Source organism: Candidatus Chromulinivorax destructor, assembly GCF_003366055.1.
In the GTDB taxonomy this organism is placed as follows: domain Bacteria; phylum Babelota; class Babeliae; order Babelales; family Chromulinivoraceae; genus Chromulinivorax; species Chromulinivorax destructor.
Genome location: NZ_CP025544.1, coordinates 1 through 461,373 on the forward strand (window position 1 = coordinate 1; position 461,373 = coordinate 461,373).

Annotated in this window: 448 protein-coding genes, 16 tRNA genes, 1 other RNA gene and 2 pseudogenes (1 of these 467 only partly in view); 199 read left to right on the top strand and 268 right to left on the bottom strand. The window is 33.4% G+C overall.

The features are described 5' to 3' along the window. On the top strand, positions 1-1,398 hold the full coding sequence (gene dnaA / locus C0J27_RS00005) for a chromosomal replication initiator protein DnaA (protein ID WP_252120573.1): 1,398 nt from the start codon (positions 1-3) through the stop codon (positions 1,396-1,398). A gap of 201 nt (positions 1,399-1,599) precedes the next feature. After that, entirely contained in the window at positions 1,600-2,658 is a 1,059-nt protein-coding gene (locus C0J27_RS00010) for an ankyrin repeat domain-containing protein (RefSeq protein ID WP_162801676.1), read from the top strand. A gap of 141 nt (positions 2,659-2,799) precedes the next feature. Here C0J27_RS00010 and C0J27_RS00015 read toward each other — a convergent pair whose 3' ends face one another. From C0J27_RS00015 to C0J27_RS00025, 3 genes are all read right to left on the bottom strand, one after another. After that, the gene (locus C0J27_RS00015; protein WP_115585150.1) at positions 2,800-3,126 is read right to left on the bottom strand and encodes a hypothetical protein; all 327 of its coding nucleotides are present in this window, start codon (positions 3,124-3,126) and stop codon (positions 2,800-2,802) included. A gap of 122 nt (positions 3,127-3,248) precedes the next feature. Beyond that, positions 3,249-4,556 carry an ankyrin repeat domain-containing protein gene (locus tag C0J27_RS00020; protein ID WP_115585151.1) on the bottom strand — a complete coding sequence of 436 codons (1,308 nt, stop codon included), beginning with the start codon at positions 4,554-4,556 and terminating at the stop codon, positions 3,249-3,251. 9 nt (positions 4,557-4,565) lie between these two features. Then, the gene (locus tag C0J27_RS00025; protein WP_115585152.1) at positions 4,566-5,627 is read right to left on the bottom strand and encodes a hypothetical protein; all 1,062 of its coding nucleotides are present in this window, start codon (positions 5,625-5,627) and stop codon (positions 4,566-4,568) included. Between the two features lie 306 nt (positions 5,628-5,933). Here C0J27_RS00025 and C0J27_RS00030 point away from each other — a divergent pair, with 306 nt between their 5' ends. Continuing rightward, positions 5,934-6,476, top strand: coding sequence for a hypothetical protein (locus C0J27_RS00030; protein WP_115585153.1), 543 nt, complete (start codon positions 5,934-5,936; stop codon positions 6,474-6,476). 50 nt (positions 6,477-6,526) lie between these two features. After that, positions 6,527-6,682: a hypothetical protein gene (locus C0J27_RS05640; RefSeq protein WP_162801677.1), complete on the top strand. Its 156-nt coding sequence runs from the start codon at positions 6,527-6,529 to the stop codon at positions 6,680-6,682. A 73-nt stretch (positions 6,683-6,755) separates the two neighbouring features. On the opposite strand, the gene C0J27_RS00035 is transcribed toward C0J27_RS05640, so the two are convergent. Next, positions 6,756-7,010: a hypothetical protein gene (locus C0J27_RS00035; RefSeq protein ID WP_115585154.1), complete on the bottom strand. Its 255-nt coding sequence runs from the start codon at positions 7,008-7,010 to the stop codon at positions 6,756-6,758. Between the two features lie 8 nt (positions 7,011-7,018). Further along, positions 7,019-8,254 carry an FtsX-like permease family protein gene (locus C0J27_RS00040; RefSeq protein ID WP_115585155.1) on the bottom strand — a complete coding sequence of 412 codons (1,236 nt, stop codon included), beginning with the start codon at positions 8,252-8,254 and terminating at the stop codon, positions 7,019-7,021. A 369-nt stretch (positions 8,255-8,623) separates the two neighbouring features. Between C0J27_RS00040 and C0J27_RS00045 the strand changes: the two genes are divergently transcribed. After that, a complete protein-coding gene (locus tag C0J27_RS00045) occupies positions 8,624-9,328 on the top strand; it encodes a hypothetical protein (protein WP_115585156.1) in 705 nt (234 codons plus the stop codon). A gap of 112 nt (positions 9,329-9,440) precedes the next feature. Here C0J27_RS00045 and C0J27_RS00050 read toward each other — a convergent pair whose 3' ends face one another. Continuing rightward, positions 9,441-9,788 carry a hypothetical protein gene (locus tag C0J27_RS00050; protein ID WP_115585157.1) on the bottom strand — a complete coding sequence of 116 codons (348 nt, stop codon included), beginning with the start codon at positions 9,786-9,788 and terminating at the stop codon, positions 9,441-9,443. Between the two features lie 370 nt (positions 9,789-10,158). On the opposite strand from C0J27_RS00050, the gene C0J27_RS00055 reads away from it, so the two are divergent. Together C0J27_RS00055 and C0J27_RS00060 are read left to right on the top strand one after the other, a co-directional pair. After that, the gene (locus C0J27_RS00055; RefSeq protein ID WP_115585158.1) at positions 10,159-10,533 is read left to right on the top strand and encodes a hypothetical protein; all 375 of its coding nucleotides are present in this window, start codon (positions 10,159-10,161) and stop codon (positions 10,531-10,533) included. Between the two features lie 268 nt (positions 10,534-10,801). Beyond that, the gene (locus tag C0J27_RS00060) at positions 10,802-11,176 is read left to right on the top strand and encodes a hypothetical protein (protein WP_115585159.1); all 375 of its coding nucleotides are present in this window, start codon (positions 10,802-10,804) and stop codon (positions 11,174-11,176) included. A 258-nt stretch (positions 11,177-11,434) separates the two neighbouring features. On the opposite strand, the gene C0J27_RS00065 is transcribed toward C0J27_RS00060, so the two are convergent. Then, complete coding sequence (locus C0J27_RS00065) at positions 11,435-11,983, bottom strand: hypothetical protein (protein ID WP_115585160.1); 549 nt, start codon at positions 11,981-11,983, stop codon at positions 11,435-11,437. A gap of 389 nt (positions 11,984-12,372) precedes the next feature. On the opposite strand from C0J27_RS00065, the gene C0J27_RS00070 reads away from it, so the two are divergent. Continuing rightward, a complete protein-coding gene (locus C0J27_RS00070) occupies positions 12,373-13,374 on the top strand; it encodes an ankyrin repeat domain-containing protein (protein WP_115585161.1) in 1,002 nt (333 codons plus the stop codon). A gap of 150 nt (positions 13,375-13,524) precedes the next feature. On the opposite strand, the gene C0J27_RS05645 is transcribed toward C0J27_RS00070, so the two are convergent. After that, positions 13,525-13,662, bottom strand: a complete 138-nt coding sequence (locus tag C0J27_RS05645) for a hypothetical protein (protein WP_162801678.1) — start codon at positions 13,660-13,662, stop codon at positions 13,525-13,527. A gap of 122 nt (positions 13,663-13,784) precedes the next feature. On the opposite strand from C0J27_RS05645, the gene C0J27_RS00075 reads away from it, so the two are divergent. The 3 genes from C0J27_RS00075 to C0J27_RS00085 all read left to right on the top strand — a co-directional run bounded on the left by C0J27_RS00075 (position 13,785) and on the right by C0J27_RS00085 (position 16,073). Further along, positions 13,785-14,789 (top strand): ankyrin repeat domain-containing protein, encoded by a 1,005-nt coding sequence (locus C0J27_RS00075; protein WP_115585162.1) that lies wholly within the window; start codon positions 13,785-13,787, stop codon positions 14,787-14,789. A gap of 32 nt (positions 14,790-14,821) precedes the next feature. Then, on the top strand, positions 14,822-15,661 hold the full coding sequence (locus C0J27_RS00080; RefSeq protein ID WP_115585163.1) for an ankyrin repeat domain-containing protein: 840 nt from the start codon (positions 14,822-14,824) through the stop codon (positions 15,659-15,661). A 112-nt stretch (positions 15,662-15,773) separates the two neighbouring features. Next, positions 15,774-16,073, top strand: coding sequence for a hypothetical protein (locus C0J27_RS00085; protein WP_115585164.1), 300 nt, complete (start codon positions 15,774-15,776; stop codon positions 16,071-16,073). A 368-nt stretch (positions 16,074-16,441) separates the two neighbouring features. Here C0J27_RS00085 and C0J27_RS00090 read toward each other — a convergent pair whose 3' ends face one another. Further along, positions 16,442-17,095: a hypothetical protein gene (locus C0J27_RS00090; RefSeq protein ID WP_115585165.1), complete on the bottom strand. Its 654-nt coding sequence runs from the start codon at positions 17,093-17,095 to the stop codon at positions 16,442-16,444. Positions 17,096-17,368: 273 nt separating this feature from the next. Here C0J27_RS00090 and C0J27_RS00095 point away from each other — a divergent pair, with 273 nt between their 5' ends. The 10 genes from C0J27_RS00095 to C0J27_RS00140 all read left to right on the top strand — a co-directional run bounded on the left by C0J27_RS00095 (position 17,369) and on the right by C0J27_RS00140 (position 24,377). Further along, positions 17,369-18,370, top strand: a complete 1,002-nt coding sequence (locus C0J27_RS00095) for a coiled-coil domain-containing protein (RefSeq protein WP_115585166.1) — start codon at positions 17,369-17,371, stop codon at positions 18,368-18,370. Positions 18,371-18,643: 273 nt separating this feature from the next. Continuing rightward, positions 18,644-19,012 carry a hypothetical protein gene (locus C0J27_RS00100; RefSeq protein WP_115585167.1) on the top strand — a complete coding sequence of 123 codons (369 nt, stop codon included), beginning with the start codon at positions 18,644-18,646 and terminating at the stop codon, positions 19,010-19,012. Further along, the gene (locus C0J27_RS00105; protein ID WP_162801679.1) at positions 18,969-19,532 is read left to right on the top strand and encodes an NUDIX hydrolase; all 564 of its coding nucleotides are present in this window, start codon (positions 18,969-18,971) and stop codon (positions 19,530-19,532) included. The genes C0J27_RS00100 and C0J27_RS00105 overlap by 44 nt, the downstream gene beginning before the upstream one ends. Before the next feature lie 124 nt (positions 19,533-19,656). Continuing rightward, the gene (locus C0J27_RS00110; RefSeq protein ID WP_115585169.1) at positions 19,657-19,962 is read left to right on the top strand and encodes a hypothetical protein; all 306 of its coding nucleotides are present in this window, start codon (positions 19,657-19,659) and stop codon (positions 19,960-19,962) included. Between the two features lie 170 nt (positions 19,963-20,132). Continuing rightward, positions 20,133-21,212 (top strand): ankyrin repeat domain-containing protein, encoded by a 1,080-nt coding sequence (locus C0J27_RS00115; protein ID WP_115585170.1) that lies wholly within the window; start codon positions 20,133-20,135, stop codon positions 21,210-21,212. A gap of 17 nt (positions 21,213-21,229) precedes the next feature. Next, on the top strand, positions 21,230-21,778 hold the full coding sequence (locus tag C0J27_RS00120; RefSeq protein WP_115585171.1) for a DNA-3-methyladenine glycosylase I: 549 nt from the start codon (positions 21,230-21,232) through the stop codon (positions 21,776-21,778). An 88-nt stretch (positions 21,779-21,866) separates the two neighbouring features. Continuing rightward, the gene (locus C0J27_RS00125) at positions 21,867-22,466 is read left to right on the top strand and encodes a hypothetical protein (protein WP_115585172.1); all 600 of its coding nucleotides are present in this window, start codon (positions 21,867-21,869) and stop codon (positions 22,464-22,466) included. A gap of 12 nt (positions 22,467-22,478) precedes the next feature. After that, on the top strand, positions 22,479-23,117 hold the full coding sequence (locus C0J27_RS00130; protein ID WP_115585173.1) for a hypothetical protein: 639 nt from the start codon (positions 22,479-22,481) through the stop codon (positions 23,115-23,117). Position 23,118: 1 nt separating this feature from the next. Then, positions 23,119-23,754: a hypothetical protein gene (locus C0J27_RS00135; RefSeq protein ID WP_115585174.1), complete on the top strand. Its 636-nt coding sequence runs from the start codon at positions 23,119-23,121 to the stop codon at positions 23,752-23,754. Between the two features lie 35 nt (positions 23,755-23,789). Next, positions 23,790-24,377: a hypothetical protein gene (locus C0J27_RS00140; RefSeq protein ID WP_162801680.1), complete on the top strand. Its 588-nt coding sequence runs from the start codon at positions 23,790-23,792 to the stop codon at positions 24,375-24,377. A gap of 255 nt (positions 24,378-24,632) precedes the next feature. Here C0J27_RS00140 and C0J27_RS00145 read toward each other — a convergent pair whose 3' ends face one another. The 4 genes from C0J27_RS00145 to C0J27_RS00160 all read right to left on the bottom strand — a co-directional run bounded on the left by C0J27_RS00145 (position 24,633) and on the right by C0J27_RS00160 (position 31,956). Continuing rightward, a complete protein-coding gene (locus tag C0J27_RS00145; RefSeq protein WP_162801681.1) occupies positions 24,633-26,138 on the bottom strand; it encodes an aminoglycoside phosphotransferase family protein in 1,506 nt (501 codons plus the stop codon). 551 nt (positions 26,139-26,689) lie between these two features. Continuing rightward, complete coding sequence (dnaK, locus tag C0J27_RS00150) at positions 26,690-28,561, bottom strand: molecular chaperone DnaK (protein WP_115585177.1); 1,872 nt, start codon at positions 28,559-28,561, stop codon at positions 26,690-26,692. Between the two features lie 1,257 nt (positions 28,562-29,818). Continuing rightward, positions 29,819-30,328, bottom strand: coding sequence for a hypothetical protein (locus C0J27_RS00155; protein WP_115585178.1), 510 nt, complete (start codon positions 30,326-30,328; stop codon positions 29,819-29,821). A gap of 278 nt (positions 30,329-30,606) precedes the next feature. Further along, on the bottom strand, positions 30,607-31,956 hold the full coding sequence (locus C0J27_RS00160) for a hypothetical protein (protein ID WP_115585179.1): 1,350 nt from the start codon (positions 31,954-31,956) through the stop codon (positions 30,607-30,609). Between the two features lie 84 nt (positions 31,957-32,040). Between C0J27_RS00160 and C0J27_RS00165 the strand changes: the two genes are divergently transcribed. From C0J27_RS00165 to C0J27_RS00335, 35 genes and pseudogenes are all read left to right on the top strand, one after another. Then, on the top strand, positions 32,041-32,670 hold the full coding sequence (locus C0J27_RS00165) for a hypothetical protein (RefSeq protein ID WP_115585180.1): 630 nt from the start codon (positions 32,041-32,043) through the stop codon (positions 32,668-32,670). Positions 32,671-32,764: 94 nt separating this feature from the next. Continuing rightward, the gene (locus C0J27_RS00170) at positions 32,765-33,334 is read left to right on the top strand and encodes a CarD family transcriptional regulator (RefSeq protein WP_162801682.1); all 570 of its coding nucleotides are present in this window, start codon (positions 32,765-32,767) and stop codon (positions 33,332-33,334) included. Positions 33,335-33,404: 70 nt separating this feature from the next. Further along, positions 33,405-33,851, top strand: coding sequence for a hypothetical protein (locus C0J27_RS00175; protein ID WP_115585182.1), 447 nt, complete (start codon positions 33,405-33,407; stop codon positions 33,849-33,851). A 415-nt stretch (positions 33,852-34,266) separates the two neighbouring features. Next, a complete protein-coding gene (locus C0J27_RS00180) occupies positions 34,267-34,776 on the top strand; it encodes an ankyrin repeat domain-containing protein (protein ID WP_115585183.1) in 510 nt (169 codons plus the stop codon). 26 nt (positions 34,777-34,802) lie between these two features. After that, positions 34,803-36,104, top strand: coding sequence for an ankyrin repeat domain-containing protein (locus tag C0J27_RS00185; protein WP_115585184.1), 1,302 nt, complete (start codon positions 34,803-34,805; stop codon positions 36,102-36,104). A gap of 366 nt (positions 36,105-36,470) precedes the next feature. Next, positions 36,471-36,863 carry a hypothetical protein gene (locus tag C0J27_RS00190; RefSeq protein WP_115585185.1) on the top strand — a complete coding sequence of 131 codons (393 nt, stop codon included), beginning with the start codon at positions 36,471-36,473 and terminating at the stop codon, positions 36,861-36,863. A 125-nt stretch (positions 36,864-36,988) separates the two neighbouring features. Further along, the gene (miaA, locus tag C0J27_RS00195) at positions 36,989-37,996 is read left to right on the top strand and encodes a tRNA (adenosine(37)-N6)-dimethylallyltransferase MiaA (protein ID WP_162801683.1); all 1,008 of its coding nucleotides are present in this window, start codon (positions 36,989-36,991) and stop codon (positions 37,994-37,996) included. A 14-nt stretch (positions 37,997-38,010) separates the two neighbouring features. Next, the gene (locus tag C0J27_RS00200; RefSeq protein WP_115585187.1) at positions 38,011-38,688 is read left to right on the top strand and encodes a hypothetical protein; all 678 of its coding nucleotides are present in this window, start codon (positions 38,011-38,013) and stop codon (positions 38,686-38,688) included. A gap of 56 nt (positions 38,689-38,744) precedes the next feature. After that, complete coding sequence (locus C0J27_RS00205; protein WP_115585188.1) at positions 38,745-40,667, top strand: SurA N-terminal domain-containing protein; 1,923 nt, start codon at positions 38,745-38,747, stop codon at positions 40,665-40,667. A gap of 52 nt (positions 40,668-40,719) precedes the next feature. Beyond that, positions 40,720-41,697 (top strand): annotated as a pseudogene (gene recA / locus C0J27_RS00210) (recombinase RecA); the annotation flags it as partial. Positions 41,698-41,733: 36 nt separating this feature from the next. Beyond that, positions 41,734-42,270, top strand: coding sequence for a translation initiation factor IF-3 (infC, locus tag C0J27_RS00215; RefSeq protein WP_115585190.1), 537 nt, complete (start codon positions 41,734-41,736; stop codon positions 42,268-42,270). A 9-nt stretch (positions 42,271-42,279) separates the two neighbouring features. After that, the gene (gene rpmI, locus C0J27_RS00220; RefSeq protein ID WP_115585191.1) at positions 42,280-42,474 is read left to right on the top strand and encodes a 50S ribosomal protein L35; all 195 of its coding nucleotides are present in this window, start codon (positions 42,280-42,282) and stop codon (positions 42,472-42,474) included. Between the two features lie 23 nt (positions 42,475-42,497). Continuing rightward, positions 42,498-42,845: a 50S ribosomal protein L20 gene (gene rplT, locus C0J27_RS00225; protein ID WP_115585192.1), complete on the top strand. Its 348-nt coding sequence runs from the start codon at positions 42,498-42,500 to the stop codon at positions 42,843-42,845. Between the two features lie 86 nt (positions 42,846-42,931). Further along, on the top strand, positions 42,932-43,294 hold the full coding sequence (locus tag C0J27_RS00230; protein ID WP_115585193.1) for a hypothetical protein: 363 nt from the start codon (positions 42,932-42,934) through the stop codon (positions 43,292-43,294). A 1-nt stretch (position 43,295) separates the two neighbouring features. Then, on the top strand, positions 43,296-43,580 hold the full coding sequence (locus C0J27_RS00235) for a cell division protein ZapA (RefSeq protein ID WP_162801684.1): 285 nt from the start codon (positions 43,296-43,298) through the stop codon (positions 43,578-43,580). Positions 43,581-43,737: 157 nt separating this feature from the next. Then, positions 43,738-45,294, top strand: a complete 1,557-nt coding sequence (gene rny, locus C0J27_RS00240; RefSeq protein ID WP_115585195.1) for a ribonuclease Y — start codon at positions 43,738-43,740, stop codon at positions 45,292-45,294. 3 nt (positions 45,295-45,297) lie between these two features. Then, positions 45,298-46,116, top strand: a complete 819-nt coding sequence (locus tag C0J27_RS00245; protein ID WP_252120574.1) for a TIGR00282 family metallophosphoesterase — start codon at positions 45,298-45,300, stop codon at positions 46,114-46,116. A gap of 95 nt (positions 46,117-46,211) precedes the next feature. Further along, positions 46,212-47,366 (top strand): ankyrin repeat domain-containing protein, encoded by a 1,155-nt coding sequence (locus tag C0J27_RS00250; RefSeq protein ID WP_115585196.1) that lies wholly within the window; start codon positions 46,212-46,214, stop codon positions 47,364-47,366. Positions 47,367-47,603: 237 nt separating this feature from the next. Then, complete coding sequence (locus C0J27_RS00255) at positions 47,604-48,491, top strand: DMT family transporter (RefSeq protein ID WP_115585197.1); 888 nt, start codon at positions 47,604-47,606, stop codon at positions 48,489-48,491. A gap of 128 nt (positions 48,492-48,619) precedes the next feature. Beyond that, a complete protein-coding gene (locus tag C0J27_RS00260; protein ID WP_162801685.1) occupies positions 48,620-49,267 on the top strand; it encodes an ankyrin repeat domain-containing protein in 648 nt (215 codons plus the stop codon). 10 nt (positions 49,268-49,277) lie between these two features. Beyond that, positions 49,278-50,162 carry a DMT family transporter gene (locus tag C0J27_RS00265; RefSeq protein WP_115585199.1) on the top strand — a complete coding sequence of 295 codons (885 nt, stop codon included), beginning with the start codon at positions 49,278-49,280 and terminating at the stop codon, positions 50,160-50,162. A 390-nt stretch (positions 50,163-50,552) separates the two neighbouring features. Continuing rightward, positions 50,553-52,676, top strand: coding sequence for an ankyrin repeat domain-containing protein (locus C0J27_RS00270; RefSeq protein WP_162801686.1), 2,124 nt, complete (start codon positions 50,553-50,555; stop codon positions 52,674-52,676). A 507-nt stretch (positions 52,677-53,183) separates the two neighbouring features. Then, the gene (locus C0J27_RS00275) at positions 53,184-54,344 is read left to right on the top strand and encodes an ankyrin repeat domain-containing protein (protein WP_115585201.1); all 1,161 of its coding nucleotides are present in this window, start codon (positions 53,184-53,186) and stop codon (positions 54,342-54,344) included. Positions 54,345-54,546: 202 nt separating this feature from the next. Then, positions 54,547-55,758 (top strand): ankyrin repeat domain-containing protein, encoded by a 1,212-nt coding sequence (locus tag C0J27_RS00280; RefSeq protein WP_115585202.1) that lies wholly within the window; start codon positions 54,547-54,549, stop codon positions 55,756-55,758. 259 nt (positions 55,759-56,017) lie between these two features. Beyond that, complete coding sequence (locus C0J27_RS00285; RefSeq protein ID WP_286206279.1) at positions 56,018-56,251, top strand: J domain-containing protein; 234 nt, start codon at positions 56,018-56,020, stop codon at positions 56,249-56,251. A 530-nt stretch (positions 56,252-56,781) separates the two neighbouring features. Beyond that, positions 56,782-57,318, top strand: coding sequence for an ankyrin repeat domain-containing protein (locus tag C0J27_RS00290; RefSeq protein WP_115585204.1), 537 nt, complete (start codon positions 56,782-56,784; stop codon positions 57,316-57,318). Between the two features lie 13 nt (positions 57,319-57,331). After that, a complete protein-coding gene (locus tag C0J27_RS00295; RefSeq protein ID WP_115585205.1) occupies positions 57,332-57,958 on the top strand; it encodes an ankyrin repeat domain-containing protein in 627 nt (208 codons plus the stop codon). Positions 57,959-57,982: 24 nt separating this feature from the next. Continuing rightward, positions 57,983-59,206 (top strand): ankyrin repeat domain-containing protein, encoded by a 1,224-nt coding sequence (locus C0J27_RS00300; protein WP_115585206.1) that lies wholly within the window; start codon positions 57,983-57,985, stop codon positions 59,204-59,206. Between the two features lie 29 nt (positions 59,207-59,235). Further along, the gene (locus tag C0J27_RS00305) at positions 59,236-60,102 is read left to right on the top strand and encodes an ankyrin repeat domain-containing protein (RefSeq protein ID WP_162801687.1); all 867 of its coding nucleotides are present in this window, start codon (positions 59,236-59,238) and stop codon (positions 60,100-60,102) included. A gap of 125 nt (positions 60,103-60,227) precedes the next feature. After that, positions 60,228-61,676: an ankyrin repeat domain-containing protein gene (locus C0J27_RS00310; protein WP_115585208.1), complete on the top strand. Its 1,449-nt coding sequence runs from the start codon at positions 60,228-60,230 to the stop codon at positions 61,674-61,676. A 34-nt stretch (positions 61,677-61,710) separates the two neighbouring features. After that, on the top strand, positions 61,711-62,874 hold the full coding sequence (locus tag C0J27_RS00315) for an ankyrin repeat domain-containing protein (RefSeq protein ID WP_115585209.1): 1,164 nt from the start codon (positions 61,711-61,713) through the stop codon (positions 62,872-62,874). A 159-nt stretch (positions 62,875-63,033) separates the two neighbouring features. Beyond that, complete coding sequence (locus C0J27_RS00320) at positions 63,034-63,987, top strand: ankyrin repeat domain-containing protein (protein ID WP_115585210.1); 954 nt, start codon at positions 63,034-63,036, stop codon at positions 63,985-63,987. Positions 63,988-64,107: 120 nt separating this feature from the next. Then, positions 64,108-65,667, top strand: coding sequence for an ankyrin repeat domain-containing protein (locus C0J27_RS00325; RefSeq protein WP_115585211.1), 1,560 nt, complete (start codon positions 64,108-64,110; stop codon positions 65,665-65,667). A gap of 123 nt (positions 65,668-65,790) precedes the next feature. Continuing rightward, positions 65,791-66,549 carry an ankyrin repeat domain-containing protein gene (locus C0J27_RS00330; protein ID WP_115585212.1) on the top strand — a complete coding sequence of 253 codons (759 nt, stop codon included), beginning with the start codon at positions 65,791-65,793 and terminating at the stop codon, positions 66,547-66,549. Positions 66,550-66,590: 41 nt separating this feature from the next. After that, positions 66,591-67,616, top strand: coding sequence for an ankyrin repeat domain-containing protein (locus C0J27_RS00335; protein ID WP_115585213.1), 1,026 nt, complete (start codon positions 66,591-66,593; stop codon positions 67,614-67,616). 94 nt (positions 67,617-67,710) lie between these two features. On the opposite strand, the gene C0J27_RS00340 is transcribed toward C0J27_RS00335, so the two are convergent. Next, entirely contained in the window at positions 67,711-68,595 is an 885-nt protein-coding gene (locus C0J27_RS00340; RefSeq protein WP_162801688.1) for a hypothetical protein, read from the bottom strand. Positions 68,596-68,705: 110 nt separating this feature from the next. Between C0J27_RS00340 and C0J27_RS00345 the strand changes: the two genes are divergently transcribed. The 15 genes from C0J27_RS00345 to C0J27_RS00415 all read left to right on the top strand — a co-directional run bounded on the left by C0J27_RS00345 (position 68,706) and on the right by C0J27_RS00415 (position 86,470). Further along, complete coding sequence (locus C0J27_RS00345; protein WP_115585215.1) at positions 68,706-69,176, top strand: hypothetical protein; 471 nt, start codon at positions 68,706-68,708, stop codon at positions 69,174-69,176. A gap of 108 nt (positions 69,177-69,284) precedes the next feature. Next, positions 69,285-70,709 carry a proline--tRNA ligase gene (proS, locus tag C0J27_RS00350; RefSeq protein WP_162801689.1) on the top strand — a complete coding sequence of 475 codons (1,425 nt, stop codon included), beginning with the start codon at positions 69,285-69,287 and terminating at the stop codon, positions 70,707-70,709. A gap of 14 nt (positions 70,710-70,723) precedes the next feature. Beyond that, complete coding sequence (locus tag C0J27_RS00355; RefSeq protein ID WP_115585217.1) at positions 70,724-72,040, top strand: ankyrin repeat domain-containing protein; 1,317 nt, start codon at positions 70,724-70,726, stop codon at positions 72,038-72,040. Between the two features lie 215 nt (positions 72,041-72,255). Then, the gene (locus C0J27_RS00360) at positions 72,256-73,377 is read left to right on the top strand and encodes a Fic family protein (RefSeq protein WP_115585218.1); all 1,122 of its coding nucleotides are present in this window, start codon (positions 72,256-72,258) and stop codon (positions 73,375-73,377) included. A gap of 632 nt (positions 73,378-74,009) precedes the next feature. Beyond that, complete coding sequence (locus tag C0J27_RS00365; RefSeq protein WP_115585219.1) at positions 74,010-75,263, top strand: hypothetical protein; 1,254 nt, start codon at positions 74,010-74,012, stop codon at positions 75,261-75,263. Positions 75,264-75,481: 218 nt separating this feature from the next. Continuing rightward, positions 75,482-77,404 carry an ankyrin repeat domain-containing protein gene (locus C0J27_RS00370; protein ID WP_115585220.1) on the top strand — a complete coding sequence of 641 codons (1,923 nt, stop codon included), beginning with the start codon at positions 75,482-75,484 and terminating at the stop codon, positions 77,402-77,404. Positions 77,405-77,778: 374 nt separating this feature from the next. Beyond that, positions 77,779-78,756, top strand: coding sequence for an ankyrin repeat domain-containing protein (locus C0J27_RS00375; protein WP_115585221.1), 978 nt, complete (start codon positions 77,779-77,781; stop codon positions 78,754-78,756). 2 nt (positions 78,757-78,758) lie between these two features. Next, positions 78,759-79,229 (top strand): ankyrin repeat domain-containing protein, encoded by a 471-nt coding sequence (locus C0J27_RS00380; RefSeq protein ID WP_115585222.1) that lies wholly within the window; start codon positions 78,759-78,761, stop codon positions 79,227-79,229. Positions 79,230-79,510: 281 nt separating this feature from the next. Then, positions 79,511-80,548 (top strand): ankyrin repeat domain-containing protein, encoded by a 1,038-nt coding sequence (locus tag C0J27_RS00385; RefSeq protein WP_115585223.1) that lies wholly within the window; start codon positions 79,511-79,513, stop codon positions 80,546-80,548. A gap of 379 nt (positions 80,549-80,927) precedes the next feature. Next, positions 80,928-81,233 carry a hypothetical protein gene (locus C0J27_RS00390; RefSeq protein WP_115585224.1) on the top strand — a complete coding sequence of 102 codons (306 nt, stop codon included), beginning with the start codon at positions 80,928-80,930 and terminating at the stop codon, positions 81,231-81,233. Between the two features lie 249 nt (positions 81,234-81,482). After that, positions 81,483-81,923 carry a hypothetical protein gene (locus C0J27_RS00395; RefSeq protein WP_115585225.1) on the top strand — a complete coding sequence of 147 codons (441 nt, stop codon included), beginning with the start codon at positions 81,483-81,485 and terminating at the stop codon, positions 81,921-81,923. A 122-nt stretch (positions 81,924-82,045) separates the two neighbouring features. After that, positions 82,046-82,912 (top strand): hypothetical protein, encoded by an 867-nt coding sequence (locus C0J27_RS00400; protein WP_115585226.1) that lies wholly within the window; start codon positions 82,046-82,048, stop codon positions 82,910-82,912. 280 nt (positions 82,913-83,192) lie between these two features. Further along, complete coding sequence (locus C0J27_RS00405) at positions 83,193-84,098, top strand: tyrosine recombinase (protein WP_115585227.1); 906 nt, start codon at positions 83,193-83,195, stop codon at positions 84,096-84,098. 35 nt (positions 84,099-84,133) lie between these two features. Further along, entirely contained in the window at positions 84,134-85,408 is a 1,275-nt protein-coding gene (locus C0J27_RS00410) for an ankyrin repeat domain-containing protein (protein ID WP_115585228.1), read from the top strand. An 18-nt stretch (positions 85,409-85,426) separates the two neighbouring features. After that, positions 85,427-86,470, top strand: a complete 1,044-nt coding sequence (locus tag C0J27_RS00415; protein ID WP_115585229.1) for an ankyrin repeat domain-containing protein — start codon at positions 85,427-85,429, stop codon at positions 86,468-86,470. Positions 86,471-86,630: 160 nt separating this feature from the next. On the opposite strand, the gene C0J27_RS00420 is transcribed toward C0J27_RS00415, so the two are convergent. Further along, complete coding sequence (locus tag C0J27_RS00420; RefSeq protein WP_115585230.1) at positions 86,631-86,828, bottom strand: hypothetical protein; 198 nt, start codon at positions 86,826-86,828, stop codon at positions 86,631-86,633. Between the two features lie 183 nt (positions 86,829-87,011). Between C0J27_RS00420 and dnaN the strand changes: the two genes are divergently transcribed. The 3 genes from dnaN (at position 87,012) to C0J27_RS00435 (ending at position 89,913) form a co-directional block, all read left to right on the top strand. Then, positions 87,012-88,127 carry a DNA polymerase III subunit beta gene (gene dnaN, locus C0J27_RS00425; RefSeq protein ID WP_115585231.1) on the top strand — a complete coding sequence of 372 codons (1,116 nt, stop codon included), beginning with the start codon at positions 87,012-87,014 and terminating at the stop codon, positions 88,125-88,127. Between the two features lie 4 nt (positions 88,128-88,131). Next, positions 88,132-89,211, top strand: a complete 1,080-nt coding sequence (gene recF, locus C0J27_RS00430; RefSeq protein WP_115585232.1) for a DNA replication/repair protein RecF — start codon at positions 88,132-88,134, stop codon at positions 89,209-89,211. Between the two features lie 303 nt (positions 89,212-89,514). After that, positions 89,515-89,913 (top strand): hypothetical protein, encoded by a 399-nt coding sequence (locus C0J27_RS00435; RefSeq protein WP_115585233.1) that lies wholly within the window; start codon positions 89,515-89,517, stop codon positions 89,911-89,913. A gap of 87 nt (positions 89,914-90,000) precedes the next feature. On the opposite strand, the gene C0J27_RS00440 is transcribed toward C0J27_RS00435, so the two are convergent. Both C0J27_RS00440 and C0J27_RS00445 read right to left on the bottom strand, forming a co-directional pair. Continuing rightward, positions 90,001-90,825 carry a pentapeptide repeat-containing protein gene (locus C0J27_RS00440; protein WP_115585234.1) on the bottom strand — a complete coding sequence of 275 codons (825 nt, stop codon included), beginning with the start codon at positions 90,823-90,825 and terminating at the stop codon, positions 90,001-90,003. Between the two features lie 29 nt (positions 90,826-90,854). Further along, positions 90,855-91,103 carry a hypothetical protein gene (locus C0J27_RS00445; protein ID WP_115585235.1) on the bottom strand — a complete coding sequence of 83 codons (249 nt, stop codon included), beginning with the start codon at positions 91,101-91,103 and terminating at the stop codon, positions 90,855-90,857. A gap of 133 nt (positions 91,104-91,236) precedes the next feature. On the opposite strand from C0J27_RS00445, the gene C0J27_RS00450 reads away from it, so the two are divergent. Beyond that, positions 91,237-93,690, top strand: a complete 2,454-nt coding sequence (locus tag C0J27_RS00450) for a S8 family peptidase (RefSeq protein ID WP_115585236.1) — start codon at positions 91,237-91,239, stop codon at positions 93,688-93,690. A gap of 307 nt (positions 93,691-93,997) precedes the next feature. Then, positions 93,998-95,122 (top strand): hypothetical protein, encoded by a 1,125-nt coding sequence (locus C0J27_RS00455; protein ID WP_115585237.1) that lies wholly within the window; start codon positions 93,998-94,000, stop codon positions 95,120-95,122. Between the two features lie 209 nt (positions 95,123-95,331). On the opposite strand, the gene C0J27_RS00460 is transcribed toward C0J27_RS00455, so the two are convergent. From C0J27_RS00460 to C0J27_RS00475, 4 genes are all read right to left on the bottom strand, one after another. Further along, positions 95,332-95,820: a hypothetical protein gene (locus C0J27_RS00460; protein WP_115585238.1), complete on the bottom strand. Its 489-nt coding sequence runs from the start codon at positions 95,818-95,820 to the stop codon at positions 95,332-95,334. Positions 95,821-95,842: 22 nt separating this feature from the next. Further along, positions 95,843-96,337, bottom strand: coding sequence for a hypothetical protein (locus C0J27_RS00465; protein WP_115585239.1), 495 nt, complete (start codon positions 96,335-96,337; stop codon positions 95,843-95,845). 137 nt (positions 96,338-96,474) lie between these two features. Then, positions 96,475-96,960 carry a hypothetical protein gene (locus C0J27_RS00470; protein WP_115585240.1) on the bottom strand — a complete coding sequence of 162 codons (486 nt, stop codon included), beginning with the start codon at positions 96,958-96,960 and terminating at the stop codon, positions 96,475-96,477. Between the two features lie 118 nt (positions 96,961-97,078). Beyond that, positions 97,079-97,588, bottom strand: coding sequence for a crossover junction endodeoxyribonuclease RuvC (locus C0J27_RS00475; protein ID WP_115585241.1), 510 nt, complete (start codon positions 97,586-97,588; stop codon positions 97,079-97,081). A gap of 158 nt (positions 97,589-97,746) precedes the next feature. Between C0J27_RS00475 and C0J27_RS00480 the strand changes: the two genes are divergently transcribed. Beyond that, entirely contained in the window at positions 97,747-97,977 is a 231-nt protein-coding gene (locus tag C0J27_RS00480) for a hypothetical protein (RefSeq protein ID WP_115585242.1), read from the top strand. A 454-nt stretch (positions 97,978-98,431) separates the two neighbouring features. On the opposite strand, the gene dnaB is transcribed toward C0J27_RS00480, so the two are convergent. From dnaB to C0J27_RS00515, 7 genes are all read right to left on the bottom strand, one after another. Then, positions 98,432-99,841 (bottom strand): replicative DNA helicase, encoded by a 1,410-nt coding sequence (dnaB, locus tag C0J27_RS00485; RefSeq protein WP_115585243.1) that lies wholly within the window; start codon positions 99,839-99,841, stop codon positions 98,432-98,434. 7 nt (positions 99,842-99,848) lie between these two features. Beyond that, positions 99,849-100,289, bottom strand: a complete 441-nt coding sequence (rplI, locus tag C0J27_RS00490) for a 50S ribosomal protein L9 (RefSeq protein ID WP_115585244.1) — start codon at positions 100,287-100,289, stop codon at positions 99,849-99,851. Between the two features lie 194 nt (positions 100,290-100,483). Further along, a complete protein-coding gene (locus C0J27_RS00495; protein ID WP_115585245.1) occupies positions 100,484-100,669 on the bottom strand; it encodes a hypothetical protein in 186 nt (61 codons plus the stop codon). 1 nt (position 100,670) lies between these two features. Next, positions 100,671-100,919, bottom strand: coding sequence for a hypothetical protein (locus tag C0J27_RS00500; protein WP_115585246.1), 249 nt, complete (start codon positions 100,917-100,919; stop codon positions 100,671-100,673). A 21-nt stretch (positions 100,920-100,940) separates the two neighbouring features. Then, a complete protein-coding gene (locus C0J27_RS00505) occupies positions 100,941-101,156 on the bottom strand; it encodes a hypothetical protein (RefSeq protein ID WP_115585247.1) in 216 nt (71 codons plus the stop codon). Positions 101,157-101,171: 15 nt separating this feature from the next. Next, on the bottom strand, positions 101,172-101,438 hold the full coding sequence (locus C0J27_RS00510) for a hypothetical protein (RefSeq protein WP_115585248.1): 267 nt from the start codon (positions 101,436-101,438) through the stop codon (positions 101,172-101,174). Positions 101,439-101,507: 69 nt separating this feature from the next. Beyond that, on the bottom strand, positions 101,508-101,756 hold the full coding sequence (locus tag C0J27_RS00515) for a hypothetical protein (RefSeq protein ID WP_115585249.1): 249 nt from the start codon (positions 101,754-101,756) through the stop codon (positions 101,508-101,510). Between the two features lie 180 nt (positions 101,757-101,936). On the opposite strand from C0J27_RS00515, the gene C0J27_RS00520 reads away from it, so the two are divergent. Together C0J27_RS00520 and C0J27_RS00525 are read left to right on the top strand one after the other, a co-directional pair. Then, complete coding sequence (locus C0J27_RS00520; protein WP_162801690.1) at positions 101,937-102,710, top strand: pentapeptide repeat-containing protein; 774 nt, start codon at positions 101,937-101,939, stop codon at positions 102,708-102,710. A gap of 236 nt (positions 102,711-102,946) precedes the next feature. Next, positions 102,947-103,450: a hypothetical protein gene (locus tag C0J27_RS00525; protein ID WP_115585251.1), complete on the top strand. Its 504-nt coding sequence runs from the start codon at positions 102,947-102,949 to the stop codon at positions 103,448-103,450. 154 nt (positions 103,451-103,604) lie between these two features. On the opposite strand, the gene C0J27_RS00530 is transcribed toward C0J27_RS00525, so the two are convergent. Next, positions 103,605-104,480, bottom strand: coding sequence for a M48 family metalloprotease (locus tag C0J27_RS00530; RefSeq protein ID WP_115585252.1), 876 nt, complete (start codon positions 104,478-104,480; stop codon positions 103,605-103,607). An 821-nt stretch (positions 104,481-105,301) separates the two neighbouring features. Here C0J27_RS00530 and C0J27_RS00540 point away from each other — a divergent pair. After that, complete coding sequence (locus C0J27_RS00540) at positions 105,302-107,173, top strand: P-loop NTPase family protein (protein WP_115585254.1); 1,872 nt, start codon at positions 105,302-105,304, stop codon at positions 107,171-107,173. Positions 107,174-108,837: 1,664 nt separating this feature from the next. Here the strand turns inward: C0J27_RS00540 and C0J27_RS00545 are convergent. From C0J27_RS00545 to ileS, 6 genes are all read right to left on the bottom strand, one after another. Beyond that, the gene (locus C0J27_RS00545) at positions 108,838-109,125 is read right to left on the bottom strand and encodes a hypothetical protein (protein ID WP_115585255.1); all 288 of its coding nucleotides are present in this window, start codon (positions 109,123-109,125) and stop codon (positions 108,838-108,840) included. A 67-nt stretch (positions 109,126-109,192) separates the two neighbouring features. Beyond that, positions 109,193-109,606, bottom strand: coding sequence for a hypothetical protein (locus tag C0J27_RS00550; protein ID WP_115585256.1), 414 nt, complete (start codon positions 109,604-109,606; stop codon positions 109,193-109,195). A gap of 17 nt (positions 109,607-109,623) precedes the next feature. After that, positions 109,624-110,058, bottom strand: coding sequence for a hypothetical protein (locus tag C0J27_RS00555; protein ID WP_115585257.1), 435 nt, complete (start codon positions 110,056-110,058; stop codon positions 109,624-109,626). 264 nt (positions 110,059-110,322) lie between these two features. Further along, on the bottom strand, positions 110,323-110,985 hold the full coding sequence (locus tag C0J27_RS00560; RefSeq protein ID WP_252120575.1) for an ankyrin repeat domain-containing protein: 663 nt from the start codon (positions 110,983-110,985) through the stop codon (positions 110,323-110,325). A 94-nt stretch (positions 110,986-111,079) separates the two neighbouring features. After that, entirely contained in the window at positions 111,080-111,934 is an 855-nt protein-coding gene (locus C0J27_RS00565; RefSeq protein ID WP_115585259.1) for an ankyrin repeat domain-containing protein, read from the bottom strand. A gap of 136 nt (positions 111,935-112,070) precedes the next feature. Continuing rightward, positions 112,071-114,941, bottom strand: coding sequence for an isoleucine--tRNA ligase (gene ileS / locus C0J27_RS00570; protein WP_115585260.1), 2,871 nt, complete (start codon positions 114,939-114,941; stop codon positions 112,071-112,073). Positions 114,942-115,195: 254 nt separating this feature from the next. Between ileS and C0J27_RS00575 the strand changes: the two genes are divergently transcribed. The 8 genes from C0J27_RS00575 (at position 115,196) to C0J27_RS00610 (ending at position 124,183) form a co-directional block, all read left to right on the top strand. Further along, positions 115,196-116,212, top strand: a complete 1,017-nt coding sequence (locus C0J27_RS00575; protein ID WP_162801693.1) for an ankyrin repeat domain-containing protein — start codon at positions 115,196-115,198, stop codon at positions 116,210-116,212. Positions 116,213-116,230: 18 nt separating this feature from the next. Continuing rightward, positions 116,231-117,610, top strand: coding sequence for a UDP-N-acetylmuramoyl-L-alanine--D-glutamate ligase (gene murD / locus C0J27_RS00580; RefSeq protein WP_115585262.1), 1,380 nt, complete (start codon positions 116,231-116,233; stop codon positions 117,608-117,610). A gap of 91 nt (positions 117,611-117,701) precedes the next feature. Next, entirely contained in the window at positions 117,702-118,328 is a 627-nt protein-coding gene (locus C0J27_RS00585; RefSeq protein WP_115585263.1) for a hypothetical protein, read from the top strand. A 204-nt stretch (positions 118,329-118,532) separates the two neighbouring features. Continuing rightward, the gene (locus C0J27_RS00590; RefSeq protein ID WP_115585264.1) at positions 118,533-119,273 is read left to right on the top strand and encodes a hypothetical protein; all 741 of its coding nucleotides are present in this window, start codon (positions 118,533-118,535) and stop codon (positions 119,271-119,273) included. Between the two features lie 225 nt (positions 119,274-119,498). Then, positions 119,499-119,951: a hypothetical protein gene (locus C0J27_RS00595; protein WP_115585265.1), complete on the top strand. Its 453-nt coding sequence runs from the start codon at positions 119,499-119,501 to the stop codon at positions 119,949-119,951. A 249-nt stretch (positions 119,952-120,200) separates the two neighbouring features. Next, positions 120,201-121,307, top strand: a complete 1,107-nt coding sequence (gene ftsW / locus C0J27_RS00600) for a putative lipid II flippase FtsW (protein ID WP_115585266.1) — start codon at positions 120,201-120,203, stop codon at positions 121,305-121,307. A 187-nt stretch (positions 121,308-121,494) separates the two neighbouring features. Further along, on the top strand, positions 121,495-122,463 hold the full coding sequence (locus C0J27_RS00605; protein ID WP_115585267.1) for a hypothetical protein: 969 nt from the start codon (positions 121,495-121,497) through the stop codon (positions 122,461-122,463). Between the two features lie 136 nt (positions 122,464-122,599). Further along, positions 122,600-124,183, top strand: coding sequence for a hypothetical protein (locus C0J27_RS00610; RefSeq protein ID WP_162801694.1), 1,584 nt, complete (start codon positions 122,600-122,602; stop codon positions 124,181-124,183). A 312-nt stretch (positions 124,184-124,495) separates the two neighbouring features. Here the strand turns inward: C0J27_RS00610 and C0J27_RS00615 are convergent, their stop codons facing one another. The 6 genes from C0J27_RS00615 to C0J27_RS00635 form a co-directional block, all read right to left on the bottom strand. Beyond that, positions 124,496-124,990, bottom strand: coding sequence for a hypothetical protein (locus tag C0J27_RS00615; protein WP_115585269.1), 495 nt, complete (start codon positions 124,988-124,990; stop codon positions 124,496-124,498). Positions 124,991-125,180: 190 nt separating this feature from the next. After that, positions 125,181-125,753, bottom strand: a complete 573-nt coding sequence (locus C0J27_RS00620) for a hypothetical protein (protein ID WP_162801695.1) — start codon at positions 125,751-125,753, stop codon at positions 125,181-125,183. A 310-nt stretch (positions 125,754-126,063) separates the two neighbouring features. Next, positions 126,064-126,699: a hypothetical protein gene (locus C0J27_RS00625; RefSeq protein ID WP_115585271.1), complete on the bottom strand. Its 636-nt coding sequence runs from the start codon at positions 126,697-126,699 to the stop codon at positions 126,064-126,066. Positions 126,700-126,743: 44 nt separating this feature from the next. Further along, positions 126,744-127,232: a hypothetical protein gene (locus tag C0J27_RS00630; RefSeq protein ID WP_115585272.1), complete on the bottom strand. Its 489-nt coding sequence runs from the start codon at positions 127,230-127,232 to the stop codon at positions 126,744-126,746. 71 nt (positions 127,233-127,303) lie between these two features. Beyond that, positions 127,304-127,459, bottom strand: coding sequence for a hypothetical protein (locus tag C0J27_RS05650; RefSeq protein ID WP_162801696.1), 156 nt, complete (start codon positions 127,457-127,459; stop codon positions 127,304-127,306). 57 nt (positions 127,460-127,516) lie between these two features. Continuing rightward, entirely contained in the window at positions 127,517-129,031 is a 1,515-nt protein-coding gene (locus tag C0J27_RS00635) for a leucyl aminopeptidase (RefSeq protein WP_115585273.1), read from the bottom strand. 188 nt (positions 129,032-129,219) lie between these two features. On the opposite strand from C0J27_RS00635, the gene C0J27_RS00640 reads away from it, so the two are divergent. Continuing rightward, the gene (locus C0J27_RS00640) at positions 129,220-129,585 is read left to right on the top strand and encodes a hypothetical protein (RefSeq protein WP_115585274.1); all 366 of its coding nucleotides are present in this window, start codon (positions 129,220-129,222) and stop codon (positions 129,583-129,585) included. Between the two features lie 101 nt (positions 129,586-129,686). Here C0J27_RS00640 and C0J27_RS00645 read toward each other — a convergent pair whose 3' ends face one another. From C0J27_RS00645 to C0J27_RS00665, 5 genes are all read right to left on the bottom strand, one after another. Next, positions 129,687-136,433, bottom strand: a complete 6,747-nt coding sequence (locus C0J27_RS00645) for a hypothetical protein (RefSeq protein ID WP_115585275.1) — start codon at positions 136,431-136,433, stop codon at positions 129,687-129,689. Positions 136,434-136,581: 148 nt separating this feature from the next. Further along, positions 136,582-137,229, bottom strand: a complete 648-nt coding sequence (locus tag C0J27_RS00650; RefSeq protein ID WP_115585276.1) for a thioredoxin family protein — start codon at positions 137,227-137,229, stop codon at positions 136,582-136,584. Positions 137,230-137,231: 2 nt separating this feature from the next. Then, complete coding sequence (locus C0J27_RS00655; RefSeq protein ID WP_115585277.1) at positions 137,232-138,362, bottom strand: alpha/beta hydrolase; 1,131 nt, start codon at positions 138,360-138,362, stop codon at positions 137,232-137,234. Positions 138,363-138,765: 403 nt separating this feature from the next. Further along, a complete protein-coding gene (locus C0J27_RS00660) occupies positions 138,766-140,499 on the bottom strand; it encodes an ankyrin repeat domain-containing protein (RefSeq protein WP_115585278.1) in 1,734 nt (577 codons plus the stop codon). 136 nt (positions 140,500-140,635) lie between these two features. Beyond that, entirely contained in the window at positions 140,636-142,024 is a 1,389-nt protein-coding gene (locus C0J27_RS00665) for an FAD-dependent oxidoreductase (protein WP_162801698.1), read from the bottom strand. Positions 142,025-142,406: 382 nt separating this feature from the next. Here C0J27_RS00665 and C0J27_RS00670 point away from each other — a divergent pair, with 382 nt between their 5' ends. After that, the gene (locus tag C0J27_RS00670; RefSeq protein WP_162801699.1) at positions 142,407-144,869 is read left to right on the top strand and encodes an AAA family ATPase; all 2,463 of its coding nucleotides are present in this window, start codon (positions 142,407-142,409) and stop codon (positions 144,867-144,869) included. 370 nt (positions 144,870-145,239) lie between these two features. Here the strand turns inward: C0J27_RS00670 and C0J27_RS00675 are convergent, their stop codons facing one another. The 6 genes from C0J27_RS00675 to C0J27_RS00700 form a co-directional block, all read right to left on the bottom strand. Then, entirely contained in the window at positions 145,240-145,755 is a 516-nt protein-coding gene (locus tag C0J27_RS00675) for a hypothetical protein (RefSeq protein ID WP_115585281.1), read from the bottom strand. Between the two features lie 113 nt (positions 145,756-145,868). After that, positions 145,869-147,341 (bottom strand): AmmeMemoRadiSam system protein B, encoded by a 1,473-nt coding sequence (gene amrB, locus C0J27_RS00680; protein WP_115585282.1) that lies wholly within the window; start codon positions 147,339-147,341, stop codon positions 145,869-145,871. Positions 147,342-147,533: 192 nt separating this feature from the next. Further along, positions 147,534-148,952 carry an ankyrin repeat domain-containing protein gene (locus tag C0J27_RS00685; protein WP_162801700.1) on the bottom strand — a complete coding sequence of 473 codons (1,419 nt, stop codon included), beginning with the start codon at positions 148,950-148,952 and terminating at the stop codon, positions 147,534-147,536. Positions 148,953-149,033: 81 nt separating this feature from the next. Continuing rightward, on the bottom strand, positions 149,034-150,224 hold the full coding sequence (locus C0J27_RS00690) for an ankyrin repeat domain-containing protein (protein WP_115585284.1): 1,191 nt from the start codon (positions 150,222-150,224) through the stop codon (positions 149,034-149,036). A 95-nt stretch (positions 150,225-150,319) separates the two neighbouring features. After that, a complete protein-coding gene (locus C0J27_RS00695) occupies positions 150,320-151,399 on the bottom strand; it encodes an ankyrin repeat domain-containing protein (protein ID WP_115585285.1) in 1,080 nt (359 codons plus the stop codon). A gap of 8 nt (positions 151,400-151,407) precedes the next feature. Beyond that, positions 151,408-152,727 carry an ankyrin repeat domain-containing protein gene (locus tag C0J27_RS00700; RefSeq protein WP_252120576.1) on the bottom strand — a complete coding sequence of 440 codons (1,320 nt, stop codon included), beginning with the start codon at positions 152,725-152,727 and terminating at the stop codon, positions 151,408-151,410. Positions 152,728-152,959: 232 nt separating this feature from the next. Here C0J27_RS00700 and ychF point away from each other — a divergent pair, with 232 nt between their 5' ends. The 3 genes from ychF to C0J27_RS00715 all read left to right on the top strand — a co-directional run bounded on the left by ychF (position 152,960) and on the right by C0J27_RS00715 (position 155,956). Next, complete coding sequence (ychF, locus tag C0J27_RS00705) at positions 152,960-154,066, top strand: redox-regulated ATPase YchF (protein ID WP_115585287.1); 1,107 nt, start codon at positions 152,960-152,962, stop codon at positions 154,064-154,066. Between the two features lie 82 nt (positions 154,067-154,148). After that, entirely contained in the window at positions 154,149-154,655 is a 507-nt protein-coding gene (locus tag C0J27_RS00710) for a mechanosensitive ion channel family protein (RefSeq protein WP_115585288.1), read from the top strand. Positions 154,656-154,744: 89 nt separating this feature from the next. Next, complete coding sequence (locus C0J27_RS00715; RefSeq protein WP_115585289.1) at positions 154,745-155,956, top strand: hypothetical protein; 1,212 nt, start codon at positions 154,745-154,747, stop codon at positions 155,954-155,956. On the opposite strand, the gene C0J27_RS00720 is transcribed toward C0J27_RS00715, so the two are convergent. Beyond that, positions 155,953-156,621 (bottom strand): hypothetical protein, encoded by a 669-nt coding sequence (locus tag C0J27_RS00720; protein WP_162801701.1) that lies wholly within the window; start codon positions 156,619-156,621, stop codon positions 155,953-155,955. The two genes, C0J27_RS00715 and C0J27_RS00720, sit on opposite strands and share 4 nt — an antisense overlap. A gap of 401 nt (positions 156,622-157,022) precedes the next feature. Here C0J27_RS00720 and C0J27_RS00725 point away from each other — a divergent pair, with 401 nt between their 5' ends. The 3 genes from C0J27_RS00725 (at position 157,023) to C0J27_RS00735 (ending at position 159,731) form a co-directional block, all read left to right on the top strand. Further along, entirely contained in the window at positions 157,023-157,493 is a 471-nt protein-coding gene (locus tag C0J27_RS00725; protein WP_115585291.1) for a MerR family transcriptional regulator, read from the top strand. Between the two features lie 92 nt (positions 157,494-157,585). Further along, entirely contained in the window at positions 157,586-158,062 is a 477-nt protein-coding gene (locus C0J27_RS00730) for a hypothetical protein (protein WP_115585292.1), read from the top strand. 169 nt (positions 158,063-158,231) lie between these two features. Continuing rightward, positions 158,232-159,731, top strand: a complete 1,500-nt coding sequence (locus C0J27_RS00735) for a DEAD/DEAH box helicase (RefSeq protein ID WP_115585293.1) — start codon at positions 158,232-158,234, stop codon at positions 159,729-159,731. A gap of 126 nt (positions 159,732-159,857) precedes the next feature. Here the strand turns inward: C0J27_RS00735 and C0J27_RS00740 are convergent, their stop codons facing one another. Both C0J27_RS00740 and C0J27_RS00745 read right to left on the bottom strand, forming a co-directional pair. Continuing rightward, positions 159,858-160,226 carry a hypothetical protein gene (locus C0J27_RS00740; RefSeq protein WP_115585294.1) on the bottom strand — a complete coding sequence of 123 codons (369 nt, stop codon included), beginning with the start codon at positions 160,224-160,226 and terminating at the stop codon, positions 159,858-159,860. 311 nt (positions 160,227-160,537) lie between these two features. Continuing rightward, entirely contained in the window at positions 160,538-161,209 is a 672-nt protein-coding gene (locus tag C0J27_RS00745; RefSeq protein WP_115585295.1) for a DUF6624 domain-containing protein, read from the bottom strand. Between the two features lie 244 nt (positions 161,210-161,453). On the opposite strand from C0J27_RS00745, the gene C0J27_RS00750 reads away from it, so the two are divergent. Both C0J27_RS00750 and C0J27_RS00755 read left to right on the top strand, forming a co-directional pair. Further along, the gene (locus tag C0J27_RS00750; RefSeq protein ID WP_115585296.1) at positions 161,454-162,101 is read left to right on the top strand and encodes an ankyrin repeat domain-containing protein; all 648 of its coding nucleotides are present in this window, start codon (positions 161,454-161,456) and stop codon (positions 162,099-162,101) included. Continuing rightward, positions 162,098-162,715: a hypothetical protein gene (locus C0J27_RS00755; RefSeq protein ID WP_115585297.1), complete on the top strand. Its 618-nt coding sequence runs from the start codon at positions 162,098-162,100 to the stop codon at positions 162,713-162,715. The genes C0J27_RS00750 and C0J27_RS00755 overlap by 4 nt, the downstream gene beginning before the upstream one ends. A gap of 247 nt (positions 162,716-162,962) precedes the next feature. Here C0J27_RS00755 and C0J27_RS00760 read toward each other — a convergent pair whose 3' ends face one another. The 9 genes from C0J27_RS00760 to C0J27_RS00800 form a co-directional block, all read right to left on the bottom strand. Further along, a complete protein-coding gene (locus C0J27_RS00760; protein WP_115585298.1) occupies positions 162,963-163,583 on the bottom strand; it encodes a Maf family protein in 621 nt (206 codons plus the stop codon). A gap of 145 nt (positions 163,584-163,728) precedes the next feature. After that, the gene (locus tag C0J27_RS00765; protein WP_115585299.1) at positions 163,729-164,592 is read right to left on the bottom strand and encodes an ankyrin repeat domain-containing protein; all 864 of its coding nucleotides are present in this window, start codon (positions 164,590-164,592) and stop codon (positions 163,729-163,731) included. A 45-nt stretch (positions 164,593-164,637) separates the two neighbouring features. Beyond that, a complete protein-coding gene (locus tag C0J27_RS00770) occupies positions 164,638-165,465 on the bottom strand; it encodes an ankyrin repeat domain-containing protein (RefSeq protein WP_115585300.1) in 828 nt (275 codons plus the stop codon). A gap of 430 nt (positions 165,466-165,895) precedes the next feature. Next, positions 165,896-165,970: transfer RNA gene (locus tag C0J27_RS00775), tRNA-Gln, on the bottom strand. Positions 165,971-165,990: 20 nt separating this feature from the next. Continuing rightward, positions 165,991-166,302 carry a septation regulator SpoVG gene (spoVG, locus tag C0J27_RS00780; protein WP_115585301.1) on the bottom strand — a complete coding sequence of 104 codons (312 nt, stop codon included), beginning with the start codon at positions 166,300-166,302 and terminating at the stop codon, positions 165,991-165,993. Positions 166,303-166,433: 131 nt separating this feature from the next. Beyond that, on the bottom strand, positions 166,434-167,357 hold the full coding sequence (rsmH, locus tag C0J27_RS00785) for a 16S rRNA (cytosine(1402)-N(4))-methyltransferase RsmH (RefSeq protein WP_115585302.1): 924 nt from the start codon (positions 167,355-167,357) through the stop codon (positions 166,434-166,436). A 153-nt stretch (positions 167,358-167,510) separates the two neighbouring features. Continuing rightward, entirely contained in the window at positions 167,511-168,899 is a 1,389-nt protein-coding gene (locus C0J27_RS00790; protein WP_115585303.1) for a UDP-N-acetylmuramoyl-tripeptide--D-alanyl-D-alanine ligase, read from the bottom strand. Between the two features lie 122 nt (positions 168,900-169,021). Then, entirely contained in the window at positions 169,022-171,451 is a 2,430-nt protein-coding gene (locus tag C0J27_RS00795; RefSeq protein ID WP_115585304.1) for an FtsK/SpoIIIE family DNA translocase, read from the bottom strand. 389 nt (positions 171,452-171,840) lie between these two features. Then, positions 171,841-172,653 carry an undecaprenyl-diphosphate phosphatase gene (locus C0J27_RS00800; protein ID WP_115585305.1) on the bottom strand — a complete coding sequence of 271 codons (813 nt, stop codon included), beginning with the start codon at positions 172,651-172,653 and terminating at the stop codon, positions 171,841-171,843. Between the two features lie 286 nt (positions 172,654-172,939). On the opposite strand from C0J27_RS00800, the gene C0J27_RS00805 reads away from it, so the two are divergent. From C0J27_RS00805 to C0J27_RS00825, 5 genes are all read left to right on the top strand, one after another. Beyond that, positions 172,940-173,770, top strand: a complete 831-nt coding sequence (locus C0J27_RS00805; protein ID WP_115585306.1) for an ankyrin repeat domain-containing protein — start codon at positions 172,940-172,942, stop codon at positions 173,768-173,770. A 115-nt stretch (positions 173,771-173,885) separates the two neighbouring features. Beyond that, positions 173,886-174,749, top strand: a complete 864-nt coding sequence (locus tag C0J27_RS00810) for an ankyrin repeat domain-containing protein (RefSeq protein WP_162801702.1) — start codon at positions 173,886-173,888, stop codon at positions 174,747-174,749. Positions 174,750-175,995: 1,246 nt separating this feature from the next. Then, positions 175,996-177,642, top strand: coding sequence for a hypothetical protein (locus tag C0J27_RS00815; RefSeq protein WP_115585308.1), 1,647 nt, complete (start codon positions 175,996-175,998; stop codon positions 177,640-177,642). Positions 177,643-177,943: 301 nt separating this feature from the next. Beyond that, the gene (locus tag C0J27_RS00820; protein ID WP_115585309.1) at positions 177,944-179,566 is read left to right on the top strand and encodes a hypothetical protein; all 1,623 of its coding nucleotides are present in this window, start codon (positions 177,944-177,946) and stop codon (positions 179,564-179,566) included. Positions 179,567-179,705: 139 nt separating this feature from the next. Continuing rightward, positions 179,706-181,322, top strand: coding sequence for a hypothetical protein (locus tag C0J27_RS00825; protein ID WP_115585310.1), 1,617 nt, complete (start codon positions 179,706-179,708; stop codon positions 181,320-181,322). 73 nt (positions 181,323-181,395) lie between these two features. On the opposite strand, the gene C0J27_RS00830 is transcribed toward C0J27_RS00825, so the two are convergent. Continuing rightward, positions 181,396-182,682 (bottom strand): hypothetical protein, encoded by a 1,287-nt coding sequence (locus tag C0J27_RS00830; RefSeq protein WP_115585311.1) that lies wholly within the window; start codon positions 182,680-182,682, stop codon positions 181,396-181,398. A gap of 528 nt (positions 182,683-183,210) precedes the next feature. Next, a complete protein-coding gene (locus C0J27_RS00835) occupies positions 183,211-184,347 on the bottom strand; it encodes a hypothetical protein (RefSeq protein WP_115585312.1) in 1,137 nt (378 codons plus the stop codon). 259 nt (positions 184,348-184,606) lie between these two features. Here C0J27_RS00835 and C0J27_RS00840 point away from each other — a divergent pair, with 259 nt between their 5' ends. Then, on the top strand, positions 184,607-186,010 hold the full coding sequence (locus tag C0J27_RS00840; RefSeq protein ID WP_162801703.1) for a glutamine synthetase family protein: 1,404 nt from the start codon (positions 184,607-184,609) through the stop codon (positions 186,008-186,010). A gap of 187 nt (positions 186,011-186,197) precedes the next feature. Here the strand turns inward: C0J27_RS00840 and C0J27_RS00845 are convergent, their stop codons facing one another. Both C0J27_RS00845 and C0J27_RS00850 read right to left on the bottom strand, forming a co-directional pair. After that, entirely contained in the window at positions 186,198-186,641 is a 444-nt protein-coding gene (locus tag C0J27_RS00845; protein WP_115585314.1) for a hypothetical protein, read from the bottom strand. A 348-nt stretch (positions 186,642-186,989) separates the two neighbouring features. Continuing rightward, positions 186,990-188,093: an ACP S-malonyltransferase gene (locus tag C0J27_RS00850; RefSeq protein WP_115585315.1), complete on the bottom strand. Its 1,104-nt coding sequence runs from the start codon at positions 188,091-188,093 to the stop codon at positions 186,990-186,992. A 465-nt stretch (positions 188,094-188,558) separates the two neighbouring features. On the opposite strand from C0J27_RS00850, the gene C0J27_RS00855 reads away from it, so the two are divergent. Next, positions 188,559-189,077, top strand: a complete 519-nt coding sequence (locus C0J27_RS00855) for an ankyrin repeat domain-containing protein (RefSeq protein ID WP_115585316.1) — start codon at positions 188,559-188,561, stop codon at positions 189,075-189,077. A 542-nt stretch (positions 189,078-189,619) separates the two neighbouring features. Here C0J27_RS00855 and C0J27_RS00860 read toward each other — a convergent pair. After that, positions 189,620-190,801 carry a hypothetical protein gene (locus C0J27_RS00860; protein ID WP_115585317.1) on the bottom strand — a complete coding sequence of 394 codons (1,182 nt, stop codon included), beginning with the start codon at positions 190,799-190,801 and terminating at the stop codon, positions 189,620-189,622. Positions 190,802-191,185: 384 nt separating this feature from the next. On the opposite strand from C0J27_RS00860, the gene C0J27_RS00865 reads away from it, so the two are divergent. Further along, positions 191,186-191,557, top strand: coding sequence for a hypothetical protein (locus C0J27_RS00865; protein ID WP_115585318.1), 372 nt, complete (start codon positions 191,186-191,188; stop codon positions 191,555-191,557). Positions 191,558-191,710: 153 nt separating this feature from the next. On the opposite strand, the gene gltX (C0J27_RS00870) is transcribed toward C0J27_RS00865, so the two are convergent. From gltX (C0J27_RS00870) to C0J27_RS00915, 10 genes are all read right to left on the bottom strand, one after another. After that, positions 191,711-193,141 carry a glutamate--tRNA ligase gene (gene gltX, locus C0J27_RS00870; protein WP_115585319.1) on the bottom strand — a complete coding sequence of 477 codons (1,431 nt, stop codon included), beginning with the start codon at positions 193,139-193,141 and terminating at the stop codon, positions 191,711-191,713. A 7-nt stretch (positions 193,142-193,148) separates the two neighbouring features. Beyond that, complete coding sequence (locus tag C0J27_RS00875; protein ID WP_162801704.1) at positions 193,149-193,910, bottom strand: tetratricopeptide repeat protein; 762 nt, start codon at positions 193,908-193,910, stop codon at positions 193,149-193,151. A gap of 540 nt (positions 193,911-194,450) precedes the next feature. Further along, positions 194,451-194,732 (bottom strand): 50S ribosomal protein L32, encoded by a 282-nt coding sequence (gene rpmF / locus C0J27_RS00880; RefSeq protein ID WP_115585321.1) that lies wholly within the window; start codon positions 194,730-194,732, stop codon positions 194,451-194,453. Positions 194,733-194,838: 106 nt separating this feature from the next. Then, a complete protein-coding gene (gene dprA, locus C0J27_RS00885) occupies positions 194,839-195,951 on the bottom strand; it encodes a DNA-processing protein DprA (RefSeq protein ID WP_115585322.1) in 1,113 nt (370 codons plus the stop codon). 12 nt (positions 195,952-195,963) lie between these two features. Further along, a complete protein-coding gene (locus C0J27_RS00890) occupies positions 195,964-196,500 on the bottom strand; it encodes an ankyrin repeat domain-containing protein (protein WP_115585323.1) in 537 nt (178 codons plus the stop codon). Positions 196,501-196,611: 111 nt separating this feature from the next. Beyond that, a complete protein-coding gene (locus tag C0J27_RS00895) occupies positions 196,612-197,139 on the bottom strand; it encodes a hypothetical protein (RefSeq protein WP_115585324.1) in 528 nt (175 codons plus the stop codon). A gap of 393 nt (positions 197,140-197,532) precedes the next feature. Further along, positions 197,533-199,077: a hypothetical protein gene (locus C0J27_RS00900; RefSeq protein WP_115585325.1), complete on the bottom strand. Its 1,545-nt coding sequence runs from the start codon at positions 199,075-199,077 to the stop codon at positions 197,533-197,535. Between the two features lie 147 nt (positions 199,078-199,224). Further along, positions 199,225-201,870 carry a DNA gyrase subunit A gene (gene gyrA / locus C0J27_RS00905; RefSeq protein ID WP_115585326.1) on the bottom strand — a complete coding sequence of 882 codons (2,646 nt, stop codon included), beginning with the start codon at positions 201,868-201,870 and terminating at the stop codon, positions 199,225-199,227. A 405-nt stretch (positions 201,871-202,275) separates the two neighbouring features. Next, positions 202,276-202,608 (bottom strand): hypothetical protein, encoded by a 333-nt coding sequence (locus tag C0J27_RS00910; RefSeq protein WP_115585327.1) that lies wholly within the window; start codon positions 202,606-202,608, stop codon positions 202,276-202,278. Between the two features lie 379 nt (positions 202,609-202,987). Then, complete coding sequence (locus C0J27_RS00915) at positions 202,988-205,147, bottom strand: hypothetical protein (protein ID WP_115585328.1); 2,160 nt, start codon at positions 205,145-205,147, stop codon at positions 202,988-202,990. Between the two features lie 227 nt (positions 205,148-205,374). On the opposite strand from C0J27_RS00915, the gene C0J27_RS00920 reads away from it, so the two are divergent. The 4 genes from C0J27_RS00920 (at position 205,375) to C0J27_RS00935 (ending at position 208,832) form a co-directional block, all read left to right on the top strand. Then, entirely contained in the window at positions 205,375-205,683 is a 309-nt protein-coding gene (locus tag C0J27_RS00920) for a hypothetical protein (protein WP_115585329.1), read from the top strand. A gap of 181 nt (positions 205,684-205,864) precedes the next feature. Further along, positions 205,865-206,239: a cytidine deaminase gene (gene cdd, locus C0J27_RS00925; protein WP_115585330.1), complete on the top strand. Its 375-nt coding sequence runs from the start codon at positions 205,865-205,867 to the stop codon at positions 206,237-206,239. A 67-nt stretch (positions 206,240-206,306) separates the two neighbouring features. After that, positions 206,307-207,833: a family 1 glycosylhydrolase gene (locus tag C0J27_RS00930; RefSeq protein ID WP_162801705.1), complete on the top strand. Its 1,527-nt coding sequence runs from the start codon at positions 206,307-206,309 to the stop codon at positions 207,831-207,833. Positions 207,834-207,845: 12 nt separating this feature from the next. Beyond that, complete coding sequence (locus C0J27_RS00935; RefSeq protein ID WP_115585332.1) at positions 207,846-208,832, top strand: alpha/beta hydrolase family protein; 987 nt, start codon at positions 207,846-207,848, stop codon at positions 208,830-208,832. Positions 208,833-208,913: 81 nt separating this feature from the next. Here the strand turns inward: C0J27_RS00935 and C0J27_RS00940 are convergent, their stop codons facing one another. Next, positions 208,914-210,293 carry an ankyrin repeat domain-containing protein gene (locus tag C0J27_RS00940; RefSeq protein WP_115585333.1) on the bottom strand — a complete coding sequence of 460 codons (1,380 nt, stop codon included), beginning with the start codon at positions 210,291-210,293 and terminating at the stop codon, positions 208,914-208,916. 389 nt (positions 210,294-210,682) lie between these two features. Between C0J27_RS00940 and C0J27_RS00945 the strand changes: the two genes are divergently transcribed. From C0J27_RS00945 to dnaE, 9 genes are all read left to right on the top strand, one after another. Continuing rightward, positions 210,683-211,849: a cation:dicarboxylate symporter family transporter gene (locus tag C0J27_RS00945; RefSeq protein ID WP_115585334.1), complete on the top strand. Its 1,167-nt coding sequence runs from the start codon at positions 210,683-210,685 to the stop codon at positions 211,847-211,849. A 5-nt stretch (positions 211,850-211,854) separates the two neighbouring features. Then, entirely contained in the window at positions 211,855-212,961 is a 1,107-nt protein-coding gene (gene rodA / locus C0J27_RS00950; RefSeq protein ID WP_115585335.1) for a rod shape-determining protein RodA, read from the top strand. Positions 212,962-213,018: 57 nt separating this feature from the next. Next, positions 213,019-214,104, top strand: a complete 1,086-nt coding sequence (locus C0J27_RS00955) for a PDDEXK nuclease domain-containing protein (RefSeq protein ID WP_115586200.1) — start codon at positions 213,019-213,021, stop codon at positions 214,102-214,104. 8 nt (positions 214,105-214,112) lie between these two features. Beyond that, on the top strand, positions 214,113-215,159 hold the full coding sequence (gene ruvB, locus C0J27_RS00960) for a Holliday junction branch migration DNA helicase RuvB (RefSeq protein ID WP_252120577.1): 1,047 nt from the start codon (positions 214,113-214,115) through the stop codon (positions 215,157-215,159). Between the two features lie 2 nt (positions 215,160-215,161). Further along, the gene (locus C0J27_RS00965; RefSeq protein ID WP_115585336.1) at positions 215,162-215,875 is read left to right on the top strand and encodes a YebC/PmpR family DNA-binding transcriptional regulator; all 714 of its coding nucleotides are present in this window, start codon (positions 215,162-215,164) and stop codon (positions 215,873-215,875) included. Positions 215,876-216,058: 183 nt separating this feature from the next. Beyond that, on the top strand, positions 216,059-216,979 hold the full coding sequence (locus tag C0J27_RS00970) for a YicC family protein (protein ID WP_162801706.1): 921 nt from the start codon (positions 216,059-216,061) through the stop codon (positions 216,977-216,979). Between the two features lie 223 nt (positions 216,980-217,202). After that, positions 217,203-219,443 carry a hypothetical protein gene (locus C0J27_RS00975; protein ID WP_115585338.1) on the top strand — a complete coding sequence of 747 codons (2,241 nt, stop codon included), beginning with the start codon at positions 217,203-217,205 and terminating at the stop codon, positions 219,441-219,443. A 90-nt stretch (positions 219,444-219,533) separates the two neighbouring features. Beyond that, entirely contained in the window at positions 219,534-220,223 is a 690-nt protein-coding gene (locus C0J27_RS00980) for a hypothetical protein (protein WP_115585339.1), read from the top strand. A gap of 97 nt (positions 220,224-220,320) precedes the next feature. Then, entirely contained in the window at positions 220,321-223,770 is a 3,450-nt protein-coding gene (gene dnaE, locus C0J27_RS00985) for a DNA polymerase III subunit alpha (RefSeq protein ID WP_115585340.1), read from the top strand. 235 nt (positions 223,771-224,005) lie between these two features. On the opposite strand, the gene C0J27_RS00995 is transcribed toward dnaE, so the two are convergent. From C0J27_RS00995 to C0J27_RS01020, 6 genes are all read right to left on the bottom strand, one after another. Next, a complete protein-coding gene (locus tag C0J27_RS00995) occupies positions 224,006-224,353 on the bottom strand; it encodes an ASCH domain-containing protein (RefSeq protein WP_115585342.1) in 348 nt (115 codons plus the stop codon). 228 nt (positions 224,354-224,581) lie between these two features. Next, positions 224,582-225,232, bottom strand: a complete 651-nt coding sequence (locus C0J27_RS01000; RefSeq protein WP_115585343.1) for a hypothetical protein — start codon at positions 225,230-225,232, stop codon at positions 224,582-224,584. Between the two features lie 195 nt (positions 225,233-225,427). Further along, positions 225,428-225,502, bottom strand: a tRNA-Phe gene (locus C0J27_RS01005). 444 nt (positions 225,503-225,946) lie between these two features. Next, on the bottom strand, positions 225,947-226,825 hold the full coding sequence (locus C0J27_RS01010; RefSeq protein ID WP_115585344.1) for a hypothetical protein: 879 nt from the start codon (positions 226,823-226,825) through the stop codon (positions 225,947-225,949). Between the two features lie 15 nt (positions 226,826-226,840). After that, complete coding sequence (locus tag C0J27_RS01015; protein WP_115585345.1) at positions 226,841-227,287, bottom strand: hypothetical protein; 447 nt, start codon at positions 227,285-227,287, stop codon at positions 226,841-226,843. After that, positions 227,274-227,888, bottom strand: coding sequence for a hypothetical protein (locus C0J27_RS01020; RefSeq protein ID WP_115585346.1), 615 nt, complete (start codon positions 227,886-227,888; stop codon positions 227,274-227,276). Before C0J27_RS01020 ends, C0J27_RS01015 begins: the two co-directional genes overlap by 14 nt. Before the next feature lie 188 nt (positions 227,889-228,076). Here C0J27_RS01020 and pheS point away from each other — a divergent pair, with 188 nt between their 5' ends. The 6 genes from pheS to C0J27_RS01050 all read left to right on the top strand — a co-directional run bounded on the left by pheS (position 228,077) and on the right by C0J27_RS01050 (position 233,248). Next, positions 228,077-229,099 carry a phenylalanine--tRNA ligase subunit alpha gene (gene pheS / locus C0J27_RS01025; RefSeq protein ID WP_115585347.1) on the top strand — a complete coding sequence of 341 codons (1,023 nt, stop codon included), beginning with the start codon at positions 228,077-228,079 and terminating at the stop codon, positions 229,097-229,099. Positions 229,100-229,226: 127 nt separating this feature from the next. Then, positions 229,227-230,048, top strand: a complete 822-nt coding sequence (locus tag C0J27_RS01030; protein WP_115585348.1) for a UTP--glucose-1-phosphate uridylyltransferase — start codon at positions 229,227-229,229, stop codon at positions 230,046-230,048. A 120-nt stretch (positions 230,049-230,168) separates the two neighbouring features. Further along, on the top strand, positions 230,169-230,477 hold the full coding sequence (locus C0J27_RS01035) for a hypothetical protein (protein ID WP_115585349.1): 309 nt from the start codon (positions 230,169-230,171) through the stop codon (positions 230,475-230,477). A 414-nt stretch (positions 230,478-230,891) separates the two neighbouring features. Then, positions 230,892-232,076, top strand: coding sequence for a branched-chain amino acid transport system II carrier protein (locus C0J27_RS01040; protein ID WP_115585350.1), 1,185 nt, complete (start codon positions 230,892-230,894; stop codon positions 232,074-232,076). Between the two features lie 109 nt (positions 232,077-232,185). Continuing rightward, positions 232,186-232,851 (top strand): queuosine precursor transporter, encoded by a 666-nt coding sequence (locus C0J27_RS01045; protein ID WP_115585351.1) that lies wholly within the window; start codon positions 232,186-232,188, stop codon positions 232,849-232,851. 124 nt (positions 232,852-232,975) lie between these two features. After that, on the top strand, positions 232,976-233,248 hold the full coding sequence (locus C0J27_RS01050; protein WP_115585352.1) for a hypothetical protein: 273 nt from the start codon (positions 232,976-232,978) through the stop codon (positions 233,246-233,248). A 114-nt stretch (positions 233,249-233,362) separates the two neighbouring features. Here the strand turns inward: C0J27_RS01050 and C0J27_RS01055 are convergent, their stop codons facing one another. The 6 genes from C0J27_RS01055 to C0J27_RS01080 all read right to left on the bottom strand — a co-directional run bounded on the left by C0J27_RS01055 (position 233,363) and on the right by C0J27_RS01080 (position 238,733). Next, positions 233,363-234,628 (bottom strand): NupC/NupG family nucleoside CNT transporter, encoded by a 1,266-nt coding sequence (locus tag C0J27_RS01055; protein ID WP_162801707.1) that lies wholly within the window; start codon positions 234,626-234,628, stop codon positions 233,363-233,365. A 246-nt stretch (positions 234,629-234,874) separates the two neighbouring features. Next, entirely contained in the window at positions 234,875-235,951 is a 1,077-nt protein-coding gene (gene prfA, locus C0J27_RS01060) for a peptide chain release factor 1 (RefSeq protein ID WP_115585354.1), read from the bottom strand. A gap of 39 nt (positions 235,952-235,990) precedes the next feature. Then, positions 235,991-236,194, bottom strand: a complete 204-nt coding sequence (rpmE, locus tag C0J27_RS01065; RefSeq protein ID WP_115585355.1) for a 50S ribosomal protein L31 — start codon at positions 236,192-236,194, stop codon at positions 235,991-235,993. 138 nt (positions 236,195-236,332) lie between these two features. Further along, positions 236,333-237,349 carry a mechanosensitive ion channel family protein gene (locus tag C0J27_RS01070; RefSeq protein WP_115585356.1) on the bottom strand — a complete coding sequence of 339 codons (1,017 nt, stop codon included), beginning with the start codon at positions 237,347-237,349 and terminating at the stop codon, positions 236,333-236,335. 219 nt (positions 237,350-237,568) lie between these two features. Beyond that, entirely contained in the window at positions 237,569-238,123 is a 555-nt protein-coding gene (locus C0J27_RS01075) for an NUDIX hydrolase (RefSeq protein ID WP_115585357.1), read from the bottom strand. A 67-nt stretch (positions 238,124-238,190) separates the two neighbouring features. Further along, a complete protein-coding gene (locus tag C0J27_RS01080) occupies positions 238,191-238,733 on the bottom strand; it encodes a GyrI-like domain-containing protein (RefSeq protein WP_162801708.1) in 543 nt (180 codons plus the stop codon). A gap of 179 nt (positions 238,734-238,912) precedes the next feature. On the opposite strand from C0J27_RS01080, the gene C0J27_RS01085 reads away from it, so the two are divergent. Next, positions 238,913-239,446, top strand: a complete 534-nt coding sequence (locus C0J27_RS01085) for a hypothetical protein (RefSeq protein ID WP_115585359.1) — start codon at positions 238,913-238,915, stop codon at positions 239,444-239,446. 29 nt (positions 239,447-239,475) lie between these two features. Here the strand turns inward: C0J27_RS01085 and C0J27_RS01090 are convergent, their stop codons facing one another. From C0J27_RS01090 to C0J27_RS01100, 3 genes are all read right to left on the bottom strand, one after another. Next, positions 239,476-240,366: a hypothetical protein gene (locus C0J27_RS01090; RefSeq protein ID WP_115585360.1), complete on the bottom strand. Its 891-nt coding sequence runs from the start codon at positions 240,364-240,366 to the stop codon at positions 239,476-239,478. Between the two features lie 105 nt (positions 240,367-240,471). Next, the gene (locus C0J27_RS01095) at positions 240,472-241,926 is read right to left on the bottom strand and encodes a hypothetical protein (RefSeq protein ID WP_115585361.1); all 1,455 of its coding nucleotides are present in this window, start codon (positions 241,924-241,926) and stop codon (positions 240,472-240,474) included. 108 nt (positions 241,927-242,034) lie between these two features. Beyond that, complete coding sequence (locus tag C0J27_RS01100) at positions 242,035-243,198, bottom strand: alpha/beta hydrolase (RefSeq protein ID WP_115585362.1); 1,164 nt, start codon at positions 243,196-243,198, stop codon at positions 242,035-242,037. A 520-nt stretch (positions 243,199-243,718) separates the two neighbouring features. On the opposite strand from C0J27_RS01100, the gene C0J27_RS01105 reads away from it, so the two are divergent. After that, positions 243,719-244,180 (top strand): hypothetical protein, encoded by a 462-nt coding sequence (locus tag C0J27_RS01105; protein ID WP_115585363.1) that lies wholly within the window; start codon positions 243,719-243,721, stop codon positions 244,178-244,180. A 46-nt stretch (positions 244,181-244,226) separates the two neighbouring features. Here C0J27_RS01105 and C0J27_RS01110 read toward each other — a convergent pair whose 3' ends face one another. The 20 genes from C0J27_RS01110 to C0J27_RS01200 all read right to left on the bottom strand — a co-directional run bounded on the left by C0J27_RS01110 (position 244,227) and on the right by C0J27_RS01200 (position 262,313). Next, positions 244,227-244,928 carry an amino acid ABC transporter ATP-binding protein gene (locus C0J27_RS01110; RefSeq protein WP_115585364.1) on the bottom strand — a complete coding sequence of 234 codons (702 nt, stop codon included), beginning with the start codon at positions 244,926-244,928 and terminating at the stop codon, positions 244,227-244,229. After that, positions 244,915-245,568 (bottom strand): amino acid ABC transporter permease, encoded by a 654-nt coding sequence (locus C0J27_RS01115; RefSeq protein ID WP_162801709.1) that lies wholly within the window; start codon positions 245,566-245,568, stop codon positions 244,915-244,917. Before C0J27_RS01115 ends, C0J27_RS01110 begins: the two co-directional genes overlap by 14 nt. Continuing rightward, complete coding sequence (locus tag C0J27_RS01120; protein ID WP_115585366.1) at positions 245,565-246,341, bottom strand: transporter substrate-binding domain-containing protein; 777 nt, start codon at positions 246,339-246,341, stop codon at positions 245,565-245,567. The genes C0J27_RS01115 and C0J27_RS01120 overlap by 4 nt, the downstream gene beginning before the upstream one ends. Positions 246,342-246,369: 28 nt before the next feature. Further along, entirely contained in the window at positions 246,370-246,693 is a 324-nt protein-coding gene (locus tag C0J27_RS01125) for a YerC/YecD family TrpR-related protein (protein WP_115585367.1), read from the bottom strand. 86 nt (positions 246,694-246,779) lie between these two features. After that, positions 246,780-247,427, bottom strand: a complete 648-nt coding sequence (locus C0J27_RS01130; RefSeq protein WP_115585368.1) for a hypothetical protein — start codon at positions 247,425-247,427, stop codon at positions 246,780-246,782. A gap of 690 nt (positions 247,428-248,117) precedes the next feature. Beyond that, positions 248,118-249,092, bottom strand: a complete 975-nt coding sequence (locus C0J27_RS01135; RefSeq protein WP_115585369.1) for an ankyrin repeat domain-containing protein — start codon at positions 249,090-249,092, stop codon at positions 248,118-248,120. A 47-nt stretch (positions 249,093-249,139) separates the two neighbouring features. After that, a complete protein-coding gene (locus tag C0J27_RS01140; protein WP_115585370.1) occupies positions 249,140-249,661 on the bottom strand; it encodes a hypothetical protein in 522 nt (173 codons plus the stop codon). A 166-nt stretch (positions 249,662-249,827) separates the two neighbouring features. After that, positions 249,828-250,004, bottom strand: coding sequence for a hypothetical protein (locus tag C0J27_RS05655; protein WP_162801710.1), 177 nt, complete (start codon positions 250,002-250,004; stop codon positions 249,828-249,830). A gap of 141 nt (positions 250,005-250,145) precedes the next feature. Continuing rightward, positions 250,146-251,582: a metallophosphoesterase family protein gene (locus C0J27_RS01145; RefSeq protein WP_162801711.1), complete on the bottom strand. Its 1,437-nt coding sequence runs from the start codon at positions 251,580-251,582 to the stop codon at positions 250,146-250,148. 13 nt (positions 251,583-251,595) lie between these two features. Continuing rightward, positions 251,596-252,711 carry an FtsH/Yme1/Tma family ATP-dependent metallopeptidase gene (locus tag C0J27_RS01150; protein WP_115585372.1) on the bottom strand — a complete coding sequence of 372 codons (1,116 nt, stop codon included), beginning with the start codon at positions 252,709-252,711 and terminating at the stop codon, positions 251,596-251,598. A 133-nt stretch (positions 252,712-252,844) separates the two neighbouring features. Further along, complete coding sequence (locus C0J27_RS01155) at positions 252,845-253,651, bottom strand: ABC transporter permease (protein WP_115585373.1); 807 nt, start codon at positions 253,649-253,651, stop codon at positions 252,845-252,847. After that, entirely contained in the window at positions 253,644-254,390 is a 747-nt protein-coding gene (locus C0J27_RS01160; RefSeq protein ID WP_162801712.1) for an ABC transporter ATP-binding protein, read from the bottom strand. Before C0J27_RS01160 ends, C0J27_RS01155 begins: the two co-directional genes overlap by 8 nt. 168 nt (positions 254,391-254,558) lie before the next feature. Beyond that, entirely contained in the window at positions 254,559-255,197 is a 639-nt protein-coding gene (locus C0J27_RS01165) for a hypothetical protein (protein WP_115585375.1), read from the bottom strand. A gap of 283 nt (positions 255,198-255,480) precedes the next feature. Continuing rightward, the gene (locus C0J27_RS01170; RefSeq protein WP_162801713.1) at positions 255,481-255,975 is read right to left on the bottom strand and encodes a GNAT family N-acetyltransferase; all 495 of its coding nucleotides are present in this window, start codon (positions 255,973-255,975) and stop codon (positions 255,481-255,483) included. A gap of 38 nt (positions 255,976-256,013) precedes the next feature. After that, complete coding sequence (locus C0J27_RS01175; RefSeq protein WP_162801714.1) at positions 256,014-257,048, bottom strand: hypothetical protein; 1,035 nt, start codon at positions 257,046-257,048, stop codon at positions 256,014-256,016. Positions 257,049-257,181: 133 nt separating this feature from the next. Continuing rightward, positions 257,182-258,129, bottom strand: a complete 948-nt coding sequence (locus tag C0J27_RS01180) for an MC/SLC25 family protein (protein WP_115585378.1) — start codon at positions 258,127-258,129, stop codon at positions 257,182-257,184. Positions 258,130-258,269: 140 nt separating this feature from the next. After that, complete coding sequence (locus C0J27_RS01185; protein WP_115585379.1) at positions 258,270-258,512, bottom strand: hypothetical protein; 243 nt, start codon at positions 258,510-258,512, stop codon at positions 258,270-258,272. 258 nt (positions 258,513-258,770) lie between these two features. Then, complete coding sequence (locus C0J27_RS01190; RefSeq protein WP_115585380.1) at positions 258,771-259,967, bottom strand: hypothetical protein; 1,197 nt, start codon at positions 259,965-259,967, stop codon at positions 258,771-258,773. A gap of 8 nt (positions 259,968-259,975) precedes the next feature. Beyond that, positions 259,976-261,475, bottom strand: coding sequence for a DUF2779 domain-containing protein (locus tag C0J27_RS01195; protein WP_115585381.1), 1,500 nt, complete (start codon positions 261,473-261,475; stop codon positions 259,976-259,978). Between the two features lie 97 nt (positions 261,476-261,572). After that, the gene (locus C0J27_RS01200) at positions 261,573-262,313 is read right to left on the bottom strand and encodes a Type 1 glutamine amidotransferase-like domain-containing protein (protein WP_115585382.1); all 741 of its coding nucleotides are present in this window, start codon (positions 262,311-262,313) and stop codon (positions 261,573-261,575) included. A gap of 48 nt (positions 262,314-262,361) precedes the next feature. Here C0J27_RS01200 and C0J27_RS01205 point away from each other — a divergent pair, with 48 nt between their 5' ends. Together C0J27_RS01205 and C0J27_RS01210 are read left to right on the top strand one after the other, a co-directional pair. Further along, a complete protein-coding gene (locus C0J27_RS01205; RefSeq protein ID WP_115585383.1) occupies positions 262,362-263,165 on the top strand; it encodes an AAA family ATPase in 804 nt (267 codons plus the stop codon). A gap of 179 nt (positions 263,166-263,344) precedes the next feature. Further along, positions 263,345-264,217: a hypothetical protein gene (locus C0J27_RS01210; RefSeq protein ID WP_115585384.1), complete on the top strand. Its 873-nt coding sequence runs from the start codon at positions 263,345-263,347 to the stop codon at positions 264,215-264,217. 42 nt (positions 264,218-264,259) lie between these two features. On the opposite strand, the gene C0J27_RS01215 is transcribed toward C0J27_RS01210, so the two are convergent. The 4 genes from C0J27_RS01215 to C0J27_RS01230 all read right to left on the bottom strand — a co-directional run bounded on the left by C0J27_RS01215 (position 264,260) and on the right by C0J27_RS01230 (position 267,731). Beyond that, on the bottom strand, positions 264,260-264,934 hold the full coding sequence (locus C0J27_RS01215; RefSeq protein ID WP_115585385.1) for an NUDIX hydrolase: 675 nt from the start codon (positions 264,932-264,934) through the stop codon (positions 264,260-264,262). A 245-nt stretch (positions 264,935-265,179) separates the two neighbouring features. Continuing rightward, positions 265,180-266,196 carry a hypothetical protein gene (locus C0J27_RS01220; protein WP_115585386.1) on the bottom strand — a complete coding sequence of 339 codons (1,017 nt, stop codon included), beginning with the start codon at positions 266,194-266,196 and terminating at the stop codon, positions 265,180-265,182. Between the two features lie 206 nt (positions 266,197-266,402). Next, entirely contained in the window at positions 266,403-267,179 is a 777-nt protein-coding gene (locus tag C0J27_RS01225; RefSeq protein WP_162801715.1) for an outer membrane protein, read from the bottom strand. A 12-nt stretch (positions 267,180-267,191) separates the two neighbouring features. Next, on the bottom strand, positions 267,192-267,731 hold the full coding sequence (locus tag C0J27_RS01230; RefSeq protein ID WP_115585388.1) for a hypothetical protein: 540 nt from the start codon (positions 267,729-267,731) through the stop codon (positions 267,192-267,194). Between the two features lie 590 nt (positions 267,732-268,321). Between C0J27_RS01230 and C0J27_RS01235 the strand changes: the two genes are divergently transcribed. Beyond that, the gene (locus tag C0J27_RS01235) at positions 268,322-269,425 is read left to right on the top strand and encodes a methyltransferase (protein ID WP_115585389.1); all 1,104 of its coding nucleotides are present in this window, start codon (positions 268,322-268,324) and stop codon (positions 269,423-269,425) included. Positions 269,426-269,436: 11 nt separating this feature from the next. Beyond that, on the top strand, positions 269,437-270,123 hold the full coding sequence (locus C0J27_RS01240; RefSeq protein ID WP_115585390.1) for a GntR family transcriptional regulator: 687 nt from the start codon (positions 269,437-269,439) through the stop codon (positions 270,121-270,123). Positions 270,124-270,280: 157 nt separating this feature from the next. On the opposite strand, the gene C0J27_RS01245 is transcribed toward C0J27_RS01240, so the two are convergent. The 3 genes from C0J27_RS01245 to C0J27_RS01255 form a co-directional block, all read right to left on the bottom strand. Then, positions 270,281-270,871 (bottom strand): hypothetical protein, encoded by a 591-nt coding sequence (locus C0J27_RS01245; protein WP_115585391.1) that lies wholly within the window; start codon positions 270,869-270,871, stop codon positions 270,281-270,283. 86 nt (positions 270,872-270,957) lie between these two features. After that, positions 270,958-272,073 carry a PLD nuclease N-terminal domain-containing protein gene (locus tag C0J27_RS01250; RefSeq protein WP_115585392.1) on the bottom strand — a complete coding sequence of 372 codons (1,116 nt, stop codon included), beginning with the start codon at positions 272,071-272,073 and terminating at the stop codon, positions 270,958-270,960. Positions 272,074-272,369: 296 nt separating this feature from the next. Then, positions 272,370-273,194, bottom strand: coding sequence for a hypothetical protein (locus C0J27_RS01255; RefSeq protein ID WP_115585393.1), 825 nt, complete (start codon positions 273,192-273,194; stop codon positions 272,370-272,372). Positions 273,195-273,797: 603 nt separating this feature from the next. Here C0J27_RS01255 and C0J27_RS01260 point away from each other — a divergent pair. Then, positions 273,798-274,145 carry a DUF488 domain-containing protein gene (locus tag C0J27_RS01260; RefSeq protein ID WP_115585394.1) on the top strand — a complete coding sequence of 116 codons (348 nt, stop codon included), beginning with the start codon at positions 273,798-273,800 and terminating at the stop codon, positions 274,143-274,145. 2 nt (positions 274,146-274,147) lie between these two features. Here the strand turns inward: C0J27_RS01260 and C0J27_RS01265 are convergent, their stop codons facing one another. From C0J27_RS01265 to C0J27_RS01340, 15 genes and pseudogenes are all read right to left on the bottom strand, one after another. Then, positions 274,148-275,143, bottom strand: coding sequence for a hypothetical protein (locus C0J27_RS01265; RefSeq protein WP_115585395.1), 996 nt, complete (start codon positions 275,141-275,143; stop codon positions 274,148-274,150). 97 nt (positions 275,144-275,240) lie between these two features. Continuing rightward, entirely contained in the window at positions 275,241-275,690 is a 450-nt protein-coding gene (locus C0J27_RS01270; protein WP_115585396.1) for a hypothetical protein, read from the bottom strand. 117 nt (positions 275,691-275,807) lie between these two features. Next, positions 275,808-276,104, bottom strand: a pseudogene (gene tnpA / locus C0J27_RS05785) (IS200/IS605 family transposase). 435 nt (positions 276,105-276,539) lie between these two features. Continuing rightward, positions 276,540-277,319, bottom strand: coding sequence for a hypothetical protein (locus C0J27_RS01285; protein WP_162801716.1), 780 nt, complete (start codon positions 277,317-277,319; stop codon positions 276,540-276,542). Between the two features lie 330 nt (positions 277,320-277,649). Further along, positions 277,650-277,793 carry a hypothetical protein gene (locus C0J27_RS05660; RefSeq protein WP_162801717.1) on the bottom strand — a complete coding sequence of 48 codons (144 nt, stop codon included), beginning with the start codon at positions 277,791-277,793 and terminating at the stop codon, positions 277,650-277,652. Between the two features lie 633 nt (positions 277,794-278,426). Beyond that, positions 278,427-279,341 carry a hypothetical protein gene (locus C0J27_RS01295; RefSeq protein ID WP_115585400.1) on the bottom strand — a complete coding sequence of 305 codons (915 nt, stop codon included), beginning with the start codon at positions 279,339-279,341 and terminating at the stop codon, positions 278,427-278,429. Between the two features lie 11 nt (positions 279,342-279,352). Further along, complete coding sequence (locus C0J27_RS01300) at positions 279,353-280,105, bottom strand: hypothetical protein (RefSeq protein ID WP_115585401.1); 753 nt, start codon at positions 280,103-280,105, stop codon at positions 279,353-279,355. Between the two features lie 40 nt (positions 280,106-280,145). Further along, on the bottom strand, positions 280,146-281,168 hold the full coding sequence (locus C0J27_RS01305; RefSeq protein WP_115585402.1) for a hypothetical protein: 1,023 nt from the start codon (positions 281,166-281,168) through the stop codon (positions 280,146-280,148). 119 nt (positions 281,169-281,287) lie between these two features. Next, the gene (locus C0J27_RS01310; protein ID WP_115585403.1) at positions 281,288-282,367 is read right to left on the bottom strand and encodes a basic helix-loop-helix domain-containing protein; all 1,080 of its coding nucleotides are present in this window, start codon (positions 282,365-282,367) and stop codon (positions 281,288-281,290) included. 41 nt (positions 282,368-282,408) lie between these two features. Beyond that, a complete protein-coding gene (locus tag C0J27_RS01315; RefSeq protein WP_162801718.1) occupies positions 282,409-282,774 on the bottom strand; it encodes a hypothetical protein in 366 nt (121 codons plus the stop codon). A 231-nt stretch (positions 282,775-283,005) separates the two neighbouring features. Then, positions 283,006-283,185 (bottom strand): hypothetical protein, encoded by a 180-nt coding sequence (locus C0J27_RS01320; protein ID WP_115585405.1) that lies wholly within the window; start codon positions 283,183-283,185, stop codon positions 283,006-283,008. 56 nt (positions 283,186-283,241) lie between these two features. After that, positions 283,242-283,553, bottom strand: a complete 312-nt coding sequence (locus tag C0J27_RS01325; protein ID WP_115585406.1) for a hypothetical protein — start codon at positions 283,551-283,553, stop codon at positions 283,242-283,244. An 85-nt stretch (positions 283,554-283,638) separates the two neighbouring features. Next, positions 283,639-283,716, bottom strand: a tRNA-Asp gene (locus C0J27_RS01330). A gap of 110 nt (positions 283,717-283,826) precedes the next feature. Then, a tRNA-Asn gene (locus tag C0J27_RS01335) sits at positions 283,827-283,902 on the bottom strand. Between the two features lie 10 nt (positions 283,903-283,912). Beyond that, positions 283,913-283,988 (bottom strand) — tRNA-Val (locus C0J27_RS01340). A 299-nt stretch (positions 283,989-284,287) separates the two neighbouring features. Here C0J27_RS01340 and C0J27_RS01345 point away from each other — a divergent pair. After that, complete coding sequence (locus C0J27_RS01345) at positions 284,288-285,121, top strand: S49 family peptidase (protein WP_115585407.1); 834 nt, start codon at positions 284,288-284,290, stop codon at positions 285,119-285,121. 4 nt (positions 285,122-285,125) lie between these two features. Here the strand turns inward: C0J27_RS01345 and mreC are convergent, their stop codons facing one another. From mreC to rsmG, 8 genes are all read right to left on the bottom strand, one after another. Beyond that, positions 285,126-285,923 carry a rod shape-determining protein MreC gene (gene mreC / locus C0J27_RS01350; protein ID WP_115585408.1) on the bottom strand — a complete coding sequence of 266 codons (798 nt, stop codon included), beginning with the start codon at positions 285,921-285,923 and terminating at the stop codon, positions 285,126-285,128. A gap of 4 nt (positions 285,924-285,927) precedes the next feature. Next, positions 285,928-286,887, bottom strand: a complete 960-nt coding sequence (locus tag C0J27_RS01355; RefSeq protein ID WP_115585409.1) for a tRNA dihydrouridine synthase — start codon at positions 286,885-286,887, stop codon at positions 285,928-285,930. A gap of 128 nt (positions 286,888-287,015) precedes the next feature. Further along, entirely contained in the window at positions 287,016-288,230 is a 1,215-nt protein-coding gene (locus tag C0J27_RS01360; RefSeq protein WP_115585410.1) for an ankyrin repeat domain-containing protein, read from the bottom strand. Between the two features lie 162 nt (positions 288,231-288,392). After that, on the bottom strand, positions 288,393-289,484 hold the full coding sequence (locus tag C0J27_RS01365) for a hypothetical protein (protein ID WP_162801719.1): 1,092 nt from the start codon (positions 289,482-289,484) through the stop codon (positions 288,393-288,395). An 80-nt stretch (positions 289,485-289,564) separates the two neighbouring features. Further along, positions 289,565-291,007, bottom strand: a complete 1,443-nt coding sequence (gene gatA, locus C0J27_RS01370) for an Asp-tRNA(Asn)/Glu-tRNA(Gln) amidotransferase subunit GatA (protein ID WP_252120578.1) — start codon at positions 291,005-291,007, stop codon at positions 289,565-289,567. 14 nt (positions 291,008-291,021) lie between these two features. After that, the gene (locus C0J27_RS01375) at positions 291,022-291,303 is read right to left on the bottom strand and encodes an Asp-tRNA(Asn)/Glu-tRNA(Gln) amidotransferase subunit GatC (protein ID WP_115585412.1); all 282 of its coding nucleotides are present in this window, start codon (positions 291,301-291,303) and stop codon (positions 291,022-291,024) included. A gap of 25 nt (positions 291,304-291,328) precedes the next feature. After that, positions 291,329-292,708 carry an MATE family efflux transporter gene (locus C0J27_RS01380; protein ID WP_115585413.1) on the bottom strand — a complete coding sequence of 460 codons (1,380 nt, stop codon included), beginning with the start codon at positions 292,706-292,708 and terminating at the stop codon, positions 291,329-291,331. After that, a complete protein-coding gene (rsmG, locus tag C0J27_RS01385) occupies positions 292,701-293,351 on the bottom strand; it encodes a 16S rRNA (guanine(527)-N(7))-methyltransferase RsmG (RefSeq protein WP_162801720.1) in 651 nt (216 codons plus the stop codon). Before rsmG ends, C0J27_RS01380 begins: the two co-directional genes overlap by 8 nt. Positions 293,352-293,529: 178 nt before the next feature. Between rsmG and C0J27_RS01390 the strand changes: the two genes are divergently transcribed. The 3 genes from C0J27_RS01390 (at position 293,530) to C0J27_RS01400 (ending at position 295,658) form a co-directional block, all read left to right on the top strand. Continuing rightward, the gene (locus tag C0J27_RS01390) at positions 293,530-294,321 is read left to right on the top strand and encodes a hypothetical protein (protein WP_115585415.1); all 792 of its coding nucleotides are present in this window, start codon (positions 293,530-293,532) and stop codon (positions 294,319-294,321) included. A gap of 61 nt (positions 294,322-294,382) precedes the next feature. Beyond that, positions 294,383-295,012, top strand: coding sequence for an orotidine 5'-phosphate decarboxylase / HUMPS family protein (locus C0J27_RS01395; protein WP_115585416.1), 630 nt, complete (start codon positions 294,383-294,385; stop codon positions 295,010-295,012). Positions 295,013-295,472: 460 nt separating this feature from the next. After that, entirely contained in the window at positions 295,473-295,658 is a 186-nt protein-coding gene (locus C0J27_RS01400; protein ID WP_115585417.1) for a hypothetical protein, read from the top strand. A gap of 166 nt (positions 295,659-295,824) precedes the next feature. Here C0J27_RS01400 and C0J27_RS01405 read toward each other — a convergent pair whose 3' ends face one another. Beyond that, complete coding sequence (locus C0J27_RS01405; RefSeq protein WP_115585418.1) at positions 295,825-296,403, bottom strand: hypothetical protein; 579 nt, start codon at positions 296,401-296,403, stop codon at positions 295,825-295,827. Positions 296,404-296,424: 21 nt separating this feature from the next. Further along, positions 296,425-297,858, bottom strand: coding sequence for a beta-propeller fold lactonase family protein (locus C0J27_RS01410; protein ID WP_115585419.1), 1,434 nt, complete (start codon positions 297,856-297,858; stop codon positions 296,425-296,427). Positions 297,859-298,228: 370 nt separating this feature from the next. On the opposite strand from C0J27_RS01410, the gene C0J27_RS01415 reads away from it, so the two are divergent. Then, the gene (locus C0J27_RS01415) at positions 298,229-298,717 is read left to right on the top strand and encodes a hypothetical protein (RefSeq protein WP_115585420.1); all 489 of its coding nucleotides are present in this window, start codon (positions 298,229-298,231) and stop codon (positions 298,715-298,717) included. 107 nt (positions 298,718-298,824) lie between these two features. Here C0J27_RS01415 and C0J27_RS01420 read toward each other — a convergent pair whose 3' ends face one another. The 12 genes from C0J27_RS01420 to C0J27_RS01475 all read right to left on the bottom strand — a co-directional run bounded on the left by C0J27_RS01420 (position 298,825) and on the right by C0J27_RS01475 (position 309,169). Then, positions 298,825-300,564 carry an ATP-dependent DNA ligase gene (locus C0J27_RS01420; RefSeq protein ID WP_115585421.1) on the bottom strand — a complete coding sequence of 580 codons (1,740 nt, stop codon included), beginning with the start codon at positions 300,562-300,564 and terminating at the stop codon, positions 298,825-298,827. Positions 300,565-300,574: 10 nt separating this feature from the next. Further along, positions 300,575-301,150, bottom strand: coding sequence for a CDP-diacylglycerol--glycerol-3-phosphate 3-phosphatidyltransferase (gene pgsA, locus C0J27_RS01425; RefSeq protein ID WP_115585422.1), 576 nt, complete (start codon positions 301,148-301,150; stop codon positions 300,575-300,577). A 97-nt stretch (positions 301,151-301,247) separates the two neighbouring features. Continuing rightward, a tRNA-Met gene (locus tag C0J27_RS01430) sits at positions 301,248-301,324 on the bottom strand. 34 nt (positions 301,325-301,358) lie between these two features. Continuing rightward, on the bottom strand, positions 301,359-302,918 hold the full coding sequence (gene secD / locus C0J27_RS01435; RefSeq protein ID WP_162801721.1) for a protein translocase subunit SecD: 1,560 nt from the start codon (positions 302,916-302,918) through the stop codon (positions 301,359-301,361). A gap of 36 nt (positions 302,919-302,954) precedes the next feature. Beyond that, positions 302,955-303,041, bottom strand: a tRNA-Leu gene (locus tag C0J27_RS01440). Between the two features lie 81 nt (positions 303,042-303,122). Continuing rightward, entirely contained in the window at positions 303,123-304,439 is a 1,317-nt protein-coding gene (locus tag C0J27_RS01445; RefSeq protein WP_162801722.1) for a hypothetical protein, read from the bottom strand. 25 nt (positions 304,440-304,464) lie between these two features. Next, complete coding sequence (locus C0J27_RS01450) at positions 304,465-304,926, bottom strand: pyridoxamine 5'-phosphate oxidase family protein (RefSeq protein WP_115585425.1); 462 nt, start codon at positions 304,924-304,926, stop codon at positions 304,465-304,467. Positions 304,927-304,972: 46 nt separating this feature from the next. Then, positions 304,973-306,127, bottom strand: coding sequence for a radical SAM family heme chaperone HemW (hemW, locus tag C0J27_RS01455; protein ID WP_162801723.1), 1,155 nt, complete (start codon positions 306,125-306,127; stop codon positions 304,973-304,975). A gap of 1 nt (position 306,128) precedes the next feature. Further along, positions 306,129-306,626: a hypothetical protein gene (locus tag C0J27_RS01460; protein WP_115585427.1), complete on the bottom strand. Its 498-nt coding sequence runs from the start codon at positions 306,624-306,626 to the stop codon at positions 306,129-306,131. Then, positions 306,623-307,435, bottom strand: a complete 813-nt coding sequence (locus C0J27_RS01465; RefSeq protein WP_162801724.1) for a DUF58 domain-containing protein — start codon at positions 307,433-307,435, stop codon at positions 306,623-306,625. The genes C0J27_RS01460 and C0J27_RS01465 overlap by 4 nt, the downstream gene beginning before the upstream one ends. A gap of 59 nt (positions 307,436-307,494) precedes the next feature. Continuing rightward, complete coding sequence (serS, locus tag C0J27_RS01470) at positions 307,495-308,733, bottom strand: serine--tRNA ligase (protein WP_162801725.1); 1,239 nt, start codon at positions 308,731-308,733, stop codon at positions 307,495-307,497. Between the two features lie 151 nt (positions 308,734-308,884). Beyond that, complete coding sequence (locus C0J27_RS01475) at positions 308,885-309,169, bottom strand: HU family DNA-binding protein (RefSeq protein WP_115585430.1); 285 nt, start codon at positions 309,167-309,169, stop codon at positions 308,885-308,887. A gap of 257 nt (positions 309,170-309,426) precedes the next feature. On the opposite strand from C0J27_RS01475, the gene C0J27_RS01480 reads away from it, so the two are divergent. The 5 genes from C0J27_RS01480 to C0J27_RS01500 all read left to right on the top strand — a co-directional run bounded on the left by C0J27_RS01480 (position 309,427) and on the right by C0J27_RS01500 (position 313,743). Next, the gene (locus C0J27_RS01480; RefSeq protein WP_115585431.1) at positions 309,427-310,263 is read left to right on the top strand and encodes a TatD family hydrolase; all 837 of its coding nucleotides are present in this window, start codon (positions 309,427-309,429) and stop codon (positions 310,261-310,263) included. A 58-nt stretch (positions 310,264-310,321) separates the two neighbouring features. Further along, the gene (locus C0J27_RS01485) at positions 310,322-311,731 is read left to right on the top strand and encodes a sodium/proline symporter (RefSeq protein ID WP_115585432.1); all 1,410 of its coding nucleotides are present in this window, start codon (positions 310,322-310,324) and stop codon (positions 311,729-311,731) included. Further along, a complete protein-coding gene (locus C0J27_RS01490; protein ID WP_115585433.1) occupies positions 311,728-312,189 on the top strand; it encodes an ankyrin repeat domain-containing protein in 462 nt (153 codons plus the stop codon). Before C0J27_RS01485 ends, C0J27_RS01490 begins: the two co-directional genes overlap by 4 nt. 209 nt (positions 312,190-312,398) lie before the next feature. Next, on the top strand, positions 312,399-313,316 hold the full coding sequence (locus C0J27_RS01495) for an ankyrin repeat domain-containing protein (RefSeq protein ID WP_115585434.1): 918 nt from the start codon (positions 312,399-312,401) through the stop codon (positions 313,314-313,316). A 94-nt stretch (positions 313,317-313,410) separates the two neighbouring features. Beyond that, the gene (locus tag C0J27_RS01500) at positions 313,411-313,743 is read left to right on the top strand and encodes a hypothetical protein (protein WP_115585435.1); all 333 of its coding nucleotides are present in this window, start codon (positions 313,411-313,413) and stop codon (positions 313,741-313,743) included. A gap of 62 nt (positions 313,744-313,805) precedes the next feature. Here C0J27_RS01500 and C0J27_RS01505 read toward each other — a convergent pair whose 3' ends face one another. The 11 genes from C0J27_RS01505 to C0J27_RS01555 form a co-directional block, all read right to left on the bottom strand. Further along, positions 313,806-314,720, bottom strand: coding sequence for a DMT family transporter (locus tag C0J27_RS01505; RefSeq protein WP_115585436.1), 915 nt, complete (start codon positions 314,718-314,720; stop codon positions 313,806-313,808). A gap of 334 nt (positions 314,721-315,054) precedes the next feature. Further along, positions 315,055-315,525, bottom strand: a complete 471-nt coding sequence (locus C0J27_RS01510) for a metal-dependent hydrolase (RefSeq protein WP_115585437.1) — start codon at positions 315,523-315,525, stop codon at positions 315,055-315,057. Between the two features lie 23 nt (positions 315,526-315,548). Further along, entirely contained in the window at positions 315,549-317,129 is a 1,581-nt protein-coding gene (locus C0J27_RS01515; protein ID WP_115585438.1) for a SpoIID/LytB domain-containing protein, read from the bottom strand. After that, the gene (locus tag C0J27_RS01520; protein ID WP_115585439.1) at positions 317,113-317,622 is read right to left on the bottom strand and encodes a ribonuclease HI family protein; all 510 of its coding nucleotides are present in this window, start codon (positions 317,620-317,622) and stop codon (positions 317,113-317,115) included. Before C0J27_RS01520 ends, C0J27_RS01515 begins: the two co-directional genes overlap by 17 nt. A gap of 23 nt (positions 317,623-317,645) precedes the next feature. Beyond that, on the bottom strand, positions 317,646-318,344 hold the full coding sequence (locus C0J27_RS01525; protein WP_162801726.1) for a zinc ribbon domain-containing protein: 699 nt from the start codon (positions 318,342-318,344) through the stop codon (positions 317,646-317,648). Between the two features lie 170 nt (positions 318,345-318,514). Beyond that, positions 318,515-318,591, bottom strand: a tRNA-Ile gene (locus tag C0J27_RS01530). Between the two features lie 201 nt (positions 318,592-318,792). Continuing rightward, positions 318,793-319,572, bottom strand: a complete 780-nt coding sequence (locus tag C0J27_RS01535) for a hypothetical protein (RefSeq protein ID WP_115585441.1) — start codon at positions 319,570-319,572, stop codon at positions 318,793-318,795. A 133-nt stretch (positions 319,573-319,705) separates the two neighbouring features. Next, entirely contained in the window at positions 319,706-320,209 is a 504-nt protein-coding gene (locus tag C0J27_RS01540; protein WP_115585442.1) for a hypothetical protein, read from the bottom strand. Positions 320,210-320,242: 33 nt separating this feature from the next. Beyond that, on the bottom strand, positions 320,243-321,250 hold the full coding sequence (locus tag C0J27_RS01545) for a type I glyceraldehyde-3-phosphate dehydrogenase (protein WP_252120579.1): 1,008 nt from the start codon (positions 321,248-321,250) through the stop codon (positions 320,243-320,245). Further along, the gene (locus tag C0J27_RS01550; protein ID WP_115585444.1) at positions 321,247-322,083 is read right to left on the bottom strand and encodes a deoxyribonuclease IV; all 837 of its coding nucleotides are present in this window, start codon (positions 322,081-322,083) and stop codon (positions 321,247-321,249) included. Before C0J27_RS01550 ends, C0J27_RS01545 begins: the two co-directional genes overlap by 4 nt. Continuing rightward, entirely contained in the window at positions 322,080-323,456 is a 1,377-nt protein-coding gene (locus C0J27_RS01555; protein WP_162801727.1) for a phosphomannomutase/phosphoglucomutase, read from the bottom strand. Before C0J27_RS01555 ends, C0J27_RS01550 begins: the two co-directional genes overlap by 4 nt. Positions 323,457-323,551: 95 nt before the next feature. Here C0J27_RS01555 and C0J27_RS01560 point away from each other — a divergent pair, with 95 nt between their 5' ends. After that, positions 323,552-326,266: an AAA family ATPase gene (locus tag C0J27_RS01560; RefSeq protein WP_115585446.1), complete on the top strand. Its 2,715-nt coding sequence runs from the start codon at positions 323,552-323,554 to the stop codon at positions 326,264-326,266. A 56-nt stretch (positions 326,267-326,322) separates the two neighbouring features. On the opposite strand, the gene C0J27_RS01565 is transcribed toward C0J27_RS01560, so the two are convergent. From C0J27_RS01565 to rpsL, 42 genes are all read right to left on the bottom strand, one after another. Beyond that, positions 326,323-326,973 carry a hypothetical protein gene (locus C0J27_RS01565; RefSeq protein ID WP_115585447.1) on the bottom strand — a complete coding sequence of 217 codons (651 nt, stop codon included), beginning with the start codon at positions 326,971-326,973 and terminating at the stop codon, positions 326,323-326,325. 635 nt (positions 326,974-327,608) lie between these two features. Beyond that, on the bottom strand, positions 327,609-328,433 hold the full coding sequence (locus C0J27_RS01570; RefSeq protein ID WP_115585448.1) for a hypothetical protein: 825 nt from the start codon (positions 328,431-328,433) through the stop codon (positions 327,609-327,611). A 321-nt stretch (positions 328,434-328,754) separates the two neighbouring features. Further along, the gene (locus C0J27_RS01575; RefSeq protein WP_115585449.1) at positions 328,755-329,222 is read right to left on the bottom strand and encodes a hypothetical protein; all 468 of its coding nucleotides are present in this window, start codon (positions 329,220-329,222) and stop codon (positions 328,755-328,757) included. A gap of 174 nt (positions 329,223-329,396) precedes the next feature. Then, positions 329,397-330,137, bottom strand: coding sequence for a thioredoxin family protein (locus C0J27_RS01580; protein ID WP_115585450.1), 741 nt, complete (start codon positions 330,135-330,137; stop codon positions 329,397-329,399). Between the two features lie 116 nt (positions 330,138-330,253). Further along, the gene (locus C0J27_RS01585) at positions 330,254-330,880 is read right to left on the bottom strand and encodes a hypothetical protein (RefSeq protein WP_115585451.1); all 627 of its coding nucleotides are present in this window, start codon (positions 330,878-330,880) and stop codon (positions 330,254-330,256) included. 8 nt (positions 330,881-330,888) lie between these two features. Then, positions 330,889-333,225, bottom strand: coding sequence for a hypothetical protein (locus C0J27_RS01590; RefSeq protein ID WP_115585452.1), 2,337 nt, complete (start codon positions 333,223-333,225; stop codon positions 330,889-330,891). 14 nt (positions 333,226-333,239) lie between these two features. Then, positions 333,240-334,484 carry a hypothetical protein gene (locus C0J27_RS01595; protein WP_115585453.1) on the bottom strand — a complete coding sequence of 415 codons (1,245 nt, stop codon included), beginning with the start codon at positions 334,482-334,484 and terminating at the stop codon, positions 333,240-333,242. A gap of 273 nt (positions 334,485-334,757) precedes the next feature. After that, positions 334,758-335,003, bottom strand: a complete 246-nt coding sequence (locus C0J27_RS01600) for a NifU family protein (RefSeq protein WP_115585454.1) — start codon at positions 335,001-335,003, stop codon at positions 334,758-334,760. Beyond that, positions 334,994-335,350, bottom strand: a complete 357-nt coding sequence (rplQ, locus tag C0J27_RS01605) for a 50S ribosomal protein L17 (protein WP_115585455.1) — start codon at positions 335,348-335,350, stop codon at positions 334,994-334,996. Before rplQ ends, C0J27_RS01600 begins: the two co-directional genes overlap by 10 nt. A 32-nt stretch (positions 335,351-335,382) precedes the next feature. Further along, entirely contained in the window at positions 335,383-336,426 is a 1,044-nt protein-coding gene (locus tag C0J27_RS01610) for a DNA-directed RNA polymerase subunit alpha (RefSeq protein WP_115585456.1), read from the bottom strand. Positions 336,427-336,455: 29 nt separating this feature from the next. After that, on the bottom strand, positions 336,456-337,025 hold the full coding sequence (gene rpsD / locus C0J27_RS01615) for a 30S ribosomal protein S4 (RefSeq protein WP_115585457.1): 570 nt from the start codon (positions 337,023-337,025) through the stop codon (positions 336,456-336,458). 25 nt (positions 337,026-337,050) lie between these two features. Continuing rightward, positions 337,051-337,434 (bottom strand): 30S ribosomal protein S11, encoded by a 384-nt coding sequence (rpsK, locus tag C0J27_RS01620; RefSeq protein WP_115585458.1) that lies wholly within the window; start codon positions 337,432-337,434, stop codon positions 337,051-337,053. 22 nt (positions 337,435-337,456) lie between these two features. Continuing rightward, the gene (gene rpsM / locus C0J27_RS01625; RefSeq protein ID WP_115585459.1) at positions 337,457-337,846 is read right to left on the bottom strand and encodes a 30S ribosomal protein S13; all 390 of its coding nucleotides are present in this window, start codon (positions 337,844-337,846) and stop codon (positions 337,457-337,459) included. Between the two features lie 32 nt (positions 337,847-337,878). After that, positions 337,879-337,995 carry a 50S ribosomal protein L36 gene (rpmJ, locus tag C0J27_RS01630; RefSeq protein ID WP_115585460.1) on the bottom strand — a complete coding sequence of 39 codons (117 nt, stop codon included), beginning with the start codon at positions 337,993-337,995 and terminating at the stop codon, positions 337,879-337,881. A gap of 31 nt (positions 337,996-338,026) precedes the next feature. Continuing rightward, entirely contained in the window at positions 338,027-338,251 is a 225-nt protein-coding gene (infA, locus tag C0J27_RS01635; protein WP_115585461.1) for a translation initiation factor IF-1, read from the bottom strand. Beyond that, entirely contained in the window at positions 338,248-339,015 is a 768-nt protein-coding gene (gene map / locus C0J27_RS01640; RefSeq protein WP_115585462.1) for a type I methionyl aminopeptidase, read from the bottom strand. Before map ends, infA begins: the two co-directional genes overlap by 4 nt. A 5-nt stretch (positions 339,016-339,020) precedes the next feature. Then, the gene (locus tag C0J27_RS01645) at positions 339,021-339,698 is read right to left on the bottom strand and encodes an adenylate kinase family protein (protein WP_115585463.1); all 678 of its coding nucleotides are present in this window, start codon (positions 339,696-339,698) and stop codon (positions 339,021-339,023) included. After that, complete coding sequence (secY, locus tag C0J27_RS01650) at positions 339,695-341,011, bottom strand: preprotein translocase subunit SecY (RefSeq protein ID WP_115585464.1); 1,317 nt, start codon at positions 341,009-341,011, stop codon at positions 339,695-339,697. The genes C0J27_RS01645 and secY overlap by 4 nt, the downstream gene beginning before the upstream one ends. Before the next feature lie 3 nt (positions 341,012-341,014). Beyond that, positions 341,015-341,455, bottom strand: coding sequence for a 50S ribosomal protein L15 (rplO, locus tag C0J27_RS01655; RefSeq protein WP_115585465.1), 441 nt, complete (start codon positions 341,453-341,455; stop codon positions 341,015-341,017). After that, positions 341,439-341,966 carry a 30S ribosomal protein S5 gene (gene rpsE, locus C0J27_RS01660; RefSeq protein WP_115585466.1) on the bottom strand — a complete coding sequence of 176 codons (528 nt, stop codon included), beginning with the start codon at positions 341,964-341,966 and terminating at the stop codon, positions 341,439-341,441. The genes rplO and rpsE overlap by 17 nt, the downstream gene beginning before the upstream one ends. Positions 341,967-342,001: 35 nt before the next feature. Then, positions 342,002-342,358: a 50S ribosomal protein L18 gene (gene rplR, locus C0J27_RS01665; protein ID WP_115585467.1), complete on the bottom strand. Its 357-nt coding sequence runs from the start codon at positions 342,356-342,358 to the stop codon at positions 342,002-342,004. A gap of 16 nt (positions 342,359-342,374) precedes the next feature. Next, a complete protein-coding gene (locus C0J27_RS01670) occupies positions 342,375-342,920 on the bottom strand; it encodes a 50S ribosomal protein L6 (protein ID WP_115585468.1) in 546 nt (181 codons plus the stop codon). Positions 342,921-342,936: 16 nt separating this feature from the next. Further along, the gene (rpsH, locus tag C0J27_RS01675) at positions 342,937-343,335 is read right to left on the bottom strand and encodes a 30S ribosomal protein S8 (RefSeq protein ID WP_115585469.1); all 399 of its coding nucleotides are present in this window, start codon (positions 343,333-343,335) and stop codon (positions 342,937-342,939) included. A 16-nt stretch (positions 343,336-343,351) separates the two neighbouring features. Beyond that, entirely contained in the window at positions 343,352-343,657 is a 306-nt protein-coding gene (gene rpsN / locus C0J27_RS01680; RefSeq protein ID WP_115585470.1) for a 30S ribosomal protein S14, read from the bottom strand. Positions 343,658-343,674: 17 nt separating this feature from the next. Next, positions 343,675-344,235: a 50S ribosomal protein L5 gene (rplE, locus tag C0J27_RS01685; RefSeq protein ID WP_115585471.1), complete on the bottom strand. Its 561-nt coding sequence runs from the start codon at positions 344,233-344,235 to the stop codon at positions 343,675-343,677. 26 nt (positions 344,236-344,261) lie between these two features. Further along, positions 344,262-344,528 carry a 50S ribosomal protein L24 gene (gene rplX, locus C0J27_RS01690; RefSeq protein WP_115585472.1) on the bottom strand — a complete coding sequence of 89 codons (267 nt, stop codon included), beginning with the start codon at positions 344,526-344,528 and terminating at the stop codon, positions 344,262-344,264. 13 nt (positions 344,529-344,541) lie between these two features. Next, on the bottom strand, positions 344,542-344,907 hold the full coding sequence (gene rplN / locus C0J27_RS01695; protein WP_115585473.1) for a 50S ribosomal protein L14: 366 nt from the start codon (positions 344,905-344,907) through the stop codon (positions 344,542-344,544). Positions 344,908-344,916: 9 nt separating this feature from the next. Next, positions 344,917-345,159, bottom strand: a complete 243-nt coding sequence (rpsQ, locus tag C0J27_RS01700) for a 30S ribosomal protein S17 (protein ID WP_115585474.1) — start codon at positions 345,157-345,159, stop codon at positions 344,917-344,919. Further along, positions 345,149-345,355: a 50S ribosomal protein L29 gene (rpmC, locus tag C0J27_RS01705; RefSeq protein WP_115585475.1), complete on the bottom strand. Its 207-nt coding sequence runs from the start codon at positions 345,353-345,355 to the stop codon at positions 345,149-345,151. Before rpmC ends, rpsQ begins: the two co-directional genes overlap by 11 nt. A gap of 2 nt (positions 345,356-345,357) precedes the next feature. Next, entirely contained in the window at positions 345,358-345,768 is a 411-nt protein-coding gene (gene rplP / locus C0J27_RS01710; RefSeq protein WP_115585476.1) for a 50S ribosomal protein L16, read from the bottom strand. Positions 345,769-345,789: 21 nt separating this feature from the next. Beyond that, positions 345,790-346,434: a 30S ribosomal protein S3 gene (rpsC, locus tag C0J27_RS01715; protein ID WP_115585477.1), complete on the bottom strand. Its 645-nt coding sequence runs from the start codon at positions 346,432-346,434 to the stop codon at positions 345,790-345,792. Between the two features lie 17 nt (positions 346,435-346,451). After that, entirely contained in the window at positions 346,452-346,802 is a 351-nt protein-coding gene (gene rplV / locus C0J27_RS01720; protein ID WP_115585478.1) for a 50S ribosomal protein L22, read from the bottom strand. A 75-nt stretch (positions 346,803-346,877) separates the two neighbouring features. Then, entirely contained in the window at positions 346,878-347,141 is a 264-nt protein-coding gene (gene rpsS / locus C0J27_RS01725) for a 30S ribosomal protein S19 (protein WP_115585479.1), read from the bottom strand. A 32-nt stretch (positions 347,142-347,173) separates the two neighbouring features. Continuing rightward, the gene (rplB, locus tag C0J27_RS01730) at positions 347,174-347,989 is read right to left on the bottom strand and encodes a 50S ribosomal protein L2 (RefSeq protein ID WP_115585480.1); all 816 of its coding nucleotides are present in this window, start codon (positions 347,987-347,989) and stop codon (positions 347,174-347,176) included. Between the two features lie 17 nt (positions 347,990-348,006). Continuing rightward, a complete protein-coding gene (gene rplW / locus C0J27_RS01735) occupies positions 348,007-348,348 on the bottom strand; it encodes a 50S ribosomal protein L23 (protein WP_115585481.1) in 342 nt (113 codons plus the stop codon). Next, entirely contained in the window at positions 348,339-348,998 is a 660-nt protein-coding gene (gene rplD, locus C0J27_RS01740) for a 50S ribosomal protein L4 (protein ID WP_115585482.1), read from the bottom strand. Before rplD ends, rplW begins: the two co-directional genes overlap by 10 nt. Positions 348,999-349,001: 3 nt before the next feature. Beyond that, complete coding sequence (gene rplC, locus C0J27_RS01745; RefSeq protein WP_115585483.1) at positions 349,002-349,625, bottom strand: 50S ribosomal protein L3; 624 nt, start codon at positions 349,623-349,625, stop codon at positions 349,002-349,004. A gap of 18 nt (positions 349,626-349,643) precedes the next feature. Continuing rightward, entirely contained in the window at positions 349,644-349,949 is a 306-nt protein-coding gene (gene rpsJ / locus C0J27_RS01750) for a 30S ribosomal protein S10 (RefSeq protein WP_115585484.1), read from the bottom strand. Positions 349,950-349,966: 17 nt separating this feature from the next. Beyond that, a complete protein-coding gene (gene tuf, locus C0J27_RS01755) occupies positions 349,967-351,157 on the bottom strand; it encodes an elongation factor Tu (protein WP_115585485.1) in 1,191 nt (396 codons plus the stop codon). A 35-nt stretch (positions 351,158-351,192) separates the two neighbouring features. Further along, positions 351,193-353,274 carry an elongation factor G gene (fusA, locus tag C0J27_RS01760; RefSeq protein ID WP_115585486.1) on the bottom strand — a complete coding sequence of 694 codons (2,082 nt, stop codon included), beginning with the start codon at positions 353,272-353,274 and terminating at the stop codon, positions 351,193-351,195. Between the two features lie 12 nt (positions 353,275-353,286). Next, positions 353,287-353,766 carry a 30S ribosomal protein S7 gene (gene rpsG, locus C0J27_RS01765; protein WP_115585487.1) on the bottom strand — a complete coding sequence of 160 codons (480 nt, stop codon included), beginning with the start codon at positions 353,764-353,766 and terminating at the stop codon, positions 353,287-353,289. Between the two features lie 11 nt (positions 353,767-353,777). Beyond that, positions 353,778-354,182 (bottom strand): 30S ribosomal protein S12, encoded by a 405-nt coding sequence (gene rpsL / locus C0J27_RS01770; RefSeq protein ID WP_115585488.1) that lies wholly within the window; start codon positions 354,180-354,182, stop codon positions 353,778-353,780. A gap of 327 nt (positions 354,183-354,509) precedes the next feature. On the opposite strand from rpsL, the gene C0J27_RS01775 reads away from it, so the two are divergent. Further along, positions 354,510-355,616, top strand: coding sequence for a M50 family metallopeptidase (locus C0J27_RS01775; protein WP_115585489.1), 1,107 nt, complete (start codon positions 354,510-354,512; stop codon positions 355,614-355,616). A 22-nt stretch (positions 355,617-355,638) separates the two neighbouring features. Continuing rightward, positions 355,639-355,959 carry a hypothetical protein gene (locus C0J27_RS01780; protein WP_115585490.1) on the top strand — a complete coding sequence of 107 codons (321 nt, stop codon included), beginning with the start codon at positions 355,639-355,641 and terminating at the stop codon, positions 355,957-355,959. 85 nt (positions 355,960-356,044) lie between these two features. Here C0J27_RS01780 and rplM read toward each other — a convergent pair whose 3' ends face one another. From rplM to yidC, 4 genes are all read right to left on the bottom strand, one after another. Next, positions 356,045-356,482 (bottom strand): 50S ribosomal protein L13, encoded by a 438-nt coding sequence (gene rplM, locus C0J27_RS01785; protein ID WP_115586203.1) that lies wholly within the window; start codon positions 356,480-356,482, stop codon positions 356,045-356,047. 100 nt (positions 356,483-356,582) lie between these two features. Beyond that, positions 356,583-357,860: an aminopeptidase P N-terminal domain-containing protein gene (locus tag C0J27_RS01790; RefSeq protein ID WP_115585491.1), complete on the bottom strand. Its 1,278-nt coding sequence runs from the start codon at positions 357,858-357,860 to the stop codon at positions 356,583-356,585. A gap of 17 nt (positions 357,861-357,877) precedes the next feature. Beyond that, complete coding sequence (gene recR, locus C0J27_RS01795) at positions 357,878-358,477, bottom strand: recombination mediator RecR (protein ID WP_115585492.1); 600 nt, start codon at positions 358,475-358,477, stop codon at positions 357,878-357,880. Between the two features lie 3 nt (positions 358,478-358,480). Beyond that, complete coding sequence (gene yidC, locus C0J27_RS01800; protein WP_115585493.1) at positions 358,481-360,010, bottom strand: membrane protein insertase YidC; 1,530 nt, start codon at positions 360,008-360,010, stop codon at positions 358,481-358,483. 184 nt (positions 360,011-360,194) lie between these two features. On the opposite strand from yidC, the gene C0J27_RS01805 reads away from it, so the two are divergent. The 4 genes from C0J27_RS01805 to C0J27_RS05665 all read left to right on the top strand — a co-directional run bounded on the left by C0J27_RS01805 (position 360,195) and on the right by C0J27_RS05665 (position 363,880). Next, a complete protein-coding gene (locus C0J27_RS01805) occupies positions 360,195-360,569 on the top strand; it encodes a MerR family transcriptional regulator (RefSeq protein ID WP_252120590.1) in 375 nt (124 codons plus the stop codon). Positions 360,570-360,633: 64 nt separating this feature from the next. Next, on the top strand, positions 360,634-362,028 hold the full coding sequence (gene murC / locus C0J27_RS01810; RefSeq protein ID WP_115585495.1) for a UDP-N-acetylmuramate--L-alanine ligase: 1,395 nt from the start codon (positions 360,634-360,636) through the stop codon (positions 362,026-362,028). A 77-nt stretch (positions 362,029-362,105) separates the two neighbouring features. After that, entirely contained in the window at positions 362,106-362,603 is a 498-nt protein-coding gene (locus tag C0J27_RS01815; RefSeq protein ID WP_115585496.1) for a hypothetical protein, read from the top strand. Between the two features lie 527 nt (positions 362,604-363,130). Beyond that, the gene (locus C0J27_RS05665; RefSeq protein ID WP_162801728.1) at positions 363,131-363,880 is read left to right on the top strand and encodes a hypothetical protein; all 750 of its coding nucleotides are present in this window, start codon (positions 363,131-363,133) and stop codon (positions 363,878-363,880) included. A gap of 17 nt (positions 363,881-363,897) precedes the next feature. Here the strand turns inward: C0J27_RS05665 and C0J27_RS01835 are convergent, their stop codons facing one another. The 5 genes from C0J27_RS01835 to ffh all read right to left on the bottom strand — a co-directional run bounded on the left by C0J27_RS01835 (position 363,898) and on the right by ffh (position 367,866). Continuing rightward, positions 363,898-364,281: a hypothetical protein gene (locus C0J27_RS01835; protein ID WP_115585500.1), complete on the bottom strand. Its 384-nt coding sequence runs from the start codon at positions 364,279-364,281 to the stop codon at positions 363,898-363,900. A gap of 78 nt (positions 364,282-364,359) precedes the next feature. Then, positions 364,360-364,740, bottom strand: coding sequence for a 50S ribosomal protein L19 (gene rplS / locus C0J27_RS01840; protein WP_115586204.1), 381 nt, complete (start codon positions 364,738-364,740; stop codon positions 364,360-364,362). Positions 364,741-364,885: 145 nt separating this feature from the next. Further along, complete coding sequence (gene trmD / locus C0J27_RS01845; RefSeq protein WP_115585501.1) at positions 364,886-366,187, bottom strand: tRNA (guanosine(37)-N1)-methyltransferase TrmD; 1,302 nt, start codon at positions 366,185-366,187, stop codon at positions 364,886-364,888. Between the two features lie 9 nt (positions 366,188-366,196). After that, a complete protein-coding gene (gene rpsP / locus C0J27_RS01850; RefSeq protein WP_115585502.1) occupies positions 366,197-366,520 on the bottom strand; it encodes a 30S ribosomal protein S16 in 324 nt (107 codons plus the stop codon). 20 nt (positions 366,521-366,540) lie between these two features. Beyond that, a complete protein-coding gene (gene ffh / locus C0J27_RS01855; protein ID WP_115585503.1) occupies positions 366,541-367,866 on the bottom strand; it encodes a signal recognition particle protein in 1,326 nt (441 codons plus the stop codon). 198 nt (positions 367,867-368,064) lie between these two features. Here ffh and hflX point away from each other — a divergent pair, with 198 nt between their 5' ends. Together hflX and C0J27_RS01865 are read left to right on the top strand one after the other, a co-directional pair. Next, complete coding sequence (gene hflX / locus C0J27_RS01860) at positions 368,065-369,174, top strand: GTPase HflX (RefSeq protein ID WP_115585504.1); 1,110 nt, start codon at positions 368,065-368,067, stop codon at positions 369,172-369,174. 77 nt (positions 369,175-369,251) lie between these two features. After that, positions 369,252-371,525: an ATP-dependent helicase gene (locus C0J27_RS01865; RefSeq protein WP_115585505.1), complete on the top strand. Its 2,274-nt coding sequence runs from the start codon at positions 369,252-369,254 to the stop codon at positions 371,523-371,525. 64 nt (positions 371,526-371,589) lie between these two features. On the opposite strand, the gene C0J27_RS01870 is transcribed toward C0J27_RS01865, so the two are convergent. Further along, positions 371,590-372,930 carry a hypothetical protein gene (locus tag C0J27_RS01870; protein ID WP_115585506.1) on the bottom strand — a complete coding sequence of 447 codons (1,341 nt, stop codon included), beginning with the start codon at positions 372,928-372,930 and terminating at the stop codon, positions 371,590-371,592. A gap of 391 nt (positions 372,931-373,321) precedes the next feature. Next, a complete protein-coding gene (gene trpS / locus C0J27_RS01875) occupies positions 373,322-374,326 on the bottom strand; it encodes a tryptophan--tRNA ligase (protein WP_115585507.1) in 1,005 nt (334 codons plus the stop codon). Between the two features lie 107 nt (positions 374,327-374,433). Here trpS and C0J27_RS01880 point away from each other — a divergent pair, with 107 nt between their 5' ends. Genes C0J27_RS01880 through C0J27_RS01895 form a run of 4 tightly spaced genes read left to right on the top strand, consistent with a single transcriptional unit; the run spans position 374,434 to position 377,595 of the window. Further along, positions 374,434-375,306, top strand: a complete 873-nt coding sequence (locus tag C0J27_RS01880; RefSeq protein WP_115585508.1) for a hypothetical protein — start codon at positions 374,434-374,436, stop codon at positions 375,304-375,306. Next, on the top strand, positions 375,260-375,637 hold the full coding sequence (locus C0J27_RS01885; RefSeq protein ID WP_115585509.1) for a YbbR-like domain-containing protein: 378 nt from the start codon (positions 375,260-375,262) through the stop codon (positions 375,635-375,637). The genes C0J27_RS01880 and C0J27_RS01885 overlap by 47 nt, the downstream gene beginning before the upstream one ends. Positions 375,638-375,641: 4 nt before the next feature. Then, positions 375,642-376,946: a phosphohexomutase domain-containing protein gene (locus C0J27_RS01890; RefSeq protein WP_115585510.1), complete on the top strand. Its 1,305-nt coding sequence runs from the start codon at positions 375,642-375,644 to the stop codon at positions 376,944-376,946. 7 nt (positions 376,947-376,953) lie between these two features. Next, positions 376,954-377,595: a DUF502 domain-containing protein gene (locus C0J27_RS01895; RefSeq protein ID WP_115585511.1), complete on the top strand. Its 642-nt coding sequence runs from the start codon at positions 376,954-376,956 to the stop codon at positions 377,593-377,595. Between the two features lie 73 nt (positions 377,596-377,668). On the opposite strand, the gene C0J27_RS01900 is transcribed toward C0J27_RS01895, so the two are convergent. The 23 genes from C0J27_RS01900 to C0J27_RS02010 all read right to left on the bottom strand — a co-directional run bounded on the left by C0J27_RS01900 (position 377,669) and on the right by C0J27_RS02010 (position 396,488). After that, the gene (locus C0J27_RS01900; protein ID WP_115585512.1) at positions 377,669-378,751 is read right to left on the bottom strand and encodes an ankyrin repeat domain-containing protein; all 1,083 of its coding nucleotides are present in this window, start codon (positions 378,749-378,751) and stop codon (positions 377,669-377,671) included. A gap of 358 nt (positions 378,752-379,109) precedes the next feature. After that, the gene (locus C0J27_RS01905) at positions 379,110-380,066 is read right to left on the bottom strand and encodes a hypothetical protein (protein WP_115585513.1); all 957 of its coding nucleotides are present in this window, start codon (positions 380,064-380,066) and stop codon (positions 379,110-379,112) included. Between the two features lie 54 nt (positions 380,067-380,120). Beyond that, the gene (locus tag C0J27_RS01910) at positions 380,121-382,205 is read right to left on the bottom strand and encodes a polyribonucleotide nucleotidyltransferase (protein WP_115585514.1); all 2,085 of its coding nucleotides are present in this window, start codon (positions 382,203-382,205) and stop codon (positions 380,121-380,123) included. A gap of 7 nt (positions 382,206-382,212) precedes the next feature. Continuing rightward, positions 382,213-382,479 (bottom strand): 30S ribosomal protein S15, encoded by a 267-nt coding sequence (rpsO, locus tag C0J27_RS01915; RefSeq protein ID WP_115585515.1) that lies wholly within the window; start codon positions 382,477-382,479, stop codon positions 382,213-382,215. 80 nt (positions 382,480-382,559) lie between these two features. Then, positions 382,560-382,634: transfer RNA gene (locus tag C0J27_RS01920), tRNA-Val, on the bottom strand. Between the two features lie 14 nt (positions 382,635-382,648). Next, positions 382,649-386,581 (bottom strand): DNA-directed RNA polymerase subunit beta', encoded by a 3,933-nt coding sequence (gene rpoC / locus C0J27_RS01925; protein WP_252120582.1) that lies wholly within the window; start codon positions 386,579-386,581, stop codon positions 382,649-382,651. A gap of 41 nt (positions 386,582-386,622) precedes the next feature. Continuing rightward, a complete protein-coding gene (locus C0J27_RS05760) occupies positions 386,623-386,748 on the bottom strand; it encodes a hypothetical protein (RefSeq protein WP_286206273.1) in 126 nt (41 codons plus the stop codon). Further along, a complete protein-coding gene (rpoB, locus tag C0J27_RS01930; RefSeq protein ID WP_115585516.1) occupies positions 386,741-391,069 on the bottom strand; it encodes a DNA-directed RNA polymerase subunit beta in 4,329 nt (1,442 codons plus the stop codon). Before rpoB ends, C0J27_RS05760 begins: the two co-directional genes overlap by 8 nt. Before the next feature lie 90 nt (positions 391,070-391,159). Further along, complete coding sequence (rplL, locus tag C0J27_RS01935) at positions 391,160-391,534, bottom strand: 50S ribosomal protein L7/L12 (protein WP_115585517.1); 375 nt, start codon at positions 391,532-391,534, stop codon at positions 391,160-391,162. A gap of 52 nt (positions 391,535-391,586) precedes the next feature. Next, the gene (gene rplJ / locus C0J27_RS01940) at positions 391,587-392,075 is read right to left on the bottom strand and encodes a 50S ribosomal protein L10 (RefSeq protein ID WP_115585518.1); all 489 of its coding nucleotides are present in this window, start codon (positions 392,073-392,075) and stop codon (positions 391,587-391,589) included. A gap of 22 nt (positions 392,076-392,097) precedes the next feature. Further along, positions 392,098-392,790: a 50S ribosomal protein L1 gene (gene rplA / locus C0J27_RS01945; RefSeq protein ID WP_115585519.1), complete on the bottom strand. Its 693-nt coding sequence runs from the start codon at positions 392,788-392,790 to the stop codon at positions 392,098-392,100. A 15-nt stretch (positions 392,791-392,805) separates the two neighbouring features. Then, a complete protein-coding gene (rplK, locus tag C0J27_RS01950; protein ID WP_115585520.1) occupies positions 392,806-393,237 on the bottom strand; it encodes a 50S ribosomal protein L11 in 432 nt (143 codons plus the stop codon). 18 nt (positions 393,238-393,255) lie between these two features. Beyond that, a complete protein-coding gene (nusG, locus tag C0J27_RS01955) occupies positions 393,256-393,774 on the bottom strand; it encodes a transcription termination/antitermination protein NusG (protein WP_162801729.1) in 519 nt (172 codons plus the stop codon). A 37-nt stretch (positions 393,775-393,811) separates the two neighbouring features. Next, a complete protein-coding gene (secE, locus tag C0J27_RS01960) occupies positions 393,812-394,015 on the bottom strand; it encodes a preprotein translocase subunit SecE (RefSeq protein ID WP_115585522.1) in 204 nt (67 codons plus the stop codon). 44 nt (positions 394,016-394,059) lie between these two features. Beyond that, positions 394,060-394,135 (bottom strand) — tRNA-Trp (locus C0J27_RS01965). A 52-nt stretch (positions 394,136-394,187) separates the two neighbouring features. After that, positions 394,188-394,262 (bottom strand) — tRNA-Thr (locus C0J27_RS01970). Between the two features lie 111 nt (positions 394,263-394,373). Beyond that, positions 394,374-394,449 (bottom strand) — tRNA-Thr (locus C0J27_RS01975). 238 nt (positions 394,450-394,687) lie between these two features. After that, positions 394,688-394,763: transfer RNA gene (locus C0J27_RS01985), tRNA-Thr, on the bottom strand. 18 nt (positions 394,764-394,781) lie between these two features. Next, positions 394,782-394,858: transfer RNA gene (locus tag C0J27_RS01990), tRNA-Gly, on the bottom strand. 117 nt (positions 394,859-394,975) lie between these two features. Continuing rightward, a tRNA-Tyr gene (locus tag C0J27_RS01995) sits at positions 394,976-395,060 on the bottom strand. A gap of 143 nt (positions 395,061-395,203) precedes the next feature. Further along, positions 395,204-395,422: a (2Fe-2S)-binding protein gene (locus C0J27_RS02000; RefSeq protein ID WP_115585524.1), complete on the bottom strand. Its 219-nt coding sequence runs from the start codon at positions 395,420-395,422 to the stop codon at positions 395,204-395,206. Positions 395,423-395,433: 11 nt separating this feature from the next. Continuing rightward, positions 395,434-395,895 carry a tRNA (adenosine(37)-N6)-threonylcarbamoyltransferase complex ATPase subunit type 1 TsaE gene (gene tsaE, locus C0J27_RS02005; protein WP_115585525.1) on the bottom strand — a complete coding sequence of 154 codons (462 nt, stop codon included), beginning with the start codon at positions 395,893-395,895 and terminating at the stop codon, positions 395,434-395,436. A gap of 2 nt (positions 395,896-395,897) precedes the next feature. Continuing rightward, entirely contained in the window at positions 395,898-396,488 is a 591-nt protein-coding gene (locus C0J27_RS02010; RefSeq protein WP_115585526.1) for an NYN domain-containing protein, read from the bottom strand. Between the two features lie 170 nt (positions 396,489-396,658). Between C0J27_RS02010 and C0J27_RS02015 the strand changes: the two genes are divergently transcribed. Then, positions 396,659-397,495, top strand: coding sequence for a F0F1 ATP synthase subunit gamma (locus C0J27_RS02015; RefSeq protein ID WP_115585527.1), 837 nt, complete (start codon positions 396,659-396,661; stop codon positions 397,493-397,495). Positions 397,496-398,051: 556 nt separating this feature from the next. On the opposite strand, the gene C0J27_RS02020 is transcribed toward C0J27_RS02015, so the two are convergent. Both C0J27_RS02020 and murA read right to left on the bottom strand, forming a co-directional pair. Further along, a complete protein-coding gene (locus tag C0J27_RS02020; RefSeq protein WP_115585528.1) occupies positions 398,052-398,453 on the bottom strand; it encodes a hypothetical protein in 402 nt (133 codons plus the stop codon). A 15-nt stretch (positions 398,454-398,468) separates the two neighbouring features. Beyond that, positions 398,469-399,743, bottom strand: coding sequence for a UDP-N-acetylglucosamine 1-carboxyvinyltransferase (gene murA, locus C0J27_RS02025; RefSeq protein ID WP_115585529.1), 1,275 nt, complete (start codon positions 399,741-399,743; stop codon positions 398,469-398,471). 242 nt (positions 399,744-399,985) lie between these two features. Between murA and C0J27_RS02030 the strand changes: the two genes are divergently transcribed. From C0J27_RS02030 to C0J27_RS02060, 7 genes are all read left to right on the top strand, one after another. Continuing rightward, positions 399,986-400,663: a thymidine kinase gene (locus C0J27_RS02030; RefSeq protein WP_115585530.1), complete on the top strand. Its 678-nt coding sequence runs from the start codon at positions 399,986-399,988 to the stop codon at positions 400,661-400,663. Positions 400,664-400,764: 101 nt separating this feature from the next. Continuing rightward, on the top strand, positions 400,765-402,111 hold the full coding sequence (gene radA / locus C0J27_RS02035; protein ID WP_115585531.1) for a DNA repair protein RadA: 1,347 nt from the start codon (positions 400,765-400,767) through the stop codon (positions 402,109-402,111). A 179-nt stretch (positions 402,112-402,290) separates the two neighbouring features. Beyond that, the gene (locus C0J27_RS02040; protein WP_115585532.1) at positions 402,291-403,055 is read left to right on the top strand and encodes an ABC transporter ATP-binding protein; all 765 of its coding nucleotides are present in this window, start codon (positions 402,291-402,293) and stop codon (positions 403,053-403,055) included. Beyond that, positions 403,045-403,833 carry an ABC transporter permease gene (locus tag C0J27_RS02045; RefSeq protein ID WP_162801730.1) on the top strand — a complete coding sequence of 263 codons (789 nt, stop codon included), beginning with the start codon at positions 403,045-403,047 and terminating at the stop codon, positions 403,831-403,833. Before C0J27_RS02040 ends, C0J27_RS02045 begins: the two co-directional genes overlap by 11 nt. 8 nt (positions 403,834-403,841) lie before the next feature. Then, a complete protein-coding gene (locus tag C0J27_RS02050; RefSeq protein WP_162801731.1) occupies positions 403,842-404,630 on the top strand; it encodes an ABC transporter permease in 789 nt (262 codons plus the stop codon). A 9-nt stretch (positions 404,631-404,639) separates the two neighbouring features. Then, positions 404,640-405,428 (top strand): ABC transporter permease, encoded by a 789-nt coding sequence (locus C0J27_RS02055; protein ID WP_115585535.1) that lies wholly within the window; start codon positions 404,640-404,642, stop codon positions 405,426-405,428. Positions 405,429-405,462: 34 nt separating this feature from the next. Further along, a complete protein-coding gene (locus C0J27_RS02060) occupies positions 405,463-406,248 on the top strand; it encodes a pseudouridine synthase (protein ID WP_115585536.1) in 786 nt (261 codons plus the stop codon). 40 nt (positions 406,249-406,288) lie between these two features. Here C0J27_RS02060 and C0J27_RS02065 read toward each other — a convergent pair whose 3' ends face one another. Next, positions 406,289-406,642: a hypothetical protein gene (locus C0J27_RS02065; RefSeq protein WP_115585537.1), complete on the bottom strand. Its 354-nt coding sequence runs from the start codon at positions 406,640-406,642 to the stop codon at positions 406,289-406,291. Between the two features lie 2 nt (positions 406,643-406,644). After that, positions 406,645-407,967, bottom strand: coding sequence for an amino acid carrier protein (locus C0J27_RS02070; protein ID WP_115585538.1), 1,323 nt, complete (start codon positions 407,965-407,967; stop codon positions 406,645-406,647). A gap of 152 nt (positions 407,968-408,119) precedes the next feature. On the opposite strand from C0J27_RS02070, the gene C0J27_RS02075 reads away from it, so the two are divergent. Further along, the gene (locus tag C0J27_RS02075; RefSeq protein WP_162801732.1) at positions 408,120-408,650 is read left to right on the top strand and encodes an FKBP-type peptidyl-prolyl cis-trans isomerase; all 531 of its coding nucleotides are present in this window, start codon (positions 408,120-408,122) and stop codon (positions 408,648-408,650) included. A 23-nt stretch (positions 408,651-408,673) separates the two neighbouring features. Beyond that, positions 408,674-409,069 carry an FKBP-type peptidyl-prolyl cis-trans isomerase gene (locus C0J27_RS02080; protein WP_115585540.1) on the top strand — a complete coding sequence of 132 codons (396 nt, stop codon included), beginning with the start codon at positions 408,674-408,676 and terminating at the stop codon, positions 409,067-409,069. 63 nt (positions 409,070-409,132) lie between these two features. On the opposite strand, the gene C0J27_RS02085 is transcribed toward C0J27_RS02080, so the two are convergent. From C0J27_RS02085 to C0J27_RS02105, 5 genes are all read right to left on the bottom strand, one after another. Further along, the gene (locus C0J27_RS02085) at positions 409,133-409,951 is read right to left on the bottom strand and encodes a hypothetical protein (protein ID WP_115585541.1); all 819 of its coding nucleotides are present in this window, start codon (positions 409,949-409,951) and stop codon (positions 409,133-409,135) included. A gap of 381 nt (positions 409,952-410,332) precedes the next feature. Continuing rightward, entirely contained in the window at positions 410,333-411,178 is an 846-nt protein-coding gene (locus C0J27_RS02090; protein ID WP_162801733.1) for a hypothetical protein, read from the bottom strand. Positions 411,179-411,309: 131 nt separating this feature from the next. Beyond that, entirely contained in the window at positions 411,310-411,573 is a 264-nt protein-coding gene (locus C0J27_RS02095) for a hypothetical protein (RefSeq protein ID WP_115585543.1), read from the bottom strand. A gap of 49 nt (positions 411,574-411,622) precedes the next feature. Next, positions 411,623-414,523: a BamA/TamA family outer membrane protein gene (locus C0J27_RS02100; protein WP_115585544.1), complete on the bottom strand. Its 2,901-nt coding sequence runs from the start codon at positions 414,521-414,523 to the stop codon at positions 411,623-411,625. Between the two features lie 95 nt (positions 414,524-414,618). Then, a complete protein-coding gene (locus C0J27_RS02105) occupies positions 414,619-414,897 on the bottom strand; it encodes an acylphosphatase (RefSeq protein ID WP_115585545.1) in 279 nt (92 codons plus the stop codon). Positions 414,898-415,062: 165 nt separating this feature from the next. Here C0J27_RS02105 and gltX (C0J27_RS02110) point away from each other — a divergent pair, with 165 nt between their 5' ends. Continuing rightward, positions 415,063-416,481 carry a glutamate--tRNA ligase gene (gene gltX, locus C0J27_RS02110; RefSeq protein WP_115585546.1) on the top strand — a complete coding sequence of 473 codons (1,419 nt, stop codon included), beginning with the start codon at positions 415,063-415,065 and terminating at the stop codon, positions 416,479-416,481. A 126-nt stretch (positions 416,482-416,607) separates the two neighbouring features. After that, positions 416,608-416,967, top strand: a complete 360-nt coding sequence (locus C0J27_RS02115; RefSeq protein WP_115585547.1) for an ankyrin repeat domain-containing protein — start codon at positions 416,608-416,610, stop codon at positions 416,965-416,967. 43 nt (positions 416,968-417,010) lie between these two features. Here the strand turns inward: C0J27_RS02115 and C0J27_RS02120 are convergent, their stop codons facing one another. Beyond that, positions 417,011-417,265: a hypothetical protein gene (locus tag C0J27_RS02120; protein ID WP_115585548.1), complete on the bottom strand. Its 255-nt coding sequence runs from the start codon at positions 417,263-417,265 to the stop codon at positions 417,011-417,013. A gap of 115 nt (positions 417,266-417,380) precedes the next feature. On the opposite strand from C0J27_RS02120, the gene C0J27_RS02125 reads away from it, so the two are divergent. From C0J27_RS02125 to C0J27_RS02150, 6 genes are all read left to right on the top strand, one after another. Next, entirely contained in the window at positions 417,381-418,586 is a 1,206-nt protein-coding gene (locus C0J27_RS02125) for an APC family permease (protein WP_115585549.1), read from the top strand. A gap of 69 nt (positions 418,587-418,655) precedes the next feature. Then, positions 418,656-420,326 (top strand): hypothetical protein, encoded by a 1,671-nt coding sequence (locus C0J27_RS02130; protein WP_115585550.1) that lies wholly within the window; start codon positions 418,656-418,658, stop codon positions 420,324-420,326. 91 nt (positions 420,327-420,417) lie between these two features. Next, a complete protein-coding gene (gene rpsU / locus C0J27_RS02135; protein WP_115585551.1) occupies positions 420,418-420,642 on the top strand; it encodes a 30S ribosomal protein S21 in 225 nt (74 codons plus the stop codon). Continuing rightward, on the top strand, positions 420,642-421,031 hold the full coding sequence (locus tag C0J27_RS02140; RefSeq protein ID WP_115585552.1) for a ribosome-binding factor A: 390 nt from the start codon (positions 420,642-420,644) through the stop codon (positions 421,029-421,031). Before rpsU ends, C0J27_RS02140 begins: the two co-directional genes overlap by 1 nt. Then, positions 421,028-421,771, top strand: a complete 744-nt coding sequence (locus C0J27_RS02145) for a prepilin peptidase (RefSeq protein ID WP_162801734.1) — start codon at positions 421,028-421,030, stop codon at positions 421,769-421,771. The genes C0J27_RS02140 and C0J27_RS02145 overlap by 4 nt, the downstream gene beginning before the upstream one ends. A 108-nt stretch (positions 421,772-421,879) precedes the next feature. Continuing rightward, a complete protein-coding gene (locus C0J27_RS02150) occupies positions 421,880-422,212 on the top strand; it encodes a SpoVR family protein (protein ID WP_115585554.1) in 333 nt (110 codons plus the stop codon). Positions 422,213-422,480: 268 nt separating this feature from the next. Here C0J27_RS02150 and C0J27_RS02155 read toward each other — a convergent pair whose 3' ends face one another. After that, on the bottom strand, positions 422,481-423,131 hold the full coding sequence (locus tag C0J27_RS02155) for a hypothetical protein (RefSeq protein ID WP_115585555.1): 651 nt from the start codon (positions 423,129-423,131) through the stop codon (positions 422,481-422,483). Between the two features lie 529 nt (positions 423,132-423,660). Between C0J27_RS02155 and C0J27_RS02160 the strand changes: the two genes are divergently transcribed. The 7 genes from C0J27_RS02160 (at position 423,661) to C0J27_RS02195 (ending at position 430,282) form a co-directional block, all read left to right on the top strand. Continuing rightward, on the top strand, positions 423,661-425,070 hold the full coding sequence (locus tag C0J27_RS02160) for a folylpolyglutamate synthase family protein (protein WP_115585556.1): 1,410 nt from the start codon (positions 423,661-423,663) through the stop codon (positions 425,068-425,070). Between the two features lie 249 nt (positions 425,071-425,319). Beyond that, positions 425,320-426,057: a F0F1 ATP synthase subunit A gene (gene atpB, locus C0J27_RS02170; RefSeq protein ID WP_115585558.1), complete on the top strand. Its 738-nt coding sequence runs from the start codon at positions 425,320-425,322 to the stop codon at positions 426,055-426,057. Between the two features lie 2 nt (positions 426,058-426,059). Next, positions 426,060-427,013, top strand: a complete 954-nt coding sequence (locus C0J27_RS02175) for an ATP synthase subunit C-like protein (RefSeq protein ID WP_115585559.1) — start codon at positions 426,060-426,062, stop codon at positions 427,011-427,013. 13 nt (positions 427,014-427,026) lie between these two features. Continuing rightward, the gene (locus C0J27_RS02180) at positions 427,027-427,938 is read left to right on the top strand and encodes a PLP-dependent cysteine synthase family protein (RefSeq protein ID WP_115585560.1); all 912 of its coding nucleotides are present in this window, start codon (positions 427,027-427,029) and stop codon (positions 427,936-427,938) included. A gap of 217 nt (positions 427,939-428,155) precedes the next feature. Next, a complete protein-coding gene (locus C0J27_RS02185; RefSeq protein ID WP_115585561.1) occupies positions 428,156-428,581 on the top strand; it encodes a hypothetical protein in 426 nt (141 codons plus the stop codon). 456 nt (positions 428,582-429,037) lie between these two features. Next, a complete protein-coding gene (locus tag C0J27_RS02190) occupies positions 429,038-429,415 on the top strand; it encodes a hypothetical protein (protein ID WP_115585562.1) in 378 nt (125 codons plus the stop codon). 456 nt (positions 429,416-429,871) lie between these two features. Further along, entirely contained in the window at positions 429,872-430,282 is a 411-nt protein-coding gene (locus C0J27_RS02195; RefSeq protein WP_115585563.1) for a hypothetical protein, read from the top strand. 65 nt (positions 430,283-430,347) lie between these two features. Here C0J27_RS02195 and C0J27_RS02200 read toward each other — a convergent pair whose 3' ends face one another. Further along, positions 430,348-433,692 (bottom strand): CPBP family intramembrane glutamic endopeptidase, encoded by a 3,345-nt coding sequence (locus tag C0J27_RS02200; protein WP_162801735.1) that lies wholly within the window; start codon positions 433,690-433,692, stop codon positions 430,348-430,350. A 253-nt stretch (positions 433,693-433,945) separates the two neighbouring features. Continuing rightward, the gene (locus C0J27_RS02205; RefSeq protein WP_115585565.1) at positions 433,946-435,163 is read right to left on the bottom strand and encodes a hypothetical protein; all 1,218 of its coding nucleotides are present in this window, start codon (positions 435,161-435,163) and stop codon (positions 433,946-433,948) included. A gap of 212 nt (positions 435,164-435,375) precedes the next feature. On the opposite strand from C0J27_RS02205, the gene C0J27_RS02210 reads away from it, so the two are divergent. Continuing rightward, positions 435,376-435,804, top strand: coding sequence for a DciA family protein (locus C0J27_RS02210; RefSeq protein WP_115585566.1), 429 nt, complete (start codon positions 435,376-435,378; stop codon positions 435,802-435,804). After that, complete coding sequence (locus C0J27_RS02215; RefSeq protein ID WP_115585567.1) at positions 435,792-436,823, top strand: UDP-N-acetylglucosamine--N-acetylmuramyl-(pentapeptide) pyrophosphoryl-undecaprenol N-acetylglucosamine transferase; 1,032 nt, start codon at positions 435,792-435,794, stop codon at positions 436,821-436,823. The genes C0J27_RS02210 and C0J27_RS02215 overlap by 13 nt, the downstream gene beginning before the upstream one ends. On the opposite strand, the gene C0J27_RS02220 is transcribed toward C0J27_RS02215, so the two are convergent. Both C0J27_RS02220 and C0J27_RS02225 read right to left on the bottom strand, forming a co-directional pair. After that, entirely contained in the window at positions 436,818-438,887 is a 2,070-nt protein-coding gene (locus C0J27_RS02220) for a hypothetical protein (protein WP_115585568.1), read from the bottom strand. The genes C0J27_RS02215 and C0J27_RS02220 overlap by 6 nt on opposite strands. A gap of 141 nt (positions 438,888-439,028) precedes the next feature. Next, positions 439,029-440,924, bottom strand: a complete 1,896-nt coding sequence (locus C0J27_RS02225; protein ID WP_115585569.1) for a transglycosylase domain-containing protein — start codon at positions 440,922-440,924, stop codon at positions 439,029-439,031. Between the two features lie 25 nt (positions 440,925-440,949). Between C0J27_RS02225 and C0J27_RS02230 the strand changes: the two genes are divergently transcribed. The 3 genes from C0J27_RS02230 (at position 440,950) to C0J27_RS02240 (ending at position 442,628) form a co-directional block, all read left to right on the top strand. Then, positions 440,950-441,447, top strand: coding sequence for a hypothetical protein (locus C0J27_RS02230; protein WP_115585570.1), 498 nt, complete (start codon positions 440,950-440,952; stop codon positions 441,445-441,447). Positions 441,448-441,523: 76 nt separating this feature from the next. Continuing rightward, positions 441,524-441,878, top strand: an RNA gene (rnpB, locus tag C0J27_RS02235) — RNase P RNA component class A. A gap of 21 nt (positions 441,879-441,899) precedes the next feature. Then, the gene (locus C0J27_RS02240) at positions 441,900-442,628 is read left to right on the top strand and encodes a PASTA domain-containing protein (protein WP_115585571.1); all 729 of its coding nucleotides are present in this window, start codon (positions 441,900-441,902) and stop codon (positions 442,626-442,628) included. Positions 442,629-442,763: 135 nt separating this feature from the next. Here C0J27_RS02240 and uppS read toward each other — a convergent pair whose 3' ends face one another. Together uppS and C0J27_RS02250 are read right to left on the bottom strand one after the other, a co-directional pair. Further along, on the bottom strand, positions 442,764-443,441 hold the full coding sequence (gene uppS / locus C0J27_RS02245; protein ID WP_115585572.1) for a polyprenyl diphosphate synthase: 678 nt from the start codon (positions 443,439-443,441) through the stop codon (positions 442,764-442,766). Continuing rightward, positions 443,438-444,046 (bottom strand): hypothetical protein, encoded by a 609-nt coding sequence (locus C0J27_RS02250; protein ID WP_115585573.1) that lies wholly within the window; start codon positions 444,044-444,046, stop codon positions 443,438-443,440. The genes uppS and C0J27_RS02250 overlap by 4 nt, the downstream gene beginning before the upstream one ends. Positions 444,047-444,118: 72 nt before the next feature. On the opposite strand from C0J27_RS02250, the gene C0J27_RS02255 reads away from it, so the two are divergent. The 8 genes from C0J27_RS02255 to C0J27_RS02290 all read left to right on the top strand — a co-directional run bounded on the left by C0J27_RS02255 (position 444,119) and on the right by C0J27_RS02290 (position 451,691). After that, positions 444,119-444,796: an HAD family hydrolase gene (locus C0J27_RS02255; RefSeq protein WP_115585574.1), complete on the top strand. Its 678-nt coding sequence runs from the start codon at positions 444,119-444,121 to the stop codon at positions 444,794-444,796. A gap of 139 nt (positions 444,797-444,935) precedes the next feature. Beyond that, positions 444,936-445,691 carry an HAD family hydrolase gene (locus C0J27_RS02260; protein WP_115585575.1) on the top strand — a complete coding sequence of 252 codons (756 nt, stop codon included), beginning with the start codon at positions 444,936-444,938 and terminating at the stop codon, positions 445,689-445,691. Positions 445,692-445,706: 15 nt separating this feature from the next. Further along, entirely contained in the window at positions 445,707-446,459 is a 753-nt protein-coding gene (locus C0J27_RS02265) for an HAD family hydrolase (protein WP_115585576.1), read from the top strand. Positions 446,460-446,694: 235 nt separating this feature from the next. Next, positions 446,695-448,101 carry a hypothetical protein gene (locus C0J27_RS02270; RefSeq protein ID WP_115585577.1) on the top strand — a complete coding sequence of 469 codons (1,407 nt, stop codon included), beginning with the start codon at positions 446,695-446,697 and terminating at the stop codon, positions 448,099-448,101. A 131-nt stretch (positions 448,102-448,232) separates the two neighbouring features. Continuing rightward, positions 448,233-449,165 carry a metal ABC transporter solute-binding protein, Zn/Mn family gene (locus tag C0J27_RS02275; RefSeq protein WP_115585578.1) on the top strand — a complete coding sequence of 311 codons (933 nt, stop codon included), beginning with the start codon at positions 448,233-448,235 and terminating at the stop codon, positions 449,163-449,165. Between the two features lie 82 nt (positions 449,166-449,247). Continuing rightward, positions 449,248-449,994 carry a metal ABC transporter ATP-binding protein gene (locus C0J27_RS02280; RefSeq protein WP_115585579.1) on the top strand — a complete coding sequence of 249 codons (747 nt, stop codon included), beginning with the start codon at positions 449,248-449,250 and terminating at the stop codon, positions 449,992-449,994. After that, positions 449,991-450,809 (top strand): metal ABC transporter permease, encoded by an 819-nt coding sequence (locus C0J27_RS02285; RefSeq protein ID WP_115585580.1) that lies wholly within the window; start codon positions 449,991-449,993, stop codon positions 450,807-450,809. Before C0J27_RS02280 ends, C0J27_RS02285 begins: the two co-directional genes overlap by 4 nt. Before the next feature lie 30 nt (positions 450,810-450,839). Then, the gene (locus C0J27_RS02290; protein ID WP_115585581.1) at positions 450,840-451,691 is read left to right on the top strand and encodes a metal ABC transporter permease; all 852 of its coding nucleotides are present in this window, start codon (positions 450,840-450,842) and stop codon (positions 451,689-451,691) included. Positions 451,692-451,855: 164 nt separating this feature from the next. Here C0J27_RS02290 and C0J27_RS02295 read toward each other — a convergent pair whose 3' ends face one another. Both C0J27_RS02295 and C0J27_RS02300 read right to left on the bottom strand, forming a co-directional pair. Next, positions 451,856-453,466, bottom strand: coding sequence for an ankyrin repeat domain-containing protein (locus C0J27_RS02295; protein WP_115585582.1), 1,611 nt, complete (start codon positions 453,464-453,466; stop codon positions 451,856-451,858). Between the two features lie 368 nt (positions 453,467-453,834). Next, positions 453,835-454,206 (bottom strand): hypothetical protein, encoded by a 372-nt coding sequence (locus C0J27_RS02300; RefSeq protein WP_115585583.1) that lies wholly within the window; start codon positions 454,204-454,206, stop codon positions 453,835-453,837. Between the two features lie 173 nt (positions 454,207-454,379). Between C0J27_RS02300 and C0J27_RS02305 the strand changes: the two genes are divergently transcribed. The 4 genes from C0J27_RS02305 (at position 454,380) to C0J27_RS02320 (ending at position 457,593) form a co-directional block, all read left to right on the top strand. Then, on the top strand, positions 454,380-455,003 hold the full coding sequence (locus C0J27_RS02305) for a M23 family metallopeptidase (RefSeq protein ID WP_115585584.1): 624 nt from the start codon (positions 454,380-454,382) through the stop codon (positions 455,001-455,003). 86 nt (positions 455,004-455,089) lie between these two features. Beyond that, a complete protein-coding gene (locus tag C0J27_RS02310; protein WP_115585585.1) occupies positions 455,090-455,281 on the top strand; it encodes a ferredoxin in 192 nt (63 codons plus the stop codon). 181 nt (positions 455,282-455,462) lie between these two features. Then, positions 455,463-456,476 (top strand): MBL fold metallo-hydrolase, encoded by a 1,014-nt coding sequence (locus C0J27_RS02315; RefSeq protein WP_115585586.1) that lies wholly within the window; start codon positions 455,463-455,465, stop codon positions 456,474-456,476. A 127-nt stretch (positions 456,477-456,603) separates the two neighbouring features. Next, a complete protein-coding gene (locus tag C0J27_RS02320; RefSeq protein ID WP_252120583.1) occupies positions 456,604-457,593 on the top strand; it encodes a PD-(D/E)XK nuclease family protein in 990 nt (329 codons plus the stop codon). A gap of 308 nt (positions 457,594-457,901) precedes the next feature. Here C0J27_RS02320 and C0J27_RS02325 read toward each other — a convergent pair whose 3' ends face one another. Further along, on the bottom strand, positions 457,902-458,219 hold the full coding sequence (locus C0J27_RS02325; protein ID WP_115585587.1) for a transposase: 318 nt from the start codon (positions 458,217-458,219) through the stop codon (positions 457,902-457,904). Positions 458,220-458,489: 270 nt separating this feature from the next. Between C0J27_RS02325 and C0J27_RS02330 the strand changes: the two genes are divergently transcribed. Further along, a tRNA-Arg gene (locus C0J27_RS02330) sits at positions 458,490-458,566 on the top strand. Between the two features lie 88 nt (positions 458,567-458,654). Here the strand turns inward: C0J27_RS02330 and tnpA (C0J27_RS02335) are convergent. After that, a complete protein-coding gene (gene tnpA, locus C0J27_RS02335; protein ID WP_286206277.1) occupies positions 458,655-459,029 on the bottom strand; it encodes an IS200/IS605 family transposase in 375 nt (124 codons plus the stop codon). A 316-nt stretch (positions 459,030-459,345) separates the two neighbouring features. On the opposite strand from tnpA (C0J27_RS02335), the gene C0J27_RS02340 reads away from it, so the two are divergent. After that, the gene (locus C0J27_RS02340) at positions 459,346-459,807 is read left to right on the top strand and encodes a Dps family protein (protein WP_162801736.1); all 462 of its coding nucleotides are present in this window, start codon (positions 459,346-459,348) and stop codon (positions 459,805-459,807) included. A gap of 686 nt (positions 459,808-460,493) precedes the next feature. Here the strand turns inward: C0J27_RS02340 and C0J27_RS02345 are convergent. Continuing rightward, positions 460,494-461,373, bottom strand: the 3' portion of a protein-coding gene (locus C0J27_RS02345) for a hypothetical protein (protein WP_115585590.1). 11 nt of this gene lie beyond the right edge of the window; the window shows 880 of its 891 coding nt (coding positions 12-891); its start codon lies off the right edge, out of view; its stop codon occupies positions 460,494-460,496.

Sequence of the window (461,373 nt, forward strand, 5' to 3'; positions counted from 1 at the left end):
GTGGAACAAATTTGGCAGGATTTTTTAAAAATAGCTGAAACCGAACTTGGTATGCGTGCTGTCGAAACGTGGATCAAGGCGGTTTCTTTTTATCGTTGTGATACGGCTATGAAAAAAGTCTATCTCAAAGCTCCTAATGCCTTTGTTAAGGATTGGGTGCAGACCCACTATAGTACACTTTTTGAGACTCACTTAAAAAAGTTGTTACAATTCGATGTATTAACGATAAAGTTCTTTGTTGGTGAAGAAACAGCTGAATCAGAATTAGTTCTTCCTGTTTTACCTTCATCGGCGCCTGTTGTTATTCCAAAAAAGTCATCACCGCGAAATCAGTTTGCTCTTACCAAAAAAAATGACACGCATCATCAGGTTACCAACCGATTAAAATTACAATATACTTTTGATTCATTTGTTGTTGGTCCTAACAATTCATTTGCGTATGCAGCAGCTCGCGCTGTTGTAGACAAGCTTGGTACGTTGTATAATCCGCTTTTGTTGTACGGTGGTTCAGGCCTTGGCAAAACTCATTTATTGCATTCAATTGGTAATGATGTGTTATTAAAAAATCCTCAAGCTGTCGTGTTGTATCAGACAACTGATCGTTTTGTTAACGAATTTATTAACGCTATTCGTTTTAATCACATGCAAACATTTAATGCAAAGTACAAACAAGTGGATGTGTTATTAATTGATGATATTCAATTTATGGCAAACAAAGAGCAGACGCAAGAGGCATTCTTTCATATCTTTAACACCTTGTACGATGCAAATAAGCAAATTGTATTTTCAAGCGATATTTTACCACGCGACCTTGGAGGTCTTGCAGACCGATTAAAGTCTCGCTTAGAGTGGGGTCTTGTTGCGGATTTGCAAGTTCCACATCTTGAAACTAAAATTGCTATTTTAAAGCGCAAGGCATCAGCTCAAAATGAACAACTTTCTGACGTTGCTGCAAATTTAATTGCTCGTCGTGTGATTTCTAACGTTCGCGAATTAGAAGGTTCTTTAATTCGTGTGTTAGCATTTGCCTCGTTAACTAACCAACCAGTTACGGTCGATCTGATTGGTAAAGTACTTGGCGTTGAGCAAAAAGCTCATTCAGTTATCATCGAATTTGATGCAGTGACCAAAGCTGTGCAAAAGCATTTTTGCTATGGCTTAACTGAATTGCGTTCGCAAAACAGAACAAAAGATATTAGTTTGGCTCGCCAAGTGACAATGTATCTCATGAAAAAAGCAACCCATAAATCATTGCGTGAAATTGGTGAATTTTTAAATAGAAAAGATCATACAACTATTGCCCACGCTGTTGCTCGTATTGATGAATTACGTAAAATTGATCAAGATTTAGATGCTCGCTTGCAAAATCTTGAACGAGAACTTGGTTCTCATATCTAAATTCTTAGCGCAGATATCTATCTGCTTTATGTACTCTCTTTTAATTTTTCAATATCGCTTATCTGTGTCTATCTGTAACTTTTTGATGGGGTAGATTTGCTTGTCTGCAATGATATAATTAAGTAGATCAGCAATGGAGCGATTCTTATAGAACTTGTTTTAAAAAATTATGCACTTTGTAAATTTATGAAAAAAATAGATATGAAAACTATAAAAATGGTAATAATTTTTATGTTGGGATGGTCTTTATCGTTATGTTATTGCGCTGAAGAATCTGAGCAGACACGCCAAGAAATAATAGAACAAGCAATGATTGATTTTCCTCATCTAGTAGAATATTACGACATGATGTGTGACAAATATCCGCATGAATACTTTCATAGTTTTTATGATTATGTAGTTTGTTATCTTGCAAAAAATGATCTAGATCCTAATTTTGGGGAATTAATTTGTGATGCAATAGACTGGGTGCTTAAGACTATTGAAAATGAGTTTTTAGCAAAAGTTGATGAGGCTGATTGTGATCATACTCAAGATCCCTTATTTATATATATCATGAAGTATAAAGATACCACTGAGATCGGGCGTGTTGTAAAAAAATGTTTAGAGATGCCTTGTGAAAATGAAGAGACTTTACTTGGCAAAGTTATCAAATTAAAAAAAGACCTGTTATTTAAAAATCTGTTAGAGTTTGGTGTAGATGTTAATTCTGTTGTTTATAAACCAAGTTTGTTGTCAATTGCATGCAATTATAAACAAGATCGTATTGTAGAACATTTATTACTGGCAGGAGCTGATGTTAATACGGATGATTTTCCACTATTTATAGCAGTTGATCAAAGTTCTGCTATGCTAGACGCAAATAATTCTTTAATAACGTTTGAGCATTGTGATAAAATAGTTTCCCTTTTGCTTGATGCTGGTGCAGATGTAAATACACCAAATGATCAAGGTTGGTATATTTTACCATTTGCTGTTTCATCTCGTAATAGAAATGTGATCAGCATGATTGTATCTGTTCCTGGTATTAATTTGAATAAACAATTTTTGTTTGGGGGAACAGCTTTGCATAGGGCTGTTCATTATAATTCTATAGATATTGTAGAAATGTTACTGGATGCTGGAATAGACACTTCTATACCCAATGATGAGCGTAAAACAGCTTACGATCTTATCTATAACGATAACATCTCAATGAAAATGATGTTTGCACAAGAGCACATGAGACGTTCTATGAATTCTTGTTGTGTGATCTCATAAAATTTTTATCTTTTACAAAAAACTACGATTATATTTTGTGTGAAGTTTATATAAAAACTTACTGTATCACTTATCTTTAATAAAAAAGACCTGTTGTTTAACAGATCTTTTTCACTATGGTTATTTTTTGAGCATATAAATTTATTCAAAAGTTATATCACCTTTTACATAACTTGCATCAAAACCATAATAGTAATTATTGTAGATTTGTTTCATTGGAATATCTACAAATCTATAGGATACTGGATGATTATTTGCCGTACTAGAAAAAGCAATCTGTTTACTTTCTTGTGGTTTTATTGAGTCGACATTTCTAAATTCTGGCGTTTTTGTACGGTATACGGTTACGGCATTTTGTAAAGAGATAGTTTTAGCCGTTTTATTTGTAACATTAACTGTAATCGCGCTTATAGATGCTGTTGCAAATAAACAAGTCAATCCAAGTAGTAGAGTATTTTTTTTCTTCATATCAGTCTCCTTTTTGCATAAATAATTCAATCTGAAATTATTGTATAAAAAAAATGCACGCAAACTCTTGAGTTTGCGTGCATTTTTTATTTTAAGTGGAATTGTAAATTTGTTTTAAATTTTTATGATATAGCACAGCATGAAGCTTGCTGTTCAGGATAGAGCTGTTTTTCAATCCTTCTTATTTCAGCTTTTCTTTCAGGTGTTCTTGCAACATTTTTAGCAAGTTTTAAATCATCATGGGATGGAAAATTTGGATGAGCATGAATTAATATATCTACGATGTCTTCATAATGATAAATAGCGGCATGCCCTAATGGGCTCAATGTATGAGGCTTATGCAGTCTTTGATTTGCACCAGCATTCAATAACATTTGCGTTATCTGAATATGATTATTATCGACAGCTCGACGTAAAGGAGTGATACTTTCAGATCCCATGTTTAGATCAGCATGAGCATTAATTAAAATACGTGTGATTTCAGTATTGCATTGAGTAACAGCACAAAAAAGAGCAGTAGCTCCGCGATTGTTTCGTGAATTGATGTTAATTTGTCGGTTGATTAATAATTGAGCGCATCCTATTGCATTTTTATGTGCTGCATAATGTAATAATCCATTTTTTGCTTTATCTTGAAATTGTAAGTAATTTGGATCTATTTCGATGATGAATTTTAACATACAAGGATTATCATGTGCAATATTTGTACTTATCATGTTACCAAGATGATATTCTTTTAATCCATCATTTGGTCGAAATTCTTTGAAGATAAGATTGTAATATTCTTGATGAAGAATTTTACATTCTTCATCAAACCATAATTTGAGAATGTTCTTCATGAAGTTATGACGATGTTTCATAACAAAACGTATAGTTTGAATCTGAAAAAACCATACTCGATCAAAATCAGATTTGTCTTTATCTTGCTCATCTTCGATTAAAAGTTTAGAAAAAACTTCATTAAAATGGTCATCATTTTCATTGTTATAGATACATTTTGTTGCAAATTTTAACTCACGAGAAAAAAAAGCATCTTGTATACCAGCAGCAATAAGATTTTCAGCATTTTGAATTATTTGTCCAAACATTGGTATTTGCACATCATTATCAATATTCCCAGATTCAGCTAAGAAGTGATGAAATGCTAAAAAATCATGAAATGAAAATGGTAGGGGGTTTTTTATTTGAAGAAGACGAAAACCTTCATCAAGATGTGGATACATTCTGACGTATTCTTTTATCTCTTCAATGGTTAATTTTGGATTGTTTGTAATATTTTCATGTTCATCAAGTTGTTGCTTACAATGATTTGTACCATTGCTATTCCTGAAAAATTCTGCAGCGAATTCGGAAGATTCTTGAGCAATCGATAAGAATGATGCTTGTAAGCAAACTATAAAAAAAGTTAGTAACTTATATGATTTGATCATGAGTATTGCTTACACAAAACATTGATCTTGAATGCGTTTCTTTTTGCTACGACATAACCAACGTTTTGCTGTTCGTGTTATGAGTTCAAAGTACCATTGATTGTAGTCATGAGCATGCATATCTTGTTCAAGCCCTGCAACGGTTCGAAAATGTTCAGTGTCGATGATTACAATCTTGTGACTGTTTTTTTCTGGAACGAGATTGTCATCATGTGGATCGATCATGTAATGTAAATATTTGGTCACATCCATTGATATTTGGCGTAAGGTAGAAAGTTCTCTTTGTTGAAGCTCTTTATCTACCTCAATAAAATCGCAGATAATGCCATATACACTTGGAATTTTAATGGTTTCAAAGTGATTGTTGTATGGATCATGCCAATCTATATGTAAAAGAGGTTTTGACAGGGGCTGCCAGTACCACTTGCGAGGAAAATCTATATAGTATCGGTATTCAGGGTCTTTTGACAAAGCTTTTTTTGCATTTTCAAGATTACTAATTCTTGTAAATCCACTCAGATGTCGCATCGTACCGCTTAAAATAAATATCCAGCCAGCTTCCATACCTTTTTGTAGTGGTTCTACAATAGTTTCTGGGTGTTCAATAAATAGTTTAAAAACAAATGGGTATTTTTTATTTTTTAGGACAATTAAACCAGATAAATTTTTATAATTAAAATCTCTATCTTTTAAAATCGTAAAATCGGTAAAAGTTCTTTTGCCTTGAAGAATTTCTTTTAAAACAAGTTCATTTTGATTTTTTAGAATATTGGTATGAACGGTCTGTTCACTGGTTCTAAATTTCAAATTACCGTAGGGTAAAAGATGTTTTTTAAACCCAGATGTTTCAAGAGGTTTTTTTAATATTTTTAAGCGTAAAAATTTATTTTGAAATTTATGAAAAGGTTTTGGTTTTGTCGTTGGTTTTTTCCAAATTTCTGCATATTCTTTATTACTTGCAGTTACTGTAATGTACGGAATGGTAGGGTTTGATGGACGATGAACGCTTCGAGCAAAAATTTGTAAATGCAACGTTGTAATGATGATGAGAAAAATAAACAGCTGTCTCATTAAAGTGATCTTTCAAGAAAAATTATTCTCATAACCATGGTGAGGTATTTTGATTTTTTATATAAAAATTACAATGTACTGAGGTTTTTAATTTGAGGAACTTATGTAGTGTATAATTTTTGCATGATGTATAGTAATTTTTAGTTTTTTGTATGATTGCATTACTGCTTGTACTACACGGTATAAAAATATCATTCTTACCTAAAATAATCAAGTTACGTCTAATTCTTGCTTTTTTTTTATACTGTTTGTTATGATCCATTTTGTATGAAAGAAAATATGCGATATAAGCTATAGGGGGTTGTTATGCAAAGTCATAATTTAGAAACAAAAGAGACAAAATTGCTCAAGCATCTTGGAAATTTAAGAAAAATGATAGTTAATCATCACGATTTAGACAACTTATCAGAATTTGTTTTACATGATCTTTGTGGGCAATCTTGTTTTAATTTAAATAAAGCTGCTTATTTTATTAATAATCCAGATTTTAGATGTTTACAAGGTGTTTCTGGTTATCATGAACAAGATGTAAAAAATTTAGCAGGAAATGCATGGGATAATAAAAAATTATTTATGGCGCATATGCAAAATTCGCCATTTAACCAAAAAGTTCGCAGTAACAGTACGGTGAATTTTGAAAAAGGCAAAGCTTCAGAAAAATATATGGCAGATAAACTTGCTGATGAGCTTGAAATTAATAACCCGTTGTATGTAACGTGGGATTTAAAGCATGCAAATCACGGACTTTTAATTTATGAAGCACCTGAGCAAGAAATTATTCATGTTAAAGATCATTTATTTGATGCTTTATATTATTTAAGTTTTTGCCCAGTATTTTTAAAAGCGTAAAATTTTATTGTTAAAAAAATATAGTTCGTGTATTAAAAAAAGGGACGATTATGGGACAAGCATCTGCTAGCTTTAAAAGAAAAATTAGAAACAAATTTGTTCGCGCTATTCGTCGTGTTGAAGCACAAGAATTAAGCAAAGAAAAATATTTCAACAATAAAAAACGTGAACAGAATGCGCAAACTGCTCAGCCTGCACGTAGTTAATTGTTATTTGATTTCATACTAAATAAAAGCCTGATATTGCATCAGGCTTTTATTTTTTTTAATCAACGAAATATTATTTTTCGTTATTATCGATTGAATCTTGAACGATCGTTTGTGATTCTTGAGCAGATGGCACGTTGACAGTCGGTTGATCATCAACATCTTTGCTATGATCATGTGTGCAACCTGCATGATTACAACGCTGTTGTGGAGTTGCTACACGAACTTTTTTAGTTGTAGGTTTGCATGGTTTATCTTTTTTACAGCAGTTAGAATCAAAGCAACCAGCAAGTAAAAGTAAGCTTAAAGGTAGAATTTTTTTTAACATAGAATTTCCTATATTTCATTTCGTAAAATGGTTGCAATATCCATTGTTTTTATTTTGTTTAATGGTAATAAGCTTGCAAAAAAGCTTATAGTAAGTACAACAAAAAATATGAATAAAAACAAGTAGGGATCAAGTATAATTGGTAGATGCGTTGTGTAATAAATATTATCAGGCAGCTGTATCCATTTATAATGTTGCAAGCCAAGTCCTGCAATGTATGCGGCAAAAAGTCCGCAAAGCGCTGAAAGAGATGCGATGCTCATGCTGACGGCAAGAAAAATATTTCTGATTTTAGACGGTGTTAGACCAAGTGTTAATAAAAGGGCGATATCTTTTCTTTTTTGTGTAATGAGCATAAACAAAAGCGAGATAATATTGCTTGATGCAACCAAAACTATTAAGAGTAAGATAATAAACATCGCATATTTTTCTAATTCTAATGCCGAAATTAATGGTGCATATAATTTTTTCCATGAATAGACGTTAAGCTTTAATTGCTGCTCAAGTTTTGTAATCACCATATCTTCATGATCTTTTGATGTAAGATTGACATAAATTTGTGTTACTCCCTGGTCAGGAAAAATTTCATTAAAAAATTCTGATGAACAGTAGATAAATGCAGCATCAAATTCATCAATACCTGTTTGAAATATTCCGGTAACAAGCACTTCTTTTTGTTCAAAAGTTACTTTTTTACTCATGTTTTGATTTTGAGTATACATAATTGTAAGAGGGCTGCCAGTTGATGCGTGTAATTGTAAAGCGAGCTGTTTGCCAATAATGACGTGGTTTTTGGTAATAAGTCGATTTAAATAGTGTGGTTGATTTTTGGGCAGCACCATGGTGTGCAGGGGTGTGACTTCTTGTTCAAGCGTAGGGTTGATACCTTTGAGCTGAATAACATGTGGCGTAGCATCTGACTGGTTACTTGTACATAAAGCTTGCCCAAGAAGTTGGGGTGAAAAATTTTTAATCGTATAGACAGGGTCTTGCAAGATTGGCACAAGTTGCTGGTAATTGATTTCTTGTCCGTAGGCATCAATAAGAATTTGTGGGTAAATTGTTTGCATTTTTAGATAGGTTGCTTCTTGAAATCCTTTCATAATCGAAATGATTAACGCCAGAGAAAATGTTCCAAGAAAAATGCCACCACAACAAATTTGCATCATGGTACGAATGGTAGAGTTTTTATTTGCGGCCTGTAAGTAGCGCAAACTCATTAAAAAATATGAAGGAAATAGCATGATTTTTTTGCCGTTTACAAATTTATAAGGTTTAATGTACTATATGCATATTCTCAGTTATAGCATAAACTGTATACTTTAAAAATTGATTATTATAATTACTCTAGGCTGAGTGAACCAAATTTTTACTATAGAGTTTTACCCTACGTTTTCTACGAAAACTCCGGGGATCGGCAGGCCGGTGGGCCTGATGCACTCTTTTTTTGAAATAAAAAAGCGTATAGTGGCCGCCGCCACCCATGTTTCCGGAGATGAGCGCAGCGATGTCGTAGGATGGAATCATTCTTTTGAATTTGGTTCACACAGCCTACTGAGTATATTATTTGGTTTATCTATAAAATTTCTACGTCTATAAAAAGGAATAATTTAATGAAACATACACATTATAGATATATAACAATCATGCTTTTTATGCAATGCATCTTGTTTTTGCCTGCATGTAAAGTTCAGCAATGGGGTGAGTCGGTATTTCGGCAAGCAGATAAAGTTTCTGATTCGTATGCTGCCACCATGCGTCCATTTATAAAAACAGCGGTTATTTATGATCAATTTTCATCGGTAGCAGACTTTTCTGCACTGTTATTAACCGATGAAGCTCGTATGATTTACCTTGATTATTTTTTTCATCGTACTTTTAAAACCCAAGAAGAGCAAGACATTGCACGACAAAGATTATTAACAGAAAATGATTTTTATATAACGTTTTATGTTATTGGCTATCAACCACCCGTTATGTATACAACAAATCGTGCGATGTTCTCTGGTGAATACCAGGCTCAGGGTGCGTTGCTTGGAACAGTTGATTCGGTCTGGAAGACAACCTTACTTGTCGATGGCAAAGAATATACAGCAGCAGATATTCGTTTAGTTGAATTACCAGTAGAGTATCGTCATTTCTTTGGTGTGAACTGGAGCCAATTTAAATCTGCCTACAAAGTTCGTTTTGATCGACGAGATGAACATAATCAAGAAATTTTAACGAGTGGTAAGCATCATGTTGCATTGCATTTTAGATCAACAATTTATGATGTGAAGCTTGAATGGTTAGACGTAGCGTATAGATTTTTGGTGTAAGAAATTAATTTTTTTATCACGAAAATATAAAAAATAGACTTTTTTTTGCATAGTATGAAACAGTGCAAAAAAAGTCTATTTTTATCTTGATGCTTTAGATAGATTAAATATTTTAAACGTACAGTATAGAATACATTGTACCTGAAGCACTTGAACTCATTGAAGGTTTTAATTGGCCAATAACATTATACTTTCCTAAAGAATTTTCATCAACATATGCAAATTGAACATTTTTATATGTTTCCTTTTTGCTTGTCTTAGGATTAGTTATTATTGCATCCCAGGTGCCATCTTCTGTATTTTTTAATAACTGCCCATTTGTATTTGGATTAAATGGATTAGTCGAAGTGCTAAAATATGATTGAGATTTAGTACCTTGAGGTATTGAATCTGCTGAAATATATGTATGTCCTAAGGTTAACATCATCAAAGATAACATTATTTTTTTAATATTTTTCATGATTCTCCTTTTCTTGTAAATGCAGAACTATTATTTATTTTTATCTGCACTACTTAAAATTTAAATTTTTCTATCTGACTTAATATTACCAAACGCCCCCCCCATAAAATCAAGAGTTTGTCTGACTTGTTTTCAAATTGTGTTTTTGTAGAGATTGAATAATCTGTTTCATCTAAATTTTATAAATAAAAATAAAATATCATGGTTTTTTTATGAATGCCGTTATTAAAAATTCAAATTGAATAGAAGTGAAAATTAGAAATATTGTATTTGGTTCAGATTGTTTGTTATGGTAGTTTTGTATAAGTTATTTATAGCGAATAATTAAAAAATATGTGTGTTATCTTTCTAACAAAAAAGGAAATTTCTTATGAAAAAAATTATAAAAATTTTAGCATTATTTGGATTTCTTATGATAAATTCATATGCATTTACTGAATCTGCAGTATATGTAACTGTTAAACTTCCAAATGATACTTTTCAGCTTACTGAATTAATAAAATTTAAGCAGACTGCTTTTGGTGCTACTCTTCGTAGTGGTTCGAATCAGAATAAATTATTAAAAGGTCCTGCTGAAAAGACTTTTCATTGGAATGCTGCAAATGATAATGCTTATTATATTGTACGTGGAACTATTAATGGGCATCAAGTGGATGTAACGTTAGATGTAGCTGTATTTAAAGGTCATCGTAATTGGACCTGGAGTTTTAATGATGATGGTTCTTATAATTTAGTTAAAAATTAAGGTTGTAATTTTAATAAGTTTTTCAATGTAAAGCTTATTGGAAAACTAAATACATAAAGTATCTCTTTTGTTTATTGGTTAAAATAGTCCGGTAATTAAAAGAGATATTTTATTTTTTACAGCTCAAAAAAAAACTTTTGAATGTAATGCTGATGTGAAAAAGTTCTTATTATTAGGAAAAAGAATATTTTAATGCTCATAATAAAAGTAAATATAATATTACCTCAATCTGAAATTTAATATGTATTGTAAAAAAAGGATGTTTCTCATGAAAAAGATTGTACAATTTTTAGCATTATTTTCATTTATAATGATAAATTCATATACATACTGTGGAACAGTAAATGTGACGGTTAAGTTTCCAAATGATACCTTTACGCTTGTTGAAGCAAAGCAAAAACATTCTTGGCGTCATAAAGAATTATTAAAAGGGCCTGCTGAAAAGACTTTTCAGTGGGATGCTGGTGCTAGAGAAAATTATCATTATGTCGTAGAAGGAATTGCTGATAATAAAAATGTAAATGTCACTAAGCCTGTACATGCATTTAAAGGTCATCGTGATTGGTTGTGGGATTTTAAACCTGATGGTTCTTGGTCTTTATTATATCTTAATGAATATGGAAATTATATTCTTATTAATTAAAAGACTATGTAAAAAATAATTAATCAAAATTTTTGAACAGCAGAAGTAAATTGGCATAAAACTAAAAAGCTTATGCTGTTAAAGAATCTTTACGTAAAGAAGATGAACATGTTGCATTGCATTTTAGATCAATAATTTATGATGTAAAATTTCAATGGTTAGATGAAGCGTATAGATTTTTGGTGTAGAAAATTGATTTGCATAACTTAGATGCTAGGAGCTGATTGTATACGATTATATAATCAGTTCCTATTTTATTTATTGAACAATATAGTTTATACCGTTTGAGGTAAAGTATGAACCTGGTGCAACATATCCGCTGTATTTACCGACTCGAGTTGGGACAGTTGATGTGACTTCAAAATGAGTAAAGGTAAGAAATCTGGTATCATTCATGATTGCCAATGCTTCAGTAGGATCAATAATAATCTGTTCATAGCCAAAAATTGTTTTTTGAGTTTGGTATATCTTTGTTGAGTTGTGTAAAGATGATCTGACAATGTAATACATTCCATCAGCAACAAATATAGTGCCATCAATAATATGTTTTGTTGCAATGGTGGTATTGTTTGTTTGTAAATATTTATAGGTCAATGTTTCAGTAGAAAAGTCTTTTATCTTAGAAATAATTTTATGTGCTTGGTAGGAATAGATAACGTGGTGTTTTTTACCATCAATTATTTCTGTTGCGTTTGCAATTCCCATAAAAGCACAGACATTGTTAAAAGTATCTTTAATATTAAAAGCTTGTACTTGCATAGATAGCATGCATAACAGAGCAGTTATTATAAATTTTTTATGGTTCATGATAGAGTCCTTAAAAATTGATACGTTTATTGCATTGATGTTTATTGTGCCATCTTTTTATAGTCTGTGCAAGCATGGTTACATATTAGGCTGTGTGAACCAAATTTAAAAATAAGATACAAGCCTGCGATATCGCTTAGCTCATCTCCGGAAGCATGGGTGGCGGCGGCCACTGTACGCTTTTTTTTATGTAAAGAAAGAGTGCAACAGGCCCACCGGGCTGCAGATTCCCGGAGTTTTCGTAGAAAACGCAGGGCAAAACTCTATAGTAAAAATTTGGTTCACAGAACCTAGAATCTTTTTAGCTTTATCTTGCTAAAATATTTACTTAATTTACTATAGTCTATTTGAGTTTTGATAATAATTTTTTGTAACAAAAGGCCCTATCAATGGACAGATCAAAAATATATCTAGCAGTGGTAGTAAGTTTTTATAATTTTTTTGCTCATAGTTCTCAAGTATCTTCTTCTTATCCAAAATCATCTTTTGATTCCAATTCTTCTGTATCAGCTCTATCATATACCACTACTGTAAAAAAAATATTTGCATCATCTGATGATGATTGTATAAAAAGTTATGCTGCTCAAGCTTTAGTTTGCGCATCAATTAAGCAAAAAGTGACTTATAACATTATTTCAGATTTAGATGCATTACGTATCTCTCATTCTGAAAAATGGAATATGTATATGAATAGTTATCGAAATACCCAGTCAGGAAATACTCTTTTGATTGATGCTGTTGTTGCATCAGATGGTGCTATGATTGATTTTCTACACAGATCAGGTGTCGATTGCAATAAAAAAAATTATGAAGGGAAAACAGTTCTTCATAGCGCTGTTGATGTTCATGATACAAACCCATTGAAAGTTCGTCCATTGTTTCCTACGATAGAATTAATTTCATATTTTGTACTGACATCTTTAGAGCATTTGTCTGCATACAGATCAATGAATTCATCTATAAAGGATGCATCAGGTAGGACAGCTTTAGATATTGCGTTGCAAGAAAATTTAGATGATTCAGTTATACTATTTTTGTTAGAAAATTTTTATATACATGTATCTTTGCCTTATGAAGTGTATCTTAAAGTTCGTGATATCGTCATCAAGCATAAAAAAGAGTCTTTACTTGCTCGACTCGATAGTCAAAATTTTGCATCTCTGGTTACGACTCATCAACAGGTGCAAACAGTTGGAACGTACGAAGGTAATAGAATTCGCTCGTTGAGTGAAAATGATAAATTTGATCAAAAACAGACAGATAAGCTTATGAATTATAAGCCTTTTGCAGCTGTTCAATCATTATATGCCCCTGCAAAAAAACAAATATATAAACCTATGGGTTTTGATATTAAGCAGCAATATGAAGGGCAGCATAAAAAATTATATTAGGTTGAGTGAATCAAATTTTTACAAGAGATTTTTGCCCTAGGTTTTCTATAAAAATTCTCCAGATCTGCAGGCCAGTGGGCCTGATGCACTTTTTTAAATCTTAGTCAGGTTTAATTTCTCAACTTTTGCATAGATTGACGTAGTTTTTCATTAAATAAGCGTAACGTGGCCGCCGCCACCACTGTTTGCCAAGATGAGCTCAGCGATATCGTATGATTGCATGCTACTTTCACAGCCAAGAGATGCGCCGTTTTTGTCTTCTGTAGCTTTTAACGATGGTTCAAGCATCAGTGTATTAATTTGTATGGGTACTGATTCTATTGATTTTAGCGCATGTTTTTTAATATCATAATAGAAAAATTAAGATGTTTTTTAAGTGTCTATTAATCTATTAATTGGAAATTAAAAATATGAAAATAGTAAAATTATGCCTGTTATTACTCATCTGTTTATGCCAAGATTTTTTTATACTATCTCAAGAATTACAGGTTACATCTATTGTTAAGCAACCAGCTGATCTATCTTTGGTGCAATTTGCACATTTGGATGATAGTTTTAATTTTTTACAATCACAAAATATTTTAGATCAATCTTTTCAAGATTTTGTATTAGAAAATTTATCGTTAGACTCTACTGATAATCAAAACCCAAATGATACATTGACAACAATTGTTCAGCAAGCGCATGGACTTGTTTCAGACACTTTAAAGAATAGATTTTTTTCAGCTATAAATTGTATTATTGATAGCGATGAAAATTTAGATCAGATTGAAGATCCAATATTTATATATGTCATGAGTCATAAAGACGACTTTATGAAGCCTATGATGCGTACATGGGTAGAAGAATGGGAAAAAACTTTAGATCAAGATGGTTTTCCTTTGTTAAACTGGTGTTTGAATCATGTAGAAATAGCAAAATTGTTAGTTGATTTAAAGGCTGATATCAATATGCAAGATAAAAGTGGTTGGGCTCCTTTGCATTATGCTGCCTTTAAAAACTGTCCTAAAAATGTTCAAATGTATCTTGATGCAGGCGCTGATATTAATATTCAAAATGATATGAAATCAACTCCATTGCATATTGCAGCTTGGCAAAACCATATTAACATCGTTGGGATGTTAATTGCTCAAGGTGCAGACTTGAATCGAAAAGATTTGCACGGTAATACCCCATTATATGTAACAGAGTATAGAGGGATTATTAATATGCTTATTGCAGCTGGAGCAAAGCTTGATCATCAAGACTTAATGGAAGATTCAACAACATCGAATTATAGAAAATTTGCATATCATGCAATAAAAAATGCGCGGGAGAATCAAAATAATCAAGTTGATAAGAAAAAACAGATTGCTTTAACAGCTAAAATACGACAACTTTTTCCCGATAAAAATTGTCATTGTGTTGTATCATAATACACGTACATAAAATATATATGGAATTATGAATGAACAATATAATAAAGCTTAAAAAAATAGAATTAATACTATTTTTTATAATGAGCTTGCAAGGATTCTTAGTTGCATCAGTACCAAATAAACGTCAAATAATTATTGATGAAATAGTTAAAAAGTTTATTGGTTTAGCAGATGGCTTTGATTTTTTGAAATCGCAAGGTCGTATAGATCAATCATTCTGTGATTTTTTAGAACTAAATTTATCGTATGATGATGAAGAACAAGATGCTAATGCAGGTGAGGTTATTGAACGAGCAATGAATGTTATAGAACAACCGATGCAAAAAATATTTTTATCAACGATAAGCAGTGCAATAGAAGAACAAAAACGTCTGGATCAGTTTGACGATCCGATATTTTTATATGTTATGCAGCATAAAAATGATTATATGAACGATATGGTTTGCCACTGGGTTAATATTCAAGATGATGAAGGTAAAGCGCTATTGCATACAGCAGCTTTCAATGATACTACAGAAGTTGCAAGCATGTTGATTGGTGCAGGTGCGCATCTTAATCTTCAGGATAATCATGGTAAAACTCCATTACATTATGCAGTTTTATTAGCTGATGCATCTGATGTTGCAACTGAATTATTGCTTGCAGGTTCAAATATTAATGCGAAAGATAATGATGGGCTGACTCCATTGCATTATGCTGCACATAGAGGAAACTTACAGGCGGTCTATTTTTTTATTCTTGCAGGCGCTGATATGAATATTCAAGATCATCATGGCAAGACAGCTGAACAAGTAGCAGGCTCTTTTGAAGTGCATGCTTGTTTTTTACAAAATAGAATTATGAAAAATTTAGGTTGCACGATATCATAAATTTTTTAATTATCGCTATGAATTTTTTGTTTGAAAGATCTTTGATATTTTATGATCTTTAGGTACTATTGCTCCACTAGTTTATTAAAAATAAGTATGAAAGATTTTTTTGATGAAAAATATACGAACAAAAATTGTATTTTTGAGTTTTTTACTACTTTCTTGTTATAGCGTGCAAGCTATGGAAAATAACACTATGACACTATCACGTTGTTTGATTCAAGCTGCTTATCAAGCAAAAGATCAAGGTGATGAGCTACGAGCTCGTGAATTATTTGCAAAAAACAAACGATATAAACAGTTTGAACAATCTGCGCAGTATGAAAATTTAGTTACAGCAGTTATAGCAAGAGATTATGAACAAGAACGTGCTATACTTTTTGTATTAATGGAAAATTCTGGAAAATTATAAGTTCTACATGCAATTTTAAGAGAGAAAATAGGATGCACATTTCTTGCATCCTATTTTCTCTCTTTTGTTATTTTACCAGCTCGGTTGCGTGAACCAAATTTTTACCAAAGAGTTTTGCCCTCCGTTTTCTACAAAAACTCCGGGAATTTGCATGCCAGTGGGCCTGATGCACTCTTTTTTAAAACTTAGCCAGGTTTAATTTCTCAAAGTTTGCTTCGTTTTTTGCATAGATTGACGTAGTTTTTCATTAAATAAGCGTATAGTGGCCGCCGCCACCACTGTTTCAGGAGATGAGCGAAGCGATATCGTAGGATTGTACGCAACTTTTAAATTTGGTTCACACAGCCTAGGTTGCGTGAACCAAATTTTCACTTATATTCATTTATTTTTGCATCAATAATTGGTTTAAGGTTCAGCCATGCATCAGCAGTTGTATCCATAGCTATTTGAGAAATTCTTGCAAGATTATTAATTGATAAATTATGAGAGTTAATAAGCTCACTGCACCATACGGTTTGTGCAAATTTATGTCCCGGACTAAATTGAGGAGACTTTTTATAATTTCCATATTTTTTATAAAATTCACCTGGTCCAAAAGCTTGGTCATACCATAATTTTGCAGTTTCATCTTCTGGGCATCTGCTCGTAAGTAAAATATTAAAAAAAGTTTCTTGAATAGTTAGCTCATCTTGCGGAGTTGCGATTGTCGATAATTTTTTATCACTATATTTATGTGCAAGAAGTTGTTGCATGATTGAGCCAATACGCATTCTTTTGTTACGATCAAGTGGTTGTTCTGAGTAGGTGTAGTCTTGATCAGATTTCCATTGATAATCTTTAATTTTAATATCATTAAGAGGTTCAAGTTCACAAGCTAGTCGAGCAATTGATTCATCGATGATGATTGGGTGCGTTTCAGATAAGGTTAGATTTTGCATGCTCAGCAATTGATTATTACTTGAAAATAATAATTGCGCTATGAAGAATACGTTGAAAAATAGATGAACAGATATTTTTTTCATGATGCTACCTTTATATACACAGGATTGAAATCATAACTATTTCTGACCAGGATGATGCTACAATTATTTTCAAATCATTGTCTACTTATTTCTTGAATATTTTTTATAACGCTTTGTTTGTAGATATATTTACATATTTTTTTCAAAACGCTCAATCTGATTATGTTTTGTAAAAAGCAAGAAATTTATTAACTTTTTTTAATTGAGCTCAGCTATATTTTCTATTAGAATTGTAATAAATCATTTCATTATTTATTACATAAAGCGCATTTCATGAAAACAATATACCAATCATTCTGGGGCTTTTTGCTCGTCACTCATATCATGTTACTTGCAGCGATGGATGCACCAAGCTTGCATCATGAGCAGGTTTGTCATCAATTATGCAATACATTAACAAATCAAGATGAACAGAAATTTCCAGTTGTTAATACTTCACAGCAGACTGAATGTGATGAAGAAAAAAGCGTCATGAGTAGTGTAACTACTTCAACCCAGCATGATTTTATTGAATATTCTTTTCTTGCTCATAACAGTTTATCATCGATATCTGCAATGGTATCAAACCTTGTACGTCGCATTAATACTTTAGAAGGAGCTGTTGCTCAAAAAGATCATCAAATAAATGAACTTCAGGCCAAAGTGGCAGATTTTGAAGAAACTAGAAAATTATATAGTGGTGTTTATAAAGAATTACCTTGTATTGTAAGAAATATGCATGTTTTTAATGACAATATTCATCATCTTAATCAAAGAGTATCACATCAAAAATCTTTTATTATTAATCAAGCAGCAATAGTAGAGCAAAATCAGCAGTATCTTGCAGAATTTATACATCAGCATAAAACTGAAATTGAAAAAGTTGAGAATCAAATTTGTAAACAAAGCTGCCGACAAGAGACAATAGAATCAAAGTTGAAAAAATTATGTGAAATTGAAACTCAAGAGTTGCAAAGTAATCAAACTCGTCTTGAAAAAGAGCTGAAGGCAAATAAAGCATCAATGAAAGCTCTTGCGGCAATTAATTCTCAAAAGCAAGCTTGTGGGAAAAAAAGAGCTATTGCACGGACAACTAATTTAAGTGAAGTTGATCAAAACTTTGATTTGATGGTAGATATCGATTTAGAATCTTTAGATGGATTTATTCCAGAAACCCAAGAAGTTTTTGTGCCATCTCATTCTGCGCTTGTATCAGTAAGTTCGCAAGAATCATCCAATTCGAATCAAAGCACTCCTTTGCATGTTGCAAAAAGAACGCGTTTAGCAAGTAAATAAGATGAGGTTGAGTGAACCAAATTTTTACTTTAAAGATTTACCCTACGTTTTCTAGCAAAACTCCGGGAATTTGCTGGCCGGTGGGCCTCATGCACTATTTGTTTACATGAAAAAAGCGTAACGTGGCCGCGGCCACGACTGTTTGCCAAGATGAGCGAAGCGATATCGTAGGTTTTTGTGCACGTGTACATTTGGTTCACACAGTCTAGTCATAGAAAAACATATAGTTATTAAGACGATTTGAGCCTAAAAAATTATGAAAGAATCTGTGGCATGCACGAAAAAATTATACAATTTATAACAAATTTAATTTTTATGGTAACAATATTATCAGTTTGCGTGATAAAGATATCATGTAGCGATAATTTTTTGGCTGATCTTAATCAAGGTACTTCAGTTATCTATTGGTCAGAAAATAATGGCGATGGAAATGAAGAAGAGTTTCTTCGTGAATTGAGAGCTTTTGATACAACTTTACAAAAAAAATTACGTACACCGTGCCATCACCATAAAATTATTGTAGAAAACGATTCGTTTCCTGAAGAATCAGACCAATCTGATAGAGAACTTATTCGTCATGATGCCAATACGAGAGCTATTGAAAATAATACGAGCAAGATCTGTTGTTGTGCTATCTCATAGTAAGGAATTAGATCAAATGGAAGAAGAAATTTTAGATATTGTTAATGACCAAGATGAGGTTGTTGGCGTTATGACTCGATCGCAAGCTTATGCAGAACATAGATTATCATCGACTCGAGCTGTATGGCTTATGATTAAAAATCAACAAGGAGCTTTTTGGATTCCGCAACGGTCTGCAAGCAAGGTAAGCTGTCCATCAGCTTTAGATGGTTCTGCTGTCGGGCATGTGAGTTCTGGTGAAACGTATGAGCAAGCAATGGTACGAGAAGCTCAAGAAGAGCTTAATCTCAACCTTATGAATTTGTCATATCGCTGTCTGGGTAAGTTAACACCAACAACAGGTTCAGTTGCTTTTATTGCAGTTTTTGAATTACAAGTGTCTGATGATTTTGTTATTGATTATAATGCAGAAGATTTTTCAGGGTTTTTTTGGTTAACTCCTCAAGAAATTATAAAAAAATATGAAGAAGGCTGTAGCATAAGAAAAACGTTAGTTGCTATCATGAAAACTTTTTATTGAAAAAAACATCGTATATAAAATTTAGTTTACAAAAGCTCATAGTATATTAATAAACTATTGCTAAATAATTCATCAACGTGAGATTATAGCGTGACGTTTTTTTATAATCATTGAAAGGGTTTGTATGGTAAAAAAATGTATTATCATGCTTGTTAGTTATATTTTTTTACATGGTAATTGTTTTGCAAGTGAGCAAAAAAAACAAAAAGTGCAAAATTATCACAATCAACATGTTAAAAAAATTCCTGATAGTAGTTGTATGGAGACGTTACATCCTATAAAAATTGCAACTGGTCCTGTTACAAAAATATATGAAGATGGTACGCGTGAAACTGATTTTAATAATGGCTCAGGAGCTTTTCTTGTAGAAAATGGTCAGGGTTTTTATTATTATATTCATACAGAAGATATGAAAGAATCTAAAAGATAGTTTTTTAAAATTTATTAATAATGCAGTGATAATTTTTTAAATAAAATTCTTCACTGCATTATTTTTTTTAAATATTTTATTTTTTGTTGGCAGTGTGTATGGTATAATTATAAAGTCTTTTTTACCTATTTTATAAGGTTTTTTATGATACAAAAAATTAAATTCTTACTATGCTGTATACTTTTTTAAATGATTCATCTGCTTGCGCATCGCAAGAATTACAAGCAGTTTATAATTTTAAAGATGAAGTTGCTCATTATATTGAAAATTATAAACATATTCATGAGGCTTTTAGTTTTTTACAATCACAAGATTTAGTGACTCAATCTTTTCATGAATTTTTATCTGATAATTTAGTGCAAGATGATAATGAACAAGATCTGCGGGAAGTTAATTTTGGGGACGTTGTTGAGCAATCGCATCTGATGATTACAGATATTATACACGAAGAATTTACTGAATGTCTTGATGAGCTTTTTTTGCTTCCAAATTATAAGCTCAAGTCTATACAAGATCCGATTTTTTTATATGTGTTACATACTCAAAATTTTTTAATAGAGGGCTTGCGGCATCAATGTTGTCAAGAATGGGCACAAGTGCAAGATGCTTCTCGTAAAAGTCGATTGCATCGTGTAGTTACAGATAAAAACAGGGCGCTGATTTCGATTCTTATTGATGCTAAAATTAATCTTAATATTGAAAATTATACAGGAGCTACGCCATTGTTTTATGCTGTGCATGATGCCTTGCGTTCTGGGACGCTTGATATAGTTGATATGCTTCTCAATGCGGGAGCGGATTATACTATACCTTTGCATAATGGATGGAGTATTTTGCATAAAATAGTTTTTTATGCAAATTGTTCAATGGCATCAAAGTTCATAAAACTTGGTATGAATATAAATATACAAGATATTGAAGGAAATGCTCCAATGCATGGTGCAGCAAGATGGAGTTCTAAAAAAATTATGAAATTGTTGATTAAAAAAGGTGCTGATATCAACATACAAAACAATAAAGGATTGACGCCTTTACATTTTGCAGCAAGATTTGGGCATGAAAAAATTGTATTGATGCTCATACATGCTGGGGCTAATATTGACATTGAAAATTATGAAGGTGAAAAAGCTGAAGATGTTCACGTCGTTGAGTCTGAGGAAAAAGCTCAAGTTATTAAAAGAATATTTAAAGAGTGTAGGCAAGGCACTATGCAATCTGATAATCAGCATGCATGTTGTTTTATTTCATAAAAATAAAGTAGGTATATATGAAACGTTGTTTTGGTGTTCAAGAGTTATATGCACAGTATCATGACCAAGAATGGGGTGTTCCTGTGCATGATGATCGATTATTATTTGAAATGTTAATTTTGGAAGGTGCGCAAGCTGGTCTGAGTTGGGAGACTATTTTAAAACGTCGGCAAGGGTATCGCGATGCGTTTTATAATTTTGATGTGGTGCAAGTTGCCAAAATGTCTGACGAGCAATTAGAAGCATTGCGAAATAATGAAGGTATTATTCGTAATCGTTTAAAAATTTATAGCACGCGTCAAAATGCTCAGGTTTTTATGCAGATTCAAAAAGAGTTTGGTTCCTTTGATGCTTACTTGTGGAGATTTGTTAAGAATCAGCAATTAGTTGCGTTGCGAAAAAGTATGACTGATGTTCCAGTGAGCAATGCAGAAAGTGATGCATTATCAAAAGATCTTAAAAAACGTGGCATGAAGTTTGTCGGATCAACAATTATGTACGCGTACATGCAAGCGGTAGGTTTAGTCAATGATCATATTGTTGATTGTTGGCGCTATGGAAAATAAATAAAATAATCGAAAGAACTCTTTGTTAATCATTCAATGTATAAAATATGTCTGTCTAGCTTATCTGAGTTTTGATATAAATCATGCTATGCAGATAGATAAAAAAAATGTTCAAGCATCACCGCCACCATTGTTTAAGGAAGTAGTTGCAGTTGCTTGTCATGTAGTAGAGCTTGAAGTTGAACCTGTTGCGATGAGTTTGCCTGAACATCATCACAACGTTGTATATCATAGTTATCTTCGTGACTGTTGTCAGGGTGTAAACCATCAATGTTCGCAGTGTATACAAGGATGTAGCAATGAATACAGGTATGTTCAAGAATCATGTCATGCATGCAATAAAAAATGGTATTGCAAATTGGCTTGCATGAAAAATTGTTGCTGTCCTGATAACGATGATACTCGTCCTCATATTTGTATAAGATTGTGCTGCCAGCCATATCAATTAATACAATGCCAAGAAGGTTATTATAACAATTGTTGTTATGTAAATTGTTGTTTTAATCCATGTGATCGCCTGGATAGTTGTTTTTTTAGGCAAAGTTGTACAGGCCGACTTGATGAGCATCCCGATGTTTATTGTTGTTTAAAAGATGAAGAAAATTATCTCATTTCTTGTTTGTGTATAACTCCTATGATGCCTTGTATTATACCGGTTATTATTGTTTCTCAGTGTTGTCTTACTTAAAAAGAAAGTTATATGAAAAAAATAGTTTTGTTACAGAAAATAATGATGGTATTACTACTATGTGGCATCCACCAATTACTGATACCAAGTGAAGATAGATTAGTTGATACCATGCATGGCCTTCATGAAAAATTAGTTGAGCTTAATACCAAAAGTGCAGGTTGTTGCCTTATTCCAAGTCCATGTTATCAACTTTTTTTAGCTCAACAGTATAAAGAAACTGCATACAATTATCATAATGCAGAAATATGTGAAGAAAAAAAATTATTTGATTTGCATGAAAAATCAGAATTTGATAGCAGTAATTGTTCTATAAGCATTGCGATTGGGACTATCTGCCCGGTGCCTTTGTCAGCTGCTCTGGTTGCATCAAGTGTTGTAGCAACAGAATTTTCATTGGTAATGCTTGGATCTGCTGCATGCTGCTGTTGCCTAGGCTGTGCGTTGTGCTCATATTCGAATATAAATTTTTATCAATACCAAGATCTTGTACAAAAACAGCTTGCGATTAAACAACTGTATACGCAAGGATATGTAGATAATGAATGCAAAGAATATTTAAAAGATTATAGAAATGCTTACCATGTTAGTAATGCAGATAGTACCAGGTCTGCTTTTGTATATTTTGGAATAGAAAGAGAAAATAATTAAAATGATATATACAATTAAAAGACAATATCTTTTGGTATGGTCAATCTTATGTTTAACAAATTTTTTATCTGCATCAGAAAATTCAGATGAATTTATGAGTATTTTAAGAATGCAAGAACGTGCAATTTCTCAAGAAGTATTAACGCAAAAAATGTATAATTTGCAATCAGGAATCAACTCATTAGATAACGAAATGGGGCTTGCATGCATTTGGTGTAATCTTCCATGGCAGAATGCAAAGTATGCAAAAGAGTATAAAGAATTAAGCTTGCAAGCTGTTGATACTGCTATCATAAGTCATGAAGAATCAGAATGTCAGCCTGCTATTACGTGCATGAGGCTTACACTTATTGCTGAAGCTTGTTTTGGTGAAGGTTTTGCAATTCCTTTCATATGCGGAAGTTCGACTATTGTACCATCATTAATTGTGGCTCCGGTATGCTGTGTTATTTCGTCGTATGCTTCTTATCATGCAATTGAATTAGAACAAGTTAAAAAAAATGCTGAAACTCAGCTTGCAATTAAGCAGCTGTATCTTACAGAAAAAGTTGATGAAAAATATAAAAATCATTTAAGAAAGCATAAAAATGCTTTTTACATGAAGGATCGTCACGGCAATATTGTGTATGATCGATAATAGAATATTTTGAAATTGTAGAAAGTTTTGTTTGTATGAATAACGTTATAAAATTTTTAATGGGCCTTAGTATGTATGTTTGTAGCATACAAAGTGCTCAATTTGATAAAAGAAATAGCACACCTTGCGCACCTCCTTTGTATACAGTTGTTGCTGTATCAGTACAAGAAGATGGTCACGATCGATCATTTGTAGGTATACATGAAGTTCATAGTAAGCATGCTCAGGCTGTATCGCTTCCGGTCGTACAAGTATCTCAACCAAAACCTACTGAAATAAATCATGAGTATCATAGCTATTTGCGAGATGTTTGTCAGTGTGTTGCTGTTCGATGCAGTGCAATTACAGGCTGCTGTGGTAATGAATGTAGGTTTATTGGTGAGACATTTGATTGTCAGGATGATTGCTATAATGATTGTTGTTATGCCAACGTATGTTTTAATCCTTGTGATCGCATGACGCAAATTTTCTTTGATGATACTCGCGATGTTCGTCCAGATGTGTATTGTTGTTTACAAGATCCTGATCATTGTGTAACTTCTTGCGTATGCATACCTCTGACTTTGGTAGTTGCAATTGCTACCGCACCAATTACTATTCCAATAAGTTGGTGTTGTCGTTAAAATTATCAAAATATAAAGAGATTTATTCTATGTTCTTGTTTTTTAGGCTGTATGAACTAAATTTTTACGAGAGAGTTTTGCCCTACGTTTTCTAAAAAGACTTCGGCAATTTACAGGCCGGTTGCCCTGATGCATTATATTGCAAACTAAAAAGGCTTAAAGTGGATCTCGCTACCAATATTTCGGGAGATGAGCGTAGCGATATCGTAGGATTGTATCTTAATTTTTAAATTTGCTTCACACAGCCTAGATTTTTCATTCGTTTTCAGATGGTTTTTTAAATGCTTCCGAAATGTTGGTAGTAATAATTTTTAATATTTGATGAAGTTGATATAGCCATTTTTTAGCAATTTCTTTTGATAGTATACAAGTTGCTTTTGTTTTGTACGACTTTTTCATCCAACGTAAAAAATTATTATATGATGGTCTTTTCTTTCCGTATCTGTTACGAAGTGGGTAAGCGGGGCTTATTTGTAGCATAATATTTCCATGCTTATCATTATATAACATCATAAAATAGTCATGATCTACAATGACATATTCATCTAATAGGTCGCATGGTTCATAAGGAACATTTTTTTTTGGATTTTGATTGCGATATTGATTTACAACAATTCCAAGATCTTGTATGTCATGAGGTAAAGGGAGTTTGTTTTCTAAGCATTTTTCTAATATTTTAATAAATTGTTCAGTCAGATCGCGAGCATCTTTTCCTTTGTTAATACTCATTTTATGATTGTATTGCATAAAATGTATTGTTGGATTGTAACAACAATGAAGTTGATCATATGGATGACTTAATTCAAGGACTATTTTTTCGTTATCATTGATACTAAATGTTCGTAAAGATTTTGGGGTGATTTTGAAATAGTATTTAATATGATGATCATCAATGACTGCTTGCAATATATTAAAGTGATCGATTGCTGCAGGTGATTGCAAATCTTGCATATAAGCAAGCGTAATTAATGACTTGCACATTGCCAAAGCCTGCGCGCGTACCCATGTACAATCATCAAAAGATAGATTGCTTCTAAAAATTTTTCGACTTTGTGCATCAAAAAAAGTCCATGCAATAGTTAGATCATAAGCAGGGTCTCCTTGAGCAATGCTACTAAAACCAACGACTGCTTTAAGTTTTTTGTTTTCAATTAAGAGGTTTTCTGCACTCATATCCCCATGAATCCACACGGGTTGCCCTTGATAATTGCTGTGAAGGGCCTCGTTCCATAAAATTTCATAAGGTTGTATGTCAATGAAATTTGATAATTTTTGTAAGGCATCCATTGTTTGTTTGTGGTAAATACGTAAAGATCCCCCACGATGAAAATTATGTAATCCTGGTACTGGAGCATGAAGCGTATGAACAGACTCTAACTCTTTTAAAAACTGTGCTAATGATACAGCGATATCAGATAAATTAAGGTCGTTTTGATGCAAATTATCAGCACTTTCACCTGAGATCCATTCATAGATAGCCCAATGAAATGGATAATATTTTGTAGGTTTTCCTAAAGCAATTTGTTTTGATATAGGAATAGAAATATGTTCAGCAATTTTTGGTAGCCATGCTTGCTCTTTTGTGATATTTGATGCAGAGAGTGATACGCTTGGCAAGTGTAGTAATAAATTATTACCTAAGCGAAATGTTCTTGTATTATGACCTTGTGTTTGCGCTGGTCTTATATCAAAATGTTGAAATTCTGGAAATTGGTCTTTGATAAGTTGTTGTGCAGTGAGTTCATGTATAATAATTTTCAAAATTGTATCTTTATTGTAAGATGATTTTGTTTAGTTTTGTATATTTAATAGATTACAGTGGCTTTTTATTTTCTATGATTTTGTAAAAAATGCAAGTTGATTTTGTATGTATGGCATTATCATTACATAAACAAATAAAGTTAACAACTGACCTAAATAAATTGAATGGAAAGTGACTGCAAGATACAAAACTAATTTTTTTTAGGCTGTGTGAACCAAATTTAAAACTTGTGTACAATCCTACGATATCGCTTCGCTCATCTCCGCAAGCAGTGGTGGCGGCGGCCACGTTACGCTTATTTAATGAATAACTACCTCAATCTATGTAAAAAACGAAGTAAACTTTGAGAAATTAAACCTGGCTAAGATTTAAAAAGAGTGCATCAGGCCCACCGGCCTCCCGACCCCCGAAGTTTTCATAGAAAACGCAGGGCAAAACTCTATAGTAAAAATTTGGTTCACAGAACCTAGAGCATAAAAATAAAACCGCCGAGATAATTAATATTTTTATCTCGGCGGTTTTTCTATTGAAATATAGAATTATTTACAAATTACTCAGCATCAACGTCGATTGGACCTTGATTGTTTGGTGCATCATTTGCATGATCATCACCAGCTGATTGAGCAGCTTGTGCATATTTTCCAAGTGTCTCGATGCTTTTCATAAACTCTTCAGTTGCATCGTTTAAGCCTTGTAGATCTGAAGCTTTGTCTTTCAGTTCTTGTTTAGCTTTATCGATCGCTTCCTGTACTGGAGTTAATTCTTCTGCTGTAATTTTTTCTTTATTATCAGCAAGCAATCTTTCTGCTTGAAGAATCATACCGTCAAGTTTGTTACGAGCATCTACTAATTCACGAGCTTTGATATCTTCAGCTTCGTGTTCTTTAGCATCTTGTACCATTTTTTCGATATCTTCTTTTGACAAACCACCACTGTTTTTGATCGTGATTGAATGTTCTTTGCCAGAATCTTTATCTTTTGCTGTTACGCTTAAGATTCCGTTTGCATCGATATCAAAGATAACTTCGATTTGTGGTACGCCACGAGGAGCTTGTTTGATGCCTTCAAGCATAAACTGACCAAGTGATTTATTATCTTTAGCGAATTGACGTTCACCTTGTACAACTTGGATACCAACAGAAGGTTGATTGTCAACAGCAGTTGAGAACACCTGAGATTTTTTTGTTGGAATAGTTGTATTACGTTCGATCAATTTCGTTGCGATTCCGCCTTCAGTTTCGATACCAAGTGACAATGGAGTTACGTCAAGTAGTAAAACGTCAGTTACGCTTCCGCCTAAAATCCCACCTTGAATAGCAGCACCGATAGATACAACTTCATCAGGGTTTACTGATTGGTTAAGATCTTTACCAAAGAACTCTTTTACTAACGCTTGTACTTTTGGAATTCGAGTTGAACCACCAACTAAGATAACTTCGTTGATGTTAGCTTTTGCAATTTTTGAATCAGCTAAAGCTTTTTTACAAGGTTCTAATAGTTCTTTGAAGATGTCTGCACATAGGCTTTCAAATTTAGCACGGCTTAATTTTAGTACTAAATGTTTAGGTCCTGAAGCATCTGCAGTGATGTACGGTAAGTTGATTTCAGTTTCTTCTAAAGCTGAAAGTTCTTTCTTCGCTTTTTCTGCAGCTTCTTTTAGACGTTGTAAAGCCATTTTGTCTTGGCGTAAATCAACACCTTGTTCTTTTTTAAATTCATCAATGATGTAGTTTGTGATTACGTCATCAATGTCATCGCCACCAAGTTTGTTGTTACCACTTGTTGCTTTTACTTCGATAACGCCATCTTCGATTTCAAGAATTGAAACGTCGAATGTTCCGCCACCAAAATCGAATACTGCAATAGTTTCTGATTTTTTCTTTTCACAACCGTATGCAAGTGCTGCAGCTGTTGGTTCGTTGATGATACGACGAACGTTTAATCCTGCGATTTGTCCTGCATCTTTTGTTGCTTGACGTTGCGCATCGTTAAAGTATGCAGGAACTGTGATAACAGCTTCAGTTACTTTTTCGCCGATGTAATCTTCTGCAACTTGTTTTAATTGGCTTAAAATTGCTGCTGAGATTTCTTGTGGTGTGTATGTTTTGCCTTCGATATCAAATACAACATCACCATTTTTATCTGCAGTTATTTTGTATGGATAGTTTTTAATTTCATCTTTGATTTCTTCGTACTTGTGTCCGATGAATCTTTTTGCTGAATATAATGTATTAAAAGGATTTGTTACTGATTGACGTTTTGCAACTGTTCCTACAAGTCGCTTGCCATCTTTTGTGAAAGCTACGATTGATGGAGTTGTGTTTCCGCCTTCTTTGTTAGGAATAACTTTTACAGTTGTTCCTTCCATGAATGATACTACTGAGTTGGTTGTACCTAAATCGATTCCAATAATTTTTGACATATTATCGTCCTTATTTTATGTATGAGCCATCGATAATTTATTACTTGAAATAATACACTTCATGTTTAAATCTGTCAACAGGTTTGTAAAAAATATGAGTGAATTTGACTCATATTGTCTTCGTCTTGGTATTATAGATAAGATTATCGTCTTTATTTTTTGATATGATTTGTTTATTGTATACATTCTAATGTATTTGTTCTTTGTTAATCAATAGATGCATGTGGTTTTTTGGCTTTGTTAAGCCTTTTTTTAATCTGAATCAATATTTTTTTCAAGAATTTTTTTTGATTTTTACCTACTAGATTGACTATTCGTGTAATGCGTGCTTTGTTGACGGTGTGAGTTGCTTTTCACCGAATCGGAGGGTTTTTTTGAAAAAAATTGAAGAAATAGGGGATTTTTTTGTGTTTATTTTTTGACGAATCACTTTGCTGTTCGTGTAACGCAATCTTATTTTACTGGTTTTGTGTCTGGCGGAGCTTTTTTTGTATTTTTCAGCGATTTTTGAGAAAAATTGCTTTGTTTTTGTTGGTAGTTTTTTTTAAATCTTGTTGGCTGGTGCTTTTGTGTGCTCGTTTTGGTCGTGGGTTATTATTTTTTCAGTGTGATTCTGTATTTTATTGTGACTTTCATGGCTTTATTATGCCATCTCTGTTGATGGATATTTTAAGAGAGTTTATAAAAATATATTTCAAAATTTTTATAAACTCCGTCTCACAGCTAAGCCTTATACTTGCGGGGGAAAATCTATGGGGGGGCTTATCTATTCGTCTACGTTTTTTTATTCTCGACAAGGACTTTTTATTTAATTAACTCCTCCCCTTTTTTAGATAAGGACTTTTTATTTAATTTACCTGAAACGATAGAAGTGGGGGAGCGCAGGAAGCTGCAAGGAGGTATTTTATTATGATACAAGCAATATACATACAAAGAATATAAGGATGTGTAATTTTATATTAAAGCAATAGAAGAGAATACAAGCATAACAAAGATTAAAGATTAAGAATTGGAGTAAGGACTTTTAACTAAGGATAAGGATTAAAAATTATAGTAAGGATTATACTATTAAAATTTACATGAATAATTGTATCAATGTATAGCGGTCAATTAGATAGATTGCTATGTTGAAATAATGATACAAATCAGATTGATATAAAAAATTAAAGCTATACAACTTGAGGAAATAAAAAAGGAGATATCGTAGGGATCTCCTTTTTTATTGTTATTTTATTATGATCACGTAACAGTCGTAACTTAATTTATATATGTAGTGTCTGCAGGTTTATATTTATATGCTGCGTGACCAAGCGCCATACGTCTTAAATCTTGTGATTGAATAGATGTAGTTGAATTAACTGGTATGTGATGGATACTTTGATCTCTTAATCTTCTGCGAGCTGGAGAAACTTGGTTATTTGTTTTTTTAGATCGCGGTGAGAATGGAGATGACGGGAATTCATCCATTTCATTTGATGCAGGCTGCGGTAGATTAAGTTTATACAGTCCATCAGCTGATGGATTTGGTGTTGATTGTATAGAACCTGAAGTCGAAACAGTTCCTTTTTCACTTGGCTTTTTTACATCAGTAGATTCATAACAAAAGTCGTACAAATTCATTCTTGAAGGGTCATACACTTCAACTTTCGATGATGATGCAGAACAGATCCATAAAAATGAAAATGGGTGAGCATTAATATTTGTCGTCAGAAAACAGAGTCCAACTGAAAAAGTTAACAATGAAATTATTTTTTTTGTGTAGTGCATGAAAGCATCCTTTCTATTGGTATTATATAAACCATCTTGAATGTTTCAGCGTGTAATGTCAACTGGTGTAGTTGTAATTACTAGCCTATTTGAACAAAATTTAAAAATAACAAGCAATCCTATGATATCGCTGCGCTCATCTCCGGAAGGCGGCCACGTTACGCTTTTTCAGTTCAAAAAAAAGTGTATCAGGCCTACAGGCCTGCAGATTGCCTGAGTTTTCATAAAAAACTAAGAGAGAATCTATCTTCTGAAATTTTGGTTCACTCAACTTAGGTTTATATGTATACCATAAAAATGCATACTATCGCTATACTTATACTGACAGCTATCTTAATGCATAAGTTACAACTGACAATTGGTTGTATATTCCAAAATTTAGATGCAAGCAGTTCTATACACATAAGACTTAATAATTTAACGATGACAAAAATTAGTAAGATAGTATATCCATGCATAAACTCGTTGAAATAAAAAGTAGGAAGAAGCAAACTTACTTCAGCAAGATTGATACTTGCTAGAAATTTAGATTTTTTTTGACTCATGAAAAGTTGTTCATAGGTTAAAGTTATTTGTTCAAGAAACCCTATACAAAAAAATATGATAATTTGTAGAGCCATCAAAGGAGTTATAGCTGCTACGTAGTAGCTATACCCAACAACCGATGCGATAACAAAAGACATGGTGTATAAAAATTTAAAATAAGCTTGAGTTACTTCCTGAAAAATTTCTTTTATTTTTTCGATTGGAGCATGGTTTATAGCAGAAAGAGCAACTCCGCTGCTGATGCCAACCGTTTTATGAATGCAAGTGTACCCAAGGGTGATAATATTAGTAAAAAATTTAATAGTTGCAGCTTGTTGAAAACCAAGAACATAAGCAAACATAATAGTCATCGTGTTTGGCGAGAAAAAAGTCTTTGTTACTTGATGAATCCAGTTAAATAGCCTTTGCATAAAAAGAGTTTGTAAAGGTATTTTTGCATGGGGCATCGAATGTAATGAGAGCTGTTGGTAATATTGTATAAAAATATAAGAAAGATACAAAAGTTCACAGCTTGTTGTTATAAGCATGGGAATAAAAATAGTGTACAATGAGATATTTGTTTGGATAGCAAAAATAGTCCAAATAATTGTTACATATGATACAAGCATTCCTAGTTCAGCATAACTTATATTTTTTTGTAAGAAAGCAAGTTGGATCATCGTACTGATTGATTTTTTTATACTCTCAATAAAGAAAATAAGAGGAATCAGCAATATAACTGTGTCATCGCAATATAAACGAATGTTTTGAATAAATGTAAATGGTGCTGATAGTAAGGTTATATAAAATATCATTGATATTATTGCAACTGCGATGATACGTAGTATAAAGTGGTGTAAGATTTGTTTGAACTGTTGCTTGCTTTGAGAGTATGTTGAGAAAAAAGGTAGCAACGTTTCTTCAAATCCAAAATTTGTACAAGCGATCAGTGCATAAATAGCAGCAAAAAGTGTGCTTTGTATGCCGTATAATGGTTTTGAAATCACTGCATACAGCATAATTTGATGAAATAAAAGAATAGCTTTGTACAAAAAAGCAGTTGAGCTATTCCATGTTAAAGCTTTTTTAAATGTTGTATGCATAAAAGGATATTCTTTAAAAACTGTTATATAAATTATTGCTTCATCACTTATATTAAAATTGAAAAACTGTGGGATGTAAACAATATGAAGATATTTTTTATAATAAGACGTTATGTATATGGTATAATAGTTGGAACATTTTTAACAATTCCTATGTTTTTTTACCCTGATTCTTCGTATGCTGAGAACAATAAAATGATGCAAGAGATGACAATTTCGATTGATTTCTTGCGTGATTTTAATCCTTATCAAGACGATATATCAATGACGCTTTCTATTATTCGAGAACTTCACAATGAAATTGATAATGTTTCTCATTGGTTCGATTCTGATCTGCTCATGCATGTTGTTACCAGCTTGGTTGAAATGTATCGAAAGGTAGTTGAAGTAACTTTGCTCTATTATGTTGAGCCCGAAGGCTTAACACAAAAAGAATTCCATGAAGCTGTTATAAAAATAATTTCGCATGATATTGCAAACATTATTGATTATTTATGCAAAGAATTTGTTCATTCAATTTTTAATGAAAATTTATCGTGGCAAGAGAGAATTTGTCATTGCGCTTGGATTTTATCGATAATTTTAATTATTAAAACAAGTATTGAAGAAATGCCGTATTCGTTTAATTTTGAGCCAGTTAAAAGAAAAATTAAAAATAAAATCTCTGAAATAACCCTTTGTTTGAAAGCAAAAATTGATATTTCTGAGCGATAGTCTTTCAAAAAAAATATAAATTCGATATAATGATTATCCATAATGGATAATCTCTTTATAGGGTAAGAACTTCTTGCGCTAAATGGGAGATAGTATGTTTCTGTTAAACGAAAAAGTGATATATCCTGGGTATGGAGTTGCAACCATAAACCGTTTAGTAGACCGATTAATGTTAGGTAAAAAGACTAACTTTTTCGAGTTGAAATTTGATAGTAAAGAAATGACAGTCCTTATTCCTGAAGACCGACTTGAATCTATTGGTGTACGAAAATTAAGTACGCTGCAAGAATTAACATATATGTTTGATCAGTTAGGTAAGTTTGAAAAAAAAGACATTATTACCGAACATAATGCAAGTACATGGAATAAACGGAATAAAGAATATCAATCTAAGCTGAGAAGCGGACAGTTGATTGAGATTTCATCTATTTATAAAGAGTTGCAGCTTATTGCATTGGATAAAGAGTTATCGTTTGGCGAACGGAATTTATTTAATCAGATCGAATTTTTACTTATTGAAGAAATTACGGCGGTTAAAAAATCTGAAGCAACAGAAGATGTTAGATTAAAATTGCGGCATCCATTTGAAACAATGGAAAAAAAACTTGCAAGTAACATGATGTTGAAAAAACATGCGTTACCAAAATTAGAAGAATTACGATAATAGTTATTATTACCTAAAAAAAGAGAGATGTAAGTCTCTCTTTTTTGTTATCTAAAAAAAGGAATACGGTATGAAAAAATTATATTGGATACTATGTTTATTCCCGGTTGTTTGCTATGCATCACCTACAAAAAACTTAGAAAAAGAAATTATTGCATTGCAGCAAAAATTTGATGATATAGATAAAAAAATGAGTATGCTCATAGAAAAAATAAATGCACAAGACTTGTTACTTGCACAGCAAACACGTACTACTCAAGCTGCCATAGCAACAACATGTAACGCTGAACAATCTGATGGGCTACAAACTATAGTTGAAGAATCAGAATCGATAGAAACGACAGAAGATACGATACAAGATGCGCCGGTAAAAAAGCTTAAATTATCGTGGGGTAAAAGAATTGCTCCAAAAGAAAAAAATGTAAAAAAAGAAGTTGTAAAAAAAACAACAACCAAAGAAATAGTACTAACTCAAGAACAAATTGTAGATGCTTTAGATACTCAAGGTGACAATTAAATAGATGTAATATTTTCAATGCAATTATTAAAAAAGGGAATGATATAATTCATTCCCTTTTTTAATAAAATCAACTTAAACTCTGTGAACCAAATTTTTATAAAAGAGTTTTTCTCTACATTTTCTATGAAAACTTCGGTGATCGGCATGCCTGTGTGCCAGAAGCACTATTTGTAAACTAAAAAAGCGTACAGTGACAGCCACCTCTGCTTGCTGCGATATTGCTCAGCTTTTGTTAAGAAGATACAATTTTGAGATCTATGTATAAAAATTTTATAATGTAACTTAGTAAATAATTAGTTGATTATATCTTTTGATTTTTGATATATTATTTCTGTCTGAATAATAAATCTGAATAATAAATTATTTTTTCATTATTCAGGTATTAAAATCAGATATTAAAAAAGGAACTGTTATGAAAAATTTTCAATTTAAATTATTGCTCATGCTCAGCATGCAAATAATTTGTGGCTTAGAATTTATTTTACCGTCGTTTACAATCTCATTACAACATCCTGACAAGTTAGAAATAGAAAATTTACAATTGTTAAAGCAATTAAGCAAAGCGCTTTTTGATGGTAATTACGTTCAAGCTGAACTAATTTTTAATAACGGCTGCAATATAAATAGCATGAATGAGTATGGAACAACTTTATTACATCTTGCTATTGATAAGCATGATATACGCGCCGTTAAATTTTTATTAGAGCATGACGCTTATCTTACAACTCAAGATAATGACGGCCAAACCCCATTGCATCTTGCAGTGATGGAAAACAATAGAGAAATAGTTGTATTGCTTTTACAATGTGGGCATAAAAAAATTCTGCATATAAAAAATAATGAGGGATGTACGCCTTTAAATTATGCGTGGGATGTCGATATGAAAAATTTGTTACAAGCTAAGAATCTAGAGCAAGAGTAAAACATAACAAAATTATCAGGATTATTATGAATGCATCAAAATTATTTTTTTTATTTCTCAGTATTTTTTCTTTGCAGATACTACAATCAGCAGAACATATTCTTATCACAGAGCAAGTATCACAATTATGGAGCAATGCTCATAACGAGAAAATTAAATATTTTAATGACATGAATAATCTTAATACCAAACCGTATTTTTTACGCAATGCTGTTTTAGATAATGATGAAACAGTGGTAGATTATTTATTAAGCAAGGGTACTGATATTACTATTGCTGATAATAAAAATGCATCGCCATGGTTTTATGCAGTTGCTAAAAATAATAAAAACATCATGAAGCTTTTTTTAGATCGTGGAGCAAGTTTAGAAATTAAAGATGTTGATGGTTTAACGCCTTTACATTTTGCAGTAAAAAAAGATGATACAGATACCGTAAAATTATTCTCCGAGTATCTACCGACTGATGCAAAAAATTGGAAAGATGATGCAGGTAAAACAATATTGTTTTATGTACAAAGTCCAGAGATGTTTGAATTACTTGAAAGTATGGATTTACTTCCAGATAGTAATATGCAAGATATTGAAGGAAAAACTGCTTTGCATTATGCAGTCATAGCAGATGCTATAAACATAGTTGAAATACTTATAGTGTACGGAGCTGATGTTAATGTGCCAGATAAAAAAGAGGATACCCCATTGGTGTATGCCCTTGGTAAGAATGATAGGCAAATTATAAAATTATTTTTAGATAATAACGTTGATATACAAGCACCAGACAAAAATGGGCAGAACATTTTGCATTTTGCAGTGAAAACAAAAGATCAAGATTTATTAAAATTATTGTTATCATTTGATAATCACATTAATTTTTATGCCAAAGATAATCAAGGTAAAACAGCCTATCATCTTGCAGTTGAGTCTGACAACTTAGAAATTTTAAAAGAATTGGTAGGAGGCGGTTATTATTTTTTTCAAGATGAACGGTTAGCAGATAACTATGGGAGAACTCCTGTCTATTATGTAAAAAATTTAGATGTTGTTACATATTTAAACGAGCTTGGCGCAATTACCAATATTAATCAAATGAGAGATAAACAAGGATTAACTCCATTGCATTATATTGTTCGGCAGTGGGCTCCATATGAACTTGTAGAATTTTTTTTAGAATCTTTACATGCAGATGTAACAATAAAAGATGGCCATGGTTTAACTGCATACGATTATGCTTTAGATGAAGCAATAAAAAAGATGTTAGAAGAGAAAACATTGGAATTATTAAATAATGATGAGCCATGGGAGCTATTAGAAGACAGTGCGCATTTTTAATAATATTTTGGTCTGTTTTTCTCTTGATGCAAGTTCTCAAAATAATTATCAATAAATTGGGCTCATGATAATTCGCTACGCTATGTGAACCAAATTTTAAAATAGTATGCAATGATACGATATAGCTGATTTCATCTGCGCAAACAAGCGTGTTCGCCAACAAATTCACGGAGTTTTCATAGAAAACGTACAGCAAGACTCTCTTGTAAAAATTTAGTTCATACAACCTCGGCAAAAAGAGAAGCTTTTTTCTTGAGCCATATTTAGACTGAGACAATTATAAAAAAACCATTGTTTTACATCTAGGCGATTTGCTATAATTATTTACATGTTGTAAATTATTTAAGAGTTAAAAAAGGGTAAAAAATGAAAGTTGCAATAAAGAAAATATCAATGCTTGCCATGCTTGGGTTTATGCTGAATTCAACTACAAATTGTATACCTAAGCCTGAGTCACCTAGTTCAAAAGCTAGTGAGCCTAAGTCACAGACAGCTTATGATAGTCAGCCTGAGTCTAATTCAAAAGCTAGTGAGTTTGATCAAAAGACAGCTGAAAGTCGTGATTCTAAGCCTAGTTTAAAAGCTTTTCAGCCTAAGCTTGATTCAAAAGGTAGTCAGCAGAAGCCAAATAAAATAATTACATCTCGTCAAGTAGATCAGATCAATCAAGATTTAATGATCATTACATCAAGAGCAAATTATTCTGATGCACTTGCTGATATACAATCAATTCTTAATGGTTTGCCAGACTCTAAGTAAGCATAGATTAATGTATCGCAAATTGTGATTATGTTATTGAATTGATATACTACAAGAAGGAAGTCTATAAAGCTTCCTTCTTTTTTTGCTTCATAAATTTTAATTTGCATGTATTGGTTTTTTGTATGAATAAAAAATTTTCAATTGTGATCTCTGGCCCAACGGCAACTGGTAAAACTGACTTTGCTACAAATCTGGCAAATGATTTACCGATCGAAATAGTGAATGCTGATATTGGATCATTTTATACTTCGTTGACTGTTGGGACTGCAAAGCCAGCATGGAAAGATTCACCAATTCCCCACCATTTTTTTGATGTGATTGACGATACAACAAGTTGGACGGCTCCACAATTTCGTGAAAAGTTAGAGCTGTTATTGCAACAAATATGGTCGCGTGGCAACATTCCAGTGATTGTCGGTGGTTCAGCTTTTTATATCCAAGCATTTTTTTATAAGAATCATGAGTTGCTTCATCCAACAACAGAACTTATGCAGTCGCTAGAATCTCAGTCAGCTCAAGATTTGTGGGAGCAACTGAATGAAGTTGATCCTGCGCGTTCAGCAAAGATTGACCCACATGATCATTATCGTTTAGTACGTGCTTTGGCGATTTGGCATACGCAAGGGCAAAAACCATCAGATTTTGTACCAATCTTTCAACCATTATCTTCGTTTTATTTTCTTACACTCACGCGAGATCGCGATCAGTTGTACGACATGATTAATCAACGAGTGCAGATTATGATGCAAGCAGGTTGGCTGCAAGAAGTACAAGAGCTTGCACGCGATGCGCAGTGGAAAGATTTTTTGCTCAAGAAAAAAATGATCGGGTATGATATATTGCTTGAGTACTTGCAAACACCAGATATACATAAAAATTTAGATGAGAGTCTTGCTACGATTGCACAATTAACGAGAAATTATGCAAAACGTCAAATTACTTTTTTGCATAGACTGCAAAAAAATGTACAAGAATCTTTGCAAACAAACGCAAAACATAGAGCGTTACCCTACGAAATAAAGGAATGTAACTTGACTTTATGTGATCTTAGTTTATATATAAAGCAGTTATCTGACTTCGCTCTAGGAGCGCAGACGAGAGCTATCGAGAAGAAAATTCATAATCTTTAACATGAGCATAATTTATGGAACCACGTAACTCATATATGTCATCACACAAAGACCAGATAATTTTAACTCAGCGACAAGCAAGCATGATCATGGCAAGTATGATTATTGTCTCGCTTTTTATTTTTATTACCGGATATTTTTTAGGCAAACGCACCGTTATTAATGATTTTTCATCACAGGTAACGCAAACTGCGCTGCATGATCAGATTGATTATTTGCTGACGTCTCAATCATTGCAATCATCAAAAGACGATGATGCTTCACTACAAGAAAACCAAGAGCCTGATGAAGTACCACACGTACATGTTGCACATCAAGCATCTGCTCAATCAGAAAAAATACAAATTGGTTCTGATCTATCTTCATCTGCTGTAAAAAATAGTGAAATTGCATCACATAAAAAAGATGCTGTTATAAACAATACTTTACAATCTGACAGACAGTATGCTTGTCTTATTGGCTTTGGTACAAAAACAGCGGCAAACGCATTTGTGGCACGACTTAAAAAACATCATATTTCTGTAATTTTAAAGACGGTGATTAGCAAAACTGCGTCAGGAAAAACAAGAACATGGTTCCAGGCGATTACACCAACGTATGATTCGACAAAAGAGCTGCAAGATGTTGTTAATAAAGTAAAACGACTTGAGCATATTCGTGATAATGACATTACGTTTGTTCATGTAAAATAGGCAATCGAATCAAATAATTTAAAAAGCAAATAATTACGTAATAACAAAGGATATTTATGATCACTTCATTGAGACGTTCTCTGAAAAGCAATGCGTATCGAATCTTTTTATGGATGTTTTTAGCGATTATGCTATTTGGTGGGCTGTCGTTTGATTTTACTGATAAATCAAAGTGGGCTATTAAAGTTTACAAACAAAAAATGATGGATCTTGATTGGTATCATGCGCTCATTACCAGCCAAAAACAGCTTGATTATATTGCATCACTTGGTATTAACTGGCCAAGAACTGAGCCACTAGATAAAGAAGTGTTACGTAATTCTATAAAAAAACTATTATTGCAGCACAATGCTCAAGAACTTGATTTACGAGTTCCTTCTGTTCTTGTGCAAGATCAGCTTGCAGCGGCATTACAAGGTTTGCCAGAATACTTTTTTGACGCATCAGGCAGATTGAATGTAGCAATGCTTGAAAAACAGCTTGCTCCACGTACATTTGAAAGCTTTGTTGATGAAATTGAAAATGAAATAAAAGCAAATCTTATCCATAATATTGTTGATTTAAGCTCTTCATACGTTCCAAGTTTTGAAGTTGCATCACAATATACACAAGACTATGCAGATAAAAAATACACTGTTCTTACATTTTCATTGCAAAAAGCTCTTGAGCATGCAAAAAAAAATGAAGTATCAGATGAAGTTCTTGAACGCTTTTATAAAAAAAGTGAACACGGCGATGCGTATAAAACAACAGAAAAAAGAGCTGGTAATGTTTGGAAGTTTTCTGCGCATGATTATGGCATTTCAGTAAATGATCAAGAAATTTTGGCATATTATGATGAACATAAACAATCAGATTATCTTGAATCGCCAGTGCAACTACAAGTTCGTAGAATTTATATTGATGCACAGGTAGCAGGCGCACGTGATATAATTGAAGCTATTCGTGAGCAAGTCGTAGCTGATCCAGCATTATTCCAGACACTTGCAAAAAAAATCAATACAGAAAAACCAAAAGGGCAAGGCGCGCAACGCACTGATTTCTTTGCAAAAGATTCAACAAAGTATGATGCAGTTTTGGTTCAAGCAGCTTTTGAGCAGTTACATACTGATCTTGCTATCTCTGATGTTATTAAAACAGATGCTGGCTACGAAATCTTACAACGTGTTGCTCGCAAATCAGCAAAATATAAAACTTTGTCAGACGTGAAAAATGAAATTAGTTCAATGTTGCTTGCTCAGAAATTTGAAAAAAGATTTCAGCAAGATGCGCAACGTGTAGCAGGTCACGCTGATTATAATAATTCTCAAGCAGTTGCATCGTTCATTGAAAAACGCAAAGGTCACAAAGAACATATATCACTTGAGTCGAGAAAATCTGACGTTATCAGCATGCATTTATTTCAAACTGACAAAGACCATTATGCAGTGTTTATGGACGGTAAACATGGAATATTGTTGCAATGCACCGACGTATCTAAAAAAACATTAAAACCATTTGATCAAATAAAATCGACTGTTCTTGCTGATTACTATGCAAAGCAAGCGCAACAAAATTTACAAACTGTTGCTGCAGATGCGATGAAAGATGCATTATCAGTTGATGTGCAAGAATTAGCAAAAAAATATGATGCACAGCTGTCTCAAGCTCATTTTGCATACCAACATGGTAAAGTTGAGTCTTCAGATCTGTTACATCGTCCAGAAATTGCTCAAAAAGTTAGAAATTTAGAAGTTGTTGGTGAGATGGTTGATGTGGTAACTTCAACTGAAAGTTTCTTGATAATTCTTGATGAAGTTGCTCCAATTGATAAAAAAATCTTTGCTGAAAAAGAATTAATGATCAAAAACACGCTGTCAAGCAAGGCAAAATATAAAGGAAGAGATAGTTTTATTGCTTCTTTATATAGACGTGCTAAACTTAATTCTAAGATAGAAATTAAAGATCAACTGCTGAAAGACGCAAAAGAAACAGTATGATAAAACAAAAGAATCTTGATAAGCACGTCGAAAACGACGACTTAGATTTTAAAAAAAATCCTTAGAAGTGACGTTTGCTCAGATTCAAAAGCAGTACGGCAAGGGTTCCGTCATGCTTTTAGGAGACAATCCTATTGTTGATATTAAAACAATATCAACAGGATCGCTCCTCATCGATGATGCTATCGGTGTAGGCGGACTACCTTGTGGGCGTATTATTGAAGTCTTTGGACCAGAATCTTCGGGGAAAACAACGTTAGCATTACAAACAATTGCTCAAGCTCAAAAGGCTGGCGGCATTTGTGCATTCATTGATGCTGAACATGCTTTAGATCCAAAATATGCAGCGAAATTAGGTGTTCAAGTTGATGATTTAATCATCGCGCAACCTGATTTTGGCGAACAAGCACTTGATATTGCAGAAATGTTAATTCGCTCAGGCGCAATTGATATGATTGTAGTCGATTCTGTAGCTGCATTGGTACCTAAAGCTGAGTTAGAAGGCGATATGGGTGATACGCACGTTGGATTACAAGCTCGATTGATGTCGCAAGCCTTAAGAAAGCTGACTTCAATTGTGCATAAGTCAAACACAATATTATTGTTCATTAACCAAGTTCGTCAAACCATTAGTGGTTTGTCATTTGGACCTAAAGAGACAACGAGTGGTGGTAAAGCATTAAAGTTTTATGCATCACTTCGACTTGATATTCGAAAAATAGCATCATTAAAGAAAAATGATGTACATTTTGGAAACAAAGTTGCTGTTAAAGTAGTAAAAAATAAGGTCGCGCCGCCTTTCAAATGCGTAGAAGTAGATTTATTGTTTAATGAAGGCATTAGCAAAGAACTTGATTTACTTGACATGGCGATATTACGCAATGTGATTAAACAGTCTGGCTCATGGTTTGCATTTGGCGATACAAAATTAGCGCAAGGTCGTGAGCAAGTTGTAGCTCTTTTAAAAGAAGATCAAAAACTTGTTGCCGATATTTTGGCAAAAATCAAAAGCGCGTCGATAACTGTTTAAAAATTATAGAGATTTTTTGTAGGAGTTAATTTTACATTGAAGAAAAAAGCTCGTAAAAATCTGATAAACGATCAGATTGTCGCTGAAAATGTTCAAGTAATATCAGTAAGTGGTGAAAACCTTGGTATTGTTTCATTGAAAAAAGCTTTAGAGCTTGCACAAGTTGCTCGTTTAGATCTTGTTATGCTCGACGAACAAGACAGCGAAATTCCTTTAGTAAAAGTGATGGATTTTGGTAAAAATCTATACGCTAAGAAAAAGAAAATGGCTGAAGGTAAAAAGAAGCAAAAAGTTGTTAAAACTAAAGAGCTGAAAATGAAGCCTAAAATTGGCATCCATGATTATCAAACAAAGATGAATCAGGGTATGAAATTTTTAGAAGCTGGTAATAAGCTTAAAGTTACATTGACGTTTAGAGGTCGCGAAGTTCATTCAAAAGATGAGCGGGGAGAAGAGATGTTTGCTCAAGTTGATCAAACGTTTCTGGATGCAGGCTTAACAAATATAGCACAAGAAAACGATCTAAAAGCAGGCCCTTTTTGGTCAAGAATTTATTATTTAAAAGCAAAGTAAGGTTCAATTATGCCTAAAATGAAAACAAATTCATCAGCAAAAAAAAGATTCACAAAAAAAGGTGATGACAAGATTAAATATGCACAAGGTTACCGTCGTCACTTGTTGACTAAAAAAACAACAAAAAGAAAACGTGCATTACGCCAAGGCGCATACATCAATGCTGTTGACGTGCCAAGAATTTTAAGATTACTTCCAAATTAATTATAAGCATAAGGAATTAAATAATGTCTAGAGTAAAACGTGGCATGGTCACGAAAAAACGTCACAAACGTTTATTAAAACAAACTAAAGGTTACTACGGACAACGTAAAAACGTTTTCTGTAGAGCTAAAGAAACATTAATGCGTGCATGGGCATACGCTTTCCATGGTAGAAAATTAAAGAAACGTAACATGCGTACTTTATTTATCGTTCGTATTAATGCGGCAGTTCGCCAATTTGATTATTCATACAGTACTTTCATTGCAAGCTTGAAAAAAGCTAACATTGTTCTTAACAGAAAAATGCTTGCTCAAATCGCGGTTTTTGAACCGACTGTATTTGCAAAAATTGTTCACGCTACAAAAAAATAACTAGTTCTTGACGTAGCAAGTTTAATAATACTAGACTATGTCAAAATTGGTTTATTTATAAAAGCACCAAAACAAAGGAGAGTGTAATGGGAACAATGCCTGAAAATAAAAATGAGCAAAATTTTCAAGTGAATTATGGTCTTAATTTGACTCTTTTGGAAGAAAAAGTTGTTAGATTAGTTGATTTGGTAAAACAATTCAAACAATCTAACCTTTCTTTGCAAGAAGAAAATATGATTTTGCAGGAAGAAGTTAAACTTCAGCAAAATAACATCCAAAACTTGCAAGAAGAGAATCAAATGCTAAAACATCAGTTGATGCGCACGGAAAATTCTTTGGTTGCTGAAACGAAAGATCTTGAAGAGTTGAGTCAAGAAAAAATGATGACTAAGATGATCGTTGATGATTTGATTAGAAGTATTGATTCTTTAGTTGAACAAAAGGATTAAGTTGGACTCAGAATTAAAAAAATATCGAGCTCGTATTTTTGGAGATACCTATTCTATTGTAAGTGATGAAAAAGAGATCCTTATTTTAGAAGCGGTAAAAGTTGTTGATACTATTATGCGAGAAATAGCAGATGCATCGCAAGTTGTTGATCCTAAAAAGATTGCTATATTAACGGCTTTAAAAATAGCAGCGAGATCGCTTAATTTTGAGGCGGTTATGGAGCAAGAAAAACGCTTGTCGAGTAGAATTATGAACGTTCTTGATATGCAAGATGCTGTTTTATAAGCAAATTTTTTGTAAAAGATTTTTTAGTGTTGTTTTTATATAATAAGCCATTGGGATTATCCTTTTTGGCTTATTATTTTTTAGATATGTTTGAAATTGAAATAAAATTATAGAAATATGAATTAAAGATTGCAAAACAGCAAATAGGATTTATCCGATGATAGCAATAATATTAGTTGCAGCTGGGATAGCAGCAATACTAGCAGGAATGGTATTGTTCTATTTTGCCCAAAAAAAAATGGCTGAAGCTCAAAATCTTTTAGAGCAATCTGCTGAAAAGTGGAAAAATGCCAAACGTAATATAGAAAATGAACGACGTGAAGCCTATCTTAAAATTAAAGATGAGCTTTACGCTAAACGTAAAGAATTTGATTTCGAGTTAAAACAAGAAAAAGCTGAGCAAGATCGCTTGCGAGATAAGTTGAACGTTAAGTATGAAGCGCTTGCAAAAAAAGAGTTGAGACTTGATGACATTCGTCTTGAGTTACAACAAAAAGAGCGTGAAGTTTTAAAAATGAACGATCTTGTTCGTTTAAACGAAAGCAAGCTTAAAGTTTTATATGATGATCTTATCTTAAAACTTGAACAATTAAGCAATATGACTCGTGATGATGCAAAAAGAGCTTTAATTGCAACGCTAGAAGATGAAGTTAAACACGTGAGTGAAAAATGGATTCAAAAAGTTGAGCAAGAAGCTCGTGATACTGCAAAAAAACGTGCAGCAGATATTACGGTTACGGCAATGCAACGATACGTTGCTGACCAGGTAACAGAAATAACTTCTGGTGTTGTTCATCTTCCTAACGAAGAGATGAAGGGTCGTATTATTGGTAAAGAAGGCCGTAACATTAAAGCGCTTGAAATGGCAACAGGTATGGAATTTGTTATTGGTGATACACCAGAAACAATTACTATCTCTGGCTTTAATCCAATTCGTCGTGAAATTGCAAAGAGATCTCTTGAGCGTTTGGTTAACGACGGTCGAATTAATCCAACTCGGATTGAAGAAACAGTTGCTAAGTGCGAAGAAGAGCTTGATGAGCTGATTCAAGAATACGGTAAAAATGCTATTTTAGAATTCAACTTACAGGGTGTACATCCTGAAATCGTAACCTTACTTGGTAAATTACATTTTAGAACAAGTTTTACACAAAACGTGCTACAACACGTAAAAGAAGTTGCAATTTTTTCTCGCATGATTGCAGAAGAATTGGGACTTGATGGAAATATTGCTTTTAGAGCAGGTCTTTTACATGACATTGGTAAAGCGGTATCTGCAGACATCGAAGGGCCTCATGCTCTTGTTGGTGCAGACATTGCAAAACGATGTGGCGAATCTGATGACATTGTTAACGCAATTGCAGCGCACCATGAAGAAGTTCCCTACAAAAGTATTTATGCTCCTATCGTGGTGATAGCAGATACAATCTCTGCATCGCGTCCGGGTGCTCGTCGAGAAACATTCTCAGCGTACATCAAAAAGCTTGAAAAATTAGAAGAAATTGCAAACTCATACGATGGCGTTAAGAAAGCGTACGCTTTACAAGCTGGCCGTGAAATTAGAATTATCATCGAAGAAGATATTATGGACGATGATAAAACAGCAATCTTAGCTCGTGACGTTGCAAAACGTATCGAAGAAGAGATGAATTTCCCTGGACAGATTAAAGTAAGTGTAATTCGTGAAAAACGTGCTGTAGAGTACGCAAGGTAGATTATGAAAAAAACAATGCGAGTGTTATTGCTTGGTGATATCGTCGGAAATATTGGTCGATCTATGTTTAAAAAACATATTAAGACCTTAAAAGCTGAACATGATATTGATTTTGTTATTGTTAACGGTGAAAACAGTAATAATAACGGACGGGGAATTACATCTCGCATTGTTAATTTTTTTAAACAACATGGTGCTGATGTGATTACCAGTGGTAACCATATTTGGGACCAGTACGAGATACAAGAGTATCTTAATTCTCATCAAGATCTTTTACGTCCTGCAAATTTTCCTGCGGCATGTCCTGGTTCTGGGGTGACGATCGTTGATTGTAACGGTATTTCAGTTGCGGTTATTAACGTACAAGGTCGTGTTTTTATGCGTGAGCATACAGATTGCCCATTTCGTGCAGTTGATAAAATTTTAGCTGAAATAGCTGACAAAACTCAAATTATTCTTATAGATTTTCACGCCGAAGCAACTGCTGAAAAGCTTGCTATGGCATTTTATGTAGAAGGTCGTGTATCGGCAATCGTTGGTACACATACACACATTCCAACATCAGATGAAAGAATCTTGCCAGGGGGCACAGCGTATGTGACTGACCTTGGTATGGCAGGTTCATTTAACTCTATGATTGGCATGACCAAAGAAAGCGTTCTGCCTAATTTTTTAATGCAGATGCCATCTCGATTCATTGTTGATACTAAGCCGCCAGTTGTTATGTCTGGTGTTTGGGTCGAAATTGATATCGAGACGGGTAAAGCCCTTGCTATTGAGCGTGTACGTGTTTTAGATGAAGAGCTTTCAGGTAACGAGTAGCTTTTATTATCTTATTTATTTTAAATTTATTTTTTTCAATTATAATCAAAGTGTTATTATAATATGCAAAAAATATTTTTCTAAGAAATACATATATGAAAAAAATAAATTTACTAGTTCTCTTTTGTTCATTTTTTCATTGTATGCAATTGCATGCGTCATATGATTGTAAAAAAAATGATACGAGTGTCATGAAAATCAGGCATACTTCAGCAACTCATTCAGTTTCTATTAACAATGAAAATCTTGCTTGCCCAGATGATTCACAATTTGACTTTCATACTACCTATTATTATTTACAACACGGTTTTGATGCGTTACGTACTCATGGAGCGAGTATGAAATTTTCTGATTTTTTGCAGTATGAGACCGGTTGTGCTGTAGATACACGTAAAAAACTAGATGCAGTCATAGTACAAAAAGCTGAAAATTTTATAGCAGAAGGTATGAAAGATAGATTTTGGCAAAAACTTATGGACGATGCATTATCTTATAAAGATGCATGGATTCCTGCATTGAGCAGATCACCATTTTTAATGGATTTGAGCAATCCGGTTATTGCGTATGTCATTGCTTATAGGGAAGATTTTACGAAATCTGAATTTTTAAAATGCATTCATAATAAAAATATGCAGGGTGAAACTGTTTTTGATATAGCTATGCAAGACTATGATAAACATTCTGAATTTATCGATATGGTTATGCAGGTAGAGCCTAATATCTATCTACATACTTCAGACAATATTATTCCGTTATTGGCTTGGGCAATTAAAAATAATAAATCTCAAGTATATTCTCATTTAGTCTGTCATAAAAAAATAGATTTTAATCTTCAAGATTCTCAAGGATGGACTGCTTTACACTACGCTGTTTATAAAGATGATCTGCATGCTATACCATTACTGCTTACATCTGGATTGGATACATTGCAGATTAATATTCAGGATCATGAAGGTGATAGTGCTTTACATTGGGCATGGAGTGTAAAAACTTTATCTTGTTTATTGCAACAGCCTGGTATTGATCTAAATATTCAAAATCATGAAGGGCAAACAGCTGTACATAAACTTGCTAGGTTAAAAGGCTATCCTGAAGCGTTAGGATTATTATTAAAAGCAGGTGCTCTTGTTAACATACAAGATAATAATGGGAAAACTCCAATAGATATTGCTAAGGAATGGGAATGTTTTGGTAGTGAAACATTATTATTACAATATAAGAGACTACAAGAAAGATCTGATAAAGCCTAGGTTGAGTGAACCATATTTTTACGATAGAGATTGTCCTTACGTTTTCTATGAAAACTCATGAAATTTGCTAGCCGGTGGGCCTGATGCACTCTTTTTTGAACTAAAAAAGCGTAACGTGGCCGCCGCCACCCATGTTTGCCAAGATGAGTACAGCAATATCCAAGGTTTTTATGCACATGTACATTTGGTTTACACAGCTTAGTATGGTCGAAAATGGTCGAAAAATGAGTTAATTATATGTTTTTTATTATTATCTATAATTTTTTATCTTCTTGTATATTGCTTCTCTCTAAGTATGTGACGAATTACGCAAGTCCTTTAGTTATTACTACTATCAGGACAGGAATGGCTACCACAATTACCTTGGGGTGGTTATTTTTTTATCATAGAAATCAGCTACAACAGCTTAAAAAGCTTTCTTTGTTTGATTATACTGCAATTTTTTTGGTTGGGTTATTCCATTCTTTTTTACGATCAATGTTGAGCTTTTGGGCTATGCAGTATCTATCTGGAACCGATATTGCTTTGATGTTGTACCTTACACCATTTTTTTGTGCTGGATTTTCGTATCTATTGTGGGGTGAAAAATTAACGCGGTATCAATGGTTCGGTATTTTTATCAGTTGTATTGGTGTTTTGATTCTTGAAAGTCATTATATATTTTCATCATGTATGCAGCGACAAGCATATGCCATAATTATTTTACTTACTGCAATTATGTGTAATGCACTTGGTATGATTATTATGCGTTATTTACTCCACCAGCGAAACATTTCAATTATACTGGTAACCAGCGGGTCATTATTATGTGCTCATGGATTGTCTCTGGTTGCATTGCTTGCAACTCCAAGTTTAATCATTATGAAGGCGTCTTCATCAGAATCAATGAAATTTTTTATAGGTATCATCTTTATTATTTCTTTACTGCACAGCGTGAGCATGTATATGAAATCATGGTTACTACAAAAATATTCAGCGACATCTATTTCGTTATCATATTTTATGATGCCGTTATGGGCAAGTTTTTTTGGATACGTTCTTTTTCATGAAGTTGTTAACGTGCAATCAATTATTGCATTTTTTGTCATTACGCTTGGATTATGTATTTTTTACCGGCAAGAATAACCTATGTAGTCTGTCTGCGCGCCATTGTAGCATCCTATTTGCCGCAGTTGTAAATATCGAGTATAATTACTCATATCGTTCTTATGTTTTTTATCAAAGAAATTCCCCTTATTATAGGTTTAATAGTTATGAAAAAAGTCATATTGTTCTGTATTTCGTTGTTTGCAATGCAGCAAGTTATTTTGGCTGGTCCAATTTTGAGTAAAATAAGAGAAGCAAGCTATTATGATTTTGATGAAAAATGCTCAGTTTTTTCTGCACATGAGAAATTGACTCATGATTCTACTGATAGTGAATGCTATTCTGAAGACATGTTTGACTTCATTTCGCTAACAAGCAGCGAGCAAGATGAAGTAACTGATACGATGTCTACCTCTTCAGAGATATCGATTGAAGATGAATTGTATATGAGTTCAGTATTTGAAGAATTAGTTCAGGCTATAAAAAAAGAAAATGTTACTTGTGTGAAAAAAATAGTAGTTCATAATCCTCAAGTTATTCATATACAAGATGATTTTGGATTAACTGCATTGCATCACGCCTTTAACTTGGAAGATGGGTATGAACTCAATGCTTCAATTATTAAATTATTAATTGATCATGGCGCTGATACAACAAAAGAAGATATTGAAGGGATTACTCCTGAAAATCTTGTAGAAAGTTATAAAAATAAAATAAAACGAGATTGCACAGCAACTGATGAAGACTTTCAGATTATTTCTCAAGTATACCAATCAATGAGCCCTGATTCACCTCAATTACGCAAAAGATTTTAAAGGAGATATTTTGTATTTAGTTTTTTTCTTATACGCGCTTTTAGCTTCTACTTTTTCTATAGGTAAGTTATTACTTGGCGTTTTACCTCCGATATTTTTAATTGCAATTCGCATGATTATTTCTGGTGCATTGTTAACATCTATCTGGTACTTTTTCTATACTGATAAAAAAATTCGTACAGCTGACTTGTGGTTATTTGGTATGGTTGTTGTATTCCATATTTTGTTTCCGTTTATGAGTGAGTATATTGCCTTACAAGATATGTCACCATCATCAGCGTGTTTGCTCTATAATTTATCACCATTTTTTTCTGCGTTGTTTTCCTACTTCATATTTGATGAAAAAATGACACCAAAAAAATGGATTGGTTTTTCAATTGGGCTTGCAGGGATAGTGTGGTACGTTGGCAGTCAGCAAGCAATTGATGTCAATGTTTCATGGGCAAATGTATTGATGCTATTTTCGGTTATTACCTCATCACTTGGTTGGATCTTTGTCCGATTACTCGTTAAAAATCGTGGCTATTCAACGATGCTGGTTAATGGATTTGCTATGCTTGTTGGTGGTTTAGTTGCTTTACCTGTATCAAGTATATTTGAAGGTCCAGTCGATATAAGTTTTTCGCAACTACCTTACATTGCAGGTTTGCTCACCATTATGATTCTTATCACCAATGTTTTGTTTTATAATTTGTATGGCTATCTTTTAACAAAGTATACGGCAACATTTTTATCATTTGTTGGTTTTGTAACGCCACTTTTTTCAGCGTTATTTGAATGGTTCTTTTTTGGGACCATGATGAGTTTAAATTTTATATGTACCGTGTCTGTTGTTGGTATTGGAATTTTTATATTTTACCAAGAAGAGCTTAAACAAGGGTATATTTCTCGATAATCTATAAAGAATATAGAATTATGTTGCGCTATAAACTTTTGTTTATATTTTAAAATTTTTATGGCCATAGATTAAATTTCAATCTATGGCTTATTTTTTTGTATTCAAAAAAATTATAGATGCCACCGCCACACAGTATTTCAGCAGGTGAACACAGCGATATCGTAAAATTTTACATTATTTTTAATGACTTGCCTGCAGGTCTCCTAAATTTTTATAAAAAACATCAAGCAAATTTTGTAAATCTTATTTGTATTTATTGTGAGTAATAATTTTTAATTAAGGATGTTTTTTTGCAGCAATTGTTTTCTGTTTGAGGTTTGTGGTAGACTGTCTTTGTACTTTTTAAAATAAAAATTAATAAATATACTCATAATGTGGAGTTTGATTATGAAAAAATTACTATTGCTATTAATGATGATGCATTATCAATCATGTGTGATGGGCTCAGCAGCAATAGAGTCAAAAGAAGATTCTGATTATGAATCTGAATCGGGTTATCAGTCAGATTCTTATGCTTATGATTCTGGTTATGAATATAACTCTGATGGAGATGATGATGAAGATTATCAAATTAATACTCAAGCTGACGCGATTGATAGATTTATAAGTCAAAATAACCCACTGCTTAAAGAATTTAAAAAAATTCACGAGCAAGATCCAACTCAAGACACTTTAGAGAGTTATCTGGAGAAGCAATTTAATCAATATCAGAATATTTCTCATGTTAATTATGATCAAATAGCACAAGATGCTCAAAATTATATTGATTTTGCTAGAGCCGAACAATTAAAAGATAGCAAAAGTAAGAATCAAAATAATCATTTTTATATTCATCAAAATAAGCTATTAAAAGAACTTCATGATAACAAAAAAAGATTTCTTACAATTCCAGAAGAATATATTGTCAGTTCTAAAAAAATATTTTCTATTGATGAAAATAATAAAAAAACAGGTAGTGATGAAGGACTTGTTACTATTGATCAATATGATGGCAATCATAATTATCAATTTAATGAGGATGATAGGGATACATTTACACATCTTATTGAACATAATTCTCAGCTGAGAGAAGGATTTAAGTTGATACGTGAGCACAATGGAGGCTCATATAGTTTTTTTGGCAATTTTTTAAAAGAAGCTATGACAGAAAATGGTTATGATGTAGGAACTATAATTTTTGCTGCTTATAAATACATTGCAGATAATACAAAAAATCACTTTTTATCAGTTTTAAAAGATGCGATTGAACACGATAAAAAATTTGTAGATATAGAAGATCCACTATTTTTGTTTGTGCTTTCCCTTAAAGGTGATTTTATGAAAGATTTTATTTTTAATTGGATAGATGAAACATACAATTTTAGGCAAGGCTTTGCTTTGGTACAAAATAATAGCTTTAAAGATGTTATAGAAAATTATCTTGGAGAAGAGAATTTTGATATTGTGAGTAATATTATTTTTGTACAAAATTCTTTAGTAGAACAAATGGAACCTTTATTTATAGCTGCTACACAAGATATTAATATAGCACATGTTCAAGCACATGAAATTGAAAATCCAATTTTTTTGTACATCTTACATACTGAATGGATAAGAAATGTTGTCCCTACATGGTTACAGCATAATAATATTACTCTTAAAACCGTAGAAGAAATATTTTCTAGCGTTCGTAAAAATAATATTTTAGATATCATGTTGTTTATTATCATGGGTGGAAATCCAAACGTTACTGAACGTTATCAGGCCCAATCATTATTAATGACAGCTATAGTATCGGGTCATAGCAATATAGTTTCTTTTTTACTTAGACAGCCAGAAATTGATGTAAATTATCAAGATAAAGATTGGCGAACAGCTTTATTAATTGCTAGTTCAACAAATAAAGTTGAAATTGTTAAGATGTTACTTAATCATAATGACATCAGCGTTAATTTAGCTTCTAAAGATGGCAATACTCCCTTATATAGAGCGGCAAGTAATGGACATGTTGATATTGTTGAAATTTTATTAAATGATTCCCGTATACATGTAAATGTAACTAATACTGCAGGTGTAACAGCATTAATGATGGCCAGTATGCAAGGGCATACAGCAATTGTTAGAAAATTACTGGAACACCCAGGTATTGAAATTAATGCTCAAGATAGAAATAAATTATCTGCATTAATGAAAGCTGCTGCAAAAGGCCATGAACAGATAGTTAGAATGTTAATGGCAGCAGGAGCAAGAATAGATTTTGTAGATGACAATGGATTTAATGCATTTATACTTGCTGCAAAATCAGGGCATGTTGATACGGTAAAATTTTTACTTAATCATATTGATAATAAAAATATTCAAGATAATAGTCAGCGTACAGCTCTTTTTTATGCTGCACAAAATGGCCATACTGAAATGGTCAGATTATTATTTAATGCAGGAATTGATAAAAACATTCAAGATAAAAATGGCAAAACTGCTTATGATGTTGCAATAAATCGCGAAATAGAAAATATTCTTAGAGCAAGATGAAAAAACAGGCATAAATTTTTAAGTGGTACAAAAATGAAATAGAATCACCAATCAATTGATTGGTGATTCTATTTCATTTTTTATGAGCATGTTTGTAATATACAAATATACTACTTATCGCGTTCAAGCACTCTATTGATTTGGATATATTTTTATCTATTGATTTCTTATTGTAATTCTTGTTGAGTTTGTAGTGTCGTATAACTTCTAAGGCGCTAATCTTAACATTTAAGATAAAAATTGAGAAAAAACTATAATTCTAGGTTGTGTGAAGCAAATTTAAAATAGTGGACAATCCTACGATTCATCTTGGCAAACAGTGGTGGCGGCTGCCACGTTACACTTTTTTAATATAAATTTTTCATATTAATATTTTCTTATCTATTGATTTCTTATTGTAATTAATGTTAATTTCTTAAAGAGTTATAATTCATAGTGTAAAAATGTTTAAAATGTAATTGAATGATACCGTAGATAAAATAAATAATTTTAAAAAAAGGGTTAGTGATGAAAAAGACAAAAATATTGATATTGTTAATGCTTAATTTGCAATTAGTTATATCTGCAGCGCAAGAAGCCGCACAAAATTCTCAGCCTGAGCAGCAAAATATAAACGAAGAACAAATTACTATTGATTCAAAAAGTATTCCTATAAAAAATATACGAGATGTATTTTTAACAACTCTCAATACGGCATCAAAACAGCGTAAAAAATTAAGTGAATATAGTGATCCGATATTTGTGTATGTGATGAAGCATAAAGATACTGATATGCGCGATATTGTTTATTCATGGTTAAATACTCAAGATAAAAATGGAGAGACTCCATTGCATCGTGCTGTTTCACGTCATAATGATGAAGATATAATAGAGATGTTGTTGTCCAATGAATTCGTTAAAATAGATGTTCAAGATATAAATGGAGAAACTCCATTGCATCGTGCTGTTTCAAGTCATAATGAATACATGGCAAGTGTGTTGGTTTATATGGGTGCTGATCTAAATATTCAAAATAAAAATGGACAAACACCTTTACATTATGCTGTCTTAGACAACGATACAAAAATAGCTTGGATGCTGCTTAATATGGGTGCTGATCTAAATATTCAAAATAAAAATGGACAAACAGCTGAACAAATTGCTAAAACTCCAGAAATGAAAGCACTTTTAGCTCGAGCGCAAAAAAATATATTTCAGTTTGCAATTCTTGCAGAAGATAATAATAAAGAAAGAGTAAGGATGTTAATTGCTGCAGGTGCTGATGTAAATATTAAAAATGAATTTGATATTTCACCATTATATTGTGCAGTTGCAATTAATAATGATGCAGAAATAGCACGTATGTTAATTGATGCAGGTGCTGACGTAAATCTTAAAGCTGACGTAAATTTTGAAAATGAATATGGTCTTACACCATTGTATAGAGCAGTTTCACATAATAATAAAGAAATAGTAAAGATGTTGATTGATGCAGGTGTTAATGTAAATATTCAAACTAAAGATAGAGAAACAGCATTGCATTTGGCAGTTGAAAATAATAATGCAGAAATAGTGAAAATGTTGATGGCTGCAGGTGCTGATGTTGTAACCATTCAAAATAAAAATGGACAAACAGCTGAACAAATTGCTAAAACTCCAGAAATGAAAGCGATTCTTTCTAAAAAATAAATTTAGATAGGTAATCGACTAGTTTGACTCGTGAGATTTTTCTTGCTTGGCCTTCATATTTAGTTAAAAAAATGATGTTTGTATAAAAAATTCTATTTTTGCCGTCAGGCTTAATAGGAAGTATCGTGCAAACATCAAATGTTTAAAATGTAATTGAATGATACCGTAGATAAAATAAATAATTTTAAAAAAAGGGTTAGTGATGAAAAAGACAAAAATATTGATATTGTTAATGCTTAATTTGCAATTAGTTATATCTGCAGCGCAAGAAGCCGCACAAAATTCTCAGCCTGAGCAGCAAAATATAAACGAAGAACAAATTACTATTGATTCAAAAAGTATTCCTATAAAAAATATACGAGATGTATTTTTAACAACTCTCGATACTGCATCAAAACAGCGTAAAAAATTAAGTGAATATCGTGATCCGATATTTGTGTATGTGATGAAGCATAAAGATACTGATATGCGCGATATTGTTCTTTCATGGTTACGTGAATGGGGTAATACTCAAGATAAAAATGGAGAAACTCCATTCCATCGTGCTGTTTCACGTAATAATGAAGACATAATAGAGATGTTGTTATCCAATGAATTCGTTAAAAAAGATGTTCAAAATAAAAATGGACAAACACCATTACATTATGCTGCCTTAAACAACGAAGAACGAATAGCTCGGATGTTGATTGATAAAGGTGCTGATGTAAATACTCAAACTAAATATAGAGAAACAGCATTGCATTTGGCAGTTGAAAATAATAATGCAGAAATAGTGAAAATGTTGATGGCTGTAGGTGCTGATTTTACTATTCAAAATAAAAATGGACAAACAGCTGAGCAAATTGCTAAAACTCCAGAAATGAAAGCAATTTTAGCTCAAGCTCAAAAAAATATATTTAGTCGTGCAATTGCTACAAGATATAATAATAAAGAAAAAGTAAGGAGGTTAATTGCTGCAGGTGTTGATGTAAATATGAAAGATGAATCTGAAATGACACCATTGTATTTTGCTGCAAGAGCTAATAATCTAGAAATAGTAGGTATGTTAATTGATGCAGGTGCTGACGTAAATATTAAAGATGAATCTGGTTTTACACCATTGTATGTAGCAATATCAAATAGTTATCAAGATCATCCTTCAATTTCTAATCCTTATCCTTCAGCATTTACTAGCGTAAGATTAGATAATAATAAAGAAATAGTAAAGATGTTGATTGATAAAGGTGCTGATGTAAATACTCAAACTAAATATAGAGATACAGCATTGCATTGGGCAGTTGAAAATAATAATGCAGAAATAGTGAAAATGTTGATGGCTGCAGGTGCTGATGTAACTATTCAAGATGAAAATGGACAAACAGCTGAGCAAATTGCTAAAACTCCAGAAATAAAAGCGATTTTTTCTAAAAACTAAATTTAGATAGGTAATCGACTAGTTTGACTCGTGAGATTTTTCTTGCTTGGCCTTGATATTTGGTTGAAAAAATGATGTTTGTATGAAAAATTCTATTTTTGCCGTCAAGCTTAATAGGAAGTATCGTGCAAACATCAATTGCTAAAACTCCAGAAATTAAAGCGATTTTTCTAGAACTCAATTTAATCCAGCTGAGCAAGCAACTGAATCATTAGGTCAAAATGAAACAAATATCATAGATAGAAGAAATGATTTTACTATATTAGGGCTTACTCCAGGGCAGGCAACAATGTCTGATGTTAAAAAAGCTTACTTGAAATTGAGTTTAATTTATCACCCTGATAAAAATAAAGGCAGTGAAAAACTAGCAACTGAAAATTTTACTTTAATAAGTAATGCCTATGATAGTATAAAAAAATATTACGAAAATGTATGTGATAGTGACGATGCGTTTTTTCAAGCTCTATCAGTTGGCAAGTACAGAACTTTTTAACGTATAGTTTAAAAACTTGATTTTATTCTATTTTTTTATGAAAAGCAAAGCTCAAAAATATATATTTTTGAGCTTTGCTTTTTTAAGACTCTTTCGACTCTTTTTAATTTTTCTTAATAAAATAATAATAATTTAGCAATGTTGCTTCGCTCATCTCCCAGGCTTCGCATAAAGCTATGCCGGACACAGCCGGAAACAGTGGTGGCGGCCACGTTACGCTTCTTTAATGAAAAACTACGTCAATCTATGCAAAAAACGAAGCAAATTTTGAGAAATTAAACCTGGCTAAGATTTAAAAAGAGTGCATCAGGCAAACCAGCCAGTAAATTCCCGGAGTTTTCGTAGGAAAATTCAGGGAAAAATCTCTTGTAAAAATTTGGTTCACTCAACCTAGGTATGTATGCAGCTTTTGTTTATCAGGTAATATCTTAATAAGTATTATTTTTAATTGCACTACTAACTATTGTTTTCTAGTTGTAATTATTGATACAATAACTATAGTACATAGTTTATAATATAAGGAATTTGCAATGAAGATATTTAAATTACCAACACTAGTTTTGTGTGGATTTTCTATGGTGGTATCTTCATCTCTTGATGCTGGCAATGCTATTGAAACTATCGCTGTAGCAAAACAAATTCATACAAAATACCACACAACTCTATTGCATACTTTAGTTACTCAGCAGATGTATAATAAAGAAGAAAAAATCACCAAGATGCAACAATTGCTTGATGCAGGAGCAGATGTTAATGCTCGTAATGAAAACAGACGGACACCTTTGTGGCTTGCAACTTTTTATAATATTGAACCAGAATTTATTCAGCTTCTCATCGATTATGGTGCTGATGTTACCATGCAAGATATGTTTAATGTAACTCCTTTGCATAATGCAGTGATAAAAGATAATAAAATAGTTGTGCAATTATTACTTGATGCTGGAGCAGAAATGAAGCCTCATACCTTAGAAAAAATGATTTCATTTCAAGATGATGCACAGCAAAGTCCTTTAGATATTGCTAAAACGCAAGAAATGGACGAACTTTTATTAACACATGAATTGTAATTGAAAGAGTCATATGAAATTTTTTAAAAGAAATATATATAAATTTTTTTGTTTATTGTGTGTTTGCTCACAATTTTTTGCAGACGCCCCAGTAAAAGATATGGGTTTAGCTCGTTATCCAGTTATTGATAAGTCGATGTTTGAAGATAATTTTGCACAAACATCATTAGTTGATTATGATGCTGAGAATGATTACGACTTTGCAGAGCCAGCCTATTTTAAAGATTTTAAACCACGGTCAAGTGATATACAAACGCAAGATACACAAGGTAAAAATTTATTAATGTTAATTGCAGGCAAAGATTCTCATAAACATCTTATGCAATTTATTGTACAAAATTTACGAACAGATTTGCAGGCACAAGATCGTCAAGGCAGATCAGCTTTACACTACGCTGTAATAGGTGGAGATTTTGGTATGGTCAAAATGTTATTGCAACACGGTGCATTACTTGATACCCAAGATCATGAAGGTAAAACACCTTTGTATTATGCGGTAGAAAAAAATTATGTAAGAATTGTAGATTTTTTGATTAACAATGGAGCAGATAAAAAATTAGGTGTTTTTGAAGATGGAGCGTTGCCCCAAGATATGTGTAAAACGCAAGCGATGTGCCGTCTTTTTAAAAAGATAAGATAATTTATAAATAAAAGAGATGTAATCATGAAAAAAATAAAAGTATTAATTTTGTTAATGTTTAGTTTACAAGTCATGAGTATGTACGCTGCGCAAAAATCACAACAAAATGTTGAAAACGGGCGACAAGCGATGATTGATTATGTTGTTACAAGGCTTAAATATTTAACGCAAAGTTTTGATTTTTTACGAGAACAAGGTCTTGTCGATACAACATTTCATGAATATTTAGAACAGCATGTATCGCATGATGAACATGGTAATGAAGATATGAATTTTGATCAAGTCATTATCGATGCAGAAGACGTTCTTACAAAGAATATGAAAGATACATTTTTAAATACCCTTGACATGGCACTTGAAGAGAGTAAAAATCTTGATCAATTTGATGATCCTATATTTTTGTATGTCATGCAACATAAAGATGATAGTAGAGATCTGTACGAAATGGTTCGTTTATGGCTGTATGAATGGGGTAACACTCAAGATGAAAATAAAGAGACTCCACTACATAAAGCTCTTTCTGCTCAGAATAAAGAAATAACACGGATGTTGATTGATGCAGGCGCGAATGTAAATACTAAAAATAGTTTTGGTCAGGCCCCATTGCATTATACAAGTTCTCTACCAGAAATAGCACGTATGTTGATACAAGCAGGCGCTGATGTAAATATTAAAGATCAAAATAGAGAGACCCTCTTACATTATGCAGTCAGAGACAATAATATAGAAATAACAGGTATATTGATAGATGCATGCGCTGATGTAAATGCTCAAAATATTTTTGGACAAACTCCATTGCATCAGGCAATTTATATACCAAAAATAACACGTATGTTGATAGATGCAGGCACTGATGAACATACTCAAAATGAGAATGCAGTTATAAAAGATAAACCAGAAATAACACGTATGTTGATTTCTGCAGGTGCTGATATAAATATTCCAAATAAAAATGGTCAGACTCCATTATATCAGGCAGTCATATGTAATAAACCAAAAATAGTACGTATGTTGATTTTTGCAGGTGCTGATATAAATATTCAAGATGAACATGGTGAGACTCCATTATATCAGGCAGTTATGAAAGATAAACCAGAAATAGCACGTATGTTACTTTCTGCAGGTGCTGATATAAATATTCCAAATAAAAAAGAAAAAACAGCTGAACAAGAAGCTAAAAGTACAAAAATGAGAATGATTTTTGCTCAAACACAGTACGCGAGATCATCCTTTTGCACAATATCATAAAAATATATGAAAACATAATGACCATAATCATGAAAAAAATACACATATCACTTTTATTGATGCTTAGTTTGCAAGTCATGAGTATTGACGCTGCCCAAGCTTCATCACAAAATGTTGAGCTTGCTCGACAAGTTATGATTAATAATACTGTTAAGAATTTAACTTATTTAACAGATGGTTTTAATTTTCTACAAACTCAAAATCTAGTAGGTATATCATTTCATGATTTTTTAGAGCAGCATGTCTCGCATGATGAACATGAAGATGAAGAGATGAACCTTGATCAAGTTATCATCGATGCAGAAAATATTCTTACCGACACTATGAAGGATAGATTTTTACAAACACTTGATACTTCATTACAAGAACGTAAAAATATTAATCAATTTGATGATCCTGTATTTTTGTATGTCATGCAATATAAAGATGATGATATACGTGATATGGTTCATTTATGGTTGTATGAATGGAATAATACTAAAGATAAATTGGGTACTACTCAATTGCATTATGCAATTTATCTCCCAGACATAGCACGTATGTTGATAGACGCAGGCGCTGATGTAAATACTCAAGATGAAAATGGTATAGCTCCATTACATAAAGCAGTTAAGTGGAATCTACCAGAAACAACAGGTATGTTAATTGATGCATGTGCTGATGTAAATATTCAAAATAGAGATGGTGAAACTCCATTGCATATTGCTGCTTCATTAAATCGTATAAATGTAGCAAAAATGTTAATTCTTGCAGGTGCTGATATACATACTCAAAATAAAGATGGTCGAACTGCATTTACTATTGTTTTAATTAATAATGATATAGTACTTTATGTAATTGCAATGATGAATATTGCTTACATGGTTATGCAATTTGATTGGACATTTGAAGAATAATCTTAAAAATAGTAAATAATTTTGCCTTGATGCAGTTACCCCTGTAAAATATTTAAAATCTATAATTTTATAACTAAAAACAGTTCTTATGTAATCTATAATCCACATAAAAAAAAGTTATAATCATGAAAAAAATACAGGTAGCAGTTTTATTGATGCTAGGTCTACACGTCATCAGTATGTACGCTTTCCAAGAATCGCTGCACGATTTTGAGCATGGGCGACAAAGTATGATTGATGATGCTGTTACAAATTTTTCTTATTTGACGCAAGGATTTGATTTTTTACGCACTCAAAATCTTATTGACACAACATTTCATGATTTTTTAGAGCAAAATGTATCACATGATGAACGTGAAGATGAAGAGATGAACTTTGATCAAGTGATGATCAAAGCTGAAGATATTCTTACAAAAAATATGAAAAATACATTTTTACAAACGCTTGATACTACATTAAAAGAATATAAAAATCTTGATCAATTTGATGATCCTGTATTTTTGTATGTCATGCAACATAAAGATGATATGCAAGATATAGTCATTTTATGGTTTAATGAATGGAGCAATATTCAAGAGAGGCCTGTTATAAATACATTATACCATGCTATTTTGATTAATAATGCAGAAATAACAAAAATGTTAATTGATAAAGGTTTTAAGCCTACTATAAAAAATGGTCAGAATCTATTACACCTTGCTATTAGAAAAAATAATACAGAGATAGTAAAGATATTGATTGGTGCAGGTGCTCAGCTTAATATTGAAGATAAATATGGCAAAGCACCATTGCACCTTGCTGTTGATTGTGAAAATACAGAGATAGTGAAGATATTGATTAATGCAGGCGCTGATGTAAATATTGAAAATAAATATGGCAAATCACCATTGCACATTGCTGTTGATTGTAAAAATATAGAGATAGTGAAGATATTGATTAATGCAGGTGCTGATGTAAATATTAAAGATCGTATGACGGGCAATACTCTCTTAAATTTTGCAGTTTTAGAAAATAAAGAAAAAAAAATAAAAATATTGCTTGCTGTAGGTGCTCATGTGAATATTGAAGATAAACATGGTAATACTCCATTGCATAATGCAATTCTCTGTAATCAAGTAAAAATAGTAAAGATGTTACTGAGTGCAGGCGATGATATAAATATTCAAAATAAAAATGGTGAGACTCCATTGTATATTGCAGCTCAAATTAATAAACCAAAAATAGTACGCATGTTGATTTATGCAGGTGCGGATGTAAGAATTCAAAATAAAGATCATAGAACTTCATTACATGTAGCATCTAGCTATGGAGACAGATTAGATATAGTGAGTATGTTAATTGACAAGGGTGCTGATGTAAACATTCAGGATAAAAATGGTATAACTCCATTGCATGTAGCAGTTAGCTGCAGCAAATTTGATATAGTAAGTATATTGATTGACAAGGGTGCTGACTTAAATATTCAAAATAAACGTGGTAAAATAGCAGAACAAGAAGCTACAAATTTAGCAATGCAAGCTTTTTTTATAGGTGTACATGCTCGTCAAGCAGTATCGCATTGTACAATATCATGAATAAAAATAGATTTAAAAAAGATTGACCAAAATCATGTATAATATAAAAATATTAGTTTTGTTGATGTTTAGTTTGCAATCAATCAGTATGTACGCTATGCAAGAATCGCTGCACAATGTTGAGCGTGGACGGCAAGTTATGATTGATGATGCGGTTACAAATTTTTCTTATTTGACGCAAGGATTTGATTTTCTACAGACACAAGGGCTTATTGACACAACATTTCATGACTTTTTGCAGCAGAATATATCACATGATGAACATGAAGATGAAGAGATGAACTTTGATCAAGTGATGATCAAAGCTGAAGATGTTCTTACACTCCATATGAAGCATACATTTATAAAAGAACTAGATATGACGATGAAATATTATTACTCTGATGATCCTGTTTTTTTGTATGTTATGGAACATAAAGATACGAGTATGCCAGATATGGTTCGCTTATGGTTGCATGAATGGAGTAAAACTACAAATAAAGGGGGCTTTTTTCCATTGGATAGAGCTATATTGAATAGTAATAAAATAGCAAGGATGTTGATTGATGCAGGTGTGAATGTTGATATAAAAAATAGATATGGCCAAACTCCTTTGCATCAAGCTATTTTTTATAGTGAGATTGAAATCGTGCAAATGTTGATTGATGCAGGGGCTCGCCTTAATCTTCAAGATGAAAATGGTCTAACTCCATTGCATCTTGCAGTTAGGAATAATTCAACAAAAATAGTAGCAATGTTGATTGCCGCAGGCGCTAATCTTAGTATCAGAAATAAAGAGGGGAAAACTCCATTATATTCTGCTATAAGTCATAATGAAAAAGAAATAGCACACATGTTGATTCATGCTGGTGCTCATGTAAATCTTAAAAATAATTATGGTATATCTTTATTACATTTGGCAGCTACACACAATAATGAAGAAATAGTAAAAATGTTGCTTGCTGCAAGCGCTTGTATTAATCATCAAAATAAAAATGGTCAAACTCCTTTACATTTGGCAGTTAGTAACGATAATACTAACATAGCATTGATGCTTATTCATGCCGGAGCTGATACTTATATTCTTGATAAACATGGCAAAACAGTTGATCAGTTAGATGGTTGCACCAAGATAATAATAAAATCTATCGTACAAAATCGCGAGAAAAAGCAAAAGAAGATTGATGCTCAAGCTATCGCTCGTCTTAAAAAAAATTAAAAGCAAAATGTTTTAATCAATATACTATAAAAAACATTGACCCCGGAATAAAAACTGGGGTTTATTTTTTATGGTGATGAGCTATCATACAATAGGTGTACAACGCAAGCAGTCTGTAACTTTTAAAAAAATAAACAATTCAAAAATAAGAAAAATACAATGATGAAAAGAGTACGAGTATCAGTTTTTTTGATGCTTAGTTTGCACGTAATTAGTGTGTATGCTGCCCAAGATTTACCCCAAGATGTTGCTCTTGAGCGGCAAGTTATGATTGATAATGCTGTTAAGAATTTTTCTTATTTGACGCAAGGATTTGATTTTCTACAGACACAAGGGATTATTGATACAACATTTCATGATTTTTTAGAGCAAAATGTATCACATGATGAACATGAAGATGAAGAGATGAACTTTGATCATGTGATTATCCATGCAGAAGATGTTCTTACAAAAAATATGAAGGATAGATTTTTACAAACGCTTGATACTACATTAAAAGAATATAAAAAACTTGATGATTTTAATGATCCTGTCTTTTTGTATGTGATGCAACATAAAGATTATGATATGCGCGATATGGTTCATTTATGGTTGTATGAATGGTGTAATACTCAAAATAAATATAAAGATTTTAAATTGCATACAGCTATTTATCACAAAGAAATACTAAATATTTTGATTGATGCAGGCGTTGACCTTAATGCTAAAGATAGACTTGGCAAAACTCCATTGCATCTTCTTATTTATAACGGTAATACAAAATTAGTGAGTGTGTTGATAGCTGCAGGTGTTGATCTAAATATTAAAGATAGATTAGGTCAAACTCCATTGTATGATGCAATTTGGTCGGATAGAATAGAAAAATTTTGTATTTTGCTTGATGCAGGCGTTGATCTAAATATTCAAGATAACGTTGGTTACACTCCATTACATTATGCAGCTTTGAAAAATAAGGTAGAAAAAGTAAAAATTTTGATAGCAGCAGGTGTTGACGTAAATCTTCAAGATAAACGAGGTAAAACAGCTGAGCAATCAAGTAACGATAAAAAAATTAAAGCTATTTTTAAAAAAGCGCATGCATCTCAAGCAAGATCGCACTGCGTAATATCATAAATAACAACAGATTTTAAAATTATGTGTTTTTATAATGGCGAATTACCATGAAGTATGTGTACAACGCAAGCAGTCTGTAACTTTTGAAAAAATAAACAATTCAAAAATAAGAAAAATGCAATGATGAAAAGAGTACGAGTATCAGTTTTTTTGATGCTTAGTTTGCACGTAATAAGTGTGTATGCTGCCCAAGATTTACCCCAAGATGTTGCTCATGAGCGGCAAGAGATGATTAAGAATGTTGGTACAAGTCTTCCTTATTTATCGCAAGGTTTTGATTTGCTCAAAGATCAAAATATTGTTGATACAAATTTTTATGATTTTTTAGAGCAGCATCTATCGCACGATGAACGTGAAGATGAAGAGATGAACTTTGATCAAGTCATTATCCAGGCTGAAGATATTCTTATAACAAATATGAAGGATACATTCTTTAAAACGCTTACTACTGCAATAAATTACGATAAACCTCTCGATCAATTTGATGACCCTATTTTTAGACATGTCATGCTGTATAAAGATAATATGCAGGATATAGTCATTTTATGGTTTAATGAATGGAGCAATATTCAAGAGATGCCTGTTGTAAATCCATTATACCATGCTATTTTGATTAATAATGCAGAAATAACAAAAATGTTAATTGATAAAGGTTTTAAGCCTACTATAAAAAATGGTCAGAATCTACTAGTCCATGCTGTTCGCAAAAATAATACAGAGATAGTGAAGATGTTGATTGATGCAGGTGCTCAGTTTACTATTCGAGATAAACATGGTTACACTCCATTGGACTATGCTGCTAGTTCTGAAAATACAGAGATATTGAAAATATTGATTTATGCAGGCGCTCATGTAAATATTGAAGATAAAGATAAAAAAACTCCATTACACTTTGCTACTCTTTATAACAATAATACAGAAATGGTGAAGATATTGATTCATGCAGGCGCTCATGTAAATATTGAAGATAAAGATAAAAAAACTCCATTACACTTTGCTGCTAGTTCTGAAAATACAGAGATAGTGAAAATATTGATTGATGCAGGTGCTCAGCTTAATATTGAAGATAAAGATAAAAAAACTCCATTACACTTTGCTGCTGATTATAATAATACAGAGATAGCGAAGGTATTGATTGATGCAGGCGCTCAGCTTAATATGCAAGATGAAGATGGCAAAGCACCGTTGCATTATGCAATTATTTTCAATATAAAAAAATTAGTAAAAATGTTGATAGCAGCAGGTGCTGACATAAATATTAAAGATAAAAAAGGTTGGACCCCATTGCATTATGTAGCTTTTTTAGATTTTTATAATACAAAAATAGTACGTACGCTTATTAAAAAAGGCGCTGATGTAAATATTAAAGATGAATCTGGAACTACTCCATTACATTGTGCAGTTTACTGCGATAATAATGGAGCAAAAAAAGTAAGTATGCTTATTAATGCAGGTGCCGATGTAAATATTAAAAATGAATATGGTTGGACTCCATTATATTATGCAGCTTTGAAAAATAAGGTAGAAAAAGTAAAAATTTTGATAGCAGCAGGCGCTGACATAAATATTCAAGATGAATCTGGTCAAACAGCAGAGCAAGCAAGTGACGATAAAAAAATTAAAGCTATTTTTAAAAAAGCGCATGCATCTCAAGCAAGATCGCATTGCGTAATATCATAAATAACAACAGATTTTAAAAATAGATGTTTTCAAGCTAATGAGTTATCATAAAATAGTTTTACAACGCAAGCAGTCTGTACCTTTTAAAAAATTAAACAATTCAAAAATAAGAAAGATGCAATCATGAAAAGAGTACAAGTATCAGTTTTTTTGATGCTTAGTTTGCACGTAATGAGTATGTACGCTGCCCAAGAATTGCCGCAAAATTTGCAACAGAATCGACAAACTATGATTGATGATGCTGTTAAAAATTATCCCTGCTTAACACACGGTTTTGATTGGACCCAGTTGTATAGTGAACATTCAAGAGATAATTTAAAAAAAGCATATAAATTGATTGATGAAGGTGTAGATGTAAATGTTAAAAATGAATATAATAACACTCCGCTACATAATGCTATCTGGTGTAATAATAAAGAAATGGTAAGCAAGTTGCTTGTTGTAGGAGCTGATGTAAATATTCAAAATGGAAAAAGTGAAACTCCGTTGCATTGTGCTGCTCGGTATAGTATTACAGAAATAGTAAAAATGTTGCTTGATCTAAATGCTGATATAAATATTCAAGATCAACGTGGTAGAACTCCATTACATCGGGGAGTTTGGTCTAATAATACAGAAATAGTAAAGATATTAATAGCTGCAGGCGCTGATGTAAATATTCAATATCAAGATAAATTTGGTAAGAATCCATTGCATTATGCAGTTTGGAGAAATAATACAGAAATAGTAAAGATGTTAATAGCTGCAGGAGCTGATCTAAATATTCAAAATAAATTTGGTAAAACAGCTGAACAAGAAGCTACAACTCAAGAAATGAGAGCAATTTTTGCACAAGCGGTACAGGAACGGCAAGCAAAATTTAATGTCCAATCTATGGCTTGATATAAAAAATTAAAAACATATTAAAAATCAAGAAAATAATTATGAAAAAAATACAAATATTAGTTTTGTTAATGTTAAGTATGCAGTCAATAAGTATGTACGCTGCACAAGAATTGCCGCAAAATTTGCAACAGAGTCGACAAACTATGATTGATCATGCGGTTAAAAATCATCCCTGCTTAACAGAGAGTTTTGATTTTTTACAAACTCAAAATCTTGTAGATACAAGCTTTCATGATTTTTTAGAGCAAAATGTATCGTATCATGAAGATTCACATGAGGAGATACAATTTGATCAAGCTATTGTCAATGCACAAGATATTATTACAAAAAATATGAAAATTACATTTTTAAATAATATGATTCTTGGAATAAGGAAGATTGATCTTGATACATGTGATGATCCTATATTTTTATATGTCATGAAGCATGAAAATGGCCACATGTCTGATTTCGTCCGTGTATGGTTGCATGAAACGGGAAACCTATTGAAATTTGCTGCTTATTATGGCAATGCTAAAATAGTACGTATGTGTCTTACTGCAGGTTGTGATGTGAATGTTCAAGATCAAAATGGTATAACTCCATTAGGTTACATTGCAAAAAATTTTGATTACTGTGGTTCTCATACAAAAATAGTAAAGATGTTGATAGCTGCAGGCGCTCATGTAAATATTCAAGATGAATATAGTAACACCCCATTAATGTATGCTGCTTGTTTTAATAATACAGAAATAGTACGTATGCTTATCGGTGCAGGCGCTCAGGTAAATATTCAAAATAAATATGGTAGAACGCCATTGCATGAGGCAGCTTTGAAAAATAAGCCAGTAATAGTAAGCATGCTGCTTGCTGCAGGAGGTAATGTAAATATTCAAAATAAACGTGGTTGGACTCCATTGCATTTAGCTGCTTGTTTTGGTGAGACCGAAATGGTAAATATGTTTGTTGCTGCAGGTGCTGATGTAGATATTCAAGATAAAGATGGTAGAACAGCTGTGCAAGAAGCTAGAACTTTAAAAATAGAAAATATTTTGAAAAAACAACAAAAAATAGCTAAGGCGTGAGCTATTGCTTGATTGAAAAAACAACAAAAATTAAAAAAATGTTAATTTAGTAAAAGAGAGCGAGTTGTAATAACTCGCTCTCTTTTACTAAAATTTATTGATTAACCAGCATTGGTCTATCAGTTGCTTTGGTAGCATGCTGAATAGTTGCTATTTTTTCTTGAAGAGTGTTGATATTTTTTTTAATTTTTTTGATATCGATTGTATCGGGAAGTTGAATTTGCTCAACTGTTTGTAAACCTATAATCATATTATTTAATTTGCTTGCAACGGCATCAACATTTGTAGCTGTTAAGCCTTGAGTGATTGATTGAAGTGATTGCGCATACTCTTTAATTTGATTTATAATTTGTAGCTTGTTAACAAGATAATCAACTTCTAAGCGGGTTACAGCAAGTTGCAAACTTAAGCTTGCAGCTTTATCAGAAGATTCAAAAAGTCGCAATGATTGTGCAAGATCATTAACGCCTTGTTCAATCATTTTAAAATCAGGTTTTTTTGAAGTCAGCATATCTTTTAATTTTTTACATTTTGCATAAAATGAACTGACGTCATTCAGGCTATAAACTATACCATTGAGATCAACACCGTCTTGATCTATTTTCATCGTGCCAGATTTTGACAAATTAATTGCGTAAATTCCTGATGGTTTATTTGTTCTATCAGTTACAACCTCGTCATTGTAGTAAATAATTTGTGGCAAGTCAGATTGCATACGTTTAATCGTAATTTTTTTTATACCACTGTTGTCAAAATTTAGCTTTGGTAAAGGATTGTCGTATTGATTAATTCCGTTATCTAAGTTTTTTTGAACATTTAAATTTTCGCTTGGGTTGACTTGTATTGCATACGTTTTTTTTTCTGTATCAATTGTTACGGTTGCTTGTTGAGACATCAAATTAGTAACCGTTATTGTGCCTGCAGCTACGAATTGAAAATGCATGATAATGGCTAAGAGCATAATTACTATTTTTTTCATAGGATTTTTTCCATTTTTATATAAAATCTATAAGCACACGGTAACAAAAACAGTAATTTAAAATCAATGGTCCTGTGTATGATTATTAAAAAATAGATTGGATATAATGTATGAAGCAAACTCTCACGGTTATAACTTTTTTTTCAATTTTTTTATGTGTATCGTTCTATGCGCAATCAGAAGAAAATAGACCTGAATGTACGATAGAACATGTTGATACTCTTGCAGAGCTTAAGAAACAGTTTGAAAATTATGATACTGAGCAAATTTTTGAGTCTGATGAAGATGATGATTTTAAAATTATTTTTGATTTAGAAGATATCTATCCACTTGTTGATTACGATACGATTTGTGCTGAATGCGAAATTCAAGATTTTCTTAACAATGCAGTGCTGATAATTGATCCAATGATTCCCGATGTTCCTCAAGCTCCAGAGTCAGTTGATGTGATTGTTGCACAAGAATATCAAGAAGATGCTCAACATAAAGTTGAAATTGAAGAGAACGTCAAAGACGTACCTCGTCCTAAAAAACGTAGTTGGTTTGGTAAGAAATCAAAAAAGAACAAAGTTGCACAATAACTTGCGATAAAAGTAGCCTATCAGAAAAACAGGAGCTACTTTTTTACTTTTTTCCAGAGCATGCTAAAATTAAAGAAGCTTAAAAATTTTTATCATGTGTGGAGTATTATGAGCAAGTTGCCGGATATTACAAAAAAGTTTCCTGATTGGTATCAAGAAGTTATCTATGAAGCAGAATTAGCTGAACAAGCTCCTGTTAGAGGATGCGTCGTAATTCGTCCTTATGGCAATGCGATTTGGGAAGAGATCAAAGCTGTTTTAGATAAAAAAATTAAAGACACTGGTCATGAAAATGCAATATTCCCACTCTTAATTCCTTTATCTTTTTTAGAAAAAGAGGCAGAACACGTCGCAGGTTTTGCACCTGAACTTGCTATTGTAACCCATGCTGGTGGTAAAAAATTGGAAGAACCGTTAGTCGTTCGTCCAACATCAGAGACGATGATTCATGCAATGTTTGCAAAATGGATTAAGTCATACCGCGACCTTCCTTTGAAAATTAATCAGTGGGCAAACGTCATGCGTTGGGAAAAGCGTCCACGCGCTTTCTTACGTACTTCAGAATTCTTCTGGCAAGAAGGACACACTGCTCACGAAACACACGAAGAAGCTTTGCAAGAAACTTTACTGATGCTCAGCGAATATGTTGATTTAGCACAAAATTATCTAGCAATCCCGGTTATTCAAGGGCGTAAGTCTCCATCGGAGCAGTTTCCTGGAGCTGAAGCAACCTACACGTTTGAAGGTTTTATGATTGATGGTAAAGCTTTGCAGATGGGAACATCGCATTTGCTTTCTCAAAATTTTGCAAAATCATTTGATATGAAATTTCAGAACAAAGAAGGGCAGATAGCATACCCTTATTTAACAAGCTGGGGAGCTACAACTCGTTTAGTTGGCGCTATTATTGCTTCGCATGGCGACCAAAAAGGTTTAATTATTCCACCTCGTATTGCACCAATTCAGTTAGTGATTATTCCAATTTATCGATCAGATGAAGAAAAACTACATGTCTTAGCTGCAGCACATGAGATGACAAACATCTTGAAAAAAGCTGGTATTCGTGTTAAGTGTGATGACAATGACAATATGAAACCAGGTGCTAAGTTCTTTAAATGGGAACTTCGTGGTATTCCTTTCCGTTTAGAAATTGGACCACGTGACCTTGCTGCTGGAACTGCAATGATTGCATCTCGTTTATCAGGTGAAAAGCAATCAATTGCTATGAACGATCTTATAACATTATTGCCAGGTATGCTTGACCAATTTCACCATGAACTATTTGCAACTGCACAAGCACGTTATGAAAAAATGTGGCATAAAATTGAAAAAATTGAAAACTTTGGTAAACAGCTTGAAGAGCAAGCTGGTATTTATCAGACTGGTTGGTGTCGCGATGCAGCATGTGAACAGCTATTAAAGCCGTTTACTGGTTCAATTCGATGCTTACTGAGTGATAGACAAGAGATGAAAGAATGCTTTGGTTGTAATAAGCCAAGCGTTGTGGACGTAATTGCCGGAAAATCATATTAATTGAAAGAAAAATTATGAAAACTCATTTGACTTACGAATTCGTTCAAAGTTTAATTTTCGGTGAAGAGATTGAAAAATTAGAGATGATTTTCACTAAAGTTCCAAATATTGATGTAAATTATACTGATAAAAATGGTTACTCTTTACTTTGTTTTGCTATTCATTTTGGTAAATTAAAATCGGTGCAATTTTTAATTGAAAAAGGCGCTGATATTCATCAAAAAAATCCTGAATTTTACTCAGAAGCACCTTTGCATTTAGCGGCTCGTGATTTTAATGCTGAAATTATTCAAGCGTTACTTTCTGCAGGGGCTGATATTAATGCGCTTAATACAGAAAATCAGACTCCATTAATTTTTGCACTTGGTCATGAAAAAGCTGACATAGCTTTATTTAAAGATGCTGGTGCAGACTTATTGATACAAGATAAATACAATAAAACAGCTTTGCATTACGCAGCTCAAGCAGGTCATATTACAGCTATTCAAGATTTATTAGCAGCTGGCTTAGACCTTCATGCACAAGATGATGCTGAAAATAATGTTTTACATTATGCAGCTCGTGCGCACAATCATGAAGCATTACAGTTGTTGATTGCAGCTGGTGCTAACATTGAAGCATGCGATATGTACGGACATACTCCATTGCACATTGCAGCGATGTTTGCAGAAGAAGCTTCAAGCCAAAAAGTAGCAATCTTGATTGCAGCTGGTGCTAACATTCATGCAACAAGCAAAGACGAAGCAACTCCATTGTGTATGGCTGTGCAAGCAGGTTCTTTAGAAGCTGTACAAGCTTTAGTTGCTGCAGGCGCTGATATTCATGCAAAAAGAACAAATCCAATCTTAAGCATGCAATTTAACATGAAATTTGTGAATGATACGTTATTGCATAAAGCTGCAATTAATGGTCATGCTCACATTGTTGCATTCTTGCTTGAAAAAGGCATTGAAATCAATGCGCAAGATGATATTTCAGCTTCAGCATTGCATTATGCTACAGCAGCTGAAAGCTTTGATGTTGTTAAGTTATTAGTAGCAGCTGGTGCAAATCTTAACATTGTTGATAAAGATAATGCAACTCCATTACATGTTGCAATTATTACGCATAAAAATAACGAACTGATTCAATATTTAATTGATGCAGGCGCTGATATTAATATGCCTGGTAAACATGGTAACACGTTATTGCATTATGCAGTAAAAGATCAAAACATTGCAATTACCAAACTATTAATCCGTGCTGGTGTGAACAGATCACTTGCAAATGATGGCGGCAAAGCAGCTGTACATTATGCAAAATCTAAAAAAATCAGAGAATTACTAGCGTAATATTTGAATGTATATTTTATAGGAAAGTCGCCTTGAGTAATATCAAGGCGACTTTCATTTTTTTGATCAAGTCTTATTTCCAAAATCTATGCTTTTTGGAAATAAGACTTGATTTTTACCTTTGCTATTTCCAAAATTTGCTATAATTGGAAATAGCGATACAGTTATTTTCATACATTAACGTTTTTGGAAATAGTGATACAAAAGGAGTGGCCATGCGTGAAACTGGACAGTATAACATTTTAGGTGATATTCATTTTTTTACACCATATGATTTACCCCCACGTAATCCATCATTTCAATTAACTCCTGAAATATTAGAATTTTATAGTCAGGCAATGTATAACTTGGGGAGTCTTAACGAAACAAGTAAGCGATTGCCCGATCAAAAAAGATTTATAAAAGCTTACATTATCAAAGAAGCTTTATTATCAAGCGCTATTGAAGGTATTCATACAACGTTGGTAGATGTGTTAACGCATACTCAAGATGAATCCGCAAAAGCTACTAAAAACACTCAGCTCGTTATAAATTATATACAAGCCTTGGATGTTGCGATCGAGATGATGCAGCATCAAAAATTACCAATATGTTCACGCATGATTCTTGCTGCTCACAGCGCCTTATTATCAGATATTGATGGTAATAAAGCAACGCCAGGAGTGTATCGCAAGCAAACCGTCAAGGTTGGTAATTTAGTTCCGCCCATGGCTACAATAATTCCTGAATTGATGAGTACTCTAGAAAAATATATACATGAAGATCAATCTTTACCGCCATTAATTCAAGCAGGTCTCGTACATCTTCAATTTGAAACAATTCATCCATTTTTAGATGGTAATGGCAGAATCGGGCGGTTATTAATTATTTTGATGTTGATGAATAATAAATTGTTAGATGATCCAATTTTGTACATTTCATATTATTTCAAAAAACATCATGCACAATATTACCAGGCACTTGATCGAGTTCGTACTCATGGGGACTTTGAAGGTTGGATATCTTATTATTTGCAAGCAGTTGCTCAAAGTGCTCTTGATGCAAACATACGAATAAAAGCGATAGAATCTTTAGAACGTCAGTTGCAAGAACTTATCAAATTAGATCCTCAATTATCTAAAGTCCAAGATTTATCATATGCTGTTCTGAGCTCTTTTTTTGCTACTCCAATTTCAACAATCGCGCGCCTTAATAAAATTATTAATAAATCTTATAATACGACACAGAGAATTCTTACTAAATTTGTTGAACTTGGCATGATTACTCAGTCATCGCATAAACGTGATAAAGAATATCGATTTGATCAATATTTAGATCTTTTAGAAAAAGAGTATTAGGTTCCGTTGAGCTCTTAAAATAAATAAAAAACAATAACAAAAACATCCTACGTTTTTTACAAAAACTCCGGAAAACGAGACCCCCGGCGGGGGGTGAATCGCTAAAATTTTATAAAAAAGCGAATAGTGGCCGCCGCCGCCACGGTCGCAAAAGCGCAAGCGTAGGCTTATGGTAAGTAATTTAAAGGTTAACTACAAAATTCAACAGAACCTAAAAATAAATCAGGCTATGTGAACTAAATTTACATGTGCACAACAACCTACGATATCGCTTCGCTTATCTTGGGAAACATGGTCGACTACGTCCACTTTACGATTTTTTATGAAGAATTTAGTAGCAAGCTGCCGTGAATTTTATGCCAAAAACGAAGTGAAATTTGGGAAATTAAACCCGGCTCAGATTTAAAAAGAGTGCATCAGGCCCACCGGCCTCCCGACCCCCGAAGTTTTCATAGAAAACGAAGGGCAAAACTCTATAGTAAAAATTTGGTTCACAGAACCTAGAGAAATAATGGGAATATGTAATGTATATAACCCAGTCAACCAGTTGTACGTTATGTCTAAATTATATACTCTTAATAAGAGGAAAAATTATTGTGACAATTAGAAAAATTTAAAAAGTAGGGTGATGTATGAAGAAAAAATATAGTTTGTTGTTTTGTGTATTGTTTTTTATTGCTTTAGGCTGTAAAACTGCTCAAGGAGATGATTTTCATGCTAATAATGTGAAATTTATTAGCTTTATTATGGAGCAATCAATAGATCAAGAAAAAAATTTAACGTATTCTCAGTATCGTTGTGAAGTTTATAAGCTTATTTTGGACTCTATAAATTTAGCAAAAAATATTAATGATGCGCAATTTATTCAAGATATTGAAAAATTGAATATTAAATTTTACGGAGGAGCTCATTATGGGTATCAGGCAAATCCTTTGTTACAACTTGCTTATTTAACAAAAAATGATGATCAGCAAAAGATATGGTTGAAATGTCATTATGATTTTTTAGTCTCTTATCTTCAAGCTAAAAATCAAAAAGATAAAGATAAAGCAATCGATATGCATGCTGATGTAATGGTTAAATTTTATCAGATTGATGAACGAAATGGATTCCTTTTAGGAACTAATTATTATCAACATAATGCTCACGCACATAATAAAAAATACCTTGAAACTGTTTGTCAGATGCATGATAAAAATAAAGCATTTAATAATTATATTGGAGCAATCGATAAGCTTATTTTGAACTATGCAAATAATTCTGAACAACTAGATGATAATGTATTAAGAGAAAAATTAGCTGAAATAAAAGTGAAACATGCTTCTGTATATAACCAGGATTCTTATGCTTTAGATTTGGCTCGAGTAAAAGGATTAATCCAGCTTGCACGACGAGATAGTCAAACAAAAAAATATTTACAATCAACTTTAGACTTTTTTACAAAGCTGGATGTTACTTTAAAGAGTGAAAAACGTGATGCATTAATTAATTCTTTTGCAGATGAATTTATTTTATCTTTATCGATGAATATAAGAAATGATAATGTGGTCGTACTCAACAATAGAGCAATGAATAAGATGATAGAGTGCATTATAGAGCTTGATAATCGACGTCAGTTTGATGCTGATGTTTATAAAAATGCATCAGATCGATTAATTCATAAAGAAGTTATGAAAAATCAAGATGAAGAAGAAAAATCTTATAAAAAAGATGTAAGTAAATTTCTTTTAGAGATGAATAATATACACGATAATGCCAAAAAATTAAAAAAAATAGAAGAATTTGCTCCTCGGTATGCAGAAGGTAAAAAATCTTATACTAAGTTGAGATTAGCGCCTATTAAAACACAAGACGGGAAAATTCTTGCCAAATATTTTGAACTATAAATTTATAGTTCAGAGAATTATGAGGTTAAGAAATAATTTTTAATAGGAAAGTCGCCTTGAGTAATATCAAGGCGACTTTCCTATTTTTGATCAAGTCTTATTTCCAAAAAGTATAAAACCATTTCCTATGAGGCCAAATTGAATTAATTATTATTTTTAATAATTTTTGATATGCTGAATTGTATAAATCATACATGTATTAAAACTTAGGTTATGTCATGAAATCTATACAATTAATTTTTTCTCTTTTCGTTTGCTTGCAAGTAAACTTCATGCATGCATCTGAAAAATATGCACAACAACAAGATAATGTAAATAAAGTTGACTATAGTTCTTTACAAATAGATTCTATGAGTAAGCAGTCTGCTATGGAGTTTACCTTGTTACAATATTTAGGTGCTTCTGTATTTCATGGAAATAAAGAAGCATTGCAAGATAAAAAAATACTGCATACTTTCCATTGCAAACAAAATAAAAAAGATATAAGCACGACTCAGCAGCAAGAGATGAATCTTGTCGAACAATGTTATCCTGGTTTTTTTTCAGATGATGAAGGATCTGATTTAAGCGGTCGGCATTATAAAGATGTATATAATACAAATGAACAGATAAAAAATAAATTTTTAGAAATTTTAGACCGTTCACTGCATGAAAATAAGAATCTTAATTGTTATAAAAATGATCCAATATTTTCGCATGTTATGCAGCATAAAAATGGTTATATGCAAGAGAGAGTTAATACATGGCTGAGTGAGTGGGCTTTTTTAAAAAATGATAAATTATTTCCTTTATTACCATCATTACCTTCATTATCATGTAGTATTCTATTAGATCATGTTGAAATTGCTCACATGTTGCTAGCAATACCTGAAATTAATACAAATATTCCAAAAGAGATAAACTTCTTACATTGTTCGGCTTATTATGGTTCTAAAAAAGTTATAAAATATCTTCTGACAATGCCTGATTGTGATGTAAACACAAAAAATTATTCTGGGCAGACAGCACTCCATTATGCTGCTGAGGAAGGTTTGGTAGATGTTATAGAACTCTTATTAACAGCACCAAATATTGATGTGAATATTCAGGATGAAGATGGCCAGACTTGCCTTCATTATGCTATTCTTGAAGATAAAAATGATAGTGTAAAATATTTATTAACAGCGCCCGGCATACAGGTAAATATTCAGGATGAAGATGGTTTTACACCATTACATACTGCTGTTTATACTCATAGAGCTGAAATGGTAAGATCTTTATTATCATCGCCCGATATACAGGTAAATATTCAAGATCAAAATGGTAATACGCCATTACACAATGCTATTCGATTGAATTATAGCGACATTGTAGAGCTGTTATTAGCAGTACCAGAAATTAACGTAGATATTGCAAATGAAGACGGTTGTTCTGCGTTTGATTTGCCAAAGACAGAAGCGGTGAGAGCACTTTTTTTACAGGCGGGTTTTAATTGTAGTAAAATAACACTGATACAATTAGATCCAGAAAAGACATTATCACTACTCCGTGTTATTACTTTACATGGTATCAACATTGCACAATTACCTGTAAAAGCAATACATGAAGATAATGTTGAGCAGTTACATTTACCAGAGATAGAATTGTTACGAGCAATTCTTATACTTCTAGGGGAAGAAGGAATTTTGCTTGAAGGTACAGAGCCTACACAAGAAATTTCTACACATGTAAACAAACTTTTATATTTTGCTATACACCATGGTTTGACAAATGCAGTACAACTATTGTTAAAAATCCCTGAAATTAATATAAATAGTCAAGATGAGGATGGTGAATCTTCATTACATTATGCTGTAAAGTCTGATAGAGCTGATATTGTAAAGTTGTTGTTAGCAAGACCAGAAATTGATGTCAATATTCAAGATAAAAATGGTGACAGCCCATTAGATTATGCTTTTGAAGCAAATAGAATTAATATTTTACAGCTTTTATTTGCAGTACCACAAATTAATCTCGATATTGAAAGTCAAGAGGACCAAGTTTCATTAGATGATGCTGATGATGTTGTTGAATATACTATATTGGTCATTAAACAGTTATTAAAAAAGGCACGAAATAGCAACATAGATATCAACATTCTCAGACATTTAATGCTAAAATAGATGGTAATAATTTTTATACTATCTGGTTGTGTACATTGCATGTAAAAAATTAAGATACAAGCCTGTGATATCGCTTTGCTCATCTTTTAAAACATTGGTGGCGACAACATTACGCTTTTTTTATATAAATAAATAGTGCATGAGGCCAACCGGCCAGCAGATTATCAAAGTATTTGTAGAAAACGTAGAGTGAATTTTCAGAGTAGAAATTTGGTTTGCACAGCCTACACTGTTATTAAAAAAATATCTATATTGTCACTATTTTGCTAAACTATATATAAACACAGGCTTTGTAAAAACCTCTGTTTATTATGTAATCTATGCATAATGTATTGCAATCTATAAAAACATCCTGAATTCAAGGAACCTATTTCATGAAATTTCAAAAAAAATTGGCAAAACGTGCTGAAAAACGTGAAGCAAAAAAAATAGAAAAGAAACCTGTGAAAAACAACCAACCATTTTTAAGCAGCAGAGACATTGACGGCAATAGCGCTTTGCACAATGCAATTTTGCATGACAATCTAGAATTAGTTAAAAGTTTAATCGATTCTAAAAAAGCTGATTTGAACATTAAAAATCATTTGAAAGATACTCCACTTGGTTTAGCTTTGTTGTTGCAAAAACTGCCTGCAGCTCAAATGTTGATTGAAGGTGGTGCAGATATTAACATTCAAGATGACGACAGTTATGCTCCGCTGCATGATGCTGCTGGGTACGGAAATTTTGAACTCGTGCAACTGTTAATCAAAGGCGGTGCAAATATTCATGCTCTTGATTGTGACCAACAAACACCATTATTCCATGCGGTGATTTCAACTAATTTTGATGCGGTTAAGGCGTTGCTTGAAGCAGGCTCAGAATTGAATATTAAAAATTACTTAGGCAAAACGCCATTACACGAAGCTGTGATGACTGACAATGCTGAAATGGTACAACTATTTTTACTTAACGGCGCTGATGTGCATGCGCAAGATGATAACGGTTACACTCCATTACACAATGCTGCTGGTACAGGCGATGCTGATATTGCTCAAATTTTATTAAATGCTGGTGCTGATGTAAATCAAAAAAGTAAATTTATGGACCAGCCAATGCACATTGCTGCATCATCTGATAAAATTAGAATTATCAAAACATTGGTTGCTGCAGGTGCTACCATCAATGAACAAGATATGGACGGAATTACACCACTGCATGTTGCTGCAGCGATGGGCCACCCATTAATTATCGAATATTTAATTGCACAGGGTGCAAGCTTAACAACAAAAAATAAGCATGGCCAACGTCCTGTTGATTGTTCAAAAAATAAAAAGACTAAAGAACTTATAGAAAATTGTAAAAAGGCATAATTATGACAACCAATCCGTATGGTAATAGCGCATTGCATGAAGCTGCGTGTAATGGTGACGTGCAAGCAGTTACTGATTTGTTAAATATTTTAGCAGAAGTAAACGCTCGCAATAAAGATGATGAAACTCCTTTGCATTTAGCAACTCTGCGTAATCAGACTGACACAATCAAACTGTTAATTGCTGCACAAGCTGATGTTGCTGCGGTAAACCGCTTTAATAATACTCCATTACATAACAGCACAATTTGTGGCAACACTTCAATTGTTGGTTTGTTAATTAAATCTGGCGCCCAGGTAAACGTTCAAAATTACAAAGGTAACACACCGTTACATCTTGCAGTTTTGCATCAACACAACGACATTGTGCAAAATTTAATTCGCCGTGGCGCTGATGTTAACCTACGAAATAACAAAGGCCAAACTGCCCTTGATCTTGCACAAACAGAAGCAATGAAAACCTGGTTACTATAATTTTAAAAAAAATACAGCCTACGATTTTGTAGTTACAAAATCTCCGGAAATATGGTGGCGGCGGCCACTACACGCTTATGAAAAATACATGAAATTAACAAACATAACAGTTACTAAATTATTATGCTAAAACTAGACTTTATAATAAGTTAAAGTAAGTATATTTCAGGTGTTTTTGCTGAAAATTCGAATTAGTCCCGCCGGACTTAATTTCCCCCAAGCTGCATAGCAAGCGTAGGGCAAAACAAATCTAACAACACAAGCAAAGGAGTTTTGTAACCATGAGTCTACGAGATTTCGATAAAGTATATAACAACAGCCCTTTACACATCGCTGTTGAAAATGATGATGTACAAACAGTAACAACATTGTTAAGCAACAGTGCAAAATTAGAGGCTCGTAACAGCAAGGGCAGAACTCCTTTGCATGGTGTGACAAATTATAAAATAGTAAAAGATTTACTTGCAGCTGGTGCTGATGTGGATGCACTTGATAAAGAAGGTAATACGCCGTTACACACTGCTATTTTACGTAAATGTGTCCCGATTGTTCAAATACTTTTACAAGCTGGCGCAGACGTTACGATAAAAAATAGTTACAAGGGTGATACGCCATTACACGTTGCAGTTGATCCGTTATACCGGCATGGTACCATGACCCAATTATTGGTGAAATCTGGTTCACCAGTTAATCAGCAAAATAATTTTGGTGAAACACCATTGCACATTGCTTATAAAAATAGTACAGGCCCAATCGATCGCAATATTATTAAAATATTAATTGATAACGGTGCAGATATTTCAGTCAAAAACAGTGCTGGCAAAAAACCTGCTGATCATAAAGATAATGCGTTGCATGATGCAGTGCGTTCTGGTGAAAGTAAAGATATCACCAAAATATTAATGTCGAAAACTGATATTAATTTTCAAGATATTTATGGTCGCACGGCGCTTTGTCATGCGGTATCAAAACCAGGAATAGAGGCAGGAGTTATCAGAAACTTGTTTACTGCTGGAGCTGACGCAAATATTGCTGATGCTGTTAACAGTTCTCCTTTGCATCAAGCGGTTATTCTTGGAAATATTTCGATTGTTCGATTGTTACTTAATGCAGGTGCAGTTGTTAACAAACAAAATAATGATGGAGATACACCGTTACATCTTGCAGTAAAAGCTGGCTCACGAAAGGCATTTCGTCATTATGCAGCAATTGTAAAAGTTTTAATCGATCACAAAACTGATCTTACACTCAAAAACAATGCTGGTAAAACGGCAGCAGAGTGCGCAGTTTTAGATAACATTAAAAAACTATTTGCATAGCACGCCATACATTTTTATAAAAATTAAAAAGTCGTACTGAACTTGTAATATTCAGTGCGGCTTTTTTGCTGTCACATAGTTACATTGCGTCAACCAAAATTTTATGAAAAAGTTTTGCTCTTCATTTATTATCAAAACTCCGTGAATATGCTGACCCGTGGGCATGATGCATTCTTTTTTAGATTAAAAAGCGTAATTTGGCCGCCATCACTACTGTTTTAAAAGATGAGCGAAGCGATATCGCAGGCTTGTATCTTGATTTTTAAATTTTTGTTCACATAATATCGATCTATTATTTTTAATTTCTTTGCAAATTTTAAGGTAATCGTTATTATTTTTTGCATCTACTTTTTTTATTTATTATTTCAAAGGTTTCTGCATGTCAATAAAATATATGAGCATTTCGATTATTTTATTAGCTGTTTCTTCTCATCTTATTATCAGCCAAGAAGAAAATAATACTATCTTAAAGTCAAATTCATCTGCATCTATCAGTTCATCAGGATCATGGGAAGAGATTTATTTTGATCATGGACCATTATATTATGATACTGAATTTGAAATTGTTCATGCTACAGAAAAAGAAAGAGATGATTTTTTAAATAAATTGTTGAAAATAAAGCAATTAGCACAAGATAGTAATTTTAGCGATAATGAAGATAGTAGTGATGAAGATGATAATTAAACAATAAAATTGTACACTGTATGCAAAAAATCATATAAAAGAGCTCTATGACTTTGATGAAATATTCAATCCAAAATTAATTCAAAAATATGACGGTGTCAAAAATCTTACATAAAATAATACACTTTTTTATTCATGCAGCCTATGCGTTACATAGATTGACTATGTTTTTATTGAAAATAATAGATTGCAAATGATACAATTATTTCAAATAGAATACTTACTTGAAATAATTGTATTGGTTCTGCTGTGAAAAAAATATTAAAAATATCTATAATTATTTTACTTTTCAATAATTTATTTATTATATCGCTGGAAGAAGGTAGCAATTATCAAGCATCTAAGCGTCAGCGGTTAGAACAAAAAGAAATAGAAAACGTCGTATCGATAAACAATTTTGATTTCGATGATGAGCTTTTTAATGAATTGTTAGATTTAGATTTTTCTGAATTGTATCAAGATTCATTTATTCATAACAATGTGCCTGATCAAGATGTAAAAAATCAAAATGTTACTCAGCCTGCAATAAAAAACTCTTCTGCTTTGTATGTGTCATCGAGAAGATTAAAACATGCCTTTTCTCATCCATCAGTCATTGCTTTAACATTAGACAAAATTGTGAAGAAATCTGATATTTTAGATGAAAAGATAGATATTATATCTGACGACAAGGTGATAGATAAAGAATGATTTTTATTTTATTCACCCGTAATTGAATTTATTTATCTGATGTAACTTGAATTAAAGGTATCATTAATGATATAATGTTTTCAATTAGAATATTTAATTTAAAGCATAGCAAGGTTATAATTATGAGAATTTTATTGTATATGACTTGCATAATAATAACATCATGCATGATATCAAAGATTGATGCATCGATGCAAAATTCTCTTAAATCTTTAGAAAATGTAAATACACCAACTGCAAATAGATTATCTGATCAACATAATTCTGACGATACAGTTTTGTATCTCAGGTTACCTGCCAAAAGAAAAATTTTTAATCAAGATAATATAACAGATGATCTTTATAATAAAAAATTAACTGAACTGCAAAATAAAAAAAGTCATATGTACTCTGGCCGATTACGAAATACTCATCTTGGTCGTGCTCCTCATGAACATAAAAGGACTGTTTCATTTTATTCTTTGTCGCAAGATACTCTTCAAAAAGCGTGGAATCATCCATCAGTACAAGAACTTACATTAGATAAAATATCAAAAAAAGATACCACATTAACATCTAAAAAAATTGAAAGAAAAACTCCATTCTTACAAGATTCTTTTGTCGATAAAAAATCAAAAAACAGTCAGAAAGTTGATTGCTGTGTGCAAGATGCTCAGCAGTATTCAAATAAATTCTTTGAATCTGATGAAATTTTTTCAGATCAAGTCGAATTATCGTTGTTAGAAAATTATATATTGGATAATAATCATCAAAGTTTACCTGAGCAGCAACATGTATCTGTAGATTATGTCGATGAAGATAATAATGATGAAATTTTTAATTTTGATACTTTCGATAATGATCTCTGCATAGGCACCATAGATAAACATAATGATACAGTACGTCAATCAAGTTATAACCAAACCGATCAATTAGATGAAGGTAGAATTGAAAAATTACTGTTAGATGAGTATTTAGATTCATTAATTTACAACGATACAGAAAAATAAGCATGATAACGTCTACAAAATTACCATAATTTTTATACGCAAAAACGGCAGACCTTATACAAGATCTGCCGCCAAAAAAAGGAGCTATGTTATAAGATATTGGTTACTCAAAACTTATATCTTATAATAATTCTAGCAGGCTCATGAACAATCGCAACTGGTAAGTGTCTTTTTATTTTCTACAATCTTTTATTTAAACAAATCATCCTCTATATTTTTACTTTAATTGATCTAGAATAGAGTCTATAACTATTTGTAAACTATTATTGAAAAGATTATTGTGAAGCAACTATTCCATAAATTTGAACAATATTTAATGACCGAAAAAATGGTTGCGATTAATACGTTGCAAGCATATCAACGAGACATCCTGCAATGCATTAATTTCTTAGAATCACGAGGCCGCACTTCATTTGATCAAGTTACCGCACAAGATATTAAAGAGTTTTTACATCACCTACGATTGACCTTAAAAATTTCGGCTCGAACCGTATCAAGAAAGTTATCATCACTCAAATCATTCTCTAAATTTTTGCAATATCATTACAATCACGCTGACTTTACGTATAACGTATCGTTTCCTAAGCTGGAAAAAAGCCTGCCGACCTTTCTTACCGAGGATCAAATTCTCAATCTTTTTAATGTTGCTCAAACTGACGAGACGCCGACTGGTAAACGAAATAGCACGATGATTGCTTTGATGTATGTGTGCGGTGTCCGAGTTAGTGAACTGGTAGAGTTAACGTCATCGAATATTAATTTCACTGATGGACTGTTGCACGTATCAGGCAAGGGTGGTAAACAAAGAATTGTACCGTTACCTGATTCAATGGTTGAAATGTTGCAAGTTTATTTACTCAATGTACAACCATACTTATTTAGAAATATGACCATTACGTCAGATATTTTATTTCCTATTTTGTATGCAGATAAAGTTAAGCCGATGACTCGACAGGGATTCTGGGGAATTTTAAAACAGGTTGTTACCAAGGCTGGTTTACCTGATTCAATATCTCCCCACGTTTTGCGTCATTCGATTGCGACTCATCTGCTTAAAAAAGGTGCGAATCTACGCTTGTTACAAATGGCACTTGGCCATGAGCAACTGCAAACCGTGCAGGTCTACACGCATGTTGAAGTATCACATTTAAGAAAATTATATGATGCAAAGCATCCACGAGCTTAACTAGAATTTTAATGTAAAAAAAATTGGCAATAACCATGAAAAAAATATACGTAGCAGTTTGGTTCATGTTTGGTTTGCAATCAATGAGTATGCAGGCTGCGCAAGATTCGCTGCAAAATGTTGAGAACGGGCGACAAGCTATGATTAATAATTCTGTTAAGAATTTAACTTACTTGACGCAAGGTTTTGATTTTTTACGCACTCAAAATCTTGTCGATATCTCATTTCATGATTTTTTAGAGCAGCATGTATCACACGATGAAGATGGTAATAAAAATATGAACTTTGATCAAGTTATTCTCGATGCAGAGGACGTTCTTACGAAAAATATGAAAGATACATTTTTAAAAACGCTTGATACTTCATTACAAAATTGGAAGAATCTTGATCAATGTAACAGTCAGGTATTTTTATATGTTATGCAAAATAAAGATGATAATTTCTATCGGTTCTGGTTGTATGCATGGAGTAAGACTACAGCTGAAGATGGTAAGACTCAATTGTATCGCGCAATTTTTAAATATAATCTAGAAATAGCACGTATGTTGATTGCTGCAGGAGCTGATGTAAATACTCAAAATGAGGATGGTTGGACTCCATTGTATCGAGCAGTTTTTAATAATAATACAGAAATAGCACGTATGTTAATTGCTGCAAGCGCTGATGTAAACATACAAAATAAATGTGGTTATACTCCATTGCATCATGGTAATAGTGTAGAAATAGCAAGGATGTTGATTAATGCAGGCGCTGATGTAAATATACAAAATGAATGTGGTTATACTGCATTGCATCAGGCAGCTTTAAAAAACAACCTAGAAATAGTAAGCATGTTGATTGATGCAGGCGCTGATGTAAATACTCAAAATAAGGATGGTTGGACTCCATTACATTATGTAGTTATGTCTAATAATTCAAAATCTAATAATCCAAAAGTAGCACATATATTGATTTCTGCATGCGCTGATGTAAATATTTCAGATGAATCTGGTTATACTCCATTACATTATGCTGTCTTAGGCAACGATAAAAAATTAGTGAAAATATTGATTATTGCAGGTGCTGATGTAAATACTCAAAATAAGGATGGTTGGACTCCATTACATAAAGCAGCTTTAAATAATTATATACAAATAGTTGAGATATTAATTACTGCACAAGCTCACCTTAACATTCAAAATGAAGATGGCAAAACAGCTGAGCTAGCAGCTAGAACTCCAGAAATGAAAGAAATTTTTGCACAAGCCCGAGAAAAACAACACGAAAAAATGGATGTCCAATCTATGGTAAAAATTATAAAAATAGATTAGAAAAGATTGGTAATAATTATGAAAAAAATATACAGAGCAGTTTTATTACTGTTAAACATGCAATCAATGAGTATGTACGCTGCGCAAGAGTCGCTGCAAAATGTTGAGAACGGGCGGCAAGCTATGATTGATAATGCTGTTATAAGTTTTCCTTATCTAACAGACGGTTTTGATTTTTTACGCACTCAAAATCTTGTCGATACCTCATTTCATGATTTTTTAGAGCAGCATGTGTCACATGATGAAGATGGTAATGAAGATATGAACTTTGATCAAGTTATTGTCGATGCAGAGGACATTCTTACGAAAAATATGAAAGATACATTTTTAACCATCCTTAATACTGCATTAAAAGAAAGTAAAAAACTTGATCAATTTGATGATTCTTTGTTTTTGTATGTGATGGAACACAAAGATACTACAATGCGTGACATTGTTCCTTTGTGGTTGTTAGAATGGAATAAGATTAAATATAAAGATGAGCAAACTCTATCTCTATTGTATTGGGCAACTTGGCATAATAATCTTGAAATAGTACAGATGTTAATTAATGCTCACGTAAATGTAAATATTAAAAATAATTATGGTGTAACTCCATTACATATAGCAGCTAAGAATAATTCTGCTATAGCTCTTATGTTAATTAATGCAGGTGCGATTATCAATATTAAAGATAAGTTTGGTTGCACCCCATTGCATGAAACAACTACACCAGAAATAGTAAGCATATTGATCGAAAAAGGTGCTGATCTGAATATTCAAAATAAAGATGGTAAAACTCCATTGCATGAAGCAATTCAATATAATGATATAAAAATAGCGCGTATATTGATTGATGCAGGCGCTGATTTAAATCTTAAAAATGATAATGGTTATACTGCTTTGCATCAAGCTATTCTATATAATGATATAGAAATAGCAAAGATGTTGATTGATGCAGGCGCTGATGTAAATATACAAAATGAAGATGGTAAAACAGCTGAACAAATTACTAACACTCCAGAAATAAAAGAAATTTTTGCACGAGCCCGAGAAAAACAACACGAAAAAATGAATGCGTAAGTTATAGCTGCAACTGAACAACTCATCAAAAAAATTCGTGATAACTGTAAAAAATACAGGTAGCAGTGTTATTGATGCCAATCATATGCTAAGCACACTGCATTCAATAATTAAATCGATGCAACGCCAGATTATAAAGTCTGGCGTTTTTCTTACATAGTTATACCATTTTATTTATTGTGATAATATTTTGACCAATAAGCATGATACATACAGCAAATCCAACCAGGGCACCCATCAAAAATATCACAAATGCATTGTTTGCAACTTCCTGAATTTCTTCATCTTTTTTCTTTTGTGGTGTAACGATATCAATCATTGGTCCCATACTGCTCACTATTTTTTTAAACAAATCCATAGCACTTCTTTCAAATATATAATTTAGAATCTTTAAAAAGCGTACTAAACTCAGGCAATACAAAGCAATCGTTACAAAATTCAGTTCTTATCAGCTAGAAAAAATATTATAAAAGAGTATACTAAAAGAGTGTCTGGAATATCTAATATGAATAAAATTCAAAAATTTTTTAATGGGTTATAGATGAGCAATACATTTATTTTGGAACAAAAAGAGCTAGCGGCTACACTTGGATTTATGCAACCGATTTGTTCAAAAAAAACAACGATGCAAGCAACGTCATTAATTTTATTTCATGTGACACAAAAAGAACTTATTTTAAAGGCAACAGATCTTGAAATAAGCCTTCAATATACATGTTCGATCAAAGATAGCGAAATTGCAAATCAGCAATTTTTAGTTTCGGGTAAAAAAATATTTGATATCGTGCGTGAATTGGATAACGACATCACCTTTACACTGAAAAAAAATCAGCTTGATATTTCATCAGGTAAAGTTCATTTATCATTAAATATTAAAGATGCTCAAGAATTCCCGCCATTGCCAGAACGCATTGAAAACTTAATGCACATGGATCGTGAGTTTTTATTAGAAATGTTTACGAAAGTTTCATTCTTAATTCCCCAAAATAATGCAACACCATCTTTAAATGGTCTGTTTTTAGAAATTTCATCACAAGAATTTAAAATGACAACAACTGATGGTCATTGTCTTGCGCAAGTAAAATCTGACAAATATGTTTTAAGTGAAACTAAAAAATGGTTAACTCCTCGACGAGCAGTATTTGAAATCAAAAAGATTCTAGAAAATTGCCAAGATGAGATGATTTTTTTAGGTGTGTGTAGCAATCAATTAGTATTCTCTGGTGAATCATTTAATTTTTTCACAAAATTATTAGCTGATCAGTTCCCAGCATACGAATCAATTCTAAAAAAAGATGGATTTAATCCAGCTCGTGTATCACGTGCAGATTTTATTAAAACACTTCGTCGTTCAACATGTTTGTTATCTGGTCAATTTTTGGCAACAAGTTTTAACTTTAGCCCACATCAACTCAAAGTTTGTTTAAAAAATAATGAAGTCGGTTCTTTAGAAGAAACACTTGCTATGGAAGATTACAACGGCGAATCTTTAGAGATGCGTTTTTATTCTCCATATCTTTTAAACGGGTTACAAGCTCTTTCTGGTGATAACGTAACTTGTTATTTAAAAAACAGCACACGTCCAATTATTTTTGAATCTGTTGATAAGAACAGCCAAATGGTTTATCTGGTTATGCCAGTTTCTGCAACGAAATAGGTGCATGCGTTTAGATAAAATTGAACTTAAAAATTTTAGATGTTTTGAAAAAGCTTCGTTTGATCTGGCAACGGACATTGTTATAATTTATGGTAACAATGGCTCTGGTAAAACAACCATCATCGAAGCTATTCATTACTTGTGCTATTTGTCATCGTTTCGTTCACGACTTCCTGCTGAGATGGTTAACTTTGAAAAAGATAACTTTTTTATTAAGGGACTTGTTCGACAAGATGAAACAGAAACGCATGATATTCAAGTTGGCTTTGCCGGCAAGAAAAAGGTGGCAAAAATTGATAACGTTTCAATCTCTTCGTACAAAGAACTGTTTCCGTATTATCAAGTTGTGACCGTCACAGTTGATGACATTGAACTGATTCAAGGTAGCCCAATCATTCGAAGAAACTTTATTGATCAGGTGGTTTTATTAGAAAATCCTGACTACATGGAGTTGCTCAAGCGATTTAAACAAGTTTTGCAGCAACGTAATGCAATGTTTGCAAAACAATTTAACTATGATTTGTATGTGATTTGGACTCGGCAATTATGGGAATGTACTCGTGCAATTCAAGAAAAAAGAATTGAAGCATTACAGCGACTTTCGGTTAAGGTTGCAAAATTGCTGGTCGATTTTTTTGATGAAAATTACACGCTTGATATTATCTACAGTTATAAACATATTATTGCAGATGAGACGTTTGAACAATTCTTAGAACGCAAGAAGGGCATTATTGCCTACGAGTCAATGGCAAAACGATCTGACTTTGGTGCACATCTTGACGATTTTACACTTCACTTTTGTCGTAAAAAATTAAAAAGCTACGGGTCACGTGGCCAACAAAAATTGTTAGTACTGCTTATTAAAATTGCACAGATTTTAGACCTGCATGAAAAAAATATTCATCCAATTTTTGTACTCGATGATTTTATCACTGACTTTGATAAAGACAGATTACAAGGTATCATCTCATTATTATTAACACTTGATTGTCAGTTGATTATATCGTGCCCGATACGCGAAAAGCTTCTTGAGGAGCTGGTATCGGCATCAAACATTTCTACTATAGAACTAAATAGCATATAGCCACACAACAAATACTGACAGCGTGAAAATATTTTCTTGACAGAAACCCTTTAATAAGGTAATTTTATAGTAGATTACATAGATTTGAACTATCAATATCATTCTTATCTGTAACATGTAATCGTTTAATTAGGCTTCATTACTACTCTCCTTTTTTCCATCCGTTATTTTGCAAAAAATAGCGGATGGATTTTTTTTACTCATTTTTACATATATTATTACAAACATTGATTTGAAAAATATCCAATTGATATAATCAGCACAAGGTAATACAATATCAAAATAATATATAAAGGAAATCTAATGAAAAATATAATTACAACAATTTCACTATCAACTTTAGTTTTGTTTACAATACATCTAAATATAATAGCGAAAGGTATTAATCAATTTCCTACGGAAAATTTAATGCATTCTCCCTATAACGTCTCACCTCAGCATCCTTCAATCGATACAAGAATTAAGGTAGTAGATATTGCTAAAAACACGTTTATTGCGGCTGGAGTAATAAATGCTAATAACGGAAAACCAAATTATGCAAAACAAGCACCAGTAGATAAAAAAACAAATGAATATATTTTCAACTCAAATACCTATTATGCTGTTATTACAAAAAATGGCTATGATTTTACTTCTCAGCACATAGGGACTGATTTTATTGGTTATTCAACTTGGAATGCTAGAAAAAATATAATTAGTTAGATTACTTAGGCTGTGTGAATCAAATTTAAAAAGGGAAGAGGTCAAATGATATCATTTGACCTCTTCCCTTTTTAATGGTTATTTAGTTTATTTGACTAAAACCATGCTAGCTTTTTGTGCTGGTGTCATTGTTGCTGGAAGTTTTGTGTTAGCATTATATTTAGCACCGGTAAATATAGCACCGGTAACATCAGCCCCTGTTAGATCAGCCCCTGTTAGATCTGCATCTGAAAAGTCAGCATTTGTACAATCAGTAGGGAAAGAATAAATATCCCAGTATGATGTTAACATAATTACATTTTGCAACTGAGCGTTTTTAAAATTAGTAGCTATGAAGTTTGATGATGTCATCTTTGCGCCTTGTGCTTTTATACTGCTCAAGTCATCACCCGAATAATCTCCCCATGACATATCTGCTTCTACAAGTGTTGTTCCTCTAAAGATAGCAGTCTGATTTGAAAAATTCATTTGAGTAAATATAGCTTTTGTTGCATTTGCATCTGAAAAATCAACAGTCTTTGTAAATGTAGTTTTATCATTCATAATAATACCAGAAATATTTTTACCTTTAAAGTAGTAAAAATCTAAATCCTGACCGCTTAAATCCATACCAGGAGTAGCAATTCTTATCATGCTATTTTTTTGCTGAGCAGTCAGTGTTGTTGGTAATTTTGTATTTTCATCATATAAAACGCCATCTAAAATAAACATTGATAAATCAGCTGTAGCAAGATCTGCTCCAGATAAATCAGCATGTACTCCATTATAATGAGATGGACTTATATCAAATTGAACTGGATCTTCGTCTGTTGATGTACCATCGTCATTTTTTGTAGTGCTATCCATAATTATATTTTGTAAATTAGGCTGACTAAAACGATATTTATTTAATTTTTTTCCACGCAAATCCATTCCAGCAGTAACTTCTGTTTTTGCAGCTTCTATTTTTGCAGCTGCGGCATCTTGTCTTGCTTGCTCTTCAGCTGTAAGATTTTCTTTTTATCTTCTTTTTTATCTTCTTTTTTTTGAGTTTTGTCTGCGGCTTTGTCAGTTTTTACTTCAGTTACTTTTTCATCTTTTTTTTCGACTATGTCATCTTTTTTTCCGACTACGTCATCTCTTTTATCTTTTAATTTAGCATAAAGATCGCCCATAGAAATTAAACACAATAGCATCATAAACTTTTTCATAAAAATCCCTTTTTTTGGTAACATTGATTTTTTTCTTCAATTGATACTAGCAACTGACGCTAAAAAATATCAATGGTTGCAATAAAGATTGTTGTTTTATAGACTGTAAACAATCTATAAAAAGGAAATTTTAATGAAACTTACTAGTAAAAAAATTATAGCTTTTTTGTATCTTGTATATTTTAGCCCTTGCTTGTTGAGCGGTGTATTGATTGATGCTCACCAAGAAAAAAATAAAATTAAGCAATCAGATGATGCAAGTCAACATCATGTTATCTGTTCGTATACACAACAACCTTCATCACAAGAACAGCGTGATGAGTTAAATCAAAAAGTTCACAAAGCGACCTATAAAATTAAACAATATTGTAAAAATAATTTTAACCAACCCCTTGATACAAATGAGACGTATCAACATCGTCAAGATTCAGTCTTTATCATTAACATTCATTATGATCACGGGTCATGGACATTATACAAACCGTCATTTATTTGTTATGAAGACTTTGTTACGCAAGCTGAAAAAATTTATAAAGAGTATGGACTCGATGTTATCTGCGAAAAAGAAGTACCTATAAAAATTTTAGCGATGCCTTCCGGGTTTGATGGAGAATATTTAACACTCAAAGATTTTGAGACCTATAAAAAACAGACCGATGAAGAAATCCAAAAAAAAATAGAATCGCTAAAAAAAGAATCTTCTGAAAAAAATGATGTTACTGCAGAGATTGCGCAACTTAAAAAAATTAAAGACATGAATGACTATTTCTTTTGGCATTTACAAATTCCTACAACTGGCTTACTTGCAAGTGAGCAGTACGATGCCCTTGGTATTGAGTATCGACCAGTTGCTTGGAATTTTTTGTTATGGGATTTAGCACCAAAAAAAGGTAAGGGTGCGCAAGTTGCTATTATCGATACTGGTACTTCCGCGTTTGATATAAAAGAACCAGAATTTTCGGGCTTGTACAAAAAAAATGTTAATATTACCTCATCATGCGATTTGCAAAGTTATGGATACAATCTTGTCAGTGAAAATGGTCTTGATCCTATTCGACAAATCGCTATTAACTTTGGTCATTATTGTGATCATAAAAAATTTGATATCGATGCACTTATGCAAAAACTTCCTATATGGATTAAAAATTACATAAAAAACGAAGACAAGTCTCAGATCGAGCAATATTTTATCAAACACACCAAAAAAAGCTCATTAGACGAATCAGGTACAAAGCTCAATAAAAGAGGTGAGAGATTCCTAGAAGATTTGTTACATGGAAAATATGGAATCGCTCCAAAAGGCTCAAAATCTTTCTTTACTGTCATTAATCTTGATAAACCATATAGCCAAAATGCTCTATTAGAAACATTGCCGGCACCAAAAATTATTGGTAATAAAGATACGTTTGCTGCAGGTCATGGAACTTTTACTCAGGGAATTATTAATGCGCAGCATTATAACTCTCAGGGAATTGTTGGCATTGCACCTGACGCACATGTAACAATGATTAAAGCTTTTCATGATTCTGGGACGACCAACAAAACAACGCTGAATGCTGCGCTTGAACGAGCAATCACCTTAAAATCTTCAATCGTCAGCATGAGCCTAAAAATTACTGATACGATTAGTGAGACCCAAGACGCTACCTTAAAAAAATTAATCGATTCGATCGATTATGTTGTTGCTGCATCGGGTAATGATGGTGATGACCCAGCTTTAAAAAATAAAGAAGCATATCCTGCAAAGTTTGAAAGTGTCGCTTTTGATGTTGGCGCTTTTAAATATGATGATGGAAATTATAGCATCTGTTCATTCACTCAAAAAGAATTAAACATTGGACCAAAGTTTTTAGCTCCAGGGTATGATCTTTTTAGTTCAACATTAACGCCAGGACAAACAAGTGACTCTATGTATGCATTTATGTCAGGTACCTCAGTTGCAGTTCCTGTGGTTACTGGATTTTTAGCATTAGCTCTTGCTGAGTTTCAACATGATTTTACCCGTGAAGAAATTTTAAAAGTTATTTATAAATTTTCTATCAAGCTGCATAAAAATTGGGATCAAGATGTTATTCTTGGAACAATTGATATGCGAAGTTCGTTGTTATGTTTACATGCACTCAAAGCTTTACAAACAAAACTAACAAAAAAGAAATCTGCATTACATTATTCGTATGCTGAAAATTTTGATAATTTAGTTCAAGCTATTTACACCATAAACTATTACCCAACGCAATGGTATGAAAAAAAATCTGGATATTCTTTTGTACAAGATTTTGCACATTACAATAAAGCTGCTCAGGCAGAAATAAAAAATAGTGAAAAGAATCAAACAGGATTATGCAGACCTGTAAAAAATAAATCTGCTCACGTAAACCTTAATTCTGTTGTTACCTGTATGGTTGATACTATTATTTCTGTACTTACTACAAAGTCAGCAGAAAAGACATCGATGAAAAATATTCCACAAGATTTATCTGATTCATTGTCTACAATTCTATCAACTCAAAATATAAATATTTTTGATCAAGCATCGGCACCATGTATAACAAGAATTAATGCTGGACTTGCACCAAAGAAAAAATAAAAATTTAAAATTTTTTTACATAAAAAGGCATAACGTAGCCGGCAGCCACCACTGTTTGCCAAGATGAGTAAAGCGATATCGTAGGTTTTTTGCACATGTATATTTGGTTCACACAACTCAGAAAAATTACAATGAGGACGATTAATCTGTTTGAAATTAAAATAAGAACCCAGTATGAATTTAAAAATTAAAAAACCAATGAATATCAATTATAAAGAATTTTTTTAATTTTACTTACAAACACAAGAGCCTCTTGTGAAAAATTTCATATAAAAGATATAAAAAAATAGTAAAAAAAGGTAGGTTTATGAAATTACTATACCATTTGATACCATGCATAGTATTCATGATTAATTCATTGTATAGTTATGAAGAATTTATATACCCAGTTGCACACGACGACGATCTTAAACAAATTGTATTTTTGCATCAAAAATCTTTAGATACGATTGAATTACTGTTTTATGATCAAGCAAGCCAGATTATAACTCAGCAACTTTCTTCATTTTGTATTCCTGCAAATTTTCGTATGCTTCCAACAAAAAATGGATTTAGTTTTATCGACCAGGGGTTTATTAAAATTAAATATTTTAACAAACGATCAGCCCAAACAATTTTGATGTATGAACCGATAAGTTTTATTTCATCCATGAATTGGATTGACGAAGAAACGTTTTATTTTACAGCACGCCAAGGCGACTATTATCAGACCTTTCAGGGTAATACAAACTCAGAGTTGCAAAGATTAAGTTACCAACCAGTCGATACGTTATATCCTAACAAAATTGGTAATAGTTTATATGCTATTAAACGTGATGCTGATCATCAATGCAAAATCACCATGCAACCATGGAATCCGATAGACTTTAAGCAACGCCACAATGACATCCAACCAGAAACTGTTATGGTGCAACTTTCAAACAAACCACTTTGTTTTTTAAAGATGATTTCTGACCAGAAAGGGTTTTACTTACAAGCTCCTGAAATTAAAAAAAACTACCATGAAGTGTATACGTTTGTTTGTCATCATCTAGTGCAAGCAGCTGATAGCACGTGGAAATCAGATGAACTTTTTAGTTTTAATATTCCGGTAAAATATCTTCATGGACCAGAGAGATTGTATGAATCGATAGAACCATTTTTGCCAAATTATACGGTACAAGATTTTGTGTATTATGTAGATTTTAATGAAACTGAAAATCGATTTGAATTATTAGAATTTCACATAGTAACAAAAACAACAAAAAATTTAACTGACGATTTTATGAAAAAAAATTGCTTGCAGCAACAAAAAATATTTGCGCCTCAGATTTTTGATGAAACAATTTATTGTGGAATTATTATTGAACAGACAAAAAACAGCATAGACACGCAGAATAATTTTATAAATTCAATGACGCTTTATAATACAAATTTAAAAGTGTTACCATAATATGCATTATCGGACTAGTATGGATGAGTTGTTTTTTGCTGTATATACAAGCTTTCTGCGGTTAATTCTATAGATTTATATTATGAATTGCAATAGAAATAAAAAAACGCTGCTTGTTATTTTTCAGCTTTTTTTAACTAGGTTCTGTGAACCAAATTTTTACTATAGAGTTTTGCCCTGGGTTTTCTATGAAAACTTCGGATTTATATTTATAAAATTATTTCTTGTATGTTTTTATTGAGTGTAAAAATCGTCCACGTTGTTTTATCCTTAAAATCTTGTCCTGCATGCCAATCAGAAATTCGTCGCAATTTTCCATCAGCATCTTGTCCTGCAACACAATAATAAAGTATCTTGTCACCATAATCACATGATGTTTGCAGCTCATACAAATTCTTTGCCACTGCTGTAGCCAAAGAAAAATTCCCATCGACAATTGCATCAACTTGTAAAATAATATACGGATCGATAGCACCAACAACATGAATCAATGAACTTTTTTTTACACTCGATTCATATTCCTGAACAAAATCATCTAATGTTTCTTGATTTGTTTTTTCATTTGAATTGTTATCTGAATCTATCAATAGATTGATACTATCTGACTCAAAGTTTTTATCGACACGATCTGATGACGCATGAGTAAAACAATGACTCATAAAGAGTATTATGAATATTTTGAATATATTGTGTACCATGCAAAACCCTTTCAATTTATTTTTATTCTATGGAATCATCATTTCGATCTACCATATTAATATTCCATGTTGTTTTATTTTTAAAATCTCTTCCACTGTGCACCCGCGAAGCAGGATTAAATTTTTTATCAGAATTCAATTTTGCAACGCAATAAAGAACTGGGTCAAAAGAGTTACCGGATGTTTGTAGCAAATATGTATTGCATGCCCCATCTAATTTGTGGAGTCTAACAGGAGTCCATGATTGTTTTTTATATGAAAAAAACAAATTATCATCACCTTGCTCATTGCTTAAAAATTCATATCGTTTTTCATACAGGCAAAAAGTTCCTTTTCCAACTATTTTAATTGGAGTAAATTGAAGAGCTGATGATTCTTCAGATTCTATAGATTTTAAGGGTTCTTGCAAATCTGATATTTTTGTTTTTTTACTCGACTGCTGTTCTTCTTGCAACGAAGATTGCAGACTAGCATTAATCAGAACTAAAGAAAAAATTATAATTAAATTTTTATTCATACGGCACCATGTTATTTTTTTTAATTTCAAAGTGAAATAATTATAACAGATACCTGACTAAAATAACAATACTACGCAAAAGAGAGCACCTTGCGTAGGCACTCTCTTTTTTAAAAATCGACATGAAATTTTATTTTTTATAATTGATCGTACATGACAAAAATAACAGGCATTCTTTCTTGAGCATAATACATCGTAAAAATATTTTGTAAATGAATAGCATAATCCACACTGAGCAATTGTGAAAATTCAACCCAGACAAAATCAAAACATGTATGCACCATAAAAAAATCTTCTAAGTCTGCTATGATATTATCGGTCATCAAACCTTGATTTTTAATGTCACGTAAAATGTCATATACTTTTGTATCAACACCATTTTCATGAGTTATAATACCAATATTTTGATAATATTTTAATGAACCTACAACAGATTCTAATATTTTTCTACCAGTCGCAACATTAGTAGTCTTAATAGTATGCACGCCACATGTTAAAAATATTTCTTGAAGATGTAAAACATCTTGCTCAGATAAATCAAAATTAAATATTTGCATCTCATCGTTGTTATGAACAAGATTATCATAATTCTTATCAAATGATGGTGTTGCTATGTCTGCCATAAATCCCCCATATTTCAACTTCAATAGAAGCTGGGACTGTCAATTTACTATAAGTGAATTGATAATACTATAATTCACTGAGCAGAAACAATAGATGAGAAAAATAAATACAATATAGTTACAAATGTTTGCGTTCTGACTGCCACAAGCCACACAACGATATAGCAATAGCATCAGTCACATCTTCTTTTAATGGTTTTGGAATCTGCGGAAAAAGCATAGATAACACTTGAGCAACCTGCTCTTTGGTTGCAGCTCCGTAGCCAGTGACATTTTGTTTTACTTCTCGCGGCGCAAATTCACAAATAGCAAGACCATGTTGCTGGGCTAATAAATATAATATTCCACGAAGGTAGCCAAGCTTTAAAAAAGTTTGAGCATTCTTACCAAGAAAGGGAGTTTCTAATGAAATAACGGTAACACCGTGTAATTTTATTTTTTCTGTAAAAAGATCATGAAATATTCCTACTTTCACGCTCAGTGATTGAGCAGCAGACATTTTTAAAAATCCATGATCAAGCAAAGTAATCTGATTTTTATTTTTTAAACCAGCTGTCAGGCCTGACTGTTTTTTTAAAATTGAATACCCTGTTACTGAAAAACCTGGGTCGATTCCTAAGATTACCATGTGCACTCTTTTTTTCTAGAAGTTATTACTGATCAACAGATTAGAGCTTTCTATTTTTTTTGCAACTTATGATCTGTACATTTTTATTGATTATTAAGATGCTGTACTTGCTATACTCAATAAATGGTAGAGTGTCATATTACATTAAGGAGATACGTATGAAAAGTTTGATGAATAAATTAGCAATGGTTGCAGTCGTAGTAGCATTGGTAATTGTAGGTTACATGATTGTACAACGTCAAGGAGCTGTGCAAGGTGTTAAAATTCAAGGAAAATTAAAAGATAAAGCTGGAAATAAAGCTGATAGTAATAAAAAAGACTCTGGAAATGATTGTACACTTGATGCACAATGCAAATCTGGCTCTTGCGTAGATAGTTTTTGTAGTTAAAAATTACAAAAAAGGAGTGATGTAGGTCACTCCTTTTTTTGCTTATGTTTTTTATGAAATTAGGTCAATTTGCTTGCCTGGGTGCAGCTGATGTAATCTTTTTTTACTAAAAAAAGTATAATAGCCAACTCTATACATTTTTGCCAAGCTGAGCCAGCGATATTGTAGATTTTTATGAACATGTACATTTGGTTCTCACGGCATAGTTTTTGGGCATAAAAAAAGAAGCCATCTGCGAACAGACGGCTTCCTTTGCTTTCATACTGATTTAATTGTAACAAATTGTCACAAAAAATCAATTAAATTTTTCAGCTACATGATTTTTTTGAGCATTTGCATCACAACAACTTCATGGCAACAATTATTACGCGGTGACACATCTATAGGAACAAGCCCCAATCGTTTTTCATAATAAGATTTTATAAGCTTATTTTTTTAACATCATCATTATTTTTTAATAATGAGAATCTTCACTATTTCCAGCGGATTCAAATTTTGTTAACTCACGAATAAATTGAAGTGGCACAGTCCCGGTAGGTCCGTTACGCTGTTTACCAATGATCAGTTCTGCTGATGCAGGATTTTCTGTTTCTGGGTTATACACAATATCACGATACATAAACATAATAACGTCAGCATCCTGCTCGATCGCTCCAGATTCACGAAGATCTGATAGCATTGGTCGTTTATCCATACGAGAGTCAACGGCACGAGATAGCTGTGATAATGCGATGATTGGCACACCAAGTTCTTTTGCAAGACCTTTTAATGCACGTGAAATTTCAGAAACCTCTTGATGTCTATTTTCATGTTTTTTATTAGAGTGCAATAACTGTAAATAATCGACAATCAACATATCAACATCACTTTTTGCTTTCAGCTTACGAGCCTTTGCACGTAACTCCATAATGCTAATACCTGCGGTATCATCAATAAAGAATTTCATCTGAGCTAAGTCAGCTGCAACGTGCGTCAGTTCAATCCACTCTTCAGAAGATATCGTCGCATTACGAATAGCTTGGTGATTAATACCCGACTCGGTCGAAAGCAAACGCAGGGTTAACTGCTCTGCTGACATCTCAAGTGAAAAGAATCCGACTGACATTTTATTCTTTGCAGCATTAACGGCTAAGTTTAAAGCAAATGCGGTTTTACCCATAGAAGGACGAGCTGCTAAAATAACAAGATCACCTTTTTGAAAACCAGATGTCATGTTGTCAAGTTGTTCAAACGAACTACTTACGCCCGTAACACCTTTGCTGGTACTTTTGATCGATGATAAATGTTGAAACGTTTTACGTAACCAAATATCAAGCTGCACAAAATCTTTATTTGATGTTCGACTTGAAACTTCAAATATCTTACGTTCTGCATCATCAATAATAGATTCGATATCTTTATCTGACTGATTATAACAGTCGGTGATAATGCCAACTGATGAATTAATTAACGAACGTAGTGTTGCTTTGCTTTTAACAATTTCAGCATGCTGTTCGATTAATCCAACTGCAGGAATATCTTCTTGAAGCCCAACTAAGTAAATAACGCCACCAGCAACGCTCATCTCTTTTTGAGCTTCAAGTTGATGTTGAAGTGTAATCATGTCTATACGCTGGCTATTACTTGCAAGTGTAGCAATCGCTTGGTAAATAGCTCGGTGCGCAGGCATATAAAAATCTGCAGGCATCAAAATCTCTGCAATTGAATGATAACATTCATCATTAAGTAAAATTGCTCCCAAAATAGCGCGTTCAGCGTCCACATTGGATGGCAATGACTTACCAAGCATCGATTCAACTGGTTTAACCGTGTCTACTTGTTTTTTTTGATAGTTATTATTAAATGAAGGATTTTGTTGCGACATAAATTTTTTACGCTATGACTTGAAGAGTAAACTGTGTTTGAACTTTTGGAGATAATTTAATAGTAACCATAAACGTACCTTTTTCTTTGATAGCTTTTTCAAAGATTACTTGGTTTTTTTCAATGGTAATATTCTGTTCTTTTAACAAATCAACAACTTCTGTTGAGCTAATAGCTGCATACAGTTTATTGTTATCTTGTACTGTTTTTTTAATTTTTAATGATAATTTTGAAATCTCATCTGCAAGCAAACTTGCTGTTGAATCGATAATAGCTGCACGATTTTGTACATTACGAGCTTTTTCTTTGTATAAAGCTTCATTTTCTTTTGTTACTTCTACCGCAAGTTTATTTGGGAATAAAAAGTTTTTTGCATAACCGCTTGAAACCTTGATGATTTCGTTTTTTAAACCAACGTGTACAATGTTTTTTAATAGAAATACGTTCATGTTTTACCTTTTAAGAAAATTACATCATAACTTACTTATTAAAGTATAGCGCAAATAACAAATTAATTAAGATTTTTGGATAAAAGGTTTATGAAACATTAATTCTAAGAATAAGAGCGCATGTGTATGCGCTCTTATTGTATCTATCTGTAAAAATCTAGATTTACAAGACTCACCAATATGTATAGTATTATCTAGTATATGCCCATCTCTATATCTTTTATCTTTTTATCCAATTCCGCTGTTTTTTTATCTACTTGCGCTTTATGATTACTTTGCACAACTACAGTTGCACTATGCGTATGCAAGTAACGATTTACAAACACATATCCAGCGATTCCTAATGCAACACCTAAAGCGATGGTAATTAAATTTTTCATACTATTCTCCGAAAAGATGCATGCTTGAACCACTATCATCCACGCCCGAATGCCTATCATAAGAATGAATAGTTTCTTCTGGAGTATATTGATTGTATTGATTAATCGTTCCTTCCGGATTATAAGAATCTTTAACAGGTGTCTTCTGCACAACAACTATAGAACTATGAGTATGCAAGTAACGATTTACAACAACGTACCCTGCGATTCCTAATGCAACGCCTAAAGCGATGGTGATTAACTGTTTCATACTATTCTCCTTTATATATTATTATGCATATAGAAGATACTCATCAGGTTCCTGTAGAAGATACTCATCAGGTTCCTGTTGATCCCGCTGCTGCCACTCCAGCTGATATTCATTCTGCACATTCTGCCAATTCTGCACAACTACAGTTGCACTATGCGTAGTAAGATAACGATTTACAACAACGTACCCAGCGATTCCTAACGCAACGCCTAAAGCGATGGTAAGTAACAACTTCATACTATTCTCCTTTTTTTATTTTCTCTCTGCGCTATTCACTGCGTTTTCAGCATCTTTAGACGCATTTTGAGCTTTTTTAACTGTATTTTCATCATTATTATTTACGACTGCACGTCTTTGCACAACAACTGTTTCATCATGATTTTTATTATGATGTGATTCTTTAGCAGGCCCCATCTGCACAACGACAGTTGCACTATGCGTAGTAAGATAACGATTTACAACAACATATCCAGCGATTCCTAATGCAACACCTAAAGCGATGGTAATTAACTGTTTCATACTATTCTCCTTTATTAAAAACTACTTATAAACTATCCTTGGTGTACAAGAGTGCTTAAAATTTTATTTTTAAACAGCTGCTTTTACATCTTTTTCAGCTTGCTTTGTAAATTTATTTATTGATTTATTATCCCAAGAACTAGTTGTTCCATATTGAGTATTCGTTGATTCTGAACCATTATCATATCCATGATATATGCCGCTATCAATACCTTGTATTTTAACTGTAGCACTATGACTTGTGCAATATTCATTGACAACCATGTAGCCAGCAATTCCTAATGCAACGCCAATAGCGATCATAATTAAATTTTTCATACTATTCTCCTTTTTTTAGTTTTTTGATTCTGAATATAATTTACTATATACCCGTCAGGAAAATCAATGCTAATTGAATTAATTCAAAGCTTTCCCTTGATCATTGAAATCCATTCTGAAATAATGGTACGCTGTTTTTATAAAAAATTAGTACATTATTGTCATAAAATTTGGATACACATGAAAAAAATTTTAATAGCTTTTAGCCTATTTTCGACCACATTGGTATATTGTGATATTAATACATCAGTAATAAACCCAACTATAGATTCTGAGCTTATGCAAACAGCTAAGTTTTCAAAAAAAGATAATATACAAAATTTTTCAACGACAGGAATCTGTATAAATTGTGATCTATCAAATATAGATTTTCGTAAAATTATAAAAAAGCTCAAAGAAGAATATATTTCGATTGATCTGGAAAGTAGCGATGTCAATGGGTCTGATTTTTCAGTGATAGAATATGAAAATGAAAAAGTCTACGCTCATTTAGCAGGAGGCAATTTTAAAAATGGTAACTTGAGTAAAACTAATTTATCGTACGCTAACTTAACAAACGCTATTTTAACAAAGGCAGATTTATCTAACTCTAATTTATCGTATGCTAACTTAAGCGGAGCTAATCTTGCTGGCGCAGATTTAACAGGAGTCGACTTATCTTTTGCTAATTTAAGTGGGGCTAATCTAACGGGCGCTAACTTAACAGGTGCTAAATTAGTAGGCGCAAATTTAAATGGAGCTATTTTATCTAATAGCAATATCTCAAAAGCTAACTTTACCGACGCTGATTTAACTAATACAATCTTGAAAAATATCACTAAATTTCAAGGGGTTATTTTATCAGATAGAACTATTATTAATGGAACTGATTTTACTGGTACTAAGTTAACTCAAAATGAGGTAAAAAATGCTGACATGACATACGCAATTGGATACTACCCAACAAAGCAATAAGCCTTGATACATTTATGAGATTACAAGAGCCAAGGTCATGACCTTGGCTCTTGTTTTTTAACAGAATATAAACTGTAAATTCTCGGAGTTTTGGTAAAAATCATAAGATAAGAATTGAGTCATTTTAGTGAGGTTGCTGCACTTTACACTATATTTGTCATTAAATTATGTAAAACTGATTAAAAATTGCTTATAATATGCCTATATGAAAATTATTTGAAATAAAGAAAATTATAATGATAAAAAATTTCTTAATTATAGCTTGCATGGCGATAACGATTATATATCCATCAGAATATGAATCAGATGCAGAAACAGTTGTAGAAAAATTTGATATGAATCAATTTCACCAAGAGCAGAATATCTATGCATTTTTGCACCAACTCAACAATCAATATGCTCACTACCACACTCAAGAAGAAACGTTAAGAGAAAGCCCTCCTTATACATGTCCATCATGCATAATTGATCCTCTTACAATGCTGCGTAATGCATGCGCTGTTCCATCAGCGCAATGTGCAGAATCAAAATGTATTACAGCATCTGATTGTTGCTGCGAAAAAATTCTTTGCAATGTTGAAAAAACATACTTTAACCAAACAGTAACAAGTTGTTGCAAGCTAACATGCGCTACGCTCTGTGTACCTGTATGTAAGCATGTCGTTACACCTGATTGTATTCGATGTTTATGCTTTACGGCAGGATGTTACTGGTTGGATGCCAAAAAAGAATCAAAGTAGTTGTTATAAAGCAGCAAAACAAGTGTTGATATGGCACAAGTGATAGTGATTAGGTATACAACGTTACCTGTACGTAGCAAATAATCCAAGAGATACATAAAAAAAGAGCCAAAGTTTTTAGACCTCGGCTCTTTTTTATTTTTTAAAAACTCAGTTATTTTACGTGTGCAAGTTCTCGGCGAGCAATTTCTTTTTGCACAGCTATAAGACGAGATGCGCTTGACGGATGTGTAGAAGTTATTTCTACGAATTTTTGATATTTCAAAGGGGATATTTCTGAAATATTTGATTCAAAGGAGATATTTTTTTCAAAAAATTGCGCATAACCACGAAGTGCTGCTAGATCTGCATGCTTACAAACAAAAGCATCTGCCTGTATTTCGTTTTGACGGGAATCATAGAGTGCGGCTAAAGAACCAACTGTAGACATGGTAGAAAACAAACCAATTCGCCTTGGCATGCTTTTAGTTAAATTCCACAACGAACCGTACAAGTTTTTTGCCGATGGGGTTTGTGCAACTTTTTTCATATAATCTTGATAGCATATTTCTAAAGGGACAAGAGTTCCTAGCATAAAAAATAAAGATTTAATATTATGATTATGCTCAATATGCCCCGCTTCATGAAGCACAATTCCCTCAAATCCGGCAAGCTTTTCAATTTTAGCTTGAACCTCTGTATCATTTTCAGGCACTTGCTCAATAGTTATAAGATCATAAAAAGGAGCGTAAATTATATGATGATCCATATCGGCAGCCCAGATAATTCCAGATTTAAATTTCTTTTGATCAAGATGAGCTTCTGGATATTTCATTGCAAGATCTTTATACCACGCTAAAGAATGTGGGAAAATCTGAGCATCAATCGAATCTGCTTCTTTGTAGGTAGAATAATCATATGCTCTCTTTGTTAATGCAGCACCAGTTACAAGCGAAAACCCACTCAGCCGAGTTATAAACGATGCTTGGCATATCTGACCACCAAACAACAATGAACAGAGTACTATCATATTTTTTTGTAATTTCTGCATACATGTAATCTTTTTTAATTTACTGATAGGATATTTATTTTATTCATAATAACTTGCATTGCACAATCTGTCAAAAGAGTCGGGTTTTTATTTAAAATAAATAACATGGCATACAAGGCAAACTTGTCGTAATATACAAACAACATCGGGTTATCAGCAGCAAGAGTATTAAGCTCATGTAAAAATAGTATAAAAATTGTAGGCACTTTATTCAAAAATTTTTCTTTATAATGATAAAAAGAGGCACGAGATCAATACATACGACTTGTAAAATATGAGCGTAATACTATCATATTTTATACATGGCACATATAAAATACGATGAATACCAGATGCAAGGTAATAGCTAAAAAAGCTTGTTACCATGATATAATCAGGGGTGCACATCAATGAAACTGGTCAAAGCAGTCTGATTATGCAAACAAAAGGGACTGTATAATGAAGACACAAGTTACGCCTGAAAAGAGTCGTGCTACCCAACCCGCCACATTTTGGTCTTATTGGGTCTGACCTGCGCTTAAAAAAATCGATGAATAATCATTTGTTTACCTATCTAATACGCAATATATACATCGTAATAATCGCATGCGCAGACAACTCCCCTTTTCTATCATCATGTGTACATTTGTGTAGTGTGTGCGTACGTATCTGTATAGATATGCAGTCAGGCGTATAGGGGTCGTGTAGGCATAGGTCTAAAATGTCTTCCATAATAATCATAGAGATCTTTTACTACCTACCACTTTATTTTTAAACTATTTTGTTCAATACTAATGAAAGCAACGTAAATATTATTCATATATAACGAAAAGGTAATCCCTATGAATCATTTCTTTAAATCTCTTTTATTTACCCTTGCTATGCCTTGCTTTATCTCAGCTGGCGCCATGGGTGTACAAATGCAACCAGTATCTGTCCATGATATGTTCAAAGATCTTACCGAAGAGCAAATCGTTGCTTATATGGAAGAAGGACAACGTGAGATGGAACGTATCATGACCAAAGGAACTCCAGAAGAACAAGCTGAGTTCATGAGAATGATGGAAGATACTATGAAAAGTTTTTCACCAGAAGATTTTGAAGAGATTAATAAAATTGCTCAAATCGTAGAACCTTTGTTATTAGAAAAAGAAGCAGAAGCTTTTAAAGCGCAAGAAGCTAAAACAATTAAACCTGAGCCTATCAAAGAACCACGACAAGAGATGGTCTCTGGAGATTCTTCATTTGAATATATGCTGCATAGAATTAATAAAACGATCAATGGAATTTTATTAAAAGTAAAAAGTGATGTGACGTTAACATCAGTATTAAAACAGTGGGATAAGAAAGAAACATTTAACGAACTTGTTCGTTTACTCCAAGCTTTGAATAATAAAAACATTTTAGCGATATTAACATCCGCTAAGAATGATGATATTAAAAAGCTTAATGAGACCATAGAAAATTTTTCTAAACGCTTAGAAATAGAAAATAAGCAGTTTAACGTAGCAGATACGTTTGGTTTAGAAATTGATAAAGCAACATCAGATGCAAACGTACTGAAATTTAATAAAATATTAGAATTCTTCTCTGGTGCAACAGAGACATTATTACCAATGCTGACAAAATTCTTACAAGAATTTGAACCAGAGGCATTAAAATTAGCAAAAGAACATGATGACAAAGCAAAATCTTCATTAGATGCTGCAAAACAAATTGAAAAAATAAAACGTCCAATTGGTGCTTACACAGGTATAGATAATAATCCGTCGTATGGTTCATCTGCAAATTACAACCCTGCTCGCAATGATTACGCAGGCCAAAACTATACAAGCGCATCGCCACAAAGTCGCAGAGCTCAAAACAAAATGAACTATAATGGCGGCGCTGGTAATAGCCAAGGCGCTCCAAACTCTTCTTCTATGCCAGGCGCACCAGCAGCTCCTGCAGACAAAACCATCAAAAAAGAAGATCCAAAAGAGAAAAAGCCTGAAGACAAAAAAGCTGATGCATTAAAACCAGTCATCGATAAAATTGAACGATATGATGACATGTTTGATAATGCTTCTTACGATGAATATCGCAAAGCATTATCAAAAGCTGGCGATATTTATAAGCCATACGGCAAAGAGTTGCTTAATATCGATGATTTTAACAATAATTATAATCGCGAATCTATTACCAACCCTTATTTCAATGGACCAATATCACAACAAGAAAGAAGCTTGCGATCTTCATTGCAACCAAACTTACAAAAATATAACGAAAAATCAGCAGAATTTAAAAAAGCTACGCAAAGTGCTCATACCTATTACGGAACACTCAAAGCATTAATTGATGCAGCTCTACCAGATATCAAAGAGCTGAAATCAATTGTAGATGCAACTAGAACAAGTCTACCATCTCTCAACGTATCAGAGCTTGATAAGTTGAATAACTCACCTGCGCTTAAAAAACTAAAATCACGATTCCAATCGTATGAAGGTTTATTTAATAGCACCCAAAAAGAGTTACAAAATAAACACAAAGCTCATAAAATAGAAAAAGATAACGCAGAAGAAACAAAAGCGTACAACGAACTACAAGCAAAGGTAGAAAGTTTACACGGCCTTGATCGCGTTATACTTGACACTCGCGCATCATTTGATTTATTAGATCGAGCAATAAAAGCCGAAATCAAACGTAAAAAACGAGATGCTGGTAAAGTTAATTAACTTATATTACATCTATGATTATAAAGAGAAAGGGGTGCAATGCACCCCTTTCTCTTTATTTTTTATACAATAAAATTCCCATTTCTCTTCGCCCTGCCTTACAAAAAACGACTCACAGCATCAATCGGCTATACAGACTTTTTATTTTCTTCCCCCCCAAAAAAAATAAATACAATAAAAAATCATTAAAAAATTATTTATATGCAATCTTCATTTTTAACTCTTTTATAACTCTTTATAATTCTTTTTAAATCTTCCTTATTCCTTTTTTATTATTCCTTATTTATTATTCCTTAAAATTCTTTGTATTCAATTCTTTTCTTTGTATTTGAGAAATTATAATCCCCCCCCAGAACTCTTTCACCAGGGGGGATTATAATTTCTACTCCCCGGCGCAAAAAAAAATTTGGTAGCCTCAAAAATTAAACAATCATTGATAATATGCAAAAAAATCGCGTAAAAAAATACAATACAGCTCAATCAAAAAAGCAAAAAACAACCCTCTCAATCACCTATTTTCAATTAAAAATAAAAAATATAACCAATCAAAAAAAGTAAAATCACATAAAAAATCATCTATTATACGAAATCTCAACGCAAAAAAGAACAAATGATACAATTGCAATAAATTCTTTAAAAAACCCTGCACGCAAAATAATCATCAAAAAAAGAGTAAAAAGCTCCATACAAATTAATACCAGTAATCGCAGATGAGCGAAGCGATATCGTAGGTTTTTATCCATATGTAAATTTAGTTCACACAGCCTAAGTTCTGTAAAACAAATTTTCACCAGAGAATTTTGCCCTGCGATTTCTATAAAAACTCAGAGAATCAGAATGATCTGGATGCATAACAAACTCTTTTTTAAAATAAAAAAGAGTGACCTGGCCACCGCCAACCACACCTCAAGAGATAAGCTCAGCGATATGGCAAGCCTGTATCTTATTTTTTTAAATTTGGTCCACACAGCACAATATAATTAATGCTTGTATTATGCGAAATGCAGCGACAAAATCAAACAGCTTAACTTTATAAAATCTTCTTAATAAGACTCATATAGTAAAACAGAAAAACTAAAAAAATACTTTAAATAAAACACTTGCAACAGAATTAAAAAATAGAAAATAAATAAAGTTGATTTAATTTAAAATTGTTAACATAACTATATAAAAATTGTAAAAAATACTATTTCAAAGAAAAAAAGTGTCACTCACTCTAATTTTCTTGTTTTTTATTATTACAGTGCACGCAAAAACGCATTTTGTGCTTTAAACAAAGCCTTTTTATGCATGTGATTTTTTATAAAAACATACAATTATGCACATTTTGATAAAAATTTTAACTCAATTATCTTAAATAAAACTCTAGGCTGTGTGAACCAAATTTAAAAGTTGTGTACAATCCTACGATATCGCTTCGCTCATCTCCGGAAACATTGGTGGCGGCAGCCACGTTGCGCTTTTTTAGTTTAAAAAAAGAGTGCATCAGGCCCACTGGCCTGCAAATTCCCGGAGTTTTTGTAGAAAGCGTAGGGCGAAACTCTTTGGTAAAAATTTGGTTCACAAAACCTAGGATATTGTTCACACAGCTTGATATATAATTTCATGCAAAAAAGGGAAAGCCTACAAGCTCTCCCTTTTTTAATAATCATAGAAAAATATAACTATCTTTCATTATCAAAAGACATCCAAAAATCTTCGCATCGCTCAAGCAAATCTTGCTCCCAGCAATATTCTTTCTCTGACACTTGTAATTCACCTAGGTCAACAAACTGATCACACAACACTATCAAATCTTGAAACAAACTCGAATCGCGCTCACCAACCATAGTTGGAATCGGTCCCCACTCTTCACGAGCAAGTTCAGAATCAAAACTGTCCTGACTACAATAATGCACATGAGGCAAAAATATCAGCGTCACTGCTAACACAAAATTTTTATATATTTTCATACAACAACCCTGATTTTTATACAATTTTTTTACGACACAACCATCTACTTACAACATACAACATGCGCTAATTTTCAATTTTTTTAATAAACGAATCGAGCACGCAAACTGCAATAGCAGGTGCCATTAATTCTATAATTTTACATCTATCTACATGATCATACAAAACAAATAAAGGCTTTACTAAATCTAAAGGCTCTTTAATAGCTGATTCACGTTCCTCATATGATAAATAAGCAAGCTCCCAATGATAACCTTCTTCATCAGCTCTTTCTGTTGTTTCATAAATAAATTGTGCTAAATCTTGCAATTGAGGCAAAAAATTACATTGCTCAACAAAAATAGAAACATTCGTTTGAAAATTATAAATAGAATCTACAGTCTCACCATGCACAAGCCGCAAAGATCTCTCATGACTGCAAAACATTTGCTGTGATAGCACACATAATAAAAATATAGATAAAATTCTACACCTGTTCATACAATACCAATCTCCAGTTATTCAACCTCTTTTTCACCATCAAAATAAGATAATCCTAATGATGTATACATATCATCACCAGTGATAACTTTTTGATTAAAAAAATCTTGTCCATGATCTGACGCATTCATCGTAATTTCATCGGTATCAACCAAGCAATAATCTTCAATAACATCAAGACTTTCGCTTGTACAACTATGACAATTTTCTACTTCATCCAAATCCTGAAGATAGAAATAAATTTTTACCGCCTCACGAGAAATAAAAATATTCTCTAAATCATCTTCACATTGAGAATCAACGTCTTGAAATAATTTTTTTGATGAAACTCGTGCAACCAAGCCATGAGTCTGAAAACTTTCTGCTAGCTCAATTTCAGCATTTTGACTCGTAAAAATTGTATCTACAAAAGAAACACACGCGATTAAATTGAGGATTAATTTCGTCTGCATCACACCTCAAAACTTATGTATGATTAATAATTATAAAAAACAAGTTTAACCAATTGCATAATAAAATTCAATTAGTATACTTTTAAATAGATCGCATCAGAGTTATAGACAAACAAGAACTGCAACTATTCTCTCAAATAGTTCACCACAGTCTCCTATCGATCTCATACATGATGCGGCAAAAAAAATTGTCGCCAACGCAAAAAGGGCCCAGGTTTATCCTGAGCCCTTTCTCTTTTTTAAAATTTCACACCGCAAGGCATCTTAACTTATAATACACGATGATTCATCTTCATGGGCAAACAACTCTAACACGCAAGATACTTCATGCTGCTCTGCAAATGATTGTGCGCTAATGCCTGCTCGATTACGACGATCAACTTGTGCGCCAGCTCGCAAAAGCTGTAATACACAAGATATATGCTCGTGCGTTGGAAAATTTTTGTACTGTATAACCGCATACAATAATGGCGTAGAACCATGCTTGTCAGGCATATTTGCTAAAACTTGTAAATCATTAAAATCACAACCATTATGAAATTCATAATGATTCAAAAGTTCAGACACAGCACGCACATTTCCGTACTCAGCTGCAGCGCACAGCAATGTTTTGCCATCTTGATTGTCATAATAAACACAATCAGAATGAGATTGACAAATCAATGACGGCATCGCTTTATGATCTTTTTCTTTTATTGCAGAAAACAGTTGTAAATTATCATACATAATTGAAGCATCTCTTGCTAAAAGAAAAGTCGGCGCATCAAAAAAATCAATTGAAATTTCTTGCCGATCACTCCTGTCATGCAAAGGCAGACCTTGCTCCATCAAATCAAAATCTTGCATACCAGCATTAACAATGCTTAATTGAGAATCTTGAGATGCAAAAAAAATATCAGATCCAAAAATAAACATACAACTTATCATAAAAAAATATCGATTACACATACTATAAAAAACTTTCACTGGGTAAAAAATTACTGATAATTATAAAAATTCAGATCACACAAAATAGAAATTTTCAACTAATAGTACAAGAAAATGGATCCTGAAGATCTTCTGTTAGTGCCACATATTCCATATGTTTAATAGTTATAGGGTCTAAAGATCTTGCAGATTTACCTTGCTCATTAACAAAATCAGGATTTGCGCCACATGCCAGAAGAAGGCGCATACAATCAGCAGATTCTTTAATAGATTCATGTCTTATATGCTTTTTTGTCAAATGTATCAAAGCTGTATTTCCACTCTCATAAGGAATATCCACAATACCACGCAAAGACTTAAGACGGCTGACACCTCCTGCGCAATTATTTAAATTTATATCTTTATAATGCCGAATTAAAAGTTCCATTGCTACATTATTACTACATTGCGCTGCTAAAGCAATCAAGGTAATGTTATCCTCATCATTCCCAAAAAAAACACAAGGGACACTACTTTTTTCAAGTAACTGTTGTACCGAGTAATGTTTATAAAATTTTATTGCACGACGTAACAATTCATTTGAATTATCTTGTGCTCCGCAATCTAAAAAAACCTGAATCATCTGAGAGTTATTATGATCTACTGCACAAGCAAAATAACTTAACCCGTTGCGATAACAACTTGCAGGATCAATACCTTGCAAAAGTAACGATCGAACTTGAGTACGATTATCATGTTTAATAGCTTGCAATAACAATTCGCCTCTATGTTCAACAACAGGCATAGCTATATCAACTTCATGTTCATCTTGATCTACAACGACGTGGCAAGATGCACTATCTAAAAAACAAGCTTCTGTTTCTTGCAAAAGTTGGTCAGATGCGCTTAACATTACAACGTGCAAAACAACAAAAAGCATACAATTGAACATAAAAAATTTAATACGCATACGATTTAAAAACTTTCATTATCTATCATGTTATTACTATAATTTATTATTGAGCAGATAAACCCCAAGTTTCTACAACTCAGGGTTTATCGTTATGTTTTGTTTTTCAAAAATTCAGAAAAGAAGTCATACAATCTTATGACTGTAAAACCTTGGTGCATCGAGAACAAAGTTGTTTTGCTTCATCAAATTTGCCCGTCACTTCCCACTGCCAACAACGAGCACATTTACCGCCCTGCGCTTTAGCAGCTTGCACAAATAAACCAGGTGCAACTTCTTGAATACTGCCAGGTACGTCAGACAAACTAATCTGCGATACGATAAAGTATTCTTTTAAAAACTGCTCAACTGAGTGACCTTGTGCACGTATCATAGCAAACAAGGCAGCAATCTGATCATAATCTTTATACTGAGAAGAAATATGCGACGCAACAGCAGCATCAAGCGAATGCTTAACTAACCCTTGCCCACGTAAATCTTCTAACGATTTTAACACCAATGAACGAACATCGCGCATCGCATCAAAACTTGCATAAAAGTCTGCTTTACTCATGCCATTATCTTGAGTAAACAATCTATCAATGACCCACGACAAATCTGCAAAATCTTGCAAATGAATTGATCGCTTTTTATCAACTTGATACGAATCAGAAATTAATTCTGCCGTAAACGAAAGCACTGGCGCCATAATTTTTGTTAAGGCATCAAGAATGTAATAACATAATGTTTGCGCAGATCGACGTTCAAGACTATCAGCTTTTTCAACGTATAAACGATCTTTGACGATGTCTAAATAAAATGAACTAATTTCTTTAACACAATAATCCGCTAATTCATGAAACACCGCAGTTGTTTTACGACCACGATACGCATGCTTAATCGACTCGTTTACATCATGCAGCTGGCATAACGCATACTGATCGATCGCAAGCATTTTTTCAACAACAATCGCATTGTTTTCAAAATTAAAGTCATTTAAATTCATTAATAAACCACGGCACGTGTTGCGAATCTTGCGATGCACTTCCGCTACGTTATTTAATAAATTTTTTGAAACCACAGGATCACTGTCATAATCGTTACTTGCAACCCATAAACGCAAACCATCATTACCAATTTCTTTAATAATGTCAGCAGGGTTTACCACGTTACCAATCGATTTCGACATCTTACGACCCTTGTCATCGACCGTAAAACCGTGCGTTAAAATTTCACGCATTGCAGGTTTTTCATGCAATGCCAAGCTGGTAAGCAATGAACTCTGGAACCATCCACGATGCTGATCTTTACCTTCAAGGTACATGCTCACCGGATAAATAGCTTCAACACCTTCAGATAACATAGCAAAATGACTCACACCAGAATCAAACCACACGTCTAAAATATCTGATTCTTTTGTAAGATTCGTACCGCTACATTTTTTACAAGTAGATCCAGGTACTAACGTTTCAATTGCAACAGTATCCCAATATTCAATACCATGTTGCTCTACACCCTTTGCAACGATTTCGATCAAGTCTGTTGAAATGTATACATCGTTACAATCGTTACATGAAACTGCCGGTATTGGCACACCCCATGAACGTTGACGAGACAAACACCATTCTAAACGACCCGATACCGTTGCACTTAAACGATTTTGTCCCGTTTCTGGAATCATACGCATATCAGCAATTGCTTGCAATGCACGTTGACGTAAATTATGTTGTGATAAATCACAAAACCATTGCTTGGTAGCTCTAAAAATTAAGCCCTGATGACAACGCCAACAATGTGGGTACGAGTGACGAATTGTTTGTTTGAATAATAAATTGCCAGCTTCATCTAATTTTTTTAATACCGCCCACTGACCATCAGTTACCAACATGCCAGCTAAATCTGCAGGAATAATATCAACGGTGTAACGACCATCAACAGAAATCGGTGAATAGATTTCTAAACCGTTTTTTACGCCAATTTCATAATCATCTGGTCCACATCCTGGAGCATTATGCACACACGCTGTTCCATCTTCTAACGAAACAAAGGCATCGCCAATAACAGTAACTTGAAAGTTTTCGATTAATGGATGGGTAACTTTTTGACCAATTAATAATTCTGCAGGCATTTCAGCTATAATGTGAGCAGTTGTACCAAGCGTTGCTGCAACTTTAGCAACTAATTCTTTTCCAATAATTACTAACTTTTCATTCATTTCTACTAATTGATACGTAGCACCTGGTTTTAAAACTACAGAACGATTTAATGGTAATGTCCACGGTGTTGTTGTCCATGCAAGCAAACTTACTTTTTTATCACCTACCGTTGGGAATAGTGCAGCGGTTGTTGCTGCATCAAACGGAAACTGTACATACACTGATGGATCTTTGCGTTCTTCATACTCAATTTCAGCATTTGCTAAAACGGTTTGACACGTCATGCACCATGGCACGGTCTTTTGCTTACGAGCAATATACCCTTTACCAACCATAATCCCAAATGCACGTAATGTTTGTGCTTCATAGATCGGGTCCATTGTTGCGCACGATTTATCCCACTGCATCATAATGCCAAGATTTCTGAACTGCTGTTTTTGAATATCAGCCCACTTTTGAGCATACACACGACATGCAGCTTTTAAAGCTACTGGATCATTTTTCAGTTCAGGGTTTTCGGTCGTAACTTTAAACTCAATTGGCAATCCATGACAATCCCATAACGGAACAAACGGAACATGCTTACCAGACATACGCTCTGACTTCGTAACAATATCTTTTAAAATTTTATTATACGCATGACCAAGGTGAATATCACCATTTGCATACGGAGGACCATCAGCAAGAACAAACTGTTCTTTGCCTTTGTTATGTTCAAATGTTGTTGCGTACAAAAGTTCTTTTTCCCAGCGTTCTAAAACTTGCTGGTCAAAAATATGAGCTTGAGCACGAATAGGAAAATCTGTTGATGGGAGATTCAATGTATCTTTATAACTTAAAGCAGCGACTTCTTTCTCTTCATGCTTGCTCATAAATAAACCTTTTCATATACTAATAGGAGGATAAACAAATGAATTTTCAGTATACCAAAACAAAAGCAATTTACCACGAGATTTCTGGTATGCTTTCAAGATATAATGAGATGTATCTTGAATTTTTTAATCCTCTTTTGTTTATTGTCAAAAAAATATACTTATTCAATATATTTCTACTTTAAAAATACAAATTTTTTGTTCCTATTTTATTTTTTACATCATACATACTATATATTTGAAAGACGATGATTATGATGAAAAATATACACGTATTAATTCTATTATTGAGCGTACAATCACCAATATTTACAACTCAAGAATCACATGTGCAAAAAAGCAATGCACAAATTCGCAATGAAATAATTGATCAAGCAACAAAAGATTTGCCTATGCTTGTTACCTGCTTTAATTTTTTGCAGGAACACAACGTAAGCAATCAGTCGTTTCATGAATATGTAACAGAACATCTTAACCACGCTACAGGATTAGAATGTAATTTTGGTCAAACAATTGAAAAAGCTGAAGATGTAATTCTTGCAAAGATACGTGATCCATTTTTTAAAACGATGCATCATGCAATACATGAAAAAAAGGCGCTTAATACGACAGATGATCCTGTATTATTATTTATGATTCAGCACAAAGATGGATGTATGAATTTTTTTATACAGCAATGGGTTAATCAAACAGATCCAAGAATAGATAATGGAACACTCTTACACCAGGCTATTGCAAAAAAAAATCTTGAATGCGTAGATCTTTTAATTACCTTAGGTGCAAATATTAACACTCAAAATAAATCTGGATGGACGCCTTTATATGCAGCAACTTTCTATAATCATACAGAAATAGCTGATATATTAATTGCTACTGGCGCTGATCTTAACATTCCAGATCATGTTGGAGAAACTGCATTGCATTGCGCAACATTAGCCGATCTCAATACTCCAGAGGTTTATAGGCAAACTACATTAGATTATACAAAGTTAACGAACAGTGAAAAAATAGCATTAAAATTAATTGCTGCTGGAGCTGATCTCAATTGTAAAGATAAATATGGATGCACCCCACTTTATCGAGCATATTCAAGTTGTAAAATAGTAATAGTACAAATGTTAATTACTGCCGGTGCTCATATAAACATCAAAAACAATGAAGGTAATACTATTGATGACAACATTTTTTCACCTGAAATTCATGCGCTGTTTAAACAAGTAAGACAAAAAAACGATGATCAAAAGATAGCAATATTTGAAAATCAAATTTAAAAAGATTGGCGATAGATCATGAATAATTTTGATAATAAAAAAATCGGTATCTGGGGATTTGGCGTTGTGGGCTCATCAGCTCTTACTTTTTTTGATCAATGGAATGTAACATCCATCGAAATTTTAAATAATAAACCGGTAGAACTCCCACACACTCGCAACATAGTTTTTGCAACGCTGCAAGCTCCTACAACAATTCATAATTTTTTTGAAAATAACGATTTCATTTTAGTCAGTCCTGGAATTCCTTTACATCAGTATCAATCGTATGCTCATAAACTCATCAGTGAACTTGATCTTTTTTATCATCATAACTCCAGCCCTACTATTGCAATTACCGGCTCACTTGGCAAAACAAGCATTACTCACCTGCTCACTAACATTTTGCAAAAAATGAATCTGCATACCATCGCAGCTGGCAATATTGGATACCCCATGCTTCAACTTATCAGCAAGCTCCAAACTGAAAAATTTGATACAATCGTACTAGAACTATCAAGTTTCCAGCTTCAACAATCACAAATTTGTTCACCCGATCTTGCTATTATTACGAATATTTATGATAACCACCTTGATCATCACGCATCAATAGATGAATACATTGATGCAAAGTTTAACATAATCAAGCATCAAAACTCCCTTAAAAAAGCTCTCATGCCACTTGAACTTGCAAGCCTTGTTAATGCAAAATCTTTAGATCATCATCATATTATTTTTTTCTCTGCAAGCAAACCAACTCAAGAACAACTGAGTAAACTAGCACCAGATACCACTATCTATTATGTAGATAAAAACAGTATCTACAAAATGGTTAATCAGGTAACAACATTATTACTTACCATCAGTCAGCTGCCACCAATTACGTTTCAAACAAATTTTTTAATTATACTTGCAGCGCTTGATATACAAAACATTTCAGTACAATCAGTTGCAAACATACTCGCCCAACTTGATATTCCTGATCATCGATTACAAAAAATAGCATCGCATCATGGGTCAGATTTTTATAACGATTCAAAATCAACCGTCTGGCAAGCGACTTTACAAGCCGTAAATTCTATGCACCATGACAAACCAATCAAACTTTTTCTTGGTGGATTAAGTAAAGGCGCAAACCGTGAACCATTACTCCAGGCTCTGCAAAACAAAAATATAGAAGTGTATGCGTTTGGTAAAGAAGCAGAACTGCTTGGTACTATCTGTAAAAAATTTAATATTGCATACGCTGCACACGATACACTTCAAGACTCTTTTGATGCATGCGTCAAAAATATTACGCAGCCAAGCAGTATCTTATTTTCGCCTGCAGGATCAAGTTATGACTTATTTGATAATTATATTGATCGAGGCAAAAAATTTGTAAACATGGTTACAAACTATACAAAAAATATTTCATAAAAAACTCAAACGGTTTACTTTTGATGCGTCCATATACTAGTATAAAATAAAAAAGTTGTATGTTTATAGCAGAAAAAAAGGACGATGACCTATGAAAAAAATAAATTTAATTGCATTATGCCTCTTGCTTTCAAGCCCACTTATCATAAAAAGTTCTTCAGAAAGTATCTCAGAAAAATCAACTGAAATAGAAAATGATATTAAAGATATAAAAACAGCAATAAAAGATAAAAAAGCTGCTGCTGATTTTAGCAACAGTGAATTACAAAAGAAAAACTCTTCATTGCAAGTAAAAATACAAGATTACATGAAACTATTAGCAACAAATATGCCAACTGGCACATCTGAAGAACAAAAGGCAGCTAAAGCGAATCAACTTGACCAAAAAAACTACTTTAAAATACAGTTACAAGCTGCTGCTGCAGATCTACAAGCTCAAGTAACTTACATAAGAACATCACTTACAGCAAAAACAAATTATTTGCATAGACTAAAAAACAGATCTGTTGTACTTAATTCAATGCTCGTAACAAATAAAGATAACGGCGTTGTCATGCTTCCTGCAAGAAGAGCTAACGTTGAAAAGCAAAAAAATATAAATCAATCTGACATTGCAGAGACAATCGCAGAAAAAACTAGCCTAGAAAAGCAACTCAAAGATATTAGTAACTCAATTATGCAATTACAAAAGTTTTTGAATGATAAATCAATTAACTAATCGCATGCAATAAAAACAGTCAAGTTCATTTAAAATCATTTCTTGCAAACGATCTTATCCCCGGCATACATCCGGGGATATTTTCTTATTGAAATATTTATTTTTTCAAAAAACCATTGTAAATAAAGTTTAAATTTTGATACCATGAATTTTAGTAAGAGTTATTCGTGGTTGAATAATTCGTAAACAAAAAAGGAGAACGTTATGAAAAAGTTACAATTATTAGCATTATCTATGCTACTTTCAACACCATTTGCAGTTACTTACACATCATACGCAGCTGATGCGGCTGATGCAACTGAAACAACACAAGCTGCTGCAAGCAATAAACCTAAGGTAGCAAGTAAAAATGATGGTAGACAAGCTGAACGACAAGCAAGAAGAGACGACAGAAGAAGTGAGCTTACAGAACAATTAAAAGCAATTCAAGCAAAAAAAGTAGCTTTTATGAATTCTGATGCAGATTTACAAGCTCAAAAAGAAGAGCATGGCCAAACATTACGGGCTCAAATTAAATCTGTAGAAGATGATATCCGTGATTTAAATTTATCAGATGTTCAAAGCAAAGAAGCAAGAGCCGCATTACTTAATTTACATCAAGAACGTGATACATTACGATCACGTCTAGAACGCCATAAATATAAATTACAAGCAAGAAAGTCTCTTTTAATGGGCCATGTTGACTGTATGCAAAATCATATTGCAGATTTACAAGCAAAACAAGATGAGCTGACAGCACAATTAAACGGTAAAGCTCAAGACAATGCTCAAGTTGTATCAATACAAAAAGATGTTGATTCAATTAAAAAAGAAATCGAAACTAAACAAGGTAATGTAATAGCTCTTCAAGCTAAAGTAGATGCTGCTCAAAAAGCTCTTGACGCGCTACAAGATAAAAAATCTGACAGAAAAATGCAAGCTGTTCAAAATAAAAGAAACAGCTAAGTAAATTTAGTTCATATTTAGCAGGCACGATTATACATCGTGCCTGCTTTTTTGTGTTTATTTTTGTTATATTTACAAAATAGAGAAATAAAATATAGATTATATTCATGTAAGTAATTACAAGTTGATACATAATTAATTTGCGATATTACATGATGCTCTTATACTATACAAGTTCTTAATTGTAATTAGATATCATAAATTTTAATTAAAAAGGAGATATGCATGACAAAGAAGATTTTTTCTCGAAAGCTTTTATTTTTACTTATTGCAGCAACAATTGCTTATAACACCATCGATGCAAAATTAACTGAAGATGGATTTAGTGATATTAGACCCCATCATCATGCATCATTTAAAGACGATGGACAAGCATGCAAAGAACGAATAATTGAAGAAATGTGCTGTGGCGTCGACACAACCCCAACACCACACGCAATTTTAAATTTTATAGAATTGATTCAAATCTATATCGAAAAAATCAAAAACACATCATCTATCTCTTTTGAATCTGTTGATATCGCACGCATTGCGGTTCTTGATGTTGCTCGTGCACGCAAAATGTTATCAAAAGCAACACCAGCTGAAATTTTAAACGACATTCGCCATGCAATTGATCGAGTTGACAAACAAGTTATTCAACTTGAGTCATACGTCAGAAAATCAAAAATAGAGTAAATTAAAATCCAAGCCTGTGCTATCGCTCCGTTTATTTCCGCAAACAGGCGCTTGGCGACCACGTTACGATTTTTTATGTAAAAAAAAGAGTGCATCAGGCACATACATCATGCCGATCCACGAAATTTTCATACATAATGGAGAGTAAAAAATTTGGTTCACGCAACCTAGCATTTGCGATAAAACGTGATAGACTCATCTGGATACAATTTTTTAACGATTACAAGCTGAACAGATGCGAGTTTTGTTATGTTAACTCAACAAAAAATTAAACATGATGCAACAATCTTTATTTCGATTGTTCTCACGTTAATTACACTGGGAATTATATTTGTCTACTCATCAAGCTCATTTTATGCACTCGAAAAATTCGGGTCACCCCTGTACTATGCACAACGCCAATGTTACGGAATCGTACTTGGCTCACTGTTTTTTTATGGAGCCTATAACATTCCGCTCAGCAGCTTACAAAGCTTAAGCTTTTTTATATTTTCAAGCTCACTTGCCCTGACTGCCCTTCCGTTAATTTCTCACCTGACCAAGCGTATGCACGGTTCAAGTCGATGGGTTAATCTATTTGGGTTTATCTTTCAACCAAGCGAGATTCTTAAAATTACCACCATCATCTATGTCGCTTCATTTCTTGCACGCAAGCAAGATCAACGAGAATCATTTAAAAAAGGCTATCTACCCCTTTTGTGTATCAGCATGATCGTCAGTGTAATACTACTCAAACAACCAGATTTTGGTTGTACTGCAACGATTCTTGCAACCGTCTTAATCATGCTCTTCATTGCAAAAATGAATATGAAATACCTCATGATGCTCACAAGCGTTGCCCTGCCCCTGGCAGGCATTGTTGTCTATTTTCAACCCTATCGTTGGAAGCGAATTTTAATCTATTTAGACCCGTGGAAAGATCCACAAGGTGCGGGTTTCCAAGTTATTCAATCCTTGATTGCAATCGGTTCAGGCGGCCTTTGGGGTACCGGGATCGCTCAATCAAAACAGAAATTTTTCTACCTACCGATGCAACACACTGACTTTATTTTTGCTATTATTGCCGAAGAAACAGGTTTTATTGGTACCACCTGCTTGATCAGTCTTTTTGCGCTCTTTTTATACTTTGGCTTTAAAATTTCATGGCAACTAAAAAATCTTTTTGCCATTTATATGGTACAAGGTTTAACCATTTTAGTTTCAATCCAAGCATTGATTAATATTTTTGTATCAACCGGTCTAGCTCCCACCAAAGGTATTGGGCTCCCATTTATTAGTTATGGTAACACTGCCCTTGCCTGTAATATGATGATTGCAGGACTCATCATGAACGCTGCACATGATTTTTATGAGTAAGCAGACAATCAGATTCTGTTGAGTTGTATTACAATCATATTCAATTGACCTGCAATTTTGCTTGTACAATCAGCTGTACAAGCAACTATCTATTTTTTAACAACGAGCATACAAGTTTCAATTTGAAAATATTTAAATTTTTTGCACTATTGTATGGTAATTATTTTTTTAATAAATAGGTTGTAATATGAAAAATCAAAAAATTATAATATTTTGTATGTTACTTGCTGGATTACACATAGATGCTGCTGAACAGTATCCATCGTTAGCGCCACAATATCTTCTCAGCTTACAACAAGAGCAGGCCGTAAAAGAGAATGTAAAGCAAAATGCCAGTTTAAAAGATTATCAAAATATGTTATCACCTCAAAAAAGAAAATATCTTGAAGATATTTTTTATACTGTTATAGAACAAGAAGAAAATATAGATGAAAAAAATAGGTCAATAAAGCGGGTTTGCTTTCAAGAGCATAACAATATGCGTGTAGAAAAAAATCATACGAATAAAGAACAAGATTTTACCCCTCTCAATAATCTGATCGAACATTTAGAAGATTTGTCAAATGAAGTAGAACCCGTTGATGAATTGAGTCAAGCTATCCAAAATAACTTTGCTCAGCGACAAAAACAATTTGAAAAAAAAGTTTATGTTGCATCTGTGTATGGAGTTTTACAACAGCATGCAATATCACTGGAGGATTTTAATAATCTTGAGAATTCAGTAAGGCAATTCTTATTATCAAATTTAGTTAAAAATAATGTAGAGCAAATTGCGTTGCAAGTATATCCTCAACAAGGAATCAAAACTCAAACAATTGAGCATTATAATACTTTAATGGGTTATGCACCAAAAAATAAAAAAAACTCTTCACAAAAAATTAACAATGATTTTTATGCGCAAGCAATTGAAAAAGTTTTACATAATAACCATATACTCATTAAAGATTTTAATGAATTATCTACATTTAGAAAAACTACATTATTGTTAACTTTAAGTGTACAAGATTATGAAAGTTTGCCCGAATCTGAACAAAAATTAATTTATAATTTGAGCGTTAAGCGCGATAAATTTTATGAATCTTGCAAAAAATCTCGAAGTAAGCACGTAGTAAATAATCAAATGGATTTTTCAGAAAGCCAACATGCTGAGGCTTAATATTATATTTTTCATGACCATTATAATTACAACCTAATTCAAAAAAATTTCTCATAGTCGTGTAACAATCTATTGAAAACACAGATCAAAATAAGCTACTATAAACATATAATACTATTACCAAGGTCAAAATATTATGAAAAAGTTTATGCTGGATGTTTTTTGCTTGATGTCTTTATGTGTTACAATTTCTGCTATGCACCATGAAGAAATACCCACTGCTCGTGCTACTGCAATGAAAGACAACCATCAATTGCATGATAGTACACCTGTGCAAGCAAAAGCTGAGTTTATCAATAAAAATTATACGCAAGCAAAAGCTGAAGCTATCCCTCATGCAACTGCTGTTCAATCGCATACGAATTTACCAACCAGCACGCATAGTGTTTCTACAAATTCTTTAAGCATAGAACCAGAAATAATCCAAGATCATCATGATCAACCTATCCAAATTTTTAATGCACAAGGAGAAATTCTAAGCGAACACTTTGCAACTTCAGATGGCAGCCAGCACTCAACGGTGTATAATGCTGACGGCAGTACAACGACAACAGTTATAGACACTAAAAAAATAAAACAAAAAGAAACCGTCGTACATGCCGATGGAAGCTCAATTATCAAATTCTATAATGAATCTGGAAAACTTGAAGGGACTGATACCATCGCAAAAGATGGCTCAAAAGTTAGTGTAAAAAATAGCTTGGAAGGTGACATCACAGATTCAGCAATTATCAATAAAACAAATCAGCTGGAAGCAACAATGCGACTTGACGACTATGGTAATAGAACAGCTACAACCTATCATGCTGACAACACGACGACAACTCAACTCTTTACCAGTGAACAAACTACACTCAATGATGATGGAACAACAACTACTCAATCAACGAATCCTCAAGGAGTGACAACACAAATAATAAAAAATAGCGATAATAATGTTGTAGAAAAAATAACATTCAATGCGCAACAAACCAAAAGTGAGATCATTCAATACAATCTCTTGCAACCTGGTACAATTCTTTCGACTCTTAACGCAGAAAGATTCCCTGACGGATCAATCCATGCAACTAAAAAAAATGGTCAAAATGTTATCATCGAGCAAACAACGTATACTCCAGATAACATCCAAGAAAAAACTGTCTACAAGCCAGATAAGAGTAAAGAAATCACAAAAATAAATGCGGATGATATTGTGACTGAAAAAACAATTATTAAAGCTGATGGCAGCAAAGAAATGTTTTTTTATAATCCTGAAACTAGTAAAATTGTAAGCAAAATTAATTCTGATACTCAAGGCAATGCAACCATGCAAGAGTATGATCTGATAACTAACCAGCTTATTTTTGTAACAGATGCAATTATTGATGAAAACGGGTATGCAACATCAATCAAAAAAGATGCTCAAGGCAAAGTCATATCACAAACTATCTCAAACCATCAAGGCGGTATTATATTTGAATCTGATTTTAAAACTGATGGTACTATTGAAACAAAAGAATATGACCCTACGACTGATGCAATAATTTCTCATACTGTAACCACAACAGATGCACAAGGTAATAAAGTTTTCACCAAAAAAAATAACGTTGGTAAAATTATTGAAACCGGAACTTCACGAGTTGATGGCAGCAGTGAATTTACCGATTATGATGAACATGAAAAACCAGTATCAAAAACAGCATTTGCTGCTGATGGAACATCAGTAACAACAGCAATGTAACTTTGTAAAAAGAAGATCGCAGAACACTTCGAGTGTGAATCAAATTTAAAAATTAAGATACTATCCTACGACATCGCTTCGCTTATCTTGGCAAACAGTGGTGGCGGCGGCCACGTTACGCTTTTTTTATGTAAAGCTACATCAATCTATGTAAAAAACGAAGCAAACTTTGAGAAATTAAACCTGGCTAAGATTTAAAAAAAGTGCATCAGGCCCACTGGCCTACCGATTCCCGGAGTTTTTGTAAAAAACGTAGGGTTCAACGCTCTCTATATAATTGAGTTCGCACAACCTACTGTCTTCTTTTTTAATCTATTTATCTTCGTTCTTCTCAACTGCTTTGGGTAGAAAATTATCATAAAACAATGAAACGAACAACGCTGCTGGTTCATATTCAATATCGCAACTAGAATCTGAAGATTCTTGAGAGTCTGAGTCAGATTCGTACTGATCAGCTAATAATTCTAATGTTTTTTGTATTGATAAGTCGTAGATATTAAAAGCTTTTCCATATTTTTTTAAATAGCGAGCAGCATCTTTATGGTGTCTTCCAAATTCTTCAACCAGAAGGTCAACTATAGGCTGTTTTGCATGCAATGGAATCGGTAATTTGCCGCCATTTAACTCTCGCGTTGCCGTCTTAATCTGACTGCATGATTTAAGATGCATGTGGCTAACAGGCTCATAATGCGCATTAATAATTCGAGATATAGTTATATCCAATTTTACTTGTCGTTCAGACTCCCAATCTGATTGACTTGCAACCATCATCGACCCATACAAAAACGCTACTATAAAAAATATCATAGTCCCCCCTACCTGAAGTTAGAATATAGTAAACAGTTACCGGGTTTGATACTACCATCTTGTTCAATCAAAAGAAAAGTAACTATCAAAAACTTAGCAATACCATGATACGGTAAAGAACTTTATTACAAAAATGGGGTGCATATTTTATATGTGCACCCCTCATAAAAATTATGTGTAAAAATAGTTTTTATTTTTTATCTATGCTACCTGACCCACGCAAATTATTTTTATGCAACGTAATATATGAATTATTCTTTTCACCTTCATAGAAACGATATTGCATTAAATCAGCATCTAATGTTTCTCTTCCAGATTGAGTAACTTTAACATTCGGGTGATGTGCAAAGTCTGGAGTTAACACCAAATCTTTATCAACATACCATGTTTTTATGCCATCAAAAGCAGCTGATTTATCTGTTGTGCATTTTTCGTCCCAATCATTTGTTCTTGCACATATTTTTCCAAGCGGCAAAAATCTATGACTGAGCGTAACTTGCTGGCCAGGCCCTACTAGTTTTTCAATGAAGTCTGATTGAATATATATGAGTTTGTCACTTTCATTACACACATGGACTATTTTTAATGGAGGAGTTACTTGATGTAAAAAAATACAAGCTCCTAGAGCAAATAAACATAATGCTCCTCGATAAGATATCATTTCTCTATCATGATCTGCTTGTGATGAAGCATGTACATCAGACATCAGGGTTAAACTTATACAACAGATCATTAAAAATAATTTTTTAATACCAAATTTCATAAAAACATTCCCTCCACAATGGAATTTATTTGATCATATTTATAGGTAAAAAGCTGACTGCGTAAACCAAATTTATCATTAAGATACTATCCTACGACATAGCTTCGCTCATCTCCCACGCTTCGCATAAAGCTACGCCGGACACAGCCGGAAACATGGGTGGCAGCTGCTACGTTACACTTTTACATCTACAAAATAGTGTATCAGGCCCACCGGCCAGCAAATCCCCGGAGTTTTCATAGAAAACATAAGGCAAAAAAATTATTTTAATAATTTGATTTAATCAACCTAGATTACAATTTAATACAATTTATTTTTTATCGATTTTCAATGATCCTCGTAAATTATAATAAGGCGTATTGATCGATTCAATATTTTCATTATCGCGATACGATTGATATCCTAACTCAACAGCTTCATATTTTGCCTTTGGAGTTAAGCTCAAATCATCTTCTCCATGTACAACCCACTTGCTATATTTTTCCAATGAATCTGATGTAGCACATGTTCGTCTTGCTTGAGTATCACTGACACAAAGGAAATTTAATGGACCTTGTATGTGTAAATCTGCTGCTACATTTGGATTCATCATGACAATTCGACCTTGCGCATCAATAATTACAAGTCCAGGAGTCTTATTGACAATATCATAATTATAATGTTTTGCTTGACTGATTTCATTGATTATCAAATTCGTCATGATAAGACTGATACCTACTAAGCCTACTACTCCTACTGCGATTTCCCCAACTCTACCATAAGTTCTTGAATTACAATTTTGGTACATTGTATAACAATAATTATTAGTCTCTGGTGCACCTTGGGACACTCGTTCATACGAACTATTTTGAGTAATAGAAAATGGACTTTCTGCTGCAAAATTTTTATCGCAGCCAAGGTAAGAAAATAAACTGATAATAAGAATTTTTTTAAAAGAACTGTTCATAATATAGAATCTTTTTTATGCTGTGTTACAAATTAAATTATTATTTATTTTTTTTCTACAAGAACGAGGTCACGTAGATTATAATACGGAGCGTCTGTACCTAAGCTTTCATGTTTATATAAACGAAATGATTGAGCTGTTGCATTCACGCCAGAATATTCATCTTTTCCACGAGTAAAAGTTAAATGATCATGCACATACCAATTACGGTCTTTTAATCCATCTTGCGTTACACATTCACGCTTACCAAAACTAGACCATCCATACGAATAAACTGCACACAATTTTGTTAAATCACCTACTGCATGTATCTTGGCATACTTATTTGGTCGTACAGTTTTTACACAATCTTTATTTGAACCACATCCTGGTTGATAATGTATATCAATTGTTTCATTTTCACGATTGTATATTTGATACGAATGAGTATCAATACCAAAAACGCATCCTACAACAATTCCGGTAATAATACACGATACTAACAAGCAACCGGTAATTTTTTTACACGCAGAAGAAAATTCTACTTCTTGCAATACACTATACCAATCGCTCGTGCTTGTTTGACAAGAGTCCCAGCATGATACACATGATCTTTGGCACGAGACTAGCAAATCAGAACAAGTACTTGATTGTTCGATTGAATAGTCACAGCAGCAGCAATAGCATCTGCTACTGATAATCGAGAACCATGAGTTAATTCTAGCTCTTGATCACCTGCCTGTGATGCATTCAACGGCACATACATCAACATTGCAATCAAAGAAGGCCCCGAATATAACTATTCAGGACCGTACTTAAAAAAATATAATCTAAAAAATTACGCTTTCCAATTCATCGCTAAATCAATCAGCAACCTGACCGATGAACCTGTTGCACCAGAGCGGTAATAACTGATATTTGGCACGTTATACGCAGAACTTGCGATATCCAAGTGTACCCATGGAGTTTTGTTTTCTACAAACTCATGTAAGAACCATGCTGCAGTAATTGTCCCTGCTGCAATTGATCGATTCCCAATGTTTTGCATATCAGCTACTTCAGATTTAATTGCAGTTTTAAAATCAGATGTAAATGGCAACGCCCACACTTTATCACCAGAACGCTCGCCCGCTGCTTTGACCAAATCACTTAATTTTGGATTATCAGACAACAATGCAGAAAAGAATGGTCCGACTGCATAAATACACGCACCTGTTAACGTTGCAATGTCAATAACTGCATCTAACTTATAATTTTTTGTCACATACGATAAAGCATCTGCTAAAACTAAACGCCCTTCAGCATCAGTATTACGAACTTCTGCTGTTTTACCATTGTAGAATTTTAGAATATCGCCTGGCTTTAATGCATCAGGACCAATTAAATTTTCGGTAATGGCAGCAACTGCAACAATATTAACGTTTGGTTGTAGTTGAGCAAGTGCAACGATAGAGTTAATAACTGAACCTGCGCCAGCCATATCTTCCTTCATCTCTTCCATAGAATCTGCGGGCTTAATACTTAGTCCACCAGAGTCAAACGTAATACCTTTACCAACAAACCCAATTGTTTGAGCATCTGCATGTTTTGCTTTGTATTCTAAAATAACAAAACGAGGGTCTTGATGCGATCCACGAGAAACGCCATGCAAACCTTCCATACCCAATTCTTTGATTTTTTTACCGTCAAAAATAGTACATTGCAAACCATGTTCTTGAGCAAGTTCTTGTGCCATATCTGCAATATGTGTTGGTGTTAAACGACTTGGCGGAGTATTAACCCAGTCACGTTCTCTGTTAACTGCCTGTGCAATAATATGCCCTGCGTCAAATCCTTTAACTGCTTGTGTCGCATCAGATCCTTGATAGCTTACCGTGACAGCTAAGTCAGCAGGAGCATCAGCTTTTTTCGATACGTGTGCATCATATTTATAGCCAGCGATTTCTAAAATTGATCCCGTTTGTTGTGCAAAAAATGCACTCTCAAGACCAAATTGTTCTGCTGCAGGCATCACAAATGATAACGATTCTAGATGCTTTGCTTGCGCTGTTGTTATCAATGTACCAAGTGCACGACGATACGTTTCGATGTTTAAAACGCCATCTTCTTTTTTACCAAGACCAACAAAGAAAAATTTGATAGTTTTTTTCTCATGAATAACTGGTAAGGTTACCATGCTTCCAGCACAACCTTTAAATTTTTTATGCTCTAAAAATGTCGCCACGTCAGTTGCTACAATCGTAGAAACAGCTGCATAATCAGCTGGTGTAAAATCTTCTGTTAATAAAATAGCAACACTTTGCGTTGCAAGCTCTTGAAGGCTTTTTGGGCTCCATGCCATCTGAATTTTCATAGTATCCTTGCCTCATACAATATATAGTTCATAGAATCTATTTTCTCACTCTCTAGTGTACCAAAATAATTCCTGAAATCCATAATCGATAAAAATACATCAGATAGCAAGCCGTTTGACTATGTGTATTATTACAGCGTATAATAACTTACAAGAAACACTTTGCTAGAAAAATTTATAGGAGTTATATGAAATACCTGCAATTATTATTTTTATCCCATGTACTTCTTGCATGTGCGGATAATTACGCGAGCGAGAAAACAATCATTTCATCAGTTGCATCTTGCGATGAAATTACATATACAGCTAAATTATATGATATTAAAAACTTAATTGTAGCATTGTGCAGACATACCGACGCTTCTAAAAATTACCATGCAAACTTAAAAAGATATATTGCAAGTTCACCTCATAAAATATCCAGACAATATACTTGCATGACTCAAAAAAATGAACGTCGAAATATGAAAAAACAAGACAATCTCATAACAATGTATGAAAACGAATATATAATTGCAGATGAATTATCAAAATCTATAGATCCAAGTAGATAGTAGATGAAGTTTTTAATGCTGAATTTAAAAAAATGCTGCAAGAATATTAAAAAAAGGGTTGCGTGATGCAACCCTTTTTTTAATATTCTTGCCTTGGTAGATTAATTACTTACGAATAATGATCCTACCTGGCTCCATACAGAATTCACCCAACTAAAAAATCCGGTCGATGTTTCTTGAGTTTGATGAGATCCTAATCGACCAAGCACACCAGCTTGTGCCCGTGATGTAGAATTTTGAACAGCATTTTGATCACGTAAAACATTAATTTTTGAACTATTATTATTAATTAATGTTTGATGCTTTGCAATTGTATCACGTTTATTTTGTAACAAACGTTTTACATAATCATTTTGCTTTCCTTTTGATGTTTTCACGATATCTTTCGTAAGAACATCGATAGCTGCTTGTAACTGCTGATTCTGCTTTTCAAGTCGTTCAATTTGCTCTTGATCTGTTTTTGGCAATGAAACTTTCAACTTGTTGACCTGTTTTTGCAAATCAGCATCAGACTTACGGGTATGCAGCTGCGAAAGCTCATTTTGTAACTGCTGCGCCTGAGTTAATGCCGGTACTACAACTGGCTCAACAAGCTTACTGCCTTCAGTGTCTTCTTGAACAGGAACTTGAGGTTTTGTTGCTCCTTCTTTTGGTTGCATAGAACCTTTTTTAATGTTTTCAGCTTGTTCTTTTTCTATTTGCTCAAACTTGTCATTAAGTGCTCGTAATTTATTCAATTCACTCTTTGCACCATACATTTCAAACTTTTTCAGATCTGCTTTTATTTCGTTTTTTAAAGCTTCAACTTCTGGAGTTGAATCTAAAGTATGCAAAATATCCAAACGATTCTTCAAATTAAGAACTATTTTTTCTTCTGGTGAAAGTTGAGTTTGCTCTTTAACTTCTTTTACCGCTTCAGGTAAAGTAGTAGCATCTGATGCACCACTTAATCTACCAAGCACACCAGCTTGTGCTTGTGATGCAGTTTTTGATGTTGTCGATGCTGTCGATGTTGATGCACGAGCAAATCTTGGTACAAACGGAGCTTTATAGATCAACGTAGCATCTTTACTCATCACCGGCTTACCCATTTTATTCGATACAATTGCACCATCTTTATCAACAACAGATGGTCTACTTACTGCAACAGTTAATTTCGTTGTCAACGAATTCAAGTCAGTCATAGACAATGCAATTCCTCGAGGAACACCTTGTGTATCAAATAACGCACCTGTTTCAAGATCAACGTACCCGTCTTGTGATAAATACGTGCTTTGCTTTTCTTTATTCGCTGTATTAATCTTATCGTTATCAGTCTCTGTATTAATCTTATTGCTATCAGAAGCAAACACTTGCGCTATAAACCGACCATGAACTGTATCTACTTTGATACGAGTTAATGATTTTGTCAGCGTTGCTTGAGCAGCTGCATCTGATGGCGGATTACCAATTTCTTTTATACCAAAATTATCCAACTGCAACGACCCAGAACCTGATGTCGGTAAGAACTGAGCTAAAATAATACCACCTTTAACATCTGCAACAGTCTCTGACTTCCAAGCATTATACTGATAGCTTGTCAGCTGATCGTCTGATAATTGATCAAAAACAAGACTATAATTATAGGTACTACCTCCAGTTACCTTAATTTCGTAATAACTTATACCAGTTGATTGATCATCTTTTCCTGTTGTAAGATCTTTCACATAAGTTTTAGGATCTTTTTTCAATGTTAACGTAACTCTTGGAGCTGTTGTATTACCAACCGCCTTCATTTCAGAGCCCAATGATCCAACATATAGATTATTTGCAAAAACCAGACGCTCTACTACACCATTTTTCAAGATAATTCCAGCATTTCTCATCGATTGAGCTGGCTTTGAACTCATGAGTGAGCGATCTTTGTCGATTGCAACAGGTAACAACGATAATGCTTGCCAGCTGTAACTTGCATCAACTTTATACATTGATGGATTATTTACATCCCAATACACATTATATTGTGTTGCATCATGAATATCTGGCATCGGCGGAATTGTCCCTATACGAGGTGATTGCACTACCGTTACCTGAGTATAAGGATATGCCATTGCTGAAAGAATATTACTTGCAACTGGTTTAGAATCTAATTTTACATTTCCATCAAATGAGCTTTCTACGTTTAAGAAATTTTGATACATGTTTTTATTATCTAAACTGTTAAGCATAACAGCTTGTGTGTAACCATTTTGGTTAAGATACGGTAAGAAAACATCAGTCACATCTGTCCCATTGCGTAGTGCTACTGGATTTGTTAATGGTCGCAATGACCCATCTTGATTATATATGTTACCACCAGCCATACTGATATAGCGAACATCTTTACCATTAACTTCCATCACATAATACGCTTTCATAATCGTATTAAAATAGAAATAAAATGAACTTTTGCCCATCGTAACTGGTGATGTAATGGTTGACAGCGTCGGGAAATCTTGGCTATCTGCATGAATCATTGATGCACCCGTTGCTCCAGGTTTTAAGCTAAAGTCAGCTTTATCAAGCAACATAATTGGTTGCAATGCTGGAACACCTAATTGTTGAGGTCCACCATGTGAAGTAATACAAATACCATTTTGAATCAACGCACTTTCAATCTGAAGATCATTAAAGAAATACTGTAGGTTGCCAGCTGAATCAAACATAGCACCAACATATGTAGTATTGCCTGCACCATCTGCATAAGGAACATCAAAGAACGTGTAGATATACTCAGTACCATCAGTACTTGCAGGTGATACTTGCACATACTGCTTTGAAGTTGGTTCATATTTTAACATCACATACGGAGCTGGCACATACGGTTGCGATGCAACTGCTGCTATTTTTGCAGCAACTTGATCTTTTTTCCAGATAATACCAGCTGTTTCTGGAGTTGTTACGACTGGATCACTTGGCTTTGTAAATGCTTTTCTTGCAGCATCAATATCAGCCTTAAGATCTTTTCGTAATAGTTTTGATACGGAGGTATACAATGATGTCAAACTTGCATCAGAAAGCGTATGAACCGCACCATTCTTGTTATAGACCACGCCAGAAACAAGACTAACCATACATTGTGATGAATCAGTAGAAATTTGCTGGTTTAAAGAAACTCCTTTTGCATCATCATACGTCACAAAATAGTCTTGTGGTTTAAAAGCAGTTGAAGTTCCCGCACCTGCAGCATCTGCATAAAGGTAACAAGTGAGATCTATATCCGCTTGATACATTCCAAGCTTAAAAGTATAAAAACTAAATGGATATACAAACGCGCTTTCAGCTTTTTTATAGTTATTACATGCATTAACAATCGCATTTGTAAAACTATCAGAAAACGCTTTTTTATTTGCAGCATATAAACTATTAACTGCATCCATTGCATCAACTTGATACGTAACACCGTTATTTTTTACCGGAGTTCCTGTTGCATCATACAATATACCAGAAACTAAACTGAGCATATTTGTTGTGCTCGTTGCAGCAGATGCACTCATTGTTCCAAGCGTTTTATCAATCGCAAGCGGGTTTGCGCTATTGGTTAGCACAAAGAAATCTTGTGCTAGTTTTGATGGGTTTGCCATACATGTATACACATATAAACTATTTGACAATGCTTGCTGATCAACAATCTTTAATACTTTATTTGGAGCAGAACCTGTCCACGTAATGCCTGCAAATTCTGCATTAGATGTCGTACTCTTATTTTGATTAGTTATCCAAGCAATCCAATTTGCACGCGCGGTATGAACATAATCTATAAATTGTTGTGACATTGGCTTGCCAGCATTCATACTTGGCAACCTTTGATCTAACCAATAATACGTATTTTGCTTTGCAGGATTAATTGTCCAAACCTTACTATCTAATGATTGAGAAAAACAAGAATTGTTAAAAGCTGTTGATGTAAAATATAAAGATCCATCAGATGCTACAGAATATGATATATCTGATACGATTCCATAGTACCCAACAATTGAACTTGAAGGTAATACTGCTGTCTTTCCAGCTGCATCAATTGGAATTAAAATATCATTATAATTTAATTCTCGAGCATCTTGAGCGACTGGATAAGTATTATAACCAGTGTAAACTGGCATTTTAATACCACCAAGAACAGGCTCTATTGAGTTTAGAAGTGTCTGTATCGTTGCCGTATCTTTTGTCGCATATGAAGGAACTTGTTTAACAAATTCTTCTGGTGTTAGCGTATCGAGTGGACGTAGATTATATTTACCAAATGGTCCCTTGAGTAATAAATCAATCATAGGATTAATAATATCAGTAAATTGAATGTAGAGATCTTTATGCGTTGACGCAAAATCTTGTATAATTCCACTAATTTTATTTTCTAAACTAGAATTTCCATACAACTGAAAAGCATATTGTTGTGGTTTTGTATTCTCAACTGCTTTAGCATTAAGTCCATATAGTGGGACAATTGCCAGTTTTTCTTTTCCAGGTATAACCATTAATTGAGGTAAATAAGAAAAACTAATCTGTCCTTGGCTATTACTGATGTTTCCAATAATTGTCGACCAATATACAATTTCAGGATTCATTTGCATCGTCGGGAAGTTATAATTATTAGGATCTTCCATTGGGACCATCAAAGGAACTAAATTTAATTCATGATCAAAAAATACAATATAATCAGTAATATGATCATTATAAGCAGTTGTTACTGATCCACCAGCTTGACTGCGTAACATTCTAGCTAAAGGAGTATTTTTCGACTGATAAATATACAAACCTTTTGCTGCATAGTTATCCGGTTCTGCACCGACAGGTTTTGCTTTTGTGTATGATCCATCGCTATCAGCAAAACCATATGATACCGTCAAGTCAGCTGAAGAGATTGTTGATTGCACAGCTCCCGGAAAAAATGATAAATAATCCGCAAAATCATCACCTAAACCTTGAATTGGTGTTACCTGGCCAAGAGCTCCTTTTGCAATTTCAGCTGTTAAATCTTGATCTTTTGTCAACTGCTTACCATCAGCATTAATAATAAGACCTGCTGCCAAACTTTCTAACGCAGGAACCAAAAGACACGTTTTACTATTCTTACATGTTTTTATGGTATCAGCTGATAAAACTTTACTTTTTTGTAAGCATCCGCAATTAAATCTATTTGTAATTGCAGATGATGTTGAATTTGCTTTTGATGAAGAAAAAGTATTGGTATACTCAGTGTAAGAACTTGCACTTCCCTGAGTTTGAAGTTGACCCATTTTTGTTGATAGATACGATTCAACACTTTTTGTTTCAGCAGAGCCTACAAGCGGTGCCGCTGGTGTACCGTCTGCTAAACCATCTGCATAAAAAACATACCCAGTGTCTAAATTAACAAGCATTTGCTCAAAATAAGGTGAGTTAATAGCCGCTGAACCCCATTTTTCATAACTTTCCGAAACTCCTGATACAAATATTGGAAGTTTAGAAAGTGCATCAACATTTAAATTATATCGTGCAGGAGGTGGTGTTGTTTTTGCAGTTCCCAGCGAAAATGCCTTTGCATAACCGTTGGTAATGCTTTTAGAAACTGAATTATTATGATCTGGCCCGGTAACTCCTGAATACTGTGCTGCAGCAGATTTTGATAACGGGCTCCCAACTGCATCAACAGGAATTCCATAGTAATAAAATTCAGTCATTTGTGCAGGGTCTTCTACGTTAATTGCAGAGTCAGGCATTTGTAACACAATATTACCAAATTCTATTGGCGTGCTATAGGTCATTAACAAAGCATTTTTTTGCTCTTCAGCTAAGAACGCTGATTCAAAAATACTTGGAATCATAAAGAGAACTGCCATGCCAATAACATCAACAACTCCCATTATTTTTCCAGCACCAGATTTTGCAGCAAGTTTAGCATCTTCTAATGAAACATCTTTATTATAAATTTTCTTGAAAAAACCGTCTTTCTTAAAAAAAGCACTTTCTTCTTCTTTTAATGCTGCTTTATCAGCTTTAGCAGAAAATTCTTCTACCTGTTTTTCTGTATTTTCTGATAAAAATTTTGTCTGTTCTTCAGGTGTCATTTTCTTAAATTCAGCTTCACCAGCTTCACTCAGTTTATTAGTTTTTGCAGCTTCAGCGTCAGCATTTTTCGAAAATTTTTCTTTTTCAGATGGAGTTTTCTTAAAATACTCTGCCTGATCTTCAGGTTTTAATCTGTCAAAAGATTGTTTTTCGGCATTTGACATACCCTTTAATTCTGATTCTTCTGCGGGAGTCTTTGGCTTATATTGAGAAGATGTAGGTTCTTTAATTTCTACATCACCTTCAACTTGTTTTGGCGTACTTTTCGTTGCTGTGCTTTCTGCAGCTTTTCCTGCTTGTTTGGTAGGTAAAATTTCAGCTGATTGATTTTCAGCTTGTCTTAATTTTGAAATATCGTTTTTAGATGCACCCATCTTAAGAAGATCATCATCAGATTTATTAACAAAATCTTTAGTCAATGATTCTGATAACGCTTCAGGATTTTCAATAATACTACTTAAAGATTTGTCAGCCTCACTACTAAAAGATTTTAATGATTCTGTTGTTGATTTCTCAAGATCTTTCATCACAAGACTTGCATCTTTTATTCCTGTACTTTTCATAATATCTGCCGCAGCTTTATCCATTGATTTAGCAAGAGACTGAGTTAATTCATCTGTTACCTTCAGTCCTGCATTTTCAATAGATTTTGCTGCTGATTCCATAGCTGCTTTTGAAGCTGTTTCTGCAGCTTCTTCTGCTATTTTCATGCCATATATACTATGAGGTGAACCCATCGATAATAATAAACATGCGAGAATTGAAATTAAACCTTGCCGTTTCATACTCATCCTTCTTTTAATACATACTACGTCTGATTCTACGTAAAACTAAAATATTACAATGCAAAAAATCAAGACCTTATACTTTTTAAAAAGCTCTTGCCATGATTACCATGAACAAGAGCTTGTATTACACAATAAAACTATATTTTTATGGAATATAAAAAGTGTTTCCCCAGTAACCACCGTTTTCATAAAATGCTCGATAACCATACCATGAATACTGGCCATACGCATTATACGGAGCATACATACCGTACGGATATCGAGAAGCTGCGTACGCTTGGTAACGAGCAATTTGCATCTCTTTTTCGTCCTGTTTTTGCTCAGCTTTGACTGATAAAATATCATCAAATGCTTTTCCAAAATAGTCATCAATAAAATCTAATAAATCCGCTTTACAGACAAAACCTATCAATCGCACAATCTGCTCAGAGATGTTGCTGACAGCTTTTCCGTTATGAAAGAGTAAAAATTGCGGCATACTGTTCCAAGCAACACCATATTTTTTCAAGAGAGGTCGCACAGAATCTTTTGCTGCATCAACGACCAAAAATCCGACTTCATGCTTAAGTAATTTATCATACGGTTGTGTATCTGATGTTGCTGCAACCATTTTTTTCAACTCTTTCATCTGATCTTTTTTACCAAGACTACTTGCATCTAAAAAACAGACGACAGCAAATTCAAATCTATTAATTTCTTCTGAAAAATCTCTTTCATGTTTAATTGGAATATACCGTGCATCGACAACTGATGCGATAAGCACACACATTAAAAACCATACTCTAGTTTTCATATTCAATCTCCTTTTTTATTGTCGACAAATCTTTTTAATATTGCTTGACCATGATCTGTTCCTATGTTTTTAGTCAGACGTTGATCATAAATTTTTTCTTGCTGGCGCTGTGCAATCATCCCTACAGCAATTCGATTTAAAAACTTATTCACACGATACCAGTACATTTCTGGTTCATTGTTGTACGAACCAAAATGCCCTTTTCCAAAAGTAATCCACAGTTCTTTAAAACCAGGTTTATTATCATACACAGCTTTAACTGCAGATGTTGGTACTTTTTTATCATGATCACAATGAATAAATAAACAAGGAACTGTAATTTTTTTAACCGATTCTATGGGTGCTACACGAGTAAATCTTGTTGCAACAGCATTTGAATCAAGGGCCGTAATTTGCTTAAACAAGTAATTGGTAATAATTTGAGCTGATTCATCATACATGTGCGCTAAAATAAATTCTTTACCAGGGATATCCAGCTCTGAACCAAGAATGGTAAGTTTCATTTTTTCATCAAGGCCACGACGCATTGCATTGTCCGTAGAATCGTAAGGGCAATCAAGAATCATTGCATCAAATAAGCTGCCATCTTTTGCCTGAGCTTCGATCGATGCAACTGCACCCATCGAGTAACCGTACACAATTAAAGGTTTTTTAGACATTTCTGGATCAGCCTTAATAAACTGTGCTGCACCCATAACATCGTACGCTTCATCTCGACCAATTGTCGATTTTTGCCCTTCAATTAACTCTCCATGAGCACGAAAATCGAAAGCTAAGACGTTATAAAAAGGAAATAAATGCTTTAAGGCAATTGCATCGCGCTTGCATCCAAGGTAGCCATGACAAATTATCACGGTTCCACGAGCGTTTTGACGACGAACAAGCAACCCTTTTCGCTGCATGGTAGCACCAGAAGTGCCATCAACAAGAACATTAAATATTACTTCTTGAGGTTTACAATCTTTAATCTGTTGCTTTACAGCTTTAAAATCAAGCTGATCTTGATACATCATTAAAGGAAGAAGTTGCCCTGCTGGTATCTGATGTTGTGATGCTTTATTTTCAGCATATACACAACTAAGCTGCATAACGCAAAGATACAAAAATAGAACGAACCCTACTTGTTTTGACATCTTAAAATCCCCCTTAAAAAGATGCTATATAAACTTTTATTACCTTATTATGGTATCAGCTATAAATTGCTATTTGCAACAAAGCAAGATAATAAACAAAGCAAAGCAAGACAGTGAGCGGATTTTACAAAAACAAAAGAGAGGTTGAAACACAAACAGTTTCAACCTCTCTTCTATCGAATATAACAACTTGCCTAGGTTGCGTGAACCAATTTTTTACAAGAAAGTTTTGCCCTACGCTTTCTAGGAAAGCTTCGGGGATCTGCTGGCCGGTGGGTCTGATGCACTCTTTTTAAACTAAAAAAGCGTAAAGTGGACGTCGTCGTCAAATTTCAGGAGATGAGCACAGCGATATCGTAGGTTTTTATTCACATGTAAATCTTGTTCACACAACCTCAAATTTTTATGATATCGTACAACGTGCTGGTTTTCTAAGTCTCTGACGGGCTTCATAGCGGGCCATCCATTCAATCCTTAGTTCTTCAGCTGTATTGCCTTTATTGTCTTTAAGCTCTAAATTGGGATTATAGTGCATTAATTGCAACCACTTTTCATTATCACTATAAGCATAATGCAAAGGAGTTTTACCCTGACAATCTTGCATAGTAATATCAGCGCCGGCGTGCAGCAAAAGATCAATATATTCTTTTGAACAATATATCACTGCATAATGTAAAGGCAGGTCAGTGAGACTGTCAGAAGGATCACCATTAATGTGATCACTATTATCATTTTTGCTATCAGGATTTGCACCCAATTCAAGTAATTTTTGCACAATTTTTATAGATTTTGATTCCAGTGCTAAAAATAATGGTGTTTTTCCTGTATCTTCAAAAATGCTTCCAGTTCGTTGAAATATAATATGCGCAATACCAATAGAAATTGGATCTACTTTTTGCTCTACATCGATTCCTGGATGAGCAATAAGCATATGAAATATTGCAATATTATTACCAGGAAAAAATTTATCGCCTCGATTTGAATATTCAATTGCAAGGTGTAAAGGCGTTTTACCAAGTATATTTTTTGCATGAACATCTGCTCGTGCATCAAGTAATAGACTCACGGCATCGACATGACTATATTCAACTGCTACATGCAATGGTGTTACGTCTAAAATATCTTTACTGTTAACATCTACGCCATCTTCAAGCAACATCTGTATAATTTCTAAAGAATTATTAAGAACCGCTTGATGCAAAGGCGTCCCGCCAAATTCATAACAATGTTTCAATGATTTATTATAGCTATATGTATCAGAACATTGACAGTAATGTGAAAAATCTCTTTGTAATAAATAACTAGTCCCTTGACCACAAGGCAATAGATCTTGAGATTTTCCATGTCCCATGTAACCATCATGAGCAGTTTGCTCTTCAATCTGCAAGGCTATTTTCATCATACCCAACATTCTTTTTACAGCCAAGCTTTCCAGTTTCTTGATATTATCGACTTTTGCAAGCTCGCAAAATGATGCATTGATAATTTGTTTAAAATCCTCTGGACTAGAATAAAAAAAACATTTTTCTAGCCAATTTGGGAATTGATTATTTATGCGCAATTGACACAAATTAAGATAATGCCTGCGATAGGCAACTTCATGATAATAGTTACTACGAACTGCATGATTACAACCAATTGCAAGCAACATTTTGATGGTCTCAATATTATTATGTTCAACTGCTTGACTTAAAAAAGGCACGTCCTGGCAAGGTTGACTTACAAGCCAATTTCTGACAATAGGTCGTAACTTTGTATCATGATATTTCATAATATATCTGACAACAGGATCTGTTTCCTGCGTCATAGTTTTATCTGAGGTAGCAACTACTGCCTGCAAAGCAGTAAGAAATCTATCTTTACATTGTAATGCTATTACATCTTCTATTGTTTGAACAAGATGAGCTAATGATCCTTTATCGGCACTTTCAGACAGAGATTGTTTCATCAGATCTTGCAATGATGCAGCTTGGTGAGGAAATAAAATATCAAATTGATCATTATCCGATACTAAGTCAAAGCCTTGCTGAAGATAATTTTTATCTTCTATTTTTTGTTCTTCAGATGCACGCAACAAGTAGCCAAAAAGACTTAATATCGCCATGCATCTCATCGTAAATATCTTACAAAATTTCATTTTAATTATTTTCTATACTGTAATTTGCATGTCTTATATTATCTATAAATATACAGTAAGTACTATAGTTAGTACACAAAAAAGGCCTGTATGAATATCTTTTTCATACAGGCCTTGTAAGTTTTTTTATACAAAATTAATCAGTAATATATTGCTGAACAAAGCTAAATAGCTCTTTTTTGCTCATCAGATTACTTGAGCGAGCAAGAAACTTTCCGTCTTTAAATATAAAGATGGTTGGAACAGTTTTGACAGGTAATCCAAGATTATGTTTTAATTCACGTCGAACCTCTAGCGCATTAAAAATATTACATTTAACAATCGATACTTTTTCTTTCATATGAATAGCAAGCGATTCTAATGAAGGAAGCATCTGTACGCATCCTGGACAAGATTTTGAATAGAAATCAATAACAACCAAGCCCTTTTGCTTAATCACATGTTTTTCAAAATCTTTTAAGGTAATAATTTCTTGTAAATCAATTTTTTCATCTGAGAATGTCTCAAAAAAGTTTTTTTCCAGCGCATGCCCAACTTTAGTATTAAATCCAACACTATATAAAAATGAAGCTGCATCAAGAGCTGCTTTGATCCCTTCTCCTGCAGCAACAGCTGCTTGACGGTAGGTAGGATCTTGTAATTCACCTGCAGCAAAAACACCTGGGACCGATGCTGCTTGGCTACGACCTTTCATCACTAAATAACCAAGGTCATCAACTTTAAGATCTTTTTTAAATATCTCAGAATTAGGAGTGTGTCCAATTGCTAAAAACACACCATCCATAGGACGATTTTCTAACTTATTAAGCTTGCTATCGTATATATCAATTGAAGTCACATGCTCATCATTACCGTACACAGCTTTTAACTCTTTGTTATATTGAATTTCAATATTATCAGATTCCAACATTCTTTTTTGCATAGAAACGCTTGCGCGCATTGCATTACCACGAACTAATACCGTAACTTTTTTCGCATACGGCGCTAGTTCAAAAGCTTCTTCTGCAGCTGTATCGCCTCCACCGACAACAACAACTTCTTTATCAACAAAAAAAGGTGCATCACAGACAGCACATGTCGTTACACCTTTACCCCAATATTTTCTTTCTCCAGGAATTGATAATGTTTTAGGATGAGCTCCTGTGGCAAGAATAACGGATAACGCTTTAAATTCTCGTCCTTCTTCTGTTTTCATTGCAAATGGCCACGTAGAAAAATCAACATAGGTAATTGTATCGCTAATAATACAAGCGCCAAAAAGCTCTGCTTGATGCTTTATATCATGCATTAAATCAATACCTAAAACTTTTTCTCGTCCAGGCCAGTTTTCGATAAATGTCGTTTGTGTTAACTGTCCACACGGTGTTGGACCCGCAAATAAGAAAGCTTTCATCCCTGCTCGTGCAATATACAAAGCGGCACTTAATCCTGCAGGACCAGATCCTATAATTGCAACGGGAACAACATTTTCTGACTGCATGGCTTGATCAAGATTCAACTCGACTTCATGCTTCTTTTGAGACACATAAAAACCCACAGAGGCACATAATAAAATAATTGGTAAAATGAAGTAGATCTTTGCTTGATAAGTCATTTTTCCAACTCCTTTGAAGTCTGAATAATAGTGTAAAAAATTTTTTTCAAATTAATCTATAGAGTAGCTTACAAAAAAATCATGCAGGATGGAAGATTCTATTAAAATCGACAAATAAGATTTTAACCTGTATATCAAGTTATCCTATGAAATAAGCATAAAACTCTTGCAATTGACAAAAACAGCCTGAATTTTTTCATGAAAAATATATTTTTTCACAAAAGACCCCGGACCAATTGACTCTCATGACAATTACCAAGATACTGAATCTATACAATTATTTTCAATAATGTTAAAAAAATGGAAAACACCTATGATCAAAAAATATATAAAATCAGAATTTCTCCTATTATCCTTGCTTTTGAGTGCACAAAATACCTATGCAATTGAACAAGAAATAGTATATGAAGATACAACGTCAATTATTTCATCCGATGAAGTACGTTACAATGCAGCACAACAAGAAGCGTATGATGAAGTTAAACAACAGACACATCAAATTTTAACATGCCTGCAACAACTTGAACAAGTGCTCGTTACTGACAAAGTTAAATTTGATACGACCAAAGGTTTAAAAAAAGAAATATTAGAAACTGTTGGCGCTGTTAAGGCAACTCTTGAAAGTTTATTTACGATATATACGACACAAGAGGCTTTTCCAGAAAATTTCATAACTGGTGTTGCAATTAATAAAAGCTGTATGGACTACCTATTGCCATGTTTATACAACGATATAAGCAGCATCTCTATCGATACATTTAATACGTACATCAATGAACAATTCATGATTCATAAAGAACAGATGATTCAAAATTTTAAACTGGTAGGGCAATATAGTAAGGCTAATCATTTAAAAATTCAAGAGCTACGAGTAGCAACTGATAATGTTGGGTTAACATCTTTTAATAAAGCTTTTCGCTACTTTCAAGATGTACCAATGTCTTTGACAGGTGTACCATTGATGACGACAGCTCAAAATACTGCTTTTGGTCTATCGCTAGCAGCGTTAGTCTATACGATAGCAACCTATATGGCACCTCGCGATGGTAAATTTAATATTCCGTGTTTAGATGTAACAGCTTTAAAAAATTTAAAAATCAATGCTACATCTTTAGAATGTAAATCTTCAAGTCTGCCCTTTAAAGACTTTATTGGTAGCCAAGAGTTAACACAGCAAGGAATGCAAGGGACAAAAGATAGCATTGAAAAAACTGTCCTTGAATTCGGAATTGGAAATTACATCGAAAGACTTTATAAACAAACTAAAGATAACCCACTTACCATGCTTGGTATAGGGTACGTTGGTGCCAATACTAAATCAATATATGATGCAGCTACAAAATATACACAAGAAACCTATGATAGCATGATCAACTATATGCGAGGAGAAATCTCTCAAGAAGGTAAAGGTTTTAATAGAAGATACAATGATGTCTACTTTAAAGACATGATTAACTCAGAACAACTTGAAACATTTGCACTCGAACTTGCTGATTACATGAAACACCCTGCTCGTTACGAAAATAGCGGAACAGCACCATCAACAGGAATTTTGCTGACCGGTCCATCACAAACAGGTAAGTCATACTACGCTCAAGCAATTAGAACGTTAATTAATGAGGAACTCAAAAAAGAATCTGCTCAGAGTATGAAATTTTGGAGCGTAACCAAAGAAGAAGTTGCTGAGTATGGACTTTCTGCAATCTTTTCTTGGGCTCGTCACTGTGCGCCATGTATTCTTTTCTTTGACGAAATTGATATGATCGGAGCGCATCGAGATACTGATAAAACAATATCTTCTGAATTTCTTACCAACATGAGTGGATTACTCAATAATAAAAACAAAAAAGTGATTGTTATTGCAGCGACAAACGTTCCTGATCAATTAGATCAAGCATTATTGCAAAATGGTCGCCTTGGAAAACAGTTTCAATTTGAATTGCCATCATTCCAGCATCGTAAAGAATATTTAGAAAAATCATTACGTAAAAAGAATATCAAAACATTAAGCGATGATGATATTGCTATGATTGCTCATGAAACTGAAGGCCAAACCTATAACACGTTAAATACGATTATAGCAACAGCATTAAGACTGGCGATATTTAAATCTCGTTTAGTAACAAAACAAGATTTTGAAGATGCATTAGATATCGACTTACGTCATATCAGAAAAAATAGTTCATTAACTGATGATCAGAAAAAAGTTATCGCGATCTATCAGTCAGGACAAGCTGCTGCTCGTCATATTTTATCAACGCCTCAACAAGTTATTAAAATAACCATTGATTCGATTGAAAAACAGGCAAAAGGAAGTTTTTCATTACAAAAACCTGCGCCACAAGAACAAACACTGAACCAATCATATACACAATATGAGCAACCAAAACCTATTAAAAATGGTCATGTGTTTACGTTAGATCTTCAGAACCATTCTGATTTTTTAAACGATGAAGATCAAGAACATGAGCTGTTAGCTCTTTTAGCAGGTCAAGCTGCTCTCGAGTTAATTACCGGCAACATGTATAGTAATTTTTGTAAAGAAGATCGAGCAATTATATTACATACCCTTGAAGTTAACATTTCTCAAGGTGGTAACATTACTGACGACATTCGCAAAGAAGCAATTGCACGCAAAGATGCTTTATACAGCAAAGCAAAAGCTATCATGCAACCACATATTCAGTTTGTTCAAAATATTGTGAACCATCTGATTCAGCATAGAAATATCAGCACTTCACAATGGGCTGAGCTGACAAGCAACTACAAAATCTAAGTTAAAAAAAACTACAAGGCGACATGAGTTTGATACTCATGTCGCCTTTTTTGTAATTTCATACACAAAACTTCTTTTAAAATTATTAGCTTTCTATGAAAACTCCGGGATACATCAGTTCGGTTATACTCATATATCTCTTACTAGAATGTCTGAACAAAATTAAAAATAATCATACAATCCTACGATATCGCTTCGCTCATCTCCGAAACAGTGGCGGCGGCGGCCACGTTACGCTTTTTACATTCAAAAAAGAGTGTATCAGGCACACCGGCCTCATTCTTCCCCAAAGTTTTCATAAAAAACCTAGGGCAAAACTTTTTCGTAAAAATGTGGTTTCATTCAACTTAAGTTGCGCAAGAGGCCTACTTTAATTAACCGGAATTAAATCAGCTTTATAATTTCCTTCAGACCCCTTAAGCAGTAACTGAAATCCTTGATTTTCTTGCTCGTATCCACAGTACGATCCAATCATTTTTTTCTTTCCATCCTGTTCGATCATAACACGAGCCATCATTCCTTGATTTCTTGTGTGAGCAAGTAAACGAGTATGAATATCTGCATCTTTTGTTCGACCATTGGCAATCCGATTTGTAGGATCTGCTAAAAATAAAATAGTTACCCGCTCTCCGCTTGGAGTATGTGCAAGAATCTTACACTTACCAACCGTACCAAAACCATCATCAGTCAGAATAATCTTATCAGATTGTTCTGCATTTTTTATTTTTTTTGATATCGACTGAATAGAAACATCACCCGATGCATGACTACTTCGTACCGCTTGATCAAAGATAAGATCAGATTTGTTTTCTAAGCTGGCAATAACCCATGTTGCATCAATGCAATAAAATTGCAATATCACCAATAAACTTAATAATTTTTTCATGATAGATTTCCCCCTTTTTTATATTTTTTCTATCACAAAAAAAGTAGCATAGAGATCAACAAAAAAACAACAGTTTGAATTATTAAGACAAGTTTTTATACAAAAATAAGCACTTACTGAAAATCAATTGAATTAAATGTAAATATTTTTGCATCTGGTTGCTGCCAAGATTGAGCGGCAACGCTTGATTGAAAGCAAAGATCAGTTAATACATGTTGATAGCTCCAAGTGTCATGAAAATCTTTTGAACCAAAAGTAACTGCGCTGCAGTCACCATACTCAAATATAATTCCATCTGACTGATGTATCGTACTAAAATCTGTAACTTGCGTAAGATTTGTTACAAGAGAAATAGAAACCATCGTAGATTTAAGCTCTTGATACTTTAAAACATAAAACCGATGATCAAGAGTTGCAGCCTGCTTAGCCATTTCTGCAATAATTTCTGATAACGGTTCTTGACAGGTCATAACGCCCATACAACCTCGTAATAAGGTTCCATGGTCACTCATTGCATACAGCGAAACGAATGCTCCATGAGGCTGCGTCATTTCATAACTGATCATATGAGATTTTTTTACCTTACAAGGTTCAAACAATTCATGCAATGCATCATAAGCAATACCTATCAGCTGCTGTTGTTCATAATACCCAATATAATTCTTATACCCTTTTGCTTTATTTTGTTCATACACAAAAGCTGCATAACTTTGTTGCAATTGCCTTTGTTCTGATTGATCATATCCAACAAAATGTGAATTCACGTTAGAATATTTTTCTAATTGCAATAATTTAAGTAATAAAATATAACCATATTTTCCGTACAAACAACCAGTACTAATATCATTATTACCTGCAGGAACGCCCTGAATAGCCTGAATAACAGAAGTATCACTGGCATACATTTCTAACTGAGATTGTTGATGAAAAGCAGATTGAGCTGCAACATTTTGATTCGATTTGATATTGACAGCTACCACTATAAGCGTCTTTTCATTGGCAATTTGTGCAAGTTGATCTGCTATTTCAACAAGATTTTCATCAGTCACTTGACCCATAATGACTGGAGTAATGAGAGTTTTTGCATCAAAATAGTAACGCATATACGCTAATTGCAACTCTAAATTCTTTGGTGCATGATATACTGCATCATAATAATGAAACAAAACATGCTCAGATAACTGCTCTATTGAATCAGTATGTAATGTGTTATGAATAAATATTTTTTCAACCGCTCTGTGTGTGGGTAAAGCAACTCCGTGAAAAACATGATCTTCTGATTGCAAAATAAGAATCACATGGTCAACAAGATGTTTTGATATGCTTTGATACACAGCAGATGTTAAATAATGCGCATGAGCGTCATGGCAAGATGGAACAGCAACAATAGAAATTGGTGAGTAAAACGACGGAAGTCGATATTTTTGAAGACTGACTTGATGAAAATAGGATAAATTAAGATCTAATTCTGGTTTAACTTGTTCAATATGTGAGGGTAAACTAGAATTTTCACGCAAACAGATAACGGCAACGTATATAAAAAAAGAAACTAATAAAAATAATATAGTTGCTACGTTGCGTCTCAATTTTTTATTCTTTACATGCTAGAATTGATACTTACAGATTTAAAGATACATAAAAAATAATAATATGCATAGTCAGATTGCATTCAATTCAAAAAAAATATAATCCAAGGCTGTGTTAATCACATGTAAAAGTAGTAAAAATAGTTTATTCAATCAACCTGAATAAACTATTTTTTATTTCTGTAACAATTGTTATGATATTGAGCACGATTGCAATAAACATTGATTATCACTTTGACCAAACCATCTTAAAACATGCCGTATTGTATATGTTCTTGCTAAGTCTACCGCTAATAGACCATTAATTTCTCGAATCTGAGTATTTGCACCCGAATTAAGCAGTAATTTTACAATATGTATATGACCTTTATTAGATGCAATATGCAATGGTGTTATTTGATTATCAGCTAATTGAATATTAATATTTGCACCTGCTGCAAGCAAAAGTCGTACAACATCTGTATAACCTTGATAAACTGCAATATGCAATGGCGTTATTTGATTATCACCTAATTGAATATTAACATTTGCACCATGCTCAACTAAAAGTTGTACAATCTCTGTATGACCACACAAAACTGCAATATGCAATGGCGTAATTCCATTATAAGTCAATTTAATATCAACATTTGCACCTGCTGCAAGCAAAATTCGTACGACATCTGTATGACCTTTGCAAGATGCAATGTGCAATGGACTGACTCCATTATCCGTATTTTGAATATTAACATTTGCACCATACTCAACTAAAATTTGTACAATATCTGTATAACCTTGATAAACTGCAATGTCCAATGGTGAATCGATATTATTCGTGAATTGACTATCAATATTTGCACCAGGCCCAAGTAAAAGCTTTGCAATATAAATGTAAACGCTTTGAGATACAGATTTCAATGACGTATCTTGATTCTTTGTCGATTTAATATCAACATTTGCACCTGCTGCAAGCAAAATTCTGACAACATCTGTATGACCTTTGCAAGATGCAATGAGCAATGGACTGACTACATTATCCGCACTTTGAATATCAACATTAGCACCTGCTGCAAGCAAGAGCCGAACAACATCTGTATGACTTTTGCCAGATGCAATATATAATGGTGTACATCTATTGTTAATTTCTATACGACTCCATGCTAGAGACCATTCACCTGTTATGTTATGCAAAACCATATCTCTATTTTTACGTTGCATAACATACGTAAATAATGGTATTTCTAGTACTCCAAAGTGAGTCGTAATATAATCTATATACTCAGTAAGTGGCTTTTTTTCTTTAAGAGCACGCTCAACCGTGGATATAAATGGACCTTTCATATGCTCAGTTAGCAAATCTTCAGCTTTTTCAATCACTTCGTTAAACGTAGCATCGTCCGATTCAGTGATATTTTCTTCTAATAAATTTAAAAATGAATGAGGTTGCAACAACCCTTGTGACTCTAAAAATGCAAGATCTTGCTTTAAATCTCTATAATTTTCTGGCTTCATTGCATCATCAATAATATTTTGCCGCTTTTGTGCTGGTGTTATAGTTTGCTGTGAACAGTTCACTGTGATAGCTGATGATAATCCTATCATCAGCACAAATAATAGTTTGTTAGTTTTCATATCTAATTTTTTCATAGTTGTATGCACGCCAAATCTCTTAAAAGCTCGTCTTTAAAAATTAAATTATTCTTTTCATAATCATTATGATATTAAACACCGCTCTACCTGAGATTGATTATTACCTAGCCCAGTTCGTCTTAAAATATCTCGTATTTCATCTGTTTTTGCAAATTCTTGCGCTGATCGACCACGAATTGTTGAAATCTCAGGATTGCAACCAGCTGCAATTAAAAGTCGCACAATTTCTGCATTACCTTTGCAAGATGCAAAATGCAATGGAGTAACTCCATTATGAGTTCCTTGATCAATATTTGCACCATGTTCAACTAAAAAATTTATACTCTCTATTTGATCCTGCTCAACTGCAATATGCAATGGAGTACAACCAGACAGACCTTGAATATTTATATCAACACCTGCCATAAGCAATAACTTTGCAATTTCTATATAGCCTTTTTTAGCTGCAAGATGCAATGGGGTAAATTCACTACCAATTATGTGACTATTAATATCAGCACCATATTCAACTAAAAGCTTTACAATGTCTTTCTGATTATTAAGAATTGCGATATGTAATGGTGTCATTCCACCAGAATTCACAGTATGAACATTTGCACGAGCTGCTAATAAATTTTGCACAATTTCTGTATGACCATACAAAACTGCAATATGCAATGGACTCATTTTTTCTTTTGGTTCTTGAATATCAACATTGACACCGGAATCAACTAAAAGTTGTAAAATTTCTTTATTACCTACAACAGCTGCGATATGCAATGGACTAAAATTTTGACAATGTTGTATATCAATCAACCATTCGCGAGCTATATTATACAATACCATATCAGTATATTTGCGTTGCATAACATAGCTAAATAAGGGACGTGTAAGAGCATCTATGTAATAATCAAGTGACTTACGTTCTTCAAGAGCACGTTCAATAGTCGATATAAATTCATCTTTCATATGCTTTGTTAACAAATCTTGAGCTTTTTCAATTACTTCGTTAAATGTAGCATCTTGCGACTCAGTAACATTTTCTTGTAATAGATTGTAAAATGAATCAGGTTGTAGTAAACCTTGTGACTCTAAAAATGCAAGATCTTGCTTTAAATCGCTATAATTTTCTGGCTTCATTGCATCATTAATAATATTTTGTCTCATTTGAGCTGGCGTTACATCTTGCTGTGAACAGCTCACTGTGATTGCTGATGATAATCCTATCATCAGCACAAATAATAGTTTATTAGTTTTCATATGTAATTTTTTCATAGTTATATCTATCGCAAATCTTTTATAACCTTGTTTTAAAAAGGCAACAATCAATTTAATAATGATTATAATATTATGTAATATTGCATCTTATATTAATTCTTGCGTTGTCGAGCTTGTCTCAAAATTTCACGTATTTCATATGTTTTTGCTAAGTTCTCTGCTGTTTGACCATTATGAGTTTGAATCGTTGGATCAGCGCCTTTTTCAACTAAGAGCTGCACAATTGCTTTATGATTATTGAAAGCTGCTAGATGCAATGGGGTCGCTCCATTATCACTTGCTTTAATATTAACATTTGCACCTGCTACAAGTAAAGGTTGCACAATCTCTGTATAACCTTGTTGAGCTGCAATGTGTAATGGGGTAATACCTGTATCAGTTCTTACAATATTAACATTTGAACAGTATTCAAGTAAGAGTCGCACAATTTCTATATAACCTTTTTCAGCTGCAACATACAATGGAGTAATACCAACATCTATTGTTGCAATATTAACATTTGCACCTGCTGTAAGCAAAATTTGTACAATTTCTGTATTACCATTGTAAGCTGCTAAATGCAATGCGCTAGTTCCATTATCAGCCTTTACAGCATCAACATTTGTACCTACTGCAAGCAAAAGTCTTACAATTTCTGTATTGCCATTGAAAACTGCAGTACGCAATAGGAAAATTTTATTATCAGTTGTTTGAATATCGCTCCATGCTAATAACCAGGTCTGAATTATGTTATGCAAAGTCATATCAGTATCTTTACGTTGCATAACATAAGTAAATATTGGGTTAGTAACATAATTAATATTCTGAGCAGGTGGCTTGCTTTGTTGAAGAAGACGCTCAAGCGTTAATATAAATGGACCTCTCATATGCTCAGTTAGCAAATTTTCAGCTTTTTCAATCACTTCATTAAATGTAGCATCGTCCGATTCAGTGATATTTTCTTGTAATAGATTATAAAATGAATCAGGTTGAAGTAACCCTTGTGACTCTAAAAATGCAAGATCTTCCTTTAAATCACTATAATTTTCAGGCTTCATTGCATCATCAATAATATTCTGCCGCATCTGCGCTGGTGTTATAGTTTGCTGTGAACAGCTCACTGTGATAGCTGATGATAATCCTATCATCAGCACAAATAATATTTTGTTAGTTTTCATATGTAATTTTTTCATAGTTACATCTATCGCAAATCTTTTTTTATTTGATTTTCAAATATAACCATTTCTCGAGCATTTTTTTGTTCTTGTTGTTTTTTTCGAGCTCGTGCAAATAACCCTTTTATTTTACTTGTTTTTGCTACTTCTTCTGCTAATTTACCATTATAAGATCGAATATCAAGGTTTACATTTGCTGCAAGTAAAAGCTGCACAATCTCTGCATAGCCTTTAATTGAAGCAATCACCAATGGAGTAATTCCATTTGTAGTTCTTTGAGCATTAACATTCGCACCTGCTGCAAGTAAAATTCGTACAATCTCTGCATGACCATACAAAGCTGCAATATGCAATGGAGTAGACCCTTCTATTATTTGGATATTAACATTCGCACCACCTTCAATTAAGAGCCGTACGATTCCTGTATAACCATTTTGAGCTGCAATATACAATGATGTCGCTTCATTATCCATTTGCATGTCAACACTTGCACCTGCAGCAAGTAAGAATTTTACAATTTCTATATGACCTTTTTCAGCTGCAAGATACAATGATGTCGCTCCATTTACATTTTTTTTCATATTAACATCGGCACCATGTTCAACTAAAAATCGTACAATTTCTAAATGGCCTTTTTCAGCTGCTATACATAAAGCTGTGTATCCATTATCAGTTCTTTGGATATCAACATTTGCACCTCCTTGAATTAAGAGCCTTACGATCTCTGTATAACCATTTTGAGCTGCAAAATACAATGCTGTAGCTCCATTAGGCATTTGAATATCAACACTTACACCTGCTGCAAGCAAGAATTTTATAATCTCCATATGACCTTTTTCAGCTGCAATATGCAAAGGGGTAGACCCATCGATATATTTTTTATTACCCCATGCTCGTAACCATCCGCGCACTATGTTATGCAATGCAATATCATGATCTTTGCGTTGTACAACATAGCTAAACAAAGGATTTGCAACAGCATCTACATAATAATCAACTGGCTTATTTTCTTCAGTAGCACGCACAAGCGTTAATAAAAATGGATTTCTCATATGCTTAGTTAGCAGACCTTGAGCTTTTTCAATCACTTCATCAAACGTAGCATCGTCCGATTCAGTGATATTTTCTTGTAATAGATTATAAAATGAATCAGGTTGAAGTAACCCTTGTGACTCTAAAAAAGCAAGATCTTGCTTTAAATCGCTATAATTTTCTTGCTTCATTGCATCATCAATAATATTTTGCCGCATTTGTGCTGAGGCTATAGTTTGCTCTGAACAGCTCACTGCAATTGCTAAGGATAATCCTGTTGTGAGCATAAGTAATAATTTGTTAGTTTTCATCATTTTATCTTTCATAGTCAAACTTAATAATTTTCTATATGAAAATAATACTACAAGCAACCCTTAAATTAAAAGAATTTTATATATTTATATCGTGATCATGATAGTTATAATTTTTATTAATAAAAGATACCAACTCAAACTAAAAATCTATTGATAATTGCAACTGACTAAAATGGTGGTACACTTACATAATGTTAATCACATCAATTTATACCAAGAGTCTTAATAATTTATGAATATAAAAGTTGGTCTTGTCGGACTTCCAAACGTTGGGAAATCAACGCTTTTTAATGCGTTAACAAAATCTTCAGTTCCTGCTGAAAACTACCCTTTTTGTACCATTGAACCACACATTGCAATAACACACGTGCCAGATGCGCGTATGAACAAACTACAAGAAATTTATGGTTCAAAAAAACTTATTCCTTCAATGATATCATTTGTTGATATTGCAGGATTGGTAAAAGGTGCTGCTGCAGGACAAGGTCTTGGAAGCCAATTTTTAAGCAACATTCGCGAAGCGGATCTTATTTTGCACGTGGTACGTTGCTTTGAAGATAAAAATATTATTCGCGAACAAAATGCAATCGATCCTTTAGACGATTTTGACATTATCATCAATGAGTTAATGCTCAAAGATCTTGAGACGATCGAAAAACGAATTGCAAAAATCGAATCACAACTTAAAGGCAAAAGCGCATCAGGACCAGAACGCAAAGCGTTTGATGAAGAAAAAACTTTATTGGTAAATATTCAAAAAGCTATTGATACCTGCGATATTAAACAAGTTCGTAAGTTTTTCCTTGATGCAACAGTAGAAACAATTCCATTGCTTTCAACAAAAAATTTCTTAATCGTTGCAAACATTAGCGAAAACGATATCGATAATCCTTACAACAACGTGTACGTACAAAAACTTCAAGAAACATTTGGCAAAGAAACTATTATACCAGCATGCATTCGTACCGAATATGAATTATCACAACTTGATGAAGCTGAATGTGCAGAAATGATGGATATGCTTGGCATGAAAGAAACTGCTTTAACAAAAGTAATTCAAAAAAGCTTTGAAAATCTTGGTATGATCACTTTTTTCACGTGTGGACCACAAGAAATTCATGCATGGCCAATTGCAAAAGGTCTGACGATTAGACAAGCAAGTGGCGAGATTCATTCAGACTTACAACGCGGATTTATCTGCGCAGAAGTTTTTGGATACAAAGACATTGCAGAACATCTGACAGTTCCTAAATTAAAAGAAGTTGGCAAATTCAGAACTGAAGGCCAAGACTACTTGATGCAAGATGGCGATATTATTAACGTTCGCTTTAACGTTTAAATAAAAAAGTATTTACTTTTTTTGCATAAATTTATAAAGATCCTTACATGATAACAACAATTTCATGTAAGGATCTTTTATTATGGTGCTCAGCAAACATTCTATTCACATTCTTCCAGCAGCTATTATTTCTGTTATGATTATTATTATAAGTTATGGACTTAATCGTATTTTACAAAAATCAATTATCAAATTAGGAGAAAAACATAATCTTGCAGTTCAAATCATTCGAGCTTTAAAATTTTTAACCAGATATTTCATACTACTCATTGCAACGATTTTAATTTTAGAGAATCTTCATGTTCAAATATCAGCACTTTTTGGAACATTTGGAATTATTGCTGTCGGAATAGGATTTGCACTGCAAAATACTCTTGCAGATATGACGGCAGGACTTTTTATTTTATATTATAAACCATTTTTCGTTGGTGATTATATATCTTTTACTTCAAACGAACTTCAACAAAACCTTGAAGGCAAAGTAATTGACATTGATCTACGATGCACAGAACTAAAATACAATGGAAATAAAATTTTAATTCCCAATAATCTTATATACCGTTCAGCTATTACGGTCAAAAAAGCATAAAATTACTATCTCAGCCCGGTAAACTCTTTTTATTTATAAAGGCAGTCATTTATACTATACATACATCATAACATTTGAAAGAAATATTCATGATACATATATATAGAATAAGTACTGCGTTTTTTTTATGTAGCTCGCTATTTTTGTCCGCAATGGAACCGTATGAAATGATAAGACGGTCAGAATTAAAGGAGACTGCAGCGCGCGATTTTCAAAAGAAATCATCGAAAGAATCAGCACGAAAAGTTCCTGACGCAATAAAGTCTGAAATTGCGCATAAAGAACAAATGCATGTAACTGAAAAAAAGACTCGCCAATTAAGCCTAGAAAAAACAAAACCAACTCGTGCGCAAGAATTAAACATACATCGAGAACTTAAAGAGCAAGACCAACCTGCTATACAACCTATTAATCTATCGCCGCAAACAAATACAACGATTGATACATCCTCAGTAACGCCAATCGATAGTTCACTTCAACTCGATATACAGACTAAAAATGAAAGTAATAAAAATACGACAACGACTCTTGTTCAAAATTATGGGGGAGGGCAATCTCAAATCTTAGACCTTGCACAAGAAAAAGTTCAATCTGAGTACGAAAATGCTCTCCAAAAAGCTATTGCTTCATCAGTTATTGATACTCCTATACAATCTCACGGCATTGATGAATTTCTCGATGAACACATTCAACATGCAGCTCATGAACTATTTCATATTACACCAACTCAAACACCAACCAAAGCACCAAGTAATTTGCCTTTACAGATAAGAAAAATAGCAGAGCAAATCAGAAAATATAATAGTATAAAAAATTATAGCAATATGCATGACATGGCAGAATTTATTCAAACTATGCACAACTTCCTCAAAGAAAGTAAGTTGGTCATGCTATCAGAAACTATACTAAAAAATATGGCACAAGCTTACACAACAGCAAGTAAATTGTCGTATGAGCTGACTGAGCAAAAAAGACTATTTACTATAGATGCTATACCCTTACATGTTCGTCAAATCTTTGATAGTTCTCTGGCAGCCTACAACAATATAGCTTTGATACAAAATACAAACGTAATGATGAAAACTATATACGAAACCAATGGATCAATTGAAAAAATTATCAATACTATGGACACTAGTTTTACAAACATTGCAGAAGATGAACAAGATGGATTACAAATTTTATTTATGACCTTTGTACTTATTTTCAAAACGAGCATTGCTGCAACAAGTATGGTGATCAATGACGCAAATCAAAGATATAAAATCATAGAGCCGTTAATAATTATGCCAATATTTTAAAATTGATCACAAGTAAGCGTCAAAAGTTCTTTGAGCACTGCCGTATCATCAGACTTTGCAATCGCTTGCTGAACAGTATCTTGAAAAAACTTTTCTAAACGAACTGGCCATGGTTCAAGGTTTTTGTGTAGATGTTGTAAGCTTTCAATGTCTTTATTTTCAATAATTTTTTGCAAAGAACTATTAAGTTGATTCATAAAAGCATCTAATTGTTGAAACTGATCTGCTGATTCTATAGTCTTATCAGTGTAAACAAAAAATTTCGCTAATGACGGATTTGAACATTTTTTTAATAAATCTATAATTTGCACGACAATAGTATTGAGTAATTTTGCTGCTACTTCAACTTGCACCGTTTGTGAAAAATCAATGCGAGATCGGCGTAACTGCTCTTGCTGTAAAGCATGTTCATCCCACTCTTTTTTTTGTATTCTATCAAATTCTTTATAGTAATTTTCTTTACTAACTGCTTGACCATTGATAAAAAATTCATCTTTTTGCGCAGAACCTGACACCATAACGTGCTTAAATGTGTGGCCTAACATTGTTTGTTCAGTTACACTCGTCATCGTATGATATATCAGATGCGCAGGCAAATAATAAGGTGACAGCAAAGCGATTATTAAAAAAAATATTTTTTTTACTTTCATTTTCAGACTCGACATGTTAAAAATATTATTAAAATTTTAAATATGTGATAACGTATCAAATTTTTATATAAATGATAACTGAGTTTGCGTAGACTCTGTAAACCAAATTTTTACGAAAGAGTTTTGCCCTGCGTTTTCTACGAAAACTCCGGCGATTTTCTGGCCGGTGTGCCTGGTGCACTATTTTTTAGATGCAAAAGCCTAACGTAGCGGCTGCCACCAATGTTTTCGCAGATGAGCTCAGCGATATCGTATGATTGCAGGCTACTTTTAAATTTGGTTCACACAGCCTAGACTGTTTAGATAAATTTTTTAGGTTCATGTAAAAAGCTCAGGAGCGAGTGCAAGTAAAAGCTTGTTAAAAAATAAAAAAATATATGCTACAATTAAAAATAATATAGTTTATATGGATAACAATGTTGAATAACAAAATAAAGAAAAAACAGGCTTTTTTTTCAATCTCTGCAGTAGCAAAAATGTTTTCTGTTCATCAGCAAACAATACGACTGTACGAAAAAGAAGGATTCATTACCCCAAAGCGATCTGACGGAAACACTCGCATGTTTTCAGAGGAAGATGTTGACCGTCTTGAAGAAATAATTCACTTAACTCACCAAATGGGAATCAATCTTGCTGGTGTTGAAATGATATTAAAACTTCAAAAAAAAATCACACGCATGCAAAAAGATATGAATAAAATTTTTACCAATGCACAATCTGAGCTTATTCAGGAAACTGATGCGCGTAAATCTTTAATTCAAGCGCAAACAAAGCAATTATTAAAAATTAAAAATCATCCAGATGCAGAAATTGTTCATGATGTTACAACGCATGAAAAATCAAAAAAAGATAATTTTAACGATTGGGATATAGATTACGAAGAGTAATCTTAAGCGATGATACTTGTAAAACAGGTTTTTTAAAAGACTTGTAGCATACAATAAACTGTTTTATATTTCTAAATTGGAAAAGGATCATCATGACAAAAAAAACATTCTTAGAAAGCGACGATCAATTTATTGTATCATATGAACTCTTACATATTTTACAATGGTTACTAACCTATGAAAAAGAAGCTTTTTCTCAACTCGTAGAACAAGCCTACATCAAAGGTTCACAGAGCATGCAAAGCAATAGCGAAGTATACGAGCAGATTGAAGAGTCAGAAGACTTACAAAACAGCGTTCTTGATTTCTTTAATTTTTTAGAAAAAGAAGTCAGCATAGTTGCCCACGCTGAATCAATTAAACACATCATGCAAAAAAATCTGTTAAAGACACTTGACCATATTGATCCAAAAGTTTTTGATGCTGCAATTATTCAAGAAAGCATGCAAGTAACTGCTGAAAAAATTAATCCTCAACGCAACCATCAAGCAAAAGACTATTTTTTAAAACAATTGTTAAAAAAATGGCATCCAAAGAAAGAAAAAAATAAAAAACACAGTCTGAATTAAAAATAGGGCCTCAACAGAAGGCCCTATTCAATATATTAGCCTGCCTGAATGGGACAATTGACAAAAGGTCAGATTTCAGGTATGATAGTTTATGAATGGGAAATAATTCTAATCGACTACTAAGCCTGGCATTCACGGGCCAGTAGCTAATCTCTAAAAAAAAGTCACAATGAACCAAAATTCATCTCGACCTACTAATCCTAGGTCAACGCAACAATCACGTGATGGTAGACCTTCTTTTTCTTCTAACAAAAAAAGATCTAACGATTCACACAGCAACTCGTATAGCTCACAAGGTAATTCATCATACAGTTCACAAGGTAATGGCTCAAGCTCACAAGGCGAAAGATCATCATCTTCATCTCGTCCATCATACCAAGGCAGCAGCAATGGCGGCGAACGCTCTTCATACGGATCATCAAATTCATCTCAAGGCGGCAGATCATACGGATCGTCTCAAGGTGGTAGATCATCTTATGGATCTTCTTCACAAGGCGGCAGATCTTCTTATGGTTCACAAGGTGGTTACGGCGGCGGACGCAATCGTCGACCAAGCAAAAAAAATACACTTGATATTTCAGCGTTTATTAACAGAGTAACTGCTGACACAACACCTGCAGCGGTTTTTGTTCCAAAACACCAGTTTGCTGAGTTAAACTTACATGCAGATCTTTTAAAAAACTTAGAAACACGTGGATTTGTTCAACCAACTCCAATTCAAGATGCTGTTATTCCAAGTATTACGAATAATAACCAGGATCTTGTAGGACTTGCTAACACAGGTACAGGTAAAACAGGTGCTTTCTTAATTCCTTTAATTAACAAAGCGCTGACAAACAGAGATCAACAAACATTAATCTTAGCTCCAACTCGTGAGTTAGCGGTTCAAATCGAAAAAGAATTTTATCTTCTTTCTAGAAACTTACGCTTAACTTCAGTTGTTATCGTTGGTGGTGCTCCAATTTGGCCACAAATGCAAAAAGCTAAAACTTTTAATAACTTTGTTGTTGGTACACCTGGACGTGTTATCGATCTTATTAAACGTGGTGCATTAAAACTAGAAAACTTTAAAACAGCTGTTCTAGACGAAGCAGATAGAATGCTTGATATGGGCTTCATCACTGACATTAAATACATTTTAAGTCACTTACCTGAAGAACGTCAAACACTATTCTTCTCTGCAACGTTATCATCTGAAATTAAAGGTTTGATCAGTGATTTCTTGAAAAATCCAATTAACGTTTCTGTTAAAACTGGTGATACTTCAAAAAACATTCATCAAGACGTTGTTAGAATGAACGGCCGTAGCAAAATTGATGTTTTACAAGAAATGTTGTCACAAGCAGAATTTTCTAAAGTTCTAGCTTTTGGTAAAACAAAACACGGTGTTGATAAAATTTATGAATCATTAATTGAAGTTGGCATCAAAGCTGAATCAATTCATGGTAATAAATCACATGGTCAACGTCAAAGAGCTTTGCAAAACTTCAAAAATGATCGCGCAAAGATCTTAATCGCAACTGACGTTGCAGCTCGAGGAATCGATATCAGTGGTATTACTCACGTAATTAACTTTGATACTCCTCAAAGCTATGATGATTACATTCATAGAATTGGTCGTACAGGTAGAGGCAACCAAAAAGGTGTAGCTCTTACTTTCATCGACTAGTCGCTGAGTTTAAAAATAATAAAAAGACCCGTACAATGTACGGGTCTTTTTATTATGTACTATTATTTTACATGCTAACGCATTTTTTATACTACTCTTACTCATCATCAGTACATTATTTTATTTCTAAAACCCCTGAGTAGTAAAAGTTCCATCAGGATTTAAAATTAAATTCCAATTAGCCTTCCCTTGAAATTTATTTACTGTTATCGTTGCACTATCTAATTCTTGACCATTTTTTAATGCTGTATATTTATAAGTTGTACCACTTGGTGCAACATTTATTGTATGGTTATCAGATGTTAAAAGTCTTGTTTTTGCTTTATCATATTTTCCACCAAGCCATTTTCTTTCATTTAAACCATAAGTAACATAATCATTTTCAGGAAATATAACATTAACATGAGCGTTCCCTGCTTTAGGATATACAAAAGATACACTCATAAGACACATAAAAAATAATAACTTGTTGATGCTACGCATATTTTGATTCATAGAATATCTCCTTTTTATTTTAAAACAATAACTGAATTAATCATAAACAAAAAGCTGCTAAATAATCAATATTTGCATATAAAATTAATTTAAATAAGAAAGAAAATGAAATTTCAAAAGCAGTATACAATCAGAAAATACCAGTTGTTTAAATTTTACTTTAAAATTCTTTAATTGTGCTAATTATAGATGTGGCGTCCACATAAAAACCTATTTTCGTATGTAATTTGATCTATTCTACATAATAAAATATAGGGTGTTGATAGTTTACTACCAACACCCTACTGTACGCTTACAACTATAAAAAGTTACTATGCATAAACTAAACCAAGCAGCTCTATATATTCTGCAACGCTTTGCACAACACCAATTTTTTCTCGTCGAACATTCAGATCTTCTAATGTTCCTTCATACGGATACAATACAATTTCTTTATCCTCTGTGACCATAAATTGAGTCCCATACTTTTGCTTCATACCAAAATTAAGACAAACACGATCATACAAATATGCATAATTTTGTGCATCTGTTTGACCATTTTCAACAAGCTGAGTTAAAACAAATAAACAACCCGCCTTAAAAAAAAGATCTCCATCGTTATGCTGAATGAGCAACCATGCTTGATGATCTGCATCAACGCCAAACTTTGATATGGTTATCCAACCATGAACGGCCAAAATTTGCTTCATAATATTCAAATGAAATGCACCGACGTCATGAACTAATATCGCAAGTTCATCATGCTCTAAATCACGCCCAATAATACCATTAATTTGCAAATCTTGTAAAAATTCAACACGAACATCTTGATCTATCTGATACATATAGCTTAAAATCGATTGAACATACTCAACATCTAACAGATCGCCTTGAGGAAAATTTGTTTGTTCTTCTATAACTCTTGCCCGTAAATCAGCACTTGCACATATGCTAATTGATAAAAGCTGCATACTTAATAAAAAACTACAGACCATACGCTTCATAAAAAAACTCCTCAAAATAGTTATCATTATCATGACTCATGAATTACTATAATCATAGTCTGAAAAATTTATAGTTATTTTATTGAATAACAGAATTATGGTACAAACAAATTTTAAACACGATTTTTTTCACCATGATTATCTACCGTATATTGTGCAAGCAAAATAATAAAACTTGTATTACATAGAATAAAAAATAATATTACTATAGTTATGATGTAAGAAATATACAATAGGTTTAATTATGAAATTAAAAAAATATGCTCTTGGTATTTGGCATAGCTATAAAACTACGCAACGATTACGTCGCCTGAACAAACATGAATTACTTGCAACATGGTTTGATGCTCATCACCTTGCATCAATGCAAAAAGTTTTTTCAACAGGCAAAATTTCTATTGATGAAGAACAAGCATGCCGATGCACGGCTTTACTTGCTGCTACCGCTCGTGGCAACATAGATATAGTCATATGGCTGTTGAGTAAAGGCGCAAACATTCACCATCAAAGTAGTGATAACGGATCAGCTTTTCATAGTGCTGCAAGCCGTGGATATATCGATATATTGCAACTACTTCATAATCGATACAATATAGATATTGATCACATTGACGACCAAGGTCAAACAGCTCTCATAAACGCTGCTTTTTTATTACCATCATCAAGTCTTGGGCTTGTACAAAAAGTCACTGCTCTGTTATTACAATGGGGTGCTAATCCTATACTACAAGACTTGCAAGGTTTTACAGCTTTAGACTATATCACTTTACAAATAAAAGATTATGATGATAAAAAAAGCCTTGATACATTTGAAATTGAAAGTTATCAAGACTTAGTAGAAACTAAAGAAATATTAGAAAAAACTATCGCTGCTTATAAGGAAAAAATATGATTAAAAAATATTCAGTTTTTTGTATAAGTTTTTTATTACAATCTCAAAATTTTATGCAAGCAGTTCCTCTTAACTCCCATAAACAGTTATTACGAGCTATATTATATCGTGTTGTGCAAACTAAAAAAGAAGGATTTCCTTCCTTTGAAACATTAAAAAATCAACCGTACAGAGATCGAAATTTTGAATTTACTACATTACATAATGATTTTTTAAAATCAATTCATGATGAATTAAGAATGGATAAATTCTATTTAGATGGAAATTTTTTCCATGCTAATAAAGTGAGTAAAGAAAATCATTATCCTTATCAATTGTCGGATAAAACAATACAAGCATTACAACACCATATCCCTAATTTTCCTTTTGGGAACCCTGAATTTGATGAAGAATGCAAATATGCTTGCATGTATTGCATCTTAGGACAAGCAAGAAAAATGCAAGAAACTTTTCAATCAGATCACCCACAAATAGCTTTTGAACTTCTGGCTATGTACCCTTTAAAAGAACTTTATAGGCCATATATAAAAATTTCAAAAATTATTGCAACTCATGAAAGACCCTGGGTATCATTTTGGTCTGCAAAATATAGCTTTTTGAACAATCAAGAATAAGCTCAAATTTTTTAACCTGATAATAAATTTTCTAAAACCAATAGAGCTAACCTGAAATCCAACTTGTTAGCTCTATAAAAACTGAGATTTTTGCTTTTTGTTCTGTATCAAAACTCCAGAAATCTAAAATCGAGTTGGCCTCATGCACTATTTTTGCATTCAAAAAGCGTAGAGTGATCAAGGCTCCCACTGTTTCCAGCTGTGTTCGGTGTAGCTTTATATAAATTCTTAAATTCAAAACAGTGAATCATTTTGCATAAAATCCAAATTCAAATAAAGCTTTACGAATTTTAAACATCGGCAAACCAATAATTGATTCGTAAGAGCCATTAACAGATTTTAAAAATTGACCACCAATGCCTTCGATCGAAATTGCACCACTGACCGATAAAAATGGAATGGTGTCTAAATAAAAATCTAAAAATTCATCTGCAACATCAAAGACTGATGTAGAATCCTCATAATCAACAACTTCTTGATCGACAACCCAATTATTGTTTTGCCAGACAAGCTTTTGCAAATAAAATCCTGTTATGGTTCTGGTACCTAATCGTGACTCTTGCAGCATGCTGATTGCATCTGCACGATCAACTGGCTTGTAAAGTATACGACCATTCAGCGTTAGCCCTAAAGTATCTGCTGTCAATACAAATAATAGTTGACCTTCTGTTTGACCTGCAGGAAATTTTGCATGCACCATTTTAAGCTGCGCAATCTGCATGACAACTTGTGATAATTCTTGTGTTTGATCAACTTGCAATTCGTCAGCATCTTGTTCAATAACAACAAATGGAATATGAGCTTGCTCTAACAATCTTTTTCTTGAAGCTGAATTTGACGCAATATGAAGAACATGAGAAAAAACCATACGCACACCTTACAAAATTATGACGTAATTATTATGACTCCTCATATTACCACAATTTATAAAAATCTAAAAAATCAATGAATGCACATAAAGTCACCTGAAAATATTCTTTCAAGTGACTTTATATGTATATGTAAATATAGAATTAAACTATGTACTCAGGCAACTCTTTACTTAATAGTAGTGATTCTAAATTTTTATAATTTTTTGTATGAGCAATCGAAAGAGGAGTTAATCCATCAATATTTTGAGCAAAACAGTCTGCCCCTGCATCAATTAGTTTTTGAGCGATATCTTGATAATTATGAAAAACAGCTGCCATTAATGGGCTACTACCTTTAAAATCTACCTTATTGACATCAGCTCCTTGGTCAATTAAAAAAGCAACTATTTCCGGACTGTTATAAAGAACTGCATTATACAATGCAGTTCTTTTATACGGATTAAAAGACTCATTTATATCAACACCAAGTTCAACTAAAAATTTTACCGCACTCATATTATGACGACCAGCTGCAACTACTAAACACGACCAACTCATTTCACGAGATAATTGATTTACCCATAGCAAGCACCGAGATTTCAAAAACCCAGATGAATTACGTATAACATACTGAAAAATAGGATTTTGAACATCAGAAATACTTTGACATGAACTCAGAGCTTTACTAAATTCATCTTTAAATATATTTTTCATATATATACTCATAACGTTCGTCGCTTGCTTAAAAGAATTTTCACAATTTTTTATAATTTGCACATCTGAATCATCTTGCAATTCTTTGCCCATATCTATCATAAAATCTTCAAATGTTGGAAATTCTTGAGCATTCCGCTTTATTTTATTGTCTCGTAAAAGATCAAACCCTTCATCTAACGTAACAAATGCATGCTTAACATCACATGAAGTTAGATAATCGCCATAACTTAACTGAAACGATTGAATATCAAACGATTGCAAAATAACGCATGCAATCATAGACAACATTAAAATATTATTTTTTTTCATGGTATACCTATACTTTTTTTATAATTATAAAATAATTTATACAAATTAATCTCTATGCATCATTGCCAATACTTCTTTTCTATTCATTTTTCGAGCTAATAATAATGGCGTTGTATCAAAGCATTGCGTATGAATATCAGCGCCATATTCTAATAAAATTTGAACTATTTTTTTATGATTTCCTAATACTGCTGCATACAATGGAGTTTTACCACTGTAATAAGCATCAACAACTGCACCTGCGTTTATTAACATTGCAGCTATAACAGAACGATTATATTCAGATGCCAAATACAATAAAGAGCCAGATACATTAACATCAATCCCTGCATCAATTAAAAATTGCACTGCCTGAATATTATTATGAATAACAGCTTTGTTTAAAGATCCGTATAATTGAATCATATGCATAGTAAGATAATCTTTAACAGCATAGTTCATAAATGCATTATAATATTGTAAAACATAGAGAAATAAAGGATTTTGCACGTCTTGAAATGAAATATTATGGTCAATTATTTTTTGCAATCCAACAAAAAATTTTGGAATCACATGTTTGATAATTAACTGTTCAGCGTCATAAATAGATTGATCAAAAATTTTTATAAAATCATCTTGGCTTGCTAGATCGTCTTCATCATTCATGCAATCAATTAATCTGGCATGCATATAATCATAAAATGATGTATTAAAAAGTCTTTCTCGTTGCAAAATAGCAAAACCTTTTTGTAAGTGAGGAAATCGATCGACTATCTCTGCTAGTTGATACTCTTTTGAGATCACAACTGTTTGCTCACAAGCACTATGTAATGACACACTTTGAGTAAACAAACACACAAAAATATTGATAACTAAAATAGTACGACACTTCATGATACATACTCAATAAAAATAAAATTTTATATAGATACAGAGTCATTATAATAAATCTTACAGATAGAAAACAATACTTTGCCTGGAAAATCTAGGCTGCATAAACCAAATTTAAAATAAATATGTAAACCTACGATATCGCTTCGCTCATCTCCGGAAACAGTGGTGGCGGCGGCCACGTTACGCTTTTTTATGTAAAGAAAGAGTGCACCAAGCCAACCGGCCAGCAAATTTCAGGAGTTTTCGTAGAAATCGCAAGAAAGAATCGAGCATAAAAATTTGATGCACAAAATCTAAAAATAAAGAACCCCACAGGAAGCTGACGGAGTATTTACACAAAGGAAACGAAGCAAATTTGGGGGAATTAAACCCAGTTAAAATTAAAGACAAAAAAAATCCCACTCTTTTTCAAGAATGGGATTTTTAATTTTGGCTGGAGCGGGAGGATTCGAACCTCCGCATACCCGCACCAAAAACGGGTGCCTTACCGCTTGGCTACGCTCCAACTAACTTTTTAATTTTCAATTACTCTCTGTCGTATGAACTATCTGCGCCTTCAAGAGCTTCTTCAGCTGTCATTGCTTCGCTTGCTGTTACTTCATACTCAGCAATAATACGATCTTCTATTTCAGTTCTAGTACCAGAATTAAGCGGATGGACAATATCTCTAAAACCATCTTTTCTACGACGTGAAGGCATAGAAACGAACAACCCTTTATCACCTTCGATTACTTTAAGATCGCGGATAATAAAACAATCATCAAAAACCATTGTTGCATATGCTTTTAATCTACCACTATCTTTTACAGGATAGACTTTTATTTCTGTGATTTCCATGGCTACAGTCCTTCAAATAAAGTGTTCTGTCGAAACGCTTAATATACTACTCTGAGTTTAATTTCAAAAAAATCTAGAATCATTAGTTCTTAACGTTAATAATAATACCCATAGATCATTCATTTGTCAAATTAAATATCAAAAATAATTGCACGTAATTTTGCACTGCGTGCAGAGCGATTAACAGCAAGCTCTTCTGCCGTTGCTGTACACACTTTTTGCGTTAAAACTTCAACTTTTACATGAATATTTTTTTTCAAATCTCTAAAATAATTTTTAACCAATCGATCTTCTAGTGAGTGAAAACTAATACAAACTAAGCGACTTTCATGCCCTAAAACTTTCACACTATTTGCTAAAAATGATTGAATGTTATCAAGCTCTTTATTTACATAGATTCTCAAAGCCTGAAAAACTTTTGTAGCAGGATGAATTTTGCTTTCTTTACTGCTTGGTACTACCGACTTAATCAGTTCAGCTAACTGTTTAGTTGTTCGAAACGGAGTTTTTAAGCGAGCTTCAACAATTGCACGCGCAATTCTATTGCCGTAGCGTTCTTGTCCGTAATCAAAAAATATTTTAGCAAGCTCTTTTTCGCTCATATTTTTAATAACTTCTTGCGCAGTTACTTTGTAAAATGATGACGACATACGCATGTCTAAAAATGCATCTTTATAAATTGATAAACCAGGTGTTGATGCGATTTGGATTTGCGATGTACCAAAATCGGCTAAAATACCATCAACTTTATGAACGCCAATTTTATTTAACGCACCATTTATACGAGAAAAATTTCCCCATACCGCAGTAAATCTGCCAGGAAACTCTTCTTCTATTTTTTTACCCGTTGTTTTAATAACTGACTCATCCCAATCCATACCAATAACTTTACAGTTTGGTTCTAAATTAAGAATCGCTCGAGTGTGACCACCACCACCAAGTGTTACGTCAACATATACTTTGCCTGGTTGTGGGGCAAGAAAATGTAAAACTTCGTCCATCAGGACGGGTTTGTGCAATGTTGGCTGTTTTTCTACTTTTTCAATGTCATTCATAATAAATATCTTTTAAAACCTAAAAACAAAATATATGTATCGTATGTAAAATGTGAGTATACCTAAAAAAGTTACGACCACTCTTACTTAATTTAAGCAAATAGTGGTCGTAAAGTCTATGAATAGATCATGCAAAAGCGTGAACTATGCTATTTATTTCATACCAAAAGCATCAACAACATTCTGTAATCCAACACCACGAGAAGCTTTCACAAATGTGATAGTCTTTTCATTCGTAAGTTGTGTAATTGTTGGTAAAGCTTGTTGCCAAGTTTCAAATATTTCAATATTCATGCCAAGTGGAGCTGTTTTTTTGATCCACTGTACCATAGAACCAATTAAAACAAGATGCTTAACACCAGAAATTTTACGTAAAAAACGGCCCATCTGACGATGCCAGAAAGCACTATCGTTACCAAGTTCTAACATATCACCTAAGACAAGCACTTTGTTCAAATCTGTTTCGTATGCATTAAACGCTAATAATCCAGCTTTTAAACTTTCAGGATTTGCGTTATAGCTGTCATTAATAATGATCCCATGCTCAGCTGTATGACAAAACTCAAAGCGACCTTGCACTGCAAGTGGCTTTTGAATTCCTGCAATTGCAACTTCTGTTGGAACATCAATCATGTGCGAAATAGCTATTGCAGCTAAAGCGTTATTAACAGAACCTTCATGAGAACCTTGCAACATAATAGAGAATTTCTTTTTGTAGACTTTAGCAACAAAAGAAATCACATTATTTTTAATCGTAATTTTACGAGCTTGAATCTGGTTACAAGTTTTTAGTCCAAATTTTAATACTGGGTATGGGTAGCTAATTGCTGCGATCGAATCTTGATCCCCATTAACAATCCCAATATTTTCAGCTGAAAAACAGCTAAAAATTGCGCGTTTTTCTGCAGCAACTTCTGCTAAAGAACCAAGTCCTTGCATGTGTGCATGGCCAATACCGGTAATTAATGCGTAGGTAGGACGAAGCATGTCAGCAATTTTACTCATTGCTCCACGTTCAGAAATACCAACTTCAAAAATAGCCGCTTTTAATCCTGGTCTCATTTTAAAAATATTTAACGCAACACCAATGATAGTATTTTGGTTACCATGAGAAACATAAAACGGTTCGCCTGATGTTCTTAAAATATTTGCAACCATCTCTTTTGTTGATGTTTTACCGACTGAACCAGTAATACCTACCACAGGATACGTAAACTTCGCACGCCACTCTTTTGCCATCGTTATCAGTGCAGCGAGTGTATCTTCTACGTATAAAATTTTTACAGAATTCAATGCGTTGCCATGCAATGCTTCAAGTTCTGCTCGCTTTGATGCTAACACAACTAGTCCAGAAGCTTTTTTAGCTAAAGCGTCTTTAATAAATTGGTGACCATCACACTGTTTGCCTGGCAATGCAACATAAATATCGCCTGCTTGCAATGTTCTTGTGTCAACTGAAAATGATGAATTTAAGCCAAAATCTCCATTAACCATTTGAACATTTGAAAGAGTATTTCTTACAAATTCGTTATCCAATTGCATCAATTTCTCCGGCTTTTTAAATTTATAAACTATAATATTTCGCAATCATCTACGCACAAAAAATGTACGTTTTTTGGGTTTTTGTCAAGTAATTTTAAAAAAATTACAAATATAAACTATTTCTAACGAACCACACGACGCGTTTTACCACCCTCTATCGACATAATGAGCCCTTTTGACTCAAGAATAGAAATAATTCGTGCCGAACGATTATATCCTATACGAAAACGTCGTTGCAACATAGAAATAGAAACTTCATCTAAATCTTTTAGTAATGTTAAAACTTCTTGATACAATTCATCATCTGCATCTAAAAGCTCATCTTCTGAGTTATTTGAAAACTGTTCAAACAGGTCTAAGTATTGCACCTTCTGTTGGGCTTTTATCTGCGCTACAACAGCATGAATTTCAGCATCAGAAACATACGCCCCATGCACACGAACAAGGTTTGACTTTGATGCGTCTAAAAACAACATATCGCCTCGTCCAAGAAGTTTTTCAGCACCTGATGCATCTAAAATAGTTCGCGAATCAATTTTAGAAGTTACTTTAAATGCAACCCTATTTGGAAAATTGACTTTAATCATACCTGTAATAACATCAACTGATGGTCGTTGTGTTGCAATAATCATATGAATACCTGCTGCCCGAGCCATTTGTGCAAGACGAGCAATCGAATCTTCAACTGCTTTTCCTGCGGTCATCATTAAATCTGCAAGCTCATCAATAATCACCACAATAAACGGCATCGGCTCCATATCTTTATTTGATTTTGCCGCAGCTTGGTAGTCGCCAAGGTTTCTTACCCCAAACGACGCCATAACTTTATACCGCTCTTCCATGGTCTGCACAACCCATTTTAACACAGGTATAGCTTTTTTAGTTTCGGTAACAATTGGAAATATTAAATGAGCAATGCCATCGTACGCGGCAAATTCTAATCGTTTAGGATCTATTATAATTAATTTTAGCTGATCTGGGCGCAAAGAGCAAAGTAATGATACTAACATTGCGTTTAAAGCTACCGATTTTCCTGAACCCGTTGACCCTGCGATCAGCAAGTGAGGCATCTTTGCAAGATCTGCAACAATGTTGTTACCAAGCGTATCTTGGCCATAAATCATCGGTAAAGAACCGGTATGTTTTTTAAATTCTGGTGAATCTAAAATCGTAGAAAATAACACATCTTGACGATGCGCATTAGCAACTTCAAAACCAACGACTGAACGCCCAGGAATCGGTGCTATAATTCTAATACTTAATGCTTTTAATGCCATTGCAAGATCATCTTCAAGCGATAAAATTCTACTGACTTTAACTTTAATATCTGGTTGGTATTCAAATAAAATCACGACAGGCCCTGCATGCATTGCAACAACAGTTCCTTTAATATCAAACTGTTCAAGCTTTTGTTCTAACAATTTTGCCTGCATTGCAAGCATTTCTTGTTGAGCTACCATAGCTTTTTGTTCTACTTTTTTACTTGGTAAAAAAGGCATGGTATAACCATCTTTTTTTGCTTCTGGAGCAACAGGCCGTTCAACAACTTTTTTTTCTATAATTTTTTCTTTTGCAGGAGCCTGCAACGGTAAATCAAACAATGTTTCTTGATGCTCACGCTGAAATTCTATGTTCTTTGCAACCATGGCTTCTTCAAGTTGCATGGTATGTACGTGCAAATCTTGATTAAAAGCCTTGCTTGCAGCATTTTGATCAAGAGCAACTCCTTGTATAGTATCTTTTTTTTGCTGACCATGACCAATATATTCATCCCAAAATAGATCATGTACAATAGTATCAATATCTTGATCAATATTTTTTTCGTACTCAAATTCAACAATTGATGTGTCGATTCGCTGCACAATTGCACCAGAAAATATTTCGTAGATTTTTTTAAGACATTGCAATGCGTAAGAACATACAGCCCCAATCATCTGTATTACATACAACATGATACGAGCTGGCAATTTTTCTGGGTCACAGATATAGACTACACATGCGTACATCGACTGAAGTGCAGGAATATAGGAACAACGAGTAATTAAAATGAGAGAACTAACCAGCAAACTCCAAACGATAATTGCCTGCGTTAACGGATCAAAATACCAAACTATTTTTTTGCTTATGTAATTACCAAGCATGCCACCTGGATACGTAAAATCATAGGAAACAACAGCATGAATTTGACATAATACCAAACATGATGCAAAAGCTGTTGCAACACCAAGCATACGATCCCACTCAGTTGCTATACTCATTTTTTTAGTAACTTGCATACCATAGTAAAAAATAATGGCATACATTAAAAATAATGGAAACACCAAAGAAGCTGATCCAAAAAAATAGATCATCAAAGATGCTGTATATGACCCAAGCATACCAAAAATATTATGGAATACCTGAGCCTTTGTGGTGTGATAAAACCATGATTGATCAGTTGGATTAAATGTTACTAACGATCCAAGTAAGAATAAATCTACACAACTGAGCAGTGCGATAATTCCATATTTTTTGACAACCATATACAGATAATCAGCCCAATTATAGTTCATACAGACCTCGCATTCATAATAACTTATTCATATAATCGTATATAATCTACGACTCATCACTTTTTTGTAAACATATTTTAAAAAACAGTGACCCTTGATTGCGTCAACCAAATTTTTATTTTAGAGATTTACCCTACGTTTTTTACAAAAACTCCGGGAATTTGCTGGCCGGTTGGCCTGATGCACTCTTTTTAAATCTTAGCCAGGTTTAATTTCTCAAAGTTTGCTTCGTTTCTTGCATAGATTGACGTAATTTTTCATTAAAAAAGCGTAACGTGGCCGCCGCCACGAATGTTTCCTGAGATGAGCAAAGCAATATTGTAGACTGACATACTTATATTAAATTTGGTTCACACAGCCTGAGCTTTCGTAAAATTACCACCCCCATATTATATCACTAATGCTAGAACAACAGGAATTATCATGTAGTAGCAAAACTTCCACAGCAGATTTTTTTCAATCATTACATGCACCCAACAAAATAGCCAATACGCTACAATTCCTGCAAGCGTCATGCAGATCAGCAAAGGCAATGTCATAATTTTCTGCAACAATCCTGCATCTACCAAAGCTTTTAAACCAAGTAAACTACCTGCAAAAATTAATGGCCACTGAATTAAAAATGAGAAAGCAAAGGCGTCATCATTTTTATAACCCAACCAACGTAAGGCGGTAAAAGTTGTACCAAATCGAGAAATTCCTGGTAGCAAAGCACAACCTTGGACTAACCCTAGTAATAAACCAGATCGAACATCCCAGATATCAATTTTTTTGCTGACAGGAGCATATGCTAATGAGTAAAGAGATAAGGCAGTGATGCTAAATCCACAAGCTAATGGGAGCTGAATAAGCTGATCTATTTTTATAACCCAACAAAAAAAAGTCATCGCATCAGCAGCAATTCCAAATAATAAAACTTTAGTAAAAATATGCTTCCATACTTTTCTATCAGCTAAAGCTGCAAGATGTACAGGCCGATCGATGACAAGCTTCCACCATATGGTAAAAAAATAGACTACAAATAAAAGAGCACTCACGCCTTGTAAAACATAATCAAAAGCCCAACTCTGTGCCATGACAACTTCGGGCATCTGCCAATTACATTTTTCTGCTATTTTGTGCATCAGTGCAACATGTCCAGAGCTACTGACAGGTAAAGTTTCAACAAGAACTTGAATCATCATCCAAAGATATAAAAACATAGTTTCCTTTGTGATATTTTATAAAATTTTAAAATTTCTATAGTTACCGTAATTTTTTAAAAAACGACAACTCATGCTTTTCTGGTTATTGTACCCATGATTGTCATAACCAACAAGTTCACCACGTATGAAATAAAGCGATTTGAATCCCATAAATCTAAACTGAACTAAATAATGCTGCTAAAAATCATCTATTACATCGAATTAAAATTCAAAAACAATTCTACCTGTGATATATTATGTATAATAAAAATTACTAACATCCCTCATATTAAGACCCTGCTTTATGAAAAATACACTTTTAACAATAGTCACTTTATTGTGCATGAACATTAATTATGCAGCTGAAACAGATTTTCAAAAATCAATTCCTCAATTTTTTAGAAATTATGCATATTTTGAGCATAATTTTCCTGAAAATAGTCATGCACAGTCTGAATATAAAAGAATTTTAAATACAATTGAACATCAAGATTTATCGCAAGACAATTTTTATAAATTTATTTTAAACTATAATGTGGAAAATTATACAACTGACAGAGATGCAAAATATCAAAACTGTTTATGCGAAAACAACCCGCCAAAAAATTGCTTTCAAGTCATGACAAGCACTATAGAAGATGCAATCACACAAAAAAACAAAAGAAGTTTATGGCTAAGCCCTGTTGAAAAAGCTATAGAAGAAAACAATTTAAAAAAATTAGCATGGCTGATAGCGATCAACATGCCTTTAAATGAAATGAACAATTTGAAAATGCTGCCTATACATCATGCCGTTATGAATGATGACACAACAGCTCTTGCAATGCTTCTTTCTGCTCAAGTTAACATCGATGCAGTTACTCAATCTGGTTTTACACCTCTGCATGTTGCATCTTATTATAATAAAATACCTGCAATGAAAATTCTGATCAATCAAGGTGCTTATATAAACGCAACTACCCGAGAAAAAAATACCCCTTTGCATTATGCCATGAAAAATAACCACCTAGAAGCTACAAAGTTATTACTTGCCTGTAACGCTCACATAAAACCTAACGCGCATGGTAAAACTCAAATTGATTATGCAGCAACTGATGAAATGATTGAAGTTTTTTCAGACTCTAAAAATGTATAATCAATACCAACTTAATTAAAAATGTACAACACCAAAAAAACTGCCTACACATTGGCATAATGTGCATTAATTCATTGTGAAAAAATAATAAATACCTATGAAAGTTTACCTATCTATGAAAAAAATAGCTTGTATCATCATCGCACTCATGGCTGAAGCAGCAATCTACTGTTCACAAACATCTACAACTATCCTTACAAAAGCTAACAATACGTTATGTGTTATACGTGCTACTCATAAACCTGACAGTTCAGTTGACATAACAATTAATGCACAACAAAATCTTCATGATTGCAAAAAATCTTTAGAAACTATGCATGACAACCTAGGCAATGACGACTCGTTTGATATCGATATAAAAATTGCTCATGATATACTGACTCATTGCTGTGATCAAGAAATAATCATGCAAGATAATGCACATGATGAAGTAATCAACCTAACCTTGCAAGGCAAACAAGAAGATTCTCATGAAAATCTCTTGTATAAAGCTATTGATGCTGATGATGCTCTTCAATTAAATAGTCTTTTAGATCAAAATGCTCATAGTAATATCAGTGATCTGTTAGATCGAGCTATGCTCAACAATAATTTACCAGCTTTTGATATACTTCTTACAAAAATACCAAGCCTGAATGATCATATCGATTATGGTCAAACTCTCATGCACAAGGCTATTTTTAGAAATCATATCGCTTGTTTATCTTTGCTTGTAAGCAAAGGAGCAAACGTAGATGCTACCGATAGCTATGGTTATACGCTGTTACAATCAGCTGTAAAAAACAATAATATTGCAGCTGCAACGTTACTGCTCATACATGGTGCTGATACTTTAATGAAAGATACATTTGGATCAACAGTTTTAGAGTATGAACAAACAGAAACTATGAAAAATTTAGTGACAACAATGAGCAATCCATTTTTGTCTAAGGCTTACGATCGTAGACCTATCGTACAAACGGTAGCTTATGTACTGTAAATAAATCCCTCATACGAAAACACATAAAGTTGCGGTCTATAGTTTTAATGTACTATAGGCCGCAACTTTATTTAAAATATATAATTGCTTGTACTAAAAAAATTCTTAAAGCAAAACCGCTGGTCAATTAAAAATATAATTTTAAAAAAACTTAATAGTATCTAGACTGTGTGAATAACAATACGATCCTACGATATCGCTGCGCTCATCTCCGGAAATATGGGTGGCGGCGGCCACGTTACGCTTTTCTAGTTTGAAAAATAGTGCATCATGCCCACTGGCCGACAAATTCCTGGAATTTTCACAGAAAATGTAAGGTAAAAAAATTGGTTCACAAAACCTAACGAAACTACCGTTCTTGTCCTTTGGAGATGACTTGAACCATACTTTATGCAAAGCATCAAAATGAGCGTAGCAATACCGGAGATTGTATACTTATTTTAAATTTGATTTATACAGTACAATACATGCGCACCATAACTTTAATACATACAATCACATGTACATAAAAAAGCGGATAAAGTCCGCAGACATCCCTTCTCTCGTTGTTGGTCAGGACATCGGTTGAAACTTTTTGACAACAATCTCATACATGCATACCACAAGCTACCTTCCTATAATCACATAAGCGGATAAGGCCCGCCGGCCTCCCCTTCCCCGTAGTCAGTCAGGACGTAGGGCATACAGATCAAATTCATCTCAACTACCAAACCTTCTTGATACCTCAATTACCGTAAAAAAATGCTGATTAATTTAAAATTTTATTTTATTTTTTAATATTTTTTTTATGAAATTATATCGACTTGATCACAAATCTCATCTTATTTTTTAATAATCTTGAGTGCCTGAAACCTTATTGGATAAACAGTTTTCTCAACACATGCACGCAATCAGATCATTGCTAAAAATAAAAATTCTTTACAAATGCATTTTGCGGTCTTTATAATAAATTTCAACGCTACAGATATAACAAAAAAAACAGATGAATAATTTAAGTTGCATTATTAGTTTCTTTGTTTTAAATTGTAGCACGAATGAAGAAATCGCAATAAAAAGTTTAAAAAATTAGGTAAAAAATAAATTAAAATATAACAAACATTCGGAAGGGGGATAGTCTTAAACAAGAAGCTGAAAATTAAATGTAAGCATGTTTTTTTCTATAGTTTTGCAACGGTAGAAAATAGTTTGATTATAAAAAATTAGAGTTAATAATCGTTCATATCGAACAAAAAAAGGGATTTACGATATGGTTAATAAATCAATGAAAAAACTTTTTGTAGGACTAGCTGTTCTTTCAACTGCAGCTTCATTACATTCAGAAGCTGTACAAAGTACAAGTAAAGGTTTCTTCCAACCGCGTGCTGCATCTGCTAACATCGCTCGTGAGATGTTGATGCAACCAAACGAACAAAAACATTCTGATGGATGGTATGGTAACTTCTCTGCAACTGGTTTTTACCAACGTGGATGGAATGACAATTCTGTAGATTCACAAAGCGATGCTGACAGTAATGTAAGCGGATTAGGCGCATTCCCATTCTGGTCAGGAACAAACACAATGGCTGTAGGTAACTCTGCTACAACAGCTGCTGGTATTGTTGCTGGAACACCTTCTGTTGATGGTTACCAATTCGGTTTAGGTACAACATCAACTGCTGGTTCAATCAATTTAAACCCAATCGTGTACCAAGCTGGTGCTGATTTTATGTTTATCGTAGGATCTGCTTCACACGAACCAGGCTTCTTGTTTAAAATCAAGGCTCCTATCGCTGTGTACAACATCAATCCTAACTTAACAGAAGTAGCTGCAACTCCTGCTGCTAACTATAACGAAGGTCAATTGAGCTTATCTACTACAGACGTAGCAATTCCAACTGGCGCAACAATGACACAAGCTTTAGCTGGTAACTTAGGTGATGCTCCTACGCTTGGTAACTACACTCCAATGCAATACGGTTTAGTTCAAGGCGATATTTCAACAGGCGCTAAGTTTGGTGATATCGAAATGACTGCTGGTTATAACTTTATCAGCAACGAAGATAGTTCATTCAGCGTTGCGCTACGTGCTTCTGCTCCTACAGGGAACAAAGCAACTGGTCAATACATGCTTGAACCAATCGTTGGTCGTGGTGGAAACTGGGGACTTGGTGGTTACACAGCTGCACACGTTAACCTATGGGAAGGCAGCAACGATAACAGATTGTCATTCAAAGTAATGGCTGATGTTATGCATTTATTTGGAACAGACACAGTTCGTTCATATGATCTAACAGAAAATGGCGGCGGTTCACGTTACCTATTAGTTGCTGATTACAATGCTGGTGTTTACCAAAACTCTATCCAAAACTTAATCAACGTAACAACATTAGCTTCTACTTCTTCATTTGGAGTTGAAGGTGACGTTGCTGTAGGTTTCAACTACACAGGCGGTGGATTCTCATTTGACTTAGGTTATGAATTCTTCGGTCGTTCAGCTGAAACTTTAGAAATCACTGGTGATTTCAATACAAGATATGCTGTTCTTGGGCATCAAGGTCCTGGTACAGCTACTGATGGTTCAGTTGCTTCATTCGCAGCTCAACCAGGTGCGACAATGAGAAATGCAGTAGCTCAAACAGATATAGTACAAACTGGAACTGTAGCTACAACTGCTGATGCTTTAGGTGATGCTCGTCTTACTGCTAACCAAGTATCTCTAGCTGACTTAAACGTAGAAGGCGCACAACAATCTGCATACCTAACAAGCAAAATATTTGCTAAAGTTGGTTATGAATTTGCACAAAACGATTACGTTCCTTTCGTTGGTGTAATGGGTGAATTTGAATTCAGCAACTCACTAAACAATGCTCTTCCTCAATGGAGCGTAGCTTTAGTTGGCGGCGTTTCTTTCTAACAATAGTTTAGTTCTATATCTATAAAAGAATATTGAGCTAAGGCCAGAAAACGATAATACTATGGAGATAAGGTGTAAAAACCTTATCTCCATTTTTACTTTCTACAGTTCTCCAGACAACGCTTGATAAATTTCTTCATCTTTTCATTGCAACTTTTCGACTATTTTTATAGATTACATGCAACAGAAAACTGCATTGCATGCGCTGCATCAAAAAAAAGGTAATTCCTTTTGAGTAAAATCAGTTGTAAATTTTTGAAAATTTGCCACGTCATATCAACATAAAAAAAGGAGTCGCGATATGGTATCAAAAACAATCAAAAACCTGTGCGTAGCAATCGCATTGTCAGTTCAGCTGCATCAGCTGCACGGCGATGCAACGTTAAGCACCAGTAAAGGTTTTATACAGCCTCGTCCATCATCGGGCAATATAGCTCGCGAGATGATGATGGAGTCTAACTATCGCCATACCGATTCTGGAAGTTGGTTTGGTGAATTTTCTGCAACCGGTTTTTATCAACGGTACTGGACGCAAGGTGACCAAGAAAATGGCCTTGGAGCCTTTCCATTCTGGTCTGGTAGCAACACCATGACGATTGGTAATAATGAACAAGTATCAACAACAACGCCAAGCACGTTGGCAAACGTTGATGCTTATCAGTTTGGCCTTGGTCAAGTTACACCAGGTGCAAATCCAGCAACGATCAATTTAAATCCAATATTTTACCAAGCTGGTACTGACTTTATGCTTATTATGGGCCAATCTGGGGTGAAATCAGGTTTTTATGCTAAAGCAAAAGTTCCACTTGCAATCACAGAAGTGACGTACCAATTAACAGAAAATAATCCACTGGTTGCAACTGACTATCCTGCTGGTGCGCTGAGCGTTTCTAACGCTACAGTTAATGAACCTGCAACAAGCATGTCGCAAGCATTCTTAGGTTTTAAAAATGAACAGTTTGCAGGCAACGGCGACTACACACCAATGCTTTTTGGATTAATTAATAATATATCGACTACCGTTATTCGTTTTGCAGATTTTGAATTAACTGCTGGGTACAACTGGATTTTTCATGAAAATAGTTCAGTCACCATTGCTGGCCGTATGTCCTGTCCATCAGGAAACAAAGCCGATGGTACCTATATGATCGAACCGATTGTTGGACGTGGCGGTAACTATGGTCTTGGTGGCTATGCTGCTGGTAACTTTCAGCTCTGGCATGGTGCGCACAACAACAAGTTAACCTGTAAGTTTATGGCTGATGTGTTGCATCTGTTTACCACAGAAACTACACGTTCGTACGATTTAGTATCTGCAGGACCAGGTTCACGTTACTTGCTTGTTGCAAACTATGCAAACGGTTCGTACCAGAACGAAATTCAAAACTTAATTAACCACACAACCCTGCTATCAAATTCTACTTTTGCAGCAGAAGTAGATATTGCTCTTGCACTCAACTACAGCTGTGGTCATGGTTGGTCATTTGACCTTGGGTATGAGTTTTATGGCCGATCAGCTGAAACGCTGGAAATCACTGGTAATTTTGCCAACCAAACCTACGCAATTTTAGGCCGTCAAGGTGTTGGGCAAATTGGTGCTGGTGCAACCCCAACAACGCTTGCTCAACCAACTGCTACCATCAGTTCATCGGTAGCGCGTCAAGATGTGGTGGGAGTACCATCTGCGCTTGTAGTTGATGCAACGATAGCAAGTAACAGAATCGCTGCTTCTGACCTTGATGTTGCTGCTGCTGCGCAGGCTGCTTACCTTACAAGCAAAGCGTTTACCAAGATTGCTTACGAATGGAACAATATCAATTATATTCCATTTTTTGGAATGATTGCTGAATGGGAATTTAGTACGTGCTTAAATAATGCTCTGCCACAATGGTCAATTGCTATTGTTGGTGGTACATCGTTTTAAGAATCAATACACCCTATGATTATATAAAAAATAGTCTGACCCTACGCTCGTTGTGATACCTATAAAATATAAAAACACTGCGTAGGGTTGCGTGAACCAAAATTTTACCATAATAAAAAACAAAAAAAGGATTGAGAACATGATACAAAAGTTTTTGCACAACGCACAAACAAACACAACTCGTGTGCAATACATGCTTGCAGGACTTGCACTGCTTGCAACATACGGCTTGTCTGCATCAGAGACAACCATATCAAATAACTTATTCTTACATCGTGCATTCTCGGCAAATATCGAACGAGAAATGATGATGGAAGGTCACATTACTAAAACTGATTTTGATGGATTCTACAGCTTTTTTGCTGCAACGGGAGCGTACCAACGTTCATGGAATCAAAACGGTGCAACAGGCATTGGTGCTTTACCATTTTGGTCAGGAACGAATGCAATGACGGTCGGGACAAACTTAAACGGTACAAGTCTTGATGCCTACCAGTTTGGTTTAGGAAACGTAACGTCAAACGGGCAAATCGAATTAAATCCAATAGTCTACCAAGGTGGTGCAGATTTCTTATTTTATGCAGGTGGCTCAACCAATGATCCAGGATTTTTTATTAAGTTAAAAGCTCCACTTGGTATGATTGGTATTAACCCTCAATTAACCGAAGTAACGACTGCAACAGCAGCACCGTACGTAGCTGGTGCAATTCAACCATCAACAACAACTGGCTACCAGCCGTCAACAACGATGACACAAGCTTTTGCAGGAGCATCAAACACCACCGATTCTGGTGACTTTAAGGTCATGGAATACGGATTAATCGATGGCTTACAATCATCGGGCGCTAAATTTGGTGACTTTGAAATGACACTTGGGTACAACTTGATTTGTGATGAAGAACATCTGTTTGGGTTTGGTCTGCGTGCATCTGGCCCATCTGGCAATAAACCACTTGGTATCTATGCGCTTGAACCGATCTTTGGCCGTGGAAGCAGCTGGGGTATTGGTGGCTATCTTGTCGGTGGTATAAAAGTATGGGAAAACCATGAAAATAAATATTTTGCTATCAATGTGATGGGGACGATCTTACACCTTGTCAACAGCAACACGGTTCGTTCATACGACTTAGAACTCAATGGACCAGGTTCTAAATATTTATTAGTTGCCGATTACAACGCAAACATATACCAAGGAACGATCCAAAACTTGATCAACCTTTCTACCCTTGATTCTACGTCATCATTTGGTGCTGAAGGTAACGCTGCAATTGAGTTTCAATACGTTTCTAACGGATGGGAAGTTGACCTTGGGTACGCATTCTGGGGAAGAACACAAGAACATTTAACGATTACGCAAGAATTTGACCAAAACCGTTATGCAATTTTAGGCCGTCAATCAGTCGGTGCTTTTAATGGCAGTGGCGCGGCAACCCCTTCGACCCTGTCACAACCATCAGCAAGGATTAATTCATCACTTCCAGCAGTTGCTGAGAATGGTAATGATGGTGCAACTGCACTAATATTACCTGCAACTGTCCCTGCAAACCGTATCGCTGGTAACTCAGCTTTTAACATTGCAGCAGCAGAGCAACAAGCTGCTTCAACCAGTAAAGTATTTACCAAGGCTGCTTACTCATGGCTTGATATGTCGATGAGCCCGTACGTGGGATTACTTGGAGAGTTTGAAATCAGCACAAGCCAAAACAATGCATTGTCTCAATGGTCAATTGCAGTTGTTGGTGGACTGTATTTTTAACAATAGTGTATATTTGTTAAGATGAAAGAGGCCGGGAAATTCCCGGCCTCTTTCATCTTTTATTATCGAACTATTATTTCTGTCCAGGCATTGTATATTTGCCAATAGGTTTTAAAGCTCCACTTGTTGATTCAATAGGAGTTGAAGGTCTTTTAATGTCTTCAGATTTTAATGATCCAGTAGAAGTCTGAGTAAATAAATTCTCTGGTGATGATTGCGACACACTTGCTGATAAAGACTCATCACCATAATTTTCATACGCTGATCCTGTAGGTTTTTGATTAGCTCTCATTTCAGGACTTGTTACGACAACTGGATTTGATGTCAACCTGCTGATCGTTCCCATAGGATCTTGTAAAAAATCGGCAATTGCTTTGGCAAAACTCTCAATTCCTTTAGAAAGCTCAGATGTCAACCATTCTACTACTGTTGCTTTTTGCGCATCAGTAGCACTTTTTGGCAATGTTTTTTCGACTAAAGGCTTTATTTGTGTAGGATCTTTTTCAAGTCTTTTAGCTGTTGCTTGAGGTGTTTCTTGAGATGATTGATCTCTTGTTGCTTCAACTTCAGTACTATCTTTTTCAGAATTCAATCCATTTTTTTCCTGCACGTCTGAAGTTTTAATTTCACCTTGAACTTTTTTAAGATCTCTCTGTGCTTGTATTTCATCATCCCTTTTTTTCTCAGCTTCTTTATATTCTGCTGTAGTATTTCCGTCTCTATCATAATTAGCTGGGTCATATGTTGCATCATATTCCTTAAATAATGAATTTCCAAATCTTCCAGCATATTTATCATAAGATCGAGTTAGTGATTTTTTTGTAGTCTCTAAAACTTGACCACCGTCATCAACTGTAACTGAATAAGATGTTCCATCTTTTCTTTTTAATGTAAAATATGTCTTTTCTCCGCTAGTAAAGGATGTAACAGAATCTCCATCTTGAGGATCTAAATTAAAAGCATCAGCAACACTCTTAACAAAATCAGGGTCCTTCACATTTCCATTACGATCTAATTTTGTTGTGTATGATTTCTCTCCAGATTTAGTTGATGCATCTTTTGAACTATTTAAATCAAATGAACCATTCTGTAAATCACTCTGTTTTTTTGTTTTTCCATTCGCATCTGCTGATTTATTTTCTTTTCCACCTTTTGATTCTTTTGACGAATTTTTTGACTGCTTAGCAGCATTTTCTTGTACATCTTTAGATACAGATTGTCGACCCGTCTCACCTTTTGTACCTTTTTCAGGCTCTGTTTTTTCAATTTTGCCTGGTTCCGACGCTTCTGGTAGTGCATACATCGTTGATCCTGCATTAACTGCAAGCAATGTACACAACGTAATCATAATTTTCTTCATGGGGATTCTCCTTTTTACAACATTTCTAAAAATTCTATTTGAAATAATTATACATTTTGCAGTATTTAAAAATCAATAGATTAAAATGTTAATTTAATAAAAACTACGATGAACAATTTTTACAAACCATACCCGCTTTTATTACCTTTACAAAAGCTTCATTGCACCAATCATTAGGTTGAGTGAATCAATTTTTCATTCAAAAGTTTTGCCCTACGATTTCTAAAAAACTCCTGAATTTGGTAGCCGGTGGGCCTGATACACTATTTTTTAAACTAAATAAGCGTAAAATGACGTGCGCCAGAACTGTTTGCGCAGATGAGCACAGCAATATCGTAGGATGGCATAATTATTTTGAATTTGGTTGACAGAACATAATTGGAATTGTCAGTAGACTCTATTTTTAAACATAGTGTATGCACAAAGAGAAGAGAGGCTTGGATATTCCTGGCCTCTCTTCTTTACTAATTATCAAATAATTATTCTATTTACACGTATATAATTAATTTCTACACGTAGTGGATTCAATTAAGATCCTAATAAAAAATCATTAGCAACACTCGTTGGCGATTGTGATCCAGAAACATCTTGAATATCTTTAAATAAAACAGATTCTGATGAATTGTCAGCTTCTTCTCCACTAACTTCAGTTCTCAATGGTTTTGTATCTACAAGGTCAAAAATACTATTAAAAACAGATCGTATAGACTCAATAGTAGCAGTTAATGCTTGCTTACCAGCCTTACCTATTTCCATAATTTTAGCAGTTATTTGCTCTATCATAGTATATTTTTGTTCAGCTGACATACGATCACCCACCACTGTCTCTACCGCATCACTAACGACTGTCTTGACTCCAGGTTCATCATTATTTTCTAGGGCATTGCCAGCTTTCTCAGCTGCTTTACCAACAGCTTCTTCTCTTGCTGGCGTATTTTTTTGAGCTGCTTCTGCATTTTTACGAGCTTGATCTGCTTTATTTTGTGCTTCAGTTTTTTGTTCTGGCGTTAGTTCTTGTTCTGCTTTAGTTCTATAATCAGTATATTCTGTCGCTATACCTGATGCATCATAAGATGTTGAGTCAAGTGGTTTATTATTTGCATCAAAGTTAGTTATATCAAATGTACCATCTTTTCTATATCTTATTTTTTGAGCTTCTTTTCCTTGTGAGTTTAAAATTGATTCATCCATAGAACCATCACGATTGTAAGTCGTTTTTTTTGTTATGCGAGTTTCACTAATTTGCTTATTACCTTTTCTATCTTTTTTCATTTTGTATTGAGTAACTGTAGATTCTTTAGGGTTACCATTTTTGTCAAATGTAATATTCATCTCTGATGTGTTATCTAAATTAAAAGTCTGATTAAATTGATCTCCATTCTTTCCCGGAGCTGATTCGACTCCATGCATATTTTTAACAATATTTAAATTTTGATTAGGTACATCAGAACCTGATTTTGACTCTGCAAGTTTAGGAGTCTTAGCAGCTTTAGCTTGTACATCTTTAGGTGCATCTGGTGCCACTTTTACAGCCTCACCTGATTTTGCTGTTCCCCCTTTACTTTTTACAGACTTTCCTGGTTCAGCATAACCATGCATAGCATCAATATGTTTTCCAGATGCCACTGCAAGCAACGTACACAACGTGATCATAATTTTCTTCATTACTACTCTCCTTTTTAAACTTACTAAAAATCCTATTTAGGATAATTATATATTGTATTATTCATCAAAATCAACAGATTGAAACTGTTGCAGTTTTTTATTAAAACTACCACGCATAATACATTTTCAGTATATCTGCTTTTACTGGGGCTATAGATCGATACAATAGCTCATGTCAGCAATCTTTGAATTGCTATTTCAGCTACTTTTTTATACATTGATTGCTAATTATATTTTTTATTTTCTACAAAGGATTTCTATGAAAAAGTTTTTTTCGCTGATGATCGCTCTGTTTATGATGACGAGCAATGTCATCACACCTCTCAATAAATTATCACTACAAACTTCAGTTTCTATCATGGACCAAGCAGCACAAGAAAAAGTTGAGTTTGTGCACGTGTATTTTACTGCATTGTCGGGCAATTTTCATGATATTATTATTCCTATCAGCAAACTAGAATCTGCGCTTGATAATGGTTTAAAATATGACGGTTCGTCAATCCCTGGATGTTCTAATATTTTTGCAAGTGATATGCATTTAGCAATCGATTTGCAAAGTTTTTTTGTTAATCCAAAAATAAAAAATCAACCAAAAACTGCTCGTATATTTGCAGACGTGTACCAAGATGAAGTAACACCCTACCCAGCTGACCCACGTTACATGCTTAAACAAGCAATCGAGCAAGCAGCGGCTCAAGATTACAAATTTTTTGTCGGGCCAGAAATCGAATTTTTCTTAGTAGAAAAAAATAGTAATGGTGAGCTGGTTCCATGGGATCATGGCAACTATTGCGGTGTTGAAATGCAACAAAAACATGAGTCAATTAAATTTGAAATGATGCAAGTCCTGCTTGATAACGGCATCAACCTTGAAAAACTGCACCACGAAGTGTCGCCTGGACAACACGAAATTGTGATTCAGTATAACGATCCACTCACGATTGCTGACCACATTATGTTGGCAAAACATCTGATCAAACAGGTTGCTGGAAACTATGGAATCATTGCAACGTTCATGCCAAAACCATTTTTTGGCGTCAACGGTTCTGGTATGCATTTACATTTTAGCCTTGCTGAAAAATCAACGGGATGGAATGTTTTTTTTGATGAAAATGACAGCGCATTCTTATCACCTCTTGCGCATAACTTTCTTGCAGGGGTTTTAAACAGAATTCAAGATGCAACTGTTATTGTAAACAGCTGCGTTAACTCATTTAAACGTCTTGTTATTGGGTACGAAGCTCCTGTGTATGTATGTTGGGCAAAGAAAAATCGCAGTGCATTAATTCGTATTCCACAAATTAACGCAAGCCAACCGTATGCAGCTCGTGCAGAAATTCGATGTGCTGATGCATTGTGCAACCCATATCTAGCGTGTACATTCTTGCTTAAAGCTGGCCTTGAAGGTATTAAAAATAACGAGCAAGTCAAACCTGCAGTCGAAGAAAATTTATTTAAATTAACTCTGACTCAGATTCAAGATCGTGGAATCACAGCATTACCATCATCATTACAACAAGCGATTACGATGTTTGAACAATCAAGCAACATGCATGCAATGTTTGATCCAATATTTATGGCTGAATATGCAAAATTAAAGCAGTCCCAAGCAACACAGTTTGCTCGTATTGTAACTGACTGGGAATTAGAAAATTATGTATAACAATATTTTTTATATCGTTGTTAGCACTATATAATTGCTACTTAAAAAAAAGGGTTCACATACAATTGAGTGTGTGAACCCTTTTTTATTATAAATAAAAAGAAATTGGCCATCAAGACGGGATTAAATCTTGATGGCCATTGCAACGATATGGATTATACATCCAATGAAAAACTTCTAAATTGAATTATTCTGCACGATTAATTGTTAATTTTGAGTAACTTGCAGATCCACTGCCTACCGTAATTTCATAATTAAACGAATCATTGGTTGGGAAAAATTTGCGTTCTTCATTTAACTTTGGACTGACAATCGTAACAAATTGACCTGCTTGGTTTGCAAGCTCTCCAGATTCATCTTTACCAAGACGAATAGCTACGACTTTTGTACAAGGTTCTTCTAAAATTTCTTCAAGGCACTGTCCATTAAAACACTCTTCATGAATCATAACAGATTCTTTTATATTCTTATAAAATGATAGATGCTCAACTTGCGGCTCATCATTCATAACATCATCACAATCAACATGGGTACTAATTATAACAGGGTTGCCTGTTTTATTGGTATAGGTTGCTGCCGAAAAATAACTTGGCACTGCTGCGATGAGTAACAAAATATATATATTTTTCATAACTTACATTCCTATTTTTTTGCTTTATGTTTGGTATTTGCTTACCCTCACAAAAACATTATTGCAAATAGCAATTAGAAAAATCAATAAAAAAAATATTAATTTCATGGGTTAAATTCAATAGCGTGATTATAAGCAAAAAAAGAAGAAGCAACCCCCCGCTACTTCTTCTTTTTTATACACATATTAAAATTTAAATCATGAGTGGCCGCTGCCACAAAACACTTTTTAGTGCATCAAGCGCACCTGCCTGCAGTTCACCAGAGTTTTTATAAAAAACGTAGAACAAAACTTTCTCATGAAAATTGAGTTTGCAAAGCCTAAAATTTTTACCATGCTTGATAAAGCTTAGGCAAGCTCTTCGCCTTCTTCAATATCATAATCTCCAGGCAGCTCATTAATTAAATCAGCTCTGGTTAAATCAGTTGGCTCAACAACAGCATCATCGTCAATATGGCAAGTCCCCATCGAAATCTGGTCTGGTTTATCTGATTCTTCAAATTCTGCTTTATGCTCTTGTAAAAACGATTGCAATGCTTGCAGGTCATCTAAATTTTCAATCGTATAAATTTCTTTTTCTGGATATTTTAATCGAGCCCATTCAGCAAGCTGCTTGCCAGGACCAACACTGATCAAAACATCACACCCAACAAAACCATGCATAACTTCATCCCACTGCAATGGACTATTAACACGCCGCATAATCGCAGATTCAAGCGCATCAGCTGACGTAACATACACACCATCAACACTGGTAATAACCGGTGTTTTTAATGATTTAAAATCAATTTTAAAAAAATAAGGCGCTAATTGTGCAACGACAGCATCTACGATTGGGCTGTGCAATCCGTAGGCTGCAGGTAACTCTTTAACTTTACGAATTTCTTGCTCTTTGCAATACTCTTTAATCTGAGCAATTAACTGCGCATCACCTGCTATAGCAAAGTTATCATCAGTATTGTAAGCTGCAATAAAAACTTTTTTATCATCAGTTGAATATTTTGCGCACAACTCAGTTAAACTTTCTTTGGTAAATCCGCGCGAAAGAACTAACACCGAGTAATTTTTATGCTCACCAATAAATTCTTTAAATATACGAGCATATTTTGACAAGAGATACATACTATCAGCAAAACTTAACGAGCCACACGCAACAGCTGCAGCATATTCGCCTATGCCATACCCCGCAATAAAATCTGGGCGCAAACCAGATTCTGCTAACTGTGCATAAATTGCTGTTTCCAATAACAAAATTGCCAAGTACCCTTTGTCGATCTCAGACATCTCAGCATCTGATGCTGCAAAACATAATTGCACAAAATTAATATCAAAGCACATCGATGCTTGTTCAAAAAGATCCTGAACTAAACGCGATTCATCATATAATTTTTTCCCCATACCGACGAACTGCTCGCCATAACCAGGAAATAAAATACCAACTGTTTTCTTCATCACTCCCCCTATCAAAAAAACTATTGCATACCTGATAAGATATTCTCAATTGCAAAAGCCATTGGGCTTTTTCTTACAATTTTTACCAGTGTAAGAAATTTACCAGTGCAGGATCAACCAATTTGCTAAATATTATGATGACACAATAAACCTTAGGTTGTGTGAACCAAATTTTTATTATCAATTTTTGCCCTTTGCTTTTTATAAAAACTTCGTGAATCTGCTTGCAGGTGGGCCTCATGCACTCTTTTTCAAACTCAAAAATCGCATAGTGGGGCCCTATCACCAATGTTTCCGGAGATGAGCGCAACGATATCGCAGGTTTGTATCCACTTTTAAATTTAGTTCACACAGCCTAGAAAACCAATTTTAAAATACATTCAAACAGAGATATTGATACAGACTTAAAAAATGTAGTATATTTCTAATATGCAACATTTTTCATGAAAATAAAGGTCATTGTCTATGAAAAAAATAGTTAAAATAGTTGTGTACGCTTTTGCTATAAGCTTTATCAACAAACTTATACAAAGTCAGCCTGTTATAGACAAACAAGCAATAACTCCACGTACAAATCTTACCGATAATAAAAATTCAGCTTCATCTCAACTGAACCAACTACAACATCTCCATAATCGATGGAAAAGAAAACAACTACCAAATAGTTCCGAAGTTGCTCCTGAGATGGCTACAATTTATGATAATCAAGATGCTCCAGTACATTATGCAAGCAATGAATATCCACTTATAACAGCAGCTAAAAAAAATGATCTTGAAACAATTAAAAAGCTGCTTGAACAAAAAGTAGATGTCAATGTGCGAGATCTTACCAATAAAACTGCGTATGATTATGCGGTGGCAAACTCAAACAGTTGGATTCGATCAACAGAGCGAAAAAATCGAGCTTTGCAAATAAGTAAGCTCATAGAACCTGATATATATGATTATAAAAATCCTGATGGATCGATAAAAGAAATTGATTAAAAAATTATACAATTTTAAAAAGGCTCTAGGTTGAGCAAACCAAATTTTTAGGAGAGAGTTTTGCAATACGTTTTCTAAAAAAACTTCGGGAATTTGCTTGCCGGTTGGCCTGATGCACTCTTTTTAAATCTTAGCCAGGTTTCATATCTTAAAGTTTGCTTCGTTTGTTGCATAGATTGACGTGTTTTTCATTAAATAAGCGTAACGTGGCCGCCGCTACCCATATTTCCGGCTGTGTCCGGCATAGCTTTATGCGAAGCCTGGGAGATGAATGAAGCGATATCGCAAGTTTTTATCAATTTTTAAATTTAAAGCAGACAAAGGCCTACAACATAATTATGCTGTAGGCCTTTGTCTGCTTTATAAACCAACATGTAAAAGTAGTACAATATGCTGCACTATCGCTTTGCTTACTTATAAAAAAAATCTAGCGCCAGCAATTCTATACTTTTAAAATTTTAAAAAGAATGGAGCAGCCACACTTGCCTGCACACCCCTGAAGCTTGAATAAAAAACGTGTGAAAAAACTCACACTATACACCTTAACTGGTTTTAGTAATTTTTAATAAATTCTTGATTATGGTAAATTTTTTATTGTTATCATAATAAAAATCATAATCTAATCCATCATCATCATTATCAAAAAGCTCTATTCCTTTTTTTATTTTTATATCAAGCATCTCTAAATATAAGCTGATACTAGAATTTATATGGCAATCAAAATGTTTAAGCTGTTGCAATAAGCTATATAAATCATTGTACTGATCTAAAAAATTTTCATCGTCATACGCATTATAACCACCTTGTTCTATTTCAAGATCTTTAATCATAGTCCATAAAAGATTCTCAATTGATGCTTCTACATGTAACTGTGCTGATGATAAAGCAATCTTTTTATCTGTATGCAAAATATATTTATTTTTAGATTTATTTTGATGCATATATTTCTCATCAAAATCTTTTATTTTACACTCTAGAGCAACAATGCACGCTGTTTCTTTAAGAAATAATTCTTCAGCTTCTTGCTTTTCTTGCTCTGCAATTTTTGCAGCTTTTCTTCGTGCATTTTTTGCATCTTGTCGTAATTTTTCTTTAGCTTTTTTTGCTAATTTTTGAGCCTCTTGCTCTGCTTGTAATGCAAGTTGCTGATTTTTTTTACTATTTTTTTTACCGCTCACAACAGGAGTCTTAATACAATCTTGTATTTCATGAAGACCCATCCCGCACGATATGTTTTTGTTGCAAACTTCTTGCTGCTCTATAACATCATATTCTTGAATAAAAGTATCGGTTGATTGAGTAAAATCAGTTTCAGAAATATTTTCATCAGTAATTGAACTCATAGATTGCAAAGATACTGAAGACGGCTTACTCCCCAATGGTTCTAATTTTTTTTCAAGGCATCGCTGCGTCCAAGGTGTATTTTGTATATCTTCAGGTAGTTGTTGATAAAAATCACGAAACAAATGTTCATCTTTATTATTTTTTAAAATTTCAGATTGTTTATAACCCCAACAGGTCACAAACGATTGAAAAGCTTCATCTGAATATTCTACGATTTGTTCTTCAAGACTCAAAGTTTTTTCTTCGTGAAGGGTTGTATGCAAAGATCTACTATCTTGAAACTTACAATTATCTGATTGTAATGATGCGTTCATACAATAAGTCATCGTTATAAATACAAAAAAATATATGCATACGACAACGACTGATTTGTTTTTCATAATTTTGTTCTTCCTTTTATACAACTTATTAAATTTAATTTAAAAACAAGCAACTTTTGTATATATTTTTTAATACAAAACCTGCAGAATATCTTACAAAAATAACAAAAATAATACAAATCGTCAAAGAACATGATTTCAAAGTGAAATTATCACAAATATTTCATAAGGTAAGTACCGCAATACTATAGGTTTTTATGCAGTTTTCAATTTATTTTAAATAGCCAAGCATATTTTTATAGTCGCAATGTAAGACTTTATCATTATTAATATCATGCATATCAAGTAACTAATAAAATGACCCTGTTGACAATTATCCAAACCAAAATTATTATTTCAAATAGAAACTATTAATAAGCTGTACATACTAAAACAAGGATAAAAATGAAAAACAAATTCAAATCAGTAATAATAAGCTCACTATTATTTATTGGATTATCACCATCTGTTCATGCTGAAGTAGCATATAACAAAGTAACGCGTAAATTTTATTCAATTGGTGCTGATAAAAAAGTAGATCAAAATGAATATCACAATATTATCATATCATTATTTAAAATTATGAACTCAGATCAAACTGGAGATATAAATATTATACACAAAAAAATGCTACAGTTATTAAAGTCAAAAAAAACAGCTGCGAGCAAAAGAGTTCTTTTTGAACTAGAACATTATCAAGCAAACTTATTATCTTCAATAGCTTTGTTCTTAACAGAAGAAGAAGCTTTCGATTTATACCAACAAATTATAGAGTAATGACCCCGGACTGAAGTCCAGGGCTTTGAAAAATGAAAACGGTCATTCATCCCAGGGCTTAAAAGACCAAGGGTTTTCTGACCGGTGTAATAAATACCTATAATATAATAAAAATGGTTGGATATGAATGTCCAACCATTTTTATTATTGCAACTATAAATTCTTCTTAAAAAACTCTTGTAATCGATGTAGCATTTCATCTTTACCAAGAATTTCGATCATATCAAATATTCCTGGGCCATGACTACTACCGATTAACGCAATACGCATTGGTTGAGCAATCGCAGGAAATTTAAGATCATGGTCTTTTGCAAATGTTTTTACAATTTCTTGTAATTGAATTTTATCAATATGAGCATATTGCAACTCATCTGCAAGAATTCTTAATTTTTCTATGACTGCTGGTGTAATCCATTGAGCTGTACTTTCTGTATCATATACTTTTGGTGCATGATACAAGCTCAACACACCTTGTACAAGCTCGCGTAATGTTTGCGACCGGTCTTTATATAAAGTAATCGCAGCTTGCAGCTGAGACTGACTCCATGCAGATGTCTGACTTACTAAATTTATTTCTAAATTTTGATTAATCAGCGAACACAACTCTTGTGCTGACTTGGCTTTAATATACACGCTATTTAACCAAAGCAGTTTATTATAATCAAAAATAGCACCTGACGTACTAACATCTTGAATCTTAAAGTGTTTGATCATTTCGTCAGTCGTAAAAACTTCTTGATCACCATGCGACCAACCAAGGCGCACTAAATAATTACATAAAGCATCTGCTAGAAAACCTTTGTCTTTATAATCTTGTACACCGACAGCTGCATCTCGTTTGCTTAATTTTTGTCCATTAGAACCTAAAATTAATGATACGTGACCAAACTGAGGAACTGACCAACCAAAAGCTTTGTATAACAAAATTTGCTTACCGGTATTAACAATGTGATCTTCACCGCGAATAACATGAGAAATTCTCATGAAATGGTCATCAACAACAACTGCAAAATTATAGGTCATACCGCCATCAGAACGCGTAATAACAAAATCATCGATATGTTGCGTTGGCAAAGTAACTTTACCACGAATCAAATCGTCAAATGTTAAAATCTCATCATCAATTTCTACTTTAAAACGCACAACATACGAATGATTTTTGATCTCTTCTTTAGTTGGTTTTTTATTGCGACAAGTTTTATCATAAATATACGTTTCTTTATCTTCTTGCGCTGACTCACGTTTTTGCTGAAGCTCATCTACTGAACAAAAACAGTAGTAAGCTTTACCTTTTGCAAGTAACTCATCAACTGCTTTTTGATGTTCTGATTGTCGTGCATGTTGATAGACAAACGGCTCATCAGCTTTAATTCCTGCCCATTGCAAAGAAGAGACAATCGCATACTCATATTCTTGAGAAAATCGATCACGATCAGTATCTTCAATTCGTACTAAAAAAAGCCCGTCTTCATGACGAGCAAACAACCAATTAAATAATGCTGTTCGTAATCCACCGATATGTAAAAACCCAGTTGGGGAAGGTGCGAATCGAACTCGCACCTTATTTTTATTTTTTATATTCATCTAAAAGTTAGTTACTTACGTTCATATCAATATGTAATGATTTTAATTTTTCTTGTGCTTGAGCTACAAATGGCGATGGAACTAAAGCTTTATCTGCCTGAGTTATTGCTAATTTTTTCCATGATACAATTGCAGCAGACATGTCACCTTGTGATGCTTGATAAAGAGCAAGTGTATGCAAAGCATCTTGGTAATAGTAATTTTCGTTATTATCAGCCATGAGTTTTAAATCTTGTACTGCTGATGCAGCAACTGCTTCATCTTTACTATCAAGTGACATTTTAATTAGTTTAAGATTAAACATATCATAGTAAATAGATTTTTTTGGCAATTGAGCAAGCCCTTTTTTCATCAAAGTTATTGCTTGAGCAAGATCACCTTCTTTTTGCAATACAAGATCTGCTTGATAAAATACAAAGAATGGTGACAATGATGAACCTGTATGCTGCTTTGCAATTGCTTCAAGCAACAACTCAGTATCTTCAAATGGATTTTCTACCTGTTCTGATTCTGGTAATTCTTGTTGCTTTCTTGCAGCTTCAAGTGACTTTTCATATGATTTTGAAATTTCAACTAATCCAGCAAATGCCTGAACATTATTACTTTTTTGATACCACGTTACCAAAGCATACCCGCATGATACTAATGCAAATAAAATAACTGCAGCTATAAGCTCACGTACATATTTTATTTGAGTATATTGCATAAAAGATTGAGAGTAACCAGCTGACATATTTTTAACTGTATCGTTATTATGTTTCATATTCATGAATTTTACCCTATTTTTATTGCGGAAAATGATTATAAAATTTTACTCAAAAGTAGCAGAAATGACCAAAAACTCAAGATCTATTAAAAAATGTGTATATCTAAATTAGAAGCTGATTATGCTATCTTCTGTAAAACAAATTTTTAAAATATAAAAACCTTTGATATAGCTTTGATTATTAACGAAAACAATGATGTTCAAGTTTTTATATACAAGGTAAGGCAAAACTTTCCCCGCTTACTTAATTACAGCACGCCTCTATAAAACATGCTATACAAAAACCTACGATATCACTCCGCTCATCTCAAAAAACAGTTGTGGCGGCGGCCACTTTACGCTTTTTCATCTAAAAAAAGAGTGCATTAAGCCCATCGGCCTGCAGGTCCCCGGAATTTTTATAAAAATTGTAGGGCAAGACTCTATAATAAAAATTTATTTCAGACACCATGAAAATTTTTTAAAAAGAAAGAGCGATATTATAAAAATACCGCTCTTTCTTTAATTTATTGCTACTGCAAAATCTTCTTTGTTAAAAAACTCTTACGCGTTTTTTACTGAAGCTTCTGATACAGTTTTACCTTCACGCGCAGCTGTTGCACGAGCTTCTTTTGTTTGTAGTGCTTGACCACGTTTAACAGCTCTTTCAGCTTTAGTTACTAAGACTTTAACGCCTTTGTAAAAACCGCATGAAGCGCATGCTTGGTGTGTTCTTAAAGGTCCGTTACAGTTTAAACAATGTGTAATTGATTTAACATGTTCAACTTTATGGGTACAGCGCCAACCTTTGCGCGCTTTGGAGGTCTTCCGTTTTGGTACTGCCATGGAGGTAATTCCTATATAAAATAATTAATTTACGTTTGCTAAAGTTTTATTATCAAAAAAATTTTTGGATACTATTATGATATTAAATTATTCAACAAAAAGCAACTCAGATACGCTTCCATAAACCCATCATATCTTGAGTTATTTTTCCCTGTAAATTTAAATCAAATAGTTTTACCATTAAATCATCAAAAGAGATGTCTATCTTGCTGACAAGCGTCTCTGTTGAAGTTGCAATGAGCGTTATTTCTAAAATTGCTTTTTCATAAGGACACACATCAGATAATGGTAAAGATAACTGATTATCTTGCTGAAATTCTGTTACAGCTTGTACGCCAACAAGTTCAATAAGAATGTCATGAGCTGTGGTTACCAATTTTGCACCCTGCGCAATAAGATTATGGCAACCATCGTGCAAACCATGCTCAATAGAACCGGGTACTGCAAAGACCTCTCGTCCTTGTTCAACGGCAAAGTCTGCTGTAATCAGCGCGCCACTTTTTGCTGCTGCTTGCACAACAACCGTTCCTTGAGACAACCCTGCTATAATCCTATTACGCGCTGGAAAATTTGATGGAATCGGCTGCGTTTGTAAAGGAAAACAACTGACAATCATACCACCTGTTTGAATAATCTGATGAAACAACTGATGGTTCGATGCTGGATACCAATGCAACAGTCCAGAACCTAAAACTGCGATAGTTTTGCCTTGCAGCTTTACGACTTTATCGTGCACAAAACTATCAGTCCCTAAAGCCCCCCCACTGACAATAACCCATCCTGATTGAACAAGCGGAGGTACTAATTTATCAACCACAAGTCTTGCATATGCATCAGCCTTACGTGCACCAACAAAAGCGATTGCATTATTTTGATTAAAAAGATTACGACCTTGATAATATACAATAGCAGGTGGCTGTTCAATCGATGCAAGCAATGATGAATAATCGGATGAACCAAATGCGCACCATGAAATATGATGTTTTTCAATTAATGCTAATTCTTTATCAAGCAATGACCTATCTTTCAAACCAGCAACAATTTTTACCGCACGTTCAAAATATATTCCACATGCCTGAAAATCAGATGCGCTATAGGTATAAATTTGTGGTAAATTTTCACGAGCAATATGTTCAATAATTAATTTTATGGTCGCAGGACCAACGCCATTAATTAAACTGAGATGTAAAATTGTCTGATCTGATAGTTGGAAATTCATGATATTATTTTATTATTTTTCTACGCCAACAGATGTTAAGTAAGCAACTACTTCATGGAGATTATTTCTTTTAGCTCGCATTAAAACAGTTTCATCATGAATGTTTTTAATATTTGTATCTGCTCCAAGACTCAATAACAGATGAATAATTTTAATAGATTCTTTTTCTGATCGTTTTGGAAGAGAGTTTGTATTACAACTAACTGCAAAATGCAATAAAGTACTTTTATAATCAGGTGATTGCTTATTGATATCTTTTAAAGACTCTCTTGTTAAAATTTTATTAAAATCTTTCAAACTTCCATGACGCGCAACAATCATCAATGTTGAAATACCACGACGATCAACTAAATTACAATCTTGAGAATTAATATCATCTGAACATTCAGATTCTATATATTCCATAATATGAGATGTACTATGATCATAAAATATATCTCCTGCAAAAGCTTTCTTGTATGCTTCTTTTAAAGCAAGGCAATCATTTTCTTGAGCAATCATCAAAAAATTAGATAGTAACAAACTCGTTAATAAAATTTTATTCGCCATGATTTTTTCTTTCTATATAAATATTATTATGTAAACGCCAATATAATTTTAAAATACTCTCTTTAAAGATGAATATCGTACATCCAAAAATCAATTTTTTATGTAATGTAGTTAACGATAAAAGATGCACCCAAAACAGGCTAATGATACTACGGTGCTAAAAACACAACAATTTAAACAATTTCTTGTATTTTCATTACAATATTCTTGTTCAGAAACTGCCGGTATAGTAATTATTCTATTTCGATTGGGAGTAAATCGCTCTTCATAGATAACCCTTACATGACGGGAAGAGTTGACTGCATAGAGAACGGGTATAAATGATTCAACTGCATCTGCATGTATAAAATTTTGTGATGATTGAGGAGCAATAGATTCATAACTAACATGCTCTACCTGTCCGATTGGAAAATTCTCACTTGCTTGTACCGCCGCTATAACAATATTTTGATCTTCAACATCATTATAATGAACAGTATTATTTAATGTTTGATGTAAGTATCTTCCACCACAACGAAGTAAACTGAACTGAAAAAATTCTGTTGATGTCATGCTTTGGGGAATATATTGATGCATAGATTGTACTACGTTGCCATGTAAAAAAACAATACAGTACAAAAATATTAAAACAACGCGCATAGAATATGAAAATCTTTTTAAAATTGTTTTCGGATTGAAATAATTATACCACATACCAATGATTAGACAAGAATTGGTAATGAAAAGGGTAGATTGCACTCCAGCACAATCTACCCTTTTCATTATTTTTTGATTAACAAATATTCTTGCATGCCTTGTCAATAGCAAGCTTTCAACAAACTAGGTTCTGTTGAGTTTTGTAGTTAAGCTTTAAATTACTTACCATAAGCCTACGCTTGCGCTTTTGCGACCGTGGTGGCGGCAGCCACTATCCGCTTTTTTATAAAATTTTAGCGATTCACCCCCGCCGGGGTCTCGTTTTCCGGAGTTTTTGTAAAAAACGTAGGATGTTTTTGTTATTGTTTTTTATTTATTTTAAAAAATCAACGGAACCTAACTCTGATTAATTTTTTCTTTAACATTTTTAAATGCATATTTAGCATCTTGAGCCAACGATTTAAAAAGCTTTGATGGATTAGGCGTTTTTACTTTGAAAGCTTTTCCTAAATCAACATCCGCCATAAAAGTTGACGTTTGATATATGACATTCGTTGCTCTTGCCGCTTGACTTTTGATGCTTTCAAATGTTGTTGGGGCATAAACTTCTTGTGTCACCTGATTTTTATATATTTTATAGTCTTCATTATGTAACAAAGATTCCATAACATCAGGATCTTTAACAAATTGCAATGTTATATCATCAAAAATAGAACCAAAATCTTTTTGCTCAACAGCGTCTGAAGATTTTTTAGCTCTTTCAAGCTTAGCTGCAACGTCCTTAACATTCTGATCAATAAAAATCTTAGAATTTTTAGCTCCTTGTAATTCATTGCTTATTTGGCTACGCTTGACAGGATCTTTTTCATTATCATACGCTTCTTGCAATGTCGTTATTTTATTATTAGTATCAATTGCAATTTGGCGAGCTTCATCTAAATTATTTTTTGCAATACTCACTTTTGTTGTTTTATCACTATATTTGATAACCGTATTTTCCATTCTTTTCATAACATCTGCAGGATCTTCTAGAGAAATTTCTTGTCGTAGAATATCTAAATTTTTTTCTGCTTGCTGATATGCATCTTGAACACTTAGATCAGTTTGCGCCATCAGCTCAAGATTATCTCGCGTTGCGATTGCTTTATTATATGCATCTTGTTGTTTTTTATATGCTTCAGCTTGTTTTTCAAGATTCTCAGGTCTTTTAAATTCTGCTAACTCTTGCTGAGCTTTTTGTAACAAAATCTGACGAGATGCTGTTAATTCATTTTTATAAGCGTCTATATCTAAGGTAGTTGACTCAATAACTCCATTTTCATCTTGTAAAGGCTGACCATGTGCATCAAATTCTAATATTTGTATAGTCTTTACTTTAACACTCCCATCTTCTACCTTTTCTTTTACTTTTCCACTAACCATGTAATGTGAACCATCTTCTCGACGCCCCATCGTCATGACTTTTTGACCTTGAGGTAACGATTCCTGCATAACCTGAGCGATTGAGTCATCTGGTTTTTGCATCGTGCTTTTTGTACTTTGAGTAGATTTGGTTGATCCATCTGGAAATAAAGGTTCAGATACAGCTTGAACTGTTACATCTTGCGCAAAACTCGTTAAATCTACTCCTTCATCATAACCATGCGTATCAACATTGCTATTAAAATCAATCGCCGTAGCTTGTTTACTTGGCAAAGTCTGTTGTCCTTGATCATTTTTATTGTGATTATCTGCTGTATGTTGATTTTCTACAGCTCGCTCGCTTTCAATTGCTTTTTCAGCTTGTGAATGCTCTGTTCTGTGTGACTGTTGAATTGGCGCATTACCATCAGCTGCCTTACCTTCAGACTCGGTAAAACTTACAGGTACGATTGGTATGCAATGAGATAGGCACAGCAGGCACAAAGCTAAACTGTTCATTAATTTTGTATATACATTCATAACGATCCTTTTTTATTTTTATAATAAAAAGAATCATACGCAAGACCTTACTCTATAAGCAATGTTTTACAAATAAAAGCAGGCAGTATATTTTGTATACTGCCTGCTTTTCATATATCTTGTATAAAACTGATGAATACCTAGATTCTATTCTTCAGTGTCTTCTTGCTCATCATCAAAATCACCAACAAGATTATCTAATTCTGTTTCATCTTGGATTTCATCCATATCAACATCAGAATCTTCATCATCATTATCAGTAACTGGACAAGTTTTTGCCATCATTGCAATGGTTGCAGCCTGCTGCTCTTTTGCCAATGCTAATTTTGCAAGAAGCTCTTCTTCTGTATCAAAATCCTGGAACGCTACAATTGATGATAACTCTTGTTTTTCATCGAGACGAATTAAGCGAACGCCTTGCGCTTGACGCCCCATGGTACGAACTTCTGTTGGAGAAATTCTAATAATTTTACCATCTTTATCGATTAATAAAATTTGAGTTTCTTCGTTCACACGAACAATCCCAACCACATCACCATTACGTTTACCTGTTGGAATCGTTCTTACCCCAACACCACCACGATGCGCGATACGGAAATCTTGAACACGAGTACGTTTACCAAATCCACGACTTGTTGCAAACAACAAATCTTGATCTTCGGCAACAACTTCCATCCCAACAACTTCGTCAGCTTCTTTAAGACGAATACCACGTACACCAGCTGCTTGTCTACCCATACAACGAACTTCTTCTTCTTTAAATCTAATTCCTTGACCAGATTTTGTTGCAATAACAATGGTATCTTGACCAGTACTAATTGAACAGAATACTAACTCATCGCCTTCACGCAATGCAGTTGCACGAATACCTGTACAACGAATTTTTACAAACGAAGCACCTTTTGTACGCTTAATTACACCATTACGCGTTAACATCACAATAAATTTATCATGTAAATCAAATGAGTTGAGCAATTTCACCACAAACTCACCTTCAATTAAAGGAAGTAAGTTTACAATTGCGCGACCTTTTGCAATACGAGATCCTTCAGGTATTTCGTACGCTTTCATACAATATACACGACCAAAGTTAGTAAAGAACAGTAAGTCCCCATGTGTTGTTGTTACGAAAATATCTTGTACGATATCATCAGAATCACCCAGTGAAGCCATACCCATTTTACCTTTACCACCACGATGTTGTAATTCATAGGTGTGCAGCAATACACGTTTAATGTAACCTTTTTTGGTTAAGGTAACGACAATGTCTTCTTCTGGAATTAAGTCTAAATCAGATAATGCATCAATTGGACCTTCAATACGAGTCCGACGAGCATCGCCATACGATTCTTTAATTTCTTCTAGTTCACGTTTAATTTCTTTATCTAAAACTAAAGGATCATGTAAAATCAATTGCAATGCTGCAATCGCATTTTTTAATTCTTTAATATCTTCACGAATTCTATCTTGCTCAAGACCAGTCAACCTTTGTAGACGCATTTCTAAAATAGCTTTTGACTGTTCTGCAGATAATAAGAATTTTGTATTTAAAGCATCCATTGCAACTTGTGCAGATGGAGATGATTTAATAATTGCAATGACTTCATCAATGTTATCAAGTGCAATGATAATCCCTGCTAAAATATGTTCACGAGCAAGCGCTTTTTTTAAATCATATTCAGTACGTTTATAAATAACTTGACGACGGTGTGTTAAAAACTCTTGTAGTTGTCGTTTAAGTGTGAAAACAATTGGCTTGTTATCAAGCAACGCAAGCATTAAAAACGAAACTGATGTTTGTAATTGTGTATATTTATACAGTTGATTTAACGTAACGCTTGGAATTTCTCCTCGTTTCAGTTCAATAACAAGACGCATACCACGTTTGTCTGACTCATCACGAATGTTAGAAATGCCTTCGATCATCTTGTTTTTCACAAGATCAGCTATTTTAATAATTAATTCAGATTTATTAACCTGATACGGAAGCTCAGTAATAACTAAACTGGTTCCTTTTTTAGTTTCTTCTTCAGCTACAACAGCGCGTAAAATTAAATTACCACGGCCTGTTTCATACGCACGAATAATTCCAGCACGACCACAAATAATTCCTCCTGTAGGAAAATCTGGCGCTAAAATAATATCGAACAGTTCACGATCTGGTAAATTTGGATTTGCTAATAATGAAAGGCAACCTTGCACAACTTCAGTTAAATTATGAGGTGGAATCGATGTTGCCATCCCCACCGCAATACCAGATGTACCGTTAATTAACAGTTGTGGAAAACGAGCAGGTAATAAAGTTGGCTCAACGTTTGATTCGTCAAATGTTGGAACAAAGTCAACAGTTTCTTTGCCAAGATCTGCAAGCATTTCTTGTGTGATTTTTTGCATACGAACTTCGGTATAACGCATAGCCGCTGCGTTATCACCGTCAACAGAACCCCAGTTACCTTGTCCATCAAGTAATGGATAACGTTTAGCAAATTCTTGTACAAGACCTACCATGGTTCCGTACACAGCTTGATCGCCGTGTGGATGGAATTTACCAAGTACTTCCCCAACAACCCTTACAGATTTATGGTACGGTTTACTATGAATAAATCCAAGTGTATGCATCGTATATAAAATTCTTCGATGAACTGGTTTTAAGCCATCACGAACATCAGGAATAGCACGACTGACAACAACCGACATTGCATAATCAAGAAACGACGACCTTAATTCTTCTTCAATCAAAATAGGATTAACGCCTTTTTTGAGAATTATTTCAGGATTCTTTGGCGAATTCATAGATTGTTTTTCCTTTAGTTAGACAGCTCTTATTCACAGTTTTATACATAATAAAGTATACAATGCAACAGCTAAAAGCTCAAGAAATAGTTGCTACACAAGTATAACACAATGCCTTTATTTTCAGCGCAACACGTCGGTTTTCACCTTAATTTTTTTTAATTATTTTATCGACATGATCAAGTTGCACCATGCATTATATTTGTTTTTTACCGCCTGAAAAATATGCCAAGACCATGTACTTGCATAACGACAAAATTTGCATAAAAAACAGGAAATAAATCTGTAATTTAATACACGACATATACAAAAAGAGCCTATCACATTTTTTATATGATAGGCTCTGGTACATAATACTCATGTATATCAATGCATTTTTGCATTACAAACCTCTTATCAGAGGTTTTATTTGCTAGCTTTTTTGCTTATCGCTTTGATTTTTAAAGCTTTTTTAGCTTTTAAGAAAGCTGGATTAGCATTTTTCTTAATATCTACTAATTTGTCTTGTACATCTTTTAATGCGCCTTGAGCAGATTTTAATTCTTCAACTGCATCTGCAACTTTAATTTTATCTGCAATTTTAGCTGCTTCTTTTTCCAAAATAAGTTGAGCTCTGCTTAAATGATGATCAAATGCTAATGCTGCATCTTTTATATGATCTGGAACATTTGATGCATGAACAGTCATCATTGATCCTGAAAGTATCATAGATAATGCTAACAATTGTAGCTTTTTCATTTTCACTTCTCCTTAATTATTTTATAACGTACATTACTTATTTTACTCATGCGTAATTATAGTGATTATAAAAAATTTAATTCAATAGTTTTTAATGAGCAGCTGAGATATGACTTACATACTTAATTTTTATTATACTTAGGCTGTGCAAACCAAATTTACATGTGCACAAAAACCTACGATATCGCTTCGCTCATCTCCGGAAACAGTGGTGGCGGCGGCCACGTTACGCTTTTTTTATGAAGAACTACGTCAATCTATGCAAAAAACGAAGCAAACTTTGAGAAATTAAACCTGGCTAAGATTTAAGAAGAGTGCATCAGGCCACTGGCCTGCCGATTCCCGGAGTTTTTGTAAAAAAACAGTGAACAAAAAATTTTCACGCCTTTTTTAATGTTTTATAATCGATCAAGCATTGCAATAATATCTTTTGTATTTTTGCAACATCAGCAGAAATATTAATATCACAAGGCTGTTCATTAATTTTGTTAATTTTACATACATGTTCAAAATAACTTTGCATGAGATTTTCTAAAGGAGCATCATGCAAGCGATCAAATTTTAAAGTATCATGAGCTAAATGCTTTGCAAATTTATCATGATCGACACTATAAATAGATAATTTTTTTACGACTTTAGACAATGAGCGTTCAATGTCTTCTTGAGTTATAACATCTTCATACGAAAGCCAATATTGCAATTCATCGTGTAAAATATTTTTTATCTCGTTGAGATCTTGCTCATGTAAGTAACCTATATCACTGATCATAGGCAAAGGCTTTTCAAATAAAGGAAACGGCCCTTGTTTATCTTGCAAAGATTGAATCTGTTTAATTATCATAAATTCTTGAAGTTTAGCTCGACAAGATTCTTCATCTTTATACATCGAAATTACTTTTTCACTTAAATCATTAATTTTTTTTATAAATTCTCGTTGCAAACGATCTGGAACACCAACAGCCTGAGATCGAATTTTCAACTCTTGGATCTTACATTGTATTTGCGTTCTTTCTTGACGTAACCTATCAAACCTGTCTTTTGGATTTGATGATAAAATTTTAGATCGCAGATCAAGAATTTCCTTTTCTTTTGCAAACAAAAGTGATGTTAATTTATTATTGTCAGCAACATACATATATAAATTCTTATTTTGACGCTGTAACTGATCTCTCATATTTTTAATATTTTTTACAACACTTGGCCATAATGATACTGTATCTACAAATGGCAGTGAGAGTAATTTCATAAATAAAATCATAAAATCTGCAATACACTCTTCGTCAATGATATTATCGCACTCATCAAACAGATCAATATGAGTAAAATCATAACGAAGCATTGCTATTTTTAAATTATTTTCATGTATAGATCCTGAACTTTTTAAACGAGCTTCATAATTCATTCGTTCCAATGCAGCTGCCTGAGCACAAGCTTGGGCTGTAGATTGAGCAAGCAATCTATCTTCTTCTAACTGCGCGTTCTTTTTTTTGATTTCAGCTTCTTTTTTTGCAGCTTTTTTTAATTGAATCTTTGCTCGCTCTCTCGCTTTCTTTTCTAAATTCTGTTCATTTTTCAATTCAGAAACAGCTGTTGTTACGACATCATTTACAACTTGATTTGTCATCTTTGCAAGCTTTTTTTCGTAAGCCTTACGCGCTGCTTGCTTATCTACAACTTGTAAGCGTTCAACTTCTTGCTGCTTATTAGATGTTAATTGTTCATTGACAAGCTCATGCACCATTTCTTGAATTGTAGTATCAATAACAAGATTTGTAGCAAGAGCAGTCTGTTGATGCAATTGCGACGTATGTAAAAAAATTTTTTTTGCTACTTCAAGATTATTTTTAAGAGATTCTGTTCTATGCTTATTGCGTAATCGAGCTATGATCGCATGCCAATTTTTATCTACAACTTTTTCACGTTCTTTTTTCTTTTCAAATAAAAAATTTCGTTCATATTGCAATTCATGATAACGCTGCGCAGCTCTTTGTAATTGAGAATAATTATCGTAATGATTTTGATTCATCAACGAAATTGCATCACGCTGAGCAATACTACCTGCTAGATAATGCACCCCGCCAGAAACCAACGAATCTAACAATAATTTTTCGTAATAGGTAACTGAATCTTGCCATACCTTGCAATAAGGAGTTCGAGCTGACGCACCTCGAGCACGAATTAATTCAAATGCGACTCTTTTTATTTCTATAGGAAGCTGAGATTTTTCTTTGTAACATTCAATTTCGGGCTTATCAATGCAGTTTTGTATAATTTGACCACGAGCATTTAATGCATCTTGACAAATTGCTTGAGATTGATGAGACAACGACAATAAATCATCTTGTAACGCGTAATAATAGTTATAGTAACTATCAACACCATTATAAAGATCTTGTAATTCTTTATTTATTTGCTGTAAACCTTGAGTCTTTTTTTCATTTTCTACGTTATAGACTTGCAATCTATTCTCATTTATTTCAGCAGACTGACCTATGCATGACATGAGCATCAATACACAAGCCGTAATTCTTTTTTTCATAACAACCTTTAATTTTTAACTTACTATAGCTCAAGTTTACTTCAGATAGAATCGAATATCAATTAAGGTTAAAGCTTATAAACAAAAGTTAAAAAGGATGTACATGTCTCATTATCAATTGTAAATACACCTACATAATTGCAATCAGCTCTTGCCTAAGAGAAATGTTTTTGTATACTTTACTTATGAGGTGGCGCAAACAATTAATAAAAAAGAAAGAGACCATTATGAAAAAAATAGCATTATTTGCATTATTACTAATTACAGCACATCTTGCACAAGCAGCAAAAAGTGAATTCGTTCCTTATTACATGAAAAATGTAAATTCAGCAAACAGCAATGTTATAAAAACAAACCAAGCTAATTGTGGTGATGATAGCTGTGGTGATTGTAGCAACAGTAATGTTAATGCTCTAACAACAGTACAATACATTTCATTACAAGTTAAAGCTGATAACTATGCAAAACAAAATAGTTGTGGCGGTTGTGGTAATGACAATTGTGGCGATGATAGCATTGATTTGCCAATTAAATAGTAATTTTTATAAAAAAGCGGCTATGAAGTAATTTTCATAGCCGCTTTTTTGTCTTTCATACTAATACATGTTCATATACATTCATGCATTCATAAAATAAATAGCATTTTTTCCTTCTCAAGATAAACTCATATCGACGACACTTATATGTTTTTATCTTGTTTTTAAAGGAAAAAATAGTATGGAAAAACTGGTACAAAAAGCTTGTGAAATGCGTCAATTTGCACATGCACCACACTCTCATTTTCAAGTTGGAGCAGCTCTTTTAACGCAAGATGGAACTATTATTGGTGGTTGCAATATTGAATCTGATTCATACGGCTTAACAATTTGCGCAGAAAGAAATGCTATTTTTACAGCCTATGCACAAGGACATCGCAAATTTCAAGCGCTTTCAATTGCAATGAACAGCAACTCAACTCCTTGTGGCGCTTGCCGCCAAATTATTGTTGAACTATGCGGTAACATTCCCGTTTATATTGCTGATCTGACCGGCAGTATTGTAACATTTCAATCATATGACCTTTTGCCACACCATTTTACACTGACAACATAGTAATTATACAAAATATTGCATGGTATACTCTATAGATAACAATGCAGCCAATTATAAAAAGGTAATTATGAAGCATCAATCACTCAAAAAATCTCTTTTGATTTTATTATGTGCGCTTATTACTCAATCAAGAGTGCAAAGCTCTGATAGACACTCAGCTACACAAACAGTCATCATGACGGCTATTGTTGGTGCTACTGCCTATACAGCCTATAGCTATGTACATGCACCCGTAACTCCAACAATCAAAATCAAAAATGTTGCTCAAGAAAAATTAAACTTTCCATCAGATTTTGCCTGGGGAGTTTCAACATCAAGCACTCAGTGCGAACAAACAAATCATAATAACTGTTGGTCTCGTTCCTATCTTGACACCATAGAAAGCAAAAAAAATACGATAGCTCCAAACCATGCATGTAATAGCTGGACTCATTGGAAAGATGATATTGACAAAGCAATTCATCTTGGATGCACGAGCTACAGAATTTCTTTTGAATGGAGCCGCATACAACCAACTGAAGGAACTCTTGATCAAGACGCAATTAATCACTACGTTGAGATTGCCAAATATTGCCAAAAAAATAATATCCAACTTATGTGTTGTTTACACCATTATTCAGATCCTATTTGGTTTATGCATAAAGGTGGATTTGCAAAAGCAGAAAACATTACACTCTTTACTGACTACTGCCAAAAAATGTATGAAGCATTACAAGCTTATGTTCATCAATGGATTGTTATCAGTCAACCAGTTGCGTATGCTTTAAAAGGTTATAAAGTTGGCATGCAACCACCATTTTTAAAAGATTCAGGGTTAGAAACTACCGTTATGCTCAATATGTTCAATGCTCACATAGCAGTCTATGACATACTACACAATGCATTTAAAAATAACTCTATTGGCAAAAAGCCAGAAGTTGGACTCTGCCACCAAATCGTTCAGATGAAAGCTGCAAGCTCTTTTAATCCCTTAGAACAGCTTGTTGCAACGTTTGCAGATAGATTGTCAAACCAAACGTTACTCAGAACTTTTACTGACGGCCATTTTCAATCATTAATGCCAATGGTTGATATTGCATACTTGCCAGATGCGCCAGATAAATTTGATTTTTTCGCTCTCAGCTACTATTCACCCCTTGCATTTACCGGTATTACTCCAAACGGTCCTGCTTGCGATGAGCAATGTGCATCTCGTGATGCATTCAGAATTATTGACAAAGAAGGAATGTATGACGCAATTGTACAAGCATCAAAACTTGGTAAGCCAATCTATATCGTAGAAAATGGTATTAACCCAAAAAATGAAGAGCAACGCGAACTCTTGCTTAACTCATATCTATCTGCAATATCACAAGCAATTGCTGATGGGTACAATGTTCGTGGGTACATGCATTGGACGCTCATGAACAACTATGAGTGGTGTTATATTGACGAACAAGGAAATATTAATCAAAATAACCCTGATTTTGGATTATATCACAACAGAATTATCAATGATACGACAGGGCAACTGCACGCAGATCATGCAAATCACGATGCAATGTTAAAGCAAAGTGGCAAATATTATAAAAATATTATAGCAATGCAAAAATAGGAATTTAAAAACATGACACAACGTTCACTAAGAATGTTTATTATCTTTATCATGATAAGCAGTGCTGCATGTGCTCACCAACCAATAACTTTATTTTGTCATGGAATTGTCGATACCAGTAAACAAGCTGATCGATATACCAATGGTTTACAAGAACCAAAAAAATCTTTTGATTTTCCGGATGCAGCTATTCCAGAGGGATATAATCTTAATAATTTAATATTCACGGCGTGTAATTTTTTTGGTAAACCGGTTAATAGAAATGCAATGTATATGGGGCATGACCAAGATATTGTTACCTTAGAACAACAGATAAAACCTGATATAAACTACATTCTTTACGGTGTTTCTCGTGGAGGCTTTGCTGCAATTACCTATCTTGCAGAAAAAAATCCTGAAAATATTCAGGCTTTAATTATCGATTCAGCACCAGCAAATATCATCAGTGCTGTCGATGAATTTCAACATGCGATTGGATATAAATTTGCAGAAGATAAAAAAACTCAAGAATATGTTTTTAACTATCTCTTTCCTGCATATGTTATAAACAGCAAACCCTCGGTTGAAAATATTGCAAATATTACTAACAAAAATCTTCCAGTTTTTATTGTTCATGCAAAAACTGACACCCGTGTCCATATCAGGTCAGCGTGGCAATTGTATGTTGCATTTTTACAAGCTGGTTTTACCAGTGTGTACTTAATAGAGCTTGATCAAGGTAAGCATGCATATTATATGCAAGGACCTGATTCAGAAAAATACCTCCAGGCGCTTCATAGCTTTTATAAAAAGCACAACTTCAACTATGACTCTACCTTTGCAACAATTGATAATTTAGAAATTTTTCAGCCTGATATTGATGATATTTTAAAAAAAATAACTGCAGATAAACATGACATGCAAAAAAATTATGAACAGCAAAAAAGCTATAACGGTATCATACTTAGTTGTTTGACCATCGTTACTGCAGCAATCTTAATTGCTCAACGCAACCTATAATAGACACATATATACCAAATTGTTATTAAAAAAGCACGGTGCATACCGTGCTTTTTTAACTTTTCTATAAACTACATATTTTTATCTAAATAAAGCTTTTGTTTTAGAGGTTTTTGCAAAATCTTGTGCAATATGACCTTCTTGATCTTTTATAGTAGGATCTGCCCCTCCTGCTAACAATACTTTTGCTATTTTCCAATCATCGTTTTTAATAGCTTTATGCAAAAGAGTTTGTCCTTTTTTATTTTGAACATTTGGATTTGCTTGTGCATCGAGTAAAATTTTAATATTTTTTAAATTTCTAGATTTAATAGCACGATGTAATGGAGTAAATCCATACTGATCTGGCAAATTAACATCCGCTTCAAAATCAATTAGATTCTGTAGGATATCTTCGTTTTGATTTTCAATCGCTCTATGAATTGGCGATGCTCCATTTTTTTTATCTTGTATGTCTGGGTTAGCTCCTGCTTGCAATAAAAGATATGCAATATCTACATAATTTTTTTTAACAGCTTTATACAATGGTGTTAGATGAGAACGCGTTGTTAGATTAACATCTATATTTTCATTTGATAGCAATGCAATAACCATTGGTAAATTCATTTTTTTAACAGCTTTATACAAAGGAGTATACCCTTTATAATTTTGCATATTAATGTCAGCTCCAGCTTTAAGCAAAGCTAATGCTATATCAAAAGACCCATCTTCAACTGCAATGTACAATGCTGTTTCCTGTTTTTCTTTCGTTTGAATATTTAATGCAATATCTTTTTTTTCAAGCAAAATCTTGACTATCTCTAAATCTTGATTTTCGACTGCAGCAAGCAAAGCATTATGCCCATTACCATTTATGACATTAACATCAGCACCTTTTGTAATAAGCTCTTCAAATATTTTTAATAAGCCCTCATTAATTGCTAATAACAAAGGAGTGTCAATATCATCACTAAGTTCTGATGTATTTATATCAATATCAGGATGACTTAATAATAACCTAACCATCTCTAAATTTTCATTTTCAACTGCAGCATACAAAGGTGTCTTTCTTTCATTGTCCCAAATATTAGGATCAGCGTGGTGATGTATAAGCTCTTGAACAATGTCTACATAATTTTTTTCAACAGCAATTTTTAATGGCGTTAAACCGTCATTATTTTCTAAATCTACTGATGCATTATGATTAATTAATAACTTTACAACATCTAATTGGCCTTTTTCTGCAGCCATATACAATGGAGTATTGCTATCATCATCTGTTACATTGGCATCTGCACCTCTTTCAAGTAATGCTTGAATAAGTGATTTTTGATTTGTTGCAATAGCTCGTTGTAACGCATTGCGACCATCTTGGCCTACCTGATCTATCTTAGGAATAGTAATTTCTTGTGCTGTATAGGCAACAAATGTTGCCAAATGCAATACCAAAGTAAAAAATTTTATTGTTTTTATATAATTCATATAATTCTTTTTTTAATAATTTTTATAACATTTCATAATATCATTGTAGTAAAAAACTCAATATGAAATCAATATATAAAAATTAAACACAACACATACAACGTTTTTTTATCACCATTCACTCATAAAAACAAAATAATGAGCAGATCACGAAACTTATTGAAAAATATAGATTGACCCAAAGTATCAAGTTACTGTAATGCTTGTCCAGATGGATATATTTATTTGTATAGAACAGCAGTAACACAGAGTTAAAAACAAGTAAGACATTCATCTATCAAGAACTAATTTCGTAATAAATCAACAATATACATTCCAACAGAGATGCGTTAGACTTTTATCCTTATATTATAAAATAAAAGTCTAACAAACTCTTGATTGGATTGATTATGCTACAAAAAACGTCATTGCCCTTTAAACTATTGCTCATCCTTCTTTTTGTTGGCTTATTTGGCAACTTATTAAATGAAACTACCATTAACTTTTTTTATAGCATCAGTGTCATATTTAAAGAATGTTTAAGTTTTTTGCTTCCATTTATTGTATTCTCATTTATTACAACCGGTATTTTATCATTTAAAAAAAATGCCCCGCTTGTTCTTGGAATATTACTCAGCTGTGTTTTAGTTTCAAATGCTGTTGTAGCATTTTTCTCATACTTTGCGGGAATAACATTATTGCCGCTTCTTACCGTAAAAATTGATGCAACGCAGATGATTACAACAGAAAGCATGCAACCTATTTTTGCTATAACCCTTCCAAAATTATTATCATCTTTTCAAGCTATGCTTGCAGCTATTATTTGTGGAATGGGCCTTTCATTTTATCCTGTTCCAAACATTGAATCTGGAATTAAAAACCTCAAATCAATTATAGAGCTCATCATCAACTCACTTTTTATTCCAATTTTGCCATTGTATGTTTTAGGATTTTTGCTCGAAATTAACCACCAAGGTGTTTTTATGCAACTGTTTCAAACGTATGGAAAAACTTTTGCGCTGATTATTCTTTTACAATTCATCGTAATCTTTTGCATCTATCTGATTGCAGCTCAATTCAATCTAAAAAAAGCAGTGCATTATATTCAAGTTGCAATGCCTTCCTACTTAACAGCTTTTGGCACTATGTCCAGTACCGCAACAATTCCAGTTACGGTACAATGCGCAGAAAAAAATACTGGCAATTCAGCTTTATCTGCAATGGCAACACCAATTCTTGCAAACATTCACTTGCTTGGGGATGCAATTAGCACGCCGATGCTTGCACTGGTAACATTGTTTGTTTTTACTGGTGTTATGCCAGACGCTACAACATATTCAGTTTTTGTTTTGTTTTTCTGTGTCAACATGCTTGCCGCAGCAGGTGTTCCTGGCGGTGGCATTTTTGTTATGCATCCAATTCTTATCAGTATTCTTGGATTTAACGATGTGATGATTAGCATTATTACCACTCTGTATATTTTACAAGATGGACTTGGAACTGCAGGTAACGTCATGGGTGATGGCGCATTAATGATTATTATTAATAAAATTCTTAAACGCTTAAAGATCAGTTAACTATCATGCTATTTATTAGCAAACGATTTATTCGATATTTTGATTGGGTAAGCTTTTTACTTGTGCTTGCAATTTCAATCATGGGAATATTATTTGTATACAGCGCAACGTATCGACATTGCGCTGATATTTCTATCTTTTTTAAAAAACAATTTTTTGGACTGATCACTGGAATTCTCATCTATTTTTTCTGCAGTCTTCTTGACTATCGCACGGTCTGCAGAGTTGGATTTTTTCTCTACTATTTTTCCATTGGCATCCTGATTTTAACCATGATCAAAGGATCCATTGGCATGGGTGCTCAACGATGGATCGACGTCGGGCTGTTCAAATTCCAACCATCAGAACTGAGTAAGTTATTCTTTCCTATGTTTATAACCTACTATTTTTTAAACGATGACAAAATAACACAACCTCCACAAAAAGCTTTTATCATCCCATTTTTAATTATGCTCGTCAGTGCTGTTTTAATTTTAAAACAACCAGACCTTGGAACATGTTTAATCATTCTATTTTCTGGCTTAGTCATGTTCTGGTTTATTGGGTTATCACGAAAATTCTTTATAACGGTTGGTATTGTCATGGTCATATCAACACCAATATTATGGGAATGCTTAAAACCGTATCAAAAAAAACGAGTATTAGTTTTTCTAGGTTATGGTCAAATGCAAAAAGAACGTTATCAAATTGAACAATCTAAAATTGCAGTCGGATCTGGTGGCTTTTTAGGCAAAGGTTATTTGCAAGGAACCCAAAACAAATTGTCATTTTTACCTGAAAGTCGTACAGATTTTATTTTTTCGGTCATCTGTGAAGAAATTGGTCTTGCCGGAGCACTGTTTTTAATTTTATTATACTTAGCGCTCTTCTTGAGACTTTTTCTCATGATAAACAGTATATCCACCTTCTATCCGCAACTTCTCTGCCTTGGGCTGATCATGCATATCATATTTTCTACTATTATTAATATGGGAATGGTGCTTGATCTTTTGCCCGTCGTTGGAATTCCTTTGCCCTTTGTCAGCTATGGCATTACTCATTTATGGATTGGATTTGCAAGCTTAGGATGCATTAATAGCATTACCTCACAACGATATGTACATGATCTATAAAATCATTCTATACTTAGCTGGTCATATTGATATATGTTTTATACCGAAAGCAACTCTATGAAAAAAATTGTTAATGACATATCAAAGGTAGATCCTCAAGAGTACATTGTCACCTTACAAGATATTAAACATCATATTCAACAATCACAAATTGAAGCATTTACAGCAATAAATGTTGCATTAAATATGCGAAATTGGATGCTTGGTAAAATCATAACAGAAAAACAGCGTCAATATGCATGGGGTTCAAATTTTATAGATTTATTAGCAAAAGATCTTCAAAATATGTTTCCAGGTAATCAAGGATTTTCTAAAACAAATCTTTTTAGAATGAAAGCATTTTATGCAATGTACAATAGTTCCACAGCTGTGGAACTATTAGAAAAATCACCGATACTCACCATCCCATGGGGACATAATGCTATTATTTTAATAAAAATAAAAAATGAGAATGAAGCTTTATGGTATGCTCAACAATCAAAAGAGCATGGATGGAGTCGTAGCGCACTTGAGGACCACATCAAAAAAGATCTTTATAATCGCCAAGGCAAAGCTATAAATAACTTCAATCAAACACTTACACAATCTCATGCTCTTATAACACAACAAGCTTTTAAAGATCCGTATATTTTTGATTTTTTAACACTTGAAGATAATCATATTGAACAAGATCTTGAACGTGGCTTAATTGGCCACGTAGAAAAACTTTTACTTGAACTTGGTAAAGGGTTTGCTTTAGTTGCACGACAATACCATTTAGAAGTCGATGGCGATGATTATTATATCGACCTTCTTTTTTATCATACAAAATTAAAATGCTACATCGTTGTCGAGCTGAAAGCGCGAGCTTTTAATCCACGTGATGTTGGACAACTTAATTTTTATCTTTCTGCTGTCGATGCTTTAGTCCGCGATAAAGATGATAATCCAACCATTGGTCTGCTGCTATGCAAATCAAAAAAGAATTTCACGGCTGAATATGCACTTTCCGGTATTAATAAACCTATTGGCGTTGCAGAATATGCAACAGAAATTATGAAAAAACTTGAACAAGAATTTGAAAACAAACTTCCTACTATTGCCCAGATAGAAGCTGAATTAGAAAAAATAGAAGCTTTAGATATATTAAAAAATAAAAATTGAGCACACACATGGATAATAAATTTCCTCACAACTCGACAACCCCAATTAATTTGGTCATGCAAGATTCAAGCGATGAAAAACAGTATGAATTTATACCTTCCTCATTTGATGACTACATCGGCCAAGATAAACTCAAAGAAAAGCTGAAAGTCTACACCACTGCATGTAAAATGCGAAATGATCCCTTAGATCATATGTTGCTTTTTGGACCTCCTGGACTTGGTAAAACAACTTTATGCCAGATCATGGCGCAAGTTATGCAAGTAGATATTAAAATTTGCAGTGGTCCCATGCTTGAACGTACTGGTGACTTAGTTGCAATTTTGTCTAACCTTGATCCCCATGACATTTTGTTTATTGACGAAATTCATAGAACGCCAAGCAACATTGAAGAAGTTTTGTACTCAGCAATGGAACAGTTTAAAATTGATGTAATTATTGGCCAAGGAGCTGGTGCAAAAACCGTTACCCTGCCCTTGCAGCCATTTACTTTAATTGGCGCAACCACCAAAGTTGGGTCTATTTCTGCACCACTACGCAGCCGATTTGGTATTATTGAACATATTGATTTTTATTCCATGGAAGAACTCACGCAACTTATTTTACAAAATGCACAGTTCTTGCAAGTGACGATCGATCTTGCAGCTGCACAACTTATTGCAAAATGTTCACGAGGCACTCCTCGTGTTGCAAAAAAACTACTTCGCAGAATCAGAGACTTTGCCCAAGTAACCAATGATAATAAAGCTTCTATTGATCTTGTAGAAAAAGCAATGCAAGCACTTGGTATTGACAGTGATGGGCTGACAGCAATGGATAACTTGCTTTTAAGTAAAATTATTATGCATCACAATGGTACCGTTGGACTTGATACCCTAGCATCATTACTTGGTGAAGATAAAGAAACGATAGAAACCGTGTATGAACCGTATTTAATTCGACAAGGCTTCTTAGAAAAAACGCCAAAGGGTCGACAAATTCCGTACAAAAAGATACCCTATTTAAAGAAGAAGTATATAGGTCAAGAGGATCTTTTTTCCATGCAGGAGCAATAACAATGGCTGGTCATTCAAAATGGGCAAATATTAAACATAAAAAAGCTAAAGAAGATGCTAAACGTGGCCAAACGTTTACCAAAATTATTAAAGAAATCACCGTATGTGCTAAAGCTGGTGGCATTCCTGAAAACAACCCGCAATTGCGTCAATTAATAGAAAAAGCTAAAGAAGCAAACATGCCTGCGGAAAACATTATCCGTGCTGTTAAAAAAGGAACAGGCGAACTTCCGGGCGTCAACTATGAAGCTATCACCTACGAAGGTTATGGACCTGGTGGAACAGCATTAATTATCGAAGCTTTAACTGATAATAAAAATCGTACAGTTGCTGACTTACGCCATATTTTTGGACGTCATAACGGGAACTTGGCAGAAACTGGTTCAGTTAACTGGATGTTTGAAAAATTAGGAGTTATTCGCGGGAATGCTCAAGGCAAAAAAGAAGATGAAATCTTTGAAGCATTACTTGATTTTGATGTACAAGATCTTCAAATTGAAGATAATTTTGTTACGATTACAACATCAATGCAATCGATTCAGCAAGTAACTGAAGCCGTAAAAAATCTTGGCATTAAAGTTGAACATTCTGAACTTGAATGGGTTGCTAAAAATAACTTAGAAGTAACTGAAGAAATTGAAGAAAAAGCGTTTGCTCTTTTTGAAGCGTTAGAAGATAACGACGACGTTCAAAACGTTTACTCAAATTTAAATTAATAAAAAATAAAAAATACAGCCTACAGAGTAGCTATCACTTGATCTGCAAAAATGTTGAAGTACAAGCAACAACATAGTAAAAAGCGAATAAAAAATCGCACATGCACAAGTGATGCTCAATTCCAATTTTATTTTTGGATACAACGTAAGGCTTATTACAATGTTATGACAAGGAAAAAATATATGGTTTTAAGCATGACCGGTTTTGCAACATCAACGGCAGAAATAGCGCTAGCAAACAATAGCAAAATGATCCTGTCGCTGAGTATTAAATCATTAAACTCTCGTTTTTTTGAAATGACCTGTAAATTGCCTTCTATTTTATCTAATCTAGAAATACCAATTCAAAGAGTTTTACAAAAACAGTTACACCGTGGTCATATTTTTCTTCATATAAAAATAACAAACCAAGAAGCTTTGCAAGAATCAGTAACTCCATCAATTCATACTATTCAAAATTATTTAGATGCAATCGAAATAATTCAGAAAAAGTTTGATCTTCATGATAAAGTTACGTTATCTCAAATTTTGCAATTACCAAATGCATTGCAAAATGAAGAGGTTGAGCTCAATGAAGAAGTTGAAGCTGCAATTGTCAAGGCTGCGTACGATCTTTCAGTTCAGTTAATTCAAGCTCAACAAAAAGAAGGCGCTCTTCTTGCTCATGATATTAAGCAACAATTAACGAGCATGCAAAGTAAGATTGAAAAAATTCAAACACTTTCTATGCAGTTTATTAAAGAAAAAAAAGAAGCGCTTACTCATGTTATGAGCTTACTCTTAGCATTTCCTGCAGAACAGGAACAAAAAAGCCAAGAGCAATGTTTGCTTGAAGCAAAAAAGTCGACGCTGTTATATGAAATTGAAAAAATAGATATTAATGAAGAAACGGTCCGATTTAATTCTCATTTGATCAATCTTGCATCACAATTTGAAACAACTGAAACAGCAAAAGGTAAAAAAATCGATTTTATTATTCAAGAATTAAATCGAGAAATTAATACCATTGCTGCAAAATGCTCCCAAATCACCATCAGTAGTCTTGCAATCGACATTAAATCTGAATTAGAAAAAGCGCGTGAACAAGGACAAAATATAATTTAAATTTTGTTAATATAAACAATAAAAAAGACTTTCTTGTTATGAGAAAGTCTTTTTTTTGCTTAAAAAAAGTAGTACTGTCCGGACAATACTGTGTAAACCACTTTTTAAAATTTGATATTACACACAACCTTTAATTCAGGTTGTTTTTATACTGTTGCAAAATAACAAGCTTTTTTATAGAGTAATGACATTGTCTATTTCATCACTAAAAAAAGAGTGCGTTATGAAAAAAATTTTAACTTTATTACTACTTATAAGCTTGCCTGTCTATGCACGAGAAGAGCATGAAAATTCTTTAGATTTTTTAGATGAAACTAACTCAGATCTTTCAAATGAATATCGTGTTACTCAAGTTGCATCAACAAAACAAATTCCTTTGGTTAATTTTTCTAAACCATTAGTATTTAATCCAAATAACACACCAAGTCCGGCGCAACCAGCTCAAATTACTGATATCAAAAATTTACTTGTATACATTACAGGAACACATGAAAATGGTCCTTTTGGTTCAAGTAAAAATGCAATAACTCAGATTAATGCAATTAATAATAATAATATTGGTTTTGTTAACGTTATGAATTTAATTAATTTGCAAAATCTTATTGCAAATCAAATTAACAATAACCAAGGTAATGGCCCAAACACTATTAATCAAAACGCAGTTATTCAAAATAGCTTAGTACAAGGTGCTGCTCAACAAAGTGCTTCAACGCAAAGTGCTTCAGCTCAAGGAGGTGTTACAGGAACTAGCGCAATACAATTATCAATTAATCCAATTAATAGACCAAGTAATAATCAAATTACGAATCAAAATAACAATCAAAATAATGGTCAAAATAATTCGACAAACATAGCTCAAGTAACAAATCAAATTGGTAACAATTTTGCAAATTTAGCACCAAACCAAATTATTCATCAGATGGCAAGTCAATCTGCAAATTTTAACCAAATAGTAAGCCCAACACCGCAACAACTAGCGGCACAATTAATAAGCCAAACAAATGCTATAAGTGCTGCTGGAATTGCATCAAGCGCTTTGAATGGAAATAATTTTGGTGGTTTAATGAATACAAATTCATTAAACCAAATTTCATCACCACAAGCATCGATGGCAAGTAGTACTCAAGCACTGACTCAATCTGGAAATAATTCTACTCAAACGCCAGCTCAATCTGTAACTCATTTTACACAAACTTCCTCTGTAACTAATCCAAATCCATTTATTACTCTTAACAATCCAGTTTTAACACCAAAATCAGTTGTATGGAATAGCCCATTAATTATCAATGAATCAAATCATTTTTTTGATACCCAAAGCGTGGTAAAATTTGAAGAAAATGTTGTTTTCAACCCAGGTTCTACCTATACTTTTCCAGCTGATTACGTTAATTACCCTGCAGCTATTATTATTGGAAAAAGTAATATTACCATCGACCTGAATGGTTTCAATCTATCTCTTGACCCTAAGTCAGCATCAAACTTTGCAGTAAATCGACCTATTCATGGCATTTCGATTATGCCTGGAGTTCAAAACATAAAAATTATATCTTCAACAGAAAAAGGCCAAACCGGTACCATCAGCAATTTTTCTGGGTATGGAATCTATGGCAATGGTTTTAGTACACAATTTAATGCTGCCACTGCACAAACAACCTATAATATTCATGAAAGTCTTATACAAAACATATTTATAGAAAATATTTTAATCTACGGTAATCTTGGTGGTATATCACTAACAAACGTATTACAAATTATTATCAATTTCGTTGCAGTCAGCTACAGCTTTGGTAATCAAGATGTTTACGGCATTGTATTTAATAAAGTTTTTAATGGAGCTATTACCAATTCTAAAATTAACCAAAATTATTCTAACAAAGATGTTTTTGGTATTGCATTTATTGATACAATTAGTACGAGCATTACCAACTCTCTAATTGATAACAATCGATCCGTCCTTCAAAATGTAACTGGAGTTTTAATAAGATCATCTACTTTATCTTTATCTCGTAATAATAAAGTAGATAGTTGTAATATAGTTGGTAATACTTGTGCGAATGTTACAGGTATGCAAGTTATAGGAATTAATATTATAGGGACTGTTAATAACACTATCGGAAACTGCACCGTTGCGACAAATTTTTATGGTCCATCATTAAATCCACCTGCAACATCTGCAGAAACATATGGTATTAAACTTGATGGGACATTTCAAAATTCTATTGCTGATAATACCGTTGCATACCATGGGACCTGTGGAATTATTGACACGGCAACATTATCAAGCTCACTATTCATTCGAAATGTTGCTATTATGAATGAAATAAATTATTCTGCACAAGTTCAAGATGGAGTTACCGTTGGAGGGATTCCTCTTCCAACAACAATTGTCTATCCTGGTAATTTAACTGCTTACACTGGTAGTGGACCTCTGTGGCAAAATATTGATGTTCGCTTAACTCCTTAATCAATTAATTGCAATTAAAATAACTATTTTGCTACCATAATAAGCAGATACGTAAAGGTACGTATCTGCTTATTTATTGAAAGATATATCATGCACAAAAAAATTTTCTATTTGTTTTGTATCCTGACCTGTTTATCTTACACCTTCGTGTATTCAACAACACAAGTCACTTCAAATTTTACAAACAGCACCAATATTCCTGTTATATTTTTAAGCTATAGCGATACTCATGAGCAAGCAACCGAAAGAAAGATAGTAGAACCAAATCAAACAATAACAACTCATGTAACAGCTACATCAACCGTGCGATATGAAATTCAACCAGCTATACGACCACAAAAAATCAGTATGGGTACGGGTTCAAAAAATATTGTTTATAATCAAAAAACAGCTCAATTTGGACTACAAGCAGCAAGCCTCTCTCGTAAAAATAAAATTGATCCTTATCTTGCTGATACCTCAGTCATGCAACTTACGAACACAACTCCTTTTCCTATTACGATTTCTGTCGTTATCAAAGATGCTGGTCAAGTCACACCAACACTGGTTCCTGATGCTATTAAAAAAACTATGCTGACGCCTGATGCAATACCAGCACAAGCTTTGAATCAAACTCGCCTACCAGTTGGCGCATCCTACTCAACTGATGATCCAATAACTGGGGTTTTAGTATCGTGCGGTCTAAAAAAATATGTATCACAAGATATTCCATTAGCTCGTGTAAAAAATAAATATACTATTGTTCATGAATCTGGAAAATTAAAAACTGTTGCTGGATAACCATCACTTACATAAGCTTGCATGACAGATCTTACTTTTTCTTTAATTTGGCGTAAACTTATACTATATCTACAAATTCCTTACTTTTGCTAAATCCATGACCAAACATTTTACACATCTTCACGTCCATACGGAATACTCATTGCTTGATGGTGCAATTAATTTAGAAGAATTAGTTAACCATGCCAAACAGCAAAATTTAAAAGCTCTTGCTATTACCGATCATGGTAATATTTTTGGTGCGGTAAAATTCTTCCAGTTGTGTAAAAAAGCTGGTATTAAACCTATTTTGGGTATGGAAGCATACATCACCGAAAATGTAGAATCAAAAACAGTTGATAATAAATATTATCATACCATCTTGCTTGTCCAAAACGAGACTGGTTACAAAAATTTATGTAAATTAATTTCGTTTTCATACCAACAAGGTTTTTATTTTAAACCTCGTATCGACTACGAACAACTCGAAAAATATTCTGAAGGTCTTATCGTCACCTCAGCTTGCCTTGGGGGAAACCTTAACCGATTGCTCCAGTCTGATCAAAAAGATAAAGCAATTGAGCTGATTGAGTGGCATTTAAGAATCTTTGGTAAAGATCGCTACTACTTAGAAATTCAGCCAGAAGATCAAGATGAACAAAGAATTTATAACGAACAGTTGTATGAACTTTCGGCAATCACCGGAGCTCCGCTTGTTGCTGCAACAGATTGTCACTACTTAACACTTGATGATCATGAAGCGCACGAGATTATGCTTGCCCTACAAACAGGTAAAAAATGGGATGACCCGACACGTTTTACGTTTGGCGACTGCCGAGCATATATGCGTTCAGAAGCAGAAATGCTTGAAATATTTAAAGGTCGAGAACAGGCTGTTTACAACACCGGCGTTATTGCTGATATGTGCAACTTTGAATTTGTGACCGATAAACTGTTTTTCCCCGCATTTAAAATTCCTGATAACAAAACTGACGTACAATATTTCCAAGAATTGTGCTTACAAGGTCTTGAAAAACTCATTGCCAACAAGCGAATCAACGCTGAAAAAAAAGAGATGTATCTTGAGCGATTACACTTAGAAATGAAACTCATTATCAACATGGGTTTTGTTGGGTACTTCTTAATTGTAAGTGACTTTATTATGTGGACGCGTGCACAAGATATTCCTGTGGGGCCTGGTCGGGGTTCTGCTGCAGGTGCGTTAGTTGCGTGGTGTTTAGAAATTACCAACATTGATCCGCTAGAATACAATCTGCTTTTTGAGCGATTTTTAAATCCTGAGCGAGTCTCGATGCCCGATATCGATATCGATTTCTGTATAGAAGGTCGTGAAACGGTTATTAATCATATTAAAGATCAGTACGGTCATGACAAAGTATGCCAAATTATCACTTTTGGTACCATGATGGCAAAAGGTGTTATTAAGGACGTTGCACGCGTACTTGGCATGTCGTTTGAAGATTCTAATATGATCACCTCGTTAATTCCTGAACAACTCAAGATTACGCTCCATGAAGCTTTAGAATTAGAACCTCGCTTGCAAGAGTTGGTTAACTCTAACCCTGCTATTAAACATCTTTTTGACGTTGCGTTTCGGCTTGAAGGCATCACTCGTCACGCATCAAAACATGCTGCAGGTATTGTGATCACACCGTTACCGGTCGAAGAGATGCTTCCTGTCTACATTCCACCAAAAACCAATGAACTTGTAGCGCAGTATGCAATGACCGAGCTAGAATCGATTGGCTTTTTAAAGATCGATCTTTTAGGACTTAAAAACTTAACTTTGATTAAAAAAGCGGTAAATTTAATCAAAAAAAATCATGGTGTGCACCTTAATATTGATTTACTACCCCTTGATGATAAAAAAACTTATGAACTGGTCCAAGCCGGTAAGACATCGGGGGTATTTCAACTTGAATCAAGCGGATTAAAAGATGTTTTACGAAAATTAAAGCCATCGAATTTTGAAGATATTATTGCGGTAACAGCGTTGTACCGACCAGGACCATTGGGTTCGGGCATGGTCGACGATTTTATTTTGCGAAAACATGGTAAGCAAAAGATCGAATATCTATTTCCTGAACTAGAACCTGTCCTTGCAGAGACCTACGGGGTTATTGTCTACCAAGAACAGGTTATGAAAATTGCTTCGACGATTGCAGGTTACTCTCTTGGAGAGTCAGATATTTTACGTCGTGCAATGGGTAAGAAAAAAGCTGATGTGATGGCTGAACAAAAAATATTGTTTGTTCAAAAAGCAAAAGAACGTTCATTTAAAGTTGATCGCGCAGAAAAACTTTTTGACCTTATGGCATACTTTGCTGGCTATGGTTTTAACAAATCTCACTCTGCTGCCTATGCAATGATCGCTTTTCAGACTGCATACTTAAAAGCAAACTACCCTGCTGAATTTGCAGCATCATTAATTTCACTTGAATCGACCAATGCTGAAAAAATGTCGTTTTATCTAAAAGAAGCTCACGACATGGGGCTTGCTATATTGCCACCAAATGTGAACGAATCAATCATCGATTTTAACGTCGTCAACGGGCAAATATTATTCGGTTTACAAGGTATTAAAAACATTGGGCATGTTTCACTTGATAATATTATTGCACAACGTGAAAAAGACGGTCCATTTAAAGACCTATTAGATTTTTGCATGAGAATTGATTTACGAACTTCCAACAAACGGGTTCTTGAGAATTTAATTTGCGCTGGAGCTTTTGATACCCTACCAGGAACGCGAACTCAAAAATTTAATGAGCTCTCCCAAGTTATTGATCATGCAATTGAACGTAAAAAGAGAAAAGAAACAGGACAGATGTCGATGTTTAGCATGGACACTGATAACGATCTGCATGAATTTTACCAGTATCAGCCGACCAAAGAATGGACAGAAAAAGAAAAATTAGAAAAAGAAAAAGAAGTTTTAGGTTTTTATATCAGCTCGCATCCGTTAAGTAACTATAGCAATCCTATTGCCTGGTTAAATACACAAGAAATTCTTGATATTCAACAAAAGTATCAAAATAGTCCTCCTGGACAAACTGAGCCAATTGTTATGATCTGTGGTTTACTTACCAGCAAGAAGATCATCACCACAAAAAAAGGTGATCGCATGGCATTTTTACAAGTTGATGATTTACAGTCAAGCGCTGAAATTATTGTATTTCCACGTTTGTTTGCAAAAATTGAACCTTTTTTGAATGATCATTCAATTTTTATTATTAAAGGTGCGCTTGATACCATGAGCACGGCAACGTGTAAAATATTAGCAAATGAAGTATGCCCAATTGATCTGTTTTTTGAAAAATGGCCGAATGTTGAAAATGTTACCTTAATTTTACCTGCAGACTTTGACATAGCAACGGTAAAATCTATTAAAGAAAAATTAACACAGGGCAAAACACCAATTCAGATCATCTTTAAAGAGCATGATAAAGTTATGATTCTGAAAAGTAGTAAAAAGTTTGCTTTATCATTAGATCTACTCAATGAATTTGCAATCGATCATGGCATTAAAGTTAAAATCAGCTGTTAAAAACTGGAGTTATATCAAGTAGAGTTATAGCCTTGGCTGTGTGAACCAAATTTAAAAGTTGCGTACAATCCTACGATATCGCTTCGCTCATCTCCGGAAACAGTGGTGGCAGCGGCCACGTTACGCTTTTTTAGTTTAAAAGATAGTGCATCAGGCCCACTGGCCTGCAAATTCCCGGAGTTTTCATAAAAAACGTAGGGTAAATTCTTTAAAGTAAAAATTTGGTTCACTCAACCTAGAGATTCTTTTGAATTGTAATAGCTAAAGCTCCCACTTTTTTAACGCCCTCACGATAGCCTTCAAAGTTTTCATACAGATTAACACCCTCATCTAAAGAGGTTACCCCAGGTAACATATTTTCAAGACCTTCATGAATCAACATCTCTTTAAAGTTTGCATACACATGAATTGAGGCAACCGTACAGATAATTGTTTCATGGGTATCAATAGAACTAAAATTTATCTGCATGCCTGGTCTTAGATCTTTAAACTTATGACTGTTTAATCGCCCTTCAACCGTTTTAAGTCCTGATTTTATTGCATCAAAATAACATTGTCTTAACGATAGCTTGAGCATAGGCATAAACTCCGTCACTGTTTAAATTTAAAGCTATTAAAATTTAAAAATAGATTTTTAATTTTTTATAAAATTTTTGATATATAAACACATTCAGCTATTTTGCTCATATTTTTTTGTATTGAAAAAAGCGATATACGGCCGCTGCCGTCAAGTTTCTCGAGATTTTGTGATAACAAAATCGTAGGCAGCTTTTTAATTGTATAAACTTTCAACAACTATGGCATAGACTCTTTATGCTTCAAGCAAAAAATTTTGCGCTTTTGCATACAATATTTCATGAGAGACTTTAAGTTTTGCCATAAACTTACTGAGCTGACAATGTTTTTCGTGCTGAATATACAACTGCAAAGCTTTAAAAAGATACTGTTCAATAGCTTGATTATATTGATCGTGAAATAACAGAGCAAAGAATGTATAGCCATAAAGCTCTGCCATAAAAAGATCATGATGAGTTTGTTGGTACAGAGCAAGACGATCAACCACAAGCTCAAAATGATTGGTAGCAATTGCTAAAAGTGCATACCGATAAAATGTATACAAAATTTTTGTTTGATCAGCTATAAGCGTATACAGATCAAGCAACATTGTTAACTGACTGATATCTTCTTTAATAGTTGTACTTTGCTCACAAACTGCAATTGCTTTATAATAATCACCACGTTGTTTATACATATGTGCAGCAAGCATGTATCGATCGATTGCTTTATAATCATGAAAAGATATCAGTATATCTGCTTCCAATTGATGAGCAAATGCTTCATCTTGAATTGAATGCATTAATAATTTATACATCATTAATGCACGCTCTTTTTCACCTCTAGATACGAAGTCTGCCAATTTAAACCAAGCAATATTATATGATCCTGATGACAACAGCTTCATTGGCTCTATCCTTTTCATGCAATACACAACGTTCTAGATACATTAACGGTATATTAAAATATTGCTTATTTTAATCAAAAATAAATGTAATGAAAAGAACTAAATTAATATAGGGAAGAAAAGAAAAAAAGCATCACTTACAAAATGTATTTGACGCTTACATAAATCTAAAATAGAAGATTGATTTGAAGAAAATGGTGCCCAGAGATGGAATCGAACCACCGACACTCTGCTCTTCAGGCAGATGCTCTACCACTGAGCTACCTGGGCTACTTTTTTTGAAAGAACTGATCAGAACTGATCAAGTACATGATATAGAATACCAGGTCATACAATATTGTCAACAATCATATAAAAAATAATATTTTTAAAAGTAGAACTTCTTCAAAATCTAAACTAATTACATACACCTACGATTTCGCTATCGCTCCATCTCACGAAACAGTGGTGGCGGCGGCCACGTTACGCTTTTTTAATGAAAAACTATGTCAATCTATGCAAAAAACGAAGCAAACTTTGAGAAATTAAACTTGGCTAAGATTTAAAACGAGTGCATCAGGCTCACTGGCCTGCAAATTTCAGGAGTTTTCATAGAAAACCTAGGGTAAATCTTCATCGTAAAAATTTGGTTTACTCAACCTAGGACTTTCAAAGAAGTCTCGTATGAACTGTGCTTGGCATATAAAAATAATTGAGCACAGCCCACAGAGTGTATTAAACTTTAAAATTTTCTAGCTCAGCTATCATAACTTTATCAAAAGATTCTATGTGTTCATTAATATTTGGGTAATAAAATTCACCTTTTTCTTCTATTTGAGCAGCAGCCCAGTTGGTATGATTATTATAATTTTCATGAATTGGCTGGAACTGATCATGCACTCTTGCAACCATAGCTTCATGCTTTTTTATAAATTCAGGAGTTATGACTTTATCATCAAAAGATGTACAATCTTTTATAGCTCTCTCTACTTTTTGTGATCGTAATTTTTGCTGAACAAGAGCTGCTGTCGCTAGCAAATAATTTAACGACATCCCAGTCGCAAACATTTCCAGATTATAATATTGATACATAAACATAGCACAAACAGGCACTCCAACACACGGTGCTGCGCCTATATCAAAACCACCTTCTATAGCTTTTAGGTTTTTATAATCAGTATTCCATCTGTGTAAAGACCAGTGAGCACGTACAAGATTATTCATAGCTTTTTTATTTTCTGGCTGCCACGTAACGGTTTTTAAATCCTTAAGTGTATTTTGCTGTAATTCATGACCAAAACGAACTACTCTATCTGCATCACATGAGCTTTCATGAAATGCTTGCAATCCTGCATACATAGGAGCTGCTAGCAATGCAGGAATCACACTACATGCCGTCGTTGAAACAACTACATCAGTTGTACAATCTAATAAAGTTTGATCACTACCTATAACAGATACGGTACTGCCAAGACACCCAATAAATCCGCCTGCTGAAGCTATCGATATAGTTTTATCAATCGCTTTACTTTTTAGGATTGAACGCACCATGCCATGCATGTTATTACACGATATCACCATAAACAAGCAGATCACAATTAATTTTTTATTCATACAAGCTTTCGTAGATTAATTATTTTTTTTATAAGGACATGCAACATAATCCCCATTCGTAGTTTTATCCCATATCAATTTTTTAACAAACTCATCTGCTCTATGATTTCCATGTATCATTTCTTCAATGATAATTTTTTTAGACATTTGACATGAATAGGTGGAAGATAATTTTTCAAATCGAGATCTCTGCCACATTATATACGCAATATTTTGGCTATTATATTTACTAGGATTATCTTTATGAATAGCTGTATAAGTTTTTAAATCATGCTGTAATGTATTCATGTAATCATGAGCTAATGATGGATCTTCAAAAAACTTAATGACGCTATCGGTCATCTTCTCACAACATGATAATTCATGCATACTTTGTAACGATTTTGTTGCTAAAAACACAACGACGACTAAAGATATTTTTTTAATTTTTTTTATCACATTCATACTATTATTTTTTGTCATTATAATCTTTCCTACTATTTTTTTCATCTACACAATTAACCACTTCTTGACTAATATCGCGCCAAAGACGTTTGTCTTTATCTGTCATCTTATTTAAATAATGTTGTCTATACAAAGCATGTTGAATCTGTCTTTCTGCCGACGTGGTATCATACATCCATTTTCTACGCAGATAACGAGCCAAAACATAGTCCTTCTTACTATATTCATCCATAACTGTGGGTGTATGTAAAATCCAGTATTGAACAGCTGTATCCTTAACATGCTTATCTTGCTTGATTTCATCTGCTATTATTTCTTTTACCGTCTGATAATCATGATGTTCATATAACTCTTGAAATCGTGTCATCTCCCATAAAATATACGCACACTCTTCAGCACGATATCTACTGGTACGCTTTTCATAATAGCGATAAGCATTGTCCAATTTGTCATGTAAATCTTCAATATGTGCAGCTGCAAATGATGGATCTTGCTGATTGTGCTGTACGGTATTTTCTTGCTGACAAAGACATGATGGTTTCATAGCATCATGTTGCCAGGTAGCTACCAATATACCTATAAATAGAGAAATATAACTCCATTTCTTTCTAAAAATCATATCCAAAAATCTTTCAATATCAGCTTTGTTGTATGCATACCCACCTAACTTATCTTCAATACTATTGTAACGAGATTTATAATTTACACCACCAAATACAGATCAAAATTGCCAAGGCCAAGCCAGTCTGATACCCTAGTAATAGATAAAGCTCTTAAAGGCAATTCTGAAACTATATGGAATAATAAATGCATAACAAAATTGAAGCTATTCAAACCAAATTTCGCAATGATATCAACAGTGTAGTCACACAACAAGACCTTGAATCAGTCAGAATTACCTACCTTGGAAGACAAGGTATTTTAACTGATTTAATGACAGAATTAAAAAGCATGTCAGCTGATGATAAAAGAGTCTTTGGACCTATCTGCAACCAACTCAAAGTTGAATTCCAAGATCTTTATCTTGCTACGCAAACAGTTCTGTACGAAAAAGAAGCTGCTTTGCTTGCAAAAAAATCTGCTCTTTTCGACGTTTCAATTAGTAAACCAGGACAACTCTCTGGTAGCTTACATCCGTACACCTATATCACCCAAGAAATACAAGATATTTTTATTTCGATGGGTTTTTCTATTGCTGATGGACCAGAGCTTGAAACTGATTTTCATAACTTTGGAGCTTTAAACATTCCTTCAGATCACCCTGCTCGCTCAGAATCTGATACATTTTGGCTTCCTGACTTACAAAGACTTTTACGAACTCATACGTCAACGGTACAAGTTCGTACGATGAAAAATAATACTCCACCAATCGCAATTGTATGTCCAGGCAGAGCATTACGAAACGAAGCAACTGATGCTTCACATGATTTCATGTTCATGCAAATCGAAGGTTTGTTTATCGATAAAGATGTTTCTGTTGCAAATTTACTCGCGGTAATTAAAGAATTTTTAGATAAATTATTTGGCAAATCACTCAAACTTCGCGTACGCCCAGGATTCTTCCCGTTTGTAGAACCAGGATTAGAAGTTGATGCTGAATGCCCATTTTGTACAACTGGTTGTTCAACTTGTAAAGGCACTCGTTGGATAGAACTTATGGGCGCAGGTCTTGTGCATCCAAACGTTTTACAAGAATGCGGCATTGACCCTACCATCTATTCTGGATTTGCATTTGGATCTGGTTTAACACGCCTTGCAATGTTAAAGTATCACATTACTGACATCCGACTATTGCATAGTGGTAAAATTGAATTTTTAGAACAGTTTTAATAGACACATTAAAATTATTCATCTAAGAAAATTAGATAGCGATAGCCTCATTGACTTTTATCAAGTACGTGAGGCTAACCTACTTTAAACAAGCTGTTTTTCTATAAAAATTTTTGAAAGAAATTCCATGAAAATAACAAAACTTATTATTCCTGCAGCAGGTATTGGAAGTAGATTTTTACCAATTACCAAATCAATTCCAAAAGAGATGCTACCACTTTCTAACAAACCTGCAATTGAATACATTGTTCAAGAAGCATACGATGCTGATATTGTAAAAGTCGGTATTATTCTTTCTCCAGAAAAAAATGTCATCAAAGAATATTTTGAGCCAAACACCCACCTTGATAACATTTTAGCAGAAAAAAATCAGTCATACCGTGTTGCAGGATTAAACAGCTTGATTGAGCATATTAATTTTTCATACTTTTACCAATATAATCCAGCAGGACTTGCTGATGCTTTAATGCAAGCAAAAACTTTTATTAAAGATGATGAACTTTTTGCAGTAGCATTACCAGATGATATTATTTTTGGCACAACTCCTGAAATTTTATACCTCATGCAAATAGCAGAAAAAATGCAGGGAATGGTAATTGCTGTCCAAGAAGTTCCTTTAGAAAACATATCATCATATGGCGTTATTCAAATTGATAAGAAAATTGATGAAAACTGTTACCAGATAGCATCATTAGTAGAAAAACCAAAAATGGAAGATGCCCCATCTAATCTTGCTATTGTTGGTCGCTATGTTTTTCATGCTGATCTTTTTTCTTTTATCCCAAAAACACCCTTAACAACAAGCTCAGAAATATTATTACCCGATACTATTAACCTTATGATTAAGTCAGGATATCCAGTATTTGCTTACAAAGTACAAGGTGAACGATTTGATACAGGCACACCGCAAGGTTGGTTAAAATTTATCATGCAAAATAATAACTTTTAACATCAGACAATCAAAGTGATTTGTTTTTTGTGTTAATATTGCAATTTGAAATCGTTTTCTCCTACACTGATACTACAAGATACGTAGAAAATTATCAGGACTAACAAGGGGGAAATAGTCATGAAAAAAATTATATTTTTACTGCTCCTAGCACAAACAATATCATTTATTACTGCTGATAGCGGCTGCATGAAAGAATCATGGGGGTTTGGTGAAAAAATGCCTGAACACACGCAATGTTTTTGCAATTGTGAACGATATGTTCAAGTTTTAACCAATCGTCGTAAATGCAATGAATGTGGGCACATGAGAGTTCCTAAAAAAATGGAATTTGGCAAAAAGAAAAAAGAATATGAACCAACACCACACGCACATTTAGAAGCTGAAGTAATTACGACTCAAGAAGAAGATACTTATTTTGTAGGTTAAAAAATCATACCATACCACATTGTATGTTCGTGTAAGGGAAGCTACCTAACAGCTTCCCTTTTTCACAGTTATATGCAAATAAGCATGATGTATAAGCATTTTTATTTTTTTAAACTTGCAAAAAATTTCTAATAACGTATCTTCAGAAGTTGGAAATAGATAGTCTTACAAACTAAAAGGATACTCATGATACAGCGTCAGACAATGGACCGCTATAACATCTTGCCCAACACACCAAGTCATTTTTTTACGCACACCGCGTCTATTTTATCCAGTATTATGGCCATTTGCGCCGTCTCTTGCGTCTGTTTAGCCGCATCATTATATTTATTATCGTTATAAATTGTACAAACAATTTAAGATAGTAGTTTTCTCTCGTTTTTTATTTTTTATCGTTTTTTATAAGGTTTTATCATGAAAGATTCTAACCAATCTGGAATATTGACAATTGGTCTTGCTATTTTTTCTATGCTTTTTGGAGCTGGAAATATTATTTATCCTATCAAATGTGGCGTTTTAGCTGGTAATCAAAATATTTTTGCTATTACTGGATTCATTTTAACCGGTGTGATTTTACCTATTATTGGCTTAGTTGCCATGATTTTATTTAATGGTAATTACAAATTATTCTTTAACCGGCTTGGTAAAATTCCTGGATCAATGGCAATTTTATATTGTATGTTAATTCTTGGGCCGTTGCTTGCAATGCCTCGATGCATCACACTTCCATACGAAATGTTAAAACCATTTATTCCATTTGTTAGCTTACCAATGTTTACGATTGCATTTTGTGTTGTAACATTTTTAGTAACGTATAAAGAATCAAAAATATTATCGATTCTTGGTAATATTATGAGTCCTTTATTACTCGGCTCACTTGGTATTATTGCAATCAAAGGTTTATGGCAAGCAGACGTTATGGTTCCACAAACAGTACAAGCTTCAACAATCTTTTTTGATCAATTAAACCAAGGCTTCCAGACACTTGATTTAATTGGTGCACTATTCTTTGCCTATATCGTGTTGCGCATTTTAAAAGGTAATAAAGATGCAGCACAAATTAAATCAAAAGATCTTGCTCTGATAAGCTTACAAGGTGGTTTGATTGCAGGAACATTATTAATGTTAGTGTATGTTTCATTCAGTTATCTTGGTGCTTACTACGGCTACTTAGTTTCAGCTGACATGAATGGTGCACAAGACTTTAGAGTTATCTCAATGCATATTTTAAATAGTTCAAGCGCGTTTGTAATTATGATGGCTGTTTTAATGGCATGTTTATCAACCGTAACTGCGTTAGCTGCAGTATTTTCTGAGTACATACATTTAGAAGTTTTCAACAAAAAAGTGTCGTACATTACAAGCTTGGCAATGACGATGATCGTAACTGCGATTATTTCAAACTACGGTTTAGATAATATTATGGCGTATAGCTCGCTGCCTATTAACATTGGTTACCCAATTATTACAACCATTGTATTTTGTAATTTAGCATACAGTTTGTTTGGTTTTAGGTATATTAAACTACCTGCTGCACTAACTGCTCTGGCGGTAACAGGTTTTTATATGCAACCATTATTCTGTAGTCTTATTGGATAATATATATACTATGGTACAATAAAGAAAAAGCTGTGTCGTATGATGCAGCTTTTTTTGTACTACCACCATACAGTTTTCATACAAAATTTATAAAGAAAGTATACATAGTATGATCAATCAACTTATATTCGTACTCCATTCATCAATTATTAGTGGCCTTGTTATTTTTTTTGGCCGCATGGGCAGTGCAGCTTTAACAAGTTACATTTCACTGCTGTTCGTACTGACCAATATATTTGTGATCAAACAGATGGATTTATGTGGCTACCACGTCACGTGTGCCGATGCCTACATTATTGGAATTAGTTTTGGAATTAATGTTTTACAAGAAATCTGGGGACAAAAAGCTGCGCGCCAAGCAATTAGCATCAGTTTTTTATGCTCATTATTTTATGTGATTATGGGTTTATTTCACCTCTGGTATATACCAGCAGGCCATGATACCAGTCATGCACATTTTGTGTACTTGTTGGATAATTCAGTGCGTATTATTGTTGCATCATTTATATCGTATCTGGTTGTACAATACGCTGATACGATTTTATACGCATTCATGAAAAAGCGTTTAGATGGGCGCCATTTTATTTTACGCAACTATCTTTCGATGTTTTCATCACAATTTTTTGATACAATTCTATTTAGTTTTTTAGGTCTGTACGGCATTGTGCACAATATGACACATATTGTGATAGTCAGCTATGGCATTAAAGTGGTTGCAATTTTATTAAGCACTCCATTTTTGTATTATGCAAAAAAATATATTAAAAAATCATAGGAATTAAGCTTCCTACAATAATTATAAAGCTTTAACTACATTGTTTCTTGTTTTTTATGATAGAAAAATAATACCCTTATACGCAAGTAGATAAACTTATTCATCACTGTATTAAAGGAACTTTATGAAAAAAATGAAAGAAATCTGTTGGTTACTTGCAATAGTATTGCTTGGATTAGCTAGTTACTACCTATACCAATGCAAAGTAGAACATATATCTCAAACTGGTAACGTAAAAATTCAAGGTAAATCTAAAAAAATGTGTACAAATTGCTCAGATGCTTGCAACTATTGTGCGCTTGATTGCGCTTATTTTGGGGAGATAGGAAAGATAGATAAGTGCATAAAAAACAATTGCTCAAATGATTGCTCGCCAGATACAATTTTTAATTATTAAAAATTGTATAATTTTGTAAATACACATGAGACTAGATCGACATAAATTTAAAAGACCATTTCTAAGCATATTTGTTTAAAAATGGTCTTTTAAATTAACTAGCTTTATATCAAATTAAATCAATAACCCTGCTATTAATGCAGACATTAAATTTGCAAGTGTTGCTGCAAGTAATGCGCGTAATCCAAGCTCACTTAACCAGATTCTTTTGTCGGGAACTAATACCCCAATGCCACCGATTTGAATACCGATGCATGAAAAGTTAGCAAAACTACATAACGCGTAGGTTAAAATAGCTTGAGTTCTCAATGATAATTGCATGCTTAACATACTGTTAAAAGCAACGAATTCATTAACCGTAACTTTAATACCAAGTAAATTACCAACATGTAATGCTTCTTGACCAACAAAACCCATGAGGTATGAAACTGGTGCAAATAAATATGAGAATATAAAATTCAAATTAATTGCTGGTAAAAGATAGGTGCAACCAACATACGGCAACAGATAATTACCAAACGTTGAAACAAGTCCAAGGACTGAATTAGTTAAAGCAATTAAACCAAGGAACGAAATTAACATAGCGCCAACGTTTAATGCTAAATACAACCCATCAGTTGTTCCCATAGAAATCGCATCTAAAACATTTGCTGCGTTACTAACCACAACTGGCTCTGCTGCATGCTCAAGTTTAGATTTTTCTGTCTCTGGGTATAAAATTTTTGCCATCACAATACTACCAGGAATTGCCATAACGCTTGCTGCAAGCATGTGTAACGATGGCACACCCATTGATGCATACACTGCTAGCAATGAACCACTGACCGTTGCAAATCCACTTGCCATCACCACCATCATTTCTGATCGTGTTACATTTTTTAAATAATGCTTAATTAATAAAGGAGCTTCTGTTTGACCCAAGAAACTATTTGCTACTGCACACAACGTCTCTGCGCCTGATGTGCCTAAAATTGGTTGAATAACATACGTTAAACCCCATACGATTTTTTGTACAACACCAAGATAGAAAAGTAATGAAGTAAAAGCACCAAAGAAAATAATAATTGGTAATACTCGAACAGCAAACACAACACCCCATGGCCCTGATGGATCTGCTAGGCTACCAAATACAAAGTTAATACCAACTTCAGCAAAGCCGTATAGATTACTCATTCCTAAAGAAATAGTATTAAATAGCGTAAAACCTATATCTGTTTTTAAAACAAATATCGCTAATGCTGCTTGAAAAAGAAGACCATTAATCACCAGCTTACGATTAACAGCAGAACGATTATTTGAAAATAGATACGCTACTGCAACAAGTACAGCCATACCAATTAGATTCATATAACGATTATACTCAATGAAATAAGACACCATGAAATATACCTTAATGAGAATAAAAATAGAATATATAATAATTCGTAGACTTACATTTTTTAGTAAAAAAAATATTAAAAACATGCCATTTGAATGTAACTTCATCGTAATTATTTTATTTTCTAACGAAACAAGACTTGCTGTAAAAAAATTACTTGCATGGTAAAAACAAGTAGATGTAAGCTCTTTAATTTTTATACATGCAAGCAAATTATTTGTTAATTACAAAATAAAAAATTTATAATTTTATACAGGCTCAAGCAATGATGATTCTGATTGACGATTTTGACGTGCTAACATTTGTAATGCATCAATAATTTCATCAAGCTCACCAAGCATAACCATATCAAGTTTTTTCAACGTAATATCAGCCTGATGATCGGTCACTCGGTTTTGAGGATAATTGTACGTTCTAATTTTTTCAGAACGATCGCCTGAACCAATCAATAACTTACGATCTCGACTCTGCTCTTTCAGCAATTTTTCTTGATTTGCAGCAAGAATACGAGAACTTAACACCTTCATTGCAGTTGCTTTATTTTTATGTTGAGAGCGCTCATCCTGACACGATACTACCGTACCTGTAGGAATATGCGTAATACGAACAGCAGAATCTGTTGTATTAACGTGCTGTCCACCAGCACCACTTGAACGGAAATAGTCTACGCGTAAATCACTTGGATTAATCGTAACGTCAATTTCTTGTGCTTCTGGTAAAACAACGACCGTTGCGGTTGAAGTATGTACTCGACCTTGCGTTTCTGTTTCTGGTACACGTTGAACACGATGTACACCAGACTCATGACGTAAGGCACCAAATACTTTTTTACCCGTGATATTAACAATAACCTCTTTAAATCCACCAAGATCGGTGTAACTTTCAGAAACCATTTCAAATCTCCAGCCGCGCTTAGCTGCATAATAAATATACATTTTTAACAAATCTGCAGCAAATAATGCTGCTTCTTTGCCGCCAGCGCCTGCTCGAATCTCTAAAAAGATCGCGCGATCTGCAAATTCTTCAGCTGGATATAATAGATCATCCAACTCATTTTGCAAAACAACAAGACCTTTTTCTAGACTTTCGCTTTCTTCTGCAAACATAGCAGACAGTTCAGGATCTGTCGTCTGCTTTGCTTGATCTTTTGTATCAACGATCATGGCTTGCATTTGATCAATTTCAGCTTTCTTTTCGAGAACTGAAGAGATTAAAGCTGCTTTTTTTTGAACTTTCACACGACGAGACCCTTCAAGATCTTGTGATACAAGCTCTTGATTTAATGTATCGTATAATTGTTGTAACTCATCCCATTGATCAAACATTCATATTCCTTAATGCAAAAGATCATTATGTCGCAAAATTTATTTTTGTTGGCCGTATTTTTTGTTGAATTTGTCAATTCTTCCTGCAGCATCAACATATTTTTGTTGGCCTGTAAAGAATGGATGACATTGTGAACAAAGTGTACTGCTGATACCTGGCATAGTAGATTTCATTGCAAAGCTAGCGCCACAAGTACATTTAACATCTACCGCATGAACTACTGGGTGAATACCTGATTTCATGAAAAACCTTTTATTTAACAGTGATAATTATATCTATTACTATACATCTAAGTATCCAGTAAAATCTTATTTTTGTCAAAGTGAAAAGATTTTGTACTGGGATAAAAAGCTTATGCCCTCATCATATTGCAAATATTTTTATAAAACATTTGTAACAAGTACAATTTCCGCTTCATTATTTTTTATAATTTGAGCAATTTGTATGCAAACATCTTGCTGTACTTGATAAAAAACTGATGTCTTAACGGTTTTTGTAAATGCACTGACATGAATTCGTAACGATTGTGCTCCAAATTCAACTAAATGAGCAGATGCAGCTAACTTTGTATCAATACCATCATGAGATTTGAGCATAGCTTGAATCTGCGTCGTAATTGCATCAACTTTATCAATATTTTTGTATGACAAATTAATATTTTGTACCAAGTGACGATTGCGCATTTTGCTTGCATTGACAATAATAATCTGATTAAACATTGAATTTGGAATCGAAAGCGGCCGACGATCTAAATTCATGATTCTTGTGCGATCCCAACGAATCTCTTCAACATATCCTTCGATTTTTTTATCTGGCGAACTGATTAAATCACCAATTTCAAATGGCTTATAAAGCAAAATCATAATGCCGCCAAATCCGTTGCCCAATACATTTTGTGCCGATACGCCTAATGCTATGGTCACAGCGCCTTGCAACATCATTAATGATTGAAATGGAATTCCGACAATATATAAAGCGATTGCTACAACACAAAAAATAATTGTTACTTTGATAATCTGAGAAAATAACGTAACAAGTGCTGGGTCAAATTTTGTAAAGAGATACTCTTTCTCTTCATCAAGAACATGTTCAATATTTTGTTTAAATCGTAATAAAAACGAACTCATCACCATCAACATACTTACCTGATACCCATGATCAATATTATTCATAATAAATTGATACTCAAATAGATGTGCAATTCGATAGATCCCAAAAATTAAAATACAAAATTGTAAAGGCATATAAGCTGCATCTAAAATTAATAAAAACCAGGTGTTACCTGTCGATGTAACTTTGCTTTTAACTCTACTTATCCCATCAAATATAAGTTTATTAACAAATAACAATGCACTCATAGCACAAAGAATTTTAAAAATAGCGTCTAATATCATCATAAACTCCTCATAACATACCTAGGTTGTGTGAACCAAATTTAAAAACCTGCGATATCGCTTCGCTCATCTTCGGAAATAGTGGTGGCGGCGGCCACTATCCGCTTTTTAAATTTAAAAAAGAATTTATCAGGTACATCGTCCTGCAAAGCCTCTAAGTTTTCCTAAAAAATCTAGGGCAAAACTCTTGTAATAATTTGGTCACTCAACCTCATCTAAAAATTAGTCTAAATAATAGCTTGCAAGTCTTTTCCATTTATCAAATATACGAACAACCGACCGTTCACGTGTTGGTAAAAGCTCTTTATCTAATCCTACCCAACGCAACTCTTTTGATTCACTATTTTGAATATATTGTTCATCGCTGACCACCTGCAAAATAAAGCGAACATCAAAGTGTTCATGTTCAGCTTCTTTTGAATTTGCAGGTATCGTATGAATATCAATATCAAAAATTTCATGACTCATCGGCTCAATACTTAAAATTCCAGATTCTTCTTGAGCTTCTTTGATTGCAACTGCAAGCGCATCAGTTTGACCATCACAATGACCGCCAAGCTGTACCCACATGTCTAACTTGGCATGATGCATGAGTAATGCTTGTGTTCCATCATTACTTACCAACCAAGCAGATGCGGTAATATGCCCTTTTGCTAAAGATCTTTCAAACGCATCTTCATGATTTTGCAAAAATTCTATCATGCGATTTTTGAAAACTTCTTCTTCTGGTGTTGGATCATAATTTGCTAATAATTCTAATAATTGATTTCTATGCATGGTAAAACTCCTTAAAAAAAGCCTGCATACGCAGGCCTTATATTATATCTTTTATGCAATCACAAGACTATTCTTGATCATCTTCAAAATCAAAATCATCTTCGTCGCCATCTTCTTCATCTTCAAATACGTCATCAGGATCAACTGATTCAATCGGTAAAGATAAATAGATTGAAAAATAATAATCATTTTCTTCAGTAAAATACTGATTATACACTTCAAAATCTGTTGTGTATGCACGGTCAATATCTAAATCCCAAATATCTTCCCATGCTGCAAGTAACGACTCTGGATACGATCCAAAAACTTCGATTTTAGCATAAATACCTTCTGCAAGTTCTTTACATGCCATGCCAGCTGGAACATAATCACAACTGCTAACAACGCAACCAATAATGTAGGTATACGGCTTTGTATGATCTTCATCATATTCCATGTACGCACATACAATGTTATCGTTCACACAATTTTTGATTTTTTCTTGCCAACCATCCTGAAATTTTTCACAAATTGTTGGGATGTCTTTCATTGCCTTTTCATTGTCAGTACGCACAACCAAGCCAATAATATATTGCTTTGGTTTACGAACTATCTCGTAATCTAATTCCATAAAACGTCCTTTATAAATACTTATATTTTTAAGTATATCAGATTGCAAGCAAAGCAGAAATATCAATTTAGTTTCGTATGAAAAATTATAGATAAAATGCATAAAAATTTGCTCAAAAACATAATGCATAGTAATTTTACAGTATAAAATGACTGAGTAAAATATACCGTAAGGCATCTATGAAAACTATACAAACATCTCTTTTTATTTTAGTAGCTTGCATGCATATTTTAACTCATGCCATGCAATTACCTGCGCAAAAAAACGAACCAAAGTTCAATATTGTTACGGTGCAAAGCAAAGATCCTGGAATTGAATACGAAATATGGGAACTACCAAATAATGAATTTGACCAAGATACAATTACATTTATACAAAAAAAAATTGCTGAGCATCTTGTAACAACGGCTGTTGAAATTTACACAACCAATAATCAAATATACACATACAAAAACAAAATATCAGAAATAGAATTTGTACTTGATAATCCACATGAGGCTTTAGCAGCAAATCGAGAATTTTTTGAACTTGATATTGAAGAACCTTGCCATGTTTACCGTGATGAAGCGTATCGAAATCGAAAAAATTACCACTCAACACCACAGCTTGCAAGCAATATAATAAGTGATCATCGAAAAATTATACCTTCTTGCAAACCTGCAAATCAATCATGGGCATACTACCTGTTAAACGCTATGCTCAATTCTGATTAAAAAAAGCCAATTTTCATAATCAAAATCTATCAATTTTTTTTATACATTCTTTTAATAATAATATCAAACGTATTTGGCTCTACGGACAATGGAGTTACTTGTGAACCACCATCAAGATACATCATTGATAAATCATATAACTCATGGACATGCTCAGGTTTTGATTGTGAGTAATCAACAGGCTTAAGTTGGTTGACTTCTACCGCATAAAATTGATGGGCATCATCTTGATTTTTTTCATCTTTACGTGCAATAGCACGCACACCTTGCCCAAAAACATGCTCTAAATTATAACGATTTTTCTCAATATCACCTTTTTGACGAAAAGCGACAAGAGGCAATGGTTTATGAACCATGGTATAATTGAGTGGATAATTTTGCGCTGGAATATGAAATCCAATTGCTTGCATCGTCAAAGGATTATAATTATTTGGCCGTAATTTAAAATTTTCAGGAAGATTTTCCTTCATACTTACTTTTGGAATTCGTAAATTTTCAACACGACTCTTGGTGTGTGCCGGAATTATTAATGAATTTCTATAGACTTCTTGATCTTTTGCACACCCATACTCTTGCATACATTCTGTTTGATCTTTTAATGATGCATTCTTATCTTCTGATACATATGATTTCATAGATTTTATAGTATCTTGTTTTCCCCTGCACCCGTCCATACATTCTGTTTGACTTGTTTTTAAACAATACTTTGCAATCGACGCTGCTTGATCTTTTACTGGGGCAACTGCAATATACTCAGTTGCAAAAAATGGTGATGAAATAATCAATGGCATATCAGTGTTGTTGGCTATTTCTACAATATATGAGGCTGGCTCTTCTGCAAAACTAACTTGGCACAACAAAAATGACTGTTGCAGCATGATCGATAGTAAACAACCAAATACCATACTTATTTTTTTCATAACAAACCTTTAATATTCTATAAATACAAACTACTATTCAATCTGAATATAATTATAACAAGTAGCTCATCAAATAGGCAATAAATTACAGAGAATAATTACGCGTTAATTGTGATGATCAAAAATATTATTTACAAATAATGATAATAATTTTTCTAGGTCAAACTTTTGCATATCTTGTAAATTAAGCTCTATCTTGTTATTTTTATGATATTTTTTAAAACGCTGCACACTCATTTTTTTAAGATATTTAAAAAGATCAGGAAGCATTTTTGTTTGACCTGTTTTTTTGCAATACAGCGCAATTTGTTCTAAACAGGCAACCACCTGTTTTTTCTTTTGGGCAATCATATCTGCAACTGATTGGACCCGAGCATCTATTACATTGTCGTTACCTGATCGAATTTGACGAGGTTTACAATTTTCAAAAAATTGTGCGCTACAAGCAACCATTGCATCTAAATCTTCAAGTAATGCTTCATATTCCGATGCATGGGTACATAACTTTGTCATACTTTTTTTATCAAGCCCTGCAAGACACACATCAAGATCATCTGCATAGCTTGTACCGCTATCTGATTCATCTTGCACACAAACACCTGTCACCATGAGACCAAGCATAATAACAAGCTTATAATCGATTTTAAATTTTTTAACATCCTGAACAAGATCGTTGACATCATCAATTATTTTATGAGCAAAAGAATCTAAAAGCCTATACATCTGAGCTATTTGAAGTTTAATACTTGCAATCACAGAAGCTCGACAATTTGCTAATTCAAAAGTTAATCGTTTATCTAATTGCAACTCTTCATCTTCTGAAATATAAACAGGATCAACAACAAACGTAAAATCTAACAACTTTTTATAAAGATCATCCGGCCAAGGTAACTCCTGTAAAGCTTGTTGTTGAATCATGAAATTTTCTACAACTGTTAACCAATTGGACATTTCTTTTTCATAAACAGCACGCTCTAGCAAAGCACCTTGATGTGTCAGGACTGATGGAAATTTTCTTTCAAGATTTTTTGGGTTTCTCCAATTTTTATAATAGTCATCACCTTCATAGACAACAACTCCAAAAATTTTTTCTCTCATCTGCTCAAGTGTCCATGCAGGACTGAGTATCTTCATTTTTGCTAATCGATCAATAACCAGTATAGTCACAACAGTTGTAACAACGGCTACAACACCGACAGGATTTGCGATTGTCATGACTACAGTCGAGCCAGGAACATGCGGTATATTCTCAACTGTTACGTCTTTATATTCTTTATCATCAGATTCTTTCTGGAGGTATTCAGGAGTTTTGCATTGATGAGATACCTCAGTTGAACTTTGTATTTCATCAAACGATTCTTGTGCTTGCAACATACATTCGTTTGGGTAAACATCGTTATGACCCAAACCTAATTCATTATGAAGTGAACTTTCTGTTAGATTGATATTTTTTATAGCATCGAATAATGATTCTAAATCATGATCATTATGACTCACCACGGTTGTTTGGAAAAAAATACAGATTATAACAGCAGAGAAATATAAATAATTTTTTTGCACACAGCGCCCTATCTTACGATCAATTAAAAATTACGAGTTTATCTTTGCTTGATGTACAAAAACGTAGGTCTGCATAACAAACCTACGTTTTTTTACCATACTATCTATTTATGAAATTCTATGCGCAATCCAATTACCAATAAGATCTAAAAATGCTGGCGCAATGACGACATCAGTTTTGCCATATTCATCTAATGAACCTTTTGAACATGGCTGCAACCAATGATTGACAGAAGGCATTTCGATGAGTGAAACGTCCTGATTACCACCCTGTAAAAGTGATAATGCAAAAATAGGCAATGCAACTTGCGCTGCAACAATAAAGTCTAATGAGCCATTAACAGCCAAAAATGGTTGTTTAATTTTTTTAAACATTGCAACAGAATCGTATGCGATTAAAAAGCGAACCCACGAAGAGTTATATATATGCATCATAAATTCACTATTTAATCTACTGATACAATACACAGGAGCTTGAGGTGTCCCACCTTCATGACCACTCTCAAAAGCTAAAGCTTCTGCTTGCAGGTTCTGCTCAGGAGTCAAATGAGCAAAATGCTCATCAACCGCTTGTCGAATTTTTTTCGCTGCAACTTGTGTATCTTTTTCTTGATCGACAATCGTCAAAATTTTTGTTCGTATTAAGGCATCAAGATCTACTATCTCTTGCGATCCACCATCTGCACGTACTTGCAATGCTGCTTGACCAACAATATCCTCAATTTTTGTTGAAGCAGCACCTGCCATAGAAATAACATACGCTACTTGTGGGCATTGTGATGCTATCATGCTGACAATTAAGCCACCTTCACTATGTCCAAGCAGTCCAATCTTGCTTGAATCAATATCGCTACGTGATTGTAAATAGGCGAAAGCTGCTTGTGCATCAGATGCAAAATCAGCTGTTGTAAGCGTTGTATCAAAAACACCTTGAGATTGACCAACTCCACGTTTATCATAACGAAGTACTGCAATCCCTTGATGACTTAAATAATCTGAAATAGCATAAAATAGTTTATGCCCGTTTGACGTGCAATCACGATCGTGCTTACCTGTTCCTGCAACTAATATCAGCGCTGGTGTCGGTCGATGACAGTTTGGTAATGTTAACGTTCCTGACAATGTTAAACCAGTTGCTGGATTAGTATAAGAAACATCATGCGATTGATAGGTAAAATAGTTACATGACAACTTTTCATCATGGCTAAAATGCCACAAAGATCCTAATCCAAAGAGCATTGCCACAAACATAATAGAAAAAATAATCTTCATTTTTGTATCCCTTTTTACATTAACCCCTCTAATTTTTATAGATTGATAATAAAAATGATTTGAAATGAAGATCAACAGTTTGTGATAGAAAGTAAATTAATCATGCTCAAGAATATACCTATAATTTGCTACTCAAAAATATCAGATTTTATTAGGTTCTGTTGAGCTTTGTAATTAACCTTTAAATTACTTACCATAAGCCTACGCTTGCGCTTTTGCGACCGTGGTGGCGGCGGCCACTATCCGCTTTTTTATAAAACTTTAGCGATTCACCCCCGCCGAGGTCTCGTTTTCCAGAGTTTTTGTAAAAAACGTAGGATGTTTTTGTTATTGTTTTTTATTTATTTTAAAAACTCAACGGAACCTAGGCTGTGTGAACCAAATTTACATCTGCACAAAAACCTACGATATCGCTTCGCTCATCTCCGGAAACAGTCGCAGCGGCGACCACGTTACGCTTTTTTTATGTAAAGAAATATTGCATGAGGCCCACCGGCCAGTAAATTTAAGGATTAGAAGTATGAAAGAGCTTATTATAATGAATAAACTTAAAGAATATAGTATGTATCAATTTTTAAGAGTACATGATTATGTCTTTGCACCCTTTAGGCATATATTAAGCAATGATTTTAGATCAAATGAATTAATTAATTGGTTTTTTAATGAAAAAAGAACAATTACAGGGAATGAATATGTAGATATCCACAAAGAAAATAATAAAATAGTTTTTTATGATATTTCAGATTCAATGTGTGAAGAATATAGTGAACCCGATTTAAACCCTGATTTGCGCTTTGAAATGAGCCGCGAAAATTTTATAGACCTGCTGTATCATTGGGAAGAGCTACGAGTCAGCCTGCCTGATACTATTTTAATTGTTATTCATGAAGATAATTATGTAACGCTTGAAACTGATCCCGTTATTATCAAGCAATACCAAGATGCTGGTTATGCTTTTGATATTGACACGAAAGTGCAATAAGAAAAAAGCGTAGGTCCTTTATATTTATAATTAAGGACCTATTTTTTTACATTTTTATAAATTGAGAAATCAAAGGACAGCTATCGATAAGACTTATTCCATTGCAATGCTCAATAATTTGCCCATTTTTCATGTAATAGACACGATCAAATACTTTGCCAATAAAGCTCATATCCTGGCTTGATAGACCAATCGTCAAGCCTTGAGCTGCTAATTTTTTGAGTATGTTTACCAAAATATCAGTGTTAACCGGATCAAGTGAGGCAGTCGGTTCATCAAGTAGCAACACACGTGGTTGCAAACACAATGCTCGCGCAATGGCAATTCGCTGTTTTTGTCCGCCAGAAAGTTGCGATGGATACTGATTAACACTCGCTATCATCTCTAAATCGGTTAAAACTTTTTTTACTCGAGCTGCAGCTTGTTCGTACGCAACACCATGCACGAGCAATGGGTCAATACAATTTTGAAAAACAGAGAGATGTTGGAATAGATTAAAATCTTGAAATACATAACCAATTTCTTCTGAGCGTTGTACCGGCGATAAACTTGCCAACTGATGTTTATTGACAATAATTGAACCTTGTGTAACTGGAATAAGACCAATTAAAGATTTTAATAATGTTGTTTTTCCTGCGCCGCTTTGCCCAATAAAAGCAGTAATATGACCTGCTAATAAAAGACACGAAACTGAATCTAATATAACTTTATCATGAATTGTAATGGTCAATGTATTAATAGTTACCACGTTGTCCTTTCGCTTCTGTCATAATAATAATCGATTGTAGTACCGCTGAAAACACCAGGTAAATGCATGCAATCATTAAATAGACTGGAATTGGATTTAATTCACGAGAGATAATATTCATTCCTGTTCGTGTAAGCTCAGTAATACCAATTGAAGCAAGCAATGATGTACTTTTTAATAACTGTTCAAACTCTCCAAGTAGCGTTGGTAAAATATTTTTAAAAGTCTGAGGCAAAATAATGCGAAACAATGTTGCTTTCATGGGATAGCCCAAAACAAAACAGGCATCCCACTGACCACGAGGAATACTATTAATTCCTGAGCGAACAATTTCAGTCACGTACCCACTGGAACAAAAAGCTAATGCGCCTACTGCTGCTATAAAACCTGGAATATTAATTCCAAAAGCTGCAGGAAACACAAAATATGCGATTAATATTTGCACATACGCAGGAATTCCTTTTGCTATAAACGTATAAACTCGAACAGCTGTGCTAAATGAATCTGATGCAAGATGGCGACAACTCAAAATGCCAAGCGTTGTGCCAATGACAAAACTACATAGTCCTGCAACAAGCCATGCTGCAAGTGTCATCAAAGTTCCTTGCACGATAAGTGGTGCGTATGATAGTAAGTTCATGATGGTACATCCCATTTTTTTTCAAGTTGTTCAATGATTCCTGCTGTTTGTAATGCAGTTACTGCATCTTGAATTTCTTGAATGCATGATGTATTATTCTTTTTGACCACAAGACCAATCCCTTGCGGCTTGTCTTCTTCCCGTAAAGGAACGTTTAAAATTTGAATTTCTGCATATTTATTTTTAAATTTTTTTGCAATTGCTGGTTCAACCAATGCTGCTGCTGCTTTATTGTATTGAATGTTGAGCAGGGCATCATCAACTTTTTCAGTTGATAGCTTGGTAATAGTTGGGTAATTATCCAAAATTGCATCTTGTGCTGATGTTGGCTCGACACAAATTGTTTTGCCACTCATATCATCAAGCGTTGTAATACCTGCTGGAATTTCTTTCCAAAATATTAAAGGATAAGCATCAGTCACTGCTCCTTGGTAATGAATCATTGCTACTTTTTCAAGTCGTTCATGTGTAATAGACAACCCCCATGCAATAATATCAATTTTGCCTTGCTCAAGCGCCATAAACAGTGAGGTCATGCTACCAAGATCTTTGAGTACAAGTTTTTTGCCAAGCTGATCTGCAAGAGCATGAGCAACGTCGATATCAAAACCTTCATACTGCCCTGCTTGATTAACACTGACAAAAGGAGCATACCCGCAAGCTATCCCAACAATAAGATCGTCGTTATTGAATGATCTTTGCTGTGGTACATTAATATACAAAGCATAAGCTAGTATACAGGCTATCATGACAACTATATTTTTAATTTTCATACGATATATTTTCTTTATATTTTGCAGACTATAATTTTTCTGATTGAGCACGCATACGCTCTAAAACTAACTCATACCCACCGTACGGCTCATTATGTAAGAATCGCGCAACTCTTCCAATTGTTGCAAGACTTGCTCCAATTTTACTGTTAATATCACGATACGAAAGTTCTGTTGTGCTTAACAATTTACAAACACGCCACCGCTCAGAAAGTGCTTTAATCTCTTGCGGAGTGCACAAATCTTTTAAAAATCGATGCATCTCTTCTCTATTTTGTAACAATAAAAGTGCATCACACAAATCTGCTATTGCATGATCTTTTTGCAATTCATGAACGACATCAATCTTCATAGCTACCTAAAAATTATTGACGGTTAAAGATTTACTGTACTACCATGATAGCACAGCAGTTCTTTAACCGTCAATAATTTTAATATTTATAAACTCTCAACCGTTTTATATAAAAAATATCTGTAGAATATAAAAATTCCTACAGATAGATAAATTGCAGAATATATACAGTCAATTTTAATCAAATACACCACCAATGAAAATAAAAACACTTCTAATATTATTTTCGATAGATAACTTATAAAATATTCTCCTTTAAAAGACATATCAAATATATTCATCAGATCTTGTTCTAATTCATCTAATTTTTTCAATAAACGACTAATATTTTTTTCAATTTCAATTCGCAGTACCTGTGATTCTTTTATTTTTTCATCTTCATTTTTAATTGATAAATAAACAAATTGCTCTTTTAATATACTTTCACAATAACTTTTAATACTGTTATATTTATCTGCTATATTTAATTGTTTAATATCAATAAACATTTTTCTATAGGTCTCAACAATTTCTTCTTCATGCTCCATCAAATTATATGATTGTTTATTCAAAATAGAATTAAAAGCAATGCGTAAAGTAATCAACCTATCTAAAGCACCGTCAGCAACACTTACAGCATTTTGCAATACTACTTGATCTATGAAATTGAAAAAACCCCAAATCGTAACCACTTCAGACATAATTTCAATAAATGGTGGGATGTGTTTACTCAGTTCAAAAAATTTCAAAATCATATAGCCACCTTTTACAATAATTTTTTATGATATGTACGTTTCACTTTTATTAAATATTTTTTTAAATTTTAATACTGATTTTATGCAAACGTATTTGTAGAGTGACTATACTAAGTTTTACAACAAAGCTTCAATGTTTTAGAAAAATTAAATGAATAAAACCCTCAGTTGAGTGAACCAAGTTTTTACGAGAAAATTTTTTGCCTTAGGTTTTCTATGAAAACTCAAGAAATTTACAGGTCAGTGAGCCTAATACACCCTTTTTTAAATGAAAAACATAAAGTGTCTGGCCGCAGCTCATGTTTGCGCAGATAAGCGAAGCGATATCGTAATTTTTTATGCACATGTAAATTTGGTTGACACAGCTTAACTTAAATTTTAACAATCTAGGTTCTGTGAACCAAATTTTTACTATAGAGTTTTGCCCTGCGTTTTCTATGAAAACTTCGGGGGTCGGGAGGCCGGTGGGCCTGATGCACTCTTTTTAAATCTTAGCCAGGTTTAATTTCTCAAAGTTTGCTTCGTTTTTTGCATAGATTGACGTAGTTTTTCATTAAAAAAGCGTAACGTGGCCGCCGCCACTGCTTCCGGAGATGAGCGAAGCGATATCGTAGGATTGTACACAAGTTTTAAATTTGGTTCACACAGCCTAGATTAAGGCAATAGATAGATCGATAAAGTTCATAAACCTTATATTTTTTTTGATTGCAAAAAACAAATCAGTTTTTGATAGAGTGCATACGCATATTTTTTATATGCTTGTGCATCAAATTTTTGAGCATCAAACGAACCAAAGACATCTTCATCAATAATCGATAAGCTACTTAAACGCTCACAAGCATCTTGAATATCTTCATCTAATGATGATTGCAACATCTGCACATACGCTATAATAGCAGCGTACCCATTATTTTTTTCGCCAGAATAAGCCCCAGCACGTACTAATGCTTTAACAATTTCAATATTTTGATTAAGTAACCCTAATTCTGATGAAATATCAAAAATAGCACTATCTTGGCAATACTGAATATCTAATGCAAGCATTGCATGATCAAGTGGTTTTTGATCCGATACAAAATCTCCTACATAATTAACATGAGCACCTGCCTGCAGACATAAAAGCACAAATTCCAGACTGTTATAATGAATCGCTTTAACTAAAGCTGTTTGCCCCCAAGCATCTTGTGCGTCGATAGCAACACCTATTTTTCCAGCATAATGAAAAATATTAAGAACTTTTTTGCGATACAATTGTAAAGCAGTTAATACTTTACGCGTATCATCATCCATGTTTTCAACATGTTTTTTAATAGCTGCAGAAAGATTATCTATTCTATTAAGATCCTGTAATAGAAATATAAACGGATGATACACATACGATTTCATGAGTGATGGTAAAGCTAAATCTGATCGTAATTGATAATCCCAATGCTGAATTTTATTTTCTAAGCAATCTGCCAATACTTTTTCTTGAAAGTCACCTAAATTCTCTGCAATCATATTTCCAATTGCATCTCGGTGTTGACCTAATTGCAACCATGCTTCAAGCACTTTGATATCTTTTGGGCTTACTCCGTGCTCAAAAAAATAACTATAATTGATATCGCTAGCTTGCATCATACAGCTAGTTAAACTTAACAAGCATGCTAATAATAATTTTTTCACAGATAATTCCTTATAAAAATAGAAGTTTTGCATGCACACACTATCTATTATTTGTTATACAACTGATAAGCAACACAACCAAAAAGACCTGCTGCAGCCGTAGAGAGTATACACTTTTTACCATATATGTATAAAAATGCATCATATCGAAATGGTGCTCCATGAGAACGAAGTAATGTATACATCTCGGGAGTTTTACAATAGTTTAACGCCGAATAACCTTTATGATCAGTTGCTTGCAGCTGTAATTGACCAGGCGTATACAATTGAACTAATCCTTGAACATTTCCTAATAATTGAGCAGACTGTTCTTGATTATTATTATTATAAAACGTACGTGCTTGTTGCATATTTTTTCTTGTTTTAACAGAAAAAAGTCTTGAGAATCCTGAAAAAAACATATCTGAAATATACGAATTTTTACCTGCTTTAATTTCTGCACGTTGCTCTTCATTTTTTATAATGGCGTGCATTAAGTATGTTTTCCCCTGTCCATCACGAGTAACATCTGCCTGCGCAACTGATCCTATGAAAAGTAATAAACATGCAAAAACTGTTTGATATTTCATTGTGTTAGCCTTTTTATAATAGTCAGAAATTCATACAAACAGAATATCAGATCGCAGGTTTATCACAAATGCTGACAATATTTTTATCTATAAAAAAGTGAAGGTCAGTAATAAATTATTACTGACCTTCACTTAAAAAAACTAAGAAAAAAATAAAAGCTATAACTTAACTGTGTTTTACAACTAAATTACTTTTGCTTCCATTGTCATCTTTAACTTGTACATTCATTTTAATATCATGATGTTGTAAATAATACACAACACCAGCAATAACTAAAATAATACCGATAATCATTAATGTATTATCTCTTAATTTTGTCGTACAACATTTACCATCTTTCATAGTGATCTCCTTTTTTTATAGAAAACAATTTTTCATGTCTGCTTCTTGTAAAAAAATAGAAATAAGAAGAGCGGGAAAGCAATGTATTTTAAAAATGTTATTGAATATTAAACCAATCAATTTACTCAGAGATCTGTTTGGTTATTTGTTTTTTGAAAGATGGCAATCGATAATCTTTGTATTAAAAACTTCCATACTCCAATCTTCATACCTATCTGCTATAGAAATAATTGCGTAGGCATCAAAACCATAGTGACAAAATTTACCGTATAAAGAGTCAGGCGCAACATTAAACGTCCATACAATCCCATCGTGCAATGATCTTTTCTGGTTAATTTCAATTGGCCTCCATAACTTATAAACACCTTTGCTTGCAACTAACTCGCTCATTAAATTTGAAGGATCTTGTTTTTCTATACCACCTGCATGCTGATGAGCTCTCATAATTCCACGTACTTTTTTAGATGACCCTGCACTTTGATAATCTAAAACAAGTTGAGTTAAATCTTCATTTGCAGCAAGACCTCTTCCTGCAAGCCAATGTGAGTCTCCAAATTTTTTAAAATCAAACCACATAAATCCAATTGATCCCATAAAACTTGATGGCGATGATGGCATAAAATCTAAAAATGAAGCTCTATCTTGAAACCAATTACCTACAAATATAGGCTCTTCTTGATGACAGCAATCACAATATTTTTTAAAATCAGATCGCTTTACCATTCCAAGCAAATCGAATGTACAGCTACTTTGTAATAAATTTTGAGGTTTATAACCGTACTCAAGACCTCCATGACAGCATTGAATATAATTATTCCCACGTCCAAGATATAAAGCCAGCGGTAAAAAATTATATAATCTATAAATTTGCTGGTAGGCATACAAATTCGATCCAAAAGTTGTAATTAATTCATCTTTAAATCCATAATTATCTGATATATTTTGATCCTCATGGTTACCCCGAATCATAATGACATTGCTTGGATTAGCAATTTTTAAACGAAACAAAGTATACATGACCTCGCAGCCATATAAACCTCGATCAACATAATCTCCAAGAAAAACTAGATACACATTTTTTTGAGCAAGTTCAAAACTGTCTTTTTTCATATATCCTTGTTTTTCTAAAGCATCTAATTCCGCAATAAGTGAATGTATATCTCCATGAAAATCTCCATGAATCACAATTTTATCATCTTTGTCAGCTTCAAACTTTTGAATATAAGGTATAAAAATTTCTTTTGAAATATCATAAAAAGATGCCTCAGGAATACTATTATTCACCCAATTACTTTGGTTTGTCAGGCAACTTTTTTGAAATATTTGTAATGTTTGCTTTAATGCATTTTCAAAATCTAGCCATGCACTATTTTTATCATTGTGTATATTTTTATGACAGGACCAAGCTGAAACTTTTTTTGTTGTATGCATTACCTCAACGTTCATCGGTAATTTTTTACAGGCTTGATTCCAAGCTGCCCTATCAACAAATTCAAATGAAAAAGATGAAATACCAAATAAAAATTGCGCCGAAAATGATAGGAATAGTAATATAGATGCTTTCTTTGTTTTGTTCATATACAAATTATCGTTAATTATTATTTTTTGTTTGTTGAACTCGATCAATAATCTCTTTGATTCTTTTACCAGAAATAACTTTTTCTTGTAATAATTCTTGAGCAACTGCTGTAATTTCTTCTTGATGTTTTCTGACCAATTCAATTGTTGATATGTATCTGGCTTTCATCAGATTTACTTTTAATTGCAAAAGAGTATCTTGATTCATATGAGTTTTCTGACACTGGTTGTACATGCTCATAAAATTATCTTCAACAGTTAAGTCGAGTAATAAATCTTTACTCAGTGGTACAAGACAATTACTTGCATCTGTTTGAGATTTATTTTTTATTAATTGCTCTACGGTGCTCATAGCAGCTGAAGAATCAGATCCTGTACCTCGACTACGAAAATCACGTATAATATTCTCTTCAGTATCAAATTCAAACCTATAAGGCAAACCAAAAACTTGCTCGGTGATCCCTCCTGCAAGAAGCATATTAACATAATTACATCGTTGATCTTCTGTTATACTATTTGTTGTAGGTGCATGGTATACATATCCTAGCGATTGTTCATTTGGATTTATTGATGCAAATAAAGTAATTCTTCCTGTGTCATACAAAGCATTTATAACTGCATGCCCTGCTTCATGGTGTGCAACTTGACATAGATTCAATGATTTTTTGTCTGTTTTTCCATATTCTATTTCACCAAATGCTTTTTCTAGATGCACAAGCTTAATTGCATCGCAACTTTCTTTGACTGCAGCGTCTTGCGCAATATGCATGAATCGAGCGAGTTGTAAACGTGAATAATTACTTTGAGCAAGCAAATCAACACACATTTCATTCGCATCAGTTTTTACCTGCAGATGATAAAAGTGGTGCTTAACAAATTGAAACTTTTCTTCTTTATTCTTAAATCGTCTGGCGTCAAAATAAGTACCATTCATAACCGTATGATTATAAGCATCATCTTCAGGGTAGGCATTATGCAAAGCTAATTGGTTGCTCGTAACCGCTTTTGCAACACAAGCTAACTGCATACCAATTTTTTTAGTAGCTTGGCTAGCATGCAACTGTTGTGATGGCATAAAAAATAATAGCAAGAGAGCTAATAATGACATCTTGTTGTTGTAATTCTCCATAGATACTTTCTTTTAAAATCGAAAATCAGGCTAATTTCATTACTAAAAAAGTGTATCATCCAAATTATTTCATGTAAAAAGGGCCCTGCGAATATTTTATTCACAAGGCCCTTGAAAATATCTATGCTATAAACTAAATAAAATCTAAACGTCGCTTTAAATTACGCATCCCCTGCAACAAACACATTGCTGAAAAGCATGAAATTGCAACTAAACACAACCAAAAATTCAAATAATCAGCTTGTCCAAGAATTGATGTTCGCGTCGCTTCGGTGATGTAAATCATAGGATTAAGCAAATCAATCCATGCAACTACTGGCAAGACCGAATACAATGCTTTCCATGAAAACTGAAATCCACCCATAAACCACATTGGAAATATAAATCGAGCCCATACGATTCCAAGTTTGGTCATATTATCAATCACGCTTGCAGCCCAAATAACAAAACAAGAGTAGAACAAGCATTGAAAAACAATCGCAAGTAACAACTTGAAATAGTTAATTTGCATCAAATCTAACTGATTCCACAACAATAATTTACCAATAGGTAGTATCGAGAGTGTTAATGAAAGATACACGATAAAATAGTAACCTGCCTTACTAACAATCGCTAACCATGAAGGAATTGGTAATGTTAAATTATAATCAATAACACGATCACCTTCAAAATCAACCAATAAATCAACAGCACTAATATACAATTCAAAAAGTCCTACTGCAGCAATAACACCGCCAAGTTGAAATACACCAAACGTATCAGCCAATCCAAAATAAGGCATAATATAGCCCGTAACAAAGATTGTTAAAACAACCCAGATAGTGATATCGATAAACTTATTTAAAAAAGATTGACGTAATAAAATCAGATCACTTGCAATAAGATTTTTACACACATTAAAATAACTGTTTTTGTTCACAGGTCTTTGTAATTTATTCATGTTTGCTACCTTTTAAAAGCTCTATAAACATATCTTCCAAATTATTTTGATGATAATCAGCCATAAGTTTTTCTGGCGTATCAATCATCTGAATCTTACCTTTATCTAAAATGCAAACACGATCAGAAAGCTTTTCAGCTTCATCAAGATAATGAGTCGTAAGCAAAACTGTAATTCCTTGCTCTTTTAATCCTTTAATCACATCCCATAAATTACGGCGAATATGAGGATCAAGGCCAACGGTCGGCTCATCAAGAATAATAAGTTCTGGATTATGAATAAGACTTCGAGCAATCATAAATCGTTGCTTATACCCACCAGAAAGAATATGTGCATACTCTTGTAAATATTTACCTAATTCAAACTGATCAGCCAAAACTTTTATACGCTGTGCAATAACTTCTTCAGATAATCCATAAAAACGACCTGCAAAAATCAGGTTTTGCTCAAGCGTTAACATTGATTTTAAGTTTGGCTTTTGCGGACAATATCCGATTTTTGAACGAAAATCTTCAATATTGTCATAAATAGATGTGCCTTTAAAAAGAACGTCCCCACCTGATGCAGGGTGAAGTGTTGCAATAATACCAGACAAGGTCGATTTACCAGCTCCATTAACACCAAGTAAACTTAATATTTCGCCTTGTTTAATTGATAATGAAACATCTTTTAACGCTTCAATCGTACCACGATTGGTGGTATACGTTTTTTGTATATTTTTGATTTCTATTAATATCACAATAATAACCTTTTGGTTTGCGCGTATGGTCTAAAAATTATTTGTATCAATAGATCATAAAACTCATCACACAAAAGGTCAATCAACAAGACAATAAATTTGCATTAACACAACAAAAAAGCAACCTGTATACAGGTTGCTTTTTATAAAAATAAAAAATCGTACAGTTTATTTTAAATTTTGTAAGTAAAATTGATAATGAATAACACCTAAAGAATCGGTTGATACAAAATCAAAAACAGCTTGCGCACCATCTTGATAGCCTTCAAAAAATGTATCTATTATACTTGCATGTTTATCTAACATTACTTTTTGCTGTAAAGTAAGTTGTACTTTGTGTTTAGAAAAAAAATCAACTGAAGATGCTTTAAAGACTGCTCTTACATCAAGTTTGATTTTATTATTTTTATCACTTACAAATGTTCTATCGTAATCAACAAAACAATTGATCAAAGCTCGTACAAAATTTTTATCCTGCACAAAAAAAGCTCGTATAGGCTCTTTTGAAACCTCATCTACCATAGCTTTTATTCCTTGCTCAAAACCAACTATATACGCCTCATCAACATGCATAGATTTTGGAATCATCATGCTTGCGCCACCATTATAATGTGATTTTGTTGTGCCATATACGATAGAAATTCTTTCAGAATATTTCACTTTTCTCATACTATAATCAGAAGAAAATACCTCTTGTATATCGTATAGAACAATACATGCTTCTACTTGCTCATTTTTCGTATTTGCTATAGTTGTCATCAACAACATAACAAGTGCTACCACCATGTTCATTCTTTTCATAACCATAATTATTGTCCTTATCACGCAATAGCTAAAATTTAACTCTCAATAGTATATCGATACATTTTTAATGTACAATTTAGGCTGTATGAACCAAATTCAAAATAATCATACCAGCCTACGATATCGCTGGGCTCATCTCCGGAAACATGGGCAGGGGTAGCCACTATACGCTTTTTTAATTCAAAAAAAATAGTGTATCAGGCACATCGGCCTTGAAAACCCCGGAGTTTTTATAAAAAATGTAGGGTAAGCTCAATCGTAAAATTTGGTTCACAGAACCTGCAAATTATTCAATCAATGATTTTGAAAATTTTAAAAAATATTCATCATAGCTCTCAATATTCCAAAAACCTAATCCATAGTATAAATCTATTGCTGGCTGTAATTCTTTTGCTACGACTAACTGAACTTCTTGCATACCTTCATGACGCATACGGTTGAGTACAAAATTCAAAAGAGTTGTAGCATACTTTTTTTTGCGATGTTGAGAGCTGATTCCTATAAAATCAATAAATCCAACATTTTGTTCATGATAATGATAGCTATAAAACGAATACCCTACAGCACAATCATCTGCCATGATAACAACTGCATTGCTGTCGATAGAATCAACTAAACTTGCAATAACCGCATCAGCTATTATTGGACTAAAACAATCTGCTAAAATATTTTTGACTGCATCTTGATGGATCAATGGTTCATAATCAGCCATAGAAATATCATGTGATGCTGCAAGAAAATTTGAGCATAATAAAAAATAAAAAATTATATATCGTTTCATTTCTGTACGCACCATTATCATAAAAAATTTAAAAATATTTATTTTCCTAAAAATTCTTTTTCAAAATATGCATCAAAAATATTCCTGTCTTCAAACATGAATGGCTGATACACAAATACCGTAAAAATAGCTGCTGGAATCATCCCCATGCAAACTGTTTTGATAGGGTTAAAATAGACCCAACTTGTCGCATCAGATAACATACCTAAGCTACATAAATGTTCATGAATTTCTGGCGTATAACAATAATTAACAAGTGTTTTACCTGATACATCTTGCAGATCTAAAAGTGCGCCTTTTTGAATCATCTGCGTGAGTTTGTTTTTTGTTTCAGCAACTATTTTTGTATATTTTTTAGAAGCTGTAAAATAAGTATCATTTTTAAACAAAGCAATCAAACCTTCTTGTTCGATCAGATAGTTCATAATTGGAGTTCTACCCATCTTATCACGAGCATTGATAGATAAATTTTCATATGCTTCTCGTTGTGCATCCCAAAAATTTTGTTTATCTGTATTAAGCATCATCTGATACAAAAAAGTTACCATTGCAGGAATAATTTGAAGTCCTGCGTACAAATATAATTCTGCTTGATGAGTATCAACAAATGGATACAATTCAAAACTTGCGCCTTCATTACGAAGTGCATTATATACTGCTTGAGATTGAGCATGCCCTAATGCTGTTTTACCATCATCATCTTGATCACTGAGCAACGCACCATCTTTCAGCATTTCTGCAATTTCTTCTTGCGTTAACTTTTCAAAATTTTTTAATTTTTGTCTGATCATATACAATTCATACAATTGCTGTAATGTACACGTTGGTTGAATTGTATAGGTCGTTACCGTAGTTTCATAATGAGTGCTATAGTTTGTTGAAACAGACGTCGATAGACAAATATCCCAAAGTTCTTTTTCTTTTTTATATAAATTTTGTAATTCTATCTCTCGTTCTTGAACATATTCAATGAGTTCTCTTGCGTTATCTTGATCAGAATCTTGAGCACCTATGCAAGAAAATAGAAAATGCATTAACATGAAAATAGAAAGATAATGGGATGTACTTTTCATTAGATTTTCTTTATGTAAAAATTATTAATATTTTTATAAGCTATAAATAAGTATATGAAAATATCAAAACATAGACAAAAAAAAGAGGAAGTTTTTAACCTCCTCTTTTTTTATGATGCCTATAAAAAAATAATTATAATTCTTTTCTTATAATATATTCCATTGCTGTTCCATACATAACATACAGTGGTATAGCAATACCAACTCGAGGTCCTCGCGCTGACAATCCCCTAAAAAATGCTTGAGCGCCTTCTTCTTTATATATTTTTTGCACGGTTTGTAATGTTGATGTATACAAAACTCCATGAGGGTCATTACTCATACGATTGCGAATCACTGCTCCAGGCTGAGTTCCAACAGCAGTTGCAACTCCAACAATTGAACCGCCAATTGCTTGTGCAAATAAATTATCACCTACATATTCTTTTGCAATCTCAATTGCTTGTGGAGCAGATGTTTGGTAAGCAATTGCAAACGGAGCCTCTTTTAACAATGCATTGGCTGTAAAACCTTTAAAACAACTTTTCATTGAAAGTTCTTTACAAGCATCACCTATGTTTTTTCCTGCATTCGCTTCTTTTTGCAAAAAAAGTTGAACAGCATTGCAAGGGGTATCGATAATAGCTCCTGCAATACCTGCACAACAAGATATAGCAATCTTTTGCTTGATAGAAAGAGGTCGATCTTGCCATTTTTCTAGCAAATCAGATCCTTTTACTTGTACCACTTTTTGCATTGCGGTAATAGGCATCTGACCACCGGCATGAGCTGAAAACCCTTTATATGAATTTGATAGAACAAAAGGTTTCTTATCTATTTTTTGATTCATTGCATATACAAGAATTTGCCCAGGAAATGCAACTTCCAAGCACCCTACAACCCCACCGATAACAATACTTTCGGACAATGATAACGGTCTTTTTTCAGATGATTGATCTTCATGGGAGTTCTCTGATGGCAGAGCATCTGCCATGACACTTATACCAATGTTTTCTGATAGCTGCAAACGACGATCTTCAGCTGATTGTATACAGATAGTAACCATACAAAAGATGGCAAAAAATTGAACATTTTTGTTCATAATAGTTCCTAAAAACGTAAAAATATAATAAATTCACGACAAAATACACATACTCAAGCATGTATAGAAAGCCGAATAAACAGTAAAAAAGTAACCAAACTAATTTGGCTCTATTTCACACAAAAAAATCTAAATAAAAATTAAACTAAAATAGAAATGAGTAATAAAGAGACGAAGAGAATAATAGATAAACTCACAATGACAAGGTCGCTTGCAAGAATTGAAAGTCTTAAAGATAAGACTGAAGAATAATAAGAAGAAGAAGAAGAATATTGAGTGAATGGGAAAACCATGCTCACTGATTGGGATGTAGCATGCATTGATCCAGAATCTGGTCCTGTATCTTGCTGCATGGGGCAAAAACCAAACTTATAAAAAGTCATAATGACCTCCTTATAAATAGTATAAAATAACAACACTCTAATTATAATTCATTAAAAAAATATTATTGTAAAGAATATGTATAAAATTTTAATAATTATTGTATTGCGTTAAAAAATAACGTATGCAGTAATAACCCCGGACTTATATCAAAAGCTTTCAAAAATCAAAACGATCATTCATCTCCGAGCTTAAAAGATCGAGGGTTTTCTGACCTGATTAATAATAAAATTGAATGATAATCGCTGTTCACGTTACATTTATATATAATAATTAAACGTTAACCCAAACTCCCCACCGATACCATTAATTTTTGGATAATGATACCCAGATAAAGGAGTATTAAAAAACAAACTAATGCAAGGGCCTTGCGGATTATCTTTCGTTAAAAAATTATAATCAAGTTCCAAAAATAATGCATTCAGGTTCCATGATTCCAAAGTAGCATTGACCCGTAAAGTTGTTTGTAATTCTGATGCTACATATAATGAATTTGGATTGAGGGGTTTAATTTTTCGTGGTGTTCCATACATAAAGCTTAAACCTGCCATGATCGTGAAATTACGATTAAAATTATTCAACTGCCAATACACAACTCCGTTGTATACAGTCCCTGGTGTGTACTGTGCACGAATTTTTTTATCAATAAATAATTGATTGTTCGGGATATGCTCATTATAAGGAGCGTCTATAACTTTCGATTGAAACGAGTTAACCGTACCAAAAACACCAAAGCTCATATGCTTTGTCAATTGTGCTGTTACCGTTCCAATTACCTGATACCCAAATGTCATATTTCCGGTAAAAGGATATTGCAAAAGGTTTAAATCTGCACCTTCCATCCATTGGGGCGTTAAGATAGCACCTCGTAAAAAAAGTTGTAACTCGTGCACACTCTTAAGCTCTGTATACGTTCGATTATATCCAGTTTCAAGGTACGTCGAAAGAATTCCTGAAGTGTTAATTTGTTTTGGTATTTTAGATTCAAACAACTCTAGCGAGCGCTGTTCATCAGATGTTAAAGGTTGTAAAAGTTGAAGATCAGATTCATGAATGTATATATTTAAATTTTGAACAATAGTGCCGATACCTAAAAACATATGATGCATAATATTTTTATAATAGGACAAATTTAAACATTCAAATTGCACTGACCCAGAAAAATCCATCACCCCTATTTTTTTAAAAGGATCATCGTGCGTCAGTGGATCAATAAAACCTAATAAAATATCTTCTTTTCCATAGTTTTGTAAAAATGGAACGACATTCCCTGACCGATCATAACTTTGATCAGTTTTTCCGGCACAAAACGTTCCCGTAAAATTACCAATATACTCATCTGATTCATAAGGTGCCTGAAAGAGTGTATTAGGCCCATACTGGCTTGCATGCAAAGATGATAGACATATACAAAAGATACTGCAAATAAAAAATACAATTCTATATATCTTAAGCACAAATTTCCTTATGATGATATTTCTTCATATAATTTCATTAAAATTGCATACATTGCATACGTATCTTGCTGGCAGTACTCTGCTAAATCTTGAATAATTTTCAGCTGCTCATCATGCGACAAAGAACCGTACATCATCGTATACCAACTTTGCGATGCAACATCACCAGCTTGAATACCTAACGTTGCATAACTTGCAGTTGGAACTAATGCTGGTAAAACTTTTTTAATCGATGTTTTGCCTTTAAAGTCAGGATGCACATACAGCTGTTTGGTAAAAATTTCTGCCAAATCATACATCCGAGCATTTAAATTTTCTAAAAATTCTTGATGCTCTGGATGGCGTTGCCATAAATTTTTATGAACACCTTGCTCAAAGCTTTTGCTCCATACAATAATAGAACCGACACTTCCTATAAATTGTTCTAACTTAGCAATAATGTATAACGATGGGTCAACATGCTTGGTATGAAGATATTCATAATGAACAATTTGCGCATCAATAGAATCTTGTACATGCAGGGAAAATTGAAATGGGATCTGATTGTACGGACTAAAACCCTGAAATAATGGAACAGCCGATGCAAAACTTTCATAATCTAAATAATATAATGGATAAATAAGCTGATCCAACTGATTTTTGATTGCAGGTTTATCAATAAACGTGTGCCCTGAAACATGCGATTCCAGCTGTAGTCTTTGAATCTCGCTCAGTTTAAAGTCTAAGGGAACGTCTTTTAAGTCAAATATTTTTTTATCGACAAGCTCTGCTAATTTTTTCTTACTTGCACCGATTCTTGCAATATCGTGAATTGCATACTCAGGCACATCTTGATGAGAATAAACAAACGTTGCACAATGGCTATTACGACCTTTGTAAATACATGCGCAATTGATACTATTTTCGTCTTTTTGCTCCAACGTTTTTTGTGCGTATTGCATCATTTCTGCAGTTTCAATAAAACGCTCTTCTGCTTGGTCTGTTACATCTTGGATATGAAAAAGATTATCAACATCAATTTGTCCACGCAGTACATAAAATTTATTAAGGTGTAAGACAGAAACTCGACCAAGATCTACCCCAGAAGACTCTATAATAATTTTCTGGAATATCACATCTTCAATATGATCATTCTGTTTTGAATTTTCGGTGACTGAATTGGTAGCTTTGACTTCGTACAAGTTCCAACACTGTTTTTTCTTATCATATTCAAGGATATCAACTCGAATGAAAAACTGATCGACCTGAAATGCCGCCTGAAATATCACCGGAGTTTGAGCTGCAAGATGGTACGCAGTTGCTGCTAAAGCTTTCTCTGCGATGCCTTGAATAAGAACACCTTGAGGAAACCTTTTTCGTGCCAACGATTCAATAACATTTCCCTGCTCAGTTAAACCTTGAGCAAATTCTGACAGTTCAAATAAATGTGCAAGCTCAGGCTTATGAAGCGAGAGCCATGCATTTTTCGGACAATCTAAAAAATCTAAATACCGAGTTTTTGTAATCAATTGAAAGCAAGCCTTTATGCACAATGTAATAACTATAGATCTCCTTCTCAGTGTAAACTAAGAACAAGATCGTTGCAAAATAACTCAAGAAGAGACATTATTTTGCTAACAAATTATCTAATAATTGATTTGGCTTTTGGGTTAACGGTTCTTCATAAAACAAACCATCTTTCCAATACACTTTATATCCTTGTGCAGTGTCGTTTGAAGTTATAATTGTATACGTTGTACCTACAACTTCTAGCGCTGCATGATCTTCAAGTGCAACGCCAACTCCAGGATACTTTCGGAGCATTTTTTTAAATGACGCTTTACGACCTTGCTCAGAATCATAATGGGGACAATTCATAGCATTCATAAATCCTAAAGCAGTCACTTTAATATAATCAGCATCTGGGTTATTATCTTTACGAGAATCAGAGTTGCCAGCATCAAACCAACAAATCGACCCAGCGCTGACACCGCACAAAAGCTTACCTGCATGCCAAGCTTGCTGTAAAAGCTTATCAACTTCAAGCTTTCTCAATAGATTCATCATGAAAAGCGTATTACCTCCACCGACGTAGATAATATCTGCGCGATCAAATTTTTCTTGCATCTGCGCATACGTTGGTTTTATTTTACAAAGATACAAAACATCAACTTGAGCTCCTCGATGCTGAAAATAATCGATAAATCTTTCTGTGTAGTCAGCATCATCACGACTAGCAGTTGGAATAAATAAAATTGATGGATGAGGCTTACCACTTAGTTCAATAATTCTTTGATTAATTTTTGAGTGGACTTTTTTATTCAGGCCGCTTCCTCCACCAATTGCTATAAATTTTTGTTGAATCATGGTATTCCTTAAAAAGGTAAAATAAAAGCAATTTATAAAGAAATTATTATGAATACATTATTTAAAAAGAATCATTTATTCCAAAACCGACAAATTCTGGATAAACTTACCGTACATTTTGATACTACTGTTGATTTTAATACGTATCCTTTTTCATTACAAATTATTAAAAATTTAAAATCTATTGATTTTCCAACGCAAGTAACTTTTTTTGTTGGCGAAAATGGCGCGGGCAAATCAACTATTCTTGAAGCAATTGCACACAAAGCAGGTTTTGGCACTGAAGGTGGAAGTAAAAACATTAACTTTAGTACATCAGACCACAATAACTGTACCCCAGCAGAATTTCTTGCTGATCAGCTGACGCTTTCTTGGACCATCAAACCGCGCGATGGATACTTTTTTCGAGCAGAAAGTTTTTTTAATATCGCCAATTACTTAGATACTCTTGAAAAAGAAAGTGGAAACGCTTACGCTCCTTACGGTGGAAAATCACTGCATCAACAATCTCATGGTGAAAGCTTTATGTCCTTTTTTGAAAATCGATTAGGGCTTGGTGGCTTTTTTATACTTGATGAACCAGAAGCAGCTCTTTCACCTCAACGCCAATTATCATTTTTAGCAACTATTCATGAGCTGTGTAAAAATTCAAATGCCCAATTTATTATTGCAACGCACTCACCTATTCTCTTAGCATATCCAGGTGCAACAATTTATTCTTGTGATGCAAATATGCTAGAAAAAATAAATTATTACGATACGCAACATTATAAAATAACAAAACAATTTTTACATAATCCTGATAACTTTCTCTATCATTTGTTTTATGATGATTCGCTTGATCAAAAATAATTTTCATAATTCATCCACTCTGTACATTGCAGCTATTAAAAATACTAATTGAAAACTAATCTCCATAAGTGCTCCAAGCAAACAATATTTCATATAGAAAATATCGACAATTTGATTGACAGGCCTTACAGATCGATTCATAATAGCATTAATAAGCATTTTCAAATAAAGGTTAAATTATGAATAAGAAACAAGCTTCAAGCTTAGGATTCTTCACGCAAAAAATTATTTTCTATGGATTATTCTTAAGCTCATTAGGTTGTCCCAGGCTTCTAGCAAATATATATCACCACACGGTTGAACAAATAAAAGAAATATACAAAAGAAAATCTTTTCATCACCATCTTGATTTTTTAGATTTAGATATCATAAAAAGTGATCATAAATTTAAAGAATTCATCACCCAAATTGCTGACGATGATGAGGGAATTTTATCACACATATCAGCATATTATCATCCAGCTGGTTTTATAAAGATAATCCTTTATAAAGGAGAACAAGGTGAGCAACTCCGATTCCACTTCTGGGGAAAAGGCGGAATAGACGCAATCCAACAAAGTTTTAATGGTGGCTGGCAACCGATACATAATCATCGATGGAATTTTTCATCAAAAATTATTACGGGCGGATTAGACATCAAAGAGTATCACGATGCTGATGCTCGAATGCGATTTAATGATAAACAAGAAGCTCAAGAACTACTTTTACATATAAATAATACGTATCAAGTATATGATGTTTTTATGCTCCCAAGTCGAAAAGAAGAAGATGATTATACCATTATTCAAACAGGTAAATTTGCTGTAATTGGTAATTATACAAGAAAATATATGCACCAAGGCAACGCATATTATTTGGATCATAGAATTCCTCACCAAGTAAAACCTGAATTGTATACCTCTACCATTTTACTGATGGATCCTCCTTCAAAACTTCATGTATCCGAAATTTTTCCTCAAGTTGATGAGCAATTTGAAGAAGAATGTGTCTTACGATATTTAACAAGAGATGAAACTCAAAAGTATCTAAAAGAATTTCTTACTTGCATATAAAGATTCATAAGATTAAGAAAAATAGAAGGCAAATACAATGTATCAAAACATTGTAGGATAATATGTATAGCGTGATTTATTAAACTTATAAAGCTTTGCTGGACGATGCTGCCCACCATTTGTAGTTTTGGTTGTTTGTTGAACATAACCATCTTTAAGAATTTTTTTTCTAAAATTTCTTTTGTCTATAGAATATCCAACTATCTGCTCATATAAATTTTGCAGCATAGTTAACGTAAACTGTTTTGGTAATAACTTGAAAACTAAAGGTTTTATTATTATTGCAATCCGTAAAGCTTCTAATGCTTTTGTATAAATTTCATTATGGTCAAATGCAAGTTGAGGGATTTGATATGCAGAAAACCATTGTGCTCGAACTACATTTGTTGTTGGTTCAAGCTCAATTTTATCAGATGCAATAAGTGCAAAAAATGCAACGGTTATAACATGCCCACGAGGATCTCGATCAGGGTTACTAAAGACATGAAACTGCTCAAGATAAATATCATGGATTCCTGTTTCTTCTTGAAGCTTTCGATATGCTGCTTGCTCAACAGTTTCTATTCCAATTAAAAATCCACCAGGCAGACCCCAGTATCCTAAAAATGGTAATTTTTTTCTCTCAATTAAGGCGACTTTTAATTCTATGCCATCATAACCAAAGATAACACAATCAACAGCTACAGGATAATGCGTTCTTCTGTCTAACATTTCCATGAACTACTCTTTTATTTTTTATGCATTTGTTTGTTTTAGAATAATGTACTTTAATGAGTATTCATCTGCCTGTCAAGGTTATATGCATAAATAGTGTTTAAAAAACACTATCAATATAAGATCGTTTTCATATCAAAATAATATTCATAGTTAAAAAATCAAAAAAGCTGAATACATATGTACTCAGCTTTTTTATACTCAAATATTAATAATGTCTAACCAGATCACGTTTGAGAATTGCAATGTTAAACTTGACTGCCTTTTTCAAGTCGACGCTCAATTTCATCACGGATAGACTGAATTCGGTAATCAAAACTTGGATGCATAGGATCTTTTCCAAAATAAGTAACCGATTTAATGAGATCTATAATATCTATATCAAAATATGCTAATTCAGACATAAAATCAGCATCTTCTTTTAATTCCTCAACAATACGATCAATCGACGGTTGATACTGATCAGCAAAGTACTCAAAAAATCTTATTGCAATTGGCAGGCAATCGGTTGCTGCATGCTGATTAGCAAAATTATCAGCTTGCATCTCTTGGTCTCTTACCCACAATGTTGTCAGAACTCCTAAAGACAACCCCTGCAAACAATTCATGGCACCATAGCGCATCCACATTGCAGCACTGACAATATAATTTTTAATTACGTCATCGGCAAAGCATGTAGCAACTATTGATTCTATAGATTTTTTACATGCATCATCAGTTGATTCTTTGTATACCATCTTGATAATTTCAAGCGTCGTAAAACAACCAAGAGCCAAAACAGCTGCATGCAATGAATAATTAAGCTCAGCATGCCCTGCTTCATGTAAAAGAGCCCATTCTGTAAGATATAAAAAATCTAGTTCTTGACTAGAAAGCTCTTGCCCATTGATTTTTTTGCTATATACACTTTCAAGGTATATTAAATCTACTTGAGAAACATATATATTATTACCTCCCACGCCCCAACTAATTTTTTCTATTGAAATTCCATACCGCATGTGTAAAAAGTTTTTTTTATCTAAATGAGCTTGAGGGTATTTTACAATCATCTCTTCATACCACAATTGAGCATGAGGATACGAATGGCTTACGTAAAATTCTGCAGGTTGATCAGCATAATAAGGAATAAGATTGTATGCATAGTACGCCGCTACTAAAGATATTAAAATCGAAGCATTCTGCTTTTGTTCTGTCCATGCAACTGGCATTACAACGTGACAACTTATAAGCATCATTAAAAATGCTTGTAATTTAAAATTTTTCATAGAACGACACTTTTATTATAGTATGAAACTGCAGAACATCTTTGTATAATTATAGCCAAAAAATACAACCAGTCAATTAACACTGCCTGAGAAAATCATTACAATTCAAAAAAAATTTATCTAATATATTTTAAACAAAAAATGAACTCACTTTCATGAGTTCATTTTTTAATATCTTGTACAAGAATCAAATATATTTTTAAATTTTAGATGAAAATTTTAAATTCCAAAAACCATTCTTGAGCTCTAAAACGCATCTGCCACTGTTCATCAGCTAAGTCAACGGCAGCGCCTGTTCCAGTTCTTTGATACTCAGGTCCTGTAAAATCTCCTGCATTAAACCAGCGATAGCCAGTTCCAATTGCCCAACGATCCGTGTGACTATACTCAAGCCCTGCTTGAATTGTATAGGTAAAATTCTTACGAAGCGTATACTGATTTTCTGCAGAAAAACTTTCGTAGGGAGCTGAACCACCGGTAGAAGGTAGCCCTGTTGTTCTAAAATTTGTTATCAACAGATTACTCATCCCTATTGCAGCCCCTACCATTGGATAGATTTTTCCATCTGCAACATCCATATTCAAGTGAGGAATCCCTCGGCCAAGTAAATTGACGGTGAATAAAATAGGTGTAACGCTCAGGTCAAACTCCCGTGTATACGATGCGCCACCAGTTGTAGGAGTCTGAAACTGTCGATATTCAAAAGTTGAACGATTGGCAATGCTTAACTCAACATCAACGATATGTAAAAATTCACAACCTACAGCAAAAGCTGCAATAGCACAATTTCCTAATTTTGAATCATACCCTTGAACAGCCTGTGCCCAAGGCGGATACACCGCAACGACATGTGCCAACTCAGAGCACGAAACCCCTGAGCCAACTTTAATATAAAAAGAGTAATCTTGCTCGTCAGATGAGCAGTCAGTCATACCAGACATTAACGATGTGCACAGAATAAGTGCTATAAAAAAGCGTTTCATAATCATTCCTTTTTAAAAAATCATGCCAGTTCTAGTGAATTTAAAATAAATTTTTGAGTCATCTGATGAAACAATCAGATTAAATGTTTGATTAAAAAAAGGATTAACCCCAACTTTTGTTGTTGCTACCACGGTACAATCAGTCACCATGGAATTAATAATGCTATCTAACTCTAAGTTAATTAAAGTTGTTGGTGTAAACCATGTTACAATTAACCCACTATCTGCAACTAAATAGTTAGATATATCGGTAAAAATTCCATCTGCAGTTTGCATATTCAAAAACGAAGCTGAACATGTTCCAACAGGAATATTATTAGCATCATAAATCTGAGCTCTTCCTGCAAGATACGACGAAGCAATCGTCGTACTACTTCCTGAGACGTTTGATGTTGGAATTTGAATAAAGCTAACTGCAAAATCTTCAATATATAAATAATACGTAATGGTTTGCGGTTCAATGAGCATAGAACCAAGCATAGGTTGTACATACTGCCACAAACTCATACATAGTAATAAAAAAAATCGTGTGTAACGATTAAAAAAAACCATTATTGTCATCTTTCTTGGTAAGGTTATGTAGTCACGACAATTACAAAAGCTTGTCATGCTTTTATTATGCTGAGCTACAGATATTTTTGCTATTTTTTAACATACGAGAAGTATGTACAAAAAAACTAAAAATACAACACAATAATCATTCGTGAACTTTCTTATTAAACTAGAAAAAGATAGCGAAATTTTTCCTTTAAAATTGCTACGATATAATTTCAATGAAAAAAATAGACCTACTTTTAACCTTCATTAAAATTATGGCCCCACACATTCCAAATAGATTCATCTTATTTAATCGCAACGCTCACACTGTGCGGACTTGAAACTTTTCGTTAAAGTAATTTGAAAGAGCAGCTCAAATTTAAAATGATATAATCATTAAAATTTCCCTCTTAACGTACGTATAATTATTTATTTAAAAATCAAGCTGAAAATCTTACATTTAAAGCATTGTATATCTTGCCCAATCAGACTTTATTATTAAATTTTTTTGTCGATGAAAAATAATTTTGTCGACAAAAAAGAATTTTGCGATAAAGTTATATTGAAATAAAACATATTAATTTATAATAATTAAAAAATAATTCATGAAAATTTCAAAAAACCAATCACTAAAATTGCTGTTGATGCTTTGCACTATCTGCTCGTCTGTATGTTACTCTGACAAAGCTGATCCAACACTCAATCTTAACAACTCACACAAACTCATAGAACTTGCATCAGCCCATATAGTATCGCGAGCTATTCATATCGCTGCACTTATAAAGGTAGCAGATCATTTGATCGATGGACCTTGTAACATATATGATTTGGCAAACAAAACGCATACCAATGAAAATGCTCTGTATCGATTACTTCGGTTACTTGCCAGCAATGGCATATTTCATGAATCAGAGAACAGATTTTTTTCACTAACACCTTTAGCCGAATTATTGGTTTCAAGCTACCCCAATTCATTGCAAGCATGGTTAGCAAATCACGACGGCGATGAAAAGCGATGGCGATCGTATGGGCACATGCAGTATAGCATTGAAACAGGAAAGCCTGCATTTAACCACATTTTTGGACAAGGTTACTTTAATCTTATTGCACAAGATCCTAAATTAGCTGTCTCTTTTGACGAAGGAATGCGCAATCTTTCAGAAAAAGAAGATCAAGCTATTGCTAACTGCTACAATTTTGCACCTTATAAAAATATTATGGATATCGGTGGAGGTAAAGGAGGATTATTAACAGCAATTGTAAAATTAAATCCTTTCATGCAAGGCATTGTATATGATTTGCCGCATGTTGAAATATCTGCAAAAGCATACTTAGCTCAGCAAAATATTGAGCAATCAATTACATGGCAATCAGGAAGCTTCTTTGAGCAAATTCCATTAGGTCATGATCTCTATATACTTAAAAGAATATTACATGATTGGGATGATGAGTTGTGTATAAAAATTTTATCAAATTGTAGAGCAGCTATGAACAATACAAGCAAATTGATTATTATTGAAGCAATTGTTTCTTCTGGAAATACTCGTGATTTCTCTAAGGATGTTGATTTGGCTATGTTAGTTATTTTTGGTGGCAAAGAACGTACAAAAATCGAATGGGAGAGCTTATTAGATGCTGCAGATCTAAAACTTGTAAACATTCAACAAACTCAATCTATGCTCTCAATTCTTGAAGTTGTTATAAAATAATAGGAAACTGAATGAAAAAATCAATTGAATTCAAATTAGAAAACTCTCTTTCACAACAATGCTACGAACAACTTCAACAAGAAATAGTTCAAGGCATTTTGCGTCCTGGAGAAAAATTAAAAGTTATACCTATCACGCAACGTTTTAATATTGGACAAAGCCCTGTTCGAGAAGCTCTTTCTAAACTTTCAGCGGTTGGACTTGTCTGCATGGAAGAAAATAAGGGATTTTCAGTAGCAAAAATATCAGAGCAAGATATTCGCGATGTCTACAAAGTATTTACTCACATCGAAACAACTGCTTTAAGCTGGTCTATAAAATCTGGGGGTGAACAATGGCAAGCTGATATCGTAGCAGAGCTTTACAAACTTTCTCTCGTTGAATGTTCTGAACAAAAAGTAGCACATACTTTATGGGCTGAACGTAATTATCATTTTCACCTTGCTCTCATAGCTGGTTGTCAATCACCACTGCTTTTAAACATTCGCCATCAAATATATATGAAATTTGATCGATATTGCCAAATGTCATACCAATTGTCACAAAGCAGTTTGCATAACAATTATGAATGTCACAAACAATTAGCCGATGCTGTTCTACAAAGAAATATAAAAGAAGCAAAAAAATTAATGGCGCATCATATTAACGCTCCACGAGAAGAGATTATTAAGCTTTTCCAACAGCACAAAGCTTTTTAATAAAAATTTAATTTAAAAAACGAGTAATAGGAAATAATTATTTTAGCTCCTATTACTCGTTTTTTAAATATATGCCATCTAGCAGATAGGTGTTTATAAAATAATAGGTTATTTTACAGGTTTGCTAATATGACTATAAAATAAAATTCGTATTATGTTATTTTGAATCTTTATCATAATCCTCTTTTTTAACAACCACCCCACCAATAACATTCCCTGTAAGTTTGCTATTACAATCTACTACAACCACACCATTTCCTGCTGCAAAAGTAATATTGCCGATTACAGTACTACTGTTTTCTAATATGACAACTTGTTGATTATTGTCACGAGTAATTTTACGAATTTCAATAGACTGAGTCGATGTTGCATCAAAACATACTTTATTTGAAGAAATTGTTAATGTACCTTCAAATATATTATCTTTGCCATTCAAAGACCCATTAATATGAGTATTACGATGTACCGTACATTTTTCAAGGTTGGCTGATCCATTAACATGTAATTTATTTAAATGAGCCTGAGTTGCATACAAACATCCATGTATAGTTGCACAATCTGTGACTTTGGTTTCATTCAGGTTTATCAAACCACTTGCATTAATGTCTTTAACTATTTCATTACCATATTCACAAACACCTGAGCTAGAAGATCCCTTTGAAAAGGTACATCTAAAATCTTTTGGATAGGTAAAAACCATACACAAACTTATTATTGCCAATGCCATTAAAAAATGATTACGTATCATAATGTTTTACTTTTTCATGTAATTTATTTTAAGATTATTTCAGTATTTTTTTACGTAAATGATTAAAATTATACTCCATACATATATTATGCTTGAACGTTTTTCTTATCTAAAACAGCTTGATTTAAACAATATAAACGATATGACTCAATGCATAAACAGACCAACCATAACGCTGTAACTAAAAACACTCCAGTCTCGTTCATAAATTTTTCATACGATAAAGATTCAAAATTAAGCAAAATATTTGATATATACTTACACACCCTAAAACAGATCATAAACACAAGTCCCAATATACTCAGCTTAATAGCAATGGTACTTTGCCGTAGGTATGCAAAAGCAAATGAAAATATATACATAACAGATAAAGTATATAGCAAAACTATTATAGAAACTTTAAGAGCAATCATCATACTCGTGCATACTGCATATGGAATGAATGTAAATCCAAGCATAGCTAGCAAGCTAAAAGTCCACAAATAAATCCAATTACTCCGTATTGCAAGTGCAGCTTGCTTTGAATATTCATCATTTTGTAAATAATTTTCATAATACTTAGGTTGATTATCCCACTGCTTCAATTTAACACCAAAAAAATAAAGTAAGTGACCTATAAAAGGTATAAAAATCATCGCGCAAAACCATCTTCCTCTTTTTTCAAATTCCCTGTTAAAGCAATCGATCAACATCCATAGAGCAAATAAAAACCAAAGCAGCCCTACAAATCCATAAAAATTATCCCAATCTAATTTTGTAGAAAAATTAGTATCAATAATAACCCAGTTACCGTTACTACTTTGCTGTAAAACAAAATAGTTAGAAAATCCTTCACGAGACCAACGCCCGTTAGCATCAACTTCTTGAAACTTATAATAACCATTTATTTTTATAGCCTGAGGCATAATTTCAATACCACAATTATCTATAGAGTATAAAGAGAATGCGTACTGCATATTTCTTGTTGTAATCATATGAACAATATCGTCTCTTAGCTTTATTTGATTACGATCAATAGATGATAACAACAATGATTCTTGCTTAGAATTAAAAGCATTCATAAATAGGGTCAATGTATCAATACATTTTTCAATATTAATAATATCTTTTGCAGTAAAATGAGAGCTCAGGTGATCCTTGAATGAAGCTTCTATCGACATAAACATCGAAAAGCACATGCTGATGACTATGAAAATTTGCATACTATCCTTATATAAAAAATTGGGCGTTTATAATTAATGAGTTACTTTGACGCAAAGCTATTAAAGATTAACAAATATCTATGAAATTACATAGATTGTTATAAACCATCAGTTGCAAAAACCAAATTTTTAATATGATATCTTGTACGAAACTTTTATAAAAAGTCCGATTTACAGTTTATTATGTATTTATAAGATGAATATGCACGCAACATCACCTCTATATTCATAATTTTACGAAAAAAAATGAACTCACTTTCATGAATTCATTTTTTATATAATTTGTTTAATTTTTTCTAATCTTGTGATGATCTGCGTACAATCTCGTCTGCAATCATTTGAGCTTGAACTTGAGTCTGTGGATGTTTAAGACTTACAACTCCTGCTTTTGTTAAATTATTAAAATATTGCAAACCACTTTGTAATATTTTAATATCTGCTGCTTGGCTGCATGCAAACTTATTGGCCTGGATAGCTTGATATCTTGCATTATAAAGACATACGGCAAGACAAGCCCACATAGCAATAGATACTTCTATGTTTAAAGAATAAGTTGGAAAATTATTTTTATAAAGAGCTAAAGCTGCTACTGCTGCAGGAAAAACAGCTGCTTCGCACATCAAACGCTTTGCATAAGAATTTTGTTGCAAATAACCTGCTACATTCAATAATATAAATTCTAATATTCTACTATTATTAATATCATTTTCAGTCAATTCAATGCCTTCTGCTTTTTTCTTATAAATATTATTAATTATTTCTAAATCACCTCTGTAACAACAAATTTGATTATAGGTACACTCTAAACATCCATAACAAGATACATAATTATCAAATACTCCGCGTTTTTCAAATAAAAAAGGTACTTCTTTTAAATGCGCATCAGGATATTTTATAATCATCTCATCATACCAAACTTGCGCATATGGATACTTACTTTTCACATAAAAACTTTCTGGAGTCATATATGAAGATATAAAATACGAAGTAAGACCTAGAATGGTTACCGCTATAGGAGCTCCTACACCAAAAATTAAAGCCGGCAATTCAAAATCTATTTCATTTTTTGGATTGTGATTAAAATCATAATGAGAAAACAATTCTTGACTGGAACATATCATTGAACAGAATAAGCCTATAATTAGGCATATATTTTTTAACATACAAACCTTCTGCGCTATTTTTTTGTTTTTATTGTTGGAATAATCTAGAATAAAGTACAAAGCCCTTAATGGTATATTATTAAAGACTTTGCACATAAAAAATTATACTCAATTAAAAGAAGAAGAACGAGTAAATATATTTGAATTACCATAACATGGTCATGAAGTAAGATTCATTATAAGAATGTTACACAAAGATAGTGGAATAATTTGTCGAGAACTTAGTCGAAATGAATTCATTTTTAATTTTAAAAAATTTATAGACAATGACATCTTTAGATATGTTTCTTACTTGCTTAAGTAACGATTCCGCTAGATAAGAAGATATAATTTCATGCTTTACACCATCTATAATTTCGATTGGATTGGATAATCCTATAAAAACACATACCGCATGAACTGCGTCTTCAAATGTAAAAGTTTGTACTTAATAACTTGTACAACACAAAACTGCTATCAATATATTTTTTTGATATATTACAAACAAATATAATAGTATACTTCGTGATTTCTTAATAAATATTATTATGTCAATGCTGTGTATATTGAAGGGCCTGCCCTATGATTTTCTTAAAAAGAGCTAATGAAGTTGCTTATAAACAAGATGGATTTAGAATTCTTGTTGATCGTCTATGGCCCAGAGGCATGTCAAAAGAAAAAGAACATCTTGATTTATGGCTTAAAGAAATTGCTCCCAGTACAAAGTTACGAAAAGAATTTGGACATGATCCTGTAAAGTGGGCTTGGTTTAAAAAAGAATATAAAGCAGAACTCAATAATAAAATCGAATTACTCCAACAAATTAAAGACATTCTTAAAAAACATACAACCATTACATTAATTTATGGAGCTAAAGATGAAATTCATAATAATGCGATTGTTCTTAAAGAAATTTTAGAGCAATACTAATTTTATTTTTTGCATCTTGTAAGAGCTCTAAACTCTTTTTGAGCAGACTTGCTATCAACACCAGGTAGAGAATATGGACTATCATCTTGAATAGAAAAGCTATCAATAGATGTTTCATCATTTTCTACATCTTTAATTCTATTATCTATCCAATCAATAATTTCAGGTTTAATAGCTAAACGATGATAATCTTTCCAATAAACATATTCTCTTGGTATAACGCCATCATCTCTTTTTTTTATTTCTTGAAGAGCTGCTATGCCAAGCATATTTTTAATCTCTCGAATTATTTCAAGTCTATTTAAAATAATAGTAGTAAATTCATTATAAAAAGGCTGAATACCTCTATCTTCAGTATCAATAATAGTCAATATATTATGGTTCTGTGCATCTCTTATAATATTACGACCACCCCACCAATCTAAAAACCCAGTTTCTTCTACAAATAAAGTTAAATCTTTGACCTCATCAAGTGATAACGAATCTATAAATGAATATTTATCTGTATGATTATTTTCAGCAGGTTCAATACCATTAACAGCAATGATCCAACCTAGATCATCATCTTTAACTAAAGACTTTTTTGCTACAGCAATATAAGTAAGGTTATACTTATTAATAACTTGCTGCATTTTCAGAGCATTTGTTAATCGATCTATATGATAACATTTTTTATACAAAACAGTCTGTGAACTGAATGGAAATGATTTTTTTTGTGTCATGATATTGCCATCTCCACCACAAGAATATTGCAATATTACACTGGTAACGGCTGGAAACCATCCACTACTTTTTTTCAGAAGGGCATCAATTTCCGTACAATGAGAGAATACAGCAAGACGAGCAAGATTTGGATATTCTTTAGGAAGAGACTTCAGTTTATTAAGTCTGGCCAAGCATAGAGTAGCTTGGCCAACTTTATTTTCTAGCTCTTCATGTAAATTTTGATAACGCTCATAACCATCTTGTGTGATGATAATTGCAACATAATTTATCAAAAATAAAAAAAGTTAATTTTTTTCATGATTATCTTCATGTATGGGCATCACAAAATGCAACATTTTTTTCATGCTTTAGCCTCATTATTTAAAAAATTTAAATTATTGAAGCAGCTTGTACACAATCAACTTTTTGCCATAACCAATATAATTTTTCTAAACACTCACTATCTTTTTTATGTTTTTGAAGAAATACCTTAACAACCCCAGGCTTTTCTTTGCCTTGTAATTCCATCATCATAGATATTGCTAAATGTTCAGGTAATGTTTTAAATTGTTCTTCAAATCCCAAATGTATTAATTGAATACGGATATCATTAAGTAACCCAAAATGATGCTCTCCCCCAAAAATACCTATTACAATATCATAATTAAGAATTTTACAAACATCATTACCAAAATAGGCACTCTTAGTAGTTTGATTTCTTATATTTTTCCCAACCAAACAGCCCATAACTCGTAATTTTGGTATTGACCTCGTAAAGCTCATTGCATGTAAAGAAATATCAAAAAATAAAATACCCAAAAAATAAATTAATTTTTTCATTGCATAAATCCTATAAAATAGAGTAATACATAGTAATTAAATATAACGAATAAGTGAATTGCGCACCCAGGCCTAAAGATCAGGTGCTTCTGTAAATGAAAATTATGACTTTTAATTTTATTGATTTTTAATATAATTTTGAACTTTTTCCTCAGAAACAACTCCTACAGTTTCTGAAAAATATCCATCTGCCCAAAAACTATCTTCTCACAAAAATTTTTCTAACTCAGGAAATTTTTTTCGAATTATTCGACTTGATACACCTTTTAATTTACCAACAACATCACAAACTCTATCTGTTGGCTTCAATCGAATCATCAAATGCACATGATCTTCTTGAATATTTAATTTTTTTATTTTCCATTCATTTACATCTACACATTGTTCAAAAAGCTCTTCTAATCTAGCTTTAATAGCTCCTTATAATATTCTTTTTCTATATTTTGGAATCCATACTATATGATACATATATCTGTATTTCGTGTGACTGCCGTTATTATATCTCTTCATATTTCTAATATGCCAAAGAATCTGCATTTCGTAACTTCGTTGCTCAAATCCCGCCTGAATGTACTCGATTCATCCCCGGCCTTAAAAGGCATCGAAGGAGTTTTCTCTCGTTTTTAATAAAACCGATTAAAGTTTAAGAAGGAAGCTGTAATGCATTACCTAATACAAGATACAATTTTTAACATTTTTTTAAAGATATTATGTAAAAATGAAGAACCCCGCAGCAGAGCTGGCGGAGTATCAAACCAATAAAAGGAAGTAGAGCTTTGGGGAATTAAACCCGACTAAGATTAAAGATTAACAAATATCTATGAAATAAAGTTACATACAATTTATATATTAATTCATACCCCGCAAAGTAATTTTAAATCTTGCAGGTTTTTTTATGTCTCTTTCATTTTCTGGAATTTCTAATAATTCAAATTCATCAGATGTATTATCTAATAAACTATGGACAATAAGTTCTTCACAAAACAGTAATTGATATTTAAGTGATTCTACTACAAATTCATATACCTCAAAACCTTGATATTTTTGCTTATCGCCATAATTTCTAAATCTTGGTCTTATAAGATTTGCATTTTCATCTAGCGTATAATTAATAATTAAAGCATCTGAAATTTTCAAGTGTTCAATCTCATTTCTCAAATTATTAACAGTCTCATACCAAGGCTTATAAGTTTCTAATGTTTTTATAACATGATGATCATGAGCTAATTGATTTTTAATTATTTTTATAATAATTCCCATATTGTCACCATTAATATTCTGCTTAAAAATAATTGCCATAACTTTTTGTAATTTTTTAAAAACATTATTTGAATAATTTAAGAAATTATAAACCCCATTATTTAATAAAAAAGAAGGTAATGTGCCTTTTTTTATTAATTCTGATGCTTGCTGTTCAGCATTATCATGTTCTTTAATTACTTTTAATGCTGATTTTTCAGATGTAATCAAATCATTTGTTAGTTCAAACAACCATTGCTTAACTTCATCTTTTTCATTTTGATTAAGTTTATCATTTGAAATTAAATTTAAAATCTCAGACAACCCTAAAATAATACGCGCATTTATTTTATTAGATGAGCCTTCATCAGAAATTTGCTGCCACATCATAATCATTAAGGTCCTTATTTTAAAATATTTTAATTTTACGCAAAAAAAATGAACTCACTTTCATGAATTCATTTTTTTAATTATAATGGCGGCAGTCACTGTGTACACTTCGAACTTTTAGGTGGAGTAATTTGAAAGAACAACTGATGTTTAAAACAATCTAATCATTAAAAATCAAAGAAATAATATTAATTTTTTTCTTTGATTTTTATAAATACACAATTCTATAGATTGATCTTTGTAAATAAAGAGTGACAACTATGGAACCTTTTTAAATTGAAGCTGCTTCGGTCGTTATTAATTTTATTTATTATTTTATTAGCTAAATAATTATGTTCGCACTACATAATGAATATCATTAGCTGTAAATGATGATCCATCTGCAAGATCTCTATGTATAATTTTGCCTGCAACTTGCAGAGCAAAACCTGTTATTTGGATGCTTACATATGATAAATATTTTGCATCATTCATAATAGCTATACCCTCACGAGAATTAACAACAATTTGTTGATAACCAAAGAATGTTTTTGTGCTGAATAAGTTTTATTATAATTATGCAATGATGATCGTACAATATATGCAATATCATTCACTGTGAAGACAGTTCGATCAACAATATGTTGGGTCTTAATAATTTCATTAGTAGTTTTAAAAAATTTATAGACAATGCCATCTTTAGATATGTTTTTTACTTGCTTAAGCAGCGATATTGCTAAATAAGAAAATACAATTTCATGTTTCACACCATCTATAATTTAGATCAGGGTGGATAATCCTATAAAAACACATACCGCATGAACTGCGTCTTCAAACGTAAAAGTTTGTACTTGATAACTTGTACAACACAAAACTGCTATCAATATATTTTTTTAACGTTCATACCTACCTTATAATTTTTTATTAATTGCTTATTTTTTTGACGTTCAATTTCATCATGAATAATAGATGCTCATATTGAAAATTCTGGCTATTTTGGATCACACCAAATATCATAATACCATAATGAACTCACCTTTACGTGAATTCATTATTAAGTACTAACAAACTGACCCGTCATTTTTTTAGCACTTACCTTGAAGTGTTAATTATTTCAACTAAATCAATTTATATCCAGGAATTATCATCCATATCTATACCGTATAAAGAGTTAATTGCTTGTTCTTGCATCACAACATTAGTAACGTTACATGCAATAAAAATATTATTTTTCTTAGATTTTAATTTTGCAATATAATCGATAATAAATTCATCACGAATTCTGCCTACTCGACGAGCTAATACATTCATTCTAGATTGAACAAGTAAAGGATTATGAACATCATAAAACCATTGCTCATCAGCTACATCAAGGTCTTTTTCAAAAATCTTACGATGTATTTCTTTCATTCGATCAAAACTGATTCCAGTATTATAGCTATCATAAAATTTTTCAAATTCAAGATCTAAGCTACCTTTTTTGCGATTACCAAAAAAATTCCCTGTCTGCTGCATTTTTTTATTTTTTTTATATCTATAAAAAAGTTGGCCAACATACGCAAAATCTCGATAGACGATCTCATCTTCTAAAAAATCTTTACTTAATTTAACTTTCAAATATTTTTCATCTGGTTCTAAACACAAAACTGTTATGTTCTGTTGATGCGCTAAGAATTTAAGCAAGCCACCTTTAGTATCAGACTTCATTATGGCATCATGCTCATTATCATAAAGACTGTGCCGCGATCCTTCAATTAAAACAACACATTTTTCACCACCAGTTTGTTTTAAAAATTTATTCCAAAACTCTTGTAATTGAAAACATTGATAATTTTCAGACTCGTAAAGGTCATTTACTCCCAAGCAAAACAAGCTCAAATTATTAACTTTCAAGGAGTAATAATATGAACTATATTGTTTAGTATTAGCATAATCTTCATACGACATAATCAAAGAATGTTTTTTACCGGCATAAACTGATGCGTTAACAGTTATCATCATAGCTATGCTATAAAAAATAAAATTTCTCAACTGTTTTTTCATTAAAATCCTCATTATTTTTCTACAATTCTATACGAACCATAAATTCTAAAAATGTTATTTTTTATATCATGAGGATCTACTGATAATGTCAATTGAACTTCAACGTCTTGGCATTGATTATTTTTTAATCGATCCCAAGATACTGAACAACCGCCATTCGGTCCACCCATCAGAAATTTAAAATCTAATGAACCTTCAGCAACGTTATCAGAAACTATACACATATTTAAGAAAGCTCCATTGTCTTGCGATCGGCTGCCAGACGCATTCACTTCTACAATTTCAATTTGCGCATTGCCATTTAAACAATTGAATAAACTACCATCTACAACAATATTTTTATAATTTTCAACGACAGCATCATGTAATTTTACTTGTTTATAAGCTAAAACATTAAAATGCCAATCATTAACAACATCAACAACTGCTAAATTATATGGAGTCTTATTCACAACAGATCCAATAATTATTCGAGGTAGGCCGTTTTGTCGACGAGTTGGTTGTAATATCTTGTTTTCGGAAACAGAATCATCATTTGAATCTGTACGAGAAACAGAAATTGCTTGATAGCTATCGTTATCTTTTGCATTATTTTCATTACTACAGTCCACAGGAAGCATTGAATATATAAATATTGTTCCACAAGTTATAATAACTGCCCCTGGAAGCCATGTATTTATTCGATCGAGCCAGGATTCATTCGCATCTATTTTTGTCGATGTAGCAAGAAAAATACAAAATAATATACCATATAAACTTTTCATAATTTTTTTTCTTGCATGTATCAATCCTTATAATTTTTTGTTAATTGCCTAATTTTTTGCGTCGTTCAATTTCATTATGAATAATAGATGCACGTGTTGAAGGCCCTGATTCTTTTGGATCACGACAAATATCATAATACCATTGCGAAACAGTACTAGAATAATAGATCGCCCATGGTGTTTTTATATCATTTGAATGATCTTCTTTTCTATTCACAAATGCTTCAAAAAATAATACTGTCCGCTCTAAAATATCTATATCCGCATATCTACAAGCAAATTCATATTCTTGAGGTTTTTGAAATATAAAAATAGTTGAAGACAAAATATAAGCCGCTACAAGTTCACATCCAAAAATATTTCCATTGCGCTCATCCATTTTTGCATGAACTACATCATCCCATGTAGAAATTAAAGATCGGCTATTACTATCAACTTTTAATGTTTTCTGAGATGAATAATATTTTTTTGCACTCTCATCAGTAAATTCTTTATATAAAACTCTTATTGCTTCTAATCCAATAATTACTCCAAAAGTGTATAAATATTTTTGAATCATATGATTATATTCAATTGTTCCTGCTTGACAAAGTATCATAAATTCCTGAACATCCAAAAATAACAATTCTTCATTCGTCAGGGCTTGACCATTAATTTTTTTCTTATAGAAATCATTAATATTTACTAAAATAGTTGATGGACAATAAATTTGATTAAAGGAAGATTTCCACCCTTCATATTCATCTCGTGCATAGCTTCCACGCAATAATTGCTTTGTGTCAAAATGAACTTGTGGATATTTTTTAATAAGATAATTATACCAAGCTTGAACATACGGATATTTTTCTTCCATAACAAGCAAATCTTTTTGCCCCGGTAATGTAGAACAATATTGATATATTGCCGCACTCATTATTCCGGCAGTTGCAATAGATATAACTATTTCTGCTTGCTTACTTGCTGAGAAATTTTTATCATAATCAGAATAGGATAAAATCTCCCCTGGGATACTTAAAAAGATAATACTACAATACATATTATTATAGAATTTTGATCGTTTCATGTAATTAACTCATGTTTTAATTTTTTATTGATTTGTGACAACTATAGATTATCAAGAAATGGCTCTCAAAGCATCTATAATTATTTTGTTAAATTTATTTATCGCTAAAAATACATTTCTTACACGAACAAGGTCTTAAGCTTGTTTTTTAATTCTTCAATTTTTTGAGTCAAATAACCAAATTTTGTATAAAAATCTTCATCATTAAAATATTGATCTCTTGCTTCTAATATTTTAATAACAACTTTTATTTCATCTACATCAAGACTCGATGCTTCTAACGGATTATAATCATTCCATTTTTTAAAGAAAATCCTATTATCCATAATAATCATTATTTTAGATAACATATTTTCTAAAAACTGCTTATCGCAAGAAAATGAACTGTCATAATCAACATCACTTATTTCATAGGTTAACTCATTGATAAAGTTATACATAACATTTAAATCATCCTCAGATATCACATTAAACTTCATGCCAAACTGCCAATATTCAATTTTGCCTATTAATGCATCAATTTCTAAAAATGAACCCCCAATTCTCGTCTCAACATCCCAATCTTCAAAATATAGTGACAATAATTTTAAAGATTTTATAAGCACAGCAACTTCATCTTGATTCAATCTTAATCTCGCCATTAAATCACCAGCACCCCACTTGCTGACAATTATTTTATTTTCTAAAATATTCTGAATATCAGATAATATATTTTCTAAAAATTCTTGATTTTGAGTTTTCGACAAAATAAGACGTAACTCTTGAAAAAACTCGTTTAAAAAATAATTCATAAGAATTACTTCATCATCTGATAAATTATCGCAAGGCATCTGCGATAATAGTTCTTCTATTTTTTTTTGCGTTAATTTAAATTCATACGTTGCAATATCAGCTTTACCGTCATGACTTATATCGTTCATATACTGAGAAATCGCTTGTAATATTTTCATAACCATTTTAATTTCATGTGCATTAAAATAAGATACTTGTATTGTAACATTCATATTATTGACACTTAAATACTTACAATACATTCTGTGATCTACTACCATATTTAATTTATGCAATATATGATTTAAAAAATCTCTATCTCGAGAAAAAAAATTTTGAAAGTCAATATTCCACAACCCATTACAAAACTCACTCATAGTATTATTCATAATAACTAATTCTTTATCTGAATAATTATAAAAAATCATACATACCATCCATCTTAAAAATAATTACAATATTATCTAATTTATTTAGTATCATAAAACTTTTGTATTCCTTCTTTTGGTTGATAAGCAGTTCCTCCATCCGGCGCGTGTTGATTATGAACTATTAAAATATTAGATGCTTCCTGATAATAAATATTTTTACCGCATTCAAATTTTTTATGATTCGGACAAATCGATTTTCTATACAAAGTTTGTGGATCTTCTACAACATTCTGAAGGTGTTGTTGCAATTGCGATCTTGTTCTAATAAAATAATGATTATCTAATTGATTAATTTCATTTTGTAAGTCATTAATAATTGGAACTAATAATTGAGTATCATGCTGATTTTCACGAGCAATTGTAGCTACAATTGGAATTCCATTTTGCTCTACGGCTAAATTCAATTTTATTCCTAATTTTCTTCTATCTACAGGACTTTTACCTGTTTTATTTCCTCCCAAAGGAGCTTTTTTATAATTAGAATCTATCGATTGATCTTGTCATTTCAAGCCAGTTGTTCGATCATAATGCATTAAAATTCTCTTCCAAATTTTTTGAAAGGCACCTAATTTTGCAAGTTCAACAAATCGATGAAAAATAGTTTTCGATGGTCCAAAACATAATGCTAAAGCATCTCATTGGCAGCCAGTTCTCAGTAAATAATACATTCCAGCAATAAGCGCTTTCATTATCTTTTTGAGGTCTGCCAGTTTTTTTGAAGGCATATTTTGCGCGATAAAATTTAAAAATTCTTGCAAAAGTATTTGAGGTATGAGATATTTTTTTGGAATAATTTGTTCATAAGAAAAATTCACGTAAAAACTCCCTTTTGATCTTGTGGTTATGTTTCAAAAGGGAGTTTATTTTTTTATTAATTTTTTTCAACTACTCGAATTTTCAGACAGACTCTTAATATTTCATAACTTTTTTTAATAATTTTTTCTACATCTTGATATGAAATATATAAATTTATATAATGCATCTCAAAAAATTTTATTTTTTCAGAAATTGCAGAATCATAAGTTTTATGTTCATTTATATATTTAAAAGATTTTTCTAATTCAAATAAATCTTGCCTGCATAAAATAATAGCTTCATTATCTGCATTTAATCGCTGACCAATAAATGTTGTAATAATCGTTCCTATCATTCCAAAAATAAAACTAAACCAATCAAAAATCATAACAATCTCCAGGAATAATTTTACTCGTTAATTTTACGCAAAAAAAAATGAACTCACTTTCATGAATTCATTTTTTTAATTATAATGGCGGAGCTGACGGGACTCGAACCCGCGACCTTTCGCGTGACAGGCGAACGCTCTAACCAAACTGAGCTACAGCTCCACTATATCTTTTTATTCAAAACTTATAAAAACAGTATATCAAATTTTAACAATTCTCTACAACATTTTTATTTTTTTGGGGAAATTTCTATTAATTGAACTAATTTTAAATGGCTCCCCGGGCTGGACTCGAACCAGCGACCTAACGATTAACAGTCGTGCGCTCTACCAACTGAGCTACCGAGGAACACAATTTATGGTGGGCGATACTGGATTCGAACCAGTGACCCCCAGTTTGTAAGACTGATGCTCTACCAGCTGAGCTAACCGCCCATAAATTTATATTTAAAATTTCAAAAGTCTTAACTAGACAGATAAAAGATTAACCTATCTTAATTTAAAAGTCAAAAAAAAATTACACTTTTTTTATTTTTTTTAAAATTTATATATTTCAATTAATAATAGAGCAAAAATTACTGTAAAAATTGATATTTTACTGCTAAAAACTATAACTTTAAAATTACATATTTGCTTTTTATAGAGCTTATAATATTTCTTGCTCAAGTAACTTGAATGAGAGTAAGCTATACATAAATTATAAACTCACTACAAAATTATACAAGGAAATTAACATGTCAAAAATAAATGATTTTTTAAAAACCATGATAGGTATTTTTATTATCATATATATTGCACCATCTATTTTTTTTAGTCTGAAAAAACAATGGGCGTATAGCCTAGAAAATCATAATAAAATAGGCTATCTGTCTATTGATGGAAATATGTCACAGACATCATATTATAAAAAACATCTGACCAACTATTTTAAAGATAATTCTATTAAAGCAATTTTGCTCAAAATAGAATCTGATGGTGGGCCACTTGGTTCTTGCCAAGCGTTAGCGTATGACATCGAAAACCTTAAAAAAGAGTTTCCAAAGCCGATAATCTCCTACACAGAAAATATCTGTATTTCTGGAGCATATCAAATTGCCGCTGCAACCGATTATATTGTAGCAACAGGATCATCTATTATCGGTAATATTGGTATGTCGACAACCCCTGCTCACACCATTACAGAGCTTATTGTAAATAATAATAGCTCTTTGCCTCATGATGCAATCAAACATAATGAAATAACTGAGCATCAACAAGCAATGTTACAAAGCCTTGCTGATAATACGTATCAACAACTGACAAAAGAAATTGCAGCAAAGCGACATTTACAACTGAGCAAAATAGACCAATGGGGGCAAGGTAAACTATTTACAGGTCAACAAGCGTATGATTTAAAATTAATTGATGCGATGGGTTCAAAAACCACTGCAATTAATTTAATTAAAAAGAATATTATTCCATCCGATAGAAAAATCGAATGGGTTACGCCAACCTCTCAAGGCTTTATTGCAATATTATTTGATAATAATCATGAAGAAGATGCTGACCTTGATGGGCACTATCTGTAATAAATTAAACGGCTATAAGATACACAAAGTCCAACTGCTTTATATCAATGAGTGGTTGGACTGTTACTTTATACGCAACATCTTGAATATGAAAATTAAGAATCTTCCCCACTGCAAAGCCTTGCGGATAGACTAACCCTTGACCAGTCGAAATCAAAAGATCGCCAACTTGTAAGGTTTCATAATGCGGCACAAAATCAAACCCTGGAGCAAAACTATTATTACCTTCATAGATTCCAACTGATTTGGTTTGAGCGCACATTGCAGTAATTTTGCATCGTTTATCAGTTATTAAAGCTATCTTGCTATAGAGCGGATCAACATGAATAACGCGGCCAATAATGTTATTTTTATAAACCGCAATCATATTGCAACTGATACCTTTGTTTAAACCAGCATCAACCCAATAAAAATGACCTGCATCATCAAACGATCGTAATAACACTTGCGCTAATTGTTGGCCAGAAAAATCATACTTGGTTGCATAATCACGAATCTCTTGCGAGCATTGCTCAAAATTAAGCGTTGTTTCTAGACGTATAACCTGCGCTTGCAAATCATCTTTTTCTAGAACAAGTTTTGCAATATCTTGGTGCAATGCTGCAAGATTAGATTTTTGAGTGAAATATCGAGTTATCGGATCGGTAAAAAATCTTTGAACTCGTAAAATTGGATATAACACATAGGAGGAACTCAGTTCAGCCATACCAGGAGAAAAAAAGAAGAGCCGATTAATCATAAAGCAAAAAAGAAATATGAAAAAGAAACGAACGCACCAATCTTTTAATCCAAGTTCCTGCATGTAACTATCCTAAAAATTCAATCAACCCCTGCACAATTTCTTCTTGGCTTGTTGAAACAACAAGTTTTGAACGCATTGCTGATGCTGATGGGTGACCTTTAATATAAAATGGTAAATGTTTGCGGAAACAGTATAACCCTTTTGGCCCATAATGGTCGATCATTAATTGTAAATGCTTTAAAGCAACTTGCAATAACATTGCTTGCGATACATGATACTCTCTGCCAGCTGCGTTTTCAGCCATTTCAAGAAGTTTCCACGGCTTAGCCCAAATACCACGTCCAATTAAAAATCCATCAACGCCCGTACGATCGTAGGTTAATTGTGCTGTTTTAAAGTTCACAACGTTGCCAGAAAAAATAACTGGAATTTGTAATGCTTTTTTAACTTGTGCTGCAATTTCGTAATCTGGTAAACCTGCAAATTTTTGTGTTTGTAGACGCGGATGAATAGCAATTGCATCAGCACCACAATCTTGTACTAATTTTGCAATATCTAAAGCATTTTTTTCTTTAAACCCTGCGCGAATTTTTACCGTAAAAGGAATATCTAAGCACGATCTAAACTTTTTAAGAATTTTTTCGAGCTGATCTGGATGTGCCATTAACGCAGAACCACAGCATGATGATATAACGTTTTTTGCAGGACAACCCACGTTTAAATCAATAATATCAACGCCTGCTGCTACAATTTTTTCACATGCAGCTTCAATACAATCATCTGAACTTGCAGAAACTTGAAAACTTAATGGTCGTTCCATCTGTTCAAATTTTAATGCTAAGTGACCACCCATTGGAGTTAATATGGAGCGAACATGTCGCATCTCAGTATAGAGTAGTTCTCGTGTTGAAAATCCACGAACTAATTGTCGAAAGGGAGCATCGGTAATTCCATCTAATGGTCCGCCAATAAAACGAGGAACATAGATATTACCTATTTTTATATCTTCTTGCCAAAAACTCATTATGTTTAAATTTCTTTTTAAAAAACCGAAAATGACGACGGATATAGTAAGAATAACAAAATCAGAAAAAATTTAAATGTTTGGCTGAGCTACCATAGAAAATAAGGTCTCTAATTCTTTTATATTACTCATGAACTAACAGGCTGCAGAAACAATTGTCTAATTTTTTGTCGTGCATCTTTTTCAACTTTTATAGCGTTGCGTGGCAGCTCTTCCATTGCAAGACTGTAAGCAGTTTTATTCTCACAATGAGCACGATGCATATCAACTCCTGCATCAAGAAGCAATTTCACTATAGAAACCAAACCTAGATCAACAGCTTTATATAAAGGATCTATACAATCACCAACTGTATTATTTACATGATAACCAAGTTCAATAATTTTTTTAATAACATGCTCATGTTCATTGCAAACGGCGTAATACAAAACTTTTATGACATCCGATTGATTCATATCCAAACCTGGATAATCTAGAAGAGTTAATGCAACATCGCTTATTCCTTTTTGTAAAGGAGATTGAACAGCTACATCTAAAGGTGTATTTCCCATATTGTTTTTTACAGTAATATTCACATCGTGACGATTAAGCAATAGTAATTGAGTCATTTCAACCAGATTTCTTTCTGCAAGAGCATGCAAAGCCGTATTGCCAAGCCCGTCAATTTGATTAACATCACTTGTTGTAAGATCTAAAAGAAATTGAAATGCATCTCTTTTATTATTTTTTGCAGTATACATCAAAGGAGTTCCTTCTTTGCAACTATCTAAAAGATTAATATTTGCACCAAGATCTACCAGAAATTGTGCAATCTGCAGATTGTTTTTCTCTAAAGCTGCTATCAATAAAACTTGTCCTTGTGTGTTTTTATAGGACGACAAGTATGCTTGTAAGGCAGGTTGAAAAAAATCATACTGTAAAACATACGTAAATATTTTATTATCTATGGTGTGTAAGTCTGTACCATTTTTAATGGCATCTTCTATTATCGTAAAAAAATCAGTAGTCAAATGTTTTATTACTATATCTTGAGCTTGGTTAATAGTACTATCTAATAAAGAAACAGTTTGACCTGTATCTTCCTGCACCATCTCATACATATCATGATTGAGCATTTTGCCTAATACAAAATCTTGAAAACTTTGTCCAATCAAACCAAAACCTTCTGCTAAATCAGGATATTTTTGATTAAAGTTATCATCTTTCGTTACAATTTCTTTTTGGAATTGTGTTGCTACAAATTGTTGAGAACCATACGTTTTTTTCTCATGCGCCAATAACACAATGTTGCTACTGCAATAAAAACTCATCAAAAAAAACATAATGTGAGTACGTAATTTCATAAATTATTTTTTTCGATAATAAAAATTTTTTCTTGTAATTAGTATTACCATAACAAATGTTTCAGCTCGAAAACAATATAAAATAATTTTTAAATTTTCATCTCTTCGTGAAGTAAAAAATTAAATTACATAACATACACTATGCTTAAGCTTGAAAGCAGCTCAAGAATATTCATACTCATATCGACCATTATCAAAAAAATATTGTCGATTAATCTGATATTGCTGATTTTCCAAAGTATCTTTATTTGGGCAAGGTCTAAATGCTGTATTGTTTTTTATACCTGCTTTATCTAATATCTGCCAAACATGATAATATTTTTGACATTTTTTCACACAAGAGTTTCTTTCAGGCTGTAAAGCTTTTGATTGTACAACATCCAAAGCAGTTTTTTTATCTTGAATCATCATCGTAAAATCTATTCCATCCTGTAGCAACATATGAATAACAGGAATAAAGAAGGTAACTACTGCCTGGTGACCAAGCGTACGCCCATTCGTATCGTGTGAATTTTGATGATACAACGATTGAGAATGAGACTGAAAATATTCAACTGCCTGAACCAATCGATTATCTTTTACTTGAGAATATTGATAAGGATTGAGATAATGCTGAACAGGTTGATTACAAACAAGCATTAAAGCTGCGACTTCAATTTCATTATGATAGTTAGGTGAATTGGCTGCTTGCTGCATATAACAAAACAAATCAAAATGTTTCTTAGTTACCTGCATCTCATATAATCGAGACGGCGTAAAACTCTCAACATTCAAGGTACTACGAACTACATTATCAAGGTGCTGATAAAAAGGAGTCTCTTTTTCTGTACTTGAACTTGCTGCGTTATACTGATGAGAAAATTTATGTAGCCACAAATCTAACCGTAAATTTTCTTTTATATATTCAATATCATCGTGTTGCCATGAAACAGCTGCTCTTAAAAATTTCTTTTCTCGGTCTTGTTGCCATGCAACATAATCATTGTTTGATGCTTGACTAAAATTCTCTATGACCAAAAAACTCATCACAACTTGCATGAGATCTATTCCAACTTTATCTAATAACATTTGATTATTAAGATCAGGTATTGCAGCTAAAAAATCAGCATATTTTTTACAAGCTTTCACCTTTTTAGCTAATAGTTCCTGTACTTGAATAGCTGTTGTTTCTTGCTCAATACCTTGATTTGCTATAACCAATTGACACTTTACCAACATCAATACATGCACTATCAAAAATATTATTTTATTCATACAACCAACATATTATTATTTTAAAATATAGAATTTTTAATAAAAAAGAGGATCCACAAGGACCCTCTTTTTTTTATGTTTTATACTTTTGGATTTTTTTTATGCCAATCAGTAATTTGCTGATATGCATGACCTACTTGGAATAACTTTTCTTCTGACAAATGTGGTCCAATTAATTGCACACCAATTGGCAAGCCACTATCCGTAAATCCACAAGGAATTGATATTCCAGGAACTCCTGCAATATTAACTGCCGCTGTAAAGTAATCTTGTAAATCCATTTGTAATTTATTGTCATCGTAAGCACCAAACTTAAATGCTGGACAAGCTTGCGTTGGCATTAATAACAAATCAACATCTTTAAACGCTTCGTTAAATTCTCCACGAATTAAGCGCTGCACTTTTTTAGCTTTATTATAATATTTACCTGCATGAGACGAAGACAGTACATAGTTACCAACCATCATACGAATGCGAACTTCTTGTCCAAATCCATCATGACGAGTTTTTGTGTACATTTCTTCTAAATTTGCAATATCAGGGGCTCTAAAGCCATAGCGAACACCATCAAAACGAGCAAGATTTGATGCTGCTTCAGCACGACTTAATATAAAGTATGTTGCTGCTGCATAATCAAGTGCTGGTAACGAAATACGTTGTACCGTAACGCCTGCTTTTTCTAAATCTGTAATTGCTTGTTCTACTACTTTTTTCACTTCAGGATCTAACTCAGCTGCTTCTAAAGCGTTTTCAACAACACCAATACGCAATCCTGTTGGGAACTTACCTGTTAAATTTTCTGTATAATCTTTTTTTGCAAGATCTAACGTTGAAGAATCTTTTTCATCAACGCCTGCAATTGCTGAATAGACAAGAGCATTATCATACACCGTGTGCGTAAAAACACCCACTTGATCAAATGATGATGCGTATGCAATAACACCAAAACGAGATACTGACCCGTATGTAGGTTTTAAACCAACTAAATTACAAAATCCAGCAGGTTGACGAACTGAACCACCTGTATCTGTTCCCAAGGCCCATGGCACAAGCCCTGCAGCAACCGCTGCAGCAGATCCACCACTTGACCCACCAGGAACACGAGATGTATCCCATGGATTTGCTGTTTTACAATATGCAGAAGTTTCTGTTGAACTTCCCATCGCAAATTCATCCATATTTGCTCGACCAACAAGCAATGCGCCTTCTTCTTTTAATCGAGAAATTACGGTCGCATCATAAGCTGCTGTATAATTTTCTAAAATTTTTGAACCACATGATGCAATTCGGCCTTCTTGATTAATGTTATCTTTAATCAAACCAGGAATACCTGCTAAAAGGCCTTTTCCTGAAAAGCTTTTTAAAATTGATGCTTTATCAAAAACTTCAAGAGCTGATTTTATAGTAGGATCAATAACAGCAAACTGTTCTAAATAAAAATCTAAAACCTGTTCAGGTGTTACTTCTTTTTTTTCTATAAGCGATTTGATTTCTTGAATCGTAGCGAATTTTAAATCTATCATGATGTAGGTATCCTCTATTTTTCTATAATTTTTGGAACAACAAAGTAGTTATCTTGTGATTCAGGAGCTTGTTGTAAAATTGTCTGAGAATCAAATGAATTGACTATATCTTCTCGCTGGCGATTAACATTCTTACTTGAAGGAATATCGACATCTTTTGCCATGTCTTGAACGCGTACAGCATATTCAAGTACATCTTGTAGTCGTTGTACAACCGCATCGATTTCGTTATCATTAATTGTTAATTTTGTAAACGAAGCTATTTTCAAAGCTTCATCTTTCGTAATTTTGTCCATGATCTACCTTTTCGTAAAAAAAATTTTACTGCCTTTTTGCTAATTTTTTAATATACACAATACTCATCAAGCCGTTTCCGATGAAAAAAGAACTATAAATTATAAAAAATTTAAGAACATCTGATTGTATCGGCAATAATGACAATGCATATGATGTGGGCATAAAATAAAAAATAATGATACAAACTCTTGTTATCATAACTGTTTGCGCGTTAAAAGAGCCGCGCAATGCTCCAGATAATATTAATTGTAGCAAATCAATAAAGACAAATAAACTCAAAGCAGGAAATACTTGTGCTGCAATGCAACCAATTTCTTTGTTATGTCCAATAAAGTCTACAATCTGAACAGCGTAGAATGAACCAAACGCAAGTAAAACTGCAATCATTATCGATGATAAAAAGAGTACTTTGATAATATTTGCTTTAATATCTGACCATTTATGACTGCCAACATCATTACTCACTAAAAATGTAATAACTTGTGCAAATGCTGTTGCAGGCAAAAATACCATGCGTTCCATTAATTTCATAACCGAGAAATTTGCTAATGCATGTTGCCCTATTGGTACTAAAATTATCGATAACCACACATACGCCCATGCCATAATTGCTTTATCGATAACAATAGGAAACGATAACCACAGTAACTTCATAATCTCTGAAACACTTTGAGCGTCTGGTTTCATGCTAATTTCATACTTCTGGTTAGCAGAAAAACAAAAAACATAGATTGCTGCACACACAAGCATGACAAAATATTGAACTAAGTAAGCAACAGCAGATCCCTGTAACCCAAGTGCTGGAAAACCAAGTTTTCCAAAAATCAGACAATAATCAAAAAATATAAAAACTATCGAACCGATAGCAAATAAAATCATGGGAACAAAGGTGTTTTTAATTGATCGTAAAAAACCTATAAAAGCAAAACAAACAAACATAAAAAACATGGCAATTGCACGAATTCGTAAAAACGGCAAACCAAGATATATCATATGATCTGAAAAATTAAAAAATTTATAGATCCAATAACCACCAAGGTATACCGTGCAGCTAATAAGACCACCAACAATAACGCTTGCCCATAAAGCGTTGACAAATGATCGACCAACATCTTTATAATTTTTTAGGCCATTATGATACCCTGCCATAGCAACGGTACCAATAGACAAACCTTCAGCAACCTTCACAAATATATTTAAGCAATTATCAACAACTCCTGAAATGGTATAAATCTCAGTTGATTTTAAATGCCCAATAAAAAAACAGTCCACAAAGTATGGTAAAGAGTACAAAATCAAAGCAGTAATAAATTCTGGATAAAAATATCGTAAAATAGTTTTATACGACTGTCCTTGCTGCATGGTAAATAAAGATCGAATGACACCCAATCTTTGTTTATTCACCAGATTTATCCTTGAAAAAAACAAGTCTGCGTAACTTATGATCGACTGAATAACTTTCTTCACGGTCTAAAAATTGAGCTTCTCGTTGTGTTGCATTCCAATATTTTGATGCCCAATAAACTAACGTTGAATGCTTTAATGCTGATGAACCTTTAAACATTCTTTGTAATTCTTCAACTGATAACGAAGCTCGTGCAATAACAACATCAGGTGTTTGGTCATAGCCTCGTAAAAACGAACGCCAATCAAGATCGCACACTTCTACATCTTCAAGACCAAGTCGAACTGCAACTTCTTCTAAAAACGTAACTTTTTTTTGATTAACTTCGATTAATAATATCTGTAAATGAGGATACATAATCTTTAATGGAATACCTGGCAAACCACCACCAGTTCCAACATCGATAAGCGATGTGCATGCAGTAAGATCCATTTTTTCTGATAAAGCGAGCGCATCAGTGAAATGGTCTCCAACGATACTTTCAAAATCAGTAATCGCTGTAATGTTAAATTTTTGATTTTCTTGAATTAAATACGCTAAGTAGGATAAGAATTGCTCTTGTTGCTTTGCTGTTAAGGAAAATCTCCCAACAAAACTACCCCAAACTCTGTTTTCTTGTTCTGTTTTATTTTGTAATAGCATCTTTGTTTTTATCATTATAAAGATTAGAAGATTAACGTTGTTCAACATACCACGAATCAAGAAATATGTGTATTAAATAATTTCTTCACATACAACATTTTTTACAAAGAAGATAATAAAATCATAGCCTTTTTCAGAGTAAAATTGCTAATATGATTTTAATAGAAAGGATTCTTTAATGAAAAAATTAAATATTTTGTATGCAATAAGTTTTATGAGCTTACTTTTTCAGACAAATCTACATACAGCAGAAAGCGTCATTACTTTTTTTATTAAAAATGAACGCCCTGAAGTAAAATTAGACAATGACCCTGCGCTTGCTGAGTTTGTTTCTGGCAAACTGCCTCAGCCTTCATATGTTATTGGAAAAGATGATGAAATAAGCTCATCACGAATAGACGGAGTTCGTGGCATACCTGCAACGTACCTTGGTTACATTGCAACATCTGACAGAAATGGGCAAATCTCTTTCCCTCGCAAACAACAAAATGATACGATACATCTTATTATTACACCAAGAATCAATCCAATATTTATGATACACCCAACATTAGTTCATCACTGGGAAATTTTGCCATCGCAACCAGTTGAAATATACGAAATTACAAGAAAAAAAGATAAAAAATTAAATAGTTACTATTTTGACATTATCAATGTAAGTACAGCTATCAAAAATAAAAAATTTGATGAACAAAAAGCTGAAATGTATAAAAATATACTTGCGGGCAAACAAGCAATACCACTGAACACTATTACTATATTTGCTGACCCAAAAACTATTCAAGTCCCTACAGGAATATCACAAAACTACTACTCAACCAATTTTATATTACCGACACTTGTAGGGCGAGAAGTTGATACCAAAGAAAATTCACTTTACACGCTTTCAATAAAACAGTACTTTGAACAGGTAAACACAACAAGTAAAAGTGATGCTGCTCATTTAGCTACCATGATTGCAAATCAATAGATATAATGCGATTCATTGCATATAAAAAGGTTTTTTTAGTTTTAGAAAGATAAGGATATTTATGAAGCTTCAAATTGCTCTTGATTTATTAGATTTACAAAAGTGTCTTGATGTTGCAAAATCAGTTGAACACTGTGCAGATAGTTTTCAAATTGGACTGCCGCTTTTGTTACAACATGGAGTTCATATACTTGAAGAGTTTCGCACTGCTTTTCCTGATAAAGAAATTTTTGCAGAAACACAAATTATTAATCATGAGCAAGATATTGCTTCAATGTGTCTAAAATCTGGTGCAACATGGATCTCTGTTATGGCAGGAACAACAAAAGAAGCTATTCATGCTGTCTCAGGGCTTGCAAGCCAAAAAAATAAATTTGTCATTATGGATCTTTTTAATTCAAATTCAATTGGCCAGTCTGCCATGGACGCTAAAAAGCTTGGAGTTGATGCTCTTTTATATCACAACACCTACCAAGAAAATACCGAAACTGAATTTGCAATTGAAGAGTGGGATGATTTACGTGGAAACAGTAAATTACCTATTTTCATTCGGGCAAATATTAATCGAGATAATATTAATTTTATACTTTCACTTAAACCTGATGCTCTTATTATTGGACGTGCTATTACACAAGCAAAAAATCCAGTTGAAGAAGCTGAATTTTTCTTGAGTTGTATACAAAAAGCATAAGATTATATTCAAAGAATCATGAACGTTATTGTACCTAAAAAATTTAGATACAATAACGTTTTTCAATTTTTAAGGTAGCCAGTACCTGAGCTTGAATACATGCTTGACCAAGCACTGCAATGCATAACGTCGCCATAAATATCTGAATTATTGATTTCATTTTTGCTCCCCCTAAAAATCAAAGTAATTTCCTAATTGCAATAATGACACATATTGCAAATGAAACGCCAGAGTATTACAACGAAATATCACCATACATCTATTACATAGATACTTTGATCACATAAAAAATCATCCAGCATATATTCTATTAGAGAATATATGCTGGATCTTACTAAAATTACATACCAGCAAAACACACCTATGCTGCAAAAATAGATACAACTATTGCACAACAATCTCTACATCTGCTCTAATCGTAATACGTGGTATAAAAAGTTATAAAAATAAAGGATATGTCATGAAAGATATGAAAATGGTCGCAATGATTGCTGCAGTTTTAGCAATTGTAGGCATTGGTTATTATTATATGAATTGTCATAAAATTGCTTCAGTGAAAATTCAAGCTGTCGCGGTTGATAAAAATGGACCTGGAATACCATCTAAAAGTAATACCATCTCTTACATAAGCGGGAGTGCTGCGTAATCATTTTGAATAACTAATGGTAAAATTCGTTCTTATTAATTAAAAAACAAACACAAACTAAAGTAAGTAAAATAATTTAGTTTTTTACAATAAAAATCCCGGACTTACTATCCGGGATACAAATAACAATGATGATCAAATTTAAAATATACTCGCACTGCTTTTGTTAATTAAAACGATATCCAATCCCAACTCCAAGCAACCCTGCATTAACTGGAGTTTGCCCTGCATCAACACCAAAATTATCAAATTTAACAAATGAATAATCAAAATATAGATCAACAAACAGTGAATGAGGAAGATCAAAAATAACACCCATTTTTGCAATGCCCCCACAGCTCCATTGGCTTTGCAATACTAATAGTTCAGCTGATATCCGGTCAAATGTTGTAAGGTGAGTTGGCTGAACTCCAAGCCCCAGATAAAAATCACCATGCTCAAAAGGCACAAAATATTTAAGACCAAGCGCAAAATTTACTATCGTCATTTTTGTTGGGTTATTAAGCTCAACCGTATTTCCATGTTTAACAAGAAAATCAATACTACCAAAACCATACACATGATCAAAACCACTGCCTACGGTAGCCTCTCCACCAAAATTTCCACAATAATGGTACATATCTCTAAAAATTTCACTCGTCGGAAGAAATGCAGCACCTTTCACTTCAAGGAGTACATCGTGCGCTACGACTGGAATAACCATGCTCATGAATGTTATCAATGCTATCAATTTATTATATGTCATACAATTTCCTATGATTTAAATTTAATTAGGTACAAGATTGCTTGATTGCCCACCAATAACAACTTCAACCGGAGCTGATGTTATTCCAGCTTCATTTGTTCCGGTAATATAATAGGTATACATCGTATTTGCTGCTTTATTATGATCATAAAATGCAAACGTTTGCCCTGCAAATACTGAACCAATTTGGTCAGTTAATGCAGCATCTCTGTAAATTGCATAACTCACTGGTAATGAACTACCAGAAACCGTCCATGTTACCTGATTAACTAATTCAACGCGAGTTAAAAATCTATTTTGAATTTGAGTCCCTTGAGCTTGAATTTCAAATGTTGGCAAGCCAATAACATTGACAGTGTTAGAAACAAAATTAGAAACATAGGCAAACTGACCAGATGGTGAAATGACAATATTTGCAGGAGATTGTCCCACCGCAATAGTTTGAGAAACTACACTATTTGTAGCTGTGTCAATAATATTTACGGTACCTTCTCCCGGCACTAAAATATTAACCGTTCCCACCAGTGTTGCTCCATCATAGACTCCATTTGAACTATATAATGCATTATAATTTGATGCATAAGCAAACTTGCCATCTGGTGTTATCGCTAAACCAGCAGGCTGTATTGCAAGATCAATAGTTGCAGTAATCGTATTATCAGATAAATCAATAACTGAAACGGTTGTTCCTATCGGTATAAAATTATTACTACCAAAATTTGTTACATACGCAAAATTATCATCTGGTGTTATTGCAATCGCAAACGGTCCAGATAGTCCTGCTGGAACTGGCGTTGTTACACTATTATCGCTGGTATCAATAACACTCATTGACCCCGTACCAAGATCGCCATCAACATAATTAATAACATATACCAAAGCTCCATCTGAGCTCATTGCAAGAGCTGCTGGTGCTATACCAACTGGAATTGATGCTCCTACAATTACATTTGTTAATAAATCAACAACCCTAACAGTGGAACCATTTCCACTTGGTTGTGGACTGCCTGCTCCATAATTATTTACATAACCTGTAGCACCATCGGGACTTATTACCATGCCTGAAGGACCGTCAAAACCTGTAATCACAGCTTCAACTGTATTGTCTTCAAGATCAATAACCGTAACGGTTGTAGAATTACTATTCGTTACATAGGCAAATGTTCCTGCAGGATTAATTGTTATTGTGTAAGGTTGATTAAAACTTGCATCAAAAATCGTTGTAACCAGTGAATTATCAGCTAAATTAATGACGGTAATACTATCTAAACCAGATAATTCATAATTATTATTGTTTGCAATATACAAAAAATTACCATCTGGAGTAATTGCCATACCTGTTGGAGTAACCCCAGTATTTATGGTTGCAACCACTGTATTGATTGGAGCTGAGCATGCCAATGTTAAGCAAAATAAAAAGCTAGCTCCAAATATTTTTAATAATTTGAGGGTCATGAATTACACTTTCTTAAAAAAATATTAGAATATTAACGATGTTATTGAAAAATAATTACTGCTAAGTGTCAAGATATTCTTCCCTTTCTACGATCCAAACGTGTTATTTTTTTGTCCTATGTTTTTTACAAAATTTAAGTTTTCTGCAAATAAAGTATTAAAAATCAACACAGTCAGTAAAACTTTCACGGCAATAAAAACATCCTTTTCATAAATACTTTCAATAAAAACTAAACAGTTTATGAAAATAATAAATATTCAAATTATTGCTATGGTAGGAGTAAAACTGCTAGAATATTTTCAGCTAGAAAATTTAAAAACATAAAAATCAAAATAAAAAATATGATTTTTTTGAAAAAAGGAGAAAATAATGAAAAATTTAAATATTACCTTAATGGCAATCTTAATGACTGGAATGGGAAGTAATTTATTTGCGTCTAGCCAATCTAATATAAAAAAATCAAATACAGATGAATTTAATAACGTTTTATCTGCAATAGAATCAATATCAGATGAATATGAAAAATGTTTTGATGAAAAACTAAAGACAGAAAAATTAGAAGATGTTTTGAAAATTTGCAAAGAACCTTCACATAATAAACTTGTAAAGGATCCTACAATCAATAATTACTTAAAAAAGTTACAAGATGCTGCTGTCAATAATAGTGTAAAATTTAATGCAATGTTTAATGAAATCTTATCTCAACTTAAGACTTCTTCACATATAAATCCTACTGATAATCCATATATAAACTTAAATATCGATTCAAATAAAGCAATGCAAGATATTGCAAAGATTCAAACTTTAAACTGGGATACATTTTTTGAATACATTAATAGCTTATTACCATTAAAATAATTGATTAGATTATTGAGTTAGTCTTATAATTTAATAATTATTGCGATCAAGAGAGATAAAAATTGTATAATTTTTATCTCTCTTCTTACTATCTATTCAATAACAAACTATTGTTGATACTGAATCTCATACAAATGCGCAAGCTCTGTACTTGTTGTTGCATCTTGAGCTGATTTATCAGTACGATACTGTACAAATCGCGGAAAACGTAATGCAAAACCTAGGTGATCATCAGTTTTACCTGCTGTATGCAATGGAGACTTCGTAATATCGTCTGCACGAATTTCACACACAATTTCAGGATGCACCCACACATCAGTATATAAACTTTTTGCAACAGAAACATTCTCAAGCTTGTTTGCAATTACAACAGCATCGCAACGATTTTTTAATTGAATAAATTCGATATCTGTCATACCTGTGCCAACTTTTGCAACCGATTCAAACGCATCCGTTTGTTCATTATAAACACCGACTAAAAATGCACCGATTCCTAATGAGGCTCTTCTACCCTGCCCAACGTAATAGCCAAGCACAACAGCGTCGATAGTGTCACCTAATTTTTGCCCTGTGCGACGTTTTAACTTTATCCAATTAAAGTTGCGCTTACCCGGTTGGTACATTGCATCTTGTTTTTTTACCACAAGACCTTCAAGCCCTGCTCCAATCGTCTGCAAAAAATAGTCTTCTAATTGCTGACCAGTAGACACAACTTGTTCATCGATCAAGAAAACATCTGAATGTTTTAAAGATGCAACAACATCACCGAGCTTTATTCTGCGTTGTGCATGAGTTAATCCAAGTGTTGATTCATTGTTAAGATATAATAAATCAAAGAGGTATACACGAAGTGGAATATCGTGGCTTGCTTGCTCAATATTATGTTTGCGTTTTCGCTTTACCGTTTCTTGAAACTGTAAAAACGTATCGGTCTCAAGATCATACCCAATAGCTTCGCCCTCGCAAATTAAATTTTGTACAGGAAGTTGCATAATCTGTTGTGCAATCTCGGGAAACATATTGGACATATCAATTAAGTTACGAGAATAAAATTTGACCAGTGGTACGTCGCCAGTTTTATCAAGGTGAATTTGCAAGCGAAAGCCATCTAATTTTGGTTGCGCAACGCAGGTGCCAAGTTTATCAACAACTTCTTGTGAGGTTGCAAGACGCTCTGCAGCAGATGGACGAATTGGAACACCAACAATTGATTTCATATTTTCAACTGCTGTAATGCCATCTTGTTTTAAATTTTTAGCAACCAAACCTAAGTCTGCACAAATATTATAAGCATTTTCTAACATAGGACGAATCGATTTATTGCCCACCGCCATACATGAAAAAGCATCAAGCAATGTCATATCCGAAAAACCAAGGCGTAAAGTCTTGGTAATCATGCGAATAATATATTTTGCTGATAGGCTATCAACTTGTTGAAGCAATGCAACCAGATTCTGTAATTTTAATTCTGTTGAACCATTGCCATGCAGATTGGCACAAACAACAAGCTCATGGTACACCTGCTCAATGGACAACCCTGTATCAACTCCATGCCAACCCTGGCAAATCACATCGCCTAAATCGCCAATATTCTTATATTCTTGTAAAACATCGGCAGCAGTTCTATCTAACAGTACAGCAATAATTTCGACTAAACCTTTTTCTGCAATATTAAATTGAACGTTTTCATACGATGAATACAAATCACCCATCGAAATGTACGTAACGATCTGCGCTTCTTGCGGACTCATGTTTTGTAAACAACCTGCAAGTAACATTGTTTTTTCTGTTCTACTTGCGGTGCGTTCAATCGTCTCAAATAGTTGTGCGACGTGAGAAAAATTCATTTTTTACTACCTACTTTTTAAATTGAAAATACAACTTGCTGACATAATCGAGAGCTGAACCCCAAGAAATTATAACACTTGCGCATAATAATAGTATCTGGATACTTTGACGTGCGCTCTGTTGAACTGCATAGCATGGGCTGATAATAAGCCAAACAATCAACATAATGTGAAAAGCTGTTTTTATTTTACCCCATGAAGATACTTTGATTTTCATGTTGTGCTCTAATGCTATTTCACGCAAACTCATCATAAAAAATTCTCGACCAATTAAGGCAATAACCCACCAATACGAAATCTTACCAACGGCAAGCAAAGCTATAAGTGCTGAAAATACTAAAAATTTATCTGCGATATGATCCAGTGCTGCACCAATTTGAGTTTCTTGTCCATACTTACGCGCAATAAAACCATCAAGAAAATCGGTAAGACCGAAGAATAAAAACAAAATTGCTATGGCAACATTACAAGTCAAGTTATTGTAAGAACTATACTGCACAATGCAGTATGGAATTATAACAGGTGCACCAATAAGACGAAATAACGTAAGATAGGTAGATAATGTGATTTTTTTTTGATTTTGCATAGATCACAATCGATTGAGAAGTATCAATTATTTATAAGAAACTGTTTTAAATACCAAAAAGCTCCTTCTGATATAAACCAGAAGGAGCTTTTTAATTTGGTGGCTACACAGGGATTCGAACCCCGGACCTACGGATTATGATTCCGTCGCTCTAACCAACTGAGCTATGTAGCCATGAATTTTCAATTTTCTAAAAACTAGTATATCACTAAATACTTAATTTGGAAACATGAAATGTAGATAAATAAAATTTAAATACAGATTTCAAGAAAAACAAGCCAGTAATCAATGTTGAAACAATACCAATCATCATCGTAACAGCAAATCCTTGAATTGGACCAGTTCCAAAATAGAACAACACCGCTGCAACAATAAATGTTGTAATGTTTGCATCTAAAATAACAACCATCGCATCTGAAAAACCTTCTTGCACAGATTGTGAAACTGAAAGTCCACGAGCTAAGCAATCTTTGATTTGTTCGTAAATTAAAATTGAAGCATCAATCGCCATACCAACAGTTAAAATCATCCCAGCAATACCAGGTAATGTTAACGTTGCTTTAACAAATGACATACATAATAAAATTAAGATTAAATTATATACTAACGCTAAAATTGCAAAGAACCCAGACAAACGATAGAAGTAAATTCCAAAGATGAGTAATAATAATAACCCAATTACACAAGAAATCAAGCCATTATGTACAGATTCTTGTCCTAATGTTGGTCCGATTTCACGTTCTTCAATAAAATTAACTTTTGCTTTAAATGCACCTGACTTTAAAACTCGTGCAAGTCCATTTGCTTCATCAGCTTGAAAACCACCTGAAATTGATCCGACTTTGCCAATTGCTGATTTAATAACAGCAACCTGTACAACTTCATCATCAAGAACAATTGCCATTTGTTTGCCAATATTGCGACTTGTTAATTCATGAAAACGTTTTCCGCCTTCATCATCAAATTCAAACTGAACTGTCAAATCTGTTCCAAAATCACCACCAAAAGTAACTCGCGCTTGTTTAAAATATTTTCCTGAAACAGGTGTATATTCTGGAACAAGATAGTATACTTTATGCCCATTTTTATTTGCTTTACCAGCAACAATCATCGTGCCTTCTGGCAATTCTTGATCATACTTATCAAATAATTCTTCGCGACTTGCAGCAGCATCTTCAACAAGTTTAAATTCCATAACCGCAGACTTACCGATCATCATTTTTGCTTGCTGAGGATCACGCACATCAGGTAATTCAACAACAATAAAACGATCTCCTTGTTTACTGATATGAATTTCAGCAACACTCATACCATCAAGGCGACGGCTTAAGATTTCGATATTTGAATCAACAGCTTGTGAAAGCAGCTGGCTTAAATATTGAGGTGAGACCGTAACGTGCAAATCTGAATTCGTTACTGAATAGATAAGATTTTTATCTTGTGAACGAAGTAAAACTTCAGCTTCATGCGCTTTTGCTTTTGACATGAATTTAAAGTGTAAACTGTTGTCAACAAAAACAGGCTTTGCTTCAAGCTCTATATTTGCATGCTTAAGTGATGATTCAAATGACTTTATTTTATCACTTAGTTCATTGCGAACCACATCATTTTTTTGAACTTCAAGAGTAATGTAACTACCCCCAACAAGATCAATACCAAATTTTAAAGAATTTTTTCCGTAGAATCCAAAATAAGCTACCGTTATCGCAGCAAATAAGATCCAACCCATAAAGTTTGAGATAAAAAACCGTCTCATTGTCACGTTCATGAAAACTCTCCTAAGAATATCATAATGTAGAAACATTGGTGCCGAAGGAGGGACTCGAACCCCCACAAGATTTCTCTCTCAGCCACCTCAAGGCTGCGTGTCTACCAGTTTCACCACTTCGGCTAAAATTCTATTATCTGTTGATGATTATCATATCAAAACGAATTTTTTTCGCAATCAAAAACAATGCTATTTCATAACAAATTAAAGTTGTATACCCTCATCAGCTGCTTGTGGAGTTACAATTGCATCAACATGAGAGCTATTTTCAGCATGATCAACGTTATCAACTTGAACTAATTCAGACTTGTCGTCTGCATGAGCTTGAGATGAAATCGCCTCATCTTGTGCTGCATGTATATGTTCTGATTCAACTGTTGATGAAATAGTATCTGTAGTTTTTTTAGATTCTACAGTTTCTTTTGTCAGAGAGTTTGAAATCAAATAAGTTATATAAAAATATGAATGTACAAAAAAGTCACTTACGCGTACAAATATTTCTTGTACTGACGTGACAGCATGAGCTATAAAATTATACGCTATAAACGACCATGAAGCTTCTTGTTTTTTCTTTAAAGCTAAAGCTTTTCTTGCTGCTATAGCATCTTCTCTTTCTCGTTCTTCTTCTAACGCTTTTTCTACAGCTATAGCATTGGATGTTTTTTCACGTTCTTGCAATTGAGCGACATCATTGGCTTGCTCAGTTTTCATAATATTAGATAAATCAATACCTTTTTGTTTGAGCTGCTCAATTGATTGATTAATGCTTGCAATAATAGAATCAATTTTTGCAACAAGCGTATTATGAAGATATGGCAACAATGATGAACTTAAGTACGTACTTTTTTGCTGAATATTTTCTTTAAAATTCTGCATTTCATAGTAAAGATTACGAGCTTTTTTATCATCAATTTCTTTACCAATTAATTTAAATGTTGCCCATGCTTTTGCTTCATAATCACGACATTCATCAATTGTTTTAAATGCTTGCATTAATGCTTGATCTATTTTTATATCAACAACATTAATTAATTTAATGTTTTTTCCCAGTTGATCAATTGATGCAAGCTCTTGTTTAATTGAATTTTGCAAAGCTCGTTCTTCTTGGGTCAAATCACCTTTAAGCTTTTGTTCAAATTCAAGAGCAACTAAAATTTCTTTAAATTTATCATCAAGTTGCTCTTTATCAAAATAAACAGCTTCATAAAACGAATCTATGGTATGCCCTACAGCATTAACTTCATTAGAAAATTGTATGCGCATATCGACAACACGATTTACTAACAGTAAAATGTCATCAAAAGCGTTTTGTGCTTGTTCAAACCAAATACGTTTTTCAAGCCAATTTCCACTTCCATCAACATCAATGGTATCAAGGTTAGATTCATGAATAGTTTCATCTTTATGCAAAGTCGCATCATGTTTCAATTGATCTTCTGGCATAGATAGTTGACCCAACTCTAATTGCCCATACATAGTTGCTGCTTGCAAAAATACGCATATCATTATCAATCGCTTCATGAAAACTCCCTTAGAACATAAAAATTTACATCGTTTTTGTAATTTCTTTCAACTCGTTGAATAATCCATTCAACAACTCTTCAGCTTCCCAGGAAGTATAGCTCCACTGTACGCCAGAATCAACTTTTGTTAAAACAGATCGATCACTTTTGATATCAATAATGTCAACGCGTACAACGTTCATTAATGGATGAACCATAGACGGGGCACGAACAACACCAACTCGTCCTAGAATACTATACGCAACGTTACCTGCAGCTAAAAAAGAGATCATTACTTTTTTTTGCCATACCATGTTGTGATAGCCTTGATGATCTTTGTGAATTGTTAACAAGATACTCTCTTGTCCTTTTGGATACATACATTGCAGTGGTGTTGTATGCGGCAATCCTTTTTCAGAGAATGTCGCTAACACAGCTACAGCTTTACCACTTTTTAACAATTCAATTAAATCTTCAGGAAGTTTAACCCCTACATGCTTCGCCATAAGCACCCTTAAATTTTATAAATAAAAAATATCTCTAACCCCATACCTACTCAGGAAATAAATTAACCGCTACTTCATTCTCAAGAATAAAGCCTTGCGGTGTCAAAAACAACCTTCCTGCTTCCTGTCGTACAAATCCTTTTGCCTCAAGCCAATCTGCTCTTTCTTTAAAATGCTGTTGCTGGGGCAAACTAAAATCTTGTATAACATCTGCAATATTAATGCCTTGAGCTTGTCGCAGCCCAAGCATAATTTTTTCCATACTAATTTGAGCCGGTGTGATTTCTTCAACATCATGAATCAGATCATTTTTGTCAAGCACCGCCTGAAAATAGTTTCTTAAATTTTTATTATTTTGAAATCTATACTGCCCATTAAAAGAACACGCCCCAAGACCAAAACCTTTATACCCTTTTCGTTCCCAATAAGCTGTATTATGTTTTGACTCAAAGCCTTTTTTTGCAAAATTTGAAAGTTCATATCGATGAAAACCGTGCTGTTCTAAAACATCAACCGTCCAATAGTACAGATCAACAATTTCATCATCTGGTGGCAATACAACACTTTTTTGCTTAATTTTAAAATATAATGGAGTTTTTTCATGTACCATTAAAAAATAGACGGAAATATGTTTTATTGGCCATGTCATTGCCTGTAAGATCATTGCTTTCCATTCTTCAGCACTCACTCCTGGCAAGCCAACAATAAAATCTACTGAAACATTTTCAAATAATGGTTCTGTTTTTTGTAATAAATTTATAACATCTATTTTAGTCTGATGTCTATTTAATCCTTGCAAAACAGTATCTTTTAAGCTCTGTACGCCAATACTTAGTCGATTAATTCCAATACTTTTCCAGACTTCTAAAGCACCTTGCTCAACAGTCCCAGGATTTACTTCCAAAGTAACCTCAGTAGACTCATCAAAAGATATAGTTTCTTTTAGTATAGCAAACATGTCAAGTATGAGTGGTAAAGGATACGTACTTGGCGTTCCGCCACCAATATATAATGTTTTCAATGGAGCTTGTGCATCGTATAAATCTTTAAAATCTTGTATTTCTTTACACAAAGACTCATGATACTGTTGCATAAAACTTTCATGCGATGCAATAGCAACAAAATCACAAAAATTACATTTATAAGGGCAAAAAGGCCAATGAACATACAGATGTTCTAAATTTTTAAAATAATATGACAATCTATGCTTCCTTGGTGCTATGAATAAATGCTTGTACTAATTCGATATTTTTTCTTACTTGCTCAGTTGTTGCAATTTGATGCTCAAACTTAATTTGATTGATATGAGCACATATTTGCTCTAAAATTGTAATTTGTTGTGCTGACAAATGAGCCTGAGACCACAATAAAAGTTCATGATCAGTTAAACCTATAACCGATATTTTATAATGGTACGTGATATACTCTTTTATAATCTGACTGATTTCAAAATAAGCTTGTTTGCTATCATGTTCATTTTTAATAACAAGGCTATTAATATGAGCAATCTTGTTTTGTATAATAACTAACGGATCAATAACTTTTACTTTATTATAAAATGTTACATATATAAAATATAACACACAACTCATAAAAATACTTAATAATAGAATTAAAAGTATAATAAACCATGTCTGGCTCAAGAGTGGTTCATACCAAATATCATAAATATCAAATATTTGCTCACTATTTTCATTCATCGTTGTATCATTCTTCGTTTAAAAAATAAAATAAAAGTTTTTATAAAATCTTCATCTGTTTTGATATCAAGAACATCAACGTCATGTTGTCTGAATAATGTTGTCTGATCTTGCAAACGTTCATCAAGAATATATTGTAAATTTCTAGCACCACTTTTTGATAGGTCCAATAAGGTTATCTCATGAGTTTCAGGATCTTGCCCCCACACATAACCTGCTTTTGGTAGATGTCGCTCAACTTCATCAAGACATCGTACTGCAATGACTTCTCTTTGGGCAACAACATACTTTAAGGATTGCTCAAAGTTATCACCTATAAAATCTGAAATCACAAAGACTGCTGCATCTTTTTTAAAAGATTCAACTAAATACAAAAATAATACATTAAAATCTGTTTGTTTCTGTACAGGTGTATACGAAAATACAACTTCTAAAAGGTTCATAAGATGAGTATACCCACGTGAAGGCGGGACGACTTTTTCAACAACATCAGAAAACAAAATTAATCCAACATTATCTTGCTCTGCATTTGCTATTAACGCAAGAGCTGCAGTCATTTGTTGCATGATATCAGATTTTAAAAGTTGCTGTGAACCAAAAAATGTTGACGCTGAGACATCAAGACAAATCATAATAGTTCTATTTTTTTCATCTAAATATTGCCGAACTAATAATTTACCAGCTCGCGCACTACTATTCCAATCAACAAATCGAATATCATCTCCATATTCATAAGCTCTAATTTGATCAAACTCAAATCCAGAACCTTTTTGTTTAACAACATAACCACCCGCAGAGCTCCCATTCATCACTCTGCGGGTTTTGATTTTAATATCTTTAATTTTTTTTAAAATCTCAGGCAAAACCATTATTCAAATAACCCTTGTTCTTTGATAACAGCTGGTAATTCAATTGAACCATCTGCTTGTTGATACGTTTCCATTAAAGCAACCATTAATCGTGGTAATGCCAAAGATGAAGCGTTCAGTGTATGTGCATGTACCGTTTTACCGCCTTTAAATTCACGGTAACGAATTCCACCACGACGAGCTTGAAATGCATGACAATTACTTGCAGAAGATACTTCATAATAAGCTTTTTGGCCAGGCATCCACACTTCAATATCATATGTTTTAACTGACTGGAATGATGTATCTTGTGCTGCTAACAATGAAACTCTGTAATGAAGTCCAAGCATTTGCAAAATATTTTCTGCTGCTGCAACCATTTTTTCAAGTTCTTTTGCAGATTCTTCAGGTGTTACAATTGAGTATAATTCTAATTTTTCAAATTCATGGATTCTAATTAAACCACGCTCAGCGCTGCCATAGCCACCAGCTTCACGACGGAAACAACTTGTCCAAGCTGTCATGCGAACTGGTAATTGAGCTCGATCCAAAATCATATCACGATACATATTTGTCAAGTTGACTTCTGAAGTTGGTGACAAATATAAATCTTCATTTTCAACTTTATACACACCATCAGCAAATTTAGGTAATTGTCCTGCAGCTTCTAATGATTTTGTATTAACTAAATATGGTGGTAATATCGGAGTAAAACCATGTTTAATATTATTTTTTAACATAAGCATGGTTAAAGAATATAACAATTTAACCGCATCGCCTTTGTATAAAGCAAAGTTACTTCCTGTCATACGAGCTGCTGCTTCAAAGTCAAACCAACCTAAATTATTACCTAACTCAACGTGGCTTTGTGGCTCAAAATCAAATGTTGGTTTTGCACCAATTTCTCGTACAACAACGTTTGCTTCTTTGTTACCAGTTGGAACATCTTCTTCAGCTGGATTTGGACATGATGCATATAAATTTTTAAATTCAGCTTCAGCAAGTGCAAGCTCTTGTTCTTTTTGTTTTAAAATTTTACTAATTTCAATAGATCGTGATCTTATTTCATCGGTAACTTGTTGTTTAGCTTGCGATGCAAGCTTATTTTTTTCTTCTCGTAAAGCATCTACTTCAGTAGAAATAGCACGAAAAGCTTTATCTGCATCAAGCAAAGCCTGGATGTTAAAGCGAGGATCTTTTTTTTCAATACGAGCAACTATGTTATGCTCATTATTTCTAAGCTGCGCTAAATCAATCATGTAAAACTCCAAAAAACTAAGAACAAGTTATGAACGAACACCAATTTTATTTTAGTATATCATAAAAATTAAGGTCGTAACAGATACCTGCAACGACCTTATAATGAATAAATCTCTTATCGCCTAAGGTAAAACCTTACGTTACTTACTATTATAAGTGAGCTGAACGAACGATTTCTCTAAGATTTTTGCCTGCTTTAAATTTAGGAACTGTTACTTTAGGAATATCAATTTTTTCTTTAGTAGCAGGGTTAATACCTTTACGAGCAGGGCGCTCAGAAATTAAGAATGAACCAAAGCCAGTGATTGAAACTTTTTTACCTTGTTTCAATGCTCTTTCAACGATTCTTGTTAATGCGTCTAAAACACGAGAAACGTCTTTTTTGCTAAAAGTTGTTTCTTCGCTCAGTGCATTGATTAAATCAGTTTTGTTCATCTATGCCTCCAAAAAAAGTTAAATATAGTTATTACGCTGCTTATTTTACCTGGCAAGATTTATAAACCTTGCTGTATCAAAGAGTAATTTTATTTACTCATTTGTCAAATTCATTCTGTATTTTTTGCATAAAAGACGACAACCTTGGGCAAATACCATGTCTAAGGCTTTATTTCTTTATTATTGTTCTCCATGATTTTTTTTGATATTTTAGTAAAAACTCACAATGAGCTTTGCAACTTTAAAAAGGTATTTTTATGCTTATAGATACTCACTGTCATATTAACATTATGCTACGTGGATACAAGACCAAATCAGCTTATACAAAGCTTACACCTGAAGAAATAATTCAAGCAAATGCCATTGTTCAACAAGCATTTGACAACGACACGACATGCATCATCAATGTTGGCACTGATCTGATCGAAAGCACAACATGCGTAGAAATTGCACAAATGTATGAAAATTGCTTTGCAATTGTCGGAATTCATCCAAATGATCTAACTGATAGCTGGAAAGATGAATTTGCCCACATTCAGTCGCTTGTCAAAAATAGCCATGAAAATAAAATTATTGGCATCGGTGAGTGCGGTATCGATATGCATTATGAAGGCTATAACTTAGCTAGGCAACAAGATGCTTTTAAGGCTCATATTGAGCTTGCACTTGAACATAATCTTGCTCTTTCTATCCATTCTCGCGATGCTGCAGAAGAAACGTTTAAAATTATTGATGAATATGCAAAAGAATCAAATTTTAAAGGCATTATGCATTGCTATGCATACGACCAAGGATACGCACAACAAGCAATCGACTTCAATCTTGTTTTAGGCATTGGTGCAACCCTGACCTACCCTAAAAATGAAGTATTGCGTTCTATTGTTAAATCTGTACAACTTGAACAGATAGTTTTAGAAACTGACGCACCTTTTTTACCTCCTCAAATTATGCGTGGAAAACAAAACAGCCCTGCAAATATAAAAATAGTGGCTGAATATATTGCGCAATTAAGACAAACATCGTATGAAAACGTTGCAAACACAACAACTACGACAGTAAAAAAATTATTCAACTTGTCACAAAAACTTGCATAAGAAAGCTATTTTGCCTATTCTAAGCAGTAATAAGCTTTTAAAAAATTAAGGATTTATCGTGTTTTCATCAATGATCGAAGCTTTTATTGTCTATTTTTCACTTTTGCTTGGAGTCGGACTGTATTTTTATCATAAAAATAAATCACAAGAAGATTTTGCTCTTGGCGGAAGAAAATTAAATTATTGGGTTACCGCAATCTCAGCACAAGCAAGCGATATGAGCGATTGGTTATTTATGGGTTTTCCTGGTGCAATTTATGCTCACGGACTCATCGATATATGGACAGCTGTTGGCCTTGTGTTTTTTATGTTTTTAACCTGGCACTACATTGCGCCAAAATTTAGAACTGCAACTGAACATACCAATAGCCAAACACTTCCATCGTTTTTACAAACAAAATTTCATGGAACAAACAACGCGATTCGTATAATTGGTGGATTACTTGGGTTATATTTTTTCATATTTTATATTGCAGCAAATCTTGTCGGATTAGGTAAAATATTTGAAACCGCATTTAACATTAATTACCATTATGGAATCCTTATAGGTCTTGTAATTACGCTGACGTACACGCTACTTGGTGGTTTAATGGCGATTGCATGGAGCAATCTATTTCAAGGGCTTTTTTTACTTGTTGTTATACTCATTGTGCCATTTTATGCGATGCATCAATGTGGTGGTTTGCATGCAATCATAGATAATTTATTGCACAACCAAAGTCCCAGTTTTTTATCAATACTTTCCACAGATACGAATCTTTTAATTTCAATCTTTTTTAGCGCAACTGCATGGGGTCTTGGCTATTTTGGGCAACCACATATACTGATGAACTTCATGAGTATTGATGATGTATCAAAAATGAAAAAAGCTAAATATGTTGGCTTAAGCTGGCAAATTCTTGTCTTGACTGCAGCTGCTTTAGTAGGGCTTGTTGGCAAAGTATTTGTACAACCTGCGCTTGCTAACCCAGAACTTGTTTTTGTCGTTATGGTACAAACAATGTTTACGCCATTTTTTGCAGGTCTTATTTTATGCGCTATTTTAGCAGCAACAATTTCAACTATAACATCTCTCTCAATTGTTTCAGCATCCATTATTGGGCATGATTTATACTACCCTTGCATACAAAGAAAAGTATCTGCCCATGAAAAATTACTCTTTACTCGGGCTGCAATTTTTATTATTCCGGTTATCTCTTTGCTTGCAGTATTTTATAATACAAGCTCGGTTTTTAAGCTTGTGCATTACGCATGGTCTGGTTTAGGTTGTACCTTTGGACCGCTTGTTATTCTTTCGCTCTACAGTAAATTTGTAACCCCTCAAGGTGCGTTAGCTGGCTTAATTGCTGGTGGCTTAACAGGTATATTTTGGCCAGTCACAAGCTCAATTCCAACACTTGTTATTGGATTTAGTATAAATTTTATCGCAACATATATCGTTTCTAAATTAACAAAGGATCATGCATGAAACTAATTATATCGGCATGTATTTTAATGTTGTATTGTCTCAATTTTAGTGCACTTACTGCACAAGAAGAAGGCTATGAATCTATCTCTTTAACAGCAGATGATCATGCAGGACTCATCTTGCTAAATCAAAATTTTGTACAAGCTGCAAAAAATAATGATACGACCCAAGCTGAGCAGCTTATAACACAAGGCGTTGATATTAATTATCAAGATGAACTTGGAAATACTGCGGCTCATTATGCATGGTCTGCAGATACTAAATTTTATAGTTGTTATAATGAAATCAGAGGAATGTTATTCATTGCTCAAGCACGGCTTGATATTCCTAATCATGAAAATAAAACGGCCCAAGATTATTTAAACGAAATTAAACTACCCTTTACCAATATGAACAGTGATGAATTGATGAATTATATAGTCGATAGCCTGAGTAAAAAAAACAGTAGCTCAATTTAATATCAACTTATTAAAAATACTACAACTCATCCATAACTTGCAAATTTAATGCGTCATACAAGCTTTACACACGATCAACTTCATGAGCTGACTGTAGCATTGCATGCTAATAAGCTTGCAGAATATAGGTAAAAATATAGAAATCAATCATAAATTTAAAAATTTAAAAGAATAATTAATAACAATCATTTTCAGATTCAAAAAACAATATGTATAAAACAAATATCACTTTTTTTGCTTTTTTTTTAGCATTAACTTTTCATGTAAAAAGCTCGGTTAACACATCAAATGTTCAATATAAAGACTCAACTTTCTTTTTACTAGCACGCAACAAGGCAATGATTGAAAGAATGTTTTTATCAGGTGATGTAGAAAAAATGAATGAAGCCTTAAACGAGAACGTAGATATTAATTGTACAGATGAACATGGCAATAATGCTTTACATATAGTTGCTTACCAAGAAAATTTTGGGTTACTCAACAGTCTTCTTAATCTTCAAGTCAATTCGTCACAAATAAATAAAGATAACTTTACCTATGAAAACATCATACATATACATATGTTTTTAACAGCAAAAATAAAAGAAGATGATATACATAGTTTTAATTCTCAATACGGCAATCATATCAACGGTGATAATTTTACTAAAAATTATCACCGTTATAAAAACTATGTTGATAAAAATAAAAATACAGCATTACATAATGCTGCTTATTTATGCAAACGTGACCTTATTGATAAATTTCTTAAAATTGGAGTTAATCCATCTAGAAAAAATAATAATAATCAAACGTATAAAGATTTACTCAAAAATATAGATGATTTTTTATCTTTTGATAAAAATAAAGTTAAGAAAGCTTTACAGGCTAACGTCTGGATAGATAGCTTTGATAAACATGGCAATACAGTTTTACATTTAGCAGCATACAAAAACACTCCATTTCAAGAATTTGAAAATATATACGGTGGCTTAGCAATAAGCATTAATGCAAGGAATCATAGTGGACTAACGCAGGCAATGATTCTAGAACAAAATAAAAGAACTGGATGTATTGATATAACTGATGAAGCTTATTTTAAAAGAATTGAAGAATATAACGAACGCCTGAAAATGATTGAAGGATAAAAATTAAATTATCTATTCAAAGTTCATTGAGTTTTGTATGATTGAGAAAATATAAATTTAATCATGCACAACTCAATACAAAGGACGGGATGATATGAAAATATCTTATCACAAGTTATTTATCATGATTCTTTGCATATCTCAATCAATTTCAGCCGTTATACTGCATAACAATTCAAATAAGTTAATACGCTATAATATTTTCAAAAAAAACTTTGTACAAAAAGGTTATAACATTGATCCTTTGCCAAAAAGCTTTGGTAAGATTCAAGCTCAATCATCTAAGAAAATAAAAGAGCTTGATCTGCAACATGATTACATCGTAACTTTTTATGATGTGTATAATTGTAATAATAATAAAGTTTTTGAAATAAGTGGCAGTACACAAGAATTAAGTTTTGAAATCGATCAATTTAAAATCGATTAAGCAGTTGCTTAAAAATAAAAAAGGGAGTCATCTAAACTCCCTTTTTTTCATATACAATAATTTTATTTTGTAATATACCCCTGACGCAATTCTTCCTGATAAAAAATCATAAGGCCAGTAAATACACATACCACGGACATAATAAAATAGCCCGAAATCGATTCGCCTAAAAATAGTATCCCAAATAAGGCAGCAAATAAACTTGCGGTAAAACTGAAAAATGCAATCAATGTTGTCGTATACTTAGTGAGCAAATACGCATTTAAATTATTTGCAATAACATGCTTAAATAAAGCTATTAAAAGAGCAACCTGTATAAAGCTATACATCATACCAGGTTGTACAAATGGCTGAGACTCAAAGCACAGCGCATGTAAAAAACAAAGTAAACTGCCCGATGTCATCGTAATCCCATTGAGTAAAAATGCAGAAAATGATTTTTGTTTAAGCAGCAACCGCATGATCGTCCACCCTAAAATAGAAACAATTGCAGCGCCAAGCATTGCTACATCAGCTAAAGAAAAGAATCCAATTTTCATCGTCGTATCAACTACGCTGCCAGGTTCCATGAATATAGGTAGAAAACCTAAAAAACCCAAACTTAATCCAAGCCATTTTTGCCATGTCATGTATTCTGAAAATAAGAAATACGCAAATAAGGCAGAAAAAAATGGTGATAGATTATAGAAAAATGCTGCTTTACCAACTGATAAATATTGTAAACCCCATACTTCAAGAATATTACACAGATAAATATTGGTAAAACTTAAACATCCAATTAATATCCATTGCTTTTTGGTAATTGAAGAAATATCAGTCCGTCGATAATAAAATTGTTTATAAATACATAATGAAATAATTCCTCCTATCAACATTCGTACCCCAGTCATAAACACTGGCTGGCTAAAATTCATTCCTATTTTAGTAAACAGAAATGTAGATGCGTATAAAAGATTAAGTAAAATAAGTAAAAACATATTTTTTCCTTTGTAAAATAATCGTTGAAAGAATTTTTATATCATATGTAATCTATAACGTCATTTATAGAATCGTGAGAAAGACTCCTTATAATTAAAAAAATAAACAGCTTTGTTAAACTTAGTATACAGCACCATAAACATATTTGGTCGTATAAACCAATTTTTTAAAGTAATATTATGGACCGTATTTTTTATAAAAATATAAAAAACATTAAGATCTTGCTGTGTAAACCAAATTTAAAAATAGTTTACAATCCTACGATATCGCTCATCTCCTGAAATATTGGTAGCATTTGAGTAGATATGCATAGGCAGTATCGTGTTTTTTATTTTATTTACGAATAAACCAATATTTCAAACGAGTAGTAACTCGATCTAATAGTACGTGAGACAAAGCCCCTGCAAGAAAAAATAGCGCATTTTTAAGCGCCCATGTAGAATTTTTTGCATGAAAACTATCAATAATAATTCCCATAACGAGAGAAAGTAGCATTAAAAACCAAATTTTATGAAATATACCACGATGCTTAACCAGTAAAGGTGTAAATACTGCTAAGCTCAATCCTATAAACAAATCAATGCGATTATAATATAAAAAACAACACAGCGTCATAAAAGCGCAGACGTAAAATAAATTTTGCCCTTTGCTCTTGATGTCAACATCTGGAAACAATGATCCTAATAAACAAAATACAAATCCCTGCATCAACATAAAAACTGTTGGTTGAAACGATTTAATACATTGTAATATTATAAGGTACGTCGCGCAACCACCTACTAAATGAGTTTTGTATCCAGGCATAGAATATCCTTATTTACATAAACCTAACGGGATAACGATAGTTGCATAAAGTGAGTCCCCGGATAATAAAATTCTAAAATAGCTTTATAATTCCAGTTATCTTCAACCATTCCTAAAGAACCCCATTGGCATAGACCCATATGATGCCCATATCCTTTACCCTGAAAAATATATCCTCTACCCTTCTTTTTAATGGTATAACAAAAACTTTTAATAGAAGAAAAGAGTGAGTACATTTTTTTGCCAGAGATAACTATTTTTTTATTAGGAGCAATAACCATCACTTCTTTTACAAGACCTGCAGGGTCTCTATCGATAACTTTGATGTCTTTAATTTCATGTAAATCAGGATGATCTTTTCGTAAGACTTCAGTAATTTCTAACTTTGACAACTCTTTTTTCCAACTATAAATCCATGATTTTTTGCAGTACGTACACGGTTTTGTTCGCGCTAAGTAAGGATGTTTTTTAGTATCAAATCCTTCTATTTTTGCAGGAATGACACCACCGCAACACGAATCAAACATTGCAACAATTGGCTCACCATCATGAGCTACAAAAACATTTCGAGTTTCATCGACAGCCTGCTTTAACTTAGTAAACTTATGATGCCCTTTGTAGGTCTGATGCTTAATCGTATTAACAATATGATATGGTCGTTTACATTTATTTGCTTGTAACACTTTTTCTACTAAATAAGTTCGACTTGCTACAACGAGTGCTTTATTAACTTCCATAGGCCATCCCGGCCAACCTTCAGAAAAAACTACTGATAAAAGATAATCATCGATATCAAGACTATTTATTAAAAGAATATCATTTCCTTGTCGAATCAGATAAAAATTACCTACATACTTATTTTTATTAAAAGTCAGACAACTTGCATCTTCTTTTATAGCCTGGTAAATAATTTTATGCGGCAGTTGTAAAAGATATTTTTTAAGAAATTCTGCAAGAACTTCATCTAAAATTTTTACAAAAAAATCTGTTCGTATTTTTTCAGATGTTTGCAATTGTTTCATAAACTGCTTTGATATTTTTTGTTCAGCAATAGCGCTCGTTAATAATTCTTTTAACTGCTCTTTTAATTGCTCTCTTGAACTGTCAACTAATGATTCATACGAAACTGCAGGATACTCAACTGATTCAATAAATGATGTTAAACAATTATTAATACACTGCTGCATCACATCATAAAAAGGGGCATAATCTCTAAAATGGCGATCTATAACAAGCTTTTCATACAATTTATTTAAACGCTCCATCTGCTCATGACAACTGTCTTGATTTGTTTTTAACCATTGCACAATAAATTGATCAATTTTTTTTTGATGATGACTGCTGAGAGTTGGCGATATTTGAATCCATTCATCCGTAATAACAGTATCGTTTATAACAATCGAATCAGCAGTACATACAATCGATACAGATCCTGTGAAAGGCTTGTCAATACCAGAAACCATAACACCATGAGGACTTGAAATCTTGATATCGTGCTTATTTTGATCACGAAGAGAGTATCTTTGCAATAAAACCCGAACATCAAAAGCTGTAATAGATGATGAGATGCCTACCAAAAGGCATATATTAAATAGTAATTTCATGATCTTTTAAACAATCTAAAAATTCTTGAGGTAAGGATATTTTCTTCTCAACGCCACGATTTGCCATCTCGTCTGCAAGCTTATTGTATTCACGCAATACATGCTCTACTCTAAACGTATAACCACGCAACCACAAAGCTGATAGATCTTTGAGTTGACGTAATCCAGCATCTTTAACTTTATAGATGCCAGTCATTTGACGAACCAATAACTGCGAATCTGAAATAATTGTTAATAATTCAGTTTTTTTAATATATTTTTTAGCAAAAAAAATTCCCAAGACTAATGCGTAGTATTCAGCTTGGTTATTAGTTTTTATGCCTAAATAAAAACCTTGGCGACAAATAATTTCTTTATTTTTAAATAAAACAAATCCGGAAGCAGCAGGCCCCGGATTATTTTTTGATGCACCATCAATAAATAGGCGCCATGAAACAACTTGTTCTTCTTGTTTTTCAACGTGAGGAGTATCCCACAAACTCATTTGTTTCATAATAAATCCCTACCGATGGTATATTATTGCGTATACAATAAACGATAACAATCTCGACACTGTACTAATTTGTTTTGGCGTAAAGCCTGTAAATCTTTTGTCGTTACGCTATAAAAGCAAGCGTCACACGCATCACCAACAACAGGAACAACTGGGTTTGCAACACGGCCTTTCATGTTGTTATACATTTCAAGCCATTCTTGAGGAACTGGTTGCTGCTTAAGTTCTCGTTGGGACAAAATTTCATCTAATTGCGTTGTTAATTGAGATATTTGTGTCTGATTTTCAGCAATATCTTGACCTAATTTGCCAAGTAATTCTTCATGAGATGCAGCTTTTACTTCATAACTTTTTTGCATTACATCATGTTTATTCCATAATGCAAGCAAATCTTGCTCATGGTATAAACGTTTTTCATGCAAAGCTTCAAGTTCTTTTTGAAGCGATCTGTACTCTTTTTGATTTGATAGAGAATTTATTTTATCTTTTAATTCAAGCTCTTTAGACTCTAAGACTTTCATGTAAAGCTCTTTTTCATCAACAGCTTTACGTGCTTGATCTTTTGCATTTTTGACGTCAAGAAGATCAGCGTCTAAGCTTTTGATATCATCAAGAAGAGACTTTCCTGCTTCTTGCATTTTTTTAATATCGTGCTCAATTTTAACAAGACTCTGATCGAAAGTTACTAAATCAATAAATTTTTGAAATTCAATACTTCTCACGGGATGTCCTTTGTCAAAATAAAAAAATAATGGATAGATGAGCTTATTATGTAAAGCTCCAGACATTTTCAAACTATAACGACTTTACAGTGACTGACTATATTTTTCTAAGAATTTTACGTATAAAATTTTAAATTTTTGACTACGTCAAACATCACCATCGTATAATCTGGTGGGCCCACCAGGACTTGAACCTGGGACCTCTCGGTTATGAGCCGATTGCTCTAACCAACTGAGCTATGGGCCCGCAAACAGAATTACATTAAAAATTTATTAAAATATTTTAATGTTACATAATCGTAAAACATTTTTTTATTTTTGCCAAGTAAAAACGCATATTTTCTGGAATAGATCAAAACAAAAAAGCAGTAAAAGTATTGTAAGCTTTTGAGCACAACACTTTTTACTGCTTATATTTTAAAAATTATCTTACAATCTATGTAATTAATTACTCAGGCATTGCTGAAAATTTAACTCCATCAGTACTCAATGATAAAGATAAACAACCAACTCCTAAACTAAACCCAATAGACCCCATTACTGTACATTCATCTCCATAGTTATTTGCATTACCATATCGTAAACCATGATTCATAGCTCCAGCACCTGCAGCTATTAAAACTGCTGATGCAACTGCAAATCTTCCATCTACACCTTTTGTCAATGCCCAATTTTGCCATGTAGGATTTAACTTATAATTACTGTTAATAATTGCATTATTACAATGCTTAAGAGCTTTATCCGTAGCCGGTGAAATTTTATCTGGATTTGATTGCCAAATTAATTCAGCATCTCTTGTTTTATAAGAATCCAACTTGCGATCAATACGGCGTTCACCATATGTCATTTTTTCTGAAGCTTCATTCTCTTCTAAAGCCTCTAAAAGAGCTATAAAAAAACCAGGACCTTCCGGTTTTTTATTTTTTCGAGCTTCAACTATAGCTTGCCGAGATAAATTCCAAATATCAATCAATTGATTATTACTTAATTCATATTCTTGCTGCACATCTTGCGTTACAATATTTGTTAATTTTGGAAGTTTTTTTGCATCGCTTATCTTAAATGCTGCGCAAAGAGCGTCAAGACCTTCTGGCTTGCAACCTTTTTCAAATGCGCTATTAACAGCTTGCGTAACATGTGGTCCAAGTTTTCTAACTTGATTTTTATCATAAGAAGCTACACTTAGTTGCGAGCTTACTAATAAACCAATAATCCATAATTTTTTCATGATAATGACACCTTATAATATTTGTTACTTATAAATATATTATGCATGAGATAATTTCTGTTGCAACTGCTTGCCATCATATTAATTTTTAAAATAAATGCTTTTTAATATTTGTTTTTTTGTCAAATCAAAACTACACAAGATCATCTCTTGATGAATTATTTTGATTACTATCCTCATGTAAATAAGGTTGATCCAGTAATGGATTTGACAAGGAATCTAAACGTTGCGCTTGATGCTCTTGAGCTAATCTTTGCGCTTCTTTTTGTTCTTGTCCAAGCACCTGAATAGCCTTACAACATGTTACACTTGCAGCAGCCATTAAGAATAAACCACAAGCTCCTGTTACTCGCTTACTTCCTTGCATATTTTGAGTGCTACAAGAATCCCAATCATTGATAGAGCCTTGATCGTCTCTATCATATAGATTATAAGAATATTCATTTATAGCATAGCTTGTTAAGCCTATTGAACCAGCTGCCATTAAACCACTTAACGTAAATAACATAGCAGATGGTTTACAGCAGTTTGTTATACAAGATGATTCTATGTGATTTGTGGGTCTATCTTCAGATTGAGAAGAGCAAAAAGATGCTTGAGAAATAGATAACAAAAACAGTATCAATATTTTTTTCATATGAGAACCTACATAAAATTTACTTTTTTATTTTTATCTTTGAGCAACTAAAAAATCTTTTAAACGGCATGAATAACCATATTCATTATCATACCAACCAAAAACTTTTGCTGTATGACTACCGCAAACATCAGTCAAGAGTTCATCAATAATCACTGAATGAGGATTATTGGTATAATCAATCGAAACAAGTGGCAAGGTTGTACTATCTAAAATATTTTTTAAAGAATTGTCGCGAGCATCACGAAATGCTTGATTAATCGATTCTTTATCAAGTGTATGTAATGAAGTAAATGTTAAATCCACAATCGATATTTTACCAACAGGCACTCGTAAGCTCATGCCCGTAATTTTACCAGTAAGTTGCGGGTACACTTCTTTGATTGCCGATGATGCACCTGTTGAAGTTGGAATCATACTCATGGTTGCTGCACGCGCCTGACGCACATCACGAGCTTCTACATCGAGCAAGACTTGATTGTTGGTATACGAATGAATCGTATTCATCATCGCGCTTTCAACACCAAATTTTTCATGTAAAACTTTAAGCATCGGTGCAAGCGCATTGGTTGTGCAACTAGCAAGTGACACTATATTATGATGAGTTGCATCGTACATGACATCATTAACACCAGGTACAATGGTGACATCAACATCTTTACCTGGGGCTGTAATTAAAACTTTTTTTGCTCCAGATTGAATATGCAAAGAAGCCTTTTCTTTGGTTGTAAAAAAACCAGTTGCTTCAATAACCCAGTCAACATCAAATACATTCCAACCGGCATCAGCTGGATTTAAAACTCCAATGAGTGGAATTTGCAAGCCATCTACAGCAAGAATTCCATTTTTTGATGACACATCGTATGGCAACGTACCCATAAATGAGTCATATTTAAACATATGAGCAACGTTTTCCATAATTGACGGCCCAACGTTAATTGCAACAATTATTAATTGCTTGCGCGCTTGTTCATCCATTAAGTATGATCGTAAAAAAGATCTACCTATTCTTCCAAAGCCATTAATTGCTACACGTATCATAATTCTAAAACTTCCATATCAATAAATTGTTGTATAATGTCATATTCTAATGACTCATCTAAAGCAGGCATCTCAAAAACCACCGGAATTTTATTCAATAATGGGTGGTGTACAAACGTATACAAAGCTGCCATGCCTATTTTTCCATGTCCGGGCACTGCATGAACATCTAAGTATGAACCACAGTTTTTTTTCGTATCATTACAATGCAAAAGTCCAATGTTTTCAATGCCTATTGTTGTAGCTAATAATTTTACAAACACATTAACTTTTTCAGGAGTTGATATATCATACCCAGCAACAAAAGCATGGGCAGTATCGATACAAATTTTTACACGATCAGATGGAGAAATTTTCTTACATAAATCACCAAATTCTTCGATGTTGCTACTAAATGATTTATCTTTATGAGGACTATTTTCCAACACAATAATAATTTTTTTAGTTGCTTGTAATAAAATATCAATCGATTTTGCAATATAATTAACTCGATGGTTTCGAGTCATATCAGTTCCAAACGAACCTGGATGAATCACAATATGGGTAAATTCAAGTTTTTCAGCCAACTCGATTTCTTTTAAAAGACAATGAAAACCTTTACCAGTTACATTAGTAATGTTTGACCAATAAGCGCCATGAACAAAAAGATGCTCGAATTTTTCCCGACGGAGTTGAACAAATCGTTCAATATCTTCATCTGATAGATTTAAAAATTCTCGATTTTCTAACATTAACACCGCTTGGAATGTTTTAATTTGTAATCGCTCGGCTCGTTCAGCCGCATCAAAAATTGATTCTGTTAATCGAATGTGAAGACCAAATCTGTTACTCATAATATGTACTGCTCTAATATTTTGATTTCAATATATGGTTGTAATAATAAAACAAGAAAACGTTTCATCTCTTGTAATTTTATAGGAGATGAAGCTTGGCAACATACAGAAATCATCGGTTGTGTATTTGCAGCTCGAATAAGCGCCCATCCATCTAAAGTTTCAAAGCGAATACCATCAACGGTGGTGATTTTAAATTGTTGATCTGCAATAAGCTGAGTTTTTATTTCTTGAACAACCTGAAATTTATACGTATCAGCGCAAGGAATTCTGATGTCTTTTGTTGAAAAGAGCTCTGGTAATGTTGCGACGAAAGTATCACAATCTGTATTTTTTTGCATCAATATTTCAAAGTAACGAAGCATAGCATAGATGCCATCATCGTACCCATCATGACGATCTTTAAAGAAGAAATGGCCACTTAATTCACCACCAATAACCGCATGGTGCTCATGCATAGCTTGGATAATATTTGCACACCCAGTTGCAGCCAAAATAATTTGAGCTCCTGATGATTGTAAAACTGTTGAAGATTTAATATCTGCAATCACCACCTGCGCTTGCATAGCCTGAGCGAATAATGTTAACAAACGATCTGCAGAGACAAGCCCTTGCGTTGCAGTTATAATGGCAACTCGGTCACAATCTCCATCAAGCCCAACTCCAAAAGATCCTGGGTTTTGATGTAAAGTGTCATATAAAAATGTCATATTCTTCATATCAGTTGGATCTGCAGTATGATTTGGATAGGTTCCATCAACTTCTTTAAATAAAAGTTGGATATTCTTCCAACCCATTTTGTGTATGAGTTTTTCTAAAATAGGTCCTGCTGTTCCATTTCCACAATCAATAAAACAAGGCTGATTAAATTTTTTAAGATGAGAAAATTGTTCAACCAAGGTAGTAACATACATCTCAGTCATCTCTGTAGCATCAAATAAAAGACCTGATGTATCACCTTGCACGATAGTTTTTCTGACAAAAAGCTCATAGATTTGTTGAAGTTTTTCACCCTCAACAGCAACTTTTTGATATGAAATTTTTAACCCATTATAATCAGCTGGATTATGCGAGGCAGTAATCATAAAGCTTGCTTGAACTGGTAATTGATAATGAGCAAATGTCGTAATAGGTGTTGAACAAACTCCCAAATAATAAACATCTACACCTGCCATCTTACATGCTGCTGCAATTTCTTGGTAAATCGCTTGTGAATGAACTCGTCCATCCATACCAAGAACAATCGCTAATAAAGGTCCTTGTTGTTGTAAGTAATGAATGGTTGCATGCGCAAGATAATAAAAATCATCAGGCGAAATTTCTGTTCCTATTTTCCCACGAATATCGTATTGACGAAAGAGTTGTTTTTGCATATTTCCACAGCGAACGTATACTATTGAGACTATAAATTTTAATCTTAAGCTTACCAGTATGTGGCAAAGAAAACTAGAAGAAAGCGCCATTTTCTATGATTCCAAAAAAGATTCAAATCAAAAATTTTTTAAGTTATGGATCTGAACCTCAGACCATAGATTTTCTTAACTACAATCTTATTTGTTTATCAGGCAAAAACGGGCATGGCAAATCTGCATTGCTTGATGCAATTACCTGGGCTGTTTGGGGTCAAGCACGTAAAACAACCGGAACCAGTAAAGCTGATGAAGGTTTAGTGCATCTTGGCCAAAAACATATGCTTGTTATTTTTGACTTTGAAATCAATGGTCAAAATTATCGTATTCGCCGAGAATTTATAAAAACACAATCAAATCCATTTTCTGCACTTGATTTTGGCATAGTAAAAGAAGATGAATCATTTACTACGTTAACTGACAAAACAATTAAAGCAACTCAAGCAAAACTTGAAAAGACTATTGGCATATCGTATGAATCGTTTATCAACTCAGCTTTTTTACGTCAGGGACAAGCGAATGAATTTTCAAAAAAATCAGCTAAAGAGCGTAAAGAAATTTTAGCAACTATTTTACAACTTGAGCGCTTTGAAGATTTAAAAAAAATTGCAGTAGAAAAAGGAAAAGCTCTTCAGCTCAACGTCATTCAAAAACAAAGTTTACAAGATCGTATTACCAATGAAATCAGTGAACTTGAATCTGCATTACAAGAGATTACAAATTCTTTAGAAAAACTTTCATCAGTTGAACAACAAGAAAAAGATTACCTACAAATCATCATTGATGATGAAACTAAAAAAGATCAATTACAAGAAGAACATAAAAAGTATGAGTTTATACAACTTCAAATAAATCAATATTCTCAGCAACGCAATGAAATAGAATCACAAATCGTACAATGTAAAAAAACATACGATTTTATTGCAAGCCAACAAATTGACATAAAAAATATCAAAGCTATTGAAAATCAACAGAAACAACTTCGAGAAGCTATTTCACTGCATCAAGAAAAACTTAACAAACGACTTGAGCTTAAAGACCAATATCTCAATTTACAAGAGGAAAAACAGAAGGTCGAAACTGAATTATCACAAGAAAAATTAGAGTTCATACAAAAACATGAAGTGAGCAATAAAGTCCTTATTGACCAAATTCAACAAACTCAACAACTCTTACAACTTCATGAAAAAAAACATGCAGAGCTTACAACTGAAATAGCCCATGAACAAATAAAAATACATGCTCATGAAAAAACTATAACAGAGCAGCACGGTATTATTGAAAAATTAACAACTCATGAAAAAGCATTTGAAGAACATAAAAATAAGTTTCAAGCCCTGAAAGCCCAAGGTATTGTAGTCGATCAACAAATTTCTGACTTGCATATAAAAAATAAGTTTTCATTGGAACATCAAGATCCAAGTTGCCCGGTCTGTGAACAAAATTTATCAGCATCTCGCAAAAAATTTTTAGAGCAAAAATTTATAAAAGAACAAATTGATGCCAAAGAACTGCTTGAAACTATTAAATTACAAGCCATTCAACTCCAAAAACAACTTGTAGAGGAACACGCACAGCTTGCAATTTATAAAAAAGAAAATGAAGATCTTACCAAATTGATCTTACAAACTGATGCAATGAAGAGCCAAATTACAAAAAACATTGCCCAATTAAACTCACAGCAAGAACAGATTGTACATACGCGTAAACTCATTGAAAATTTACAACAAAAGCTTGTTGCTGATCAAATTGTTCAAAAAAAAGCAGAAACAATCTGCTTAAATCCTGACAAAGAACGTTTATATGAAACTTTAATAAAAAAAATTGATGTTTTAAAACAAACTGCTCAAAAGTTAGCATATGACAAAGAAGCTCATGAAAAAGATTATAAGTTACTCCAAGAAACAGATCTACAACTTGCAAGTTACCAAAAACTTCAAGACCAGTTAGCTGAACAAGAGCAACGCCTGAATCAAATTCAGGCTCTGCAAGAACAGTCTACAAAAATTACAAGCTTAATAGATTTGTGCTCGAAAGATTTTCAAGCTCTCCACAAAATTCCAGAGCAATTGACACAGCATATACAAATTATGCTTGCACACAAACAATCACTTCAAGCTCTTACAAATGAAAAAGCAGCTCTCTTACAGAAAAAAACTATAGCAGATCTTCAAACAACAAAACTGCTTTCGCTACAAAAAGAACATGGTGATCTTGATACCCAAATTAAACTCCTGCATGCAGAGGTTATCGATTTTGCTGAAATTGTAAAAGCTTTAGGAAAAGATGGATTACAAGCTCTTTTAATAGAAGAAGCTTTACCTGAAATTGAACAAGAAGCAAATATACTACTTGCGCAATTAACTGATAATCAAACTCAAATTTATATCGAATCATTACGAGATCTTAAAAAAGGCGGAAGCAAAGAAACACTTGATATTAAAATATCAGATGCTATCGGACTACGGCCATACGAAATGTTTTCTGGTGGTGAAGCTTTTCGTATCGACTTTGCATTGCGTATAGCAATTTCTAAGCTACTTGCACGCAGAGCTGGTACAAGCCTTCAAACGTTAATCATCGATGAAGGATTTGGGTCACAAGATGATGAAGGCTTACAATTAATCATGGATAGCATTTTAAAAATTCAAAGTAATTTTGCCATGGTTATTATTGTCTCTCACCTGCCAAGCATGAAAGAACAATTCCCCGTTCAATTTATTGTTGAGAAAAAAGCATCAGGTTCTGTCGTAACCATTATAGAACAAGGGTAACAAAAAAGGCCCTGTGTAAGTGACTTACACAGGGCCTTTTTCACATTAAATACTAATTATTTTTGATCAGCAGTTTTTTCTGATGTATAAAATACATAACCGTATACGTAATATCTTGCAATTGCTGTTACAGCTAGAGCTGTTGCAACTACCGAAGTAACAATCACTGCTTGTTGGTTTTCTTCAACAAAATTTGCTGTTGCTGCAGTCATTTCTGAAGTTTTTTCACCAGCTTTTGCATAAAGATCTGCTGAAGTTGTTGCTACAGATGAACCTAATTCAGAAGCTTTTGCTGAAACAGTTGTACCAAATTCTGATGCATTTTTAGCCACTGAATTTGCTAATTCGGTTGTATTTTTAAGAGCTGAATTTACAAGATCAGATGATGTTGTTGCTACAGATGAACTAAATTCACAAGCTTTTGCTGAAACATTTGTACCAAATTCTGATGCATTTTTAACCACTGAGTTTGCTAATTCAGTTGTGTTTTTAACAGCTGAGTTTGCAAAATCAAATGATACTGTTACTGCAGACGAACCAAATTCAGATGCTTTTGTTGAAACAGTTGCGCCAAATTCTGATGCATTTTTTGCTACACAAGCTACAATATCGTTTGCTTTTGTAAAAAAACTTTCTTCTGGCAAATCAGATGCTCTCACAACAGAAGATAAACCTGCTAACATAAATAATACTTTAAAATTTTTCATATATTTCCTTATTATATTTTGCATATATTATATATGCTATTTTATAGGTAACGAACTTTAATATTTCTAAATTATTTGTTTACAACTCTCAATTCAAATTAATGTTTTTATGTAACTTTGAATCATGCTGTAACCACATCAATATCATATCAGCTGATGTATGAATTGTAAAAAGCCCTCTATCTTTTTTTATTTTAAATTCACAAAAAGACTTCTGAATCATATTTTTCAAGAATTAAAGATACCATACATGAGTAAAAAACATGGTAAATATCACCATGAAAATAGATGTTAATTTCTTTGCTGCCATGATTTTTTTAAACTTTACTTACATAAAATTTTGTATTTTAGACGGTGTGAACTAAATTTAAACATTAAGATACATGCCTGCGATATCGCTGAGCTCATCTTTGGAAACATGGGTGGCAGAAGTCACTTTACGCTTTTTTATGTGAAAAAAGAGTGCATCAGGCATACTGGCCTGCAGATTCTCGGAGTTTTCATAAAAAACATAGGGTAAAACTTTAGAGTGAAAATTTTGACCACAGAATCTAGCTTTTATATTGTCGAAGTTTTCAAAGAAAAAAGGCCCTGTGTAAGTAGCTTACACAAGGCCTTTTGAAATTAAATACTAATTATTTTTGATCATCAGTTTTTGCTGATTCATAAAATACATAACCGTATACGTTGTATCTTACAATTGCTGTTACAGCTAGAGCTGTTGCAACTACAGAAGTAATAATCACTGCTTGTTGGTTTTCTTCAACAAATTTTGCTGTTGCTGCAGTCATTTCTGAAGTTTTAACACCAGCTTGAGCATAAAGATCTGCTGAAGTTGTTGCTACAGATGAACCTAATTCAGAAGCTTTTGTTGAAACAGTTGTACCAAATTCAGAAGCATTTTTAGCTACTGAGTTTGCTAATTCAGTTGTATTTTTAACAGCTGAATTTACAAGATCAGATGATGTTGTTGCTACAGATGAACTTAATTCTGATGCTTTTGTTGAAACAGTTGTACCAAATTCAGAAGCATTTTTAGCTACTGAGTTTGCTAATTCAGTTGTATTTTTAACAGCTGAGTTTACAAGATCAGATGATGCTGTTACTGCAGATGAAGTTACTTCTGAAGCTTTTGCATATAATTGAGTCATATAACTTTCTTTTGCAACTGATTCAGTTACAGCTTCTGTTACTGATTCTGCTACAGGAGCAGCTACTTCTACAACTACATCAGAAGCATTTTGTAAGTAAGAAGAAGCTTTTTCTTGAGCGTTCTTAGCTAAACATGCTAAAACATCTTTTGCTTTTGTAGCATTTTCTGTAATTACTTCAGTAGCTTTTGCAGCGTTTGCTGAAATTACTTGAGCTGCTTTTGTAAAAAAGCTTTCTTCTGGTAAATCAGATGCTCTTACAACAGAAGATAAACCTGCTAACATAAATAATACTTTAAAACTTTTCATATATTTCCTTATTATATTTTGCACTTTTTATAGTATGTGCTTTTACATGCGTAATTAACTTTAATATTTCTAATTTTTTTTTATAACGATCAATTGAAAATTAAATAATCCTTGTTATGTAAGTTTGAATAATATATTAACCACATCAATATCATACCAGCTAATTTATTAATTGTAAAAAGGCCTTTATAATTTTTATTTTAAATTCATACAACAGCCTTTTAATCGCTATTTCAAAAATATCTATACATGGTATATCAATAAAAAATCCCCTGTTTTTTTAAACAAGGGACTTTTGAATATTGCGATAATAATTAATACTTAGTTCTTTGGTTGCATCATTTTTTTAAGCCTTACTGGGGATATAAATGAAATAGTAGAACATTTAGTATCACCACACTTAGAAGTTGAACAACTCATTTGTACAGGTTCTATTACATTTCCAAATATATCTATCCCCGGATGAAATTCAACATCCATTGGACCAACTTTTTTAATAAAAGATTTATCTGCATGTAATAGATGAGCTAAACCAAAAGCTTTAAACCTACCAGTTGTTTTTATAGCATTGCGAGGAAGAACTGAAAAATCTTTATTAAAAACCGTATCATTATAACCGCCCTGTTGCTCTCTTTTTACTTGTCTTTCATGTGCTAATGATGCGTGTGCAAACATTTTTGCAGCTAATTCTTCTACAGAAACTTCACTTGCTACAACCTGAGGTGTAGAAAAAAATGCTCCAACTACATAGAGCGATATAACAATTTTATTTACTGCTAATTTTAACATATCTCATACCTTTTTTAAGAAATAACATACTTTACTTATTTTTTATAATACCAAACTGAAATGATTTTGTAAAAATATATAAAAACTCGATACTAAGTGTACTATGCTGGCATAAAAAATCCCTCATCAATTACAATGAGGGATCAATAATATCTTTCTTAAACTCGTTACTGCTTACAGTAATTTTTGAATTGCTTGGATAAAGCCAATTTTACTTCGAGAGTATTGTAATTCAATACGTTTTCCATGTTTATAAAAAACCACAGTTGGATACGCACGAACACCTAATTGATCAACAATTTTTCTATTAGCATCACCATCAACTAAAATAAATTCAAACTGATCTGCAAACTCTTTTGCAATTTCTATAAATATCGGCTTAAAAACTTTACACGGTGGGCACCAAGTCGTAGAAACTAAAATCACAACAGGCTTAGACGCTTTGCAAACATCTGATAAAAAGGTATCAGCGTCATGTTGTTTTTCGCCATTATCAAAATTAGACAAAGGCTTTCTTGTTTCTTGATAACCAGCAACGTTAAATTTTTTCGCAAGATACTTCATAATATCTTCACTTTCTGGCATGCTTACGTTTGCATCTTTATCAACTAAATAAGGAGCTTGTGTTCTACCACTGATAGTTTTAAGGAGTTCTTTATTGGCAGGAATAGCTGCATCTATAAATTCTACTTTTTCTAAAAGATTATATTTTTCTAAAAACAGTCGAACGTTAACACAGTATGAACAACCTTCATACATAAATAATTGAATTTTTGACGCCACAATTTGCAAACCTGATTCTTTTTTTTCATTCATAATAACATCTTCTTTTTTAATTTCATCTTTTTGATCAGCATATAAACTTACTAAGCAGATCACTGCCGCAAGTAATACAACAATTTTAAATAATTTCATGCTTATATTCCTTTGTAACAAAAGTTGCTCTATTCATAAAAATAAGCATATCGAATCATCTCAATATTGCAAAAGGATGACCCCGTTCTAAAACACTATATTTTTATAAACAAAAATTATAGCTCTTCTTGCTCATCAAGCCTCTTTGTATTATCATGAATCGTTTGTAATAATAATTTACATTGCTTAAGCCATTGCTCAGCTACTTCTTTTGGAATAATGCGGGTATAAAATGGTTTATAGGATTTTTTCATCCATTCTTGATACGCTTTTACTTCAACTGGATCTTCTTTATTTATAAATGTTTTTGGATATATAGGAGTTACTTCAAATATAATGTTTCCAAATTTATCATTATAAAGCCATGTTCCAAATTGCTGAAAAGCTTCTCCTGAAGTAGACCATAATAAATATTTTGTACCTATCCAATCTAAATGGCCATCTCCTTGCTCATAAAAAATGGCTGGATTTTTTTCGTTCATATCTTGATTCCAATAAAAACCAAGATCTTTCTTTATAGAAATATGTAATTTTAATTCTTGCGATAATGCTAATGTTAATAATAAATCAAACCGTTCACTATATTCTTGTATGTCTTCATTTGCTATTTCTGTTTGATTATTATTTAAATTAAGAAAAATAGAAGTTCTATAGCAACAATCAATAACATCGTTGGTATTGTGCAGATTGATAAAAAAATATTCTGAGCTATTTAAAATAAACTTTAGCATATCGTATTTCATAAAAAACCTTATTTTTTTAAAATTTTACCAGATTCAGTAACTACTTGCTCTTTTTGCAAAGCATTTTTTAGTTTTTGAGGTACTTCTTTCCAATCAACAACATATCCATGATATTCACTATCTGCAGTTTTTTTAAGAACAACAAACTTATCTCCTTCGATTGCTATACGTTGCTTAGAATCTTTAACAGCAAAAGATTTATTTAAACATGCTTGCCCGTCAACAGGTGGCTTGCTAATGCTCCCAGTACTGTTTATATGATGTTTTGGCGATGGCTTAAATTCACCATGAGGGTATGCTTTGTTCCATTCAGCAGATCCCTTAACTGGGACAGAAACTGGTAAAGGTTTATTACGAGAAGCAACATTTCCTTTTTTTAAAGATTTACCACTACTTTTTAGGCTATTTTTTGGGCCAGAAGATAATGATTTGCCAGATGATTTCATCGACACGGCTATCTGTTCGCCCGTACCGTCTACTATCGCAATCAAGTTTCCACATTTGCCTGGTACCATTTTAGCTCGCTTACCAAGCAAATGTGGTGGAATTGAACTTTTGATTTCACTTGCCATACCCACAAGCTCTTTGCCTATAAATTGAGATAGGCTTGCTACTCCATTCATAATTTTAGCTTGCACCATGCGATTGAGTGAAAACTCCGTCAGGTCTGCAACATTATCTTCCATTGATTGTTGAGCCATGGTATTAATAATATCATGAACATTTGCGATAATACTTGAAGAAATTTTACTAATTTTTGCTGCATTTTGCTCGCTACGAATTTGAGCTCGGCTTTTATCTTCTAACTTACCAGTCGTTATAAGATCATAAAAATCATATACATAATCAGACATATAAGCTGAAGCTGAGTGAGTCTGTGCAGATGAACAAACATGCAATAAATTATCTCCAGTTACTCTAAAATTATCTGCAATCTCACCTAATGTTTGACTTGGCTTATTATAAAAATTTTTACCTAATTCAAGCACCTTACCAACAACTCTATCAACTCCTTTATAAACACCTGCACCAATTTTTTTGCATGCTTGCATTTCATAATCAAGGTCATATACCGTTTCTCGATACATGTTATACATATGATTAATATCCGTCACCGCTGCAGCTTGCTTAATATAACCTAATTGATTTAACTGCTGAGCAGATACAGCGGTATTACAACTTTGTTTTATAAAATCATGAATAATAGACTCGTAGACATGACCTGTCTGCATACCAACAGAAAATTCTACAATCTTCAAATTTTCTTGCAGCAGGCAGTGTTGAAAACTTGTCCCCTTCATCGAATCAAATGCGGTGTAGTTAATCTGATTAGCCATCATAAAGCCACGAACGTCCGGACTTACATAATAGGTACTCTGTTGCAGTTTATTTGATTTCAGCTGCTCAGATGATTGCGCTAATGCTTTTTGACGCTTTTCAAGTCTTTGCATATGGGCAGTATCAAATGGCGTCGCAGATTTTGGATCATACGCTGTAAGTGAAGTTGTATATTCATGCATAAGCGAATCAATATCATTTTGAGTAACAGCGTGTGGTTGTTCAGCTTGTGATTTTTGTGGTGTATCATTTGTTGCATGATCATACAATGCATCAGATTGCGCTTGATATTCAGCGCGTTCTTTATCAGATTCTGCACTAAGAGCATCAAGCATTGATTGTAAAGATCCTTGTGCTAATTCAACCGTCATGTTATTAGTTGCTTGCTCAAGCACTTCTACAAGTTTATCTATTTTCTCTCTTTGCTCTTGCGTTAATGCTTTATCATGCTTACTTGCAATATCATCACGAATTTTGTCGCCAATAACTTGCGGCACTTGATATTTGCTGTGTTGATAGTTGTCACTTGTGTTTTTATAAGATGGGTTTCCATGAGAATCAAGGTCATGTGGTCCATTAAATGAGGGTACAAATGACCATGCATAGTCCCAATAACTTTGGGTTGAAGGTGTTTGATTTTCAGGCTTTTGCGGACCGTTATCAGATTGAGAATCTCTATCATCATGTTGATGAGAATCTGAAGGTTTATTATTTTTATTATCATCGTTATCAGATAAATTGTGAGGAGAATTATTATCTAACCCAGAACTATTATCCCCTGAATTTTGACTATCTTGCTGACCATCAGATTGATTGGACGATGAAGACGGTGGTGTTGAATTAGAATTCATATCGTTAGATTGCCCACCATCTGTCGGTGTATTATCATCAATAGTTTGATCATCAGAACTATCTTGAATATCTGATTGAGGACCCGATGGCGGTGAGGATATTTCTTTTTTACGTGGAGTTCTCCATAAAAGACGATCGGCTATTCTTTCGCCCAAACTTCTATCAGCTGCTAACGAATCTTTATATTCTTGTTTCTTCTGTTTTCCCTCTGCTTTTTTTTCTTTTTATCAGCTGCATTCTTTTCTTTTTTTTCTTTCTTTTTTGCTAGCTCTGCCGCCTCTTGAGCTGCTTTTTCAGATTTTTGTTGTTCGTGGGCTTGCTTATATTCATTATTAACTTCTCGAACAGCTTCTTCATAAGCTTTTTGGCGAAGTTCATCTTGTTGAGAAGACACATTGTTATCATATCCAGCCTGAGAACATTTTTGTAAAAATCTTTCGTAACAGTCTTCGTCATATTTTTGAAGCAATTCATTCATTTTTGAGCTATTTGGATACGGATTATTCATATGAGAATTACCCAATGATGTTTGTATCCCATATGAAGTTTTTTCTTTATCTTTTCGCTTTTCTTCAAACGATGGCGGCGTTGGTTTTTCAAAAGATTTATTTTTATCATTACCCTTTGCACTATCAGCAGCTTCTTGAGTAGGATCAAATTTAAAATCACCAAAAACACTTGGAGTAAGATTTGCTGTCCCAACATACATAGTATCAGATGACATATGCACCTTAATGCCTCCATCATTATTAGATGTATCTGATGTTGAAGAATTCGTTGTGTTTACACTATGAGTTGATTGTTGTGAAGTTGCAGCTTGAGCAGAACTATCTGAGCTATTTTGTGAGCTATTTTGACTTGAACTCTGTGGTGACGAATCACAAGATCTTTGTTGTGATTCATAAGAATTACTTTGAGAATTACTTTTTGGCTGATCCAAAGAAGATCTCTTAGATTCTCTAGCCTCTCGCTTAGCTTCTTTCGCTTCTCGTTTAGCCTCTTTTTTTGCTTCCTTTTTTTCTTTTTTATCTTTGCGAGAGTAAAGAATCATGAGATCTGCAAGATCTAAAAAATCTACATTTCCATTACCATCTAGCAATTCTGCTTCTCGTAACAATAAAAATAGATAGATATAATTCATAATATCATCATGAGTATCGTCAATATTTTTTTTCAGCGTAGTTATTCTTTTTTGATAAGCGCTTGCAGCATATTGACTTACAGCATACGGATGCGCAAGGTACAAGAATTTTTTTTTATTTTCTTGATCCATTAATTTACTATTTTCAGATTTTTTTGATGCAAAAAATTTGCCTGCTATCAAGGCAGCTACTGCCTCATTATCTGGTGCTGCTATATCGACCGTGCTAAGACAACATACTATAAGAAAAAACAACGCACGAATCTTCATCATACAAAATTCCATTTTATAAAAAACAACAATACATATCTTTAAAGATTGCCGTTGTTTTCTAATAAGTCAAATTTAAAAATGCTTATAACATTGATTGAATCAGCATAATCATGACACATAGAATTTAAAAAATGAAAGTGTCAGAATAATATTTCAGTATGATATACATAGAAAATAAAATGTGCTCATAAGCCACATGCTATTTGAATAGATAATTTTTTAGACCAATTTTAGACATAAAAAAAGAGAGCTTTTACAACTCTCTTTAATTTTTTAATCTTCAACGATAATTCTTATCGCCGGATTAATTGTTTTTTGTAATCGCTGCTCTAATCCAAATGTAACGGTATAAAAAGAAAGAGGACATGTATCACATGCCCCTTTTAAACGTATTACTACGTTATAATCTTTCACGCAAACAAGTTCGATTTCGCCGCCGTGTGATTGAACATACGGCTGCATTTGTTCAAGCTCTTGTCGAACTTGAACAAGCAACTGATTATTGTCTACTAAACCCATTGCAAACGAGACATCGATGCAGTATCACTTTGACGTTTGCCTAAAGGCATAATTCTTGTGTAACCACCTGGACGATCAACGTATTGCGGTGCTATTTCTTTAAATAATTTTAATAAAGCGTCTTGGCTATAAGGCAACATTGCTAATGCGCGACGACGTGGATTGAATTCGTTGCCTTCACGAGCGATTGTTACTAACTTCTCTGCTAAGCGACGAACTTCTTTTATCGTTGCTGTCGTTGAAGTAATATGACCAAAATTGATAAAATGAATAACTTGGTTTCTTAAAAAAGCTTTACGATATGAACCTTTCATATTCAGCTTTTTTTTACCACTTAAATGTCTCATGCTTTAAATCCTTCTTAGTTGCTATTGTGCGTTTACTTGCTCTGTTTTTGTAATGCTTTAACAACAACTTCTTCTTTGATATCCATTCCAAGACGTAAACCTAAAGAACGTAATATTTCTTTAACTTCGTCCAGAGATTTTCTACCAAAATTTTTAATTTTTAAACCTTCATCTTCTGTAAAATTCACCAAATCGATAACTCGACGAATATCAGCATTGATTAAGCAATTATGTGCTCGTGCAGAAAATTCTAATTCATCAATTGGTTTCATTAAAAGCTCTAGAGAAACACCTTTAAGACCAAAATCTTCAATTTCAGCAACCTCAACAGTATTAACAGTGCTTTCTTGTCCAGAAATCTCATTGAATGGAATTTCAGAACCAACTAAAAAGTTTTCAAGTTGTGTACGCAATACGGAAACAGCATAGTTTAATGCTTCTACAGGAGTAATCGCGCCGTTGGTTGTAACTTCAAGTGTCATTTTATCAAAATCAATGTCTTTACCAACACGAGTTTTGTCAACATTACATGTTACATTTCGTACAGGAGAAAACATTGCGTCAAGATAAATACGTCCATCTTCTTGCAAAGATTGACCGATTGGCCATTGAGCAACTTGATAACCTCTTCCAGATTCTACAGTAAATTCAATTTCAAGAACGCCGCCTTGAGATGTGTGAGCTAGAACATGATCTTTGTTCACAATTTCAAGATGTTCGTCACAAGTTATATCAGCAACTGTTACCGTTTTCGGAGAAGAAACTGACAATCTCATTTTTCCAGCTGTATTTGTTCTATTTTTAATAACAATTTGTTTAATGTTTAAAACAATTTGCATTATATCTTCAACTACGCCTGGAATTGATGAAAATTCGTTATTGACACCTTTAATAACAATAGACGTTACAGCTGTTCCTTCAATAGCACCAAGTAAAACACGACGCATCGCGTTACCAAGTGTTACTCCAAAACCAGGCTCTAGCGGCTCTGCTACTAATTTACCAAAACTAGCTGACATTGTTTGTCTATCCCAGCCTAATTTAGGTAATGTCAATGGTTTATATTCTCTACTCATAATAATTGCCCTAACCCTTAATTAAACGATTATTTAGAGTATAATTCAACAATCAAATATTCTTCAATTGGCGCTTGTAAATCTGCACGAACTGGTAGACGTAAAACTTTACCAGCACGATCTTTTTTAATTAACTCAAGCCATTCTGGAACTTTGATTCCAATACTCATACGTTTATCAACAACCTGCTCTAACATAGCGCTATTTTTTAATGCACGATCAGTTAAAGATACAACATCATTTACACTTACAAATGATGATGGCGATGTTACTTTTCTACCGTTAATTTTGATATGACCATGAACAATCATTTGACGAGCTTGCGCACGAGATGTTGCCATTTTCAAACGGAAAACAACGTTATCAATTCTACGTTCAAGTAAATTAAGTAAGTTTTCCCCAGGTGCACCTTGAGACGCATTTGTTGCTAATGAGAAAAAACGACGAAATTGCTTTTCGCGCATACCGTACATTTGTTTTACTTTTTGTTTTTCTTCAAGCTGCTTACCATATTCAGAAACACGTTTAAATGCTTTTTTAGCTGGTTGATTTTCAGGAGATGTTCCGTCAGCTTGCGGTTTTGCATTCATTTTCATCATAAATCTATCCGTAATAAATTATTTGTTATACACGACGTTTTTTTGGAGGACGACAGCCATTATGAGGTAATGGAGTCACATCTCTTAAAACAGAAATATTTAAACCTGCTCCTTGAAGAGAACGTACAACTGAATCACGACCTGATCCAGGACCTTGCAAGTTAACTTCTACAGATTTAATACCCATTAAAGTCATGTCTTTTGCCAATACTGATGAAATCTGTGATGCAGCAAAAGGAGTACCTTTACGAGATCCTTTAAATCCTGATTTTCCAGCGCTTCCTGATAAAATCACATTTCCATCTTCAGTCGTAATTGTAACAAGCGTATTGTTAAATGTTGATTTAACGTGAACAACAGCGCTGCTCAATTGACGTTTGACTTTTTTGGACTTCTTTTTGTAAGCCATTATTCCCTTTTATCTATCTATACTATTTTTTAGATATTTTTCGTTTTAATGCAACTGCAGAACCAGCTTTTTTAGGACCTTTTTTTGTTCTTGCGTTTGTTTTTGTACGTTGACCACGACAAGGTAAACCTTTTTTGTGGCGCGATCCTCTAAAAGAGTTAATCTCTTGAAGACGTTTGATATTCATCACAACTTCTTTTCTAAGATCACCTTCAGTTGGGCAATATTCATTCACTGCTTTTTGAATAACTGCAACATCTTGATCTGTTAATTCTTTAACACGAAGATCAAAGTTAATCTTTGCATTGTTTAAAATATCTCTTGAAGATTTTAATCCAATACCATACACATAAGTCAACCCATATTCAATGCGTTTACTTGCAGGTAGGTTTATACCTGATATTCTTGCCATATATTACCTTTTATATTGTACCTACTTTTATCTTAACCCTGACGTTGCTTATGACGAGGATCTTTTACGCAAATAATTCGTACAATTCTATCTCTTCGTACGACTTTACAATCTCCGCACATTTTTTTTATTGATGTTCTTACTTTCATAGTCGCATCTTTCTATCTATCAAGGTGTTAATTAACTTTTATATCGTCTTACAATTCTTCCACGAGTCAAATCATAAGGAGATAGCTCTAAAGCTACTTTGTCTCCTGGTAAAATACGAATATAATTCATACGCATTTTTCCAGAAACGTGTCCTAATATAATATGACCACCATCTATAACAACTCTAAACATTGCATTTGGAAGCGTTTCTTGAACAACGCCATCAATGCAAACTATATCTTCTTTTTTACTCATACGCATTTGCCTTGTAATCTTGTTAAAATTTCTGGACCATTTTGTGTAATTAATATCGTATCTTCAACATGCATTGCTAGACTTTGATCTATTGTTTCCACAGTCCATCCATCTTTCATAACATGAACATCATAGCTGCCTATGGTCAACATTGGTTCAATTGCAAATGTCATGCCAGCTCTCAGAATCATACCAGTTCCTTTTTTACCAAAATTAGGAACGTCTGGTTCTTCATGCATTTTCTTACCAATACCATGACCTGCAAAATCACGAACAACACCATATCCCTGTTGTTCAATTACTTGCTGTATTGCGTATGATATATCAAATAATCTATTGCCTACAACAGCTTGGTCAATTCCTGCTTGTAATGCTTGTTTTCCAGTATCTATAAAACGTTGAGTTTCTGCAGACACTTGAACATCCCCCACAATAAAAGCTCGAGCCATGTCAGCACAATAACCTTTCCATGCTGCACAAACATCGACTTTTACCAAATCACCTTTTTGTAAAATAACTTGATGTGAAGGAACTCCATGAACAACAACTTGATTTACTGAGATACAACAAACATGTTGATACCCCATATAACCTTTAGTTTGAGATACTAATTGATTATTTTTTAAATATGTTGCAATCCACTGATCAATCATCAAAGTAGTTGTACCTGGTTGAATGACTTCTTGAATGATTTCAAACATTTCAGCAAGGAGCTTTCCTGCTGTTTTCATCTTAAAAATAGCATCTTTGCTTTTTATTATCATAATGATTAACTATTCGAAAGTTTACTAATATTATTAAAAACTTGATCTATAGACTCTTCTGCATTAATTACAAGAATCTGCACACCCTTATTCTTATAATATTGTAACATATCTTTTTCATGTTGATAATAGACATCTAGACGATTTTTTAAAGTCTCTCTTGAATCATCAGTTCGATGACTCAAGAAACTATCACATTTATCACATTTCATGACTTCTTTTGGCTGTAGCCCACTCTTGGCATCTGTTGAATAAACTTGTTGACAAGATTTGTTACTACATACAATACGAGATAAAATTCTATCCATTAAAATATCTGGATTAACTTGAAAATTAATTACGAATGTTTCAAAATCATGAAATTGCACTTGTAACATTTTATCAACAAAAACAGATTGTTCTACCGTGCGAGGTGTACCATCAAATATTATGCCATTTAAATTAGATTGATGAGTTACAATCCACATTTCTATCATTTGCATAATTATTTGATCGGGAACAAGATTACCGCTTTGAATTAACAAAGCGATCTCTTGTCCCAAATCTGTTTTATTCTGGATGTGTTCACGACAAACATTTCCAGTTGATAAATGCTTCCAATTAAATTCTTTTTCACATAGAGCAGAAACAGTGCCTTTTCCTGCTCCTGGTGGCCCTAGAAATATAACTGCCTTCTTTCTCATGAACGTACAGCCCCACCCTTTGATCGACCATTACGAAGGAAGCCTTCATAACGACGTTCAATTAAATATGATTCAATTTGATTTGATAATTCTAATGCAACCCCAACTACAATCAGCATTGATGTTCCTGATTCTTCAAACGGAATGTGGAATACAAATTGTAATATTGCCGGTAAAACTGATAATGTTGCAAGATAAATTGCACCAACTAAACCGACTCGAGTTAATGTATAATTAAAATAATCTGCAGTCTGCTTTCCAGGACGTAATCCAGGAACAAAGCCACCACCTTTTCTAATATTTTCAGCAAGTTCAACAGGATTAACAAACAATGCTGTATAGAAAAATGAGAACATAATAATTAAAAGAAACTCTACAACATAAAATAATGGTCCACTATAAAACCCAGTTTGAAGCATCATTTGCAATGATGGAAAGTACGCTGAAAGCATTCCTGCAAGAATTAACGGTACTCGCAAAACAGTTCCTGCAAATATTACTGGCATAATTCCTGCACTATTTATTTTGAAAGGTATATAAGTGCTTTGACCACCATATACTTTATTTCCAACCATTCTACGTGCATAATGTACAGGTATTTTACGGTCAGCTTTTTCTAAATAAACAATTCCTGCAGTAATTAATATGTATGCAAGTAAAACAGCTAATGCAAAAATAATATGAACATGGCCTTGTTGAACCATATGCATAAGTTTTAATGCATGAGTCGGGTATTGAGATACAATACCTGCAAATATAAGTACAGAACTTCCATTTCCAATTCCGTGTAGAGATATTTGATCACCCATCCACATAACAAGCATTGCGCCTGCAGTCAATGTAAGAACAAATAGTATTCTAAAGCTCCACCCCGGAACCAGAACTAAATTATTTGCTTCTAAGAAGATCGCGTACGAAAAACTATACGCAACACTCAGTGCGAGTGTTAAATATCGCGTATATTGATTAATAATTTTTCGACCATATTCGCCTTCTTTGAGCAGTTGCTCAAATGAAGGTATTGTCATTCCCAAAATTTGCAACATAATCGAAGCTGTTATGTAAGGTGAAATACCTAAAGCAAAAACAGTACAACGACTTAATGCGCCTCCTGAGAAAATGTCAAAATAACTCAACAAACCACCAACCCCTGATTTTTGTTGCATTAAATCTGACAGCATAGGAACGTTCACACCAATAACTGGAATGTATGTTCCTAAACGATTAATAATCAAAACTCCCAGCATGAAAAATATTTTTTTTCTCAATTCTGAAACAACAAAAATGTTGCGAAAGCTTTTCAATAAAACCACGGCTTATCTCCCTTGTATGATCTTCGCCTCACCGCCTACTCTTGTGATTGCTTCTATTGCACCATTACTGAATGCATCAGCTTCAATCGTCACTTTTTTAGATAAATCACCTGTTGCTAAAACTTTCAGCAACCAACCTTTTTTAAGCAATCTTTTTTCAATCAACATTGCTTTTGTTACAACATCACCATCATTGAAAGCTGCTTCAATTTGACGAATCGTAACAATATCAATTTTGGTAGCAAATAAAGCGTTGCTAAATCCTCGTTTTGGTAAACGACGAGATAAAGGCATTTGTCCGCCTTCAAAAGAAGCTCTTACGCCTCCGCCTGAACGAGCATTTTGACCTTTACCACCTTTTCCAGATGTTCCGCCACGGCTTCCGCCTCTACCAACACGTTTTCTTTTTTTTGTAAGACCAACTAAACTATTGAGCTGCAACATCTTTTCCCTTAATGATTTCTTCTGTTGTTTTTCCACGAAGGTTTGCAATGTGTTGAAGAGAACGTAGCTTAGATAAAGCATTTAACGTTGCTTTTACCACATTTTGACTACAAGATGCACCCAATGATTTTGCAAGAACATCTTTAATTCCTAGAGCTTCCATAACAGCTCTTACTGATCCACCTGCAATTACGCCAGTACCTTTAGATGCTGAACATAACATTACAGTGCTAGCGCCATGCTTACCTAAAACATTATAAGGAATAGTTCCACCACGTAGAGATATTTTTATTCTATCTTTACGTGCTTTTACTGTTGCTTTTGCAATAGCAGAAGAAACTTCTCTACTTTTACCTAAAGCTATTCCAACGCTTCCTGCTTGATCCCCAGAAACAACAAAAGCTGAAAATGCGAAACGTTTTCCACCTTTAGTAACCTTAGTTACACGGCGAACGCTTACAACACTTTCAAATGAAGTTTCTTCTTGTTTTTGAACAATTTTTTTATTCATATCTTTTCACCATTATATACTGCTAAATAATCTAATTATATTTTTAGACCTGCTTCACGCAAACCATCTACAACTGATTTTACGCGACCGTGATACAGATATCTTCCTCTATCAAAACAAGCTTCTGTGATACCAGCTTCAATTGCTTTTTTAGCTAAGTCCATTCCGACTAAGCGAGCTTTTGCTGTTTTATCGCCTTCAGCATTTTTTAATGTCAAAGTAGATGAAGAAACAATTGTTTTTCCAGCTACATCATCTATAAGTTGTGCATAGATGTTTGTTAAGCTTCTGAAAACAATTACTCTTGGTTTCCCAGCAGCTGACATCTGGACTTTGTAATGCACTCGCTCTGCGCGACGCTCACGATTTTTTTGCAATTTTCTTTGATTCATATCCAAACCTTAGCTTTTATTTATCGCCTTTTGTTTTACCTGCTTTGCGCACAATTACTTGGTTCGCAAATCTAATTCCAGTTCCTTTGTAAGGCTCTGGCAAGCGCAATGCGCGAATTTTTTGAGCAACATCGCCCGCCAAAAACTTATCAGTTGAAACTACAACTATATTTTGTCCTGTTTTATCAATTTCAACAGTAACATTTTCAGGTAAAGTAAAGTTAATTTTATGGCTATAGCCTAAAGAGAAAACAATTTCATTGCCTTGCAATATACCTTTAAAACCAAGACCAACAATCTTAACTTCTTTTCTAAATTTTTCACGAGAACCTGATATTTCATTGAATACCAACGCTCTATGTAATCCCCAAAACTTGGTGTTTTTATCATCGTTTGGATTAACAAGGCTAATTGCTAATTGATCACCTTCTAGAGTCGCTTTTAGACAGCCTGGTAGTACGTGTGTACCTTCAGCCTGAGGTCCTTTATAATTAATGTTTTGTCCATCAATACTAACGCTAACATTAGCTGTTGATATTGATCGTCGACCAACTTTAGACATGCACGAATCCTTTCAACTACCACACTGTACAAATAATTTCACCGCCAGCACGAACTTTTTTAGCTGTTTTATCAGTTATCAAACCTTTGTTTGTTGATAAAACAGAAACACCAAGTCCACCAATAACTGGTTTAATGTTTCCAATTCCAGCATATACTCTACGACTAGGTTTACTTATACGTGTAATTTCATGAATCACAGATTCATTATCTACATATTTTAAAACTATTTTAATTTGTTTTTTAACAACATCGTGATCATTTAATACTTCAATAGCACCAATGAACCCTTCTTCTTGTAATACCAATGCAAGATCATATCTTAATCTTGAATATGATGTTGTTACAGAAGGCTTCGAACGCGCAATTGCGTTACGAATAACTGTTAAAAAATTTCCTATGATATCAATTGACATAACTTTTCCTTATTCTCTACCAACTAGCTTTTCTTACGCCAGGCAATAAACCGGCTGAAGCAAGATCACGAAAAACAATACGAGACACACCAAAAAATCTTAAAAATCCACGAGGACGACCCGTTTGACTGCAACGATTTCTTACTCTTACAGCACTTGAATTTTTAGGCAGATCTGAAAGCTTTGCTTGAGCAGCCATACGCTCTTCCAGCGTTAATGAAAGATCAACAGTTGCTTTTTTTAATGCAAGACGGCGATCTTTATATTGCTCAACCATGCGTATTCTTTTTTTATTTTTCTCTACAGAAGACTTCTTCGCCATATACGAATCCTATAACCTTAACTGTTTTTTTGAGCAAATGGCATACCAAAACTTTTCAGCAATGCATATGCATGTTTGTCATTATTTGTTGATGTTTGGATAGTGATATTCAAACCATATATTTTGCTAGCTGTGTCATAATCCACTTCTGGAAATATAACCCACTCTTTAATACCAATGTTATAATTACCACGACCATCAAGTTTTACAGGTAAACCACGAAAATCTCGTACTGTTGGTAAAGACAAGTTAATCAACCTATCGAGAAATTCATACATTCTGTGTCGTCGCAATGTAACCATTGTTCCAAGTGGCATTCCAGCTCTAATTTTAAATCCTGCGATAGATTTTTTTGCGATTGTACGAACTGATTTTTGTCCTGCAATAGAACTTAAAACTTCTTCAATCTTTTTTAAAACCTTGCTATCGCTTACAGCTTCTTTTACACCGATGTTCAAAACAATCTTAGAAATCTTTGGAACTTCCATGATATTAGACAATGCTAATTCTTTTTGCAACTGAGCAACCAATGTATTTCTGTAAAATTCCTCTAAGCGTGGTTGATATGCCTTGTTCATTTAATAACCCTTATGACGCCTTGATATTATTTTCTATTTAATTTACTTAATCTAACAGGCTGTCCAGTTAAACTATCAACTGGCAAAACATTTGAAATGTGAATAAAAGCTTCACGTTTCTGAATTCCACCAACTTCACCTTGACGCTTAGCTTTAACGTGGCAGGTAATTATATTAATACCTTTAACTTTGACTTTATCATTTTTAAAATCAAAAGCCATTATTTCGCCTTGTTTGCCTTTGTCTTTGCCTGTTAAAACAACGACTTTATCATCTTTTCTTAACATTTTCATATTCTTATTATTCCTACAAAACTTCTGGAGCTAATGAAATTACTTTAGCATAACCTTTTGCACGAATTTCTCTAGCGATTGGTCCGAAAACACGAGTTGCAAGCATTTTACCATCTTTAACAATGATACCAGCATTATCTCCAAAGCGGATATAAGAACCATCTTTTCTGCGAAACTCTTTTCTTGTGCGTACTATTAATACGTCAACAACATCACTTTTTTTAACAATTCCATTTGGAACTGCAACTTTCACAGCACATTTAATTAAGTCACCTAAATAAGCATAACGCTTATGTGTACTTCCTACAATATGAATACATTGTAATAATTTTGCGCCTGAGTTGTCAGCTACTTCAAGAAAAGATTCTTTTTGAATCATAGTGCTACCTTATTTAACAACGCGATGTAAATACATGAATTTTGTTTTTGACTTTGGAGCACCGATGTAAAATTCTACAGTATCACCAATTTTAGCCAATGATTGCTCATCATGAACTTTATACTTAGTTGCTTTTTTCACAATTTTATTAAACATCTTATGCTTAAAAGATCTTTCGAATTTGACAACAATAGTTTTATCCATTTTGTCAGAAACTACTTCTCCAAGCATAAGCTTTTTTTTAGTTTCCATGAGCTGTTTCCTGTTGTAAAAGAGTTAAAGTACAAGCTAAGCTTTTTCTTAACTTTCTAACTAAATTAATATCTTTAACTGGCTCTGACATTTTCTTCATTTTTAAACTGAAGATTTCTTTTCTAATTTCATTTGCATAAGCAGTTAGCTCTACAACTGATAATTTTTTTAGCTCTGTTTTAAAAGCTTTACGCATAGCTAATCTACCTTCTTGACGAATTGTGTTTTCATAGGAAGTTTATAAGCAGCTAATTTAAAAATAGCTTTTGCTCTTTCTTCATCTACTTCTGACAATTCAAAAATAATTCTTTCTCTTTTAACAACAGCAACCCAGAATTCTGGATTACCCTTACCTTTACCCATACGGGTTTCAGCAGGTTTTTTTGTTACAGGCTTATCAGGGAAAACACGAATGAAGAGTTTACCTTCTTTCTTGATTTCACGAGAAATTGTCATTCTAGCAGCTTCGATTTGCTGTGCCGTGAACCAAACTGGTTCAAGAGCACGCAATCCGTAAGTACCAAAAGCTATTTCACGAGCTCCCTTAGAAAGACCTTTCATGGTCCCTCTTTGTACTTTTCTAAACTTAACTTTTTTTGGCATTAACATAGGAACTCTTTCTCTACTTTGTTAAACAAGCTGAAAATCACCCTTACAAATCCACACTTTGACACCAATAATTCCATATGTTGTTAATGCTCTTGCATAACCATAATCAATGTTAGATCGTAAAGTATGTAACGGAACAGAGCCCATACGAAGCCACTCAGCACGAGCGATTTCAGCACCGTTCAGACGGCCTTTACAACAAATCTTAATACCTTGAGCATTAGATTTCATTGCTGAAGTACCAGCCTTTTTCATTATTTTCTTGAAACTTGCTCTTTTTACTAATTGATCAGCAATATTTTTTGCAACAAGAACTGCATCTATTTCAGGATTTTTAATTTCTTCAACTGAAATATCTACACTTGCTACATTCAACATTTTTGATAAATCTTTACGTAGATTATCGATTTCTTGTCCTTTTTTACCGATGACAAGACCTGGTCTACTTGTATGTATAATAATACGTACATTATTTCCAGTTTTTTCGATTTCTACACGAGAAAGCTCTGCTGTTTCAAGTGCTTTATCTAAATATTTTCTAATTTTTAAGTCTTCAAGTAATTCTTTTGCATAAGAACCTTTACGACTGTCGCGAGGAAACCACTTTGCATCCCAATCACGATACACACCTACGCGAAAACCAATTGGATTTACTTTTTGTCCCACCAAGTTTCCTTTAAAAATTATTTAGTACTGACTATATTAATTTGTTCAAGTACAACTAAAATGTGACTTAAACGTCTTCTTTGTATTGACGATCTACCCATTGCTGATGGTTTAAAATACTTATGCGTTGGTCCACCATCGATTCTGATTTCAGCTACTTTTAAATCTGTCACAGCTATTTGTGACAAATTTTTAGCGTTCGCTGCAGCTGATTCTATAGCTTTTTTAATAGGTATAGATTTTTCTGCTGGATACACAGATAACCAATCTAGAGCGTACTGAACGTTCTTTCCCCTTACAACGTCTACAATTGGACGTAATTTGTAAGGAGAATATTTTATATATCTGGCTATTGCTTTAAATTGCATGTCTAACTTTCTCTATAATAATATTCTAACACAAAAACAGTGTAACTCAAACTTTTAACCAAGTTGGGTTACAAATTATTTTTGTCCGCTATGAGCTTTAAATGTTCGAGTTGGAGAAAACTCGCCCAAATGATGTCCAACCATGTTTTCTGTGATGAATACATCTAAGAACTTTTTGCCATTATGAACAGCAAAAGTAATTCCAACAAAATCAGGTAAAACTACACTTGATCTTGACCAAGTTTTTATAGTTTCTCGTTTATTACCTGCTTTTAACTTTTGCACTTTTTTCATCAAAGAAGGGTCAACAAATGGCCCTTTTTTTGCGGATCGAGACATATCGTCATCCCATTCTTTTTATATATTTACTTTTATTTGCGTCTTCTTATGATCTTTGAATCTTTACGTTTACGAGTTCTTGTACCCTTACAACCTTTACCCCAAGGAGTCATAGGATGTGATCCAGATTTAGATCTACCTTCACCACCACCATGTGGGTGATCAACAGGGTTCATAGCCATACCACGTACAGATGGTCTAATACCACGATTTCTTGATCTTCCAGCTTTACCCCAAGAAATGTTTTTGAAATCAGCATTTCCTAAAGCTCCAACAGAAGCCCAACAATCAAGATTAATAAGACGAACTTCATTTGAAGGCATTTTCAATGTTGCAAATTCAGCATCTTTTGCAATAATTTGAGCACCACAACCTGCGCTGCGTACAAGTTTTCCGCCTGTTCCTGGTTTCATTTCAATATTATGAATTACGAAACCAACTGGAATTGATCGTAAAGGTAAACAATTTCCAGTAGTCGGTTCAACGTTTTCACCCGCTATAACACGAGATCCAACAGCTAATCCTTCTGGTAAAAGCATATAACGCTTTACACCATTTTTATAAACAACTAGACCAATACGAACGTTTCTGCTTGGATCATATTCTACAGTTGATACAATGCCTTCGATGTTGCGTTCGCTACGCTTAAAATCAATAATACGATATCTCTGAGCAGCACCGCCACCCTGATGACGCATAGTAATTCTACCGTACGCGTTTCTTCCACCTTTTCTTTTCAAACCTACTGTAAGTGCTTTATGAGGAGTAACTTGTGTAATATCACTATTACTCATAAATGTTTGAAATCGCAATGAAGCGTTTTCTGGTTTTCTTGTTACTATAGCCATTCAACTATCCTTAACCGTTATTTTTTTTCAACAGGCTCAGATGAAGAAGCTCCTGCTTGCGTAGCAACATCTCCAAATAAATTAATGTTATAGCCTTCTTTTAATGTCACAATTGCTCGTTTACGAGTTTTATCCGTTGTAATTACTCTAGCTTTAGTCATACGACGTTTGCCTTTGCGAATCATAATGGCAACTTTTTCAACTCTAACTCCAAACAATTTCTCTATCGCTTCTTGAACTAATGGTTTATTAGCTTGCATATGCACTTCTAATACCAATTTTTGCAATGCTTGATTTTGTTTGTAAGCTTTATCAGAAACAACTGGCCCTTGGATAATATCGTATATAGTTAGTTCCATTGTGCCACCATATCTTTAAAGTTGCTAAAATCTTTTTTCAGTACCACTAAATAATCGCTGTTAGATATATCGTATGCATTCAAAGAATCAAATGATATAACTTGAACATTAGATAGATTTCTTAATGATAACCAACTTGCGTAATCATCTCTTTGTAAGAAAATGCTAACTTTTTTACCTGTTACACCGATATTTTGTAATGCTGCAAAACCTACTTTTGTTGATGGTTTGTTATCTTCAAGTTGCAAATTAAGTGATATAATTTTGTTATTATCAGCATAAGTAGCAATTAAAGCTCTCATCACTTCAAATTTAGTACGTTTAGTGATTTTCAAAGTACGAGTTCTAGCTTGAGGTCCGAAAATAACACCCCCACCTCTCCATAAAGGAGATTTAGCTGAACCAGCACGTGCTCTACCTGTTCCTTTTTGCTTCCATGGCTTTCTTGTTGATCTAGCAACATCAGCACGACCTTTACAACCAACAGTCCCTTGACGCCAGTTTTGTAAAAGAGCTCTGATCCACACAGCATAGCTACGTGAAACGTCTTTTTCAGGAACAACTAACTCTAAATCTTTTATAGAAAGAAAATCTATAGCAAAAGATTTATCCGCTGTTGTTTTTGTATCTTTTATATCTTGCTTAGTCATTTTCTATCCACGTTTGCTAAGAAACACTAAAGATCCTGGCTTACCAGCCATAGAACCTTTAACGAGTACTATATTATCTTCTGAACGTACTTGAACAACTTGTAACTTTTGTGTAGTTCTTTGTTTGTCACCCATATGTCCAGGCATTTTTTTACCCTTAATAACTTTTCCTGTTGCACGCATGTTACCAATACTGCCCGGTTTTCTTGAAAAAGTTGAACCATGACTTTTTGGTCCACCGCCAAAGCCCCAACGTTTCATTACACCAGCAAAACCGCAACCTTTTGTAATTCCTGTTGCATCAACAGAATCGTCTTTTGCTAAGATAGTTCCTAAATCGATAGATGATCCTACTGTAAGACCTTCTGGCAATTCAGTTATTGAAATTTCTTTAATAAAAAGACAATGTTGTTTCAGTTTTTTCAACCATTCTGCTGAGAAAGATTGACCTTGATACTTTTTACGTAAACAAGCAACCTGAATCGCGTTATAGCCATCAACTTCAACTGTTTTGATTTGAGTCACAAACCAGCCTGCTGTATTAACAACTGTTACAGGAACAACTTTACTGTCGTCTCCAAACACTTGCGTCATACCGACTTTAAGACCCCAAATACCTTGTATCATTTCTAAAACCTTTCTGATCTATCTAATCTCGACGTCAACGCCGGCAGATATATTTAATTTCATCAAAGCTGTCATGGTTTGATCAGATGGAGAAATGATCTCTAAAATACGCTTATGCGTAATCAGCTCAAACTGCTCTCTTGATTTTTTATTAACGTGCGGAGAGCGTAATACCGTAAAACAACGATGCTTATTTGGTAAAGCAACTGGACCAACTAAGTCGGTCCCAGTTTTTTTTGCTGTTAAAGCAATTTGCTTTACAGCTTTATCAAGCAATTGATGGTCATACGATTTCAGCGTCAAACGAATTTTCTGCTTTTTCATCTATTAATCAACCTCAATTATGCAATAATTTCTGTTACAATTCCTGAACCAACAGTTCTGCCACCTTCACGGATTGCAAAACGTAATTCTTTTTCCATAGCAATTGGAGCTATCAAATCAACGATCAATGTTACGTTATCACCTGGCATAACCATTTCACGACCAGCTTCTAAAGTTACAACACCTGTTACGTCTGTTGTTCTGAAGTAGAATTGAGGTCTATAGTTACCAAAGAATGGACTGTGACGACCGCCTTCTTCTTTGCTTAAGATGTAAACTTCACATTTGAATTTTTTATGAGGTTTAATTGATCCAGGTTTAGCAATAACCATACCACGAACAACATCTTCTTTTTTAATACCACGAAGAAGAAGTCCTGCGTTATCGCCAGCTTGACCTTGATCTAAATCTTTTTTAAACATTTCGATGCCTGTTACAGTTGATTTCATGGTATCACGTAAACCAACTAATTCAACAGGTTCACCAATCTTAACAATACCTTGCTCGATTTTACCTGTTGCTACAGTCCCACGACCAGCAATAGAGAAAACACCTTCAACTGGCATTAAGAATGGTTTGTCAACTTCACGTTTTGGAACTGGAATGTATGAATCAACAGCTGCCATTAAACGATCGATTGATTCTGAACCAAGGAAACTCTTTTCGCCGTTTAAAGCTTTTAAAGCTGAACCACGAACAACAGGAACATCGTCCCCAGGGAATCCATATTTAGACAATAATTCACGGATTTCTTCTTCAACCATGTCAACCATTTCTTCATCATCAACCATGTCCACTTTGTTAAGGAACACAACTAAGCAAGGAACGTTAACGTTTTTAGCAAGAAGAATGTGCTCTCTTGTTTGAGGCATTGGACCATCTGCTGCTGATACTACAAGAATAGCACCATCCATTTGAGCCGCACCTGTGATCATGTTTTTAACATAATCAGCGTGACCTGGACAATCTACGTGAGCATAGTGACGATTTGCAGTCTCATATTCAACGTGAGACGTTGCAATTGTTATACCACGAGCTTTTTCTTCTGGAGCATTATCGATTTGATCGAATGGTTTAGCTATAGCTCCACCTTTTTCTGCTAATACCGTCGTGATTGCAGCGGTCAAAGTAGTTTTTCCATGATCAACGTGACCAATTGTACCTATATTGACGTGCGGTTTGCTTCTATCGTATACACCTTTTGCCATCTATCTTCTCCCGATAACAACAATTAACAATAAATTTATTTATTCTTTTTTTCTACAAGCGATTCTTGAACATGACGAGGAACTTCTTGATACAATTTAAATTCCATTGCATAACCAGCTCTTCCTTTAGTCATAGAACGCAAATCTGTTGCATATCCAAACATTTCACCTAGTGGAACTTCAGCATTAATAATTTGAGTTTTACCTTTTGCTGTCATGCCTAATATTTTTCCACGTCGTGAGCTAAGGTCACCTATAACATCACCCATATGATCATCTGGTGTTTCCACTTCAACTTTCATAATTGGTTCAAGTAATACTGGAGACGCTTTATCCATACCAGATTTGAAAGCCATTTTTGTTGCCATTTTAAATGCTATCTCAGATGAATCAACATCATGATATGAACCATCATACACTATTACTTTAATATCAACAACTGGGTTACCTAATAAAGTTCCCGCTGTAACAGCTTCTAAGGCACCTTTTTCAATAGCTGGAATAAATTCTCTTGGAACTGTTCCACCTACAACTTGGTTTTCAAATTCATAACCAGCGCCACGTGCTAATGGCTCTAGCTTAATCCAAACGTGTCCATATTGACCACGTCCACCAGATTGCTTAATGAATTTACCTTCAACGTCTACAGCTGTTTGAATTGTTTCTTTGTAAGCTACTTGTAACTGACCTTGAACAACTTCAACTTTATGCTCACGTTTTAAACGATCAACAACGATCTCTAAATGCAATTCACCCATACCAGAAATAACTGTTTGGTTTGTTTCATGGTTATACGTAAAATGGAAAGATGGATCTTCTTGACTCATTTTTTTCAGAGCTAAAACCATTTTTTCGTGTTCGCTCTTCTCTTTTGGTTCAACTGAAGCTGAAATAACTGGAGCAGGAATATCAATCGACTCAAGTAATACTGGATGACTTTGATCACACAATGTATCACCTGTATTAATATCTTTAATCCCAACAACAGCCACAATGTCACCTGCGCGAGCAGATTCAATTTCTTCACGTTTATTAGCATGCATCTTAATCAAACGACTTACGCGTTCTTTAGTGCCTTTAGAAGCGTTATAAACATATGAACCAGATGTTAATGTTCCTGAATAGATACGAACGAAAGTCAATAACCCTACGAAAGGATCTGACATGATTTTAAAAGCTAAAGCAGCGAAAGGACCTTTACTGTCTGATTCTCGAGTAATTTCTGCACCTGTATTTGCATCAACGCCTTTTACAGCTGGTACATCTAAAGGTGAAGGTAAATAATCAACAACAGCATCTAATAAAAGCTGAACACCTTTATTTTTGAAAGCAGTTCCACAGAAAACAGGATATACATTTCTGCTGATAACACCTTTACGAATAGCTGCTTTAATTTCTTCAACTGAAATAGCTTCTTCGTTTAAATATTTTTCAGCTAATGCATCATCAAAGTCTGAAGCTTTTGAAATGATAGCATCACGCATTTCTGCTATTTGATCAGCATACTCTGCAGGAGCATCAAGCCAAGTAACTTTTGGACTTAACAAATCTGTTTCTTTTTCAAAAGAAACCATTTTACCTGTAATAACATCAATCAGACCTTTAAAGTCTTCGCATTGCCCCATAGGAATTTGCATCGCAAGAGCATTGCCATGACCTAATTTCTCATTAATATCAGCTACAACATCAAAGTAGTTAGCTCCAATGCGATCTAACTTATTAATAAAGATAACACGAGGCACTTCGTAACGTTCTGTTTGTCGCCATACAGTCTCTGATTGAGGTTGTACACCAGCAACGCCACAGAAAACACCAACAACTCCATCTAAAACGCGTAATGAACGACCTACTTCGATCGTGAAATCAACGTGCCCAGGAGTATCGATAATATTCACCTGACAATCTTTCCAGAAACATGTAGTCGCCGCAGATTGAATAGTAATACCACGTTCTTGCTCTTGTTCCATCCAGTCCATAGTTGCTGCACCTTCGTGCACTTCACCAATCTTATGGGAAATGCCGGTGTAGAACAAAATACGCTCGGTTACAGTTGTTTTACCAGCATCAATATGAGCGGCAATACCTATATTTCGATATTTATCTAGAGAATATTTCATGTTACGTACCTTTTACCAAGAATAATGTGAAAACGCGCGGTTTGCTTCTGCCATTTTATGCACATCTAATCTTTTTTTCATAGCACCGCCTCTGCCTTCATAAGCATCAAGCAATTCATGACCAAGACGTAGCCCCATTGATTTATCTGTTCGAGAAGATGCACCAATGATTAACCATCTTAAAGCTAATGATCTACCACGAACAAGACTTACTTCACTTGGAATTTGATATACGCTACCACCAACACGGCGAGAACGTACTTCTACTAAAGGTACTACTTGATCATATGATTTTTGGAAAGCTTCTAAGGCTTTATCACCTTCTCCAAAACGTTTAGACATAACGTCTAACGCTTCGTAAACAATTTTACGAGCAACGTTTTTTTTGCCACGTTCCATTACAACGTTAATTAAACGTTGAACTAGTTCTGATTGATAACGAGGATCTACCCCAATATCACGTTTTTTGATAACCGTTTTGCGTCTTGGCATCTATAGTTCCTTTATTTCTTTTTAGCTTTAGTAGCTTCTTGTCCTGGTTTAGGACGCTTTGTTCCATATTTAGAACGAGACTGTTTTCTATTTACTACACCAGCAGCATCCAATGCTCCACGGACAATGTGATACTTACAACCTGGTAAATCTTTTACTCTTCCACCACGGATTAAAACCATAGAGTGTTCTTGTAAGTTATGTCCTTCACCAGGGATGTATGCTGTTACTTCAACACCATTTGATAGTTTGACACGAGCTACTTTACGTAACGCTGAGTTAGGTTTTTTAGGGGTTACTGTGAACACCCTAGTACAAACACCGCGTAGTTGAGGACAAGCCTCTAACGCGGAGCTTTTTGATTTTGTTATGACTTTATCGCGTCCAAAACGCACAAGCTGATTAATTGTTGGCATGCATACACCTTCTTATAACATCTAAAAACTGTAAGTTACTTTTCAGAAAAAATTAATTATTTCTAATATTAGAAATATAAAATATCTTTACAACACTGGTATTGTCTAAATTTAATTATAAATTGTTTATGACTTTTTTCAAGCAAAATCAGTAAAGCATATAAGTATAAATACTTTTATTCTTCTTTGACTGATTTTTAGCCATAAAAAAACATAGATGATTCTGAATCTAACTATAGACTTGTAGCCTACATCATGATACTGTAGATGAGAAAAAAAGCATATTATAATTATAAATATTTTCAATGATTATTTTTTAGGATATCAATGATTTCAAACATTCTCTCTCTACAAAGTCTCACTCATATATTTTCAATTATATCATCAATAATCTTAAGCTTATTAGGAATCACAGGAATTATCGTATTTCACGAATTCGGGCACTTTATTTTTTGTAAATTTTTCGGTGTATATACACCAACATTCTCTGTGGGTATGGGTAAGAAATTATATAGAAAAATGATTGGTCAAACTGAATTTTGTATTTCAGCTGCTCCTCTTGGTGGTTATGTTGAAATAGCAAATGAAACAAGCAATGGGCAAAAAGGTTTTAATTCAATCAATTATTTACAAAAATTTCTTATTATACTTGGTGGAATTGGCTTTAATATGCTTTTTGCATATATAGTTTTTAGTGCATTATTTTATGTAGGAATGCCAGATTCAGCATTTATGCCTTATGAAAATACTTACCCAATAGTACAAACCATATCACCCGCTTCAATTAATCATGGAATATTAGAATCAGACGATATTATTATAGCTATTAATAATCAAGCTGTTCAAAATCAGTCTGAAGTCATTAAACATGAAATCAACAGTTGCATAGCTGATGATAAAACTGACGTTAATGTTGTTATTGAAAGAGACAATCAGCAACACTCAATAACATTACAATTAAATCCTGATAAAAAACCTCTTCTTCTTGAAGATAGACTTGAGCTATGTTTTACACGCAAAGCTCCTTTGAATCTCATGCAAAGCATTTCAAATGGCATAACACTTACAAATTTCTACATTATAACAATCTTTAGCAGCCTTAAGAACTTAGTAAATACAAAAAACACTCAAGGGCTTGCAGGGCCAATTATGACGCTTACATCAAGTACTAAAATTGCTCAAAAAGGAATAAAATCACTTCTTATCTTCTTAGCAATTATTAGTATTAATCTTGGCATCATGAATTTACTACCATTACCAATATTTGATGGCGGGCAATTTGTTCTATTTACCATAGAAACACTTATGAAGCGAGAAATGTCAGATTCCATAAAAGAAATGATAGGCATGTTCTCTTGGGTTTTAATTCTAGGTCTTATGATTGTATTTAGTATTAAAGATGTCTATACACTTATCTATCAATATTTATTGTAAAAATCTAACTCAAGAACTGTATATGAAAAATATATTTTTATCTGTAATTTTCATCTCAATGATAAGCTGTCATATCAACGGCAGCTTTCATCGTGCTCCACGAAAAATTATTGCAAGTTTATATTCGCTACAAAAATGCAGTACAATACAAAACTTAAGACCAGAAGAATTGATTCAGATTGAAGCCTTACTTACACAGTCAGAAGAAAGAATAATTGATCATATTCAAAAATTGACTACTAAGGTTGAATATATAGATAGTGAATCTTTAAAATTATCTGATCTATATAATGTTTTACCAAAAGAAGAAGTAAGCTATCTAAAAAGAGGTCTTGATAAATAAATCTATATCTCTCGATTAAAATACAAAAATAAAAGCCCGACATTGTAATTAAACAATGTCGGGCTTTTTACTATCTAAAACTTAATTACGCAACTAGACCAGTTGATGAACCAACTTGTGCTAGATGTTTGTGTTCAGCACCAGCGTATACTTTAAGCTTTTTCAAAATTTGCTTGTTAAGCGTATTTTTTGGAAGCATTAATTTTACTGCTTTGATGATGATCGCTGTTGGATCTTTTTCAAACACTTGCTTAGCTGTTAATACTTTACGATTTCCAAGATAACCACTGTGTGATATATATTCTTTTTGATCCCATTTATTACCAGTCAAAACGATTGCTGAAGCATTAATAACAACAACATAGTCGCCGCTATCTGTATGAGGAGTATACATTGCTTGATCTTTACCACGTAATGCATTTGCTACTTGTACAGCTAGACGTCCAAGTGATTGTCCTTGAGCATCCATAACGCGCCATTGTGGATTTCTGTCTTCTTTGCGAAGATAAAAAGCCTTATTCATATCCATGTGATTAACCTTGTTTTATCTTAAAAATATACTTTTATTGTCATATCAATGTTGCTATAAAAACTACTTCTTACTAATTGTAAATGAAAAGTTCTTACAGGTCAACATCAAAGGATTGTTGAACCATTTCTTCAACAGCTTGAATACTCTTTGGAATAGCTTCACTTAAACAAACGGGGGTTGTTTGATCTACAATCCAATAGTTATCCTCAATGCGGATTCCAAGCTGCTTTTCGGGAATATAAAGACCCGGTTCAATCGTTATAATATCACCTTCTTGTAAAGGCCGACTTACATCACCAACATCATGAACATCCAATCCTAAGAAATGTCCGATGCTATGAGTGAAATATTTTTCATAACCATGTTTTTTAAAAAAATTAAGAGCTATATGATGAAGCGATAATTCTTGCTCATCTTTATTAGAAAGCCACATTCCAGGCTTAGCCTGCTCTGCAACCAACTCTTGGCACTCTAACACTAATTCATATAATTGTTTTTGCTCTGCTGTAAATTTACCTGATACAGGATACGTTCTGGTAACATCAGCACAATAATAATTATATCGAGCACCCGCATCAACTACAACTAATTGTCCATCAAGTAACGGTTGATTATTTGTACTATAATGCAAAATTGTACCTCGAGGACCACCTGCTACAATTGATGGATACGCTGCACAAGCACCTTGTTCAGCAAAAACGAATTCTAACGTCGCCTGAACTTCTGCTTCATTACGGCCTGGCTTTAACATATGCATTGCAGCCTGGTGAGCATTTGCTGTAATTTCAGCTGCTTTATACAACAACTCAAGTTCAACCATCTCTTTTTTACGCCGCAACTGTGCTGTTTGAGCTGAAATATCAATAATATGATCATGCAAGTTGGGTATTACTTGTGCTAATCTATCAACAACTGCACGAATTTCAATTGCTTGATAACTATTTGAAGGATAGATGGTAAAAATCTTTTTACCATCACGAATCAAATCAGATAATAGTGCCGTAATATTTTCATACGTTGCATAATCAAAATAAGGATAAACATGAACTGAAGGAAATATTTTTCCAGTTACCTGCAAATCATCAAATCCTTGTTCTTGTATATTATTTTGAGTTATATCAGCTGCACTATCGACCCACTGTGCACGAGTATCAGTGTATGCTGGCTTATAAAAAACTTGTTTATCTTGAGATATAACCATGACTGATGCTGGTTCAATTATTCCTGAAAAATAATAAAAGTTACTTTCTTGAACAAATGATCGGTAAGCACTGTCACATGGTGAAAATAAAACAATAGGACCTTGATACGATGCATGTTGAGTTCTTACAAGGTCAAGTAATTGATCTCTTCTGTTTTTATAATTCATATATATTTTATACCTTTTTAAAATGGACGACGATCAGCTAATGCTTTAAACATCGTCAATCTGTCAATAAACTCAAGTGACGACCCAACCGGAACACCTTTAGCTAAACATGATATCTTTACATCAATTTTCAATAATTTTTGTACGATATATGCAGATGTAGCTTCACCTTCTGGAGTCTGGTTCATTGCTAAAATAATTTCTTTAACAGGATGAACTATTCGAGAAACTAATTGATTAATAGTTAAATCTTCTGGTCCTATACCATCAAGAGGACATATTGTACCTCCTAACACGTGATACAACCCTTTATACCCTTCTGTTCGTTCAATAGCTAAAAGCTCTTGCCAAGACTCTACAACACAAATAATAGATGTATCTCGCTTGGTATCACCACAAAATAAACATGCTTGACCTCGTTCTTGCCACACAAAGCAGCGAGAACAAGGAATTAAATTAAGCTTAGCTGATTTTAAAGCAGCACAAAAAGCATCTATTTTTGCTGGATCCATTTCTAAAAAATGTGATAAAACTCGGTATAAATTTTTCGATGCCAAAAAAGGCACTTGCTGTAGTTGCTTTACAACACCTTGCAATGTTGGCAAACGATGTATCATATATTACCTTTTTTGTAAATTTGTACGCACTGAATCAACAAGAGAGTTTACTAAAATATATAACACTAATCCTGCTGATGCATATGACATAACTGTTGTCATCAATAAAACTAATCCATAGCGTAAAACATTTTTTTGAGGATCTTTTGAAGCAGGAGCAGCCATCAGCATTGAAAATCCAAACATAAGAGGTAAAATGTAGTAAGGATCAACTGCATACAAATTTGAAATCCATAAAAAAGACGCTCCATACAATTCAATTGCATTGTATAAAACAGAGTTTAAAGCTATAAAAGTAAATCCTTGCAATAAGATCGGTAAGAATCCACCTAATCCAGGCATTCCATATTTTTTAATAACTTCAAGGCGTTCTTGCTCTAATTGAGCTGGATTATTTTTATATTTTTTTTGTAAATAATCCATTTTCTTTTGGATTTCCATCCCTTTGCGCAAACTTTTATCACTATAAAGCGCAAACGGTAAAAGCAATAATTTCATTACAAGCGTTAATAAAATAATTGCCCATCCATAATTTCCAATTTTTTCTTGTAAATAGTTCAAGATATTCAAAAGTGGATGAGATACAAACGAAAACCATCCAAAATTTAATGTTTGCAATAAACGATTATCAACTGCAGTCATAGCTTTTGCTGTCTTTGGTCCAACAAAGAATGAAATTTTCCAGTTGCCAGATTCTTCAATCAATCGACTTTCTAAAATACCTGCTATATGCCCCGAACTATTTTTTTTCATATATGCACGTTGCACAAAACTTTGTTCATCTTTTACCATTGCATGAACAATAAATTTACTTTCATAACCAAAAAAAGTTGGCATCACCCAATATTTTTTTAAATTATCATTTTTCAAAAGATCGATTGCTGTAAGATTGCTTCCTTTTTCATTATTAACAAAACCTGTAATTTTATCTGTACTAATTGCTGGCTGCATAACTGGTTGCGTAATGAAAATTCTTGCTTGCAATGGACTTGTAACCAAAGAACCATTGCTCTTAATAGCAATGTCTAAGTCCATTTGGTAAGAACTATTATGAAGCGTAAATGTTTTTATAATAGTACCGGCAGAAAAATCTGCTGCATACTGAATAGTCTGCACAAGACTTTCTTGATTGCCAACAACATCTATTAATGTATACATCAACGGACTATCTTTTTCTAACGCAAGCAAGAAACAATTTTCATCTGCAAGCATAGTGTTAATAGATTCTTGTTTATCTTGCCAAGGGAAAGAGAAACTTTGTAAAACTGCACCTTTATTTGAGAAAACATACGAAGCTTGAGGTGTTGTTATAACTTGTAAAGACTCTAAAATTTCTTCATTTTTATTTTCAAAAATAACATCTAAATTTAAAGGCTTATTGATATCTTGTAGTGATGGAGCAAAAAATCCTGATCCTGATTTAATTTGATTTTGCGTTAATTGTTTTTCATTTTTTGGCTCAAAATAATATTGAACACAATACGTCATAGCAATAGCAAACGTTAATGGAAATATCCATTCTTTAATATTCATAAAATTCCTATAAATGTTGGTGATATTTATCAATGTACATGTTCAACTGATTGTGAACATAATTTTTATAAAGACTATCAAATATACTCTATTTAAGCTAGAACAAAGTTATGATAAAAATCCTTTTACAATACATTAAATCATGCTATAACAATAAAAATTTAAAAAGGAGGTTATTGTGAAAATGATGAAACGGCAGTACCGCATTGGTGAATTAGCAAAGCAACTCAAATTAAAAAAATTTGTCTTACGATTCTGGGAAAAAGAGCTTGGGATTAAGCCTCAACGATCAATAGGTGGTCAGCGATTCTACCAAGAAGAAGATTTTGAAACATTTAAAACAATTAAAACATTATTATATGAAAGAAAGTTTACTCTTGCTGGTGCAAAAAAAGAACTTTCTTTACTTAATGCACCAAAAAAATCTATCATTGCATCGCAAAAAACAGATATGAATATCTCACCTTCTCAATTAAAGATTCATGACGAACCAAGTTCAATACATAAAGAACTTCTCTCAATTAAATACAAGCTCCAAAGACTCCAAGAATTACTATAAAAAAACTCTAAATTCCTTATTCTTATATAATATTAAAATGTAAATATAAAGAATAAGGATAAAAATGTACAAAAAAAGCCATATTCATTTTGTTGGAATTAATGGCATTGGTATGAGCGGAATTGCAAAAATTTTACACGCGCAAGGTCATAGTATCTCTGGATGTGACCTTGCGCTGGAAATGAATAACGTCCAAGAACTTATCACTGATGGATGCAATATCAGCTATAGCCATAATACAACAGCATGCAACGATGCTTCTATTGATACATTTGTCTATTCTTCTGACGTTTCATATGATAGCCCAGAACTTATTGCAGCTCGTAATCGCGGTATAAAAACTGTTCAACGAGCTGTTATTTTAGCTGAAATCATGAGACCTAAATTTTCTATAGGTGTTGCTGGTTCACATGGTAAAACAACAACAAGCTCAATGATAAGCCATATTCTTACACAAGCACAAGTTGATCCAACTGTTATTGTTGGAGGCGTTATGAATAATAGCCATTCTAATAGCCGTTACGGACAAGGTAAATACACCGTTGCAGAAACTGATGAAAGTGATAAATCATTGCTTTTACTTCCTGTTTGTTTAGCTGTATTAACAAACATAGACTTTGAGCACGTTAATGTGTACAAAAATTTATCTGAAGTTTCAGACGTTTTTACAACATACCTTAATAAAGTTCCTTTTTATGGAAAAGCTATCGTTTGCCTTGATGATAAAAACATACAAACCATCTTACCAAATCTTACCTGCAATATAATTACCTATGGAACAACCAATCAAGCTCATATTCAAGCTATTAATATTCAGCTTACAAGTGATGATGCTTCATTTGACATCATAGATACTAGATGCAATTTACATATAGGGCATATTAAACTGCCTATGCCAAGCATTTATAATGTGTTAAATGCTACTGCAGCAATTGCAACATGCTTAGAAATTGAGCTTTCTTTTAAGACTATTAAACAAGCTTTAGAATCATTCCTCGGTGTTGATAGAAGATTTACACTGAAAGGAATTATAGCTGAAAAAAATATCTCAATTTATGATGATTACGGGCATCATCCAACAGAAATTCATCACAGCTTAATCACAGCCAGACGAAAATGCAAAAATAATCTTATTGTTGTATTTCAACCACAAAGATACTCTCGAACTTTTCATCTCTGGAATGAATTTATTCAAACATTCAAAAATTCTGATATTACACACCTGATACTCACTGATATTTATGGAGCAAGCGAAACTCCTATTGAAAACATTTCAGGAGAGCAACTTGCACTGGAAATAAAAACAATAGCTCCTCATATTCAAGTTGATTACATTGCATACGCAAATGACTTACAAGAAATAAAAAATAAAGTCTTATCAATTGCTGTACCACATGATTTAATTCTCTTGCTTGGAGCTGGAAAAGTAAATAAACTTGCTCAAAAATTATTACTATAAATCTTGATTTTATTATTCCAAAATCTCTATAATGACGATAAGAAAACATTTTTATAGAGAATGTAAAAAGGAATATAATGAACAAGAAACTAATCATGCTCAGTTGTTTAACATTACTGACATCGTACGTGCATGCTGGATATGGTGGTGGTTTTGCAACAGGCGCAATTTTAGGCACTGGAATTACATTAGCAGCAACCTCTGGTTCTCGTAATGCAAATCGTGATCCTTATTACGAAGTTGATCGAGAGCGCGCTCGCCAAGAAGCTCGAGAAATACGAGAAGAAACTCGCCAAAAAAAAGAAGAAGATGCACGTAAAAGAAAACAAGCAAAAAGAGACGCTGAATTAGAACGAAAACTTGAGCAAAAAAGAGATCATCTTGCTCGATCAAGAGGTTACCAACGACCAAAAAGTCATGACGATGTAATTATTAAAAAACCTACCGTAGTTAAAAATAGAACAATAATAGATGCGACTGAATCTAACCTGAATGAACAACGAGAACGTCAAATTAAAAAATTACAGCTCGAAGTAAAAAAATTAGAATTAGAGCAATTACAAGCTGATGCATAAATTCTTGCATATATTTATTGTAAATTAATGAGGAAGTCGTGAGTATGTCACTTCTTCCTCTAATACAATCGTATATAAATTTTGATATATTCTCTTTTATATTGATTAACAAATAATTTTATAAGCATCAAGCAATATAAATAATTCAATTTCTTTTTGGTACAATGTATTTAAAAAAGTATCAATGCTGTATAATTACAGGCTTTGTATTTCAAGTAGACTTGTCAATGTCCTCAGTTTCCAATGTGTTACCACAAATTTTCTTTAAATTTTATTTCACAGTCAATGTCCCTATCTAAAACTGATGGGCATACCAACTTTAGTATTTTAAAATTTTATCTTACATGCTATTTGCAAGCAAAACAAACTAAAAAAAACTTAAAAACAAATTTTCAAGTTTTTTCTATTATACTAAATCCAACAAAAAAAAGGTTCTAGCTGAATGCTTTTTGCTTTTTATTGATTTATCCGGTTTCAATTTGTCATAATATATGTAATAAAGTTACACTCAATAAAAAGGAGGTATTATGAATAAAAAATTATTAATTATAGCATTTGCACTTTTTACTCTTGATATAAGTATAGATGCACGAGGTGGCGGCGGCGGTGGTCGTAGTATGGGCGGCGGCGGTGGCCGTAGCATGGGTGGCGGCGGTGGCCGTAGCATGGGTGGCGGCGGTGGCCGTAGCATGGGTGGCGGCGGTGGCCGTAGCATGGGTGGCGGCGGTGGTCGTAGCGGAGGCTCAAACGCAGGCAGAAGTAGTGGAAGTGGTGGCAGAAGCACAAGCAAAGGCTCAATGGGCGGACGCACTGGAGGGTCAAGTAGTGGTGCAAGTAGAAGTGGTCGCAGCGCAGGCAGTAGCTCTTCTGTCAATAGATCGGGTACTGGTGGGAGTAGAAGTAGCGGAAGTAGAAGCGGCAGCAGTTCAAGTAGCAGTAGTAGCTCATCTTCTTCTCATACTAACAACTATTACGGCGGCGGTGGTTATGGCGGCTATGGATACGGCGGTTATGGCGTTGGGATGGGACTTGCAACAGGCGCTCTTCTTGGAACAACAGTAGCTTTAGCTGCTACAAGTGGTGGAAGCAATAATAACTCTGCACCTCAAACTAATCCCGTAGACCAAGCTACAGCGGAACAAATAAGATATGAAACAAAAAGAAAACAGGCTGAAGATGAAGCAAATGAACATGCAAGTGATGCTGAACACGAAGCAAGAATCAAACAATTAGAGCAAGAAATTGCCCAGCTTCAAGCCGAACAATACGGAGTCTAGTAAAAAAAGAAAGGTGCTTAGGCACCTTTCTTACATAAATAAATAGTTAATTTATTTTCTGAAATCAAAATTGAGCAAATTTGAGTCGGTTTTGTATAGTACAGTAATCTATCTTGTGCATGAGACTCTGCTAACAATTCCCAACCACAACGTTCCATTTGTTGTTGATAAAAATCAGCTAATTCTTGAGATGGCATCATAGTTGTATAAAATAGCTGAACTTGGTCATGCTCATCAGGCACAGTTTCAATAGACTGTAAAGTAACTAAAAATGGAGTATCTGGCAAATCTGAATATTTTGCCAAAATTTCTTTTTGTTGAAAATTTTCAATATATACAGGTTTTTTTATTCCACAACCAGCACAAAGCATGAAAAAAAATAAATAAAAAATATAGCTCATGAAGCCTCATTCTTGAAATCAAAATATGCACAAAATAATAAAGGCCACTTACATGAAGTGACCTTTATTATATAAAAACTACTTTACTTCAGAAATCTCTTGAGAAGCTCTTGAACGTAAATCCTTAACAGGACGAATTTTTCTTTGAATTTTTTCTTTAACTCGAGCAGCTCTACCAACGCGATCACGTAGATAATACAGTTTTGCACGGCGAACTTGAGCTTTTGTAACAACTTTAATTGATTCAATCATTGGTGCATAGAAAGGGAAAATTCTTTCAACAGCGATGCCGTTTGCGCCAATTTTTCTTACCGTGAAAGTTGATGAAGCACCTTTTTTGTGCTGAGCAATCAAGTTTCCTTCGAAAATTTGAATTCGTCTTTTATTACCTTCTTCTACCCATTGAGAAACCGCAAGAATGTCACCGATACATAATTGAGGAAAATTTCTCTCATACATACCAAGCGAATTAATTGTTTCTTTGGTAAAGCCTTTTGCTATCATACAAATATCCTTAAACCATCTATATTTTTATATCTTAAATCTTAACTTAACGCTTTATTTTAGTATACTTCAAAAATTTCAACCTGCCAAATCAAGTTTTTCACTTTTGTAAAGCAACTCCCAACCATTTATCAAGAATAATAGCCACAGCAGACCGAACTGATAAATGATTAAAATCATAATAACTTTGCAATGGAGGTAACATATAATCACATCTTTGTAATAATTTTTCCGACATACCAGACCCTGTTCCAAAAAGAAAGAGAACCGGTCTATCATGTTGCCATACAATTTCTTGATCAAAATATGTTATTGCTTGCTGAGCATCTTGTTGACGAGCTGACGTTCCAATGATCAAAGGTTTTTTACCTTCTTTCTTTTCGATTGCCATAATTACATCATCAAGTTCATTTTCAAGCCTGACCGATAACACTGCATGATGTCTTTTATTATTATAATCACCACCAATCTTTTCATCCACCCAAAAGCTCAACATCTTTTGTACCATTTTTTGTTGATCTTTTAAATTCGTAACAACAAAAAAGTTTTTTAGGCCATACGTGGTGCTGGATCGAGCAATATCATGAATATCAATGGATGTCACGGATGTAGGTCCTATACGGCCCTCTTTTAACATCATATCATTATGCATTAAAGCAACATAATGGTGAGGAATATATTTTTTAACTAGCGTACGCTCAGCTTGAGTTGTTGAAACTGATCGCAACCAATTAAAATGTTTTTTAACCGTTAGCTGTGCCGCTTGCTCTTGACGCCAAGATTCAATGGCAGCGTGATTTCCAGATCTTATTATTTCTGGAACAGTCACACCTTTCCATACAATCGGTCTTGTATATTCAGGATAATCGACAAAAGCTCCAGAAAAAGAATCTAATTGAACAGACTCTTCTTTTCCAACAATTCCAGGAACAAATCGTAACAAACCTTCAATGAGTAACATTGCAGGAATATCTCCGCCCATAACAACGAAATTTCCAACAGATACAAGCTCATCTGCATAGTGACTTTCAACTCGAGCATCCAAACCTTCGTAACGACTTGCAATCAACATAATATGTTTTTGATCTTTAATTCGTTCATACAGCTCTTGTAATCGAGGTTGCGTCATTACTTTACCCTGAGGAGATAAAATAATTTTGTACGCAGTCCCTAGCGCAGTCTCACCTGCAGTAACTGCTTGATCAATAATCTCTGGTTTAATTAACATTCCGGCATTATGCCCAAATGTAGTATCATCAACGCGACTTTTTGGCGGAGCGTATGATAAAAGATTATTGGTATGACAAGAAACAAGCCCTTTTTCTTGAGCTTTTTTTATTAAGCTTGCATCAAAAAAGGGTTTATAAAGTTCTGGAAATAGTGTTAGAACCGAGATGTTCATGAATAAGTACTACTTTGAATCTTGAGCAGGAGCAGCTTTTTTTGCTACTTTAGCTTTTGGAGCAACAGCATTATCTACAACAACTGCTGGTGCTGCTTGTTTATTTTTAATTTTTTGCAAGCGTTTAACAGAATCAGTTACAATTGCACCAACAGAAACCCAATGTTGAATACGTTCTTCATGCCATTGAACAATCGTTTTAGTTAACGGATTGTATGTACCAAGATTTTCTAGATATTCACCATCACGTTTTTTTCTAGAATCTACAGCAACAATTCTGTATACAGGAGCGTGTTTTTTACCGATACGAGTAAAGCGTATTTTTACAGCCATTCAAAAACCCTTGAATTTGGTTAATTAAAATATTTTTTTTTCTTTAAAAGCTTAACAAATTGTTGGCTTTGTTCAAATCTCTGCAACAATTGAGCTACATCAGCGATAGAAACTCCAGCACCTTTGGCAACTCTTTGCTTACGAGAATTATCTAAAATCTTCGGATACAACTTCTCTTTTTTCGTCATTGATCCGATTATTGCTCGAAATTTTTTCATTTCTTTTTCACTCTGCTCTATCTGAGCACTTGATATATTCAAGTTAGCCATACCAGGCAAATATTTAATCATACTTGATATAGAACCAAGTCTATTTGCCATAGACAACTGTTTTGAAAAATCCTCAAGTGTCATATGACCTGAGCGAAAACTACTCTCTAGACTATATTTTTCATCTTTTTCAATTTTTTCTTCTGCATTTTCTACTAATGTTAAAATATCTCCCATACCAAGCATTCTTTTAGCAATACGCTCAGGACGGAAAATTTCTAAATTATCAATTTTTTCACCAGTACCCATAAAAAGAACTGGTTTTTTTAATGCATAGCGAAATGAAAAAGCAACGCCCGCACGAGCATCACTGTCCATTTTTGATAAAATCGCATAATCAAATTTAATACGATCTTGAAATGATTGAGCTACAGACAAAGACTCTTGTCCTATCATAGCGTCAACAACTAAAAATTTATACTTAGGTTTAATAACTTTTTGAATTTCATCAAGCTCAGTCATCATCTGTTCATCAACGTGTAATCTACCTGCTGTGTCAAATAATAGGATCTCATAACCATGCTGCTTTGAATAGTTTACAATTTCTTGTGATGCTTTAATAGGATCAGTTGCAACTGCTCTATAAAAATCAATTCCTGCTTGTTGTGCTAATATTTCTAATTGATCAATAGCAGCTGGACGGTAAAAATCAACTGATGCGCATAATATTTTTCTAGTTTTACCACGTTTTTTAGCCTGATTTGAAATAAATACAGCTAATTTACCAATTGAAGTTGTTTTACCAGAACCTTGCAATCCAATCATCATAATGGTAGATGGAATCTGAAATGTAAATGATTCTTGTAAATATTCACCCCCAAGAAAAGCTAAAAGCTTATCATAAACAACTTTAACGAACTGTTCGCCAGGTCGTAATGAACTTACAATTTTTTGTCCAATAACTTCTTTTTTAATATCTGCTATAAATTCATGAGAAAGTTCATATGGAACATCTGATTCCAATAAAGAATCTTTAATTTTCTGAATAGACTCATCTATATTTTTTTCAGTTAACTTGCCGTAACCAGTCAATGATGAAAAAATAGACGAAAAACTTTTCGATAAAAATTCAAACATATAGCCCTTATAATTTTGCAATTGAGATAGAATGAAATCTGTTATGAGAAAACACCTTGACTTTTATTATAACAAAAATAAAAATTTGCACAAAATATCTGATAAAACAATCTTTCTTTATTATGTTATTTCATATAAAATTATAATAAATGTGGATGATACAAAAATTAAATCTCCTAAAAAATAACGGGTAATCACATGGCAAAAAGTCAAAACGCATTAACCGATAACAACGTCAAAGTTCTTCTAATTGGAGTTCAAGCACCCGACAATCATACCCAAGACATTCAATCTTATTACAAAGAATTTATAAGCCTTGCAGAAACTCTTGGAGTTAGTGACTACGAAACAACTTTTGTAAAATTACGATCTTACGATAATAAATATTTTTTCACGCAAGGTAAACTTGAAGAATTAAAAGCTATTTATGACAAAAGTGAAGCAACAGAAATCATTATTTCTGAAAAACTAAATGGTCAACAAGAGCGTAACTTACAAGATTATTTTGAATGCAGAATTTTTGACAGAACTCGCTTAATCTTAGCAATTTTTGAAAAAGCAGCAATTTCTGCAGCAGGAAAACTTCAAGTTGAAATTGCACAACTTGAATTATTAAAAACTCGTCTTGCCGGTCATGGTATTCATCTTGAGCAACAAGCAGGATCTATTGGCGTAAAAGGGCCTGGCGAAACTTTAAAAGAAGAAACTTCTCGTCACCTTGAACGTTTAGTTTTAACTGCAAAGAAAAAAATTGCTCAACTTGATAAAGTACGCGACACGCAACGTAAACGTCGTCTTGATCATGAACTTGATCATGTGTGTCTTATTGGGTATACCAATGCTGGTAAATCATCAATTTTAAACATGTTAACCAATAGTGATGTGTTAGCAGAAGATAAACTGTTTGCAACATTAGATACAACAACTCGTCAGCTGTATATTAACCATAAAAAATGTGGTCTGATTTCTGATACTGTTGGATTTATACAAAATCTGCCTCATCAGCTTATTGATTCATTTAAATCTACACTTTCAGAACTTAACTATGCAGATCTTTTACTGCAAGTTGTTGATATTTCTGATGCAAATTGGAAATCACACATTAAAGTTGTTCTTACAACCTTAAAAGAACTTAAAGTAAATAAAGATATGCTCTTTGTTTTTAACAAATCAGATCTTTTGACACCTGAAGAATTGCAAAAACGTATCGATGAATTTGATATTTTTGCACCATATGTTGTCGTTAACAGCTTGAGCAAAGAAGGTTTAGAGCCACTTGCTAACTACATTGCATCGCGCAGAGCATAACAAACATACATTCTGGTGAGGATCTAGGTCCTCACCATCTTTTTTTAAACCAAAAAATTTCACGGAGGCGATCTCCTATGTTTCATGACAAATTAGAACAATTTCAAACGTTTTTACAAACTCAATTAAATGAGCAACAAAGAAAAGCAGTTGAAAAGACTGAAGGATCTTTACTTGTTATAGCAGGTGCTGGCTCGGGAAAAACACGAGTGATTACCGCTCGCATTACCAATTTAATTTTGCAACATAACGTTAATCCACGCTCTATAGTTGCGCTGACGTTTACTAATAAAGCTGCAAAAGAAATGCAAGAACGAGTTGCTCACTTTTTACAAGATCATACCCAATTGCCAACCGTTGCAACATTTCACTCATACTGTTTACAACTTTTAAAGACTCACCAACGACTGCTTCCTTTTGAAAATTTTGCAATTATGGATTCTGCCGATCAACAAAAATTACTGCAATCTATTTTAAAAAAGCATGAGCTGGAAAAACGAGTTAACTTAAAACAGATTCTTTATACCATATCATCGTATAAAAATAGAAACGCACTTGGTACTCAATTTGATGATGCAGACAGTGCAAGCATTTATCGATTCACCGAAATCTACAATGCCTATGAACAAGAAAAACGTTTAAGCAAATGTTTAGATTTTGATGACTTATTAGTCTATGCACTTCGTTTATTTCAAGAAAACAAAGAGTTTAAAGCTCGTTTTCAATCATTAGTTCGCCATATTTTAGTCGATGAGTATCAAGATACCAACACGATTCAAAATGAACTTTTACGACAAATGTCACTTGATGCAAACCAAAAATTAACAATAGATTCTATTTGTGCTGTTGGCGATGAAGATCAATCAATTTATTCATGGCGCGGTGCTACGATCGAAAACATCTTAAAGTTTAATAAAGACTTTGGGCCAACTGAAACCATAAAAATTGAACAAAATTATCGATCAACCCAGCATATTTTAGATATTGCAAATAAAGTAATTTCTAATAACACATCAAGAAATCATAAAAATTTATGGTCAGATAAAAAAGAGTTTCAAAAAACGATTGTTTTTGAGTGCAATTCTGAATTTCAAGAAGCAGATACCATATCAGCTCTTATTCAAACCGTAAAGCAATATGAATCATTAAAATCAGTTGCTATTTTGTATCGCACACACTATCAGTCGCGAGTATTAGAAGAAGCGATGATTAAAGCATCTATTCCCTACAAAATTATTGGCGGCATTCAATTCTACGAACGAAAAGAAATTAAAGACCTTCTAGCCTACCTACGACTTGCTTATAATCCATTTGATCGTATTTCTTTTTCACGTGTTATTAACTGCCCTGCTCGAGGCCTTGGTCAAAAATTTGAAGAAGAGTTTGATGAGTTGTGGAATGCAAATCCATTTAGTCATGCATTTGACATTGCACAGATCATGCTTAAAGAAAAAATGACGGCAACCAAACATAATGCATTAAGTCTTTTTAGACAGTTATTTATTACGATGCCTGACAATGTAACTCCCTTGCAAGCAGTTAAAATCATCATCGAAAAAACTCATTACATTGATTACCTTGAAGATAATTTTGAAAAAGCTGAAGCTCAGACAAAAAAAGAAAACATTCAAGAATTTTTACGTGCGTTAAACCATTTTCAGGACGAAGGCATTATCACGATTTCACAACTTTTAGATGAAATTACGTTAATGCAAGATCGCTTGAAGGCGCAAGATCAAGAAAAAGATTATGTTCACATGATGACCTTGCATAGCGCAAAAGGCCTAGAATTTGACACAATTGTGCTACCTGGTATAGAAGATGGTATTCTTCCAAGCACGCCGTCGATTAACGAAAGTAATGTAGAAGAAGAGCGACGACTATTTTATGTTGGAATAACAAGAGCATGCAAACGACTCTTAATAACTTATTGCAAAACTCGTAGCACCTATGGACAAACCAACATACAAGTACCTTCTCGATTCCTTGATGAAATACCAACAGATTTGATCATAGAGCAACAAGCAACCTACTGGTCACCAAGTCAGTGTAAAACATATTTTACGCAATGGATAAAAGGAAATAGCCCTATTGCAATTGCTTCTGATCACGTGCAGACATATTCTTACAATAAACCGCTATCTTTTTCTCCGTCATGGGGATCTCCGGTTAAAAAAGAAAAATTAGAACAAACTGGCGGATTTAAACGTATGCAATCGATCCAGCACAAAACATTTGGTCTTGGTATTGTGCATGAAGTCGAAGTCAAAGGTGCAATTACGATTGTCACTGTACGTTTTAATACGCATGGTATGAAAAAAATTGATAGTAAATTTTTACAAATAATTTAAAAATAAAAAGCGGGATATTACAATTGTATGTAATATCCCGCTTTAAAAAATAAATACCTAAATTTTAATCAAGCTCTATCATTTCTACCATTGTACCATTAGTTATATCAATTGGAGTGCTTTTTTTAACTACTTCATTTTGATTATCCGATGAAATTTTTGCAAGCACATTGAATGCCGCAAACTGTGCACGAGACTTAATAGTGTTAAATCCAAATGGTTTAATTGTCTCTTGTTTTTGAAGTGACTGCATGTTTGTATGCATAGCCTGAAAATTTTCTTTATTTTCTTCATGTATACTCATTTGCAACATTGCATTTGCAACTATTAATTTTTCCATTCTATCAAAATCTCTACCAAACTGATCCTGTAATAATTGAATTGCTTGCTCTGCATCACCTTTAAAATTCTGTAAACATTCTTTTAAACGTTCAGCTTCTTTTTCATTTATTTTTAATGCCGCAACAAGAGTATCTAATTTTACATCCATGCGGCCAACAGTTGTTGTTAAAGCTGCAATATTTGCTTTTACCTCTACCCCATTTGTTTCTAAGTTTTCAACGCCAATTTGTATTCTATCTAAACAAACGCGCTGGTTAACCTGCGCAAGCTGTACTCTACCAATAGCTTTATGAATTCCTAGTGAATTAAATGTTTGACCAATTGTCCCATTTGATTGTTTAATTGCTTTAATTTTATCAATTAAGATATCACGACTATTTTTATCATACATCCAACTTGTATACAATTGAGATACTGCAATAGCTGTTCCTGCTCCTAAAGCACATACTGCTGCTGTAGTTACTAATTTTTGCTGAGTATTATCACTTAACTGAATTTTATCAACCCCAGCAGGAAGATTAATCGTAACATTCGTCGATGTTTTTGGTAGGAACTGTAATGCAGTAATACCTGTTAAAGCACCTGCTCCAGCATACAACGATGATCTCCAGCTTTGTGGCAGCACAAGATTTTTAATAAATGAAAAGCTGCCTGCAATCATTCCATATTTTTCAATTTGCCATGAAGCATCTATGTTTTTAGATTGCATTAAAACATCTGCTAATTGAGCTAAGTTATCCATCTCAATTTTTGATACTTTAATTAAATCTTGAAATGAACTGTCAGACAATGACGCCTGTTGCTCGAGTGTCAAATCAGTGTACGTATCTAATAAATGATTATATTTATTAATTTGATTTTGTTGGGTTGAAAGAGCTGATTGCAACTCTTTCATGTGCTGATCATGATCAGCATAACCATCTAACTTATGACACAATTGTGAAATAGGTGTAAGATCAATTGGCTGTAATTCATTTTGTAAAGATGGTGTATACAAAGAAGAACATGCTTGGCCTGAGTATAAACTCATCAAAATGATACAATATATATTTTTTAAATTCATTTTTAAGTCCTTGTTTTTACGCATAAAGTATTTTATATACTTCATTCTATATGCTATTAACTATAAATAGTTTGCATGACAAGGTCAAAAGCCGAGCCTCATTCTTTGCTTTTTCACATAATAAAAACAACGAATCATGACACTTGTTGCCCATAAATAATCTTGGTATCATCATGAATCGTTTGCCATAGTAATTTACATTGCTTGAGCAATTATTCAGTTACGTATGTTGAAATTATACATGTATAAAATGGTTTAGAGAATTTTTCTATCCGTTCTTAATATAGTTTAATGTAAGATGTAAATAGCTAAGACGTAACAGAACCTCGTAAGATTTATTGTTCTTGCAAGGTTCTGTTCGATCAATTAAAAAATCGTATATAAGTCTTAATTATTCATAATTCAAATGCATTGCTTTTCGCACTTCATCCATTGTTTTTTGTGCAACCAGACGAACTTGCTGTGTTCCTTCTAAAAGTATTTGCATAACTGCATCTTTATTTTTAGCTAATTCTGCTCGTTTTAATCGAATTGGTGTTAACAGATCGTTTAATACCTGAAAGAGGTACATTTTAAGTTTCACATCACCAAGCCCACCTTGACGATACTGATGTTTTAACTCAGCAACTTTTTCTTTATTGGTATCAAAAACATCTAAATACTCAAAAACCATATTGCCTTCAATTTGTCCTGGATCTTCAACTCGTAAATGGCCTGGATCGGTATACATACTCATAACTTTTTTCTTAAGCGTATCAGCATCGTCTGAAAGATAAATTGCATTTCCTAATGATTTACTCATCTTAGCTTTCCCATCAAGACCTGCTAATCGTCCAACCTTAGAAACAAGTGCTTTAGCTTCAGGAAAAACCTCTTTGCCATAAATTCTATTAAATGATCGAACAATTTCATTGGTTTGCTCTATCATTGGTAACTGATCTTCACCGACTGGAATAATAGTTCCTTTAACAATCGTAATATCTGCAGCTTGGCTGACTGGATACATCAAGAATCCTGCTGGAACAGTTTCTCCGTAACTCTTGCTTTGCATCTCAGCTTTTACCGTTGGATTTCGTTGCAGGCGATTTACCGTCACCAAATTAAGATATAAAACTGTCAATTCAGCAATTTCAGGAATCATTGACTGTACAAAAATTGTTGTTTTCTTAGGATCTATACCAACTGATAAATAATCCAGCAACACTTCCATCACGTTATCACGAACTTTTTGAGGATTGTCCGCATTGTCCGTTAAAGCCTGTAAATCGGCAATCATAATATACTGTTTATATTGGTCCTGTAATGTCACTCTGTTTAAAAGAGATCCAACATAATGACCTAAATGCAAGGGCCCTGTAGGTCTATCACCAGTTAAAATTATATCTTCAAATTTCATATAAAAACCTTACTTACTTTAAATTTTTATTTACAATCTTCGTTTCTTGCGCTACGAATGTACAAAGCAGTATGATGCAAAGCTTGAAAAATCAAAAAAGGAATATCATGATTTCACTTGAATCAATAGTTCATTTTGCAAACAACTATCTACAGATCTACTCACTTGTTGATATTGTAGAAATTACATTTTTCATCATAGCTACATTTAAAATATCATCTTGGCTCAATAAAGACTACACAAAACCACTTCTCTTGTATTTTTATTCTTATTTTGCAATTTTGTTTTGTTCATTCTTTTTCCAATTAACAACCGTTTACCATCTTATGCTTGTCACAGCTCCAATCTATTTTGTCTTGCTTGTTGTGCACCATCAAAAAAATTTACAGAAAAATTTTATTCTCTCAAAAAACAAACCATTAACACCTGCAAAAGTAATTCATAAAGAATGGCTTGAAACTTTAATTCGATCATGCCTGATAGCTTCACACCATAAAAAAAATGTAACCTGTGTTATTGAACAATCAGACTCTCTTGAGTCCCTTATTAACAAACCCTTTACTATTGATATTCCTATTCAAAAACATATTATAGATATGCTTTTGGAAAGCATTTCTTACAATGATACAAAGTTAATTCTTGTTGATCGACATGGCACCATTATGAGTATTAATGCTTCATGGTCAGATCTTGTTATCAATGAATGTATTTTCAACCAAGTCAGCGAACAGCAGCTTCCCAAAGAGTATGCTAAAATTATTACTGCAAAAACAGATGCAATCTTAATTCATATTAACAGCGAAATTCAACATAATTTCATAGGCCATCAAGGAAGGATTGTTGAAAATATGACGGTTGATCAAGCATTAAAACTTATGAAAAATTTACTTCACAAAAAAGATACTGAAACATCATTACTTAAAGGAATCAACCTTGATCAAAGCAAATCTGCTTCTTTCAGCTCCTTTTATAAAGATTAATGCTTGTATTATTGGTTATGGAATTTGGATTATTTTTAGTCAATCACAAGTTATTACTCATACCATCCAAGTTCCTGTCTGCTTTTATAAAATAGCAGAGAATCAAGAAATTATAGCACCTGATATGATTAACATTATCATTTCAGCTCAACGTAAAATATTGCAAAAATTTGATGCTTACAACAGCGCAATTCATCTTGATGCATCGATACTTGATCTGGGTAATAATCATATTATGCTTGGAAAAGAAAATCTTTTTTTACCTGATGAAATTAACCTGGTAAACTTAATCCCGTCACACCTACAAATTCAATTACAAAAAACTGAGTAATCTTATGAAACATATTTTTGGAACCGATGGTATTCGTGATAAAATTCATCATGGAGCGCTAGCTCAAGAAAATTTACGTCAACTTGGTCATGCAATTGGACAATGGGCCGCTCATAATTTTGAAAAACGTGTGAAAATTTTAATAGGATCTGACACACGGTCATCGTGCAATTCAATCTTGCAAGAATTATCAAAAAGTCTTTTGCAATATAATATAGAACTTTGCAATGGTGATATTATTCCAACGCCAGTTGTTTGCAAGTTGGTTCGTGAGGAAGATTTTGATTTAGGAATTATTATATCTGCATCACATAATTCTGCAGAATATAATGGTATTAAAATTGTGAAAAAAAATTCAAAATTATCAGCTTTTACAGAAGGCGCAATTACGCAACTGTATCATCATGAAATTTTCATTGATCAACCAACTGTAAATACCTTACAACCATATGATCAAGCAAGCCAATTGTATGAAATTTTCATTACTGCATGGTTTGAATCAGACTTTTTAGAAAATAAAAAAATCGTTATTGATTGTGCTCACGGAGCAACATATAAACTTGCACCAAAAATATTTGAACATTTTAATGCACAAGTTATTACGATTAATAACAATCCTGATGGATACAATATAAATTTACAATCAGGATCAACACATCCAGAAACTATTTCTGCTGCAGTATTGCAACACCAAGCTGATTGGGGTATTGCTTTTGATGGTGATGGAGACCGCGTATTGCTTGTGGATAAGGATGGTAATACCTATGATGGTGATGATATCTTAACGGTGCTTTCTGAACATGCTTTATTTAAAAAATCCTCAGTTGTTGGAACTATCATGAGTAACCAAGCACTTGGTAAGCATTTACAACAAAAAAATAAAGTGTTTTTCAGAGCTTCTGTTGGCGATAAACAGGTATACACGATGATGCAGCAATACCATGCTATGATTGGTGGCGAACCATCTGGTCATATTATTGTAGAACCTTTTTCATTTGCTGGTGATGGAATATTCACCTCTCTTTTATTTCTTGATACGATCATAAAAGAAAATATAAAATTACCGCTGCTACAAAAATTTGCACAAGTTTCAACTCAGATTAAAGTAACTGAAAAACGTGATTTAACAGAATACGTATATGCATCGATTATTAAAAAATATGAAGAAATGGTACAACCAGGCAGATTGATTATTCGTTATTCAGGAACTGAACCAGTATTAAGAATTATGGTAGAAAGTGATACCCAAGAGAAATCTATGATGATTTCATCTCAATTACAAAATGAATTACAAAATCTTCTAGGATAAAACGATTATGGTCAAATTTTATTACCTAAAAAAGCTCTATAAACAGTTTAAAAAATTGTTTATAAAAGGTCTTATTTTCATATTGCCAATCGCAATAACTGTTTCATTGTTCAACTTTTGCTTTAACTTAATTATAAGCTGGTTAGTGCCACTACGACGCCTTCATGTACCTATGTTAGAAGCTATTCCTTATTATGAAATATTGGTAGTTGTACTATTTATTGTGGCTGTTGGTCTTTTTTTACAAGCATTTATCTTAAAGCCAATTATTCAATTTGTTGAAGATATTTTTGGAAAAATACCTTTAATTCGTACCGTATACTTTGGAACAAAGCAATTAATAGCTGCTTTTTCAGGACAAGAAAAATCGAGCTTTAAAGATGTTGTGTACGTTGAATTTCCTCGGCCAGGAATTTATAGCCTTGGATTTTTAACAAGTGAAGTGCAGCCAGAAATCGCTCCTGACACAAATCAAACCTATTACAATATTTACATTCCAACAACACCAAATCCAACGACTGGTTTTTTTGTTATTTTAACTCGAGACCAATTTAAACATGCAAATATATCACGACAAGATGCTGTAGCATTAATTATTTCGGGTGGAATTTTACAACCTGGAAAAGCTAAAGAAGTCGATAAAGACTAATAAATTAAATTACCTAATCTTACAAAATAAAAAGAGCAGTCATCTTACAAGAGCTGCTCTTTTTATTTTATATTTAAGGTCTTACTTCTGCGTGAGCTACTGGATATTGAGTTCCACCCAATTCATTATTTGGATATCCAATAGCAGTCGGAATCTCATCTGTAAATGTATTAGATACTATCGAATAAGCATCCACTTCATCTAAATAACTTTTGATTGCAAGTCGTTTTTGATTTTCGGGATCTTCTTGTAGTTTAATATTTGCAAATTCAATTGATGATTGGCCACACATATTTTGCTTATTTACATCAGCTCCATTAGTTACTAATAGCTTTACCATTGACAAAGATTCATTGGCAATTGCATCATGCAAAGGCGTTGCATTATATCCTAAATCTATATCGGCGCCAGCATTGAGCAATAATGTAACAATGTCGAATTTATCATCGCCAGCTGCTATTTGTAGCATCCCAAACATGTTAAGATCTAAACATGCTTCTTCATCTAAATATGCTTCTTGTGGCATCATTAAAATGTTAGGATTTCCACCTTCTTCTACATATGCTTTAAGCGCCCCATTATCATTAAGCAATCTATCAAACTGTATTTTAGGTATACTATTCACTGGCCATTTTCCAGTTTGTTGAAAAGATAAATTTTCTAAAATTTTTTTAATTTCAAGCCGATTAAGATCATTTGCATGCATACTAGATTGAGTTATTGCCAAATCAATTGCTGTTTGACATTGCAAATCTCCTTTGTAAATATTTGCTCCATGTTCTACTAATAATTTTACCATGTCAAGAGATTTGCTTTTAATTGCAGCATGTAAAGGACTGCTATAATAACCAATTATTTTTTTAGTTCCATCACCTGGGTACAATGGTTGTGCTAAATTGACATCTGCGCCAGCAGATATCAGACGAGTGACTATTTCAAAATTGTTTTTATAAACAAAACGTCCTAATAAATTATAAATATTAGGGTTTCCACCGCCATCTAAATATGCTTTAACTACATCATCATCATTAACAAAGCTCTTAAACTGTTCATCAGGCATAAAAATTGGTGTCAATGCTTGAGAAGCGAAAATTAAACTTCCTTTAATGCACACACAAACGATAATCATTAATTCTAGTTTTTTAATTAATTTCATTATAAACTTCCCTTATTGTTAAATTTCAATTTAAATTAAGATAATTATAATAACAATGCATTTAATTTCATAAAGAAATCGACAGTCGTGATAATAATTACTCAAATTTACCAACAGGAGGATTCCTTCTTGCTTAACTTAAAACAATTTTAAACAAGCAAATATATTACACCTAGTTGCGTTCTATGAACCAAATTTAAAAGTAGTATAAAAACCTATAATTTCGCTGTGCTCATCTCAGGATGCAGTAGTAGCAAGGATCACTACACGCTTTTTTATTTCAAAAAAGAAGAAGACACAGGAATTTTCATAGAAACCGCAGGGCAAAATTACATAATAAAAGATCTGCTCTTTTTAGTTACTTAAATTTATTACCAAAGAATTTGATATACAACTTATCTATTTCATAACTATTACCACCATTTTTTAAAGCTATATCAATCTGATACATAGCTTGATGAAAACCTTGTAATTCGCAAGGCTGATACATTTTATATGTCTGCTTTAAAAATGAAAATGGTAACCCAAAGCTAACTTGCTTTGCAGCGGCATAATTTTCTGAATTTGTGAATCGAATAAAGAAATATGCTCGATAGACTTGATCAGACCAATAAGAAACCCAAAACATATCTGAGTACAATGGTTTAATCTGTAGCCACAATTTAAAAAAGTCTTTTTCTTTTTTTTCAAAAAAAAGCTGACTTAACGTAAATAATGACGTGTCAGTTGTTACAAGTCGTGCTACCCAGGATTGATAAAAAATTCTTGAATCAGTTCCAAGTAAATCTTGATAGTTTTTAAGTAAAAATAATTCATCTAATGAGTAACTATTTTTAAGCTTGTATATTTGAGTTAAGAAAAATAGTATCTTCTTCGATTGTTCAAGATCAGACGTCGACCATAAGAGCTTTGCATCATCAAAAAAATATCTATCCTTGATTGTGACTAAAGAAATATGCTTTTGTTGCTCTAACGATGTTTTTGTATCAAAAAAAGCTATAATTGTATGCGGGCCTTGATAGCTCATGCAATATTTAATAATATCATCTTTTTGTTTTAACTTTAAAGCAGATGCATCAGCAATCCAATACACACAACTCATTCCTAAAAATGATGTTGATAACTGTGATTTAAAGTTAAAATCATTGGACTGAATATCAATCATTTTCACATCGCATGATACTTGTGATTTTAATGAATCAAAAAATTGAGTAAAAAAAAGATGCGGATACACAGCGCCTTGAATAAGGATAACTGATACTTCATCATTTTCTATAAGAGATGGTGCTTTTTTTATAAATTGGGAAAGTTCCATGAGAACCTAGATATAGAAAAAGGAGCATAGGTTATATGCTCCTTTTTTTAGTTTTTATGCTGTTAAACCTAAGCGAATTTTGCCGCTTTCTTTTTCATATTCAAGAACAACAACTTTGATTTTGCTTCCGACTGGATAATATTTATCCATTTCGTTTTGCTTATCGCGAGCTATTTTTGAAATATGTACCAGACCAGCTTTACCTGGAGCAATATCAACAAATAAACCAAATTCAGCTATACGAGCTATTTCGCCATCAAGAACCATTCCTTGATCAACTTGATCAGCAAGTATTTTAACCCAAAGGATAGCTAAATCGATGCCTTCTTTGTTTTTGCCATAGATGTTAACATCTGAGCCTTCAATGTCAATTGTTGTGCCAGTTTTTTCAATAATTTCTTTAATTATTTTTCCACCAGAACCAATAACACCACCAACTTTATTTGGATCAATCGAGATAGAATAGAAACGCGGAACCAATGGAGACATTTCTTTGCTTGGTTCAGACATAACTTTGCTCATTTCACCAAGAATATGTAAACGAGCTTGCTTTGCCTGTTCTAATGCTTTTGCAAATACAGAACGTGGTAAACCACCTTTATATTTGATATCCATCTGAATCGCATTAATGCCTTCTGTTGTACCAGCAACTTTAAAATCCATTAAACCTAATGAATCTTCAAATCCAGTAATATCAGTAATAGCTTGGAATATTCCAGGTTGTCCTTCTAAAAGACCCATGGCAATACCAGCAACCATTCCTTTAATTGGAACACCCGCATTCATTAATGCCATAGTTGTTCCACACACAGTAGCCATTGAACTTGAACCGTTAGATTCTAAAATATCTGAAATCACTCGTGTTGTATAAGGGAATTCTACTTTAGTTGGCATAACACGTGCAATTGCTGACTGAGCAAGATGTCCATGACCAATTTCTCTGCGGCCTGGACCGCGTAAAGGTTTAACTTCACCAGTAGAAAATGGAGGGAAGTTGTAATGAAGCATGAAACTTGATTCAACTGGATCATCACTCATAATATCATCAGTTTTTTGAGCATCTTTACCACTACCAAGCGTAACACTCACTAAAGCTTGTGTTTGACCTCGTTGGAATAAAGAAGAACCATGCACTGACGATAAGAAACCAACTTCTGTTGAAATTTCACGTACTTTATCAAAAGGTCTTCCATCAACTCGTTTGCCACGACGAACAATTTCAGTTGCAATTTTTTGCTCTAAAATTGTATCAATAACAAAATTAAGTTCTAATTTACCATGCAACAAAGCAATAGCTTCTGCATGTAAAAGATGGAAATCTTCAAATATCGATTTAATCGCTGCGCTTAAATCTTCTTTTTTAGGTCCAGCATTAAAAATTCTATCAATAACATCTGCTGTAATAAATTCAGTTGCTCGTGCGCTCCACACATGCCAATCAATGTGGTTAGATTCAGAAGTAGATTTAACAACTTGCAATTCTTTTGCAATTTCTTGCTGCCATACAACTTGCTTACGAATAACATCATGTGCTAAAAAGAATGCTTCAATCATTTCATTTTCAGAAATACCTGCAGCCGATCCTTCAACCATGCAAATACCATCATAGGTACCAGCGATAATTAATTTAACATCAGATAAAATGTCTTCATCTGCAGTTGGATCCATAATCCATTGGCCATTAATTCGACCAACTTGAACAGCACCTACTGGCTCTAAGAAAGGAACTCGTGATATTGTCAATGCAATTGATGTCCCTATAAGCGCCAATACTGCTGATGGAGCATTTCTATCAACTGAATACACTGTTGATAGAGCTTGCACTGAGTTAAAGAAGTACGTTGGAAATAAAGGACGTATAGAACGGTCAATTAAACGAGCCGTCAAAACTTCTTTATCAGATGATCGACCTTCTCGCTTTAAATATCCACCAGGAATTTTACCCCCTGCTGAAAACAGTTCGCGATAATCTACCATTAATGGTAAAAATCCAGGAAAATCCTTCGATTCAGCCATAACAACAGTTGTTAAAATCGCTGTACCGCCTTTTCTCAACCAAGCAGAACCGTCTGCTTGTTGCGCCATCTTGCCAATTTCTACTTCTAGGCCAAGCTCATCTAATCTAAAAGTTTTTTTCATACGTATCTTACTTTCTTAAGTTCAATCTCTTTAATAGATCTTGATATAATTCTTTGTTTGTTTTTTGCAAATATTTCAAATGCGCTTTACGGTACGAAACTTTTTGCAAAAGACCACGACGTGATGAGTAATCTTTATGATTTAATTTACAATGTCCTTGTAGATCATTGATTTCTGCAGTTAAAACAGCAACTTGCACTGCTGAAGAACCTGTATCGTTGCTTGACATTTGGAAGTCTGTAATTATTTTTTTCTTGTCGATCGAAGTTAACATGTTTTTATAACCTACGTGATAACATTATTTATACTTAATTTACTATTCTACTATATAGCTTAACACTATTTTTAATATTATGGTAGGCGCGAGCGGAATTGAACCGCTGGCCCTTGCTACGTCAAAGCAATGCTCTACCCCTGAGCTACGCGCCTACACCACTTATATTCTACTCGTTATTTTTAAGATTGTCAGATTCAATCGCTTCATGAATAGATTGATTATTATCTAAGTACCGCTTCCTAAATGAAGCAATCCCAGTACCCGCTGGTATTAATTTACCAATAATAATGTTTTCTTTCAAGCCATATAAATGATCTACTAATCCAAAAACAGCAGCTTCAGATAAAATTCTTGTTGTTTCTTGGAATGATGCAGCTGAGAAAACACTTTCTGTTCCAAGTGATGCCATAGTAATACCCATTAAAATTGGTTTTGCTATAGCCGCACGTTTACCTTCAGCTCTCAACAAAGTATTAACATTTTTGAAATGTACTTTGTCAACACGATCACCAATAAGGAAATCTGTGTCTCCTGGATCAACAATACGAACTTTACGTAGCATCTGTTTTACGATCAGTTCAATGTGTCTATCATCAATATCTACGCCTTGTAGACGATAAATCTCTTGAACTTGATTTACAATGTATGTCTGTAAAACATCTGGCCCTAAGATTCGTAACAAGTCATGCAATATTGGAAGACCAGTTGTTAAAGCATCACCAGCTTTAACGCGATCACCATTTGCAACGATTAACTGTTTATCACGAGGGATTAAGTAATCAAATGACTCTTCTCCAACAACAACGCTGATTTTACGATATCCTCTATGAAGACCACAGAAAACAACTTCACCATCGATGTCTGATATAACAGCTGAATCTTTCGAAATACGCGCTTCAAAAATTTCAGAAATTCGAGGTAAACCCCCAGTAATATCTTTAGTTTTTGATGCTTCCTTCGGAATTTTTACTAAAATATCACCTGCTTTAACTTGGAACTTATCTTCAACTAAAAGATATGAACTATGAGGTAAATAGTATTGAGCTATCTCTTCACCAGTTGCATCCAAAATCATTACTGCTGGCTGATACTTATCCGATTTATTTTCTAAAATATATTTAGTTGTTAACTTCGTTACTTCGTCATGTTTTTCTTGCATTGTAACGTTATTAATCAAATCAATATACTGAATTGTTCCATCTTTTTCAGAAATAATAACATCATTCAACGGATCAATATTTAATAATAGTGTATCTGGTTGAACAGCTGCATTATTTGTAACAAAAATTTCTGCACCATATAATACTGCAACTTCACGTAATTCACGTCCATCTTTTGCAATAATAGCGATTTTACCTTCACGGCTTACCGCGATAGTTTTACCATCTCTATTTGTTACTGTACGTACGTCATGAAATTCAGCAATACCTTCGAAATCAGCTGTGTATGAAGCTCTTTCCGTAACACTTGCTGTACCCCCAATATGGAACGTTCTCATGGTTAACTGGGTTCCAGGTTCACCGATTGATTGCGCTGCAATAATACCAACCGTAACACCAACTTGTACAAGTTGACGAGTTGATAAATCCATACCATAACATTGAGCACATGCGCCACGTTTAGCTTGACATGACAATACTGAACGAACTTGTACTGATGTAAAATATGACTCTTTTAACTGTTCTAAATGGTAGTTCATAACCATGGTGCCACGAGGCAACAATAATTTACCAGTTAGTGAATCTTTAAGATCTGCAGCTAAATGCCGTCCATAAATACGTTTTAACAATTGGTATAAAATCTTGCCTGATTCTTTTAAATTTTCTAAAACAACAAAGCCAAGAGATCCGCAATCTTGCATAGTCACCACAACATCTTGAGCAACGTCAACTAAACGACGTGTTAAATATCCAGAGTTTGCAGTTTTAAGCGCTGTATCGGCCTGACCTTTACGAGCACCGTGTGTTGAAATAAAGTATTCAAAAACACTCAAACCACTCTTGAAGTTACTCTTAACTGGAGTTTCCATAATTTCGCCTGACGGCTTAGCCATCAAACCACGCATACCCACAAGCTGTTTAATTTGATCTCTGCTACCACGAGCACCAGAGTCAATTGACATAAATATTGGGTTAAACGGTTTCTCTTGTTTATCAGCATTTAAATATGCAAAATGATCAGCATTTTCAAAATCTTGGTACATAGCTTCTGCAACATCTGCAGTTGTATGGTTCCATAAACTAATGATTTTATTGTATCGTTCACCATTAGTGATAGCGCCATCAATATACATCTGATCAGTTTTAATAACTTGATCTTCAGCTTTTTTAAGCATTTCTTTTTTCGATGCAGGTTCAACCAAGTCAGTTAGTGGGAATGAAATACCAGCTATAGTAGCATACGTAAAACCAATAACTTTAATAATGTCTAAGAAATCAATTAATTGGTTTGCACCAAAATTGTCATATACATATTCAACTAACTGAGCAATATCTTTTTTGCGCAATAATTTATTAACCCATGCAATATCAGAACCTTTAGGTAGTTTACTATACAGTAAAGCTCTACCAACTGTTGTATCTACAACAGTTTGTCCATCTTCTAGACGAAGTTTGATAATAGCATGTAAGTCAACTTGCTTACACAAATGAGCTAAGGTTACTTCTTCTAGAGATGAGAACGTAGTTCCTTCACCTTTTAAGTTGCAACGGATCTTAGTTAAATAATGTAAACCAATAACCATTTCTTGTGACGGAATACCAAGCGGTTTACCATTTGAAGCAGACAATAAACTGTTTGTTGATAAAACAAGATTTTTTGTTTCTTTTTGTGCTTTGTCGCTTAAAGGTAAATGCACAGCCATCTGATCACCATCGAAATCGGCGTTAAAACCTGTACAAACTAATGGATGAATTTTAATAGCTTTTCCATCAACTAGTACTGGGTAAAAACCTTGAATACCAAGTCTATGCAAAGTCGGGGCACGGTTTAATAGTACAGTTCTACCTTGTACTACATAATCTAAAACGTCCCATACAATGTCCACACCTTCTTCAACCATACGTTTAGCAATACGTAAGTTTGAAGCTAATTCTCTTTTTAATAGTTCAGCAAAAACATGCGCTTTAAATAACTCTAAAGCCATTTTCTTTGGTAAACCACATTGATTCATTTTTAATTTTGGATCAACAACGATAACTGAACGTCCTGAATAATCTACTCGTTTACCAAGTAAATTTTGACGGAAACGACCTTGTTTACCACGAAGCATTTCACTCAATGATTTCAATGCACGTTTATTACCACCACGTACAGGCTGCCCTCTACGACCATTGTCAATCAATGAGTCAACAGATTCTTGCAACATACGTTTTTCGTTTTTGATAATAACTTCAGGAGCTTCGATTTCTATCAATCTTTGTAAACGAATATTTCTATTCAAAACTCGACGATACAGTTCATTTAAATCTGAACTTGCAAATCTACCACCTTCTAAAGGTACTAATGGACGTAGGTCCGGTGGTAAAACCGGCAACACTTCCATGATCATCCAATTTGGACGTAAATCCGCTTGCGATAATCCGTTTAATATCTTAATTCTACGCATAATCTTATGACGAGCTGCTACTGAAGATGTGTTTTTATACACTTCTTGCAATATAGCTGCTTCTGCATCAAGATCTACCATTTCTAGTACTTGTTTTACCGCTTCAGCACCAGACAACGCTACGAATTCAATATCATCTGCATGATTATTTACATATTCGTTATATTCGTTATTAGTAATAACTGCTTTACGATTATATGGAGAATCACCTTGATGAACAACCATGTATGAATCAAAATAAATAACGCGTTCTAATTCTTTTACTGAAAGATCTAAAACTAAGCTTAAATAACTTGGTGTTCCTTTTAAGTACCAAATATGGCAAACAGGAGCAACTAATTCAATATGTCCCATACGCTCACGACGTACACGAGACTGAATTACTTCAACGCCACATTTTTCACACGTAACACCACGATGTTTCATACGTTTGTATTTACCGCAATTGCATTCCCAGTCCTTTACAGGACCGAAAATTTTTGCGCAAAACAAACCATCTTTTTCTGGTTTTAATGTACGATAGTTAATCGTCTCTATTTTTTAACTTCACCGTAAGAAAGAGATTTAATCTTTTCTGGAGATGACAAACGAACACGAACAGCATTAAACTGCGTCGGTTGAATGTACTCTCTAAATCTCTGTAATATTTGATTACTCACTTAGTTCCTCCTTACCAGTCTTGAACAAGTCAACTTGCAACCCTAAACTTTGAAGCTCTTTTACTAACACGTTAAATGACTCTGGTAGTCCTGGATCAGGTATCTCATCCCCACGAACAATTGTTTCATAGACTTTATGTCTACCAGTTACGTCATCTGATTTGTATGTTAGCATCTCTTGTAATGTATAACTCGCTCCGTACGCTTCAAGAGCCCATACTTCCATCTCACCAAATCGCTGTCCACCAAACTGTGCTTTACCGCCTAATGGCTGTTGTGTAATAAGTGAATAAGGTCCAACTGAACGAGCATGAAGTTTATCATCAACCATGTGGTTCAATTTCAAAATATAAATCACACCTACAGTTACCGGTTGGTCAAAATATTCACCAGTTCTACCATCTCTAATTCTTAATGAACCTGATTCTGACAATCCAGCATCTTTTAACAATGGCTGAATTTCAGTTTCAAAGTTAGCACCTTGGAAAATAGGAATAGAAAAATGAATTCCTTCTTTCACTGTACGTCGAGCTAATTTTAAAAGACCATCAGTTCCATGACCTTCTTCAAATGCATTGATAACTTCTTTTCCAAAATGTTTTACTAAGAAGTCTTTTACATAACTGTAACTTTGTTCTTCAATAACTTTTTGTAAATTTTCACCAAGTTGTTTACCCGCAAACCCAAGAATTGTTTCAAGAATTTGACCTACGTTCATACGAGATGGTACACCAAGTGGGTTTAATATAATATCAACAGCAGTTCCATTGTCTAAAAATGGCATATCTTCTATTGGCACGATATTTGAAATAACACCTTTGTTACCATGTCGACCAGCAATTTTATCACCGACTGAAATAGTTCTTTTTGAAGCAATATACACTTTTACAACTTTAATAACACCTGAAGATAAATCGTCACCCTTTTTAAGGACAGCTATTTTTTCTTCTTTAATGCTATCTAAAATACGTAATTTAGTATTAAACGCTTCATCAAGTTCAGCTATAGCCTGTATTTTATCTTTATCTTTTGGTTTTAAAGCAAATAAATCTTCAAGAGATAACTCTTGTAATTTAGATTTGTCAAAAAGGTTGTCAACTACTAAAGATTTTTTAACAGTTGTTCCAGCTGCAGCGTTGTCTAAAATTTCAATAACTTTAGTTTCAACCATGCCACGTAAGAACTTGATTTGTTTTTCTAAATCTGCTTCTAGTTTTTCAACTTTTTTTGCAACTTCTTCTTTATAACGTTGATCTTTACGAACACCGCTACGAGAGAATACTTTAACGTCAACCACAGTACCTTCTACACCTGGAGAAACTCGTAATGAAGTATCTTTTACTTCTCGAGATTTTTCTCCAAAAATAGCACGTAGTAGTTTTTCTTCAGGTGAAAATTGTACGTCACCTTTTAAGGTAACTTTTCCAACTAAAATATCTCCAGGAATAACACGTGTTCCAATTTTAACGATTCCGTAATCATCTAAACTTGAAAGAGCTTTCTCACCAACGTTTGGAATATCTCGTGTAATTTCTTCTGGCCCAAGCTTTGTATCACGTGCATCTGAAACGTATTCATCAATACTTACAGAAGTCAAAACGTCGTCAGAAACTAAACGTCTACTTACTGCAATAGCATCCTCAAAGTTATATCCGTTCCATGGCATAAATGCTACAACTAAGTTTGTTCCAAGAGCTAATTCGCCATGTTGTATAGCTGAACCATCAGTTAGAATGTCACCTTTAGCAACAATGTCGCCAACTTTAACAGTTGGACGTTGATGTATCCATGTACTATAACTTGAACGATTAAATTTTTTCAAAGTATAGACTTTAACACCTTTATCAACCCAATCTTCAAGCGTCTTAAATCCATCTTCTTGAGCACGAACAATAATTTTATCTGCTGAAACATATTCAACAACACCATTATGTTCTGCTGTAATCACAGCACCTGATGCTTTAGAAACTTCAGCTTCCATACCAGTTCCAACAATTGGAGTTTGGCATCGAATTAAAGGTACAGCTTGACGTTGCATGTTTGCACCCATCAATGCTCTACTTGCGTCATCGTGTTCTAAGAAAGGAATTAAAGATGCAGCTACAGAAACAAGTTGTTGCGGAGATAAATCTATACAATCAATGTCTTTGCTATCAACGTCAATAAAGTTACCTTCATGACGAGCTAACACTCTATTATCTTTTAATTGTGTCCCTGTTGCGTCTACTGCATCTGCTTGTGCAATAAATCGAGAACCTTCTTCAAATGCATTTAAGAAAATAATTTCATCAACAATTTTCCCATTTACAACAGGTTTATATGCAGATTCAATAAATCCTAAATCGTTCACCATTGCATACGTTGCAAGAGATGAAATCAGACCAATAGTCTGTCCCTCTGGTGTTTCAATAGGACAAATTCTACCATAGTGAGAGGTATGAACGTCACGAACTTCATATGTAGCTCGATCTTTCATAACACCGCCTGGCCCAAGAGCTGACAAACGTCGTTTATGAGCTAATTCTGCTAAAGGATTTGTTTGATCCATGAATTGCGATAATTGACCAGAACCAAAGAATTCTCTCAATATTGCGCTCAAAGGCTTTACGTTTAAAAAGTCTTGGGGCATTAATGCGCTTTGAACTTCTTGCATTCTGAATCGTTCTTTAGCAATACGTTCCATACGAGCTAAGCCTGTATAGATTTGATTACTCAATAATTCGCCAACTAAACGAACACGTCTATTACCAAGGTGATCGATATCATCAAGTTCGCCAATACCACGCTCTCTTAAAGCAATAATATAACGAATAGTACCTAAGATATCTTCATAGGTTAACGCAGTTTGAGCTTCGTCGATGTTCAGACCTAGTTTGCTGTTTAAACGAATTCGTCCAACGCGAGTTAAGTCGTAATAACGATTTGAGAAAAATTGACGTTCAAGTCTTTCTTTAACTTCAGCTAAAGAAGCACTATCCCCAGGCCATATTTTTGCATGTAAATCATGTAATGCTTCATCTTGCGTAACACAACGATCATGCATTAATGTTAATGCCATTGTTGGCTGGAAAATATAACCTTGTAAATCGATAAGATCTACAACAGCATTGTGTTGTTTTTTAATAATAGCACAATGACTTTCTGTAAGAGTAACACCCTGCTCTATTAATAATTCACCAGTGTCTTGATCAATAAAATCAGAACGCAATGCTTTATTAAATAAAACAGAATCTTGAATATTCAAACGGTTAATTCTTAACGTTTGTAATTCTGAAAGCAAAGCACTTGTTACACGACGTCCTGCAAATTTCGACGCAAACTCTTCTGGCAACATACTTTGTTCAAGACGTTGACCAATTAAATTTTCATCTACTTTTTTATACAAAGAACCATTATCAACCCAAACTGAATTAGATGAATAGAATAATGGAAGAATTTGTTCGCGAGGTGTACCCATCGCTTGCAAGAAGGTTGAAACAAGTACTTTCTTTTTCTTATCAATTCTTACATAAAGACAGTCATTTGTATCGAACTCAAAATCAATCCATGATCCTCTCATAGGAATAATTCGAGCTAAATAATAAGGCTTGCCTCGTAAATCTTTGTTTTTCTTACTTTTAGAAAAAACAGCACCTGGAGAACGGTGTAATTGACTTACAACTACCCGATCAACACCATTAATAATAAAGGTACCTTGATCACCAACAAAATATTGGCCATCTTGTTCATACAAATCAACCATTATAGGCACATCAGCAAAATAAACATTTTGCTCTTTGATATCATGTACATTACGTACACCATTATCATCAACATCCCATGTAATTAACTGTATCTTAACCTTTAAAGGAAAGGCGTACGTTTCTTCTCCATCTCGACATTCTTGAACAGACAAAGGAACTTTGATGCCTACGCGAGAATGACATGACGGACACATAATGTAACGAGCGCTTTTCTTTGAACACCCTGTACATTTTTGTCCATCTTCTAAACGAGAACAATCTCGTTTATCACAGCGAGAACACTCCCAAGTATAACGATTTGTAATACCTGTTAATAACCCACATGTGCAAGCCCAATTACCAAGTTCATAACTTACGAATTCCAAAGAAAGTTTATCACTATGTTCTATAGGAAAAACATCCCTTAGTGCCTTCTCTAATCCCATGACTACTCGCTCTGATGGCAAATAATCAAGTTGCACAAAATCATTAAATGACTTTGACTGCACCTCAATTAGATTAGGCACTGGAACAACATTTTTAACTTTTCCAAACGACTTTCGTAAAATTATACTATCAACAGTCGAGCGAGATACCATGCTGCTCCTTATAAAAAAAACTCAACAATTACTGTTCACAACCCCAATCAAACAACTAATTTATTGCCCAAAAAACTTGTATAAAATTAATTATACAAGTTCAACTGTAGCGCCAGCTTCTTCTAAAGCAGCTTTCATCTTAGCAGCATCATCTTTAGATGCAGATTCAACTACAGTAACAGGAGCACTTTCTACCATTGTTTTAGCTTCAGCTAAACCAAGAGTAACAACAGAACGTAAAGCTTTAATTACTTTAATTTTGTCAGCACCCATGCTTTTTAGAACAACTTTGAAATCTGATTTTTCTTCTTTAGGCGCTTCTACTTCTGTAGCAGCTGCAGGAGCAGCAGCCATAGACATAGCTGAAACACCAAACGCTTCTTCAATCGCTTTTACAAGTTCAGAAAGTTCTAAAACAGTCATTGCTTGTACAGCTGCAATAATATCATTAAATTTATGTGCCATGTGCGCATCCCCGAAAACAATAATAACGTATATTCTTAATTAACTAACTCAACTACTCGGCTTTTTTTTCTGCTACAGCTTTAATAGCCATTGCAAATACTATTACCGGCGCGCTTAATACACCACATAATTGTGATAGTAATATTTCGCGAGAAGGCAATAATGCTATCGATCTAACAGATTTTGCATCATAAACTTTTGCTTCTGAGCAACCTGCTACAATTTTTAGCTTATCATTGTTCTTTGCAAAATCATGTAATACTTTTGCAACACTTGTCATATCGCTATCAGCGAATACGTATGCAAGCTGACCTACTAGAAGTGTATCTAAACCTTGGCAATCACTTAAGCTTTTAACAGCTAATCTTGCCAAACGATTTTTAGCTACTTTAAGTGAGCCACCTTTGTCATCAAGTGCAAAACGAAGATTTTTCATTTGAGAAACAGTCATTCCTTGGTAATTTACCAAAAAAGCTGCTTTACTTGATGAAAACTTCGATTCTAAATTTTCTATTGTTGCTTGTTTTTGATGTTTTTTCATCTCAGCGACCTTTGCTAGCTACTTATGAAACTTGTTCTAAATTAACACCAATTCCAACACCCATAGATGAAGACATTGTTACTTTTCTTATGAACTTGCCTTTTGAAGCAGCAGGCTTAGAAGCCGCTAATGTTTTCATAAAAGTAACAAAATTTTCTTGTAATTGGCTAACATCAAACGATACTTTTCCTATCGAGAAATGAACTAGACCTTGTTTATCATTTTTGAAGAAAGCTTTACCTTTTTTCAAATCCGCAACAATAGCACCGACGTTTTGAGTAACTGTTCCCAATTTTTTGTTTGGCAATAAACCCTTAGGACCAAGAATTCTTGCTAAAACACCAATTGGTGCAACCATGTCTGGCGTTGCAACAGCAAAATCAAAATCTACCCAACCTTGAGAAATTTTTTCAATTAAATCTTCAGCACCTACAAAATCAGCACCAGCTTTTTCAGCTTGAGTTGCAGCATCACCTTTAGCGAATACAACAATTCTAACTTTTTTGCCTGTGCCATGAGGCAGTACAACACCGCCACGAACCACTTGGTCACCTTTTGTAGCATCTATTCCCAAATTTACATCGATATCAATAGATTCATCAAACTTAGCGAATGACAAACTTTTAACTTTAGCAATTGCATCTTTGTGAGATAATAAATCTAAGTTAGATACTAATTGCAAAGCATTGCGATGTTTTTTACCATGTTTTACCATTTAAGGCACTCCTTACTAAGCATCAACAACATCAACCCCCATACTTCTCGCAGTTCCTGCTACAGATTTTTTAGCTTGATCTAAATCACGAGTATTTAAATCAGGCATTTTGATCTGTGCAATCTCTTCGATCTCTGTCCAAGTAATCTTACCAACTTTGGTATCATGAGGACGAGCAGATCCCTTCTTCAAGTTAATCTTTTTGCGAATAAGTTCAGATGTTGGTGAAGTTTTCAAAACAAAAGTAAAACTTTTATCTTTGTAAATTGTAATAACAACAGGAACAGACTCACCCTTACGTGCCGCTGATTGAGCATTAAACTGCTTGCAGAACTCCATCATATTTACGCCATGAGGACCGAGAGCGGAACCAACTGGAGGCGCAGGAGTTGCTCCACCCGCAGGCAGAACCATTTTCACAAGAGCTTTTATTTCTTTTTTTGACATACGCACTACCTACTAAATTTATTTTTTAACCTGATCAAATCTCAATTCTACAGGAGTCATCCGACCAAAAATACTTACCTTAACAATAAGCTTTTTAGTATCTGCATCCACTTTCTCTATAATGCCTACAAAGCCTGTAAACGGTCCATCTTCCACTGTTATTTCACTATCAACTACAAAATCATCTTTGTCATTTGTTAGAACAACACCGCCTTTAATTTTCTCAAGGACTCTATCCACTTCTTTATTAGATAAAGCTATTGGATTTTTTCCACCAAGAAAACGTAAAACACGGGGTGTATTTAAGACAAACCTCACAAGCTCAGGAGCCATCTCCAATTCAATTAAAACATAGCCAGGAAAGAGCTGTTGGTCTTTTTCTTCGACAGCACCGAACATTTGCTTCATTTTTGCAGTTGGAACAAGGACTTCACCAAGACGGCCGCCTTGATCATCATCTTTAATCCGACGCTCTAATTCAGCTTTTACCTGCTCTTCATATCCAGCATAGATTTGAAGTACATACCACTGTTTCATTAATAACATCCCTAACTAATAGTCCCCAGAATCAACCTTAACGAATATTAAAAACAAGTGCGCTTAATACCTTGAGAGCTCCAATATGGAAAAGATAATTAATAACACTTAAAAACAAAGTAAACGCCAAAATAACAATTAGCGCAACGACTGTTGCACCTATAAATTCTTCTCTGGATGGCCAAACAATTTTTGACAATTCAACTTTAACTTCTTTAAAAAACGTTCCAACATTCTTCATATTCTAGAGCCTTAATAGATCTATTGTTAGTAAAACCGTAAAAATGGCAGGCCAGGAGGGATTCGAACCCCCAACACGCAGATTTGGAGTCTGCTGCTCTACCGTTGGAGCTACTGACCTACACTCACTTTTTAATCAAATTTAGCGATTAACCCACGGGCCATATTTTAGATGGAGCCCGCGACCGGACTTGAACCGGTGACCTCTTCCTTACCAAGGAAGTGCTCTACCGCTGAGCTACGTGGGCATACCCAAAAAAGCTATTATACGGTTTTGTCAAACATTTGGTATAATTTTACCTCTTACTATAAGAGTTTAGAGAAAAAACAGAAAAAGACAACTTAGATTTTTAAAAAAATGGAGCTGGTGACTGGACTTGAACCGGCAACCTACTGATTACAAATCAGTTGCTCTACCAATTGAGCTACACCAGCAACACATTATTATTGCAAATCTGAGTCAAATTTTAATTTTTCTTCAAAATCTTATCGACATCTGACTTACAATATATCTTATTATTAACCAATTCACAAATGCCTTGCCCTTGTCTGAAGCTCCAATATTCGTTTGCATCAACGATGGACACGCAGGCGAACAGACTTTGCTGAATAGTAACAATTTTAATTTCAAACATTTTATATAAGTATACCATAATTTTGCATTACAAAAAAATGGAGCTGGTGACTGGACTTGAACCGGCAACCTACTGATTACAAATCAGTTGCTCTACCAATTGAGCTACACCAGCAACTTATTTAATTTCAAATGGAGCGGGAAACGGGACTCGAACCCGCAACCTACAGCTTGGAAGGCTGTCGCTCTAGCCAATTGAGCTATTCCCGCATATTTCTAATTTTTATCTATATTATATTTTTTATGATTAAATTTCAACATAGTATGATAACTGTGAATTCGGTAGTTAGCTATACTATTATTTTTATTTTGCGAACAGAATAAAAATGGTGACGAGGGAAGGATTCGAACCTTCGAAGGCGGAGCCAACGGATTTACAGTCCGTCCCCTTTGACCGCTCGGGAACCTCGCCAACTTGAATCATATATTTCAATATAACTTAGAGTAATTTATTTTATTACTTTTTAAGATGAATATCAACTACAAATTAATAAATATGTAAAAATAAATTATTTACTATAACTTTTATAGCAATAATTCGATGAAAAAGCAACCTCAGCTTTTATTTTTTTTACATTTTAAAATATCGTTCACTTCTGACACACAACTCGAGCACCCTGTACCTACCTCTAATTTTTGCTGAAGCTTATCAAAAGTATCTGCTCCATGGTCAATAGCCTGGCACACATCTGAATTCATAACACCCATACAAACACAAACTAAATGGTCATTTGTACAACAATCAATTAAGTCTTTTTTCTTACAGCAAGCCATATTTTTTCACCCTATTTATAATACCATTTTATTGTTCTTGTCATTTCATCATGATATCCAAGTTCAATTGAACACACATTTTGTTCAAGTAAAGATTCAGCTATCTCTGGCCACTCTATAATGACTAATGAATTTGGCTGATATAAAAATTCATCAAAACCTGCAAATAAAAATGCATTTTTATCTTCCAGCCTATATAAATCAAAGTGATAAAAAGTTTTACCGTCACTGTTTTTATAAGCCTGTAAATACGTGTATGTTGGACTCTGAGTTTCTCCTATCACACCTGATTGGCGTAAAAGTTCAATTGCTAAGGTTGTTTTACCAGCACCAAGAGTTCCTTGTAACGTAATTACTTGCACATCGGGATGTGTATGTAAAATTTGTGATGCAATATTTGCTATGTCAGATTTTTGAAATATTTTTTCATGCTCATCATGAACAGCCAGATGATTATGTTTTTTTGTAGTCATAGTTAAATTTTTATAATTTTTTTCAAAAGTTTTTTGTCTTTTTTTGAACCGTTTTGTTCATCGGTATAACGAAGTGAAAGTTTAACATCTTTGTCTTGGTCTTTGGTTATAAGATATCGACTTCCATACTCCATTAAAGTATCTAAACTTTTATTCTCTTCTTGAGTTGTTTTATGAATCGTTTGCGCAATTATTAACTCTTTTTGATCTTGAACTTTCATAACTTCTTGTAATATTCTATAAAACTCCATCGAACCAAGCGACTCGATCTGATATTGCTTTGCATAATTACGTAATTCACGATCAGATGTTACTAATAAAATATCAAACGCTTTATACGTTGTTAATTTTTTTTTAATAATATCATCTGCTGATTGCATAAAGCCAGAATAAAACAGTGTAAGATATTTATAATTTTCTTCTACTTCATACGGATCTTGCCCACCATCAAAGACAAGAATCACCTCATTAGAATTTCTTCGTTGTGCATATTTTTCGAATAATTGAAGAAATTTTGTCCGTTGAGCATCTTGAACAAATTGTGTGTGCAATACAGTTTTTAATAGATTGTATGCATCTATAATAATAATCATGCTTCACAATCCATTCATTACGTAAGTCTGTTATTAATATATATAGTTTACATTTACAAGTCGTTATATCTTATAGTAGAATAAAACAAGTCAATTCGACTCAGCAGCTTTTATGTTGAAACTATAGTATACAAGAATAGCTATGACAGACAAGTAAGGAATAAGGTGCTATGTCTCAATTAATACAATTAAAGCAGAGAATCAAAGCTATTGAAGTTATTAAAAAGATTACGCATGCAATGCGCTTAATTTCAATGTCTTCTCGTTTAAAAATGATAAAGCTCTCAGAAAATTTACATTTTTTCAGAGATGAAATCACGCCATTATTATGCTCTTTAGAAAGTGCGCACTCAAAAGCAGACCAAAATCAATCAATACAAAAAAACCTCATTATTTTGATTGCATCTGAAAAAGGTTTATGCGGTAACTTTAATAGTATTATTTTACATCATTTCGAAAATTATCTTAAAAAGATTGATCTAGAAAACTATGATTTTATTACCGTTGGTAAACATGCAGGCGACTATCTAGCAAAAAAAGATATTTCTATTGTTGCTCGACATGATAAATTATCACCACATCATCTTGATAAAACAGCTAATAGCTTGTATGAATTTTTAATGAAACATAAAAATGAGTATGCGACGGTAACCTGCTTATACAATAAATCAAAAAGTTTTTTCATTCAACAGCCTTGCGAGTTTCAACTGCTACCAGTTCAACCTCAAACAAGCTGTAATGTCCAAAAAAATATCGATGTCGAAGATTATCATTGGATTCAAAAACCTGAAGATGTTATCGTCTGTATTTTTCAATCTTTTATTAAATTAAACGTTTTAGCTATACTTTCTGAATCGATTATATCTGAACAATCTTCACGATTTTTATCAATGGATAGCTCAACACGCAACGCAGAGAATTTATTAAAAAAAATGAATCTTGAATATAATAAAATTCGACAAACAAAAATCACTAAAGAGCTGACTGAACTTATTAGCAGTTTCTAAAATTTAAAACCCAGCAATTTTCGTTCAAAAATTCGCTGGGTTTTTTATAATCTAAAGTAATAGACCTCTTTGTCATTTCTTTTGTGTCACGTCTTGATTTAATACATTTCTACTTCTCAACATTAACTTTCCAGCATCATGAGGTGTCATACAATCCATAACTAATTCATATTGATTATGAAATGCCATATCTCTATGTATACAATGATAAAGAGCTATTGATAATGCTACTTTATAAGCATCATTATCAATAGCTGATATTTGAATAATATGAGATAAGAGAAGCCTATTTTCTTACATCTTCATGTAAAAAATTATACTTTTTAAAAAAATAACTAGGTTTTGTGAACCAAATTTTTACTATAGAATTTTGCCCTACGTTTTTTACAAAAACTCCGGGGATCTGTAGGCCGGTGGGCCTGATGCACTCTTTTTTGAACTAAAAAAGCGCACAGTGGCACCGGCCACCAATGTTTCCGTAGATGAGCGCAGCGATATCGTAGGCTTATATCGTTATTTTAAATTTGGTTTACACAGCCCAAGAACTTATCTCATCCTAAATAGGTCTATTTGTAAAGATTATTTGTCTTCCCATATAAAGACCAAATCTATATTGATTATTAAATACAACATTTCTATGCGCCTGATGATAAAGAGCTATTCCTATTGCTACCGTATGTTGATAATTATAAAAATTTGAATCATAATGACGGCGATCAAAAGGTTCTTGAAGAAAAAGTGGCAGACCACACCAATTTTCTGGGTGTTGATCAAAATTTTCGATAGCTTCTGCTATTTTTTTATGTATTTTTTTATCTTCATCACAAATTCTTTCTTGGTCAATATCTATATAAATATAACTTTCAATTAATTCATTAAATCTATTATCGAACTGAGACGTCAATACCAATTCATGATAGCTTACAAGCATCATGCATAAAAATAATTTCATCTTCATATTAAAAACCTTTATTTAAAGATGCTTTACAAACTCAATATGTGCACCTAACGAACGTAGCTTTTCATCTAGGTCTTCATAGCCACGACGCCAATGTGAAACGCCATACACCATTGTCGATCCTTCTGCTACTAATCCTGCTAAGACTAATGCACAAGAAGCACGAATATCAGTAGCAACGACAACTGCTCCTTGCAATTTTTTGACCCCTGTTACAACAGCTTTATGACTGCCAAGTACCTGCATCTGTGCACCCATTAATTGCAAATATGGCACGTGTAAAAATCTATTTTCAAAGACTGTCTCAATTGCTTCACATTTGCCCTGCGATACAGCTTGAGCAATCATTAACAATGGTTGCAAATCGGTTGCAATTCCAGGATATGGTGCTGTTTTAAATGAAACTGCTTGCGGATTTTTTGATGCAATCAAACGAATTCCACCGGCTGCTTCATGAATAATCTGATGGCCCATTTCTTCCAATTTCATTAAAAAAAGTTCCATATCATCAGCACAAGCATTTGGTAAATACACATTTCCACCGGTAATAGCTGCTGCAATCAATAACGAGCCAACTTCTAAACGATCCGTCATAATTGAATATTCAACCGGTTGCAATTTTTCAACACCAACAATTTTTAATGCTGCTGGATACTCAAGCGATATCTGCGCACCCATTTTTGTTAAAATACCAATTAAATCCATAACTTCAGGTTCAATTGCTGCGTTGACAATATAGGATGTCCCAGGAATTAAAACTGCTGCCATTAAAATATTTTGAGTTGCTCCAACACTTGGATAATCAAGTACAAATCGCTGAGCAGTTAATTTTTGCGCATGCAGGCAAATTACATTGCCTTGCTCAGTAATTTCTGCTCCCATTTTTTTAAAATTCTTTAAGTGATAATCAATTGGACGAGCTCCAATCATATCGCCACCCGGAAAAGCTACATCAGCTTTTTGAAATCGTGCCATTAAAGGCCCAAGAATAACAATCGATGCCCTGGTTTTTTGCATCATCTCTTCAGATATCTTCCAACGATGAATGTTCGTCGTATCAACTACTAAAATTCCAGCCGCATAATCTTTGGTAATAACTGCACCTAATGATTCTAACAAACCAACCATAGACTCAATATCAGTCAGATGTGGAACATTTTTTAAAACTGAAACTCCTGAAGTTAAAACTAACGATGCTAAAATTGGTAATGCTGCATTTTTTGCGCCAGAGACTGTTACTTGTCCTTGTAACGGTCCTGATTTTTTTACTAAAATATATTCATGTTGCATATAAAATTTCCACTATAAAAATTTGTCATAAAAATATGATGATGAATATTAAGTATACTCTGCACTATTTTTTTTTGTAGTCAGGAAAATCAACTTGTTCAAATGCCTTTGCTAATCAAGAAACAGATACGAGCTACCATAATAAAAGTTAAAATGTAAGACTAGAAAACAACTTTTTTATAACTTACACTCAAATAAAGTCATCTTTACAATATAAAAAAATTATTCTACAAAGGTTTTTCATGGTAAACTTTCATAAAGTAACCTTACTTGCGTCAATTATATTTTTATTACCCTTCAACTTAATTCAAGCTCGTAACATGAATCAAAACTGTTCTCTTACTGTCATCGTCGGCTCAATGTGTAGCGGAAAAACTGAAGCTCTGATTGCTGCAGCAAGTAAATTTGTGATTGCAAACCCAGATCTTATTGGTATTTTTAAGCCATGTCTTGATAATCGCGTACTTGCAAATAACGAAAAAGATCCTTCAATTTATATCACCTCACGCAATGGTAGTTCAATTAAATGCATTGCAGTCAATGATGTCGCTGAAATGAAAAAAATTGTTCTTGAAAAAAACTATGCTGTCGTTGCAATTGATGAAGCACAATTTTTTAACAAAGAAGAACTGATTTTATTTGTTCACGACATGCTGGCTCTTCATAAAAAAATTATCGTATCAGGGCTTGATCTTGATTTTCGATCAGAAACATTTGGTGCTATGGGCGATCTTTTAGCATTAGCTGATGAAGTTATTAAATTAACTGCTATCTGCACAGAATGTGGATCAGATACCTATTGCATTACGCAACGCGTTATCGATGGCAAACCTGCTCATTACAACGATCCAATTATTATGGTTGGTGACATTGAATACAAACCTCGTTGCAGAAATTGTCATATCATAAGAAAAGATTAAATATAGTTCATGAGGCCTTCGGGCCTCATACTGTTTACAAGCTATTTTTAAAAATAAAAATGACTGTCCCTCTAAACTCTATTACTGTATAAGGTTTATTAATGGCAAAAGTATCAAACTATTTTCAATGTCAAAACTGTGAATACCAAACTCCAAAGTGGCAAGGCTGTTGTCCTGAATGCCGCAAATGGAATACCTTAGAAGAAGTCTCACAATCACCTGCACAACCAAAAAATTCTGCGCCCGGCAAAACAGCTGCAATGACATCACTTGATAATATTTCAACAGATGAAGCTCCTCGATTTATCACCGGAATATCAGAATGGGATCGTGTTACCGGAAACGGTATTGTTCCAGGATCTTTTTCTATTGTTACTGGCGATCCTGGTATTGGTAAATCAACACTCTTACTACAAGTGAGCGCTCAATTATCTGCAAAATATAAAGTATTTTATTTTTCTACCGAAGAGTCACTTGCTCAAGTAAAAATGCGATTTCAACGACTCAACCATCCATCGCAAACTTTGCTATTTTCTACACAAGCAACGCTTGAAATTATTGTAGAAACTTGCAAACAAGAAAAACCTGATCTTGTTATTATCGATTCGATTCAAAATATTTACAGTTCAGAGAATTTTAGCCTTCCAGGGACTATTACACAACTTCGTGAAACAGCATTTTATTTAATGAAATTAGCAAAAGATAATAACATTGCCATTATCGTAACAGGCCATATCACCAAAGAAGGCCAAATGGCTGGACCAAAAATATTAGAACATATTGTTGACGCAGTTTTTTACCTACAAAAAGAAGATAAATGGCAAACTCGAATTTTACGATCAGAAAAAAATAGATTTGGGTCAGTTAATGAAATCGGTTTTTTTCAAATGACAAGCACCGGCATGATTGCTATAGAAAATATTAATCAACATTTAATCAATGACACAAAACACACCCCAGGTTCAGTATTAATTAGCTGTCTTGAAGGAACGCGACCATTATTTTTAGAACTTCAAGCTTTAACTATACAGACTCAATTTAGCGTTGCTCAACGAGTTGCAACCGGCATTGACCATAAACAGATCGTTTTAATTGCTGCAATTTTAGAAAAATATCTGCACATTAAGTTTAGTGGATGTGACATATTCTTTAAATTAAGTGGCGGAATCAAAATCAAAGATAACTCTGCTGATTTAGGCATAGCTTTAACCTTACTTTCTAGCTACTTTCAAAAACCTGTACCTGCGCAAACAATTGCATTAGGTGAAGTATCTTTAACTGGATTAATTAAACCAATTCAAAATATCGATATCCATGCAAAAGAAGCTGCTAAATTTGGTTTTGATAATTTGCTGATTGCTTATGATCAAAAATTAGAAACTAAAATAAATAAACATGTTCGTCGGTTTAAGTCCGTCTACGATCTTTTAGAACTATTTCCTGAATAAAAAATCGATAAAATCATGCCATGTAAAGAAGCTTTATAATCCAACAATAAAGCTTCTTTATGTCTTATCAAATTAAATAATAGTGGTTGATCTATCACAATTGACTAAAGCAATAAATCATTTATCTTGTATCTATACAATTATTTTTTCTTATTTATTCATGGCATAAAGGTTAGAACATGTCATCAGATATCTTATTATCTATACAGAATGTTACAAAAACATTTGTAACAAATACTAAAACAATTAGAGCTTTAAAAGGCGTTTCTCTTGATATTTATCAAGGTGAAATTTTAAGTTTGCTTGGTGTTAATGGTGCTGGTAAAACAACTCTGTCGTCAATTATATCATCCCTTAACCCCCCAACATCTGGTGATATTTTATATCAAGGCACATCAATCTATAAAGACTTAATTAACTACCGTAGAATTATTGGATTTTGCCCTCAAAAACCTAATATTGATACCATGCTAACCATCGAAGAAAATCTCTACTTTGCAGGCAGATATTTTAATGTTCCAAGCAATGAAATTAAACAGCGCGCGCAACTTTTAATGCAAAAATTTAGCTTAACTCAATACGCTCAATCAAAGGGATCTATTCTTTCTGGTGGCTACAAACAAAGATTTTTACTTGCCAGAACTTTAATGCATCAACCTAAAATTGTTATTTTAGATGAACCAACTGTAGGACTTGATCCACACATTCGACGTAACTTATGGGATGTGATCAAAGAACTTAAAAAAGAAGGCGTCACCGTTCTGTTAACAACTCACTATCTTGATGAAGCGGAGTATTTATCTGATCGCGTCTGTATTTTAGATAAAGGTGTTATTAAGCTCATCGATACCCCAGATAATTTAAAAAGAATGTATAATCAAACCAACCTTGAAAATGTATTCATCGAAATCATTAAAGAGGATGCAAACATTGATGCTGAATAAAAAAATTCTACAAACTTTTTATGCTCTTTTATCTAAAGACATAGAAATTTATAATAAAAAGTTGCTCCCAAGAACCATTGACGCTTTTGTCTGGGCTGGAAGTAACCTTATTATAGCTCACAATATTATGCCTTTATTTGGTATACAAGATCCACAATATGGAACATTCATTCTTATTGGCAACCTTGCAATTTGGGGTCTTTTTGAAATGCTCACGACAATTGCAATATTTCTTGGTGATATCGAAGGCGATCGAACAATCAGTTATTACATATCGTTGCCAATACCAACATCTTTATTTTTTGTAGAGCAAGCTTTGGCAAGTGCTTATCGATCAATGGCAAGCTCTATACTTATATTTCCTTTAGGAAAATTAATTCTTGGAGATGCTTTACTATTCTCTTCAATTAACTGGCCTTGCTTTCTGATTGCTTTTGCTATGATCAATGTTTTTTATGGATTCTTAACTCTTTTAGTTGCAAGTTATGTATCTGACTTACCTTCTTTGACCATGGTGCGAAGCAGAATTATGTTTCCTTTATGGTTTTTAGGTGGTTTTCAATTTCCTTGGAAAATGTTACACGGCGTTGCTCCAACCTTTGCTTACATGAATCTTTGTAATCCAATTACCTACATTATGGAAGGAATTCGGTCAACAGCTTTACCTACTCAAAATTATCTACCATTTTGGAACTGTATGGCGATGCTTGTATTCTTTTCTATGCTATGTGGATACATTGGCATACGAAATCTAAAAAAACGACTTGATTGCCTTTAGGAATTTTTATGCTTACAACTTTTTATATTCAGCTGCACGTTTTCACACAACTTTTGAAACGAGACTTTGGTATTTTTTTACAAAATGCAGTTAATAATGCAATTAATATACTCTGTTGGGTTATTTTGTCGTTAGTTGTGTATCAATTTATTATGCCTGAACTTGGATGTACCTATAAGGGTGACTTCTTACTGGTCAGCTGCGTTATATCTCGAGCTTTTTTTGGTGTTATGGATGGAGTCTGTAGAATGGTTGCAGACCTTGATGGTGATAAAGCAATTACTTACGATATGACATTGCCAATTTCCCATACCCTGCTGTTTATTAAAATTGCAATATCAAATGGCATGCATGCAGGATTATTATCACTGTTAATTATTCCTGCTGGTAAAATTATTTTGTGGAGCTATCTGAGCTTTCCATTTTTTTGCCTACCAAAATTATTACTCATTATTTTTTTAAGCTCATTTTTTGCAGGATTCTTTTCATTGTTCATTATTGGAATCACAAAAAATCTTATGCAAATTGAAGATATTTGGAGTGGCATACTTTTTCCATTATTTGCTCTTGGTGGTTTTCAGTTTACTTGGAAAGTTATGCATGAAGTATCTCCAGTCATGAGTTACATCAATCTTTTCAATCCAGTCATGTACATGTTTGAAGGTATTCGTGGAGCTACGCTTGATCCAGCATTATCGATATCATTTTGGATCTGCTGCATGATGCTTATGATATTTACTATTCCTATGGGATATATTGGAATTCATCTTTTAAAACGACGCCTTGATGCGATTTAGGAATTCATTATGACTGATAGTTTTTACCAACAAGCTGGTGTAATTTTGCAACTATTACATCGAGATTTTTATATATTTAAACGAAATTTTTTACATCGTTTACGGATGGCTTTGTATTGGGTTGTAATTTCAGTTGCTATTGCTCGAATGTTTTTACCTTCTATGGGTTTAGATAATTTTGCACCATTTATTTTGATCAGCTCTGCTGTCAGTTATGGTCTTTTTATTGTCATGCAAAATGCAATGAGTCTGGTTGAAGATATTACAGAAAATCATGCGATTGCTTATGAGCTCACTTTACCAGTTGCACAGTGGCTTATATTTTTAAAAATTATGATAAGTAATGCACTACAATCATTTGTTATATCTCTTTCAATTGTACCTTGTGGCTTACTTCTTCTTATGAATAGTCATGCTTTTCCTGATTTTTCATGGTGGAAATTTATACTTATTTTTATCTGTGCATCAATATTTTATGGAGCATTTTCTTTAATTTTAGCAATATCGCTTAAAGATATGTCTCAAGTTGATAATGTATGGCTAAGAATATTGTTTCCCATCTGGTACTTAGGTTGTTTTCAATTTCCATGGAGCGTTTTATACAAAGTCTCTCCAGCACTTGCATATCTTGATTTATGCAACCCGATGACCTACATTTTAGAAGGTGGGCGATCTGCTACAATTAACAGCGCTGGATCACTTCCTTTTATTCCCTGTTGCGCCATGATTCTATTTTTTGCAGCAATTTGCTCAATAATAGGCATACATTTCATGAAAAAACGTTTAAACTGTATATAAAAGCACATTAATCATCTCAAATAAAAATTTACTTATGACCACAAATTCTGAAATTGCGTTAAATAAATATATTGCTCATGCAGGTTATTGCTCACGTCGAGTAGCAACAGATCTTATTAAAAATGGTAAGGTTCGCATCAATGGCATACAAGTTAAAACTCCTTTTACTCTCGTAAAAGCAACTGATCTTGTTACGGTAGAAAACAATCCAATTACACCAGAAAAAAAAATCTACATTCTTTTAAATAAACCTAAAAATGTTATTTGTACTGTTGCTGATGAAAACAACAGAAAAACAATTACTGATTTATTTGCTGGTGTATTTAAAGAACGCTTGTACCCAATTGGAAGACTTGATCGTAGTACAACTGGCTTAATTATCATGACCAATGACGGTGATCTAACGCAACGCCTTGCTCATCCAAAATATGAAGTTCCAAAGATGTATCAAGTAACAAGCGAAACATCAATTGCTAAAAGTGTTATAGAAACACTTTTACAAGGTGTTCCACTGGAAGATGGTTTCATGAAAGTTGATGAAGCAGGTTACCCAACATCTTCAAAAAAAATCGTAAATGTTACAATTCACAGTGGCAAAAATCACATTGTAAGAAGACTATTTGAAGAACTTGGCCATCCAGATATTAAGTTAGATAGATTTTCATATGCTGGTCTTACCAAAGAAAAATTACGTACCGGTGAATGGAGACATTTAACAACTCAAGAAGTTGCAGCACTTTACCAATACGAAGAAAAAGAATTAGTAAAAGAACCTAAAAAAATAAATCGCGCGAAAAAATATTACGCACGACTTGGATAAATAAAAAAGCCCATCAAAATTGATGGGCTTTTTTTATGTACTATCGATGTGATGGATTTTTCGATATCTTTTTTTGTATCATGCTATTTTTAATACGAGCTGTTTTTTTCATCTGATGTTGATACACATATGCACTTAATGGCGTAACATTATTTTGTGCCGGAACTTGCAGAAGGTCAATAGGATGCATAACTGGCTGAATCATAATAACAGGACCACATATCAATGCCAAAGCAACTGTATAAACAAAAGAACGTTGACTGCATGACAGTGGCATATACTGGCGTTGCCAAGTTGCTTGCTCTTGATTATTGTTTTCTTTTTTAGATGCTTGAGGCATAGAAGTTATGACAACAGGTACACATAAAAAAAGCAGCAGCATCAAACGTTTCATAGTTACTCTTTTGTTTTTAAATTAAATTTAATTTTATCAGACAACATCACAATTCCATACATATTCAAAATCAATAATAACATACCCGTAATTGCCATAAACATCATCGCATGATCATTTTCACCAACATACGAAAATAGTAAGAAAGCAGACCCTGCAAAAATAGGGTATATTTTATTACCTTTTTCACCCCATAAAAACACAGCTGCATTTTTACCAACAGTGTAAAATGAAATTAACGAACTATAACCAAGCAAGAAAATAAACATTGGCCAGAAAAGATTAATATACGGAAAGTAAAGTTGTAAAGCTTGCGCTACTAATACTGTTTGATGAATACCATCTTTCCATGTTCCTGTTACTAAAATAAGAAGAAGGCTTAAGGTACAGATAATAAATGTATCCATAAATATGCCCATAATCCCCATAGAAGCTTCTCTGCTTGGACTTACTTCAGATGTTTGGCTATGAATTGTTGATGCATAACCAATACCAATGTCGCCTGAATAACAAGCTCTTTTAATTCCGTATGTCATCGTCGTCATCATCGTCGAACCTGCAAAAGCTCCAATTGCAGCATGAGGTGTCCAGGCTGAAATGAAAATAAGTTTAAGTATTCCTGGAAGCATGGTTATGTTGATAGCGAGAATATAAAGGCTCATTGATACAAAAATAACTAAAAATAGTGGTACCACAACAGAGCTTACTTTGCCTACTAACTGCAATCCGCCTTGACCAATGATTAAAACTAAAAACATTAAAAGTAGGACAACAATAATTTTTTCAAAGCCCCATCCTGCAATAATTGTATGAGTTATCGTTTTAAAAATAAAAATTTCAGTCCCATAAATACAAAATAAAAATGCAACTAATGATGATAAAAATTTACCCCCTTGCAGTTGTTGCAGATAAATCATAGGACCACCAGTGTAGCTATTATCTTTATCTTTAATTCGATATATCATGCCTAAATAAATCTCTGCATATTTTACTAACATGCCAAAAAAACCAGCAATCCACATCCAAAAAACAGCACCAGGTCCACCTAATTGAACAGCTGTACATACGCCAACAACATTTCCAATACCTATGCACCCACCAATTGAAGCAAAAAACACATACAATGGCTTAACACCACGAACATGCTCAGATTTTTGATAGATATAACTATGAAAAATCTTAAAGATTTCAGGCATATGCATAATTTGAAAAAAATTTGATTTATAAGTAAAATAAATGCCAACTAACATCAATGCTGGGACGCCGCCATAAGTCCAAACGAAGTCTTCAATATATTCAAGGTGCGATAAAAAATAATTCAGCATTAAAATCCCTATATAAACTATGATTAATTACAAATTTTAATAGTAAAGGAGCAATGATACTTTGTCAAAACAATAAGTAGATAAAGAGGCTGATTCGATATGTTTTTCGTTTTATGATAAACTATTTCAATACATATAAAAAAGGATTCTGTATGAAAAAAAGTATATTAGTTCTATCAACGCTGTTTTTCTTGTCAGCTTTATCGCCTGTTCTTGTGCAATCAGGACGTGAAGCTAAACTTACAAAAAATGACAATAAACAACCATTTACAACTGGCGATAAATTGAATTTAAATTCAGCAACTGAATTTACACAAACCAATGATGGAATTTATTATAAAACAATAAAATCTGGTACAGGAAAATTACCTTGCAAAGGTGAAGTCTTAACCGTTCATTACACCGGCTATTTTCTTGTTAAAAAAATGAATGATAAAAAACAAATCGAGTATTCTATTGGTGAAGTATTTGACAGCAGCGTTCAGCGCCAAAAACCATTTAGTTTTAGACTTGGCATGCGTCAAGTGATTTCTGGATGGGATAAAATGCTTGCAACTATGAAACCGGGTGAAAAACGTATTGTTGTTCTTCCTTCAAAAGAAGCGTATGGCAATCGAGCTCAAGGGCATATTCCAGCTGATGCATCATTAATATTTATAATCGAATTTATTTCAGCAGCATAATTCAAAAACGAAAGATACTTTGTATGAAAAGCAATATTACATCAGGTGAGATGTTACATTTAGAAGATTTTACAACATCAAAGCATGGTATTGTCTATAAAATAGTTAAAGAATCTGATCAAGAAAAACCTGAAGTTGGTGATATTGTTACCGTTCATTATACAGGATGCCTTTTAAAAGGTAGTCATGAAGTTGGCAAGAAATTTGATAGCAGTCTTGATCGCGGTGAACCGTTTCAATTCACTTTAGGATTTGGACAAGTTATTAAAGGCTGGGATCTTTCACTTGCAGATATGAAAATTGGCGAAGAACGCATTGTTCTTTTACCTGCTCATTTGGCATACGGTGACAGATCTGTTTCAGTTATTCCTGCAAACTCTACTTTAATATTCGATATTAAATTACTTGGTACAGAATAAACTTTAAATAAAAATAGAAAAGCCCTGAAGATCTTATAAGATCTTCAGGGCTTTTCTATTAAACTATTTTTTAAAATCAACCGTAATCATACCATTCTCCATATCTCCGGCTTGACTATCTACAGCTTGCTTTATTTTAGGAAAAAGCTGAAACAGCTGATTGTAATAATCGTGTGCAATGCCTTTGCCATTGACAAGAATCTCGACTTGAATACATGGGGCATTTTCTTCAAATGTTCGACCTGACCAAAAATTAGCATTTTTATTTTTTATTCCTTGAGGATCTACAACCTGAATCCAATCTTTTTTTGAATATACCGAATAAATTTTCTTAAAGCAGTGTGTGTACACTTGGTTGTGATTAACTTGCTGCACTGGCGTACCAAAAAGCCATACTTCCATTTCAATATCGGGATAATAAGGTAAATGGTTTGCCATATTTAAAACTACATTTCCACCATGTGAATAGCCAAGTAGTCGAACCTTAGGAATAACTTGATGCTCTGTATAATAATCAGTCACAACTTTGTAAAGCTGGTCTACAAGATCCCGTGCTGAGTTGTTACGAGTGTAATCATTGACATGCTCAGACTTCCAGCCAAAAACATAAAATTGATCCATGTTGTATGATTTACAATCACAATGCATGCATCCTTTTGCCATTTTATTAAAGTGGTAATAATCAGGAAGATCTTTTGCAAGGGAAAGTCCTTGAGGGCAATACATTAAAGGTCGATAATGAGAATATTGAAAAAGCTTGCGCATTAAATAGGTCCCATGAACAAAAATTGTAATAGAATGATCTTCCGTCGGCTGTCCAACTGAAATCAATGGTAATTCATAACCAACCAACAACAGCATCATCCAGATCTTTTTGTTCATACAAAAACCTTTATATCAAATAACCCTCACTTCATGCCAGACGTTGTAAAAACCTTAAAATTATTACAATATATCTGATATGTTTTGCATATATATTTATATTCTTTTTTGTATAATCTATTCATATTTTTATGTATAAACAATAAAAACTGTTTTTTAAAGAGAAAATAGTATTTGTTATCAACAAAAAATAATTGAGATCTGGTATTGCTCAACCGCTTTTTACAAAATTTGAAAAATATAGATGTCTATAGCTCTCATTACATTTTTATTATTTATAATATCCAACCGCAAAAATGCAAACTATGCTGTTACAAGTCAATAAAAAAATATGCTGATTATTATACTATTTTAAAATTTGGCTCACACAGCGTAGATATATTACAATGTAAAATCAACTTCTACCATACATGTATCTAATCCTTGAGCAGCTTGTTCAATTAACTTTTGAATAGAAGGAAAATATTTAAAGATTGAACGATACGATGTGTGACGAATCGATTGAGAGTTGACTGTAAATTTGACTTGAACGCAACGTGCATCTGCATCAAATACTCTGTCTGACCAAAAATGTGCTTTTCTTGCTTTTTTATTAACAATTCCCTGTGGATCAATTCTTTGTAACCAATCTTTCTTTGAATACACAGAATACACTTTTTGAAAATGTGAATGATTGACACAATCATGATTAATTCTTTGAATAGGTGTACCTAATAACCAAGCTTCAATATTGATAGTCTGATCAGATATTTTAAGAGGCGCGTAATAAGCAGTGTCTAAAACAACATTGCCTCCATGAGAAAAGCCAATTAGTCGAATATCAGGAATAATAGAATGTTTTTCATAATACTTCGCAGCAAGATGCTCTAATGATTTCATTAATTTTTTTGCAGATTTCATTCGATTTTTATGACTAAATGATTCAGAACGCCATCCAAAAAGATAAAACCTATCAACTGAATACAATTCATTATGTAAGTCTGCACAGCTTTGTGCCATTTGATGATAATGATAATTTTTCGGTAAATCTATAGCAAGAGTTAAGCCTTGAGGACAATAGACCCGAGGCCGTAATGGGCTCATATTAATCATTCTGCGAGCAACAGATGTTCCATGAACAAAAACAGTAATTGTATGATCTCTTTGATTTTCTGTTTGAGTGTGACAACAAACATTCATAAAAGAACATAATAACAGTACTAAAAAAGATCCTCTTGTTTTATACATAGTGCCTAAGTTGCAAGAAGGTTATTATGATACAATCTGCATGATAGTATCATATTTTGATATGAGACTCAAGAAGGAGCAGCCCACTATACTGTGAAAAGAATAGGGACTGCTTACCAAGTAAACTAAAACTATGCTGATAACAACTTGCATAAAAAATCAATATGCTTATCAGATTGATTTTTAAACTGACGCAAAAGAGCTCTTTCAAGATGTTCTTGCACAAAACTTATGGTCATGCCTTCAACTTTTAATTCTGGATAATTTGGATGAGTAAATGTAAAAGTACCGTGCTCATCTTCTTGCACTGTTTCCATTAATACAGGTAAAAGTTCTGTAACTTTCGTCTGTAAATATGACTTAGTTTTTTGCTTATATTGTTTGTTTTGCTTCATGCATAATCTTTCGTCTATTATATCTACTATTTTTATACGTAATATTTTACTAAAATGCCTGACCAAGGGTTAAGTACCATGCGTAAGGACTTTCAAAATCAGGATATTTTTTATCAAGTTTACATGCAATATCAAATCGTAGTGGTCCAATCGGTGTATTATATCGCAAACCAAAACCAACGCCTCCAAGTAAGTTGTCTGGGACATCTTGAATACTATCTTTAATTAAAACTCCAGCATCAAAAAAAGTAGCTCCCTCTAACTGTAAGTAAATAGGAAATCTTGCTTCAAAATTTACGTTAAACATCGTTCTGCCGCCTTGGTTAACATAATGCCATAAATCATTTGCAGCAGCTGGTAATCCAGTATTTGGTGCAGGAACTGGCTTTGTTAATAGCCCAAGAGGTGGACAGTAATCCCTGTCATACCCTCGAATTGTGTTAGCTCCACCAAGATAAAATCTATCAATTGGCATGATATCTCTATACTCACGATTAAAAACATGCCCTGCACGAGTTCTAATAGCAAACACTGACCGAGAAGTGAATGGTAAGTATACAGCATATTCACCAACAACTTTAAATAAACTTGTTTGATTAACCATATCGGCCATCCCAAGGCATGATACAAAAGCATTCCATCCATTTTTTGGATTAAGAATATTATCAACATAACTCCACATCAACGAGGGTTCAACAAAGCCAAAAGCAAACTGTGTATGCATAAGCTTTGGATTATAATCAATACTCAATGCAATATCTTCAATATTAGCTGGCACAATTCCCTTAAATTCAACTCCAAGCGTTACCCCCATATTCAGATGATCGTGTTTTTCTTGCATTCCAAATAAAACCCCTTTTTGATAGGCAGAATAAATGGAAACATCACTACCAATATATAATGGCTGGCGATAACTATTATCATATATTTTTATGCGAGAACGAATTGGACGATTAAATAACCACGGCATAAGATATTGAACTGATAAATTTCCATAAAATTTAGTAAAATCTCCTTCAGCTACAAGTCTATCTCCAAATTTAAATGGATTATTATAGATAAATGTTCCCCCAAATTTATAAGAAAAACCTTGCTGCAAAGAGAAATCTTTACCAACCTGTTGTCCCCCAAGTCGAGTTCTAATTTCATAGGTATCAGCCGCAATTAACTTTACCCCAACTGGAACCTGCCCTTGATCATCAACTTCTTTGTGCGAGTAAATATAGACCGTATCAAAAAGTTCTAAATTTCTCAGATTATCTATCGATTTTTCAATATTTTTTTTATCCCAAACATGGCCTTGCTTAATTGTAAGTTCACGTTGTAAGTATTTAAATGGAATGCGAGAATTACCTGAAACAACAAATTTACCAAAATAGACTTGCCGTTCATCAACCTGAACATTCCAAACCAGCTTGTTGTTATGATATTCATAATCAACCATAACCTTTGTATGACCAAAATCTTTAAAATAGTTAATTAACCAATTTCTTTGAAGAGCTATCCAGCTATGATTAAACGGAACTGGTTCTTTAAGATTATTAAATTGAGCAAATGGACCATATTCTAATAATTCATCATACCCTTTAATTTCAACAGACTGAAGATACTGCGCAGGACCTTCATCAAGGGTTAATACAATTTTATAATCAATAAACTTATTATGAGCTGTTTGCTTCATAGGTACAAATTCTTCTTTAACAACTTTTATATCCCAATATCCATGCTGCATGTACAGTTGTTTAAGTGCATGAACTGCTTGAGAAAAAGTCTCTTTATCAAAAGAATTATTATGTAAATTTTTAAAACAACTTAATTGCAACTGCTGTTGACTAAGTTGAAAATTATCCTTACATTCAACATGCCGAATCATGGCACGTTTACCTTCATGAATAATACAAAAAACTTTGCCTTTCTCTTCTTTTACGGAAAGATTGAGATCCCAAAATCCTTTTGATTTATACATGTTTTCTATTTCATCAGATAAAATAGCGCTTGGAAAATGCCACGAAGATTTTCCATACATCAAAAAATTTTCTAAAAAATTTTCTTGCGTAAAAAAATGATTTCCCCAAAATACAAACTCTTTTTTTTCATCAAATGAAAAGGTAAAATTAAGATTAATTTGCCGATTTTGATAATCGATACTTTCTTCATAGCTCATCACGGCCTGACTAAAACCTTTTTTATCAAGATAGTGCTTAAAATGGGCCATCGATTTTTCTACAACATTTTTTGTATATCGATGAGCATAAAATCGTTTTAAAAATATACGACCTAATTGCATCTTTATAAGATGAATTTCTTTTTCATCAATTGCATCAACCGATTCAATTTCAAAACGACAGTCCCCTATTGAAAATTGAGGCCCTTTAGATAAATACAAATCACCTTTTACTGTTTTAAGCAAAGGATCAAATACAAGCTCATCTTTGACAACGCAATTAAAAAAACCTTCTTGAAAAAACTTATCTTTTATTTTTTTTAAAGAATAATCATGTTTTTTTCGGTCAAAAGATTCGCCTTCTTCCATAATATAACAGCTTCTATACTTTTCTTTGCCGATCATTGAACCATGCAACCGTAAGGATGCAAGCGTAAAAACACCCTCAAGCTTAAATATAAGTTTGAGTTCCTCAGGAATAAAAACGATTTCTATCTTTGAAAAAGCTTCTTTTTTCTTTAAGTAAAAAACTGTTTGCACAAGATCGTGCAGAGTGATATGTGACATAGGAACAATGTCGATAAGATATAATAGTTCATCTTTATCAACTTGAAAATCAGCCTGAATATCAATCGATTGAACAAAGATTTTTGAAGGCAAAACTCTTTCTAATTCAATACAATCAAAACTACAATCAACAGATATTTCTTCTGCGTGCAGTACTGGAAGCTGAAATAGAAACAAAAACCAAAGACAATAAAAAGTAACTATTTTTTTTAAAGACATGTATACGATAGACAAAAGATCTGGCTAGACCACAGACAATCTATGCTCTTCATCTAAAATCGTACCATATATATAAAATTTGTCTTTTAAAAAAATTACTCAACTATGCGAAAAACTCCTCGATATGATCTATCTGTCGAACAAGTCTCTATCTTAATATTTTTTAATTGGATAGATTCTTTTCCTACATACATTGCATCAATAAAATCATCAACTTGCTCTTCTTGCCCACAAATAAAAAGCTGAATTGAATCTTTATGCATTTCTTGACCAATACCTTCTATTTTAAATAAAGCTGCTTGATCAGCAATAAAAGATTCAAGAATTTTTTGACCATCTTGAACTTCAAATAACAATTTAACACACTTTTTCATACTAAACTCCTTTTGCTCTCCGTTTCTTATTGCATAAGACTGTATCAGAATCTAATTTTTATTGTCAAAAGTTTCTTAATATTATTTTTGCTGGACCAAAAATAATATCTCTATAAAATAAAATAATTAAGCTTAAAATTCTAAAATAAGAGTAAAGATCTCCTTATGAATAAAAACAGAGTTCGCTTTGCGCCATCACCTACAGGCACTATGCATATTGGTAATGTGCGAACATCACTTTTAAACTATATATTCGCATTAAAAACTCATGGAACTTTTATTCTTCGTATTGAAGACACTGATACTCAACGAAATGTTGACCCACAAGCTCAACAAATTATGCATCACCTTGCATGGCTTGGTATGTCATACCAAGAAGGTCCTATCATTGGCGGCCCATACGCACCATACTATCAATCTGAACGTCATGATATTTATCAAAAAAATTTAGAAATTCTACAAGCAACCAATTCAGTGTATCGATGTTTTTGCACACAAGAAGAATTAGAAATTAAACGCAATCGCCAAATTGCGCTTAAAAATCCACCTCGTTATGACCGCACCTGCACAAAATTATCAGCAGCTGATATACAAAAAAAACTTGATGCAGCAGTTCCATTTGTGTGGCGTATGAAAGTTGATGAAACAAAAACAATTCAATTTCAAGACCTTGGTTGTGGCACCTTAACATTTGATCTTAAGAATTTTTCTGACTTTGCTTTAACTCGTGCTGACGGAACCTTCACTTTTATGTTTGCAAACTGTATTGATGACATAGAAATGAAAATAACTCATATTTTACGAGGACAAGATCACCAAACAAATAGCGTTGGTCAAATTGCAATTATGCTTGCAATGGGACATCCAATTCCAGTTTTTTGGCATTTACCTATTTTATTTAACGTAACTGGTAAAAAATTATCAAAAAGAGACCAAGGTTTTTCTTTAGAAGATCTCAAAAATGAAGGCTTTTTACCTCAAGCAATTGTTAACTACTTAGGTATTATTGGCGCTTCGTTTGAACAAGAAATTTTATCAATGGAGCAATTAGCAGATGCTTATAATTTTGATAACATGCATACCTCAAATCAGATTAAATATGATATTGAGAAATTACGCTGGGTTAATCACAAATGGATAGCTCGCACAGCACTTGCAGATCTTGTACAGCTATGCAAACCTTTCTTAGCTAAAAAATATGATATTTCAACTATGTCAGATGAAAAATTATCAATCTTAATTCAATCGGTGCAAACTGATATTATTATTTTAGAAGATATTACAACACTTCTTGGATTTTATTTTACACCTCCAGTCGTTACTCCAGAACAAATGAATAACGCAATAGTTGATCTTGCTACACAAGCTAAACTTCAAATTATTTTTAATGATCTCAAGAACAGCATCACATTTGAGGCATTTTTAAATACAGCAAAACAACAAGCTCAAGCTGAACAAATCGCTATGAAAGATTTCTTTTCTTTTGTTCGATTAAAAATCACGGGAAGTCCAAAAGGTCTTGGTATTGCTGAACTTGAAAAATGTTTAGGCTTTGAAGAAATCAAAAAAAGAATTTGTTCATAACACATAAGTAATTCACCCAGAAAATAAAAGTTCGCATTGTTTTAAAATAAAAGACAATGTGAACTTTTTATGATATACTGTATATAACTATTATAAAAAAATAAGAATACAGGGGGTAAAAATCTTATGAAAAATAATATAAAAACAACTTCAATTATTCTATCTGTTTTGTTTATGTGCTCATACAATTCAAAGCTGTTGAGTAGTGAAAAAAACACATCAGAGCAAAAATCAGATGATAACCGTTTAACTCCGTTGCATGTTGCAACAACAGAAAATCAAGTTAACGCAGTTCTTAATAATTATCCTGAATATTTAAATGCTCCAGATCGTAATGGTTTAACACCAATACAATATATGATAAAAAATGGTAACATTTCAGCCGCTATAGCAATTAAAGAACGCGGTGCAAATATGAACCGCCAAGATCAAATTACATATATTAATATGTTAAAAAAAGAATGTATTTATAAAACACGTAAATAAATTTCATTATAAAAACAAAAACAAAACGAGCAAGTTTATCTCATTAAACTTGCTCGTTTTCATCTAAAAGACGATTTGGTAAAAATTGAAGTTGAGAAACTATGCCATGTTTTTCAAAAGTTGCCATGATAGAAACAAAAACATCTTGTAAATCAGGTGCTACAAAAAACTCAAAAATACTCTGCTCTTTGTCATAGCATCGATCAAATACAAGATACTCTGAATACCGCAATGTGGACGTCACAATCCAACATAATTCTTTTTCTATTTTCGCTCGATAATAAAGACAATATTTCATGAATTGTACTTTTTCAAAAATTCGTTATATTAAACTAAGATTTTCTCTTGTATAGAATAACAAAAAATAGATTTTTATTCTATTTTAAAACACCCTGATACGTTTAAGGAATCAATTGTCACTAGAAAAATCAAATAAAATAGGCGTTGGAACAGCAACAATTATTGGTATGAACGCTATGATTGGTGCAGGTATTTTTGGCATTACCTCATTGTTAGCATCAAAAGTTGGTGCTGCTGGCATTTTAACCTATTTATTTGCATTTTTTGCCGTTTGGTTTATAGCCCAGTCCATTGCTCGTGCAGCTTATTTATGGCCAGAGCAAGGATCTTTTTATACCTATACACGTCAATGGGGTGGCCACACCATGGGACTGATTGCAGCAAGTGCATACCTTTTAGGATTTTTATTTGCCATGACGCTGCTATGCAGAATTATAGGTGAATATCTCCATAATCTTATTCCATCTGTATCAGCAGAAGTTTTAGGTACGATTACGTTAACAGTACTTATTGGATTAAATATGATGGGTGCAGTCTTATCACAAATTGGACAATATATTTTAATTGCGTGCACCCTTTTTCCATTGATTGCAACAACATTTTTATGTTTCACCAAAATGAGTCCAGTCAACTTAAACCCTTTTATGCCGTATGGTATTATCAGTGTTATTGAAGGTACTCGCGTAGCAATTTTTGGTTTATTTGGTTTTGAATCAGTCACTGCACTTTTTAACATCGTTGAAAAACCAGAAAAAAATGTGCCAAAAGCATTATTATATGCTCTGTGCATTGTTGGCATTATCTACTTCTTTTTCATATCTTCTATTATTTTAGCTGTTCCTTTAACCGTTTTCACGTCAAATCCAGATGCAACAATTCCACAAGCTCTTCAATTTTTATTTCCCGACTATACTTTCATAGTTCACCTTATTAATTTTGCTATTATTTCAGCAATGCTTGGAACGGTTCATTCTATGATTTGGGCTGGTAGTGAACTATTATTATCATTTTGCACAATTACTCGATCACCTCGTTTGCAAAAACTGGTAAAAAATGGAACAATTACACAAAAAACAACCGTATTAGCTTGCGGCCTGATCATATTTATATGCTTTAAAAATATTCATAATAAAGATCTCTTTTTTACATTAACTGACATTGGATTAATTTTTCCTTATATTACAACGATGATTGCTCTTTTATTTCAGCAAGCTGAATGGAAATCTGGACAAAATATTAAAACTATACTTGGCTTAACAACAGCATGTATTATTTTTGGGATATCGATACACAAACTTATTGAACCAATGATTCTTTAGACATATAAGAAATGATAATAAGGGCATGTATAAACAACAATGCTCCTTTGTAGAAAAAGGAAGAGAATAATGATATTTAAAAGCAAAAAGCTTCTCTACAGTGCGCTCTTTTTGTGCCTGCCATCAATTTTATCTGCTGATCTCAGTAGTTTGCAATCATGGGATCCATATCCTATATTTAACGCTGCTAACTTAAATATGCCACCCGATACTCAATTTGTTACGTTAGTTAAACGACAAATTATTGATAATACCCCAGGCAAACGTCGTAAAATTGGTATCAACTTCTCTCCATATATTCAACGTGCTATAAAAGCTCAGGGTACCAAACCAAATCAATTTTTTGGTGACTATTCAACAGGAATTGATGAATCAGGCAATCCTATTGCAAAACAACCTGGTACAGAAATGTCAGATTATCAAGGTACGCCCTTTCCTCTTGGCCTTCTTTTAGGACCTGATGAAAACGGTAATAGCATTTGGGAAAATAATCTTGATACTGGTATAACACTAGACATTACAACAGGTACAGTTGGAGCAACAAGTTTACCTTTAAATTTACAAAATGCTGTTTTAAACCTCAATGGACTTGGCACCGATCAAACAGCTGGTGATGCAATTATTTTTAACAGAGCAACAAATGATACTTTTACATCTCCAAGCATACTGTCCCAATCAGTGCTTGACCAAGATCCAATTCTTTTTGGTGCAATATCAATCCCACTTATTTATCAAAAAACTGGTTTACGCTTTGAAGCTAACTTTGATATTTCTGACAACTTTGGAGTCATTGTTAAAGGTGGTATCTGTCAAATATCACAAACAGCAGGAAATCCAATTACACTTTCAACAGTAACTCCTCCAACAATTACTTCATCAGGTTCAATTACAACTCAAGAAACTATTTATAGTCTATTAAATACAGTTTCTAACGATGCAGCTCAAGGCCAAATTCCACTTCCATTAGCTCAATCAACATTTAATAATTGGATCACCAATAATACTGATGACCTTCTCTCTGCTAACGGTGGTGCTGATTACGATATTTCAAGCTTTACAGCCGCTGGCGTTGAAGATTTACGCTTGTCATTTTTCGCTCGTCATACGTTTGCTATGGTTCCAAAAGAAGATGAAGAAAAATATGCTTCTATGCTTATTACTCCATACGGTGAAATTGGCTGCACGGTTCCATTATCAAGTCACAGAAATTATTCTGAAGTATACTCATTACCTTTTGGAAACAATGGGCATTTTTCAGCTGGTGGTACTATTGGGATTACATTTGATTTTGTTGACAGTATTGAAATTGGATTTGAAGGCGGTGCTACCTTATTTGCATCACAAGATATTTACGCAATGCCATGCCCTAACCATGAACTCCAACGTGTTTTATATCCATACCGTAGAGATTTTAACGTTGCTCCTGGTTTCAACTGGCATTTTGGAGCAAATATGAACGCAATCGAATTTATTAAAAATATTAGCTTTCTATTCAAATATAACTATATTCAACATTCACGTGATGTGCTGACGCCACTTGCAGGATCAGTAGGAAATCAATATTTTATCCCAAACATGCTCGAAGACCTTTCTCCATGGTCTTCACAAATGTTTACAGCAGCTCTTGATTTTAAACTACAACCTGGGATATATTTAAGTGTCGCTTGGCAAGGAGCACTATCTCAATCGAATGCTTATTGCTCTAATACCATATTAGGAAGTTTAAACTTCTTGTTTTAATGCAATCTAGACATTTGATTGAAAAATGCGTAAAATTAAAAAGATATTATAGATAATTGTTATTAATTTTTTCAAAGGTGGTTGATTTAACATGTCGAAAAAACAAGCAAACGTTAAAGTTTTCGTCACAGCAAATGTGGACAAAGCTCTTCGTCAATTAAAAAAGAAAATTGAACGTGAAGGTATTGTAAGGGACATGAAACGTGTTGTTTACTTCGAATCACCAACTCAAAAAAAGAGAAAACGTCTTATTCGCGCTATTAAACAAAATCTCATGAGATTAGCTACTCGTGGCGAACTTTATACTAAGCAATAATGATTAATTCTTCTGCAGTTTCAGAAATCAAACGAGCTCAAAAAGAGTCTCAACTATTACGTGAAATATCTTCGATGTTTCATACCGTAGCTATGGATGATAATCGTCTATCAGGTTTATTCGTAAATCGTGTAGAACTGTCTTCGGACAAAGGTTGGTGCACGATTTACTTTTATACAAATGAAGGTTATGAAAAATATGCTGAACAGCTTGAAGTTTTGAAGCTTTATAAGCCTTCAATGCGTAAAAGCTTGTCATCAGAAATTAAAGCTCGTTATGTTCCTAATCTTAAATTTGAATATGATTCAAAGTTTGAAAAGCAACAACGACTTGAATTAGCGATGGCTTTAGCAGCTCAAGACGTTAGAAAACATCAGGATGGTGGTTGATACTATCCATCCTGATGTTTCTTGCCTGGGGTTCATATCTTAATTCATTAGGATACCGATTACTTCATCTTAACTCATTCTTTCAGCGCAGATCTTTTTGCCCTTCGTGCAAAAAGATTATTGCCTGGTACGATAATCTACCTATCGTATCTTGGTTTAATTTACGTGGTCAATGTAGATCATGCAAACAACCAATTTCTTGGTTGTACCCTTTCATAGAAATTATATCAACATTGCTCTTTGCTCTATTATATAATTATACTGAGGCTCACTACTTTCCAGCCTATTTTATATTTTTTTCAGCACTTATCGTAACTATACGAACTGACCTTGATCAGATGCTTATATCACGTTATGTCACCCTCTATCTTGTACCAATTGCGTATCTTGCAACAGTGTATAATCAATTACCATTGTCATGTTCTATGGCAATTATTGGATCTCTTTTTGGATATTTTTTATTATGGTGTGCAAAGACAATAAGCAAAGCTTTATTAGGGCAAGATGGCATGGGTCAAGGCGACCTAGAACTACTTGCAATGATTGGAGCCTTTACCGGTCCACTTGGATGTTGGGTTGCTCTTACCATTGGTTCATTTCTTGGCACAATTATCACACTTATAATTATGGCAATACGACAACAACGTATTGTAAAGATTCCTTTTGGCCCTTACTTAGCAGCAGGTGCAATATTTTTTGTTCTCTTGCAACCTGCATGCATTTCTTATTTTTCGATCTAAATTTTAATTTTTGACGAGAAAAGAAAGATAGCTATACTTGTCTGACAAGTATGATTGACAGAAAGCTTTCATCAAAAAATATATTAATTTATTTTCTAAGGTCTGAGTATGAAATTCAATACAACAATTTCTTTTTGTGCATTACTTTTAACATCAAGTATCATGTCTGCAGGCCCAATGAACAAATTCGTTACAGCAGGTCTAGCTGCATTCATTCATCAAAACATTATGACCAAGCAAGATCTTACAAAAATACCTACAATCACGCAAGAAGATGTTACTGAATATTACAATAAATTTACGACAACAATACTACATACTAAAAAATCTTTAGAACCAATCTTTGCAGGAATGCAACAAGCTATCAATGATGCTATTGCTGAAGTAGAAGCAAATAAGAAGAAAGAATTAGAAGAAGAAGCTAAAAGATCAAAGAAATAACTTTGATTTTTATAACTTAATTAAGGCTGTGTGAACTAATTATAAAAATTAAGATACAAGCCTGCGATATCCTTGAGATCATCTGGAGAAATATGGTTGGCAAAAGCAATTTTACATTTTGGATGTAAAAAAATTCATCAGGCACACACACCCCGCCAATGCCCAAAGTTTTGATAGAAAACCAAGGGAAAAAACCTATCGTAAAAAATTGGTTCAATCAATCAAGAAAGAAGAGAGCTTGTTATGCGCAACAAGCTCTCTTCTTGTTTTAAGCTAACGTAATAATTTTTCCATCTTGGCAAAAACCACCTTGCCCAACAAAACTTTGAACATGAGGAACAATGCCTTTATTCTTTTTTTGCTCAATATGAATATCTAAAAATAGTCTTGAAAACAGACCTTCAGAATAATTAATCATACAAGAATGAAAATTTTTATTATTTTGAATAATAGTCATTTCTTCATTTGATAAATAACCAAAAAATTCTACATGATTATGAATGACTCCTATATCACCACACAACCATTGATCAAACCAAATATCAATGCCTTTTTTATAGACACCATAATTTTTTTGCCATGCATCAAAAGCTTTTTGTAGAGATGCTCTATCAATTGAGCCTTGATCATTGAGAAATGAATAATAGATTTTTGATTTTTTATCATAATAACCAACTGGTTGCAAAACAAGCCCAGGTTTTTCTGATCCTAATAAAAAAGGATATTCATACAAACTGTGGGCATTAATTTGCACATTCTTACCTTGATTAAAATCTGAACAACCTGACATATCATTATGATGAACAACTTGATACGCAATATCAGTATTATTTTTAATAGAGCGAATCATAACATGAGCATCTAAAATAGTAATACTTAATAAAAATATTAACCCAATGTAAATATTATACAGTCTCATAACACCTCCCCCTGGTATAGTATGAATTCTTACGTGAATATCATTTCTGTATAACAATTTACAATAAGGCGATATTACAAATCAACTGTTTTGCAATTATATTCAAATTGAATCTAATATAATAGTTCATTGATGAATAATGTAGATGAAGCTGCGTGAACCAAATTTAAAATAAGTATGTGCACCTACGATATTGCTTCGCTCATCTCCGGAAATATCGGTGGCAGCGGCCACGTTACGCTTTTTTCATGTAAAGAAATAGTGTATGATGCCCACCAGCAAGCAAATTCCCCGAGTTTTCATAGAAAATAGAGAGCAAAACTCTATAGTAATAATTTGAATTACAGAGCTCGCAAGCTTCTTTCAATTTGAAATTATTTAAAATAAAAAACAAGTTAAAGATTTATAATTTGCCATTATTTGACATTTTACTTGTATGCACTATAATTTTTTTTAGTCGCAAATCATGGTAAAAAATAAAAATATAGTCTCATCTTTTTAGTCATATTTTGTTCAAAGTGGGGAAGTTATGGTTCAAGTTGATACAAAGATCCAAAATAAAAAAAACCCAATAATTAACTCCCATCGTACGTACAATGAAATTGTTCAGTATTTGGATGAGAATTGGGGTCAAACAAAAAATTTCATGGCAATCAGCCAACTTGATGAAATCTTTGGAAACTTGTCTAAAAAATTAAACATCGCTATCGTTTCAGGTACAAGCGGAAAAAGTACAACAATTCACTTTACATGCAAACTATTTAAAGAAGAAAATTTAAAAGCTGGTGCATTTTACACTCCTCACATAACTTTATACAATGAACGCTTTTCTATAAATGAAAATTATATATCAAATACAAGCTTTACTGATATAGCAAATAAAGTTATTCAAACTGCACAAGATAACAAAATAGCTGCAACTTCAAAAGATATATTGACTATGATGGCATTAATTTTCTTTCATGAAAATAATGTTGATGTAGCTATTTTTGAAAATAGCTCTATGTATGGTTTAGATCCTGTGATGTATTGCAATCCAAAAATATCTGCTGTAACAAGAATTGTTGCAAACTCTCAAGATGAAGATACTCATGCTGGCATAACAAATATTATGACCATGATCACTCCAAACTCTCACTTTGTATCTGCAGATCAAAATAAACTTAATTTGCAAATCATGGCACAACTTGCTGAAAGCAAAGGTAGTATCTGGTCAATGCCTATACGAAAATTAGCTCCATTACAGTACCCATTTGAACAGCTCCATGGTCGTTGTGCTGCGTTGGCAGAAAGAATTACTCGAATCTACATCGATAATTTTTCAACATCACATGGCAAAGTCCAAGTAGCAGATAGCTTACTGAATAAACCAAAAGGTTTAAGAGGCAGACCTACGCTTGAAGCTAAAAAAGTTGCAGAAATGACTCCGCAAAGAACTATTGAACAATTTTGGAGCGAAGTTGTCACAACATTACCATCACGTTTCCAACTTATTCAAACTAAAAAATCGAATATTTTGCTCGATAATGCTGACAATTTAGACGCGTTAAGTAATTTATTTCTTGGTGCAAGACTTCTTTGCTATCAACAAGATTATAAAGAAACATCACTTATTATCGCTTGTCATGAAGGACAATTTGATAATGAAGAATTTATAAAACAAGCTCGTTATTTCTTTAAAAAATCATCTGGATCTATTGCATTTTGTCCTACAATACCAACAACAGTTGGTGAAAAAACAAAAGCAAGTTGGGATGTTGTAAAAATAACAAATGCTGCTAAAACTGCTAAAATAAAAGCGAAAGCTTATGCAAACTTTGCTGATGCTTTCAACGCAATTAAAACAGCTCACAACAATGCTGAGTCTTTAATTGTTATTACCGGCAGTAAATCTATCATTTCAGAATATGAAAAATATAAAGAAACGATAGCTGAATAATGTTGCAAGCTATTTGCATAACTTTTTTTGGTGGTTTATTATTTGGACTTTCTCTGTTACATACACAGAAAGTCCTATTTTTATCAAAAAATCCACTCCTTGCAGCAGTCATATCAACGATACGGCTCCTTGTCATCTCTGTTTTTTTCTATATTATGTTGAAATCAACTCAGATACATCCTATAATTTTAGTAACTTCATTTTTAGTAGCATATTGGCTAATTATTTTAAAATTCAAAGAGCTCCTGCATGGAAAACAATAATATCCTGACCGGTCATCAATGGCAGCCACTTGCTCACTATGGGTTTACTCATCCATTTTGGACAATTCATACCGATACACTTTTGGGGACAATTGTCGCTACCCTGATGATTATCGCAGTATCACTGTATGCGCATCGCATACTGAAAAGAAAACAATCCGTTACTAAATTTATTATTTTAAAATATGTCGATGGTTTTAAGGATCTTTTGCAACAAACGCTGCATAGTGCTCCTCTTGAACATTTAGCTTTTATTGGATCTCTTTTTACCTTTATTGTCTTCTGTAACGCTATGGCATTTATTCCCTACATTGAAGAACCAACACGAGATTTAAATACAACACTAGGACTTGGACTCATCTCATTTTGCTACGTTCAAGGTTATGCTATCTATCATAAAGGTTTTTTTGAATACCTATCAGATTTTACAAAACCATTTTTTTTAATGCTTCCTCTTAATATCATTGGAACATTAACTTCAATTATATCTCTTTCATTTCGACTTTTTGGAAATATATTTGGTGGCTATGTAATTGCTCACCTATCTTTACAAGCGCTTGAAAGTTCCTGGATTATGCAAACTATTGGTTTAATGACAGGCTTTAACCTTGCTATTTCTATAATTTTTGGGCTATTTGAAGGAATTATTCAAGCTTTCGTTTTTGCTATGCTTACCCTAACTTATCTATCAATGGAAATCGTATCTGACGAGGAGTCTGAATAATTATGATTGAAATAATGCATATACTTTCGATTTCTATACCGGTAACCATGTCAGCTTTAGGTGCAGGCATCGGGCAAGGTCTTATCGGATTAAAATCTTTACAAGCTGTTACCATTCAACCAAGCGCATCATCAGAAATTAATAAAATATCGACCGTTGGTTTATCACTAACCGAAACTGCTGCTATTTTAGGTCTTGTTATATCAATCGTTTTAAACATTGACACCGCAGTGCCTTTAAACTACGAAAGCGCAGCTCTTGGTAGAATTGGCATTGGAATAGCAATCGGCTTATCAGGATTTATTGCAGGTATTGCATCATCTCTACCAGCACAGGCTGCATGCTTATCAGTTGCACGACAACCATTTTTTGCTAATAAAATATTACAACTCATGCTTCTGACACAAACCGTAATCATGACTCCTAACGTTTTTGGATTCATTATTGCTTTGCTTATCAATGCAAAAGTAGCAACCGTAAACAGTTTAAATGAAGGCTTACAACTTCTTGCAGCAGGTTTATCAATTGGTCTTGGAAGCATTGGACCATGTCTTGGATTAAGTCTTTTTGCCTATTCAGCATGTAAAGCTGTTGGGATTAACAGAAAATCATACACAAAAATATTACCTTTTACGTTTATTGCAGAAGCAATTATCGAAACTCCCGTGATTTTTTCGCTTTTGGTATCACTTTTAATCTTAAATGTTAAAATTTCACCAACAGCACCAATTATTCAAGGCATTTGTTTTATTGCTGCAGCTTTTTGTATGGGTATGAGTACCCTTGGAACTGGCATCAGTGCAGGTGCAACAGGTTCTGCTGCATGCGATCAAATTGGTGAAAATCCTGAACATTATTCGATTATTTCAAAAGTCGGCTTGTTAGCATTAGCCATGATCGATACTTTTGCAATTTATGGTTTTATCGTCTCAATAATGTTAATCTACACAATCTAAACAAGGGCTGATCATGATGCATAACAACCTTTTGCAAGCAATTGGAAACACACCTTTGGTGCAAGTTGACTTACAAACTCCATGCCAATTGTACGCAAAATTAGAATATCTTAATCCTGGTGGAAGCGTTAAAGATAGATCATCACTCTTTATGATTGAAGACGCTGAGCAACGTGGCATACTGCAACCAGGTGGCACGATTATTGATGCATCATCTGGTAATCAGGGAATCGCAACTGCAATGATAGGCGCGATAAAAGGATACAAAGTAATTATCGCCGTATCTGAAAAAGTCAGTAAAGAAAAATTAGAAACATTAAAAGCTTATGGTGCACAAGTTGTTATGTGCCCTGCAACAAGTTTTTTGCAAGATCCTAACAGCTACCATTCACAAGCAATGCGCATTCATAAAGAAACTCCAAACTCATTTATGCCAGACCAGTATTTTAATTTGGCAAATGCTATGGCACATTACAAATCACTCGGGCCAGAAATTTGGAGACAAACTGAAGGCAAAATCACCCATTTTATTGCAGCTGCGGGAACAGGTGGAACCATTAGTGGTGCTGGCAGATTCTTAAAAGAACAAAATCCAAATATTAAAATTATCGCTGTCGATTCAAACGTTTCGTACCGATCAACAAAAGGTCATCCACAACCGTACGCAATTGAAGGCATGGGTGTTGATTTTGACTCTCCTGTTTTAAATTATGATATTGTTGATGAATTTTTTGAAGCACCAGATGCACAATCACTTGCAATGCTGCAACACCTTGCACGAAACAAAGGCATCTTAGCTGGGCCAAGCAGTGGTGCTGTTGCCTACGCTGCAGAGCAATATTGCAAGCAACTCAAACCAACTGACCTTGCCGTCATGATTATGGGCGACTCAGGTCGAGCATATTTAACCAAGAATTTCTACTAACAATTACAGGGGCTTATCACAAGCCCCTTTTTTATGCATTCTGCATACCAATCTCCTTTTTCTGAGGTAACCTTACCTGCTATTTGCAAACCTGCAAAATCTCACAGTGAAAACTTTACTCACAAACTGTTGACCTATAAGGGGTGGGGTTTGCTACAATAATTTCACAATGAATTATTTATGGTGAATAATATCAAAAACAAAAAAGGAGAACATTATGAAGAAGTTATCTATATTAATAGCTTTTAGTTTTATGGCAATAGCTGCTGAAAATATATATGCCGGTAAAGGCAAAACTATTCATATCCATAATACTGGTACCCAACGAGTTGAGTTATGGCAACAAAAAAAAGATGGTTACCCAAAAAAACCCACATATGGAGATACAACATGTTGTAATGGTAAACCTGCTTATGGACTTAATAATTTTGAGTGGGGTAAAGAAACTCTGGTTGGAACAATTAATCCAAAAGAAACTACACAATTTACACTAGTAGATGATGTTGATTACGATGGCTTCTGCTCGTGCACCAAAATTCGATATCTCATTAAAAACTTTAATAAACAGCCTGTAGATACTCAATACAGACCTGCAAGTGATGAATATTTTGATGGGCATAAAAAAGACACTATGCAATTTTAATAATCAAAATATATTTTGAATTTTTATGAGTCGATGAGAAAGAATCAATTTTCTCGTCGACTCATATTTTTTATAAAATTTTCTTATACATGTATCTAGTAAACATACAATATTAACAAGCTAGTTATCCTGTTGCCTACTCTGCAGAGCAATATTGCAAGCAACTCAAGCCAACTGACCTTGCCGTCATGATTATGGGCGACTCAGGTCGAGCATATTTAACCAAGAATTTCTACTAAACTTTTAAGGGGCTTATCACAAGCCCCTTTTTTATGTATTCTGCATTCCAATCTACTTTTTTTGAGATAACCTGACCTGCTATTTGCAAACCTGCAAAATCTCACAATGAAAACTTTACTCACAAACTGTTGACCTATAAGGGGTGGGATTTGCTACAATAATTTCACAATGAATTATTTATGGTGAATAATATCAAAAACAAAAAAGGAGAACGTTATGAAAAAGTTATTAAAATTTATAGCTTTTAGCTGTATCGTAGCAATAACTGCTGAAAATATATATGCTAAAAATATTCGCATCCATAATAGCGGTCCACAAACAGTTGAGGTCTGGCAAAAAGTAAAAAATCATTTTGTAGACGCGACTTCAGCTAATAATTATTTTTATGGACCTGTTTGGGGTGCAGAAACTAAACTTGGAACAATTACTGCAGGCGAAACTCAACCATTTACACTCGCAGATAGTGTTGGTAAAGATAAATATGAAATTCAATATCTTATTAAAGACTTTAATAAACCAGCTGTAGATACTACATACAGACCTGCAATTGATAAATATTTTGATGGGCATAAAAAAGATACTATGCAATTTTAATAATCAAAATATATTTTGAATTTTTATGAGTCGATGAGAAAGAATCAATTTTCTCGTCGACTCATATTTTTTATAAAATTTTCTTATACATGTATCTAGTAAACATACAATATTAACAAGCTAGTTATCCTGTTTGATACCCTGCAGAGCAATATTGCAAGCAACTCAAGCCAACTGACCTTGCCGTCATGATTATGGTCGAATCAGGTCGAGCATATTTAACCAAGAATTTCTACTAACAATTACAGGGGCTTATCACAAGCCCCTTTTTTATGTATTCTGCATTCCAATCTACTTTTTTTGAGATAACCTGACCTGCTATTTGCAAACCTGCAAAATCTCATAATGAAAATTTTACTCACAAACTGTTGATTTTGTGGGGGTGGGATTTGCTACAATAATTTCACAATGAATTATTCATGGTGAATAATATCAAAAACAAAAAAGGAGAACGTTATGAAAATGTCATTTAAAAAATTATCAATGATGGTAATGCTTGGATTTATTTTAAATCCCACAGCTACACAAGCTAATAAAAAACACAAGGATAAACCTGCTGAGCAAGTTTATACTACTCAAGTAAAAGTGATTAATCTAGGTGCTAATCAATATATTGGGCAATTTAATGATCCTAATTACATTCAGCAAAATCCTATCGATAAAGAGAATCATTATAATTTTTCTTCAGATCATGGTTATTATCTAATGGTATATCATAAAGCTAATACAGATTGTGCCCCTGCATATATGGGACCATCAACTTGTCCTGCGTATCATACGCCTTCACAAAGTGTAAGACGCGCAGGTAGTGAATTCAAAAAAGATGGAACTGGGATTTGGGATGTTTCTAATAATAGTATTAGCTAATAACTTAATTTTTTAAAAACAAAAGAGCCCATACAATCATTAAAAATTGCATGGGCTCTTTCTAGTTACTCAATATGCGATTGCTTATAAAAAAATAACGATACTATCAGCAACATCCCTATTGCTAGCAATGCATGCATTGCAGATCCTGCATACGATGGATACATAATTTCTGGAATGCAATAATTCATAATGCATGTTAACACCATAGCAATTGGTAATAAAGTCATATCATACTGTAAAATGAGTCTATAAATTATATATAAAGCAATTGCCATGGCTATGCCTTGCAATGCCATGCCAGATACAGACTGACTTACAAAAAGAGCTTGAAATGAGCAACTAAACAGAATCATAACGACAAGTTGCATCCAGCTTTTTGACAATTGCTTTACCAATAAAAACATTACTATTACTAAGGAGGTAAACAAACAATATTGCGTCAGCATTGCTCCACAAAATGATAATGCTGGCAACCATGCCCCAGCATAAGTTGTATTGCATGATTGTGGCTGCAATGTTATTTGATACTGATCTACATACGAAAAGATACCTGATAAAAACAGTCCAATTGCGCCTGCAATACCCCATGACTGCAGATATTTTTTTGTTTTACTTTTAATAAAGCCAACAGCTGCAATAGTTAAAAACACCGAAAAGAAAAATATCTGCCAAATGTTGCCTAAAATAATTTGTAAGAGAACCCGACTTGATTGTTCATAAAAAGGCTCTGCAGTATTAAATGTTCCCACATAGATACAAAAGTTATTAATACTCATAATGGTAACAAGCGTGCAAACAAATAGAGCTTTATTTCGTAAAATTTTTGTGCCATATAACGAGGTTAATAATTTATTAATCCCAACGATACATGCGATTAAAACAAATAAAATTAAAATAAAATATAAAGCTATTTTATACATACTCAGATTAATTAAAAATGCTTGATCTGCACGGCTCCAATCTTCTGGAACAAAAATAAATCGACTGTACTCAGTTACCACATCACCAGAAATAGTAATTTGTATACGAGCTTGCCCTTCTTGATTAAAATCAAAAAATTCAAGGTCTTGCACAACAATAGTCCAATCTCGACGATGCTCTAATTTTTTACTTACCACAGAAATCAACTCAACATTTTGTTTATCAAGTAAAAATCGATCTTGAATGTAAGCATACGCAATATCCAATGCTTTTTCTTCTGAAATATCAGCACCAGTATGATGCTCGGGGATATAATGTTGCAAGCCAATAACTTCTGGGCAAATTTCATCAATTTCTACATCTTGTGTGCAATAAGCATTTGCAACATAAGCTCTTAATTCTTGGCAACGTTCTTCAACAGGACGACTAAATTGAACAAAACGAACAAGCCATGTCACCCCTTGCAAATATGAACATTGCATATCTTGGCACACTTCCTTACCATACACCTGCCATATAAAACGATGCTGACTATTCATCGTCTGATCTTGAACTGTTGCAATAGCATTAAAATTAGATAGAACATCGATATGATACTCTTTTTCTAATGCTTTTGCTGCACATGCTATAGCTTGTGCTTTGGTAACCTGTAATACACCTACATCTGATCGATTATGATCAGTCATAAACCACAAACAACTCCCAATCACACCCAAAAATAATGCTATAATAAGATTTCTTGCTGGGATTTTAGATCCAATTTTGCGAGGCTCTGGTTGCACCGGAATATATTCTGCTGTATGAAATGCCTCATTATACAATTCAACAGGAGCTGTCTGTAATTTTTTGTTATACAAAAACAGCGCACAGACAGTCCACAGGGGAAGCCCAATTAAAAAGACAACCATGACTTTTGAAAACAGAAGCGTTGATGAAAATACCGGCAGAGCAAAAAGAATTGCATCATATACAAAATGACACAACGCTCCTGGAATCAAACCAAATTTGCAGTATAAAAAACCAAAACCAAATGAAGGAATTATCAATTCTACAAGACGAGCAAAAAATGGTTGGTTTGGATAATTTGCATGGCAAGCTCCAAAAACTAATGCTTGCAGCATAAACATAACCGCAAACCATACTTTTTTATGCTTACTTTTTTGTATTACAAGAGCAATCATCGCAAGTGGCAATGCACGAAATAAAACTTCTTCGGTAAAGCCAGCTCGAATCGAGATGCTAATCGGTCCAAACCATGGTAAATATGAAGCTACAACATTTGGGTCTGCCATACTTGATGCTGGCGACCACCATGCTAAATAATGATCTGTCAGATAGCTATACAATATTTCATAGCCAAACATACATGGAGTACACAAGTATGCAATCAAAACTTGATTAAAAAGTTCTTGTGATGTTATAACGGGCCACTGCAATGATGAGAAAAATTGAATATGATGCTTGTAAATAAGTCTGCCTGCAGCTTCAGCAACAACAAGCCCTACAAAAACAAAGCTGAGTAAAACAAAAAATTCTAAAAAAATACCAAAACATTTCATCATGATAAATGTTGATGTTGCTTGAATGGTGTTATAAGAGTTCCACCAGAGCTGATATTCATTCAAGCCGCTAAAAAATTCAAGAATTGCGACACAAAAAGAAGTTAAAAAAGCTGCTTTTGCAAACAAGTAATTACGACGATATAAATATATCATCCCAAAAAGAGCTAATATAAAGAGATATACTAACTTAAAAATAAAAGTTCCAAAATGTGCTAATAGTTCATTTGCTGAACGCATTTCTTTATAACGACGTAAGAATTCATCTGGAATTTTTACACTTGGTTCACATTGAGTTAGCACGTCACCACAAACAACTGCTGTAAATCGATATAATCCTTTCCCAATGGTCAAATCAGTACGCTCATATACAAAAGAATGATCAACTCTTCCCGTATCTTGTTTTTCAGAATTGTATTCAACTAAAGCATACCTATCAAATTTTGGACACCACAATGATATATTTTTTTCAACAAGAGCCATCGCTTGCTCTTTTGATAGCGTATTTCCTTGAGATTTTTCTGATATTTTTTGATAAAATCCTATTTTTTCACCTTCAGGACTAAATAAGACTTTCATTTCAACAATTTCATGTTCTTTAAAAAATCTTACTTGCCATTGATATGGATAATATGCCCCAGATTGAAACATTTGAATAAAAGCATCTTTTCCACCAGCTTCAAGCTCTATAAAACTTTGTAAATTTGCATCAGATGCAAACTGTACTGATGTTTGATATCCTGTCATATTCCAGTCTAAATCAGATGCAATCTTATGAGCGCTTGCAACAACCTGATCTTTATCAGCAGTAATTGAAAGCTGTACAATAGGCGCCACGACATCAAAATATTTATATGACAATGCAGCCGATAACGCTGATAAAAAAACAAAACAAAACCAAAAAACATGTCGTCTATTTATTACCATTCCACAACCTTTTTTAATGAAAAATACTATGTCAGATAGGGTAACAAATTCAACGAGCATTTCAATCTATTGAACAAATGATTCATAGAGTTAGCAGGCTAAGCTGTATGAACCAAATTTACATGTGGATACAAACCTACGATGTCGCTTCGCTTACCTCCGGAAATATTTGTGGCGAATGTTTAAAAAACATAAAAAAATAAGCTGACATGAAAATCAGCTTATTTTTTACAAATCATATAAAATAAAAATTTTATTTTAAAATTTTAGAAACTTTTTGAGAAACTCCGTATATTTGCGCAGGAAAAGAAGTTCTTCCTAATTTTTGCAAATCATCTTTAAAATAATTATCTAATTGCTCGGTAAGTTCAACAAAGATAATTTTATTTTCATCTGATAGAAATTTTTTCCCCATGAGCATAGCGTCATTAAAAATATCTACCGGAATATTAAATTGTTTTTGATGTTTAAATCTTTTATCAGCAGTACCATCTTGTTTTAATTGAGCAAAAGCGCCAAGATAAATTTCATTATTTTCATCTATTATTTTATCATCAACTACTAGTAGTGGAAACTGTGTTAAATATAGTAAAGGATTTGCAGGATCTTGGTATGATCCACAATACCTATTTTCACCAACTTTACTAATTTTAAAACGTCTATCATCTGGACTTTTTGCAACAGTTACTCCATGTTTTAAATCATCTAAAATAGATAACTCCGTGATATCTGCTCGCAAAGTTTTTGAAATTTTTCCTGAAACAGATACACCTACTGTTTCATTGTCTTGGCCGACAAAAACCATTTCATCTTCTTCTATCAAATTTTCAGAATAATAATTAAATAAAACATGCCCACCACTAATACTTTTTAATGATTTGTCTTCATCATAAGAACATGTAGGATTCATAATATGGTGAAGATCAATAGCTGCACATCCTTTGACTTCAGGAGAAGAAAGAACCGACGCACATTTTGAAGCAATTTGCGCTACTACTGAAGATGATTTCATTTCAGAAGCAACTATATTATTTTTTTCAACTATTGTGCTATTTTGATTCTCTTGTTTTTCTAAAATTATTTCATCGCATGCTCTTTCAATGCTATTGCGTGCCAATGTTCGTTTTTTTTTCTCAGGAGTATATATCTTCATATAATCAAATGTGCGTTCAAAAAGCTTCATCTCAACTTTATTTACAGAGTTCAATAGTCTTTTTTTAAATAAATTTTCAATTATTTCAGCACTTTCTAAATTATTTTCATGATCTTTTTTTTCTTTATAAAGCTTTGTCATTGCATCTTTTTCAGCAGAACTCTTTGCGCGTTTTCTATTTTTAAATTCAGGAGTAATAAAATCTACAGGTGCATAAGATTCTATGTCAGGTAAATCAGATGCAAGAGCAAAAGGTGCACGAACAAAACTTACTATTAAAAAAGCATAGAAAAAAGATTGCTTGTTAAAAAAAATCATATAATTACATACCAATTATTAAAACGACAAATAGAATTATCTCTAAAATTATAGCTCTTTACACAAAAGACTCAAGATCTTGATACAAAATTCATTATGAAATTGATACAATTCACTCATGAAAATATTTTTGAAGTCTATTTCAAAAATAAAATAGATCTTTTTTATAAAATAACTCAAACTAAAAGAGTAACTCTTAAAAAAGGTATCAAGTGGAAAACGTTAAAAATATTTTAGATTCATTACTGCAACCAAGCATTCATAACGAAGCTTGGAAACTTAATTTAATCAAAAACTGGCCGACAATCATCGGATCTCTTCACGAAAAAGTATCATTACAAAAAATACATGCAACGTCAGTTGTCCTTGGAGTACATGATTCAAGCTGGATACAAGAACTCTATTTGCTTTCAAAAATTATTTTAAAAAAAATAAACAGCAATCTGGACTCACCACGAATTGTAACCCTTCGGTTTCAATGTATAGAAAAAAAAGAGACAATTGTTAAAAAAAAGCCTGTAATTTTTTCTATTAAAAAGAAAAGAGACTTACAACCTCAAGAATCAAAAGCTTTATCAAAAATCAATGATCCGCAATTGTCTTCTGCTTTACAAGGATTTTTACAACGATGCCTTCAATAACAACTGCTTTGTTAACACTCTGTTTTGTTGCAGGAAAATCTGGTGGACACATGCTTCCTTGCATAACTCAAGCAGAAAAAATACTTTACGCGCAGCCTACAAGTAAAATCTATCTTTTTTCATCAGGAACAGATCTTGATAGTAAAATTATGGATAAACATCAAAAAATAGAACACTATATACCAGCATGTTTAGATAGCATTCCCTATAAAACACCCTGGCTTTTTCCACAGTTTATATACAATCTTGCAGCTTACTTTCTTAACTCAATATATAAACTATCAATAATCAAACCTAAAAAAATTATCAGCTTTGGTGGCCTTAATTCAATTCCGGTCTGCCTTGCAGGAAAATTACTTGGCATTCCCTTTGATGTCTATGAGCTCAATGTAGAACCCGGTCAATCAATTAAATTTTTATCATGCTTTACCGATACCATTCATATCTGCTTTTCTCAAACAGCTCAATATTTTCAACATAAACAATGTGTTGTAACGCCCTATCCAATTCGATTTAATCAAGAAGATCGAATTTATAACAAAGAAGAACTTTTAAAAAAATTCAACCTTTCTTGCGATAAAAAAACGATTGTCATTCTTGGTGGTTCGCAAGGCTCAGTCTTTATTAATCAAGCAATTAAAAGCTGTATGATGAATAAAAATCTTGCCCAGAAAGTACAAATTATTCACCAAACAGGCATGCATGATCAAGATGGCTATAAAGAATTTTATGAAAAAAACAACATTCCAGCAGTCGTCTTTGCCTACAATGAACAGCTGCAAAATGTATACAATCTTGCAGACCTTGTAATTTGCCGAGCAGGTGCTGGTACACTATTTGAAGTGAATTTTTTTGGTAAACGTTGTATTATTATTCCTCTGCAAACAGATCTCAACGATCACCAATTACAAAATGCTTACGCAATGCAAAACATGCACCCTGAAAGTTTTGATGTCGTCTTACAAAATGACAACATCAAAACTCTTGAACAGGCAATCATATCATCACTAGACTTATAACTGATCTACTGGAGTTAATGCTATTGGAGTTGGCATTTTATCAGGCTGATTCTTACCAAAATCATACACATACTGATTTGTCACTGTTGATAATTTCATAGGTGGATACTTTAAACTCATTGGTCCTTGTAGCAATAAATTGAGTTGATTTTTTCCATAATCAGTTAAACTTCCTTTTGCATCTACAACATTGGCATTACCATATTTCAAAAGATAATCCTGAACTTGTTTTGAAACATCTTTTACGTTGCCAAGATAATTTTGCAACCAATCAACCACAGCAGCACTTAAAATCTTTTGAATATCTTCAGAACTTTTTGATCCTGGTAATTTTGAAGTATCAACAGAACCAGATAATAACTGAGCAAGATTACTCGCATTAACAACAAGTGATGGTAATACGTAATAAAAATTACCTACCCCAACTCCCTTTGCAGTAAAAGCATCCAAACCAAGAATATAACCGTAGACATCTAGCACAGGATCTTGAATAACACCTGTTGCTGATGATAGCTTACCTGCTAGTACTGCAGCTTGCTGATTTGTTGTAATACCTGTTGTTGCAGGCGTTGTTGTTGATTTTGCTGAAGAAGATTGGCTTGATGAAGCTAAATTCTTAACTTGAGCCTGATACGTAACAATTTGATCTTTACTTACAGTTTTTCCAATGCCATCTTGAACAATTTTTTTTGCTGCCGCATCATCTGTCGTTGCAACACCGATAAAATAAACGTTAGGATCTTGTTTTGAAATATTAGGAGCAATAATGCCCTGTGATATAAATTTACTCAAATCTACTTTTGAAATAACAACAGGAACTGTACTTAACGATGCTGCCCAAATTTGTTTTTTTACTACTTGTCGAACAAACTGTTTTGCTTTGACATCATCTGCCGTTGCAACATAGATAAAATAAACATACTGATCAGCTTGCGATAGGCATGGTCGAATCAAATTCCATGATACAGCTTTTCCTATTTCTACTTTTGAAATAATAAGAGAGTCAGCACCCTGATAGGCAACCCATACTTGTCCTGGTAAATCAACAAAACCATCTCCTACTGGTGACTGAGCAACTGACTTATACCAAAATGTTGATGGGCAGGGAGTAAGGTCTCTTACTTTTTCAGAAACAAGCTGATCATAGGTACCTGGGGTTAATCCCTGAATACACAAATTAGGTCCTTGACCATCATCATAAAGCTCAATGGTATAGTTACAACCATTAAACCCATCTGATGGTAATAATAAATCCTTAAAAGGCACATATTTTTTAGCCGCAGTATTATATAACGCATAAGAAAGTTTATTAGGACGTAAAGAAAACATTGGCGAAGATGCACCAGAAGAATCTGTCTGCATTGGTACATTTAATGTATTATATGAATTTGCTTCAAGTGTAAATGTATAAGGCGTTGTGCCATAGTTTAAGCTGACTTGCGCGTTATTGTTTGTTGTATTACAAAGCGTAATTGAAGATAACACTGAGCCAACTTCAATTGAACCCTTGTCTGCTCCTTGCGCTGAAGGATTTGCATATCCCATCACTTCAACTTGCGGGATATGAACTATCTTGCCTTTAGAATATTTTTTTGCTGTATAGACATGATAATAGTAAGTATTTGGATCTTTCTGTTTGAAAGGGAGCTGAGTTAATGACTGGGAATAGATTGGTGATTTTTCTGCAGGAGAACTATCAGATATATACATATTATAATAATAATTAGCACCAATATATGAAGCTTTTGTATAAGGCCCAGCTGCTATGTTTAAAATAGATGGTAACGTATTTTTACCATACATACCACGATCACTTGCAAAAGAAGCACCCATAAAAGTTGCCATACCTTTTTGCGCAACATAGATGTCAACGCTTGCATCGCTGATAACCTCAAAACTATAAATAAATCCATCTGCAGCAGCTCCAAAAGATCGAGCCATGTTATTCCAAAAACTTGGTGATCCAATAGATTTAGCAAGAGACACCAAGCCATCTGAAGCCGATATATTTGCAGCCAAACAAAAAACAAGAACACTTGTTATACTATATATATTTTTTTTCATGAAATACCTTTTTAAAAAATTGGCAGTAACTACTCATCTGTAATTTTTCAAACCTACACTTTTTAGATAAAAATAGTGCAGTCAGATAAAATTATAGTTTGAGTTTTTACAATTTAGACCATGATAAAAAAAATAAATATATTAAATCAACAAAGATACAACTTCAGGGTTGTTTTTATCATTACAGATAACACCTGTCTTCCAATTCACGAGCACTTCATGAAGCGAAGGATCATAATAAAATTTTTTAGGAGCCAATTGAATCTCTTTATGTAGATTAAACCAGATAGGAAATGAAGTTTTTGAACCGTATATTTTTTGGCCAAGCGATTTATTTCCATCATCTCCAATATAAATACCGGTCGTTAAATCTGGCGTGCAACCACAAAACCAGCATGTTCGAGAATCATTAGTTGTACCCGTTTTGCCGGCAGCATCTCCCCCAAACCAATTTTGACCAATCGAACTTTTTAATCGATGTATCCCAACGGTTAAAACTTTTAAAATTTGACTTGAAACAGCACAATCCATTACTCGTTCTTGCACTGCATCAATTTTTATAATTTTTACACCCAATTTATTTTTAACCCAACGAATATAATGAGGCTGGGTGTAAATCCCATTATTAGCAAAAACATTAAACGCTCCAACAGCTTGCAATAAAGTAATATCTAATGAACCTAATGCAAGTGAGGGATAACGATGCATAACGGAACTAATATGGCATCTTTGAGCTAATTCTATTGGTTTATCAACACCAATTTTAAGTAATGTTTTAATTGCAACCATATTATTTGAATAGGACAATGCTCGCGCTAATGTTGAAATACCAATAAATTGATTGGTGTTATTTTGGGGCTTCCAAATCTGATTACCTTGTTTAATCTCAATTGGCTCATCAATTTCCGTATCAATAAGTGACATTCCTTGTTCTAAGGCCGCAGCATATACCAAAGGTTTAAAAATTGAACCCATTTGTCTTTTTGCCTGAATTGCACGATTAAATTTTGATGTTTTAAAATCATAACCTCCGATAAGTGCTTTAATTTCTCCTGTCCCAGGAGTTATTGATAATAATGCACCATCGACAGATCGTGATAATTGAATTTTTAATGCGGCTACCTTATCAGAAAATGCTTTTTCTGCAGCTTTTTGGATGTCATAGTTCATGGTAGTTTGAATAATAAGACCACCTGAATACAGTTGCTGCTTGCCTACAAGCTCTTCAAGATACAATCTAATCATCTCTTTTAAATGTGGAGCAATCATATCAACTTCAGCATCAACAACTTCAAGTTCAACTTGTTGAGCTTGTTCACTCATTTCTTGGGTAATAAATTTGCGTCGTTGCATAATTTTTAAAACAGTGTTTCTCCTTCTTTGAGCTGGCAAAGGCGAAACAATAGGAGAATAATAAACTGGTGCTCTAACCATTCCTGCAAGAACAGCTGCTTGATCAAGTGTTAAGTCGGCAACATTTTTATTCCAAAAACGTTGTGATGCTGCCTGCACTCCATAAATTCCATGCCCAAAATAAACATGATTTAAATAGGTTTCAAGTATCTGATCTTTGGTAAATTGACACTCTACTAAAAGTGCAAAAAGCTGTTCTTTTACTTTTCGTATAAAAGTTTTTTTTGCATCAAAAAAAAGTAATCGTACTAATTGCTGGGTGATGGTGCTTGCACCTTGAGCTTTTTTTCCATAGTAAACGTTCACAAAAACTGACCTTAAAATCCCACGTAAAGAAAGTCCATGATGATGATAAAAAGCATGATCTTCAGTTGCAATAAATGCATCTAATAATGATTGAGGCATATTTTCTAATGGGACAAATTTTCGACGATCTAACTGAAATTTACCCCACTGCCGACCTTGATCATCAAGCAAAATTGATGGTTGGCCAGGATTATAATTTTCAAGTATAGAAAAATCTACAGACCTGCTATGCATCATAAAAACAAATGCGCCAGCACAACATGCAAAAAATAAAATTCCACTGATTAATAATTTTTTTGCTACACTCTGTATAAGCACGAAGTATAACCTTTAATAAAATAACATGTATACAATTAGATATGAGAATATTCAAATTATGACACAATCACAGATAAAAAATAGATTTTTTCTCATTGTACCTTTTATACTATTTTTCTTAGAATTAGCATTTTTTTCAATTTTGCAAACTCATATAATGTATCTACTTCTTTGTTTTTTCATAGTATCTATCAATATATACCCTTCAACAAGACTCTCATTACTACCAATTTTTTTAATGTCGATTATATCATATCTTGATTATAATATTTTTGGCTGGAGCCTTATCTACATCATGCCGACCATGGCTCTTGCAATGTACCTAGAAAAACAAATTCAACTTAAAATAATTATTCCCTATATTTTATTGATAAATGCACTATTACTTAAAATAAGCATCGCTTGCTCTATTCTTGTAACTCATACATCATGGAGATTTATTGCATCTATTATAGGTTCTAATATGCTCCTTCTTTCTACTTTCATCATAATTTACAACAAGATTACAAAAAGGGATCACTAAAATTGTAAAATTAAGCACATTGTTTACTTACAGAACTATGTCGCTATTCTTTTTTTATGATATACTTACAGATGAGTAGGGTTATCTAGGCAATCGCTGGTTATGTAAATAACGAGAGGAAAGTCCGGACTCCTAGCGAAAAGATGCCTTGCGAGAACTTTTAAATTCAAGCAAGGGGGATCGTATCCACGGACAGTGCCACAGAAAATAACCGCCTTATATGTAATAATACAAGGTAAGGGTGAAAAAGTGCGGTAAGAGCGCACGGACAGTATGAGTGATCATGCTGTGGGGTAAACCCCATCTGGAGCAAGACAAAGCATTAAACGGGCCCTTCGCTGCCAATGGTTTAAGGGTATGTCGCATAGATAAATGGTTGCCACTTAACGTATAGTTAAGCACAGAATCCGGCTTATTGATGGTCCTACTCAAATCTATTCTAGAAAGATACTATGAAAAAAATTAATTACTTTTTGCTTCAAATACGTAAAGCTTTTTGGCTATTTCCTTTTCTTGCCTTTGGCTTTGGATATTTTTTTCTTCAATTTTTACTTACCGATCATACCATTGCAACGCCAACACTGCTTGGTAAAAATATCTTACAAGCTACTCAAATTTGCTCTGAACTCAAATTAAACTTAAGAATTATTGCTGAAAAAGAAGTTGCTGATGTTCCTGCGGGAACTATTATTAAACAAAAACCTATGGTAAATAAATACATAAAACAACATCAATCAATCTTTATTGTCATAACAAAAACGCCAGAAGCTATGTATACTCCAAATTTTGTTACAAAACATAGTAATTTTATTGAAGCGTCATGCCAAGATCTAGGAATTAAAAATAAAACATATCTTATTGAATCTGCTTATCCAAAAGGACAATGCTTTGGACAGATGCCCTTACCAGATCAGGCCTTACCTTTAAAAAAAATGAGCTGTTATATCTCTTCAGGAAACAACCAAAAATATATTTTCCCTGATCTTGTAAATCTACCACTTGTAGATGTCATAGATTTTTTACAAAAATATGAAATCAGTTGCGATGTTTATTACAAAGATCACAAAATAACAGCTCCATTTCATCATCAATATATGGTAGTCAATCAAAAACCTCTTGCTGGAACTTTTGTACAACCAAACAATCAATTGTATGTTCAACTACAAGTCGCCTTACCATAAAAATCTATGCAATTAAATTGGCAGATGAACATTCTTATTAATGAGCAACTGAACGTACAATAAAAAAGTTACTATCAAACAAAAAAAGCGAGCTTGAAAAAGCACGCTTTAAAAAAATACAGTAATACGATAGTATTACTTGCCCAGATTCTTTTGAGCTTGTACTGCATGAACAACTGTTTGTAAAAGTTGTTGTTCTGTTAAATCTGGCCACAATGTATCAAGAAATCTAATTTCTGCATACGCACTTTGGTATAATAAAAAATTACTTAATCGTTGCACACCACCAGTCCGTATGATCAAATCAGGATCAGGCATTCCTGTTGTTAACAAATGAGATTCAAATAGATCTAAAGAAACAGATTTTCCTTGAATAGCCTGCTGACATAGACTTTGTGCAGCATTAAAAATTTCTTGCCTGCCACCATACCCAAATAAGAAATTAACATGCAAAGCATTTCCTTGAGCAGTTTTGTGTTCTATTCTTTGGCAAATTGCTTGAATATTTTCAGGAAACTTTGAAAGTTGTCCAAGAAATTTAATTTTTACATTTTGTTGTATGAATAATTCTATTTTTTTCTCTGCTTGGCTTACAATAATCTCAAATAAATATGATTGCTCAAGCAATGACCGATTAAAATTTTCAAGAGAAAATGTATACAGCGATAGATATGAAATTCCATGTTGCAGAGCAAATTTAATAACCATTTCAACCGTTGCAACGCCAGCTTTATGGCCTAACCAAGGCAGTTGTCCTTGCTGCGTAGCCCAACGACGGTTACCATCCATTACACATGCTAAATGAGTAATCATGCAGAAACCTTATCTGCTTGCAAGCTAGAAACTGCTTGAAATATATATACAAAACTGAGCATTCCTGCAGCTATAATCATTCTTTCTAAAGGAACAATTGGCATTAATAATGTCCAAGCTTGCACAGGAACGTGTCCACGATACAACCAAATTACAGAACCAACTGCATGCGCAACAAATGATGCGCAAACTGCTCGGCTTGGTAACGTATCAGGAACAAAGTAATAAATAATCATAGGAATAAACCAATACCAGGAGTAATAAAATACTGTTTGCCCTACGGTATGCATGCAAAAAAGTATCATTGCTACAACTGGTAACGCGACAGAAATTATCCAATTTTTTTTGCGAAGAGCACTTGTTGCTGCAAGGTGTGGTAATCGATGCATTGCAATAAAAATAATTGCATGAAAAGATAAAAGACCTTTTGTGAAAATAGATAAAATAACATACAATAATGATGCATGATACCCTAATGCGGGTAAAGACATACTAGAACATGAAAACCATGCCGCTTTTGAGCCAATAATCATACTAAATGGTATAAAGGTCGCAAGCATAGCAATGCAAAGTGGAATAAACTTTGAAAAAATTTTATAAATCATAAATAACGTAATCTATTTTTAATGTTAAAATTATTCTTATAGAATAACATATATGAGCTTAAAAGGAATGAAATGAAATACAAAGCAATTATTTTTGATATGGATGGAACCATTATATCAACAGAAAATATGTGGCAGGCGGCAACGCAAAATATCTTAGATATCTATGCAAGCCATTTAGATCAAGATAAAAAAGAAGAAATCAAAGTATACCTCAAAGGCCTTGCTCTGTATGAAAGCTGTAAATATATACAAAAACATTCATTACAAGATGTTTCGGTTGAAGAAATTTTAGAAGAAAAAGCTCGCCAAGCTCACCATTTGTATGCATCACAAGGACTTTCATTTATTCCTCATTTTGAAGCTTTTCATGCAAAAGTTAAAGATTGTAATTTAAAACATGCAATCGCAACCAATGCAACACAAGAAACGGTCGATAAAACTTTAACAATGCTTCCGTTAAGAAATTTCTTTGCTGAACATATTTATAATGTTGATATGGTCAACAGAGTTTGCAAACCAAAACCTGATATCTTTTTACACGCAGCAAAAAATATTGACGTTGCACCTGAACTTTGTATCGTTATCGAAGATTCAGCTCATGGCATTAAAGCTGCTAAAGCTGCTGGTATGTACTGTATTGCTATCAACACAGGAAAAGATCGTCATCTTTTAGGTGAAGCGGATGAAATTGTTGATTGTTACACAGAAATCGATTTAGATAAGTTACTACAACGCATACAATCATAAAAACCCTGCTGCAAAATATGCGGGCTCTGCGATGCTCTGTAAAGACTCTATGAGCCCTATAAAAAATTCACGTTCTTATTATAAAAAATAAAAAATCACATATTCATCATATTCATACAATCTATACTGAAATATATTCATGAAAACTTCACATAAAATTCTTCTACTTCTCTCATTTATACTTGGATTAACTGCAATCGGGTATGTAACATCTCATCAAAAATCTGAAAAAAAATATAGCGCTATTATTTTTGATATGGATGGTACAACCGTTGATACCGATCATTTATGGAAAATAGGAAATGCCCCTATTCTTGACTCTCATGCTCCCCACTTAAGCCAAGATGAAAAAAATAAAATTACTCAACAGTTTCATACACTGACTATTTATGAAGTTTGGAAATGCGTACAAGGTCACTGCTCTATTGATATTTCATCAGATGAAATTATTGATGAAAACATTAAGCATCTTCATACTATCTATCAAACACAAGGCATTTCATACATTCCACATTTTGATAAATTTCACGCTCAAGTCAAAGAACGTGGTTTAAAAACAGCTATCGCAACAAGCTCGCAAAAAGAGACGGTCGATATCATTATAAAAGTTGTTGGACTTGATAAAATTTTTGAAGAACATATTTATCATGTTGATCATGTCAACAGAGCATACAAGCCAAAACCTGATGTATATTTACATGCTGCTAAAATGCTTGGCGTTCAACCTTGCAAGTGCATAGCAATTGAAGATTCTGCAACTGGAATTAAAGCTGCAAAAGCTGCTGGAATGTATTGTATTGGTATTAATACTGGTAAAAACAGAGATAATTTAAAGCAAGCTGATGAGATTGTAGAATGTTATTCAGAAATTGATTTGGATAGGTTATTACAATAATCTTGTACAAACGTTATGATTTTAAAATTAATTATGGCATTACATTCTATGCTTACACCATCATATGCCGTTACACTGCTGAAAGTAAAACCTATGCAACAAAAAATTCAAGCAATTATATTTGATATGGATGGCACGGTTCTTGATACAGAAATTTTATGGGAACAAGGAAATAAACATATTCTTTCTACCTATGCACCACATCTGACGTCTGAACAAGTTGATGAAATACTACATCACCGCAAAGGCATCAGAACTCCTGATGAACTTGCAGAAATGTTACGTCAGCATTGCCCTGAGCAGATGACAACAGAAGATATCAGAACTATAAAAACAGCGTATGTTTTTTATTTATATGAAACACAGGGAATATCTTTTATTCCTCATTTTGATGAATTTCATACTAAATTGCATCGCCAAGGGCTCAAAAGTGCAATTGCAACAAATGCTACAGGACAAGCTCTTGAAAAAATAGTGATAAAAACACCATTAAGAAACTATTTTAATGAACATGTTTATACCATAGACAAAGTAAATTCTCGATACAAACCAAACCCGGATATATATCTTCACGCAGCTGAAAAATTAGGTGTTGATCCTAAAAATTGTATCGCAATTGAAGACACCAAGGGTGGGATTAAAGCCGCAAAAGCTGCTGGCATGTATTGTATTGGTATTAATACAGGTAAAAATAGAGAAAATTTAAAGCAAGCTGACCTGATTGTAGAATGTTATTCAGAAATTAATCTTGATAAATTATTGCAGTAATGACGTAGCTTATGCTCAAAAATCTATAGGGGCATAAGCTCATTTCAAATTTTTTATAAAAATTTTGATATATAAAAAGGCTTATGTATATGACAAGTTTGCCTGAAAATACAATATAGCCAATCCCTGTTCTAGTATGGCAAAATACCATTCCTGAGCCACTCTCTTTACTTGAATAGGCAATCAGCGTTATACTATCAAAAAAATAAATTTAAGAATATTTTAAAGGCTCTTCATGAACAAGTTTTTCATATCGCATATTATTGCTCTATTGCTTGTATGTAATACGCAGCTATCAGCAAGTCAAAGAGCTATAAGCTCATTAAAAGACACCTGGGTTACCGTATTTGTTCACGGATCTTTTTCATTAAAACCTCACCTGACATTTGGTAATGCAATTAATGTTATTTTCGATCGAATTGAAAACTCTGTATACTATCGATCAACTGAAATCAATCGCCGCGATCATTTCTTTTATAAAAATCAGGTGATGCTTGGCCTTGGATTACAACGAATTGATTTTAAAAACCCTAATAAATTAGAAGCAGCTCGCATTATTGCTGCAACCTATGAAACTGTATCGCAATATGCAGGCAACGCTCCAAGCGATGAATATTATGCTTTTGGATGGAGTGGCTTAGTAAGTCATAAATTGAGATATTTAGAAGCTGGAATATTATATGATCAGCTGAGCCAATTAAATAAAAAGCTTATAGCAGCTGGTAAAAATCCTAAATTTAGAGTTATTAGTTACAGTCACGGAGGAACATTATCTATCCAACTTGGTGCAATTCATATAACTAAAAACCCTTCTGAACAATTTTTTATCGATGAATTATACTTAAATGGAACACCAATTCAAATCGAAACTGATTATTTAATTAATAGTCCAGTATTTAAAAAAGTTTATAACATCTACTCAAAAGCTGACAGCATTCAAAAACTTGATTTCTTTTCATTTAAACGATTTTTTTCTCGAAGAAAATTTGAAAATCGAAACAACTTTAAGTTGCCAGAAAAGCTCACCCAAATAAGCTTAAACATTGTTGACTACACACCTAAAAATGTAACCTCAACAATTCCATTTCCTCGCGATGAAAAAACTTTACGTAAACATTTTAGAAAATGTACCTATGATCCAGGCCATTTTGAACTGTGGTTTATGGGATGGACGATTTTGTCATATCGTAAAGATTTCCCATTCAATCCATTACCAATTATAAATTTTTTACCAATTATTATAAAAGACCTAGATAAAGATCCTAACATTTCAAAAGATATTATTGTTAAAATTTTACCGTATAAAGAAACAATGGAAATTTATAATTATAAAAAATTAGTAAAACTTACCATGGTTGCACAAAAACCGTTCTTAACTAAAAAAGCATTAGATGAACTTAAAATTACCGCACTGCAATTTGAGCCAGTCGATTATAATCTTGAAACATATAATCGTAAAATGTATGATGCGATCACGATTGCACAATACGAATACGACCAATTAAATAAACTCAAAGTTGAAGAATTTAAAAATATAAAAAAAGAAAAACAAAAAAACCAAGAACCTTCGTATAAAAAAAACGTGGTTAATTTACAGAAAAAAGAACGCCATTTCCAAGGTTTTTTGACCAACGAAATATAAAGTAAATTTTTTAGAAAAAGAAAGAAGGCTTTTACAACAAGAGCCTTCTTTCTTTTTCTAAGCTATCTGAACTCCATTTAAAAAAAGTATAAAAATCTACGACACCGCTGTGATCATCTGCGAAAAAAATTATGAAATTCAAATCTATTATTTTTATTTTTCTGACGCTTATTACGATTATCTATGCAATCCTCATCTATCAAATAAGCTTATCGACTTATACAAAAACAAAACCATACATTGTCTGCACAACAACGATAATTCATGATACTGTAAAAAATATTTGCAAAGATACCGTAGAACTTGTTGCTTTAATGGGACCAGGAATTGATCCTCATCTTTATAAACCTGTAGAAAGTGATATTTTCAAAATAGCATCTGCTGATATTATTTTTTATAACGGTCTTCATTTAGAAGCAAAAATGGGAGAACTTTTTGAAATTTTAGCAAAACATCAAACTACTGTAGCAGTCACTCAAGATATTCCGACCAACCTTTTATTACCAGTCATGGGTTATCAAACTATCTATGATCCGCATGTTTGGTTTGATATATCATTATGGATGAACGCTGTTGAAACTGTCTACCAAGCATTGATTGTAAAAATCCCTGAGCATGCTGATCTCTACAGGCAAAACAAAATTAATTATCTACAAAGACTTGAAACAGCTTTACAACAGAGTCAACAGATGATGTCTACTATTCCCATAGAAAAAAGAGTTTTAATAACTGCTCATGATGCTTTTTCATATTTTGGCAGGCTTTATGGGTGTAAAGTAGTTGCTCTGCAAGGCATTAGTACGGAAAGTTCTCCTGGAGCATACGATGTACAAGAAATTATTCAATTAATTTATACCCAAAAAATTCCAGCAATTTTTATCGAATCCAGCATTCCCATAAAAAATATCCTGGCAATTCAGGAAGGCGTTGCTGCATACGGTTATCATGTTAACCTTGGAGGGCAACTCTATTCTGATGCACTTGGCTGCAAAGGTAGCCAAGGAGCAACATATATCGATATGATCATGCATAACATGCAAACAATTGTCAGCGCATTGCAATAACAAGTTAACTCTTTTATAAAAAAACAGTATTCTATAGGTAGTTACAGCTGATTTTCAAACCTTTACTTAGATCAAATTTTTCATGAAATATGCTCTTGTTGTTACCAATCTTTCAGTTGCTTTTCAGCAAACAATTGCTCTGCATGATATAGAATTTTCTATACCTACCGGTAAACTTGTTGCGATTATTGGACCTAACGGAAGCGGTAAGACAACCCTTATACGTTCTATTATGGGGCTTATTACTCCTACAAAGGGGACTATTTTTATTGCAAATCAACTGAAAGAAGGATCATCTAAAAAAATAGCTTATATTTCACAACGATCGTGCGTTGATTGGAATTTTCCGGCAACAAGCCTTGATGTCGTCATCATGGGGTCTTACGGTCAATTACGTTTTTGCCAATCTCCTGGAAAAAAAGAAAGAGAATTAGCATTACAAGCACTTGCTCAAGTAGGCATGATGGAATACGCAAACACAGCAATTAAAGAACTTTCTGGTGGCCAACAACAGCGACTTTTTATCGCTCGAGCATTAGTTCAAGATGCAGAAATATATCTTTTAGATGAGCCATTTGTTGGAGTAGATGCCACGACAGAAACTATAGTTTTTAATCTATTCAAACAACTTACACAACGTAATAAAACTATCATTGTCGTGCACCATGATCTTTTAACCGTTAAAAGACATTTTGACACTGTTATGTTTATCAATAAAACTATCATAGCATGTGGCCCAACAGCAGATGTTATGACGAGTTACAACATACAAAAAACATTTCCTCATTATATTGATACAACATCATTAGTATCGTCTGATTTTTCATGACACTTGATTATACATTTTATAAAATTTTAATTGGTACTGGCTTAGTAGGTATTACAACCGGAATATTAGGGTGTTTTACGCTCTTAAATAGACAAAGTCTTTTAGGTGATACGATAGCTCATGCAACCCTACCAGGCTTAACAGGAATGTTTTTAATCATGCATCAACAATCATATTTTTGGTTGTTATGCGGAGCTGGCTTATCAGGATTTATTGGAGCTGTGTGCGTAACTTTAATAACAAGGCACACTTGCTTACAGCAAGATGGAGCCCTTGGTATTGTTTTATCAACTTTTTTTGCTCTTGGGACTATTTTTTTAACCATGATTCAAAAACTTCCTCATGCCCACCAAGCAGGGATTGATAAATTTCTTTTTGGACAAGCTGCAACGATCTTAAATCATGACATTGTGATTCTCAGTTGCATTACTCTCATCGTTATCGTAACTGTTGCCTTGCTATGGAAAGAACTAACGCTTATTACATTTGATAAAGAATACGCTGCATCAATAGGCATTCCCGTAAAAAAAATTACGACAATTTTAACGATTTTGCTGGTCTTAACCATTATTGTTGGATTGCAAACAGTTGGTCTTATTTTAATCAGTTCATTTTTAATTGCTCCTGCACTTGCAGCACGTCAATGGACTACCTGCCTGCATACAACTGTTTTTCTGAGTATTGGATTAAGCTTGCTGGCAACATCAACGGGGACCTATATCAGCTGCCTTGCTCCTCACTTGCCAACAGGGCCCATTATTGTAATTATTGCAACAATTATTACCTGTTTATCAATGCTCTTATCCCATAGATAGCAGTGATCAAATCATCAGACAAAGGCCTTTATGATTTTTATATACTTACAACTGATTATTCTTACCATGGTAACAGCAGTTGCATGCGCATTGCCTGGAAATTTTTTGCTGTTACGAGGCAATGCTTTGATAAGCGATGCTTTAAGTCATGCTATTTTATTTGGTATTGTTGTGATGTTTTTAATCATACAAGATATCAACTCACCCTATATTTTTATGGGAGCTGTTGGAACAGGCATCATAAGCGTTATAATTACTGAATATTTAACTATAACAGGCCGAATGTATCAAGACACAGCTATTGGATTATTATTTCCGTTTCTTTTTTCTTGCGCTGTTCTGCTTATTAATCAATATGCAAATAATGTACACCTTGATACTGATGCAATTATTTTAGGAGAGCTTGCATTTGCACCATTCCATCGCATCTACATTTTGGGATATGATTGCGGACCTGTAGCACTAGCAACAATGAGTTGCATTACAATTATAAATATCTTGTACGTATACTATTTTTATAAAGAATTAAAAATAACAACTTTTGACCCTGCTTATGCAACAACTATTGACTACAACGCATCATGGTTCCATTATTCTCTTATGATTATAACAAGCATTACTATTATCAATGCGTTTCAAACTACCGGCACAATTTTAGTTATATCGTTTATCATTACTCCACCAGCCACTGCATACCTCATAACAAAAAAACTTGATGAAATGATTATTGCAAGCTGCTTACTTTCAATAGTAGGAGTAGGTATTGGATTTATCATAGCTCATCATTATAACAGCTCAATAGCAGGATCAATTGCTCTTGCAAATGGCTGTATGTTTTTCATCACGATGCTAGCAGTTAAAATTAGTATCCAAGTTATATAAACTAAATTTTAACTCTACAGATTGGCCCCAAGCTTTCTATAAAAACTCCTGCAATCGTGATGTATGTTTTTCTGATACACTTTTTTTGAACTGAAAAAGTTTAGAGTGGCAATGACTATTTTCGTTCCAGAGAAAAATTTTATTGAATATTTAAATTTTTTTAATCATCGCCAATCTTTTTTAAGCTGATTTTCAAAATGTTTATATCTTTGAGCACTTATATATTTTTTTCTTTCCTTATTAAAAATATAACGAAGTCGAGATATTTCTAAAATTGATTCATTATTTAATGCAAATGAATTTTTAAAAAATTCGTCTTCTTCATGAAACTGAAATTGCTGAGATAGTTCTTGTATTATTACACATGCTTTTTTTGCAATTTCAGCCGTTACTAACATTTCTATTATTTGTTTATTTTGTAATAAAATTTTGAGAATTTTTGCTTCTGCATGATGCTTGAAAGACTGAAATAGTTGTTGTATTACTGCACATGTTTTTTTTACAATTGTATCTGTTGCTAATATTTCTATTTTTTGTTTATTTTGTTCAGATTGTAACTCTTGCTGCAATATACTTTCAAAATTTTGCTTAATTTCATTATATAATGCAACTTGCAGATTATTATCATGAGCAAATGGAAAAATCTGTGAATTATGTTGATTATCAAATGATTCTAATAAATAGATCAGATACTTAAGACTTACAATATTTGTTTTTTGTAACTGAGAATAATCAAAAGACGGATCTTTCCGTAATTCTTTCAAAATAAAAATAATAGAAGCTATTATCTCTTCAAGCTGCATACACAGATACAATTTAGGCAAAGCTCCAGCAACAATATTTTCAATTTCCTGAAATAACTGAATAGGAGTTATTTCATTACCTGATAAAGCTTCTAAATTTGCACCTTCATCAATCAAAAGCTGAACAACTTCAGGATGATGATGCAAAACAGCATAGTGCAAAGGGCTTTGGTTATATGCACTCTGTTTATTAACATCAGCTCCTTTTTTCAGCAACATGCTCAGCATATCGCTTACACTGTTTTTTAAAGAAAAACAGGAATTTTTTATGATTGCAAACTGCAATGCAGTCAACCCATGAAAAGGATGAATTGCATTTATATCTGATCCATGATCTATTAAAAATTTTGCAACCTCTACACGATTATTTTTAATTGCGCAAAAAAATGGTATCTCCTGTTTAGCTGTTATAATAGTAACATCTGCACCAAAATCATGTAATAATTTGACCATTTCTATGTTTCCAAGACAACTTGCCATAATTAAAGGTGGAGGACAAAGATCATTATCTAATATATTAATAATCTCTTTAATTCGTAATGAGAAGTATGATTTACTATGATGCATAACATATAAAAATACCGGATCATCAATCTTATCTATCTCAGTTGTTTGTTTTTTTGACTCTTCATTAAGAACATTATAAAAAGGAATTTTTACACAATTCCATAAAAAATCTAATATATCTATATGCACTCTACCAATATCTACTTCATCTTCTTGGCTATTTTTTTCAAATGCATCTTGTAAAAAATTATGAAAACAATTTTTTTGCTCATGAATATCTACAAGCCTATGTTCATGCAAAAAATCAAAATCCCTTTGAAAATCTGACCATAATTCTTTGCATACCATAAAATCTTTTTGTAAAACGTCTGCACCCGTTTGATTATGAGTACAATCTTGCATACATACTGTTATGAATGGAAAAAAAACAACAAATAACAGCACAAATTTTTTAATATTTTTCATATGATAGTTATTTTATTATTCGATAATATAAGATATATAATAATACAGATAAGAAGATTTTTTACTTAATCCACTATGTTTTCAGGTCTCGTGAACTAAATTTTTACAAGAGATTTTTGCCCTACACTTTCTATAAAACTCCCAAATTTTGCTAGCCGGTGGGTCTCATACACTCTTTTTCAGATCAAAAAGCGTAAAGTGGCAACCGCCGCCCATGTTTCCTGAGCTGAGCTGAGCGATATAGTAGGTTTTTATCCACATGTAAATTTGGTTCACACAGCCTAGATTTTTTAATAGATCTTTTATACAAATTACTACAAAATATAATCGAATACAAATACATCATCAATACCAAAAAACTGCCTGATTTACCTATTTGACCTAACAGCATCATGAATATCATAATGTTTATGCCACAAACCTAAAAAATTCATATCAAATTCAATATTTACATAATGTGAACCTGCTCTGACAACAGTCTGCAATGTTGAAGACAATTGATTAAATATCGATTGACCTAAAGGTGAATCCCAAAAATTTTGCTGATACTGTAAGTCATTGATAGAAACTTGATAATCCATGAGCTTAAAATTAACACCTTTAAATGGTCCTTTGGCCACGGTTAATGAAACAATAGTATTAAATTTTATCATTTGTAAAATTTTAAACCCTGCATAGGCAACACCACTTACCAGCAAAAAAATTATACTTATCTTCATTGCAATATCTTTTATATTCATATGCGCCCCTTTTGTATTTGTATTTTCATGACGTTACCTTATTTTTATAAATATAATCAATAGAGTTTCTACATTTTTATAAGTTACCAAGCAGTATCTTGAGCTCATTTACGCAACTTCATTGAAACATGTTTTCTATTTGTGATAAAATATGAATAAATAGGGGGAAACACATGAACAAATTTAAATACAATTTTTTTACAATATTAGTATATTTTGCAGTATCAACTAACTTACGAGCTGACAAATTATGTATACCAGACAAATCAATTATTCGACAACAAGAACGATACGTATCATTACTTGCTCCATACGTACAAGAAAAAATAAATTTTTCTTTTCCTGTAAAGCAATGTGAATGCTGGGTAAGCTCCTTGTATGGTAAACGAGGAACAGGTTTTCATGCAGGTGTAGATTTTGCAGCGCTCAAAGGAACTGATGTTGTTGCAGCAGCAGATGGATATATCATGAAAGCTGAAAAAAGTAATGCTAAAAACGGCTATGGAAACATGATTCTTATTGAACATGAACATAAAAAACATACGTATCAAACACGATACGCTCACCTTGATACCATTGAAAAAAAAATATACAATCAAGTTCAATCCGGAAAAAAAGTTGCAGTAAAACGTAATGAAAAAATCGGCACAGTCGGTGCTACAGGCCATGTTATTGCAAAACATAGTACAAGTGATCCATCTCATTTGCATTTTGAAATATATAAAGATGGAAAAAGAATAGATCCTTTACTCTACCTATTTGCATCGCAAACTCTGCGTACAAAAAATAGATCTTAAGGCAAAATTTAATAGAACTGATATTGCATTTCAAGAAGTATCATCGTATTATAAAATTATATAGGTATATCATCATAAGGAGCTCCATGAAAAAACTATCGATTGAACCTGGTTGCATAACTTGCGGCATGTGTGAATTTATTGCTCCAAAAGTTTTTGAAGTAACTGATATTTCACATATAAAAGAAGGCTTTGATCAGATGGAAAATAATGAGCTTATTGAACAATCAGTTAAAGAATGCCCTGTTTTTGTAATAAAGTATGAAGAACAGAAGTAATCTAATGCATTTGATTTTTATATAATCCTCAAGTATACTTATTACATATCCAATTCTAGTTGTTGTGATATAATCTATCTTACCTATTGAATAAAAGAATATAAATGTAACCTCCATTTCCCCTATCTATGATATTAAAGTCTGGATAGGGGTATTTTTTACCAAGAGATTTAAAGAGTCTATGAAACGTTTTTATCCTCAAAAAAAAAATGGTCGATTTTATCAAGAGGATCAAGAACGTCCTCGTTGGTTTTTATCAACAATCTCAGTTTTCTTTAAAACGCTTTATCGCGATTATTTTGCACCTATTGGAAGCGAAGCTGCCCAATGGATTGTAAAGCCATCATATCCAGAACAATCTCATGAGCCAATTTTCACATGGCTTGGACACTCAACATTTCTTATTCAAGTTGGCGGTAAAAACATTTTAACTGATCCTATCTTTGGTAGCGTATCAGGCATTATTTCAAGAATTATTCCACATCAAATTGCAACAAACGATCTTCCAAGAATTGATTATGTTATTTTATCGCACAATCATCCTGATCACATGGATGCTACCAGTTTATTTGATATTAAACGATACAATCCTCACGTTAAGATGCTTGTTCCTATGGGCGATAAAGCATGGTTTGATGCTCGCGGATTTATTGATACTTGTGAATATATGTGGTGGGATACATTTGAACAAGACGGCCTAACATTCACCTTTCTACCTGCTAAACATTGGTCTCAACGTGGTATGTTTGATAAAAACAAATCGCTCTGGGGTAGCTGGATGATCGAACATAATGGCTTTAAAGTTTATTTTGCAGGTGATACGGCCTGGAGTAAACATTTTAAAGTTATTGGTCACTTCTTTAAATCTATTGATGTTGCGATTATGCCTATCGGTCCAAGCGAACCTCGTGAACATATGAAAGAGTCTCACGTTAACGCCGAAGAAGCTGGAGATGGTTTTTTGCACCTGAACGCACGTTGGTTTGTTCCTATGCATTGGGGAACATTTCGATTAGGTATGGATAATTTTAAAGAACCTGTTTATCGTATTAAAGCGTGGTGGGAACTTAACAAAGAAAAATGTGCTGATAAAGTATTAAAAATTTCGAAAGTTGGCGAACTTGTACATTGTGTTCGTCAAAATATGATGTACCTTTCTCATCTTAAATCAAAACAAAATATCAAAAGCTTATAAAATTATCTCAATGATATAATATCAAAAGGCCTGGTTACAAATAACCAGGCCTTTTGATTTGTAAATTATGTAGAAACAAATTACTCTGAGTATGTTTTATTATTATACCATGTACAAGGAACCATTCATGCTCAACAAATATATCATGCTCACACTGCTCATATCTTTATCTAATTTTTTATGCACATCAGAAAAAAGTGCGCAGCAAATCTATACCAAAAAAAGAAAAGCTGATACTCAAACTGCAATCATAACTCCTGTCGATCAAGTTGTTCTTACCTGCGCACTAAAAGTTGTCGATAACATAAGAAATAAAAAACCTCATACAAGCTATTACAACTCTCAACGATCTCGTAATCTGTATGATAGTTCATCAACAGAATCATTTAAACTCAGTCGCTCTAAGTTAAAAGATTTTTTAAATTGTCAGCGATGTTTTTTCATTGATCGAAAAAAAGGAACTGGGCATGTACCAGGCTATCCATTTAGTTTAAATAGTGCTGTTGACGCCCTTTTAAAAAAAGAATTTGATGAATATCGTCAAAAACAAGAAGCTCATCCTTATTGTATAGATAATAACATTAATGCAATTCCATTTCAGCACCCACTGCTAGAATCATGGAGAAATTCATTATATGAAGGAGTTCAAGCACAAATTAACGGAACAAATATTGTACTAACTGGTGGCATTGATGATCTGTGGATAAATCCAACAACCAATGAATTAATTGTTGTTGATTACAAAGCGACATCAAAAAAAGGAGACGTATCTCTTGATGCTGATTGGCAAGATGATTACAAACAACAAATTGAAATCTACCAATGGCTATTACGCCAACAAATTGGTACAAATTTAGATTCTCAGTATACCATTTCTGATACAGCTTATTTTGTATATTGTAATGGAGATGCGCAAGCTGAACAATTTAGCAACCGCCTTAATTTTAAAGTATCTCTTTTGCCATATAAAGGTGATTGTTCATGGGTAGAGCCGGCAGTTATAGCGGCGTATCATTGCTTACAATCAGAAAAAATTCCAGCTTCATCTTCATCGTGTGACCATTGCAAGCGATTTCAAGCAGTTAGCAACCATTTGGAAAAAGAAAAAAGCATCTAACTACTACATTGCATGAACCAATTTTTGTTATAAACTTTGCCCTTCGTTTTCTATAAAAACTCCGGGGATTAGCAGGATGTGTATACCTAATTTACTTTTTTTTAGATAAAAAAACGTAAAGTGGCCGGCGCCTTCCATGCTTGCCAAGATGAGCTCAGCGATTTTGTAGGCCTGTATCTTAATTTTTAAATTTGATTCACACAGTCTAGAAAAAAGAGATAGGAACTTGTGATAAGTTTCTATCTCTTTTATTACATGCTATTGAAAGTGATTTGTGTAAAATTATTTACAACGTAATCTAATGTTTATTACAAAGTTTCAATGTTATAACCATATTCCCATAAACTATCATGAACAATGAATTTTTTAAATTCTGGGAGCTCTTTAACCAGCTCTTCACTGCTATGTTTTTTTAAGTTAATAATAACAGCATCAACATCAACTGCTTCATGCAAGTAAAATGTCACTGCAATGTAATCTGTTAATATATCACATGAATCAATTTCTAATCCAGATGCTTGTGCGTACTCATGTATAATTTTTTCGAGTCGCTCTTGTACTGAAATTTGCTCTAAAACTTGTTCAATAACTGGGCCAAACTCTAGTAAATACAATGGGTTTTTCATATGGTCTACATCTTTGTAATTAAAAAATAAAATTTTATATTTTTTAACAATAATTTTTTATTGTTATTGAAATTTATATAACTTCTTTATTATAATACCCTAAAAACAATCTTTTCTACATGAAAATTTTAAAATAGATTTCACTATTCTTTATGACGTATATATCAAATGATTTTTAATTTATATACATGAAAAGAAAGTTCTATAAAAAAATCTTGTATAAACAAGACTCATGCTATATAATTATAAAGTAACATCGTTACTATTTGTGTGCTCGTAGCTCAGTTGGATAGAGCAACGGATTTCTAATCCGTAGGTCGCAGGTTCGAGCCCCGCCGGGCACACCATTTATTACAACCTTCCGGTTAAAAATTATCCTAGTGAAGCGCTCACCGGCTTAAAAGCAGGAATTTCACGATAATTTTGATTTTTTATTTATTGATTTTGGATATAGTTACGAATTTTATCTTCACTAACTCTTTCAACCGTTTCAGCAAAATATCCATCGCTCCAAAAACTATCTCCCCAAAGAAATTCTTCTAATTCTGGATATTCCTTTCTAATAAATCTACTAGAGCCCCCTTTTAAAAATTGGACGGTTCTACTTACACTTATACTTGGCTTTAAACCTATCAGCATATGCACATGATCTTCTTGAATATTTAACTCTTCTATTGTCCATTCATTTATTTCTGCACATTGACGAAACAACACTTCCAGTCGATCTTTTACTTCGCCTGTCAAAATTTTTTTTCTATATTTTGGAATCCATACTAAATAATACATAAATAAATAAGTATTTTTTAGAATATTTCATAATTACTTCCTTTTTCATTTGTAAACATTATTCAATTTTAATATTGCATGATACTTCTAATCAAAATTAATGCTTTTGAAAAAATATAAATTGCTGCAATTACAATAAAATAGATTTCTCATATCATGAGTTTTTTATAGTTTTATGAGGTTGTTGGTATTCTCTTTGAAATTTATTATGAGTTTTCTTTGTTATTATTATTATGTTTTGTTTTTATTGTAAACTATTGCTTTTAAACTCATCTATCTGTCATCATAAGTTGTAATGTGTTGCAAAATTAAGTTTTTAAACTATACGGAATTATTTTATATGAAACAGAAACAACAAGAATTCATTGCTGGTTACTTAAATAAATTATTAGCAAATACATCAGTACTTTTAATTCAGACATTAAATTATCATTGGAATGTTACAGGAAAAGAATTTCACGATTATCATTTATTATTTGATAAGCAATACAATGAGTTGTTTGGTTATTTAGATCTTTTAGCAGAAAGAGTAAGAGTTGTTGAGGGTGTTGCATTAGGTTCAATGGATGCCATGATCAAAGTAGCAACATTAAAAGAAGATAAAGGTGAGATTCCTGCACCAAATCAAATGATTAGAAGATTATTTGAGCAGTATGAGTATCAAGTTGCTGAGTATCGTGATGCAATTAAAGCTTTACAAGCAGATACAGATGATTTTGGTTCGATTAACATGCTAGAAGATTTGCTTATGAAGCATGAAAAAACAGTTTGGATGTTAAGATCTTTATTGGACAAACAATAGACCTTATGCGTAATTCAAGTAAATTTTAAAAACTGATAAAACAGATTAAGAAAGTCTGTTTTATCAGTTTTTTATGCTGGATTTTGTAGTCTAAAATTCAATAATGCACCCACTTTTCTAAATACTTGATTGTACGATTTAGACGAACTTCTGTATGTGTTCTTCAATATTTTAAATTTTTTCATTCGCGAAAAAACATTTTTCAACAATTATTCTAAGTTTACTATGCCGATGATTAAATTGCTTTAATAAATGATTTAGCGCTTTTCCATTTGACTTTTTATAAGGAATAATCTGTTTTTCAGGGTTACCTGCAGGCAATCCTTGATATCCTAAGTCTAATCGATGTACAACAAGCCATTAAAATTGCAAATGACCAACTTACACAGAAATAACGCGAAATAGATGAAATATATGCAGAAAAAATTATCAGTTATTTAAATTATGGCGCGCCGATACGAATTGTTTAATTGCAAACATCGTGCCGGCGTCTATAATTAAGTTGCGGAAATAGTCCGATAGGGCACACCATTTCTTAATTTTTCATAAAATTAATCATTTTTTAAAATACTGGTTTAATCTCTAAATCAATGTCTCAATCTTTATAAAAATATTTCTAAGTTAGAATATCAATAACTCTTGATTTTTAACTAAATTTACCTCTTTAAACATTTTGTAAACATTAACTACGAATCAAATTTAACTGTAGATAACCGACCTTGCATTAATCTTGAAGCTTGAAAATCTAATTTTAAAGAGTGTTCACACTGTTTTTCTTTTTTATGCATTCGTCTTTTTTTTGACTGTGTTAATAATCGCAATTCTTTATTTACTTTAATATCTGTAATATGGACGCTACAAGTATCTTTCCATAATTTTTGATGTTTATATTTTTGCAAATTTTGCCAAGATAAATAACCTTGGTCATAAAGTAAATTATTTTTATAATATTCCTTACCTAAAAAAGCCTGATCTATAATCATCTCAAAACAAACAGGACAAGAAATTGCTTTTGCTGCAGTAGAATCTGCTTCATATTCATATTCAAAAGCTTTTTTTTCAGTTGGTTTATTAAAAATTAACAGCCCTTCTTGCTTATGCTGTAACACATGAGTTAATTCATGTATCAATATAAATATTCTTTCAGAAGGAACATGTGTAAACAATGATGGAAAAACTTCAATACGACGATAAATAGCATTATAATGAGCTGTTTTATCAAGATCACTATTTTCCATCCACAATTCGACTTCTTCAGGAATATCCATCATAATTTTAAGTTGATTAAAAGTAGCAATCATATCTGGTATCAAATTATATTTGACAAGATATTCTCCTTGATCAACAAGTACATGTTCTTGTCCAATCAATGAATTAAATGGTATAAACTGAGGGCCTACTCCATAATCTTCAATTTCAACATACAAATCTTCTATGCTTCGATCAGGATGATTTTGATGAAATGTTATAACAACTTCTTTAATCTCCTCTTCTCTTGTTTTTTCAAATCGCGCAGCTTGCGTGATTACATTATGACTAAGCAAAATAGAAAAAATAATAATTAAT

What these genes read in the sequence shown, in the direction of transcription:
- C0J27_RS00010 (WP_162801676.1), top strand. Translation starts at nt 1,600, where the DNA reads ATGAAAACTATAAAAATGGTAATAATTTTTATGTTGGGATGGTCTTTA.
- C0J27_RS00015 (WP_115585150.1), bottom strand. Translation starts at nt 3,126, where the DNA reads ATGAAGAAAAAAAATACTCTACTACTTGGATTGACTTGTTTATTTGCA.
- C0J27_RS00020 (WP_115585151.1), bottom strand. Translation starts at nt 4,556, where the DNA reads ATGATCAAATCATATAAGTTACTAACTTTTTTTATAGTTTGCTTACAA.
- C0J27_RS00025 (WP_115585152.1), bottom strand. Translation starts at nt 5,627, where the DNA reads ATGAGACAGCTGTTTATTTTTCTCATCATCATTACAACGTTGCATTTA.
- C0J27_RS00030 (WP_115585153.1), top strand. Translation starts at nt 5,934, where the DNA reads ATGCAAAGTCATAATTTAGAAACAAAAGAGACAAAATTGCTCAAGCAT.
- C0J27_RS05640 (WP_162801677.1), top strand. Translation starts at nt 6,527, where the DNA reads ATGGGACAAGCATCTGCTAGCTTTAAAAGAAAAATTAGAAACAAATTT.
- C0J27_RS00035 (WP_115585154.1), bottom strand. Translation starts at nt 7,010, where the DNA reads ATGTTAAAAAAAATTCTACCTTTAAGCTTACTTTTACTTGCTGGTTGC.
- C0J27_RS00040 (WP_115585155.1), bottom strand. Translation starts at nt 8,254, where the DNA reads ATGCTATTTCCTTCATATTTTTTAATGAGTTTGCGCTACTTACAGGCC.
- C0J27_RS00045 (WP_115585156.1), top strand. Translation starts at nt 8,624, where the DNA reads ATGAAACATACACATTATAGATATATAACAATCATGCTTTTTATGCAA.
- C0J27_RS00050 (WP_115585157.1), bottom strand. Translation starts at nt 9,788, where the DNA reads ATGAAAAATATTAAAAAAATAATGTTATCTTTGATGATGTTAACCTTA.
- C0J27_RS00055 (WP_115585158.1), top strand. Translation starts at nt 10,159, where the DNA reads ATGAAAAAAATTATAAAAATTTTAGCATTATTTGGATTTCTTATGATA.
- C0J27_RS00060 (WP_115585159.1), top strand. Translation starts at nt 10,802, where the DNA reads ATGAAAAAGATTGTACAATTTTTAGCATTATTTTCATTTATAATGATA.
- C0J27_RS00065 (WP_115585160.1), bottom strand. Translation starts at nt 11,983, where the DNA reads ATGAACCATAAAAAATTTATAATAACTGCTCTGTTATGCATGCTATCT.
- C0J27_RS00070 (WP_115585161.1), top strand. Translation starts at nt 12,373, where the DNA reads ATGGACAGATCAAAAATATATCTAGCAGTGGTAGTAAGTTTTTATAAT.
- C0J27_RS05645 (WP_162801678.1), bottom strand. Translation starts at nt 13,662, where the DNA reads ATGCTTGAACCATCGTTAAAAGCTACAGAAGACAAAAACGGCGCATCT.
- C0J27_RS00075 (WP_115585162.1), top strand. Translation starts at nt 13,785, where the DNA reads ATGAAAATAGTAAAATTATGCCTGTTATTACTCATCTGTTTATGCCAA.
- C0J27_RS00080 (WP_115585163.1), top strand. Translation starts at nt 14,822, where the DNA reads ATGAACAATATAATAAAGCTTAAAAAAATAGAATTAATACTATTTTTT.
- C0J27_RS00085 (WP_115585164.1), top strand. Translation starts at nt 15,774, where the DNA reads ATGAAAAATATACGAACAAAAATTGTATTTTTGAGTTTTTTACTACTT.
- C0J27_RS00090 (WP_115585165.1), bottom strand. Translation starts at nt 17,095, where the DNA reads ATGAAAAAAATATCTGTTCATCTATTTTTCAACGTATTCTTCATAGCG.
- C0J27_RS00095 (WP_115585166.1), top strand. Translation starts at nt 17,369, where the DNA reads ATGAAAACAATATACCAATCATTCTGGGGCTTTTTGCTCGTCACTCAT.
- C0J27_RS00100 (WP_115585167.1), top strand. Translation starts at nt 18,644, where the DNA reads ATGCACGAAAAAATTATACAATTTATAACAAATTTAATTTTTATGGTA.
- C0J27_RS00110 (WP_115585169.1), top strand. Translation starts at nt 19,657, where the DNA reads ATGGTAAAAAAATGTATTATCATGCTTGTTAGTTATATTTTTTTACAT.
- C0J27_RS00115 (WP_115585170.1), top strand. Translation starts at nt 20,133, where the DNA reads ATGCTGTATACTTTTTTAAATGATTCATCTGCTTGCGCATCGCAAGAA.
- C0J27_RS00120 (WP_115585171.1), top strand. Translation starts at nt 21,230, where the DNA reads ATGAAACGTTGTTTTGGTGTTCAAGAGTTATATGCACAGTATCATGAC.
- C0J27_RS00125 (WP_115585172.1), top strand. Translation starts at nt 21,867, where the DNA reads ATGCAGATAGATAAAAAAAATGTTCAAGCATCACCGCCACCATTGTTT.
- C0J27_RS00130 (WP_115585173.1), top strand. Translation starts at nt 22,479, where the DNA reads ATGAAAAAAATAGTTTTGTTACAGAAAATAATGATGGTATTACTACTA.
- C0J27_RS00135 (WP_115585174.1), top strand. Translation starts at nt 23,119, where the DNA reads ATGATATATACAATTAAAAGACAATATCTTTTGGTATGGTCAATCTTA.
- C0J27_RS00140 (WP_162801680.1), top strand. Translation starts at nt 23,790, where the DNA reads ATGAATAACGTTATAAAATTTTTAATGGGCCTTAGTATGTATGTTTGT.
- dnaK (WP_115585177.1), bottom strand. Translation starts at nt 28,561, where the DNA reads ATGTCAAAAATTATTGGAATCGATTTAGGTACAACCAACTCAGTAGTA.
- C0J27_RS00155 (WP_115585178.1), bottom strand. Translation starts at nt 30,328, where the DNA reads ATGCACTACACAAAAAAAATAATTTCATTGTTAACTTTTTCAGTTGGA.
- C0J27_RS00160 (WP_115585179.1), bottom strand. Translation starts at nt 31,956, where the DNA reads ATGCATACAACATTTAAAAAAGCTTTAACATGGAATAGCTCAACTGCT.
- C0J27_RS00165 (WP_115585180.1), top strand. Translation starts at nt 32,041, where the DNA reads ATGAAGATATTTTTTATAATAAGACGTTATGTATATGGTATAATAGTT.
- C0J27_RS00170 (WP_162801682.1), top strand. Translation starts at nt 32,765, where the DNA reads ATGTTTCTGTTAAACGAAAAAGTGATATATCCTGGGTATGGAGTTGCA.
- C0J27_RS00175 (WP_115585182.1), top strand. Translation starts at nt 33,405, where the DNA reads ATGAAAAAATTATATTGGATACTATGTTTATTCCCGGTTGTTTGCTAT.
- C0J27_RS00180 (WP_115585183.1), top strand. Translation starts at nt 34,267, where the DNA reads ATGAAAAATTTTCAATTTAAATTATTGCTCATGCTCAGCATGCAAATA.
- C0J27_RS00185 (WP_115585184.1), top strand. Translation starts at nt 34,803, where the DNA reads ATGAATGCATCAAAATTATTTTTTTTATTTCTCAGTATTTTTTCTTTG.
- C0J27_RS00190 (WP_115585185.1), top strand. Translation starts at nt 36,471, where the DNA reads ATGAAAGTTGCAATAAAGAAAATATCAATGCTTGCCATGCTTGGGTTT.
- miaA (WP_162801683.1), top strand. Translation starts at nt 36,989, where the DNA reads ATGAATAAAAAATTTTCAATTGTGATCTCTGGCCCAACGGCAACTGGT.
- C0J27_RS00200 (WP_115585187.1), top strand. Translation starts at nt 38,011, where the DNA reads ATGGAACCACGTAACTCATATATGTCATCACACAAAGACCAGATAATT.
- C0J27_RS00205 (WP_115585188.1), top strand. Translation starts at nt 38,745, where the DNA reads ATGATCACTTCATTGAGACGTTCTCTGAAAAGCAATGCGTATCGAATC.
- rpmI (WP_115585191.1), top strand. Translation starts at nt 42,280, where the DNA reads ATGCCTAAAATGAAAACAAATTCATCAGCAAAAAAAAGATTCACAAAA.
- rplT (WP_115585192.1), top strand. Translation starts at nt 42,498, where the DNA reads ATGTCTAGAGTAAAACGTGGCATGGTCACGAAAAAACGTCACAAACGT.
- C0J27_RS00230 (WP_115585193.1), top strand. Translation starts at nt 42,932, where the DNA reads ATGGGAACAATGCCTGAAAATAAAAATGAGCAAAATTTTCAAGTGAAT.
- rny (WP_115585195.1), top strand. Translation starts at nt 43,738, where the DNA reads ATGATAGCAATAATATTAGTTGCAGCTGGGATAGCAGCAATACTAGCA.
- C0J27_RS00245 (WP_252120574.1), top strand. Translation starts at nt 45,298, where the DNA reads ATGAAAAAAACAATGCGAGTGTTATTGCTTGGTGATATCGTCGGAAAT.
- C0J27_RS00250 (WP_115585196.1), top strand. Translation starts at nt 46,212, where the DNA reads ATGAAAAAAATAAATTTACTAGTTCTCTTTTGTTCATTTTTTCATTGT.
- C0J27_RS00255 (WP_115585197.1), top strand. Translation starts at nt 47,604, where the DNA reads ATGTTTTTTATTATTATCTATAATTTTTTATCTTCTTGTATATTGCTT.
- C0J27_RS00260 (WP_162801685.1), top strand. Translation starts at nt 48,620, where the DNA reads ATGAAAAAAGTCATATTGTTCTGTATTTCGTTGTTTGCAATGCAGCAA.
- C0J27_RS00270 (WP_162801686.1), top strand. Translation starts at nt 50,553, where the DNA reads ATGAAAAAATTACTATTGCTATTAATGATGATGCATTATCAATCATGT.
- C0J27_RS00275 (WP_115585201.1), top strand. Translation starts at nt 53,184, where the DNA reads ATGAAAAAGACAAAAATATTGATATTGTTAATGCTTAATTTGCAATTA.
- C0J27_RS00280 (WP_115585202.1), top strand. Translation starts at nt 54,547, where the DNA reads ATGAAAAAGACAAAAATATTGATATTGTTAATGCTTAATTTGCAATTA.
- C0J27_RS00290 (WP_115585204.1), top strand. Translation starts at nt 56,782, where the DNA reads ATGAAGATATTTAAATTACCAACACTAGTTTTGTGTGGATTTTCTATG.
- C0J27_RS00295 (WP_115585205.1), top strand. Translation starts at nt 57,332, where the DNA reads ATGAAATTTTTTAAAAGAAATATATATAAATTTTTTTGTTTATTGTGT.
- C0J27_RS00300 (WP_115585206.1), top strand. Translation starts at nt 57,983, where the DNA reads ATGAAAAAAATAAAAGTATTAATTTTGTTAATGTTTAGTTTACAAGTC.
- C0J27_RS00305 (WP_162801687.1), top strand. Translation starts at nt 59,236, where the DNA reads ATGAAAAAAATACACATATCACTTTTATTGATGCTTAGTTTGCAAGTC.
- C0J27_RS00310 (WP_115585208.1), top strand. Translation starts at nt 60,228, where the DNA reads ATGAAAAAAATACAGGTAGCAGTTTTATTGATGCTAGGTCTACACGTC.
- C0J27_RS00315 (WP_115585209.1), top strand. Translation starts at nt 61,711, where the DNA reads ATGTATAATATAAAAATATTAGTTTTGTTGATGTTTAGTTTGCAATCA.
- C0J27_RS00320 (WP_115585210.1), top strand. Translation starts at nt 63,034, where the DNA reads ATGATGAAAAGAGTACGAGTATCAGTTTTTTTGATGCTTAGTTTGCAC.
- C0J27_RS00325 (WP_115585211.1), top strand. Translation starts at nt 64,108, where the DNA reads ATGATGAAAAGAGTACGAGTATCAGTTTTTTTGATGCTTAGTTTGCAC.
- C0J27_RS00330 (WP_115585212.1), top strand. Translation starts at nt 65,791, where the DNA reads ATGAAAAGAGTACAAGTATCAGTTTTTTTGATGCTTAGTTTGCACGTA.
- C0J27_RS00335 (WP_115585213.1), top strand. Translation starts at nt 66,591, where the DNA reads ATGAAAAAAATACAAATATTAGTTTTGTTAATGTTAAGTATGCAGTCA.
- C0J27_RS00340 (WP_162801688.1), bottom strand. Translation starts at nt 68,595, where the DNA reads ATGAAAAAAATAGTAATTATGCTCTTAGCCATTATCATGCATTTTCAA.
- C0J27_RS00345 (WP_115585215.1), top strand. Translation starts at nt 68,706, where the DNA reads ATGAAGCAAACTCTCACGGTTATAACTTTTTTTTCAATTTTTTTATGT.
- proS (WP_162801689.1), top strand. Translation starts at nt 69,285, where the DNA reads ATGAGCAAGTTGCCGGATATTACAAAAAAGTTTCCTGATTGGTATCAA.
- C0J27_RS00355 (WP_115585217.1), top strand. Translation starts at nt 70,724, where the DNA reads ATGAAAACTCATTTGACTTACGAATTCGTTCAAAGTTTAATTTTCGGT.
- C0J27_RS00360 (WP_115585218.1), top strand. Translation starts at nt 72,256, where the DNA reads ATGCGTGAAACTGGACAGTATAACATTTTAGGTGATATTCATTTTTTT.
- C0J27_RS00365 (WP_115585219.1), top strand. Translation starts at nt 74,010, where the DNA reads ATGAAGAAAAAATATAGTTTGTTGTTTTGTGTATTGTTTTTTATTGCT.
- C0J27_RS00370 (WP_115585220.1), top strand. Translation starts at nt 75,482, where the DNA reads ATGAAATCTATACAATTAATTTTTTCTCTTTTCGTTTGCTTGCAAGTA.
- C0J27_RS00375 (WP_115585221.1), top strand. Translation starts at nt 77,779, where the DNA reads ATGAAATTTCAAAAAAAATTGGCAAAACGTGCTGAAAAACGTGAAGCA.
- C0J27_RS00380 (WP_115585222.1), top strand. Translation starts at nt 78,759, where the DNA reads ATGACAACCAATCCGTATGGTAATAGCGCATTGCATGAAGCTGCGTGT.
- C0J27_RS00385 (WP_115585223.1), top strand. Translation starts at nt 79,511, where the DNA reads ATGAGTCTACGAGATTTCGATAAAGTATATAACAACAGCCCTTTACAC.
- C0J27_RS00390 (WP_115585224.1), top strand. Translation starts at nt 80,928, where the DNA reads ATGTCAATAAAATATATGAGCATTTCGATTATTTTATTAGCTGTTTCT.
- C0J27_RS00400 (WP_115585226.1), top strand. Translation starts at nt 82,046, where the DNA reads ATGAGAATTTTATTGTATATGACTTGCATAATAATAACATCATGCATG.
- C0J27_RS00410 (WP_115585228.1), top strand. Translation starts at nt 84,134, where the DNA reads ATGAAAAAAATATACGTAGCAGTTTGGTTCATGTTTGGTTTGCAATCA.
- C0J27_RS00415 (WP_115585229.1), top strand. Translation starts at nt 85,427, where the DNA reads ATGAAAAAAATATACAGAGCAGTTTTATTACTGTTAAACATGCAATCA.
- C0J27_RS00420 (WP_115585230.1), bottom strand. Translation starts at nt 86,828, where the DNA reads ATGGATTTGTTTAAAAAAATAGTGAGCAGTATGGGACCAATGATTGAT.
- dnaN (WP_115585231.1), top strand. Translation starts at nt 87,012, where the DNA reads ATGAGCAATACATTTATTTTGGAACAAAAAGAGCTAGCGGCTACACTT.
- recF (WP_115585232.1), top strand. Translation starts at nt 88,132, where the DNA reads ATGCGTTTAGATAAAATTGAACTTAAAAATTTTAGATGTTTTGAAAAA.
- C0J27_RS00435 (WP_115585233.1), top strand. Translation starts at nt 89,515, where the DNA reads ATGAAAAATATAATTACAACAATTTCACTATCAACTTTAGTTTTGTTT.
- C0J27_RS00440 (WP_115585234.1), bottom strand. Translation starts at nt 90,825, where the DNA reads ATGGATTTGCGTGGAAAAAAATTAAATAAATATCGTTTTAGTCAGCCT.
- C0J27_RS00445 (WP_115585235.1), bottom strand. Translation starts at nt 91,103, where the DNA reads ATGAAAAAGTTTATGATGCTATTGTGTTTAATTTCTATGGGCGATCTT.
- C0J27_RS00450 (WP_115585236.1), top strand. Translation starts at nt 91,237, where the DNA reads ATGAAACTTACTAGTAAAAAAATTATAGCTTTTTTGTATCTTGTATAT.
- C0J27_RS00455 (WP_115585237.1), top strand. Translation starts at nt 93,998, where the DNA reads ATGAAATTACTATACCATTTGATACCATGCATAGTATTCATGATTAAT.
- C0J27_RS00460 (WP_115585238.1), bottom strand. Translation starts at nt 95,820, where the DNA reads ATGGTACACAATATATTCAAAATATTCATAATACTCTTTATGAGTCAT.
- C0J27_RS00465 (WP_115585239.1), bottom strand. Translation starts at nt 96,337, where the DNA reads ATGAATAAAAATTTAATTATAATTTTTTCTTTAGTTCTGATTAATGCT.
- C0J27_RS00470 (WP_115585240.1), bottom strand. Translation starts at nt 96,960, where the DNA reads ATGGCAGACATAGCAACACCATCATTTGATAAGAATTATGATAATCTT.
- C0J27_RS00475 (WP_115585241.1), bottom strand. Translation starts at nt 97,588, where the DNA reads ATGGTAATCTTAGGAATCGACCCAGGTTTTTCAGTAACAGGGTATTCA.
- C0J27_RS00480 (WP_115585242.1), top strand. Translation starts at nt 97,747, where the DNA reads ATGAAAAGTTTGATGAATAAATTAGCAATGGTTGCAGTCGTAGTAGCA.
- dnaB (WP_115585243.1), bottom strand. Translation starts at nt 99,841, where the DNA reads ATGTCGCAACAAAATCCTTCATTTAATAATAACTATCAAAAAAAACAA.
- rplI (WP_115585244.1), bottom strand. Translation starts at nt 100,289, where the DNA reads ATGAACGTATTTCTATTAAAAAACATTGTACACGTTGGTTTAAAAAAC.
- C0J27_RS00495 (WP_115585245.1), bottom strand. Translation starts at nt 100,669, where the DNA reads ATGAAAAATTTAATTACCATCGCTTTAGGTGTTGCATTAGGAATCGCT.
- C0J27_RS00500 (WP_115585246.1), bottom strand. Translation starts at nt 100,919, where the DNA reads ATGAAACAGTTAATCACCATCGCTTTAGGCGTTGCATTAGGAATCGCA.
- C0J27_RS00505 (WP_115585247.1), bottom strand. Translation starts at nt 101,156, where the DNA reads ATGAAGTTGTTACTTACCATCGCTTTAGGCGTTGCGTTAGGAATCGCT.
- C0J27_RS00510 (WP_115585248.1), bottom strand. Translation starts at nt 101,438, where the DNA reads ATGAAACAGTTAATTACCATCGCTTTAGGTGTTGCATTAGGAATCGCT.
- C0J27_RS00515 (WP_115585249.1), bottom strand. Translation starts at nt 101,756, where the DNA reads ATGAAAAATTTAATTATGATCGCTATTGGCGTTGCATTAGGAATTGCT.
- C0J27_RS00520 (WP_162801690.1), top strand. Translation starts at nt 101,937, where the DNA reads ATGAAAAAAATTTTAATAGCTTTTAGCCTATTTTCGACCACATTGGTA.
- C0J27_RS00525 (WP_115585251.1), top strand. Translation starts at nt 102,947, where the DNA reads ATGATAAAAAATTTCTTAATTATAGCTTGCATGGCGATAACGATTATA.
- C0J27_RS00530 (WP_115585252.1), bottom strand. Translation starts at nt 104,480, where the DNA reads ATGCAGAAATTACAAAAAAATATGATAGTACTCTGTTCATTGTTGTTT.
- C0J27_RS00540 (WP_115585254.1), top strand. Translation starts at nt 105,302, where the DNA reads ATGAATCATTTCTTTAAATCTCTTTTATTTACCCTTGCTATGCCTTGC.
- C0J27_RS00545 (WP_115585255.1), bottom strand. Translation starts at nt 109,125, where the DNA reads ATGAAAATATATAAAAATTTTGTGTTAGCAGTGACGCTGATATTTTTG.
- C0J27_RS00550 (WP_115585256.1), bottom strand. Translation starts at nt 109,606, where the DNA reads ATGAACAGGTGTAGAATTTTATCTATATTTTTATTATGTGTGCTATCA.
- C0J27_RS00555 (WP_115585257.1), bottom strand. Translation starts at nt 110,058, where the DNA reads ATGCAGACGAAATTAATCCTCAATTTAATCGCGTGTGTTTCTTTTGTA.
- C0J27_RS00560 (WP_252120575.1), bottom strand. Translation starts at nt 110,985, where the DNA reads ATGATAAGTTGTATGTTTATTTTTGGATCTGATATTTTTTTTGCATCT.
- C0J27_RS00565 (WP_115585259.1), bottom strand. Translation starts at nt 111,934, where the DNA reads ATGCGTATTAAATTTTTTATGTTCAATTGTATGCTTTTTGTTGTTTTG.
- ileS (WP_115585260.1), bottom strand. Translation starts at nt 114,941, where the DNA reads ATGAGCAAGCATGAAGAGAAAGAAGTCGCTGCTTTAAGTTATAAAGAT.
- C0J27_RS00575 (WP_162801693.1), top strand. Translation starts at nt 115,196, where the DNA reads ATGATGAAAAATATACACGTATTAATTCTATTATTGAGCGTACAATCA.
- murD (WP_115585262.1), top strand. Translation starts at nt 116,231, where the DNA reads ATGAATAATTTTGATAATAAAAAAATCGGTATCTGGGGATTTGGCGTT.
- C0J27_RS00585 (WP_115585263.1), top strand. Translation starts at nt 117,702, where the DNA reads ATGAAAAAAATAAATTTAATTGCATTATGCCTCTTGCTTTCAAGCCCA.
- C0J27_RS00590 (WP_115585264.1), top strand. Translation starts at nt 118,533, where the DNA reads ATGAAAAAGTTACAATTATTAGCATTATCTATGCTACTTTCAACACCA.
- C0J27_RS00595 (WP_115585265.1), top strand. Translation starts at nt 119,499, where the DNA reads ATGACAAAGAAGATTTTTTCTCGAAAGCTTTTATTTTTACTTATTGCA.
- ftsW (WP_115585266.1), top strand. Translation starts at nt 120,201, where the DNA reads ATGTTAACTCAACAAAAAATTAAACATGATGCAACAATCTTTATTTCG.
- C0J27_RS00605 (WP_115585267.1), top strand. Translation starts at nt 121,495, where the DNA reads ATGAAAAATCAAAAAATTATAATATTTTGTATGTTACTTGCTGGATTA.
- C0J27_RS00610 (WP_162801694.1), top strand. Translation starts at nt 122,600, where the DNA reads ATGAAAAAGTTTATGCTGGATGTTTTTTGCTTGATGTCTTTATGTGTT.
- C0J27_RS00615 (WP_115585269.1), bottom strand. Translation starts at nt 124,990, where the DNA reads ATGATATTTTTTATAGTAGCGTTTTTGTATGGGTCGATGATGGTTGCA.
- C0J27_RS00620 (WP_162801695.1), bottom strand. Translation starts at nt 125,753, where the DNA reads ATGAAATTTGGTATTAAAAAATTATTTTTAATGATCTGTTGTATAAGT.
- C0J27_RS00625 (WP_115585271.1), bottom strand. Translation starts at nt 126,699, where the DNA reads ATGAACAGTTCTTTTAAAAAAATTCTTATTATCAGTTTATTTTCTTAC.
- C0J27_RS00635 (WP_115585273.1), bottom strand. Translation starts at nt 129,031, where the DNA reads ATGAAAATTCAGATGGCATGGAGCCCAAAAAGCCTTCAAGAGCTTGCA.
- C0J27_RS00640 (WP_115585274.1), top strand. Translation starts at nt 129,220, where the DNA reads ATGAAATACCTGCAATTATTATTTTTATCCCATGTACTTCTTGCATGT.
- C0J27_RS00645 (WP_115585275.1), bottom strand. Translation starts at nt 136,433, where the DNA reads ATGAAACGGCAAGGTTTAATTTCAATTCTCGCATGTTTATTATTATCG.
- C0J27_RS00650 (WP_115585276.1), bottom strand. Translation starts at nt 137,229, where the DNA reads ATGAAAACTAGAGTATGGTTTTTAATGTGTGTGCTTATCGCATCAGTT.
- C0J27_RS00655 (WP_115585277.1), bottom strand. Translation starts at nt 138,362, where the DNA reads ATGTCAAAACAAGTAGGGTTCGTTCTATTTTTGTATCTTTGCGTTATG.
- C0J27_RS00660 (WP_115585278.1), bottom strand. Translation starts at nt 140,499, where the DNA reads ATGAAATTTTGTAAGATATTTACGATGAGATGCATGGCGATATTAAGT.
- C0J27_RS00670 (WP_162801699.1), top strand. Translation starts at nt 142,407, where the DNA reads ATGATCAAAAAATATATAAAATCAGAATTTCTCCTATTATCCTTGCTT.
- C0J27_RS00675 (WP_115585281.1), bottom strand. Translation starts at nt 145,755, where the DNA reads ATGAAAAAATTATTAAGTTTATTGGTGATATTGCAATTTTATTGCATT.
- C0J27_RS00685 (WP_162801700.1), bottom strand. Translation starts at nt 148,952, where the DNA reads ATGAAAACTAACAAACTATTATTTGTGCTGATGATAGGATTATCATCA.
- C0J27_RS00690 (WP_115585284.1), bottom strand. Translation starts at nt 150,224, where the DNA reads ATGAAAAAATTACATATGAAAACTAATAAACTATTATTTGTGCTGATG.
- C0J27_RS00695 (WP_115585285.1), bottom strand. Translation starts at nt 151,399, where the DNA reads ATGAAAAAATTACATATGAAAACTAACAAAATATTATTTGTGCTGATG.
- C0J27_RS00700 (WP_252120576.1), bottom strand. Translation starts at nt 152,727, where the DNA reads ATGATGAAAACTAACAAATTATTACTTATGCTCACAACAGGATTATCC.
- ychF (WP_115585287.1), top strand. Translation starts at nt 152,960, where the DNA reads ATGAATATAAAAGTTGGTCTTGTCGGACTTCCAAACGTTGGGAAATCA.
- C0J27_RS00710 (WP_115585288.1), top strand. Translation starts at nt 154,149, where the DNA reads ATGGTGCTCAGCAAACATTCTATTCACATTCTTCCAGCAGCTATTATT.
- C0J27_RS00715 (WP_115585289.1), top strand. Translation starts at nt 154,745, where the DNA reads ATGATACATATATATAGAATAAGTACTGCGTTTTTTTTATGTAGCTCG.
- C0J27_RS00720 (WP_162801701.1), bottom strand. Translation starts at nt 156,621, where the DNA reads ATGTCGAGTCTGAAAATGAAAGTAAAAAAAATATTTTTTTTAATAATC.
- C0J27_RS00725 (WP_115585291.1), top strand. Translation starts at nt 157,023, where the DNA reads ATGTTGAATAACAAAATAAAGAAAAAACAGGCTTTTTTTTCAATCTCT.
- C0J27_RS00730 (WP_115585292.1), top strand. Translation starts at nt 157,586, where the DNA reads ATGACAAAAAAAACATTCTTAGAAAGCGACGATCAATTTATTGTATCA.
- C0J27_RS00735 (WP_115585293.1), top strand. Translation starts at nt 158,232, where the DNA reads ATGAACCAAAATTCATCTCGACCTACTAATCCTAGGTCAACGCAACAA.
- C0J27_RS00740 (WP_115585294.1), bottom strand. Translation starts at nt 160,226, where the DNA reads ATGAATCAAAATATGCGTAGCATCAACAAGTTATTATTTTTTATGTGT.
- C0J27_RS00745 (WP_115585295.1), bottom strand. Translation starts at nt 161,209, where the DNA reads ATGAAGCGTATGGTCTGTAGTTTTTTATTAAGTATGCAGCTTTTATCA.
- C0J27_RS00750 (WP_115585296.1), top strand. Translation starts at nt 161,454, where the DNA reads ATGAAATTAAAAAAATATGCTCTTGGTATTTGGCATAGCTATAAAACT.
- C0J27_RS00755 (WP_115585297.1), top strand. Translation starts at nt 162,098, where the DNA reads ATGATTAAAAAATATTCAGTTTTTTGTATAAGTTTTTTATTACAATCT.
- C0J27_RS00760 (WP_115585298.1), bottom strand. Translation starts at nt 163,583, where the DNA reads ATGGTTTTTTCTCATGTTCTTCATATTGCGTCAAATTCAGCTTCAAGA.
- C0J27_RS00765 (WP_115585299.1), bottom strand. Translation starts at nt 164,592, where the DNA reads ATGAAAAAAAATAATATTTTAATGTTGTCTATGATTGCATGCGTTATT.
- C0J27_RS00770 (WP_115585300.1), bottom strand. Translation starts at nt 165,465, where the DNA reads ATGAAGTGTCGTACTATTTTAGTTATCAATATTTTTGTGTGTTTGTTT.
- spoVG (WP_115585301.1), bottom strand. Translation starts at nt 166,302, where the DNA reads ATGGAAATCACAGAAATAAAAGTCTATCCTGTAAAAGATAGTGGTAGA.
- rsmH (WP_115585302.1), bottom strand. Translation starts at nt 167,357, where the DNA reads ATGAATGACATTGAAAAAGTAGAAAAACAGCCAACATTGCACAAACCC.
- C0J27_RS00790 (WP_115585303.1), bottom strand. Translation starts at nt 168,899, where the DNA reads ATGCAATTGGATAACGAATTTGTAAGAAATACTCTTTCAAATGTTCAA.
- C0J27_RS00795 (WP_115585304.1), bottom strand. Translation starts at nt 171,451, where the DNA reads ATGAACTATAATTGGGCTGATTATCTGTATATGGTTGTCAAAAAATAT.
- C0J27_RS00800 (WP_115585305.1), bottom strand. Translation starts at nt 172,653, where the DNA reads ATGTTTTTATATCTTTGGATGATGATTCAAGTTCTTGTTGAAACTTTA.
- C0J27_RS00805 (WP_115585306.1), top strand. Translation starts at nt 172,940, where the DNA reads ATGAAAAATACACTTTTAACAATAGTCACTTTATTGTGCATGAACATT.
- C0J27_RS00810 (WP_162801702.1), top strand. Translation starts at nt 173,886, where the DNA reads ATGAAAAAAATAGCTTGTATCATCATCGCACTCATGGCTGAAGCAGCA.
- C0J27_RS00815 (WP_115585308.1), top strand. Translation starts at nt 175,996, where the DNA reads ATGGTTAATAAATCAATGAAAAAACTTTTTGTAGGACTAGCTGTTCTT.
- C0J27_RS00820 (WP_115585309.1), top strand. Translation starts at nt 177,944, where the DNA reads ATGGTATCAAAAACAATCAAAAACCTGTGCGTAGCAATCGCATTGTCA.
- C0J27_RS00825 (WP_115585310.1), top strand. Translation starts at nt 179,706, where the DNA reads ATGATACAAAAGTTTTTGCACAACGCACAAACAAACACAACTCGTGTG.
- C0J27_RS00830 (WP_115585311.1), bottom strand. Translation starts at nt 182,682, where the DNA reads ATGAAGAAAATTATGATTACGTTGTGTACATTGCTTGCAGTTAATGCA.
- C0J27_RS00835 (WP_115585312.1), bottom strand. Translation starts at nt 184,347, where the DNA reads ATGAAGAAAATTATGATCACGTTGTGTACGTTGCTTGCAGTGGCATCT.
- C0J27_RS00840 (WP_162801703.1), top strand. Translation starts at nt 184,607, where the DNA reads ATGAAAAAGTTTTTTTCGCTGATGATCGCTCTGTTTATGATGACGAGC.
- C0J27_RS00845 (WP_115585314.1), bottom strand. Translation starts at nt 186,641, where the DNA reads ATGAAAAATATATATATTTTGTTACTCATCGCAGCAGTGCCAAGTTAT.
- C0J27_RS00850 (WP_115585315.1), bottom strand. Translation starts at nt 188,093, where the DNA reads ATGAAGAAAACAGTTGGTATTTTATTTCCTGGTTATGGCGAGCAGTTC.
- C0J27_RS00855 (WP_115585316.1), top strand. Translation starts at nt 188,559, where the DNA reads ATGAAAAAAATAGTTAAAATAGTTGTGTACGCTTTTGCTATAAGCTTT.
- C0J27_RS00860 (WP_115585317.1), bottom strand. Translation starts at nt 190,801, where the DNA reads ATGAAAAACAAATCAGTCGTTGTCGTATGCATATATTTTTTTGTATTT.
- C0J27_RS00865 (WP_115585318.1), top strand. Translation starts at nt 191,186, where the DNA reads ATGAAAAACAAATTCAAATCAGTAATAATAAGCTCACTATTATTTATT.
- gltX (WP_115585319.1), bottom strand. Translation starts at nt 193,141, where the DNA reads ATGAATATAAAAAATAAAAATAAGGTGCGAGTTCGATTCGCACCTTCC.
- C0J27_RS00875 (WP_162801704.1), bottom strand. Translation starts at nt 193,910, where the DNA reads ATGAATATGAAACATAATAACGATACAGTTAAAAATATGTCAGCTGGT.
- rpmF (WP_115585321.1), bottom strand. Translation starts at nt 194,732, where the DNA reads ATGGCAGTACCAAAACGGAAGACCTCCAAAGCGCGCAAAGGTTGGCGC.
- dprA (WP_115585322.1), bottom strand. Translation starts at nt 195,951, where the DNA reads ATGAATTTCCAACTATCAGATCAGACAATTTTACATCTCAGTTTAATT.
- C0J27_RS00890 (WP_115585323.1), bottom strand. Translation starts at nt 196,500, where the DNA reads ATGGCGAATAAAATTTTATTAACGAGTTTGTTACTATCTAATTTTTTG.
- C0J27_RS00895 (WP_115585324.1), bottom strand. Translation starts at nt 197,139, where the DNA reads ATGCGCGTTGTTTTAATATTTTTGTACTGTATTGTTTTTTTACATGGC.
- C0J27_RS00900 (WP_115585325.1), bottom strand. Translation starts at nt 199,077, where the DNA reads ATGAATGTATATACAAAATTAATGAACAGTTTAGCTTTGTGCCTGCTG.
- gyrA (WP_115585326.1), bottom strand. Translation starts at nt 201,870, where the DNA reads ATGAATTCGCCAAAGAATCCTGAAATAATTCTCAAAAAAGGCGTTAAT.
- C0J27_RS00910 (WP_115585327.1), bottom strand. Translation starts at nt 202,608, where the DNA reads ATGAAAAAGCTACAATTGTTAGCATTATCTATGATACTTTCAGGATCA.
- C0J27_RS00915 (WP_115585328.1), bottom strand. Translation starts at nt 205,147, where the DNA reads ATGAAAAAAAGAATTACGGCTTGTGTATTGATGCTCATGTCATGCATA.
- C0J27_RS00920 (WP_115585329.1), top strand. Translation starts at nt 205,375, where the DNA reads ATGAAAAAAATAGCATTATTTGCATTATTACTAATTACAGCACATCTT.
- cdd (WP_115585330.1), top strand. Translation starts at nt 205,865, where the DNA reads ATGGAAAAACTGGTACAAAAAGCTTGTGAAATGCGTCAATTTGCACAT.
- C0J27_RS00930 (WP_162801705.1), top strand. Translation starts at nt 206,307, where the DNA reads ATGAAGCATCAATCACTCAAAAAATCTCTTTTGATTTTATTATGTGCG.
- C0J27_RS00935 (WP_115585332.1), top strand. Translation starts at nt 207,846, where the DNA reads ATGACACAACGTTCACTAAGAATGTTTATTATCTTTATCATGATAAGC.
- C0J27_RS00940 (WP_115585333.1), bottom strand. Translation starts at nt 210,293, where the DNA reads ATGAATTATATAAAAACAATAAAATTTTTTACTTTGGTATTGCATTTG.
- C0J27_RS00945 (WP_115585334.1), top strand. Translation starts at nt 210,683, where the DNA reads ATGCTACAAAAAACGTCATTGCCCTTTAAACTATTGCTCATCCTTCTT.
- rodA (WP_115585335.1), top strand. Translation starts at nt 211,855, where the DNA reads ATGCTATTTATTAGCAAACGATTTATTCGATATTTTGATTGGGTAAGC.
- C0J27_RS00955 (WP_115586200.1), top strand. Translation starts at nt 213,019, where the DNA reads ATGAAAAAAATTGTTAATGACATATCAAAGGTAGATCCTCAAGAGTAC.
- ruvB (WP_252120577.1), top strand. Translation starts at nt 214,113, where the DNA reads ATGGATAATAAATTTCCTCACAACTCGACAACCCCAATTAATTTGGTC.
- C0J27_RS00965 (WP_115585336.1), top strand. Translation starts at nt 215,162, where the DNA reads ATGGCTGGTCATTCAAAATGGGCAAATATTAAACATAAAAAAGCTAAA.
- C0J27_RS00970 (WP_162801706.1), top strand. Translation starts at nt 216,059, where the DNA reads ATGGTTTTAAGCATGACCGGTTTTGCAACATCAACGGCAGAAATAGCG.
- C0J27_RS00975 (WP_115585338.1), top strand. Translation starts at nt 217,203, where the DNA reads ATGAAAAAAATTTTAACTTTATTACTACTTATAAGCTTGCCTGTCTAT.
- C0J27_RS00980 (WP_115585339.1), top strand. Translation starts at nt 219,534, where the DNA reads ATGCACAAAAAAATTTTCTATTTGTTTTGTATCCTGACCTGTTTATCT.
- dnaE (WP_115585340.1), top strand. Translation starts at nt 220,321, where the DNA reads ATGACCAAACATTTTACACATCTTCACGTCCATACGGAATACTCATTG.
- C0J27_RS00995 (WP_115585342.1), bottom strand. Translation starts at nt 224,353, where the DNA reads ATGCCTATGCTCAAGCTATCGTTAAGACAATGTTATTTTGATGCAATA.
- C0J27_RS01000 (WP_115585343.1), bottom strand. Translation starts at nt 225,232, where the DNA reads ATGAAGCTGTTGTCATCAGGATCATATAATATTGCTTGGTTTAAATTG.
- C0J27_RS01010 (WP_115585344.1), bottom strand. Translation starts at nt 226,825, where the DNA reads ATGAATAAAAAATTAATTGTGATCTGCTTGTTTATGGTGATATCGTGT.
- C0J27_RS01015 (WP_115585345.1), bottom strand. Translation starts at nt 227,287, where the DNA reads ATGACAAAAAATAATAGTATGAATGTGATAAAAAAAATTAAAAAAATA.
- C0J27_RS01020 (WP_115585346.1), bottom strand. Translation starts at nt 227,888, where the DNA reads ATGATTTTTAGAAAGAAATGGAGTTATATTTCTCTATTTATAGGTATA.
- pheS (WP_115585347.1), top strand. Translation starts at nt 228,077, where the DNA reads ATGCATAACAAAATTGAAGCTATTCAAACCAAATTTCGCAATGATATC.
- C0J27_RS01030 (WP_115585348.1), top strand. Translation starts at nt 229,227, where the DNA reads ATGAAAATAACAAAACTTATTATTCCTGCAGCAGGTATTGGAAGTAGA.
- C0J27_RS01035 (WP_115585349.1), top strand. Translation starts at nt 230,169, where the DNA reads ATGAAAAAAATTATATTTTTACTGCTCCTAGCACAAACAATATCATTT.
- C0J27_RS01040 (WP_115585350.1), top strand. Translation starts at nt 230,892, where the DNA reads ATGAAAGATTCTAACCAATCTGGAATATTGACAATTGGTCTTGCTATT.
- C0J27_RS01045 (WP_115585351.1), top strand. Translation starts at nt 232,186, where the DNA reads ATGATCAATCAACTTATATTCGTACTCCATTCATCAATTATTAGTGGC.
- C0J27_RS01050 (WP_115585352.1), top strand. Translation starts at nt 232,976, where the DNA reads ATGAAAAAAATGAAAGAAATCTGTTGGTTACTTGCAATAGTATTGCTT.
- C0J27_RS01055 (WP_162801707.1), bottom strand. Translation starts at nt 234,628, where the DNA reads ATGGTGTCTTATTTCATTGAGTATAATCGTTATATGAATCTAATTGGT.
- prfA (WP_115585354.1), bottom strand. Translation starts at nt 235,951, where the DNA reads ATGTTTGATCAATGGGATGAGTTACAACAATTATACGATACATTAAAT.
- rpmE (WP_115585355.1), bottom strand. Translation starts at nt 236,194, where the DNA reads ATGAAATCAGGTATTCACCCAGTAGTTCATGCGGTAGATGTTAAATGT.
- C0J27_RS01070 (WP_115585356.1), bottom strand. Translation starts at nt 237,349, where the DNA reads ATGATGATATTAGACGCTATTTTTAAAATTCTTTGTGCTATGAGTGCA.
- C0J27_RS01075 (WP_115585357.1), bottom strand. Translation starts at nt 238,123, where the DNA reads ATGCATAGAAATCAATTATTAGAATTATTAGCAAATTATGATCCAACA.
- C0J27_RS01080 (WP_162801708.1), bottom strand. Translation starts at nt 238,733, where the DNA reads ATGGAATTAGATTACGAGATAGTTCGTAAACCAAAGCAATATATTATT.
- C0J27_RS01085 (WP_115585359.1), top strand. Translation starts at nt 238,913, where the DNA reads ATGAAAACTATACAAACATCTCTTTTTATTTTAGTAGCTTGCATGCAT.
- C0J27_RS01090 (WP_115585360.1), bottom strand. Translation starts at nt 240,366, where the DNA reads ATGAAAAAAATAAGTATGGTATTTGGTTGTTTACTATCGATCATGCTG.
- C0J27_RS01100 (WP_115585362.1), bottom strand. Translation starts at nt 243,198, where the DNA reads ATGAAGATTATTTTTTCTATTATGTTTGTGGCAATGCTCTTTGGATTA.
- C0J27_RS01105 (WP_115585363.1), top strand. Translation starts at nt 243,719, where the DNA reads ATGAAAGAGCTTATTATAATGAATAAACTTAAAGAATATAGTATGTAT.
- C0J27_RS01115 (WP_162801709.1), bottom strand. Translation starts at nt 245,568, where the DNA reads ATGAACTTACTATCATACGCACCACTTATCGTGCAAGGAACTTTGATG.
- C0J27_RS01120 (WP_115585366.1), bottom strand. Translation starts at nt 246,341, where the DNA reads ATGAAAATTAAAAATATAGTTGTCATGATAGCCTGTATACTAGCTTAT.
- C0J27_RS01125 (WP_115585367.1), bottom strand. Translation starts at nt 246,693, where the DNA reads ATGAAGATTGATGTCGTTCATGAATTGCAAAAAGATCATGCAATAGCA.
- C0J27_RS01130 (WP_115585368.1), bottom strand. Translation starts at nt 247,427, where the DNA reads ATGATTTTGAAATTTTTTGAACTGAGTAAACACATCCCACCATTTATT.
- C0J27_RS01140 (WP_115585370.1), bottom strand. Translation starts at nt 249,661, where the DNA reads ATGAAATATCAAACAGTTTTTGCATGTTTATTACTTTTCATAGGATCA.
- C0J27_RS05655 (WP_162801710.1), bottom strand. Translation starts at nt 250,004, where the DNA reads ATGAAAGATGGTAAATGTTGTACGACAAAATTAAGAGATAATACATTA.
- C0J27_RS01145 (WP_162801711.1), bottom strand. Translation starts at nt 251,582, where the DNA reads ATGAACAAAACAAAGAAAGCATCTATATTACTATTCCTATCATTTTCG.
- C0J27_RS01150 (WP_115585372.1), bottom strand. Translation starts at nt 252,711, where the DNA reads ATGGAGAATTACAACAACAAGATGTCATTATTAGCTCTCTTGCTATTA.
- C0J27_RS01155 (WP_115585373.1), bottom strand. Translation starts at nt 253,651, where the DNA reads ATGAATAAATTACAAAGACCTGTGAACAAAAACAGTTATTTTAATGTG.
- C0J27_RS01165 (WP_115585375.1), bottom strand. Translation starts at nt 255,197, where the DNA reads ATGGTTATGAAAAGAATGAACATGGTGGTAGCACTTGTTATGTTGTTG.
- C0J27_RS01170 (WP_162801713.1), bottom strand. Translation starts at nt 255,975, where the DNA reads ATGAAACGATATATAATTTTTTATTTTTTATTATGCTCAAATTTTCTT.
- C0J27_RS01175 (WP_162801714.1), bottom strand. Translation starts at nt 257,048, where the DNA reads ATGAAAAGTACATCCCATTATCTTTCTATTTTCATGTTAATGCATTTT.
- C0J27_RS01180 (WP_115585378.1), bottom strand. Translation starts at nt 258,129, where the DNA reads ATGAACAAAAATGTTCAATTTTTTGCCATCTTTTGTATGGTTACTATC.
- C0J27_RS01185 (WP_115585379.1), bottom strand. Translation starts at nt 258,512, where the DNA reads ATGACTTTTTATAAGTTTGGTTTTTGCCCCATGCAGCAAGATACAGGA.
- C0J27_RS01200 (WP_115585382.1), bottom strand. Translation starts at nt 262,313, where the DNA reads ATGATTCAACAAAAATTTATAGCAATTGGTGGAGGAAGCGGCCTGAAT.
- C0J27_RS01205 (WP_115585383.1), top strand. Translation starts at nt 262,362, where the DNA reads ATGAATACATTATTTAAAAAGAATCATTTATTCCAAAACCGACAAATT.
- C0J27_RS01210 (WP_115585384.1), top strand. Translation starts at nt 263,345, where the DNA reads ATGAATAAGAAACAAGCTTCAAGCTTAGGATTCTTCACGCAAAAAATT.
- C0J27_RS01215 (WP_115585385.1), bottom strand. Translation starts at nt 264,934, where the DNA reads ATGGAAATGTTAGACAGAAGAACGCATTATCCTGTAGCTGTTGATTGT.
- C0J27_RS01220 (WP_115585386.1), bottom strand. Translation starts at nt 266,196, where the DNA reads ATGAAAAATTTTAAATTACAAGCATTTTTAATGATGCTTATAAGTTGT.
- C0J27_RS01225 (WP_162801715.1), bottom strand. Translation starts at nt 267,179, where the DNA reads ATGAAACGCTTTTTTATAGCACTTATTCTGTGCACATCGTTAATGTCT.
- C0J27_RS01230 (WP_115585388.1), bottom strand. Translation starts at nt 267,731, where the DNA reads ATGGTTTTTTTTAATCGTTACACACGATTTTTTTTATTACTATGTATG.
- C0J27_RS01235 (WP_115585389.1), top strand. Translation starts at nt 268,322, where the DNA reads ATGAAAATTTCAAAAAACCAATCACTAAAATTGCTGTTGATGCTTTGC.
- C0J27_RS01240 (WP_115585390.1), top strand. Translation starts at nt 269,437, where the DNA reads ATGAAAAAATCAATTGAATTCAAATTAGAAAACTCTCTTTCACAACAA.
- C0J27_RS01245 (WP_115585391.1), bottom strand. Translation starts at nt 270,871, where the DNA reads ATGATACGTAATCATTTTTTAATGGCATTGGCAATAATAAGTTTGTGT.
- C0J27_RS01250 (WP_115585392.1), bottom strand. Translation starts at nt 272,073, where the DNA reads ATGCAAATTTTCATAGTCATCAGCATGTGCTTTTCGATGTTTATGTCG.
- C0J27_RS01255 (WP_115585393.1), bottom strand. Translation starts at nt 273,194, where the DNA reads ATGATATGTTCCAGTCAAGAATTGTTTTCTCATTATGATTTTAATCAC.
- C0J27_RS01260 (WP_115585394.1), top strand. Translation starts at nt 273,798, where the DNA reads ATGATTTTCTTAAAAAGAGCTAATGAAGTTGCTTATAAACAAGATGGA.
- C0J27_RS01270 (WP_115585396.1), bottom strand. Translation starts at nt 275,690, where the DNA reads ATGAAAAAATTAATTTATTTTTTGGGTATTTTATTTTTTGATATTTCT.
- C0J27_RS01285 (WP_162801716.1), bottom strand. Translation starts at nt 277,319, where the DNA reads ATGATGTGGCAGCAAATTTCTGATGAAGGCTCATCTAATAAAATAAAT.
- C0J27_RS05660 (WP_162801717.1), bottom strand. Translation starts at nt 277,793, where the DNA reads ATGAATGATGCAAAATATTTATCATATGTAAGCATCCAAATAACAGGT.
- C0J27_RS01295 (WP_115585400.1), bottom strand. Translation starts at nt 279,341, where the DNA reads ATGAAAAAACAGTTGAGAAATTTTATTTTTTATAGCATAGCTATGATG.
- C0J27_RS01300 (WP_115585401.1), bottom strand. Translation starts at nt 280,105, where the DNA reads ATGAAAAGTTTATATGGTATATTATTTTGTATTTTTCTTGCTACATCG.
- C0J27_RS01305 (WP_115585402.1), bottom strand. Translation starts at nt 281,168, where the DNA reads ATGAAACGATCAAAATTCTATAATAATATGTATTGTAGTATTATCTTT.
- C0J27_RS01310 (WP_115585403.1), bottom strand. Translation starts at nt 282,367, where the DNA reads ATGATTTTTTATAATTATTCAGATAAAGAATTAGTTATTATGAATAAT.
- C0J27_RS01325 (WP_115585406.1), bottom strand. Translation starts at nt 283,553, where the DNA reads ATGATTTTTGATTGGTTTAGTTTTATTTTTGGAATGATAGGAACGATT.
- C0J27_RS01345 (WP_115585407.1), top strand. Translation starts at nt 284,288, where the DNA reads ATGTCAAAAATAAATGATTTTTTAAAAACCATGATAGGTATTTTTATT.
- mreC (WP_115585408.1), bottom strand. Translation starts at nt 285,923, where the DNA reads ATGCAGGAACTTGGATTAAAAGATTGGTGCGTTCGTTTCTTTTTCATA.
- C0J27_RS01355 (WP_115585409.1), bottom strand. Translation starts at nt 286,887, where the DNA reads ATGAGTTTTTGGCAAGAAGATATAAAAATAGGTAATATCTATGTTCCT.
- C0J27_RS01360 (WP_115585410.1), bottom strand. Translation starts at nt 288,230, where the DNA reads ATGAAATTACGTACTCACATTATGTTTTTTTTGATGAGTTTTTATTGC.
- C0J27_RS01365 (WP_162801719.1), bottom strand. Translation starts at nt 289,484, where the DNA reads ATGAATAAAATAATATTTTTGATAGTGCATGTATTGATGTTGGTAAAG.
- gatA (WP_252120578.1), bottom strand. Translation starts at nt 291,007, where the DNA reads ATGATAGATTTAAAATTCGCTACGATTCAAGAAATCAAATCGCTTATA.
- C0J27_RS01375 (WP_115585412.1), bottom strand. Translation starts at nt 291,303, where the DNA reads ATGGACAAAATTACGAAAGATGAAGCTTTGAAAATAGCTTCGTTTACA.
- rsmG (WP_162801720.1), bottom strand. Translation starts at nt 293,351, where the DNA reads ATGCTATTACAAAATAAAACAGAACAAGAAAACAGAGTTTGGGGTAGT.
- C0J27_RS01390 (WP_115585415.1), top strand. Translation starts at nt 293,530, where the DNA reads ATGAAAAAATTAAATATTTTGTATGCAATAAGTTTTATGAGCTTACTT.
- C0J27_RS01395 (WP_115585416.1), top strand. Translation starts at nt 294,383, where the DNA reads ATGAAGCTTCAAATTGCTCTTGATTTATTAGATTTACAAAAGTGTCTT.
- C0J27_RS01400 (WP_115585417.1), top strand. Translation starts at nt 295,473, where the DNA reads ATGAAAGATATGAAAATGGTCGCAATGATTGCTGCAGTTTTAGCAATT.
- C0J27_RS01405 (WP_115585418.1), bottom strand. Translation starts at nt 296,403, where the DNA reads ATGACATATAATAAATTGATAGCATTGATAACATTCATGAGCATGGTT.
- C0J27_RS01410 (WP_115585419.1), bottom strand. Translation starts at nt 297,858, where the DNA reads ATGACCCTCAAATTATTAAAAATATTTGGAGCTAGCTTTTTATTTTGC.
- C0J27_RS01415 (WP_115585420.1), top strand. Translation starts at nt 298,229, where the DNA reads ATGAAAAATTTAAATATTACCTTAATGGCAATCTTAATGACTGGAATG.
- C0J27_RS01420 (WP_115585421.1), bottom strand. Translation starts at nt 300,564, where the DNA reads ATGAATTTTTCTCACGTCGCACAACTATTTGAGACGATTGAACGCACC.
- pgsA (WP_115585422.1), bottom strand. Translation starts at nt 301,150, where the DNA reads ATGCAAAATCAAAAAAAAATCACATTATCTACCTATCTTACGTTATTT.
- secD (WP_162801721.1), bottom strand. Translation starts at nt 302,918, where the DNA reads ATGAACGTGACAATGAGACGGTTTTTTATCTCAAACTTTATGGGTTGG.
- C0J27_RS01445 (WP_162801722.1), bottom strand. Translation starts at nt 304,439, where the DNA reads ATGAAGCGATTGATAATGATATGCGTATTTTTGCAAGCAGCAACTATG.
- C0J27_RS01450 (WP_115585425.1), bottom strand. Translation starts at nt 304,926, where the DNA reads ATGGCGAAGCATGTAGGGGTTAAACTTCCTGAAGATTTAATTGAATTG.
- C0J27_RS01460 (WP_115585427.1), bottom strand. Translation starts at nt 306,626, where the DNA reads ATGAATGAAAATAGTGAGCAAATATTTGATATTTATGATATTTGGTAT.
- C0J27_RS01465 (WP_162801724.1), bottom strand. Translation starts at nt 307,435, where the DNA reads ATGAATGGGAGCTCTGCGGGTGGTTATGTTGTTAAACAAAAAGGTTCT.
- serS (WP_162801725.1), bottom strand. Translation starts at nt 308,733, where the DNA reads ATGATTGATTTAGCGCAGCTTAGAAATAATGAGCATAACATAGTTGCT.
- C0J27_RS01475 (WP_115585430.1), bottom strand. Translation starts at nt 309,169, where the DNA reads ATGAACAAAACTGATTTAATCAATGCACTGAGCGAAGAAACAACTTTT.
- C0J27_RS01480 (WP_115585431.1), top strand. Translation starts at nt 309,427, where the DNA reads ATGCTTATAGATACTCACTGTCATATTAACATTATGCTACGTGGATAC.
- C0J27_RS01490 (WP_115585433.1), top strand. Translation starts at nt 311,728, where the DNA reads ATGAAACTAATTATATCGGCATGTATTTTAATGTTGTATTGTCTCAAT.
- C0J27_RS01495 (WP_115585434.1), top strand. Translation starts at nt 312,399, where the DNA reads ATGTATAAAACAAATATCACTTTTTTTGCTTTTTTTTTAGCATTAACT.
- C0J27_RS01500 (WP_115585435.1), top strand. Translation starts at nt 313,411, where the DNA reads ATGAAAATATCTTATCACAAGTTATTTATCATGATTCTTTGCATATCT.
- C0J27_RS01505 (WP_115585436.1), bottom strand. Translation starts at nt 314,720, where the DNA reads ATGTTTTTACTTATTTTACTTAATCTTTTATACGCATCTACATTTCTG.
- C0J27_RS01510 (WP_115585437.1), bottom strand. Translation starts at nt 315,525, where the DNA reads ATGCCTGGATACAAAACTCATTTAGTAGGTGGTTGCGCGACGTACCTT.
- C0J27_RS01515 (WP_115585438.1), bottom strand. Translation starts at nt 317,129, where the DNA reads ATGAAATTACTATTTAATATATGCCTTTTGGTAGGCATCTCATCATCT.
- C0J27_RS01520 (WP_115585439.1), bottom strand. Translation starts at nt 317,622, where the DNA reads ATGAAACAAATGAGTTTGTGGGATACTCCTCACGTTGAAAAACAAGAA.
- C0J27_RS01535 (WP_115585441.1), bottom strand. Translation starts at nt 319,572, where the DNA reads ATGAAAAAATTATGGATTATTGGTTTATTAGTAAGCTCGCAACTAAGT.
- C0J27_RS01540 (WP_115585442.1), bottom strand. Translation starts at nt 320,209, where the DNA reads ATGAAAAAAATATTGATACTGTTTTTGTTATCTATTTCTCAAGCATCT.
- C0J27_RS01545 (WP_252120579.1), bottom strand. Translation starts at nt 321,250, where the DNA reads ATGATACGTGTAGCAATTAATGGCTTTGGAAGAATAGGTAGATCTTTT.
- C0J27_RS01550 (WP_115585444.1), bottom strand. Translation starts at nt 322,083, where the DNA reads ATGAGTAACAGATTTGGTCTTCACATTCGATTAACAGAATCAATTTTT.
- C0J27_RS01555 (WP_162801727.1), bottom strand. Translation starts at nt 323,456, where the DNA reads ATGCAAAAACAACTCTTTCGTCAATACGATATTCGTGGGAAAATAGGA.
- C0J27_RS01560 (WP_115585446.1), top strand. Translation starts at nt 323,552, where the DNA reads ATGATTCCAAAAAAGATTCAAATCAAAAATTTTTTAAGTTATGGATCT.
- C0J27_RS01565 (WP_115585447.1), bottom strand. Translation starts at nt 326,973, where the DNA reads ATGAAAAATTTTAAAGTATTATTTATGTTAGCAGGTTTATCTTCTGTT.
- C0J27_RS01570 (WP_115585448.1), bottom strand. Translation starts at nt 328,433, where the DNA reads ATGAAAAGTTTTAAAGTATTATTTATGTTAGCAGGTTTATCTTCTGTT.
- C0J27_RS01575 (WP_115585449.1), bottom strand. Translation starts at nt 329,222, where the DNA reads ATGTTAAAATTAGCAGTAAATAAAATTGTTATATCGCTCTATGTAGTT.
- C0J27_RS01580 (WP_115585450.1), bottom strand. Translation starts at nt 330,137, where the DNA reads ATGAAATTATTTAAAATTGTTGTATTACTTGCGGCAGTGATCTGCTTA.
- C0J27_RS01585 (WP_115585451.1), bottom strand. Translation starts at nt 330,880, where the DNA reads ATGAAATACGATATGCTAAAGTTTATTTTAAATAGCTCAGAATATTTT.
- C0J27_RS01595 (WP_115585453.1), bottom strand. Translation starts at nt 334,484, where the DNA reads ATGATGAAGATTCGTGCGTTGTTTTTTCTTATAGTATGTTGTCTTAGC.
- C0J27_RS01600 (WP_115585454.1), bottom strand. Translation starts at nt 335,003, where the DNA reads ATGGGTTTAGTAGACAATAATCAGTTGCTTGTTCAAGTTCGACAAGAG.
- rplQ (WP_115585455.1), bottom strand. Translation starts at nt 335,350, where the DNA reads ATGAGACATTTAAGTGGTAAAAAAAAGCTGAATATGAAAGGTTCATAT.
- C0J27_RS01610 (WP_115585456.1), bottom strand. Translation starts at nt 336,426, where the DNA reads ATGAGTAGAGAATATAAACCATTGACATTACCTAAATTAGGCTGGGAT.
- rpsD (WP_115585457.1), bottom strand. Translation starts at nt 337,025, where the DNA reads ATGATGAAAATGAATGCAAAACCGCAAGCTGACGGAACATCTCCTGAA.
- rpsK (WP_115585458.1), bottom strand. Translation starts at nt 337,434, where the DNA reads ATGGCTTACAAAAAGAAGTCCAAAAAAGTCAAACGTCAATTGAGCAGC.
- rpsM (WP_115585459.1), bottom strand. Translation starts at nt 337,846, where the DNA reads ATGGCAAGAATATCAGGTATAAACCTACCTGCAAGTAAACGCATTGAA.
- rpmJ (WP_115585460.1), bottom strand. Translation starts at nt 337,995, where the DNA reads ATGAAAGTAAGAACATCAATAAAAAAAATGTGCGGAGATTGTAAAGTC.
- infA (WP_115585461.1), bottom strand. Translation starts at nt 338,251, where the DNA reads ATGAGTAAAAAAGAAGATATAGTTTGCATTGATGGCGTTGTTCAAGAA.
- map (WP_115585462.1), bottom strand. Translation starts at nt 339,015, where the DNA reads ATGATAATAAAAAGCAAAGATGCTATTTTTAAGATGAAAACAGCAGGA.
- C0J27_RS01645 (WP_115585463.1), bottom strand. Translation starts at nt 339,698, where the DNA reads ATGAGAAAGAAGGCAGTTATATTTCTAGGGCCACCAGGAGCAGGAAAA.
- rplO (WP_115585465.1), bottom strand. Translation starts at nt 341,455, where the DNA reads ATGTTGCAGCTCAATAGTTTAGTTGGTCTTACAAAAAAAAGAAAACGT.
- rpsE (WP_115585466.1), bottom strand. Translation starts at nt 341,966, where the DNA reads ATGAATAAAAAAATTGTTCAAAAACAAGAAGAAACTTCATTTGAAAGT.
- rplR (WP_115585467.1), bottom strand. Translation starts at nt 342,358, where the DNA reads ATGAATCAAAGAAAATTGCAAAAAAATCGTGAGCGTCGCGCAGAGCGA.
- C0J27_RS01670 (WP_115585468.1), bottom strand. Translation starts at nt 342,920, where the DNA reads ATGTCTAAAGTTGGTCGACGATCAATATCAACAGCTAATGTTAGCGTT.
- rpsH (WP_115585469.1), bottom strand. Translation starts at nt 343,335, where the DNA reads ATGTCAATTGATATCATAGGAAATTTTTTAACAGTTATTCGTAACGCA.
- rpsN (WP_115585470.1), bottom strand. Translation starts at nt 343,657, where the DNA reads ATGGCGAAGAAGTCTTCTGTAGAGAAAAATAAAAAAAGAATACGCATG.
- rplE (WP_115585471.1), bottom strand. Translation starts at nt 344,235, where the DNA reads ATGAACAAGGCATATCAACCACGCTTAGAGGAATTTTACAGAAATACA.
- rplX (WP_115585472.1), bottom strand. Translation starts at nt 344,528, where the DNA reads ATGAAAATGTTAAGAAAAGATGATAAAGTCGTTGTTTTAACAGGCAAA.
- rplN (WP_115585473.1), bottom strand. Translation starts at nt 344,907, where the DNA reads ATGATTCAAAAAGAATCTTTTCTTGAAGTAGCTGACAACTCAGGCGCA.
- rpsQ (WP_115585474.1), bottom strand. Translation starts at nt 345,159, where the DNA reads ATGGAAACTAAAAAAAAGCTTATGCTTGGAGAAGTAGTTTCTGACAAA.
- rpmC (WP_115585475.1), bottom strand. Translation starts at nt 345,355, where the DNA reads ATGCGTAAAGCTTTTAAAACAGAGCTAAAAAAATTATCAGTTGTAGAG.
- rplP (WP_115585476.1), bottom strand. Translation starts at nt 345,768, where the DNA reads ATGTTAATGCCAAAAAAAGTTAAGTTTAGAAAAGTACAAAGAGGGACC.
- rplV (WP_115585478.1), bottom strand. Translation starts at nt 346,802, where the DNA reads ATGCAATTTAAAGCAATAGCCAGATATATAAAATATTCTCCTTACAAA.
- rpsS (WP_115585479.1), bottom strand. Translation starts at nt 347,141, where the DNA reads ATGTCTCGATCCGCAAAAAAAGGGCCATTTGTTGACCCTTCTTTGATG.
- rplB (WP_115585480.1), bottom strand. Translation starts at nt 347,989, where the DNA reads ATGGCTATAGTAACAAGAAAACCAGAAAACGCTTCATTGCGATTTCAA.
- rplW (WP_115585481.1), bottom strand. Translation starts at nt 348,348, where the DNA reads ATGGAACTAACTATATACGATATTATCCAAGGGCCAGTTGTTTCTGAT.
- rplD (WP_115585482.1), bottom strand. Translation starts at nt 348,998, where the DNA reads ATGACTAAGCAAGATATAAAAGATACAAAAACAACAGCGGATAAATCT.
- rplC (WP_115585483.1), bottom strand. Translation starts at nt 349,625, where the DNA reads ATGATACAAGGTATTTGGGGTCTTAAAGTCGGTATGACGCAAGTGTTT.
- rpsJ (WP_115585484.1), bottom strand. Translation starts at nt 349,949, where the DNA reads ATGAAAAAGCAGAAAATTCGTTTGACGCTGAAATCGTATGACCATCAA.
- tuf (WP_115585485.1), bottom strand. Translation starts at nt 351,157, where the DNA reads ATGGCAAAAGGTGTATACGATAGAAGCAAACCGCACGTCAATATAGGT.
- fusA (WP_115585486.1), bottom strand. Translation starts at nt 353,274, where the DNA reads ATGAAATATTCTCTAGATAAATATCGAAATATAGGTATTGCCGCTCAT.
- rpsG (WP_115585487.1), bottom strand. Translation starts at nt 353,766, where the DNA reads ATGCCAAGACGCAAAACGGTTATCAAAAAACGTGATATTGGGGTAGAT.
- rpsL (WP_115585488.1), bottom strand. Translation starts at nt 354,182, where the DNA reads ATGCCAACAATTAATCAGCTTGTGCGTTTTGGACGCGATAAAGTCATA.
- C0J27_RS01775 (WP_115585489.1), top strand. Translation starts at nt 354,510, where the DNA reads ATGATTTCAAACATTCTCTCTCTACAAAGTCTCACTCATATATTTTCA.
- C0J27_RS01780 (WP_115585490.1), top strand. Translation starts at nt 355,639, where the DNA reads ATGAAAAATATATTTTTATCTGTAATTTTCATCTCAATGATAAGCTGT.
- rplM (WP_115586203.1), bottom strand. Translation starts at nt 356,482, where the DNA reads ATGAATAAGGCTTTTTATCTTCGCAAAGAAGACAGAAATCCACAATGG.
- C0J27_RS01790 (WP_115585491.1), bottom strand. Translation starts at nt 357,860, where the DNA reads ATGAATTATAAAAACAGAAGAGATCAATTACTTGACCTTGTAAGAACT.
- recR (WP_115585492.1), bottom strand. Translation starts at nt 358,477, where the DNA reads ATGATACATCGTTTGCCAACATTGCAAGGTGTTGTAAAGCAACTACAG.
- yidC (WP_115585493.1), bottom strand. Translation starts at nt 360,010, where the DNA reads ATGAATATTAAAGAATGGATATTTCCATTAACGTTTGCTATTGCTATG.
- C0J27_RS01805 (WP_252120590.1), top strand. Translation starts at nt 360,195, where the DNA reads ATGATGAAACGGCAGTACCGCATTGGTGAATTAGCAAAGCAACTCAAA.
- murC (WP_115585495.1), top strand. Translation starts at nt 360,634, where the DNA reads ATGTACAAAAAAAGCCATATTCATTTTGTTGGAATTAATGGCATTGGT.
- C0J27_RS01815 (WP_115585496.1), top strand. Translation starts at nt 362,106, where the DNA reads ATGAACAAGAAACTAATCATGCTCAGTTGTTTAACATTACTGACATCG.
- C0J27_RS05665 (WP_162801728.1), top strand. Translation starts at nt 363,131, where the DNA reads ATGAATAAAAAATTATTAATTATAGCATTTGCACTTTTTACTCTTGAT.
- C0J27_RS01835 (WP_115585500.1), bottom strand. Translation starts at nt 364,281, where the DNA reads ATGAGCTATATTTTTTATTTATTTTTTTTCATGCTTTGTGCTGGTTGT.
- rplS (WP_115586204.1), bottom strand. Translation starts at nt 364,740, where the DNA reads ATGTATGAGAGAAATTTTCCTCAATTATGTATCGGTGACATTCTTGCG.
- trmD (WP_115585501.1), bottom strand. Translation starts at nt 366,187, where the DNA reads ATGAACATCTCGGTTCTAACACTATTTCCAGAACTTTATAAACCCTTT.
- rpsP (WP_115585502.1), bottom strand. Translation starts at nt 366,520, where the DNA reads ATGGCTGTAAAAATACGCTTTACTCGTATCGGTAAAAAACACGCTCCT.
- ffh (WP_115585503.1), bottom strand. Translation starts at nt 367,866, where the DNA reads ATGTTTGAATTTTTATCGAAAAGTTTTTCGTCTATTTTTTCATCATTG.
- hflX (WP_115585504.1), top strand. Translation starts at nt 368,065, where the DNA reads ATGGCAAAAAGTCAAAACGCATTAACCGATAACAACGTCAAAGTTCTT.
- C0J27_RS01865 (WP_115585505.1), top strand. Translation starts at nt 369,252, where the DNA reads ATGTTTCATGACAAATTAGAACAATTTCAAACGTTTTTACAAACTCAA.
- C0J27_RS01870 (WP_115585506.1), bottom strand. Translation starts at nt 372,930, where the DNA reads ATGAATTTAAAAAATATATATTGTATCATTTTGATGAGTTTATACTCA.
- trpS (WP_115585507.1), bottom strand. Translation starts at nt 374,326, where the DNA reads ATGAAATTTGAAGATATAATTTTAACTGGTGATAGACCTACAGGGCCC.
- C0J27_RS01880 (WP_115585508.1), top strand. Translation starts at nt 374,434, where the DNA reads ATGATTTCACTTGAATCAATAGTTCATTTTGCAAACAACTATCTACAG.
- C0J27_RS01890 (WP_115585510.1), top strand. Translation starts at nt 375,642, where the DNA reads ATGAAACATATTTTTGGAACCGATGGTATTCGTGATAAAATTCATCAT.
- C0J27_RS01895 (WP_115585511.1), top strand. Translation starts at nt 376,954, where the DNA reads ATGGTCAAATTTTATTACCTAAAAAAGCTCTATAAACAGTTTAAAAAA.
- C0J27_RS01900 (WP_115585512.1), bottom strand. Translation starts at nt 378,751, where the DNA reads ATGAAATTAATTAAAAAACTAGAATTAATGATTATCGTTTGTGTGTGC.
- C0J27_RS01905 (WP_115585513.1), bottom strand. Translation starts at nt 380,066, where the DNA reads ATGGAACTTTCCCAATTTATAAAAAAAGCACCATCTCTTATAGAAAAT.
- C0J27_RS01910 (WP_115585514.1), bottom strand. Translation starts at nt 382,205, where the DNA reads ATGAAAAAAACTTTTAGATTAGATGAGCTTGGCCTAGAAGTAGAAATT.
- rpsO (WP_115585515.1), bottom strand. Translation starts at nt 382,479, where the DNA reads ATGTTAACTTCGATCGACAAGAAAAAAATAATTACAGACTTCCAAATG.
- rpoB (WP_115585516.1), bottom strand. Translation starts at nt 391,069, where the DNA reads ATGGTATCTCGCTCGACTGTTGATAGTATAATTTTACGAAAGTCGTTT.
- rplL (WP_115585517.1), bottom strand. Translation starts at nt 391,534, where the DNA reads ATGGCACATAAATTTAATGATATTATTGCAGCTGTACAAGCAATGACT.
- rplJ (WP_115585518.1), bottom strand. Translation starts at nt 392,075, where the DNA reads ATGAAAAAACATCAAAAACAAGCAACAATAGAAAATTTAGAATCGAAG.
- rplA (WP_115585519.1), bottom strand. Translation starts at nt 392,790, where the DNA reads ATGGTAAAACATGGTAAAAAACATCGCAATGCTTTGCAATTAGTATCT.
- rplK (WP_115585520.1), bottom strand. Translation starts at nt 393,237, where the DNA reads ATGTCAAAAAAAGAAATAAAAGCTCTTGTGAAAATGGTTCTGCCTGCG.
- nusG (WP_162801729.1), bottom strand. Translation starts at nt 393,774, where the DNA reads ATGAAACAGTGGTATGTACTTCAAATCTATGCTGGATATGAAGAGCAG.
- secE (WP_115585522.1), bottom strand. Translation starts at nt 394,015, where the DNA reads ATGAAGAATGTTGGAACGTTTTTTAAAGAAGTTAAAGTTGAATTGTCA.
- C0J27_RS02000 (WP_115585524.1), bottom strand. Translation starts at nt 395,422, where the DNA reads ATGGCTTGCTGTAAGAAAAAAGACTTAATTGATTGTTGTACAAATGAC.
- tsaE (WP_115585525.1), bottom strand. Translation starts at nt 395,895, where the DNA reads ATGACTACAAAAAAACATAATCATCTGGCTGTTCATGATGAGCATGAA.
- C0J27_RS02010 (WP_115585526.1), bottom strand. Translation starts at nt 396,488, where the DNA reads ATGATTATTATTATAGATGCATACAATCTATTAAAAACTGTATTGCAC.
- C0J27_RS02015 (WP_115585527.1), top strand. Translation starts at nt 396,659, where the DNA reads ATGTCTCAATTAATACAATTAAAGCAGAGAATCAAAGCTATTGAAGTT.
- C0J27_RS02020 (WP_115585528.1), bottom strand. Translation starts at nt 398,453, where the DNA reads ATGAAGATGAAATTATTTTTATGCATGATGCTTGTAAGCTATCATGAA.
- murA (WP_115585529.1), bottom strand. Translation starts at nt 399,743, where the DNA reads ATGCAACATGAATATATTTTAGTAAAAAAATCAGGACCGTTACAAGGA.
- C0J27_RS02030 (WP_115585530.1), top strand. Translation starts at nt 399,986, where the DNA reads ATGGTAAACTTTCATAAAGTAACCTTACTTGCGTCAATTATATTTTTA.
- radA (WP_115585531.1), top strand. Translation starts at nt 400,765, where the DNA reads ATGGCAAAAGTATCAAACTATTTTCAATGTCAAAACTGTGAATACCAA.
- C0J27_RS02040 (WP_115585532.1), top strand. Translation starts at nt 402,291, where the DNA reads ATGTCATCAGATATCTTATTATCTATACAGAATGTTACAAAAACATTT.
- C0J27_RS02045 (WP_162801730.1), top strand. Translation starts at nt 403,045, where the DNA reads ATGCTGAATAAAAAAATTCTACAAACTTTTTATGCTCTTTTATCTAAA.
- C0J27_RS02050 (WP_162801731.1), top strand. Translation starts at nt 403,842, where the DNA reads ATGCTTACAACTTTTTATATTCAGCTGCACGTTTTCACACAACTTTTG.
- C0J27_RS02055 (WP_115585535.1), top strand. Translation starts at nt 404,640, where the DNA reads ATGACTGATAGTTTTTACCAACAAGCTGGTGTAATTTTGCAACTATTA.
- C0J27_RS02060 (WP_115585536.1), top strand. Translation starts at nt 405,463, where the DNA reads ATGACCACAAATTCTGAAATTGCGTTAAATAAATATATTGCTCATGCA.
- C0J27_RS02065 (WP_115585537.1), bottom strand. Translation starts at nt 406,642, where the DNA reads ATGAAACGTTTGATGCTGCTGCTTTTTTTATGTGTACCTGTTGTCATA.
- C0J27_RS02070 (WP_115585538.1), bottom strand. Translation starts at nt 407,967, where the DNA reads ATGCTGAATTATTTTTTATCGCACCTTGAATATATTGAAGACTTCGTT.
- C0J27_RS02075 (WP_162801732.1), top strand. Translation starts at nt 408,120, where the DNA reads ATGAAAAAAAGTATATTAGTTCTATCAACGCTGTTTTTCTTGTCAGCT.
- C0J27_RS02080 (WP_115585540.1), top strand. Translation starts at nt 408,674, where the DNA reads ATGAAAAGCAATATTACATCAGGTGAGATGTTACATTTAGAAGATTTT.
- C0J27_RS02085 (WP_115585541.1), bottom strand. Translation starts at nt 409,951, where the DNA reads ATGAACAAAAAGATCTGGATGATGCTGTTGTTGGTTGGTTATGAATTA.
- C0J27_RS02090 (WP_162801733.1), bottom strand. Translation starts at nt 411,178, where the DNA reads ATGTATAAAACAAGAGGATCTTTTTTAGTACTGTTATTATGTTCTTTT.
- C0J27_RS02095 (WP_115585543.1), bottom strand. Translation starts at nt 411,573, where the DNA reads ATGAAGCAAAACAAACAATATAAGCAAAAAACTAAGTCATATTTACAG.
- C0J27_RS02100 (WP_115585544.1), bottom strand. Translation starts at nt 414,523, where the DNA reads ATGTCTTTAAAAAAAATAGTTACTTTTTATTGTCTTTGGTTTTTGTTT.
- C0J27_RS02105 (WP_115585545.1), bottom strand. Translation starts at nt 414,897, where the DNA reads ATGAAAAAGTGTGTTAAATTGTTATTTGAAGTTCAAGATGGTCAAAAA.
- gltX (WP_115585546.1), top strand. Translation starts at nt 415,063, where the DNA reads ATGAATAAAAACAGAGTTCGCTTTGCGCCATCACCTACAGGCACTATG.
- C0J27_RS02115 (WP_115585547.1), top strand. Translation starts at nt 416,608, where the DNA reads ATGAAAAATAATATAAAAACAACTTCAATTATTCTATCTGTTTTGTTT.
- C0J27_RS02120 (WP_115585548.1), bottom strand. Translation starts at nt 417,265, where the DNA reads ATGAAATATTGTCTTTATTATCGAGCGAAAATAGAAAAAGAATTATGT.
- C0J27_RS02130 (WP_115585550.1), top strand. Translation starts at nt 418,656, where the DNA reads ATGATATTTAAAAGCAAAAAGCTTCTCTACAGTGCGCTCTTTTTGTGC.
- rpsU (WP_115585551.1), top strand. Translation starts at nt 420,418, where the DNA reads ATGTCGAAAAAACAAGCAAACGTTAAAGTTTTCGTCACAGCAAATGTG.
- C0J27_RS02140 (WP_115585552.1), top strand. Translation starts at nt 420,642, where the DNA reads ATGATTAATTCTTCTGCAGTTTCAGAAATCAAACGAGCTCAAAAAGAG.
- C0J27_RS02150 (WP_115585554.1), top strand. Translation starts at nt 421,880, where the DNA reads ATGAAATTCAATACAACAATTTCTTTTTGTGCATTACTTTTAACATCA.
- C0J27_RS02155 (WP_115585555.1), bottom strand. Translation starts at nt 423,131, where the DNA reads ATGAGACTGTATAATATTTACATTGGGTTAATATTTTTATTAAGTATT.
- C0J27_RS02160 (WP_115585556.1), top strand. Translation starts at nt 423,661, where the DNA reads ATGGTTCAAGTTGATACAAAGATCCAAAATAAAAAAAACCCAATAATT.
- atpB (WP_115585558.1), top strand. Translation starts at nt 425,320, where the DNA reads ATGGAAAACAATAATATCCTGACCGGTCATCAATGGCAGCCACTTGCT.
- C0J27_RS02175 (WP_115585559.1), top strand. Translation starts at nt 426,060, where the DNA reads ATGATTGAAATAATGCATATACTTTCGATTTCTATACCGGTAACCATG.
- C0J27_RS02180 (WP_115585560.1), top strand. Translation starts at nt 427,027, where the DNA reads ATGATGCATAACAACCTTTTGCAAGCAATTGGAAACACACCTTTGGTG.
- C0J27_RS02185 (WP_115585561.1), top strand. Translation starts at nt 428,156, where the DNA reads ATGAAGAAGTTATCTATATTAATAGCTTTTAGTTTTATGGCAATAGCT.
- C0J27_RS02190 (WP_115585562.1), top strand. Translation starts at nt 429,038, where the DNA reads ATGAAAAAGTTATTAAAATTTATAGCTTTTAGCTGTATCGTAGCAATA.
- C0J27_RS02195 (WP_115585563.1), top strand. Translation starts at nt 429,872, where the DNA reads ATGAAAATGTCATTTAAAAAATTATCAATGATGGTAATGCTTGGATTT.
- C0J27_RS02200 (WP_162801735.1), bottom strand. Translation starts at nt 433,692, where the DNA reads ATGGTAATAAATAGACGACATGTTTTTTGGTTTTGTTTTGTTTTTTTA.
- C0J27_RS02205 (WP_115585565.1), bottom strand. Translation starts at nt 435,163, where the DNA reads ATGATTTTTTTTAACAAGCAATCTTTTTTCTATGCTTTTTTAATAGTA.
- C0J27_RS02215 (WP_115585567.1), top strand. Translation starts at nt 435,792, where the DNA reads ATGCCTTCAATAACAACTGCTTTGTTAACACTCTGTTTTGTTGCAGGA.
- C0J27_RS02220 (WP_115585568.1), bottom strand. Translation starts at nt 438,887, where the DNA reads ATGAAAAAAAATATATATAGTATAACAAGTGTTCTTGTTTTTTGTTTG.
- C0J27_RS02230 (WP_115585570.1), top strand. Translation starts at nt 440,950, where the DNA reads ATGTATACAATTAGATATGAGAATATTCAAATTATGACACAATCACAG.
- C0J27_RS02240 (WP_115585571.1), top strand. Translation starts at nt 441,900, where the DNA reads ATGAAAAAAATTAATTACTTTTTGCTTCAAATACGTAAAGCTTTTTGG.
- uppS (WP_115585572.1), bottom strand. Translation starts at nt 443,441, where the DNA reads ATGATTACTCATTTAGCATGTGTAATGGATGGTAACCGTCGTTGGGCT.
- C0J27_RS02250 (WP_115585573.1), bottom strand. Translation starts at nt 444,046, where the DNA reads ATGATTTATAAAATTTTTTCAAAGTTTATTCCACTTTGCATTGCTATG.
- C0J27_RS02255 (WP_115585574.1), top strand. Translation starts at nt 444,119, where the DNA reads ATGAAATACAAAGCAATTATTTTTGATATGGATGGAACCATTATATCA.
- C0J27_RS02260 (WP_115585575.1), top strand. Translation starts at nt 444,936, where the DNA reads ATGAAAACTTCACATAAAATTCTTCTACTTCTCTCATTTATACTTGGA.
- C0J27_RS02265 (WP_115585576.1), top strand. Translation starts at nt 445,707, where the DNA reads ATGATTTTAAAATTAATTATGGCATTACATTCTATGCTTACACCATCA.
- C0J27_RS02270 (WP_115585577.1), top strand. Translation starts at nt 446,695, where the DNA reads ATGAACAAGTTTTTCATATCGCATATTATTGCTCTATTGCTTGTATGT.
- C0J27_RS02275 (WP_115585578.1), top strand. Translation starts at nt 448,233, where the DNA reads ATGAAATTCAAATCTATTATTTTTATTTTTCTGACGCTTATTACGATT.
- C0J27_RS02280 (WP_115585579.1), top strand. Translation starts at nt 449,248, where the DNA reads ATGAAATATGCTCTTGTTGTTACCAATCTTTCAGTTGCTTTTCAGCAA.
- C0J27_RS02285 (WP_115585580.1), top strand. Translation starts at nt 449,991, where the DNA reads ATGACACTTGATTATACATTTTATAAAATTTTAATTGGTACTGGCTTA.
- C0J27_RS02290 (WP_115585581.1), top strand. Translation starts at nt 450,840, where the DNA reads ATGATTTTTATATACTTACAACTGATTATTCTTACCATGGTAACAGCA.
- C0J27_RS02295 (WP_115585582.1), bottom strand. Translation starts at nt 453,466, where the DNA reads ATGAAAAATATTAAAAAATTTGTGCTGTTATTTGTTGTTTTTTTTCCA.
- C0J27_RS02300 (WP_115585583.1), bottom strand. Translation starts at nt 454,206, where the DNA reads ATGAATATAAAAGATATTGCAATGAAGATAAGTATAATTTTTTTGCTG.
- C0J27_RS02305 (WP_115585584.1), top strand. Translation starts at nt 454,380, where the DNA reads ATGAACAAATTTAAATACAATTTTTTTACAATATTAGTATATTTTGCA.
- C0J27_RS02310 (WP_115585585.1), top strand. Translation starts at nt 455,090, where the DNA reads ATGAAAAAACTATCGATTGAACCTGGTTGCATAACTTGCGGCATGTGT.
- C0J27_RS02315 (WP_115585586.1), top strand. Translation starts at nt 455,463, where the DNA reads ATGAAACGTTTTTATCCTCAAAAAAAAAATGGTCGATTTTATCAAGAG.
- C0J27_RS02320 (WP_252120583.1), top strand. Translation starts at nt 456,604, where the DNA reads ATGCTCAACAAATATATCATGCTCACACTGCTCATATCTTTATCTAAT.
- C0J27_RS02325 (WP_115585587.1), bottom strand. Translation starts at nt 458,219, where the DNA reads ATGAAAAACCCATTGTATTTACTAGAGTTTGGCCCAGTTATTGAACAA.
- C0J27_RS02340 (WP_162801736.1), top strand. Translation starts at nt 459,346, where the DNA reads ATGAAACAGAAACAACAAGAATTCATTGCTGGTTACTTAAATAAATTA.